We start from the raw sequence: 449,171 nt of genomic DNA, 5'->3' as shown, positions 1-449,171 counted from the left end.
ACGGTCTCCGACATCGCTGACGCGCTCGCCGCGTTCGGCGCCAAGGTCGACAAGCGTCGCATCGAGGTCGGCAACCCGATCAAGTCGCTCGGGGCCCACACGGTCTCGGTGCGCGTGCACCCCGACGTGAGCGCGCAGGTCAAGCTCAACGTGGTCGCCTCCAAGTAGTCCACCCATTGGCGGGTCAGGGTCGGGGGCCCTGGCTCGCCACGGGTGGTCGGCTACTCGACCATGCGTACGATCGCGGCCCCTGCCGCACTCCTCCTCACCGGGAGCCTCCTGCTCTCCGGTTGCTCGGTGGTGTCCGGAGACGACAATCCGTCGACGCCCAAGGCCAGCACCGGCAAGACGCTGAAGAACACCGCGTGGCACACCGCGCCCGCTGCCGAGGTCGCCCAGGGCGGCACGTTGCGCCTCGGCACGACGGCCGTACCCCGCAACTTCAACCCCCAGCACCCTGACGCGGTCAACACCGATGCCGCGCGCATCCTCGCGCCCACGGTCGGGTCCGCGATCCGCATCACCCCGACGGGCAGCTGGCAGGTCGACCACGACTACGCCGAGTCCATCGAGGTCGCCGACACCGATCCGCTCACGATCAAGGTGCGGCTCAATCCCAAGGCGGTCTGGCAGGGCGGCACGTCGATCACCGCCGCCGACATGAAGGCCTACTGGAAGGCCCTCAACGGCTCCGACGACGACTACCAGGTGGCCTCGACCGAAGGCTTCGAGGACATCGGTTCGGTCGAGCAGGGCAAGACGAAGTTCGACTACACCGTCACGTTCAAGAAGCCCAACGCCGAGTGGCCGCTCTACGTCTACCCGCACCTGGCGGCCAACGTCTCGTCGTCGCCCAAGCTGTTCAACACGGCGTTCCGCACGCGGGCCATCTCGTCCAACGGTCCGTTCCTGGTGTCGTCGATCGACACGGTCAAGGGCACGATCACCGAGCAGCCCAACCCTCGCTGGTGGGGCGCCAAGCCCAAGCTGTCCAAGGTCGTCTTCCAGGTCGCGCCCTCGGACGTGCTGGCCAAGGCGTTCGCCGCCGGGGAGCTCGACGCGGTCGACCTCGAGGCCAACACCTACAAGACCGCCGCCAAGGCGGACGACAGCTCGATCGAGCGCGCGGCCGGCATCGAGTGGTCACAGGTGACCCTCAACGGTGGGCGCGGACCGCTCGAGGACCCGGACGTCCGCCGCGCCGTCGCCCACGCGATCGACCGCCAGGGCATCGCCGAGCAGGCCTCGGCCGCGGTGGGTGCGCCGGCGAGCCCGCTCGGCAGCGTCATGCTCGTGCCCGGCCAGCAGGGCTACGTCGACTCGTCGGCCTCGATCGCCTACGACCCGGACAAGGCGGCCGACCTGCTCACCAAGGCCGGTTGGCAGAAGGGGTCGGACGGCATCCGCACCCGCAAGGGCGCGCGGCTGACCCTGACGCTGCCGGTGCCGGCCAAGACACCGGCCAACAGCCGCCGCGCGGCCCAGATCGCCGACGACCTCCGCAAGGTCGGCATCGACGTCAAGGTCACGAGCGTGCCGGCCGATCAGTTCTTCACCAAGACCGTCATCCCGCTCGACTTCGACCTGGTGACGTTCGTACGTCGTGGGTCGCCGTTCCCGATCGGTGCGGCGGAGCCGATGTTCCACCCCGTGGACTCGGCGCAGAACTACACCGGCGTCAGCGAGGAGCGGTTCGGCAAGGGCTGGGACATCACCAAGGGCACCCTCGACGACCAGCTGCGGCTCAAGCGGGTGGCCAAGCTCGATGAGTGGGTGTTCGAGAACCCGACCGTGATCCCGCTCGCCGTGACCCCGATCGTCGTGGCGGTGCGTTCGCGGCTGGTCAACTACGGCGCAGCGCAGTTCGAGCAGCCGGACTGGACGATCGTCGGCTTCACGCAGAAGAAGTAGCCACGATCCCGGCCACCTGCCGTCCGGCGGCAAGTGTGGCCTGATCGTCGGTCGCGACGAACCGGTCGCGGTCGGCGTCGTAGCGCGTCATCGCGATCGACCCGTGGTCCGCCTCCACCTCGGTCCACGTCGTGGGCCAGCCGGCCGCCCTGAGCCGGGTCTCGAGCCCGCGTACGAGATCCGGGGTCGCGATGACGTCACGCGTCGCACTGACGACGTGGACCGGCCCGGCATGCGGCGCCTCGGGGAACGGCGCGGGCAGGGGCTCGCCGGTGAACGGGTCCAGCGCCCGCGGGCCGTCACCCGGTGAGAGCAGCACGGTCGCCTTGATGCGTACGCCCAGGGCCGGCGCCTGCATCACGAGCCCGACCGCGGCGGTGCCGCCGAGCGACCAGCCGGCGACCACGAGCCGATCGGGGTCGAGCGCGTGATTCATTGCGAGTCCGCGGGCGTGCTCGAGCGACGCGAGCAGGTCGGATCGTCCCCCGTCGGGCGCGGACGAGTCCCAGTCGGGCACGACGACGCGCAACCCGTGGCCGGCGATCTCGTCGGCGAGGTCGGCGACCACGGTGCGCGAGTCTGCACCACGACCGTGCCAGAGCAGCACGACGCCGACGGCTCCGTCGCCGTGCACGTCGGCGAGGCGTCCAGGGGCGTACTCCTCGGTGATCATGACCTCAGTCTGCCGAACGGGTCGCGCCGAGGACCATCCACGCGGTGCCGCGCTGTCGTCGCCACAGGGTGACGAGCCGGGCCGCGATGAACCCGCCGTACGCGACCCACAGCCAGGTGAAGCCGGCGTCGGCCCATCCGACGGCGAGCACCAAGGGCGCGTATGCGGCGAGGACGACCAGGCCCGCCCAGGCGAGGTAGGGCCCGTCACCGGCGCCGATCAGCACGCCGTCGAGCACGAACACGACGCCCGACAGGGGTTGGATCACGGCGATGACGAGCAACGCCGGCACGAGCGCGTCCTGCACCGCCCGGTCGGAGGTGAACAGCCGCGGCAGCCACGGGGTGGCGGCGGCCAGCAGCACACCGGCGAGCGCACCCGTCGCAACACCCCAGCCGACCATGCGGTTCGTCAACGCACGGGTGCCGGCGGCCTCACCGGCGCCGAGCGTGCGGCCCGTCAGGGTCTGCCCCGCGATCGCGATGGCGTCGAGCCCGAACGCCAGGAACATGACGACGGCGCCGGCCACCTGGTTGGCGGCGAGGGGGACGTCGCCGAGCCTCGCGGCGACGAGGGTCGCGAGCACGAGCGAGGCGCGCAGCGTCACCGTGCGGATCAGGAGCGGGACACCGACACGGGCCGCGCCCACGATCTCGGACCCACGCGGTCGGGTCGGAGCGTGGACGCGACGGGCCCGGCGTACGACGACCGACACCAGCCAGGCAGCCGCGAACCACTGGGCCAGGACCGTGCCGGCGGCAGCGCCCCGGATGCCCCAGCCGGCGCCGTAGACGAAGGTCAGGTTGAGCACGACGTTGAGCACGTTGGCGACGATCGTCGCGATCAGCGGGGTGCGCAGATCGAGGACGCCGCGCATGGCTCCGGTGGCCGCGAGGATCAACAGCATCGCCGGCAACGCGAGCGACGAGACGACGAGATAGTCCTGCGCGAACCCGGAGACCTGTGCCGAGCTCGACAGCGCGTCCGCCAGCGGCCCGCTCGCGATCGCGACGGCCGACCCGAGCACCAGCCCGAGGGCGGCGGCGAGCCACAGGCTGCTGACGGCGAGACCCAGCGCGGTGCTCTCGTCACCGGCGCCGTGGTGGCGCGCGACGATCGCCGTGCTGCCGTACGCGAGGAAGATGCAGAGGCCGACCGCCGTGCCGAGTGCCACGGACGCCGCGGCGAGCCCACCGAGCTCGGGGGTCCCGAGGTGGCCGATGATCGCGGTGTCGGCCAGCAGCATGAGCGGCTCGGTGACGAGGGCGAAGAACGCGGGCACCGCGACCCGGAAGATCTGCCTGTCCGCGTCGCGCGTGAGGCGCATCGGGAGCCTTCCTGGAGGTGACGAGAGGGTGTCGTGGGGTCAACCGGACGGGTTTTGTCGACAAGTGTATGAACAGGCACCCGTGGATGACGAACCAGCCGGAAGTATTTTGTCTCCACACAGGTGCACAGGCGTTTGCGCAGGTCAGAGCGATACGGACAAGGCGACGCCATAACTTGTCCACACCTTCGTCCACGGACTGTGCACATGGTTCTCGGCGTTTTCCACAGCTTGTCGGAGGTTGCGCACACCCCCTGTGGGGCGCTGTCTGTGATTGCCACCCGTACGGGCCTACTGTGACGGGTCGGCACCATCCTCCAGGGGCGTCTTCCGGAGTTATGGCAGTGCCGACCGTTAACGTGAAGTCACGGACGAAAGGGGACAGTTCTGTGAGCGTCACGGACCTCTACGAGGCTGCGCCAGGGCCCAGCGAGGACCCTGGCTCCGGACGCGTACCGCCACAGGACCTGGCCGCTGAGCAGAGCGTGCTCGGCGCCATGCTGATGAGCAAGCAGGCCATCGACCCGGCCTCTGACATCCTTCAGGGCCGCGACTTCTACCGGCCCGCCCACGAGCTGATCTTCGACACGATCGTCGACCTCGCCAACCGTGGCGAGCCGGCCGACGCGATCACCGTCGCCGCCGAGCTGCAGCGCCGCGGTGACGTCGGCCGCATCGGCGGGGCGCCCTATCTCCACACGTTGGTCGCGGGCGTCCCGATCGCCTCCAACGTCGACTTCTATGCCGACATCGTCCGCGAGAAGGCCGTGCTGCGGCGCCTCGTCGAGGTCGGGCAGCGCATCGCCCAGCTCGGCCAGGCCGGCCAGGGTGATGTCGCCGAGATCGTCGACCGCGCCCAGGCGGAGGTCCTCGACGTCGACGGCACCAGCCAGGCCGAGGACTACCAGTCGGTCGCCGAGCTGATGAGCCTCACGATCGACGAGATCGAGGAGATCCAGGGCCGCGACGGCCAGATGACGGGCGTGCCGTCGGGCTTCCCCGACCTCGACAAGCTCACGACGGGGTTCCGGTCCGGCCAGATGATCGTCGTCGCGGCCCGGCCCGGTGTCGGCAAGTCGACGCTCGGCCTCGACTTCTGCCGGTCCGCCTCGATCCGCCATGGCATCCCCACGGCGATCTTCTCGCTCGAGATGACCGGCGCCGAGATCGCCATGCGCATGCTGTCGGCCGAGGCACGCGTCAGCATCTCCCACATGCGCGGCGGCGGCATGCACCAGCGTGACTGGGACGCCATCAGCAAGGCCATGCCGCGAGTGCAGAGCGCCCCGATCGTGATCGACGACAGCCCCAACATGACGATGCCCGAGATCCGCTCCAAGGCGCGGCGGATCAAGAAGCAGTACGGCCTGGGCATGATCGTGATCGACTACCTCCAGCTGATGACGTCGGGCAAACGGGTCGAGAACCGCCAGGTCGAGGTCTCGGAGTTCTCCCGCCAGATCAAGCTGCTGGCCAAGGAGCTCGAGCTCCCGGTCGTGGCGATCAGCCAGCTCAACCGTGGCTCCGAGCAGCGCACCGACAAGACCCCGCAGCTGTCCGACCTGCGTGAGTCCGGCTCGATCGAGCAGGACGCCGACATCGTGCTGCTGCTCAACCGGCCCGACGCCCATGGTGCCGGCGAGTCGGAGCGACCCGGCGAGGCCGACATCATCATCGCCAAGAACCGCTCCGGCCCGGTCAACAAGGTCGCCGTCAGCTTCCAGGGCCACTACTCACGGTTCACCCCCATGGCCCGCGACGCAGAGCCCCCCGGCGCCGCCGCCGGCGACTTCTTCGGCTGAGCCCCGACCCCATCCCTCAGCGTGCAGGGTGGCGCGAGCCGATGATCAGCTGACGGCGTCGTGAGCCGAAGAGGGCTGCCTGCGCCCATTGCGTGAGCACCGCGAGACGGTTGCCCCAACCGACGAGGAACGCCACGTGGACGCCGGCCCAGGCGGCCTTGGCCGCGAGTCCGCTCACCCGGACGCGTCCCCGCTGGGCGACCGCATCGGTCGGCGAGATCGTGGCCATCGTGCCCAGATCCCTGTAGTGGAACGGAGCCGGTGGCGGGCTCCCGGCAAGGTCGCTCGCGATCACGGTGGCGACGTATCGTCCCTCCTGCATGGCCGGCTCAGCGAGCCCGGGCAGGTCGTGGACGTTGGCCGCATCGCCGATGACGAACACGTCGCGACGTCCCGGTACGCGGCATCGCGGGTCGACCTTGACCCGGCCCTTGTCGTCGACGGGAGCACCGGTCTTCTCGCCGAGTCGTCGCGCCAGTGGGTTCGTCGCCACGCCCGCCGCCCACACGACCGTACGAGCGGGGATGCGGCGTTCCGGGCCTCCGCCGTTCGCCGGTGCCACGGTGATCCCTTCGGCGTCGATGGCGGTGGCGGAGTGGCCGAGCAGCTGCTCGACACCCAGGTCCGCAAGCGCCGCGGCGGTGTGGTGCTGGAGCGACCGGGCGAACGAGCTCAGGACCGTGTCGCCGGCGTCGACGAGGACGATGCGAAGGTCCGCAGCGTCCAGCTCGTGGAACTCGCGGCGAAGCGTACGGTGCGCGAGCGCCGAGATCTGTCCGGCGATCTCGACGCCTGTCGGTCCTGCACCGACCACCGCGAACGTCAGGTACTCACGCCGGGTCCCGGGGTCGCTCTGTGCGGCCAGCTCGAAGGCGCTGAGCAGCCGATCGCGAAGCGTGACGCCGTCGGCCAGGGTCTTCATCGGTGCCGCGGCCTCGGCCCATTCGTCGTGGCCGAAGAAGCTGGACTCGGCTCCCGCGGCCAGCACCACCCGGTCGTACGGGATGGTGCGATCCACCTCGTCAGGCCCGGTCAGGGTCACGGTCGAGGCGTCGGGGTCGATGTCCGTGACCTCGCCGAGGACGACGCGTGTGTTGTCCTGACGCGCGAGCACCGTGCGCAACGCCGGGGCGATGTCTCCTGGGGACAGGAGCGCCGTCGAGACCTGGTAGAGCAGCGGCTGGAACAGGTGGTGGTTGACCCGGTCGACGACCACCACCTCCGCGTCGGCGTCACGCAGCCCCTTGGCCACCTGCATCCCGCCGAACCCGCCACCCACGATCACGACGCGCGGACGTTCGCCCGGGACGGCCCTGGCTGCGGCGGTGGACATCAGCGGGTCCCCGCAAGGTCGACCACGACCTTGACGTCGTCGTCGCGACGATCGAAGTCACCGCTGATCTCGTCGAGCGTGAGCCGCCGGCTGATGAGACGGCTCAACCAGGCGGGGTCGGCGGCTGCGAGCGCGTCCGCAGCCGCACGGTAGTGGCCGAGATTTGCGTTGACCGAGCCGATGACGGCATCGTTCTCCAGCACCATCTCGCGATTGAGGTCCGCGGCCTTGACCGGGATCGCATGCTTGCCCGAGGAGACCCCGGTGAGGCACACGATGCCGTAGCCCGCCGTGCCCGCCATGGCGCCGACGACCAGCTCGGCAACGCCGGTGGCCTCGATGATGATGTCGGGCGAGAGCTTCTCGGCGACCGCGCCGATCTCGTCGGAGTGGTACGTCGCGCCGAGGTCGTCGATGATCGACGGCTTCGGTCCCGAGGTCACCCGGTCGAGCAGATGCACGTCGAGCCCGCGCTGGACGCCGATCATGCCGGCGAGGAGGCCGATCGGCCCGGCCCCGGTGACCAGGACGGTGCGTGGCTCGAACCACGACCGTGAGCCGACCTTGTCGATCTGGTCCCAGGCCTTGGCGACGACCGATGTCGGCTCCAGCAGCATGCCGACGTCCTCCAGCGCCGGATCGAGCTTGACCGCGTAGTCGGCCTCGACCCGCCACCTCTCGCTCCCGTACCCGTCGATCTGCTTGATGCCCCGCTCGGTGTACTGGCCGTTGCGGCACATGTCGAACTGACCGTGCGCACAGGCGCCGCACGGCTCGGGGTCGGGCCGGCGGACCACCCCGACGACCAGGTCACCCTCGGCGAAGCCGCTCGACGCGGGTGCCTCGCGCACGCGGCCCAGCGACTCGTGCCCGATGACGAGCCGGTCGCGGCCAGGCGGCGACCATCCGTAGTCGCCGTGGACGATCTCGTGATCCGTCCCGCAGATGCCGATGGCGATGCCGTCGACCAGGAGATCGTCCGGCCGGGGGTCGGGCTCCGGAACGTCGTCGACCCGCAGCGACTGAGCCTTCCCCGGCGTGACCGTGAGTGCCTTCATGATGTCCCTTCCGTGTCGCGTGGAGACTCCGCGGAGTCGAGCCGCGTGGCGGCGTTGATCAGGCCGACGTGGCTGTAGGCCTGCGGGGTGTTGCCGACCTGCCGCTTGACCGTGACGTCGTACTCCTCACTCAGCAGGCCGACATCGTTCCGGAGCTGCAGCAGGCGGGCGAACAGGGCGCGTGCCTCCGATGTACGACCGATACCGCCGAGGGCGTCGACCAGCCAGAACGTGCACGCGATGAACGTCGCCTCCTCACCGCCGAGCCCGTCGACGTTGCCGTCGGCGGCGGTGTCGTAGCGCAGGAGGAACCCGTCACGGAGCAGCTCCTTCTGGACCGCGTCGACCGTGCCGACCACCCGCGGGTCGTCCCAGGGGAGGAAGCCGACCCGGGGGATCAGCAGCAGCGCTGCGTCGAGCCCCTTCGAGCCGTAGAACTGGGTGAACGTGCCTCGATCCTGGTCGAATCCCTTCGCGCAGACCTCGTCGTGGATCTCCTGGCGCACCGCACGCCACCTGTCGACCGGGCCGTCGAGGCCGAATCGCTCAACGGCCTGGACAGCGCGATCCAGGCCGACCCACGCCATCACCTTGGAGTGCACGAAGTGCTGGCGCGGCCCGCGCACCTCCCACAGGCCGTTGTCGGGATCGGCCCAGTGCTGCTCGAGGAACTCGATCAGCGCCACCTGCAGGTCCCAGGCCGCCTCCTCTGAGGCGATCCCCGCTTCGCGCGACAGGTGCAGCGCGTCGAGCACCTCACCCCAGACGTCGAGCTGGAACTGCTCGGCTGCGGCATTCCCGGTGCGCACCGGCTGAGAGCCCTCGTAGCCCTCGAGCCAGTCCAGCGTGGCCTCGGGCAGCCGGCGACGGCCGTCCAAGGCGTACATGATCTGCAGCTTGTCGGGGTTGCCGGCGATCGCGCGAAGCAGCCACCCTCTCCAGGCCTGCGCCTCGTCGACGTAGCCGGCCGTAAGGAGCGCCTCGAGCACGAACGTGGCGTCGCGCAGCCAGCAGAACCGGTAGTCCCAGTTGCGGGACCCGCCCAGCTGTTCGGGCAGCGAGGTGGTCGCGGCGGCCACGATGCCGCCGGTCGGTGCGTACGTGAGTGCCTTCAGCACGATCAGGGAGCGTCGGACGGCGTCGTCGTCGGGCGCCTTGGTCGCCTGCCCGATCCACCGCTTCCAGTAGCTCTCGGTGTCCCGCAGGGCCGTCTCGGGATCAGCGGTCCGCGGCCTGGTCTCGTGCGACGGGTGATAGGTCAGCACGAACGGCACCCGCTCGCCCTCCGACACGGTGAACTCTGCATACGTCGTGAGATCCTTGCCGACGAGCGTGACCGGGGTCTTGAGCCACGCGGAGTCCGGGCCGGCAACGGCGGCCAACATCCCGTCCAGGTGGCGCATCCACGGCACGATGCTGCCGTAGTCGAAGCGCAGTCGCAGTGCCATCTCCATCGTCACCGATCCGCTGATGCCCTCGACGATGCGGACGATGTCGGCGGCCTGACCGCGGGGCGGCATCGTGTCGATCAACCGCACGCTGCCGCCCTCGGTGTGCCAGACGGACTCCAGGATCAAGGTGTCCTCGCGATAGGCGCGCTCGGTGCAGTCGCCCGCCCCGGCCGGTGCGATCCGCCAGAACCCGGCGTCCGCTCCGCCCAGCAGGGAGGCGAAGCACGCGGGAGAGTCGAACGCCGGGAGGCAGAGCCAGTCGATGGATCCGTCGCGGCCGACCAGCGCCGCGGTCTGGAGGTCGCCGATCATGGCGTAGTCCTCGATCAGGCTCATGCGATCCCACCTCTCTCGGCAGGCCGTCCGGGACGGCGTCGTCCCGGGGGTCTCCCTTCCGACGGTAGGTCGACACCCGGGAGGACACACGCCGAGCAGCGCTGATCTCGAACAATCTCAGGGAGTCTTCATCGAGCCAGTCGCCCCTGCCGCACCTGCGGTCCGGCGCCGACCGGCACCTCACCGTGCAGGCGCGGCGTGTAGACGAGCTTGTGAGTCTGACCGTCGAGCACGGTCGACTCGACGAGCTCCAGGTCGAGCTCGGCCCCGTCGTGCAGGAGCGCAGCGCGTCCGGCCCGGCCTGAAACAGCGGGGAACATGAGGATCTCGATCCGGTCGACGAGCCCGGCGGCGAGCAGGACGCGGTTCAGCGAGATGCTGCCGTGCGACCGCATCGGCACGTCCGTCGTGCGCTTCAGCCGCTCGATCGCGGTGACGGCGTCCTCGTTGATGACCGTCGAGTTCTGCCACTCGAGCGGCTCCTCCAGCGTGCTGGAGAACACGATCTTCGGCAGCTCGTTGAGGCTGTCGTAGTAGGGCTCGTCGAACATGGTGACGAACTTGCTGAACTGGCGGAACGTCGTGGCCCCGAAGACCAGGACCTGGTCCTGCGCGAACGTCCGTACGCGGTCCTCGATGACCTCGGGGCCTTCCTTGCCCCAGTAGCCCGGCCAGCCTTCGGCCATGCCGTAGCCATCGACGCTGCAGAAGTAGTCGACGGTGAGAGTCGTGCTCATGGTGTCTCCTTCGTACGTGTTGGGGTGCTCAGTGCTTGACCGGGTCCTCGCCGGCTGCCTTGGTGACGAGGTCGCCCTCGGTCAACGCGTTCCACAGCTGACGGTCGACGCGGACCTTGGTCGTGCTGCCGTCGACGAGGCGGATCGTGAGGCGCCGGTACATGTTGGAGCCGTCCAGGAGCCCGCGGGACTTCTTCACGACGATGCCTTCCCACTCGTCTGCGTTGCGCACCGCGATCACTTCCTGCCCTGGCCACGCAGCAGGGCGACGCCGATGGCGCCGATCCAGAGCATGTTGACCATGCCGACGCTGGCCGTGCTGCCCCAGCCGTTGGCGGCGTAGAAGTTCTCCGGGTCCATCCCGAAGAACAGCGACGGCACGAACGCCAGGTTGACGACGGCGAGCACGACCGAACCGGTGCGGACCCAGCTCGGCAGCACGCCGCTGCGGTGGACCTCGATCGCCAGGGCGATCAGGAACGTGACGACAAGCGCGCGGGCGATCGGGCCGTGCAGGAGGGCCATGCCGTTGGCGAGCGGCCCGTCGATCGTGGGGTCCTTGGACCCGTCGGGGTACTGGAGCGCGACGCCGGTCTCCAGCGAGGCGGCGACGAGGGTCATCGCGGCGTACACGAGACCGGCCGTCGAGGCGATGTCACTGGCGAGGCTGCCACCGAGCACGCGACGCAGGGCGGTCGTGAAGATCAGGAAGACGGTGAACACCGCGACCGTGATCAGGTTGCGGCTGAGCACGTTGTCGGCCGGCGGTGGCCCGGAGTAGACGAAGTAGAGAGGCACCATCACGAGCGACAAGGCGCCGACGAGGGTTGCGCAGATGCCGCTGATCTTGCGATCGGCGACGCTGACGGAGGACGGATATGTAGTGGTCATGACGTGAGCGTGGCGGCACGAGACCGGCACCCGCTGCGGCCAACCGGTGCCTCCTGGCGGTCCATCGGTATCGGTTTGCCGCGCCCGGTACCGACTTTGGTCGATGATCCGCGAGACTCCTGTGCTCCGGCCGCTGACGCCCTTAAGTTGGTGCGGTGGACACCTCGAGGGGGCGGGACCTGGCGGTCAACACCGCCATGGCGGTCGCCGCGCTGGCGGTGGGCCTGACCAGCGAGCAGAACGTGCTCTACGGCTCGCACGATCGCCCCGTCGCCCTGCAGGTCGTCGACATCGCCCTCGGTGCGGTGTGCATCGCCGGGATCTGGATCTGGCGCCGCAGCCACCCAGTGGTGTTCGCGGTCGTGGCCATCGCGGTCGGGGTGGTCTCGACGGTGGCCGGTGGCGTCGGACTGATCTGCGCCTTCACCGTGGCCGAGCACCGCAGCTGGCGGACGGCGGTCGGGATCAGCATGCTCGCGGCCGTCAGCATCATGCCGGCCCTCGCGCTCTATCCGGTGCCGCACGAGGAGCGCAGCATCTTCGTCGGCGTCCTGGCGACGTTCGCGGTCACCGGGTGGGGGATGTTTGTCCGCGCACGTCGGCAGCTCCTCGACTCGATGCGGCGCCGGCTCCGCGAGGCCGAGCAGGCCGCCACCGAGCGCGCCGCTGCCGCCCGGCGGGCGGAACGCCAGCGCATCGCGCGCGAGATGCACGACGTCCTGGCTCACCGGCTCTCGCTCCTGGCCGTTCACGCCGGAGCCCTGGAGTTCCATCAGGGCGCCACGACCGAGGAGGTCACCGCCACGGCCGGCATCATCCGCAGCAACACCCACGAGGCTCTCAACGAGCTGCGCGAGGTCATCGACCTGCTCCGCGAGTCGACGCCGGACTCGCAGCGCCCGCAGCCGACGCTGGCCGACCTGCCGTCGCTCGTGGCCGAGTCCACGTCCGCCGGCCTCGACGTCTCCTGCGAGATCTCGCCGCGAGCGCTGGAGCATGTCGGGAACGACCCGGCGTCGACCGGCCGGACGATCTACCGCGTCGTCCAGGAGGCGCTGACCAACGTACGCAAGCACGCCCCGCAGGCCCACGTACGAGTCGAGGTGCACGAGGTGGGCGACGGTGTCGACGTGTCGATCCGGAACCAGCCGTCGCCCACGGTGCCGGTGCCCGCAGCCCCGCCCGGGTCCGGCACCGGTCTCGCCGGGCTCCGCGAACGCGTGGCGCTGGCGGGTGGCCGCGTCGACTTCCGACGGACCGACGACCACGGTTTCCAGGTGCACGCATGGATGCCGTACGCCGCCGCCCAAGGTCCGGCATGACCGTCGGAGTCGTCATCGTCGACGACGACGCCCTCGTGCGCAGCGGGCTCGCGTTCATGCTGCGCGCCGCGAACGGCATCGAGGTGCTCGGCGAGGCCAGCGACGGTGACGAGGTCATCGACGCCGTCACGAGGTTGCGCCCGGACGTCGTGCTGATGGACCTCCGGATGGCGCGGGTCGGCGGGATCCAGGCGACGCGCATGCTCCGTGAGCTGGCCGACGCGCCTGAGGTCATCGTGCTCACGACGTTCGACGCCGACGCCGACATCCTGGCTGCGCTGGCCGCCGGCGCCGCGGGCTTCCTGCTCAAGGACACCCCACCCGCAGAGATCGTCCGTGCCATCGAGACGGTCGCGGGTGGTGAGCCGTTGCTCTCCCCGACGGTCACGCGTCGGTTGATGGACCTCGCCGGTGCGCTCCAGGACACGGGAGCGCGCGACATCGCCCGGTCACGGCTGGCGACGCTCACGGACCGCGAACGGACCATCGCCCTGGCCCTGGGCGACGGCCTCTCGAACTCGGAGATCGCCGGGCTGACCTACTTGAGCACCGCCACCATCAAGGCGTACGTGTCACGGCTCTTCGAGAAGCTGCACGTCACCAACCGGGTACAGGTCGCCCTGCTCGTGCAGCAGGCCGAGCTCTCGCGCTGAGTCGGCTTGCGGTGGCCGCGTGCGGCTTCCGCCGATAGCGTCGGCAGGAGGGTTCGCACCGAGCTGGGCCCGCTGACGGAGGGAGCCGCGGGTGCCGATCTGGTTGCAGGCCGGACTCTGGGGGACGTTCGCCGGCGGCGCCCTCGTCGTCGGCGCTGCCCTGGCGTGGAACCTGCGCATCCCGCGCCTCGTGGTGGCCAGCGTCATGGCGTTCGGCTCCGGCGTCCTGATCTCAGCCCTGGCCTTCGACCTCGTCGACGAGGCGGAGTCGACTGGCGGCCTGACCCCGACCGTGCTCGGCTTCCTGGGCGGCGCCGTCGTCTACGTCCTCGCCAATGTCGCGCTGGCTCGTCGAGGTGCGCGCCACCGCAAGCGTTCCGAGGACCAGCAACCCTCCGAGGCGGACCAGCAGGGCAGCGGCGCGGCCATCGCGATCGGCGCGCTGCTCGACGGCATACCCGAGTCGATCGTGCTGGGGCTGTCGCTCCTCGGTGGCAACGGCGTGGGCGTGCCGGTGCTGGTCGCGATCTTCATCTCCAACCTCCCGGAGGGCCTGTCCAGCGCGGCCGGCATGAAGCGCAGCGGCCGGAGCGCCACGTACGTCTTCGGTGTCTGGGGCGGGATCGCGGTGGCCAGTGGGCTCGCGGGTCTGCTGGGGTGCCTGCTGCTGCAGGACGCGAGTCCGGTCACGATCGCCGCGATCACGGCGGTGGCGGCCGGCGCGATCCTCGCGATGATCGCCGACACGATGATCCCGGAGGCCTTCGAACGTACGCACATCTACACGGGGCTCATCGCGACGATCGGATTCATGGTCTCGTTCGCCGTCGAGCGCGCCGGCTGACCTCAGGCCTGGCCGGGCACCTCGATGCCGCGCTCACGCAAGCCGGCGGCGACCAGCTCGCCGAGCTTGAGCCACGCGGGGTGGTTGGCCCACTGGGTCTGCAGCAGCTCGTTGGCCAACGGGTCGTCGAGGCTGCTCTGCAGCAGCCACGTGCTGTCCTGGGTGTCGCGGTTCGCGATGATCCAGTCGACGGTGTCCGACGCGAGCTGCGCGACCTCGGGAGCGTCCGGCGGCAGGTGCGCGACCTCGAACGTACGCACGAGGTTCTGCCGATAGCCCGGGTCCTCGAACATGGCGACCGACTCCTTCAACCAGCGTTCGAGCTTGTCGGCGTACAGCGCATGGATGAGGATCCAGACGTCGCGGTAGTGATCGGCCGCCGCCTTCTCGACGCCCGCCGACCTCAGGTGCTCGATGAGCCGGGCGAGGACGTCGGGCAGCACCAGCCCGTCGCCGGCGCGCAGGTCCGCGAGCCGCGCCCGGTCGTCCTGCAGCCGGCGGATGCGGTCGCGAAGGTCCGCGTCGATCTCGACGAGCTCGGCGGCGAAGGTCTCGTCAGAGGCCTCGAGCAGGTCCTGGATGCGCGACAGCGGCACGCCCGCGGACGCCAACGTCACGATGCGGGTGAGCCGGAGCACCGCGTCGGCGCCGTACGAGCGATAGCCCGACGCGTTGCGCTCAGGTTCGGGCAGCAGCCCGCGCTGGTGGTAGAAGCGCACCGTCCGGGTCGTGACGCCGACGTACTCAGCGAGCTGGCCGATCTGGAGCATGTCGTCCATCGTGCCGGACTCATCCGCTCTGGGCCACGGGCTCGGGCTCGGACTCGGTCAGCGTCCGGGCGCCCGGGCTGAGGATCGCGTACGCCGCGATGAGCGTCCAGCACCCCGCGACCAGGAGGCCGCCGAGCCTCAGGTCACCGCCGCGAAGGATCAGGGCCATGAGCCCCAGCCCGAGCGGACCGGCGACCAGGCCGAGCACCATCATCAGGCTGAGCACGCGCCCACGTACGGCATCGGGCACGCGCGTCGCGACATAGACGTTCCAGATCGGGCCGAACAGACCGGCACCTGCACCCATCGCCAGCATGCCGGCGGCGATCATCCAGAACTCGTCGAGCGGGGCGATCAGCCAACGGCCGATCGTGAGAGCGACGATCGCCGTGACGTACGCGGTCCTCCGCGAGGCCTGCGCGATGCGGGCGTAAAGGAGCGACGCGCCGAGCAGGCCGATCGCGAACGCCGACATGCACAGCCCGAGCTGGTCGGGCTCGTCGATCCGGTTGAAGTGACCCGGCAGCAGGAGGCTGATGATCGGCGGGGTGATGAGGCTCGTCGTGAACGCGATGATCACCATCGTCCGCAGCGCGGGTGAGCGGCGGATCACCGCGAGCGCGCCGCCGGACAGGCTGGGGCCCGGGTTCGCGGCGCGACCCTGGACCGGCACGAGCGCGGTCGCGGCGGCGGCGCCGGCCGAGCACGCGGCGGTCAGCCACACCACCTCGATGGGGTCGAGCACCCCCAGGAGCACACCGGCCAGCGCGGGACCGCCGAGGAGGGCCAGCGAGAACCCGCTCTGGTAGAGCCCGGCGATCTTGTCGACCGAGGTGCCCGAGACGGTGGACACCCCGGCCATCATCGACTGGCGCGCGGTCATCCCGGGCACGTCGAACACCGCGCCGGCGACGCCCAGCACCATGAACCACGGGATCGACAGGCCGACCGTCGCGTCGACGACGATCAGCCCCAGCACGGACGCGGCGCTGCCGAGGTCGGCGAGCACGGCGACGTTGCGGCCGCCGACCCGGTCGATCAGGCGGCCGGCGGTGAACGTCGCGGGCACCGACGCGACCGCCGACACCGCGGCGATCAGGCCGGCGGAGGAGAGGCTGCCGGTCGTGGTCAGCACGAGCCAGGGCAGGACGATCGAGATGGCGGAGTTGCCGAACAGGGACAGTGCGGCGCCGCCGACGTACAGCGGCACGGCACGAGGAGAGGCAGTCATCCGACCATGGTCGGACGTTGACGCTACGTCAAGGTCAAGTCACTGGTACGAGATGAGTGACGGGTGCGGCTTGACCCGGCGCCACGTCTCCTTGGCGGTCAACATGTGGGGGTCCTCGTCGACGAAGTTCTTCCAGCCCCAGAACACCCCGTCCGGCGCGTGGTGACGGAGGGTCCGCCACGTGCCGCGCTTGGCGCCTTGCGGGCCGGAGCCGTCGACGTGGATCACGGTGGCGAGCTCGGCGTGCCCGGTCTCGAGGCGGCTGCGGTGCTTGATCATCGACAGCGAGAACTGGTGCAGCACGAAGATCTTCTGCGGCAGTCCCTTGCGGCGGGTGAGCTGCGCCAGCCAGTCGCTGACCCGGTTGATCTCCGCGACCTTGACCGAGCCGATCTGGCGCAGGTGCTTCTGCTTCTTCTTGAGTCGCCACTCGGGATCGAGCGCCAGGCCGACGTGCGGACGCTCCAGCAGCGACCGGTAGCGGCGGGCCTGGACCAGGAAGTTCGTACGCCCGGGCTGCAGGTCGAGGATCACGTAGACGCCGGCCTTCTCGGCGGCATCGACCAATGGCGTGAGGGTCTTGATCGACGCCTCCTGCGAGTAGTCCTTGTCCTTGCCGGCGCTGCCCGACGCGACGGTGGCGATGATCTCGAACGTGGGAACGAACTCGGCCTTGCTGACCCGCCGGTACTTGCGGGCCAGGTGCTTGACGCGGGCGATCGACGCCTTGACGCCCTGCTCGCCGAGCACTCCGAGGGACGGTGCGCCGGGATAGCCGTACATCGCGGTGTAGTGCTTGCCGGGCAGCGCGAGGTAGCCGCCGGTCGGCTGGACGATGTGCGAGCGTACGACCTTGAGCGTGTAGGCGAGGTTGCGGACGAAGGGCCGGCCGAGCGCGATGACCGGCGTCCTCGGCCGGGCCGCGAGGACCTTGGCCGCGGCGGGTGAACGCCGTGGGTCGCCGCTCGAGACCTGCAGCACCTCGGCACCGGCATTGCGGGCCGTCGCCACGGCGGCGGCGTTCGCCGTGCGGGAGCGGGTCACGACGATCGCGTCCAGCTGACGTGCGTGGGGGGTGCCCGCGCCGCGCAGCGCGGCGATCGCATCGGCTGCCTTGGCGGGTTCGAGCGGCACCGCCTGGGCGCCGTCGACGTCACGGGTCGCGCCGAACGTCAGCACCTTCCGGGCGCCGAGACGCTTGAGCTCGGCCGGTGCGCCGCGGTCGTCGAGCAGGACGGGCACGCCCAGCGTCGTCGCCGACGTGATGGCGACCGTCAGGGCTCGCCGGTCATGCCGTTCAACGAGCACCGCGACAGGCGCCGAGTCGTACAGCCGCCGGGAGACGCCCAGCGCGGAACGGGCCGGCGTCGCCGACGCGATGACGTCGAGCGACTTCGTCGGGGTGTGGATCCGCGTCGCCGAAGGAGCGGCGCGGTCGAGCGGGTCACCGTCGTCGTCCGCGTACGCGAATGCGCCCGCGACCAACGCCACACCGACGAGGCCGCCGACGAGCACGTACGGATTGAGCCTGGCGGATACGCTCATGCCCGTGACCTTACTGACCGCCCTCGCCACCGAAGCGTCGAGCGTCCCCGACTCCGGCCTCGCCGGTCTGGTCGCCGACATCATGGGCTCGATCGGTCTGCTGGGCGTCGGGCTGGTCCTCGCGATCGAGACGATCCTGCCGTTCCTGCCGAGTGAGGTGGCGCTGCCGTTGGCGGGGTTCAGCGCCAAAAGGGGCGACTTCGGCCTGGTCGCGGTCATCGTCGCGGCCACCATCGGCTCGGTCGGCGGGGCCATGATCCTCTACTGGATCTCGCGCGTGTTCGGCCTGGAGCGTACGCGTCACGTGCTCGCCAAGATCCCGCTGGTGACGGCCCGCGACATCGACAAGGGCGTCGCCTGGTTCGCCCGCAACGACGCCGCAGCGGTGTTCTTCGGCCGGATGGTGCCGGCGATCCGCAGCCTGGTGTCGATCCCTGCCGGCGTCGAGAAGATGTCGGTCTCGCGCTTCCTGATCTACACGACCGCCGGCAGCCTCATCTGGAACACCATCTGGATCAGCGCGGGCTATCAGCTCGGCAACAACTGGGAGAGCGTCGAGAAGTACGGCAACTACCTCAAGTACGCCCTGGTGGTCGCGGTCGTCGCCGCCGTTGCGTGGTTCGTCGTCCACAAGGTGCGCGCCCGCCGTACGCCGGCTTGAGCGGCGCCCGCTGGACCACCGTCCTACGCTGGACGGCATGAGCGAGCGCAGCGAGCGAACCAACAATGGCATGACTGAGTCACGCGAGAAGGAAGTCGTCGCCGCGGTCCATCCGCAGCTGTTCATCGGCGGCAAGTGGCGTGCCGCCGAGGGTGACAAGACGTTCGCGGTGGAGGACCCCTCGAACGGCAAGATCCTCGTCGAGGTAGCCGATGCGAGCGTCGCCGACGGCACGGCAGCACTCGACGCCGCCGTCGCGGCACAGGCCGACTGGGCGGCGACCGCTCCGCGCGATCGCGGCGAGATCCTCCGCAAGGCGTTCGAGATCATCACCGAGCGCGCCGACGAGCTGGCCCTCCTGATGACGCTCGAGATGGGCAAGCCGATCAAGGAGGCCAAGGCCGAGATCGCGTACGGCTCGGAGTTCTTCCGCTGGTTCTCCGAGGAGGCCGTGCGCATCTCGGGCCGCTACTCGGTTGCCCCCAACGGCGCGACCCGCCTGCTGACGCTCAAGCAGCCGGTCGGCCCGTGCCTCATGATCACGCCGTGGAACTTCCCGCTGGCGATGGGCACGCGCAAGATCGGCCCGGCGATCGCCGCGGGCTGCACCATGGTGGTCAAGCCGGCCGCGCTGACGCCGTTGTCGATGCTGCGCCTCGCCGACATCCTCAGCGAGGCCGGGCTGCCCGACGGAGTGCTCAACGTCGTCACGACCAAGAGCACCGGCAAGGTCATGGAGCCGCTGATCCGTGACCCGCGGCTGCGCAAGCTGACGTTCACCGGCTCGACCGAGGTCGGCCGCACCCTCGTCGAGCAGAGTGCCGAGGGACTGCTGCGGGTATCGATGGAGCTCGGCGGGAACGCGCCGTTCCTGGTGTTCGACGACGCCGACATCGACAAGGCCGTCGAGGGCGCGATGCTCGCCAAGATGCGCAACATCGGTGAAGCCTGCACGGCCGCCAACCGGTTCATCGTGCACGAGTCGGTCGCCGAGGAGTTCGGCGCCAAGCTCACCGACAAGATGCAGGCGCTGTCGGTCGGGCGCGGCACCGAGGACGGCGTCGATGTCGGGCCCTTGGTCGAGGCCAAGCAGCGCGACAAGGTCGCCGAGCTCGTCGACGACGCGGTCGGCAAGGGCGCCACGGTGCTGACCGGCGGCTCCGCACCGGACGGCGAGGGCTACTACTACTCGCCGACCGTGCTCTCGGACGTACCGCTCGAGGCCCGGCTCGCCAAGGAGGAGATCTTCGGCCCGGTCGCCCCGATCTTCACGTTCACCGAGGAGGCCGACGCGTTACGCATGGCCAACGACACCGAGTTCGGCCTCGTCGCGTACGCGTTCACGTCCGACCTCTCGCGTGCCGTGCGGGTCTACGAGGGCCTCGAGACCGGCATGGTCGGCCTCAACCAGGGCATCGTCTCCAACCCGGCGGCTCCGTTCGGCGGGGTCAAGGCGTCAGGCTTCGGTCGCGAGGGTGGCGCGGAGGGCATCGAGGAGTACCTCGAGACCAAGTACGTCGGCATCGCCCTGTGAGGCTGCGTGCGGCGATGCTCGCGGGGGTCGCCGGCCTGACTCTTGCAGCGTGCAGCGGCGGGAGCGACGGCAAGGCCGCCGATCCCGAGCCCTCCGCGTCCGCGACGGCGCAGCCGACGGTCGACCCGAAGGAGCCGGCGTGCTCGTTCCTGACCGCCGGTGAGCGCCGGAAGCTCGCGGGTACGCCCGTCGACACCGTGGTGGCGACGAACGGCACGGCCGTCAGCAGCCAGTGCCGCTGGCAGGCCAGCACCGCGCTGATCCAGGTCACGACGCTGCCCGCGCAGGAGTGGGCCAAGACGCTGCCCGATGTCGTCAAGCAGCTCGAGTCGTCAGGTGACGTCAAGACGGCGACGGACAAGAAGGAGCTCGCCCGCGCCAAGAAGCTGTTGTCCGGCGCCTCGTCGTTCACCAACGAGCAGGCCTGTGACGCGTTCACGACGCTGGCCGCGATCGGCGGCGCCGCCAAGGGCGCCACGACGACGATCGCGCTCGTCCCGATCAGCTCGGCTGAGTCGGGGATCTCCGCCCAGATGTGCACCTCCGGCGAGATGACGTCGCTGATCTTCTCGGTGCCGAACCTCAAGAAGACCAAGGCGGTCGAGGCGGCCGTGACCTCCGCGCTGGCATCTGCCCAAAAGCGAGCCCTCGCCGCACGGTGACGGTTTACCAAGAGGTCAGGGCAAGCTGCGCCGCTCCTCAGGGCAAACCGCCACTCCTCAAGGTGCACGCCCCTTGAGGAGTGGCACTTTGCCGTGACCTCTTGGTAAACCGCCAGCGAGCTAGAACGACACGTCGGCGCGGCGGTCGTCGGCGCCGGGCTTGTCGCAGTAGGTCTCGCCGCTGGTGAACCGCACGCCGTCGGTGAACCGCGCCTCGATCTGGCCCGAGCCGAACTGCTCGACGTACAGGCGCGAGTAGAGCCCGCCCAGCGCGAGCAGCTCGTCGTGGGTGCCCTGCTCGACGAGCTTGCCCTCCTCGAGCCCGAAGATGACGTCGGCGTTGTGGATCGTGGAGAGCCGGTGCGCGATCGCGATCGTCGTACGGTTGTGGGTCGCCCGCTCCAGCGCGTCCTGCACGAGTCGCTCGGTCTCGGTGTCGAGCGCCGACGTCGCCTCGTCGAGGATCAGGATCCGCGGGTCCATCAGCAGGACGCGGGCGATCGCGAGCCGCTGCTTCTCGCCGCCGCTGAGCCGGTAGCCGCGCTCGCCGGTGATGGTCTCGTAACCGTCGGCGAACGACAGGATCCGGTCGTGGATGTTGGCATCGCGGGCGGCCTGCTCGATCTCGTCGGCGGTGGCGTCGGGCTTGGCGTACGCGATGTTGTCGCGGATCGTGCCGTGGAAGAGGTAGGGCTCCTGGGTGACCATGCCCACCGCCTCGGCGACCGAGCCCATCGTGAGGTCGCGCACGTCGGTGCCGTCGATCAGGACCGCGCCGGTGGTGACGTCGTAGAACCGCGGGATCAGGTACGTCATGGTGGTCTTGCCGGAGCCCGACGGACCGACGATCGCGGCGAGCTGGCCCGGGGCGACCCGCAACGAGACCCCGTCGAGGGCCCAGCCCTGCTCCGGTGCCGGTTCCGTGCGGTCGATGCGCACGCCGCTCTCGCCGAACCGGTCACCCGTCGTCCCGCCCGAGAGCGCGCGGGGCTCCGGATAGCGGAAGTGCACGTCGCGGAACTCGATCTCGCCGCGCACGTCCTCGGGCTTGAGTGCCACGGCACCCGGCCGCTCGGTGATCGCCGGCTCGAGGTCGAGGTACTCGAACAGCCGGCGGAACAGCGCCAGCGACGTCTGCACGTCGAGGGAGACCCGCATGAGCTGGAGCAACGGCATCTGGAGGCGTGCCTGGAGCGTCGTGAACGCGACGAGCGTGCCAGCGGTCAACGCGGTGCCGCCGCTGAGCATGTAGCCCGAGACGAGATAGATCAGGGCCGGCGTGATCGCGAAGAACGTCTGCACGGTCGCGAAGAACGTCCGTCCGGTCATGGCCTGCTCGACCTGGAGCCGGGTCTGGTTGCGGTTGGCCTCGCGATAGCGCTCGACCTCGGAGTCGGCGCGGTTGAACACCTTGGACAGCAGGATGCCCGAGACGCTGAGCGCCTCCTCGGTGATCGCCGTCATCTCCGACAGCGACTCCTGGGTCTTGCGAGCGAGCCGCTGGCGCCGCTTGCCGACCTGCAGCTGGATCCACACGAAGAGGGGCATGACGATCACCGTCAGCACGGTCAGCTGCCAGGACAGGATCACCATCGACACGAACGCGGCGATGACGGTGACGCTGTTCTGCAGGATCGAGGTCGCGGTGTCGGTCAGCACCGTGCGTACGCCGGCGACGTCGTTGGCCAGGCGCGACTGGATCGCGCCGGTCTTGGTCGCCGTGAAGAACGCGAGCTCCATCTTCTGCAGGTGCGCGAACAGGTCGCTGCGCAGGTCGGCCATCGCCGAGTTGCCGATCGTCGAGGTCAGCCAGTTCTGGGCGATGCCGATGACCGCGGTCACGACCGGGATGAGGCACAGGGCGCCGACGAGCCAGCCCAGCAGGCCGAGGTCGACACCGCTGCCGTCGCTCGGGAACAACGCCTTGTCGAACACCGCCTTGGTGAAGAACGGAGCGACGGACGTCAACGCCGCCGCGGTGACCACGGCCACCGCGACGTACATCATCTTGACCCGGTAGGGCCGCAGCATCCGCGCGATGCGACCGAGGATCGGTGGTCCCGAGCCGAGCTCCTCGTCGGGGATGTGGCTGACGGCCGGTCCGCCGGGCCGGCCCCCTCCGTCCGTCATTCGTCGATCTTGGTGAGCATGACCGCCGTGGAGTCACCCTCGACCGGCACGAGGTCGGTCGTGCCCCACACGCCGACCTCCGTGCGCAGCATGGCCCAGATCAGCAGTGCGTCGGGAGCGGCGACCAGGGTCGGATCGGCTGTGAGGACGAACTCCGCCGGTACGCCCGGGGCGTCGATCGCGGTGGCTGCCAGCACCTCGCCCTCGGTGTCGACGAGCTTGACCGTCGCGACGGCGCCGGGCGGCACGGCGATGCGTTCGCGGATGAAGACGGTGCCGGTGACGGTGAGGAGGTGTTCGGAGGCCATGCCTTGAATGCTATGCCTCGTGCGCAGATCCGCCGGTCCGCCGGCGTCTGCTCAGAGCTGTTCTGCCGGCAGTGAACAGGCCTGTCGTGGCGCCGGACGGCATGGTTGATTGACGGGATGAGCACCGTACTCGTCCTCGGCGGCACCTCCTGGGTCGGCGGCCAGATCGCGCGTGACGCGATCGCCCGCGGCCATGACGTCACGTGCCTGGCGCGTGGTGAGTCCGGTGACGTGCCCACGGGCGCGACGCTCGTCCGGGCCGACCGCTCGGACCCTCAGGCGTACGACGAGGTCCGTGGCCGGGGGTGGGACAGCGTGATCGACGTGTCCCGTCAGCCCGGCCAGGTGCGCTCGGCGGTCAGCGCACTCGGCTCGGACGCGACGCACTGGACGCTCGTCTCGACGGGTTCGGTGTACGCCGACCAGAGCGGACCGTTGACCGAGGAGTCGCCGGTGCTCGAGCCGCTCGACGGGGAGGTGGCCGAGCCCGAGCAGTACGGCGAGGGCAAGGTCGCGTGCGAGCAGGCCGTACGACACCTGCGCCGCCACCTGATCGTGCGGGTCGGGCTGATCGGCGGACCAGGCGACCGCTCGGACCGGCTCGGCCACTACGCCGCCCGTTTCGCCCTCGCCGGCGACGAGCCGGTGCTGGTGCCGGCCGTGGCCGACCAGCCGATGCAGGTCATCGACGTACGTGACCTGGCCACTTGGATCGTGACCTGCGCCGAGACCGGGGCGACCGGCACGGTGCACGCGGCGGGTGAGCGTACGACCGTGGGTGAGCTCGTCGCCCTGTCGGCGGAGGTCGCCGGCTTCATGGGCGACCAGGTCCTCGCGAGCGAGGCGTGGTTGCGCGAGCACGACGTCGAGGAGTGGATGGGCCCGCGATCGCTGCCGCTGTGGCTGCCGGCCAGCCATCACGGCATGGGGCTGATGGACGACACCCGCGCGTTGGCGTACGGACTGGAGCGGCGTCCGCTGTCCGAGACCCTTCGCGCGACCCTCGAGGACGAACGCGCGAGAGGTCTCGACCGCGAGCGGCGGGCGGGCCTGAGCCGGCCGGCCGAGCTTGAGCTCATTGCGGAGCTGCGGGCCTGAGTCATCCGTTCGGATGATGCGTCTGGTTCGAGTGGTTCATCAGCCCTAGGACCTTCGGCTCTATTCGTGTCATTCGTCATGCGACATCAGCGTTGACGCGTAGCCTTCAAGGATGAACGCGAAGCCCGGCAGGCCACGGACATTGACCGTCGACCAGATCATCGACTCGGTGCTGGCCGAGGGGCTCGACTCGTTCAGCATGCCGTCGATCGCGGCCCGGCTCGGCGTCGTCCACTCGGGTCTCTATCGCTACGTCACCGACCGCGAGGACCTCGTCGTCCAGGTCATGGACCGCATCGCCAGGACCGCACCCTGGCCGGGCGTGGACCTGCCGTGGCGCGAGCACCTCGAGCAGCTCGGTGAGATGTTCTGGACCATCTGCGGGCAGCACCCGGGATACGACCTCACGGCGCTGCGGTCGCGCAACGTGTCACCGGGATTCCTCGAGATGGTCACGCCGCACATCGAGTCCCTGCAACGCGAAGGGCTCGACGTCGTCGACGCCACGGCCGCCATCGAGTTCGTGCGGACCCTGGTGCTCACCTCGTCGATCGAGGCCGAGCGCCTCAGGTCCATCGAGTCCCGCGCCGATGTCCCGGACCATGCGATCCCCGGCTTCGCCGACCCCGAGAAGTGGACCGGCCGCGGCTGGTACCGCCGCCACCTCGGCACCTGGCTCGACGGCCTGGCCCAGAGGGTCGGCGCGCTCCAGCCGAGCGTTGCCGAGCGCACGTCTGCCTGAACCGCCGCCACCCGAGCTGATGCCCCACCCTGACTGACTCGGGGCGGGGCATCGTTGTCAGCACGCTGTCTGCTCAACGTCGCCGACACGTCAGGACTACCCGCACGTCCACGAGACATGCGTACGTCCGGGGCGCTCTTGCGTCATACCCCCTAGGGGTATATGGTCAGGACACGAAGACATACCCCCCAGGGGTACCGATGAGGAGTCCATGATGGCGCACGACCACGAAGCACGCGGCTACGACGACAAGAAGGCCGACTACCTCAAGCGGCTCCGCCGCATCGAGGGGCAGGCGCGCGGCTTGCAGCGCATGGTCGAGGAGGACCAGTACTGCATCGACATCCTGACCCAGGTCTCGGCGATGACGAAGGCTCTCCAGTCCGTCTCGCTGGGCCTGCTCGACGACCACCTGAGCCACTGTGTCGTCGACGCCGCCCGAGCGGGCGGCGCCGAGTCGGACGCCAAGATCCGCGAGGCCTCCGACGCCATCGCGCGCCTCGTCCGCAGCTGACCGAACACCACGAGAGGAACCACCATGACCACCAGCACCTACACCGTCGTCGGCATGACCTGCGAGCACTGCGTCCGCTCGGTCAGCGAAGAGGTCGGCGCGATCCCCGGCGTCCAGGACCTCAGCGTCGACCTCGCGACCGGAGCCCTGACCGTCACGACCGAGGCCGAGCCCGTGGCCGACGATGCCGTACGCGAGGCCGTCGCCGAGGCCGGCTACTCGTTGTCATGAACACCGGGGTCAAGGTCGGCGTGTTCGTCGCCGGGCTGTGCGTCGTGTTCGGCGCCGCGGCGGCGATCGGCAACGCCGTCGGCCCGGTCGACTCCGAGCCCGCCGCGATGGAGCACGGCGACGACGACGCGATGAACGACATGGCGGGCATGTCCGAGGGTGGCGACGAGCCGCCCGGCGGCCTCCAGGTCGCGCAGAACGGCTATCGCCTCGTGCTCGACGACCCCACGCAGCAACCGGCCCCTGACGCCATCGTGACGTTCCGGGTCCTCGGGCCCGACGGCAAGCCGGTGACCGACTACGCGATCTCGCACGACAAGAAGCTGCACTTCATCGCCGCCAGGCGCGACCTGTCGGGCTTCCAGCACGTCCACCCCACGCTCGACGAGCACGGCACGTGGACCGCGAGGCTGGCGCTCGACGCGGGCCAGTGGCGCACGTTCGCCGACTTCGACCCGGCCGGCAAGGACCCCGCGGTGACGCTCGGGGCCGACCTGACGGTCGCCGGCAACGCCACGCCCAAGCCGCTGCCGGCGCCGTCGTGGACCGACACGGTCGGCGACTACACCGTGACGCTCGAGGGCGATGCCGTGGCCGGCGAGGACTCGAAGCTGACGTTGAACGTCGCGAAGGACGGCGAACCCGTCACGGACCTGCAGCCCTACCTCGCCGCGTACGGCCACCTGGTCGCGCTGCGTGACGGCGACCTGGCGTACCTCCACGTCCACCCCGATGGCGAGCCAGGCGACGGCCGGACCGAGCCCGGCCCGGGCATCACGTTCTACGCGAGCTTCCCGTCCGAGGGCCGCTACCGGCTCTACCTCGACTTCAAGCACGGCGGCGTCGTGCGTACGGCCGAGTTCACCGTCGAGGCCGGCCGGGCCGGCGCGGCCACGGGCACCGACGACCACTCCGACACCGACTCCGAGCACGAGCACTGACATGGCACTCACCGACCAGGGCCCCACGGCCGACCGCATCGACCTGACGATCGGCGGCATGACCTGCGCGTCGTGCGCGATGCGCATCGAGAAGCGGCTCAACAAGCTCGACGGCGTGACGGCGTCGGTCAACTACGCGACCGAGAAGGCACGGGTCGACGCCTCGGGACCGATCGACCCGGCACTGCTGATCGCCGAGGTCGAGAAGGCCGGCTACACGGCCCAGCTCCCGCAACCGCCCCAGGCCGACGAGCCGGAGGTCGACGACGACCCGTCACGGCCCCTGCTCACCCGGCTGCTGGTCTCGATCGTCCTGACCGTGCCGGTCATCGCGATGGCGATGATCCCTGCGCTGCAGTTCACCAGCTGGCAGTGGCTGTCGCTGACCTTGGCGGCACCCGTCGTCGTGTGGGGCGCGCTGCCGTTCCACGTCGCGGCCTGGACCAACCTGCGCCACGGCGCGGCGACGATGGACACGCTGATCTCGGTCGGCACGCTGGCCGCCTTCGGCTGGTCGATCTACGCGTTGTTCTGGGGCACGGCCGGCGAGCCCGGCATGAAGCACCCGTTCGAGCTGACGATCTCGCGCATGGACGGCAGCGGCAACATCTACTTCGAGGCCGCCGCCGGCGTCACGACGTTCATCCTGGCGGGACGCTACTTCGAGGCCCGCTCCAAGCGCCGGGCCGGATCGGCGCTGCGCGCGTTGCTCGCGCTCGGCGCCAAAGAGGTGTCGGTCGTACGAGACGGGGTCGAGGTGCGCATCCCGACCGACGACCTGCACGTCGGCGACCTGTTCGTCGTACGCCCCGGAGAGAAGATCGCCACGGACGGCGTGATCGAGGACGGCACGTCCGCGGTCGACGCGTCGATGGTCACCGGTGAGTCGGTGCCCTCCGAGGTCGTGGCCGGTGACGACGTCGTCGGCGGCACGGTCAACACGAGTGGCCGGCTGACCGTGCGGGCGACCCGCGTCGGCGCCGAGACGCAGCTCGCACAGATGGCGCGCATGGTCGAGGACGCGCAGAGCGGCAAGGCCCAGGCGCAGCGGCTCGCGGACTCGATCTCGGGCATCTTCGTCCCGATCGTGATCGCGCTGGCCGTCGGCACGCTCGGGTTCTGGCTCGGCACCGGCGAGGGTGCTTCGGCGGCGTTCACCGCGGCGGCCGCCGTGCTGATCATCGCCTGCCCGTGCGCCCTGGGCCTGGCGACGCCCACGGCGTTGATGGTCGGCACCGGGCGAGGCGCTCAGCTCGGCATCCTGATCAAGGGTCCCGAGGTGCTCGAGTCGACCCGGACGATCGACACCGTGGTGCTCGACAAGACCGGCACCGTGACGACCGGCCGGATGACGCTGCACGAGGTGATCGTCGCCGAGGGCGAGGACCGTGCCGAGGTGCTCCGCATCGCCGGCGCGCTCGAGGACGCGTCCGAGCACCCCATCGCCCGCGCGATCGCCGAGGCGGCTCGCGCCGAGGTGGGTGACCTGCCGTCGGTCGAGGGCTTCAGCAACACCGAGGGGCTCGGGGTCCAGGGCGTCGTCGACGGTCTCGCGGTCGTGGTCGGCCGTGAGGCGTTCCTCGCCGACTGGTCGCAGCACCTGCCCGCCGATCTCGTCGGCCCCAAGGCTGACGCGGAGGCCCAAGGACGTACGCCCGTCGTCATCGGCTGGGACGGCGCGGTCCGCGGGGTCCTGGTCGTCGCCGACACGGTCAAGGAGTCGAGCGCCGAGGCCGTGCGCCAGATCCGTGAGCTCGGGCTGCGTCCCGTGCTGCTGACCGGCGACAACGAGCGCGCCGCCCGCAGCGTGGCGGCCGCGGTCGGCATCGACGAGGTCCACGCCGAGGTGCGTCCCGGCGACAAGGTCGACGTCGTCCGCAGGCTCCAGGCCGAGGGCCGCACCGTCGCGATGGTCGGCGACGGCGTCAACGACGCGGCCGCGCTCGCACAGTCCGACCTCGGCCTGGCCATGGGCACCGGCACCGACGCGGCGATCGAGGCGGCGGACCTGACGCTCGTACGCGGTGACCTGCTCGCCGTGCCCGATGCGATCCGGCTGTCGCGCCGGACACTCGGCACGATCAAGGGCAACCTGTTCTGGGCATTCGCCTACAACGTCGTCGGCATCCCCTTGGCCGCCGCCGGCCTGCTCAATCCCATGCTGGCCGGCGCCGCGATGGCGTTCTCGTCGGTGTTCGTCGTCTCCAACAGCCTGCGGCTCCGAGGCTTCAAGACCCGCAACTCCTCAGGAGCGTCATGACCGAGCACGAGCACCACCACGAGCACCACGACATGGCAATGACCGGCCGGGCGCTCACGATGAGCGCGATCTCCGCGACGGTCCACTGCCTCACCGGCTGTGCGATCGGCGAGGTCCTCGGCATGGTCATCGGCACGGCGTTCGGCCTGCACAACGTCACCACGATCATCCTGTCGATCGTCCTGGCGTTCCTCTTCGGCTATTCGCTGACGATCCGGCCGGTGCTGGCTGCGGGCATCCCGTTCGCCGGTGCGTTCAAGGTCGCGCTCGCCGCCGACACGCTGTCGATCCTGACGATGGAGCTCATCGACAACACCGTGATCGTCACGGTGCCCGGTGCGATGGACGCCGGGCTCGCGAGTCTCCTGTTCTGGGCCAGCCTCGCGTTCTCCCTCGTCGTGGCGTTCGTCGTCACCGTGCCGGTCAACCGCTGGCTGATCGGCCGCGGCAAGGGCCATGCGGTCATGCACGACTACCACTGACCTACCCTCGAACGCATGACTCAGATCCCCGGCCTGGACGGCGTGCTCGGCGTCGAGCACCTCGAGGCGACCGCCGACAAGGTCGTCGTACGCTTCACGATCGGCGAGCACCACCTGCAGCCGTTCGGCATCCCCCACGGCGGCGTCTACTGCGCGGTGCACGAGTCGACCGCCAGCATCGCCGGTCAGGTGTGGCTCGGCGACAAGGGCATCGTGGTCGGCACCAACAACTCGACGGACTTCCTCCGACAGGCCAAGGTGGGCGACACCATCACGGTCACCGCGACCCCGATCCATCGCGGTCGCAGCCAGCAGCTGTGGCACCTCGACTCGGTCGACCAGGACGGCCGGCTCATCGCCCAGGGCCAGGTGCGCCTCGCCAACCTGGACCAACAGATGCCGCCCGAGGCGCTGGCCCGGTTCACCGGATCGCTCCCGCAGGGCTGACCGTGGCGCGCCGGGTGGTCCTCGACTGCGACACGGGGACCGACGACGCGATCGCCATCATGCTGGCGGCCGCCAGGCCGGAGCTCGACCTCGTGGCGGTCACCGCCGTCTGGGGCAACCATGCGGTCGAGCACACCGCTGACAACTCACGTCGTGTCCTCGACCTGATCGGTCGCACGGACGTCCCCGTGTACGCCGGGCGCGGCGCACCGGTCGACCCACCGCCGGGCGTACCGGCGCCTCGCGGCAGCGCCGAGCCGGACACCCTTCCCTTGCCACCGCCCACCCAGCAGGTCGAGGCCCAGGACGCGGTCGAGTGGCTCGTCGAGACGGCCCGGGCGGCCACCGAGCCGTTCACCCTCGTGCCGACCGGGTCGCTGTCCAACGTCGCAGCCGCGATCGCCGCCGACCCGTCGTTCGTCGAGGCGATCGACGAGCTCGTGGTGATGGGCGGCGTCATCGAGCGCGGCGGCTCGCTGCCCGACGTGGAGACGAATGTCGGCTACGACCCGGAGGCAGCGCAGCTGGTGCTGGATGCCGGGTTCGAGCGGCTCGTCCTGGTGCCGCTCGACGCGACGTATCGCGCGATCGTCACGTCCGAGCAGCGCGCGACGCTGCGCCCGCTCGGGCGTGCTGCGTCCGTCGCAGCCGGGTTCATCGAGCAGCGCATCGCGAGCTATCGCACGCTGCCCGCGATGAACGGCCGCGCCGCAGCACCTGTGCACGACGCGCTCACCATCGCCTACCTCGTGGACCCGACGCTGGTCACGCTCTCAGCCGCGACGGTCCGGGTCCACACCGGCGACTCGCCCACCCGAGGGCGTACCGACATCACCCTCGGGACAGGCGAGGTCCAGGTCGCGGTCGACGCCGACGCGGACCGGTTCTTCGACCTCGTGCGCGAGTCGCTGGCTCAGCTGTGAGGCGGTGCCTTAGGTCGTACGCGCGACGATGCGGTTCGACCCAGCCCACCGCGCTGCGGTGGCGGTGCCTTAGGTCGTACGCGCGACGATGCGGTTCGACCCAGCCCACCGCGCTGCGGTGGCGGTGCCTCAGGTCGTACGCGCGACGATGCGGTTCGACCCAGCCCACCGCGCTGAGGTGGCGGTGACCCAGGTCGTACGCGCGACGATGCGGTTCGACCCCGCCCGGCTGTGAGCCGATCTCAACAGATGTCCATGTTGGCGAAGGGGTGTGGGCCGCACGGTAGACTCGTCGCAGTCGGTCGCGACTGGCGTTGAGGTGGGTACCACCGGGGAGCGACTGCAGAAACCGGACATCGGGACCGTTCGCCTGGGCCCCACGTCAGCCGTGCATTGCTGACTGGAGGCAACCGAGATGATGATGACCATGACGACCACTGACCCCTTCCCCACGTCGCTGCTGGGCGACGAGGACGTACGCGTCCTGCTGCTGGAGAACATCCACGTCGACGGGGCGGACTTCCTGCGTGGCAAGGGCTACCAGGTCGAGACCCGCGACGGCGCGCTCGGCGAGGACGAGTTGATCGAGGCGATCCAGGGCGTGCACCTGCTCGGGATCCGCTCGACGACCTACATCACCGAGAAGGTCCTCGACGCCGCCCCCGACCTGATCGCGATCGGCGCGTTCTGCATCGGCACCAACCAGATCGACCTCAAGGCCGCCACCGAGCGGGGCATCGCCGTGTTCAACGCGCCCTACTCCAACACCCGCAGCGTCGTGGAGCTCGCGATCGCCGAGATCATCTCGCTGGCCCGGCGCCTGCACGAGAAGTCGACCGACATGCACAACGGTGTCTGGAACAAGTCGGCCGCCGGCAGCCACGAGGTCCGCGGCCGTACGCTCGGCATCGTCGGTTACGGCAACATCGGCAGCCAGCTGTCGGTCATCGCCGAGGCGCTGGGCTTCAAGGTCGTCTTCTACGACATCGACGACAAGCTCGCCCTCGGCAACGCCAAGCGCTGCTCGACGATCGAGGAGCTGTTGCAGACCTCGGACGTCGTCACGCTGCACGTGGACGGCCGCCCCGGCAACGCCGGCCTGTTCGGCGCCGAGGAGATGGCGCAGATGAAGCCGCGCTCGCTGTTCCTCAACCTGTCGCGCGGCATCGCCGTCGACACCGCGGCGCTGCGCGAGCACATCGAGTCGGGCCACATCGCCGGCGCCGCGCTCGACGTGTTCCCGGTCGAGCCCAAGCGTCAGGGCGACCCGTTCGAGTCCGACCTGCGTGGCCTGCCCAACGTGATCCTCACGCCGCACGTCGGCGGGTCGACCGAGGAGGCGCAGCAGGACATCGGCCGCTTCGTCGCGTCGAAGCTGCGTTCGTACGCCTCGGTCGGCGGCACCTCGCTCAGCGTCAACCTGCCGGAGATCAACCTGCCGTCGGATGCGACCAAGCACCGGCTCGCCCTGGTGCACCGCAACCACCCCGGCGTGCTGGCCACGATCAACGGCCTGCTCGGCGAGCACGAGGTCAACATCGAGGCGCAGTCGCTGTCGACGCGCGGCGAGCTCGGCTACGTGCTCACGGACGTCGCTGCGGAGGTCGGACCCGACGTGCTCAAGGAGCTCGCGGGCCTGCCCGAGACCGTGCGCCTGCGCCAGCTCAGCTGATCCAAGACGCGGTGTCATGTTTCGGGTGGGAAACCACCCGCCGCGGTCTCGATGTCGGTAGGTTGGGCTCGGCCTGCCCACCAAACGTTAAGGACACCGCATGACCGACCCCAACTTCCCGCCCGGAGCGCAGCCTGTCGGCGCCGGGTTCCACCTCGATCAGGCCAGTGGCCTCGTGCTGCCCGACGGGGTCGAGCTGGCCTCGCACGGCCGTCGCATCGGGGCGTACTTCCTTGCGATTCCCCTCGCGGTCGTCACCCTCGGCATCGGCTACATCATCTGGGGCCTGATCGTGTGGGGCAAGGGCACGTCGCCTGCGCTGCAGGTGCTGGGCATGAAGGTCTACCGTCCCGAGCAGCGCCAGACCGCCACGTTCGGCACGATGGCACTGCGCAACATCGTCGGTGGCATCGCGCAGGGAATCCTGTCGGTCATCACGCTGCTGGTGTCGTTCATCCTGTTCCTGACGCGTCCGGATCGCCGGTCGCTGCCCGACCTCATTGCGAGCACCGTCGTGCTGCACGACCCCAACAAGGTCCTCGGCTGACACACGCAGAACGCCCCGATCCGCGATGCGGATCGGGGCGTTCGTGTTTTACGGCTACTCGAAGCTGAACGGCGGGTACGCGTCGGTCAGCAGGTACATGTAGGCGTTGAGCCGTGTGGTCCACCGCGTGAGGCCTACGACGAAGTTGCGCAGGCCGTTCGGCCACCTGCCGGTGAACAGGACCGCGAACCAGGCGATGAGGTACACGAAGAAGGCCGCGATGCCGAGGACGATCAGCACGAGGAAGTGCGGGATGGCCAACAGGAGCCGGAAGAAGATCGTCAGGCGGTTCCGGCCGTCGGTCTCGGACTGGTAGTCGACCCGGACGCGGGGATCATCGCCGGGGTCGGCGAGCGTCGTGGCGAACGTGAACGGCGGGTACTCCTCCTTGAGGAACGAGGCAAAGACCTGGGCGCGCGTGTTGTAGCGAAGGCACATCGCGATGACGCCGAGGATGCCCTCGGGGACCTTCGCGGTGAAGACGCCGGTGAGCCAGGCGACGAAGGCCAGGATCTCGGCCACGATGCCGAGAACGTACGCGATGATCAGGTGCGGGATGGCGAGGACGACATTGCCGACGATCCGCCAGCGCGCGATCTTGTCGGGCGGGTCGAACGTGAACGTCGCGGGATATCCGGCAGCGGTGGGAGTGGTCATGAGTCCTCCGATACGTGATGGACCGATCGTTGTCAGAGTAGGACACGGACGCGACAGCCGCTCGCATTTGTCGCTAACCCGTGATGACCAGTTCCACCTGCCGTTCCAGCGGCAATGACGCGTCGACCCGGACGTGGGGCACGACCGGTGCGGACGGGTTCTTGATCGGCCGGCCGGCGTCCCGGACCTCGGCCCGTGCGGCGAGGCGCTCCTCGAGCAGCTCCGGGCTGGCGTAGAGCCACACGACTCGCGGCTCGGCGGATGCGATGGCTTCGCAGAGCGCCACCCACTCCGCGCCGCCGGAGAGCTCCGTCGTGAAGGGGGCGACCAGCACGAGGTCGCGCCCGGTGTCCCGCTGGTCTCGAGCGGCCGCGAGCAAGCAGGCGTACCGGGCCGGCCGGACCAGGTCGCGCAGGCCGTCGTCGTTCCAGTGGCCCCCGGGTGCGAGCCGTTCACCGATCGCGTCGAGCAATGGGTTCGTGATCGTGTCGAGGTCCAGCAGCGTGGCACCCACGGCGATCGCGAGCTGACGGCCGAGCGTGCTCTTGCCGCTCCCCGCCGCGCCGGCGACGCACCAGACGGTCATGGCTCAGTACGCCTCGTGCCAGTCGGCAGGCAACGCCTCGACGGCTTCGCTCACGCTGACCGGCTCGCGCCACGGCCGGGCGTGCGTACGCAGGACGTCGGCCAGGGTGTCGAGCCGCTCCGCCGCAGTGCGTACGCCGCGTGCGCGGGTCTCGGCATCGTGGCGACCGACACCGTCACCCCAGATCGCTCGGCCGGCCATGAACCCGCAGGCTCCGGCCTCGGCAGCGATGCGGAGCTGCACCGCGAACTGGTCGAACGTCGCCGACGCCGACAGCAGGACCCAGGGCACGTCGACCGCGGCGTCGAGCCGGGCGCACGCCTCGGCCGCCTCGGCCTCGCCTTCGGGCGTGCCGACGTAGCCCGGGAACTCGACCTTCATGATGTCGGCGCCCAGCTCGGTGAACGTCGCCGCCGACGAGATGATGGCCTCGACGCGGGCGGCCCGCACGGCGGGATCGTCGAGCGACTCCCCCTCGAGCGGATACCAGAGCGGCTCGACGATCAACGGGACCTCGTGCTCGCGGCACTGCGCCACGACGCCGCGGACGAGCTCGTGCTGCGTCGCGACGATGTCGGTGTGCTCCTCGCGGTAGAACACCACCAGCTTGGCCCCGTCGGCACCCAGCCGGGCCAGCACCGGAACGGTCCAGTGCGGACGTACGACGGTCTCGGTGCCGAACCCGGCCGGTGAGTAGGCCAGCTGCTCGAGGCCGGAGATGATGCCGACGCCGCCCGGGATCGACCCGGTCAGCACGCCCTGGCCGAACGACCACACCGGGTCGACGAGGACCGCCGAGCAGTGCGGCGCCATGCCCCGGATGAGCTCGAGCTTGGAGTCGACGACCTCGTCGAAGCCGACCTTGCTGAGGTCGGGGTCGAACAACGCGACGTAGTTCTCCGGGTGGTCGATCGCCGCGACCCGGATGTAGCCGTCGGCGTCACTCATGCGCTGGATTCTGCGCAGCATTCCAAGGGATTGCGGTCCGGGTGCTGACGGGGTGGCTGGGCTGGTCACATGCGCTCCTGACTCGTCGGATTCCAAAGACAACGTTGCCAATTTTTCGGCCAGACACTGGACAACGTTGTCTTTCGGGGTTCAGTATAGGGCCTCACAGGGCCCGAACGTGGTCCACGTCACACGCCAAGGAGACCGACACGTGCTCGTCGTCAACCCGAACCTCTGCTTCGATCGCACCGTCGCGGTCGACTCGTTCGAGGCGGGCACGGTCAGCCGGCCGTACGACGTGAGGGTCACGGCCGGCGGCAAGGGCGTCAACGTCGTGCGTACGGCGAGCGATCTCGGGACGCCCGCCGAGCTGGTCGGTCTCGTGGCCGACGGTGACGGCGCCAGGCTGCTGGAGCTCATCGCCGGCGAGGGGATCACGATGCATGCCGTGCCGGTCGCCGGCGAGGTTCGCTCCGCCACGATCATCCTCGAGCAGTCCGGCCGGGCCACGGTGCTCAACGAGCCGGGACCGCTGATGACCGACGCCGACCTCGACCACCTGCTCGCCGAGATCGACGTACGACTTCCCGCCGCCGGCGGCCCGCTCGTGTGCTCGGGCAGCCTCCCTCCGGGACTGCCCACCTCGACGTACGGACGACTCGTCGAGCTGGCCCGCAGTCACGGTGCGCCGACGATCGTCGACGCCGCCCGCGACGCGCTGCTCGGGTCGCTGCCGTACGGCCCCGACCTCGTGACCCCCAACCTCGCCGAGGCCGAGGGCATCGTGTCGGGCGTCGTCACCGAGCCGGTCGAGGCCGAGACGGTGCCGATCGACGAGGTGCGCCAGCGCGCGTCGGCGGCCGCGACGGGCTTGGTGAGCCGCGGAGCCCAGCGCGCTGTCGTCACGGCTGGCGGGCATGGCGTGTGCGCCGCGGTCGAGGGATCGACGACGTGGATCGCCGCACCTCGGGTCAGCGTGGTCAACCCCATCGGTGCCGGTGACTCGTTCGCTGCCGGGGTCGCCGTCGGCCTCGGTCGCGGGCTCGACTGGCTGCCGGCGATCGAGTACGGCGTGACCGTGGCGAGCGCCGCCGTCGAGGTGCCCGGCGCCGGCCGGGTCGATCCGCGCCGGGTCGCCGAGCTGACCCAGGCGGAGGCGAAGGCATGACGAAGCCGGCCACCCTGCACGAGGTCGCGGCGCTCGCCGGCGTCTCGATCAAGACGGTGTCGCGCGTCGTCAACGGCACGACGACCGTACGACCGGACGTGCGCGACCGGGTGCTCGCCGCCGTCGCCGAGCTGCAGTACGTGCCCAACTCGTTCGCCCGCTCGCTCAAGATGGGCTCGGGCGACACCGTCGGCGTCATCATCGACACGATCGCCGACCCCTTCTTCGCGTCGCTGACCCACGCTGTCGAGGCGCGCGCCCTCGAGGCGGGGCTCAACGTCATCTTCGGCAGCACGGGCTTCACGCCCGAGCGCGAGCGCCGGCAGGTCGAGCGCATGGCGATGCAGCGGGTCGAGGCCCTGATCCTCGCGCCGGTCAGCGGCTCCCATGCGTACCTCGAGCCCTATCGGAAGTCGTTCCCCATCGTGCTGATCGACCGCTCGATCGAGATCGAGGGCTTCGACGTGGTGGCCGTCGACGATCGCGGCATCACCCGGCGGGCGATCGACCACCTGCTGGCGCACGGACACCGCAAGATCGCGTTCGTCGGCAGCGATGCGCGATTCCCGACCACCGTCGCCCGTCTCACCGGCTACGAGGAGAGCCTCGCGGCCGCAGGCATCGCCGTACGCCCGGAGTGGGTGCGACCCGGCCCGACGGTCGACGTCGACGCGGCCGACGTGGTCGCCGAGATGCTCGCGGAGGACGACCAGCCGACGGCGATCTTCGCCGCCAACCCCCGTGCTGCGGTCGGTGTCGCGCACGCGCTGCACACCGCGGAGCGGGCCGACGTCGCGTTCATCAGCTTCGGTGACTTCCCGCTGGCCAAGACCCTGCGGCCCGCCGTGACGTACGTCAACCAGGACCCGGAGGCCATCGGCGTCGCGGCGATCGAGCGGGTGCTGACGCACCTGGAGGCCAAGAAGCTGCGCCGCAAGGACCCCTCGGTGGAGATCCCCGAGGACGAGCCGCGCACGATCATCGTCGACACGGACATCGTCGAACGCGGCTCCGGCGAGGTGGCGCCATGAAGCCGACACTGCTGCGCCCCAACCTCATCGACCACTTCTATGCCGGCGGCGCCAAGATCGCCGCGCTGCGGGGCATCGCCACGACCTCGGCACACCAGCCCGAGGAGTGGATCGCCTCGACGGTGGCCCGCGCCGGCGAGTCCCGCATCGGCCTCGCGTCGACCGTCGAGGGCGACCTGCTGCGCGACCTCGTGGCCGCCGATCCCAAGAGCTGGCTGGGCGCGCCCGAGGCGAGCCCGGACACCGGGCTGCTCGTGAAGCTGCTGGACGCCGGGCAGAGACTGCCGGTCCACGCCCATCCGGACCGCAGCTTCGCGAGGCAGCACCTGGACTGTGCGCACGGCAAGACCGAGGCGTGGCTCGTGCTCGACGCGACCGGCGACGGTGCGGTCTACCTCGGCTGGAAGGACGCCGTCGACCCGGCTGACCTCGCCGCGGCACGCGACGCGCAGGACAGCGAATGGATGCTGTCGCGCCTGCACCGCGTCGCCGTACGCCGCGGTGACGGCATCCTCGTCCCGGCCGGAACGCCCCACGCGATCGGCGAGGGCACGTTCGTCGCCGAGGTGCAGGAGCCGACCGACTTCTCGATCGTCCTCGAGTGGTCACTGACCACCTCGACCCGCGAGGAGTCGCACCTCGGCCTCGGCTTCGAGGTCGCGATGATGGCGGTCGACACCGGACAGATGTCGGCCGAGCGCCTGTCGTCACTGATCGTGCACACCGACCTCGGCGGCTATCACGACACGGTCCTGCCGCTGCTGCCGTCGGAGAGCGACGCGTTCTTCCGCCTCGACCTGGCCTGCGGGGGCGTACGGGAGACCATCGCCGCCGGGTTCGCCGCCGTCGTGGTGCTCTCCGGCCACGCCCGGTTGCTGGGTGACGGCGCGATCGACGTCGCTCCCGGCGACGTGCTGGCCGTACCCGCTGCCTTCGGCGAGTGGCGGCCCGAGGGCGACGCCCGGATTTTGGTTGCCCGTCCCGCAGCCGGATGGGAGGGCTCGCATGCCTGACCAGCTCAGCATCGGCATCGACATCGGCAGCACCTGGGTCAAGGCCGTGGCGTGCACGCCCGAGGGATCCGTCGTGCACGAGTGCCGGCGGGCGACACCGTGGGAGGCGGGCCGTGGTGGGACCGCAGAGCTCTCGCCCGTCGTCCTGACCGGACTCGTGCACGACCTCCTCGACGACCTGATCGCCGCCACCGACGCGACGATCGACGGCATCGGCGTCTCCGGCATGGCCGAGGCCGGCGTGCTGCTGGCTGCCGACGGCTCCGCCGGGGCGCCGATCATCGCATGGTTCGACCCGCGCGGCGGTGCCGAGATCGACGCGACACCGGCCGACTTCCAGGCTGCGTTCCCCGGGGTCACGGGCCTGCCGGTCAGCCCGCTCGCCTCGGTCGCCAAGCTGCTGCACCTGCGGGGTCGTGGCGTCGACCTCGTCGGGCATCGCTGGCTGAGCGTGCCGGAGTTCGTCGTGCACCAGCTCGGCGGTGACGTCGCCGCCGAGGTCTCGCTCATCGCCCGTACCGGACTGCTCGACCAGGAGAGCGCGACGGTGTGGCCCTGGGCGCTCGACGTCTTGGGCGTGCCCGCCGGATTCGTCCCCGAGATCCGCACCGCCGGGTCGTCGTGGGGTCGCCACGCACGCACCGGCGCGACCCTGTCGGTCGCCGGGCACGACCACCTCGTCGCCACGGTCGCCGCTGGCGTGGTCGACGAGGACCAGCTCTACGACTCGATGGGCACCGCCGAGGCACTCGTACGCCCACTGTCCGACCTGCTCGACGCGCCGACCCGCACGCAGCTCGCCGCCTCGGGGCTCAACGTCGTACGCCACATGGTCGCCGGCCACGGCGTCATGCTCGCCGGGGTCAAGACCGGGCTGCTGCTGCGTCGCGTCCTGCAGCTCGTCGGCGTCAACGACGCGGCCGGCCGCGAGGCGCTCGACCGCGCGGTCATGGCGCTGCCGCCGGGTGCCGACCGGATCCTGGAGGTGACGGGCGCCCGCAACAACGACGGCGTCCTGGCCCTCACCGCCGACGTCGACGGGCTCAGCCCCGCACACCTGTTCGCCGCCACGCTGGCGCATGCCGACCGTGAGGTCGAACGGATCCTCGAGCTGATGGACGAGGTGGTCGCGCCGGCGAGCAGCAGCATCGTGTCCGGCGGCTGGTCGCAGATGCTCTCCGTGCAGGCCGCCCGCCGTGCCGTGCTGCCGCACCCCACCTTCTCGCCGCGCTCCGAGGACACCGCCGTTGGCGCGGCGCTCGTCGGTGCCTTCGCGGCCCAGGAGGCGACCGACTTCGTCGCCTTCACCCGCCAGACCCGTCATCAAGAAACCACAGCGAGGTAATCCATGTCCCAGTCGATCACCAGCCAGACGTCGCTCCACGACATCGCGACGCCTGAGGGCACGTTCGCCGTGCTCGCGATGGACCAACGCAACACGCTCAAGCGCATGTACGCCGCGGTCGGCATCGACGACCCGAGCGACGACGACCTGATCGACTACAAGGCTGATCTGCTCGCGAGCCTCAACGGGTCGGCGAGCGGGTTCCTGCTGGACCCGACGTTCGGCACCCCGGCCCTGAGCCGGCTCGACGACCCGGCGTTCGGCGTGCTGGTGGCCGCGGAGCCGTCCTCGCGCGGCAACTACAACGGCGAACCCCGCGCCTCACGGGATCCAGAGCTCAACGCCGCGTGGGTGCACAGCCTCGGCGGGCACGCGGTGAAGTTCCTGATCCAGGTACGCGCCGACCGCCCCGTCGCGCCCGGCGAGCCCGACCTCACGGCTGAGGCGATCGCGGTCATCACCGACGTCATCGCCGACTGCCGGGGGAGCGGCGCGCCGTCGGTCATCGAGAACCTCATCTACCCCCTGCCTGGCGAGGCGCCGCTCAGCCCCGAGCAGCGGTCGGCGGCGATCATCGAGGCCGCGGTGGCGCTCGACGCGCTCGAGCCCGACCTGCTGAAGCTGGAGTATCCCGGCAGCCCCGAGGCCTGCCGCAGGCTCGCCGACTCGATCAAGAGTCCGTGGGCAGTGCTGTCGGCCGGCGTCGGCTTCGACGAGTTCGCCGACGTGCTGAAGGTGTCGTGCGACGAGGGTGGCGCGTCCGGATTCATCGCCGGGCGCTCGGTGTGGAAGGAGACGGTCGGCATGGACTCGACCCAACGACGTACGTTCCTGGAGTCCGAAGGGCGCCGCCGCCTCGACGGCCTCGTGTCCGCGATGGACGGGCGGGCCCGTCCGTGGACGGAGGTGCGGCCCTCATGAGCACCCCGATCCTGGAGGCTCGCGGCCTGACCCGGCAGTTCGGGCAGGTGACCGCGCTGGACGGCGCGGACTTCGACATCCACGCCGGTGAGGTCGTCGCGCTGATCGGCGACAACGGTGCCGGCAAGTCGACCTTGGTCAAGGCGCTCTCGGGCAACCTGGCCGTCGACTCCGGCGAGATCCTCTACGAGGGCCACCCGCAGGTCATCGACACCCCGATGAAGGCCAGCGAGCTCGGCATCGAGACGGTCTACCAGGACCTCGCGCTCGCGCCGCACCTCGATCCGGCACAGAACATGTTCCTCGGTCGCGAGCTCATGCGTCCCGGCCTCGTCGGGAAGCTCGGCTTCATGGACAACAAGGCGATGCGCGCCGAGGCCCGGGCGTCGTTCGACAAGCTCGGCGCGACCGTCAGAAGCCTCACGGCGCCGGTCGGCTCGATGTCGGGCGGACAGCGCCAGGCCATCGCGATCGCCCGTGCCGTGCACTGGGCTAGCAAGGTCGTGTTCCTCGACGAGCCGACCGCGGCCCTCGGCGTGCGCCAGACGGCCAACGTGCTCGACACGATCCGCCGCGTTCGGGACCACGGTGTCGCGGTGATCTTCATCAGCCACTCGATGCCGCACGTCATGGAGGTCGCGGACCGGGTGCAGGTGCTGCGGCTCGGCAAGCGGGTCGCCACGTACAAGGCCAACGAGACGTCGATGGAGCAGCTGGTGGGCGCCATGACCGGCGTCATGGAAGAGGTGAAGAGCGCATGACCGTGGCAGGAGTAGCCGTCGAGTCGTCGGAGAACGACAACCTCGTCAGCCGCATCGTCAAGATGCAGGCGTTCCAGATCCTGTTGGTGCTGATCGCGATCTGGATCGTGTTCGCCGTACGCGCGCCCGACACGTTCGCGACCGTCGGCAACATGCGCCTCATCGCGCAGAACGCCGCGATCCTCGCGATCCTCGGCGTCGGGATGACGTTCGTCATCATCACCTCGGGCATCGACCTGTCGATCGGCTCGGTCATGGTGTTCTCCGGCGTGATCGGTGCCAAGGTCATGCTCTGGGAGGGCGGTGACGGCTGGGGCACCGCGGCGTACGGGGTGGTCGCCTCGGTGCTGTCCGGTCTGGCCTGGGGCCTGTTCAACGGCGTGCTGATCGCCAAGGCCAAGATCCCGCCGCTGATCGTCACGCTGGGCACGCTCGGCATGGCGCTGGGTGCTGCGCAGATCATCACCAAGGGCGTCGACATCCGCGAGGTGCCGACGATCATGCAGGACAAGATCGGCTACGGCAACGTGTTCGGCCAGGTGCCGACGCTGACCGTCATCGCGCTGCTGTTCGTCGTGGTCGGCGGCATCGTCCTGCACGGCACCCGCTTCGGCCGCTTCACGTTCGCCGTCGGCTCCAACGAGGAGGCCGCTCGTCGGGTCGGCCTCGAGGTCGACCGGCACCTCATCAAGGTCTACGCCCTGTCGGGGCTGCTCGCCGGTGTCGCCGGCATCTTGTCGCTCGCGCAGTTCAACACCACCGCGATCGCCGGGCAGACGCAGACCAACCTCAACGTCATCGCCGCGGTCGTCATCGGCGGGACGTCCCTGTTCGGGGGGATCGGCACGATCTTCGGCACCGTCGTGGGGTTGTTCATCCCCGCGGTGCTGCAGAACGGCTTCGTGATCGTCGGCGTGCAGCCGTTCTGGCAGCAGGTCGCGGTCGGTGCCGTACTCATCGCCGCCGTGTACGTCGACCAGGTGCGTCGGGCCGCGGCCCAGCGCGGCGGTCGGAACAGATCCCCACTGCTCCAGCTGTGGAGCCCCAAAAAATCCTCACCCGAGGAGCAAGGAGTAACAAGATGAGTCGATTCACACGAGGATTGGCCGTTGGTGCGTCAGTCCTGGTCCTGGGTTCGTCGCTCGCTGCATGCGGCGGCTCCAGCGATGGCGGCGGAGGAGGTGGAGGCGAGAAGAAGATCGCCTTCATCCAGGGCGTCGCCGGCGATCAGTTCTACATCACGATGCAGTGCGGCATCGAGGCCGCGGCCAAGACGGCCGGAGCCAAGGTCGAGGTGCAGGGTCCGCAGAAGTTCGACCCGACGCTGCAGAAGCCGATCGTCGACTCCGTCGTGGCCAGCAAGCCCGACGCGATCCTCGTGGCGCCGACCGACGTGTCTGCGATGGAGGCCCCGCTGAAGGCCGCCGCCAAGGCCGGCATCAAGGTCGTGCTCGTCGACACCACCGTCAACGACCCGTCGTTCGCGGTCTCCGAGATCTCGTCGGACAACGTCGGTGGCGGCAAGGCGGCGTTCGACGCGATCAAGCAGCTCAACCCCAACGGCGGCAAGGTGCTGGTCATCTCGACCGACCCCGGCGTCTCGACGGTTGACGCTCGCGTCAAGGGCTTCAAGGATGCCGCCGAGGCTGACTCGTCGTTCAACTACCTGGGCGTCCAGTACAGCCACAACGAGCCGGCGACCGCAGCCAAGCTCGTGACGGCGGCGCTGCAGAAGGATCCCGACATCGTCGGCGTCTTCGCGACGAACCTGTTCGCCGCCGAGGGCACCGCGACCGGCGTCCGTCAGGCCGACAAGGGTGACCAGGTCAAGATCGTCGGCTTCGACGCCGGCCCCGACCAGGTCAAGGCTCTCCAGGACGGCACGGTCCAGGCGCTCGTCGCCCAGCAGCCGGGCACGATCGGCCAGGACGGCGTCGAGCAGGCCATGGCCGCGCTCGACGGCAAGTCCACCGAGAAGAAGATCCAGACGGGCTTCACCATCATCACGAAGGACAACCTCGATGGTGAAGGCGGCAAGGCGGTCTACAAGTCGTCCTGCTGACCCGCGTGGTCAAGGTGCGCATCCCGGGACTTCCTCCCTCGGGGTGCGCACCTTCTCGTGGTCAGGCCGGCGCTGCCGTGCCGGTCAGCGCTGCGAGGGTCTCGGCGCAGCCCGCCTCGAGCTTGACCGTGGCGAGGTCGTCGCCGCGCGTCGTGCCGCGGTTGATGATCGCGATCGGGATGCCGCGCTTGTGGGCTGCGCGTACGAAACGCAACCCGGACATCACCTGCAGCGAGGAGCCGAGCACGACGAGCGCCTCGGCCTCGCCGACCAGGGCGTAGCTGCGCTCGACCCGGTCCTTCGGCACGTTCTCCCCGAAGAAGACGACGTCGGGCTTGAGGTCGCCGCCGCACGTACGACACTCCGCGACGCGGAAGTCCGCCGTGTCGTCGAGCACGACGTCACCGTCCGGTGCCACCTCGCCGACGCGCGACTCGTAGCCGGGGTTGAGCAACGAGAGCCGGGCGTGCAGGTCGGCTCGCGGCGTCAGCTCGCGGCACTGCAGGCAGATGACCCGGTCGATGCGGCCGTGCAGGTCGATGAGGTCGCGATGGCCGGCCCGCTCGTGCAGCCCGTCGACGTTCTGGGTGATCAGGCCGGTCAGCCTGCCCTGCCGCTCGAGGTCTGCCAGTGCGTGGTGGGTCGCGTTCGGCTGCGCTCCCCGCATGCGGCTCCAGCCGACGTGGGCGCGTGCCCAGTAGCGCTGCCGACCTACGGGCGTACGCACGAAGTCCTGGTAGGTCATCGGCGTCCGTACCGGCGAGCCCGGGCCGCGGTAGTCGGGAATCCCGGAGTCGGTCGACACCCCCGCGCCCGTGAGGACGAGCCAGCGGCGATCGCCGAGGACCTCGTGGACCGTGCTCATGGGCCAAGTATGACTCGGCGGTCAACGCGGCCTCTCGCGATCGGCAGGCGTGAGGTCGTCGCCGGACCAGTACATGCGTGCCCGGATGACGAGGAAGCCAATCGCACCAACCGTGAACACGATCGCGAAGACGCCCCGGACCGCCACGGACCAGTCGGGCGGTTGGTGCGGATAGGCGTAGTCGACGACGTGCATGCCGATGTAGCCGGTGACCCCGACGGCGACGAATCGAACGGATTTCGCGGCGCGTCTCTGGTAGCGCTCGGGCCTCTCGACTCGTCCGCGGTCACCGACCAGCCGCAGCAGCCGCTGCTGATGGCGGCGGAGGCTGAACACTCCGAGCGCGTACAGAGCAGCGACGCCGTACCAGGCCCACCCGATCGCATGGCCGCGCGCGACGGCGAAGGTGGCTCCGACGGCGCTCAGGAAGGACCAGGTCCCGAGCAGGTAGAACCCCCATCGGGACTCGGCCATGCGTCGCAGGTCCCTGAGCTGTGAGTCGGTCGCCTCCCGCCATTGCCGCTCCAGCCGCTTCGCCGGCAGGAGCGGCGGAAGGGCGAAGAATGCCGCCAGGCAGTACGCGAAGATCAGCTGGCCCATGCGGTCTCCTGTCCCCCTCGGGGCGGCTGTACCCGACGGGACAGCCTGCAATCGCAAGCCCATCTTTCGAAGCCTTGCGCAGGTTCCGGAGCGCGAGAACCTGTCTGACGCTTCAAAAGTCGGACGGCGGGTAGTTCCCGAGATGAAACGGGTCGGCGTCCGCCGGCCGGGGGGAGATAGGAAGCTGCTGTGATCATTCTCGGAGTCATCCTCTTGATCCTGGGAGCAGTGCTCAACGTGTCCATCCTGTACACGATCGGCATCATCTTGATCGTGGTCGGGGCGGTCCTGTGGCTGCTTGGATCGATGGACCGCGGCATCGGCGGTCGAAGACACTTCTACTGACAAGACGGGGTCGTCGCCTTCGGGCGGCGGCCCCGCCCCTTTGTGTCAGCAGGCCAGCTCGATGAGCTTCTTGACGGTGTTGAGGTTGCGGGCGGTGCCGGGCACCTTGAGCGCGCGCATCACCGAGTCGGTCTTCATCTCCGGCCGTCCGGCGCCGTTGGCATAGCGGATGTGCAGCTCAGTGCCGATGACCCGCCACTGATCGTCGCCGGTGTCGTACGTCTCGGCCTTCGCGATCGCCTCGGCGGTCGGCTTGCCGGCGAGGAAGGAGACGTACGAGTACTTCGGCTCGGCGACCTCGAAGGGGTGCGCGTCGAGTGCCTTGCGCACCTGGGCCGGCGTGCGGGAGATGACCTCGCGGAACCAGCCGTAGCGCTTCTCGATCGCCTGCTCCAGCGCCCGGTCGAAGTCGGCGCCCTTGCCGGGCACGTCGGCGATGAGGTTGCCTGACGCGATGTAGGTCTGGACCTCGGTGGCGCCGAGCTCGGTCGCGATCTCGCGCAGGTCCGCCATCGGCAGCTGGGTGCCGCCGACGTTGACGGCGCGCAGCAGGATGATGCGGGTGCTCACCGGGCCAGTATGTCGTTCAGCCGGCCAAGGCGGCGAAGAACACGACGGTCGCCACGGCACTCAGGCCGAAGCCGCCGACGGCCCACGGCCACAACTGCCGCTTGGTCGACGTCGCCACGATCAGGGCGATGAGGGTGGCCACGAGAAGAACGACCAACGCGATCCAATACCCGATCAACAGGTCACCGGCATTGTCGTTGGCACACGATTCGGTGCTGCCTTCGTTGCAGTAGGCGTCGATGAAGACGGCAAAGATCGAGACGATGACCATGACGCCGGCGCCGAGGACCTGCACCGCGAACAGCAACCAGGACAGCGCGCGGTCGACCGTACGCCCAGAGGTGTCGGGCTGCGGCGGGCCGCTGGGTGCCGGGTACGGCGGTACGTAGCCGTACGCCGGTGGTGGCGTGCCGAACGGAGGAAGCGGGGGTTCCGGCGGCATGCTCACGCGGGAACGCTAGCGCGTACGAACCGGTGGTCGTGGACTTTTGGCGTCAGTCGACGGTGGCGACGCGGCGCGGCAGAAGGGCGATCGCGCCGATCATGACGAGTGCGGCGACGCCGGCTCCGAGGTAGACCTCGTGGATCGACGGCTCCAGGATGCGGGCGGGCAGGTGCTCCAGGTCGGGGTGCGACCCGCCGACTCGGCGGGCCACCGCGGCGTTGGCGATGGCGCCGAAGACCGCGATGCCGAGCGCGCTGCCCACCGAACGGGCGAACATCGTGGTGCCGGTGACGACGCCGCGGGTCGTCCAGTCGACGGAGGACTGTGCGGCGACCAGGATCGGCGAGGCGATGAAGCCGAGGCCGACACCGATGACGAAGCAGGCGGCACCGAGGAAGTAGATCGAGCTGTCGCCGGTGACGAGCACCAGCAGAGCGGCTCCGGCGACGACGAATGCCGATCCCATGAACGCCGTGTCGCGGAACCCGACGCGGAGGTAGAAGCGCCCGGCGATCGCGGCCGAGATCGGCCAGCCGATCGTCATCGCTGCAACAACGAACCCGCCGACCAGGGCGTTGGTGCCAAGCACGCCTTGGGCGTACAGCGGGACGTACGAGGTCAGCCCGATCAGCAGCACGCCGACGACCAGGCTCGACGCGTTCGCGCCGACCAGGACCCTGCGCCTGAAGACCCACAGCGGCAGGATCGGCTCCGCGGCCCGGCGTTCGATCAGCACGAACCCGGTAAGCAGCACGGCGGCCGTGGCGAGCACCGAGATGCTGGTCGTCGAGTCCCAGGACCACTCGACGCCGCCCTCGAGCAGGCCGAGGATCAGCAACGACCCGCCGATCGCGAGGGTGATCGCGCCGGCGTAGTCGATGCGGTGGTGCGTGCGCGTGACGTCCTCGCTGAACCGGCGCGCCAGCATCAGCGCGGCGGCGATAGCGATGGGGACGTTGACGAAGAAGATCCAGCGCCACGACAGGTAGTCGGAGAACACCCCGCCGAGGGTCGGGCCGACGACCGACGAGACACCCCACACGCTGGCGACATAGCCCTGCACCTTCGACCGCTCGGCGATCGAGTACAGGTCGCCGATGATCGTCATGCTCATCGGCAGGACGGCTCCGGCGCCGAGGCCCTGGACGGCTCGGAAGACGATCAGGGACGGCATGCTCCACGCAGCACCGCAGAGCACGGAGCCGAGGAGGAACAGGGCGATGCCCAGCAGCATGACGGGCTTGCGCCCGATGATGTCGGAGAACTTGCCGTACAACGGGACCGAGATCGCCTGCGCGAGCAGGTAGATCGAGAACAGCCACGGGAACTGTGAGAACCCGCCGAGGTCCTCGACGACGGACGGCACGGCGGTCGCCAGGATCGTCGCGTCGATCGCCACGAGGGCGACCGACAGCATGACGCCCAGCAGCACCGGGCCACGCTCGGACCGGAGTCCGACCGAGGCGCGCGTGGGTGCAGGAGTCGTCACGTCAATGGTTCAACCCGGTGCGTCCGGCAACCATTCCCTCTGGTGCGTACGCACCAGGGCGCGTGGCTGGCTGGTCCCGACGCACCATGCCAAGTCGGTGACGAGGGACGATGTCCAGCCGGTCGCTGAACGGCACGGTGGAAGACGCGTGACATCCCGCGCAATTTCCCTCGTCGAGCAGTGACTGGAGTGATCGAAGTGGCAACAATTCTCTACCGGATCGGGCGGTGGTCCTTCCGCCGACGCCGCCTTGTCGGTGGTCTGTGGCTGGGGGCGGTGGTCCTCGCCGTGCTGGCCGGAGTCACCGCGCCGGCGGGCGAGGAGGAGGACATCTCCATGCCCGGTACCGAGTCGCAGAAGGCGTTCGACCTGCTGGACCAGCGCTTCCCCCAGAGCAACTCCCAAGGTGCCGATGCCCGCTTGGTCTTCCGGGCCCCCGACGGTCAGCAGGTGACCGCGACGGACAACAAGGCCGCCATCGAGGACGCGATCGGCTCCGTGGCCGACGGCAAGCAGGTGGCCGAGGCCACCGACCCGTTCGAGACGGAGGCCATCAGCGATGACGGGACGACCGCCTACTCGACGATCACGTACACCGAGGCCGCCGTCGACCTGACCGGCTCGACGAAGAAGGCGCTCGAGGACGCATCCGCGCAGGCCCGGGACGCAGGGCTGACGGCGGAGATCGGCGGATCCGTTCTGGACGCGGAGGTGTCGCCGGGCGGTACGACCGAGATGATCGGCGTCGCGATCGCGGCCGTCGTGCTGATCCTCACGCTCGGCTCGTTGGTCGCGGCCGGTCTGTCGCTGATGAGCGCGTTCACCGGGGTGGCCATCTCGTTCGGCCTGATCTCGGCGCTGTCGGTCGCACTGGGACTCACGTCCACGGTCGCCATACTGTCGCTGATGCTGGGGCTCGCTGTCGGCATCGACTATGCCCTCTTCATCACGACCCGCTATCGCGAGGAACGTGGCCGAGGGGTCGAGCCCGAGGAGGCCGCCGGACTGGCCGTCGGCACGGCGGGATCCGCGGTGGTGTTCGCCGGCGCGATGGTCATGATCGCCCTTGTCGGGCTCGGCGTCGTCGGCATCCCGGAGCTCACCAAGATGGGCCTGGGCGGCGCAGGGGCGGTGGCGCTCGCCGTGCTCGTCGCGCTGACCCTGGTCCCGGCGTTGTTCGGGCTCTTCGGTCGGCGGGTCCTGTCCCGCGCGTCCCGCAAGGCTCTTCGCCACCCCGAGTCGGTCAGGGCTGCTCGCCCTGGTCTGGGGGCACGCTGGGCGCGGTTCGTTCTGCGGCGGCCCGCGGCGGTGCTGCTGGTCGCCGGGCTGGGTCTGGGCGCGGTCGCCCTGCCGGCGCTGAGCCTCGAGCTGGGCCTGCCTGGCGACGAGTCCAAGCCTGTGGAGACGACGCAGCGGCAGGCGTACGACCTGCTGTCGGACGGGTTCGGCCCCGGCTTCAACGGCCCGTTGACGGTGGTCGTTGATGTGTCCAGGTCCGTGGCTCCTGAAGGTGCCGTGGACCAGGTCGTCGACAGCCTGCGGGCCGAGGACGGCATCGCGTCGGTCGACGAGCCGGTGCTCAACGAGGCAAAGGACACGGCCGTCATCACGGCAGTCCCCACGACCTCGCCGACCAGCACGGAGACCAAGGACCTGGTCAAGGAGATCCGCAGTGATGCCGCAGGTGTCGAGGCGGACACTGGCGCCGACATCGCGGTGACGGGCAACACGGCCCTCAACATCGACATCTCCGAGGCGATGGCCGATGCCCTCCTGCCCTACCTCAGCGTCGTCATCGGACTGGCCTTCGTCCTGTTGATGGTCGTCTTCCGCTCGATCCTGGTGCCGCTCAAGGCGGCCCTCGGCTTCCTGCTGTCGGTGGGCGCCGCGTTCGGCACGTTGGTCGCGGTCTTCCAGTGGGGATGGGGAGCCGACCTGATAGGCATCGACCAGACCGGGCCCGTCATGTCGTTGATGCCGATCCTCATCATCGGCATCGTCTTCGGCCTGGCCATGGACTACGAGGTCTTCCTCTTCACCCGTGTCCGGGAGGCGTACGCCCACGGTGCCTCACCGGACGACGCCATCATCGAGGGGTTCCGGCACAGTGGCCGGGTGGTGGCCGCGGCGGCGATCATCATGGTCAGTGTGTTCGCCGGGTTCATCGGCCTGCACAACCCCACGATCCAGACGATGGGCGTCGGCCTGGCCTCCGCCGTCGCGTTCGATGCGTTCGTCGTACGCATGGCGATCGCCCCCGCGGTCATGGCACTTCTGGGGCACCGAGCGTGGTGGATGCCGCGTATCCTGAACCGCGTGCTGCCGAACGTCGACATCGAGGGCGAGGCGCTACGCGGGCATACCGCGGAGCCCACGACCGTGCCGGCGGGTGCCGGCCGGCCATGACCGACGCAGGTGGCTCCCCCGCGCGACCGCGGCACACGTGGTGGCGTGAGGGAGCGATCGTCGCGACGGCCTTCGCGCTGTGCGCGGCAGGCGGTGGGCTCCGCGTCAACGACACGGTGACCTGGCCGCCCGCCGCCGCGTACGTCATCGCCGCCGTGTCGAGTGCGGCACTGCTGATGCGGCATCGCGCACCCCTGTGGACGCTGGCTGTCACGACGGGGTGCGGCATGCTGGTCGCACCGCTCGACCTGCTCCTGACGCCTCTCATCGTGGCGCCCGCCGTGATCAGCGCCTATGTGCTCTCCGTACGCCTCGAAAGGCGGGTGACGGCCGCGGCCCTGGCCACCTCCTCAGCGTTGCTGGTCGCCTCGACGGCCCTGTTCGGCAACCTCTCGTGGCAGGACGGGAGCCGGCTGGCGGTCGTCGCCGCGTTCCCCTTGGTGGCGGGCGTGCTGGGTCACTCGACGCAGAACCGGCGGGCCTACCTCGCCGCCGTCGAGGAGCGGGCGCATCGCGCAGAGGAGAGCCGTGACAGCGAGGCTCAGCGGAGGGTCGCCGAGGAGCGATTGCGCATCGCCCGCGAGCTGCACGACGTGGTGGCGCACCAGATCACGCTGGCCAGCGCACAGGCCACGGTCGCCGCGCACCTCTTCGACACCCGGCCGGAGCAGACCCGCAGGAACCTGGACCAGCTCATCGAGACCACCGGCAACGCGCTCGACGACCTGCGGGCGACGGTGGGTCTGCTGCGTCAGGCCGATGACACGGCCGAGCCGGTCGAGCCGGCGCCCGGGTTGTCCCGACTCGCACCCCTGCTCGAGTCGTTTCGCCGTGCCGGTCTCGACGTGGCGCTGCACCAGGAGGGCGGGGCCAGGCCCCTGCCACCCGGGGTCGACCTCACCGCGTACCGCATCATCCAGGAGGCGTTGACCAACGTGACCAAGCATGCCGGGACCGGCACCGCACGGGTGGGCCTTGCCTGGAGCCGGGACCGGGTGACCATCACGATCGACGACGACGGGACAACTGCTGCCGCGGCGTCGGGGCGGGCACCCGGCTACGGCCTGATGGGCATGCGCGAGCGCGCCACCGCGGTGGGGGGCACGCTGTCGGCGGGCCGTCGGGCCGACGGCGGGTTCCGCGTCTTCGCCGAGCTCCCCCTGCCACCGGTCAAGGAGTCCTCGCGGGCCGATGCCGGAGAAGCTGGTGATGATCGATGACGCTCCGGGTGCTGCTCGCCGACGACCAGGCCTTGCTTCGCGAAGCCTTCCGGACCCTGCTCGACACCGGTGACGACATCACGGTCGTCGGTGAGGCCGGCGACGGCAAGGAGGCCGTGAAGCTCACCCGCGAGCTGCGGCCCGACGTGGTCATCATGGACATCCGCATGCCCGAGATGGACGGCCTCGCTGCGACGTCGGAGATCTGCGCCGACCCGGAGCTGCACGCCAGCCGCATCCTGATCCTCACGACGTACGAGACCGATGAACACGTCGCTCAGGCGCTGCGCGCGGGAGCCAGCGGTTTCATCGGCAAGGGCATCGGCGCCGCCGACCTGCTGGCTGCAGTCCGTACGATCGCCGACGGCGAGACCCTGCTCTCGCCCACCGCGACCCGAGCGCTGGTGGCGCGGTTCCTGGCCTCGCCCGACGATGCACCGGCGCAGCCGCCTGAGCAGTTGGCCGAGCTCACTCCCCGCGAACGCGAGATGGTGGCGCTGGTCGCGACGGGTCTGTCCAACTCAGAGATTGCGGAGCGGGAGTTCCTCAGCCCGTTCACGGTGCGCGCCCACGTGCAGAGGGCCATGACGAAGCTGCACGCCCGCGACCGCGCGCAGCTCGTCGTCATCGCGTACCAGACCGGTCTGGTACGCGCCGACAGCTAGAGCCGAACCGCCATCAGCCCCAGGGAGCCCACTCCTCCTTGCGCTGCTCCGCGCGGGCGTCCCGGTGCTGGTAGAGGTCGACGAGGGTGTACGCCACGATTGCGCTCCAGGTGATCGCCTCGATCACGCCTGCCCACCACGGTCGCGCTCCGACCTCGTGACCCTGAAGGCGTTGGACGGAGTCGATGGCGAGCAGCGGCGTGCCGAAGAGGACCCCTGCGACGTGGTGCTGCCAGGACCTGACGCGGAGCTTGGGCGTGGTCTCGTCACGGACCGACGGTTCGGGGTCTGGACGCCATCTGTGCCACATGGCGACGAGGGCCAGGGCGCCGCCGACGACCAGACATGTCTGGCCAGTCAGGCTCGCGATGTCGTCAAGGAGCACGTAGACCAGCCACGCCACGAGAGCGGAGAGCGCAACCCGCGCTGCCGTGATCCAGCCACGCCAGTTCCTTGGTCGATCGCCCATAGGACGAGTCTGCCGGTCAGGCAGCCGTGGCGGCGTCGTTTTGCCGCCTCCAGCTCCATCGGTGCGGTTTACCAAGAGGTCAGGGCAAGGTGCCACTCCTCAGGGCGCGCGCACCTTGAGGAGTGGCGGTTTGCCTTGAGGTGTCTCGTCGGACGTGGCAGTTTGCCCTGACCTCTTGGTAAACCGCCACCGCCACCTAGAGGCGCGCGGCGAGCTCGGTGGCCTGCTTGATGGCGCGCTTGGCGTCGAGCTCGGCGGCGACGTCGGCACCACCGATGACGTGCACCGGCTTCCCGAGCGCCTCCAAGGGCTCGATCAGGTCGCGTACGGACTCCTGCCCCGTGCACAGGACGATCGTGTCGACGTCGAGGACGCGCGACTCCGATGAGTCCTTGCCGGTGGCGACGGTGATGTGCAGGCCGTCGTCGTCGATGCGGTCGTACGTGACGCCCTTGACCATCTCGACGGCGGAGTCCTTGAGGGTCTGCCGGTGCACCCAGCCCGTGGTCTTGCCGAGACCCTTGCCGAGCTCGGTGGTCTTGCGCTGCAGCAGGACGACCTCGCGCCGCGGCGGAGCCTTGACCTTGGTGGCCAGGCCGCCGCGTGCGACCTCGGGATCCGTCACGCCCCAGCGCTCCATCCAGTGCTCGACCGACTCGTCGGGATCGTGCAGCAGGAACTCCGACACGTCGAACCCGATGCCGCCGGCACCCATCACGGCGACGCGCCGACCAACGGGAGTGCGATGCCGGATGACGTCCTGGTAATTGACGACCTTGGGATGGTCGACGCCCGGGATCGACGGGATGCGGGGCTCGACGCCGGTGGCCACGACGACCTCGTCGAAGCTCGCCAGGTCGTCGACCGTCGCCTTGGTGCCGAGGTGGACCTTGACCCCGCCGAGCTCGAGACGCCGCGAGTAGTAGCGGATCGTCTCCTTGAACTCCTCCTTGCCCGGGATCTGCATCGCGAGCCGGAACTGGCCGCCGACCTCCGGCAACGCCTCGAACAGCTCCACGGTGTGACCGCGGCCCGCCAGCTCGGCAGCCGCCGCCAGGCCGGCCGGGCCGGCACCGACGACGGCGATGCGCTTGGTCGTACGTGTGGGGGACAGGACGAGCGACGTCTCGTGACCCGCGCGCGGGTTGATCATGCAGCTCGCGCGCTTGTTCTGGAACGTGTGGTCGAGGCATGCCTGGTTGCACGCGATGCACGTGTTGATCTCGTCGGCGCGGTTCTCGGCGGCCTTGGCGACGAAGTACGGATCCGACAGCAGGGGCCGCGCCATCGACACGAGGTCGGCCTGGCCCGAGGCGATGATCTCCTCGGCGATCTCGGGGGTGTTGATGCGGTTGGACGCCACGACCGGCACCGACACCTCGGGCCGCAGCTTGCCGGTGATCCACGAGAACGCACCCCGCGGCACCGACGTGACGATCGTGGGGATGCGGGCCTCGTGCCAGCCGATGCCGGTGTTGATGATCGAGACGCCGGCCGCCTCGATCTTCTTGGCCAGCGCGACGGTCTCGTCCCAGCTCTGCGCGTCGTCGACGAGGTCGAGCAACGACATCCGGTACATCACGATGAAGTCGTCGCCGACCGCCTCGCGCACGCGCTCGACGATCTCGACGGGGAAGCGCATGCGGTTCTCGGCGCTGCCGCCCCACTTGTCCGTACGGTCGTTGGTCCGCGCCGTCAGCATCTGGTTGATCAGGTAGCCCTCGGAGCCCATGATCTCGACGCCGTCGTAGCCGGCCCGGCGAGCAAGCTTCGCCGAGTTGGCGAAGTCCGTGATCGTCTGGTCGACCTCCTTGGTCGACATCGCCTTGGGCTTGCCCATCGGCGTGATCGGCGACGGCTTGCTCGACGCCGCGCGCTTGAAGGGGTGGTAGCCGTAGCGACCCGCGTGCAGTAGCTGCATCGCGATCTTGCCGTCGTGCTCGTGCACGGCGTCGGTCACGAGGCGGTGCTTGTCGGCCAGCTTCTTGGACGTCATCAGGGAGCCGAACGGCAGCAGCCAGCCGTGCCAGTTGGGCGCGTAGCCGCCGGTCACCGACAAGGCGACGCCACCCTTGGCGCGCTCGGCGAAGTACGCCGCGAGCTCGGGCAGGTGCTTGGCCCGGTCCTCCATGCCGGTGTGCATCGAGCCCATGATCACGCGGTTGCGCAGGGTCGTGTGCCCGAGGTCGAGCGGCTCGAGCAGGTGCGGGTACGGGGTCATCGGGTCTCTCCGGTCATCTCGGCGACGGCTTCGCTCTGGATCTGGTCGAACTGCGCGCCCATGGCCTGGGCGAGGGCGTTGGCGCCCGAGAGCGGCCGCACCATCACGGTGAGCTCGCTGATCAGACCGGCCTCGTTGGTGCGGATCAGGTCGATCCCGTTGACGCTCACGCCGTCGACGACGGTCTCGAAGACCAGCGCGGAGCCCGTTGACTTGCCCCCTGAGCCTGTCGACGGGTCGGCGAGCTCTCGGACGTACCGGAACTCGGTGAACACCCGCCCGACGCCCCGGAGGATCGCCGCCACGATCGGCCGGCCCTCGTACGGCTTGAAGGCGACGGGGCTGCGGAACACCACGTCCTCGGCCAGCAGGTCGCCGAGCGCGGCGAAGTCACCGGCCTCGACGGCAGCGCGAAACTCTTTCACTGGGACTCCTGTGATGGGATGGCGACGTGATCTCCAAGCTGGCAGCCAGGTTCCTGATCGTCGCGGGCGTGTTCAACATCGTGATCTGGCCGCGGTTCGCCAAGGCGATCGTCGACGACGACCGCGCGTGGGACGGCGAGCACTGGCACAGTGCCCCGACGGCGTTCTTCTGGGTGCATGCCGTGCTGATCACGACGGCGATCGTGATCGGCCTGGGCGTGCTGCTGGTCGGCGTACGTGCTCATCGGTCCGTCCCGAACGCCTGAAGGATCTCGTCGCACCACGCGATGCCGGTCTGCTCCTGCATGATGCCGGCGCGCAGGACGAGGTAGGCGCCGAGCTCGTCCTCGGCGACCGCCGGCGGATCGGGATAGTGCTTCGCTGCGCTGGCCTCGTAGTAGGCGAGCTGTGCGACGTGTGCCTGGCGCCGGGTGCGTACGTCCGAGAGCACCGCGTCACGATCGCCGAAGCGCAGCCCTCTGACCTTGACCGCGATCTCGCTGCGCGGTGCCTCGATCGGCGTCGGCATCGACGACCAGCGCCGGAGCTCGTCACGGCCTTCGCCGGTGATGGCGTACACCTTCTTGTCCGGCCGCCCCGACTGCTCGACGAGGTGGGCCTCGACCCACTTGTCGGCCTCCATGCGGCCCAGCACCTTGTAGATCTGCTGGTGGCTGGCCTTCCAGAAGTGACCGATCGAGGCGTCGAAGCGGCGTGCGAGGTCGTAGCCCGACGCGGACTTCTCCGCGAGGGACACCAGGATCGCGTGCTCGAGCGCCATGCCGGCGACCGTACTATGCAACGAGTTGCAATGCAACAGGTTGCCTATGAGACCGGGGCACCCTCGTTCTGTCGCTGGTCGAACGCGAGCCGGGCGCGGATGATGGCTTCCTGGTTGCCCTCGGTCCACCGGACGAGCGTCTGGATCGTCTCGATGAGTCCGCAGCCGAGGTCCGTCAGGGCGTAGTCGACGCGCGGTGGGACGACCGGGTGGACCGTGCGCTCGATCAGCCCGTCACGTTCGAGGTGGCGCAGCGTCACGGTCAGCATGCGCTGGCTGACACCGTCGATCTCGCGCTTGAGCTCGGTGAACCGCAGCGTCCGGTGCCCGAGCAGTGAGATCACCATGAGCGACCACTTGTCGGCGATACGGTCGAGGATCTGCCTGACCTCGCAGCCCTCGCGGGTGTCCCACTGGAGCGCGTCGGTCTCGCCGGTTACGTCGCAGGAACCGGGTGACGTTGAAGTGCCTTCTTCCATAGTTCCCGATGGTCACGCAAGATGGGGTCAGTTACAAGAGGTAACCACGAAGGGGATTTCATGACCACGTCAGTCCGACCGGCCGAGGAGATCAAGCGCCTCGACGCGCGAGGCCTCGGCCTGCTGCTCGTCCTGAGCGGTGCGCTGTTCCTCGAGGGCGCCGACATCGCGATGCTCGCGGTCGCCCTGCCGTCGATCGGCGCCGAGTTCGACCTGAGCGCCGGCGGCCTGCAGTGGGTCATGAGTGCGTACGTCCTGGGCTACGGCGGGTTCCTCCTCCTCGGTGGTCGCGCCGCCGACCTGCTGGGACGGCGACGGATGTTCCTGATCTCGCTCGCGGTCTTCGTCGTGTTCTCCGGAGTCGGCGGTCTGGCCACCGAGTCCTGGATGCTCGTCGTGGCACGCTTCGTCACGGGTGTGGCGGCCGCGTTCATGACGCCCGCCGGCCTGTCGATCATCACGACCACATACGCCGAGGGCGCCGCCCGCGAGAAGGCACTCTTGATCTACGGCGCGGCGGGCGCAGCCGGGTTCAGCCTGGGACTCGTCATGGGTGGCTTCTTGACTCTGGCCGACTGGCGCTGGGTCTTCTTCGCCCCGGTCATCATGTCGGGATTGATCCTGGCGGCCGCACTCCGGCTCGTCCCGGTGGACTCCGTCGCGGTGCGCAGGCGGGTCCGCGAGCTCGACCTGGGCGGTGCAGCGGCCCTGGCCGCCGGTTTGCTGCTGCTCGTCTACACGCTCGAGCGAGCCTCGCACAGCTCCCTGGTCACGACGGCCGCGACGGGGCTCGCAGCGGTGGCCGCGCTGGCCTCGTTCGTGTGGATCGAGCGCCGGACGCCGGAGCCGCTGGTACGACTCGGCATCCTCCGTACGGGGACGGTCGTGCGAGTGAACGCGGTAGGACTGCTGTTCATGGGTGCGTTCTTCAGCTTCCAGTTCGTCGTGGTGCTCTATCTCCAGGAGCTGCGCGGCTGGTCGACGCTCGAGACGAGCCTGACCCTCGTCATCATGGCGATTGACGGCATCCTGGCACCGACGCTGACCCCCTGGCTGGTCACGCGGTTCGGGCACGCTCCGGTTCTCGCGGCAGGTGTCGGCGCACAGTTCCTCGCCTTCGCCCTGTTCCTGCCGATGACCGCCGACTGGTCGTACTTCGCGATGCTCCCCAGCCTCGTCGCGATGGGCTTCGCGTTCACCCTCGCCTACGGAACGCTCGCGATCGCCGCGACGGACGGGGTCGACGACTCCGAGCACGGCCTCGCCGGCGGGCTCCTCTACACGTCGTTCCAGATCGGCGGCGCGGTCGGCCTCGCGGTGGTCTCCGCCGTCCTCGTCGCGGTCGCGGACGGTGCGACGTACACGCTCGACGACTACCGCGCCGCGCTGCTCGTCCCGCTGGTCGCCGCCACGATCGCCGTCGGGGTCAGCCTGGCGAACGCCGTCGTGAGACCAAGATCAAGTGGCGTCGCAGGGTGATTCACGAGAGGCTGTGACCATTCGTCAGCCGGTGGCCAGCAGGGGAGCGCCGGCGCCTCAGGAGATCATCCATGACCACACGTATACGCATCGTCGGCCTCTTGGTCGTCTCGGCCTTCGTCCTCGTCGGATGCGGATCAGGCAGCGACGACGGCGTTGCCGATCTGTCCGCCAACAAGATCCTCGCGAAGGCCAAGAAGCAGCTCGACAAGCAGGACAACCTCACCGTGAAGGGCAAGGGCAAGGAAGAAGGCTCCAGCTCGGACATCGAGGTCGACATGTCGTTCGCGGGCGCGTCGGCGTCGGGCAACGTCGAGTTCAACGGCATGAAGCTCGAGGTGATCAAGGCCGACGGCAAGTCCTACTTCAAGGCCGACAAGTCGTTCTTCGAGTCAGCCGGCGCGCCGAACGCCATGCTGGACGCGATCGCGGGCAAGTGGGTGCTGATCGATGACAACAACCAGAGCTTCGCCGAGATCGGCAGCTTCGTCTCCAAGGACGAGTTCGTCGACGACCTCCTGAAGCCCGAGGGGAAGATCACCAAGGGCAAGGAGAAGAAGGTCAACGGCGTCGACTGCGTCTCGCTCAAGTCCAAGAAGGGCACGCTCTACGTCGACAAGAAGGACGGGAAGCCGATCAGCATCGTCACGACCGAGGACGGCGAGGGCACGATCAACTTCACGTACGACAAGGTCGACTCGGTCGAGGCGCCTTCGTCCGACGAGGTCGTCGACCTGAACAAGCTCGCTGCCGGTTCCTGACCTTCAGCACCGACGCGGCTGGGGCTCCTTCACGTGAGGAGCCCCAGCCGTTTGTCGCAGAGCTCGCCAACGGGCGCCGGTCGTACGCTTGGCGGCATGGCCTACTTTGCGACGATCTACCGCTACACCGACGAGGACGCCCGCCGTGACCAGGTGCGACCGACGCACCGCGACTACCTGCGGCAGCTGACCGAGCAGGGCCGCCTCGCGGTCTCCGGCCCGTACGTCGGTGGCGAGCGTGGTGGCGCGCTGCTGATCTTCATCGCCGACGACGAGGCCGGAGCGCTCGAGCTCTCGGCCAACGACCCGTTCATGCTCGAAGGGCTGGTCGAGGAGCGGACCGTGCGCGAGTGGCAGCCGGTGTCAGGCCAGCTCGCCGACAGCTTCTGACGCCAGCCAGTTCGCGACGCCACGCGCGGCCGTACGCCCGGCCCGGTTGGCGCCGATCGTGCTGGCAGAGGGCCCGTAGCCGACCATCTGCACACGCGGATCGGCGACTGCCGTCGTGCCGTCGAGCTGGATGCCGCCCCGCGGGCTGCGCAGGTGCAACGGTCCCAGGTGCTCGATCGCCGGACGGAACCCGGTCGCCCAGAGGATCACGTCGACCTGCTCGAACGTCCCATCGGCCCACCGCACACCCGACGGCTCGATCCGGCTGAACATCGGCCGCCGCTCGTACGCGCCGAGGCGCTCGGCCTCGCGCTCCTGCGGCCGGAGCATCAGACCGGTCACGCTCACGACGCTGCGCGGGGGAAGCCCCTGGCGTACGCGCTTCTCGACCCGGGCCACCACCTCACGGCCGATCTCCGGGGTGAACTCGTCGTTGCGCCAGACCGGCTCGCGGCGGGTCACCCAGAGCGTGTCGGTGAGGGGCCGCAGCGCGCCGAGGAACTGGACCGCCGATGCGCCGCCGCCCACGACGAGGACTCGCTTGCCGCGGAAGTGCTCGCGACCGGGGTAGTCGACGGTGTGCAGCTGCTCGCCGGCGAACGTCTCGGCGCCCGGGTAGTACGGGATGAAGGGACGTGTCCACGTGCCGGTCGCGTTGACGAGCGTACGGCTGAGCCACGTGCCCTGATCGGCCTCGATGCGAAGCAACGGGGTCCCTGAGCTCGTCGAAGGGTCGTCGCTCACCGACCGCACCTGGACCGGACGGATGACCGGCAGCTCGTGCATACGCTCGTAGTCCGCGAAGTACGCCGGCACGAACGCGTTGGCGCGCTCGGTCTCAGCGGCGTCGGGGATCGGGTCGTCCGGGAGGTCCGAGACGCGGTGGACGTCGCTCATCGTCAGCGCGTCCCACCGGTGCTGCCACGCGCCACCGGGGCCCGGGTTGGCGTCGAGCAGGACGTGCGAGATCCCGCGCTTCTTCAGGTGGTACGACGAGGACAGGCCCGCCTGCCCGCCGCCGATCACCACCGAGTCGTAGATCTCCACACGATGAAGAACGCCCTGGGGCCTTCTGCTATTTCGGGCCTTTCGACAAGCTCAAGGGGCGGTGGGCTAGATCGCGAGTGCCGCTCCTTGAGCCTGTCGAAAGGACGTTGCCGAGGCAGGTTAGGCGGCCTGCTCCTTGGACTCCGACGCCTCGGCGACGGTGTTGTCGATGACCCGCACGATCAGCTCCGGGTCGTCGACCATCGGCACGTGGCCGCAGTGCGGCAACGCGACGTGGCGCGCCTCGGGCAGGCGCTCCTGGGCGAGACCGGACTGGCCGTAGACCAGCACCTGGTCGCGCGTGGCCCAGGCGATCGTCGTCGGCACGTCGACCCGGCTGGTGAACCCGTAGGTGAACCCTGCCCGGAACGTCGGGAAGAACGCCGGGCCGTTGCGCAGCGCGAGCGCGTCGCCGACGAAGTCCTCCGGCGAGATCCGCTCGCCGTGCACGTACAGCGTCCGCCCGATCAGCGTGCGGGCGCGGGCGCTGCGCAGCGCGGGCCGGACGACCGCGAGCGGCAGGTACGACGACAGCTTGAGCAGGATCAGGGCGAAGAGCGCGACGAGGCGGTCGCCGATGTTGCGGAAGAAACCGGCAGGGCTGAGAGCGGTGACCGAGCGGGCCATGCCACGCGCACCCATCTCGAGCGCGATCGCGCCGCCGAGCGAGTTGCCGACGACGTGTGGCTCGGAGACGCCCCACTCCTCGAGGTTCTCGCCGATGATGCGGCACGCGTTGTCCATGTTGTACGCCGTGCCGGCCGGATAGGGCTCGGACTCGCCGAACCCGGCCAGGTCGATGGCGATGACGTCGTACGACTCGGCGAGCCGGTCGAGCACCGGGTCCCAGGCCTGTCGCCGGTGCCCGATGCCGTGGATCAGCAGGAGGGGTTCACCGGTGCCCTTGCGGGTGTACGCGAGGCGAGTCGTCATGCGGCAGTCCTTTCACGAACGTGACATCGATGATGACACATACCCATACCTCCGGTATGTAACGGGGGTCACTTGCAACCGTGACAGTGCCACTGTCACAATCGGCGTCGTGACCACCACTCGATCCGGACCCCTGCAGGGCGTACGTGTCGTCGAGCTCGTCGGCATCGGTCCCGGACCGTTCGCCGGCATGCTGCTCGCCGACCTCGGCGCCGACGTCATCCGCATCGACCGGCCCGGTGGCGCCGGGCTGGTGGTGCCGACCGCGCAGGACGTGCTCAGCCGCGGCCGCCCGTCGGTCGCGCTCAACCTCAAGGATCCGCGCGCCGTCGAGGTCGTGCTGGACCTGGTCGAGCAGGCCGACATCCTGATCGAGGGATTCCGGCCCGGCGTCACCGAGCGCCTCGGCATCGGCCCGGAGGCCTGCCACGCCCGCAATCCCCAGCTCGTCTACGGGCGCATCACCGGCTGGGGCCAGGACGGTCCGCTGTCGCAGACCGCCGGCCACGACGTCAACTACATCTCCGTCGCGGGCGCGCTGGACCCCATCGGCCGCGCGGGGGGACCACCGCAGATCCCGCTCAACCTGCTGGGTGACTTCGCCGGTGGGTCGATGTACCTCGTCACCGGAGTCCTCGCCGCGCTGACGCATGCGCGTACGTCGGGCGAGGGGCAGGTCGTCGACGCGGCGATCACCGACGGCGCTGCCCACCTGCTGGCCATGCAGCTGTCGATGCAGGCGGCAGGCCTCTGGACGACCGAGCGCGGCACCAACCTGCTCGACACGGGCTCGCCCTACTACGACGTCTACGAGACGTCCGACGGCCGATGGATGTCGGTGGGCGCCCTCGAGCCGCGGTTCTACGAGGTCCTCATCGAGATCCTCGGTCTCGAGGACCCGCCCGACCGCAACGACCTGGGCCAGTGGCCCGAGCTGCGCAAGGTCCTCGCCGAGACGTTCGCGGCCAGGACGCAGGCGGAGTGGACCGAGCTGTTCGACGGCACGGACGCGTGCGTCGCCCCCGTCATCCCCATGCACGAGGCGGCGCAGCACCCGCACAACGCCGCCCGCGGGACGTACGTCGACGAAGGTGGCGTCACCCAGCCCGCGCCGGCGCCCCGCTTCTCCGGGACCCCCACGACCCTGACCACCCCGCCGGCCAAGCCGGGGGCCAACACTGCCGAGGCGCTTGCCGCCTGGGGCATCACCGACGTCGACGGCCTCATCGCCGACGGCGTCGCCGTACAAGCCGACTGAGACAGAGGAAGACATGAAGCGAGAGATCTTCGAGGCCGACCACGACGCGTTCCGCGAGACGGTCCGTACATTCTGCGAGAAGGAGATCGCGCCGCACCACGACCAGTGGGAGAAGGACGGCATCGTCCCGCGCGAGCTCTGGACCAAGGCCGGCGAGCTGGGCCTGCTGGGCTTCATGATGCCCGAGGAGTACGGCGGTGGCGGCATGAACGACTTCCGCTTCAACGCCGTGCTCGACGAGGAGATCATCCGCATCGGCGCCAGCGGCGTCGGCTTCGTGCTGCACACCGACCTCGTCTCGGGCTACCTGATGTCGTACGCGACGGAGGAGCAGAAGCAGCGTTGGCTGCCGAAGTTCTGCAGCGGCGAGATGATCACGGCGATCGCGATGACCGAGCCGGGCACGGGCTCGGACCTGCAGAACATCCAGACGACCGCGGTGCGCGACGGCGACCACTACGTCGTCAACGGCGCCAAGACGTTCATCTCGAACGGCATCCTCTCCGACCTCGTCATCGTGGCGGTCAAGACCGACCCCGAGGCCGGCGCGATGGGCGTCTCCCTGATCGTCCTCGAGCGCGGCATGGAGGGCTTCGAGCGCGGCCGCAACCTCGACAAGATGGGGCTCAAGGCGCAGGACACCGCCGAGCTCTTCTTCGACAACGTCCGCGTACCTGTCACCAACCTGCTGGGCGAGGAGGGCAAGGGCTTCATCTACCTGATGGAGAAGCTGCCGCAGGAGCGCCTCGCGATCTCGGTCGGCGCGATGGCGGCGACCCGCGCGATCCTCGACATGACGCTGGACTACGTCAAGGAGCGCAAGGCGTTCGGCAAGCCCATCGGCTCGTTCCAGAACTCCCGCTTCGTGCTCGCCGAGCTCGAGACCGAGATGCAGATCGGTCAGGCGTTCGTCGACAAGAGCATCGTCGCGTTGAGCAGGGGCGAGCTGACGATCGAGGAAGCCGCGATGGGCAAGTGGTGGACCACGGAGCTGCAGAACAAGGCCGCGGCCAAGTGCCTGCAGCTGCACGGCGGCTACGGCTACATGACCGAGTACCCGATCTCCAAGGCGTACACGGACAGCCGGATCCAGACGATCTACGGCGGCACGACCGAGATCATGAAGGAGATCATCGGCCGCACGATGGGGCTGTAGAGCGCTCGGTGGTTTCGAGGCTTCGGCCGCGGACGGCCTCCGCACATCAACCACCTCGGTGGTCAGCTGCCTTCGGTGCGCCTGCGGATCGTCTCGCGCTTGGCCTCGTCGACCGCGGTCTCGTACGCCGTGACGAGCGCCTGGATCGTCAGCGGCTTGAAGCGCTCGACCAAGGCGGTGATGTCCTCGGCCGTACGCCCTGAGTCGCGCAGCTGCGGCCACCACAGGGTGCGGAACACCTCGGTGATCTCCTCGGCCACGGCCTTGCCGGCGGCGTCGAAGATGCGGCGGGAGGCGTGCGCGACCTCGATCGGCATGTCGGTCTCGATGAACTGGATGCCGACGGCGAGGTGCGCGGGCGCGACCCGGAAGACGTCCTCGGTCGGCGTCGGCTCGAGCACGCCGAGGGCGATCAGCATCTCGAGCGCATGGTCGTCGAGCTCGCGACCGGCCCGCAGCTCGAGGGCCTCGCGGTTCAGCTCCTCGGGACGGTCGGCCATCCACGGCGCGAGCAGCGTGCGGTGCAGCGCGACCTGCTCGGGCGTCGCCCCTGCGGGGATGTTCTCGAGGTAGCCCTCGATCGCCGAGAGCGTGAAGCCATGGGCCTGCAGCTCGCGCACGAGCTCGAGGCGGGCGAGGTGGTCGGGGCCGTAGTAGCCGTTGCGCCCCTCGCGGCGCGGCGGCGGGATCAGCCCACGGCCGGCGTAGAAACGCACGGTCCGCACGGTCATGCCGACGCGGGAGGCGAGCTGCTCGACGCTCATCGTCTCGGCGGGTGCGGCGCTCATGGTGCAGAGACTATGCCACGCCGGCTGCACGTGACGCGGCCCACAGAAGCGCGTCTGGAACTTTGACAGTGCTGGTGTCACAATCGAGGTTGTCGCTTCAGCCGACACGTCTTTCACCTGAATTCTGCGAGGACCCAGTTATGACCGAGGCCTACGTCTACGACGCCATCCGCACCCCGCGAGGGCGCGGCAAGAAGACCGGATCACTGCACGAGGTCAAGCCGATCTCGCTGATCACCGGCCTGATCGAGGAGATCCAGAAGCGCAATCCCTCGCTGGACCCCAACGGCGTCGACGACGTGGTGCTCGGCGTCGTGTCGCCCGTCGGCGACCAGGGTGGCGACATCGCCAAGACCGCCGCGCTCAACGCCGGCCTGCCCGACACCGTCGCCGGTGTGCAGCTCAACCGCTTCTGCGCCTCGGGCCTCGAGGCCGTCAACCAGGCCGCCGGCCGCATCCGCTCCGGCTGGGAGGACCTGATCCTCGCCGGTGGCGTCGAGTCGATGAGCCGCGTGCCCATGGGCTCCGACGGTGGCGCCTGGGCCATGGACCCGCGCACCGCGTTCGACACCGACTTCGTGCCCCAGGGCATCGGCGCCGACCTCATCGCGACGATCGAGGGGTACAGCCGTACGGACGTCGACACGTTCGCCGCCGAGTCGCAGGCGCGTGCCGCCAAGGCGATCGCCAACGGCTACTTCGCCAAGTCGGTCATCCCCGTCAAGGACCCCAACGGCCTGACGATCCTCGACCACGACGAGTTCGTCCGTGAGGGCACGACTGTCGAGAGCCTCGCCGGCCTGCCCGCCTCGTTCGCCGGCATCGGCGACATGGGCGGCTTCGACTCGGTCGCGCTCGAGAAGTACCACGACATCGAGCGCATCAACCACGTCCACCACGCCGGCAACTCGTCGGGCATCGTCGACGGCGCCGCGCTCGTCGCGATCGGCAGCGAGGCTGCGGGCAAGCGCCACGGCCTCACCCCGCGAGCCCGCATCGTGTCGGCCGCCGTCTCCGGCGCCGACCCGACGATCATGCTCACCGGCCCCGCGCCGGCGTGCCGCAAGGCGCTCGACAAGGCCGGCCTCACGGTCGACGACATCGACCTGCTCGAGATCAACGAGGCGTTCGCCGCCGTCGCGATGCGCCTCATGAAGGACCTCGACTTCCCGCACGAGCGCACCAACGTCAACGGCGGCTCGATCGCGATGGGCCACCCCCTCGGCGCGACCGGCGCCATGATCCTCGGCACCCTCATCGACGAGCTCGAGCGCCGCGACCTGCGCTACGGCCTCGCCACGCTCTGCGTCGGCGGCGGCATGGGCATCGCGACCGTCGTCGAACGAATCTGAAACGGACTAGGACCTCCATATGACCAGCACCACTGAAGCCGTCCGCTACGAGCTCGTCGACGGGATCGCCCACCTGATCCTCGACGACCCGAGCCAGAGCGCCAACACGATGAACCAGGCGTACGCCGACTCGATGGCCGCGGCCGTCGACAAGCTCGCCGCCGACATCGCCGCCAACCCCGAGCAGATCAAGGGCGCCATCGTCTCCTCGGCGAAGAAGACCTTCTTCGCCGGCGGCGACCTCCGGCTCATGACGCAGGCCAAGCCCGAGGACGCGCAGCAGCTGTTCGACCACGTCGAGAGCATCAAGGCCACGCTCCGCAAGCTCGAGACGATCGGCAAGCCGGTCGTCGCGGCGATCAACGGCGCCGCCCTCGGCGGTGGCCTCGAGATCACCCTGGCGACGCACCACCGCATCGCCGTCGACGGTGGCTACGAGCTCGGCCTCCCCGAGGTCACGCTCGGCCTGCTGCCCGGTGGCGGCGGCGTCACGCGCACGGTCCGCATGTTCGGCATCCAGGACGCGCTGATGGGCGTCCTGCTCCAGGGTCCGCGCATGAAGCCGGCGCAGGCCAAGGACAAGGGTCTGGTCGACGAGGTCGTCGCGACCCAGGACGAGCTGATCCCCGCCGCGACGGCGTGGATCGAGGCCAACGCCGGCAACGAGGAGGCTGCGACGCAGCCGTGGGACCGCAAGGGCTACCGCATGCCTGGCGGCGTGCCGTCGAGCCCCAAGCTCGCCGCGTTCCTGCCGGCGTTCCCCGCGACGCTGCGCAAGCAGATCAAGGGTGCTGCCTACAAGGCGCCACGCAACATCATGAGCGCCGCGATCGAGGGCGCGCAGGTCGACTTCGACACCGCGTCGCGCATCGAGTCGCGCTACCTCGTCGAGCTCCTCGTCGGCCAGCAGTTCAAGAACATGACGCAGGCGTTCTTCTTCGACCTCAACGCGATCAACGCCGGCGGCTCCCGCCCCGCGGGCGTCGAGCCGCGGAAGTTCACCAAGGTCGCCGTGCTCGGCGCCGGCATGATGGGCGCCGGCATCGCGTACGTCTCGGCCAAGGCCGGCATCGAGGTCGTCCTTAAGGACGTCAGCCTCGAGGCCGCGGAGAAGGGCAAGTCCTACAGCGAGAAGCTGCTCGACAAGCAGCTCGAGAAGGGTCGCATCACGCAGGAGAAGAAGGACGCGTTCCTCGCCCGCATCACGCCGACCGCGGACTACGCCGACCTCAAGGGCTGCGACCTCGTTGTCGAGGCCGTCTTCGAGTCGGTCGAGCTCAAGCACTCGGTGTTCGCCGAGCTCGAGCCCGTCGTCGACGCCGATGCCCTGCTCGGCTCCAACACGTCGACGCTGCCGATCACGGGTCTCGCCGAGGGCGTCACGCGTCCCGAGGACTTCATCGGCATCCACTTCTTCTCGCCGGTCGACAAGATGCCGCTGGTCGAGATCATCGCCGGCGCCAAGACCAACGACAAGACGATCGCGAACGCCCTCGACTACGTCCAGGCGATCAAGAAGACGCCGATCGTGGTCAACGACAGCCGCGGGTTCTTCACGAGCCGCGTCATCGGTCACTACATCAACGAGGGCCTCGGCATGCTCGCCGAGGGCGTCAACCCGGTGTCGATCGACCGTGCCGCCACCCAGTCGGGCTTCCCGACGGGCCCGATCCAGATCAGCGACGAGCTCAACCTCGAGCTGATGAAGAAGATCCGCGTCGCCTCTCAGAAGGCCGTCGAGGACGAGGGCGGCACGTGGGTCCGCACGGGCTCCGAGGACGTCATCGACACGATGATCGAGCTCGGCCGCACGAGCAAGCTCGTCGGCAAGGGCTTCTTCGACTACGACGACAACGGCAAGCGCACGGGCCTGTGGCCCGGGCTGGCGGAGCACTTCCCGGTCGCCGCCGAGCAGCCGGACTTCCAGGACCTCAAGGACCGCCTGGTGTTCGTCATGTCGCTCGACACGGTGCGCTGCCTCGAGGAGGGCGTGCTGCGCACGGTCGCGGACGCCAACATCGGCTCGATCTTCGGCATCGGCTTCCCGCCCGTGCTGGGTGGCGCGCTGCAGTACATCAATGGCTACGAGGCGCCCGACGGCCGCATCGGCGTCGAGGCGTTCACGGAGCGTGCGCAGGAGCTCGCCGCGAAGTACGGCGAGCGGTTCGAGCCCCCGGCGCTGCTGCTCGACAAGGCCAAGAACGGTGAGCGTTTTGCGTAGGTGACGCAGCCTTTTCGAGCGCCCCGGTCATCCGACCGGGGCGCTCGTTTTTTCGTTCCGTTTCCGCGTGCAACCGGACGTGACACGCTGACGTTTCTGTCAGTAAGGTCTGGTATTCCTTTTAGGAAGACATTCGTTTGGTGAGAAGAGGAACAGCATGAGCCGCCCCCTGGCCGTGGAAGCCATCGACCTGGTCAAGCACTTCGGTGACAACAAGGCCGTCGACGGAGTCAGCTTCGTCGTGCCCGAAGGGTCCGTCCTCGGCATCCTCGGGCCCAACGGCGCCGGCAAGACCACGACCGTCCGCATGCTCACGACCCTGAGCATCCCGACCAGCGGCACGGGCCGCGTCGCGGGTCACGACATCGTCACCGAGCCCGACGCCGTGCGCCGCAGCATGGGCCTCACCGGCCAGGCCGCGACGGTCGACGAGCACCTCACGGGTCGTGAGAACCTCCGCCTGATCGGCCGGCTCTACGGTCTGCCCAAGGACTACGTCGCGGCGACCAGCCATGATCTGCTCCGCCGGTTCTCGCTCGAGGAGGCCGGCGACCGGCCGGCCAAGACCTACTCCGGGGGCATGCGGCGACGTCTCGACCTCGCCGTGTCGCTGATCGCCGCACCGCCCGTCCTGTTCCTTGACGAACCGACGACGGGTCTCGACCCTCGCAGCCGCACCGAGCTGTGGGAGGTGCTGCGCGAGCTCGTGCGCGACGGCACGACACTGGTCCTGACCACGCAGTACCTCGAGGAGGCCGACCAGCTGGCCGACGAGATCATCGTGATCGACAAGGGCAAGGTCATCGCCTCGGGCACGCCGACCCAGCTCAAGGACCAGGCCGGAGAGGCCGCCGTGGTCCTGACCCTCACCCACGGCGCCGATCTGGACAAGGCCGAGGCCCTGATGCGAGATCACTCCTCGGAGGTCCACGTCGATCGCGGCGCCCGCCGGCTCACGGCCAAGGCCGCGGGCCTGCGCGACATGTCCCGCATCGGGGACGCGTTCGCAGCCAGCGGGTTGGAGGTCGACGACCTCGGGCTCAAGCGGCCGAGCCTCGACGACGTGTTCCTGCACCTCACCGGCCATCGTGCCGAGGACTCAGACCTGGATGACGAGATGGAAGAGGCCACCGTATGACCACCGCACCGCTGCCCCACCCGGTTGAGCGACCGATCGTCACGCCGCCCACCCTGGCCCGGTCCTCTGCCACCGTCGTCTGGCGCAACCTGATCCACATCAAGCGGATGCCCGAGATGCTGCTCGACGTCACGATCCAGCCCGTGATGTTCGTCCTGCTGTTCGCGTTCGTGTTCGGCGGGGCGATCTCGGTCCCTGGTGACGGCAACTACCGCGAGTTCCTCCTGCCAGGCATCATCGTGCAGACGATCGTGTTCTCGTCCGCGATCACGGCCATGGGCATCTCCAACGACCTGTCCAAGGGCATAGTCGATCGGTTCAAGTCCTTGCCGATCTCGCGATCGTCCGTCCTGGTCGGCCGCTCGATCTCCAGCCTGATCCATTCCAGCATCGGCATCACCGTGATGTCGCTGACCGGCCTGCTGATCGGCTGGCGCATCCGCGACGGCATCGTCGACGGTGTTCTCGCCTACCTCCTCCTGCTGCTGTTCGGGTTCGCGATGATCTGGCTCGGCATCTGGATCGGCTCGCTGATGCGCACCGTCGAGGCGGTGCAAGGCTTCATGTTCACCGTGATGTTCCCGCTGACCTTCGTGGCCAACACGTTCGCCCCGACCGGCAAGATGCCCACCGTGCTGCGGGTCGTCGCGGAGTGGAACCCGGTCTCGGCGCTCACGCAGGCGACTCGCGAGCTGTGGGGCAATGCGCCGCAGGCGCCCGACAGCGCCGCCTGGCCGTTGCAGCACGCCGTCGAGGTATCGATCATCTGGCCGATCATCCTCACCGCAGTGTTCGCACCGCTGGCGCTCAAGGCCTTCCGTCAGCGTTCGCAGGACTGACCCCGCGCGTGACCTGACCCACGTAGCGAGGTTAGCCATGCCTAAGTTAGGGTGCACTGAGTTGCCCTGACGAAAGGCTGATCCGTGTCCTACGTACGTCGTGTGGCCGGCGGAGCGCTCGCCGCTCTGCTGGCAGCCACCGTCCTCGCCGGTTGCGGCACCAGCGCGCCGTCCGACGAGGGTGCCAAGAGCAGCGGACCCTGGTCCTTCGTCTCCGGCAACGGCAAGACCGTCAAGCTCGACAAGACCCCCAGGCGGATCATCGCGAGCGGCGCCGAGGCCGCGGCGCTGATCTCGTTCGGCATCAAGCCGGTCGGCATCTACACGAACACCAAGATCAAGGACGACCCCAACCTCAAGGGCCTCGACCTGTCGGGCATCACGATCCTGGGCCAGACCTGGGGCGTCATCGACGTGGAGAAGGCTGCCTCGCTCAAGCCGGACCTGATCGTCGCGGACTGGTGGCCGGCCGAGAAGGCCTACAGTGGCATGGAGTCCGGGGTGAAGGCGTCGAGCAAGAAGCTCCTCGACCTCGCTCCCGTCGTCGGAGTCGCGCAGGGTGACTCGATCGAGACCCTCGCGCAGGGCTACGAGAAGCTCGCCGCGTCACTCGGCGCTGACGTCGACGATCCCAAGATCGCCGCCGACAGGAAGGCGTTCGAGTCGGCCAAGGAGGCGTTCAAGAAGGCCGTCGCGGCCAAGCCCGGCTTGACGGCGCTGGCGGTGTCGCCCGCGGACGACGTGCTCTACGTCGCCAACCCGAAGTACGCGCCCGAGCTGCTCGACTTCCAGCGGTGGGGCCTCGACGTCATCAACCCCGGCAAGCCCGACAAGGGCTTCCCCTACTGGGAGAACCTCAGCTGGGAGAACGCCGACAAGTACCAGCCCGACCTGCTCCTGATCGACGACCGCGCGTACGCGTCGACGCTGAAGCAGGGCGAGAAGCAGCCGACGTGGAACAGCATCAAGGCGGCCAAGGCCAAGGCATACGTGCCGTGGCCGGCCTACTGGATGCACACCTACGGGGAGTACGCCAAGCAGCTGAACCAGCTCACGACGGCGATCCAGAAGGCTGACGCCGGTCTCGCATGACGTTGCTCGAGACGCCGACGCCCCGTCGCGAGACCGCCCCCCGGCATCGTCCCGGGGCCGGTCTCGCGGCCGGCCTGGTCGTCCTGGTCGGCGTCCTGCTCGTGGTCGCCTTCTTCAGCATCACGCTGGGCTCGCGTGGTGTCGGGGTGCCGACGATCTGGAAGGCGTTCACCGACTTCGACCCGGGCTCGGCGTCCGAGACAGTGATCCGTGAGATGCGGGTGCCGCGCACGCTGATCGGCACCCTCGCCGGCGCGGCGCTGGGGCTCAGCGGCACGATCCTGCAGGGCGTGACCCGCAATCCCCTGGCCGATCCGGGGATCATGGGCATCAACGCCGGAGCCGCGGCGTTCATCGTCTTCGGCATCATGATCCTCGGCGTGCAAGGCGTCTTCGGCTACGTCTGGCTCGCCTTCGCCGGAGCCGGTGTCGCCACCGTGACGGTCTACGGCATCGCGTCGTTCGGGCGTGAAGGTGCGACGCCGGTCAAGCTGGCCCTTGCCGGCGCCGCCGTCACCGCGGTGCTGTCGTCACTCACGTCGGCGATCGTCATGACGAACGTCGACGCGCTCAACGAGCTGCGGTTCTGGCAGGTCGGCTCGTTGGCCGGCCGCTACATGCCGGTGTTCTGGCAGACCGCGCCGTTCATCCTTGTCGGGCTGGTGGTTGCCCTGTTCGCGGGCCGCGCGCTCAACGGCCTCGCGCTCGGCGAGGACCTGGCGCTGGCCCTGGGACTCCGCCTTCGGCGTACGCGCTTCGTGATGTTCGTGACCGTCGCGGTGCTGTGCGGCGCGGCGACCGCGGCGTGCGGCCCGATCGTCTTCGTGGGTCTGGTCGTCCCGCACCTCGCCCGCTTCATCTGCGGTCCGGACTACCGCTGGATCCTCCCGTACGCCTTGGTGCTGACCCCGATCGTGCTGCTCGTCGCCGACATCATCGGCCGCCTCGTGGTGTCGCCCGGCGAGCTGCAGGTGGGCGTCGTCCTCGGCGTGCTCGGCGCGCCCGCGTTCATCGCCCTCGTCCGCTACCGGAACCTGGCCGAGCTGTGATCGACGTCGTCGTCTCGGACCGCCGCACCCGCCACACGCGGGCGAGCGTCGTCACGGTCTCGCTCGCCCTGGTGGCGTTCGCACTGTTCATCCTCACGATGATGGTCGGCAGCTACTACGTGCCGGCGTGGGACGTCATCACCTCGGCGTTCCACCTGCGCGACGATCCGTCGGTCGACTTCATCGTGCGCGACCTGCGGCTGCCCACCGCCACGGCAGCGCTCGCGGTCGGCTTCGCGCTCGGAGTCTCGGGCCTGCTGTTCCAGAAGCTGCTCGGCAACCCGCTCGCGTCGCCGGACTTCGTGGGCATCTCCTCGGGCGCCAGCATGTTCGCGGTGTCGGGGATCATCCTGTTCGGTGCCGGCAGCACGATGATCTCCGCCTCGGCCCTTGCCGGCGCGCTGGTCAGCGCGGTCATCATCTACCTGCTCGCGTGGCGCGACGGCGTCTCCGGCTATCGGTTCATCCTGATCGGCATCGGGCTGTCGCAGTTCATGCTGTCGATCATCGGCTACATCGTGGCGCACGCCGAGCTCTACGAGGCCCGGCAGGCGATGACCTGGCTCGTCGGCACCGTGGGGCAGGCGGGGTCGCCCGAGCTGCGTACGCTCCTGGTCGCGCTCGCGGTCCTGGTGCCGGTCGCGCTCGTGCTGCAGCGACCGTTGCGTGTCCTGGAGCTCGGCGACGACACGGCCAAGGCGCTCGGCGCTCGCGTGGAGCTGAGCCGTCTGGCGCTCATCGCCGTCTCGATCGTGCTGATCGGTTTCGCGACCGCCGTCGCCGGGCCGATCATGTTCGTCGCGCTGATCGCCGGTCCGATCGCGCACCGCATCGTGGGCCACAGCGGCGGCGGCATCATCGCCGCCGGTCTCGTCGGCTCCATCATCGTGCTCGGCGCGGACCTCGTCGCCCAGCACCTCGTACCGGTCGCCCTCCCGACCGGTGTCATCACGGGCATCATCGGTGCCCCCTACCTGATCTGGCTCCTCGCCACGGTCAACCGGGAAGGACGCGGCGGATGACTCACGACCTGCGTGCCCAGAACCTCACCCTCGGATATGCGGACACCGACATCGTCCGCGACCTCGACGTCGTGATCCCTGACGGCCGCATCACGGTGATCGTCGGCGCCAACGCGTGCGGCAAGTCGACGCTGTTGCGGGGCCTTGCCCGGCTCCTGAAGCCCCGCAGTGGCCAGGTGCTGCTCGACGGCACGTCGGTCCACGATCTCAAGAGCGTCGACGTCGCCAAGGTGCTCGGGTTGCTGCCGCAGTCACCGGTCGCGCCTGACGGGATCACGGTCGCGGACCTGGTCGGCCGCGGGCGTTATCCGCACCAGGGCTGGTTCCGCCAGTGGAGCGCCGAGGACGACCGCGCCGTCTCCGAGGCGCTCGAGGCGACCGGCACGGCGGACCTCGCCGACCGCAACATCGCCGAGCTCTCCGGCGGCCAGCGCCAGCGGGTGTGGGTCGCCATGGCCCTCGCGCAGGACACCGATCTGTTGCTGCTCGACGAGCCGACAACGTTCCTCGACATCAACCACCAGGTCGAGCTGCTCGACCTGCTGACCGACCTCAACCGCGAGTCGGGCAAGACGATCGTGCTCGTGCTGCACGACCTCAACCTGGCCTGCCGCTACGCCGACCACATCATCGCGATGAAGCAGGGTGTGATCGTCGCCGAGGGCCGGCCGGTCGATGTCATCGACGCCGACGTGGTGACCGATGTGTTCGGACTGGCCTGCGATGTCGTGCCCGACCCGGTCAGTGGCACGCCGATGATCGTCCCCCGCGGGCGCCATCACGCAGCGCGGCAGCGGGTCACCGCCGTCTCCTAGGCGAGAGCCTGCTCGACTGCGTCGGCGTACGAGCCGTGCCAAGCGGCGCCGTGCCCGGGCAGCAGCACGTCGCCGTCCAGCGACCGGAGCTGCGCGAGCGATCGCCGGTTTGCGGCGGCGTCGTGGTGGAATATCCCGGCCAGCACCTGCGGGCCGGTGCGTGCGACAGTGGCGTGCCCCGTGACCAGCGCATCGCCGGTGATGAGCACGCCGGCCTGCGCCAGGTGATAGCAGGTGTGACCGCTCGTGTGTCCCGGCGTCACGATCGGCACGGGGTGGCCCGGCACGTCCAGCGGCCCAGCACCGAACCCCGTGGCCCGCGGGACTCCGGCCTTGGTCATGCCGCCGGCCGCCACGACGTGCAGCGACCAGCTCAGCACGCGTGGACGCCACGACGCGGCGGCGACCTGCAGCGGCGTGGCCTGCTCGAGGAAATCCCGCCGGGCGTGCCTTGCCTCGGTCTCGGACGTCAGCACCGGGACGTCGCGACCGTCCAGCAGCCTCGGCAGCGAACCGATGTGGTCGACGTGCGCGTGCGTCACGAGCACCGCGGCAAGCTGGTCGAGCGTACGACCGACCCGCTCGATCGACGACAGCACGGCATCGAGGTCGCCCGGATAGCCGCCGTCGACGAGCGTGAACGCGTCGCCCTCGGTGAGGATCGTCCAGTTGACGGCCTTGCCCTGCACGAAGTGGACGCCGTCGGCGACCTCGGTGACCGTGGGTGTGCTCATTCCACGGAGGGTACTGCGGCTCCCTCGGCCGACGCCTGCTTGAGGCCGCGACCCAGACGCGAGCTGCGGTAGCCGTACACGAAGTAGAGGACGAACCCGATCACGAGCCAGACCAGGAACCGTATCCAGGTCTCGATCGACAGGTTCACCATGAGCCAGGCGCAGGCAAGGATCGACAACGCCGGGATCCACGGCACGGCCGGCACGCGGAAGGGGCGGTGCAGGTCGCCGCGGGTGCGGCGCAGGATGACGACGCCGGCCGACACGAGGACGAACGCGAACAGTGTGCCGATGCTCACGAGCTTGGACAGCTCCGACAGCGGCACGAGGCCGGCCAGCACCGCGACGAACAGGCCGGTCAGGATCGTGATGCGGTAGGGCGTGCCGAAGCGCGGGTGCACCTTCGCGAGCCCGATCGGCAGCAGGCCGTCGCGCGACATCGCGAACAGCACCCGAGCCTGCCCGAGCATCAGGACCAGGACCACCGTCGTAAGGCCGGCGACCGCGCCGGTGGAGATGATCTTGGAGGCCCACCCGGCGCCGTTGGCGTCGAAAGCGGCGGACAGCGGCGCGGCTGTGCTCATGCGGTCGTCGCTGTACTTCAGCATGCCGGTGATCACGAACGACACCGCGACGTACAACGCGGTGCAGATCGCGAGCGAGCCGAGGATGCCGCGGGGGACGTCGCGCTGCGGGTTCTTGGTCTCCTCCGCCGAGGTCGCGACGATGTCGAAGCCGATGTAGGCGAAGAACACCACCGATGCCGCGGCGACGATGCCGTACGCACCGAAGGCCGTCGGATCGACGCCGAAGACGCCCTGCAGGAGCGTCTGGTCGGCACCCTTGCCACCCTCAGCAGGCTTGGACGCAGGAACGAACGGCTGGTAGTTGGACCACTTGATGAAGAACAGACCGGCGATCACGACGAACGACACGACGGCGACCTTGATGACGACCAGGACGCCGGTGAACCGGCCGGACAGCTTGGTGCCGAGCACGCCGATGACGGTCAGCGCCAGCACGATCGCGATGGCACCGATGTCGGGCTTGGCCTTGTCGCCGGCGAGCCACGTCGGCAGGTCGAACAGGTCCTGCAGGTACGCCGACCAGCCGCGCGCGACCACCGCGGCACCCAGGGCGAGCTCGAGCACGAGGTCCCAGCCGATGATCCAGGCGATGAGCTCGCCGAGGGTCGCGTACGAGAACGTGTACGCACTGCCCGCCACCGGCACGGTCGAGGCGAACTCGGCGTAGCAGAGCCCGGCGAGCCCGCAGGCGATCCCGGCGACGATGAACGAGATGACGACTGCCGGACCGGCATTGACGTGTGCCTGCTCTCCGGTCAGCACGAAGATGCCGGTGCCGATCACGACACCCACGCCGAAGAACGTGAGGTCCCAGGCGGAGAGCTCCTTGCGGAGCGTGTGCTCAGGCTCGTCGGTCTCCTCGATCGAGCGTTCCACGGACTTGGTGCGGAAGAGGTCCATGGCCACAATCCTCTGGGGACTGGTTGGCGCCCGCAACCGCTGGCGGCACCCTCAGCGCGTACGGACGTAGCGTGCCCAGGCGAAGCAGAAGAGCCCGAACGCCGCGAGGCCGAGCGCGACGAGGCTCAGCAGGTAGGGGCCGTAGGGCTGGTCGCGCACCGTCTTGAGGGCGTCGTCGAGCCCGCCGGCCTTGTCCGGGTCGTACGACAGTGCCGCCCATCCGAAGAGCGCCCCGACGATCCCGATCGCCGCACCCTTGCCGACGTACCCGACCCGGCCGAACAGCAGGATCGCCGAGCCGGTGGACCCGCCGGTGGCGCCGGCCTCCAGGTCGTGGGTGAAGTTGTCGGTGACCCCTCGGTGCACGTGCCGGGCCGCGACCACCAGGATCCCGATCCCGATCGCGGCGACGAGGACCCGGCCCGCTGGGGCGGAGAGCAGGTCCGCCGTGAGGCCCTCCCCTTCCTGGTCCTGGCTCTTGCCCCCGGACCCGGAGCCCGATGCGGTGCGGGCGGCCGAGAACCCGATCGCGGCATAGACGATCGCCCGGCCGACTGCCGCGAGACGCTTCATGGTGCGGCTCTTCTCGTCGGACTCCGAGCGGTGCCCCCACAGCGCGGTCATGACCTGCCAGACGGTCAGTGCCAGCAGTCCTGCGGCGACGACCCACAGCAGAACCTCGCCGAAAGGTTCCTTGGCGACGGCTTGCAGGGCGCCCTGGCTGTCGGCCTTGCCGCCGTGGCCCCAGGCGATCTGCAGGGCGAGCCACGCGATCAGCAGGTGCACCAGGCCGAACGCCGCGAGCCCGACCCTGGCGGCCGCGCGCATCGTGTCACTGTGTCGTGCCTGCTCACCCTTGGACTGGACGTCTCCCATGTCGCTCCCTCTCCCCAAGGGATCGTCTCAGGACTGCGGCCGATCCGCCTGTCGAGCGCCGTGCTCGAGCGCCTCGGCAGCCTTGGCGATGTTCTTCTGCATCGAGCCGAAGATGATGCCGTGGAACGGATAGATCGACCACCAGTAGAGGTGGCCGAGCAGACCCTTGGGATGGAACAGCGCCCGGTGGTGGAACGTGGTCGTCCCTCCGTCGGTCGAGCCCACCTGCAGCTCGAGCCAGGCCAGGCCCGGCAGCTTCATCTCGGCGCGGAGGCGCAGGAACGTATGGTCGTCGGTCTCCTCGACGCGCCAGAAGTCGAGGGCGTCGCCGACCACGAGGTCGCGGTCGTTGCGCCGACCGCGTCGCAGCCCAGGGCCGCCGACGGCGCGGTCGAGCAGGCCGCGGACCCACCAGGCGAGTGCCCACGAGTACCAACCGTTGCGGCCGCCGATGCCCTCGATGATCGTCCACAGGTGCTCCGGGCTCGCGCGCACCTCACGCGTACGTTCATCGGTGTAGAGCGAGCCCCCGGCCCAGTCAGGATCGGTCGGCAGGCCCTCCGCGGGCGCGCCGGCCGTCGATGCGGAGGACCAGCGGGTCGGCACGTCGAGGTCCTGGATCTTGGTGAGGGCGAGCTGCACCGACCGGTCGAAGCCGATCAACCCTTCAGGCGGGTCCGGCACGTACGTTTTGATGTCCGTCTCGGCCGCGACCACGGTGTTGCGGAGCGACTCGACGAGCGGCCGCGCGAGGCTCGCCGGCACCGGGGTGATGAGGCCGACCCAGTGGCTCGACAGCCCCGGCGACAGCACGGGCACCGGCAGCACGCGCCGCCTGGGCAGCCCTGCGACGGCGGCGTATCGCTGCATCATGTCGAAGTAGGTCAGCACGTCGGGCCCGCCGATGTCGAAGCGCCGGTTGACCTCCTCCGGCAACGACGCGCACGCGACGAGATAGCGCAGGACGTCGCGAATCGCGATGGGCTGGATGCGGGTGTGGACCCACTTCGGCGTGACCATGACCGGCAGGCGCTCGGTCAAGTAGCGGAGCATCTCGAACGACGCGGAGCCGGAGCCGATGATGACGCCGGCCTGCAGCACCGCCGTCGGCACGCCCGAGGCGAGCAGGATCTCGCCGACCTCCTCGCGGGAGCGCAGGTGCTCCGACAGCTCCTCGCCCTCGGGTGACATGCCGCCGAGGTAGACGATGCGGCGCACCCCGGCGGCCTTGGCAGCTGCGGCGAACGTCTCGGCGATCCCGCGCTCGGTCTCGGCGAAGTCGCTGCCGCTGCCGATCGAGTGCAGCAGGAAGTACGCGACATCGATGCCGTCGAGCGCTGCGGCGACCTGGTCGGCTTCGGTCGCGTCGGCCCGGGTGATCTCGACGTCGTCGGCCCAGTCGTGGGCCCGGGCCTTGCGCTCGTCGCGGACCATGACGCGTACGTCGTGCCCGGCGGCGACAAGCTGGGGCACGAGACGGCCACCGACGTAGCCGGTCGCTCCGGTGACAAGGCTGCGGGTGGCGGGCATCCCACCAGTCTCCGGGGTGCGGCACGCTGCCGCATGCCGAAACTAGGTCAGGTGGTGGACGAGCGCGTCCTCGTACGCGAACCGGTTGGGGAACGCGTGCGGCGTCATGGGCCGTCCGGTCGGCATCGCGTCGCCCGGGCCGTCCGGGGTCGCGGGGCACGGTCGCTCGTACCAGTCGTTGCGGCGCACGAGCCGGTCGTCCACGACGGTGCCGAGGTAGTGGCCCGCGCGGTCCACCGCGTCGTGGTCGTCCCAGGGGAACCAGCCGATCCAGCGACCCGACAGGTCGAAGACGTACGGGTCGGTCCAGGTCCGCCTGAACGCGATGGGCTCGCCGTCCATGTCGAACAGATAGACGCTCATCCGAGAAAGTCCTTCCAGCGCTTCCCTTCGACCGTACGACCGCGAGCCTGCGATTGCGGGCATTTGTTGCGTGCCAAGCAAAAATGGCTCAAAAGGACTAGTCCTTTGCCAGCTGCCCGATCACGTCGCCAAGCGGCACGTTCAGATGGACAACCCTTGGGGCGGGGAGTAGGACTTGGACATGAAGCTGAGCCGTGTCATCGGTGGAGTCGGAGTCGCTCTCGGTGCCGTGGCGGTGCGCGACCTGACGCAGAAGAAGCACGCACTGATGCGCAACTATCCGGTTCTCGCGCACGCTCGCTATTGGCTGGAGACCATCGGCCCGGAGCTGCGGCAGTACATCGTCACCGGCAACGACGAGGAGCGGCCGTTCAGCCGTGACCAACGCTCGTGGATCTATGCGTCGTCGAAGCAGGAGAACAACTACTCGGGGTTCGGCACCGACAACGACATCGAGCACACGCCGGGCTACGCGATCATCAAGCACCGCACGTTCGCCGACTCGCTGCCCCACGACCACGCCGAGAAGATCGGGCTGCCCAGCGCCAAGGTGCTCGGCGGGCCGCGCGGCCGGGCCAAGGCGTTCCGCCCGGACTCGTTGATCAACGTCTCCGGCATGAGCTTCGGGTCGATGTCGGGCAACGCGATCCAGGCGCTCAATCGCGGCGCCAAGCTCGCTGGCTGCATGCACAACACCGGCGAGGGTGGCCTGTCGACGCACCACCGGCAGGGCGGCGACATCACCCTGCAGATCGGAACGGCGTACTTCGGCTGCCGCAACGAGGACGGCACGTTCTCGCTCGACAAGCTCAAGGCGGTCGTCGAGTCAGCACCCGTCCGGGCGGTCGAGATCAAGCTCTCGCAAGGCGCGAAGCCGGGGCTCGGTGGCCTGCTGCCGGCCGCCAAGGTGACGCAGGAGATCAGCGAGATCCGAGGGATCCCGATGGGTCAGGACTGCGCGAGTCCGTCGCGGCACACGGCGTTCACGGACGTTGACAGCCTCCTCGACTTCGTCGAGCTGATCGGCACCGAGACGGGTCTGCCGGTCGGCATCAAGAGCGCGGTCGGCGAGATGGAGTTCTGGTACGAGCTCACCCGCCTCATGTCGAAGCGGGATCGCGGCGTCGACTTCGTGACGATCGACGGCGGCGAGGGCGGCACCGGTGCGTCGCCGCCCATCTTCGCGGACTCGATCGCGCTGCCGTTCCGGATGGGCTTCTCCAGGGTCTACGGGACGTTCGCCGAGGCCGGACTGACCGACGACGTCACGTTCATCGGGTCGGGCAAGCTCGGCCTGGTCGACAACGCCGTCGTGGCGTTCGCGCTCGGCGCCGACATGATGAACGTCGCCCGCGAGGCGATGATGTCGATCGGCTGCATCCAGTCGCAGAAGTGCCACACGGACCGCTGCCCCACCGGCGTCGCGACGCAGGACCCGTGGCTGGCGCACGGGCTCGACCCGACCTCCAAGGCGGAGCGCTGCGCGCAATACATCCGGACGTTCCGCAAGGAGATCGTCAAGGTCTCCGAGTCGGTCGGCGTCGCGCACCCGAGCCTGATCACGGCCGATGACGTCGACATCATGTGCGGCGACTACGAGGCCCGGTCGCTGCGGACGGTCTACGGCTACAAGGTCGGCTGGGGCGAGCTGAACGCCTCGCTGGCTGCCGAGATCACCGAGATGATGGCCCCGGGTGGCTCGCGTCCGGAGTCCCGGTCGATCGAGCAGGGCGAGGGCGAGAAGCCCCAGGGCCAGGACCTCACGACCGGGATCACCTGATCGTCAGGCGCAGACCTTCTTGGCGTTCTTCTCGAACTCCGCGGGCGTGTGGGCCGTCAGCTTCGTCGTGTCGTCGTCGGACGTATAGACCGCGCCGGGCTTGAGCGCGTCGACGCCGTCGCCCTCGACGTTCACCTGGAACGTCTCGCTGTCGTAGCCCTTGCTGCTCTCGCCGGTGACGATGTAGCCCTTGCCGGCCTCGAACGTGGTCGGGGCCTGGGGTGACCAGCCGGCCGCAGGCCTGGCGAGGTCCAGGGTGATGTGGCCGGTCATCGGGCGTTCGAAGGTGTACGTGCGTACGACGGGATTCTCCTCCGTCTCCTTCAGTCCCTCCCGGTCGCGCGCGATCTCGATCTTGTCGACCTTGTCGCGGCAGACGAACACGTCGATCACGAGATGGCCTCCGGCCGTCACCGAGATCCCCGCCAGTCCGGCCGGCGGCTCGGCATCGACGGCGTTGCCGCAGCCCGCGAGTGACGTGAGGGCGGCGACCGAGGTCAGGGCGGCGAGGGTCTTGAGCACCAGCGGAGCCTACCTGTCTCCATCCGCCGAGATAGCGTCGCGGTATGACGACTGACTCCGAGCGATCCGTTGAGCTGACCCGTACCGGCAAGGCCCGCTTCCGCGCGACGAACGTACGAGGGAAGACCTTGGACTTCGGCGAGGGCAATGACGATGACTTCACCCCGATCGAGCTGTTGCTGGCCGGCATCGCCGGATGCAGCGCGATCGACGTCGACTACCTCGTCGGCAAGCGGGTCGACCCGGAGTCGTTCGACGTCTCGATCCGCGCCGACAAGATCCGCGACGAGCTCGGCAACCGGCTCACCAACATCCAGGTGACGTTCGACGTGACGTTCCCCGAGGGTGACGACGGTGACCGCGCCAAGGAGAGCCTGCCGCGGGCGATCGCCCAGTCCCACGACCGGTTGTGCACGGTCACGCGCACGGTGGTCGTCGGTACGCCGGTCGAGGCGCGAGCCGTCTGAGTCAGGCCGACATCCACGGCGGCCGGCGGATCAGGCAGAACGGGTGGCCGGCCGGATCGGCGTAGACGTCGTCCTCGAGATGCCGGGCGCCGAGTGCCACGACCTCCGGGCCTGCCGTCGCCGGGTCGTCCACCGCGACGTCGACGTGCACCTGCTGACCGACGATCGGATCGGGCCAGGTCGGGGCCACGTGGTTGGGCGCTCGTTGGAATGCGATGCCGGAGGTCTCCTGGTCGACCGACACGACGACGAAGTCACCGTCGTCGTACGTGACCGGCTGACCCAGCAGCGCAGACCAGAACGCCGCCGATCCCTGAGGGTCGGCGGCGTCCAGGATGATGTGGTGGAGCCGGCCGATCATGCGGCCAGCCTACGACTCACCTGCCGTCGAAGGCATCCTGAAGAGCCTGGAGGTCGAGCCGCTTCATCTGCATCATGGCGGCTTGGGCGCGGCCGGCCTTCTCACGGTCGGGATCGCTGAACAGCTGCATCATCAGCGTGGGCACGACCTGCCACGAGAGGCCGAACGCGTCGACGAGCCAGCCGCACGGACCCTGCTCACCGCCACCCTCGATGAGGGCGTCCGAGATGCGGTCGACTTCCTCCTGCGTCTCGACGCTGACGGACAGCGAGAACGCATCGGTGAGCTTGTGCATCGGCCCACCGTTCATGAGCGTCAGCGTCGTGCCCTGGAGGCGGATGGTCGCGACGAACAGCGCGCCGTCGGGGAGCCGGTTCTCGTCGACGACCTCGGTGTCGTCGAACACCGTGCGGTAGCGCTCGATGGCCTGCTCGGCGTTGTCGTCGAACCACAGGAACGGGGTGATCGTCGTCATGACGCGTCCGCCTCCGTGGGCGTGTTGCGGTACTGCGCCGGCGTCGCGAGCAGGGCGTCGAGCTTGTAGAACGACTGGTTCCAGCCGAGCTCGCTCATCTCGTGCATCTGCTCGGGGAACGGGCCCTGGCGCAGCTGGAGGCGAGTGCCGTCGCCCTCGGGGATGAACTCGATCGACAGCGACATCTGCGTGCCGTCCTCGATGCCGGGGATCGACTCGGCGGTCTCGTAGCCGACGATGAGCTGGTTCTCGACGACCTCGGTGAACGATGCGTTGATCGGCGCCCGCCACTCGGGGTTGTCCTTGCCGACCATCGTCATCTTCCAGTGGCCACCGCTCCGTACGTCGATGTCGACGGTGTCGATCGGGACGACGAACATCAGCGGCCCGAACCACTGAGCCAGCTGCTCGGGATCCGAGAACGCCCGGTAGACGAGCTCCGGCGGGGCGTCGAAGTAGCGCGAGATGTTGACCTCGTACGTGGTTTCAGTCATCGTTCTGTCCCTTTTCCTTGTCGGTGTCCGTGGGGTCCTGCAGGGCCTTCATGGCGGCGAGATGCGCGTCGAGACGGTCGAAGCGGTCATCCCACAGGTGGCTGAGGTGTTCCATCCACGTCGTCGCCTCCTTGAGTGGCGCAGCCTCGAGGCTGTTCGTCCGCCACTGCGCCCGCTTGTCCCGGCTGATCAGGCCGGCGGTCTCGAGCACCTTGAGGTGTCGCGAGATCGCCGGGAGGCTGATCGGGAACGGGTCGGCGAGCTCGGTGACAGTGGCGTCCCCCTGACCCAGCCGCGTGAGGATGTCACGCCGCGTCGGGTCGGCGAGTGCCGAGAACACCTTGCTGAGCTGATCGGTTGCCATGCATTTAACGTATTCGTTAATTAACCGATGTGTCAAGTACCTTGGTGGAGAAACTTCGAGACGATGCGTCACCGCGCCGACATAGTGAAGTATGCGAACCGTTGCGGCCCAAGCCACCGGAGTGCTCGTCCTGCTCCTCGGCGGCTGCACGCTGGGCTCCGACGGGCCGTCGCCGACGCACGCAACGCCGTCCGACGCTGGCCCGTCGGTGACCGAGCGCCAGCTGCTCGGGACCTGGGGCGCCACTCCCAAGACCGCCCGAGGCCCCAACACGCCGTACATCCGGTTCAACTACGACGGCACGTTCGCCGGCTACGACGGTTGCAACTCGGTGGGCGGCACCTGGGCCTTGGATCCGGCCCCCGCGACAGTCACTGCGAAGGTCGAGAGCTCGACGCTCGTGGGGTGTCCTCGGAACAGAGTCGTGTCGTTCACCGGCATGAGAGTCGACGGCACCGCCCTCAGCTACACCGTCGACGGGAAGACCAAGACGATGCAGCGCCGGACGGAGACGCCGGCCACGATGTTCCTCGTCGACAACGACACCGACCAGTTGGTGGCGGTGCCAGCACCCATCTGGCCGAGCCTCGACGTCAGGACACCACGGGCCCGGACCGCAGCCGCGATCGAGGCATTGATGGCGGGGGAGCCGATGAAGGGCAGGACCTATTCGACCTACTGGGGTACGTTCTGCAGGCGCGGCACCGGCGTCAAGTCCATCGAGCAGACCTCCGCCCGCGTCACGGTCACGCTGACCGGCAGCGGTGGCGCACTCTGCGACCTGTCCGCCGAGGGGCATGCCTTGCAGCGTCAGCAGCTGGCGTGGACGGTCGTCGAGAACCTGGGCATCGATCCGCGGACGCCCGTACGTCTGATGCACGGCCGCGACTTCCGGATGTGGGAAGAGGACGTCGTCGCCGACCGTGCCTACCTGGCCCCCGCCATCGAGTAAACCGTCAGTGCAGCGTGAGCTCGGGGTTGTGCGGGCCCTTGGGCTCGACCCAGAAGTCGAGCGCGAGCTCCTCCTCGGTGCCGCCGTTGAGGTAGATCGAGAAGTCTGTGACGCCGGCGTCCTCGAGCACGTCGTCGTCGATCAGGAACTGGCCGGTGTACTCGCGGCTCGGCTTCGTGATGATCTCGTACGCCGCGTCGGCCATGATCGCCGGCGTGCGGGAGTGGCTGACGAGGCCGGCGCCGACGACGTTGCGGACCGCGGCGGTGTCGATCGCGGTGCGCGGCCACAGCGAGTTGGCGGCGATGCCGAACGGGCGCAGCTCCTCGCTGAGGCCGAGCGTCACGAGGCTCATGCCGTACTTGGCGATCGTGTAGGCCGTGTGCTTCGTGAACCACTTGGGGTCGAGGCTCAGCGGTGGTGACAGCGTCAGGATGTGGGCGTTGTCGGACTTCTTGAGCCACTCGATCGAGGACTTGGCGAGCAGGAAGGAGCCGCGCGTGTTGATGTCGTTCATGAGGTCGTACTTCTTCATCGAGACCTCGGCGGTGTCGGTCAGGTCGATCGCGCTCGCGTTGTTGACCACGATGTCGATGCCGCCGAACGCCTCGGCCGTCTTGGCGACGGCGTCGATGACGAACTCGTCGTCGCGGATGTCACCGACGAGCGGGAGCGCCTTGCCGCCGGCCTCCTCGATCGCCGCCGCAGCGGTGTAGATCGTGCCGGGCAGCTTGGGGTGCGGCTCGGTCGTCTTGGCGAGGAGGGCGACGTTGGCGCCGTCCCGGGCGGCGCGCAGCGCGATGGCCTCGCCGATCCCACGGGACCCGCCGGACATGATGATGGTCTTGCCTGCAAGTGACATGGTCACACCCTAAAGGCCTAGAAGCGCAGGGAGTCGTTCACTGTGACCGACGTCGCTGTTGGAGACATCCTGCCTCACCCCACAGGTCGATGTGCCCCCACAGTGAACCTCGGCTCGGGATCTGCGGTGCCCGCCACGAGGTCGGCGACCATGCGGCCGACGAGCGGCACGAACTTGAAGCCGTGCCCGGAGAACCCGGCCGCAATGGTGAGCCGGCCGGTGCGGTCGATGATGAAGTCGTCCTCGGCCAGGCCGCCGTAGAGGCAGGTGCCGGAGTCGAGGGTCGCGGGGTCGACGCCGGGCAGCCACTCCCCGACGTACGTTCGAAGGTCGTCGACCTCTGCCTCGACGACCGCGAAGTCGCGATCGTCCGGGTCGACCACCTTGCCGCCGCCGTGGAAGCCGACCTTGATGCCATCGGGCGACGGCAGCCCGTACGCCTCGGGGATCGCCTCGCCGTGCTCGTCGGTGCGGCGGTGGATGAACGTCGGCCACGGTGTTGCCTCGTCGTTCGGCGTGAAGTGAGCAGGCTGCACCTGGGTCGCGGTCTCGGCCGGCAGGTCGGCGAGCCGGTGGCTCCAGACGCCGGCGGTGAGCACGACCCGGTCGGCGGTGAACGTACGTTCGCCCGCCGTGACGCTGACGCCGGCATCCGTCTCGTCGATCGCATCGACCCGAGTGTGCGGATGCCATGCGGCGCCGTGCGCGATGGCTTCGCGCTGCAGGATCGTCAGCGTGTGGTCGGGGTGCGCCACCCCGGCGTCGGGCTGGAACAGCACGGTCTGGTCGAAGCGCAGGCCCGGCCAGCGATCTGCGGCCTGCTCGGCGGTGAGCCACTCGTACGCCACCCCGGCTTGGTCGAGCGCAGCAGCGAAGGGTTCCAGGAGCTCGCGGGGACCGTGGTCGACGCCGCCGGTCTGGCGGAACACCTCGAGGTCGCTCTGCTGCTGCAGCTCGTCCCACAACGGGCGGGCGGTCAGGGCGAGCCGTACGTAGAACGGGTCGTCGTAGACGAGTCGCACGATCCGGGACGAGCCGTGAGAGCTGCCCTGGGGATGCAGCATGGCGTGCTGCTCCAGGACCGTGACCTGATGACCTCGCCGCGCCAACTCGCACGCGACGCTCGAACCCATCGCGCCGCCGCCGACCACGATGACGCTCGGCTGCTGCATCATTCGATCCTGCCAGCCACTCGGCTCGGAAGCCTAGAAGTGCATGGAGTCGTTCACCGTGGCTGACGTCGCCGTGGGCGAGAGCACGACACTGGAGGCCGTCCCGAAGCTCGTGCCGCCGTGCCACTTCTGCTCGAACGAGGCGCCGTAGTCGACCCCGTACTGGATCTTGTAGTAGCCCGCGGCCACCGGAGCCTTCCAGGTGCCGTCCAGCTCGGTGTTCACCTGCTCGACCAGGTTGTCGTAGCGATCCCAGACGAACACGATCGCGCGCCGCGGCGACACCCGGCTCGGCAACCGCAGCCTGCCGGTGATGTGCTTGGCGACCGGTGCCGTGATGTCGATGCCGGTGACGGTCTTGCCGATCGGCGTGCTCACGGGGGTCGACTTCTCGTAGTACGCGCTCTGGCCGTACCAGAACTGCGCCGTGTCGTCGGGTCCTCGTGCGGGGTCTCGAGCCTCGACCTTCACGTGCTGGGTTCCGGCCGGAAGCCCGGTGATCGTGTAGTGCCCGTCGTCGTCCGTCACGTCGAAGTGAGGGTCGTCCTCGCCGTCCGGGACGACGTTCCAGGGATGGCTGTCAGCCTCGACCACCAAGCCGGCCTGGCGGGGACTCACCGTGCCGCTGATCGTGGCGCCGACCGGCATGACGACGTTGCGACGTGGGACCGAGTAGCGGGTGACCGTGATCGACGTTGCGCCGCCGGACCAGCCGGCGTTCGGGTACCAGCGTTGGGCGTAGACGGCGGACTGCATGTCGTGGAAGAAGAGGCGGTACGTCCCGGCGCGCGACGTGAGTGAGTACTGGCCGTTCGCGTTCGTGCTGGTGCGGTCCTCGACCTGCCACCTGTGATCAGTCGAGTCGTAACGCTCGCCAAGGACGACGATGTCGCTGAGGCGTTCGCCCTGCTGGTTGGTCACGGTGCCGGAGATGGTGGGCGTCGTGGCGGCCTGGGCGGGTCCCGACAGGACGGTTGCGGTCAGAACTGCTGACGCGACGAGGACGACAGGAGGGACGGCCGACCAACGACCCGAGATCTTCACGTGCTCATGATGTCGGGATCCGGCAAGGTTTCTGCGCGCAACCATCAACACTGGGGAAGTTCTTAGACTCGGCGCGAACCTGAACGCGGTTCGACTGGGCGGCTGGCCTAGAGTCGGCCCGAACAGGCACGTGAGGAGGCCTCGGATGAGCCCAGAGATTCCCACGTGGTTCACCGATGCCTTGGGGCAGTCGTACGACCGGGCCGAGGTCGACGCCGACGGCGTACGCATCGCGTACCGCGCGTGGGGCAAGAGCGGCGACCCGGTCGCGATCCTGGTGCACGGCGGTGCGGCCCACGCCGGCTGGTGGGACCACGTCGCGCCTCACCTCGCTGCAGGGCATCGTGTCATCGCGGTCGACCTGAGCGGGCACGGCGACAGCGGTCGGCGCGAGCGCTACTCGCTCGATGCCTGGGCCGACGAGCTCATGGCCGTAGCCCGCGCCGAGTCCGACGAACCGCCAGTCCTGCTCGGTCACAGCATGGGCGGTTTCGTGGTGCTGACCGCAGCCCAGCGCCATGGCCACGCGATCCGCGGAGCCGCGGCGATCGACTCGCCGGTCCGCGAGATGTCGCCCGAGGCGCGGGAATGGGTTGCCAAGGAGCACGTGCCGGGCAACAAGACCTATGCCGACCGCGAATCCATCCTGGCTCGCTTCCGTACGCTTCCGGCGGACGCCGCGACGCTGCCCTACATCCACCAGCACATCGCCGTAGGCTCGATCCGGGAGGTCGAGGGCGGCTGGACGTGGAAGTTCGACCCGCGGATCTTCCTGCGGGCGCGGATGGAGCCCGAGGACCTCGCCGAGGCGACCTGCGACATCGCGCTGATCCGCGGCGAGCGCGGCATGGCCACGACCGACATCACCGACGTCGTCGCCGAGCGCCTGGGCCGCAACGTGCCGGTCACGGTCATCCGCGACGCCGGCCACCACATCATGCTCGACCAGCCCATCGCGCTCATCGCGGTGCTGCAGACGCTGCTCGGCCAATGGAGGAACCCATGAGCACGTCCGTCTTGCTCGACACCACCGACGGTGTCCTCACGATCACGTGGAACGAGCCCGAGCGGCTCAACGCCCTCACGGCCGACATGCTCGACGATGCCGCCGCTGCGATCGAGGAGGCGTCGGACCTGCGCCTCATCGTCATCACGGGCAGCGGTCGGGCGTTCAGCTCCGGTGCCGCGCTCGGCCCCGGCTTCGACGGCGCCGCAACGCTCGACGGCGCGAACCGGTTGGTCCGGGCGATCACGCGTACGCCCGTGCCCGTCGTCAGCGCGGTGAACGGCCTCGCCGCCGGCGTCGGTGTCTCCATCGCGATCGCCGCCGACCTCACGCTGGCGAAGCGGTCCAGCTACTTCCTGCTCGCCTTCGTCAACATCGGCCTGATGCCCGACGGCGGTGCCACCGAGCTCATCGCGGCATCGATCGGCCGCGCCCGCGCCAACCGGATGGCGCTGCTCGGCGAGCGGCTCCCCGCCGACGTCGCGGCGGAGATCGGCCTGATCCACAAGTCGCTCGACGACGAGGCGTACGACGCGGAGCTGGCGACACTGATCGACAAGCTCGGCAACGGCCCGACCGTCGCGCTCGGGGCCACGAAGGCGGCCATCAACGCCACGACTCTGAGCCACCTCGACGAGGCGCTCGACCGCGAGCGCGCCGGTCAGATCGCCCTGTTCTCGACCGCCGACTTCGCCGAGGGCGGCCAGGCGTTCCTCGACAAGCGCAAGGCCACGTTCACCGGTCGCTGAGCCGGGCTCCTGGCCAACTTTTGAAGCCTTGCGCAGGTAAAACCGGCTGGGAGCCTGCCCAACGCTTCAAAAGTTGGCGGGCGTGGCGGGCGTCAGCCTCGGAGGGCGCCGATGCCGAGCACCGCGGCGAGTCCCAGCGCGCTGCGCGGGTGATAGGCCGTCGTCCACAGCCCGCCGTGTGCGGCGTTGACCGCCTCGTCCTGCCACGGCTCCGGCTGCGCGGGGGCGCCGGACTTCAGGTCGTACGCCATGAGGGCCGCCATCAGCGTGTTGCTCGTCGCCGGCTCGAAGACCTCGACGCCGAACCGGTGCGCCCCCGCGTACGCCGCAGCGAGCGCCTTGTTCTTGACGACCGAGCGCGTACGCGTCGCGGGTGCGACGTTGAGCGACACCGTCGTGCCCTGGTCGCGCGCGGTGGTCGCGCGCCAGCGCTGGAGTCGCTTGGCGAGGGCGTAGTTGGGACCCTGCTGCGGCACCAGGGCATCGCACACGCCGGGGTCGGCGCCGGGCGGGTAGTTGCGCTGCAGGAGCCGGCCTCCGCTGATCATCCGCAAGGGCGCGCGAAGCATCCTGGACGACTCGGCGTAGGCGCGGTTGGCGTACGCGACCTCGGCCGCCGGCACCGCGAACGTGTCGGTCGGTGTCGCGAGGAACGCGAGTGCCGTGTCGTGTCGCTGCTGCACGAGGTGGGCGGCGAGCGCGTCGGCGGCCATCGACACCCGTACGTGGGACGAGCCGTCGGCATAGCAGTAGTTGCCCAGCACCAGGCGGCCCTTGAACCCGTCGAGCCAGTGCGCGACGGCCGACAGCTCGGTGACCAGGTCGGCGCCGGAGTCGTCGTCGCCGTTCGTCACGATGCGGGCCGGGACGTGCACGCGGCTGGCCGACTGCTCGGCGTACGTGCGGACGCGCTCCTGCATGTCGGGACGGGGCAGGTCGATCGCGACGACCTCGGCACCCCAGCGCAGCAACGCGCGATAGGGCGCCATCTCGGCGCCGGCTCCCAGCACCACGATCGTGTCGCCCTCGAGCCGCAGCCACTCGGGGTTGTCCTGGACCGTCTGGACCGCCTCGGAGCACGACTGCGTGATGACGCCCCGGTCGACCCATGCGTCGAGCTGGTCCAGCAGCGCCTGGCCGCGGAGCCGCTCGCCGCGATAGGGGATCGACAGCTCGGTCTCCGGCTCGGCGTCTCCCGTGACGGTGCGGGTGTGGAACACCTGTGACAGAGCGGTGCCGGTGATCGCGTCGTCGAGCGCGACGTCACCGAACCGCATCAGGTCGTGGGCGCTGCGCAGGCCCTCGGCCGCGATCGAGTGCGCGGCGGTGGCCTCGCCGATGCCGGCTTCGAGGGCACGACGGAAGTGGTTGAGGTAGTTGCGGCGCCAGTTGGTCTCGTTCTCGACCGCCCGCGCGCCGACCGGGTCGGCCTTGCGCAACGCGTCGGACAGGATCGTCCGGGCCGCTGCTGACGTGCTGTCCGTAGGAAACGACACTCCCTCAAGTCCCATCCGCTCAGACTAGGAGCGAATTTCGGTTACTGACGAGTCATGTGACCCAAACTTTTGCGTGAGCCCCACCGCTAGGCTCCCGGCATGGGATCCGTCCACCTCATCCGTCACGGCCAGGCGTCGTTCGGGTCCGATGACTACGACCAGCTCTCGCCGACCGGCATGCAGCAGTCGACCGCACTCGGGATGTCCTGGGAGGCATCTGGCTGGGCGCCCACCGCGGCGGTCGCCGGCTCGATGAAGCGGCACGCGCAGACCGCGATCGCGGCGATCGACGCGTGCGGGCAGGGCGACGGCTATGACGTCGACGAGGGCTGGAACGAGTACGACCACCTCGCGATTGCCCGGGCGCACGACCCGGCATCGCTGACGCTCGACGCCAAGGCGTTCCAGCAGCACCTCAACGTCGCCCTCGACGGATGGATCGCCGGCGAGGGCGACCACGACGAGACCTATCAGGCGTTCGTCGACCGGGTCATGACGTCGTTCGGCCAGGTCGCCGCCGCCGCCGGGCCGGGCCGGTCTATCGCGGTGTTCACCTCCGGCGGCCCGATCGCGATGGTCGCTTCGCACCTGCTGACCGGTGACGACTCGGCGTTCCAGCGGATCAACGACGTCATGATCAATGCCGCCGTCAGCACGGTCATCGTCGGCTCGACGGGGCCGCGGCTGCTGGCCCTCAACGAGAGCACCCACCTGCCGAGGGACCTGATCACCTATCGCTGATTTGAGATACCGCTAGTATCTGAACATGTCCATCGCACCCGGGTCCCGCATCCTCGTCACCGGAGCGGCGTCCGGTCTCGGACTCGCGCTCGTACGCCAGCTCGCCGATCGGGACTGTCGCGTCCTCGCGACCGACGTGCACACCGACGTGCCGGAGCCGTTGCGTGGCCTCGACCGGGTCACGTACGCGAGGCTCGACGTGACCCAGGACGTCGACTGGGCGACCGCGCGGGACTGGGTCGTCGAGCAGTGGGACGGGCTCGACTACCTCTTCAACAACGCCGGGGTCGCCGCGGGCGGGCGCATCGAGCTGTCCGAGATGGACCAGTGGCAGTGGATCGTCGACATCAACCTGCTCGGCGTCGCACGCGGCTGCCGTACGTTCGCGCCGATGCTCAAGCAGCAGGGCAGCGGCCACATCGTCAACACCGCGTCGGCGGCCGGTCTCGTCCACCCGCCGCGGATGAGCGAGTACAACGCGGTCAAGGCCGGCGTCGTGGCGCTGAGCGAGACGTTGTTCCACGAGCTCAAGCCCTACGGCGTCAAGGTCTCGGTGATCTGCCCGACGTTCTTCAAGACCAACCTCACCGAGTCGCTGCGTGGCAAGGACGAGTCGGCCAACAAGTCGGCGGCCAAGCTGATCGACAACGCCAAGCTCAGCGCCGACGTCATCGCCGGCCGGGTCATCAAGGGCGTCGAGAAGGGCCGGCACATCATCCTCACCGATCGCGACGGCAAGATCGCGTACGCCGCCAAGCGCTTTGCCCGCCCGCTTTACTACTCGATGATGGCCAAGGCCTCCGTCCAGATGTCGAAGAAGGACTGACATGCGCAAGAACGTTCTCATCACCGGGGCCAGCTCCGGGCTCGGCGCCGGCATGGCCCGCATCCTCGCCGCCAAGGGTCACCACCTCGCCCTCACCGCTCGGCGGCTCGACCGGCTCGAGGCGCTGCGCGACGAGCTGCTCGCCGCACATCCCGGCATCGAGGTCGTGGTGCACGAGCTCGACGTCAACGACCACGACCGGGTCTTCACGGTGTTCAAGCAGGCGATCAAGGAGCTCGGCGGGCTCGACCGCGTCATCGTCAACGCCGGGCTCGGCAAGGGTGGCCGTATCGGCACGGGCAAGTTCCACGCGAACAAGCAGACCGCGGAGACCAACTTCATCGCGGCGATCGCGCAGTGCGAGGCGGCGATGGAGCACTTCTACGAGCGCAAGTCCGGGCACCTCGTCGTGATCTCGTCGATGTCCGCAATGCGCGGCATGCCATCGTCCATGACGACGTACGCCGCGACCAAGGCCGGCATCGCCGCGATCGCCGAGGGCATCCGCTCCGACCTGATCGGCCGCAAGGGGCTCGACATCAAGGTGACGACGCTCTACCCCGGCTACATCGCGTCGGAGATGAACGAGGGGGTGCAGCAGGAGGCCAAGATGATGGTCGACACCGAGACCGGCTGCCGGGCGCTCGTGAAGAACATCGAGAAGGAAGTCGTCGATGCCGCCGTGCCCGCGTGGCCGTGGGCCCCGCTAGGGCAGGTCATGAAGCACGCGCCGCTCAGCATCGTGCGACGGATGGTCTGAGTGGTCTGACTCCTTCGGGCTCCACTGCTTCTGCTTGGGCCGGCCGGAGAACACGATCCTGCTGACCACGAACGCGACTGCTGCGGCGTGCGTCGCCAGGAGCACCGCCGCGACGACGACGAGTCCGATCAGGATCCACTCGGTCATCGCCCCATTTTACGTGGCCCGTGCACGGATGACGCAGGGTTCGGAGATACGTCACACTGTCGGGAACGCGACAGGTTGTGCACGCTTTCGCCTGTTCAGCAGCCGATCGGAGGGGAGCGTCAGGTGACCCTCGAGGACGTCGTCGCGCACATCGAGCAGCTGCGCGACGACCGACCGCGGACGGTCGTGGCGGTCAGCGGCTTCGCCGGCTCCGGGAAGTCGACCCTCGCCAAGGCGCTGGCCTCCACCATCCCGAGCTGCCTCCGGTTGCGGGGTGACGACTTCCTCGACCCCGTGCGGTCGCACCGTCGCTCGTACGACTGGGACGGCGTGGAACGTGCGCGGATGCGCAAGGAGGTGCTCGATCCGTACCGTCTGGGTCAACCGGTCCGGTTCCGGCCCCTCGACTGGACGACCAGGGCGCTGGCTCCGGCGACGGCGTTGCCCGACGTCGCGGTGCTGGTGGTCGACGCCATCGGCGTCCTGCACCCCGATCTCGACGGCTGCTTCGACCTGACGGTCTGGGTCGACGTCGAGCTGGAGACCGCGGGGGCACGCGGTCGTCGGCGTGATCTCGACGGCGGCCACGACCACGAACGGTTGTGGACCGAGGTCTGGCAGCGCAATGACGCCGACTTCGCGGACCGGTTCGATCCGCGGGGTGAGGCCGATGTGCTGTACGTACCGGACGATGTCGCTGCGCGAGGAATGCCGTGACGCGATAGGTTGTTGACAATGGTTGTCAATCAACGAGAGGTGACCATCATGGCGCGATCAACCGATCTCCGGCCCATCATCAAGCTCCGGTCGACCGCCGGCACGGGATACACGTACGTGACCCGCAAGAGCCGCCGCAACGACCCCGACCGCATGGGGCTGCGCAAGTACGACCCCGTCGCGGGGCGCCATGTGGAGTTCCGCGAGGAGCGTTAACCGCGGCGCACGGCCCGCAGCACGGCATCGACCGCGACGGCAGCATCTCCGTCGCGGTCGATCCATTCCCGCTCGTGCGTCAGGGCGTCGATCGGCATCCAGTCGGCCCGGTCCAGGGTCGCGGCCACGTCCTCCGCGGTGAAGCGCGGATCCTCGGACCCGTGGTTCTCAGGCGTGTGGCTGCCGTCGACCGGGTGGTGGCCAACGATCAGCAGCGTTCCACCGGGTGCGACCGAGGCGGCGAGCTCGCGGTGCAGGCGGACGAGGCCCGTTCGCGGCAGGTGCATGAACTGGGCGGACACCAGGTCGTACGTGGGGCCGGCCGTCCACTCGAAGGCGTCGGCCTGCAGCCATGTCGCCTCGACGCCTGACTGCTTCGCACGCGCGGCGGCGCCCTCGAGGGCGACCGAGGAGATGTCGATGCCGGTGACCTGCCACCCCTGCTGGGCGAGCCAGATCGCGTCGGCGCCCTCGCCGCTGCCGTAGTCGAGCGCGGTCCCCGGTCGCAGCTGCGCGGCGTACGTGACGAGGTGCGGGTTGGGGTTGCCGCTCCAGACCTGCTCGGCACCGTAGCGCTCGTCCCAGAACTCGCGGGTGAAGTGGTCCTCGGGACGCTCGGCGTGCTGGTGGGTCATGCCTCCATAGTGGACGATGCTCCACCGGGCGACAAAGCCGTTTGCCGTCCTGGCAACTACTCCTTGGACCGGGGCTTGGCGCGTACGTGCATGCGCTCGCCCTGCGGCCCGAACAGCGACAGGACCTCGGCCGGGCCCTTGCCGGCGCTGCCGAGCCAGTGGGGCAGACGGGTGTCGAACTCCGCCGCCTCGCCGACACCGAGGACGAGGTCGTGCTCACCGATCATGAGCCGCAGTCGCCCCGACAGCACGTAGAGCCACTCATATCCCTCGTGCGTCTTGAGCCCGCCGGTGTCGTCGGGCGTCTGGCCCGGCGGCATGACCACCTTGTACGCCTGGGGACCTCCGGCCTGCCGGGTCAGCGGCACGTACGTGCGACCGTGCCGGGTGATCGGCTCGGCCTGGATCCGTGGGTCCTCGCTGGGGGGTGCCTCGACCAGCTCGTCGAGCGTCACGCCGTGCGCCTTGGCCAGGGGCAGCAGGAGCTCGAGAGTCGGCTTGCGCTGCCCCGACTCGAGCCGCGACAGCGTGCTGACGGAGATGCCCGTGGTGGCGGACAGCTGCGCGAGGGTCGCGTCTCCGCGCTGGCGCAGAGCGCGCAGCCGGGGGCCCACCGAGGTCAGGGCGCTGGCGAGTTCGTCGGTCATGGCGTCATCTTGCCACATCAGCAAAGGCATTTGCGTGTGGCGCGGCCTCGACGAACACTGGGTCCATGAACCCCAACGCATACGACACCATCGTCATCGGAGCCGGCGCGGCCGGTCTGTCCGCCGCCCTCGTGCTCGGGCGTGCTCGTCGGCGTGTCCTCGTCCTGGACGGTGGGCCGCCGCGCAACGCGCGAGCCGCGCACGTCAACGGCTACCTCGGCGTCGACGGGTTGAGTCCGCTCGAGCTGCTCGAGACCGGCCGCAGGCAGGTCGAGAAGCTCGGGGTCGAGATCGTCGCGGAGGTGGCGACCAAGGTCGAGGCCGCTGACGGCGGCTTCCATGTCGTGGCGGGCGACGAGCGGCTGCACGCGAAGCACGTGGTGCTCGCCGCTGGCATCACCGACGCGTTGCCCGACCTCCCCGGCGTCGCGGAGGGGTTCGGCGTCGACATCTTCCACTGCCCGTACTGCCACGGTTACGAGGTCGCCGGCAAGCGCCTCGCGGTGGTGGCGACGCAGCCGATGTCGGGCCACCAGGTGCGGATGGTGCGGCAGTGGAGCGACGACGTGGTGTTCTTCCTCAACGACACAGTCGAGCTCGATGTGGCCGAGCGCCGGGTGTTCGCGGCCCGGGGAGTCGAGGTGGTCGACGGACCGGTCGGCGAGGTCGTCCGCCGCGACGGCGCACTGCACGGCGTACGGGCGGCCGGATCCGTGCACGAGGTGGATGCGGTCTTCATGGCGCCGAGGATGGTGCTCAACCTCGATGCCTTCGCCGGCTTCGACCTCGAGATGACTGACACGCCGATGGGGCCGGTCGTCGCGGCCGACCCGATGGGCGCGACGAACGTGCCCGGTCTCTGGGCGGCCGGCAACGTCGCCGATGCGGGATCGCAGGTCATCGCCGCTGCTGCTCAGGGTGCGCGAGTCGGCGCCATGATCAACGGCACCCTCGTCGAGGCGGAATGGGCTGAGGCCGCTCAAGCCAGCAGCTGACGCGCCAGCTCGCCGACCTGCTCGGACTCGACGAGGAACCCGTCGTGCCCGTGGTCGGACTTCACGACCTCGAGCGATCCCGACCCGGGGATGCCGTCGGCCAGCTCCTGCTGCTGGTGCAACGGGTAGAGCCGGTCGGAGTCGATGCCGGCGACGATCGTACGAGCCGTGATCCGCGAGAGCGCCGCGGTGATGCCGCCCCGATCGCGGCCGACGTCGTGGCTGTTCATCGCCGCGCTCAGCACGACGTACGAGTTGGCGTCGAAGCGGCCGACGAGCTTGGCGCCGTGGTGCTGGAGGTAGGACTCGACGGCGAACCGGCCGTCGTCCTGCATCGTGCGGCCGAAGCGCTCGGCCAGCTCGTACTCGCTGCGATAGCTGATGTGGGCGATGCGCCGGGCGAGGTCGAGGCCTTGCAGGGGTCCTTGGGGTCCGTCGTAGTAGTCGCCGTCGAAGTACGCCGGGTCCGCACGGATCGCGTCGATCTGGGTCGTGGAGAGCGCGATCTGCTCGGCCGACGCGGCGGCGCTGGTGGCGAGCAGGAACAGGCGCTCGACCCGCGCCGGCTGCTCGATCGCCCACTCCAGCGCGCGCATGCCGCCGGCGGACCCGCCGATGACGCCTCGCCAGCGGTCGACACCGAGGCGGTCCGAGAGCGCGATCTCGGCACGCACCTGGTCGCGAACCGTCAGCGCCGGGAACGAGCCGCCCCACGGCAGCCCGTCGGGATCACGCGAGGCCGGCCCGGTCGAGCCCTGGCAACCCCCGAGGATGTTGGCCGCCACGACGTACAGGCGATCCGTGTCGATGGCCTTGCCCGGCCCGACCAGGGCGTTCCACCACCCCGGCGTGGGGTGACCGGGCCGCGCGCGACCGGCGACGTGGCTGTCGCCGGTCAGGGCGTGCAGCACGAGCACGGCGTTCGACCCGTCGAAGCGTCCCCACGTCTCGTACGCCAGGCGCACGTCCGGAAGGGTCACTCCTGAGTCGAGGACGACGTCGCCGATGTCCGCGATCTTCCGGGCGCCCAGCGGATCCCCCTCCCGCCACGCGCCGGTGACGAGAGAGGGATCGATGCTGGGGCTGATCGTCACGCTCGATCGATCACTTGGCGGCGCGGAAGCCGGCGTCGAGGTCGGCGAGGATGTCGTCGATGCCCTCGAGGCCGATGGCGAGGCGTACGAGCCCGGGAGTCACTCCGGTCGCGGCCTGCTCCTCGGCCGACAGCTGCGAGTGCGTCGTGCTCGCCGGGTGGATCGCCAGGCTGCGTACGTCGCCGATGTTGGCGACGTGGCTGAACAGCTCGAGCGAGTCGATGAACGCCTTGCCGGCTTCGAGCCCCCCGGGCAGCTCGAACGTCAGCACGGCGCCGGCGCCCTGCGGGACGTACGTGTCCGCCAGCGCCTTGTACGGGCTGGAGTCCAGGCTCGCCCACGTCACGGTCGACACGTCCTCGCGCGCCTCGAGCCACTCGGCGACCCGGCGGGTGTTGGCGATGTGCCGCTCGACGCGCAGGCTCAGCGTCTCCAGGCCCTGGGCCAGCAGGAACGCGCTGAACGGGCTGATCGCGGCGCCGATGTTGCGGAGGTACTGCACGCGCAGCTTCGCGATGTAGGCAGCCGGGCCGAGCGCTGCGGCGTACTGGAGGCCGTGATAGCTCTCGTCGGGCTGGGTGAACCCGGGGAACTTGTCGCCGTGCGCGCCGTAGTCGAACGTCCCGCCGTCGATCACGACGCCGGCGATCGTGGTGCCGTGGCCGCCGATGTACTTGGTCGCGGAGTGCACGACCGTGTCGACGCCGTGCTTGAGCGGGTTGAGCAGGTACGGAGTCGCGATCGTGTTGTCGACGATGAACGGCACGCCGACCTCCTTGGCGACCGCCGAGATGGCCTCGAGGTCGAGGACGTCGCCCTTGGGGTTGCCGATCGTCTCGCCGAAGTACGCCTTCGTGTTGGCCTTGGTGGCGGCGCGCCACTGCTCGGGGTCGTTGGGGTCCGCGACGAAGCTGACCGCGATGCCGAGCTTGGGGAAGCTGTGGCGCAGCAGGCTGTCGGTCCCGCCGTAGAGGCTCGACGACGCGACGATGTGGTCGCCGGCCTCCGCGACGTTGGTCAGCGCGCCGGTCGTGGCAGCCTGGCCCGAGGCGAAGAGCAGCGCGCCGACACCGCCCTCGAGTGCGGCGAGCCGCTCCTCGACGACGCCCTGGGTCGGGTTGATGATGCGGGTGTAGATGTTGCCCGGCTCGGCGAGCGAGAACAACGCAGCGGCGTGGTCGGTGTCGCGGAACTGGAACGACGTCGTCTGGTAGATCGGCAGCGCGCGGGCTCCGGTCGTCGGGTCAGGGGTCTGACCTGCGTGGATCTGCTTGGTCTCGAAGGACCACTGGTCGCTCATGATGGTGTCTCCCGTCGAAGGTCTGTGACCTCGACAGTGACAGCGGTTTCGTGCGCCGCGACGACATCTCACGATGCGAAAGTCGCGGGGATCGAGTCCGAACAGTGTTAGGCGATGGCCGGCATCCAAGGTTCAGTCGGTCCAGGTCCGGGCGTCATTTAGTGGGGTGAGGGTCGAGCCGAGATGTGTCGCAAAGTGAAACGGTTCGGCAAGAGTTGTCCACTTCGTGCCGTTCAGTGAGGTTTGATCAGATCTACTCACCTTTAGGAGCGATTACACGCGTGGTATTTCACTAAGTCCGGGTTAAAGTGACATTGTGAAGCCGCAAATGTTCGGGAACGACTCTTTGGGTCAACTCCATGCGATCTCTGGCAATGATCCAAGGCGGGGTCCTTGGGAGCATTTTGCATTCGTACCTGATCCGCTCCCCGCGGAGTCGGTTCCCCTGTCAGCAAATACATATCTCAAGGTGGCCGATGCTCGGGCTGCCTTGGGGGCTCTTGACAGCACCGCACGGCAACTCCCCAATCCGCAACTGCTTCGGCAGCCGACGCTCCGCAAAGAGGCGCAGAGCACGTCGGCCTTGGAAGGCACGTATGCACCTCTTGACGAAGTGCTGGCTGCGGATGAGAACGAGCCGACGACTGGGAGCATGCGAGAGGTCTTGAACTACGTCGAGGTCGCTGAGACGGCTTTTGCGTGGCAACGTGAAGGTCGACCTCTTTCGGTCACGTCGCTGTGCCAACTGCAAGGACGCTTGGTGCGTGGAACGGTCTCTGCGACCCCGTCCTCAGGGAACGTGCGAGACATCCAGGTCGTCATCGGGCACCGGGCAGATGCACCCATCGAGGACTCGCGGTTCGTCCCGATGCCTCCGGGATCGGACCTCGAAGCGCGCTATAGAGACCTGGTCGAATGGATCGCTGCGGACCACAGCCAGAGTATCGATCCCGTCATTGGTGCAGCGATGGTCCACTATCAGTTCGAGACTCTTCACCCCTACAACGACGGGAATGGGCGGATCGGCCGCCTCATAATTGTCCTGCAGTTCCTTATGACGGGAGTGCTGACTGAACCAACGTTGACCGTCTCGCCGTGGTTCGAGGCGCGGCGAGAGGAGTACTACAACCACCTTCTCAGTGTTAGCGCCACCGGGGAATGGGATCCATGGGTCAGGTTCTTCGCAGAAGGCATCAAGGAATCGGCTGCCGCTACACAGAAGCAGATGCTTGCCCTCGTTCGAGTTCAGGCAGAACTTCACGAGAGAGTTCGGGCGTCAAGCCTCAGAGCCGACAGTGCTCATGCTGTGGTCGATCACTCGGTCGGACATGTCGCGTTCACGGTCCGCGGTCTCGAGCAAGCGCTCAACGTTTCCTATGGCCGGGCGAATAAGTTGGTCGCTCAGTTGATCGAGATCGGGGTACTAGCTCCGTTCGGCCCCAGCGATGCGTACCGTCGCAGGTTCCACGCGCCAGATGTCATGAGTGTCCTGCTTCGGAGCTAGCGGACTCAGCACATGGAGAACGGCTGGGCGGTGCTCTCGAGCACCGACAGCCAGAGGTCGCCGTCGGGCGAGACGCTGTGCGAGCCGGAGGTGACGAACGGGATCGGCACGTGCACGAAGCGGTGACGCCGGCGGCCGACGACCATGTCCGTACGACCGGCCATCGCGGCGTGCACCGCGGTCTGGGCCAGGCGTGCGCAGTAGACCGAGTCGGACGCGTCGGCGGGCACGGAGCGGATCGCGTAGCCGGGGTTGAAGTAGCGCATCGTCAGCGGCTGGTTGCGGTTGGCGAAGTCCTTGCTGATCTGCTCGCGCAGGAACCCGGCGATGTCGCCGAGCACCGCGTTGCCACTGGCGTCGCGGCGATCGCTGGCCGGGATGAGGTCCTGGCCGGCGCCCTCGGCGAGCACGATCACGGCGCTGCCGCGCTCGGCGACCCGTCGCTCGAGCAGCGCCAGCAGGCCGTTGTCTCCGTCGAGCGAGAACCCGACCTCGGGGATCAGCACGAAGTCGGCGTCATGGTTGGCCAGGGCGGCGTAACAGGCGATGAACCCGGCGTGACGGCCCATGACCTTGACGATGCCGACGCCGCCGACGGCTGCCTCGACCTCGACGCGGGCGGCCTTGATCGACTCGGCAGCCTTGGCGAACGCCGTCGAGAACCCGAAGCTCTGACCGATGTGCGGGATGTCGTTGTCGATCGTCTTGGGCACGCCGACGACACCGATCGTCAGGCCGCGGGCGGCGATCTCGGCACCGATGTTGTGGGCGCCGCGCATCGAGCCGTCGCCGCCGATGACCATGAGGATGTCGATGTCGAGCTCAACCAGCCGGTCGACGATGGCGGAGGGATCCTGCGCGCCACGCGACGAGCCGAGGATCGTGCCGCCACGCTCGCTGATGCGGGAGACGAACTCCGGCGTCAGCTCGACGACGTCGTGGCCGTTGGACTCGATGAGTCCGGCGTAGCCGTGCTGGAAGCCGACGACGTTGCGAACGCCGTAGTGGGTGTTGAGCTCGAGCACGATCGCCCGGATGACGTCGTTGAGGCCGGGGCACAGGCCGCCGCAGGTGACGACGCCGACCTTGGTCGTCGCCGGGTCGAAGAAGATCTTCTGACGTGGCCCGCCGGACTCGAACGTCGGCAGCTCGTCGAGCGGCACGCCGCGCGACGCGATCAGCTCGAGGGTGTCGTCGTAGAGGATGCGATCGGTCTCGCCGACGTAGTACTCGTTGGTCGTACGCCCCTCGACGTAGAGCGCGAGAGGAGAGTCGACGGTGCACGCACCGAGCGAGCGGACCTGGAGATCGGAGAGGGAGACCACAGGACAATGCTATCCGAGGAAACCCTCACGTTTCACCGCGATTCAGGGAGTGAACACGAGACAGGTTGACGTCGCGGTGGCGAGCAGACGCCCCGCCCCGTCCTTGATGTCGGCCTCGACGAACGCGGCACGCGAGCCCGGTTTGGTGACCCGGCCCTCGCCGGTCACGAGCCCGGTCTCGGTCGTCATGCCGCGCAGGTAGTTGATGCTGAGGTCGAGGGTCGTGTACGCCATGCCGGCCGGCAGCGTCGACTGCACGGCGCAGCCGCACACGGAGTCGAGCAGCGTCGCGGCGAACCCCCCGTGGATCGAGCCGATCGGGTTGTAGTGCGACTCGTCGGGCACGGCCGTCATGACCGCGACGCCGGGCGAGACGCTGACGAGATCGAGGTTGATGTGGCTCGCGATCGGCGGCGCGGGGAACCGGCCGTCGATCATGGCCTGCAGGTAGTCGAGTCCCGACATCGTGAGCGCCTGCTCCGCCTGAGGCCTGGGGTCGACCCAGGTGATGGTCTTCTGCTGGGCTTCCTGGTCGATCGTCATGTCGCGCCTCTTCTCGTGCGGGTGGCAAGAGCGTACCATCTGGGTATGGAATCCAAACCCAGCGTGACACAGGGATCCATCCCGATGACCGAGTACGACTCGGCGACGTGCTCGATCGCGAGGACCGCGCAGATCCTCGGTGACCGGTGGTCCGTCCTGGTCGTGCGCGACCTGTTCAACGGCGTACGCCGGTTCGACGCCCTGCAGCAGCACCTCGGCGTCGCGCGGGACGTCCTCACCAAGCGGCTCGCGTTGCTGGTCGACGAGGGACTCGTCGAGAAGCGCCCCTATCGGCCCGAGGGTCAGCGAGCTCGTCACGAGTACGTGCTCACGGCGGCCGGTCGTGACCTGCGCACCGTCATGGTCGCCCTGATGGACTGGGGTGACGCGCACCGGCCGGGTCAGGACGGCCCGCCGATGTCCCTGCGGCACCGCGACTGCGACGCCGAGATCCACGCCCACCTGACCTGTGCAGCGGGCCATGAGATCGAGGCGAGCACCCGCGCCGAGCTCGTCCCGCTCTCCGGGGCCAAGCTGGCGGTGTGATGTCCTTTCGACACGCTCAAGGAGCGGTGCTCGCGACCCGAATGAAGCTCCTTGAGCCTGTCGAAAGGAATCAGGCGTACGCGTAGTCGTCCAGCGGGAAGCTGCCGGCCTCGCGGAACGCGTTGATCGTCGACGTCGGGCGCAGCAGCGTCGCCATGCCGTGCTGGTTGAAGTAGTAGGACCGCGAGGTGGCGCAGCTGCCGTTGACGAACACCGAGCCCTCGAGCCGTTCCGTCATGCGGTCGAGGAACTGCCGGTTGGCCCGCTCGGTGACCTCGAACGTCGCCGCGCCGCGCCGGTCGACCTCGCGGAGCAGGCGCTTGAGGTGCTTCATCTGTGACTCGATCGTCGTGAAGTAGGACAGGCCCGAGTACGAGTAGGGGCTGTTGAGCGACACGAAGTTGGGGAAGCCGGGCACGGCGACCCCCTCGTACGCCTGGAACTGCTGGTCGCGCCAGAACTTGCCGAGGTCCTTGCCGTTGCGGCCGATGACCTCGAACGCCGGGAAGTTGGTGTCCCAGAGGTTGAAGCCGGTCGCCAGCACGAGCGTGTCGATCTCGGTCTTGGTGCCGTCCGCCGTGACGATCCCGTGGGGCTCGATGCGCGCGATCGGGGTGGTCTCCAGGTGCACGTTGTCGCGGTTGAACGTCGGGAAGTACGTGTTGGAGAACGTGGGCCGCTTGCAGCCGAACGTGTAGTCCGGCGTGAGCTTGCGGCGGGTCTCCGGGTCCTTGACCTGCCGCGCGAGGTGGCGCAGCGCGAGCTTCTCGACGCTGCGGTTGAGCAGCTTGGTGCGGCGGTAGTTGAGCACGCCGGCGACCATGATGAGCTCGAGGATGCCGCTGCCGATCGTGCGCACGACGCGTTGCGCGAGCGGGACCCGGGCATACAGCCGCTGCACCCGCTTGGGGATCGCGCGGTCGCCCTTCGGGGTCACCCAGATCGCAGTGCGCTGGTAGACCGTGAGCTCCGCGAGCCTCGGCGCGATCTCGGGGATCAGCTGCACAGCGGTCGCGCCGGTGCCGATCACCGCGGCGCGTCGGCCGTCGAGGTCGATCGAGTCGTCCCAGCGGGTGGTGTGGATGACGGTGCCGGCGAACGACTCGATGCCGTCGATCTGGGGGAACGCCGGCTGGGAGAGGAATCCCGTCGCGGTCAGCAGCAGGCGTGCGTGCAGGCGTTCGCCGCCGGCGAGGTTGACCGTCCAGTGCCCGTCGTCGTCCCAGACCGCTCCCTCGACGACCGCGTCGAACCGCATGTGGCGCCGCACGTCGTACTTCTCGGCGACGTGCGTGGCGTACGCCTTGAGCTCCGCGCCGGGTGCGTAGAGCCGCGACCAGTAGGGATTGGGCTCGAACGAGTAGGAGTAGGTCGACGACGGGATGTCGACCGCGAGGCCGGGATAGCGGTTGACGTGCCAGGTGCCGCCGAGGTCGCTCTCGCGCTCGAGGATCACCAGGTCGTCGCGACCGAGCCGCCGCAGCTGGATCGCCGCGCCGATGCCGCCGAATCCGGCGCCGACGATCACGGCGTCGTGGATGGTGTCAGGCATGCTGCTCCCGGTGATCTCAGATAATCGGAATATCTAAACCCAGTGAACCATCCGGTTCGGCGCGTGACAACCCGCGAGGCGGCCGATGCGGCAAGATGTCCGCATGACGCTCGACATCACCGTGCGCGGCTCCGCCGAGCAGCACTACCCCGCCGAACGCGCGATCGTGTCCATGGCCGCGGCCGTCGAGGGCCCGGACCGGCAGCAGGTCTTCCAGGACGCCGTCGCGATCCACGATCCGTTGGTCTCGCAGCTGCGTGAGCTCGTCGAGCTCCGCGCCGTCGGGCCGTGGTCCAGCGACCAGGTGAGGGTCTTCAGCCACCGCCCGTGGGATGCCGAGGGCAAGCGCGGGGCACCCGTGCACGTCGCCCGCGTGCAGGTCGGCGCCGAGTTCACCGACTTCGAGCGGCTCAGCGGGTTCCTCGACTTCTGGTCGGGCACCGACGGGGTCGAGGTCGTCGGCATCGGCTGGGACGTGGGCGTCAAGAACCGGCGTTCGTACGAGGCCGAGGTCCGCAAGGCGGCTGTCGACGACGCGGTCAACAAGGCGCAGTCCTACGCCAACGCCGTCCGGCGCGGCAAGGTCATGGCGATGCAGCTGGCCGACCCCGGCATGCTGACGCACCACATCGAGAGCCCTGCGGCGTTCCCCCTGCTGGCCAAGTCAGGCTTCGCCGAGACGTCTGACGGCGGCCCGCAGCTCGACCTGACGCCGGCCGAGATCGTCATCCACGTCGACGTGGACGCCCGCTTCGTCGCGGAGTGATCGAGCTCAGTCGAAGAACACGATCTTGACCAGCGCCACGAGGCCGATCACCAGGATCACCGCACGGAGCACGGCCGGCGGGAGACGGCGGCCGATCCTGGCGCCCAGCTGACCGCCCAGCAGGCTGCCGGCGGCGATCAGCCCGACGACTTTCCAGTCGATCTTGTCCCACGCGACGACCATGAACGCCACCGCCGCGACGGCGTTGACGATCGTCGCCAGCACGTTCTTGATGCCGTTGATGTCCTGGAGCCCGATGGTCAGCAGCACGCCCAGGAGACCCACGAGCAGGATGCCCTGGGCGGCGCCGAAGTAGCCGCCGTAGATGCCCGCGGCATACACGCCGAGCGGCAGGATCCACCGGGACGTACGCGGAGCAGCACCGGGCTCGGTCCTCCGGCGGGCCGCGCGGCGCTGGACCGCAGGGCCGATGACGACCATGACGAGCCCGATCGAGATCAGGACCGGCACGATCGCCCGGAACGAGTCGGCCGGCAGCACCAGCAGCAGGATCGCGCCGGTCAGCGCGCCGAGCACCGAGGCCGGCGCGAGGCGCAGCAGGAGCGTGCGGTGGCGGAGCGCCTCGGCCCGATAGCCGTGGATGCCGGACAGCCCGCCGGCGACGAGGCCGATGTTGTTGGACACGTTGGCGGTGATCGCCGGGTAGCCGAAGAGCAGCAGCGTCGGGAACGTGATGAGCGTGCCGGAGCCGACGATGACGTTGATCATGCCGGCCCAGATGCCGGCCGCGAAGATCGCGATCGCCTCGAGCATGTGCCCGCTCCTCCCGTCGCCGTGCCGCTCGTCCGAGTGTCGCGCAGCCGATGCGTGGCGCAGGGGTCGGGCCCGGCAATGGCCTCTGACCTGCGCAAACGCGGCTCACCGATTTGAGACGGGAACATACCGAGCGTACGCTCGAGGTATGTGGTCCTCGTTGTACGACCGGTTCGCGACGCTGCTGAGCGTCGCGAAGCTGCCGCGCCGACGGGTCCGACTGAGCCTGCCCGGCCGCGGTCCGATGCGGGTCGTCTACGACAAGGCCGTGGTCCACGAGAGCTACAGCCTCAGGGCGCGCGTGCTCCAGCGGACGATCCGCATCGTCTTCAAGCCCGTGCTCCGGTTCACGCCGATCAGCGAGCGCACGTTCGCCGCGATCCGTACGATCGACGGCCTCCAGACGCGCCGCAAGCGCTCGCCGCACATCACGTTCGAGGTGTACGAGCTCGGTGGCGTGCGGGTCGAGCAGATGCGGCACCGCTACGGCCCCGAGAGCGACATGACGCTGCTCTACCTGCACGGCGGCGGCTTCTTCTCCGGCAGCATCACGACGCATCGGCGCATCTGCGAGCGCCTGGCGCTCAGGACCGGTGCGACCGTCATCTCCGTCGACTACGTGCAGCTGCCTGAGGGCACGATCGCCGACTCGGTGCAGGACGCCATCTCCGCCTACGCCGCGCTGGTCGAGCAGAGCGACCACCCCGACAAGATCGTGGTCGCCGGCGACTCGGCGGGCGGCTACCTCACGATGAAGGTCGCCGAGCTCGCCAACCGGAGGGGCCTGCAGGCGCCCGCCGCGTTGATCGGCTTCTCGCCGCTGCTCAGCGTCGACCCCGACCGCGAGGACAAGGCGGTCGAGCGCGTCGCCAGGGCCCGCGACGCGTACCTGCCGATCACGCGGATCGCGCACATCCGCGAGCGGTGGCTGCCCGAGGACGGCAAGCCGATCGAGGGCTACGCCTCACCGCTGCACGCGACGGCCTACATCACCTCGCCGACGTTCTTCGTCGCGGTCGAGGACGAGCTGCTGCGGCCCGAGGTCGAGGCCATGGCGCTGTTGCTGTCCGAGCGGGGCGTCGAGGTCGAGACGCACCTCTGGCGCAAGCAGGTGCACGCCTTCCCGGTCCTGGTCGACGTCCTGCCCGAGAGCGAGATGGCGATCCAGCTCGCTGCCGACTTCGCGCGCCGGGCCGTCCGGGAGCTCGACCGCGCCCCGATCGAGGACCCGGACAGCCACGAAGAGGTCATCGCCGGCGAGATCGTGCCGGACGAGGACGACTCCGCCGCCTGACCGCCCGCTCGACCATTCGGCAGTTTTGGCTCCAACGCCGGGTTACGGTGAGGAGTCGCCAGCGCTTCGCCGCGACAGATGGGGGCACCATCATGCGTACGCTTCTCGTCCTGGCATCGACTCTCGCGGTCAGTCTCGTTCCGGGCATCTTCCTGACGCAGGCGCACGCGAGTGGCTCCTACACGGTCACCGCCAAGGTCTCGGCGACGTCGATCAACTTCGGCCAGCAGGTCACGATGTCCGGCAAGGTGTCGCCGAACGCGGCGGGCACCAAGATCCGCATCCAGAGGTCCCACGACGACCAGGACTACGTGGGGTTCGAGACCGTCCACACCGCCACGATCCGGTCGGACGGCACGTTCTCCAAGACGTTCGCGCCCTCGATCGGCACCTACAAGTGGCGCGCCTACAAGATGTACGGCCAGGGCCGGACGGGCGGCGCGAGCACACCGATCGCGATCCACGCCTACACCTGGTACCAGCTCGCGAACTCCAGCTGGGTCCACGTCCTGTCGGACGACACCGGCGGTCCCGGGCGGTTCGGTCCGATCACAGTCGCCGGCACTCCGTTCACGAGCTACTGGGAGTCCAAGGCGGATGCGACGGGCAGGACCCGCTGGTATCTCCAGCGCTCCTGCCGCCGGTTCATCGGAACCGTAGGCCTCGACGACGCCCGGTCGGACCCCGGTGCGTTCGGCCGGGTGCGCGTCGAGGGCAGCCCCGCACTGCTGCTCGACAAGTCGATGAACGGCAGCACCAAGCTGGCGGTCGACGTCTCGTTCGACGCCGGGGAGAACTCGTGGTTCACGATCAGCGCCACCCGCTTGTATCCCGACAAGGCCACGGCGGTCGTCGTCGCCAATCCGAAGGTTCAGTGCGCGTTCCCGCACAACGAGGACGAGCTCGACTGACCCGACCCCGCCGATTACCGGCTTCGACCCGTCCTACTCGTCGAACGTGATCCGCAGCGAGCCGCGCACCAGCTTGCCGTCGTCCTTGGACGTCACGGAGAGGCCGGCGGCCTTGAGCGGCTTCATCTGGTTGAGCGCGTCCTTGATGCCGCCCGGCGGATCCGCCTTGAGCAGTGCGGACACGATCGCGTCGACGTCGACATACACCGCGGTGAAGGCATGCTCGGGGTCGGGGATGACCTCGGTGAACGACTTCTCCTTGCCCAGGCCCCCGTCACTGGCCATCGAGCCGGCCATGTCGGAGTTCGTGGCGATGACGTTGTCCTGACCGCTGAGCCGCACCCCGAGGAGGTCGGCCCACTTGACCAGGCCGGTGACCAGTCGGGCAGCGTCGTCCTTGTCGGTCTGGAGCGCGACGCCGACATCGAGGCTGCCGAAGTCGGCGGGACCGGTGAGCATCGGGAGGGTGTCGAGGTTCTTCGCGCCGATCGCGGCGGTGAACCCGTCCATGAAGATCGCTTCGAGATCGTCAGGCAGCTTGAGGTTGAGCTCGTCCTCCAGGGGCGCGAGAGAGGCACTCGTCCCGTCCTCGCCGAGCTCGCTGTTGAAGCCCTCCCGGAACGCGCTCCTGAGCTCGTCCTGCGCTTCCTTGGGGAAGGCGGACAGACCCGGGAAGGACAGCCCGATCGCGGTGTCGTCCGGCAGCCGGCCGATCGTCGACGGCTTGTAGGTCACGTCGGACTTGGGGGAACGGGTGATGCTGAGCAGCTCGAGCGCGGACCCCTGCGCACGGAGCGTCATGGCTGTGGACGACTGGTCGACCTGGTCCTCGAGCCCCGGGACACCGAGCCCCGCGACTGCGGCCGAGCCGAAGATGCCCTTGACGTCGGCCCATGCGGAGAACACACCCTGGTTGCCCAGGTCCGCCATGTCCTTCGTGAACTTCTTCGACTCGCTCAGCGGGGCCTTCTTGGCATCCTTGACCGCTTCGTCCGCTGTCGCTTGCTTCTCGGCCACGATCGCGTACCCGTCGAGGAACGCGACGCCGGCGGTGTCGTTGGCACACGCGAAGAGCGCCTTGAGGCCCTTCTTGGCCTTGCCCTCGTCGCCGACCTGCACCGCGAAGACGGGTGTCTGGCCGTCCTTCTCGAGGGCGAGACCGATGCGGTTCCCGATCCACGGCTCGATGTCCTTGTCGTACGACAGGTCGCAGTCGCCCTGGTCGAGGATCTCCGTGAAGATGAGCTTGCGGACGTCCTGGTCGGCGCTCTTGATGCCGACCGACTCCGCCGCCTTGGGGAACTTGCGGATCAGCTTGAACAGGGCGATCTTCTGGCTCGCCGAAGGATCGAGGTCCAGCCGGGCGTACGCGATGACCGACGCCGGCAGGACGTCGTGGGGCTGGGCGCCGCCGCCGTCGAGCTTCTTGACGACGGCGAAGGCGCCGCCGGCCAGGGCGAGGACGACGACCGCGGCGATCGCGCCGATCACGAGGCCCTTGCGGCTGCGGCCACCCTCCGGGGGCTCGGACGGCGTCGAGAGCTCGTAGCTGATCGGGGTCTGCTCGGTCATGCGTGATCCTTCGAGATTCGCGGGGGAGTCCGAGGAGACTACCTGAGGAATGGCGCGATTCATGTCAGTTTGGGGTTGTTCGGAACGGACTGTCTTTTGAAGTTCGACTCTGTGCGGTTCATCGGCAAATCGAACTTGCAGGGATCCGCGGTGTGAAAGTGTGGTCCAAATGATGTCTCTGCCCTTCGGAGATGTGAAGGAGGCGTGAGGTGGACCTGCAGTGGGGAACCATTCCTGATTGGGTAGCGGCGATCAGCACGCCCATCGCGATCGGCGCTTTGCTGACAGAAGCTTGGCGCTCTCGGAAGCAGCGCGCTGTCGAATCGCGCGAACGAAATGATCGTGCTGAGGCTGCGGAGGCTGAGCGTAAGCAGGAACAGGTTGCGCGGGTCACGTCGTGGCTGCAGGACGAAGGAAAGGCCGTCAACTACCAAAACTTGACGCCCGTGATCGACAACGCGAGTGCGATGGCTATCTATGACGTGGTGGCACGCATCCGCGGACTCGCCGGCGAGCCGCCGGAAGAGAAGCGCATCAGAATCATCCCGCCGGGAACGAGGAGCGTCGCGGAACCGTGGCTTGCCATCAGGGCCGAGAGTGATGAGTTGTTGGACGTGGAGATCGAGTTCAAGGACGCTCGAGGACTGCGGTGGCTCCGGCGCGGTGCGGAGTATCGCGAAATCACTGGAATTGGTTCAGCCACTGCGTGAGAGTGTCGCGAACTGTAGCCATCTCCATGCGCTCCTCGGGATCGGGAAGGTACATCGCCGACACTATTCGTCTCAGGCTTTCGTCGACACCCATTTGGTCGAAGTCGCTCGCCGGTTGGGTGGTGTCAGCGCACAGGTCGTGCCCCGGTTTGTATGGATAGCCGCTGTTGAGGTCGAGTGTGTGGTGGAGTATCGCGCCCAATGCGAAGACGTCGTCCGTGGAACCAAATCCTTGATGCAGCCGAGCACGTTCAGCCTGTTCAGGCGGCCTCAGCGGGCTCGGCCGGAACGTCGTGAGTTGTTGAGATGAGCCGAAGACGAAGTCTGCGATGAAGACTCCGCTCGCGCCCTCGATGATCCTGCTCGCGTCCAAGTTGCCGTGGCAGCCGACATGCTCTGCAAGAATGGCCGCTGCTCCGCGAACCGATCTGACGACGCGCATGGTGTCACGCCGCTCCCAGTTCGTGGCCGCGTACGCGACGTTGTCGGCGAGTGATCTGCCATGGGCGTGGGTCAGGATCAACCACCTACCGACGACATCGACCAGCTCGCCGACGGGTGAAGAGACCTCATCCTCGAAGGTCAGCGTCAGGTTTGCGGGATCCACACTCGACGTCAGCCGACGTGCTCGGTAGTACCGCTTCTCGCGATGAAGAGGCACGAACTCCCCGAGGGCATCGGAGTCCGGCGCTCCGTTGAGGGTGTAGCCGGCTTCGAGGAGATCCGCAATGTCTCCCTGCTTCTTGGCTGAGGCCACGCGAAGCTCAAGGCGAGTGAGGTTCTCGACGAGCCAGCGATTGATGAGCCCGTTGGCAACCGAGACGGTCCCGTGACTCGATTTGCGAAGCAATCCGAGACGGAGGAAGCGATCCACTCCGTCGGCATACTCGGGTCCGAGACGTTCGACGAGGTCCAGCTCGGTCGGATCGACCACTGCCGACGCCTCCGACTCATCCCGCCCGTAGAACTCGGCCAGTGCCATCAGAACTTGTTGTTGATAGTCGCGCTCTCGCTCACGCCCGAGTAGATGCTCGACGACAACTCGATCCTGCCGGACCAGGGCGTCACCAGCCTGGTACACGGACTCCGCCTGGATGACGCGCTCTCCGCGCTCTTCCATGAGATCCCCCACCATGCGTGCGAGCAGGTGAACGTGATTCGGGTAACCGGCAGTCAACGCCCAAAACGCGTCATGAGCCGACGGGAGGACATGAAATGCCGTTCCGGTTGTACGAAATCCCCGGGCTAGGAGCTCGACGGTTTCGTGATAGTCGAGGAAACCGACGAGCTTCTCGGACAACTCTGCTGCGACGTTGGTGGCCGCCAGCCGGTCGCGGACGCTGGCATACGTACAGGACCCCAACAGCAGGAACTTCATTGGTAGGTCGTGATCCGCGTTCATGGAACGGACCAGGCCCGCCACCCCGCCGAGCGTGTCTTCTCCGCCGGGCTCCGCCAGGCAGTCGAGCATGACTTGGACCTCATCGATCGCGACTACGAGGTCGGCTCCGTCGAGTATCGGTACGACACGGCCACGAAACCATTGCTTGAATTGAGGGATCCCGGGGATCGTGGAGGCACGGTCTGGCGACGGGTCGTGGCCGCGCGCGATGATTTCACTATCGATTGTCTCAGCCAACTGCTCGAGAAATGAGGACGAACCGCGGTACCCATCGCCCTCCATGATCGCGAAGAGAAGCCCTTGGTTTCTCTCCCTTGCACGGGTGCAGCAGCGGCGAACGAGGGATGTCTTTCCAACCTGTCGCGGTCCGCCGAGGAAGATGATCTGTTGCCGCTGTTTGTAGTGTGACTCGATCACCTCGATGTCGACCGCCCGCCCGACAAAGAGCTGGTCGGGAGCGGGCTGTGTCGGATCGAACGGGAGAGCAGCCGGCACGGGACTGGAAGGCTTGGGTACGGGTACCACGAACTGGCGTGTGCGACCCGAGTCCTCGACATACGTGAAGGTCAGTTGCGTCGAGCGCTCTTCGGGCTCGAGGAGGAACGCAACCCGGGAGCCGGCACTGCCGCGGGACAGGTCACCCAACGCGATTTCGCGGGTAGCTGTCTCGCAACGAAGGTCATGGAGGGGTGCACGTGGCTCGAACGAGAGTAGTAGCTCCGTGGCACCGGCTTTGGTCAGGCCGCAATAGATCACGTGGCATTGGGGCAGGGGTGCTTCCCGTAGTGGTGAACGCCCCCCAATAAGGGCGTTGAGGAAGTGCGACGCCTCGTCGTAGGTCGGGCTAAGCCGCAGGGACTCCTCTGCCAACAGTTTGGCAGTTCTCTCGTCCTCCAGAGCCAAGTGAAGTTTCGCTTGGGCGAACAACGTGACGTGGGTCTGCGGGAGGGCGCGGACCATGTCGAGCGCTTCACCTTCATGTCCAACGCTGATCGCGATGTTGACGGCCAGGTTGACCGTCGTGCCAATCCAGGCGCCGTCTTCATACATGGCCTTGAGAACATCGAAGGACTCGGCGCTCCGGTTGGTCTCGTGCAGGAGTACTGCCCAACTGGCTCGAGCCTGACGGGGGTTGATCAACCGCGCATGGAGGGAATGGCCGTGGCGGTACGCCTCGTCGTGACTCATGACTCCGCTTGCGACACGGTCCCGGAGGAGCCTGACGCCGTGGCCGAACTCGACCTCGCTGAGAGGGCCTGTCGCGATCGGAAGGTCGTTGGTGGCTCGGCCCGCGGGTGGAATAAGACCGATGTGTCGAAAAAGTGCATCTCTCGCGCGGCGTTGGTTGACGCTCGGATCGCGGTCAGAGATCTTGGTGCAGATCGTGAACCACGAGGCTGCGAGCTCATATTGACCCAGCTGCGCGAGTGCGGCAGCGACGTTCCACGTGAGGGATGCTGACAAGTAGAGGTGGTCTTCATGTCGCTGGTACGCCTCGATGGCCTCTGGTGAGCGGCCTTCCAAGATCAGCCAAGCCAGCGCTGTCGAAGCAGCGATAGGCGATCCATCGTCGAGCGCGATGATCCAGGCATCGGCAACGCTGGTTCCCGGCCGCCGGTCCTCCGTGGACGCGCTGATGGCGGCCGTCAGCGTGTCCCTGGCATTGCGGGGCGTGGTCAATACCGGTAGCACCGGCTCTATCTGAGGGAGGAGTGAGTTCGGGCTGCCGACCTTCGAAATTGGACGTGGGGGGAGCGCTTCGCGCGCGAGCGCTGCCGATTCCGCTTGCCTCCCCAGCCGATCGAGTACTTTCACCATGTGCCATGCAAACCGGAGCGCGTTGCGCGGTGACGCGAGGCGACGCGCCTCCTCGAGCAATCGCATCACGTCGGTCAGGACGTCGGTGGCGGTGGTGTCGTCCAACGAGGCCATCTTCTGAAGATGGTCGGCCAGGGCTTCGACGACAGGCGCTGGCGCCTGAACACCCATATCGATGAGACGGAGACGTACGTCAGCGTCGTCCAGTCCAACGTCGAGGTCGATGATCGTCTCGATGACACTGGAGATGACCCACGCCTCACGGTCGGCGACGGACTCGGTGACTTCGAGGACGTGCGCTATCTCTCCGTTGGAGATATGTCGCCGGCTGGCACGCTCCCAGTCTTCGCGATCCAAGTTGCCGCCACGCGCGAGGCGGTTGACTACTTGCAGACTCAGTTCGCTGCCACCTAGTGCCGCCATGGATCGCGCTTCCTCGCCAGCTTGACGCTCCGCTCGTGTCTGAAGGTCGAGGTAGTCCGCCTTCGATGTCGCAGTGGGCTCGAGTTCGAGTGCGCGACTCAACGCGGTCAACGCCGCCAAGGGCTGCCCGCAATCGAGGTCGATGCGCGCCAACTCAAGGAAGTGTTTCCACGTCGCGGCCCCGCGAGCATCGAGGCGACGAATCAGCGCTTCGGCATCAGTTCGGCGCAACTTTTCGCGATGAATGCGGAGAAGCAGGAAGGCTCCGGGAGACCGCGGTTCGCGTTCCAGCAGGCGCTCAAGGCGTCGCTCGGCCTGTTCCTCGGATCCAGACGCGTACTCTTCGCGCGCGCGCTTGACTTCGCGCTGACTGTCGGACATCGATTGACCCGAGGCCTGCTGAGGAGGGACGGGTGGGCGTTGATTGAAGTCGAACGTCTGATGGGCCCGTCGCCCGAAAGACTCAATCATCTGTTGTTGGGATTCGTCGCTGGCCTTTGGCCGCACACGGAGGAAGTAGCGAAGCGCCATTGACGCCCGGCCATCGTCTCCAAGTTGTTCGTATGCAGCGGCGATGTTCCATGCAATTGTCGGCGTGATGAATGTCGTCGGGAGATCATCCAAGAATCGCCTGTACGCCCTAAGGGCCGCATCTGGTCGCCCAATCTCCATCCAGCACGCAATTGACTGGGAGTATCCGGGGCGCCATCCGCGTTCAGCGGCGCTCAGGAACTCGCGCGCGGCGCCCTCGATGTCACGCGACTCAAGGCATCGCGCCACACTGCCGAGGATGTTCATGCTCGCTGGCGTGAACTCGCGCTTGGGTAACCAGACAGTAAGCGTCCGCATCCGAGGTTCGAGCAAGGTCGAATGGATTGATCCGGTTGGAGAGGGGGGTGCGAGTAATCCCTCGAGCCCAGGATCAGCTTCAACCGCCCGGAAGAAGGCCGGCCGGACTGCACCCCACACGGCGGACTTCTGATCGCTGCCGATGTCCGAGGCGATGATGTCCCAGAACCATCTGCTCCCCGTCGCAGTCATGGCGTCAGCGAGAGTGATGAGCTCGGTTCCCCGTCCCGACCGCGCAGCGGCGCGAATCTCTTCCTTCGAGCTGTCGGCACCCAACTCGAGCGCGGTGGCGATCGCCGGATTGTCCTCCGCAGCAGGTGAGCGTGGTGCGTCGCCCTGGGATCGCTTGCTCCCGAGAGGCAGGTCAGACGAGTCGCGGCGAGCTGTATGGCCGAGAGTGAGTTCAGCGCCGTCAGCCACAAGCTGCGCTCCCACGAAGTCGCCCCGGCCTATCAAATCGTCCAGGGATCGGAGCAGAGCGGTCAGCTGGGCGGCGGTCGCCGGATCACTGACGTCGACCAGAGCGCGCGCCAGCATCTCGTGCCGGCCGCGAAGTGTGTGGAGGTGACTCGCCGCTCGGATCTCCGCGAGCCAGACCTCGGCGTCGTTCGTCAGACCCCACTTGAGGCACGACTCGACTTCGTCGATCGCCGTGTTACGAGGCTCCGGGAGCGCGGCCGCGAGGTCGTGCAACTCGGAGCGGATCGGATCGCCCTCCGATTGGATAGCGTCCCAATCCGCCGCGATCCACGGGCGAACTATTTCGAGCTGGGTCAAGAAGGCAACGAGACAACGGCGGGCTACAGCGTCGTGCTGGGGAGCTTCCTGTAGCAAGCCGTCGAGGACGCCATGTTCTGCAGGGCTCCGAGCGTCGAGTGTGAGCGCCGCGAAGATTTCTGCGTACGCTGGGTCGCTGCAGCCGGCGGGGATAACGTCCTGTTCGGGCAAGGCGGCGAGGGCTCGAGCACTCGCCGCGTATGCGCGGATGCCTTCCTGTACCTCGCGAGCTCGTGCAACGAACCCGGGCCAGCGCAGCCCATTGCGGGGCACCGATCTGTCTGGATCTGCTTTTGCGGCCAGATCCTCGGCATCCTTGTCGAGGATGTCGGCAAGGTCTGCGTTCGGGTCATCCGTCAGGCGACGAGTTGCGTCTGCGATTGACTCCACCACGAGCGCCTCGAAAACACGACGAGAGGTGGGCGTGACGTGGTCGCCCAAGGACTTGAGATGGGCCAGTCTGGATTCATGCACTCGCGCGATGGCCAGCCGGGTCAATGTCCGAGGTGGGTTGAGGTAGCCCTCCAGGGCATGCCGGACGCTCGACGGCACTGCTTCGTGTGTGAAGAAGGAGCCGTCGATAGGCGTACCGGTGTAGGCAAGACTCCACCAGTCGAGAAGCTGCTGAAGGGACAAGTCGCCGGATGCCTTGGCAAGCTGCGATATCTGTTGGAGAACCTGCGCGAGAGAGTCTTGGCTGGGTGCGCCGTCTGTCAGGTGACCTACTAGGCCGGCACGGACGAGTTGAACGAGGGCGGGCGCTGCGGTACTCAGTGTGGCTGGGTCCACCGGCCGGTTCAATGCCAGTGCCTTGGCGCAGTCAGCCACGGAGTTGCGCAGACTGTCTGTGCCAGCTCGCGCGTCGCTCACGGTCCCGAAGCCTAGTTGACCGTTTGCGCGTATTCAGCCGAATGGAGGGACGAGCGATCTCTTACCAACAAACAATCAGGCTTGACTGTTTGTGAGTTGACCCGCATGCTGGGGGGCGTGACGACGGACTCGGGCACCTCGGTGCGTACGCCTCAGGGCGAGCGCTCCCGGGCCATGCGACTGCGCCTCATGGAGGCGACGGTCGACTGCCTCGTCGAGCTGGGCTGGGCTGGCACGACCACCACGGTCGTGAGCAAGCGGGCCGGCGTGAGCCGTGGTGCGCAGCTGCACCACTTCCCCAGCAAGCAGGACCTCGTCGTCGCCGCGGTCGGTCATCTGACGGAGCGTCGCCGCGAGGACATGCAGCAGGCCGCCGCCGACCTGCCCGAGACCGGCCGAACCAGGGCGGTGCTCGAGATCCTCAGCCAGCAGTTCGTGTCGCCGGTCTTCTTCGCGGCGCTCGAGCTGTGGGTGGCCGCGCGTACGGACGCCGGGCTCCGCGCCGAGGTGGCACCGCTGGAGCGAAGAGTCGGCCGCGAGACGCATGCCTACGCGGTCGAGCTGCTGGCCATCGACGAGTCGCACGGCGACAACCGGCGTCTGGTGCAGGCGACCCTCGACCTGCTGCGCGGCCTCGGCCTTGCGGCATCCCTCAGTGACGACACCAAGCGCCGGGCCGCCGTGCTCGACTCGTGGGCCGTCGTCCTCGACGACGAGCTGGAGTACGCATGACGATCCTTGATGGGCTGCTGTCGGACCTCGTCGACGAGAGCCTGCAGCTCGACACGTGGGTCGCGGGGCTGCCGGCCGACGGCTGGGCCACCGTGACCACCCCCGAAGGCTGGACCGTCGCGCACCAGATCGGTCACCTGCACTGGACCGACGCCGCCTCGCTCGCCGCGATCACCGACCAGGACGAGTTCGGCCGCGGCATGAAGCGCGCCGCCGCCAACCCCGAGGGATACGTCGACGAGGGCGCCGAGGAGATGGCGATGCTGCCGCCCGAGGAGCTGCTCGCGGCCTGGCGCGAAGGTCGAGTCGCCCTGGACGCGGCGCTCCGCAGCGTGCCCGAGGGCGAGAAGATCCCGTGGTTCGGCCCGCCGATGAGCCCGGCGTCGATGGCGACCGCGCGGATCATGGAGACGTGGGCCCACAGCCACGACGTCGGCGAGGCGCTCGGCCTCACGATCCCGCAGACCTCGCGCGCCAAGCACGTGTGCCACATCGGCGTACGCGCCCGCGGCTACGCCTACCTGGTGCGCGGCGAACCGCTGCCCGAGGCGGACGTACGCGTGGAGCTGACCGGGCCCGACGGCGACCTGTGGACGTGGGGACCCGACGACGCGGCAGAGCGGGTGACCGGCTCCGGCTATGACTTCGCGCTGCTCGCGACCCGTCGCCGTCACCTCGATGACGTCGACGTACGGGCTGAGGGTGAGCACGCGGCGCACTGGCTGACGATCGTGCAGGCGTTCGCCGGGCTCCCCGGCAACGACCCGGCCAGGCTGGCCGACCGATGATCCGGGTCGGCAACTGCTCGGGCTACTACGGTGACCGGCTCTCGGCGATGCGCGAGATGCTCGAGGGAGGCGACCTCGACTACCTCACCGGCGACTACCTCGCCGAGCTCACGATGCTGATCCTCGGCCGTGACCGCATGAAGGACGAGTCGCTCGGCTACGCCAAGACGTTCGTCAAGCAGATGACCGAGTCGATGGCGCTGGCCAAGGAGCGCGGCGTCAGGATCGTGGCGAACGCCGGCGGCCTCAACCCGGCCGGGCTCGCGGCCAGGCTCCGTGAGATCGCTGAGTCGCAGGACCTCGACATCTCGATCGCCCACGTCGAGGGCGACGACCTGCTGGGTCGCGCCGACGAGCTCTCGTTCGGCGAGGTCATGACCGCCAACGCCTACCTCGGCGCCTTCGGGATCGCCGCAGCGCTGCAGGGTGGCGCGGACGTCGTGGTCACGGGTCGGGTCACGGATGCCTCGGTCGTCGTCGGACCGGCGATCGCCGAGCACGGCTGGGGCCGCGACGATCTCGACCAGCTCGCGGGCGCGGTCGTCGCCGGACACGTCATCGAGTGCGGGACGCAGGCGACGGGCGGCAACTTCTCCGGGTTCACGAATGTCGACATGTCGATCCCGCTGGGATTTCCCATCGCCGAGATCTCCGAGGACGGCTCGGTCGTCATCACGAAGCACGAGGACACGGGTGGCGCCGTCACGGTCGACACCGTCACCGCCCAGCTCGTCTACGAGATCGGCGGCCCGTCCTACCTCGGCCCCGACGTCTCGACCCGGCTCGACACCCTGACGCTGACCCAGGAGGCGCCGGATCGCGTCGCCATCACCGGTGTGGTCGGCGAGCCACCACCCGCGACGACGAAGGTCTGCCTCAACGCGTTCGGCGGGTTCCGCAACAACGTCGAGTTCCTGCTGACCGGGCTCGACATCCCGGAGAAGGCCGCGCTGATCCAGCGCCAGATGGAGTCGGCGCTGGCGGCCGGCACCGTCCCCGAGACGGTCGAGTGGCACCTTGACCGCACCGACACACCTGACCCGGCGACCGAGGCGCAGGCGACCTCGCTGCTGCGGTGCCACGTCAAGAGCGCGTCGCCGGAGCCGGTCGGCCGGGCGTTCAGCGACGCGGCGATCCAGCTTGCGCTCGCCTCCTATCCGGGTTTCAGCGTCACCCGGCCACCGTCGGCCGGCACGCCCTACGGCGTCTACCGTCCGGCGTACGTCCCACAGTCCGAGGTCCCGCACGTCGTCGTCCATGCAGACGGCCGTCGCGAGGAGATCGAACCCCCGGCGACCGTCAGCAGTCCCGAGGACGACACGGCCTGGCCCGAGGCCGCCGTGCAGGAGTCGTCGGCGCCTCTCGGTGACTGGGTCGGGGAGACCGTACGGACGCCGTTGGGACGACTCGCCTACGCGCGATCGGGTGACAAGGGCGGCGACGCCAACATCGGCGTGTGGATCCCCGCCGACCACCCCGCACGAGACGACGCGTACGCCTGGCTCGCCGGGTTCCTCGACGAGGCGACGGTCCGCGAGCTGATCCGCGAGGCGGCGACGCTCGACCTCGAGATCCACCCGCTGCCCAACCTCGCCGCGGTCAACATCGTGGTCCACGGACTGCTCGGCGAGGGCGTGGCCTCCTCGACGCGACTCGACCCCCAGGCCAAGGGCGTCGGCGAATGGCTGCGGGCTCGCGACTGCGCGATCCCGGCGTCGCTCCTGCCCGACTCGATCGCGGAGGCTGCGCTGTGAACGCATGGGACACCCCGGAGCGCCGGGCACTGCGCGAGATGGTCACCGCCTTCACCGAGAAGGAGGTCGTCCCGCACCTCCCGGCGTGGGAGGACGCCTGCGAGGTGCCGCGCGACCTGCACCAGAAGGCCGCCGAAGCCGGGCTGCTCGGCGTCGCATTCCCCGAGGAGGTCGGCGGCCAGGGCGGCGACCTGATCGACTCGGCGATCGTCACCGAAGCCGTGCTCGAGGCCGGCGGGTCCACGGGCCTGATCGCCGCGCTTTTCACGCACGGCATCGCGTTGCCGCACATCGTGGCGTCCGGCAACGCAGACCTGATCGACCGCTACGTACGTCCGACGCTCGCCGGTGAGCTCATCGGGTCGCTCGGCGTCACCGAGCCCGGTGGCGGCTCGGACGTCGCCAACATCCGCACGAGGGCGGTCCGTGATGGCGATGACTTCGTCGTCAACGGCGCCAAGACGTTCATCACCTCGGGCGTGCGCGCCGACTTCGTGACGACTGCCGTGCGTACCGGCGGCGAGGGCTACGGCGGGATCAGCCTGCTGGTCATCGACAAGGGCACGCCCGGGTTCACCGTCGCGCGGCCGCTCAAGAAGATGGGCTGGCACTGCTCCGACACCGCCGAGCTGAGCTTCGACGACGTACGCGTGCCGGTGGGCAACGTCGTGGGCGAGGTCGACGGGGGGTTCGTCCTGGTGATGCAGCAGTTCGTCAGCGAGCGGCTCGGCCTGGCCGTGCAGGCGTACTCGACGGCGCAGCGCTCGCTCGACCTCGCGGTCGCGTACGCCCGGGAGCGCGAGACCTTCGGCAAGCCGCTGATCGCGCGTCAGGTCATCCGCCACAAGCTCGTCGACATGCACCGGCGCACGGCTGCCGCCCGGGCGCTGACCCGGCAGGCCGTCGAGCGTGCGGTGGCCGGCGATCCGACCGATCCCGCGGTCATCCTCGACGCCGTGCTCGCCAAGAACCAGTCGGTCGAGGCGTGCGAGTGGGTCGTCTCCGAAGCCGTGCAGATCTTCGGCGGCATGGGCTACATGCGCGAGTCCGAGATCGACCGGCACTACCGCGATGCCCGCATCCTCGGCATTGGCGGTGGCGCCACCGAAGTCCTGAACGACCTGGCCGCCAAGCTCCTGGGGTACGCATGAAAACCACCGTCGACCCGACCACCGAGACGTACGAGACCAACCGCGCGCTGATGCTCGAGCGGCTCGCCGACCTCGCCGAGCAGCACGCGCAGGCGCTGGCCGGCGGCGGCGAGCGCTACGTCCAGCGCCACCACGAGCGCGGCAAGCTCACCGCCCGTGAGCGCATCGAGCTGCTGATCGACCCCGACTCGCCGTTCCTCGAGCTGTCGACGCTGGCGGCGTGGGGCACCGACTTCGCCGTGGGTGCCTCGATCGTGACCGGCATCGGCGTCGTCGAGGGCGTCGAGTGCATGATCGTCGCGAACGACCCCACGGTGAAGGGCGGCTCGTCCAACCCCAGCACGCTCAAGAAGGGCCACCGGGCCGCCCAGATCGCGCACGAGTGTGGGCTGCCGACGATCAACCTCGTCGAGTCCGGCGGCGCCGACCTGCCGACGCAGAAGGACATCTTCATCCCCGGCGGCGGCTCGTTCCGCAGCATCACCAAGGCCAGCGCGGACCGCCGGCCGACCGTCGCGCTGGTGTTCGGCAACTCGACCGCCGGCGGGGCGTACATCCCCGGTATGAGCGACTACGTCGTCATGGTCAAGGGCGGCGCCAAGGTGTTCCTCGGCGGCCCGCCGCTGGTCAAGATGGCGACCGGCGAGGAGTCCGACGACGAGTCGCTCGGCGGCGCCGAGATGCACGCGCGCACGTCCGGTCTCGCCGACTACCTCGCCGTCGACGAGCACGACGCGATCCGCATCGGCCGGTCGATCGTGCGACGGCTCAATTGGCGCAAGCACGGGTTCACGCCCGAGCCGACGTACGCCGAACCCGTCCTCGATCCCGAGGAGCTGCTCGGCATCGTGCCCACCGACCTCAAGATCCCGTTCGATCCCCGCGAGGTCATCGCGCGGATCGTCGACGGGTCGGAGTTCGACGAGTTCAAGCCGCTCTACGGCACGTCGCTCGTGACCGGGTTCGCGCAGCTGCACGGCTACCCGATCGGCATCCTCGCCAACGCCCAGGGCGTGCTCTTCAGCGAGGAGGCGCAGAAGGCGACGCAGTTCATCCAGCTCGCCAACCAGACCGACACGCCGCTGCTGTTCCTGCACAACACGACCGGCTACATGGTCGGCGCGGAGTACGAGCAGGGCGGCATCATCAAGCACGGCGCCCAGATGATCAATGCGGTGTCCAACTCGACGGTGCCGCACATCTCGGTCGTGATCGGCGCGTCCTACGGCGCGGGTCACTACGGCATGAGCGGTCGGGCGTACGACCCGCGGTTCATGTTCAGCTGGCCCAACGCGAAGTCCGCCGTCATGGGCCCGGCGCAGCTCGCCGGCGTCATCTCGATCGTCGCGCGCGGCGCCGCCGAGGCGAAGGGTCAGCCGTATGACGAGGAGGGCGACAAGGCCATGCGGGCGTACGTCGAGGAGCAGATCGAGAGGGAGTCCCTGGCCTACTTCACCTCCGGCATGCTCTACGACGACGGCGTGATCGACCCGCGCGACACCCGCACGATCCTCGGCATCTGCCTGAGCGCCATCAACACCCGCCCGGTCAAGGGTGCCGAGGGATACGGAGTGTTCCGCCTGTGAGCGCGTACACGGTCATTGAGCTTGTCGAAATGACACTCATCAGGCATGTCCTTTCGCTCCCCCAACGGCTACGCCCTTCTTGTTGGGGGTACCCCCAAAGCTCAAGGAGCGGTGGTTGCTCATGATTCGTTCCATCCTCGTCGCCAACCGGGGGGAGATCGCCCGGCGCATCTTCCGGACGTGCCGCGAGCTCGGCATCCGCACCGTCGCGGTGCACTCGGACGCCGACGCGGCGGCACCGTTCGTCGCCGAGGCCGATGTCGCGGTACGACTTCCGGGCAGCTCGCCGACCGACACCTACCTGCGCGGCGACCTGGTCGTCGCCGCCGCGCTCAAGGCCGGAGCCGACGCGATCCACCCCGGCTACGGCTTCCTGTCCGAGAACGCCGACTTCGCCCGCGCCGTCGCTGAAGCCGGGCTGACCTGGATCGGCCCCGCGCCGGAGACCATCGACGCGATGGGCTCCAAGATCCGCGCCAAGGAGCTCATGGCGGCCGGCGGCGTGCCGATCCTGTCGGTCGACGCGTCGGCCGCACGGGCCGAGGACTTCCCGCTGCTGGTCAAGGCATCCGCCGGAGGTGGCGGCCGCGGCATGCGGGTCGTCAACGATCCGGCAGACCTCGATGGCGAGCTCGCGGCCGCGGGCGCCGAGGCGCTGTCGGCGTTCGGCGACGCCACCGTGTTCGTCGAGCCCTACCTGCCGACGGCGCGCCACATCGAGGTGCAGGTCATGGCCGACACCCACGGCACGTGCTGGGTGGTCGGCGACCGCGACTGCTCGATCCAGCGCCGGCACCAGAAGGTCGTCGAGGAGGCGCCCGCCCCCGCGGTGAGCGATCCCGTGCGCACGACGCTGCACGACGCGGCGCGCGCCGCGGTCAAGGCCGTCGACTACGTCGGCGCCGGCACCGTCGAGTTCCTCGTCGCCGATGCGCACCTCGACACCGGCAAGGCGTACTTCCTCGAGATGAACACCCGTCTCCAGGTCGAGCACCCGGTGACCGAAGAGGTGTTCGGCGTCGACCTCGTCGCCGAGCAGATCCGGGTTGCCGAGGGCGCGCACCTCGGCGAGGAGCCGACCGGCCCTCACGGGCATGCGGTCGAGGTGCGTCTCTACGCCGAGGACCCTGCCGATGACTGGCAACCCCAGACCGGCACGGTGCGTACGTTCGAGGTGCCCGCAGGCGTTCGGGTCGACTCCGGCGTCGAGTCCGGGTCGGTCGTCGGCATCCACTACGACGCGATGATCGCCAAGGTCGTCGCGCACGGCGCCGACCGCACGACGGCGATCCGCAAGCTCGGCGACGCCCTCAGGCGTACGCGGGTCCACGGCGTCCGGACCAACCTCGACTTCCTCCGATCGATCCTCGCCGACGAGGCGTTCGGTGCCGCGCGGATCCACACGGCGCTGCTCGACGAGCGGCTCGAGGCCTGGACGCAGCCGGCGCTCGACCGGCACGAGATCCACACGGCAGCGCTCGCGGCTGCACTCGCCGAGGCCACCGCCGCCACCGCGCAGGCGAAGGTGCTCGGCCGGATCCCCACGGCGTACCGCAACGTCCCGAGCCGGCCACGCATCCGGGAGTACGCGGTGGACGCCGACACTCACATCGGAATCATGTACGAGAGCCAAGGCGGCCGGTTGGTCACGGGCGCCCACCACACATCGACGGTCATCGAGGCGACCCCCACCCGAGTCGTGCTCGACGTCGACGGCCTCACCGAGACGTACGACGTGGCGGTCGGCGACGGCTGGGTCGACGTCGACGGACCGCACGGCTCGATCACGCTGGCGGCCGTGCCGACCTTCGTCGACCCGTCGGACGTTGTTGCCGAGGGATCGCTCCTCGCGCCGATGCCCGCGGCCGTCATGAGCGTCGCGGTCGAGGACGGCCAGCACGTCAGCAAGGGCGACGTCGTCGTCGTGCTCGAGGCCATGAAGATGCAACACACCATCACCGCGCCGACCGACGGCGTCGTGTCCGAGCTCTCGGTCACCCCGGGCAGCCAGGTGGAGTCGGGCGCCGTGCTCGCCGTCATCCACGTTTCGACAAGCTCAACGAGCGAAGGGTCATCATGAACAACTTCACCGAGTCCGACGAGCGCCTGGCGCTGCGCAAGGCCGTGGCCGATCTCGGCGCGAAGTACGGCCGCGACTACTTCGAGAAGGCTGCCCAGGAGGGCCGCAAGACGACGGAGCTGTGGGACGAGGCCGGCAAGCTCGGCTACCTCGGTGTCGCGGTGCCGGAGGAGTTCGGCGGTGGCGGGGGTGACATCGGCGACCTCGCGGCGGTCTGCGAGGAGCTGGCCGCGGCCGGCAGCCCGTTGCTCCTGATGGTCGTCTCGCCGGCGATCGTCGGCACGATCATCGCGCAGTACGGCACGCAGGAGCAGAAGGAGCGCTGGCTGCCCGGCCTCGCCGACGGCACCTCGACGTTCGCCTTCTCGATCACCGAGCCCGACGCGGGGTCCAACTCGCACCAGATCATCACCACGGCGTACCGCGAGGACGACGGGTGGCGGCTCAAGGGCACCAAGACGTACATCTCGGGCGTCGACGAGGCGAGCCACGTGCTGGTCGTCGCGCGCACCGAGGACGCCCGCACCGGCAAGCTGAAGCCCGCACTGTTCCTCGTGCCGACCGACGCCGAGGGCTTCACCCATCAGCAGATCGACATGGGCATCACGTCGCCGGAGAAGCAGTTCACGCTGTTCTTCGACGACGTACGTGTGCCGGCCGACACCCTGATCGGCAGCGAGGACGCCGGCATCGACCAGCTGTTCGCCGGGCTCAACCCCGAGCGCATCATGGGCGCCGCCTTCGCGACCGGCACCGCACGGCTCGCCCTGGCCAAGGCGTGTGAGTACGCCAAGCAGCGCCAGGTCTGGAAGGCGCCGATCGGCTCGCACCAGGCGATCGCCCACCCGCTCGCGCAGACGTTCATCGAGATCGAGATGGCGCGGCTCATGACGCAGAAGGCGGCGGCGCTCTACGTCGCCGGCGACTTCATGGCGGCCGGCGAGGCGGCCAACATGGCCAAGTACGCCGCCGGCGAGGCCGTCTGCAACGCGGTCGACCGGGCGATCCAGACGCACGGCGGCAATGGCCTGGCCAACGAGTACGGTCTGGTGCAGATGCTGGCTGGCTCACGGCTCTCACGCATCGCACCGGTCAGCAAGGAGATGGTGCTCAACTTCATCGCCCAGTTCTCCCTGGGCCTCCCCAAGTCGTACTGACCACCTCCCGCTGAGCCTGACGTTTCTGTCGCGACTCGCCGCGACACCACAACAAAAACGTCAGGCTCACGGGGAACGAAAGGAACTACTCCATGACCGAGCTGGTGCACCTTGACGTGGCCGACCAGGTTGCGACGATCACGCTCGACAGCGAGCGCAACCGCAACGCGCTGAGCAAGCAGCTCGTCACCGAGCTCGTGGCCCACCTGACCACGGCCGACGCCGACCCGGACGCCAAGGCGATCCTGATCCGCTCGGCCGGCACGGTGTTCTGCTCCGGCGCCGACATGACCGAGGCCGTCGGTGGCGGCATGGCCGAAGGTGCCAAGGCGATCGTCGCGCTGCAGCGCCAGATCGCGACCGCGGCCAAGCCGGTCGTCGTCGAGCTGGGCGGTCCGGTACGCGCCGGTGGTCTCGGCATCGTCGGTGCGGCGGACATCGTCCTCGCGGCCGAGTCGGTGTCGTTCCAGCTGACCGAGGTACGCCTGGGGCTGGCGGCGGCGATCATCTCCCTCAGCCTCATCCCGCGGTTCGGTGACCGAGCCGCAGCCGACCTGTTCCTGACGGCTCGGAAGTTCGACGCGGCCGAGGCGGCCCAGGTCGGTCTCATCACGCGGGCGGTGCCCGACGCGGAGCTCGCCGCTGAGGTGGCGCAGGTCCTCGCCGACCTCGGCGAGGCGTACCCCCAGGGCCTCCGCGAGAGCAAGAAGATCCTCAACCGCGACCTGGTCGCCCGCATCGACGAGCGCGGTGCCGAGGTCGCGGCGCTCTCGGCCGAGCTGTTCGCGAGCGACGAGGCCCGTGAGGCCATGACCGCGTTCCTCAGCAAGAAGGGCTGAGTCCGCAAAGCGAGACATCGGCAGGATCCCGAATAGAGGGCTACTGTCACGTCTATCGGGGAAACCCTCGGTGGTTCACCACAGAGGAGACGCAATGCGCCATGCCGTGAGGCTGCTCGTCCTGGCGTTCGTGGGGTTGGCGGTGCTGACGTCCTCGGGCTCGGCCTTCGCCGCGCCGCGAGCTGCCGACGACCGTCCAGTCGTCCGCGTCGGCACTGAGGGCGTCTACCCGCCGTTCTCGTTCCACGACGCCAAGACCGACAAGTTGACCGGCTACGACATCGAGGTCATCAAGGCGGTCGCCAAGAAGGCCGGCTGGAAGCTCAAGTTCGTCGAGACGACGTTCGACGGGATCTTCGCCGCGCTCGAGGCCAACCGGATCGACGTCATCGCCAACCAGGTCACCTTCAACCCGGAGCGCGATGCGAAGTACGGCCTCGGCACGACGTACACCTACTCTCGTGGCGTCATCGTGGTCAAGAAGGGCACCAAGGGCATCAAGACCCTGAAGGACATCAAGGGCAAGACCGCCGCGGAGTCCACCACGACGAGCTGGGCCGACGTGGCTCGCAAGGCCGGCGCCAAGATCCAGGCCGTCGAGGGGTTCGCCCAGGCAGCCGCGCTGGTCGTCCAGGGCCGGGCGGACCTGTTGATCAACGACAACATCGCGGCGCTCGACTACCTCAACACGACCGGCAAGGACGACATCGAGATCGTCGGCAATGCCGGCGACGAGGTCAGCAAGCAGGTGCTGGCGTTCCGCAAGGGCGACCCGCGGCTCGAGGAGTCCAACAAGGCGCTGGCAGCGCTCAAGGCCGACGGCACGCTCAAGAAGATCTCGGAGAAGTACTTCAAGACCGATGTCTCGGTGGCGAACGCCGGCGACGTCGACGTGTCCGGCGGCCGTGCGGTGCGGAGCGACAGGGAAGTCGTCAAGGACGCCGCGTGGCCCATGCTCAAGAAGCTCCTGATCGCCACGATCCCGATCACGATCATCAGCTTCGCGATCGGACTCGTCCTCGCGATCGCTGCCGCGCTGGCGCGGATCTCCGGCAGCCGGATCCTCGGCGGCATCGCGAAGGCGTACATCTCGATCATCCGTGGCACCCCGCTCCTGGTGCAGCTGTTCATCGTGTTCTACGGCCTGCCGGAGATCGGGATCAAGTTCTCGCCGTGGGGCGCCGCGATCTTCACGCTGAGCCTCAACGTGGGCGGTTATGCCGCCGAAGTGGTCCGCGCGTCGATCCTGTCCGTCCCTCGGGGGCAGTTCGAGGCCGCCTCGACGATCGGCATGGGCTACTGGCAGTCCCTGCGGCGCATCGTGTTCCCGCAGGCCGCGCGGATCGCCGTGCCGCCGCTCTCCAACACCGCGATCTCCCTGCTCAAGGACACGTCCCTGCTGTCGGTCGTCCTCGTGACCGAGGTGTTCCGTCAGGCTCAGCTCGCGGCGGCGAGTGCACAGATCTACCTCCCGCTCTACGTCCTCGCGGGCTTCTACTACTGGGTCGTGTGCGTGGGCATGTCGGCCGTCCAAGGCAGACTCGAGACCCGACTGAACAGGTTCGTGGCCAGATGACCGACATCCAGCAGACCAGCGACATGGGCGACCTCCGCGTACGCGCGAGGGGGCTGCAGAAGTCGTTCGGCGACAACCACGTCCTGCGCGGCATCGACCTCGACGTCGCGGCGGGTTCGACCTCGGTCCTCATCGGGCCGTCGGGCTCGGGCAAGACCACGATCCTGCGATCGCTCAACGTCCTCGAGCGACCCGATGCCGGCACGATCCGCATCGACGACGTCGAGGTCGACTTCGCGACGTTGCCCGCCAAGGGGAGCGCGGCCCGCCAGCAGATCACGGCGCTGCGGGCGCAGAGCGGCATGGTGTTCCAGGCCCACAACCTGTTCCCGCACAAGACCGTCATCGAGAACGTCATCGAGGGTCCGGTCCAGGTGCAGAAGCGCCCGCTCGACGAGGTCGTCGACGAGGCCAAGGCCCTCCTCGACCAGGTCGGTCTGAGCGACAAGGCGGACCAGCACCCGTTCCAGCTGTCCGGTGGTCAGCAGCAGCGCGTCGGCATCGCCCGGGCGCTCGCGCTCAAGCCCCGCGTCATGCTGTTCGACGAGCCGACCTCGGCGCTCGATCCTGAGCTCGTCGGTGAGGTGCTGTCGGTCATCAAGGACCTCGCCGCCGAGGGGTGGACGACGGTCCTGGTCACGCACGAGATCCGCTTCGCGGAGCACGTCGCCGACCAGGTGCTGTTCCTCGACGGCGGCGTCGTCGTCGAGCGTGGCCCGAGCGCACAGGTCATCGGCGACCCGCGCGAGGAACGTACGCAGCAGTTCCTCAAACGGATCCTCGACCCGGCGTGAGTCGAGGGGTTCAGGGCTCCGAGGGGTAGGTGCAGAACAGCTTGACGTTGCCGAGCAGCACCTTCAGGTCGTCCACGCCGGCCGCACCGTTGACCTTGAAGAAGATCGCGTAGGCCGTGCTGATGTCCTTCTTGACGTACGCGTCCTCGCCGTCAGACGTCGCGGTCCCGATGGGCTGACCGTGCTGCAGGATCGTGAAGCCGGCGGACGTCACGGTGGAGGCGTCGGCGACGCCGGCGTGCAGGCTGACCTTCTTGCACGTGTGGCCGCGGGTGTCGAAACCGACCGTGGTGCCGCCGCCGCTGAGGACGTACTTCATCTCGCCGTAGCCAGAGCTGCTGCCGTTGACGGTCCACGCCGGATTGTCGGTGACGTCCTGGATCCGGTCGGTCGGCGCCGTGGGGGTGTCGATCGCGCCGTCGTTGAACTCGGTGCCGCGGGTCCACTGGAACACGCTGAGCGTCGTCGTGCCGTGGCCGGCGCGAGCGCTGCCGTACGCGGGCCTGTCGGCGAGGATCTTCCAGATGCCTCCGCGGGTCGGCGCGAACGTCCTCGCGAAGCGTCCGGTCGACGAGAGCGCGACCGTGCCGAGGTCCTGGCGGGTGGGACTCGCCGCGCTCGTGTTGGTTGCGTAGAGGTGGACGGTGCGGCCCTTGACCGGGCCGTTGGTCACCCGTCCCTTGATCGTCGTCGTGCGCATCGCCGCATCCTTGCTGGAGGCGTCGGTGAGCTTGGGGTCCACCGCCACCGAGACCTTGTAGGTCGTGGTCGCCTGGGCCGCCGACATTGGTGCGGCGACGACGACTGTCAGCGCCAGGACGGACAGGACCTTGCGCATGGGGACTCCCTGGGGATCAGTTGACGGCGACGACCTTCTTGATCACCGCGGGGGCGGTGGAGGCGGTGCCGGAATACGAAATCGTAAAGGTGCGGGTGCCGGCAGGGATGCCAAAGAGCGAAATCGTCGCCTTGCCGCCCGACAGGTGGGCGGTCTTGGTCACCGTGCCACGCGAGACCGTCACGTCCCCGTAGCCCACACCGCCTGCACGCCGCGACACCGAGATGGCGAACTTGACCGACGTCGTGCCGACCGACGTCGTGGTGGTGACCGTGGCATTCGACTTGAGCTTGATCGTGAGCCCGGTGGTGAGCTGCCCGCCCGACAGCGGGAGGGTGGCGGCACCGGACCGGAGGACCGAGTCGTCGTACCACTCGGGGGCATAGACGTTGTTCTCGCCGGCGATCTCGAGCTGCCACTGGCCGTCGGGCAGGTAGCCGACCTTGAAGTTGCCGCTGGCCTGGGTCACCGCGTCCCACTCCTGACCATTCGTGGTGCCGGAGCCCGCGCGCCACGGCAGGACGCTGACGCCCTTGAGCGGGTTGCCCGACGTGTCGGTCACGGTGCCGGTGATGCGGTTGGCGAGGTGGGACATGGTCTCGGTGCTCAGGGTCTTGTTCTGGCCCTCGGTCAGCGTCGTGGTGGTTGCGGCGGGGGTGATCTCCGACCGGCACGCGGTCGACTCGTCGTCGTCCAGACCCGCCTTGACGTTGTGGTAGCACTGGTCGGCGTACGTCTTGGCCGTGTCGTGGAACTTGACGTCGTAGTCGCCCGCGGGCAGCCCCTTGAGCACCCACGTGCCGTCGGCAGCAGGCTTGACGGTGGTCGGGTAGGCGTACTCGAAGTTGTCGGGCACACCGATGGTGATGTCGGGCCCGTCCAGGTCGAGCCGGACCGTGGTCGGCGAGGCGCCGTCGGCACGGGCAACCTTGCCGCGCAGGCTGCCGGCCTTGTCCATCCAGACGTTGCGGGTCACCGTGGTGCCGGGCTTGAGGACGACGCTGCGCTCGGTCGTGACGGCCCGGGCCTGCGGGTCGACGAGCCGCACCCGGAACCCGTAGTCGGACTGATAGGTCACCTTGCTGAACGAGTAGACCCCGTTGCTGTCCGTCGTGTCGGTGCCGATGGGGATGTAGTAGTCACCGTCGTCCGTCCACATCAACGTGACCTTGACGCCGCTCAGCGCCTTGCCGTCGAGCGTGACGGCGCCCTTGACGGCCGAGGTGCTTGCGGCAACGGCGGGCGAGCCGGCGGTGCCCACCAGGACGGTGGCGGCGAGGAGCACTGCGGTGAGCAGCGCGCGTACGGGACGACGGACGTGCATGGGGGGGCTCCCAGGTTGATTAACAGACAGGGTGCCTCGAATGTACGCCCTGTCGGTGACATCGGCAACCGCTCGCATCGCGGAAACCGCCTGCGGAATATTTCCCGTACGGAATAGACTTGTGAGTTCTCTACGACGCAGAAGGAGACGGGTGAGCTCGAACAACGCGGAACAGCGCGAGATCGACGCTGAGCAGGCGTACGTCGACGCCGTCTACGAGCGACTCGACGCGTCCGCCAAGGTCGCGCAGTCCCTCGTCGTCGAAGGCATGGCGCGCGGCCACGTCGGCAACGAGGGTGGCCTCGTCGAGCGCGACGCGATGGTCTACCAGGCGTCCTTGCGGCTGTCGGCGCTCAACGCCGCCCACGACGGCCTGGTCTTCGGCCGGCTCAACATGCTCGACGGCGACTCCCGCTACATCGGCCGCATCGGCGTACGCGACGCCGATCGCGAGATCATGCTCATCGACTGGCGGGCGCCGGCAGCCGCGATCTTCTACCAGGCCACGGCCCAGGAGCCGGCCGGTGTCATCCGTCGACGGGTCCTCCGCTGCGCCAACGACAAGGTCATCGGCATCGAGGACGACCTGCTCGACGCCGACAACGCCCCCGACGACCTCGTCGTCATCGGCGAGGGCGCCTTGCTGGCCAGCCTGACGCGTGCCCGCGACAGCTCGATGCACTCGGTCGTCGCGACGATCCAGAAGGAGCAGGACGAGGCGATCCGCGCGCCGAGTCGTGGGGCCACGACGATCGGCGGCGGCCCGGGCACCGGCAAGACCGTCGTCGCGCTGCATCGCGCGGCCTACCTGCTCTACACCGATCGCCGGCGCTTCGAGTCCGGCGGCGTGCTGGTCGTCGGTCCGTCGACCGTGTTCATGAACTACATCGAGCGGGTGCTCCCGAGCCTCGGCGAGACCAGCGTGACCCTGCGCTCGCTCGGTGAGGTCGTCGACGGGCTGCGCGCGATGCGTCACGACGAGCCGGTCGCGGCGGCAGCCAAGGGCTCGTCGCGGATGGCAGCGTTCCTCAGCCGCGCCGCTGCGGCGCCGATGCCGGGAGCGCCGACCGAGTTCCGCTACTTCTACAAGGACGACGTCCTGCGGCTCGACGCCGACCAGCTCGCGCGCATCCGGCGCAACCTGCTGTCGGGCGGCAAGCGCAACCGGGCCTACCTCAAGGCGCCGGCCGCCCTGGTCGACGCGTTGTGGGCCCAGGTCGCGGGCGATCGCGCTCTCGAGAAGGGTGAGGAGGAGTTCGTCGAGACCGTCACGACGGATGACCGCTTCGTCGACTTCGTCGAGGAGTGGTGGCCGCCTGTCGAGCCGATCGACGTGTGGCGCACGCTGCCCGACGTCATCGACGAGCTGGCTCGTGGAGCCTTCGACGCCGAGGAGCTGGCGGCGCTCAAGGCGTCGTGGCAGATCGGCGAGCCCAGCATCGAGGACGTCCCGCTGATCGACGAGCTCCGCTACGTCATCGGCGAGGTGCCGTCGACCGGCGGGGACGAGGACGACGTGCCCAAGCAGCTCATGAGCTTCGAGCGGCGCGAGCGTGAGGACCGCGACGACCGGTTCCGCTCGACCCAGAGCATCGAGGACGACGGCTTCGCCCACGTGCTCGTCGACGAGGCCCAGGACCTCTCGCCGATGCAGTGGCGCATGCTGGGCCGCCGAGGCCGCTACGCCAGCTGGACGATCGTGGGCGACGAGGCGCAGTCGTCGTGGCCGCACCCCAAGGAGTCCGCGGCCGCGCGCAAGGCCGCCCTCGAGGGCAAGCCCGAGCACGCGTTCCGGCTGTCGACCAACTACCGCAACTCGGCCGAGATCTACGACCTTGCGGCCCAGGTCGCCGCCGTCGCGGTGCCGCACCCCGACCTCGCTGACGCCGTGCGTCGCACCGGCGAGCAGCCCGTGCACCTCACAGTCGGCGCTGCCGACCTCGTGGACGCCGCGCGCCGCAGCGCCGAGGAGATCCTCGACCGGGTCGAGGGCACGGTCGCGATCGTGGCCCCGACCGACCGCCAGGCCGAGCTGACCGCTCAGCTCGCCGACCTGCTCGAGCAGCACCCTGATCGCCTGCGGCTGCTCGACGGTCTCGCGACCAAGGGTCTCGAGTTCGACGGGGTCGTCGTGATCGAGCCGGACGGGATCACGGCCGAGTCGAGCGCCGGCTGGCGCACCCTGTACGTCGTCCTCACTCGTGCGACGCAGCTCCTGACGACCGTCGGCACGACAGACGGCTGGTTGTCGCGGATCCGATGAACCGGGCTCTCAAGGTCCTGCTGCTCGTCCTCCTCGCGGTGGGCGTCGCGCTGCCGACCGCCTACTCGACGTTCATCCACAGCGAGCGCGAGGTCGTCATCGGCGCCCACGACGCGACGGTGCAGCCGACCTTCAGCGGCTACGCCCGCATCGACTTCGGCACGCTGATCCCCAAGATCCGCGTCCCCGCGGAGGCGCCGCTGGGACTCGGCGTCGATGTACGGCTGGGTGACAGCGAGATCACCGACCTCGACCAGCTGGTCGCCCGAGACGCCGTGATCGCCTCGCAGCCGCAGGGCGAGATCGCGTCCGTACGCTCGACGCTCACGTCGATGCTGATCGACGCGGTGATGCGGGCCGTGGGCGCCGCGCTGATCGCCGTGCTCATCGCGATTCTGGCCTGGCGTGCCATCGGCGCCGAGCGGCGACGGATGATCTGGGCGGCTGCGCGCCATCCGCGCCGCCGTCAGGTCCTGGGCGCCGTGGGGGTCGCGGTCGTCACGATCGCCGCCCTGGTGCTCGTGGCCGCGCCCGAACGTCCGCGGTCGACCGACGAGGCGTGGTTGCCGATCGACTCGGTGTTCCCGGAGCTGCCCTCCGACGACGTGCTCAACAAGGTCGAGATCGCCCAGGGGGCGTCGACCAGCGGCAGCAAGGCCATCGTCGAGGGCGCCCTGGCGACCTACCGGACGTCGGTCTCGTTCTACGGCAAGCTCGCGGTCAGCGCCGCGACGACGCAGGTGCGTACGCCCTCGGACGGCGAGACGACGGCTCTCGTCGTGACGGACCGGCACGACAACATCGGCATGGATCCCGTCGCACGGGCGATCGCTGACCGGGCGAGGGCTCGCATGCTGATCGACCTCGGCGACGACACGTCCAACGGCGCGAGCTGGGAGACGTTCAGCATCAACTCGCTGGCGCGTGAGTTCCGCGACTTCGACATCGTGTCGGTCGCCGGCAACCACGACACCGGCCCGACGGTGCCCAAACAGATGAAGGACAAGGGCTTCACGGTGCTCGACGGCAAGCCGGTCACGGTCGGCGGAGTCCGCTTCGTCGGCAGCAACGATCCGCGCAGCTCCGGCCTCACCGCCGGCTACAACGGCAACCCCACCGACAACACGCACGCGTTGCGCCAGCAGGACGACGAGCTGCAGAAGGCGGCGTGCGAGGACGGCAACGTCAGCGTGATCGCGGTGCACTCGCCGTCATCGGCCACACGGGCCGCGGCGTCGGGCTGCGTCGACCTCGTGCTCTCCGGCCACCTGCACCGACAGGTCGGGCCCACGACGACCACCGGTGCCAACGGCCGTTCGACCACGACGTTGACGACCGGGTCGACCGGCGGCGCCGTCTACGCGTTCGCGCTGGGCAGCAAGCTCCGCCGCGAGGCCCAGGTCACGATCGTGACGTTCGCCGACGGCAAGCCGGTGGGACTGCAGCCGGTGAGCTTCGAGCCCGGCGGCATCATCCAGGTCGATCCCTACACGCCCCTCACCCCGAGCCCGCGCTAGCGGCAGCGGGCGAGGATCAGCTCGGCGTACGCCTTGGCGCACGTCACGACCTCGGCGATCGCGACGCGCTCGTCGACGGCGTGGGCGTTGGCGACGTCGCCGGGCCCGTACTGCACGGTCGGGATCCCCAGCGCTGCGTACTGGCGGAGGTCAGAGCCGTACGGCGCACCCGTGAGCCGTGGCCGGGGCTCGTCGGCGGCCATGACGGCGTCGATGACCTGGTCGCCGAACGGGTCGCCGTCAGGCAGTCGTCCGGCGGCGAAGTGCCCGCCCGGCCAGGTGACCGTCGGCGGGTTGTCGGCCAGCCACGGGTCGGTGGCCGCTGCGGACGCCAGGGCGTTCTCGAACGCGGCCTTGGCGTCGGCGAACGACTCCCCGGGCATCACCCCGTAGCGTCCTTCGGCCACCAGCAGGTCAGGGACGGTGCTGGCCCAGTCGCCGGCGTGCACGATGCCGACGCTGATCGGCCAGGGCAGCTCGCCGAACGGGTGCGGGGGAGCCGCATTGCGTACGGTCTCGAGCTCGGCGAGTGCGCGGTGCAGTCGCTCGAACGCGGTGATGGCGCTGTGGCCGGTCGCGCGCATGGAGCCGTGTGTCGCCCGGCCGACGACCTCGATGCGGAACGTGAGCGAGCCGGCGTTGGCCGACACGATCTGACCGTCGGTCGGCTCGGCGATTACACAGGCCTCGCCGACGTGACCGCGAAGCAGCGTGGCGTACGTGCCGAGGCCGCCGTCCTCCTCGCCGATCACGGTGTGCACCGCAAACGGCCGGGTCAGCTCAATGCCGCTGACGGCACGTGCGGCGGCGATGATCGCGACGACGCCGCCCTTCATGTCGCAGACCCCCCGGCCGTACCACTGCTCGTCGTCCTCCCGCAGGAGCCACGGGTCGGCGTTGGTCCAGGTCTCCGGGTCGCCGGGTGGCACGACGTCGACGTGGCCGTTGAGGATCAGCGCGGGAGTGCCGGGCCCGGAGACGCCGACGCAGCCGAGGGCTTCCTCGCGCTCGACCTCCTCGCCGGGATAGTCCCCGGACTTGCGTACGTCATCGAGGTCGATCGTCCACTGGTCGACCTCCATGCCGAGGCCCGTCAGGGTCGCGGCACACCACCGTTGGACGGCGACCTCCGCGTCGGATCCGCCCACGCTGGGGATGTTGATGATCTGCGCCAGGTCACGCCGGATCAGGTCGACATCGATCTCCATGTCGTCAGCATGGCAGTGCCGGGGCCAGCGCGTCGCCGGCCCCGGCCTGGCGTCGAGTCAGCCGACCTTGGTGGGGGTCACCCGCTTGTCCAGGTCGCCCACGCCCAGCTGTCCGTAGGTGTTGTGTCCCCAGCAGTACAACGATCCGCTGCTGTGGCGAGCACACGTGAAGTACGCACCGACGGACACGGCGCTCCAGCTCGTGGAGCTGCCGACCTTGACCGGTTTCCAGGGACCGAGCACGTCACCGATACCGAGCTGCCCGTACGCGTTCTGGCCCCAGCAGTAGAGCGATCCGCTGCTGTGGCGGGCGCAGGTGTGGAACTCGCCGCCCTCGACGGACCGCCACTGGGTCGAGGTGCCGACCTTGACGGGCTTGTGCCTCTCGGCGGTGTCATTGAGCCCCAGCTGCCCCTGGCTGTTCTCTCCCCAGCAGTAGAGCGAACCGGTGCTGTGGCGGGCGCAGGTGTGGTAGCCGCCGGAGTTGACGCCCACCCACTGGGTCGAGGTGCCGACCTGGACCGGCGTGGCGCGGGGAGCGGTGTCACCGAGCCCGAGCTGCCCGTTGCCGTTCTCTCCCCAGCAGTAGAGGGATCCGGAAGCGCGACGGGCGCAGGTGTGGTCGCCGCCTGCCGAGACGTCGATCCAGCTGGTGGACGTGCCGACCTTCTTCGGCGTGTCCCTGCTGTCGTTGTCGCCCAGGCCGAGCTGACCGGAGTAGTTGTCACCCCAGCAGTAGAGGGTGCCCGAGCTGTACCGGGCGCATGTGTGGACGCTGCCCAGGGACACGCTCGTCCACTTCGTCGAGGTGCCGACCTTCGTCGGGGTCAGGCGATCCTCGTAGCCGCCGACGCCGAGCTGCCTGTAGTAGTTGTCGCCCCAGCAGTAGAGCGAACCGCTGCTGTGCCGCGCGCACGTGTGATAGGTGCCAGCGGCCACGGACACCCAGCTCGTGGACGTCCCGACGCGAGTCGGCTCCTCGCGTTGCTTGTTGTCGCCGAGGCCGAGCTCACCGTCGTCGTTCTGCCCCCAGCAGTAGAGCGCGTGGTTCGTCGCGATCGCACACGTGTGGTAGCCGCCCGTGGCCACCGACAGCCACGTCGGCGTCGCGGCCTTGGCCGAGCTCGTACCGAGTGCCAGTGCCGTGGCCGTCAGCAGGAATGCCGCAGCCGCTCGCAGGATTGCCGTCATCTGCCGCCCCCATCCTCTTGCGGTGCGACCTCGTTCGCGCTCCGCCCCTTCTGGATGGGAAACATCATGGCCCTGTGAAGTCGGGGTGTCACCATTTTCCGCGACAAAGATGCCGTGGTTCCGGGGTGGACGTCTCCCGGACCGCCGGAGATCGGGCGATCGCCGAGTGCGCGGTGCCCCGTCGCCACTCTGCGCTAGGCTCGGGCCATGACAGTTCAGCCCTCCAGCTGGTGGCTCCGCCTGTAGGTGGACTGTCGACTCGTGCCCAGACCGCCTCACGGCCGGCTCTGGGCATTTCTTGTCTCGGCCGGTCGAGACTTCTCCAAGGAACCTTCATGACCCAGCTCGACGACCTCCTGGCCCAGCCCGCGTTCGCCCTGATCCGCGTACGTGACTCCGACACCGTCACGCTCGTCGGCGGCCCGCGCACCGACCTCGACCAGCTCGCGGACGTCCCGCTGGTGCCGGGCAGCGACCGCGCGTGGAACCACGTGGTGCTCGTGCCGTACGCCCAGGTGCGCGAGCGCGGCTTCGAGGCGCACCAGGACGGCACACCGCTGACCGCGATCGAGGCTGCGTACAGCGCCGAGCTGCCGATCGCCGAGCTCATGGACCTGCTGCCGGACGCACCGATCGAGTTCGCCGACCGCGGCGGTTTCGAGACGACCGACGACGCGTACGCCGAGATGGTCCGCACGATCATCGACGAGGAGATCGGGCAGGGCGAGGGCGCGAACCTCGTGATCGGCCGGCACTACCGCGCCCAGGTGTCCGACTGGGGACACGACGGCGCGCTCACCGTGTTCCGCCGGTTGCTCGAGCGCGAGCGCGGCGCGTTCTGGACGTTCTGCATCTTCACGGGCGACCGCTACCTGATCGGCGCGAGCCCGGAGCGCCACGTCAGCGTCGAGGACGGCCAGGTGCGGATGAACCCCATCAGCGGCACGTTCCGCATGCGCGGGCTCGAGACCCCCGCCGACCGCAAGCGCGAGCTGCTGCGGTTCCTCAAGGACGAGAAGGAGATCTACGAGCTCTTCATGGTCGTCGACGAGGAGCTCAAGATGATGTGCGACATCTGCCACGAGGGTGGACTCGTGCTCGGGCCCTACCTCAAGCCGATGACGCATCTCGTGCACACCGAGTACCTCCTTGCGGGGCGCACCAACCGTGACGTGCGCGAGGTCCTGCGCGACTCGATGTTCGCCGCGACGGTCACCGGCAGCCCCGTCGAGAACGCGTGCCGTCTGATCAAGAAGTACGAGCCCGAGGGTCGTGGCTACTACGCCGCCGTGGCTGCGCTCATCGGCCGCGACGACGACGGCAACCCGCTCGCGGACGCGCCGATCCTCATTCGTACCGCTGACGTCGACCTCGACGGCAACCTCAAGGTCACCGCGGGCGCGACCCTCGTACGCGACTCCGACGCGATGTACGAGACCAAGGAGACGTGGGCCAAGGCGTCCGGCATCCTCAGCGCGTTCGGGCTCGTGGATGCCGCCCCCGAGCCGGTCGAGGGCTTCGACGCGTTCACCCGTGAGGACGAGGTGCTGATCGCGCTCGGCTCCCGCAACCAGCGGCTCAGCCAGTTCTGGCTCACCGACCAGTCCGGGGCCGCCCCGGTGTCGACGTTGACCGGCAAGCGCGTCGTGATCGTCGACGGCGAGGACGACTTCGTCAACATGCTGTCCCACGTGTTCGGGGTCCTCGGCATGACGACCGACATCGTGCGTCACGACGTCTACGCCGAGGGTGACCTCGACGGCTACGACCTCGTCGTCGTCGGCCCAGGTCCCGGCGATCCGCGTGACCTCGAGGATCCCAAGATGGCGGTGCTGCACGGCCTCGTCACGGGACTGCTCGAGACGCGTCGACCGTTCCTCGCGGTGTGCCTGGGTCATCAGGTGCTGAGCCACAACATCGGTCTCGACCTCGCGTTCAAGGACATCGTCTTCCAAGGGACGCAGAGCCGTCTCGAGGTGCTGGGTCGCCCCGAGACGGTCGGCTTCTACAACACGTTCGTCGCGCGGGTGCCCTCCTCAGGGCTGCCCGACGGCGTCACGGTGGAGACGGATCCGGAGAGCGGCGACATCCATCACGTCGCCGGCCCCCACTACCGCGGCGTGCAGTTCCACGCCGAGTCGATCCTCACGCAGAACGGCTTCGGCATCCTCCGCGACCTCGTCACCGACCTGATCGGCTGAACTGCTCGCTGAGACTGACGTTTCTGCCGTGGCTCCACGGCGATTCGCGACCGAAACGTCAGTCTCAGCGGGGACTCAGAGCTTGGTGGTGGCGAGTGCGCCGCCGAGCCCTGCGAGCACGCCTCCGGTCGCCCTGTCCCACCGCTTCCGGACCTTGGGCCGCGCGAACCACGCGCTGAGGGCCGCCGCGACGGACACCAGCAACGAGTAGAACACCAGCCCGGTCAGGACGTCGACGGTGCCGAGGGCCAGCACCTGCAGCGTCGTCGACGTCCCACCGACGACGAACTGGGGGATCACCGACGCGAAGAACAGGATCGCCTTGGGGTTGAGCAGGTTGGTCAGCATCGCCTGGGTGAACGCCCGCCGAGTCGACACCGGTGGCGGGCCCTCATCACGGTCGTCGTCACGGAAGCTCGCGCGGACCAGGCCGATGCCGAGCCACACGAGGTACGCCGCGCCGGCCCATCGGATCGTGGCCAGCGCCTCCGGCGAGCGGGCCAGCAGCACGGACAGCCCGACCGCGGCGATGAGCATGTGGACGCACAGGCCGCTGAGCGCACCGAGCGCCGCGGCCATGCCGGTTCGCCAGCCGCGCGTCGCCGAGCGGAGGATCACTGCGAAGTCGGGCCCCGGAATCGCGTACGCGAGCACCACGACGCCGAGGAATGCCCACCAGTGGATGCCCATGTCAGCCCCCGTCCCCGATCCTCATGCTTCCAGTCTGGGTCAGAGGGCAGCAGCCCGCGACCGCTAGCGTGGCGCCATGCGTGCGATCCCCGACTCGTTCGACCCCGTCGTCGTGGCGGAGATCGACCGGCGCCTCCGCACGGTGGCGGACCAGGAGCAGGTCACGATCCCGTGGGCGATCGAGAGCGGCAGCCGGGCTTGGGGATTCCCGTCGCCGGACAGCGACTACGACTGCCGGTTCCTCTACGTGAGGTCCGAGAGCGCCTACCTCTCGCCGTGGCTGGGCCGCGACGTGATCGAGACTCCGCTCGACGAGGTCTACGACGTGAACGGCTGGGATCTCCGCAAGGCACTGCAGCTCCTGGTCAAGGGCAATGCGGTCGTCGTGGAGTGGTTGCGGTCGCCGTACGTGTACTCCGGCGAGGACGCGTTCCGGCGTGAGCTCCTGAGCTTGGCCGACGACGTCGCCGACCGGTCGGCGGTGGGCCGTCACTACGTGCACGTCGCTCTCGGCCAGTGGCAGCGCTACGGAGAAGCCCGTGAGATGCCGCTGAAGAAGCTGTTCTACGTGCTCCGTCCGGCGGCGACGGTCCGCCGGCTCGAGGCGCACCCTGACTCAGCCGTGCCACCCATGGAGATCACCCCGCTGCTCTTGGAGAGCGGTGCGAGCGACGAGGTGCGCGATCTGGTTGCGGAGCTGGTCGCCCTGAAGGCGCGGACCCGTGAGATCGGCGTCGGTGTCGCGCCACCTCCGCTGCTGGCGTATGCCGAGGAGACTCTCGCGCTCGGGGAGACCCTGTTTCCCCGCGATCGAGTGCCGGATGCTGCGGCACGTCGGGAGCGTGCGACCGAGTTCTTCCGCCAGGCTGTACGCGCATACGGCCCCAGCTGATCCCCTTGCTGGCAGTGACGCTCCGGTCGGGGTGCGCGGCGATTCGGGACAAGAACGTCACTCCCGGCGCGCTTCAGGTCAGCTGGCGGGGGCCTGCTCGTCGACCGGGGCTGCCTTGGGCGTGGACTTGAGCCGGGTGATCGCGACACCGATGAGGCACAGGGCGCCGCCGACGAACGCGAGCGCTGCCGGGACCTCGTCGAGGATCGCCCACGAGATCAGTGTCGCAACGGCCGGGACGAGGTAGGTGGTCGACGCCGCCTTGCCGGTCGAGATGCGCTTGAGCGCGTAGGACCACGTGCTGAAGCCGATCGCCGTGGGGAACACGCCGAGATAGGCGAGCCAGAGGATGTCGTGGAGCGACGCACCGCTGAGCTCGTCGACGAGTGCGGGTGCGAACGGCAGGCACACCACGACGCCGACGAGGCAGCCGAGCCACACCGACATGATCGGTTGCATGTGCTTGAGCGCCGGCTTCTGGGCCAGCGCGCCGAAGGCGTAGAACGCGGCGGCGGCGACGCACAGGACGACACCGGTCGTGCTCGCGGTGTCGACGGTGGACGAGTTACTGTCGGTGCTGAGGGCGATGAGGGCGACCCCGCCGAACGCGATGCCCATGCCGATCATCAAGGGCTTGGGGAAGCCCTCCTTGTAGAGGACCCCGGCGATGATCGCCGCGAAGATCGGGCCGACGTTGACGATCAACGCCGTGGTGCCGGCGTCGAGATCACGCTCGGCGGCGTTGAGTGCGAGGTTGTAGGCGCCGAACCACACGACGCCGTAGAGCACCACGAGCAGCAGGGGTCGTCCGGTCGGCAGCGCGGTGCTGCGGGGCCGGGCGAAGAAGGTCAGCGCGATGGCGCCGACGACGAGCCGGCCGAGTGACAGCGAGCCGGGCGAGAACGTGTCGCCCACGGCGCGGATGCCGACGAACGCCGAGGCCCAGAGGACGACCGTGACGAGCATCGCCGGCAGGGACAGGTCGCGGTCGGTCTTCACTCCTCCACGGTAGTGAAGGGGACCGACAGTCACGAGCGAAAATCGGCCATCCTCGCGAACGATCCGGCCGAAAGTGGTGGGCGCCATCCCGTACGCGTGTGGTCTACGGGATGGCGCCCGGTCTCGTGGGCTCGGCGAACGATCAGCTGCTGGTGCCGCCGTCGGAGCCGAGGGTCACCTCAACCTCGTTCTTCTTGCCGTCGCGGGTGTAGGTCAGCGTGATCTTCTGGCCGGGCTGGAACCCGCGGACCGAGGCGACGAGCGCCTCGGAGCTGGCCACGAGGTCGCCGTTGACGGCCGTGATGATGTCGCCCTTCTTGAGGCCCGCCTTGTCACCGGCGCCGCCGCCGGTGACGTCGTCGATCTCGGCGCCCGTGCCGGTGATGCCGTCGTCGGAGACGGCCGGGCGTACGGTCACGCCGATCTGCGCGTGCTCGACCTTCTCACCCTTGACCAGGTGCTTGGACACGTTCTTGGCCAGGTCGATCGGGATCGCGAAGCCGAGGCCGATCGAGCCGCCCTCGCCCGAGCTCGATGCCTTGATCGCCGAGTTGATGCCGATGACGTTGCCCTCGATGTCGACCAGGGGGCCGCCGGAGTTGCCGGGGTTGATCGCTGCGTCGGTCTGGATCGCGGGGAACGTGTTGGAGCTGCTCGAGCTCTCGCCGTCCGAGGACGTCACCGGGCGGTTGAGGGCCGAGATGATGCCCTGCGTCACGGTGCTCTCCAGCCCGAACGGCGACCCGATCGCGACGACCTCCTGGCCGACCTCGAGGTTGCTGGAGCTGCCGAGAGTCGCCGGGGTCAGTCCGGACTTGCCGTCGGCCTTGATCACCGCCAGGTCGGTCTTGGGGTCGGCGCCGACGACCTTGGCCCTGGCGTAGGAGCCGTCGCTGAACGCCACCGTGATGATGCCGTCCTTGCCGGCGACCGCCGTGACGTGGTTGTTGGTCAGGATCTGACCGTCGCTGCTGATGATGATGCCGGTGCCGGAGCCCGACTCGTCGGATCCCTTGACGTTGATCTGGACGACCGAGGGCAGGACCTTCTTGGCGACCTGCTCGACCGCTCCGGCAGGCACGCTGGTGTTGGTCGCCTTGTCGCCCGTGTCGAGCGAGCTGACGGCGGGGCTGCCGTTGTCGTCGTCGGAGAGCTTGTCCTGCAGGGCAGCGCCTCCGAAGCCTGCGCCACCGGCCAGCAGCAGGAGCGCCACAGCACCGACCAGGGTGCGACCGCGGCGCTTCTTCTTGACCGGCGGCTGGTCGTTGCCGCCGCCGTCGGCCGGGAAGGCGGCGGGTGCGGCGAACGGCGGGAACGGGTCGGTCTGGGTCACCTCGGGTGACGGTTGCGACGGTGCAGCGTCCGCGTAGCGGTGGGTGTAGGACTCGGCGGGCGGCGCAGGAGCGGCTGCCGGCGGGTCGGACGTCATGGCGGCGGGCTGCTCGACCGTGGGCGGCTCGGGCGCGGCGGGAGGCACAGGAGCGACCGGGATCGTCGGTTCGGCGTCCGCGCCGGCGTCGGGTCCGGACTCGGCGGCCGGGGTCTCGACCGTGGGTGCCTCGGGCGCGGGCGGCGTCTGCTCCGGCGGGTTCGCGTCGGCCGTTGGGGGCTCGGGGGAAGCGGGCGTTGCCTCACCGGCGTCGCTGCGCTCCGTCGGCGGAACGTAGGGGCGCTGGGCGAACGGGTCGTTCGTATCGGTCATGGAAGTAGATTCTCGCGCATCGCTGAGACGGATCTAAGAGCGGCGTGTGAGCGATCGAAGAAACCCGCAGGTCAGGGCTGGTCAGAACTGGGCACCGTGAGCGTGAACGTGGTGCCTCCGCCGGGGGCCGACTCGACGTCGACGGTCCCGCCATGACGCTCGGCGGCCCGCTTGACGATCGACAGGCCGAGCCCCGAGCCGGGGAGCGTACGCGCCTCGCTCGAGCGGTAGAACCGGTCGAAGATGTGCGGCAGGTCGGCCGGGTCGATGCCCGGTCCCTCGTCGGCGACGGTCAACGTGCCCTCGGCCAGGCGTACGTGGACCGTGCCGTCCGGCGGGCTCCACTTGGCCGCGTTGTCGAGCAGGTTGGTGACGGCGCGCTCGAGGAGCTGCGGCTCGCCGAACACCATCCACGACTCGAGGTCGACGTCGAACGTCATGTCGTGGGCCCGCAGGCGTACGCGGTCGACCGCCTGAGTGATGACGTCGGCGAAGTCGAGAGGTTCCGGGTCACGGGTCATCGGCTCGTCGCGGGCGAGCTCGACGAGGTCGCCGACCAGCGTCGTGAGCTCCTCGAGCTGCGACCGCACGTCGCCCATGATCTCGTGGCGCTGGTCCTCACTCAGCGAACGGTCCGCGTTGTCGGCGGCCTGCCCGATGAGCTCGATGTTGGTGCGGAGGCTCGTCAACGGCGTCCGCAGCTCGTGACCGGCGTCGGCGACGAGCTGCCGCTGGCGGGTCTGCGAGGCGTCGAGCGCCTGGAGCATCGCGTTGAACGACGTCGTCAGCCGCGCCAGCTCGTCGTGGCCGGTCACCTCGATGGGGGTGAGCTCGGACGTACGCGCGACGCGCTCGGTCGCGGCGGTCAGGCGTCTGACCGGGCGCAGGCCGTTGGCGGCCACGGCCCAGCCGGCCATGCCGGCGAACGCCACGCCCGCGGCGCTGCACAGCAGCAGGATGACCTTGAGCCGCTTGAGCGCGAAGTCGATCGACTCCATGGACTGGGCCATGACGAGCGCCTGGCCGCCGCCCGCCTGCACCGCGACGACCCGGTAGGGCGTGCCTTGGACGCGTACCGTTCGCATGGACTGCGACTCCTGGCCGAGCGAGACGTCGACCTCGTGGTAGCTCTTGAACGGCAAGGTCCGCGCGTTCACGGGTGCCGTGGGAGAGAACAGCTCGCCACCGCTGACGACGAAGATCTGCACGTCGGCGATGGATTGCAGCCGGGGATCGATCCGCTGGAAGACGTCGAACTCAGCCAGGTCGGCGTCGACCGCCGCATGGGCGCGCCGCAGCATCGACTCGTCGAGCGACCGCTCGAACTCCGCGCGTACGACGACGAACACGATCGCGCTGACCGCACCGAGGGTCAGCGCGACGGCCATCGTCGTGAGCACCGCGACCCGCAGCGCCAGCGACATCCGCCGGGTGAACGGCTGCAGCGAGCGGTGCAGGAGGTCGATCACGGAGGTGTCTCGCGCAGGACGTACCCGACGCCCCGCACGGTGTGGAGCAGCCGGTCCTCGCCCTCGGCCTCGAGCTTGCGCCGGACGTAGCCGACGTAGACCTCGAGGGAGTTGGCGGTCGTCGGGAAGTCGAAGCCCCAGACCTCCTCGAGGATGAACGAGCGCTCGAGCACGCGCTTGGGTCGCTGCAGGAACAGCTCGAGGAGCGCGAACTCGGTGCGCGTGAGGGACAGCGAACGCTCGCCACGCTTGACCTCGCGGGTCACCGGGTCGAGCGACAGGTCGGCGAACACCAACGGCGCCTCGTCGGGCTCGACCGCCGCGGCGCGGCTGGACCGCCGCAGCAGCGAACGTACGCGGGCGAGGAGCTCCTCGAGGGCGAACGGCTTGGTGAGGTAGTCGTCGGCGCCGGCGTCGAGGCCGTCAACGCGGTCCGACACGGCGTCGCGCGCCGTGAGGACGAGGATCGGCACGTCGTTGCCGGCCCCGCGAAGCGCGCGCGTGGCCTCGAGCCCGTCGAGCCGCGGCATCATGACGTCCATGATGATCGCGTCGGGGTTGATCTGTGGGACACGGGCCAACGCCTCGGCGCCGTCGGAGGCGAGGTCGACCGAATAGCCGTTGAACTCGAGGGACCGTCGCAGTGAGTCGCGCACAGCACGGTCATCGTCGACGACAAGGATGCGCATGGCCATCAGTGTGCCTCGGATCCCTGAGACTTGGCTGAACTACGAGTCGAGGAGCGACTGCGCCGCACTCGCCGCTCGCGCGCCGTAGGTGCCACCGAACAGCGTCGCGTGCACCAGCAGCGGGTGCAGCTGGTGCAGCCCGACGCGATCGCGCCAGCCGTCGGCCAACGGCGTCGCCTCGTCGTAGGCGTCGATCACGCGCTGCAGGTGCGGGATGCCGAACAGGGCCAGCATCGCCAGGTCGGTCTCGCGGTGGCCGCCGTGAGCCGCGGGGTCGATGAGCCAGACGTTGCCGTCGGAGCCCCAGACGATGTTGCCCGACCACAGGTCGCCGTGGATGCGGGCCGGTGGCTCGTCGGGCCCGGCGAAGTCGTGGATGCGGCGCATCGCGGCCTCGATCGTGGCGGCCTCGTCGGTCGTCAGCGCCTGCCGGTCGACGGCCGCGCGTACGTAGGGCATGACCCGTCGCGACGCGAAGAACTCCGGCCAGATGGGCAACGGCCGGTTGGGCAGCGGGGCGAGGCCGACGAACCCGTCCTTGTCGCCGCCGAACGCGTCGGCGCCGGCCTGGTGGGTCGCCGCGAGGGCGCGGCCGAACCGCTCGGCGACATCGGTCGTGGGCTTGCCGGGCTCGATCCAGTCGAGGACGAGGCAGTCGTCGGCGACCGCGAGGACGTGGGGCACGCGGGCACCGTCGGCCTCGGCGAGCCAGCGAAGCCCTTCGGCCTCGCGCTCGAAGAACCCCTCGGGTGGGTGTGGGCGGGTCTTGATGATGGCGCCGCGGCCGTCGGTCAGCCGGAGCCGGGTCGACGTGCAGATGTCACCGCCGGCGACGGGGGTGGTGGAGACGACACCGAGGCCGAGGAGTGCCTCCGCCCGGGCGGCGGTTCCTGCCATGCGTGCCATGACGACGACGTTACCCCGTGGAGGACCGTACGTTCAGCGGTCCATCAGGTCAGGCAGGCGCGCGACGAGCTCGTCGGTCGTACGCTCGATCATCGCGAGCACGTCGGCGAATCCGTCGTCGCCGCCGTAGTAGGGGTCCGGCACGTCGAGGTCGTCCTCCGACGCGTCGGGGTCGAACTCGCGGAACATACGGACCTGGTCGACCTGTCCGACGGTCGGCGCGTGGTCGACGACGTCGGCGTAGTTGCTCGCGTCCATCGTGAGGAGCAGGTCGTTCTCGGCGTACCAGTCGGGCGAGAACGTACGGGCGCGGTGCCTCGTCGGGTCGTAGCCGGCTGCCGCGAGCGTGGCCGCTGCCCGCGGATCCATCGGGTGCCCGACGTGCCAGTCGCCCGTGCCCGACGAGGCGACCTCGACGCGGTCGTCGAGTCCTGCCTCAGCCAGCCGCCGTTCGAGGACGACGTGCGCCATCGGCGAGCGGCAGATGTTGCCGAGGCAGACCAGGGCGACGCGGTAGGTCACCGGGCGGTGCCGGTGTGGTTCTTGTTGGTGAAGCCGCCGAGCACCGCGTTGACGATCGAGATGACGATCGACCCGAGCACCGCCCACCAGAAGCCGTCGACGTGGAACTCGACGCCGAACTTGTCGGTGACCCACTCGGTCAGCAGGAGTAGCAGCGCGTTGATGACGAGCAGCGCGAAGCCCAGCGTGACGATGATGAACGGCAGCGACAGCGTCTTGATGACCGGTGCCACGAACGCGTTGATCGCCGTGAAGACCAGGGCCACGAGGGCGATCGCCACGACGCGCTCGCCGGTCGAGTCGCCCGCGACGCCGATGTTCATGTGGTCGCCGAGCAGGCCTGCGGCTGCCGCGAGGGCCAGGCCGCTGAGGATCCAAGCAGTGACAAATCTGGGCATGCCCGATTGTTGCACTGTTGCCCTCAGGAGCTCTCGACGACGCGTCCGTCGTGCAGCGTGAGCACGGCGTCCGCGCGCTCGACGAGGAGCGGGTCGTGGGTCGCGACGACAGCGGCGACGCCCGACTGGTGCACCAGGCCGACGATCAGGTCCATGACACCGCCGGCCGTGCGGCTGTCGAGCTGCCCCGTCGGCTCGTCCGCCAGCAGGACCTGCGGGGTGACGGCCAGCGCCCGTGCGATGCCGACGCGCTGTTGCTGACCGCCCGACAGCTCGTCGGGCCGTTGCGCGCCGTGCTGGGCCAGCCCGACCATGTCCAGCAGCTCCAGGACCCTGGCGTCCCGCTCTGCCGGCGCCATCCGGTGGATGCGCAAGGGCACCTCGACGTTCTCGGCCGCCGTGAGCACGGGGAGCAGGCCGAACGACTGGAACACGAAGCCGATCGAGCGTTGCCGGAGCCCGGCGAGATCGTCCTCGTCGAGCGAGCCGAGGTCGTGCCCGTCGATGCTGACGGAGCCCGAGGTCGGCCGGTCCAGCGCGCCGAGCAGGTTGAGCAGTGTCGTCTTGCCGGAGCCGGACGGCCCGCGTACGACCAGCAGCCTGCCGGGCTCGAGCTGCAGCGAGATGTCCTCGCACGCGGTCACGTCACCCGCGGGCGTGCTGAACCTGCGGGTCAGTCCGTCGGCCTGCAGCACGGGGGTCATGCCGCAGCCTCCCTGAAAAGCCCACGATAGGCAGGCAGCGGCATGACGTGCCTGTCGTTTCGCTCGCTCCGCCCGCTCATGAGGACTCCTCGTCGTCGTGCCGCGCGTCGGGCCACACGCCGACGTGGTCGGTCTCGAGGGCGAGGCGTACGCGGTCGCGCATGTTGAGCCGCGAGGTGAAGTCGTCGGGCAGCTGCAGCCGGCCGACCCGGTCGAGCACCGCGAACTCCTCGGCGATGCTGTGCTCCTGGCCGTGCTGGTCGACCCGCGTACGCCGGAGGGTCTCGGTCGCCGTGCGGCCGTCACGGATCTGGACCGTGCGTTGCACGTGGCTCGACACGGTGGCGTCGTGCGTCACGATGAGGACCGTCGTCCGGTGCTCGCTGTTGACGCGTTGCATCGCCTCGAGCACGTCCGCGCTCGCGGCGTCGTCGAGCTCGCCCGTCGGTTCGTCGGCGAGGAGGACCCGCGGCGAGTTGGCGATCGCGACGGCGATCGCGACGCGTTGCTGCTGGCCGCCCGAGAGCTCGGCGGGGAGCTGGTGCGCGACGTCGGCGACGCCCAACAGGTCGAGCAGCTCGAGCGCCCGTCGCGGTCGATCGCGGCGGGGGTGGCTGCGGCCGATCGTCATCGCCAGCTCGACGTTGTCGACCGCCGTCAGGTAGGGGAGCAGGTTGCGGGCGGTCTGCTGCCAGACGAACCCGACGCTGCGTCGGCGGAACTCGATGCGTTCCTGGCGGTCCATCGTCAGCAGGTCGTGGCCCGCGACGTGCGCCAGCCCGGCGGTCGGGGTGTCGAGACCCGAGAGGATCGTCAGCAGCGTCGACTTGCCGGAGCCGGAGGCGCCGACGAGGGCGACCATCGAGCCGGCCTCGACGGTGAGGTTGAGGCCCTGGAGGGCCTGCACCTCGACGCCGACGGCCGTGAAGATGCGCACCAGGTCGTTGCACCTGATGTCGGCTGCGGTCTCGGTGAGTGTCATCTCGTCAATCCTCCGTCATCCGCAGGAGCCTGGACAGCTCCTGCCGTCGGGTGGCCGTGGCGGCCAGGAACGTGCCGACCGCGACGGCAGCGAGCACGCCGGCCGCGATCAGGAGTGTCGCCACCGGGTCGATGTGGATCGTCGGCTGCACGGTGGCGGTCGTGAACGCCCGCAGGTCGATGGCGCCGAGTACGACCTTGGGGAGCAGCAGTCCGAACAGCACGCCGGAGGTGACTGCGAGGAGCGCGAGCGGCCCGACCTCCCAGGCGACGAGCCAACGCGAGCGCCGCCGGGGCTCGCCCATCGCGTCGAGCAGCGCGGTCTGCCGCGACCGGCTGGCCTCACCGCGTACGAGGGTCAGTGCGATGACCGCCAGGCACATGATGAGCAGCGCGGCGAGGGCGATCTGTGCGGCGTGGCGTACGCCCGGCACCAGCGGCGAGTACTCGATCCGGTTGGCGACGTCGGCCGGCGTCTCGGCCTCGGCGTCACCCGGGAGCGCGCGGACCGCGTCGCGTACCGCTGCGGCCGAACCGGTCGTGCTGACCAAGAGCCTGGTCGGCGGGCCGGGGTCGAGGCCGAAGTGCTCGGCCACCGAGCGATCCATGAGGACCCAGGTCGACAACGTGCTGAGCGGCGACGGCACGGGTGATGTGCCCACCACATCGACCTGGGTGTCGCCGACCCTCAGCTTCGACCGGGCCTTGTTGAAGCCCTGGGAGACCAGGACCGAGGCGCGGTCGCCCGTGGTTCGTTCGAGCGAGGGCGGCAGCTCGAGGCGGCCCGGCACGTGCTTCTGGACCTTGCGCAGCGCGGCGACGTCGACGAACAGCACGCGCGAGAAGACCGGTTTGTCGTCGGCGAACAACGGCACGCCGGGTTGCTCGGTGATCCCGGCCACCGCGCGTACGTCCGCACGTTCGGCCAGCGTCGCCTGGATCCGGGGGTTGAGCGGTTGGCCGCGCACGACCACGTCGCCGCCGACGGCAGTCTTGGAGGCGTCCTCGAGGCCGTGCTGCAACGTCGTTGTGGAGACGGCGGAGAACACCGCGATGCCGACGCTGGTGACCAGGGCGAGGGCGGCGGCGAGCCCGGCGGCCGGGTCGCGCAGGGCACGGGCCGTGCCGATCAGTGCCGTCGGTCCCCGCCATCGCGCGGCGCGGGCCAGGACGCGGTTGAGCACCCAGGGGTAGGCCCGCATGACGAGGAGGCAGGCCGCGAGGCTGAGCAGCAGGGGCGCGGCGGCGAGCAACGGGTCGACGCCGCCGTCAGGGGTGGCCAGGCCCCGCTGGCGCAGCGCGACGATCGCGGCCGCGGCGCCGAGGAGGACCAACACGTCGAGGATCCACTGCTGTGAGCCGGCACCGCCTGACGACAGGTCCGCGCGTTCGGACCGGGCGGAGACGGGCGAGCTGCCTGCCATCAGGAGTGCGGGTGCCACCCCGACGAGGGCGGGCCACCAGCATGCGGCGGCGCTGCCGTCATGCGGGAGGATCACCGCGCCGACGACTGCGCCGACGACGGCCGCAGGCACGCCTGACACGAGACCCTCGACGCCGACCAGTGCCCGCAGCTGTGTGGCCGACATGCCACGAGCCGCGATGAGAGCCAGGGGCCGGCGCTGCTGCCGCAGGACGAGCCCGGCGGCCAGTGTCAGCACGACGGCGGCGACGCCCAGCGGCCCGGATGCGAACAGGGCGATCATCGCGAGGGCGGACGTGTCGGCGGCGTCGGCCTCGTCGATCGCGCTGGGGACGTCGGAGTTGAAGGCCAGCTCGGTGGCGCCCACGATCGTCGGCTCGCCCTCGGCGTCGTCGAGGTAGCCGTCCCCGGGCAGCAGGTAGGCCTGCCGGATGAACTCACGAACCTGGAGCGCGTACGCCTGCGCGTTGCCTGCCGTCAGGGCGGAGGAGTCGAGCGGGAACCACGCGCTCAGGACGGCGTTGGAGCTCAGCGAGACGAGCTCGGGCAGCGAGCCGGGTTCGGCCCAGCCGACGGCCGTCACGATGGGCTTGCCGCCATCGGGCTCGACGACGGAGGGGACCAAGGTGCCGGAGACCTGCGCCCAGATGGCATCGGTGCGGTCCTTGGGTGCGTACGTGCCCGAGAGCCTGATGTCGATCGGCGGTGCACCGCTGCCCCGGCTCACCCGCACCTGGCCGACCGGCCAGTGCATCGCCGCAGCTGCGGCCTCGGACAGCACGACGTCGACCGGATGGCCCGCAGCGGGCTGGTCCGCGGTGACCTCCGCGGGCGCGTGACCCTTGGTGATCCGGACGTCGTCGGCGAGATAGGGGTCGAAGCCGATGCTGAGCACCGTGTTGGCCTTGGTGCGTACGGCCGGGTCGACGGGCGATGCCGGCGCGGTCGGCAAGGTCATGGCGAACCGCCCGGGTCCGAACGTGGACCTCATGAGCGGTGGCATCTTGGAGCGGATCTCGCGCATCGTGTCGTCGAGCCCGCCCCAGACCGGGTCCGACGCGCTTGGGAGGTCGTTGCCGGCCGGGTCGTCGGCGGCGGTCGGCGACGGGGTGCCCTGCTCCTTCGCGGACAGGTCCCGCTGGACGACGGCCAGGCCGTCGACCTGGTGTCGCAGGGCGTCCGTCAGCAGGTGGTTGGTCGCCCGCGGCATCAACGCGGTGAGCGTCGACATCACCAGGACGATCGTGGCGAGGACCGAGAGGGCCCGCGCGTGGTGCGCGAGGTGGGTACGGAACAGGCGAAGGGTCGTCATGCGCCCTCCCGTCCGGTGTGCGCCGCGTCGTGGCGGATGCGCCGTGCCTGACGTGCGGCGACGGCGGCCACGGCCGCGGCGAGGGCGGCCACGAGTGCCGCGAGGCCCGGCAGCGCGAGCGAGAGTGCCGGGTCGACCGAAGAGGCGCGGTCCGGGGTGGCGCTGCGGGCGAGATCGGCGACCGTCAGGAGGACCGCGACCGCGCCGGCCAGCAGGCCGACGACCCCGGCGGTGGCGACGGCGCCGGCGAGCTCCGCCGTCCGGATGCGACCCTGGCCCTGCGGGGTGACGCCGAGGGCGCGGAGCACCCGCAGCTCGTCGCGGCGCCTGCGGCCGAGGCTCGTCGTCATGGCCGCGGTGGCGAGCGCCGCGAAGACCACCACCGAGCCGGCCGCCCACCACCAGGTGTCGAGCGCGGCCGAGACGAGACGGGCGCCGGCGGCCGGCGTCCCCCGCGTCGCGGCCGCGGGTACGACGCTGGTCGCGGTGGCGGCGCGGGCCACGCGATCGGGATGCGCGGTGGTGATCCACACCGAGTCGGGCGCCGGGACGGCGGCACCGGCGCCGAGGGCGTACGACACGAGGGTCGGCAGGTCGGCGGCGATGCCGCGTGCCGCGGTCACTCCGGGGATCGTGTCGACGACGGCCGCGACCTTGGCGACGCCCTTGAAGCCTGAGTCGGGCAGCAGCAGGTCGAACGTGTCGCCTCGCCCGGCCTGCAGCAGCTCGGCGGTCTCCGACGTGATGACGACCGGCAGCCGTTTGGGCCGGCCGCCGACGACCTTGCTGCCGCTGCTCTTGTCGTTGACGAGCTCGATGTCGTGGCGCGCCGCCCCGGGAAGCCCGCGGACGCTGATCGTGGCATCCCCGTCGACGCCGGTCGCGTCGGCGTGGACAGCCAGGAGCCGCCAGTCCCCGTCGGGGACCGTGACGGAACGGTGGACGGGGTCCGGCCCGGGACCGGTGATCCGTCCGATCGGGCGTACGGCGAGCTGTCCCGCGCCGTCGACGAGCCAGGCCGTGGTCTTCACGTCGCCCGTGATCGGGGCACCGGTCACCGTGATCGTGACGTCGGTCGTGCCGGGCTTGATCGGCACCCCGCGGCGTCCGGCGTCCAGCGCAGAGACGACGCGGGCGGTGTCGTCGCCGACCCGTGGTCCGTGCGCGACCCTCGTGATCGTGGGGCCGGCTGCGAGGAACGACACCTCGTCCTGGTCCTGGTCGACCCGTCCCGGCACGGCGACGACGACGGCCGCCCCGTCGCCGAGCCGCACGAGCGGAGCCGTCGACGCCTCGACGCCGACGTCGGCCGCCGGGACGACCGTGAGGTCGAGTCGCATGTCGGCGCCGCTGCGCACGCGGGCCGACGTGGCGTCGAGCGACGTCTGGGTGCCGTCGAGCGTCGCGACCAGGATCGCGAACCCGAGTGCCAGCGACGTCAGCGCGATCGTGACCCCGAACGTCGAGAGGCGTCGGGCGAGCTGGCGCGCGGGGAGCGCCGGGCTGATGCCCGTACGCGCTGCGGCCCGGCGCTCGATTCGTTGGAGGACCGGACGCACGGCCGCCATGCCGAGCAGCGTGGCGGTGGCCAGGGCCGCCGCCGGCGCGAGCGACGTGATCGGGTCGACGTTGGTGGCGCCGCCCGCGTCGACGCTGAGCGGGCCGCCGTACGAGATGAACTGGCCGACGGAGAGTGCCGCGGCGGCCAGCACCAGGATCAGGAGGGCTCGGCGGGCGCCCGGCTGGTCCCGCGACCCCTCGCGCTGCCCCGACTGCCGGACCGAGGACGTGGTCGCGACCGCAGTGAGCACGACAGTGACGACCAAGCAGGCCACCGCGACGAGCACGGCGCGGCTCGTGCCAGGGGCGCGGTCGAGGCTCGTGAACACCGCGACGGCGCCGCCGGCCCCGATCGCCGCACCGGTCACCGCGGCGACGGCCGACTCGGCTGCCGCGGCGCCCACCAAGGCGGGCATGCTGCCGCCGCGCGACCGCAGCAGGCCCGTCTCGGTGCGTCGTGCCTCTATCAGGAGAGCCACGACCTGTCGGCACGCCACGAGGGCGGCCACGGCGAGCAGCGCATAGGCGACCGCGAGCAGGCCGTCGGCCGCCGCCTGGGTGGCCTCGAGGTCCGCGAGGCGTTGGGGGAGGCCGCCCGTCACGGTCGCGGACACGTCGCTGTCGTCGACGGAGCTGACCAGGTCGCGAAGCTCCTGCCGGGTCTGCGACACGTCGCCGGCGGTGCGAGGCGTCAGCACGTACGACTCGGTCGCCAGGGCGGGCAGGCGGCCGAGATCGCGTCGCGAGACGACGAGGGGCCCTGCGCCGTCCGGTCCGCGACCGGACGCCGCGGCCGGGTCACCGAACCACGCAGCGGCGCCCGGATCCTTGGGTCGCCACGTCCCGTCGACGACGATCACGACCCGTCCGTCGCCGATCCCGGCGCGGAGCCGGTCGCCGACGCGGACACCGAGTGCCGCCGCGGCGCGGTCCTGGAGGGCGGCGTGGATCTCCGCACCGGAGGCGGCCGTCGGCCAGCTGCCGTCGACCAGGGTCGAGCGGCCACGCAGTCCGTTGTCTGCCCGGGCGGTGACCGTCACCGCCGAGCCGTCATGGCGGGCCTGGAACCCCTCGGTGGACGCGCTCCGGACGATCTCGAACCGGGTGGAGGTCAGCAGTCGGCCGAGGTCGGCTGCGCGGTCCGCCGACACCTCGAGCCGCAGGGCCGCCGAGGTGGCCGGTCCCGCCCGCAGCGCGTCCTCCTCGGCGTCGCGGTCGGCCGTACGATGCAGCGCGTCGAGGCCGATGATCGAGAATGTGGCCGCGGCGACGATGCCGGCGAGGGCGAGGAGGAGACCCGGTTGCGCCCGTGCGCGGGCGTACGCCAGACCTCCAGGTCGCACCGTGCAGTCCCCCTGTCCCGGACGGACAGGTCGTCACCGTCCCGCGAGTGGCTACACCCTACGGCTGCGGGAGGACCGTTTCCACCCTTCGCGAGGTCTGCGCCAGGACGATGCCCGCGAGCACCGCGACCGCGCCGAGGGCCTGGACCGGCGTCAGCGACTCGCGGAACCACGCCCAGCCGAGGACGTTGGCGAGCACCGGCTCGAGCATGGCGATCACCGTGACGATCGTCGCCGGGAGGTGGCGCAGGGCGAGCATCTCGAGGAAGAACGGGACGACGGTGCCCAGCACGACGATGACCGCGATGACGAGCCACGGGTTGGCGGAGTGGCCGTCGAGCCGGCCCAGCATCGAGGTGGATCCCTCCAGCTCCGGCATGTTCCACAGCGGCTCGACCAGGTTCATCACGACGGTCGCCACGACGAAGGCCCACAGGATGACGCGCAGCGGGTCGTCGAGCCCGACGTTGTGCTCGCCGAGCAGGAAGTAGGTGGCGAAGCTGACCGCCGCGAGCAGCGCCATGACCACGCCGAGCCCGTCGAACGTCAGGCCGTTCCACACCCGGCTGACGATCGCGAGGCCGACGACGGCGAGGCCGACCGCGAGCCACATCCGGCCGCGCACCGGCTCCTTGCGTACGAACCGCACCCAGAGCACGACGAGCACCGGTGCGAGGTACTCGATCAGCAGCGCGATGCCGAGGGGCAGCCGGTCGATCGCGACGTTGTAGGTCAGCTGGAGCGCTGCGACGCCGACGAGGCCGAGCGCGATCACCAGCAGCATCGCGGTGCCCTTGGGCCGGCGCAGCGCGGACCGGCGGAAGCACGCGGCGTACGCGATGAACACCAGCGTCGCTCCGGTGACGCGAACGGTCGTGAACGACTCGGGGCTGAGCCCGGAACCCATCGCCACCCGCGACAGGCCGCCGTTGATGCCGAACAGCACGGCGGCGGTGATGACCAGGACGTAGCCGAGTCGGGCGTTGCGGGTGGTCACACGCTCGATCATGTCAGCGGCGTCGGACGTGTTCACTCCCGGGCGCTGGGTACGGGACCCGCATGACCAGATTCGGCTACACCTTGATGTGCGAACAGTCCGACCCCCGCTCGCTCGTACGCGATGCCGTCGCCGCCGAGGACGTGGGCTTAGAGCTTGCCGTGATGAGCGACCACTTCAATCCCTGGCTCGACGAGCAGGGTCACAGCCCCAACGCCTGGCCCACGCTCGGCGCCGTGGCGCAGGCCACCGAGTCGCTCGAGCTCATGACGTACGTGACGTGTCCCATCGCCCGCTACCACCCTGCGGTCATCGCGCAGCAGGCCGCGACGGTCGGCCTGCTCAGCGACGGCCGTTTCACGCTGGGTCTCGGCGCGGGCGAGAACCTCAACGAGCATGTCGTCGGCGCCGGCTGGCCACCGGCCAACGTGCGGCACGAGCGCTTCACCGAGGCCCTCGACGTCATCAACGCGTTGTTCGACGGCGGCTACGTCAACCACGTGGGCGAGCACTACCGGGTCGACTCGGCGAAGCTGTGGGACCTGCCCGAGTCGCGCGTGCCAATCGGCGTCGCGGTCAGCGGCGACCAGTCGATCGAGGTCGGCGCGCCACGGGCCGACGTCATGATCGCGGTCGAGCCCGACCCCGAGCTGGGTCCAGCGTTCGACGCGAAGACGCGGGCCAGCTCGCCGGCGCGCAAGGTCGGCCAGCTGCCGATCAGCTGGGACAGCGACGCCGACGCTGCGCGGACCCGGGCGCACGAGCAGTTCCGCTGGTTCGCCGGCGGCTGGAAGGTCAACGCCGAGCTGCCCGGGCCGTCGGCCTTTGCCGCGGCCTCCCAGTTCGTACGCCCTGAGGACGTCGCCGAGCAGATCCCGTGCGGTGACGACGTCGGCGCGATCGTCAAGGCGGTGAAGCCGTTCGTCGACGCCGGTTTCACCGACGTCGCACTGGTGCAGATCGGCGGCGACCAGCAGCGGACGTTCCTCGACGCGGCCCGCTCGGACCTCCTGCCGGCGCTCCGGGAGCAGCTCGGCTGACCGAACGGTCAGGTATTACGCTCAAGGGCATGACGACGCCAAAGGCCCGCAGCGCGCTGGACGACATCCCGGTCTACCGGCCGGGCAAGGCCGCCGCCAGCGAGGACCACAAGCTGTCGAGCAACGAGAACCCGTACGACCCGCTGCCCGGCGTCATGGAGCGCGCAGCGGTCGAGCTCGGCCGGATCAACCGCTATCCCGATGCCGGCACGACCGCGCTGTACGACGCGCTCTCGGCGAAGTTCGGTCTCTCGCCGGACCATTTCGCCGCGAGCACCGGGTCGGTCGCCGTCCTCTATGCCCTGCTCAACGCGCACCTCGAGGCCGGCGACGAAGTCATTTACGCCTGGCGGTCGTTCGAGGCCTATCCGATCGCCGCCGACCTCACCGGCGCGACGACCGTCCGCGTGCCCCTTCGGGCGGATGCGACGCACGACCTCGAGGCCATGGCGGCCGCCGTCACGGACCGCACCCGCGTCGTGCTCGTCTGCACCCCCAACAACCCCACCGGTCCGGTCGTCGGGGCCGCGGAGCTCGACCGCTTCCTCGCCGCCGTTCCGGAGCGCGTGCTCGTGGTGGTCGACGAGGCGTACGTCGAGTTCGTCCGCGACGCCGACGCTGCCGACGGCTTGGCCGCGCTGGCCGCCCACGACAACGTCGTCGTGCTTCGCACGTTCTCCAAGGCGTACGGGCTGGCGGGTCTCCGGGTCGGCTACGCGATCGCCAGGCCGCAGGTCGCCGAGGCGATCCGCAAGGCCACGCCGCCGTTCGCGATCACCGACCTCTCGCAGGCCGCCGCCGTGGCGTCGCTCGACGCGGAGGCCGAGCTCGCCGAGCGCGTCGAGGCGATCGTGCAGGAGCGCGACGCGATGGTCGCAGCGCTGCGCGACCGGGGGTGGGAGCTGCCCGACACCCAGGCCAACTTCGTGTGGCTGCCACTCGGTGACGACGCGATGGACTTCGCCGCGTGGTGCGACCCGGTCTCCGTGCGGCCGTTCGCCGGCGACGGCGTACGCGTCAGCGTCGGCAGCTCCGCGGTCAACGCGATCTTCCTCGACCGGGCCGCGGCCTGGCGCAAGGAGCACGCGTGAGCCCGGCTCAGGGCCAGCCGGCTCCGGGTACGTCCACCTCGATCGCGAGCAGCTGACCGCTGCCCGGTGCGACCGGCGGCACCTGGGTCATGCCCCGCCACCGGGCCGCGGCGATGAACAGCGTCCGGCCGTCGAGGCCGCCCAACACGCACGCGAACCCGCCACGGTCCAGCTCGACGACCTGGAGGACGCTGCCGCCCTCGGCGACGCGGACGCATCTCTGGGCCGGGACGTCGGCGTACCACGCAGCGCCCTCTGCATCGACGCAGATCCCGTCCGGGGTGCCGTCGACCAGGTCGGCCCACACCCGACGGTCGGACAAGCCGCCGTCGTCGCCGATCGTGAAGGCCACCAGCTCGTGCCGGTACGAGTCCGCGACGACCAGGGTCGCGTTGTCGGCCGTCACCGCCATCCCGTTGGGGAACGCGATGTCGTCCGCCACCTGTCGCACGGAGCCGTCTGCCTCGACGAGGTGGACGGACCCGGTCCCGAACGTCTGGCCTGTCATCGGGTCGAAGCCCGCGCCGTTGACGTACGCGTTGCCGCGACCGTCCACCACGATGTCGTTCCAGCCCGGCCGGCCCAGGTCGGCGTACGTCGACAGGGTCCCGTCCGCCTCGCGGCGCAGCAACGCTCCGTCTCGCGACGAGACGATCAGCAGCCGGCCGTCCGGGTGCCAGCTGGTGCAGAGTGGCAGTGAGTCGACGCGCGCGAACACCTCGCTGCGGCCCGTCAGGTCCACGCTGACGACCTCGCCGCTCGACCAGTCGGACACGTACAACCGACCGTCGTGCCAACGCGGTGACTCCACGAGTCCGCGACCCGTCAGCAACGCCCGAAGCTCCGCCATCTCGATCCCCACCTTCCCGCCGCGCCGGCCCGGTGCCCGCGTCCTGTCCTCTACACGAACGGCAACGGGCTGGATCGACATGTTGCCCGTCGGGCGCATAAACCTGTACGAACGTACGAACTAGCGCTACCGTCGGTCCATGCGCCGTCTGCTCGTCGTTGCCCTGGTGTCCATCGCGCTGGTCGCGCCGGCGGGCAGTGCCTCGGCCGAGCCGGCGCCCGTCAGCGGCCACGGACTGACCGTCGTCGACACGACGCACCCCGGCGACCGAATCGTCGAGACGACCGTGTCGACCGACGCCTTGCAGCAACCCGTGCACATCCGCGTCGTGCTGCCTGAGGGCTATGACGCATCGACCGAGCGCTATCCGGTGCTGTACCTGTATCACGGCACCTCGGGTCGCCCCTCGGACTGGACCGGTGCCGGCGACGCCGTACGTACGACCGCCGGGCGCGACGTCATCCTGGTGCTGCCGGAGGCCGGCTACGACGGCAACGGCGGGGGCTGGTTCGTCGACTGGTGGAACCCGGCAGGCGCCCGGCAGCAGTGGGAGACGTTCGAGGTCGACCAGGTCATCCCGTGGATCGATGCGAACTACCGGACGGTCGCGGACCGTGACCACCGCGCGATCGCCGGACTCTCGCAGGGCGGGTTCGGCGCGATGCACGCCGCCGCCCGCCATCCGGAGCTGTTCACGTCGGTCGCCACGTTCTCGGGCGCCCCGGAGATCTACCGCGACCCCGTCGTCCGCGCGGGAGCGTCGTTCGTGATCGAGGGGACCAACGTCGCGCTCAACGGCGGGCAGCCGTTCCAGATGTTCGGCGACCCGCTCACGAACGGGGCGCACTGGCAGGGCCACGACCCCGGCACCCTCGTCGAGAACCTGCGCGGGATGGACGTCGAGATGTGGACCGCGACCGGCCTGCCGGGCCAGCTCGACACCCTGCAATCGGGACTCAGCATCTCCGGCAACGTCATCGAGACGCTCACGCACCTGTCGACCTTGGCGTTCCACCGGCACCTCGACCAGGCCGGCATCGCGCACCACCTCGACAACTACGTGTTCGGCACCCACTCGTTCCCCTACTGGGCGCAGGACCTCCGCGAGTACCTGCCGCGGCTCATGGACCGCTTCGCCCACCCGTCGACGCCGACGGTCATCACGTACGCGTCGACGGCCAAGGCGTACGCGCAGTGGGACTGGGGAGTCGCGGTGCACCGCATCACGGCCGAACGGCTGACGACGCTGGCCAAGGCATCCGCCGCGGGGTTCAGCTTCACCGGCGCGGATGCCGCCACAGTCGTCACGCCGCCGCTCTTCCCGCCGGGCACGACCAGGAGCGTACGCATCAAGCGGAATCTCGCGACTTCCACTGTCATCGCAACGGCGGATGCAACAGGTCGTCTGAAAATCGAGGTGCCGGGCACCTCGAACGTGACCATCAGCTGATCGGAGCGTTGTTTTGTCAGGCGGTCTTTGCCGGGATACGGTGGGTCCAGATGTGATGCCAGTCACGTCCATGTGAGTCCACCAACGTCCGCCACCCCTGTGACACTGGTGTCTCGCATCTTCGACATCGGAGCGGCAATCCCGCGAACCGATCGATTGAGGGAGTCGCATTGAGCGCCACCATGCCCGACGCATACGTAGCCGACGATCCTGCTGGAGCCTTTCCCCTGGTCCAGCTCCTGACCCCCGAGGGTGAGCGCGTCTCGCACGCGGACTACTCCTACGAGGGCGACGACGAGGCCATCCGCGGCCTGTTCCGCGATCTCGTCCTGAGTCGGCGCATCGACTTCGAGGCGCACGCGCTGCAGCGTCACGGTGAGCTCGGTCTCTGGGCGCCGGCCCTCGGCCAGGAGGCCGCCCAGATCGGCTCCGGACGGGCGCTGCTCCCGCAGGACTTCGCGTTCCCGACCTATCGCGAGCACGGCGTCGCGTTGTGCCGCGGCGTCGACCCGGCGCTCCTGCTCGGCCTGTTCCGCGGCGTCGAGCTCGGCGGCTGGGACCCGGTCGAGCACGGCTTCGCGCTCTACAGCATCGTCATCGGCGCGCAGACCCTGCACGCGACGGGCTACGCCATGGGGCTGACGCTCGACGGCGAGGTCGGCCGCAACGATCCCGAGCGCGACGCGGCGGTCATCGCCTACTTCGGCGACGGTGCCACCAGCCAGGGCGACGTCAACGAGGCGTTCGACTGGGCCGCGGTCTTCAACGCGCCGGTCGTGTTCTTCTGCCAGAACAACCAGTACGCCATCTCGGCCTCGACCGAGCGCAACACCCGCGGCCCCATCGCGCAGCGCGCCGGCGGCTTCGGTTTCGACGGCATCCGGGTCGACGGCAACGACGTCCTCGCGTGCCACGCCGTCACGACGGCCGCGATGCAGAAGGCGCGCAACGGCGAGGGCCCGACGCTGATCGAGGCCTACACCTATCGCATGGGCGCGCACACGACGTCCGACGACCCGAGCCGCTACCGCGACAGCGCCGAGGTCGAGACGTGGAAGCTCAAGGACCCCATCGAGCGGGTCAAGCGCTACCTCCTGACGCAGGGCACGCCGCAGGAGTTCTTCGACGAGCTCGACGTCGAGGCCGACGAGCTGGGCAAGCACCTGCGCGAGACCTGCAAGTCGCTGCCCGATCCCGATCTCGCCGCGCTCTTCGACCACGTCTACGTCGACGGCTCGACCGAGCTCGAGGAGCAGAAGGCCCAGTACGTCGCATTCAGAGACAGTCTCGAGCCCGAGGGGAGCGAAGCATGAGCACGAAGATGCCGCTCGGCAAGGGCCTCAACGCCGGCCTGCGGGCCGCGATGGAGGCCGACGACAAGGTCCTGATCATGGGTGAGGACGTCGGCAAGCTCGGCGGCGTCTTCCGCATCACCGACGGCCTGCAGAAGGACTTCGGCGAGAGCCGCGTCATCGACGCTCCCCTCGCCGAGAGCGGCATCGTCGGCACCGCGGTCGGCCTCGCGTTCCGGGGCTACCGCCCGGTCCTCGAGATCCAGTTCGACGGCTTCGTCTACCCGGCCTACGACCAGATCGTCAGCCAGGTCGCCAAGCTGCACTTCCGCAGCCAGGGCCGGGTCAAGATGCCGATCGTCATCCGCATCCCGTTCGGCGGCGGCATCGGCGCGGTCGAGCACCACTCCGAGAGCCCCGAGGCGCAGTTCGCGCTGACCGCGGGCCTCAAGGTCGTGTCGTGCTCGAACGCCAACGACGCGTTCTGGATGATCCAGCAGGCGATCGCGAGCGACGACCCGATCGTGTTCATGGAGCCCAAGCGGCGCTACTGGGACCAGGGCGAGGTCGACACCGAGTCCGAGCCGCTCCCGCTGCACGCCTCCAAGATCGTTCGCGACGGCACCGACGCGACCCTCATCGCGTACGGGCCGATGGTCAAGACATGCCTGGAGGCCGCCGAGGCCGCGGCCGAGGAGAGCATGAGCCTGGAGGTCATCGACCTCCGGACGCTGTCGCCGCTCGACCTGGCGCCGGTCTTCGAGTCCGTACGCCGCACGGGCCGGGCGATCGTCGTGCACGAGGCGTCGCAGACCCTGGGTCTCGGCGCCGAGATCTCGTCGCGCATCACCGAGTCGTGCTTCTACTCCCTCGAGGCGCCGGTCATCCGGGTCACGGGCTATGACCTGCCCTACCCGCCGAGCCGCGTCGAGGAAGAGTTCCTGCCCGGCCTCGACCGCGTGCTCGACGCGGTCGACCGTTCGCTGGCGTACTAGGAGTCGTTGATGAGTGAGTTCAAGCTGCCCGACGTGGGCGAGGGCCTGACCGAGGCCGAGATCGTGACGTGGAAGGTCTCCGTCGGCGACCAGATCAAGGTCAACGACATCATCGTCGACATCGAGACCGCCAAGTCGATCGTCGAGCTGCCGAGCCCCTACGAGGGCACTGTCGAGGCGTTGCTCGTCGACGAGGGCCAGACCGTCGACGTCGGCACCCCGATCATCCGCATCACCTCCGCCGACGAGCCGGCGACCGACGGGCCCCAGCTGCCCGACGCGATGACGGCCGGTGAGTTCGCCGCTGCGGGTGACCTGGTGCCCGAGCCCGTGGCGACTCCGGCGATCAAGGCCAAGGAGGAGCGCCAGTCGGTCCTCGTGGGCTACGGCCCGCGGGCCACGTCGACCAAGCGCCGCGCCCGCAAGGGTGCCGTCGCGTCGGTCGACACCGAGAAGGTGCCCCAGCGCTCGATCCGGGCACTCGCCAAGCCCCCGGTCCGCAAGCTCGCCAAGGACCTCGGCATCGACCTCGACTCCGTGCCGGCGCAGGGCGACATCATCACGCGCGCCGACGTCGAGGCGTTCGCCGGCCTGCGCGCCCAGCCGGTCGTTGAGCCTGTCGACACGAAACCGTCCACCTCCACCTCGCTCGAGGACCAGCGCATCCCGATCAAGGGCGTCCGCAAGATGACCGCCGAGGCGATGGTGTCGTCGGCGTTCACCGCTCCGCACGTCACCGAGTGGGTGACGGTCGACGTCTCCAGGACGATGGAGCTCGTCGCCCAGCTCAAGACCGACGAGCGGTTCGCCGGCGTACGCGTCTCGCCGCTGCTGATCGTCGCGCGGGCGGTGTGCCTCGCGATGCGTCGCACGCCGGAGCTCAACGCCTCGTGGGACGACGCAGCGCAGGAGATCGTGCTCAAGGGATCGGTCAACCTCGGCATCGCCGCGGCGACGCCCCGGGGGCTCGTCGTGCCCAACATCGTCGGCGCCGACTCCAAGACGATGCCCGAGCTCGCGCAGGCGTTCGCCGAGCTCATCGCGACGGCGCGCGACGGCAAGACGCAGCCGGCCCAGATGAGTGGCGGGTCGTTCACGATCACCAACATCGGGGTGTTCGGCATCGACGCCGGCACGCCGATCCTCAATCCCGGCGAGTCCGGGATCCTGGCGGTCGGCGCGATCAACAAGCGGCCGTGGGTCGGCGACGACGACGAGATCGTGGCTCGCTGGGTCACGACCCTCGCGCTGAGCTTCGACCACCGGGTCGTCGACGGTGAGCAGGGCTCGCGGTTCCTCGCCGATGTCGCCGCGATCCTCCGCGACCCCGCACTGGCCCTGACGTTCTGACGAATCGGCTGCAACCGCAACAGATTTTTCAGATTTTTCTCAGGGATTCGGGACTTGAACGAGGCCGGTTGTTGTTCTAACTTACGTCTCGTAAGAGTTGAGTCCGATGGACTCAAGTTTCGAAAGGAGATCTTCAGATGATGAACATGTCTTTTGACCCTTTCAGCGAATTCGATCGCCTGACCACTCAGCTCACGTCGCGGACCCGGCTCATGCCGGTCGACCTGTTCCGCGAAGGTGACCGCTACGTCCTGGCCGCCGATCTCCCGGGCATCGACCCCGGATCGGTCGACGTCGATCTCGACGGACACGTGCTGACCATCAGGGCCGAACGCACACCGGCGTCGCACGAGGGCGCCAAGTGGCTGGCCAAGGAGCGTCCGTACGGCAGCTACGTCCGTCAGTTCAGCCTGGGCGACGGCATCGACACCGACGGGATCTCGGCGCACTACGACAACGGTGTCCTCAGCGTCGTGATCCCGGTGAGCGAGCGCGCCAGGCCGCGCAAGATCGACATCCTCGGCGGAGCGACCGAGCAGACGTCGATCTCCGCCTGACGCATCGAGACCGGGTGCCGGACCAGCTCAGGGTCCGGCACCCGGTTCTTCATGGAGACCCTCGACACGGTCCGCACCTCAGAGCCGTTCGCCCGCCTCGACCCGGGTCGTGATCGTGTTGCCGGGCGGGGCCAGAGGGCACTGCCATCGCGGGTTGTAGCGGCACGACGGGTGGTACGCGTAGTTGAGGTCGAGCGTCAGTGACTCGGCGTCGCCTCCGAGCCACGACCCCTTGGCGGTGTCGAGCAGGTAGCGACCGCCCCCGTAGCTGCCGTCACCGGCCGTGCCGTCGCGCAGCGGCACGAAGATCCCGCCGCCGTACTGGTGCAGCCACCACACGTCCAGGCTGCCACCGACGACGTCGGGGAGCTCGACCCGTCCGACGAGCCGCATGGTGATCGTGCCGTCGCCGCCCGCGTCGACGAGCCGCGGCTCCGTCTCATCCATCGCCAGCAACGGCACGTCGAATCGCAGCTCGGGGTCGTACGGCCAGTAGGGCAGTCCGGTCTCGCGCAACGGGTCGTCCTCGAGCAACGGGGTCTGCGGATGCGTGCGGAAGAGCTCGTCGCGGGCCGCGCGCCATCGCGCATGTCCGGCTGCGTGGTCGGGCTCGGCGCGCACGTCGGCGTAGAGCTCGTTGACGCGGCGGCGCCAGTCGACGAGGGTCAGGGAGTCAGCCATGCACCCCACCGTGGCACACGGGCGGTCACGGCATCAGGGGCCGCATGAACGTGCGGTCGTACCGCAGCACGCAGCCGCTCTCGTCGCGGATCCGGTCGGCCTCGACGAAGTCCGGGTCCTGGCCGAACAGCGAGCGGTAGTCCTCGTACGCCGCGAGGCTCGGGAAGCTGAACAACGCGAGCGCCCGGTCGCTCGCTCCCTCGGCGGGCAGGAAGTAGCCGTGGTGGGTGCCGCCGTGCTGGTTGACGAGCTGCATCCAGCGCCGGCCGAACTCCTCGAAATCGGCGATCTTGTCGGGGTCGATGACGTAGTCGACAACGCAGGTGATCATGCGTCCACCGTCTCCCACCGCGGTCGGGACGGCACGTCGAGCGCCCTAAACTGGATCGGTGAGCCACCCTGCCGAGAGCCGCCATCCCGGCGCATACGCGGTCTGGGTCGTCGCCCTCCTGGTCTATCTCCTCGCGGTGTTCCACCGCTCGTCCCTCGCCGTCGCCGGTCTTGCCGCGACGGAGCGGTTCGACATCTCGGCCGCCCAGCTGGCGACGTTCACGATGCTGCAGCTGCTGGTCTACGCCGGCATGCAGATCCCCGTCGGGCTGCTGGTCGACCGGTTCGGCCCGCGGCGGGTGCTGCTGACGGGCGCCATCACCTTGACTCTGGCCCAGGCCGGCTTCGCGTTCGCCGACACGTACGCCTGGGCGCTCGTCGCGCGGGTCTTCGTCGGGGTCGGCGACGCCATGACGTTCATCTGTGTGCTGCGGCTGGTCAACACCTGGTTCGCGCCGCGCCGCGTACCCCTCATCACACAGCTGACCGGCGTCACGGGCCAACTCGGTGCGATCATCGCGGCCGTGCCGATGACGGTGGCGCTGCGCGAGCTGGGCTGGACGAAGTCCTACCTCATCGCGGCGTCGCTGGGGGTGGTCCTGACGCTCGCCTTGCTGGCCGTCGTCCGTGACGCGCCGGCTGCCCGCTCCGTCAGCGGCGCGGCCCTGTCGCTGAGCGGCATCCGGCACAGTCTCAGCGCCTCGTGGGCGCAACCGGGCACGCGGCTGGGCTTCTGGATGCACTTCACGACCCAGTTCAGCGCGACGACGTTCGGCCTGCTGTGGGGCTACCCGTTCTTCGTACGCGGGGAGGGTCGGTCCGACCACGTCGCCGGGTTGCTGCTGACGCTGATGGTCGTGGCGGTGATGAGCGCCGGGCCCGTCCTGGGGTGGGCGATCACGCGTCATCCGTGGCAGCGCTCGACGATCGTGCTCGGCATCCTCGCCACGATCGTCGCGGTCTGGACCGTCGTGCTGGCCTGGCACGGACCCGCCCCGCTGGGGCTGCTGGTGGTGCTCGTCATCGTGATGGGCGTCGGCGGTCCGGCGTCGATGATCGGCTTCGACCTCGCGCGTACGTCCAACCCGGCCGATCGGCTCGGCAGCGCCACGGCGATCGTCAACCAGGCCGGGTTCGTCGCGAGCCTCGTGCTCGTCGTCGCGATCGGCGTGATCCTCGACTGGCGCACCCCGGGCTCCTCGACCGCCTACACACCGTCGGCCTTCAGGTGGGCGATGTCGTTCCAGTACGTCCTGTGGTTCCTCGGCCTGGCCCAGATCTGGCGCTACCGGGTCAAGTCGCGAGCCAAGGTCATGGCCGAGGAGCCCGAGGCCTACGGCCGCACGCGCGGCTAGTTGAGATCATGAGGCATGGGTTCCCGACTTGATGACGCCGTCTGGCCAGTGCACACCGACCGACTCGTGCTCCGTCGCTTCGAGGCCGGCGACGTGCCGCGGATCTTCGACTACCGCTCGCAGGCGGAGGTCGCCGAGTGGATCGGCGGACTCTCGACGGACGTCGACTCGCTCGCCGAGCGCTTCGGCGACGGCTCGACGGCCGTGATCGTCGAGCACGACGGGCAGATGATCGGCGACCTGATGGTCAAGGTCCAGGACGCGTACGCGCAGCGAGAAGTGGCTGATCAGGCCGAGGCCACCGAGGCCGAGCTCGGCTGGGTGTTCGACCCTGCGCACCACGGGCAAGGGCTGGCGACCGAGGCGATCGCCGCCCTCCTGCGGATCTGCTTCGAGGAGCTCGGGCTGCGTCGGGTCGTGGCGATGTGCTTCGCGGCCAACGAGCCGTCGTGGCGCGTGATGGAGCGGCTCGGCATGCGCCGCGAGGCCCACAACGTCAAGGACTCCCTGCACCGCGACCACGGCTGGCAGGACGGATACGCGTATGCGCTCCTCGCCGAGGAGTGGCGCGCTCAGGCGTTGTAGACCACGAGCTCGCGCCGAGCACGCTCGATCGCGCCGGTCATGCCCGAGAACGTGATCGTCGCGAGCACCCACCACTCGATCGAGTTGTGCACCGCCTCGACGCTCGGCGAGGCGTCGGCGGGCAGGGTCAGCTCGAACGGGACCTCGGTCGTGACGCCCTGCACCAGTGCGAGGTCCTTGGCCACCGTCACGTGGGGGCGGCTGAACCACTCGATGTCGGGCGACGGCGGCTTCTCGAGCGGATGCGAGACCTGGGTCCGGTAGAACCGCACGTCGGCGGTGGCACTCCTGGTGACCGGCTCGGTCGGCGTCACCGAGATCGTGCCGCGGACCACGTCGCCGGCGCGGTAGGCCACCGCGTCCGGGACGATGTCGAAGCGGATGCTGTTGGCGATCGCACTCTCGCCCTGGACGAGCCGCGTCTCGGTCGGGACTGGATCGGGCGCAGGCACGACGACCGTGAACGAGGCCTCGGCCTCGGGCGACCTGCCCCTGCGCTGGACCGCGAGCCGGGCCTGCCACGCCACGGCAGGGTCGGACGTACCGGGGGACCACGACGGCAGTCGTACGGTCGCGGTGTGCGTCCCCGCTGCCAGCGTGCCGCCGGCGAACGTGATCGGGGCATGGCCGGCCGCGACCCAGTCCTTGGCGTCGCTGCGGCCGCCGGCACTCGTCGGGCCGATCAGGTCGGTGGTGGTGTTGCGCGCCCACTCGTACGTGTAGGTGTTGACGTACCCGATCTCGATCCGGGCGTCGATGACGTCGTCCAGAGGCTCGTCGAGCGTGACGGTCGCGGTGAGCGACTCCGTCGGCAGGAGGGGGCGGTCAGGAGCGACCGACACCGTGACGCCGGAACGTCGCCGCGGCAGGAGCCTCACTCAGGCGCTCGGTTTCTCGCCGCCGAGCCGCTTCCAGAACCAACCGGTGCAGAACCACCAGACGGCGAACAGGATCTTGCCGAGGAGCTTCAGGATCATCATGACCGGCCAGGCGATGACCACGGCGATCAGCCAGAACGGGTAGAGGATGCCGAGGCACAACCAGAGGAACTGCTTGATGCCGGCCGGATACTCCTTGACCATCCCGAAGTAGAGCTTCGGGCTGGCGGCCGCGAGCAGCTTCTGCGGCATGGACCGGGCGTCGGCGACCTCGTGCTCGAGGTCGGTGAGGGCGGGACCGCGCTCCGCGCCGGTGAGCCCGCGCTGCGGCGGGGGAGGCTCGTTGATGGACATGCCGATCACAGTAGGGCTCGGGTGCCGCGCGTCGCCGGGAATTGGCGGAAGATCAACGAGGAGCGGGCCACCGACCGTCGTACGGTCGATGGCCCGCCACGAGGTGGGGTCGGAGGCTCAGGCCTCGTCGGGCTCGCGGACCAGCATGAGGTTGGTCTTGCCGTCGTGCGTCAGCGCGCCGACTTCCTCGAAGCCGCGGCTCTCGTGGAACGCGAGGGAGACGTCGTTGGTCTCGTAGACCTCGAGCGCGACGGGAGTGTCGCCCTCGATCTCCTCGTAGAGCTTGGAGGCCACCCCCTTGCGGCGGTGGTCACCGGACACGACGATGCGGTCCAGGTAGACGTAGTCGTCGACGAGCTTGTCCTCGAACCACCGGTAGCGGCTCGAGTCGTACTCGGCACCTGGGGGCAGGGTGATGACGAAGCCGGCGATGTCGCCGGAGTCCTCGGCGACGAGCGCCTGGTCGGACATCTTGACGAGGAGCGAGAGGCTCTCGTTGTCGAGGGGTCCGACGCCCTCGAGGGCGTTCTGGTTGAGGTGGACGATGGTGTCGAAGTCGCTGTGCGTCATGTCTCGAATCATCAGGTCTTCGACGTTACGTCAACCTGGCGCGGAAGGCACGCGAGGACAGGGTGCGTGTGGGCGATCCCACATGAGGCGAATCGGCGCGTGATCCGCGATTCTCTCGGGCATCGCAGAGCGGTTCGCGGGTCAGACCTCGAACGTCGCGCCGACCGCCGTCTCGGACGCCGACCACAGGTCCCGCGCGAGCTCCTCGTCCCGCGCGGCCCGGCTCGGCGTCACGATCCTGGGCTTGCCGCGGAGCCCGCGGAAGCCCGACGGCCCGACGTACTCGCCACCGGTGAGGGCCGGATCGGTCGCCGCCATCAGCAGCGGCATCGCACCGAGCGCGGCGGGTTGCGCGATGATCCGGCTGACCTGGTGCATGCCCATTCCCGGCAGTGAGAGCCCGCTGCTGGTGGGTCCGGTCTTCGTGATGTTCGTGGCGGCGTAGCCCGGGTGGGCGCCGACGCTCACGACGTCCAGCCCGGCGGCCTTGGCCCGGCGGTCGAGCTCGAGGGCGAACAGCAGGTTGGCCAGCTTGGACTGGCCGTACGACTGCCAGCGGCGGTAGCGCTGGGGTGTGCCGCCGGGGGCCAGCGTGGTGAGGTCGACGCTGCCGACCGTCGTGTGCGCCAGCGAGGCGACGGAGACGATGCGGGCGGCGCTGTCGCGCAGGACCGGCCACAGGGCCGCGGTCCACGCGAAGTGGCCGAGGTGGTTGGTGCCGATCTGGAGCTCGAACCCGTCGGCGGTCGTCGAGTAGCGCGGGGGCACCATGATGCCGGCGTTGTTGACGAGGATGTCGACGCGCTCGTACGTCTTGGTGACCTCGGCCGCCGCCCGTCGCACGTCGGCGAGGTCGGCGAGGTCGAGCGAGACGACCTCGGCTAGCGCGCCCGGCGCCTTGTCGGCGATGCGGGCGAGGGCGATCTCGGCCTTGCGCTCGTCGCGGGCCGTCACGACGAGGTCGGCGCCGGCCCGGCCGAGCCCGATCGCGGTGTGCAGGCCCAGGCCCCCGGTGACGCCCGTGATGACGGCACGCTTGCCGGTGAGGTCGGGGATGTCGCGGGTGCTCCAGGTCATCGCGCCAGCGTAGAGGAAGATCCGCCGGTCAGGACATGATCGGCATGGCGTCGAGGGTCGCCCGCGCGAGCTCCTCGTCGCCCTCGATCGTGATGTCCAGCTGGTCGGGCGTGCGACGCCCGGCCGTCAGCACCGTGAACGCCTCGGTCGACATCGTCAGCGTGGCGGACGGTTCGTCGAGGGTCTCGATCGCGCTCGCCCGGCCGTCCTCGCCGACCCGCACGACGAGCTCGAGCGGCGTCTCGCCGGTCACGTTCCACCGCACGGTCGACAGCGCCGGCGGCTTGACCTTCTTGCCCAGGACGTACGGCATCGCGAACGAGAACGTCATCACGGCGACGTGCGCACCGGTGCTGTCGAGGCCGCCGGGTCGCCCGGTGGCCCGCCGGATGTCCTGCTCGTGCACCCACACGTCGACCGAGCGGTTGCGCAGCAGCGTGTCCCAGCTCCACGCGACGCCGCCCGGGGTGACCGGTGCCAGGGCCGATGGATCGTCGGGCAGGTCGGCCAGCCGGCTCGCTCGCAGCTCGACGGCCGAGGCGAGCTCCGCGACGAGCTCGGCCGGCGTGCGGTCGCGGCGGGCGGCGACACCGGTCGCGGTGTAGGACGAGGTGACGTCCGTACCTGCGGCGCTGTCGTACGTGTTCTGCGCGGAGTGGCACAGCTCGGTCTCGAGATGGGCGACGTGAGCCACGACGTCCTTGACGGTCCACTCCGTGCAGTCGGTCTGGCGCGCCCAGTCGGCGTCGTCGAGCTCGGCAGCGAGGGCGATGATCGCCTCAGCGGCTTCGTGCCATCCGCGCACGTAGGTCTCAAGCAGATTCACGGACGGTCTCCTGACGCTGTTGGCGACGACACCAGAACACGTACCCCGCAAACGCCGCGGCCACCGTGACGCCCAGGATGCCGATGCCCTTGGCGTCGTTGGCGCGGGACTCGAAACCGGTCACCGTGGCCCAGCCGTACGACGCGTTGTCCACGCGCCTGTCGCGCGGGGTGCAGTGCACCCGCATGCCGGTCCTGCCCGCGCCGAGGAGCCCGATCAGGTGCCACTGGTTGCCCTCGTTGTCGACCTGGATGTCGAGCGCCGCGGCCGGGATGTCGACCGGCTTCTTGTCGCGTCCGGTGGCCCGGCAGGTCACGTCGCGGTCCGGCTGGAGGATGTCGGTGAACACGACGAGGGTCTTGCCCTGGGCGTCAGCGCGAACAGTCGTCGGCGTCACGGTGACCTCGCGCACCGGGTCCCACGCGCCGGCGGCGACGACCGTGGCGAGCACGACGCTGCCGAGTGCGAAGAGGAAGGCCGTCAAGTACCAGAGCGGGCTGACCGGTTTCACGCAGCCACCCTCCCACACCGCACTGCGTCAGCCGGTCCTTGACGCGTCGTGCAGGGAGGGCCAGACTGCCCGATTGACGGCTCAACCATCTGAGAGGCACCTCATGGACGAAATCTTCCTCATCGGACGCATCTTGTTCGCCTACCTGCTTGTCGGATCGGGCATCGGCCACCTGACCCAGACCGCGGCGATGACCGGCTACGCGGAGTCGCGCGGGCTGTCCAACGCGAAGCTCATGGTCCAGATCAGCGGCGTGGCCATGATCCTCGGCGCCGTGTCGATCGTCTTCGGCATCTGGGGTGACATCGGCGCTCTCGGTATCGCGATCCTGCTGGTCATCACGGCCGTCATGATGCACGCGTTCTGGAAGGAGACCGACGCGACCAACAAGATGATGGAGATGGTCCAGTTCAACAAGGACGTCGCCCTCGCCGGTGGTGCGCTCGCCATCTTCTACATCCTGGGCAGCGACTTCGCGCCCTACACGATCACCAACCCGCTGATCAGCTGGTACTAGCCCGTACGCGTGACGCCCGGCGCGCGGGAGAACATCCCGCGTCGTCGGGCACTTGGACCCTGCCGTCACGACGAGCTCGGCCGGACACTCGGGTCATGCCGACCACCGCTCCCGATCGAGACGCCCTGAGATTCGAGCTGCTCACGGACGGCCGTGCGGCCTGCGTCCGCCCCATGACGCGTGCGGACCGGGCCGCCGTCACCGCCATGTACGCGTGCACGAGCGCGGCGAATCTCTACACCCGCTTCTTCACGAGCGGAAGGGGTGCCGTGACGAGTCACCTCGACCATCTCTTCGCTCCGCTCGATGCGCCGGCGGTGTTCCTGGTCGAGGTCGATGATCGGTTGATCGGAGTCGCCGACGTGGAGCCGTGCGACGAGATCACCTCGGAGGTCGCGTTCCTCGTGGCCGACGACGCACACGGCCTCGGCGTCGCGACGCTGCTCCTCGAACGGATCGCGGACGAGGCCCGAGCCGCCGGCGTGCAGTGGCTCGTCGCCGACGTCCTGGCGATCAACCATCCGATGATGGCGGTCTTCACGGACGCGGGATTCGCGATCGACCTGCACACCAGCCACGGTGAGGTGTCGGTCCGGATGAGCACCGCCTCGTCACCTGCCGTGGTCGAGGCCTCGTCCGTCCGCCACCGCTGCGCAGCGCATGCGCGTGCCCTGATGGATGTGTCAGGGACCTAGGTCCCTGACATCCGGGCGCACGTGCCCTACGCCGGATCCACGACACCGACTGAGGTGGGAGCAACCCCCTTTCCACCTCACGAGGAGTCGTCATGAGAGCCGCCGTTGTCACCGCCCTGGGCCAGCCCCTCGAGATCCAGGAACGTCCGGTCCCACAGCCAGGGATCGGTGAGGTCCTCGTACGCATCGAGGCCTGCGGCCTGTGCCACACCGACATCCATGCCGCCCAAGGTGACTGGCCGGTCAAGCCGATTCCGCCGTTCGTCCCCGGACACGAAGGCGTCGGCATCGTCGAGAAGCTCGGCGCACAGGTCACCGCCCACGTGGTCGGCGACCGGGTCTCGATCGCCTGGCTCGGCCACGCCTGTGGGCACTGCCGCTACTGCATCGACGGTCGCGAGACGCTGTGCGAGAGCCAGCTCAACAGTGGTTACTCGATCGACGGCGCGTTCGCCGAGTACGCCCTCGTCGACGCCGACTTCGCCGTACGCGTGCCGGAGGGCGTCGAGCCGTTCGACGCCGCCCCGCTCAGCTGCGCGGGCCTCACGGCGTACAAGTCGATCAAGGTCGCGCACGTGCAGCCCGGCGAGACCGTCGCGGTCTTCGGCATCGGTGGCCTCGGCCACCTGGCCGTCCAGTACGCCCGCCTGGTGGGTGCCGTCGTGATCGCGGTCGACATCGACGACGAGAAGCTCGAGCTGGCCACCGCACTCGGGGCCGACCACGTCGTCAACGCGGCGACCGAGGACCCCGTCGCGGCGATCGCCGCACTCGGCGGCGCAGATGTCGCACTGGCGTACGCGGTCTCGCCGTCGGCGTTCGAGCAGGCCTTCGCGTCGTTGAGCCGGGGTGGCCGACTCGTGTGCGTCGCGCTCCCGGCGGACGGCACCATGAGCATCCCGATCTTCGACACCGTGCTCAAGGGCATCGAGATCATCGGCTCGATCGTCGGCACGCGCCAGGACCTGACCGAGGTCTTCGCGCTGCACGCGCGTGGGCGTACACGGGTCATCGCCGAGGGCCGCAAGCTCGACCAGGTCAACGAGGCGATCGCGGAGCTGCTGACCGGCGGCATCGCGGCTCGCCTGGTGTTCGAGCTCTGAGCGGGCCACGGGGGGTCGCGGGACCTTGGACCCTCGACACTCCACCGGAGCCGGCGAATACTGAGGGTCAGCCACTCGAGGAGAATCGATGACGATCCGCGTCTTCCTGCTGGATGACCACGAGGTCGTCCGGACGGGACTCCGCCAGCTGCTCGAGAGCGGCGGCGACATCGAGGTGGTCGGCGAGGCCGGGACGGCCAGCGCCGCGTTGGCCAGGATCCCGGCACTCACCCCTGACGTCGCCGTGCTCGATGCGCGGTTGCCGGACGGCAGCGGCATCGAGGTCTGTCGCCAGATCCGCTCGGCGCATCCGGAGACCAGGGCCATCATCCTCACGTCGTTCGACGACGACGAGGCACTCTTCGCCGCGATCATGGCCGGCGCCGCGGGATACGTCCTCAAGCAGGTCACCGGCCAGGACCTGATCGCCGCGGTTCGTCATGTCGCAACCGGCGGCTCGCTCCTCGACCCGAGCGTGACGGCGAAGGTCATGGAACGTCTTCGAGAAGGCGCGCCGGAGGAACCCGACGAGCTCAAGAGCCTGACGGCGCAGGAGCGACGCATCCTCGAGCTCGTCGCCGAAGGGCTGACCAACCGGCAGATCGGCGAGCGGCTGTTCCTCGCCGAGAAGACGATCAAGAACTACATGTCCAACGTGCTGTCGAAGCTCGGGTTGGAGCGGCGGACCCAGGCGGCGGTCTTCGCCAGCAGGCTGCTCGACGACCGCTGACCCTCAGGTCGGCACGATCCAGGAGACGCGCGTACCTCCTCCGGGGGCAGCGCGGATCTCGAACTCACCTCCGCGCGCCTCGGCCCGCTGGCGCAGGTTGGACAGCCCGCTGAGCCGAGGCGATGACCCCGGTCCCACGCCGTCGTCCACGACCTCGATGCTGATCTCGCCCGACACCGCGGCGATCGTGACCGAGACCTGGGCGGGACCGGCATGGCGTACGGCGTTGGCGAGCGACTCCGTGACGACGGCCGCCACGTCATCGGTGAGGTCCCCGGAGACCATCAGGTCCACGGGTCCCAGGAACGTCACGCGCGGCCGGGTCGTGAGCTGGTCGGACACCCGGTCGATGATCTCGAGGATGCGGGCGCGAAGGCTCACCGTGGTCGTCTCGGGGTCTCGTTGCATCGCGAAGATGCTCTGCCGGATCTGGGCGATGGCGCTGTCGATCTCGGTGATCTGCGCCGTGATGCGTCCGGCGGTCTCGGGGTCGGCGCCGGCAGCGGCGGCCTGCAGGCTGAGCCCGGTCCCGAACAGCCGCTGGATCACGTGGTCGTGGAGGTCGCGCGCGATGCGGCTGCGGTCCTCGAGCAGGGCCACCCGGCGGCGCCCTCGCCGTGACTCGGCCCGGTCGATCGCGACGCTGATGTGGCTCGCGAACGAGGCGCCCATGTCCAGGTCGCGAACGCTGAACGGAGGTCGCCCGACCGCACGCGAGAGCGTGAGCACGCCTGCTGGAACGTCTCCGTGGGTGAACGGGATGACGACCGAGTTGCCCAGCAGGGCGTGCTGCGCGAAGCCATGGGCCTGGAACTCGCTCGACTCGCTGACCAGGATCGGCTCGCCCGACGCGATGGCGTCGCCGGCGAACGTGCCCTCAAGAGGGAACGACATCGTCATGAGGTCGTCCGCGCCGGTCCCGGACGCGCGATCGACATAGATCTCGTCGCCCGACAGGGTGATCCGGCCGATGCTGACCAGGTCGGCCTCGGCGAGCTTCTGGACCTGCTCGACTATGACGCCGAGGTGTTCCTCCTCCTCCTCGTCACGCATGAGCCGACGGGCGGTGTCCGCCAGAGCGGACGACCAGCGTTCGCGGTAGGCCGAGTCGTCGAACAGGCGCGCGTTCTCGATGGCGATGCCCGCGGTGGCCGCGAGCGCCTGCGCCAGCTCTTCGTCCTCGGCCGAGAACGCGCCGTTCAGGCTGTCGGTCAGGTAGAGGTTGCCGTAGACCTCGTCTCGTACGCGGATCGGCACCCCCAGGAAGTTCTCCATGGGTGGATGGTGATCCGGGAAGCCACTCGATCGACCGTCGTCCGCGATCTTCCGCAACCGCACGGGGTGCGGATCGTCGATCAGGGCTCCCAGCAGGCCCTTGCCCTCGGGAAGGTGGTCGATCTGCGCGATCACGTCCGGGTCCATCCCGATGTGGATGAACTGCTCGAGGCGCCGTTCGTCACCGATGACACCCATGGCGGCGTAGCGGGCGTTCAGGAGCTCCATGCCGATCTCGACGATGCGGTGGAGGACGGTCGGCAGGTCGAGCTTGCTGGTCAGGTCGTTGTTGACCCGGATCAGGTCCCGCAGGCGTGACTGGGAGGCGATCAGCTGCTGCGCGCGCTCGACGAACTGGGCGAGCACCGCCTCGAAGTCGAGGGTGGGGCCGGTCGCGCGCTCGTCGGTCATGAGACTCCTGGTCGCACCTGGGTGTCTCGTCACACTACGCGCGTATGGGCCGGGGACCTAGGTCCTGCAGACCGTGGACGGTGGCCCATGCCGTCGGGAGGCCTCTGCGGCGATCGTGGAAGGACCAGCCGCCCAGGAGGAGACATGAACAGTCCGAGAAGGCCCGTCGTCATCGGCATCGCCGACAAGCAGCCCACGGCACTCCGGTTCGCGCTGCGTGAGGCACTACGCAGCGACGTCGAGATGCTGGTCGTGCACGCGGCTGGCGTGCCGCTCCAGGGCGTGAACGCCTACCTCAGCCCTGCCGACCTCGACGCCCTCCACGCTGCAGGGCAGAAGGTCCTCGACGACGCGCGGGAGCTCCTCGACCAGGAGGTCGCGGTCCCCTCGATCGCGTACGAGCTGTCAACCTCCACCGTCGTAGAGGCGCTCGAGGCCGCGACCGTCGACGCACACCTGCTGGTCATCGGAGCCGACGACATCCCGTGGTACGACCGGATGCTCGGTGGCGGGGTGGCCCGCCACATGGCGCGGCACGCGCCGTGCCCCGTCGTCGTGGTCCCGGAGATCGCCTATCCGGCGCCGCCGCGAGGTGGCGTGGTGGTCACGCTGGATGGCGACACGTCCGCGACCGGGCCCTTGACGTACGCCTTCGAGCAGGCCCTGGTGCGGGGGCACGAGCTGCACGTGCTCCACGCGACCCCGCCGGCGACGCTGGCAGCAGACGCCGAGGCGATCCGCGCCAACATCGCGGAGGTGCTCGCCGGCTGGGGCGAGATGTACCCCGACGTCCGGGTGATTCGCGCCTTCATCGTCGACGGTGCTGAGCAGGCCATCGTCGCCGCCAGCGCACACGCCGAGCTCGTGGTCGTGGGTCGCCCGCACTCCCGGACCCTCTCGTTCGCCCTGACGCGGCCGCTCGCGATGCAGGTGCTGCGGCGAGCCGGTTGCCCGGTCGCGATCGTCCCGTCCGACTACCGGGGAGCCTGACGTGCGAGCCTGCCGCTCGTTGGTCGTCGCCGCAGCCAGCCGGCACGGCGGCACCTGCGAGATCGCTGATCGCCTCGCCGTGACCCTGGCCGAAGCCCTCCCTGATGGGTGGGACGTCGTGCGGTCGGACCTGAGCGATCTTCGCGCCTTCGACGACGCCGATGCGGTCGTGCTCGGCAGCGCGATCTACTTCAGCCACTGGATGCACTCCGCGGCGCGCGCCCTCACGTACGTGAAGGATGCCGCGCTGTTCGACCTCTGGCTCTTCAGCACCGGTCCGATATCCGACGTCGAGAGTGAGAACGCCCAGATCATCTCTGCGGATGCGATGGTCACATCCGGACAGGCAGTCGAGCACAAGATCTTCGGAGGCCGCCTCGACACCACGCACCTCAGCTGGGTCGAGCGGACGGCCATCAAGGCTGTGCATGCCCTTCCCGGCGATCACCGCGACTGGGACCAGGTCGACGCATGGGCGCGGCACATCGCCGACCAGCTCATGGTCGTCCCGGACCGTGCGGCCGGATAGCTGCGGCGGTGGCGAGCATCTGACAGGCGGGTGACCGTCGCTCAGTTGGTGTTGCCGCTGACGCGGCGACCTGCCAGGGACAACGGGGTCACCCTGATGACGAGGGGACGCACGCCGCCGGCCCACGGCCGGAGCCGCCTGTGCCCCAGGACGCGGTTGATGGTGGCCCTATCCTCCACGCCGGCGGCCGGGCCGCGCGCCGTGACGTTCCAGCCGCGGCGGAACTCGTCCTGGTGCTCAATGCCAAAGGCCACGTCCGGGTGCCCGTGCATGAGCTGCGCGAGGATCCCTCCAGGTGCAGTACGGAGGTAGATCGCACCGTCGAGCACGGCGTAGTTCGCCGGGATCAGCTGTTGCCCCTCGTGATCGACGAACGCGAGGTGCCCCACTGTCGTGGTGCCGAGGAGCTCGAGGCACTCCTGGCCCGTGAGGCTCACCAGCGATCGCGAGCTGTCGGATCTCAGCGTCGTCATGGGAGGTCCCTTCGCCTTGCCGGATGCTTCGGAGCTCGGTTGTCTCCGGTGTCGACGCTGCCACCCGGTGCCGCGTCCGGCCACGGGCAAGGTGCCCGGCAACCCGGGACCTTGGTCCCGTCGTGGCCCGGTGGGTCGTTGCGGACCTAGGGCCCGCCCATTGCGGACGCAGGGCCCTGACCTGCGGCGCGTCCGCCGGGAATGCTGAAGGCAACGCATCACCCAACCGAGGAGTCAGCATGACCGCCACATTTGCCGCCCATCACGCCAAGGCCATCCCTGTCACTGCGGAGCGGACGGCGCCGATGTCGCTGGTCCTCGGCGTGATCCGACTCGCGATGGGCTGGACGTTCCTGTGGCCCTTCCTGGACAAGACCTTCGGCCTGGGTCACGAGACGGCTTCCGCCGACGCGTGGGTCAACGGCGGCAGTCCCACAGCCGGCTTCCTCGGCCACGCCACCAAGGGTCCGTTCTCCGACACCTACCAGAGCTTCGCCGGACATGCGTGGGCCGACTGGCTCTTCATGCTCGGCCTGCTCGGCATCGGCACGGCGCTGATCCTCGGTGTTGCGGTCCGCATCGCCGCCGCGGCCGGTGCACTGCTCCTGGTGCTGATGTGGACCGCGGTCCTGCCCCCGGAGAACAACCTCTTTCTCGATGACCACCTGATCTACGCCATGGTCCTTGCCGTGCTGGCGATGGCGAGCGCGGGCCGCACCCTGGGGCTCGGCAAGATCTGGGAGAAGCTTCCGGTCGTCAAGGACAACGCGGTCCTCCGCTGAGAGAGGGAGCTCAGCGGTTGCATGGTCCGGCGGCCCTCGGGACGCCGGGCCATCGCTGCGTCACATGTGGCCCGTGTCGAGGTATCGCTCGTGCCAGCTCAGCGCTTCCGCCAGCAGGTGAGGGGTGTGCCGGGCGTACGGATGGGCGGCCCACGCGCGTTCGGTGTAGTCCGTGAGCTCGTCGCGGAACCGTGGGTCCGCGCACCGGATGATCCGCTGGCAGCGGGCGCGAGGCGAGAGTCCGCGCAGGTCCGCGAGGCCGTGCTCGGTCACGATCACGTTCACGTCGTGCTCGGTGTGGTCGACGTGGCTGACCATCGGGACGATCGCGGAGATCGCTCCGCCCTTCGCCGTCGACCGGCTGAGGAAGAAGTTGAGGAAGGCATTGCGCGCGAAGTCTCCGCTCCCGCCGATGCCGTTCATGATCGCGCTGCCCATGACATGGGTCGAGTTCACGTTTCCGTAGATGTCCGCCTCGAGCATCCCGTTCATCGAGATCACCCCGAGCCGGCGGATCAGCTCCGGATGGTTCGAGATCTCCTCGCTCCGCAGCAGGATCCGGCCTCGGTAGCTGTCGATGTCGGACATGAAGCGCTTCACACCACGATCCGACAACCCGAACGAGGTCGCCGAAGCAGCGCGCAGCGTCCCGTCGTCGAGCAGGTCGAGCATTCCGTCCTGGATCACCTCCGTGAACGCGACCAGGCCGGAGAACTCGCTCTCGCCCAGCCCGGCGAGGACGGCGTTCGCCACGTTCCCGACCCCGGACTGCAGTGGCAGCAGGCCGGGTGGCATGCGTCCCGCTGAGACCTCGTGCCGCAGGAAGTCCAGGACGTGGTCGGCGATGGACGCAGAGGTGTCGTCCGGCGCGCTGAACGGCGCGTTGCGGTCCGGGTGGTCGGTCTCGACGACAGCCACGACCTTGGCCGGGTCGACCCGGAGGTACGGCTCGCCGATGCGTTGCATCGCCTCGGTCAGCTGGATGGGCTGCCTCGCGGGCGGCAGGGCGGTTCCGTAGTAGACGTCGTGGAAGCCCTCGAGCTCTCGCGGCTGCCAGTGGTTGACCTCGAGGATCACCCGGTCGGCCTGGTCGAGCCAGGTCTTGTTGTTGCCGACCGAGCTGCTCGGGACGAGGCGGCCGTCGGGGAGGATCGCTGTCACCTCGACGACAGCGAGGTCGAGGTGACCGTAGAACCCGAACCACATGTGCTGGGCCGAATGACTGAGGTGCTCGTCGACGTAGTCGACCTCACCGGAGTTGATCAGGGCACGGAGCGTCGGATCGCTGCTGTACGGCAGCCGGGTCGAGATGCCGTGCGTCTCCGCGAGGACACCGTCCGCCCCCGGCCCCGTCGACGCGCCGGTCCAGAGCCCGATCTGGAAAGCGTCACCTCGGTCGTGTGCCTCGGTCATGCGGGCGGCCAGTGCCGTCGGGATGGCCTTCGGGCAACCGGCACCGGTGAATCCGCTGAAGCCCACGTTGTCGCCCGGATGGATGAGGAGTGCGGCTTCGTCTGCGGTCGTGATCAGGCTGCGAAGGGTCGGACAGCTCACGCGGGTCATGGGCACCCGACCGTACGCGCCGGGGTTCGCAAGACACAGGGTCGAAGGTCCCGGGGTGACTCAGAACAGCAGGACGAACGCGGCGACGGTCGGCACCAGCGCGACCGCCGACCACCCGGCCGAGAACGGTCGCACGCCGAGGATCGCACGGGTCGCGGCGCAGACGACCAGGGCGACGACGCCGGACATGAAGGTCAGCAGACCCGCATCGGAGCGGCGGCCCTCGTCCAGCAGCACGTACGAGACGCCGATCAGTCCGAGGACGCCGTGGATCGTGACGGCCAGGAAGCCGATCGCCGCGACCCGACGACGTACGCGGTCGAGGGCGACCGCCTCAGTCGTGCGGCCGGTCATGCGGGCACCGCCTCGGCTGCGTCGATGATGCGGTGCAGCACGGCGTTGGTGGCGCGCAGGTCGTCGACGCTCATGCCGAAGCGGGCGAGCATGGTCGCCGGCACCTTCAGGGCCTTGCGACGCAGGGCACGGCCGTCGGCGGTGAGCGCGATCTCGATCAGCCGCTCGTCGGTGCTCGACCGCGTCCGCGTCACCAGCCCCGACTGCTCGAGCCGCTTGACCAGCGGCGAGACCGTCGCGGGCTCGAGGTGCAGCAGCTCGCCGAGTGCCTTGACGCTGAGTGTCCCGTGCTCCCACAGGGCCAGCATCGTGAGGTACTGCGGGTGCGTGAGACCGAGGGGCTCCAGCACCGTGCGGTAGCTCGCGATGACGCTGCGTGATGCGACCGCCAGCGCGAAGCAGACCTGCTCCTCGAGCGCGAGGGGATTGGTGTCGTCCATGTCGCAAGTGTACGAATGATTAGTGCACTAATCAAATGGTGAGACGAAGGCCCTCACCGCGAACGATGAGGGCCTTCGGTCGGGGCTCAGCAGCTCAGAACGAGGATTCGTCGAGCTCCATGAGCGAACCGTCGACGTTCTCGGCGATCGCCCGTTCGCCGGCGAGCTGCGGGAGCACGTTGCGCGCGAAGAACTGCGCAGCGGCGACCTTGCCCTCGTAGAAGCTCTTGTCCGAGGCGGAGACCTCGCCGCCCAGCTTCTCGAGCGCCACCTCGGCGCCGCGGAGCAGCAGCCACGCGACGGTCAGGTCGCCGAGGACGTACACGAGGCGGGTCGTGTTGAGGCCGACCTTGTAAATGTTCTTGAGGTCGCCCTTCTCGTCCGCGGGGTTCGACGACATGAGGTCGGTGAAGACCGCACCGATGATCGCGGTGGCGTCGTCGAGGCCCTGCTTGAGGAGCTCGCGCTCCTCCTTGAGGCGGCCGTTGCCGGCGTCGCTCTCCGCGAACGCCTTGACCTGCTCGGACAGGTAGCCGAGCGCGACGCCCTTGTCCTTGACGATCTTGCGGAAGAACAGGTCCTGGCCCTGGATCGCCGTCGTGCCCTCGTAGAGGGTGTCGATCTTGGCGTCGCGGACGTACTGCTCGATCGGGTAGTCCTGGAGGAAGCCCGATCCACCGAACGTCTGCAGCGACTCGGTGCCGAGCAGCACCCAGGAGCGCTCCGAGCCGTAGCCCTTGACGAGCGGCAGCAGCAGGTCATTGATCGACTCCGACAGCGCGGCGTCCTCGCCGGCGGCCTTCTTGATGATGACGTCGTCCTGCCACGTCGAGGTGTACATCGCGAGCGAGCGGAGTCCCTCGGCGTACGCCTTCTGGGTCATCAGCGAGCGGCGGACGTCGGGGTGGTGCGTGATCGTGACGCGGGGCGCGGTCTTGTCCGACGCCTGCGTCAGGTCGGCGCCCTGGATGCGCTCCTTGGCGTACTCGAGCGCGTTGAGGTAGCCGCTCGACAGCGTCGAGGCGGCCTTGAGCCCGACGAACATGCGGGCGTTCTCGATCACGCGGAACATCTGGTTGATGCCGTCGTGCACCTCGCCGAGCAGCCAGCCCTGCGCCGGTGCGCCGTCGCCGAACGTCACCTCGCACGTCGTGGAGACCTTGAGGCCCATCTTCTTCTCGACGTTGGTGACGTAGGCGCCGTTGCGCTCGCCGGTGAGCTCACCGGTCTCGTGGTCGAAGTGGAACTTCGGCACGAGGAACAGGCTGAGGCCCTTGGTGCCGGGGCCACCGACGCCCTCGATGCCGACGGGGCGGGCGAGGACCAGGTGCATGATGTTCTCGGCCATGTCGTGCTCACCCGAGGTGATGAAGCGCTTGACGCCCTCGATGTTCCACGAGCCGTCCTCGTTGGCGAACGCCTTGGTGCGGCCGGCGCCGACGTCGGAGCCCGCGTCGGGCTCGGTCAGCACCATCGTGGCGCCCCAGCTGCGGTCGACCATGTGCTGGGCGATCTTCTTGTCCCGCTCGATGCCGTTCTCGAACACGATGCGCGCGAACGCGGGACCGCAGGCGTACATCCAGATCGCCGGGTTGGCGCCCAGCACGAACTCGGCGCTGCCCCAGATCAGGGAGGCCGGCGCGACCTGTCCGCCGAGCTCCTCGGGGATCTGGAGGCGCCACCACTCGGCGTCCATCCAGGCCTTGTAGGACTTGGCGAAGGCCGGGTTCATCGTCACGGTCTTGGCGGCCGGGTCGTAGACCGGCGGGTTGCGATCGGCGTCCTCGAACGATGCGGCGAGGTCCTCGCGCGCGATGCGGTCGATCTCGGTCAGGATGCTCTTCGCGGTGTCGGCGTCGACCTCTTCGAAGGGTCCGGTGCCGAGGACGTCCTGCCGGTTGAAGAGCTCGAACATGTTGAACTCGACGTCACGGAGGTTGCTCTTGTAGTGGCTCATGCCAGCAATCCTTTGGGGGTACGCGCTGCACGGCAGCGGCTTGCTACTGGGTAGTAACTTAAGTATCCGTCCGCAAGCGGGTTAAAACAAGTCAAATGCCGGATGCGGGGCTGTCTGACCTGTCACACGTTGCCGCAGGTCAGCGGCGGTCGAGCCAGTCCGGGAAGTCCTCGAGCGTCGTCAGCACGGTGTCGGCGCCGGCGTCCCGCAGGTCGTCGGCCGTGCTCGGCCCGGTCGCGACCGCGACGCCGACGACGCCCGCGAGGCGTGCAGCGTCCATGTCGTGCACGTGGTCGCCGACGTACGTCGTGGCGCCCTGCTCGCGCAGCACGACGCCCTTGGCCTCGCGCCAGGCGCCGCCGAAGACCTCACCGACGGGCAACCCCAGACGGTCGACGTGCAGCTGGGCATTGGGTGCGTGCTTGGCCGTCAGCAGGATCGTGCGGCCCACCTTGTTTGCGGCCTCGACCGCTTCGTACGCACCGGGCATCGCAGTGACCAGGTCGAGGGCGATCAACGGGTAGAGCTCGCGATAGCGGTCCGCCCAGTGCTTGACCTCGGGCTCGGGCAGCCAGTGCTCGAGCTCCCACTCGACCGGCGGGCCGAGCCGCGACACGACGAGGTCGGTGTCGATGCGGGCGCCGGTCTCGACGGCGAGCTGGTCGTACACCGCCTTGATCCCCGGTCGTGAGTCGATGAGCGTCATGTCGAGGTCGAAGCCGGTGATCACACCGCCGAGCCTATCCGCGGCGGATCACGGGCAGCGTGGGCGTTTGCGCCAAGGTGTCTGAAGGATCGACCCAGAGGTGGCATGAAGGCCGGTGTTCTGGTTATCCTCGACAGGCTGACAGCCGCCGATTTCAGGTTGTCTCGATGACTGAGCTTGGGGGAGCCACATGGCGTTGATGCCGTTCGAGAAGCATCCTGCAGACACCGGCACGATGACGGCGTCCGCGTCGACGCTGGAGCAGAAGGCTGCCAAGTGCCTCGACCAGAAGGAAATCACCGACAAGGCCTACAACCCGGCCGTCGACTCCTGGGAGGGGATCTGCGCCCCGGAGCTTCGCGCCGCGCCCAAGCCCATCCGCGACTCGGCGGCGACGGCCAACAAGCAGCTCGCGTGGTCGGCCGTGCCGATCAACTACGCCGTCGGCAAGGTCAAGGCGTTCAACGCCAAGATCGGCGGGTTCGAGGCCGACTCCGAGAAGCCTGAGCCCGAGGGCGGGCACCCGACGCAGACCAACAAGTCGATCGCGATGGCGGCCTACCGCGAGGCCTACGAGACCGACATCGTCGACGGCTTCAGCGAAGCCGCAGGGATGTTCAAGGACGGTCCGACCGACGAGAACATCGCCCTCGCCAAGGCTGCCGGCGCGATCCCCAACGCACCGGTCTTCACGGTCTTCGGGCAGCTGTGGCACGAGGACAACGTCAAGAAGGCGGTCACCGAGGCCGACAAGCTGATCCAGCAGATCAGCGACGGCAAGTACACCGACATGAAGACCCCGTTGGGACCGCTTGTCGACCTGCTCAAGAAGTACGGCACCGACCAGATGTTCGCGGCGATGCTGCTGAACAAGATCGGCCCGGACGGGATGCTGCGGCTCAACCAGATCGTCGCCCAGTCCGAGAGCGACACCAAGCCGGACGACTACGGCAACAAGGACGGCGGCCCGCGCGACAACGCCCTGGGCGACCTCATCGGGCAGTTCCAGAAGAGCCTTGGCATCACGCTGGGAACGGCGACGGGAGGCCAGGACGGCTACGAGCCCGGCACGCGCGACGACTACCGCCTCGACGGCGACTTCACCGAGCGGCTCAACGAGCTCGGTCGTGAGAAGTCAACCATCAAGTGGCCGGGCGACGACGACCTCGAGTACGGCACCGAGCTCTACGGCTACCAGGTCTTGGCGCCGCTGCTCAAGAACGGTGAGTTCAGCAGCGACTTCCTGACTGATGTCGGCAACGGCATGTACTACTTCGACAAGGGCGACGGCGAGCACGGCGGTGGTCCCTGGATGGACACCGTTGCCAACCTGCGCAGCGACCACGGCATCCGCCTGGACTGGACCGAGGGCACCGGGTCGACCCATGCGGCGGGCTTCGATCCCATGAACGGCCTGATGACGGCCCTGGGCAACAACCCGCAGGCGTCGCACGACTTCTTCACCGACTCGCGCAGCTACATGATCGACGGCAAGGAAGGCCACGACCAGGACGTCGGCTACAACGAGAAGCTGCGCTACCTCCTCAACGAGCGCCACTGGGGCCTGCCCAACGACCAGCCCTACATGGGGGATGGGACCGACAAGGACGGCTACTACGACAAGAAGCTCTGGGAGGAGCAGAACAACACCCACGCGATGGACCCGCTGGGCAAGGCGCTCACGGCGGCGACAGGTCTCGGCGACCGCGACTCCGCGACGCTGTTCGGCGATGTCGTCTACGAGGTCTCCCACGGCGACTCCGACAAGTTCGGCGACCTGCGTGACGACTTCTCCAACATGGCGACCCAGCACCTGGGTGGCATCAACTCGGCGTTCATCGGTGACGGCGGTGCCGGTCCAGATGGCGACATCGATCCGATCACCAAGGGCGTCCAGTACGACCCGGGCTTCAGTGCGATGGACGACCTCGACCTCGAGAAGTTCCTGGCCGAGATCGGCAAGGACCACGACGCTGCGACCCACCTCACGGCCGCCGAAGGTCTCTACATGCAGGCCGGTTATCACCACTACGCCGGTCTCGATGGCTCGATCGAGGACCGGATCGCCGCGATCGACGCCAACGTCAACACGCCCCTCGGCCACGTGCTCGGCGCACTCGACTACGGCTCGAGCGAGCAGACGTTCGACGATCACCAGGAGTCGGACAAGGAGCACAACGACGGGGTCGACGACAAGTACAAGATCATCGGCTTCTTCACCGACAAGCTCCCGTTCGACAAGATCCCGGTCGGTGGTGACCTCGTCAAGGAGGGTGTGGGCGCCTACCTCGATGCACTCAAGGAGTCCGAGCACATCGACACGACCGCCGTGGCCAACCAGCTCATCGGCAGCCTGCACTCCGGGTCGGAGAATCACATCCAGACGACCGCCGAGATGACGCTCTACGCCTCGCTCAGCGACCAGGACCTGGCCCAGTTCGGCGACAAGATCCCGCGGTCGTCCGACGGCAGTCCCAAGCCGCTCGGTGACTGGACGGCGCAGGACCAGGCCATCTTCAACCAGGGCGTCCGCGACCCTGCGATGGCGAAGTACTTCACGCAGTTCGGGCAGGACGCCCGTGACGCGTATTCTCAAGCCTTCGACGGCACCAAGACCGATCTGAAGTCCCACTGATGGAGGCACCTCATGGGTGACACACGCGTTTCAGCCGACACCAGCGCCGTTCGCGACGCCGGCACCAAGACGGCTGGCACCGCCGACGGGTGGACGACGATCGGCAGCGAGTCCAAGTCGGCGCTCGAGGGCGCCAAGTCGGCCATCAAGGACGATCCCTCAGGGCTGGGCTCCGCCATCGAGACGTTCGCCTCGACGTGGGTCCCGAAGTTCACGCAGATGGGCACTGACGTCGACAACCTCGGCGCCAACGCCGTGAGCTCGGCGAACCACCTGGACCGCAACGACGCAGAGGGCGCCAACACCCAGACCCCGCCTGCCGTGGTGCGACCGATCAACGGCCGCGTCCCGGTCTGAGTCCTACTTGTCCTGCTGGCACCGCTGGTAGTAGCGGTCGTCGCTCGTGGGGTCCTGCGGGTCGAGGTCGTAGCGGGTCGCCTTCCAGACGCCGTCTTTCGCCGTGACTGAGACGCTCGCCAGGATACCGATGTTGTTCCTGCGCGTCGGTGTGTGGTCGAAGGCCCCGCGCGCGTCGACGCATGCCCAGAACACGGCCGTGTCGCCGTCGACCTGAGGTGGCTGGACCGTGATGACGAGTGGGTCGTTGGCCACCGGCTGCTTGCCGCTCCGCGCTGAGCGGGTGGGCTCCAGCAGCACGTCGTCGCCGGTCGTGAGCGACGCGCTGACCTTGCCGATCGCGGCGTCGCTGCGCCACTCCGGTGAGAACGTCGCGAGGTAGACCGCGGCGAGCGTGCGGCGGCCGACGTCGACGACAGGGTCGCTCCCGTTGACGCCCTTGTCGAGACTCCACTGGATCTTGAGGTGCTTGTCGCCGGCGAGGGGAACCGCCTGGACGCCCGGGTCCTCCGAGGCCTGGGCCGGCGTCGGCGACGCACTGGTCGGCGAACCGGTCGGCGGCTTCGGGTCCGGCTTGTCGTCGCTGGTGCACGACGTCGTAATGAGGGTCAGAGTCAGTGCGGCGGCCACGGCCATCCCCCGATGGATGCTCATGCCAACATCCTGACACACGCGCCGCGCGCGCTCAGGACATCGGAACGCCCTGGGAGTGACAGTGCGACTGAAACCAATTACGGTAGGACCACAGACGTGACACATATCGGGGGAGGAACAACTCCAATGGGCAAGCTTAATCTCAACGACAGCGGAGCGCTGGCCAGGGCCGGCGGCAAGTACGAGGGCAACGCCGAGGAGCAGATGGCCGGCGCCAAGTCCCACGCATCGCAGATGGAAGGCATGACGCGCGGCTTCGCGGGCCGGGCCGGCAACAAGCACCAAGCCGTCTCCGGGCAGCACGCCGTCAACCACGGCGAGATCGCCAAGCGCATCGTCGAGCACGCGGTGTCGTCCGTACGCGCCAACAAGCAGGTCCTCGACCACGACGAGACCAGCTCCAACACGCAGCAGGCGTCCTTCGGCTCGGCTGAGTCCACCGGCTCGGCCGTCCGTTCCATCAACTTCGGCGGGGGTGCGTGAGCATGGCTGACGGATCGCGTACGACATTCGACCTGGGCGTCCTCGAAGAGGGCGCTGGAGCACTCAAGAGCCACGGCGGCAACGTCGACTCCTACCGTGCGGAGCTGGCCAGCCACATCGACCAGGCCATCTCCAACTTCGACGGCGGCGTCGGTGCCGACGAGGTCTCGGCCGTCAAGGCCAAGGCCAACGAGCTCATCGACCAGCACATCGAGGACCTCAAGACGCACGGCACGAGCCTGCAGAACGTCAGCGGTGACACGCAGGCGACCATGAACACGGTTCGCCGCGGTCTCGCTCCTTCCTGAGCCCAGCACCGACAGAAGCGCCACGACCCATCGGGTCGTGGCGCTTCTGCGTTGTGTGCGACGGTGTCAGGCGTCCTCGCGGGGTCGACCCACCTGGATCTGCGACGATCGTCCGTCGCGGCTGACGAACAGCGCGCGACCCTCGGGAAGGCGCCGGGCGGCCACTCCGTTGACGAGTCGCCCCTCCATGGGATCGCCGGCGAACATGAGGCCCGGCGTGGAGATGTCCGCGAGCCGCTGCAGCAAGGGCTCGTGCATGGCCCTGGCGAGGCCTCCGACGCGCCGGCTGATGATCAGGTGGAAGCCGAGATCGGACGCCTGTGCGACGAGGTCCACGAACGGTTGCAGCGGATTGCCGCTCGTCGTCGACACGAGGTCGTAGTCGTCGACCACGACGAACAGCTCCAGGCCCGTCCACCAGCTGCGGTCGCGCAGTTGCTGCGCCGTCACGTCGGGCCCGGGCATCCGCTCGCGGAGGGACTGGGCGATCGTCGCGGCGATCGACGCGCTCTGGTCCGCGGACATGCCATAGGCGACCTGGTAGTCGTCCGGGATGCAGCCCATGAGCGAGCGGCGGTGGTCGATGAACACGATGCCGACCTCGTCGGTCGACTTCCCGGCGACGAGGCCCTGCACCAGGGTGCGGAGCAGGGTGCTCTTGCCGGTCTGATTGTCGCCGTAGACCAGCAGGTGCGGCGCGGTGTCGCTGAAGTCGACAGTCGCGGTGCCCAGATTGAGCTCGGAGAACCCGACCGGGACCTCCCAGCGGTTGAGGTCACTGCGGTCGAGCTCGTCGAGCCACACCGTCTCGGGCAGCGTCTGGACGCGCGAGACCTGGCGGTCGGGCCAGCGCTCGTTGAGCCGGGTGACCCAGGCTCCGAGCATGGTCTGCAGGTCGGTCGGGTCGGCCTCGGGGTCCGCCGTGGGCAGCGCGGTCTGGAAGTGGTGGGCGCCACCGATGTCCGACAGCCCGCGGCCGGGGCTGTCGGCCGGGATCTGCTTCATCAGGTCACGGCCGAACTCGCTGTCGAACACGTCACCGAGCCGCATCTCGATGCGGCCGCCGAATGCCGGCTGCATGCGGATGCGTACCTGCATCGACTGGGTCGCGGTCAGCACGACGTGGACGCCGTATGCCGGGCCGCGCGCGGCGATGTCGGCCACGGCCCAGTCCATCGCGTCGTCCTCGTCGCGGATGATGCCCCAGCCGTCGATCACCAGGAACACGTCGCCCGGCACGTCCTCGGGCAGGCGGCCCTCGGCGCGAGCCCGCCGCCAGCCGCTCATCGAGTCGATGTCGTGCAGCCGGAACATCTGCTCGCGCTCGTCGATCAGCGAACGTACGTCGTTGACGGTGCGTGACCGCAGCTCGGCGTCGAGGCGGCCGGCGACCGAGGCGACGTGTGCGAGACCCTCGAGCCCGCGCAGCACGCCTCCGCCGTAGTCGATGCAGTAGAAGACGACCTCGCCGGGCGCGTACGACCACGACAGGGAGGTGATCATCGACGCCAGGAGGACACTCTTGCCCGAGGCCGGTGAGCCGATCACCAGCATGTTGGCGCGGGCGCCGGTGAAGTCCCACACCAGCGGGAACTGTGCCTGGTGGGTCGGGTCGTCCACGAGCCCGAGCACGGCGTCGAGGGTGCCCGTCTCAGGCTTGCGGTCCGCCAGGAGGTTGCCGAGGGGAAGCCGCTCCGGCAGCGGGTCGAGCCAGACCGGACGCACCTGGGCGTAGCCGGATGACGCCATCTGACGGCACAGCACGTCGAGCACCGTCGTCCCGCTCGCCGACTGCTCTGAGGCGTCGTCGGCGCCGTCTGCTGCGGCGACCTGCTGCGCCAGCCAGGCGCCCAGCCCGTTGACCGCGACGTACGGCACGACGGGCACCGTGGTCTTGGGGCCTTCGCTCGGAGGGGTGTAGGGCGACGAGACGAGCGCCGCCTTGAACCGGTCGAAGACCGTGGTGTCGACCTTGAGATAGCCCGAACCCGGCTCCGGTGGGAGGTGATAGGCGTCGGGCACGCCGATCGCGTCCCGGCTCTCGCCCTCGGAGAACGTACGCAGGCCGATCCGGTAGGACAGGTGCGACTCCAGGCCGCGGATCTTGCCCATCTCCAGCTTCTGGGTCGCCAGCAGCAGGTGGACGCCGATCGATCGTCCGATGCGGCCGATCGCGACGAACAGCTCGGCGAAGTCGGGCTTGGCGGTCAGGAGCTCGGAGAACTCGTCGACGATCACGAGGAGGTGCGGCAGCGGTTCGAGCGGCTCGCCGGCGTCGATCCGGTCCTGGTAGACCGTCACGTTGGGCAGGTTGCCGGCGTCCTTGAGGATCTCCTGGCGGCGCTGCATCTCGCCGTAGAGGGCGTCGCGCATGCGGTCGACCAGCGTCAGGTCGTCCTGGAGGTTGGTGATCATGCCGGCGATGTGCGGGATGTCCTCCATGGCGGCGAACGTCGCACCACCCTTGAAGTCGACCAGCATGAGGGCGAGCCGATCGGGCCCGTGCCCGATGACCAGCGAGCTGACGAGCGTACGCAGCATCTCCGACTTGCCGGAGCCGGTGGCGCCGACGACGAGTCCGTGTGGGCCCATGCCCCCGTGTGCCGACTCCTTGAGGTCGAGCATCACGGTCTTGCCGGTGGCGCCGACGCCGATCGGCACCCGCAGCAGCTCGCGCAGCGCACGCGGGCGCCAGGAACGTTCGAGATCGAGGTGTGCCGGGTCCTTGACGCCCAGGATGTCCGGCAGGCCGACGGTGTCGGAGAGCCCGTCATCGCCCACGTCCTCGACGGTCAGCCGCAGCGACGAGAGGACCCGCGAGATGGCCGACGTGACGCCGTCCGGGGCGATGTCGATCCGGAACGGCGCGGGGCGGGACGTCATGACGGCGGACCCGTCATCGGCGATCTCGATGCGCTCCTCGACGATCTCGGGCTCCTGGCGTGCGGAGTCGAGCAACGAGATGACGTGGACGCCCAGCGCCGCGAGCGAGACCTGGGGGTCGGGAGAGACCAGGTGGTGTCCCGGCTGCAGTCCGTCGCCGTCGACGATGACGACCAGGTGCGAGGTGGGGGTCGTGGCGCTGCCGCGGGACCGCTGGAGGCGGTCGAGGCGTGCCTCGAGCTCAGGGGCGAGGAACTCGGCCATCGCCGGGACGCTGGCCTCCACGCGACGTGCCGACAGGTCACCGTCGAGGACGTGGACGGACTGGGCGTGGGGGAGCCACTTGAGCCAGTCCCACGCCGCCGCGGCAGCGTCAGAGCGTACGAGAGCGATCTCGACGTCGTTGGGGCTGTGCAGGCTCGCCAGCTGGAGCGCCATGTTGGTCGCGATGGCACGGCGGTGAGGGGCGTGACCGATGACGCTGGTCTGGCCGATCCCGGTGAGGCTGAGGGTGATGGGCTGCTCGCGCAGGATCGCGTAGCGCTCGATCAGCTCCTGCGCCGCCTGCAGGCACACGGGGTCGAAGTCGTTGAGCGGCCCGGTGTCGGCGTCGAGGCTGAGGCCCGTGGAGAGCGGAACGTCGCCGGTGCCGACACGCACCGAGAGGAAGTCGAGGTGCGAGGGTCGTCGCTCCCACCGACGGGTGTCGTCGCGGCAGATGTCGAGCAGCTCGTCGGTCCGCGGGTAGCGCCACGCCTGCTCGGCCCGCTGGCCGGCGATCTGGTCGCGCACCGTGTGGCGCAGCGCTTCGACGTAGTCGAGGTAGCGTTCACGGCCCTCGCGTACCTGCCGCTTGGAGCCGCTGCGCTGGCTGATCATCATCATGGCGCCGATCGCGATCGAGCCGACGAGCGCGAGCAGGGCGGCGACCGCCACGATCGGCCGGCCCTGCTGCGTGATGGCGACCGTCAGGGAGCCCGTGCCGCTCATGATCGGCATCATCATCATGCTGGCGCCGGCCATCGCCGGAGCAGCCTGTCCGCGCATGGGTGGCGCCTCGATCGCGAGGGCGGAACCCTCAGTGCTCGGCGGCGCGATACGTGCCGGTCGCTTCACCAACGTGGTGGTCATGAGGTCCCCGAATGTCCGTCGTGTGGTGTGAGGGTGCTGGGTCAACGATATGCTCACAAGCGCCACCGGGGGCCCGCAAGGCATCCGGCACATGCGAGCACGAGGGGGAACGCGCGTTGCTGACTGCTTACAGTCGGGTCACCGTCGTCACGGCGGAGCGCACGATCGACCTCGCCCTTCCGAGCTCGCTCCCTCTGGCCGACGTGCTGCCACAGGTGATGCGCTACGCGGCGCCCGCTGCCCTCGACGGTTCACCGACGAGCTGGACCCTGGCCCGGCTGGGCGGCAGTCCACTGTCGCTGTCCCAGACCTTGGGCGATGCCGGCGTGCTCGACGGGGACGTCCTCGAGCTCCGCGGCCAGTCCGACGACGTACGGCCCGCTGCGGTGGAGGACGTCCGTGACACGGTCGAGGACAGTGTCGATGCTGCAGGTGGTGTCTGGTCCACCGTGACCACGAGGTCCTACACCGTCGTCGTCGGTGCGGTCGCGCTCGCGGTGACGGGCCTGGTCTCGTGGCTTGCCGCGCGGATCGACGAAGGCAACCGCCTCGAGGACTTCACGTCGGCCGGTCCGGCGGCGTTCTGCACAGCGGTGTTGCTGTTCGCGACCTGGTGGGCGTCTCGGTGGGCCCGGCCGCTGGATGCCCAGCTGGCGGCAGTTGCGGCGATGCTCTGGGCGGCGCTTCTCGGCTCGGCGGTCGGCGACTCGGCCGACCTCCAGCGCTGGGAGACCCTGGTGGTGGCCGCAGCGGCCGTGGCGATCGCTGCGGGTGCCGCTCGCGCGCTCACGACGCTCGCCACGGGGCATCTCGCGACCTCCGTCGTGCTGCTGGTGGCGGGGATCCTGCAGGCAGCAGCGGGTTGGACCGACCTGCCGATGGCACAGGTCCCTCGTGTCGTCCCGGTCCTCGTGCTGCTCCTGGTCGGGTCGCTTCCGTTGGTCTCGCTCTCGGTCGGAGGCCTCGCGAGTGCCGACTACCGCGTCCGGCACGTCGGGCGCCTCGAGCTGGCCGCCCTTCGCGCGCGCTACCAGGCGAGCAACGCGGTCCTGATCGGCTCGCTGGTCGGCATCGCGCTCGTGATCGTGTGGGGAGGCGTCACGCTCGACCTCGCTGGGAGCTCGTGGGACCGCACCCTCGCCCTGAGCCTCGCTGCGGCGGCGATCCTGAGATCGCGGCTGTTCTCCCGTACGCCCCACATGTTGCCGCTGCGCACGGCCGGCGTCGTGGTGATGGCGTTCGCGATGGCGCGGTTCGCGGTCGAGGAGGAGTGGGCGGCACCCTGGCTCGCGATCGTCGTCGCGGCCATTCTCGTCGCCGCCATCGCCCTGTCGTCGCTGCAGATGTCCGACATCACCCGGGCCCGCGTCAAGCGCTGGCTCAACGTCGTCGAGTTCCTCGTGGTCGTCGACCTGCTCGTCGTGCTCGTCGGGGCAGTCGGGGTGTACGACAAGATGGGAGGACTCTTCTGATGGTTGACGACACCGACGACCAGGATCAGCCCGATCAGTCACTCCGCGATCGCCGGCAGGCGCAGTCGGCTGCCAGCGACCTGAGCAGGATGGGCATCGACCCGAGAAGTCTCGGGCTCGGCGAACCGGAGGCTCCGGCCCCCGTGCGTCCGGCCGAGCGCGACGAGGTCGACGAGCCGGGCGGGCGCGTGGTCCCGATCCGGCCCGAGTTCAACCGCCCCGCACCCGAGCCGGCTCCCGCGGTCGAGGAGCCCGATGCAGAGCGGCCTCCTTCGCCCGCCGAGCAGATCCTGTCGCGGGCCAGCAGCCCCCAGCCGGCGCCCCGCCAGACCGGACGCATGCTGCGCACCGTCGCCCGCGGACTCGTCACCCCTGACGCCGCCGTGACGGTCCAGAGCGAGCGTGAGGCCGTCGACGCCACGCGCCAACGGCAGACCGACCGCCGGATCGTGGCGTTCGTCGCGGGCAAGGGCGGCGTCGGGTGCACGACGATCGCCGTCGGCGTCGGCACGACGTTCATGGCGATGCGCGAGGACCACACGGTCGTCATCGACGTCCAGCAGGGATCCCCGTCCCTCGGCCGTATGTTCGGGGTCGCCGCGCCACGGACCGTCGCCTCGATGCTCTCGGAGGTGGAGGCGGCGTCTCCTCCCGCCGCGCCCACCGGACTCGGCCTCGTCGACGGCTCGGGCTGGGACCAGGGTCTGAGCCGAGGCGACGTCGCCGGCGTGCTCGACCGCCTGCGTGCCGATCACACGTTCAACCTGCTCGACGTCGGGGACGACGCCGGCGAGGCGGGACACGCGGCACTGGCCCGCGCCGACCAGGCGGTGGTCGTCACCAGCCCCGGGGAGCTGGGCATCGGTGCCCTGCGGGCCGCGCTCGACCGCATCAAGATCGTGAACCCGCAGGCCACGGCTTCGGCGGTGCACGTCGTCGTCTGTCCCCACGAACAGTCCTACCGGGAGGCGCAGCGCGAGTTCGCCGGAGCGCTCGGCGTCTCGGTCGTCGTGGTGCCACCGGACCCCCACCTGCAGGCCGGCCATGCGTACGATCCGGCGCACGTGTCCCCCGGCACGCGCGAGGCGATGCTGCGGGTCGCGGGGCTGATCGCCGGCCGCAGTGATCGCCGATGAGTGACCGACCACCGCCAGTCGGGCCCCAGGCGGCGATGCAGAACACCCCCAACGCCGAGCGCTACGTCCTCGAGGCCGATGCGATGCGTCGCCGCCAGCTGCGGTCCGCATTGCTGCACGGCAGCCGCCGTACGTGGCGGGAGCACCGTCGCATCTGGCCGGCGGTCGTCGTCGGCCTGATCGCGGTCGCCGTCATCATCGCCGCCCTTGCCGTCACCCAGGCATTCCGCAAGACCGAGGAGAACGAGAAGAAGGAACAGCAGAAGCAGAACCGGCCACCCACGTCGGCCCCTGCAACGCCGGGTCCCAAGGCCACGCGCTGAGGGTGCGGGCGCGTCGATTGGTGAATGCCAGTCCGTGTACCGTTTGTCCCGAGATCCACGTCGGGGGACGGATCAGCTCCCCCTCTTGGATGACCCCCAGCAGTTTCCCCGAGAGGTGCACCACATGGCCAGATCGAGCACGAACCAGGCCACCGTCTCGCGGCTCCCGTCGACCCGGGAGTCCCGTCCGGCCCTGATCGGACTCGCCGTCCTGCTGATCTTCGGTGGCGCCCTCGCCTCGGCCTTCCTCGCGATCCAGTCGGGCAACCGTGCCTACTTCGTGCAGGTCGACCACGAGGTCGCCCAGGGTGCGACGATCTCCAAGGACGACCTGACCCGCGTGAGCCTGCCCGAAGGGTTCAAGGGCGGCGTGCCGTCGTCGGACTCCGACAGCATCGTCGGCAAGTCCGCCGCGGCCCGGCTGCTCCCCGGCACGGTGCTGATGCGCTCGATGGTCTCCGAGAAGTCCGGCCTCCGCGACGACCAGACCCGGCTCACGGTCACGGTCGACGCGTCACCGTTCATCAGCAACCTGCAGTCCGGTGACCAGCTCGCCCTCGACATCGGTACGTCCGACGGTGGGAAGCGCCAGACCGTACGCGCCGAGCTGGTCTCGGTCGGCGACGAGCAGGGCGGCGCGATCGCCGGCTCGGGCGGCGACGAGGTCGCGATCGTCGTGGCGATCGACATCTCGTGCCTCTCTCTGGTGTCCGAGGGCATCGAGGAGCGGTCCATCACGCCGGCGCTCATCGGTGGCGAGAGCACGCTCGTCAAGCAGACCTGCGAGGCCTGACCATGGGCATGGTTGCGATCGCGTCGGCCAAGGGATCGCCGGGTGTCACCACCGCGGCGCTGCTGTTCGCCGCGCTGTGGCCACGGCCCAGCGTGATGGTCGAGTGCGACCCGTCGGGCGGTGACGTGGCGCTGCGCATGCCCGGCATCGACGGCGAGCCGCTCGACCCCAACCCCGGTCTGCTCAACCTCGTCGCGGCCGGCCGCAAGTCGCTCTATCCCGAGCTGGTGTCACAGCACTCCGAGCAGATCGTCGGCGGACTCGACGTCATCACGGGCATGACGGCGCCGGAGCAGGCAGCCGGACTGGGTCAATGGGGCCAGCTGGGTCTGCTGTTCGCGCACATCCCGGGCACCGACGCGGTCGTCGACCTCGGCCGCATCGGGGCCGAGACCCCGCAGAACGCCCTGCTCGCCTCCGCGTCCGCCGTCGTGATGCTCGTCGACACCGTGCCGAGCAGCGTCGTCCACCTGCGTGAGCGCCTGCGCAAGGTCAGCGACAGCCTCGGCGGCAGTGCCGGCGCGCCCCTCTACGTCGTGGTGGTGGCGTCGCCCAAGCGCTCGCGCACGGTCGCGGAGATCCGCGACGCGATCGAGCGGTCAGCGACCCCGGTGGCGGGCGTGCACCACCTCGCCGCCGACGAGACCGGCGCCGGGTTCTTCCTGGGCCAGGTCGTCGGCAACCCGGCCCGCACCCAGCTCGTACGGTCGGCGCAACCGATCGTCGACGAGCTGGCGGCTCGCACGACCGGAGCGTTCCGGCCGATCGACCAGACCAGCCCGGAGGTCGCGTCATGATCGACCACGACCTCGTCCGTACGCTCCGCGGCCAGGTCGCCGACCGGCTCAACGAGCAGCGGCGCCGCGACCAGATCAGTGGCGTCTCGCCGATGAATGCCGACGACGAGCGCGAGTACGCCCGGTCGCTCATCGTCCAGGTGCTCGAGGACCATGCGCGCTACGAGGTCGCCGAGGGTCGGTCGCCGATCCCGGCGGACGTCGAGGGGCAGGTCGCGTCGGCGATCCACTCGGCGCTGTTCGGCGTCGGCCGGCTCGAGCCGCTGCTGTCCGACCCCGACGTCGAGAACATCGACATCAACGGCTGCGACCACGTGTTCGTCCAGTACGGCGACGGCCGCGAGGAGCGGCACCCGCCCGTGGCGGAGACCGACGACGAGCTGATCGAGCTGGTCCAGGTGCTCGCCGCCCACACCGGCCTGTCGAGCCGGCCGTTCGACTCGGCCAACCCGCAGCTCGACCTCCGGCTGCCCGACGGCTCGCGCCTGTCGGCCGTGATGAACGTGTGCGCGCGACCGTCGATCTCGGTCCGCAAGGCGCGACTCGGCCGGGTGTTCCTGCACGAGCTCGTCGCCAACGGCACGATGTCGCCCGAGATCGGCTCGTTCCTGACCGCCGCGGTCAAGGCCCGCAAGAACATCATGATCGCCGGCGCGACCAACGCCGGAAAGACCACGATGCTCCGGGCCCTGGCCAACGTCATCCCACCGTCAGAGCGCCTGATCACGGTCGAGCGAGCGCTCGAGGTCGGCCTCGGTGAGTACGAGGACCTGCACCCCAACGTGGTCTCGTTCGAGGAGCGGCTCGGCAACTCCGAGGGCCTCGGCCACGTGTCGATGGCTGAGCTCGTACGCCGCTCGCTCCGCATGAACCCGTCCCGCGTCATCGTCGGTGAGGTGCTCGGTGACGAGATCGTCACGATGCTCAACGCCATGAGCCAGGGCAACGACGGTTCACTTTCGACGATCCACGCCAACTCCTCGCTCGAGGTGTTCAACCGCATCGGCACCTACGCCATCCAGAGCCGCGAGCGCCTGCCGCTCGAGGCCACCACGATGCTGATCGCCGGCGCCCTCGACTTCGTCGTGTTCATCCGCAAGCACAACGACCATGCCACTGGCGGCAGCCAGATCCGTGTCGTCGAGAGCATCCGTGAGGTCGTGGGACACGACGGCCAGGTGCTGTCCAATGAGGTGTTCGCGCCCGACGCCGACGGCCGGGCCGTGCCGCACTCGCCGATCGGCTGCATCGCCGATCTCCAGGACCACGGCTACCAGCCCCAGGTCCACGGCAGGTGGGCATAGACGATGTTGGAGGACTACCGGATCCCTCTCGCGGTCACGACCGGAGCGCTGCTCGGCCTCGGCTGCGTGCTGCTGGTCTACGCGCTCAGGGGCGAGGAGTCCACCACGGTCGAGGGCGCCACGCCGCAGCGTCGCCGGCTGTCGTCGCGGACGACCCGGCGCCGGGGGCAGCAGCTGCTCGCGGGCGCGCTGACGGGCGTCGTCGTCCTCGCCGTGACGCGCTGGGTGGTGCTGGCCCTCGTGCTGGGTGCGCTCGTCGCGTTCTGGGACCGGGTGTTCGGCGGTGCGCGTCACGAGCGCGCAGCGATCGCCCGCATCGAGGGTCTCGCGGGTTGGATCGAGTCGCTGCGCGACACGATCGCCGGCGCCGTGGGCCTGGAGCAGGCGATCCCGGCGACGGCGGTCAACGCCGCGCCGTCGATCCGCCCGTCGCTCAACCTGTTGGTCGACCGCCTGCGCGTACGTGAGCCGTTGCCCGACGCGCTCATGAAGTTCTCCGAGGATCTCGACGACCCGTCTGCCGACCTCGTCGTCGCGGCACTGATCCTCAACGCGCGACTCCGTGGCCCCGGCCTCCGCGACGTCCTCACGGCGCTGGCGACGTCGGCCCGCGACGAGCTCGACGTACGCCGCCGCGTCGAGTCGAGCCGGCGCAGCACGCGCCGCAGCGTGCAGGTCGTGGTGGGCGTCATCGCCGGTGTCGCCACCCTCCTGGTCCTGTTCAACCGCGAGTACGTCAAGCCGTACGGCACGGTCGAAGGCCAGGTCGTGCTGGCCACGGTGCTCGCGGTGTTCGGTCTCAGCGTGTTCTGGCTGCGCAGCCTGTCCGGTGTCAGCGAGCCGGAGCGCTTCCTCATCACTCCCACGACCAAGGCGCCGCAAACATGATCCTCGAGCTGCTCGCAGGCGCGAGCGTCGGCGCCGGGATCCTCATCATCGTCGTCGTGCTCAGCCGACCCGTGCCAGGCGTCGCGGCGACGCTCAACCGTCTCGACCGCACCCGGCACGGCCGCCGCGCGCTCACGGCGAGTGCCGCGGGAGCCGGCGCCGACGGCCGGCTCGAGCGGCTCCGCGAGACGGTCGGCGAGCGCATCGAGGCCGAGGTCGCGGCCCGCGGTTGGCAGCTGATCCGTACGCGCGAGGACCTCGCCGTCATGAACCGGCCGATGACGACGCACCTCGGCACCAAGGCGCTGCTGGGACTGACGGCGTTCATCTGGTTCCCCGCAGTCGTGTTCCTCCTCGGGTTCGGCGGCAACGGCGGCATGCCGATCGTCTTCGCCCTCATCGCCGGCATCTTCGGTTTCTTCCTGCCCGACCTGGCCCTCCACCGCGAGGCCGAGCTGCGGCGTCGCGACTTCCGGCACGTCACCGGTGCGTTCCTCGACCTCGTGGCGATGAACCTCGCCGGCGGCCGCGGCCTGCCCGAGGCGCTCATGGCGGCGTCGTCGTTCGGTGACCACTGGGCGATGGTGCGGATGCGTCAGGCGCTGTCCAACGCGCGCATCATGGGCTGGACGCCGTGGGAGGGCATCGCGAGGCTCGGCCGCGACCTCGGCGTCGACGAGCTGCGGGACCTCGCGTCGGCCCTGGCGCTCGCCGGCGACGAAGGCGCGCGCATCCGTCTCTCGCTCATGGCGCGTGCCGAGAGCATGCGTCGCAAGGAGATGGTCGACATCGAGGGAGCAGCCGGCGAGAGCTCGCAGTCGATGTTGATGGCACAGCTGCTGATGTGTGTCGCGTTCTTGGTATTCTTGGCCTATCCAGCCGTCAGCCAGCTCAGGTAGGCGGCCGCTCCATGTGTCGGGGGAAGATTTCGTGTCAGCAGAACTGTTCTACGCCAGGGCGATCATCGCGTACGTCCACGCCCGCGCAGACCGGGCTCGACGTGAAGGTTTCAACGAGCGCGGTGCGTCCGCGATCGAGTGGGCCATCATCTCGGCCGTCGTCGTCGTCCTCGCCCTCGTCGTCGCGCGAGTCATCCAAGGTGTCGTCGAGGACAACTCGAGCAAGATCGAGCAGGGCTCCAACACCTGACCGCAAGTCGCGCCGTGAGCGCGGCACCAGCGCGCTCGAGTTCTCGATCATCGCGCCGGTCTTCCTGCTGCTGATCTTCACGATCATCCAGGCGGGTCTCTACCTCTATGCGCGCAACACCGCGCAGTCGGCGTCGCGCGAGGGCGTGTCCTACCTCCGGCTCGCCGGCAACAACTCCGACCCCACGGCGTTCGTCCATGCCGCCGAGGACGTCACCGAGGGCTACGCCACCAAGATCGGCCGGCTCAAGAACGTCACCGCGATCGGCACGATCGACACCAAGACCGGGCGGGTGTCGATGCTCGTGATCGGCGACGCCGTGCTGCCGTTGGGCGGCTCTGTCGAGATCCAGCAGACGTCCGAGGCCACCCTCGAGCAGTTCCGCGGCGACACGAGGGACTCGCAGTGAGGCGCGTCGACCGCGGATCGGCCAGCCTCGAGCTCGTCATCGTCGCCCCGTTCCTGTTGGCGCTGATGATGCTGATCATCGCGTTCGGCCGCTACGCCCAGACCGAGAACCTCGTCGACCAGGCCGCTCGCGACGGCGCCCGGGCTGCGACGGCCCAGAACGTCAAGGCGGACGTCCCCAAGACCGTCAACGAGGTCATCGCGGACGCGATGGCCGACGCACCGGCGTCCTGCCGCGACAGCGCGGTGGCTGATCCGCCGGTGCTGTCCAAGACCGCGTTCGACCTGCCCGATCCCAACAACCCCCTGGCGATCGACACGGTCTCGGTGACGGTGCACTGCACTCTCGACCTCAGCGATCTCGCGGCCTTGCCGCTCAAGTCGGTCCACATCACACGTACGTTCACGAGCCCGCTCGACCGCTACCGGGGTTACCGATGAAGCGCCGCGACGAGAAGGGCTCGATCACGCCGTTCGTCGTGATCGTGTCACTGGCGATCATCCTGCTGGCGGCGCTCGTCGTCGACGGCGGCCGCCAGCTCAACGCCAAGGGCCGCGCCGTCGCGTACGCCCAGGAGGCGGCCAGAGCCGGCGCCCAGGCGATCGACGTCGCCGACCCGCGCCTCGACCTGGTGCCCGAGGACGCGCTCAAGGCGGCTCAGCAGTACTGCCAGCAGGCGATGGCTGCCGACGCCCAGCTCGTGAAGTGCCGTGCCGAGATCACGAGGATCGACGATCCAGGTGGTGCGTTCAACGCGGTCACGGTCTCGACGCAGGTGCGGATCAAGGCGATCCTCCTCGGCATGATCCGCAAGTCGGTGCTCAACGCGTCAGGCAAGGCGCTCGCCCGTCCGGTCAGCGGCATCTCCGAGCCCGACAGTGGCAAGATCCCGACCGTCGGTCCACCGTCGGTCGCGCCACCGGCCACCGGCAACCCGACGGCGACCGCGCCGCCCACGCCGCCGGAGATCGAGGTCACGCCGTGCACGCCCAAGCCGACGGACAAGCCCAAGGACGACAAGGACGACGACAAGCCTGACAAGGACAAGCCCGATGAGTGCAAGACGCCACCTCCGCCAGGCTGATCCGGCGGCCCGCGACCGGGTGTGACCCGGGTTCGTTTACCGGCGATGACCATTTCTCGGTATGCTGGCGGGGTTCTGCAACAGGATGTCCGGGGGGATTTTTCGTGAGTCGGCAATCGCTGATGGCCAGCGTCGCAGCGTTGGCGCTGCTGCTGAGCGTTTCCGCATGCGGTGGCGACGACGACAAGGCAGACCCGAAGCCGACCAAGACGACGGCATCGGCATCGCCGACCGCGCAGGCGCAGCCCAAGGGCGCCCACGGCGTGACCTACGAGATCCAGAACTGGGACCAGTATGCGGACGACGCGGCGGTCCTCGCTTGGAAGACGGCGTTCGAGACGCTGACCGGGTCGATCAATGCCCACAAGGTACAGCCCGGCATGGCCAAGCAGGTGAGCACCAAGGTCCTGCGTCAGTTTGTCGCCGGTGTCAATGCGGCCAAGAAGAACCGTTGGAACGTCAAGCCTGTCGGCAAGGTCAAGGTTGACCGTGCCAGGTCCACTGGGTCGCAGGCGACCCTGACGATGTGTCTGTGGGGGACTTCTGTGGGCGTCTACGAGAAGAACGGTGACTATGTCGGCAAGCCCGACAGGTTCTGGCTCAAGCAGACCGCCACGCTGAAGCTCAGCGGAGGCCGCTGGATCCTCACCAGCTTCAAGTACAAGGGCAAGTGCACTGGAGGTGCTCCGGCATGAGGATGTCCCGACGAGTCTCAGCTCTCGCTCTGATGCTGAGCCTGGCGTCAGCGGCGCTGGTGTTCCTTCCCGAGCAGACCGCAGTGGCGTGCCCGGCGCCGTGCACCACGGAGACCCCCGTTGTCACAGACCCCGATCCCAAGGGTGACCTCAGCGACAAGACCGCGGTCGACGACATCAGGACCGACACGACGTCGTGCTCGGTGTACGCCAACGGCACCGGCATGGGGATGTACTGCAACACGTTCGGCGCCGGCGATGCCAAGACGCTGCGCGAGAAGTACGGCGACCAGAAGTTCCAGCAGTGCCGCTACAGCGAGCTGCCCCCGACGGTCGAGGCGCCACACAATCCCAACCCCGACAAGGGCCGGTTCATGCTGATGACCTGCCTGGAGAACATCGACTTCGACACCTACAACGGCGGGCCCAACCGGACGCTGTCCCTGTCGATCGTGTTCGTTCCCTTCGGCACCGACACCAGCGACCACCACAACGGCATCACCAACTTCCTGTGGAACCAGATCGACAGGAACAAGCCGATGCCGGTCCCGCTCCTCGTGACGCGGCCCAACAGGACACCGCTCGTGGGCATTCCGACGTTCTTCACGTTCCAGTGGCTCGACCCGCTCTCGGGGACCCCGATGGAGGAGACCCGGAACGGGGGCGCCTACCGCGAGGTGACGGCCGGCGACGTCATCATGAGGGCCCGGGCGACGAAGGTCGTCATCAACCCGCAGCAGGAGGGCATCAAGTCCACGACCTGCCTGGCGGATTCCCCTTACCGCGAGGGGGCTTTGCCCAAGAACCAGCCGGCTGACGCCTGCTCGATCATCTTCAAGCGATCGTCGGCATCGGCCCGCAAGTACGCCACCAAGCCGATCCCGGCCAACATCAAGGACGCGTTCTACGCCGATGTCACGGTGACCTGGGAGGTCACGTTCGGCGAGGAGGGGCAGCCCATGCGCACGCTCGGCGACGGCTTCGCCATGCGGATGCGCCAGGTCCTGCCGGTCCAAGAGGTCCAGGCGCCCAACCAGCCCCCGACCGTCATCTACTGAGTCGACAACAGGAGAGAACGATGACATCCACCATCGACCGATCTCCGCACAACCGCCTGCCTGCGGTGGCTGAGGAACCCAGTCGCTTCAAGCAGGTCGCCACCGGAATCCTCGCGCTGCTCGGCACGCTGGCCATCGTGTTCGGCGTGCCCGTCGCGCTCTTCGCAGCCTTCGGCACCCCGTGGCCCGACCAGAAGCCCAGCGTCGAGTGGCTCAGCACGCCGACGACAGGCGAGACCGTCCTGAGCGTGCTCGCCGTCGTCGTCTGGCTCGCCTGGGCGCACTTCGTGGTGTGCCTCGTCGTCGAGGCAGTCGCGGAGCGTCGCAAGAGCGGCCTAGCGCCGCGGATCCCGGGTGGCGGCATCGGCACCCAGGGCCTGGCACGCCGGCTGGTCAGCTCGATCGTGCTGCTGGCGGCGGCAACCTCGGTGGGCATGTCGTCGGCCTCCGCCGTCGAGGCGTCGGCGCCCACCAACGTCTCGCAGAGCCATCTTGTCAGCGCGGTGCTGGAGGCACCCGCCGTCGCGCAGACCGATCGCGCCGAGCTTCCCGACGGCACGCTGCCGGCGGTCAACACCCTCGACGATGCCACGTCGGTCGACATCGCCGAGGGCGTCACGACCTACTACGACGTCAAGCCACCGGACGGCCGTCACTACGACACCTTGTGGGACATCGCCGATCGCTACCTCGGTGACGGTTTCCGCTACAAGGAGATCTGGGACCTCAACAAGGGCGTCACCCAGCCCGACGGCCGCGTCCTCCAGAAGGCCGACCTGATCTACCCCGGCTGGGTCATGAAGCTGCCCAACGACGCCAAGGGCCCCGGCCTCAAGGTCATCGACCACGCAGCCGACGCCAAGGTCGACGAGAGCGCTGCTGAGGTCGAGCAGGCTGCGCCGATCGACGAGGTCGAGACCGACACCGCCGTGGCGGACCAGGCGGACGTCGCCGCCGCCGACGACGCCGGCGGCGGCATCCACCTCGGCTCGTGGTCTCCGCTGTTCGGCGTGGCCGGGGGCCTCGTCGTGGCCGGCGCATCGCTCGCCCTGCGTCGTCGCCGCAACGCAGCACCGGCAGCCGCCTGGTGGTCGGCGCGTACGCCCACCGACCCCGATCCGCACAACCCCGATCCGGGCTCGCCGCCTCCCGGCGCCAAGCTCCGCGACGAGGCCGACCTCGAGACCTCGAGCTGGCTCGACCGTGCGCTGCGGTCGCTCGGGGGCGCTCCGGGCATGCCCGCACCCTTGCGGGCCTCGGTCAGCGGTGGCGGCATGGCGATCGCGTTCGACCTCGTGCCCGACGTCCCGCCGCCGGCCGGCTGGTCGGCACGGGCCAAGGTGTGGACGCTCGACCGCGACGTCGATCCCGGCTCCACGGGTCTGTCCGCCCTGCCGGGCATGGCGAGCATCGGTCGCCGCGACGACGGCAGCATCCTCATGATCGACCCCGAGTCGATCAGCGGCGTGCTGTCGCTCGACGGCGACAGCGAGACCGCCCGCGGCGTCGCGCTGAGCATGGCGATCGACACCGCGACGCACGCGTGGGGGGACGATCGCGTGGTCTCCCTGGTCGGCTTCGCCGGTGATGTCTCCGGCATCGGCGAGGGCGTCATCCGCCACACCGACGACCTCGAGCGCGTGCTCGAGAGCCTCGACAACGTCGCCCGGTTCCAGCGCGCAGCCTGCCGCGAGGCAGAGGCGCGGACGGTGCGTGAGGCGCGGGCCACAGCACCCGGCACCGTCGACTGGACCTATCACCTGGTGGTCTGCTCCGGCGTGCCCAACGCCGAGGAGTTCACCCGCCTCGAGGCTTTGGCGTCCGACCCGCAGGTCGCCCTGGGCGTCGTCATCGTCGGTGGGGTCCGCGACGCCGCCGTACGCCTGACGGCCCGGCCCGACGGCCGCATCTCGTCACCGCTGCACAGCGTCGACGTGGCGGCGCAGGTCATCACGCCGGCCGCCGCCGATGCGCTCGCGCAGCTGTATGAGCCCGTGCAGGCAGCCCGCCGCGTCAGCATCGACCAGCTGGTCGAGACCCTCGAGTCCGAGCACGTGGTCCCAGCGGCCCACGAGGCCGTCGCGAGCATCCGGGTCCTCGGACCGGTGCACGTCGAGGCGTCCGGCGAGGTCGAGCCCGAGCGGGTCGAGTTCCTCACCGAGCTTGCGTGCTTCCTCGCTCTGCACCCGGCCGGCGTCCACGCCAACCGGATCAGCGCGGCGCTCTGGCCGCGCGGCGTCGACCCGCAGGTCCGCGACGGCGCTCTCGGACAGGTCGCTCGCTGGCTCGGCACCACGGCAGCCGGCGACCCCGTGCTCGAGCAGGAGTCCGGTGTGTGGCGGCTGGCGCCGGGTGCCGTCGACCTCGACTGGGACTCGTTCCGCGACGCGCTCAACCGCGCAGCCGAGGACGGCACCCGCCGTGAGACCCACATGCGTACGGCTCTCGACCTCGTCGCCGGCCTGCCGTTCAGCGGTGTGCCGGTCGGTCGCTACGCCTGGCTCGAGTCCATGACGGTCGAGGGGGACATCGCGATGGCAGTCAGCCTGACCGTGCAGGCCTGCGCCGAGGCCGCCGCAGGCCGCAACGACGAGCCCGCCGCGCGAGCCGTGCTCGCCCAGGGGCTCCGACTGCTACCCGCGAGCGAGGAGCTGTGGCGCTCGCGGCTCCGGTTGGCGGCCCACTTCGGCGAGCGCGACGACCTGCGGGGCATCGTCGACGAGATGTACGCCGCGATCGCCGAGCACGGGTCGGTCGTCGGCTCCTCGGCCGAGACCGACGTCCTGGTCGACGAGCTGCTGCCGGGCTATCGCACCCACGTCGCCTGACGTTCCGGTACGACGAGAAAGCCCCCGCGAGATCCTCGCGGGGGCTTCTTGTGTGTGCGCTGCGATCAGCGCAGGTTGAACGCGTGCGGGTGGACGCGGGTGGGCACGCGACCCTGGCCGTCGTTGAGGACGGTCCGGATGGTGCGGCCGACCCCGATCACGGTGATGGCGGCAATCGAGATTCCGAGGGCGATCATGGTGGCCTCCTTCAAGGCTTTGGGGGAGTTCGTACTCCAAGTATGCGAGCCTCAATCGTCAAGCACAAGCGAATAGAACTACACGTAACGTGTAGGATTGCTACATGGACGTCTATCGGCTCACTCTGCTGCGGGAACTCGCCGAACGGGGCACCGTCGGCGCCGTCGCGGACGCGATGAAGGTCACACCCTCGGCGGTCTCCCAGCAGCTCAAGGTGCTCGAGCGCGAGGCGGGATACACGCTCGTCGAGCCGGCGGGGCGCGGCGTGGCACTCACGGTGGCCGGCCGAGCGCTCGCCCAGACCGCGACCGAGATCGCCGTGGCGATCGAGCGGGCCGAGGGCCAGTGGCGCGAGTTCATGCAGCAACCGGCCGGCCGCGTCACCCTGGCGACGTTCCCCACCGGCGGGGAGATGCTGCTGTCAGGCGTGCTGACCCGCCTGGCGGACGTGCCCGAGGTGGAGCTGATCTGCTCGGACGAGGACGGCGTCACGACGGACTTCGCCGACCTCACACCTGATCACGACGTCGTGCTCGCGGACTCGCCGACGACCTCGGCGACCTGGCTCGAACGGGGCCTCCAGGTCGTGCCCCTCATGAGCGAACCGCTCGACGTGGCGCTCCCCGAGGGCCATCCCTTGGCGCGCAAGGCGAGCCTCTCGCCCAAGGACGTCGTGGCCGAGACGTGGATCGGCGTGCCGCACGACTACCCGTTCGACCGCGTGCTGAGCCAGGTCGTCGCGGCGACCGGCGAGCCCGTGCGGGTCGCCCAGCGCATCTCCGACAACGGCATCGTCGAGTCGCTCGTCGCCGGCGGGCACGGCATCGCGATCCTGCCGCGATTCACGACACGCGAGCACGGCAACGGTCTCGTGACCCGCCCGTTGGTCGGCATCCGGGCCAAACGAGAGATCTCGGCGCTGCTGCGCCCGGACCGGTTCGAGCGGCCGTCCGTACGCCTGGTGGTGCAGGCCCTGCGCGATGAGGCACGGGCCGTCGCCGACGCGCACGCGGCGGTATGACTAGTCCGCGTCCGTGTCGCGTCACTCGGGAATTACGTAGTACTTACTGATTCGGTCTAGACGACAAGACGGAAGTCTGGGGAAATCTCTCGGTGCTGTTGAAGCACCCCACTCCCAAGGAGAATTCCGTGCGTCAACGCAGTCGGGTCACGACCCGAACCACAGCAACGATGGCCTCAGCGGCCATGCTGGCGGCCGGCTTGATCGCCCTGGCCCCGGAGGCGGCACAAGCCGCACCGGGATCCAAGACGTTCAGCATCGCCGACGGCAACAACCAGGCCTGGATCGTCCCTGCGGACGTCCACTCCCTCAACGTCAAGGTCAACGGCGCCGCAGGCGGTGCCGGTGGCCTCGAAGGTGGCTCCGGTGGCCGTGGTGCCAGCGGCACCGTGACGGTCCCGGTCACCCCCGGCCAGCAGATCACGGTCTACCTCGGTGGCCGCGGCGGCGACGCCCACACCGACAACCCCGGCATCGAAGGAATCGGCGGCGGCTCCGGCGGCCCGGCCAAGGGTGGTGCCGGCGGTGAAGCAGCCCCGTTCGGCGGTGCCGGCGGCGGCGGTGGCGGCGCGACCGAGGTGTTCGTCGGCACGCCCAGCGACGCCAACCGCGCGATCGTCGCCGGTGGCGGCGGCGGTGGCGGCGGCAACAACGGCCCCAACCTTGCCGGCGGCAACGGCGGCGGCGCCGACCACGACGGCCAGAACGGCACACTCCCGGAGTCCGAGGGCGGACACCCCGGTGACGCAGCGACGCAGGCTGGTGGAGTCGGCGACAGCGCCAACGGCTTCCTCAGCGGCGGCGGCGCGGGCGGCGGCGGTGGCGGCTTCCAGGGCGGTAGCCAGGGCGCCACGTTCCTGTCCTCCAGCGGTGCCGGCGGTGGCGGTGGACGCAGCTACGTCAACCCGCTGCTCGGCGAGCTCCAGGGCTCGTGGAACGACACGGTCGAGGGCAACGGCTCGGTAGTCGTCACGTTCAACTCGCAGTACACGACCGGCGTCACGATCACCGATCCCGGCGTCGTCGTCACGGGCCAGATGAAGGGCTACAAGGTCTCGGTCGGTGCCACGGCACCCGGCCAGCTGCCCACCGGAGCGGTCGAGCTGACGGCGGAGAACCTCGCCAACGGCGTCGTGACGGCTCTCGGCACGAAGAACCTCGTCAACGGCACCACGACGATCTACTCCGACAAGCTCAAGGTCGGCAACTACACGTTGCACGCCAACTACACGCCGAACGGGGCAAGTGACTCGCTCCCGTCGAGCGCGGACCTGGACTTCTCGGTCATCAAGGGCGACACGTCGACGATGATCGCCGGACCGCTCGACCCGCCGAACTTCGGTGACGTCGTCGATCTCGGTGTGTCGGTGACTCCGGTCGATCCGGCCGGTGGCATCCCGACGGGCACCGTGAAGTTCACGTCCAACGGCATCGTCCTCGGTGCTCCGGTGGTGCTCGACGGCAACGGCCACGCGGTCCTGTCGACGAACAAGCTGCCGGTCGGCACGCACGACATCATCGCGACGTACTCGGGCGACAAGGAGTTCAACGGCTCCGTCGACGAGACGAGCCTGGCCAACTTCACGGTCAACCAGGGCGATGTCTCGGTCGAGCTCACGTCGGTGCACAACCCCGTGATCGCCGGCGAGAAGTCGAAGTTCGACGTCACAGTGACCTCGAACAAGCCCAATGCGGTCAAGCCCACGGGAACGGTCAAGTTCTACATCGACCAGGACGCGATCAGCGGAGACCTGCCGGTCGACTACGCGGGCAAGGTGCACTACGAGCTGGAGCTGCCCGTCACCAACCCGGACGCCCATCACCACGTGACGGCCGTCTACAGCGGTGACGACAACTACCACACCGCGACGAGCAATTACGTCGACCAGATCGTCAACTTCGGCTCGGCCAAGGTGGCGCTCAGCAGCGACCTCAACCCGTCGCACGCCGGCAACGACGTGACGTTCAGCATCGACGTGTCGGGCAACCTGCCGACGCAGCCGTACGAGCCCACCGGTCAGGTGCAGCTGTACGTCAACGGCTCCGCGTTCAACGGGCCCGTCGACATCGATGCTGACGGCAAGGCGCAGATCACGACCGACGACCTGCCGGTCGGTGACAACCACGTCACAGCGCGTTACCTCGGTGACAAGCGCTACAAGGAGGCCGAGAGCGGCGAGCTGATCCAGGTCGTCAAGAAGCAGCTCGTGGCGGTCACCCTGGTCGCCAACGGTGGCAACCCGACGTCGATCCAGTACGGACAGAACCTGACGCTGTCGGCCCACGCGGCGACGGAGAAGGGTGACCTGGCCACCGGCTTCATCACCTTCTACGACGACGGCGTGCAGGTCGGTGCCCCGATCCCGGTCGACGGCAACGGCAACGCGCACATCAGCTCGGACAAGGCGAGCAAGGGCGTGCACCAGTACAGCGCGGTGTACTCCGGTGATGGCAAGACCGAGGACGGTGTCTCCAACACGGTCCAGGTGACGGTCAAGAAGAACGTCATCACGATCAAGCTCGTCACCAGCCACATCCCGGCGTACGAGGGTCAGACCATCCTGGTCCACGCCCGCGTGTTCAACGCACCGGGAAGCCTGGGCAAGATCGCCGGCACCGTCCAGTACTACTCGGACGACAAGAAGATCGGCGGACCGGTCCTGGTCAGCGGAACGTACTGGGGTTCACGGACGATCAAGAACGTGAAGGCCGGAACGCACCGCATCGTGGCTCGGTTCACCCCGAAGGCTGGCCAGTCGCCGTACGAGGCGACCACCAGCACGGGTCTGATCCAGCGGGTGCTCAAGGGCAAGCCGAACGCCACGGTCAAGATGACCGTCAAGCGCACGGGTGTCGACACCGGCACGGTGAAGATCACGGTTCGCTCGAAGGCGTCCGGTGCCGGCCTCGGTGGCTGGGTCCGGGTCTACGTCGACGGCACCCCGGTCAAGCTCCTGAAGCTGTCCGGTGGCGCCACCTCCACGTACGTGCTGACGGGTCTCCCGGACCGGTCGGTGTTCGTGGGAGCCAACTACCTCGGTAGCGGCAAGTACAAGCAGGCCACCTACACGGCCTCGCTGCTGAAGTTCTAGCAAGCTGCACGGGTACGCGGCCCGGTCACCGGATTCCGGTGGCCGGGCCGTGTGCTGTCCGAGGGGAGTGGCGCGCGCACATGGCGTCGGCGAGGGGTGGCGAGGTCGGCTCAGGCGAGGTGCTGCCGCAGCGCGGCGGAGACCTGGCCCCGCCGGTTGACGCCGAGCTTGGCGTAGACGCGTGACAGGTGGGTTTCGACGGTGCGCCGGGACAGGTGCAGGCGGGCCGCGATCTCGGGACTGCTGAGCCCGGCGGCGACGAGCCCGGCGATCTCGGCCTCGCGCCGCGACAGGCCGGCCTGGGTTGCCGCCCGCCGAGGGAGCCAGTGGCCGAACCGGGCGAGCTGCGCGACGGAGGCGTCCTCGAGCTCGGAGTCCGCGTCGACGATGCCGCCGATGTGGTTGACGAGCGCAGGTGCGAGGGGTGCGTCGACGAGCTCGGCCAGCTCACGGGCACGGACGGCCGCGCCGCAGTCGCGGGCGGTCTCGGCGTCACTGGTGGCAACGAGGTCGATCGCCCGGAGCTCGGCCAAGTAGTAGCCGCGGACCTCGGCCCACAGCGCCGTCGCGGCCGCCTGGCTGGTGGCGTCGTCGTTGCCGAGGCCGGCCAGGGTGGCGATGACCTGGATGCGTACGTCGCTCTCGAAGGCCCGGCTCGCCCGCAGGGGAGTCCGGTCGACCAGACGGCACAGCTCGGCCGCCCGCTCGGTGTCGCCGATCATCATGGCGCAGTGCGCTTCGCTCGCGAACGCCCAGGCGGCGAACCCGCTGGGATCGCGGCGGTCGAACAGCTTGTGGGCAGCGCGGAACTGGTCGTCGGCCTCCTGCCACCGGCCCTCAGCCGCGAGGAGCCGCGCCTCGCCGGCGTGGACCAGGGCCGAGTCGAGCCGGCTGACGGTGCCCGCCGGGCGCGGGTCGACACCCAGCCGGCGGGCCTCCTCGACCCGCCCGGAGACCAGCAAGGACAGGAACGTCGTCAGGTGGATCTCGGTGCCGACCCGGGGCATCGTGGCATCGAACGACGAGGCTGCCGTGGCGTAGCGCTCCGAGAGCGCCAGCGCCTCGGACGTACGCCCACGCCAGGTCAGCGCCAGGATGGCCGGCGCGACCCCTTGGAGCATCCAGCCGGAGACATGGGCGTGCTCGGTGCCGAGCTCGCGGCCCATCGTGGCGGCGGGTCGGAAGTCGCCGGACCAGGCATGTCGCGAGATGCGCGACATGCGGTAGCGCAGCACGTGATCCATCGTGCCGCCATGCTCGATGACGTGGTGATAGGCGTCGTCCATCAGCTCGATCGCCGCGATCGGCTTGTCGAGGCCGTACTGGAGGATGTCGGCCCTCAGCTCCTGCAGATCGAGGAACGCGTCGGCGTCGGTCTCGTCTGTCTCCGGTTGGATGCTGCTGCGCAGCGAGATCGCCTTGTCGACGTCCGCCAGTGCGAGCCTCGCCCGGTCACGGAACCGCAGCTCACGGGCGCGAATCGTCAGGGCGTCGATCCGGTCGCGAGGATCGGTCGCCGACTCGAGCGCGGCGGTCGCGAACGAGATCGCCTGGTCGTAGCGACCGAGCGTGGCGGCCGCGCTCGCCGCTCTCACGATGTCGGGCACGTTGGCGTCCGCGCCGCACTCGAACGTCCACTCGGCCCAGCGCACCAGGCCGCTCAGTGTCTGCGGCGGGGACGAGGTGCCGTAGACCGTGCCGAGCAGCTGATGGCTGCGGCTCGGCGTGGTGGTCTGTCGCAGGCACTGGGCGTAGAGCGGATAGACGAGGCGCAGCGAGGGGACGGTGTGCCGCCCCGCGGTGCGGCTCTCGGAGATGCGGATGATGCCGCGTTCGACCAGGTCGTCGAGCACGACGTCGTCGAGGTGGGGGCGGGCGACGCCGACCGGTATCGGCTCTGCCAGTGCCACCAGCTCGAGGGCGTGGCGCTGCTCGGCCGGCAGGCGCAGGATCTCGGACGTGAGCAGGTCCAACAGGCGGGAGTCCGGCGTGACGCCCCCGTCGATGACCCACGTGCCCCGCCGCTTGACGAGGGTCTCCTGGTCCAGTCCGGCGCGGACGATCTCATACACGAGCATGGGGTTGCCGCCGGTCGACCGGATGACCTCCCGCACCACCCCGTCGTCGACGGGCGCCTCGAGTGCCGCCCACAGCACGGTCTCGACCTCGACGTCGGTGAGGACCGGGACGTCGATGCGTACGACGAGGTCTTCGTGCCAGAGGCTGGACAGTGCGGGCGTCGCCGGAGTCGTCAAGCGCGTCGTGCAGAGCAGGGAGACACCGCCGAGGCGACACAGTCTGGCCACCAGGTTCTGCGTCGCGGCATCCGTGAGGTGGACGTCCTCGACCTGGATGTGCACGCGGCGTCCATCGGCCTGGCGGAGGAGATGGTCGTGGACCGCGGTCGCGAGGAGCCGGGGCGTCAGCTCTGCAACGTCGTCGATCCCGACCAGCAGCGGCTCGGCCGCGGAGAGGTCCAGGCTGCGTTCGGCGTGCGTGCCGACGAGCGTGAACCAGAGGATCTCACCCAGGTCGTCCTGGTCGAGCGTGGCGCGCACCTGCCGGGCGACCTGCGTCTTGCCGACTCCGACACCGCCGACGAGCACGGCGCCGCTGCCGTCGCGAAATCCTTGCAGCGCGATGGAAGCTTGTTCTCGCGGCAGGGAGGGCCACGATGTCGAAAGCCGCGTCGGCAACTCTGCTCCAGCTGTCAGGTGGTTCCGACGACGTCACCACTCCCGGTCGGTCTCCCGATCGCGAGGCTCCCGGATCTCGTCAACGGCACCACGGTCCACCCTCGTACCGATGGCAGGAGTCGAACCCGCCTGTCTCCGATCCACGATCGGACCAGCCCCCCGTCGGGCGCATCGTCGCGGCACGATGTGCTGTGCCGTTCCTTAGACAACCACGCGGAGCCCGAAAGCGGAGGCGTTTTGGGCAAAGAGAAGACGTGCTGTTGCCTAAGGCGGAGTGAATGGAATCAGGCCGCGCGGGTCATGTCCATGATCCAGTTGGTGTCCCAGGTCCGGCCGTCGTCGCGGGAGAAGGCCTGCTCCCACCGCGCGCGGTCGTCGCCGAGGTCGGTCCAGAGGAACTGCACCGTGAGGGCGTGCCCGTCGATCACGTCATCGGCCCGGAAGGTCCCGACCGGCCCGTCGAAGCGGCCTTCCATCGGCGGATCGAGTCGGCCCGGCGACGTGCTGGACGACCACCAGATGCGCCACGTGTCGGACTCCGGCTCGTAGAGGCGAAGCGCCAGGCCGTGGAACTCGCCGACACCGGGCAGCGCGTGGGTCTCGTAGGCCTCGATGTTGCCGGCGCCGCCCGGGAGGGCGCGGTGCTCACCCGTCGAGCCGAACTCATGCCACTCGGTGCACGAGGGGTCGAGCGCGTCCGCGCGCTTGCGGTTGGTCACGTTCCATCGCCCGAGGACGAAGTCGAAGTCGGTGCTCGCCATCCCCTCACGGTAGGCCGCGGCACCGACACAATGTGGCCGGCCGATGAGCGCAACGCCTGTGGGCCGGCAACCGATCGTGCCGCGCCGGCCTTCGGCAACTCTCAGGTCCAAGGGGTTGACGGATGATCGCCGCGAGTGAGACGGTCGTCACATCCCAATGTTTACGCAAACACGGAAGGCTCTTCCCGATGATGTTTACGCAACCATCACTCCAATCGCAGCGTGACCACCGTCTGAGAAGGTTTCGTCACCGCATCGCCTCGGGGGCGATCGCGGCGACCGTCCTCGCAGTCGGCGGACTGGTGGCCGTCGCGCTCTCAGCGCCCGCCGAGGCCTCGACGCAGAGTGCCGGTCACGGCCGCGGGAGCACCAGCGAGTTCCGTGGCGTGAACTGGGCGGACCCGCGGGACAACTACGCGTCGGACGAGGTCGTGCCGTCAGGGCTGAGCACGGCCGACAGCTACGCCACGACCTACCGCAAGTCCACGACCATCGTCTCGGAATTCCGGCACGAGCTGAAGGCCAACACGATCCGGCTTCCCATCAACCCGTCGAGCGTGGGCACGAAGTGGTGGAAGTCGTACCAAGCGGCGATCGACGCCTCCACCGCGAGTGGCTTCAAGGTGATCCTGAGCTACTGGGAGGCCAACGACGCCAAGGACGGCCGCGTCGACAACACGGCGGCATTCAACGCGATGTGGGACACCGTCGTCCAGAAGTACCGGCACAACCCACACGTCTACTTCGAGCCGATGAACGAGCCGTTCGGCTACTCGCTCGACGAGTGGGTGTCGCTGACGTCATCATGGCTGGCGCGGCACCACGATGTCCCGCGGAAGCGCGTCGTCATCTCGGGCACGGGCTACAACGACAACGTCACCGGAGTCGGCGCGGCTCCCGAGCTCAAGGGCACGCTGCTGTCGCTGCACTTCTACGGCTTCTGGGCCTCTGACACCACCGAGGCCGCCTGGCTCGCGAACCTGAAGCCGCGCATCGGGTCGTACGGCTGGCGCACGATCATCGACGAGGCCGGCTCGCCCATGACGACCGGGCTCAACTACGGCAACCACGAGGGCAACGTCTACACGTCGTACCTGGGTGCGCTCACCCAGACCGCGCGGGAGCAGGGCATGGGGCTCGTCTACTGGCCCGGCCTGCGCGACGGTGACGCGTACTCGATGACCACGAGGGTCGGTGACCGGCTGCAGGTCAACAGCGAGAGCGGTCTTGCGCAGGTGCAGTGGGGCTGGGGCCTGCTCAAGACCGAGCCGACCAACACCCTGCCGCCGGCGCCTCCCGGTGAGGTGCTGCGAGGTGTCGAGAGCAACCGCTGCGCCGACGTCCCCGGTTTCTCGACGACGAACGGCACGGCGCTGGATCTCTGGGACTGCAACTCCGGCGGCAACCAGCTGTGGAACTGGACCGCTGAGAAGCAGCTCACGGTGTACGCCAACAAGTGCCTCGCGATCGGCGGCGACGGCGCCAGCACCGGCAGTCCGGTCGTGATCGCGGACTGCACCGGCGCGGCCGACCAGCAGTGGGAGCTGAACGCTGACCTGTCGGTCAGCAGCGTCAGCCACCCCGGCCTCTGCCTCCAGGCCGCCGGCACCGGGAACGGCTCGGCGGTCACCGTCGAGTCCTGCAGCGGCGGGTCCAACCAACAGTGGGCTCGTACGTAGCACCAGATCGTGGCCGCCCCCGAGTTCCTCCACTCGGGGGCGGCTGCACGTCCGGGCGAGCCTCCGGAGGCGTGCGGACGGGTCGAGGGATCATCGGTGGATGCCCGACGACTTCCTCATGCGCATCGACAGTCCCGAGTTCAGAGCCATGTCGGAGCGGGTCCTGGAGGTCACCGCGCTGACGTCGCGGCTCAACGGTCTGCCGTTCGAGGACGAGGCGGGCAAGGCTGCGCTGTTCGAGCAGATCCTGGGGCGCCCGCTGAAGCCGCGGGTGACGATCTATCCGCCGTTCTACACCGATCACGGGCTCAACCTGGACATCGCGGAACGGGTGTTCATCAACCAGGGCTGCACGTTCCTGGACTACGCCGGCATCCGGCTCGCGAAGCGCGTCATGATCGCCCCGAAGGTCACGTTCATCACCGCCGGTCACCCGGTCGACCCCGTGGATCGGCGGGTCTGGCTGACCGGCGAGCCCATCGACGTGGAGGAGAACGTCTGGATCGGTGCGGGTGCGACGATCCTGCCCGGCGTCACGATCGGGCGTGACTCGGTGATCGCCGCTGGTGCCGTGGTCGCCGATGACGTACCGGCGCAGTCGCTGGTCACCGGCGCGAAGGCGACGGTGCAACGAAGCTGGTGACGGTGGGGCACTTCGTGCCGAGAGCCGATGACGGGATCCCGGAGGGCCGATGACGGGATCCCTTTGAGTGCAGTCCCTGGGGGCGGCTTCGCCGCGAAGGAGGAACTGCGACGGAGGGGCCCACTCGATTCCCGTCATCGGGGCTGGGCACTTCGTGCCGAGAGCCGATGACGGGATCCCTTTGAGGGAGGGGCTGGAGGGGCGGCTTCGCCGCGGGAGCAACCCCTCGACGGAGGGGCCCACTCGATTCCCGTCATCGGGGCTGGGCACTTCGTGCCGAGAGCCGATGACGGGAATCGAACCCGCGTGTCTTGCTTGGGAAGCAAGCGCTCTGCCATTGAGCTACATCGGCGAGGCCGCAACGCGACCGAGACCAGACTACCGAAGCCGGATGCGTTAGTTTCGACTCGTGCTCCTCTCCGACCGCGACATCCTCGCCGAGATCGACGCCGGGCGAGTCGCCCTCGATCCGTTCGACCGCGAGATGATCCAGCCGTCCAGCATCGACGTGCGGCTCGACAAGTTCTTCCGGGTCTTCGACAACCACAAGTACCCGCACATCGACCCCGCCGCCGACCAGTCCGACCTGACGCGCGAGGTCGAGGTGGGCAGCGACGAGGCGTTCATCCTGCACCCCGGCGAGTTCGTGCTGGGATCGACGTACGAGCTGGTGACCCTCCCCGACGACATCGCGGCGCGGCTCGAGGGCAAGTCGTCGCTCGGTCGCCTCGGGCTGATGACGCACTCGACGGCGGGCTTCATCGACCCCGGGTTCTCGGGTCACGTGACGCTCGAGCTCGCCAACGTGGCGACGCTGCCGATCAAGCTCTACCCCGGCATGAAGATCGGCCAGGTCTGCTACTTCCGCCTGACCTCGCCGGCCGAGAACCCCTACGGATCGGCGAAGTACGGCTCCCGCTACCAGGGCCAGCGCGGTCCGACGGCGTCGCGCTCGCACGCCAACTTCCACCGCACCGACATCTGACGTACGCGAAAGGGCCCCGCACCGTGGTGGTGCGGGGCGCTTCGTCGTACGGGTCAGGCGTTCTGGCCCTTGCGAGCGCGGAGCGCGAGCGCAGCGCCCGACGCGGTCACGAGCGCGCCGCCGGCCAGCAGCCAGACGAGGTCGAGGCCACCATCGTGCTGCTCGTCGGCCAGGCCCGCGTCGATCCGTGTGGGGAGCTCGACGGTGTCGGTCGAGGGGACCTCGGCGACGTCGACGGCCGGCTTGGTGTCATCGGTGCTGTCGTCCTTGCCTCCGCCTCCACCGCCGTTGTGGGGGCCGTCCTTGTCGTCGTCGTTGCCGCAGGTGCCGTGCGTGGGGCAGGGCTGTGGGTTCGTGAAGTCGCCCGGCCCGTCGGGGTGCGTCGGCTTCGGCTTGGGGGCGGCCTTGTCCTTGGGCTCGACCGGGGGCTTCGGCTTGGGCGCGACCTTGTCCTTGGGCTCGACCGGGGGCTTGGGCTTCGGGACGGCGATCTTGTCGACCGGCGGCTCGGGGTCGGTGTCCGGCTGGACGATGATGACCGGGCCGTCGGACGCCATGGCGCTGGTCGGCACCATCGTGAAGGCGGCGGTGGCCAGCGGTGCGGCGACGATCAGGTTGCGGATGATGCGGTTCATGTCGTTCTCCTGTGGGTGTGATGCTGCTGTTGGAAGTCGGTGGTGTTGCTTGCTCAGAGGTAGGAGCATCGGGGCCGACAGGTCTTGCAACTTTTCGAGGATGTTTTTCGGACTCCCCTTCCTGGGCGGTGCGTGAGTCGCCTTTCGGCAGGGCTGATGGGCGACCCGGACACCGCCTCGTACGGGGAAGGGCGACTGAGTCACCGCCCAGCGAGGGGGCGTGGCTAGGCTGGCGCGGTGAGTCTTCCCCTGAGCGTCTCTCCCGCCGTTGCCGCTGCGCTGGAAGCCGGTACGCCGGTCGTCGCGCTCGAGTCGACGATCATCTCCCACGGCTTGCCGCGACCCGACAACCTCGAGGCGGCACGGGGGTTCGAGGCGATCCTGAACGGCATGGGTGTCGTGCCGGCGACGATCGCGGTGCTGGACGGCCAGCTCAAGGCCGGGCTGACCGATGAGGAGCTCGTACGCATCGCGGGCGAGGACATCCCCAAGCTCAGCGTCCGGGACCTGCCGATCGTGCTGGCTCGTGGCGGCAGTGGTGCGACGACCGTTGCCGCGACCTCCTACATCGCCAACCTGGCCGGCATCCGGGTCTTCGCGACCGGCGGCCTCGGGGGTGTGCACCGCGGCGCGGCCGAGACGTTCGACGAGTCCGCCGACCTCAAGGTGCTGTCCGAGGTGCCGATCACCGTGGTCTCGGCCGGCGTGAAGTCGATCCTCGACATCCCCGCGACGCTCGAGCGCCTGGAGTCGCTCGGCGTGATCGTCCTGGGCTTCGGGACGGACAAGTTCCCCAGCTTCTGGCTCACGGACTCCGGGTTCGAGCTCGACTGGGCGGTGCCCGACGCCGCGGCGGTGGCTGACGTCATGGCGTCCCGCGACGAGCTGGGCCAGCCCGCCGCGATCCTCGTCGCCAACCCGCTCCCGGTCGCCGAGCAGCTCGACCCTGCTGTCCACGATCGGGCCCTCGCGGACGCGCTGCGCATGGCCGACGAGCAGGGCCTCTCCGGCAAGGAGGTCACGCCGTTCCTCCTGCAGACGATCGTCGGGCTGACCGGCGGCGAGAGCCTGGCGGTCAACCTCAAGATCGCCGAGAACAACATCCGCGTCGCCGGCGAGATCGCCCGGTCCTGGGCGTCGCGATGATCCTGGTCGTCGGTGACCTCGTCGACGACATCGGCGTGCGCCCGCTCGGCACGGTCAACCCGGCGAGCGACACCGTCTCTGAGATCCGCATGACGGCCGGCGGCTCCGCGGCCAACGTGGCGGCCTGGCTCGGGCACCTCGGCACGCCCGTACGCTTCGTCGGCCGCTGCGGTGCCGACGGCGTCGCGCGGCACACCGCAGCCCTCGAGGCGTACGGCGTGGACGCCCGCATCAGCGGCGACCCTGACCTGCCGACCGCGACGATCGTGCTGACCCTCGACGACGAGGCCGACCGCACGATGTACGTCGACCGGGCGGCCAACACGACGCTGACGGCGGCCGACCTCCCCGACGACGTGTGGGACGACGTGACCTGGCTGCACCTGACCGGCTACTCGTTCTTCGACGACGGCGTGCGCCCGGTCGTGCAGGGGCTCATCGCCGAGGCGAAGACTCGGGGGGCGGGGGTCAGCATCGATCCCAGCTCGCTCGGGTTCCTCGAGGCGGCCGGCCGTGAGGTGATGCTCGGGTGGCTCAACGGCGCCGACCTGGTGTTCCCGAACGACGACGAGCAGGGCTTCCTCGCCCTTGACGGCGACCGCGTGGTGCTGACCCGCGGAGCCAAGGGCGCATCGTTCCGCGGCCATGACGTGCCGGCCCTGCCGACCGATGTCGTCGACACCACGGGGGCGGGCGACGCGTTCTGCGCCGGGTTCCTCGCCGCTTGGACGGTCGACGCCGATGCCGGACGAGCCTTGACTGGCGGTGCCAGTGCCGCCGCAGCCTGTGTGGCCGTACGCGGAGCGCGTCCGGTCGCCTGAACCGTCAGACCAGGCCGCGGATGCGGGCCTCGAGCGATGCGGTGACGGCACTGGTGACGGCCTTCGCGACCTGCTGCTCGAGCGCGTCCTGGTCGTCGAGGTTCGTGAGCACCGCGCGCAGGTCGAGGTCGTCGATCGCGCGGATGAGGACGTCATCGGTCTTGACCGCGGCGTCGATCACCGACGCCGGCAGTGCACGGATGACGTTCTTGAGCAGCTCGTTGAGGTCCGCGGACTCCAGGGACTCGTCGACGAGCTGCGACGCCCGGGGCAGCGTCCCGTCGGCCTTCATGCGGGTGACCGCCGACTTCAGGCCCGCACGCAACGCATCGATCTGGGCATCGGTCGGCTCGTCGGTCTGCGCGAGCTCGAGCGTGAGCGCCTCGCGGCTGACGTGGAGGCGGCACGCGGCGCCATCGATGCCGAGCAGGACGAGCCGCTCGGTGACCCCGTCGATGCCGGTGGCCTGCGGGTTCACCGTACGTTCGACGCACGGGTCAGCCGGTCGGAGCGGCTCGTAGTCCCCGCCGCCGTTGGCGAGCTGCACGCCCACCACGCCGCACACGAGGACCACCGCGGCCACGGGCAGGCCGATCCAGCGACGCGGCGCACTCATCTCGGCCTCCGTCGACCGACCGGGATCAGCGTGACGAGCGCCAGGAGCGCGAGGCCTGCCCCAATGAGGAACGAGTCGCGGAACGCTCGGGTGGCCGCACGCTCCACCTGGGCGTTGAGCTCGCGCTCGAGCCGCGCTGCGGCGGGTCGCTCCGCGGGATCGAGGTCGAGCCGGGCGAAGGCGCGGTGCAGGTCAGGCACCTGCTGCTCCTGCGCCGACAGCTCCTTGCCGAGTGCCTCGGCGACGGCGATCTTGTCCTGCGGCTTGAGGGGTGCGTCGAGCACCAACGAGGTGATCGCCTGCTGAGCCGGCACCTGCGCGTCCCGGAGGTCGGCGGTGAACACCGGTGTGAGGATCGCCAGCCCGACGACTACGCCGATGTGCCGGGCGCCGATCGTCCAGCCGGCGTGGTGCGCGCGGGGCAGGCGCATCTCCATCGCCCGCGTGGTGAGCTGGTCGACGGTCAGCCCGAGGCCCAGGCCGACCAGGGCCTGGGGCGCGATGGTCCAAGCGAGCGCCGCCGAGGGTGGGATCGCGAGCCCGACCAGTCCGCCGGCGACCAGGAAGCAGCCGACGGCGACCTCGACCTCCGACGGTGGCCGCAGCAGCCGGGCGAGTGGACGGGCGGCAAGGGCCGCGAGCGGGACGACGGACACGGTCACCGCTGCGGTCGCGGGCGATCGGCCCCAGCCCTGCACGAGCAGCAGCACCAGCAGGAACAGGGCTGCCGTGAGCGCCGCCGACATCAGCGCGAGGGTGACGTTCGCGCGTACGGCCGGGCGGTGCCGGTCGGGCGTCACCGTCGGAGCAGCGCGTACGGCGAGCGCGGCGGGCACGGCCAGCACCGCGACCGGGACCTGGACGACGAAGATGGCCTGCCACGAGATCGCTTGGGTGAGCAGACCGCCGGCGACCGGACCGAGGGCGGTGCCGACCACTCCGGCGGTGACCCACGAGGCAACGCCGCGCCGTTCGCCGTACGCCGCGACGAGCAGCTCGAGGCAGCCGATCAGCGCCAGCGCGCCGCCGATCGCCTGGAAGCAGCGCGCCATGATCAGGACGTCGATCGAGCCCGCGACGGCGCACACCGCCGACGAGCCGGCGAACACCGCGATGCCGACGGCACTGAAGAGTCGTGGCTGCGCGCGCGAGAACCCCATCGCTGCCGGCACGGCAGCCAGCCCCAGCACGAGGTTGTACGCGATCAGGACCCACGCGACCTGACCGACCGACGCGTCGAGGTGCACGAGGATGTCCGGCAGTGCGAGCGTCACCACCGCGGAGTCGGCGAGCACGAGCGCCACCGTCACGATGAGCAGGGGAGCCACGGCGCGACGCATCACCCCATGGTTGCAGGCAGCGGCGTCAGGGTGTGAGGTCGGCGGTGCGCGGCGGGTCGGCGCCGGGCCGTGAGCAGGTGATCGCCGCGGCACTCGAGGCGTACATCCCGAGGTCCGTCAGCTCGGTGAGGTCGAGCTCGTCGGCCGCGGGCCACGAGTAGGCGGCGCACCACGCGAGCATCGCCGCCATGAACGAGTCGCCGGCGCCGATCGTGTCGACCACCGAGACCGTCGCCGGCTCGATCGTCGCGACGCCCTGTGCGTTGGCGACGATCGCGCCGTCGCCGCCCAGCGTGATCGCCACGAGCGCGCCGCCGCCGGCGAGCCGCTCGGCCAGGGCCGCGGGCTCCTCGCCGGGGAACAGGGTCTCGGCGTCCTCGTCGCTCATCTTGATGATGCCGGCGTGGGGCGCGATGGCCTCGAACGTACGCCGCCACACCTCCGGATCCGGCTCGACCGTGAGGCGGACGTTGGGGTCGTACGACACGGGCACGCCGAGGGCGTCGGCCATCACGACGAGGTCGGCGACCAGGGCCGCGCCGGGCTCGAGCGACGTGCCGAGCGAGCCGACGTGGACGACCTCGAACTCGCCGGGATCCGGCAGCGCCGCGGGGTCCCACGTGAGGTCGAACTCGTAGGACGCGCTGCCGTCGTCGGCAAGCGTCGCCAGGGCACTGGACGTACGGGCGGGCACCGGCTCGAGGACGTCGAGGACGACGTCCGACTCGTGGAGCCGGTCGCGGAGCAGGTCACCGTACGCGTCGTCGGCGAGCTGAGCCGCAAGCCGGGTCGGTACGTCGAGGCGGGACAGCCCGACGGCGACGTTGAACGGTGAACCGCCGGCATGCGGCTCGGGCTCCGCACCGGGACGCTGGACGACGTCGACGAGTGCCTCACCGACGATCAGCGCGGTCATGCGCCGGCGCCCAGGGTCAGCGCGGCCGACGGCGCGAGCGGCAGATCGGGCAGGGTCAGGGCGTTGAACGCGTGATAGGCGTCGGGCTTGCCGCGCCACGTGCGGGCGGTCGGGTGCATCGCGGGGGAGAGCTCGTGGTGCCACGCGCCCGTGTCGCGGTCGATGTAGTGCTCGTCGATCTCCGACCACCAGCGCTCGGCGAGGCCGGCATAGATCCGCTTGCCGGTCCACGCGTGCAGTGCCTCGGCAGCGAGCACCGCCTCGGCGATGACCCAGTGGAACCGCTCCTCGACGATCGCCTCGCCGTGCCAGTTGGTCGTGTAGGGCAGGCCGGGCTCCTCGTCGCTGACGGCGTCGTCGACGGCCCGCGCGAAGAGCGCCTCGGCCGCCTCCTCGATCCAGGGCCTCGGCTCCTCGAGGCCGGCGGCGAGCTGGAGCAGCAGACGGGACCACTCGAACGCGTGCCCGGGCGTCGCGCCGAAGGGCCGGAACGGGTCGGCGGGCTGCTCCTCGTTGTAGGACGGCAGCGGCGTCCAGTCGTGGTCGTAGTGCTCGGGGATCCGCCACTCGTGCGCCCGGGCATGGATGCCGATGATGCGCTCGCAGATCGCCAGCGCCCGCTGCCGCCACACGTCGTCACCGGTGACGTCGGCGGCGACCAGATAGGCCTCGACCGCGTGCATGTTGCTGTTGGCGCCGCGATAGCCGTCGACCTTCGACCAGTCCTCGCTGAGCTCCTCGACGCAGCGGCCCTCGTCGGCGTCCCAGAACTTCTGCCCGTGGATGCGCGCCGCCTCGGCCAGCAGCTCCTCGGCACCCTCGACGCCGGCCGCCCGGGCGCTCGCCGCCGCGAGGAGGACGAACGCGTGGCCGTAGCAACCCTTCGTACGGTCCGGCACGTCGCCGTCGAACTCGACCTGGTCGTACCAGCCGCCGTTGACCTCGTCGTGGAACAGCGTCGACAGGGCGCGTACGCCGTGGCCGGCCATCCGCAACGCGTCGTCCTCGCCCGCGAGGTGCGCGAGCGAGAAGACGTACGTCATGCGGGCGTTGATCCAGAGCTCGAGGACCTTGTCGCGGTCGGGCGTGCCGGAGTCGTCGAGCCAGAAGAAGCCGCCCTCCTGGCGCCACGACTGCCGGGAGAACGCGAGCAGCTTCGCCCGCGCCTCATGTCGCCACTCGGCGCTGCCGGGATCGCTGTGGGTCATGCCGCCGCCTTCAAGAAGAGCCCACGATACGAAGCCGTCGGCATGAGATCTTTTCGTTTCGCTCGCTGGCGCTCGCTCATGGGCCCAACCTATCGACCTTCAGGGTGCGATCAGGGGTTGCCGGGGGTCGTCCCCTGATGTCCCCGAAGGGTCACCGCCAGCACGCTGGAGTCATGACATCAACAGCAGACTCCGGGCGGCGATCCGCATGATCCGCGCCCAAGGACTCACCAAGACGTACGACGGCAAGAACGCGGTCAACGGCATCGACTTCACGGTCGAGCCCGGCCGGGTCACCGGCTTCCTCGGTCCCAACGGCGCCGGCAAGTCGACCACGATGCGGATGATCCTCGGCCTCGACGCCCCGACCAAGGGCAGCGTCACGGTCAACGGTCACCGCTACGTCTCCTCGCCCGCGCCCCTCCGCGAGGTCGGTGCGCTGCTCGAGGCGCACGCCGTGCACCCGGGCCGCTCGGCCCGCAACCACCTGCGCTGGCTCGCCGCGAGCAACGGCATCCCCACGACGCGTGTCGGCGAGGTGCTCGAGCTCGTCGGTCTGGACTCGGTGGCCGCGCAGCGTGCCGGCCGCTTCTCGCTCGGCATGGGCCAGCGCCTCGGCATCGCCGCCGCGCTGATCGGCGACCCGCCAGTGGTCATGCTCGACGAGCCCGTCAACGGCCTCGATCCCGAGGGCGTCCGCTGGGTCCGCTCCCTGGCCCGCCAGCTCGCCGACGACGGCAAGACCGTCTTCGTGTCGAGCCACCTGATGTCGGAGATGGCCCTGATGGCCGATCACCTGATCGTCATCGGCCGCGGCACGATCCTCGCGGACAGCCCGCTGCAGGACTTCATGGCCGAGCACGCCTCCTCCTACGTACGCGTCAAGGCTCCGGAGTCGACCGACGTCGAGGCGCTCCTCGTCGGTCGTGGGCTCGACGTCACGCGGGTCGACGACGAGCTGCGCGTGCAGGGGCTCGATGCCCCGGCGGTTGGCGAGCTGATCGGCAGCCACGGCCTGTTCCTGCACGAGCTGACCCTCGTACGTTCCTCGCTCGAGGACGCGTTCATGGAGCTCACCGCGAACAGTGTCGAGTACCACGCCCGTACGGAGGTGGCGGCATGACGACGCTCGCCGCACCCCCGACGAGCCCGTCGCTCGGACGTACCGTCAGGTCCGAGTGGATCAAGCTCTCCAGCATCCGCTCGACCTGGTGGACGACGCTCGCGATGATCGTCCTCGGCGCCGGCTTCACGACGATCATCTCCGGCGTTGTCGCCGGTGACATCGCCAGCGGCAAGAGCGGCGACTCGCCCGGTGAGTACATCACCCAGGGCCTGATCTTCAGCCAGATCTCGGCGGTGGTCATCGGCGCTCTGGTGGTGACCTCGGAGTACGGCACCGGCCTGATCCGCGCGACCCTCGCAGCGACGCCGGTACGTTCGAGGGTCCTCGCGGCCAAGGCGATCGTGATGAGCGGCTTCCTGTTCGTGATCGGCACCGTCACGGCGTTCGCCGGCTACTTCGGCGGCAACGCGTTCTTCCGCAACGAGGGTGTGGGCATCTCGTTGGGCGACGAGCACATCCTGCGGTCGATGTTCGGCGCCGGGCTCTACATGGCCGGCCTCGGACTGCTCGCTGCTGCTGTCGGTCTGCTCGTGCGCCACACCGCCGCGGCGATCTCGATCGTCCTCGCCCTGGTCTTCATCATCGGCCAGGTCGTGACGCTGATCCCCGGCACGTTCGGCGAGTGGGTCATGAAGCTCATGCCCGGCAACGCGGGCCCCGGCATCGTGGTGCCGGTCTCGTTCGGTGACAACATGCTGTCGCCGTGGACCGGCTTCGCGGTGTTCGTCGGCGAGATCGCGTTGCTGAGCCTGGCCGGGTTCGCGCTGTTCCAGAAGCGCGACGCCTGATTCGGTCCGGCCCCCTTGAGCCAACCCCGGCCCTTGAGCCTGCCGAAGGGGCTCCTTCGACAGGCTCAAGGGTCCCCGAGACTCAGTTCACGACCGGCAGGGTCAGGACCTGTCCGGTCGTGCCGGTCGCGATCGTGACGATGTTGGGCGTCAGGCCGCCGCGATAGTTGGTCGACCCGCCGGCGATGATCAGCCGCAGCGAGTGACCGGCCTCGAAGCGGTGGGCGATCGCGGGCAACGTGACCCGGAACGTCTGGCGTACGTCGGGCACCCGGACGGGAGCGACGAGGTTGTGCACGATCGTCGCCTTGCCGGCTGCGTCGACGTCCGCGATCTTGACGAACAGCACGAGCTTGGCCGGCGACCCGACGTTCTGCGTCGTCTCGGCGACGACGGCCTTGACCTTGAGGTCGAGGGTCGGTGACCCGACCACGTCGACGGGTGAGGCCAGCGCGGACGTCGTGAATGCCGCGGACGTACCCGGCAGGTCGAGCTCGGGCAACGAGATCACGTCACCGAACGCGTCCGCCGGATCGGTCGAGGTCGGGATGCCCGCGACCGGTGTCAGGAACGTCTGTGAGCCGGCCGTCAGACCCGTTGCCGAAGCGCTGAGCGCCTTGCCCGACAGGTAGAGCTTCGCGGACGCGCCGACCGGGTAGGACGCAGCCGTGGCGTACGCGGGAGTGGCGATGCCGGAGTAGGGGACCCAGTCGCGGAAGTAGGTGAACTCCGGTCCGGTGTCGACCGACGAGTCCTTGAGGTAGTGGTCGAACCAGTCCGCCACCCGCCGGGTGTTGTCCTGCGTCGTCGGGTCCGGGTTGCCGAGATCGATCTCGCCGGGTGCGGCGCTCTCGGAGTGGCCCCACTTGGTCCAGACCATCTTGACCGGGGTGCCCTGGGCCTTGAGGGCGCGGTAGTTGGCGATGCCCTCGTTGAGGTTGAAGAGCGTGTCGCCCTGGCCCTGGAAGATCAGGGTCGGCACCTTGACCTTGGAGATGTAGCTGGTGGCCGAGGCGTGGCGCAGCGAGGCGACCTCGCCCGGCGTCAGGGTGCCGGTCGCGGCGGCGTTGACCAACGCCGGGCAGACGAACGAGGCGAAGTTGGGGCAGCCGATCAGGCGGGTCGGGTTGGTCTGGGCGTTGCTCACGCCGTTCTGGATGCCCGAGACGGTGAAGCCGAGGGCCCACAGCAGCTTCGCGGCACCCGGGGTCGACGTGCTGACCCCGACCGTCTGCGACGTGTTGTTGGGCGCCAGCGAGTACGACAGGTCGCTCCAGGTGATCATCGGCACGATCGTGTCGATGCGCTTGTCGAGCGACGCCGCGGCGAACTGGATCGCGCCACCGTACGAGCCACCGACCATGCCCACGCGGGGGTCGTTGGCGACGGCGTGACCTGCGTGGTCGACGGTGTCCTTGCGGATCACGTCGAGCACGGGCGCGGGTGTCTTGTGGGCGGCGTCGGTGAACGCGATCCCGGACTTGCCGCCGAGGTAGCTGACGAGCTGGGTCGCGGCCTTGCCGTCGTAGTCGGGGTCGTCGAGCGTGATCTTGCAGCTCGAGCCGCCGAAGCCGAGTCCCGAGTAGGACAGCACGGCGTAGCCGCGGGCCGCGAACGCCTTGCCGATGCCGGCCTGGTCGTCCTTGGAGCCGCCGAAGCCGTTGGTGGTCAGGATCGCGGGGACGCGGTTGGTGCTGCTGGCGCCCTCGGGGAGGTAGAGGTCGCCGACGATGTCGCACACCTGCGTGCCGAGCGGGCCGACGTTGACCTTGAAGTGCAGGGTCGTCGCAGGCGGTGTCGCGGCATCGGCCGAGAGCGTGGGCGCCGCGACGAGGGCCGCGCTGGTCAGTGCTGCCGCCGCGAGGGCGAGGAGGGGACGACTCGTACGCATGGGACTCCTTGGGGTACCGGTGAGTAACCCAACGAGCCAGGTGTGGTCCGGGTCACGTGTGGCGGAGCCGGCGGGCGATCTCGGCGGCCGTCGCGCGTACGTCGTCGACCAGGTCGCCGACCGGGGTGCGGCTCTCCCAGGTGACCGCGACCGACGCATGGATCGTACCGGCGTCGATGGGCGCGGCGATCGAGGCGAACCCTTCGGTGACCTCGCCGTCCTCCGTCGCATAGCCCCGCTGTCGGGTCGTGACCAGCAGGCGGCGCAGCTCGGTCGGCGACTGCGGGCCCGCTCCGGTGCGGGAGGTGAACGCGCCCTTGCCGGGATAGAGCGCCGTGACCTGCGCGGCCGGCAGCGAGGCGAGGATCGCGCGCCCCGACGCGGTCAGGTGGGCCGGCAGCCGTACGCCCACGTCGGTGACGAGCGGTGGCCGGCCGGGCGCCCGCTCCTCGATCACGTAGAGCACGTCCGCGCCGTGCAGCACGACGAGGTGGGCCGACTGTCCGACCCGGTCGACGAGCCGGGCGAGAGGCACGCGCGCCAGCCGGGCGAGCGGCTCCTGGCGGGCGAAGCCGTGGCCGACCTCCCACGCCGCGATGCCGATGCCCCAGGTGCGGTCGTCCGGGTAGTGGACGACGAAGTCCTCGCCGGCCATCGCGGTCAGCAGGTGGTACGCCGAGGAGCGCGGCAGCCCCAGCTCGCCGGCGATGCGGGCGGCGGAGACCGGGACCGGCTGGCCGGACAGGTACCTGAGCACCCGGAGGGCGGCGGTCGCGGCGGGCACGGAGCGGGGCATGAGCCCAGTGTCTCGCATACGAGACGGATTCGTGTGGATCGCTGTGGCGGCTGGAGGCGCGGAGGCGTGCAATGGAGACATGGCTTTGGTGACCGTGGGAGTGGGCGCGCTGGCGCCGGACGATGTCGTGCGCGTCGCGCGGGAGGGTGCCACCGTCGAGCTGAGCCCTGAGGCGCGGGACGCGATCAAGCGGGCCCGGGCGTACGTCGACGAGCTGGCTGCGTCGGACGTCCCGGTCTACGGCATCTCGACGGGCTTCGGCGCGCTTGCGACGCGGCACATCGAGCCCGGCCTGCGCACCCAGCTGCAGAAGAGCCTGATCCGGTCGCACGCCGCCGGCACCGGTCCGCGCGTCGAGGACGAGGTCGTGCGCGCGCTGATGCTGCTGCGGCTCTCGACCCTCGCGAGTGGCCACACGGGCGTACGCCTGGAGACCGCCGAGGCGTACGCGTCGATGCTCAATGCCGGGCTGACGCCGGTCGTCCGGGAGTACGGCAGCCTCGGTTGCTCCGGTGACCTCGCGCCGCTGTCACACTGCGCGCTCGCGGTGATGGGCGAGGGTGAGGTGGACGACCACGGGGTCGTACGTCCCGCAGCCGAGGCGCTCGCCGCGCACGGCCTCCAGCCCGTCGAGCTCGCCGAGAAGGAGGGCCTCGCGCTGATCAACGGCACCGACGGCATGCTGGGGATGCTGGTGCTGGCCCTGCACGACCTGCGCCGCCTGCTCGACACCGCCGACCTGGCCGCCGCGATGAGCATCGAGGGGCTCATGGCGACGGATCGCGTGCTCGCTGCCGACCTGCAGGCGCTGCGCCCGCACCCGGGCCAGGCCGAGTCGGCGGCGCACATGGCGGCGCTGCTGGCCGGGTCGCCGATCGTGTCGAGCCACCGGCACGGCGACGGTCGCGTGCAGGACGCGTACTCACTGCGGTGCGCTCCGCAGGTGCATGGTGCGGCGCGGGACACCCTCGAGCACGCAGCGACGGTCGCCGGTCGTGAGCTCGCGTCGGCGATCGACAATCCCTCGGTGCTCGACGACGGTCGCATCGAGTCGCACGGCAACTTCCACGGAGCGCCGCTGGCGTACGTGCTGGACTTCCTCGCGATCCCGGTCGCCGACGTGGCGAGCATGAGCGAGCGGCGTACGGACCGGTTCCTCGACGTGACGCGCAGCCAGGGGCTGCCGCCGTTCCTCGCCGACGATCCGGGCGTCGACTCGGGGCACATGATCGCGCAGTACACGCAGGCCGCGATGGTGTCCGAGCTCAAGCGGCTCGCGGCGCCGGCCAGCGTCGACTCGATCCCGTCGAGCGCGATGCAGGAGGACCACGTCTCGCTGGGCTGGTCGGCGGCACGCAAGCTGCGTACGTCCGTGGACCTGCTGACCCGCGTGCTGGCGATCGAGATCCTGACCGCCGCGCGCGGAATCGACCTGCGGGCTCCGCTCGAGCCGTCGGCCGCGACGGGTGCCGCGATCGCGGTGCTGCGTACGAAGGTCGCCGGGCCCGGACCCGACCGCCACCTCTCACCCGATCTTGAGGCCGCCACGGAGCTCGTCCGCGACGGCTCCCTGCTGGATGCCGCCCATTCATCGCTGGTCGAGCTTGTCGAGACCACCGATGTCCTTTCGACAAGCTCAAGGACCGAACATGACTGACCGACCCACCGTCCGTGCTGCCCATGGCTCGACCTTGACCGCGAAGTCGTGGCAGACCGAGGCGCCGATGCGCATGCTGATGAACAACCTCGACCCCGAGGTTGCCGAGCGCCCGGAGGACCTCGTCGTCTACGGCGGCACGGGTCGCGCGGCGCGGAGCTGGGAGGCGTACGACGCGATCGTCCGCACGCTCGAGACCCTCGGGGATGACGAGACCTTGCTGGTGCAGTCCGGCAAGCCGGTGGGCGTCTTCCGTACGCACGAGTGGGCGCCGCGCGTGCTGATCGCCAACTCCAACCTCGTCGGCGACTGGGCGACGTGGCCGGAGTTCCGCAAGCTCGAGGCCGAGGGCCTGACGATGTACGGCCAGATGACCGCGGGCTCGTGGATCTACATCGGCACGCAGGGCATCCTGCAGGGCACCTACGAGACGTTCGGCGCCGTGGCGCGCAAGAGGTTCGGCGGCACGCTCGCCGGCACGTTGACGCTGACCGGTGGCGCGGGCGGCATGGGTGGCGCGCAGCCACTGGCCGTGACGATGAACGAGGGCGTCGCGCTGGTCGTCGACGTTGACGAGACGCGACTGGAGCGCCGGGTCAAGCACGGCTACCTCGACGAGTACTGGACCGACCTCGACGAGGCGGTCGACCGTGCAGTGGCAGCCAAGAACGAGGGCCGTGCCCTCTCGGTCGGCATCGTCGGCAACGCCGCGACCGTGTTCACGGAGCTGCTCGAACGCGGCACCCCGATCGACATCGTGACGGACCAGACCAGCGCGCACGACCCGCTGAGCTACCTGCCCGAGGGCATCTCGGTCGCCGACTGGCACGCCGAGGCCGAGCGCGACGCCGCCGGGTTCACCGACAAGGCGCGCGCGTCGATGGCCAAGCACGTACGCGCGATGGTCGGCTTCATGGACGCCGGCGCCGAGGTCTTCGACTACGGCAACTCGATCCGCGAGGAGGCCCGCCTGGGCGGGTTCGAGCGCGCCTTCGAGTTCCCCGGATTCGTCCCGGCGTACATCCGGCCGCTGTTCTGCGAGGGCAAGGGCCCGTTCCGCTGGGCCGCGCTGTCCGGCGACCCGGCCGACATCGCCGCGACCGACCGCGCGATCCTCGAGCTGTTCCCCGAGGACGAGCACCTGGCGCGCTGGATCACCAAGGCGCAGGAGAAGGTGCACTTCGAGGGCCTGCCGGCTCGCATCTGCTGGCTCGGCTACCAGGAGCGGCACCTCGCCGGGCTGCGGTTCAACGAGATGGTGGCGTCCGGTGAGCTCAGCGCACCGGTCGTGATCGGCCGCGACCACCTCGACTCCGGCTCGGTGGCCTCGCCCTATCGCGAGACCGAGGCGATGGCCGACGGCTCCGACGCGATCGCGGACTGGCCCCTGCTCAACGCGTTGCTCAACACCGCCTCGGGTGCGACCTGGGTGTCGATCCACCACGGCGGCGGCGTCGGCATCGGCCGTTCGATCCACGCCGGTCAGGTCATCGTCGCCGACGGCACCGAGCTCGCGGCCCAGAAGATCGAGCGCGTCCTGGTCAACGACCCGGGCACGGGAGTCATGCGCCACGTCGACGCCGGCTACGACCGGGCCGCCGAGGTGGCGAAGGAACGCGGCCTCCGAGTGCCCATGCTGGAGGGCTGATCCCGGTGGTTGTCGTTTCCCCAGGCTCAACGACCGATCGCTCGAGTGGCCACATGGTCCTTGAGCTTGTCGAAAGGACGTGACCATGCTTGACGCGATCGCTGACATCGGGCTTGATCCGCGGACCGGCGGCTATCGCCGCTTCGCGTGGAGCGACGCCGACATGGAGCTGCGCGAGTGGTTCGCCGGCGAGGCGGCGGGCCGCGGCATGGAGCTCGTCGAGGACGGCAACGGCAACCAGTTCGCGTGGTGGGGCAGCGGCGACGACGCCCTGCTGATCGGCTCGCACCTCGACTCGGTGCCCGACGGTGGAGCGTACGACGGCCCGCTCGGCGTCGTATCGTCGTTCGCCGCGATCGACAGGCTGCGCGCCGACGGCTTCGCCCCGAACCGGCCGGTCGTCGTGGGCAACTTCGCCGACGAGGAGGGCGCCCGTTTCGGCATCGCCTGCGCCGGGTCGCAGCTCGTCACCGGCGCGCTCGACCCCGCCAAGGCGCTCGGCCTCAAGGACCGCGACGGCCTGACGCTCGCCGAGGTGCTGACCGCACGGGGAAGAGACCCACGGGCTGTCGGGCGTACGAACCTCCTCGAGAGCATCGGGACGTTCGTCGAGCTGCACGTCGAGCAGGGCCGCTCGCTGATCCACTCCGACGCGGCCGTCGGTGTCGCCACCGCGATCTGGCCCCATGGTCGCTGGCGGCTCGACTTCTGCGGCGAGGCCAACCATGCCGGGGCGACGCTGATGGAGGACCGTCACGATCCGATGCAGGCGTATGCCGCGACCGTGCTGGCGTCCCGCCGGCTCGCCACTGCCGCGGGAGCCCGGGCCACGTTCGGGCGGCTCGAGGTCGAGCCCGGCGGGACCAACGCGATCCCCTCACGCGTACGGGCATGGCTCGACGCACGTGCCGCGGATGAGGGACAGCTCGACGCCTTGGTCGACGCCCTGGTCCACCAGGCCCGTGCCGCCGCCGACCCCGACGGCACGACCGTGACCCTGACGACTGAGTCGGTCAGCCCCGCCGTCGAGTTCGATGCACCGCTGCGCGATCGCCTGGCGACACTGCTGGATGCGCCGGTGCTGCCCACCGGCGCCGGCCACGATGCCGGCGTGCTCAGCCCACACGTGCCGACGGCGATGCTGTTCATCCGCAACCCGACGGGCGTCTCGCACTCGCCGGCCGAGTTCGCCGAGGACGCCGACTGCGAGGCCGGTGTCGATGCGCTGGCCGCCGTCGTCGAGGACCTCGCGTGACGACCGTCCCGGCGTTCGCCAACTGCCACAGCCATGTCTTCCACCGCGCGCTGCGCGGGCGCGTCACGGGCGCCGACTCGTTCTGGAGCTGGCGCGACCAGATGTACGCCCTCGCGGCGGTGCTGGACCCTGACCTGCTGTTCGACCTGGCTCGGGCGACGTACGCCGAGATGCATGCCGCAGGCATCCGCAGCGTCGGCGAGTTCCACTACCTCCACCACCAGCCGGACGGTCGGGCGTACGACGATCCCAACGCAATGGGCGAGGCACTGATCGCCGCTGCCCGTGAGGCCGGCCTACGCATCGCGTTGCTCGACACGTGCTACCTCGCGGCAGGCTTCGGCCTTTCGACAGGCTCAAGGAGCAGGGACCCCGAGGGCGTGCAGCGAAGGTTCAGTGACGGCGACGCCGATGCGTGGGCGTCGCGCGTCGGCGACCTGGCCCGGAAGCACGCGGGCGAGGACGACGTCGTCATCGGCGCCGCGATCCACTCCGTACGTGCCGTCCCCCGCGCCCAGCTGGCGACCGTCGCCGACGCGTTCCCTGATGCGCCATTGCACGTGCACGTCTCGGAGCAGCCTGCTGAGAACGAGGAGTGCCTGGCGGCGACCGGGCTGACGCCGGTCGCGCTGCTCGCCGATGCCGGCGCCTGGACACCCCGCACCACCGCCGTCCACGCGACGCACCTGACGCCTGATGACGTCGCGACGCTGGGAGACGCCGGGGCGTACGTGTGCTTCTGCCCGACGACCGAGGCGGAGCTCGCGGACGGCATCGGGCCGAGCGTCGCGCTCCGTGAGGCCGGGGCGAGGCTGACACTGGGCTCGGACAGCAATACCGTCATCGACATGTTCGCCGAGGCCCGCTCCGTCGAGATGCACCAGCGGCTGGCCTCCGGCGTACGTGGTGCCTGGAGCGCCGAGCAGCTCTGGCGGGCCGCGAGCTCGACGGGTCATGAGTCGCTGGGCTTCGCCGGTGGCGAGACGATCGAGATCGGCGAGTCCGTACGCACGGCGGGCGCTGACGAGGTGCTGTGGGCCGCGAGTGCGGAGGACGTCCTCGGCGACCGCAGCGATGTCGCGGAGCAGCTCGAGGCAGCGATCGACGCATGCTGGAGTCGTACATGACCGCGCACCTGGTGACCAACATCGGTGAGCTCGTGACGTGGGACGCCGACCGGCCGATCCTGCACGACGCCGCGTTCGTCGTCGAGGCAGGTCGCATCGTCTGGTTCGGCCACCGGGCCGATGCTCCGGAAGCCGACTCGTCGAGCGATGTCGGCGGTGCCACCGTGATCCCCGGCTTCGTCGACTCGCACACGCACCTCGTGTTCGCCGGCGACCGGTCGGCCGAGTTCGAAGCACGTATGACCGGGGAGCCGTACGCCGCGGGTGGCATCCGCACGACGGTCGCCGCCACGCGGGCAGCACCCGACGAGCAGCTCCGCGCCAACGTGGCCCGCCACCTCGCGGAGATGAGGGCGCAGGGCACGACGACCGCCGAGATCAAGAGCGGCTACGGCCTCACGGTCCTCGACGAGGCCCGGTCGCTCGCGATCGCCGGCGAGCTCACCGACGAGACGACCTTCCTCGGCGCCCATGTCGTGCCGGAGGGGAGTGGCGTCGACGCGTACGTCGACCTCGTCACCGGGCCGATGCTCGAGAAGTGCGCCCCGTACGCCCGATGGATCGACGTGTTCTGCGAGGAGGGGGCGTTCGGCGCGGACGAGGCGCGCACCGTCCTCGAGGCAGGGAAGGCTGCCGGGCTGCTCCCACGCATCCACGCCAACCAGCTCGGCCATGGCCCTGGGGTGCAGCTCGCCGTGGAGCTCGGCGCCGCGGCCGCGGACCACTGCACGTACCTCAGCGATGCCGATGTCGACGCGCTCGCCGGCTCGGACACCGTCGCCGGGCTGCTGCCGGGTGTCGAGTTCTCGACCCGCCAGCCCTACCCCGACGCGCGACGGCTGCTCGACGCCGGCGTCACGGTGTCGCTGGCGACCGACTGCAACCCCGGCAGCTCCTACACCTCGTCGATGCCGTTCTGCATCGCCGTCGCCGTACGCGACATGGGCATGAGCCCCCGCGAGGCGCTCTGGTCCGCGACCAAGGGCGGTGCCCAGTCGCTGCGCCGCGACGACGTCGGTCATCTCGCGGTCGGCGCCAAGGCCGACTACGCGGTGCTCAACGCCCCGTCATTCGTGCACCTGGCCTACCGCCCGGGCGTTCCGCTGGTGGCTACCGTGAGCTGAGCTGCGCATTCTGGCCAATCGCGAGCGCCACCCGGTCTCCGTGGTTCATCCTGTCGGGGTGAAGGGACGATCCGGTCGCGGCGCTGACAAGGGCGACGAGCGCATGCAGCGCCGCCTGCGCGAGATCGCCGAGCGCGCCGAGCGGGAGGGGCGAGACCTTCCGCCGATGCCTCCCCGCGCGCCGGACCCGACCCCGCACCGGCCGACGTACGCCCCGCAACCGTCGCGCGCGTACGTCCCCTCGGCGCCACCTCCACCACCGTCCCCGTTCCTCGTTCCGCCGACGAAACGCCGGCTCCAGCTCAGGTGGCTGTTCGTCGGCCCGGTCCTGCTGATCTTCCTGACCACCCAGATCGTGTCGGGCATCGGCCGAATCGGCGGCGATGGGCCACAGGGGTGGACCTCCAAGGCTGATCCCCGTGCGGAGCTCGCGGCGAACCTCGTGGCGCCCGCTGGCGCGGCCTCGAGTCCGTTGGGCCGACCGCCGACCAACGTGCCCCGTGCCGACACGTACATCTTCATGCGCCAGCAGCCCAGGACCGGGGAGCCCGTCACGTACGACCCGTGCGCCCCCATCCACTACGTCGTCAACGACCGAACGGCCTTCGACGGTGTCCGCGACGAGCTCGACGCCGCCATCGACCAGGTGGAGAAGGCGACCGGTCTCGTCTTCGTCGACGACGGTTCGACCGACGAGGCACCGATCGCCGATCGGGCCCCGCGGAACCAGCGGCACTACGGCAAGTCGTGGAGCCCGGTGCTCGTGGCGTTCAGCGACTCCAAGGAGTACGACGGGCTTGACGGAGGGATCATCGGCCTCGGTGGCAGCGTCAGGATCAGTCAGGGTGACCAGCAGTGGTACGTCTCGGGTCAGGCGGCCTTCGACGGGCCGGAGCTGCGCAGGGTCTATCGGACCTCGAACGGGCCGGCGCAGGTGCGGGCGATCATCATGCACGAGCTCGGACACCTCGTGGGTCTCGGCCACGTCAGCAACCGCCGCGAGATCATGAAGCCCGTCACCTCGCGCAAGATCACGACCTGGGGTCCCGGCGACCGAGCCGGCCTGGCCCGGCTCGGCCTCGGCAACTGCATGACCTACTGAGCCAGCAGCTCCCTCCGGCGTCCGTCGACCGGATCCGGCTCGAGCGTGGCCCGACGGTGGACGCCTGAGGCGACGAGCAGGCAGCCGTACGCCAGCAGGGCCGCACCGGTGCGTACGGCGTGGGCGACCTGCCAGCGGTCCCGGTCGCTCGCCCAGTCGCTCGGTGGCCGGGCGATCGACCAGTCCCGCTGATCGGCGTTGATCGGCAGGTTGACCACGACCGTCGTCATGAACACGACGAGCAGCAGCACCAGCGCGACCGAGTAGAGACCCAGGCCGGGTGCCCCACGCCTGAGTCCCAGGCAGACCAGGATGATCACGGCCGCCGCGGTCGGCAGGAGCATCGCGGTGGCGAGCACGTCCAGGTGGTCGAGCTCGACCTGGCGCACCTGGGTGTACGCCGATGCGCCCAGGTCACGCATCGACAGCTCGAGCACCATGACCGTGACCAGGAAGCCCGTGAAGAGGCCGCCGAGCACCAGGCTGACGACACGGGAGATCGACTCGGTCATGCTGCGGCTTCCTGCAGCTCGCGGGTGTTGGTCGTACGCAAGCCCGTCAGCGCGCCGGCGACGAGGAAGATGCTGCCGAACAGCAGCCCGCGCTGGAACCCTTCGACGAGCGCGGCAGGAGGAGCGCCGTGGCCGGCCAGGACATCGTTGGTCCGTGAGGTGGCGATCGCGGAGAGCACGGCCAGGCCGAGCGCGCCGCCGACCTGCTGCGACGAGTTGAGCAGCGCGGCGGCCAGGCCGGCCTGCTCCTCGGGCACCCCGGCGTTGGCGGCGTTGATGAGGGCCACGAAGACGAGCCCGATGCCCGACGACATCACGATCATGCCCGGCAGCAGGTCCGACACGTACGAACCGTCGACCGGCATCAGCGAGAACAGGTAGATCCCGATCGCGGTCACCAGGCCGCCGGTGACCACCAGGACTCGAGTGCCCACCTTCGCGATCAGCGCCGTCGCGATACCGGCAGAGACGCCGATCACGACGCAGACCGGGAGATACGCCAGTCCCGTCTGGATGGGGGAGAACCCGAGGATGCCCTGCATGTAGAGGCTCAGGAAGAAGAACATCGAGATGAACCCCGCGAACGCGACGAACTGGGTGATGTTGGCGGCTGCGAGCCCGCGGACCTGGAAGATCGTGAACGGGACGAGCGGGTTGCGGGTGCGGCTCTCGACCCAGATGAAGAGGGCGGCCAGCACGACCGTTCCGGCCAGCCCGGCGATCGTCCGCGCGGCGTCCCAGCCGCGGTCGGGAGCCTCGACGAGCGTGTAGACCAGCAGCAGCATGGCTCCCGTCGCCAGGATCGTGCCGACCAGGTCGAAGCCGCGGCGACGCACGGCCGGGCGGTCGTCGGGGATCACCGCGTAGATCGCCGGGAGCAGGATGGCGCAGATGACCGGGTTGATGAACATGACCCACCGCCAGCCGGGTCCCTCCGTGAGCACGCCGCCCAGCAGCACGCCGACGGCTGACGCGAGGCCGCCGACCGCGGCCCAGGCGCCGAACGCCTTGTGGCGGTCCGGGCCGTCGGTGAACGTCGTGGTGATGATCGAGAGCGTCGCGGGAATCGTGAGGGCTGCCCCGACGCCCTGCACGAGCCGGGCGCCCACCAGCACGGTGGAGGTGTCGGCGAATCCGCCGACGAGCGACGAGATGCCGAACAGTGCGATGCCGGCGACGAGCACCCGCCGGCGTCCCAGCAGGTCGGCCGCCCGGCCGCCGAGCAGCATGAAGCCGCCGTACGTCAGCAGGTAGGCGCTGGGCACCCACTGGAGCTCCTGGACGGAGAAGCCGAGGTCGTCCCGGATGGCCGGCAACGCGACGTTGACGATCGTGACGTCGATGAGGTCGAGGAACCCGACCGAGCACAACAGGATGAGGATGAGCTTGCCTCGCGACGTGGCGAGGACAGACGGTTCTGCAGTCGTCGATGACATGATTGCCCCTTTATTGAGTCTCTACTCAGATAAAGATGACATATCCTGAGTTGAAACTCAATAAAGATGGCCGAACGAGTTCCGGACGCTAGGGTGATGGGGATGACCGAGACCCCGAAGCGCCGCGGCCGACCGCCCTCAGGAGGGCGTGAGGAGATCCTGCGCGCCACCAAGGAGCTGCTTCGCGAGAAGGGCATGGCCAAGGTCACGACGCGTGACGTCGCCGCGCGTGCCAAGGTCTCCGAGGGCAGCGTGTTCTATCACTTCGAGGACCGTTTCGGCCTGCTCAAGGCGGTCTTCGAGAACACGCTCGAGCCCATGCACCTCGACCGGATCGACCCCGAGACGGACGACCTCCGCACCACCGTGACGGCGATGTCCGAGGGCATCGAGACGTTCCTCAACGGCAGCCTCGACGTCATGATGGCGGCGCAGTCCGATGCCGGCCTCCGCGACTCCCTGCACGCCTACATGCACGAGAGCGACTACGGGCCGCACCGCGGCATCGCGAACATCGCGCTCTACGTCACGGCCAAGCAGGACGCCGGTGTCGTACGCCCGGACGTCGACCCCAAGGTCGTCGCGGCGATGATCGTCAACGACGCGCTCCAGCGGGCCGCCGTGCCCAAGCTGATCGGCAGCCGCAAGGGGATCCAGCCACGCCCTGCGTTCATCGACACCCTGATGGCGATGTTGGCGCCTCCGGCCTGACCTCAGTCGCGGCGGACGACGATGCCCAGGACGCCTGCGGAGAGCAGCAGCGACACGAACGCACCGGTGGAGGTGGGCGAGATCAGGATCGGCGCCGTCGCGAGGACCAGCACGTCGAAGCCGCGCAGCAGGCTGAAGGCCAGACCCGGCGGGATGCCACCGGCGGGTGACGACACGAGGCTTTGGGCGTAGCTCGGCGGCGGTGCCAGGAGCCAGCGCGCCATCGCGGCCAGCGCCGTCATGCCCATGGCGACCGCGATCGAGATGCTCGCCGCCCAGGTCGCGGACGTCCCCGCGTGCACAGCCGGCAGGGCGGCGAGCGACCACAGCAGGGTGACGGCTGCGGGTACGACCAGGCAGGCGCCGCGCACGGTCGCGGCGGGCATGGGGAAGCACCGCACGAGGCCGGCGTTGCGACTCGTCGTACGCAGCGCCGAGCACAGCGGCACGCCGGTCACGAACAACGTCAGCGCACCGGCGAGGACCACGAGCGTGCGGAGGTCGACCGCGTGTACCAGGTAGGGCACGACGACCGCCCCGGCCAGGATCAGCAGCGAGGGCACGGAGCGTCGAAGCCTGATGACGTCGCGCCACACCAGGGCCCACGGCCCCTTCGGACCGCTGCGTACGGGCTTGACGGTCGAGCGGATCAACCACTTCTGGGCGACCAGGATGTCGTACATCATCGTCAGGTCGAGGCCGGCGAGCGCGCCGGAGAGGTTGGCCAGCAGGGCGCCGCCCGGCACGAGCCGGTTGCGGTGGATCCGCGACAGGTTGCGGGCCCCGGCGATCACCAGGCCCAGGGCACCGATCCAGATCGCGCCGGCGATCGTCGCCCCGGTGACGGCAGTCCACGGCGCTGAGGTCGGAGCCGACGGCATGACGTCGGACGCGATGAACACCAAGGCCACCCAGGTGGCGGTGCCCAGGAGCCACGCGAGGATGCGAACGATCCAGCCGCCGCGAGGCTGCGCCAGGGCAGCGAGCATCGCTGCGGCGATCCCGCTGGCCATGGCGGCGGCCGCGACGAGCCCGATGGCCGGAGGATCGAAACCGGCGAGGGTGGAGGCGATCGATCCGACGACGGCGGCGGCGAGGGCGGATATGGCGGCGACGAGGCCCAGGCGCGGCCGCAGCACGGCGGCGCGGTCGACCGGGGTCGCGAGCAGCCAGGAGCCTTCGGCGGGCGACACCTGGACGGGACCGAGGACGCGCGCCAGTGCCAGCGTGACCGCGAGCATCGCTGTGAGGCACACCCACGTCGACGAGAACCGGGCGTCCGAGCACTCCGATGTCGTGCAGCTGTCCGCGATGCTGAGGCGGGTCTGGTGGATCGCGCTGATCGCCATCGCCGACAGCATGGTGGTCGCGAAGAGCGCGATGTACGCGTCCGACAGCACCTCCATCAGGGTCGTGTCAGCACGCCCGCGCCGCCACTCCCGCGCCTGCCGGCGCAGCTCCCGGACGTCGCGCCGGGAAGCTCGGGTCACCGAGCCTCCAGGGCCAGCACGTCGTCGGCGACGGCCTCGACGAGTGTCGTGTCGTGGCTGACCAGCAGGATGCCGAGGCCCTGCTGCTTCTCGGCGTTGAGCCGGTCCGCGAGCCAGGCCAGGCCGCCGGCGTCGAGCCGTTGCTCCGGCTCGTCGAGGATCAGCAGGCGTCGAGGACGTACGAATGCGGTGGCGAGCGCGAGGCGGCGGCGCTGGCCCGACGACAACGTGCCGGGCAGCTGGCCGGCCTGGGCGAGGAGGCCGACGTCGGTGAGCACGGCGTCGACCACCTCCTCGACCTCCTCGATGCTGTGAGCCCGCGCCAGCAGATCGAGGTGCTCGACGACGCTGAGGTCGGGGAAGAAGCTCATGTCGTCCATCACGACGGCCAGGTCGCGGCGTACGGCGGGTGACCGCTCGTCGAGTGCCGCGCCGTCCAGCTCGATCGTGCCGGCGGTCGGCTCGTCGGCGCCGGCGATGCAGCGCAGGGCCGTCGACTTGCCCGAGCCGTTGGGCCCGGTGATCGCCAGGGCGCGGCCCGCCTCGAGGTCGAGGTCGAGATCGGTGATGACGTCGAGGTTACCGAACCGGCGGTGCAGGCCGCGGACGCGCAGCAGCGGAGGCGTCTGGGACATGCCGACACGCTATCCCTCGCTCCGCAGCGCCTTGGCGTCAGCCGATGCCGTCGACGTACAACCAGCGGCCGTCCTCGCGGACGAACCTGCTGACCTCGTGCTGGCTGCCCTTGCCGGTGGGCGAGCGATGGTACGCCCGGAACTCCACGACACCCTCGGTGTCGAACGGGCCGCCGCGCTCGGTGCGGAGGACGTCGAGCCGGTACCACCGACGGTCTGCGTCGAGCGTCAGGTCGTCCGGCCGGGTGGTGGGGTGCCACGTCCCCGACAGGTGGTCGGCGTCGCCGACCGCGAACGCGCTGTAGCGCGAGCGCATCAGCTGCTCGGCGGTCTGCGCGGTCGACGTGCCGGCGTGCAGCGCGCCGCAGCACGCCTCGTACGTCAGCCCGCTCAGGCAGGGGCAACGGGTCATGGCGCTACGACTTGGGCTGGTCGTCCTCGTCGTCCGTGTCGCCGGCACCGGCCGCCTTGCTGAGATCGGCCCCGCTGGGGTTGGCGTCGGTCAGCGGTGCGGCGTCCTCGGACACCGGATCGGCGGTGGACTCGGCGTCCTCGACCGCGATGATGCCAGCCTCCTCCTCGCGGGCGTCCTCCTCGACGGGTTCGGTCTCGTCAGGGACGTCCGTGACCGTCTCGGCCGGCATCTCGTCGGGGTCCTTGGTCGCCGGCAGCTCCGGCTCGTTGTCGGACTCCTCGGGGACGAGCTCGGTCTCCGGGTCGGTGGTGTCGCCGGGGTCCTTGTCGCTGGACGACGACTCGGACGTTGCGCCTGTCGCCTCGGACGTTGAGCCTGTCGAAGCGTCGTCGGACGGCGTCAGGTCGGTGTTGACCGGGCCGACGTTGGCCCAGGCCGCCTTCTCCTTCTCGCTCGCGTCGCGATCGTCGACCGGCTCGTCGGCCTCGTCGGACGCGGAGTCCTCGGGCGTCGAGCCTGTCTCCTCGGACGTCGAGCTCGTCTCCTCGGCCGTTGAGCCTGTCGAAGCGTCCTCGGCCGGCGTCTCGTCGACCGTCTCGGTCGCCTCGGCGGCGGGGCCGACGTCCTCGGTCTTGCTGAGCGACTCGTCGGCCTTGTCCTCGGCGTCCGGCTCAGCCTCCTCGGCGGGGTCAGCCTTGGCCTCGGGCTCGGGCGCCTCGGCCTTCACCGGCTCCGGAGCGGCCGGGGCGTTGTCGTCGGAGCGCGCCTCGGGGGCGTCGCCCGTACGGGATCCCTCGTCGTCGACGTCGATGTTGTGGGCAGCAGCGGCAGCCTTGTCGGTGTCGGTGACCGCGTCGGGTCCACCCGAGCCCGACGACGGGCCGGCCGGCGAGTCCGTTGCCGCCTCCGCCTCGGCAGACGTGGCTGCCTCAGCCTCGGCGACGACCGCTGCGGTCTCCTCGGCCGACGGAGCGCGCTTGACGCCGGCGAGCAGCATCTGCGCGACGTCGAGCACCTCGACCTCCTCGCGGGCGGCGCCCTCGGACTGCTTGAGGGTCAGGCCGTCCGACAGCATGACGCGGCAGAACGGGCAGCCGACGGCGATCTGGTCGGCACCGGTGGCGATGGCCTCCTCGGTGCGGTTGACGTTGATCCGCGATCCGAGGGTCTCCTCCATCCACATGCGGGCACCGCCGGCGCCGCAGCAGAACGACTTCTCGGAGTTGCGCGGCATCTCGGTGAACTCGGCACCGGGGATGACGCTGAGCAGCTCGCGCGGCGGCTCGTAGACCTGGTTGTGGCGGCCCAGGAAGCACGGGTCGTGGTAGGTGATCTTCTTGGTCTCGGTCTCCGCCGTCGGCGCGACCGGGGTCAGCTTGCCCTCGCGGACGAGCCGGTTGAGCAGCTGCGTGTGGTGCACGACCTCGAGCTCGACACCGAACTCGGCGTACTCGTTCTTGAGCGTGTTGAAGCAGTGGGCGCAGGTCGAGACGACCTTCTTGACCTTGGTCTCCTTGAACACCTCGGCGTTCTGCATCGCGAGCTGCTGGAAGACGATCTCGTTGCCCGCGCGGCGGGCGGGGTCACCCGTGCAGGTCTCGCCGTCGCCCAGGACCGCGAACGTCACGCCGGCCATGTCGAGAAGCTCGGCGACGGCCTGCGTCGTCTTCTTTGCCCGGTCCTCGAACGCGCCGGCGCAGCCGACCCAGAACAGCCACTCGACCTCGTCGAGGTCCTCGACGTCGACGCCGACCTGCTTGACCTCGAAGTCGAGCTTCTTGGCCCAGTCCATGCGGCCCTTGGGGTCCATGCCCCACGGGTTCCCCTTGCGCTCGAGGCCCTTGAAGATGTTGTTGAGCTCGGCCGGGAAGTTGGACTCGACGAGCACCTGGAACCGGCGCATGTCGTCGATGTGGTCGACGTGCTCGATGTCGACGGGGCACTGCTGCACGCAGGCGCCGCAGTTGGTGCAGGACCACAGCACGTCGGGGTCGATGACGCCGTAGGCCTCGGCGTTGCCGATCAGCGGGCGCTCGAGCTCGGCCTTCTGCTCGTCGGTGAGCGTCTCCTCGTCCTGGCCGAGGATCGGCAGCTTCGCGTACGCGTGGTCACGGAGACCCATCATGAGGAGCTTGGGCGACAGGGGCTTCTCGGTGTTCCATGCGGGGCACTGGCTCTGGCAGCGGCCGCACTCGGTGCACGTCGTGAAGTCGAGGATGCCCTTCCACGAGAAGTCCTCGACCTTGCCGACGCCCAGCTTGGCGAAGTCCTCCTCCTCGAGGTCGTCCATGTCCTCGAGGTCGAGCGCCTTGCCCTTGATGTAGATCGGCTCGAGGCCGCCCAGGGCGGTGGAGCCGTCGGATTCGCGCTTGAACCAGATGTTGAACCACGCGGTGAAGCGGTGCCAGGCGACACCCATCGTGATGTTGCGGGCGATCGTGATGAGCCACGTCATCGACACGACGATCTTGATCATCGCGATGATGTAGACGAGGTTCTCCATGGTGTCGACCGAGAGGCCGTCCCACAGGTCGCCGAGGAAGAACGTCATCGGGTAGTGGAACGTCAGGTCGTCGGCGCCGTGCGCCTTCTCCATGGCGTACTCGAGGGTGCGCAGTGTGAAGCCGCAGAGCACGACGACGAAGATGATGGTCTCGACGAAGTAGGCCTGCCAGAACGTCGAGCCGAAGAATCGCGACTTGCGGCCGAGGCTGCGCGGGTGGTTCTTCTGGCGTACGGCGATGAGGAAGACGATGCCGATCAGCGTCAACCACGACAGGACCTCGGCGGGCCACTCGTAGATGACCCAGTGGCCGATGATCGGGAGCGCCTGGTGGGCGTCGAAGACCTGGAAGTAGGCGCCCAGCACCATCGAGCTCAGGTAGATGAACCCGGCGAACACGAACCAGTGCATGATGCCGATCCACGTCCACTGGAGCATGCGGGTGTGGCCCAGCGTCTCCTTGAACATGTTGGCCCAGCGGGCACCCTTGTTGTCGGTGCGGCCGATCGCGGGCTGACCCTTGCGGATCACGGCGACCATGTCCTTGACGGCCTTCACTGCCAGAGCCACCGCGACCGCGGTGATGGCAAGTGACACGACTATGGCGACGACACGCATGGGAGCCCCTTCGAACCGTGACAGTACGGCTGACATTAACCCGTCAGTAACCATGATGCTCAGTTAGGCCAGCCAAAGCGAGGTTGGTGCGGCGTACGTCACAGGGGCTGCTGGCTGCGCTCCCCACGGACGGGGACCAGCGGGATCGCCAGCAGCGGGAACACCGCGACGAGCGCGAACGCGAACCCGTAGCCCCGTCCCGAGACGAGCGCACCGACCACCGGCGGGACGAGGGCCGAGGCGACGTACTGGCCGGTGTTCTGCAGGCCCATGGCGCGACCCGACCAGTACGGCCCGCCGATCTCCGCGACCGCGGTGAACGCCAGGCCGTTGTCCGCGACGGTCACCGCAGTGGCGATGACGATCAGGGCGATGGCCAGCGGTGTGCCGGACAGCAACCCCAGCGAGAGCATCGTCGCGGTGGCCGCGATCGCGACCGAACGCATCGGACCGAGGCGGCTGCCGACCCGGTCGGACCACCAACCCGCGCCGATCCGGCCGGCCGCGCCGAGCAGCTGCGTCGATGCGACCAGGGCGCTGGCGGCGAACGTCGACCAGCCCTTGTCGTCGATGAGCCACACGAGCATGTAGGTCCACACCGTGAACTGCGGGACGACGAGCAGCGCCGACGCGAGGTGGATGCGCCAGAGCCGCGAGTCGCGGGTGTACGGGTTGTCGAGGTGCCCGAGGTCGGCTGCCTCGCTGCGGGTGGGCCGCGGCGGGTCGACGATCAGGACGGCGCACAGGACCGTGGCGGCGGCGCAGATCCCCGCGATGAGGAGCAACGTCGTGGACAGGCCGTGCGCCTTGACGACGTTGGGCACCAGCAGCGCGGCGAGCCCGACGCCGAGCGGCAGGCCGGTCTGGCGGATGCCCATCGCCGTGCCACGGCGATTCGCGGGGAACCACCCGACGACGACGCGGCCACTCGCCGAGTTGGTGCTGCCGGCGCCGATGCCGCCGACGAGGAACCACAGTCCGAGCCCGAGTAACGAGTCGCTCTGGCTCGCGCCGAGCACACCGACCGTGACGATCGCGAGGCCCGCGGTCATGGCCGCCCGCTCACCGATACGGTCGACGACGAGCCCCCAGACGATGAGCGTGCACATCGTCCCGGCCATGGGTGCGGCGGCGATCGTGCCCGCCTCGACGAGGCTCAGTCCGCGCTCGAGGTGCAGGTAGGGGATCAGGAACGGCGCGCCGTTGACGTAGATCGTCCCGGCGATCTGCCCGACCATGGAGACGGCGAGCATGAGCCAGCGATTGGGCGTGCGCTGCTCGGCCATGTCCACATCCTGATACGAATCGTCTCAGTATGCAGACTACCGCATTCGGTCCTTGAGCTTGTCGAAAGGCCTTTCGACAAGCTCAAGGTGCGTGATCGCTCAGAGGTACTTCTTCATCCCGATGTGGCTGCCGACGAAGCCGAGGCGCTCGTAGAAGGCGTGGGCCCGTACGCGTTCGCGGTTGGTCGTGAGCTGCATCCGCGCGGCTCCACGGCGACGCGCCTCGTCCTCGATGAATGCCATAAGCGTCGCGCCGAGGCCTTGCCCGCGCCGGGCCGCGGACGTCCGTACGGCCTCGACCTGGCAGTAGAGCCCACCGTCGGCGGCGAGCATGCGCATCCAGGTGACCTGCGCGGTGCACACCACGACGCCGTCGAGCTCCCCGACGAGCAGGTCCTGCTGCGGGTCCGCGGTGATCTCCTCGATCGCCGCCCGCTGGTTGTCGGTGACCTCGGCCGGCTCGTCGTAGTAGTGCATCGAGTCCTCGGCCGTCAGTCCGAGGATCGCCTCGAGGTCGTCCGGCGTGGCCGGCCGGATGCGTAGCTCGGTCACTGGGGCAGGGCGCCGACCGACGCCAGCGCTTCCTTGAGCAGCGCGCCGCGGCCGCCCTCCATGTCGTTGAGCACCTCCGGCATGGCCGCCTCTTCCGGCGTCAGCCAGGTGAGCTCGAGGGCGTCCTGGCGCGGGTTGCACTCACCGCTGACCGGCACGACGTACGCGAGCGACACCGCGTGCTGCCTCGGGTCGTAGAGCGTCGAGACACCGGGCAGCGGGAAGTACTCGGCGACCGAGAACGGCACGGTCGACGCCGGCAGCTGGGGGAACGCCGTCGGACCGAGGTCCTTGGCGAGGTTGCGCAGCAGCGCCTCGCGTACGGACTCGCCGTGCATGACCCGGCCCGACACGAGGGTGCGGGTCATGACGCCGGTGGTCGACGAGCCACGCAGCAGGATGCCGATCGACTCGACCTGTCCGAGCGCGTTGATGCGGACCGGGACGGCCTCGACGTAGAGGATCGGGACACGGGCCCTGGTCTCGTCCAGGGCGAAGTCCGGGAGCCAGCCCGGATTGGGATCAGGTGTGCGCACGGACATGCGCACATTGTGTCGTACGCGTCGAAGCCGTGGGTCAGCTCGACCCGGCCGCGCTCGCCGCAGTGGCCGCCACGATGCCCGCGGTGACGGCCGATTGCGCCGCCTGGATCGCCTTGCGTACGTCTTCGCTGGCCCAGTCGCCCTCGGCGATGGTCTTGGCGCGCTCCTTGGCGAGCTTGCGCTCGGGCTTGTCGACCAGCAGCTTCGTCAGGTCGGCGGCGGACAGCAGGCCGATCAGCGGTCCGGTCTCGGCGTCGGCGGGCTGGCCGTGGAGGAGACTCGCGCGGACGCGGTTGACCAGGTCGTTGCGTCGGCCGGTGTCGACCACGTCATAACGGCTGAGGGGAAAGATGCCGAGAGCCTTGGCCGGCCTTTGACGCAGCCGCCCCTTGGCCACGAGCGCGGCCGAGACCTGCTTGCGGCCGTGCTTGCCGAGCCTCGTGACGGTGTTCTGCGAGGTCTGGCGGCCGCGGTTGCGGACCCGGGCGAACGCCTGCTCGAGGAGCGGGTCGTCGACCGGCGCGTGGCTGTCGACCACGACGCGCGCCTTGCGGCCCTGACCGTCGAACGAGATCCGGCCCGCCGCCACGAGGTCGAGCAGGTGTGCGCCACCGATCACCGGGTCGGCCTTGATGGAGTCGAGCTGGGGCTTGCCGCTCTCAGGATCGGTGACGATCAACAGCAGGTCTTCTGCGGTGGTCATGCAGCCACGCTAGTCACGGCGGGTGTCAGCATGGAAGCGTGATCAACGGCGGCGTCTCGTTCTGGTGGCAACAGGTCGGCGTCCCGGAGCCACGCCCTGGTCTCGACGGCGACCTCGACTGCGACGTCTGCATCGTCGGCGCGGGACTCACCGGGCTCTGGACGGCGTACTACCTGTCGGCGCTCGACCCGGATCTCGACATCGTGGTGCTCGAGGCCGAGTTCGCCGGCTACGGCGCCTCGGGACGCAACGGCGGGTGGCTGTCGGCCGAGCTGTCCGGCAGCAAGGAGCGGTACGCCGCGACGCACGGCCGCGAGGGCGTCACGGCATTGGTCTCGTCGATGGAGTCGGCGGTCGACGAGGTCATCGAGGTGTGCCGTACGGAGGGCATCGACGCCGACATCGTGAAGCACGGCGTGCTCTACGTCGCCCGGTCGGCGGCGCAGCTCAAGCGGATGCATGAGGGTCTCCTCAGCGATCGCGCGTGGGGCATCGGCGAGAGCCACCAGCGGGAGCTGACCGGCGCCGAGCTGCGCGACCGCCTGCGCGTCGAGGGTGCGCTCGGTGCCACCTTCAGCCCGCACTGCGCGCGGGTGCAGCCGGCCAGGCTCGTGGCCGGTGTCGCGGCGGCGGTCGAGCGACGCGGCGTACGCATCCTCGAGCAGACCCGGGCGACCAGCATCGAGGCCGGCGTCGTGACGACCGAGCGGGGTCGGGTGCGGGCGGGCCGCATCCTGCGCTGCCTCGAGGGCTACACGGCCGGCATCCGCGGGCAGCGGCGCACGTGGCTGCCGATGAACTCCGCGATGATCGTGACGGAGCCACTGTCCGACGACGTGTGGGACGCGATCGGCTGGCGCGGCGCCGAGCTGCTCGGCGACAACGCGAACGCCTACTGCTACGCCCAGCGGACCGTCGACGGGCGCATCGCGCTGGGTGGCCGCGGCATCCCGTATCGCTTCGGCTCGGCCACCGACGTCGACGGTCGTACGCAGGACTGGACCGTCGAGTCGCTCACCTCGATCCTGCACGGGATGTTCCCGGCGACCCGCGACGCCCGGATCGACCATGCGTGGTGCGGCGTGCTCGGGGTGCCGCGCGACTGGTGCGCCAGCGTGACGTTCGACCCGGCGACCGGCCTCGGCTGGGCGGGCGGCTACGTGGGGAGTGGCCTCACGACGACCAACCTCGCCGGCCAGACCCTCGCGGACCTCGTGCTGGGCCGCGACTCCGATCTCGTGCGCCTGCCATGGGTCAACCGCGACGTACGCCGCTGGGAGCCCGAGCCGCTGCGCTGGCTGGGCGTACGCGCGATGTACGGCCTCTACCGCGAGGCGGACCGGCGCGAGAGCAACGGCCTCGCCCGCCCGAGCCGCCTGGCCAGGATCGGCGACAGGCTCACGGGGAGATAGCGGTACAGTCGAGTCACCAAGACAGGGGAGCGCCACGCAGAGGGCGCTGAGAGTGCGGATCAGCCGCAGACCCTTGAACCTGCACCGGTTAGTACCGGCGAAGGGAGTCACGATGAGTTCTGCAACCACGTCCAAGACCAGGTTCAACGTGCATCACCGCACGATCGACCTGGTCACCATCACCGTCCTCGCAGTAGCGTTCGGCGTCATCTACTGGGGCTGGGACAAGATCTACGAGCCGGTCAGCGGCTTGGCGGTGTTCTCCTATCCGCCGAGCTCTGGCCTCCTCGGCGGCATCTGGCTCACCGCCGGTGTCGTCGGCGGTCTGGTCGTCCGCAAGCCGGGCGCCGCCTTCGCGACCGAGTTCCTCGCCGCGGTGGTCTCCACGATCATCGTCGGCGGCAACCAGTGGGGATTCAGCACGTTCGCCGCTGGCTTCTGGCAGGGCCTGGGTGCCGAGGTGATCTTCCTCCTGCTGTTCTACCGCCGCTTCGGCGTCGCGGTCGCGGCGGCTGCCGGTGCTCTCGCCGCGACGTTCGAGTCCGTCTACGAGTGGAGCGCGTACTGGGCCGACTGGGACATGGGCTACAAGCTCGCCTACCTGGGCTTCTTCGCCGTGTCGGGCGCGGTCGTTGCAGGCGTGGGCGGTTTCTACCTCGTGAAGGCGCTGGCCAAGGCCGGCGTGCTCGACGCGTTCCCGGCGGGTCGCGAACAGGTCGCCGAGGTCTAGGTGAGCCTGGGTGGAGCCCGCTTCGAGGGCTTCACGTGGCGGCCCCTCGGCCGGCGCAACCCCGTCGTCGCCGGGCTCGATCTCACGGTCGAGCCCGGTGAGCGGGTGCTGCTGGTCGGCCCGAGCGGCGCCGGCAAGTCGACGCTCCTGTACGGCCTCGCGGGCGCGCTCGGCACGACGATCGCCGGTGAGCTGAGCGGCACCGCAGAGGTCGACGGCCGCCTCGGCCTGCTCCTGCAGAACCCCGCCGACGCGATCGTCGCCGAGCGCATGGGCCGCGACGTGGCCTTCGGCCCCGAGAACGCCGGGATGTCCCGTGGGGAGATCTGGCCGCGGGTCGACGAGGCGCTCGAGTCGGTGGGGCTGGCGTACGGGCGCGATCACTTCAGCGCTGCCCTGTCCGGCGGCGAGCAGCAGCGCCTGGCTCTCGCCGGGGTGCTGGCGATGCGGCCGGACGTGTTGCTGCTCGACGAGCCCACCTCGATGCTGGACGCCGGCACCTCGGCCGGCGTGCGCGACGCGATCCTGTCGGCCGTCGACGGCCGTACGTTGCTGGTCGTCGAGCACCGCATCGAGCCGTGGCTGGAGCACGTCGACCGGGTCGTCGTGCTGTCGGCCGAGGGCACGATCGTGAGCGACGGCACCGTGCGAGCCTTCCTCGACGGGCCACCGCCGGAGGGTGTCTGGATGCCGGGCATGACGAAGCCGGCGCCCTTGGACGTGCCAGCCGACCTCGTGCGCCTCGACGACGAGGCACTCGCGATCGCTGCCACCGACGTGTCGGTCGAGCTCGTCACGCGTACGCTCCGCGGCACGCAGCGGACCCAGGCCTTGACCGCGCTGACGACGTCGATCACCCCTGGACGTACGACGGCGTTCACGGGGCCGAGCGGCGCCGGCAAGTCGACGGCGCTGGCCGTGCTCGGCGGACTGCTCAAGCCCGGCAGTGGCACGGTGACCCCGGACCTGCGGAGGTGGCGGTCGCCGAAGCTCGCCGGTGCCGTCGGCTGGGTCCCGCAGAACCCCGAGCACGGCTTCCTCACCTCGACCGTGGGCGACGAGGTGCGCCACACCGCGCACAAGCTCGGCCGCGAGGTCGACATGGAGCAGGTGCTCGAGGTCTTCGGGCTCGGGCGCTTCGCGGGCTCCAACCCGTACCGGCTGTCGGGTGGTGAGCAGCGGCGCCTCGCGCTCGCCGCCGCGCTGGCGCACCGGCCGGGTGTCGTGCTGCTGGACGAGCCGACGGTGGGCCAGGACCCGAGCACGTGGGCGGCGGTCGTCGGCTGGATCTCCGCCGCGCGCGATGCCGGGGCGACCGTTGCCCTGTCGACCCACGACTCCGACGTCCCGGTCGACGTCGAGCACCAGATGCGCGACGGGGTGCTCGCATGAGGACGCTGGTCCTGAGGGTCAATCCGCTCGTGCAGCTCTCGGTCGGCCTGTTCTCGCTGCTCGGCTCGTTCTGGATCCGCAGCCTGCCGGTCGCGCTGATCGCCGTCGGCGCGTACGTCCTGGTGGGGCTGTTGCTCCTGCCGGGCTGGCGCTACCCACTGGCGTGCCTCGGCTTCACGGCGATCGCTGCGGTGACGATCGTCTATTCGACGTGGCGCCTCGGCGGCCGTGACGTCGAGGAGGCGTTCACGGCCGGCCTGCGCATCGTGGTGCTTGCTGGTCCGGGCTCCGTGATGGCGGGCTACGTCGATCCGTCGCGGTTCGCCGACTACCTCGCCCAGACCCTGCACCTGCCGGCGCGGCTGATCGCGGCGTTCGCGGCGGCGCTGCAGAAGTTCACCGGCTTCGGGCTCGCGTGGCAACAGCTCGAGCGCGTACGCCGCGTGCGCGGCTTCGGTCCGTCCCGCAACCCCTTGGCGAACGGTCGCTACGCCGCCAACATGTCGTTCGCGCTGCTCGTGCAGGCGCTGCGAGGTGCCTCGGCGACGTCGATCGCGATGGATGCGCGGGGGTTCGCGACGGCGCAGGACCGCACCTGGGCCGAGCCGGCGCCATGGACGCGGCTCGACCGGTGGGCCGTGGTCGTCGCTGCCGTGTTGGGCTGTGCGCCGATCATCGCCCGACTTGCCGGAGCTTGACCTCGGAGGTCATCGACACGGTTCGGCGTACGCGGGAGGCTGAGGCATGAGCGTTGTCGCCGCCGTCGCCCTGGTGCTCTCAGGGGTGATCCACCTGCTCCCGCTGATCGGCGTCGCCGGCCCATCGCGTGTGGCTCGCACGTACGACGTCCGCGTCGACGGCCCCGATCTCGCCGTCCTGCTGGTGCACCGGGCGGTGCTGTTCGGACTGCTCGGGGCCGTGCTGATCGTCGGGGCGTGCGTCGACGACCTGCAGCCGTACGCCATCGGCGCCGGGCTGGCGAGTGACCTCGCGTTCCTGGTCGTGGCCCGCGCGAATCCCGGCATCAACGCGGCGATGCGTCGAGTCGTACGGGCGGACGTCGTGTCGGTCGTGCTGCTGGTCGTCGCCGGGGTCAGCTGGTCTGTTGCTCGCTGAGCAGCCGGATCTGGGTGATGACGTCCTGCCCTGCGTGGAACAGCGGCGAGAGCGGGTGCCGCCCGAACCCGAGGTCGTCCTCGGCGGCTTCGGCCGTACGCCCGCCGCCGACGGTGAGCAGCTGGAATCGCACGCGGCCCACGGCGGGCAGGTCGAAGGACGTGGTCGGCTCGGTCTGGCCGACGAACACCTGGGCCATGGCGACGAACGCGCGGGTCGCCTCGGCGACGGGCTCGTGCTCACCGGCGCCGATCGTGCCGCCGCCAGTGCTGAAGTACATGCTCGTGGTGCCGTCGATCAGCGACACGATCGTGACGACCGCTGCGTCGTAGCCGGTCTCCATGAGCACGCCGTAGACGCGCTCGGGGTCGGCGTCGACCGTGAGGCCGAGATCTGCTGGGGACGTCGACAGGACGAGCCGGCGCAGGCCCGCGCTGCCCTCGGACTCGCTCACGCCGGTCAGTCCACCACGTGCTGGAAGCCGGCACGCTCGCGGTGCTGGCGCCAGAGCAGCTCGGCCACGTCGGCGGGATCGTGCTTGAGTCCAGGCCCCAGACCGCCGACGATCGCGGTGTGGGCGACGTGGACGCCTTCGCCCGCAAGGGACTCGTGGAGCAGCCGGGCGTACGCGACCTCCGCGGCGTTGGAGACGGCCGAGCTGGCCCGGTCGGCCCTCGGTGCGACGGCCGCCCCTCCGGTGGTGAACAGCAGGGTGCCGGCGCCGCGTTCGCGCATCGGCGGGAGCGCCGCCTCGACGGCGTCGACCGCCCCGAGGACGGCCAGCTCCAGCGCGGCGCCCAAGTCTGCGGACGAGGTCTCGGTGACGGGCCGGATCCAGTCGACCGACGCCAACGGGCTGTAGAGCAGCACGTCGACAGGGCCGATGGTGTCGGCGAGGTGCGCGAGCGCGGCGGTCGCTGCTCCCGGACTGCGGAGGTCGGCCGGCTCTGCGGCGGCGGTGATGCCCTGGTCCATCAGCCTGTCGGTGAGCTCGCGCAGGCGGCCGGCGCTGCGGGAGACCAGTCCGACGTCGAATCCTTCGGCGCCGAATCGTGTGGCTGCGGCCATTCCCAGGTTGGGGCCGGCCCCGACGATCGCGAGAGTTGGCATGGCTTCGACGATAGCTCCGGCGCACGAGGCCCTCTGGCGCGCGGGCCGTCGGACGTACTAAGGTGCCGAACTAAGCAAGCGCTTAGTGACCCCGGAGGTACTTCATGCCACGCGTGTTCGACAGTCTCGACGACTTCAAGGCCGCCGCCGGGGAGGTGCTCGGCACCAGCGACTGGATGACCATCACCCAGGAGCAGGTCAACACGTTCGCGGACGCGACGCACGACCACCAGTGGATCCACGTCGACCCGGAGAAGGCCGCCAAGGGCCCGTTCGGCGGGACGATCGCGCACGGCTACCTCACGTTGTCGCTGCTGCCGGCGTTCGCCGAGGAGATCTACACGATCAGCGGACTGGCGTTCGGGATGAACTACGGCACCAACAAGGTGCGGTTCCCCAGCCCCGTCCCGGTCGGCGCCAGGCTGCGGGCCACGGCGACCCTCAAGGAGACGTCCGACATCGCGATCGGCACGCAGACCGTCGTCAGCTTCGTGATCGAGATCGACGGTGCGGACAAGCCCGCCTGCGTGGCCGAGGTCGTCTACGTCATGGCAGGTGCGTGAGATGGACTTCGCCCACGACGCCAGGACGCAGGACCTGATCGGCCAGATGGAAGCGTTCATGGACGAGGTCATCTATCCGGCCGAGCCCACGGCCCACGAGCAGATGCAGGCCGCGATCAAGGACGACTCGTGGTCGCCCCCGGCGATCCTCGAGGACCTCAAGGCCGAGGCCAAGAAGCGCGGGCTCTGGAACTTCTTCCTCCCGGGGGGCGAGGGCGCCGGGCTGACCAACCTCCAGTACGCCCCGCTGGCCGAGATCACCGGCCGCAGCATCCAGCTCGCGCCGGCCGCGATCAACTGCGCAGCTCCGGACACCGGCAACATGGAGGTGCTGCACATGTTCGGCACGCCGGAGCAGAAGAAGCAGTGGCTCGAGCCGTTGCTCGCCGGCGAGATCCGGTCGTCGTTCGCGATGACCGAGCCCAAGGTCGCCTCGTCCGACGCCACCAACATCGAGACGGCGATCGTCAAGGACGGCGACGACTACGTCATCAACGGACGCAAGTGGTGGATCACCGGCGCGATGAACCCCAACGCCAAGATCTTCATCGTGATGGGCAAGACCGACCCGTCCGCCGAGCGGCACCGCCAGCAGTCGATGATCCTCGTCGAGCGCGACACCCCGGGCTTCGAGATCGAGCGCGGCATGCACGTGTTCGGCTACAACGACCGCGACCACGGCGGCCACGCCGAGATCTCGTTCACCGACGTACGCGTGCCGGCCGGCAACCTGATCGGACCGGAGGGCGAGGGGTTCGCGATCGCCCAGGCGCGCCTCGGACCCGGGCGCATCCATCACTGCATGCGGTCCTTGGGCATCGCCGAGCGTGCCGTCGAGATGATGAGCAAGCGTGCGCTCGACCGGGTCGCGTTCGGGAAGCCGATCGCCGACCAGGGTGTCGTCCGCGACTGGATCGCGGAGGCACGCGTACGCATCGAGCAGCTGCGCCTGCTGGTGCTCAAGACTGCGTGGCTCATGGACACCGCCGGCAACCGCGGCGCGCACACCGAGATCCAGGCCATCAAGATCGCCACGCCGCAGACCGTGGAGTGGATCCTCGACAAGGCGATCCAGGTGCACGGCGCCGGCGGCCTCAGCCAGGACTTCCCGCTCGCCGAGTGGTTCGCCGGCATCCGTACGCTGCGGTTCGCCGACGGTCCCGACGAGGTCCACAAGAACTCGCTGGCTCGCGCCGAGCTCAAGAAGCACGCCTGATCGTGGAGATCTCTGGCGCCAGCACGATCGTCACGGGTGCGGCGAGCGGCATCGGCGCGGCCATCGCGCAGCGGTTGCTCGAGCACGGTGCCTCGGTGGTCATCGGCGACCTGGACGGCGAACGGCTTGCCGAGACGGCTGAGCGGCTCTCCGCGTCGCACCCGGACCGGGTGTCGTACGTCGCGGGTGATGCGTCTGATGCCGGCCATGTGACCGCTCTGATCGAGGCGGCCGGCGTGGTCGATGCGTACTTTGCCAACGCCGGCGTCTTCAAGGGCTTCGGGCTCGAGGCGACGGATGACGAGTGGGCCCTGTCGTGGGACGTCAACGTCAAGGCGCACGTCGTCGCGGCTCGCGCGCTGGTGCCGGGGTGGCTCGATCGGGGCGCTGGGTGCTTCGTCAGCACGGCGTCGGCGGCCGGGCTGCTGACCCAGTTGGGCTCTCCGACGTACTCGACGACCAAGCACGCGGCCGTCGGTTTCGCCGAGTGGCTCGCCGCGACGTACGGCGACCGGGGCGTGCAGGTCTGCTGCCTGTGCCCCATGGGCGTACGCACCGACATGCTGGTCGAGGGCGAGACGAGCGCCGTCGGCGATGCCCGCCTCGGCATGAAGTCCGTCGTCACCGCGGGCGAGACGCTGTCGCCGCTGGCGGTGGCGGACGTACTGCTGGAGGCCGTGGCGGCAGGGACGTTCTTCGCCCTGCCGCATGCCGACGTCGGGGCGATGTATGCCCGCAAGGCCGCCGACGCGGATCACTGGATCGCCGGCATGCAGCGGTTCCGCGCCAGCCTGGAGTGAGTGGGGAGTGGGCGGAGCGGTGATGTGCATGTCGGTCGGCACCGGATATGTCGGCCCCGCTCCTTGAGCTCGTCGAAAGGAGTTGTCCACAGCCGGGATTGCAGCCGAAAAGGCGTGTCAGTGGTGGCGTCTAGGTTGGAAGTATGTTCACCGAAACCGCACCCGAGGCCGTGCTGGCCGAGGTGCGCGAACATGATTTCGGTGCCGACCCGGGTCCGAGGTTCGGGGCCAACCGGATCGACGCGATCATCGCGTTGGACCGGGCGATCAGCGCCGCCCAGGCTGAGCAGATGGCCCAGATCGCTGCCCTGCACGCGGAACGGGTCGCGTTGACCGGTGTCGGACGGCCCGATCCGACGGTCTCGGTGATCGGTGAGATCTCCATGGCCAGGAAGGTTGGCCTGGCCGCTGCGGGCACCCAGGTCGGCACCGCGCTGGGTGTGGAACGGTTGCCGCAGGTGCAGGCGTTGTTCCTGGCCGGGCAACTGTCCGAACCAGTGATCCGGGCCGTCGTCAACGAATCCGTGTCCCTGTCGGCGGATGACTTGTTGGTGCTCGATGGTGAGATCGCCGACCAGCTGGTCGGGCTCACCCGCCACGAGGCGGCACGGCTCACCGCACGGGCCGTGATCCGCCTCGACGCCGAAGCCGCCGCCACCCGGGCCGAACGCAACCGCGCCGACCAACGCGTCTCACTCTTTCCTGACGCCGACGGTGTCGCCCACCTGCACGCACGCGGGCCGGCCGAGCAGATCCTCGCCGCACACACGGCCCTGGACCAGCACGCTCGTGCCCTCCGTGCGGCCGGTGACCCACGCACCCTGGGGCAGATCATGACCCAAACCCTCGTCGAACGACTCACCGGACAGTCCCGTGCTGAGGACACCAACGTCGAGGTCCACCTCGTCATGGACGCAGAAACGTTCACCGGTCAAGACACCGGAGAACCGGTCGACCTGACCGGCTACGGCCCCCTCAGCCCCTCAGTGGCCGACGACATCATCGCCGGCGCACCCAACGCCTGGATCCGCAGATTCCTCGTCGACCCCGTCGACGGCACCCTGGTCGTCCGCGAACCCCGCCGCCGCCACTTCGACACCACCACCGCCAGCCACATACGCGCCCGCGACCAGAGGTGCCGCCAACCCGGATGTGATTTGAAGATCCGCCACCACGACCACATCCACGCCTACGCCGACGGCGGCCAAACCACCGCCACCAACGGTCAAGGCCTCTGCACCAGATCCCACACCCTCAAACACCTACCCGGCTGGACCGTCACCCCCGACGGCAACACCACGACCTGGCAGACCCCTACCGGCCACACCTACATCTCTCGACCACCGCCCCTGCTCCCCAAAGACCAACCCCACCACCCCCGCGAATAGGGCGGGACAAGCAGCGTGTGACGATCCCCGTTGCAAAGCTGTCAGGTTCACCACGACTCGCCTGTGTACCAGTCCGGCCGCTCATCAGTTCCGAACCAACCCCAGTCATTCAGGGTGTCGACGAACAGGGACCGATCGAACACGGCGTAGCTTTCCGGATCGACCTGGCTGACGAAGAACCCGCTTCTTTTCGCCGCTTCCCTGGTGGCCGAATCGAGCACTCTGTGCGAGGACGCGACCAAGGTCCCTGCACCAGAGCCGAAGTCCGCCACAAAGGCGTCAAATTCACCTACCGCGCTACCAAGCTGGACACGTGCCGGAGCCGTGACGTGGATACCTAGTTCGACCCCGGCGGTGCGCCAAGCGTCTGCGATGGTCATGCCGACAGTGTGACCGAGCGGTCAACACCTCACCCGCCGAGCAGGCCTCGGTCGTACGCGGTGGCCACGGCCGACGCGCGATCGTTGACGCCGAGCTTGCCGTAGACGTGGCCGAGGTGGGTCTTGACCGTCGCCTCGCTGACGAACAGGGCCCGGGCGATCTCGCGGTTGGACCGGCCCTTCGCGACCAGCGCGAGCACGTCGGTCTCGCGTCCACTCAATGCCTCCGAGCCGGCTGTGCGTACGCGTGAGACCACCCGTGTCGCCACAGCCGGCGAGAGCACGGACTCCCCGGCGGCGGCCGCGCGGATCGCGGCGAACAGCTCCTCGCGGGGAGCGTCCTTGAGCAGATAGCCGGTGGCTCCGGCGTCCAGCGCGGCCATGATGTCGCGATCGGTGTCGTACGTCGTGAGCACCAACACGTGGGAGCGACTGCCGGTCGCGGCCAGCGCGGCGATCGCGTCGAGCCCGCTGCCACCGGGCATCCGCAGATCCATCAGGACGACATCCGGATCGAGGTCCGCCGCCAGCGAGACCGCCTCGACCCCGTCGCCCGCCTCACCGACGACCAGGAAGTCAGGCGACGACTCGCACATGCCGCGCAGGCCGTCGCGTACGACCGGGTGGTCGTCGACCAGCAACAACCGGATCGGCTCAGCCATGCGCCACCACCGACGGCACGCGCAGCGAGATCGCGGTGCCGGCCCCGGGCTCGGACTCCACCACGAGCTCACCGGCGACCCGGGCCGCACGCTGCTGCATGCCGTGCAGCCCGACCCCGTGACCCGCGGGCGGCGGCGCCGCATGGGGATCGAAGCCGATGCCGTCATCACGTACGTCGAGGACGAGCTCGTCACCGGTGTACGACAACGTCACGCCGACCCGCTGCGCCCGGGCATGCTTGCCGACGTTCGTCAGCGCCTCCTGCGCGACCCGCAGCACCGTCGCCTCGATGTCCGGGTGCTGGGGCTCGACGTCGCCGGTCACCACGACCTCGCCGGCGATGCTCGTCGCCGCCGACCAGTCCCGGGTCAGGTGAGTGAGCGCCTCGACGACGTCCGTGCTGTCGAGCCGGAGCGGCAGCAGCCCTTGCACCGAGCGCCGGGCCTCGCCGAGAGCTTCGCGGGCCAGCGCGGCGGCACGCTCGACGTGGACCCGACCGACCGCGTCGTCGGTCGTGTTCGTCACGGCCTGCAGCTGCGTCACGATGCCGGTCAGGTTCTGCGCGATCGTGTCGTGGATCTCGAGCGCGAGGCGCTCGCGCTCGTCGTGCACCCCCGACTCCCGAGCCTGCTGGACGAGCTGTGCCTGCAGCCCCGCGTTCTCCGCGAGCGCCTGCTCGAGGCGTACGTTGGCCTGCTCCAGCATCGCGATCGTCGTGTTGCGCTCGGCCGCGAGCTCGGCCTCGTGCACGTCGGCGTTGGTCATCACGACGGTCAGCACGCCGTTGAGCACCAGCAGTCCGAGGAACAGCGCGAGCTGCAGCGCACCGTCGGGTGGCAGGCCGCCGGACTGGGCGCCGGCCATCGTGACGGCCGTTGTCAGCAGGACGACGACAGCCCACCGACGCGGCACGTAGAGCTGGTTGTCGAAGTAGCCGATCAGCGCGAAGATCGAGAAGAACGGGTTGAGCCAGGTGATGACGAACGCCACGATCGTCCGCGTCGTGACGTAGAACGCGCCGATCCTGTCCTGCAGGTCACTGTCCCAGCGCCGGTCCGCGCAGACCCAGTGCAGCGCGGCCAGCGTCGGCACCAGCAGCGTCATCGCGATGATCCCGGCCTCACCGGTGCCGATGCTCTCCACGCTCAGTGCCGCAGCGATCGAGCCCAGCCCCAGAAGGGCGTACGGCCCGCGCCGCAGGAACAGCGCGAGCTGCACGTTGGTCGGCCGGCCGTTGGGGAGCGACGGGACGGCAGGATCGTTCGACACCCGCATCACACCCCGTCCCTCACTCCCACCTGAAGTATCGCGCGGCCGCCCCAGCCGCGACGAGAGCCCACACCACGAGCACGAGGATGAAGTGCGCCGACGGCCAGTGACCGAGCGCGGCCTGGTCCAGGCCGCGGGCCGCCGCCCCACCCGGGGTCAGCTCGACGACGGTACGCAGCCCGTGCGGCATGGTCTGCACCGGTGCCCAGAGCCCTGCCGTGAACATCATCGGGAAGAACACGAGGGTGCCGATCGCGGTCGAGATGCGCGCGGTCGGCGCGACGCCGCCGATGACCCCGCCGATCGCGAGGCATGCGGCGAGTGCCAGCGCCAGCACCAGGACGTACGCCCCGGCGGATCCCGGCGACTTCACGTCGAACGCGATGCGACCGACCAGCAGCACGAGGATCGCGGAGACCACGACGGCCGCGCCGTGCAGGGCGTACTGGGCGGCGAGCAGGTCGATGGGCCGCGCCGGGGTCGTGGCGACCCGGCGGAGGACGCGCTGCTCGCGATACCCGGCCATCACTCCGGGCATCGACTGGATCGACGCCATGATCGCCGAGAGCAGGATCGAGATCGGGACGTAGAGGTCGATGACGCGGGCGCCGTCGAGGTCCTTCGAGGTGTCGCGGAACGACGGGATGCTGCCGAGGATCACCACGAGCAGCGTCGGGAACGCCATGATCCAGAACATCGCGCCGGGCTCGCGCAGGAACAGCTTCGACTCGGTACGCAGGATCGTGCGTGCGGGACTGGACATGTCAGTTCTCCTCCGTCAGGACGGGATCTCCGGTGAGGTCGAGGTAGGCGTCGTCGAGGGTCGACTCCGTGACGCGCAGGCGGCCGGCTCGTACGTCGTGGCGCGCCAGCCAGCCGAGCGCAGCCGTCACCGAGTCGTCGTCGCCCGCGAGCTCGATGCGTTCGCCGTGCCGTCGTACGTCGGTCACCCCGGTCAGGTTCCACAGCGCACTGGTGTCGACCGGCTGCGACGGTGTGAACGCCATGATCGTGGGTGCCGCCGAGCGGGCGACCAGGCCTTCTGGGGTGTCGATGGCCGTGATCCGGCCGTGATCGACGAGGGCGAGCCGGTCGCACAGGCGATGCGCCTCCTCCATCAGGTGCGTCACCAGGATCACGGTCGCGCCGCCCTCGCGCGCCTCCTCGACCAGACCCCACACGTCGCGCCGCGACCGGGGATCGAGGCCGGTGCTCAGCTCGTCGAGCAGAGCGATCCGCGGTCGGCCGATCAGTGCCAGGGCGATCGCGAGGCGCTGCTGCTGGCCGCCCGACAGCTTGGCGTACCGAGTGTCGATCGACTCGCTCAGCCCCAGCCGGTCGGCGAGCTCGAGCCCGTCGCGAGGGGTGTCGTAGAACGAGGCATACAGCTCGAGCGCCTCGCGCACCGTCAGCTTGCCCTGCAGCCCGGCCTGCTGCAGCTGCACCCCCATCAGGGGTGTGATCGCGGCGCGGTCGACGTACGGATCGAGGCCGGCGACCTGCACGCTGCCCTCGTCGGGCCGCCGCAGGCCGGCGATGCACTCCACCGTCGTCGTCTTGCCGGCGCCGTTCGGGCCGAGGATGCCGAGGATCTCGCCCTCCCCGACGTCGAGGTCGAGACCGTCGACGGCGACTTTGGTGCCGTACGTCATGCGGAGTCCGCGAATCTGGATGATGCTCATGGCTCCAGCCTCGTCGAGCCCGCCTTCCCGGCGCATCGCCCGATCGGCTCCGATCGGCTCCACCGAATGGTCGGCCGGGGCCTCCGGCGTACGCTTGGCGCCGATGAGACGACACCTGAGGCGGCACGTATGACCAGCAGTCGCGCCCTTGGCGCAGCCACGATCGCGGCAGCGGTCGTGCTCGTGGCGTACGTCGTCGACCTCGTCGCCGGGGACGACCTGAGCAAGGGCGCCGCGAGTGCCGGCCGGGTCGCCGTGATCGTCGCCGCCGTCGTCTGCGCCGGCATCGTCTACCAGTCGTGGAGCGTCCGCCGCGAGCACCCAGCGCGGGAGCACGCCGCCGTCGCGGCCGCGCTGCTGGGCGGCGCCCTTGCGGCGTCCTCGGCGTTCAGCGCGCCGTCGGGCCAGATCTTCGGCAACTCCGTCACCGCTGCCGCGGGCGTCGTGGGCCTCGCCCTCGCCCTCGTCGGCTCCCGTCCCACCCCGATCCACTCAGAAGGCCCCCGATGATCGAGCTCCTCACGCCCACCCAGATCGACGAGATGCGCCCGGCCGGGAGTTTCGTCGCCTCCGTCCTGACCGCGGTCTCGGAGGCCGCCGACGTCGGTGTCGACCTGCTGGACCTCGATGCCCTGGCGCACCAGATGATCCGCGACCGCGGTGCCGAGTCGTGCTACATCGACTACCACCCGTCGTTCGGCGCGATGCCGTTCGGCAAGGTGCTCTGTACGTCGGTCAACGACGCCGTGCTGCACGGCCTGCCGCACCCCTACAAGCTCCGCGACGGCGACCTCGTGAGCCTCGACTTCGCCGCCTCGGTCGACGGCTGGGTCTGCGACTCGGCAGTCAGCGTCGTCGTCGGCACGCCGCGCGAGGAGGACGTACGCCTCATCGCCCACGCGCAGGAGGCCCTCGACGCCGCGATCACGGTCGCACGTGCCGGCAACAAGGTCGGCGACATCTCGGCGGCCATCGGCGAGGTCGGGCGTTCGCACGGACTCAAGATCAACACGCAGTTCGGCGGCCACGGGGTCGGCCGGACGATGCACGGTGACCCGCACGTGGCCAACGACGGCCGCGCGGGTCGCGGATTCCCGCTCAAGCCGGGGCTCGTGATCGCGATCGAGCCGTGGTTCCTGCACACCACCGACGAGATCGTCATGGACGAGGACGGCTGGACGATCCGCAGTGCCGACGGCTCCCGCGGAGCGCACGTCGAGCACACGATCGCCATCACCGACGGCGACCCGATCGTCATGACCGCGCGCAGCTGACCCGTCTCGAATCTGCTCCGGTACAGCCTGTTTCGACCGTACGCTGACCGTCATGCGTACGCGTCTGGCGCTCGTCGTCGTGGTGTCCTTCGCCGCGGCGACCCTGGTCGCGCCCGGCTCAGCCACCGCGGCACCGACAGCTCCGCGCGGCCGGCACTACGTCGACCCGCGCTATGCCGACCACGCGACGGTGGCGGTCGAGGGCAGGCTCGTCGCGACAGAGATCGACCGGTTCGGTGCCGGCCCGACGTCGTCGACCGCGTACGCCGTGCAGGTCGACGCCGGCACGTTCGTCGCGGTCACGCTGACCTCTGACCTCCCGGCCAACGGTCGATTCCGCGGCGAGCTGGCGATCACGGGCCGTGCGGCCAAGGCGCTCAAGGCCAAGGGACTCATGCCGGCAGCCGGGCGCACGGTCGACGAGGACACGGCGGCGGGAAGCGTCGCCCTGGGGACGGCTGACGAGGCAGCCCTGCCCGTCGCCGAGGCCACGGTCACTGTGCCGGCGGCGGCCGCGGCCCCGACGCCGCAGGCGCATCACGCGTACGTCGCGAAGCTGACCGACCAGGGATCGGTCAATGGCACGGACGAAGCCATCGGCGCCCGGGTCGACGACATGCTGGCCTACTGGACGACCGAGTCCAGCGGCGCGATCACCTCGTTCACGCGCGAAGGCGACATCGAGCCGTTCGACTCGGATGCTGACATCCCGACAGGCCAGGGGTGCGGGATCAAGACTCCGGAGGCGCTCTGGAACCAGGCTGCGCTCCTGTTCGACGGGGTGAGCTTCTCCCAGCCCGGCAACCACCTGATCGTGCTGATCGGTGACGAGTGCGGCGACGCCGGGCCCGTCGGCATGGCCGAAGTCGGTGACTCCCTCGCGAGCGGTGGACAGAGCGTGATGACCTTCGACGCGACGTTCAAGCAGGTCGGGGCCCACGAGCTCGGGCACAACTTCGGCCTGCAGCACGCCAATCTCGACACCTGCTCGTTGACGTCCTGCGAGTACTACGACCTGTACAGCCCGATGGGGATAGTCGTGTCCAGCAACACCGTCATCTTCCAGCCACCAGCCCTGGGCACCCTCTATCGCACCCAGCTGGGGCTCACGGACCCGACCGAGGTGACCGAGGTCCTCCCGCCGGCCGGCACGCAGCTGCAGACCACGTCGTACTCGCTGCTGCCGAGATCATCGGCGAGCGGGATGCGTGGCCTTCTGGTCACCGACCCGGTCACTGGCACGACGTACTCGGTCGACCTGCGCTCGCACACGCTTCGCGATGCCGGCGCGTTCTACAGCTCGGGGTCTGTGGCCGGCCTCCCGACGTATCCCGCTGGTGTCGTGATCGAACGGCAGGAGACGGTTGGCGGCAAGCCAGACGCCACCTACCTCATGACGCACCCTGCCGCGGGCCGGGCCAGCGGTGGCTTCAAGGCTGGCGACACGTTCGAACCGAGCTCGCTCCTCAAGATCACGGTCGGCACGGTGACGTCCAGCGCCGCGTCGGTCGCCGTCACCTTCTCGCGGCCGAGCTTCGTCGGCACGGCGACCGTGGGTCGCACGGTCACGGCTCAGGGCGGTACCTGGCCCGCAGGTGTCACGCCCACCTTCCAGTGGAACCTCGGCGGCGTGCCCATCGCCGGCGCCACGGGCAGCACCTACGTTCCGACGACCAGCGGGCAGACCCTCACGCTGACCGTGACCGGCAACATCCCCGGCGTCGGGAACGTGTCACAGACCTCCACCGGTGCGCTCATCGCGCCGGGCACGTTCAGCACCGCGCGCCCCACGATCGGCGGTACGGCGAAGGTCGGCCGCACCCTGCGGGCGTACCACGGCACGTGGACACCGACGCCGACATCGTGGACCTATCGCTGGTACGCCAACGGGTCGCCGATCGCCGCCGCGACCACGTCGACCTACCTGGTCAGCAAGCTCCGCGTCGGCCAGCGCATCACGGTCAAGGTCACGGCCTCCCGACCGGAGTACGTACCGGAGTCGCGTACGTCCGCCACGACCGCGGTCGTCACCCGCTAGGCGAAGCCCGGCGGGCGCCGGTCGTGCCACGGCGCGGCGGCCTCGACCTGCGCGCAGAGGCTGAACAACGGTCCGTCCTGACCCGCCAGCCCCGCGAGCATGACGCCCATCGGCAGCCCGTCGGCGGTCCAGTGCAGCGGCAGGCTCGCCGCGGGCTGGCCGCTCATGTTGTAGAGGGCGGTGTAGGGCGTGAACAGCAGCTCGCGATGGTGGTCCTCGGCCGGATCGCCCGACTCGTTGAACCACTCGACCGGCTGCGGCGGCAGCGCCAGGGTCGGCGTCAGGAAGGCGTCGTACGCCTGAAGGTCCGTGACGACCTGGCGCGTCGTCAGCTCGAGGAACTGCAGGGCCCGGGTCAGCTCGATCGCCGTCGAGGCACGCCCGCGGTCGCGCCAGTAGCGGGTGTTGGGCCGCAGCACCGCCTCGGCCTCGGGCGGGATCGCCGCCGACGCGATGCCGCTCGACCAGATGACGTTGAACTGCGGCTCGAGCTCGGCCGGGAACGGGTTGTCGATGTCGACGACCTCGTGGCCCAGCGACTCCAGCAGCCGGCTCGCCGACTCCCACGCATCGACGGCATCCGCGCTCGGCCTGATGCCCTCCAGGTGCGTCCGCGACCACCGGGCGATGCGCATGCGCCGGGGCGGTCGGCGGGCCCACTCGGCGTACGGGACGGCGGGCTCAGGCAGTGGGCGTACGTCGCCGGGCTCCGGGTGCGCCATCGCGTCGAGCAGTGCGGCGGCGTCGCGCACCGTCCGCGTCAACGGGCCGTCGCCGGCGAGCCCGCTCCAGTCCGAGCCGACCGGTCCCGCACTGACCCGGCCGCGACTGGGCTTGAAGCCGAAGATCCCGCACGCGCTGGCCGGTATGCGGATCGACCCGCCACCGTCGCTGCCCTGGGCCACCGGCACGAGTCCCGCTGCCACCGCGGCCGCCGCCCCGCCGCTCGACCCGCCCGCGTTGCGCGTGGGGTCCCACGGCGTACGGGCCGGACCGATGACGTCGTTGTCGGTGTAGGACGAGAGGCCGAACTCCGGCGTGTTGGTCTTGCCGAGACTGATGAACCCGGCCGCCTCGACGAGGTCCACGACGTACGCGTTGACGCCCGGCACGAAGTCGCGCATCGCCGCGGAGCCCATCGACGTCGGGATGCCCTTCGTGAACGTCAGGTCCTTGAACGCCGTCGGCACGCCGGCGAACGGGCGGGCATCGCCGGCAGCGATCTGCGAGTCGGCCTCGGCAGCACGTACGAGCGCCTGCTCCGCCGTGACCGTGACGAACGCACCCAGGTCCGACGCATGTGCGTCGATGCGGTCGAGGTGGTGCTGCACGAGCTCGACCGAGGACACCTCGCGAGACCGCAGCGCGGCAGCCTGCGCCGTGGCGTCGAGCTCGTGGAGCTCGGTCACGCGGTGAGACCGGACCGGCGCTTCACCGAGGTGAGCAGCACCGTCGCGTCGCTCGTGGCCAGCAGGTGATGCCTGGCATCGGGCACCTCGAGCAGATCGCCCTCGGACCCCGACCACACCGAGTCGCCCGAGCCGAGCTCGACCTGCCCGGACAGCACTAGGACCGTCGCCTCACCGGGGTTCTCGTGCTCGTCGAGCTGGAAGCCGCTCGCCAACGCGATGATCGTCTGCGTCATCTCGGTGCCGGGGCCTCCCACTGGCATGTACGCCGCTCGTCCGGCACTGCTGCTCCGCGCGGTCTCGAGGAGCTCGGCTGCCTGGGTGTGCACGTTGAAGGGATCCATGGCCACATCTAACTCCCCCTGGGCCCGAACGGCCATGGACTGGTGCGTTCAGTCGTCGAGGGCCTTGATGACGGTGTCGAGCAGGCCGGGGTAGCGCTCGCCGACCTCGTCCAGCCGCAGCCGTTGGTGGGCTTGCCCGTCGACGATCAGGCGCTCGGTCAGGCCGCTCTCGCGCAGCACCTTGAAGTGGTGGCTGGCGGTCGACTTGCCGATGTCGTCGTACAAGGCGTTGCACGGCTGCATCAGGCTGGCCGAGGCGGCGAGCCGGCGCACCATCTCGAGCCGCACCGGGTCTGCGATGGCCTGGAGGACGTCCTGCACCGAGCCGACCTCGGCGACGGCGACGAGCTCGTCCTGCGTCGTGTCCGGCATCACATCTCCTCAGAGGTTCGACAAGCATCGAACTCGTGCTACGGTGACTGAGTTCGATCAGCATCCAACTTAGCACCACCGCCAGGAGTCGACATGAGCCTCGCCACGAGCCCCGCCACAGCAGCGACCGAGACGCGTGAGACGCAGCGCTGGGCCTATCCCGCGCTGTTGGCGCTCATGGCCCTGGCGATCGGCATCTCGGCGTCGCCGGCGCCGCTCTACGGTCTGTACGCCGACGAGTGGCACTTCGCGCCGATCACGACGACCGTCGTGTTCTCGGCGTACGCCGTCGCCGCCCTCGTCAGCGTCCTCGTCGTCGGCTCGATCTCCGACCGGTTCGGGCGTCGCCGGGTGCTCCTGACGGCCGTGGCCACGCTGATCGCGGGCCTCGTCGTGTTCATGACCGCGGGCGGTGTGGCGGCTCTCCTGGTGGCGCGTGTGCTCCACGGCTTCGCCGTCGGTGCGATCGTCGTCGCCGGGTCGGCCGCCCTGCTCGACCTGCGGCCCGCGGAGGGCGCGGCGACCGGCAAGCGTACGGGCGTCGCCTTCAACATCGGCATCACGATCGCGGTGGTCGGCACGGCGGTCGACGCGCAGTACGGCCCGTCGCCCCTGGTCGCCCCGTACGCCGCGCTGGCCGTCCTCACCGCGCTCGGACTCGTCGCCGTGATCCTCATGCGCGAGACCCACCGCGACGGCCGGGCCGTGGCGCTGCACATCGCCCGCCCCCGGGTGCCGGCGTCGATCGCCGCCGACTTCAGCTTCTCGGCTCTCGGCGTCATGGCGTCCTGGTCGGTGCTGGGCGTGTTCCTGTCGCTCGTCCCGGGCATCGCGTCGCGCGCTGCCGGCACCGACAACCTCGTGTTCGGCGGCGGCGTGGTGGCGGTCATGGCGGCCTTCGCCGGCGTCAGCCAGCTCCTCGCGGTCCGCGTCCCGGCGAAGCGCGCAGCCATCACGGGCGACTTCGGCACCGCAGCGGCGCTCCTCATCACCGTCGCCGCCGTCGACGCGGGTGGGCGTTGGGAGATCGTCGCCGCGGCCGCGATCCTCGGGTTCTTCTTCGGCCTGGCGTTCGGCAGCTCACTGCGCCACCTCGGACAGGTCGTGCCGGCGGCGCACCGCGGCGAGGTCATGTCGGCGTTCTACGTCCTGGCCTACCTCGCGATGGCGGTGCCGACGGTGCTTGCCGGCTGGGCGGCGACGACGTGGTCAGCCGACTCGGTGTTCACGCCATTCATGGTTGCCGTCGCGCTCGCGTGCCTGCTCGCCGGTGGCCTGGGCCTGCGGGTCCCTCGTCTGACGCCGGACGCCGTTCCGGCCCACTAGAATCGAGCCCGTGGCCACCCCGAAAGTCCTGCTGTTCTACGCCTTCAGCCCCCTGGCCGACCCCGAGGCGATCCGGCTGTGGCAGCACACGCTGTGCGACTCGCTCGGCATCCGTGGCCGCATCATCATCACCAAGGACGGCATCAACGCGACCCTTGGCGGTGACGTCGTCCAGCTGAAGAAGTACGTCCGCGGCACCCGTGCCTACGCGCCGTTCAAGGACATCGACTTCAAGTGGAGCGAGGGCCGCGCCCGCGAGGACGGGACCACCGCGGACTTCCCGAGGCTCAGTGTCCGGGTGCGCGACGAGCTCGTGACGTTCGGCGCGCCGGACGAGCTCGAGGTCGACGAGCACGGTGTCGTCGACGGCGGCACGCACCTCACGCCGGCCGAGCTGCACGCCCTCGTCGAGTCCAAGGACGTCGTCTTCTTCGACGGCCGCAACCAGATCGAGTCGGCGATCGGTCACTTCGCCGGCGCGGTGCGGCCACCGGTCGAGACGACCCGTGAGTTCATCGCCGCGCTCGACAGCGGGGCGTACGACCACCTCAAGGACCAGCCGGTCGTCACCTACTGCACCGGTGGGATCCGTTGCGAGGTGCTCACCCCGCTGATGAAGCACCGCGGGTTCCAGGAGGTCTATCAGCTCGACGGCGGCATCGCGACGTACGGCGAGGCCTACGGCGACGACGGCCTCTGGGAAGGCTCGCTCTACGTCTTCGACGACCGCATCACGATGGACTTCTCCGACCACACCGCCCTCGTCGGCAGCTGCGACACCTGCGAGACGCCCACCAACCACGTGGCCGACTGCGGCGACGTGTCGTGCGTACGCCAGATGGTTCGCTGCGACGGGTGCCTGCAGGACGACCAGATGTGCGCCGCGCACGCGACCGTGACCGCATGACCGGCCGCTTCCCCAAGCACGTCTTCGCCGAGGGCGAGGAGCCCGATGCCCGCCTGACGCTGGCCAACGAACGTACGTTCCTCGCGTGGATCCGCACGTCGCTCGCCCTGCTGGCCGGTGCGGTCGCCGTGCACACGCCCGCACTCGACCTCGACACCTGGGTCAAGACGGCGGCGTCGCTCTGCCTGCTGGCCGCGGCCGGGCTCGCGATCACCCAGTCCTGGACCCGTTGGCGGGCCACCGAGCGGGCGATCCGCACGGGCGAGCCGCTGCCGGGATTCGGCGGCCCCGTGATGCTGGCGTCGGTCGTCGGTGTCCTGATCGTCGGTGTTGCCGTCGGCGTGATCGTCGTCGCCGTGCGCTGACCGGGCCCTACTGTGAGGGCATGCCCGTGCCGCGCACCTCGCGGGAGCTCGTGAGAGCCACCCTCGACCTCGCCGTCGTGGGCACCTGCCTGTCCGCCGGCGCCGCCATCGTGGTGCGCTTCCTCGGCTCCGCCGGTGCGGCGCACGAGACGTTCGTCATCGGGTTCTCAGTCACGATGCTGTGCTGCGTGATCGCCCTGGTCCTAGCTGTCGTCGCCAAGCTGGTCGAGACGGCCGATCCGCCGGGCTAGTCCCGCCTCAAGGCCTGATCATGTGGATCAGGCCCACGATGTCCTCGACCACACCGCGTACGCCCGGGAGGCGCGTCAGCCGCAGCATCCGGTCGATGATCGGCACCGACTGCTCGATGAGGTCGCGCGTACGCCGTTGGTCCTCGCTGGTGTCGTGCACCCAGAACAGCACGATGCCCATCTGCAGCAGCCACAGCAGCTCGGGCAGCTCGTCGCGCAGCCCCTTGGCGAGCTTGAGGTCCGAGTCGGCGATGACCCGGCGGTGCAGCTCGATCGCCGCCTCTCGCGCCGCAGCGGAGTCCTCGCTGAACGGGGACAGCGGGCTGCTGGGCTCGGCGGCGTTCTTGAAGAACTTGCCGGCGAACTCGTGATAGGGCTCCGAGACGTCGACCCACGCGAGGAGCACGCCGCGCAGCCGGCCGCTGAAGTCGGTCTCGGTGGTGAGCGGCTGCTCCGACGCCTCGGCGTGCGCTGACTGGATCTGGTCGTAGTACGCCTGGATCAGGTGTTCCTTGGACGAGAAGTAGTAGTACGCGTTGCCGACCGAGACGCCGGCCTCCTCGGCGATCGCCCGCATCGTGGCCTGGTCGTAGCCGCCCGACCGGAACAGTCGCATCGCCGCGTCGATGATCGACTGCCTGGTCTGCTCGGCCTTGCTGGAGCGGGGAGCGCTGTCGGTCACGATCGCCAATCTAGTCGTCCGGCGCCGCTCAGCGCTGGGGCACCGGGGGACTGTACGGCTGCGCCTGCTGCATCCACTGCGCGCGGACGGCGTCGTGGCGGCTGCGCCGGCGCATCGACGAGAACACCATGACGTTGACGAAGTGCACCACCCCGAGCACCAGCATGACGATGCCGACCTTGACGCTCAGCGTCTCGAACAGCTCCGTCAGGTCGTCGACCTCGCCACCGCCGCGTACGTAGAGGATCACGAAGCCGAGGTTGAGCAGGTAGAAGCCGACGACCAGCAGCCGGTTGACCGCGTCGGCGAGCGCCGGGCTCTCGAAGACGTCGGCGAGGAAGACCCGCCCGTTGCGCGACAGGGTCGAGGCGACCCACACCGTGATCGGGACGGCGATGAGCAGATAGGCGACGTAGGCGCCGAGGGTCCAGGTCATGACAGCTCCATCTTTTGAACGTGTTCAACTAGGTCGTCTCAGACACTAGTCCTGTTTCTGAACACGTTCAACTGCGTGCCATGTCTCGTGCGTCACCCTCAGGAGGCGCAGTGCACCTGCGGGCTGCCATAGCCCATCCACGCCTGGGAAGGGCTCGAGGAGACGACTCCCGGCAGGAAGCGGATCGTGCTGCTCGAGAGGTTCACGAGCACGTACCGGGCGCTCTGCTGCTTGGCCAACGTCGTCTCGCTGTTGATGACGTCGAGACCTCCGTCGGTGATGTAGGCCGTGCCGGTCGTGCCCGAGACCGAGTCGTCGTCGATCCCGATGTACGTCTTGAGCCGGTTGCACGCCTTGCCGGTCAGGTTCCAGTCGACGTACTCGTCCTGCTTGATCGAGAACGAGCTGGGGAAGTAGGTGCCCTTGACGTAGAGGTCGCCCCGGAAGACGGCTGCCTGCGTCGAGCTCGTGTTGGGCAGGCCGATCAGGTAGCGCCAGCGGTAGATCGTGACGGTGCGGGTCGAGCTGACGCCTGTGGCGCGTGTGCTGCTGGGGGCCTTGACGACGCGGTACCTGGTGGCGCCGGCCTTGCTGGGCTTGATCGTGGCGGAGTACTTGCTCGTCGAGGACAGCGTCTTGGTCAGGATCGTGGTCCACGCCCCGCCGGCGTACTGCCGCTGGACCTTGACGGTCTTGCCCTTGGCGTTCGGTGAGACCGTCCCGGAGAGCACGAAGGTCTTGCCGAGGTCGATGGAGGACGTGGAGACCGCGGAGCTGACCGTGTACTTGGCGGTCGCGGCCGTGGCGGAATGGGTGGGTACGAGGATCGCGGCAGCCGCGACCAGGATGACGAAGAGCTTGCGCATGATGGGGCCCCTGAGGTGATCACGACGGTGGACGTACGCCGTCAACGTATGGCTGCAGCAACGCCCGGGAGTGCTGTTCCGGGCGATGTGAGACCAGGTTGAGACCCGCGTCGGATCGGCGTCACCGCACGTTCTCCAAACTTTTTCCGGTGGCGTGTCGAATTCGGGGCCCGCCGGGCGACGTACGAGTGAAAGGCTGGTCCGGACGGGCCGCCACCGACGCAAGGAGACATCATGCGATTCCTCAGCTACATCGAGTCCGATCCCGCCCAGCCCTGGGGCCCGCCGCCGCCTGAGCTGTTCGAGGCGATCGGCGCGTTCGGCGCTGAAGCCGTCGCGGCCGGGGTCGTCGTCGACCAGGGCGGTCTCGGCGAGATCCAGTCCAGCCCGCACATCCGCATCGCGGGGGGCAAGCTCACGATCACCGACGGCCCCTTCACGGAGGCCAAGGAGGTCATCGGCGGCTACGGCATGTACGAGGTGCGCTCCGTCGAGGAGGCCATCGAGTGGTCGCGCCGGTTCATGCAGATCCACCTCGACACCTGGCCCGGCTTCGAGGGCACCAGCGTCGTGCGTCAGGTCTTCGGCCCGGACATGGAGGGCTGATCCATGCGTTACCTGGTGCTGATCCATGTCGACGAGAACGCCGGCGGTGAGCCGCCGGAGGGTCTGATCGATGCCATGTTCGCCCACGTGGCGGACCAGTCGCACGCCAAGGTCATCACCGACGCCGGTCTCGCACCGACCTCGGCCGCGACCCGTGTCGCGTCGCGGGACGGAGAGGTCGTGCTGACCGACGGGCCGTTCGCGGAGGCCAAGGAGGTCGTCGGCGGGTTCATGCTGATCGACGCCCCGACCCAGGAGGATGCCGTGGCGTGGACGCGTGGCTTCGTCGACCTCCACGTCGAGCACTGGCCCGAGCTCGAGGTCGTCACCGAGCTCCGCCAGGTGGCCGGGAGCCTGACCGACGGCTGACCCGTCACCGCAGCAGTACCCGCCGCCCGGGCGGTGATGGTTGGATCGGTGTCATGGCCGCTGAAGACCTCCACCGCTCGGTCGAGGCGGTGTGGCGCGTCGAGTCGACGAAGCTCATCGCCGCGCTCGTGCGCATCACCCGGGACGTGGGACTCGCAGAGGACCTCGCGCAGGACGCCCTCGAAGCGGCGCTCGCCACGTGGCCGGAGTCCGGTGTGCCGGACAAGCCCGGGGCCTGGCTGATGGCCGTGGCGAAGCGTCGCGCGATCGACACGTTCCGGCGCCGCGAGCGGCAGGACAAGGCGTACGGGGAGATCGGGGAACGGAAGGAGGACGTCGTGGCCGGTATCGAGTCGTCGATCGACCATGTCGAGGACGACGTCCTGCGGCTGATGTTCATCTGCTGCCACCCGGTGCTCTCGTCGGAGGCCCAGATCACGCTGACCCTGCGGCTGCTCGCAGGACTCACGACCAAGGAGATCGCGCGGTCGTTCCTGACGTCGGACACCACGATCGGCGCGCGGATCACCCGGGCCAAGAAGGCCCTCGCGGAGGTCGACGCCCCCATGGAGGAGCCGGCGGAGGACGAGCGGGCGGCCAGGCTCTCAGCAGTGCTCGGCGTGCTCTACCTGCTGTTCAACGAGGGCTACTCGGCAACCGCCGGCGACGACTGGCTGCGGCCGGCGCTGTGCGACGAGGCCGTACGGCTGGGCCGCATCCTCGCGACGCTGGCGCCCAGGGAGCCGGAGGTCCACGGGCTGCTCGCGCTGATGGAGATCCAGTCGTCGCGGGCGGCCGCTCGTACGGATGCTGACGGAGCACCGGTCCTGCTGCTCGAGCAGGACCGGTCCCGCTGGGACCAGCTCCTGATCCGCCGCGGCCTCGCCGCCCTGGAGCGGGCCGAGTCGTTCGGGCGACCGCCCGGGCCGTACGTCCTCCAGGCCGGCATCGCCGCGTGCCACGCCCGTGCCCGCACCGCCGAGGAGACCGACTGGGCGCGGATCGCACAGCTCTACGAGTCGCTCGCGGTCCTCTCCGGCTCCGCTGTCGTCGAGCTCAACCGCGCTGTCGCCCTCGGGATGTCGGAAGGTCCCGCGGCCGGCCTCGCGCTCGCCGACCAGCTGATGGCCGTACCCGCGCTCGAGGGCTATCACCTGCTGCCGAGCGTGCGCGGCGACCTGCTGGCCAAGCTGGGCCGGGCTGACGAGGCCCGGGCGGAGTTCGAGCGGGCGGCCGGCCTGACGCAGAACGAGCGGGAGAAGGCCCTGTTGCTCGCGCGCGCCGCCACCGTGACTGATTGACGCTGCCATCGCGGGGGTAACGACGACCCATGTCCACCACGGAGAAGTCGTCGAAGAGCCCTGAGATCGGTCGCATCACCACGGACATCCCCGCCAGGATGGACCGGTTGCCGTGGGCCAGGTGGCACTGGCTGATCGTGATCGGGCTGGGCACCGTCTGGATCCTCGACGGGCTCGAGGTGACGATCGTCGGCAACCTCTCCGACGTGCTCAAGGACCAGGACAACGGGCTCGGGCTGAGCAGCTCCGACGTCGGCATGGCCGGAGCGGTCTACGTCGCGGGTGCCTGCCTCGGCGCGTTGTTCTTCGGGCAGCTGACCGACCGGTTCGGCCGCAAGAAGCTGTTCATGCTGACGCTGCTGGTCTATCTCGCGGGCACGGTCCTGACGGCGTTCTCGATGAGCCCGCTCTGGTACTTCGTCTGCCGCTTCATCACCGGCACGGGCATCGGTGGCGAGTACGCGGCGATCAACTCCGCGATCGACGAGCTCATCCCGGCGAAGTATCGCGGCCGCATCGACATCGCGATCAACGGCTCGTTCTGGGTCGGCGCGATGGCCGGCGCCCTGCTCACGATCCCGCTGACCGATCCCAACGTCGTCGACCAGGGCATCGGCTGGCGGTTCGCGTTCGGGCTCGGGGCGATCCTCGGGTTCGCCGTGCTGTGGGTGCGCCGCAACGTGCCGGAGAGCCCCCGCTGGCTGTTCATCCACGGTCGCGAGGAGGAGGGCGAGCGCATCGTCAAGGAGATCGAGCGGACCGTCGAGGAGGAGGACCACCTCGAGCTCGAGCCGGTCGACGAGACCATCACGATCCGGCAGCGCCGGACGATCCCGTTCACCACGATCGCGCACACGGTGTTCGCGCTCTATCCGCGCCGCACGGTCCTCTGCCTGGCGCTGTTCGCCGGCCAGGCGTTCCTCTACAACGCGTTCTTCTTCACGTACGGCGACACGCTCTCGACGTTCCTCGACGTCAAGCAGACCGGTTGGTACGTCGCCGTGTTCGCCTTCAGCAACTTCGTCGGCGCACTCGTCCTCGGGCCGTTCTTCGACAAGGTCGGCCGGGTGCCGATGATCGCCGGCACCTACATCCTGTCGGGCACGTTGCTGGCGATCGCGGGGCTGTCGCTCGGCCACCTCACCGCGACCACGCTGACGATCTTCGGCGCTGCGGTGTTCTTCATCGCGTCGGCCGGGGCCAGCGCCGCCTACCTGACGGCCAGCGAGGTGTTCCCCATGGAGACCCGCGCGCTGTGCATCGCGTTCTTCTATGCCGTCGGCACCGCGATCGGTGGCATCGCCGGGCCGCTGCTGTTCGGCCGGCTGATCGACGACGCGACGGAGTCCAAGGACATCACGCAGATCGCGATCGGCTACTTCATCGGGGCCGGGCTCATGATCGGTGCCGGCATCGTCGCGATCTTCCTGGGCGTCAAGGCCGAGGGTGAGTCGCTGGAGAACATCGCCAGGCCTCTCACTGCCGAGGACAGGAGCTGACGCCGCTCTCGTTCAGCTCTCGCCGTACTCCGGCTCGCCGACCTCGGACTCATGGCCGTACGTGCGTTGCATCGCGGCGTTGAGCGCCGAGACCATGTGGGCGATCACGACGGCGACGTAGTCGTTGACCTGGCTGCGCGCCTGGGCGGTGGGCTCCGGCTCCAGGTCCGACGCGGACAGCTCGAGCACCCGGTCGCTGCCGACTCGGGTCAGCAGCACGGCGGGCTCGTTGGGCTCCTTGGCCACCCACACCGCGACGCGGGTCTCGACGGTTGCCTCCGGGACGTCGCGGGAGCGTGCGAGCACGTGCGTCGTGATGACCCCGGACGGCGGTGCCACGTAGCCCGGAGGGGGAGACACGGCGTGGATCCCGTGGCTGTCGACCTCGATCTCGGCGAGGTGCGCGATGTCGCGGGAGATCTGCCGCGACGCCGTCTCGGTGACGAGCTCGTGGGCCGTACGTGCCCAGGCGTCGCTGCGGTCATCGGCCTCGCTCATGCGGTCACAGTAGACCCAGTCAGGTGCAGCTGCAGGGCGCGGGATCAGGAGTCCCATGTCCAGGTGGCCAGGACCGAGGCTGCGGTCTTGTCGCGGTCGCCCTCGGCCACGCTCGGGCTGAACGAGAACGTGATGACGTAGGACACTCCGTCGTGGATCGCGTTGTACTGCTCCGCGCGGTACGACTTGCCCTGCTGGGTGAAGGTCGACACGACGTGGGCCGCGGTCTCATCGGCCACCTCGGCCCGGTCGCGCAACGAGATGTCCTGGGCGCCGACGCTCTCCAGCTCCTTCGTGAGGGCCGGCTCCAACGTGTCGAGATCCTTGATGGGTGCGGGGTCCAGCCGGACCACGTTCATGTTGTCCGCGAACCCGTCGTCGTCGCCGAGATCGGCGACGAACGTGTCCGCCTGCTCAGTGCCCGGGACGTCGGAGGACGGCTTCTTCCACCCCTCCGGAGCGGTGAACGAGTAGCCCTTGCCGCTGATCTTCTGCCCGGTCGCGGGAGACACGGTGCTCTTGGACGCGGCGCCGGCATCCGATCCCTTCTTGCCGTCGCCGCCATCGCTCCCGCTTCCGCCGCAGCCGGCGAGCACGAGGACGAGACCGACAGTGGCAACACGCAGGAGTGGCTTCATGCCCAAAACGTATCGGAACTTCTTTGCGGCACCCGGAATGAATTGGCTCAGGTCAAAGTTGATAACATCAGACTCAAGTCAGTTGACACACATTCTTGAAGTCACCATAGGCACCCAACAGCAGGAGGAAACACCATGGCCAGAGCGGTCGGAATTGACCTCGGCACGACCAACTCGGTCGTCGCCGTACTCGAAGGCGGCGAGCCCACCGTCATCGCCAACGCCGAGGGCGCGCGTACGACCCCGTCGGTCGTCGCGTTCGCCAAGGACGGCGAGGTGCTGGCCGGCGAGGTCGCCAAGCGCCAGGGCGTGACCAACGTGGATCGCACGATTCGTTCGGTCAAGCGCCATATCGGCACGGACTGGAAGACCGAGATCGACGGCAAGACGTTCACGCCGCAGCAGATCTCCGCGTTCATCCTGCAGAAGCTCAAGCGGGACGCCGAGGCCTACCTCGGTGAGCCCGTCACTGACGCGGTCATCACCGTGCCGGCCTACTTCAACGACCACCAGCGTCAGGCGACCAAGGAGGCCGGCGAGATCGCGGGCCTCAACGTCAGCCGCATCATCAACGAGCCCACCGCGGCCGCGCTGGCCTACGGTCTCGACAAGGCCGACGACCAGACGATCCTCGTGTTCGACCTCGGCGGCGGCACGTTCGACGTGTCCCTGCTCGAGATCGGTGACGGCGTCATCGAGGTCAAGGCGACCAGCGGTGACAACCACCTCGGTGGTGACGACTGGGACGAGAAGATCGTCGACTGGATCGTCACCCGGTTCAAGAGCAGCACGGGCCTCGACCTGACCAAGGACAAGATGGCCATGCCCCGCGTCCGTGAGGCCGCCGAGCGCGCCAAGATCGAGCTGTCGAGCTCGTCCTCGACGTCGATCAACCTGCCCTACATCACGGTCGACGCCGAGAAGAACCCCGTGTTCCTCGACGAGACGCTGACCCGCGCCGAGTTCGAGAAGATCACGCACGACCTGCTCGAGCGCACCAAGGCGCCGTTCAACAGCGTGATCAAGGACGCCGGCATCCAGCTGAGCGCGATCGACCACGTCGTGCTGGTCGGCGGCTCGACCCGCATGCCCGCCGTCACCGCGCTCGTCAAGGAGCTCACGGGTGGCAAGGAGCCCAACAAGGGCGTCAACCCCGACGAGGTCGTCGCGATCGGTGCGAGCCTGCAGGCCGGTGTCCTCAAGGGCGAGGTCAAGGACGTGCTCCTGCTCGACGTCACCCCGCTGAGCCTCGGCATCGAGACCAAGGGCGGCGTCATGACCAAGCTCATCGAGCGCAACACGACGATCCCGACCAAGCGGTCCGAGGTCTTCACGACGGCCGACGACAACCAGCCGTCCGTGGCGATCCAGGTCTACCAGGGCGAGCGCGAGATGGCCTCCGGCAACCAGCTGCTGGCCACGTTCGAGCTCACCGGGCTGCCCCCGGCGCCGCGCGGCGTGCCGCAGATCGAGGTCACGTTCGACATCGACGCCAACGGCATCGTCAACGTGTCCGCCAAGGACCGTGGCACCGGCAAGGAGCAGTCGATGACGATCACGGGCGGCTCCGCGCTGTCCAAGGACGACATCGACAAGATGGTCAAGGACGCCGAGCAGTACGCCGAGGAGGACCGCAAGCGCCGTGAGGCCGTCGAGGTCCGCAACCAGGCCGAGTCGCTGTCGCACTCCACCGAGAAGTTCCTCGCGGAGAACGGCGACAAGGTCGGCGACGACGTCAAGACCGAGGTGCAGGCCGACCTCGACGCGCTCAACGAAGCCCTCAAGGGTGAGGACGCGGACGCCATCCAGGCGGCCGTGACCAAGCTCGGCGAGTCGAGCTCCAAGATGGGCGAGGCGATGTACGCCGCTGCCGCTGCGGAGGCCCAGGCCGCCGGAGCCGACGCCCCCACCGCCGACGCGGCCGACGACGACGGTGACGTCGTCGAGGCCGAGATCGTCGACGACGAGGACGACGCCGCCAAGAACGAGGGCGAGACGAAGTGACCCAGCCCGACGAGGGCTCGGTCCCCGAGCAGGAGGCGCCGCCGGCTGAGGAGACTCAGCCGGCGGAGGCCCCGGCCGAGCCGAAGGAGCCCACCCTGGAGGAGCAGCTGGCCGAGCGCACGGCTGACCTCCAGCGGCTCCAGGCGGAGTACGTCAACTACAAGCGGCGCGTCGACCGCGACCGTGAGCTCGTACGCGCTCAGGGCGAGGCCGCCGTGCTGCAGTCGTTGCTGACCGTGCTCGACGACATCGCCCGGGCCGATGAGCACGGCGAGCTCGAGGGTGGCTTCAAGGCCGTCGCCGATGCGCTGCAGCAGGCGGTCGCCAAGCACAAGCTGCAGGCGTTCGGCGCCGAGGGCGAGCCGTTCGACCCCGCGCACCACGAAGCGGTGTTCCACGCCGGCGAGTCCAGCGAGGTCGAGACGACGACGGTCCACAGCGTCATGCGTACGGGCTACAAGCACGGCGACCGGGTGCTGCGACCGGCCACCGTCGGCGTGGTGGACCCGGCCGCCGCGGTGGCACCTGAAGAATCAGTGATCGAAGAGGCAGAGCGGGACGTCCTCACGGACGAATCGCCTGACGAGTAACCAGGAAGGAGGACGGGATGGCAGCCAGTGACTGGGCGACGAAGGACTTCTACAAGGTCCTCGGCGTCAAGAAGGATGCGTCGCAGGACGACATCAAGAAGGCCTATCGCAAGCTCGCGCGCGACAACCACCCCGACTCCAACCCGGGCAACAAGGCGGCCGAGGAGCGCTTCAAGGAGGTCTCCGAGGCCTACGCCGTGCTGTCGTCCAAGGACAAGCGCAAGGAGTACGACGAGCAGCGCACGTTGTTCGGGCAGTTCCGCGGCGGCAACGCCGGGTTCCGTCCGCCGGGCGGACCCGGCCAGCCCGACTTCGACGTCAGCGATCTCTTCGGTGGCCTGTTCGGCGGCCGCTCGCGCGGACGCCAGCGCCAGCCACAGGCGCGCAAGGGCGACGACCTCGAGACCGAGGCGACGATCACCTTCGAGCAAGCCGTCGAAGGGGCGACCCTGCCGTTGCGGATGACGAGCGACGAGCCGTGCACCAACTGCCACGGCACCGGCGCCAAGCCCGGCACCGTGCCCAAGGTGTGCTCCAAGTGCCAGGGCAGCGGCATGGTGACCGGCACGGCCGGTGGCCTGTTCGCCATGACCGAGCCGTGCGACCAGTGCCGTGGCCGGGGGCTCATCGTGGAGCACCCGTGCGAGGTGTGCCGTGGTTCGGGGCGGGCCCCGTCGAGCCGCACCCTCAACGTCAAGGTGCCGGCCGGGGTCAAGGACGGCCAGCGCATCCGGCTCAAGGGCAAGGGCGGCAAGGGCGATGCCGGCGGGCCGGCCGGCGACCTGTTCCTGGTCGTGCACGTCGAGCCGCACAAGCTGTTCGGGCGCAAGGGCGATCACCTGACCGTCACGGTGCCGGTGGCGTTCGACGAGGCGGCGCTCGGCGCGCAGATCCAGGTGCCCACCCTCGACGGGCCGCCCGTACGCATCAAGATCCCCGCGGGAACGCCCAACGGGCGTACGTTCAGGGCCAGCGGCAAGGGCGCGATGAAGAAGGCCGGCGGACGCGGCGACCTGCTCGTCACGGTCGAGGTGCAGGTGCCGACCGAGCTGCCCGACGACGCCAAGGCCGCGATCGAGACGTTGCGAGACCTGCGCGGTGCATCCACGCCCCGCGATGGATTGTTCGAGGCGGTGACCTGATGAGCTCCACTCCGTTCAGCCCTCCGGGGCCCGAGGCCAAGGTCTTCGTGATCAGCGTGGCGGCCGAGCTGTCGGGGCTGCACCCGCAGACCCTGCGCACCTACGACCGCCTCGGCCTGGTCGAGGCCGGCCGCACCGGCGGCGGCGGCCGGCGCTACTCCCTCCGCGACATCGAGCTGCTGCGCACCGTCGCGCGGCTCACCGCCGAGGGCCTCGGCCTCGAGGGCGTCAAGCGCGTCATCGAGCTGGAGAACCAGGTGCTGGCCCTGCAGGAGAAGGTCGCCGAGCTCCAGGCCGAGCTCGCGCAGACCAAGCTCCCGCAGAACTTGCCGGCCCTGATCGCCGACCAGCACGTCGTGATCTGGCACAAGAAGCGCCGCTAGCACCCAGACGCCTTCGCGATGTGTGACGTTGCAGGCGTCACGGGCCGCCTTTAGGGCCCGCAACTTCACATTTTGCGAAGCCAGGAGCGGTCACATCCCCAGCTCGGTGAGCTTGCGGTCGAAGCCGATCATGCGCACGGTGTCGACGTAGAAGTCCTCCTGGCGGACGATCTTGCCCCACCGTGTACGGCACAGCAGCACGGTGTGGTTCTCGTAGAGGCGCTCACCGCCGGGCCCGTCGGCGTGATCGTCGAACCCCACGAGGATCGTCATCGACCACGGCCAGCCACCGGTCCACAGCTCGGTGATCTCGCCCTTGATGCCGACCCGCATGAACCCCTCGAGGAACTCGCCGATCGCATCGCGGCCCACGTACGTACCGGACCATCGGTGGTCCCCCTCGGTGAACACCAGGACGGCGTCCTGGGCATAACCGGCGAGGAGGGGTCGGTGGTCGCCCGCGTTGAGGGCGGCGACGTCGCGCCGGAGCTTGACGAGCAGGAGGCGATGCAGGGCGATGCGCAACGCGACGAAGGTGAGTAGTCCGATCAGGATGCCGAGCAGCAAGGTCATCTGGTTAATCTGGCACGACATGTTCGGGTGGGACAACGATCGGGGATGCATGTGAGCCAGATGCGCGTACGACTGGGAGTGGCGGCTGCGGCAGCGTTGGTGCTGGCGGGCTGTGGAGGGGGATCGGACGATCCGTCGGAAGGTGACACGGCGAAGCCGCCTGCGACCTCCGCGCCGGCCGAGGCCGGCTCGGGAGGCGAGGCGTCCGGCACGTTCTCCGCCACGGGAGCCATCGTCCTGGTCGGCACGTTGACCGACGTCGTGTGCGCGCCGTCCGACGGCGGCATCCAGGTGAGCGGCAACTTCTCGTCCGGAGGGGAGACCGGCAACCTCACGGTCGTCTCCGGCAAGCCGGAGCCCGGTGTCGACCGGCGTGACAACCTCACGGTCAAGTCCGGTGGAGGCAAGATCTACAGCCGCATCAACTCCGACGATCTCCCGTTCGACATCACCGACGACGGGTCCAAGGTGACGGGCTCGGTCGTGCTCACCGACATCCAGGACTCGGTCAAGCCCGACGTCAACGACCGCAAGCAGGTCACGCTGAAGGTCGACGTCGACTGCGGGACCTAGCGGTCAGCGCTCGTCGAACGGGGTCATCGGTGGGTGGATGTGCGTCAGGTCCGCCGCGCGGTGCGCCCAGCTCTCGGCGTTGCGGAGGCGCTCGCCCATCGCGGTGCGCTGTCCGTCGGACCACAGCCGTGACCCGTGGCGAGCGACGCTGAGCGTGCCTGCGGCGACGAGCATCGCTGTGGCGATGTTCCGGCGTCGCCAGGTCGGCGCGACATAGATCTGGTCGATCTCACCGGTGTTGGGATACCACCGCAGGGCACCGAGCTGTTCCTCTGTTGTGGCCCCCAGCTCGCGGAGCCGTGGGCGATCGACCAGCGTGCCGGCCGGCACGTCGTACCCGGTGAAGGCGATGATCGTGGCCGTCGGCGGCGCAGCGGCCGGGTCCGGCAGGTCGGCGAACCACAGCGGTGGTGCCTTGGGCGCGACGTCTCCCGTCACGACGACCTCGGCGACCTGGCCGTCCGTGAAGCGAGCCACGCACATGACGTGCGGGTCGAGCGCCTCGGTCGCCTCTTCCTCCGGCAGCTCGAGGCGTACGCCGTCACCGTGCTCAGCCGTGGCCGGCATGATCGCCAGCCAGGTGGGAGTGCCGTCACTGTTGAGGGCGAGGCACTGCCACCAGCCGTCGATCCCCTCAGTCGGAAGGGGCATGAGCGCCCGGGCGGCGTCCTCGGACCGTCAACCAGCCGCCGGCGGCGAGCAGCAGGGCGCCGATGCCGAACAGGCGCGCGTCGGCGCCTCCGGTGTCGGGTAGCACCTGGTCGTCGACCGGTGAGGTCTCCTTCGGTCGTACGCGGACCGTGACCGTCGCCGAGGCCGTGCCGTTGGGGGTGCTGTAGCGGTAGTCGAACGTGTCCGTGCCGGTGAAGCCGTCATCGGGGGTGTAGGTGATCTCGCCGTTGTCGACGTCCGCCGTCCCGTCGCCGGGGTCGGAGATCACGGTCAGTCCGCTGACGGGCGCGCCGTTGACCGGGTCGTCGTTGTCGAGCACGTCGATGTCGACGGCGACCCCTTCGTCGGTGGTGGCCTTGTCGTCAACCGCGATCGGCGGGAGACCGGGATCGTTGAACAGTGCCGTGAACCCGGAGTTGGGGCAGGGATCGCCCTCGCCGGAGACCACGCAGGGATTGATCGTCGCGGTGGTCGTGTCACGCAGGAGGTTGGGCATGACGGTGGTCTGCTGGATCGTGACGGTGCTCCCCGGGGCCGAGAAGAAGGCCTGGTCCGGAGGCACGTTCCCTGGCGTGACGGTGACGCCGCCCAGATTCGCCTTGGCCCGGCTCGTTTCGGGAACATCCTTTGCGAGGCAGTACGTCGCGGTGCTCCCCATGGTCTGCGTGCTCGCGTCGGTCTCGCAGGTGACGGTCCGGCTGCCGTCGGGGACGAGCGGGCCGGTCTCCGTGATCGTGATCGTCGTGCCGGCCGTGGTCGTGCCCGCCGGGACGTAGGAGCCGTCGGCGACCTGGACGCCGACGCGATACTTCTGCGAGCCGAAGACCGGCTCGACCTCGGCGGCCTCGGCCGTCTTGCTCGAGTCGATCTTGTGCGCGCCGAGCTGAGCCTGCCCCGGGACGCCCGTGGTCGGGTCAGGCGCCGGGTCCGTGCCTTCAGTCGGCTCAGGCGTCGGCTCGGTCGGCTCGGTGGTCTCGCCCGGCGTCGTGGGCTCGTCGGTGGGGTCGGGCGTGGGGGTGGACGCCCCCGGGTCGGTGGTCTCGGTCGGTTCCGGGGTCGGTGCGTCCTCGGCGAGAGCGGCCGGCGCGACGACCAGCAGTGCGGCGAGGCCGGCGACGCCACCCACGGCGAGCTTGGCGCTGGTGGCCCGAAGGCGGGACGGACGAGCGGTGGAACGAGACACGACAACTCCCGGGCTTCTGCGACGATTCGCCTGTCCGCGAATCTCCCTGATCATCGCCGGGCCCGGGCATTTCAGCAACCAGAATGGGAAAATCGCCAGCACGTAGGCGAGAAGGTGTCCGGGAACCGCGGTGTCTCACAGGCTGAACATGAGGGAACCCTCGCAATGTGCCGGTGACATCTGGACGATAGGTTGACCCCGACGCTTCCGCCGAGCAAGGACGATCCCCGTTGTTCCAGAAGATTCTCGTCGCCAACCGTGGTGAGATCGCGATTCGCGCGATTCGTGCTGCCCACGAGCTGGGTGCCCAGACCGTGGCGGTGTTCCCCCACGAGGACCGCGGCTCCGAGCACCGCGTACGTGCCGACGAGGCGTACGAGATCGGCGACCGGGGCCACCCCGTTCGCGCCTACCTCGACCCGGAGGCGATCGTCGAGGTCGCGGTCAACGCCGGCGCCGACGCGATCTATCCCGGCTACGGCTTCCTGTCGGAGAACCCTGACCTCGCCGAGGCGTGCGAGCGGGCGGGGATCACGTTCATCGGCCCGCCCAAGCAGGTCCTCGAGCTGACCGGCAACAAGGCGTCGGCGATCGCCGCCGCCAAGGCTGCCGGTGTCCCGACCCTCAAGTCGGTCGAGCCGTCGGCGGACGTCGACGAGCTGATGTCGGCGTCGGACATCCTGACCTACCCCTTGTTCGTCAAGGCCGTCGCCGGTGGTGGTGGCCGCGGCATGCGTCGCGTCGACGACCCGGCCAAGCTGCGGGAGTCGATCGAGGCGGCGATGCGCGAGGCCGACGGCGCGTTCGGCGACCCGACCTGCTTCATCGAGGAGGCCGTGGTGGACGCGCGGCACATCGAGGTCCAGATCCTCGCCGACCAGCAGGGCAACGTCGTGCACCTGCGCGAGCGGGACTGCTCGGTGCAGCGCCGGCACCAGAAGGTCGTCGAGATCGCGCCGGCGCCCAACCTCGACCGCGCCACCCGCAAGGCGATGTGCGCCGACGCGGTGAAGTTCGCCCAGTCCATCAGCTACTCGTGCGCCGGCACGGTCGAGTTCCTCCTCGGCGCCGACGGCCGCTACGTGTTCATCGAGATGAACCCGCGGATCCAGGTCGAGCACACCGTGACCGAGGAGGTCACCAACGTCGATCTCGTGCAGGCGCAGATGCGCATCGCTGCAGGTGACTCCCTGGCCGACCTCGACCTGGCCGACCAGTCCGCGATCAAGGCCCGTGGCTTCGCGCTGCAGTGCCGCATCACGACCGAGGACCCGGCCAACGGGTTCCGGCCCGACACCGGCACGATCACGTCCTACCGCTCGCCCGGTGGGCCCGGCGTACGCCTCGACGGTGGCACCACGTTCACCGGCGCCGTCGTCAGCGCGCACTTCGACTCGATGCTGTCCAAGCTGACGTGCCGCGGGCGCGACTTCGAGGCAGCGGTGACGCGGGCCGAGCGCGCCCTCGGTGAGTTCCACGTCGGCGGCGTCTCGACCAACATCCCGTTCCTCAAGGGCCTGCTCGCCACCCCGGACTTCCGCGCCGGGCACGTCACGACGACGTTCATCGAGGGACACCCGGAGCTGCTCGAGGCCCACGGCGCCTCCGATCCGGCGGGCAAGATCCTGTCGTGGCTCGCCGACGTGACGGTCAACAAGCCCAACGGTGCCGCCCCGACCGTGATCGACCCGCGCTCCAAGCTGCCCGACGTCGACCTCTCGGTCGCCCCGCCCGACGGCTCGCGCCAGCTGCTCGTCGAGCTCGGGCCGGAGGGGTTCGCCGCGGCGCTGCGCCAGCGCGACACCGTCGGCGTCACCGACACGACGTTCCGTGACGCGCACCAGTCGCTGCTGGCGACCCGGGTACGTACGCGCGACCTGGTGACTGTCGCCCCCTACGTCGCACGGACGACTCCGCAGCTGTTGAGCATCGAGGCGTGGGGCGGTGCGACGTACGACGTGGCGCTGCGGTTCCTCAAGGAGGACCCGTGGGACCGGCTCGCGGCGATGCGTGAGGCGGCGCCCAACATCTGCCTCCAGATGTTGCTGCGCGGCCGCAACACCGTCGGCTACACGCCCTACCCGACCGAGGTCACCGACGCGTTCGTGCAGGAGGCGGCTGCGACCGGCATCGACATCTTCCGCATCTTCGACGCGCTCAACGACGTCGACCAGATGCGCCCGGCGATCGAGGCCGTACGCGCCACCGGCACCGCTGTCGCCGAGGTCGCGCTCTGCTACACCGCCGATTTGTCGAACCCCGACGAGAAGCTCTACACGCTCGACTACTACCTGCAGCTCGCCGACCGCATCGTCGACGCCGGCGCGCACGTGCTGGCGATCAAGGACATGGCCGGCCTCCTGCGGGCACCCGCCGCTCGTACGCTCGTCCGTGCGTTGCGCGAGCGGTTCGACCTGCCGGTGCACCTGCACACCCATGACACCCCCGGCGGCCAGCTCGCCACCCTGGTCGCGGCGATCGAGGCGGGCGTCGACGCGGTCGACGCCGCGTCCGCAGCGCTCGCCGGCACGACCTCGCAGCCGCCGATGTCGGCCCTGGTCGCGGCCACGAACCACTCCGAACGTACGACCGGGCTCGACATCGACGCGGTCAACGCGCTCGAGCCGTACTGGGAAGCCACGCGCCGCCTCTATGCGCCGTTCGAGTCCGGGCTGCCCGCCCCCACCGGCCGGGTCTACCGCCACGAGATCCCCGGCGGTCAGCTGTCCAACCTGCGCCAGCAGGCGATCGCCCTCGGGCTCGGCGAGAAGTTCGAGCAGATCGAGGACATGTACGCCGCCGCCAACGACATCCTCGGCAACGTCGTCAAGGTGACGCCGTCGTCCAAGGTCGTCGGCGACCTCGCCCTGCACCTCGTCGCGGTCGGAGCCGACCCCAAGGCGTTCGCCGAGGACCCGGCATCGTTCGACATCCCCGAGTCCGTCATCGGGTTCCTGTCCGGCGAGCTCGGCGATCCGCCCGGTGGCTGGCCCGAGCCGTTCCGCACCAAGGCCCTCGAGGGCCGCAACGCCAAGCCCAAGGTCACCGAGCTGACCGAGGAGGACCGCGCCGGCCTGGTCGACGATCGCCGCCACACGCTCAACCGGCTGCTGTTCCCGGGCCCGACGCAGGACTTCGACAAGGCCCACGCCGAGTTCGGCGACCTGTCAGCCGTGCCCACCGGCGCGTTCCTCTACGGGCTCCGCAACGACGACGAGACCGAGGTCGAGGTCTCCGAGGGCAACCTGCTGCTGTTCGGCGTCGAGGCGATCGGCGACGCCGACGAGCGCGGCATGCGCAACGTGCTCGGCACGATCAACGGGCAGCTCCGGCCGACCGAGGTGCGCGACCGTTCGGTCGACTCCAAGGTCGCGGCGTCCGAGAAGGCCGACACCGGCAACCCGCAGCACGTTGCGGTCCCCTTCGCCGGCGTCGTCCACGCGACCGTCGCCGAGGGTGACACCGTCGAGGCCGGTCAGACCGTCGCCACGATCGAGGCGATGAAGATGGAGGCCTCGATCACCAGCCCCAACGCCGGCACGGTGGCCCGTCTCGTCATCGCCGACACCCGCCAGGCCGAAGGCGGAGACCTGCTCCTCGTCCTCAACCCTGCTTGAGCACCGGCAGACGCGGCTCCTGCCGCGAAGGCGTGGAGCACTCGGGTCGGAGGCTTGTCCTGGCCAGAGCGGTCACGGCGTCACGGTCTAGACTCAAGCCCAACCGGGGGGTCAGATGCGTCGTTGTGCCGTTCTGTTGCTGCTGATTGCGATGTTGGGGGCGTGCGGAGGCGAGGACGAGAAGCCGCTCCGACCGGCGTCCGAGATCGTCTACCAGAGCACGGCCAAACCGCTCGATCCCATGCCTCGGACCGTCCTGCAGCCCGGTGACCTTCCGGTCGACGTCGTGGCGACACACTGGCCGTTGCTGCCGCCAGATCCGTTCCAGACCTGGGAGTGCCCGTGGGTCGGCCCGGCGACGCTGTCTGATGGCAAACCCGTCCGCGTGCTGTACGACATCGGGGGCGACACCGTGACGTCGGCCTTCTACCCGAACGACAGCATCTGGGACTCGCTGTACTCCGAGATCGAACCGGCATGGCAGCGCTGCCGCGCCGAGGTGGCCAAGCGGGGGCATCCGGATGCGACGGAGCAGCTCGATCTCGGTCCGACCGCGCTCGGCTTCGTGAGCCGGCGCGTCGACGGGACGATCGAGGGAGAGGTCGCGTTCGCGCTGGTTGGTTCAGACCTGATCGGCGTGACGGTCATGTCCTATGGCGGTGGAGATCCGGACGTCAGGGTCGAGGACCTGCTGCCGAAGGCCATCGAGCGCGCACGGAGCGGACGATGAGGGTCATCGGTGCGGCCCTGGTTCTCGCCATGGCCGTGGCACTCGCTGCGTGCGGGTCTGACGACCAGCCCGAGCCGGACCGCGTGCGCGCAACGCTGCTCCAGCCCTCGGACCTCCCGTCGGACGACCCTGTCTACAACTACCCGACGCAGCCCGGAGGCGGCGGGCACCAGGTCGACTCGCTCTGGACCTGCCTCGGTCCCGCGCGGGCGATCCTGGAGGACACCGGGTACGTGCGCGACTACGTCGCGTACGACCTCCACGACCAGGGGAGGGTCTACTCGTTCCGCTTCACCAACAAGGATCGCGACGTCGCGAGTGACTTCGATGACCTGACGACGGCCTGGCGTACGTGTGACGAGCTTGGCTACCAGCGGTTGAAGCGCGTGGTCGACCCCGGAAAGAAGACCGTCACCGAGGTCGATCACGGGCCTGACGCCTTCGGGTTCCGCACGTCGGATCCGAGCGGCGACGTCTATGGCGAGACGGCGTTCCGCGTGGTCGGTCAGTCGATCATCCAGGTGACGGCGGTGGGTGTGGAGCCGGACATCCCGACCGAGGTCTCGGTCACCCGTCTGCTCGAGAAGGCCACGACCCGCGCCGAATGACGTCCCGGGCTGCGCCGGCGTCGGCGCGCCCGGCGAATTCGTGCGCCCCCGACCTGCGGCGATGCCGTTCTCGTAAAGTTCACAGGTTCTCGAGGCGCCGATGACACGTAGGCGTGCGACGATGGTTGAGCGTAGACAGTTTGCGGCGGTAGGCCCGATGATGCGTGCACGGTCCTCAATGGAAGGGGCCGCACATGACGCAAGAAGCCCAGACAGAGACAGCTCCCAGTGAGCAATACGTCAGTCATTTCACCGACTTGATGCAGGACGTCAAGGCGTCCGGGCTCCTGGAGCGGGCCCACATCTACTACTGGCTGCAGATCGGCGCCCATGTCGGCGCGTTCTTCGCCATCTGGGCCGGGTTCTTCTGGCTCGGCAACTCCTGGTTCCAGCTGATCCTGGCCGCGGCCCTCGGCGTCATCGTGACGCAGTTCGGCTTCCTCGGCCACGATGCGGCGCATCGCCAGATGTTCACGTCCTCGGCGTGGAACGCGTGGACCGCGCGCATCCTCGCCGGAGCGTTCGCCGGGCTGAGCTTCGCCTGGTGGCGCGCCAAGCACAACATGCACCACAAGGGCCCCAACCTCGAGGGCTATGACCCCGACATCGGGCCCGGCGCCATCGCGTTCACCCCCGGCATCGTGGCGCAGCGCACCGAAGGATTCTCCGGGTGGTTCGTCAAGCGGCAGGGCTGGCTGTTCTTCCCGCTGCTGACGCTCGAGGGCCTCAACCTGCACGCCGAGTCGATCCGCGCCGCGCGCGACAAGGAGTCCAACCAGCCGTGGCGCCGGGTCGAGCTGTTCCTGGTCGTCTCGCGCCTCACCGCGTACGTCGCGATCCTGCTGACGTTCCTGCCGCTCGGCAAGGCGCTGTCGTTCTTCGCGATCCAGATGGCGGTGTTCGGCTTCTGCCTCGGCGCCTCGTTCGCGCCGGCGCACAAGGGCATGCCGATCATCCCGCCGGAGATGAAGCTCGACTTCCTCCGCCGCCAGGTCATGGTGTCCCGCAACGTGCGCGGCAACCCCGTCGTCGACTGGGCGATGGGTGGGCTCAACTACCAGATCGAGCACCATCTCTTCCCCAACATGCCGCGCTGCAACCTCAAGAAGGCGCAGCCGCTCGTCCGCGCGCACTGCGAGCGCGAGGGCATCGACTACATGGAGGTCGGGCTCTTCCACTCGTACGCGATCGTCGTCGACTACCTCAACAACGTCGGCCTGCGTGCCCGCGACCCGTTCGACTGCCCGCTGTCGGCGCAGCTCCGCGCCCCCGGCTGACCCTCCCGGCTGACCCGCCCCCGGCTCACGCGCCAACTTTTGAAGCGTTGCGCAGGTTCTCGTCGCCGGGAACCTGCGCAAGGCTTCAAAAGTCGGCAGCTGGGTCAGTTGACCTGGCGGTCGTGGCCCTCCCAGAAGGGCTGGCGGAGCTTGAACTTCTGCAGCTTGCCCGTCGCCGTACGGGCCAGCTCGTCGCGGAACTCGATCCTCTTGGGGCACTTGTAGCCCGCGAGGTGCTCGCGGCAGTGCGCGATGAGCCCGGCCTCATCGACCGGATCGGCCTCGGGATCGAGCACGACCAGGGCGGTGACGAGCTCACCCCACTTCTCGTCGGGGATGCCGATGACCGCGACCTCCTTGACCGAGGGGTGCGACATGAGCGCGTCCTCGACCTCGATCGACGAGACGTTCTCGCCGCCGGTGATGATGACGTCCTTCTTGCGGTCGGCGATCGCGATGTAGCCGTCCTCGAACGTGCCGCCGTCGCCGGTGTGGAACCAGTTGCCGGCCTGCGCCTCGGCGGTCGCCTCCGGGTTGTCCCAGTACGCCTCGAGGTTGTGGTTGGACTGCGCCAGCACCTCGCCCTCGTCGTCGATCTTCATGCGTACGCCGATGACGGGCGCGCCGGCGCGGCCGAGGTTGACCGCCTGCTGGTGCGGGTCGAGGTCGTCCCACTCCGCCCGCATCCGCGACATGGTCAGCAACGGCGACGTCTCGGTGAGCCCGTAGATCTGGATGAACTCCCAGCCCAGCTCGTCGCGTACGCGCTCGATCGTGCGGGTCGGCGGCGGGGCGCCCGCGACGATGATGCGTACGCGGTCACGGCCGGGGATCTCGCCGTCCCACGTCTTCGCACCGTCGAGCGCCGCTGCGACGACGGCGGGCGCGGCGCACAGGTAGGTGACGCCGTGCCGTTCGATGCGCCGCAGGATCTCGGTGCCGTCGACCTGGCGCAGCACGACATGCGTGGCGCCCATGCCGGTCGCCGCGAACGGGTGGCCCCACCCGTTGGCGTGGAACATCGGCAGCGTGTGGAGGTAGACGTCGCGGTCCGACACCGACGCCTGCCAGCCGAAGACGGTCGCGTTGAGCCAGTTGTTGCGATGCGTGAGCTGGACGCCCTTGGGTCGCGCGGTGGTGCCTGACGTGTAGTTGATCGTCGCGGTCGCGCCCTCGTCGCCCTCCCACGGCTGCGGCTCCGCGTTCGAGCCCCAGATCTTGTCGTCGTCCTCACCGAGCACGAACGTCCGCTTGCACTCGACCTCGTCGACGAGGTGGCGCAACGCAGGATCGACCATCAGCACCTCGGCACCGGAGTGCTCGACGATGTAGCGGATCTCGGCGACCGCGAGCCGGAAGTTGATCGGCACCAGCACCCGACCCCAGCCCGAGACGCCGAAGAACGACGTCAGCAACCGGGCGGAGTTCTGCGACACCACGGCGACCCGGCCCCCGACCGGGACGCCCATCTCGTCGAGCGACGCGGCCTGGGCGCGGGCCCGCCGACCCAGCTCGGCGTACGTGATCTCGCCCCACGACTCAGCCGGCTGGTCGGGCTCGTCGATGACGGCGATGCGGTCCGGGTAGACCGTGACAGCACGGTCGAGGAAGTCCATGACGGTCAGCGGGTAGAACACGAGTGCCTCCTGGCGTGGCGTGGGGACATGTCTATCGTGCACCTCGCTGCGAGGACGTTGCACCCCCGCAAGGAGATGTCAGACGTATGGGCGAGAGTAGGTCAGTGCCCACGACTCCTTCTCGCGCGTACGCATGAGCACCGCCGACGCCAAGCCCTATCGCCCACCGCTGAGCAGCTTCTGGAAGGACCTGCCGCGTGAGGGCCGGCTGCTGCTGTCCGTCGTCGCGTTCCAGTTCATCGGCACAGGGCTCGTGCTGCCGTTCTGGGTCGTCTACCTCCACGAGATCCGCCACTTCAGTCTCGACACCGTCGGCCTGCTGATGGCCCTGATGCCGTTGGCTGGCTTCGTGGTGCTGGGTCCCGGCGGGGTCGTGATCGACCGCATCGGCGCCCGCAAGACGATGATCGCGTCGCTCCTTGCGGCATTCACCGGCCAGCTGATCATGGCGTTCGCGACGACCATCCCGGTCGCCGCTGTCGGGCTCGCCCTCGTCGGCTCCTCGTTCGGCCTCGCCTGGCCCGCCTCGCAGTCGATGGTCGCCTCGATCGTGCCGTCGCGCATCCGGCCGCGCTACTTCGGCATGAACTTCGCGCTGCTCAACCTCGGCGTCGGTGTCGGCGGCATCATCGGCGGTCTCGTCGCCGACGTCTCCCATCCGGTGACGTTCCAGATCATGTACCTGGCCGAGGCCGTGAGCTATCTGCCCGCGGTGGTGCTCCTCCTCGGCCCGCTGCGCCATGCCGGCGGCCCGCACCGCTCGGAGCCGGGGGAGCACGAGCACGCCGACGCGGCCGGGATCAGCTACCTCGCGCTGTTGCGGCGTCCCGCCGTGCTGTCCCTGACGCTGCTGTCGTTCACCTCGGCGTTCGTCGGCTATGCCCAGCTCAACGCCGGCATGCCGGCCTACGCCAGGGCCGTGAGCGAGGTGTCCACCCGGGCGTTGGGCTGGGCATTCGCCGCCAACACCCTGGTGATCGTCCTGCTGCAGCTGCTCGTGCTGCGCCACATGGAGGGCCGCCGCCGCACGCGAGTCGTCGTGGCGATGGCGCTGATGTGGGCCGTCGCGTGGCTGCTCCTCGGTGCGACCTCGTGGATCCCCGGCACGCTCAGGGCGTCGTTGCTGGTCGCCGGCTGTGCGTCGGCCTTCGCGCTCGGCGAGACGCTGCTGCAACCGACGGTTCCGGCGATGGTCAACGACCTCGCGCCCGACCACCTGCGCGGGCGCTACAACGCCATCAGCTCTGCCGGGTTCCAGGCCGCGTCCGTCGCCGGGCCTCCCGTCGCCGGCCTGCTGATCGGTCGAGGCCTCGGCGCGGTCTGGATCGGTCTGCTGCTCGTCGGGCTGCTCGTGGTCGTCGCGGTCTCGGTGCTGTGGGTCGAGCCGCAGCTGCCGCCGGCTGCCAACGGGGTCCTGCAGACCGTGGATGCCGACGATAGCGTCTGAGCATGTTGATCGAGCACCGCGGCGCCAGCCCACGCATCGACCCTTCGGCCTACGTCGCACCGACGGCGGTGATCAGCGGCGAAGTCACGGTCGGCGCCGACGCGCGCATCCTGCACGGTGCGGTCGTGACCGCCGAGGACGGCACCGTCGCTATCGGTGCCCGGGTCGTCGTGATGGAGCACGCCCTCGTACGCGGCAGGGCCGACCATCCGGTGTCGATCGGTGACGACGTCCTGATCGGGCCGCACGCACACGTCAACGGGGCGACCATCGCCGACGAGGTGTTCATCGCCACCGGCGCGTCGTTGTTCCCCGGATCGACGGTCGGGACCGGCTCCGAGCTGCGCATCAACAGCGTGCTGCAGGTCAACTCACGCATCGGGTCGGGGGAGTCCCTGCCGATCGGCTGGGTCGCGGTCGGTGACCCGGCGCAGATGTTCCCGCCGGAGCGGCACGACGAGATCTGGGCGATCCAGCGGGAGCTCGACTTCGGCGGCACGGTCTACGGCGTGGCCAAGGGCTCGGGCATGCGGGACATCATGGCCCAGCAGGCCGAGTTCTTCGCCGCGCACCGTGACGACCGGGTCATCGACGCGTAGCCCTCCTTGTCTCAGGGTCGCGGTGTAATGATGTAATCATGATTACCGATGAGACCCGCGAACGTGTGGCCGGCTGGTTCGCCGGTCGACTCCCGGCGGAGTGGCAGGCAGCTCCGGCGCACGTCGTCACCGATCGCGAGGAGATCACGGTTCGGCTCAGCCTGCCTGACGTCGAGCTCGGTGAGGATGCGACCGATGCGACCCGCGAGGAGGCTCGCGCAGGTCGCGCCAAAGCCTTCCGCGAGGAGACCCGGGACAAGCGGATCGAGATCGCGCGCGAGGCGGAGCACCGCTACAAGGCGAAGGTCTCCTGGGGAGTGAGCATCGGCGAGGGAGACGACTCCTACGCGGAGCTGTGGACCCATGTCGCGGCACCGGTCATGACGCGGTTGCGCCAGCCGCAGCGGCTCGTCCTGGACACCTTGGTCGACGCCGGAGTCGCACGATCACGCGCTGATGCCCTGGCCTGGTGTGTGAGGCTCGTCGGGCAGCACGAGGACGAGTGGCTCGGAGAGCTTCGAGAGGCGATGCAATCGGTCGCCGACGTGCGCAGCAAGGGCCCCGCGGCCTGACGTCCGTCGCCGACGGATCGACCGGCTCGTCGCCGACTACTTGTCGTAGCCGTAGAACCCCTGTCCGGTCTTCTTGCCGAGCAGCCCGGCGTCGACCATGCGGTCGAGCAGCGGGGGCGGCGAGTAGAGCGGCTCCTTGAACTCGTCGTACATCGACTTGCCGATGGCCTTGAGGGTGTCGAGGCCGATGAGGTCGGACAGGGCGAGCGGTCCCATCGGGTGGCCGCAGCCCAGGACCATGCCGCGGTCGATGTCCTCGGCGGACGCGTAGCCGGCTTCGTACATGCGGATCGCCGAGAGCAGGTAGGGCACCAGCAGGCTGTTGACCACGAACCCGGCGCGGTCGGTGGCGTCGATCGGCTTCTTGCCCAGGGTGTCGGTGACCCACGAGCGCATGCGCTCCAGCGTCTCGGCGGACGTCGTCAGCGAGGGGATGAGCTCGACGAGCTGCATGACCGGTGCGGGGTTGAAGAAGTGCACGCCCATGACGTGGTGCGCGCGACCAGACACCGCGCCGAGCTTGACGATGGGGATCGAGGACGTGTTGGACGCCAGGATCGCGTCGTCCTTGTCCAGGATCTGCCCGACCCGGCGGAACAGGTCGAGCTTGGTCTGCTCGTCCTCGGACGCAGCCTCGACGACGAGGTCGCGGTCGGCGAGCTGCTCGAGGTCGTCGGTGAACGTGATCCGGTCGAGCACCGCAGTGACCTCGGCGGCGTCGATCTTGCCGCGGGACTCCGCGCGTCGCAGCGAGCCCTCGACCCGTCCGGAGGCGGCCTTGACCGCGTCAGCGTTGATCTCGATCACGATGACGTCCAGGCCCGCGCGTGCGGCCACCTCGGTGATGCCCGATCCCATCAGCCCTCCGCCGATGACGCCGACCCGTTCGATCCCGCTCATGGTGCTCCCTCAAGTTAGTAGGACGTCATAGTATCTCGGCGGCCCAGCGCGGTGCGACGGCCCACGTCCCGGGGGCGCGCCTCCGACCGGGCGTGCTCGGCGCGTGATGGGATGACCTCATGCGTACGCTCGCCGTGGCCCTGCTCCTGGTGCTCGCGGGCTGCGGCGGTGGCTCGGACGATGCCCCGCCCGCGAAGGCCACGACCTCTGCGCCGACCAAGGCCGCCACGACGCCGACGGTCGCGCCGCCCAAGGGGACGCCGGCTCCCGAGGCCCTGTCGAGGTTCCGCTGCGCCAAGACCCCCAACGGCGTGTGGAACTCCTCGGGATACATCGCCAACGACAGCAAGAGCAAGGTGACGTATCAGGTCACGGTGTACGTCGGCGAGGCCGCCGGCGGTGCGGAGCAGGCCAAGACCCGCCAGTTGGCCAACGTCGCCGCAGGTGGCTCCACCCGCTTCGTCATCGACAAGCTGCCGGCGCCGGACAACGGCGGCAGCTGCCACGTCCAGGTGCTGGCTCAGCGCTGAACCTCGTCGGCGCAGCCCACGACCCGCCCGGCTCGTGCCGTGACGGGTCGCGGGCAGTGCGTGGCGCGGTCAGTGCGCCAGGACGGGTGCCGCGTCGGGATCGAGAGCGATCGGCCCGGGGCGGAGCAGGAGCCCGCAGATGACCGCGCCGACCGCGAAGATCCCGGCGCCCCACCAGAACACCGTGGTGTAGCTCTCCATCGCGGCGAGGGCCTGGTTGTGCGGGTTGGGCGCCTTGCCGTCCAGGTAGTTCGAGGCGGCAGTCGCGGCGAACGCGCTGAGCACGGCCGTGCCGATCGATCCGCCGATCTGCTGGAACGTGTTGACGGCGGCCGAGGCGACACCGGCGTGCTCGGCGTCGACTCCTGAGGTCGCCGCGCTGAAGGCCGGCGCCATCGCCAGGCCGACGCCCAGCCCCGTGATGATCAGGCCCGGCAGGATGTTGGCGGCGTACGTGCTGTCGAGGTCGAGCTGGGCGAACAGCACCAGCCCGAAGGACGCGAGCAGCATGCCGGCGAAGACCGGGATCTTCGGACCGATGCGGGCGACGACGCCGGAGAAGCCGGTCGCGGTGGCCATGATGCCCAGGATCATCGGGATGAACGCGAAGCCGGTCTTGAGCGGCGAGTAGCCGAGGGTCAGCGACACGTAGTAGGTCAGGAACAGGAAGACTGCGAACAGGCCGATGCCGATGATCGCCACGGTCAGGAACGAGCCGCCACGGGTGCGGTCCCAGACGATGTGCAGCGGGAGCAGCGGGTTGTGCACGCGGTTCTCGATCACGGCGAACAGCGCGAGCAGTGCGATACCGACACCGATGCAGACCAGGGTGGTCGCGCTGGACCAGCCGTCGGACTCGGCGTTCGCCAGGCCGTAGACGAAGGACACCAGTCCGGCGACGACGACGGCGGTGCCGGGGATGTCGAGCTTGGGCGGGTTCTCCTCGCGGGCCTGCTTCTTGAGCAGCAGGGCGCCACCGATCACGGCGAGCGCCGCGAGCGGGACGTTGACGTAGAGGCACCAGCGCCAGGAGAGGTACTCGGTGAGCGCTCCCCCGAGCATGAGGCCGATCGCGCCACCGCCGCCGGAGATCGCACCGAAGATCGCGAACGCCTTGGCGCGCTCGGCGGCGTCGGTGAACGTGACGGTCAGCAGGGACAGGGCCGCGGGCGCGAGCAGCGCGCCGAAGATGCCCTGTGCGACACGGGCGGAGACCAGCATCTCGAAGTTCTGCGCGGCACCGCCGACCGCGGACGCGCCGGCGAAGCCGATCAGGCCGACGATGAACATCGGCTTGCGGCCGACCAGGTCGCTCAGCCGGCCACCGAGCAGCAGGAGTGAGCCGAACGCCAGGGCGTACCCGGTCACGATCCACTGCCGGTTGTCGTTGGAGAAGCCGAGGGACTCCTGCGCGGTCGGGAGCGCGATGTTCACGATCGTCGCGTCGAGGACGACGATGAGCTGGGCCAGGGCGATGACGCCGAGGATCAGCCAGCGGGTCGCGTGGTGCGGGTTGTCCGAGTGGTCGGGCGGCGTGGCCCGCGGTCGATCGACGACCAAGGTGTCAGTCATGGGAAGCTCCGGGAATCAGTAAGTGGAAAATCTCTTCCGTTTCACTGTAGACCATAACCGGAAAGAACTCTCCATTTGATCGTGTGACATGTCGCACGAAACGGAAAGTTGTCTCCGGTCCGGTAGTATGGCCCCATGACCATCGCCAGCACCCCCACGCAGGACGCCGAACGTCCGCTGCGCAAGGACGCTGCGCGCAACCGTGAGCTGATCCTCGAGACCGCCGCCGAGGTCTTCGCCGAGCAAGGTCTGGAGGCGGGTTACGACGAGATCGCCCGCCGTGCGGGCATCGGCGTCGGCACGGTCTATCGCCGGTTCCCCGAGCGTTCGGAGCTGGTCCAGGCACTGTTCGAGACCCGCATCGACGAGATGGTCGCGATCGGTGAGCAGGCGGCGGCGATCCCCGACGCCTGGGAGGGCCTGACCTGGTTCTTCGAGAAGTCGGTCGAGAAGCAGGTCGCCGACCGGGGGCTCAAGGAGGTCATGGTGCAGACCCTCAGCGAGAGTGGCCAGATGACCGTGGGCCGTGAGCGGATCGGGCCGATCGTCGAGAGCCTCATGGAGCGCGCGCAGGCCGACGGTGCTCTGAGACAGGACGTGGAGGTCACGGATCTCGGCATGCAGCTCATGCTGATCGGATCGCTGTCGACTCCCGAGCAGCCCGAGCTCTGGCGGCGCTACCTGACGCTGCTGTTCGACGGGCTGCGCGCACGCCCGGACTCGACGCCGCTGCCGCTCGAGGCGCCGCCGGACGAGGCGATGCACATGCTGATGTGCAACCTGCAGGGCCGCCGCGCCTGATCAGCCGACCAGGCTCAGCTGCGAGGCGGGCCGGGCCACCAGGACGTTCAGGCGGGACAACGTGATCTCGTCGCGCGGCGAGTAGACCATCATGCGCGTCAAGGCGTCGTGCCCGATCGTCAGTCGGGTCGCCTCGAGGTTGAGCTCCCCGGCCTCGCTGCGGAACACCTTGGCGGCGATCGCCTGGGCCGTGACGTCGTGGTGGCTCCAGAGCTCGTCGAACTCGGCCGACGCCTCGCGCAGGCCGGTGACGAAACCGGTCCACACCGGGTCGTCGAGATGCGGGGTCATGGCGCCGCGCAGGGAGTTGACGAGGTGGTGGGCCGCCGACTCGCGATCGACGCACAGCCGTCGCCAGTGGTCGTCGGTGAAGAACAGACGAACCATGTTGCGCTCGTGCGGTTCGAGCCGATCGAGGCCGCCGCCCAGCGCGTTGTAGCCCCGGTTGTAGGCCAGGATGTCGAAGCGCTGCGAGAGCACGACCGCCGGGAACGGGTCGAGCTGCTCGAGGACCATGGTGACCCGCTCGGGCGGCGTGGAGACGTCGATCGGCGGAGGTGCCAGTGCGACGCCTGCGAGCTCGAACAGGTGCCAGCGCTCCTGCGAGTCCATGCGGAGGGTCCGCGCGATGGCCTCGAGCACCTGGACGGAGACGTTGATCTTGCGGCCCTGCTCGAGCCACGTGTACCAGGTGACGCCGACGCCGGCGAGCTGCGCAACCTCCTCGCGGCGGAGCCCGGGTGTACGCCGGCGGCCGCCGGACGGCAGTCCCACGTCGTCGGGCGTGATGCGCTCGCGACGCGTCCGGAGGAACTCGGCCAGCGCCGATCGACGAGCGGAACTGTCGGTCATGACAGCCATCATGACAAGTGGGAGCCGGCGGAGCCAGTTGCTGTCAATACCAGGATAAGCAGGCTCTCACTACCATGATCCGTTCGATGTGAGGCTGACGTCATGACCACGACCAACACCCTCACCGCCCCCAGCGGCGGCCACGACGAGCTGCGCCGCATGAAGGCTCCTGCACTCATCGCCGCCCTCGTCGCCGTGACCATCCCGGTCATGTCGTTCTTCAGCGTCAACGTGGCGCTCGGCGTGATCGGCCACGACCTCGACGCCTCGCCGGCCAAGCTGCAGCTGGTCGTCGCCGCGTACGCCGTCGTCTACGCCAGCCTCGTCGTCATCGGCGGTCGCCTCGGCGACAGCCACGGACGTCGGAGGCTCATCATCATCGGGCTCACGGGGTTCGCCGCCGCGAGCCTGTTGTGCGCCGTCGCCCAGACGTCGGAGCAGCTCATCGGTGCCCGGCTGCTGCAGGGCGCCGCGGCCGCGCTCACGACGCCGCAGATCCTGGCGACGATCCATGCCTCGACCGACGGGCACCACCGCAACCGCGCGCTCGGCTGGTTCGGCGCCACCGCCGGCATCGCGACCTCGTTGGCATTCCTGGTCGGCGGCACGCTCACCGACAGCGACGCCGGCTGGCTCGGGTGGCGGTCGATCTTCTGGATCAACGTCCCCATCGCGGTGGCGGTCATCCTGGCGGTGCTGCGTTGGCTGCCCGAGACCAAGGCCCCGTCGAAGTCGTCGCTCGACCCCGTCGGCGCCGGGCTGCTCGCCGTGTCGATGGTGCTGCTGATCGGGCCGCTGACCGAGGGTCGCGCGGTGGGCTGGCCGACCTGGACCTGGCTGATGCTGGGAGCGTTGGTGCCCGCCGCCGCACTCCTGGTCTGGTCCCAGCACCGGCTCGAGCGCGACGGCGGCCTGCCACTGATCCCGCCCTCGCTGTTCGCCTTCCGCAGCATGACGGTCGGCCTGGCGATCGCGAGCCTGTTCTTCATGGCGTTCGGCGGCTTCATGTTCATCTACGCCCTGGCCGCCCAAGGTGCCGGCATGGACCCGTTGCACATCGGGCTCAGCCTGCTGCCGATGTCGCTGACGTTCCTCGTCGCGTCGTTGGCCGCCGGCCGGTTGGTGCCGCGGTTCGGCGCCAGCGTCCTCACCGTGGGTGCCGTGATCGCGGCCGCGGGCTATGCCGGGGTCGCCTGGACCGTCTCCCAGCAGGGCGACGACTTCACCGTCCTGGGCGTGACACCGACCATGGCGGTCGCGGGCATCGGCCTCGGGCTCGTGATGCCGCCGCTGTTCGGCATCGTGCTGAGCCAGGTGCCGCCGCACGCGGCGGGCCTCGGCAGTGGCGTGATCATCACGACGCAGCAGATGTTCCTCGGCCTCGGCTCGGCGCTCGTCGGATCGCTCTTCCTGAGCCTGGCGTCGTCCCACTCGGGCTCGGCGGCGTTCGCGCGCACGGTCGTCCCGCTGGCGATCGTGATGCTCGTGATCGCCGGCCTGACCCGCATGCTCGAGCCGCGGGCCTAGCTGCGGGAGATCCGCACCATCTCGTCGCGGGGGACGACCTTGATGCGCGTACGACCGGCGGCCTCACCGAGGGCGAGCTCGTGCTCGTCGAGCTGCTCCCAGCCCTCCCACGTCGTGAACTCGATGCCGCGGCCCGCGAGGTAGCGGTCGACGGCCTCGCGCTCGGGCTCGGGCGGAGCGACGAGCGCGTCGACGTCGGAGAGCAGCAGCTCGATGGTCTGGGCGGCGTCGGACTTGGTGTGGCCGATCAGGCCGACGGGTCCGCGCTTGATCCAGCCCGTGACGTACGCGCCGGGCAGCGGGTCGCCCTCGATGTCGATGACGCGTCCGCCGTCGTTGGGCACGATCGCCTGGGCGTCGTCGAACGGGATGCCGGCCAGGTTCTCGGAGCGGTAGCCGACGGCGCGGTAGACGGCCTGAACCGGCCAGTCGACGAGCTCGCCGGTGCCGCGTACGTTGCCGGTGCCGTCGAGCTCGGTGACCTCGGTGCGCAGTCCGACCACGCGGCCGTCCTCGCCGAGGATCTCGACGGGGTTCTGGCAGAAGTGGATGTGGATCCGGTGCGCCGCGCCGGTCGGCTCCTTGGCGAGGTAGTTCTGCAGCACGTCGACGACGAGCTTGACCGACTTGGACGCGCGGATGGCGTCCATCGATCCCTCGTCGAGCTCGAAGCCCTCCGGGTGGATGATGACGTCGATGTTGGGCGAGTGCGACAGCTCGCGCAGCTCCATGGGCGTGAACTTCACCTGGGCGGGGCCGCGACGGGCGAACACGTGGACGTCCTTGGTCGCGTTGGCCTTGAGCCCGGCGTAGACGTTGTCGGGGATCTCGGTGACGAGCTGCTCGTCGGCGGTCTTGGCGAGCATGCGGGCGACGTCGAGGCCGACGTTGCCCACGCCGAGCACCGCGACGGTCTCAGCGTGCGGGTCGAACGGCCAGTCGCGCGGGGCGTCGGGGTGGCCGTCGTACCAGGAGACGAAGTCGGCCGCGCCGAACGAGCCCTTGAGGTCGATGCCGGGGATCTCGAGGTCGCGGTCGGCGCGGGCGCCCGTCGCGAAGATGACGGCGTCGTAGAACTGCTGGAGGTGGTCGAGCTTGAGGTCGGCGCCGTAGTTGACGTTGCCGAAGAACCGGATGTCGTCGTTGGAGAGGACGCGCTTGAGCGCCTTGACGATCTCCTTGATGCGCGGGTGGTCCGGCGCGACCCCGTAGCGGATCAGGCCGAACGGCGTCGGGTCACGGTCGAGGATGTCGATCGTGACGTCCACCTCGGACTTCGTGAGGATGTCGGCCGCGTAGATGCCCGCCGGTCCGGCGCCGATCACGGCGACACGCAATTGCCTGCTCATACACAACTCCTGGGGAAGATCGCCACGATGTCTTAGGCAAGGCTAAGGAGGCTGACCAAGCGCTCTTCCGGCGTCTTGCCATGCGAACGGCGAACCTGTGGTGCGGGTCACACGGACCGTCAGGTGTGCTTCGCCAGGAACCCGGCGACCAGGGCGTTGACCCGATCGGGCACCTCCAGGGCGGCGAGGTGGGCGGCCCCGTCGATGACGACGAAGTCAGCGCCGGGGATCGACTCGGCCATGACCCACGTCTCCGCGACCCGGAACGTCGCGTCCTCCTCGCCGGCGACGACGAGGACCGGGGTGCTGATGCGGGCGAACAGGTCGCGTTGGTCGGGGCGCTGCGGCACGACGCTGCGGACCGCCCACGTCGCCGACGCCATGTCGACGTTCGAGAGCGAGGCACGGACGGTGCGTACCACCTCGGGCCGCGTCCGCAGGCTGGTCGGTCCGAGGAACGCCTTGAGCACCGATCGGGTCAGCGGCGGCCTGATGCCGCCGAGGAGGTGGGCGGCGCGCAGCATCGCCGCGTACTCGATCCGCTGGTGGCGGCCGGCGGTCGATGCGGTGGCGTTCATCAGCACGGCGACGCCGACGCGGTCGGGGTGCAGGGCGGCGAACGTGCCACCGATCATCCCGCCCCACGAGTTGCCGAGGACGTGCGCGCGGCCCACGCCGACGTGGTCGAGCACCTGCTCGATCACGGTGGCGCACTCCTCGAACGTGAATCCTCGCGTGAGCGCCTCGCTGGCGCCGTGGCCCGGGGGATCGATGACGAGCACGGTGAACCGGTCGGCGAAGTGAGCCGCCTGCGCAGCCCAGAGGTCGCCGTCCATCAACAGGCTGGGCCACATCGCCATCGCCGGGCCGTCACCATCCGTGCGTACGCGGATCCGGCCCAGGACCGTGGGCACGTCGTGGTCGACCAGCATCTGCCCACCCTAGGGCCGAGGTGACGACGGGCGGACTAGGTTGAACGCATGACCACCGCCGTCGTCGTGGGCTCCGGGCCCAACGGGCTGGCTGCCGCCGTGGTCCTCGCCCGGGCCGGGATCGACGTGACGGTGCTCGAGGCCGAGGACGAGATCGGTGGCGGCACCCGCTCGGCGGAGCTCAACGTGCCCGGAGTGCTGCACGACATCTGCAGCGCGACCCATCCGACGGGCGTCGCGTCCCCGTTCTTCCGGTCGCTCGACCTCGAGCGGCACGGCCTGGAGTGGCTCTGGCCCGAGGTCGACGCGGTGCACCCGCTCGACGGCGGCCGCGCGGGCGTCCTGTTCCGCGACCTCGACCGTACGGTCGAAGGGCTCGGCGTCGACGGCAAGGCCTGGCGCAAGCTGTACGCCCCCCTGGCCGCCTCGAGCGACGAGCTGATCGGCGAGCTGTTCCGCCCGATCGTGCACGTCCCCAAGCACCCCGTCATGATGGCGAAGTTCGGCGTGCGGGCCCTGCAGCCGGCGTCGTGGATCGCCCGTCGCTGGCAGACCGACGAGGCCCGGGGGCTGTTCGCGGGGCTGGCGGCGCACGCGATCCATCCCCTCAACAAGCCGACGACCGGCGGCCTCGGCCTGATGTTCGGACTGACCAGCCATGCGTACGGCTGGCCGGTCGCCAAGGGCGGGTCCGCCGCGATCGCCCGCGCCCTGGCGGCCGACGTCGTCGAGCACGGTGGCCGCATCGAGACCGGCCACGAGGTCACCGAGCTGCCGCAGGCCGACATCGTCATCTTCGACACCTCGCCGGCTGCCGCGCTGCGGATCGCCGGCGACGCGCTGCCCGGCCGCGTACGTCGACCGCTCAAGCGGTGGCGCTCGGGTCCCGGCGTCTTCAAGGTCGACTTCGCGGTCGAGGGCGGCGTCCCGTGGACCAACGAGTGGGCTCGCAAGGCCGGCACCCTGCACCTCGCCGGAACGTTCGAGGAGCTCAACGCCGCCGAGCGCGAGGTCCACGCCGGCCGGATGCCCGACCGCCCGTTCGTCCTGGTCTGCCAGCAGTACCTCGCCGACCCGGGGCGGTCGGCCGGCGACGTGCACCCGGTGTGGTCGTACGCGCACGTGCCCAACGGCTACACGGGCGATGCGACCGAGGCGATCACGGACCAGATCGAGCGGTTCGCGCCGGGGTTCCGCGACCATGTCGTCGCGAAGACCACGACGGGCCCGGCCCAGCTCGAGGCCCACAACGCCAACTACGCCGGGGGCGACATCGGTGGAGGTGCCAACGACGCCTGGCAGGTGGTCATGCGGCCCCGCTTCTCACCCAATCCCTACTCGCTCGGCGCCAAGGGGCTCTACCTGTGCTCCGCCTCCACACCACCCGGCGGCGGCGTCCACGGCATGGGCGGGTTCCACGCGGCCACCGCGGCTGTGCGCAACCTGTGAGTCTGTAACAACGCTCACAGCGCGGAACTCCCTCCGCGAGGGCCCCGTTCATACGGTTGAACGTTCAGCCACTCTGTTCCGTTCTCCACATTGCACGCTGATTCCATACCCTCGAGCCCAGGAGCCCGACCGATGAAACTCCCAGCGCACAAGAAGATGCTCTCCGCGGCGGCAGCCGCCTCCGTCATGCTGCTCACCGCAGCCTGCGGCAGCGGCGGCAGCGACGACGCGTCCAGCACCCCCAGCTCGTCGGCACCGTCCGCCTCCAGCGACGACTCGTCCGACGCCGCAGCATCCACCTACAAGGACGGCGACTACGAGGCCGAGGCCAGCTACGTCAACCCGGGTGGTGACTCGAAGGTCAAGGTCGAGCTCACGCTCGCCGACAACAAGGTCAGCAAGGTCGAGGTGACACCTGAGGCCACGGACGGCACCTCCAAGAGCTTCCAGGAGAAGTTCGCCAGCGGCATCTCCTCCGAGGTCGTCGGCAAGAGCCTCGATGACCTCAAGGTTGACAAGGTGGCCGGTTCGTCCCTCACGCATCTCGGCTTCAACGAGGCGATCGACAAGATCAAGGCTGATGCCAAGGCCTGAGTCGGCCGCCTGGCGATTCGAGGCGATCGGCACCGCCTGGCAGATCGACACCCCCGAGCCGCTTGCCCCGGACGTCGCCGCAGCCGTGACCGCGCGCATCGATGACTTCGACGCGGTGTGGTCGCGGTTCCGGCCCGACTCGGTGGTCTCGAGGATCGCCGCCGACGGCGGGACCTGGGTGCTCGATCCCGACTCGCGCGCCCTGCTCGACCTCTATGTCGCCCTGCACGACGTCACGGACGGCGCGGTGACACCGCTCGTCGGGCGTACGCTCGCCGATCTCGGCTACGACGCGTCCTACTCGCTGCGGTCCGTCGCCGAGCCGGCTGCGGTGCCCGCCTGGGACGCGATCGACTGGGACTATCCCACCCTCGTCACCCGTGAGCCGGTGCTGCTCGACGTCGGTGCAGCCGGCAAGGGTCACCTCGTCGACCTGGTCGCGGGCGTCCTGACGGACCACGGCATCGCCGACGTCACGATCGACGCGAGCGGCGACCTGCTGCACCGCGCCGACACGCCGTTGAGGGTCGCTTTGGAGCATCCAGGCGATGCGACCCGCGCGATCGGGGTCGCCGAGCTGTCCCGCGGACGGGCGCTCTGCGCCTCGGCGACCAACCGGCGTGCGTGGGGCGACGGGCTGCACCACGTGCTCGACGGGCGTACCGGCCGCCCGACCCGTGACATCGTCGCGACCTGGGTCGTCGCCGACTCCGCCCTGCTCGCCGACGGCCTCGCCACGGCCCACTTCCTCACCGACTCCGCCCCGCTCGTGTCACGCTTCGACCACGAGTTCGTACGCATGCACGCTGACGGCCGAGTCGAACGATCCCCGGACTTTCCTGGAGAGGTGTTCTCATGAACGAGCGTCAGCGAGTGAAACAAGGGCACTTCATGCCGGTGCCCTCTTACCATTGCTTCTTCGAGGGGGTGCCGGCATGAACGCGAAGCTCGACCCGCGCGACCTGCTCGACCGACAGCTCGGCCGGGTGACGATGTACCGCCTCGTCACGATCGTCCTGCTCGCTCTCGCCGTGGTGATGGTCGCCTACACGGCCGGCGGCACGTTCACCGACCCGTTCACGGTGAAGGCCGAGCTCGTCACGCTGGTGGTGCTCGTCGTCGCCTCCTACCTCAGCAATCGCGTGTGCGGGTTCATCTGGCGCATCAAGCCCCACGGTGAGTCGTCGATCATCACGGCGCTGCTGCTGTGGTTCCTGTTCTGGCCGACGACCGATGGGACGACGCTCCTGTGGCTCGGCGGCGCCGCGGTGCTGGCGAACCTGTCGAAGTACCTCCTCGCGTGGCGTGGGCGGCACGTCTTCAACCCGGCCGCAGCCGGCGCGTTCCTCGTCGTGGTGCTCCAGCACGTCGTGAACCGCGAGACCACGGTTGACCCGACGTGGTGGGCGGCCTCCAAGACCTTGCTGCCCTACGTGGCGGTCGGCGCTTTCCTGGTCCTGTGGCGAACCCGCCGCCTGGACCTCGGTGCGGTGTTCATCGTCATCGCCGGCGCCTTGACCGTGTGGGGCTTCACGTCCGGGTACGACCAGCCGTTCGACGCGGCCCTCAAGACCACCGCCTACTCGGTGGCCCTCGTCTTCATCGCCGGGTTCATGCTGAGCGAGCCGCTGACACTCCCGCCGCGCCGCCATCAACAGCTGATCGTGGCCGCGGTCGTCGCCGTCGTGATCTCCTACCCCCAGTGGATCGCGCTGCTCGACAAGACGCCGTTCACGGTGGACGGGATCGGCGTGAGCCAGCAGCTTTCGCTGCTGATCGGCAACCTGCTGGCGTTCGCGTTCGCCCGCCGGCACGGCGTCACGTTCGTGCTCGAGCAGAGCCGCGTGCTCACGCCGGAGACGCGGGAGCTGACGTTCCGCGCCAAGCGCCCGGTGTCGTTCGAGCCTGGTCAGTTCGCCGAGCTCACGGTGCCGCACGCCGGCGTCGACGGTCGCGGCAGCCGGCGCTCGTTCAGCATCAGCTCGCCGCCGAACGCCGAAGGGCGGGTCTCGTTCGCGCTGCGCGTGCCGGAGGACTCGTCGACCTTCAAGAAGGCACTGCTGGCGCTCGAGCCCGGCGACACGGTGCACGCGACCGGCATCGGCGGCGACTTCCTGCTGCCGTCCGACCCGTCGCAGCCGTTGCTGCTCGTCGCCGGTGGCATCGGCATCACCCCGTTCCTGAGCCAGCTGCGGCACGAGTCGTCACGCGACGCGGTGCTGGTCTACGGCGTCTCGTCGCCGGACGAGGTGCCGTTCGTCGAGGAGCTCGCGGGCGTCCGGGTCGTGCTGGTCGGCCCCGCCGCGCCGAGCGGCCTGCCCGACAGCTGGACGTACGTGCAGGCGCCGTTCCTGTCGACCGAGCTCATCGCCAACGCCGTCCCGGACCTGGCGAGCCGCAAGGCGTACGTCTCCGGGCCGCCGGCCATGGTCAACGCCGTGCGCCCGGGCCTCGCGAAGCGGTGCAGGAGCGTCAAGACGGACTACTTCACCGGCTACTGACCGGCCCGTCCTTGCTGGCGGCGGCCCTCCGACCTAGTGTGATGCAGGACACATCCGTACGTCCCAAGGAGGGACATGTCCGAGATGCCAGCCGAGTTCCTCGAGCCTGAACGGCGTGAGGAGCAGGACGTGCCGAGCGTGCGCGACCGCGGGGCCGACGAGCCCGTCCGTGATCCGCGAAGCTCGAGCCAGCCCGAGACCGATCGGCCGTACGGCGACGGCTAGCGCAGGCTGCCGGTCGGATTCGCGCGAATCCGGCAAAGTTGATAGGAATGGACTCAACTTTGAATGCGTTGAGATGAGTGACACTCGTTCCATTCCAGGAGAACCACCATGGACCTTGCCACGTTCACGACGCGCAGCCAGCAGGCGCTCGGCAGCGCGATCTCTGCTGCCGCCGCCGCGGGCAACCCCGCGGTCGAGCCGGCCCACCTCCTGTCCGCCCTCCTCACGCAGGACGGCGGCACCGCTGCTCCACTGATCCAGGCGGCCGGCGTCGACGCCCAGGCCGTGCGCGCGGGCCTCAAGTCCGCGCTCGACGCCCTGCCATCCGCCAGTGGCGCCAGCGTGCAGAACCCCGGTCTGTCGCGCGCGAGCCATGAGGTGCTGCAGCGCGCCAAGGACCTCGCCGACCAGCTCGGCGACGACTTCGTCTCGACCGAGCACCTGACCGTCGGCATCGCGACCGTCGAGTCGGCGGCCAGGACCGTCCTGACCGACGCTGGCGCGACCGCCGAGTCGCTGCAGGCCGCGTTCGACGCCGTACGCGGTGGCGCGCGCGTCACGAGCGCCGATGCGGAGGACACCTATCAGTCGCTGGAGAAGTACGGCGTCGACCTCACTGCCGTCGCGCGCGAGGGCAAGCTCGATCCCGTGATCGGCCGCGACAGCGAGATCCGTCGCGTCGTCCAGGTGCTGTCCCGGCGTACCAAGAACAACCCCGTCCTGATCGGCGAGCCCGGCGTCGGCAAGACCGCCGTCGTCGAAGGCCTCGCCCAGCGCATCGTCGCCGGCGACGTGCCGGAGTCGCTGCGTGGCCGCCGGCTCATCTCTCTCGACCTGGCGGCGATGGTCGCCGGCGCGAAGTATCGCGGCGAGTTCGAGGAGCGCCTCAAGGCCGTGCTGACCGAGATCAAGGAGTCCGACGGCCAGGTCATCACGTTCATCGACGAGCTGCACACCGTCGTGGGCGCAGGTGCCGGCGGCGACAGCGCGATGGATGCCGGCAACATGCTCAAGCCGATGCTGGCCCGCGGCGAGCTGCGCATGATCGGCGCGACGACGCTCGACGAGTACCGCGAGCGCATCGAGAAGGACCCCGCCCTGGAGCGTCGCTTCCAGCAGGTGTTCGTCGGTGAGCCCAGCCCCGAGGACACGATCGCGATCCTGCGCGGCCTCAAGGAGCGCTACGAGGCGCACCACAAGGTGTCGATCTCCGATGCCGCGCTCGTCGCTGCCGCCACGCTGTCGGACCGCTACATCCCCGGCCGTCAGCTGCCCGACAAGGCGATCGACCTGATCGATGAGGCCAGCAGCCGGCTCCGCATGGAGATCGACTCCAGCCCGATCGAGATCGACGAGCTGCGCCGTGCCGTCGACCGGCTCCGCATGGAGGAGCTGCACCTCGACAAGGAGCAGGACGACGCGAGCCGCGACCGGCTCGACAAGCTCCGCGTCGAGCTGGCCGACAAGCAGGAGGCCTTGCGCGCGCTCGAGACCAGGTGGGAGCGCGAGAAGCAGGCGCTCAACGCCGTCGGTGAGATCAAGGAGCGGATCGACGAGGTCCGCAGCCAGGCCGAGCGGGCCCAGCGCGAGGGTGACATGGACACCGCGAGCCGGCTGATCTACAGCGAGATCCCGGCCATGGAACGACAGCTCGAGGATGCCCAGGCTGCTGAGGCTGCCCAGGAGGGCGACTCGATGGTGCACGAGGAGGTCGGCGCCGACGACGTCGCCGAGGTCGTCGCGTCGTGGACCGGCATCCCCACCGGACGCCTGCTCGAGGGCGAGACCGGCAAGCTCCTGCGCATGGAGGACGAGCTCGGCAAGCGGCTCGTCGGCCAGCGGACCGCGGTCGCGGCCGTGTCCGATGCCGTACGCCGGTCCCGTGCCGGCATCTCCGACCCCGACCGGCCGACCGGATCGTTCCTGTTCCTCGGCCCGACAGGCGTCGGCAAGACCGAGCTGGCCAAGACGCTGGCGGAGTTCCTGTTCGACGACGAGCGCGCGATCATCCGCATCGACATGAGCGAGTACTCCGAGAAGCACTCGGTCAGCCGGCTCGTCGGTGCCCCTCCGGGCTACGTCGGCTACGACGAGGGCGGTCAGCTGACCGAGGCCGTACGTCGTCGGCCCTACTCGGTCGTCCTGCTCGACGAGGTCGAGAAGGCGCACCCCGAGGTGTTCGACATCCTGCTCCAGGTGCTCGACGACGGGCGCCTGACGGACGGCCAGGGACGTACGGTCGACTTCCGCAACGTCATCTTGGTCCTGACGTCCAACCTCGGGTCCGCGTTCCTCAGTGATCCCGCGCTCGACGACGCCGCCAAGCGCGCGGCGGTGATGGATGTCGTCAAGGCGTCGTTCAAACCGGAGTTCCTCAACCGCCTCGACGAGATCGTCACGTTCGACGCGCTCGGCACCGACGAGCTGGCGCACATCGTCGACCTGCAGGTGTCGGCGCTCGCCAAGCGCCTGGCGGTCCGGCGCATCACGCTCGACGTCACGCCTGCGGCTCGTGAATGGCTCGCCCTCACCGGGTGGGACCCCGCGTACGGTGCCCGGCCGCTGCGCCGGCTCGTGCAGCAGGCGATCGGCGACCGGCTCGCGCGATCGCTGCTGAGCGGCGAGGTGCGCGACGGTGACACCGTCGTGGTCGACCGCGCACCCGACGCGGACGAGCTGACGGTCAAGGCCGCCTGACCCTCGTCACCGGCGTGATGGTGGGATGGACGCCATGACCGAGCACCGCTCCACGCGACCGCCGCCCGTGCTGACGGCCTGTGTCGTCCTCGGCGTGGTCGGCGCGTTCTGGGCGGGCAAGGTCGTGTTCATCCTGGCGACCTGGTTCTCCACGAGCGAGGACATGGTCAAGGCGTTCACCGACCCGATGGTCGCGGACGGAGTCGAGCGCGGCGATGCCGAGATGATCTACCGGGTCTACCTCGGCATCCTCGCCCTGCTCGCCGCCTCGGTGGTCGTGTTCGCGGTCTATGCCGCCCTCGGCCACGCCGTCAGCCGGATCATGGTGACGATCGCCGCGCCGATGATGGCGATCGCCGGCATGGCCGACGGCACGCTCGCCGAGCTCCCGTTGGGCGTGCTCGCCGTGTGGAGCATCGCCCTGCTGTGGAGCGTCGACGCGCGGCGGTGGTTCGCCCAGGTCAGCGGCAAGGAGCAACCGGTCCCGGCCGCGCCGCCCGGATGGCCGCCGCCGCTGCCGGCGGCACCTCACGGGACCCAGCAACCCGTCCCGCAGCACCAGCCGCCGACGGGCCCGCCCCACCACCTGCCTCCGCCGGGAGCGCCCTACCCGCAGGCGTACGCCAGGCCGCCGCGCCCCCCGGCCGACGCGGTCAAGATCCTCTCGCTCATCACGCTGATCGTCTCGTCGGTGGTCGCTGCGGGCTGCGGGTTCTTCCTGGTCCTCTACGAGTTCGCGCGTGAGGAGCTGGTCAAGGAGCAGCTCGACTCCGACATGAACTGGATGAACCTCTCGGAGACCGAGGTCCGTGACAGCTACCGCGATCTCGCCACGCTCTCGTGGGTCGTGCTGCCGCTCTGCCTGGTGGCGATCGTGGTCTCCCTCGTGCTTCTCGTACGCCGGCGGCGCCGACCCTGACGACGCTGGTTTGTCCAGACATGAGAGTGGTCACAGAGCCCGCCCGCGATGTGCGTTGCCCACCCCTCGGTCGATAGACTGAAGACATGCCAGACAGCAGCGCTCCCGGTCAGAAACGCCCTCACGTCGTCGTGGTCGGAGGCGGGTTCGGCGGCATCGCTGCCGTCCGCAAGCTCAAGCGCGCCGACGTCGATGTCACGCTGATCGACCGGCACACCTACAACACGTTCCAGCCGTTGCTCTACCAAGTGGCGACCGCCAGCCTCAACCCCGGCGACATCACCTGGTTCCTCCGCGCCATCCGCGCCAAGCAGAGCAACGTGCGCTTCCTCAAGGGTCTCGTCGAGTCGATGGACCACGAGAACAAGACGCTGCAGCTCGACGGCGGCCTGGAGGTCAAGTACGACTACCTCGTCATCGCCGTCGGTGTGACCGCCAACTTCTTCGGCATCCCCGGTGCCGCCGAGCTCGCGATGCCGCTCTACCGCCGCTCGCAGGCGCTCGCGGTGCGCGACAAGATGTTCGCCGCGCTCGAGGACGCCGCGGTCAACGGCCAGGACCGCGACCTGCGCATCATCGTCGTCGGAGGTGGCGCCACCGGCGTCGAGACCGCCGGGGCGTTCGCCGAGCTGCGCAACAACGACATGCCGGTCACCTATCCCGAGCTCGACCGCAAGCGCGTGCACATCACGCTGATCGAGATGCTGCCGCACGTCCTCGGGCCGTTCCACCCCAAGCTGCGCGACTACGCCAAGAAGTCGCTCGAGAAGCGTGACGTCGACCTGCGCCTCGAGACCGCCGTCAAGGAGGTCCGCGAGGACGGTGTGCTCGTCGAGCACAACGGCGAGCAGGAGTTCCTGCCGGCCGGCATCGTCGTGTGGGCCAGTGGCATCACCGCGCACCCCACAGTCGAGGACTGGGCCGTGCCGCAGGGCCGGGGCGGACGCATCGAGACCGACGAGCACCTCCGGGTCAAGGGCATGACCGACGTCTTCGCGATCGGTGACGTCTCGATCAGCCCCGACGAGCCGCTGCCGCAGCTGGCGCAGCCGGCGATCCAGGGTGGCAAGCACGCCGCCAAGGTGATCAAGGCCGAGCTCGCGGGCAAGACGGTCAAGCCGTTCAAGTACAAGGACAAGGGCACCATGGCGACGATCGGTCGCTCGTCCGCCGTCGCCGAGATCAAGTTCCTGCCGCGGCTCAAGGGCTTTCCGGCGTGGATCATCTGGGTCGGCCTCCATGTCGCGACGCTGCTGGGCAACCGCAACCGGTTCGCCACGATGATCAACCTGACGGCCAAGTACCTCGTCTGGGGCAGCCACAACGCGATCGTCGGCGAGACACCTCCGGTCGTCGCGCTCAAGCCCGTCACGGTCGAGGCGCGCGAGCCGCGCAAGGCCGTGTCGCGCGCCCAGGCCCGCAAGGCCACCGCGGCCAAGAAGTCCTAGTCGAGCGTCGACTCGAGCTCGGCGCGGGCCGTCAGCATCGACGGCCCGTACCAGGTGAGTGACCGCCCCGACACGAGTCGCGTCGGGGTGTGGGCGAATGCCTCGGGTCCGTCGTCGGCCGTGAACACGTACGGCTCGTCGGGCAGCAGCACGAGGTCGACGTCGGGGGAGTCGATGTCGGCGAGCTCGACCTTGGGATAGCGGTCGTTGCCGTCGCCGAACGCGTTGACCAGCCCGAGCCGGGCGACCAGGTCGCCGGTGAACGTACGACCGCCGACGACCATCCACGGGTCGCGCCAGATCGGGATCGCGACCCTGCGGCCGGAGTCGGGCGCGGGTTCGGCCCACACCGCCCGGGCCTCGTCGAGCCAGTCGGGGGCGTCCCAGCCCAGGCCATCGGTGAACATCCGCTCCATCGACGCGAACGCCTCGTCGACCGTCTCGATGACGGTGACCCACACGGCGATGCCCGCGTCCCGGAGCCGTTGCACGTCCAGCTCGCGGTTCTCCTCGCGGTTGGCCAGCACGAGGTCGGGCCGGAGCTCGGCGATCGCGGCGCGGTCGGGGTTCTTGGTGCCGCGCACGCGGGTGACGTCGAGGTCGGCCGGGTGGGTGCACCAGTCGGTGGCGCCGACGAGCGCCTCGCGCCGGGTGGCCGCGACGGCCTCGGTGAGCGACGGGACGAGGGAGACCACGCGATGGGCCGGGCGTACGACCTCGACCGGGTGGCCGAGGTCGTCCGTCGCGGCAGTCATGGCCTCACTCTAGGAGCCCTAGGAGAGGTCCCCGCGGGTGTCGCGGACGTGCTCGCCGGCGGGTCGGTCATCCGCCAGCCGGTCGTCGGCGAACCGGTTGTCGCCGGGCCGGTCTCCGGTCACGCCATCGGCCGTGCCGCGGTCCGTCAGGGCGTCGTCGTCGATGTCGGGATCGATCTTGTCCGCTTCCGCGAGCCGTTCCCCGGCGTCCGCGCGCACCTGTCCGGCATCGCGCTCGTGCTGCTGCGCCTGGCGTTCGAGCTGCTCGGCCGCGACGCGAGCCTCCTCGGCATCGGCGCGAGCGGCGGCGGCATCGGCTTCGCGACGGCTGGCCTCGACGGCGTTGACCTCGGCCTCCTCGCGGAGCTGGCCTGCGCGGAACCGGTCACGTTGGACCGCCTTCACGTTGGCGCGGTTGCGCAGCGTGACCGCGATGATCGCGATCAGTGCGATGACGGCGGCGGCGATGAGCGCCCACACCCACCAGTTGATGTCGTCCATGACGACCTCCCTCTCTCGTGCGGCCCGCATCCTGAGGCGTACGTGCCGCGATCCCAGAGGGGATACCCGGTTCCGGGATCGTCACACCTTCGCGGGTGGCGTACGCCTGTCGCCGGCGGGCGGCCGACCCGCCCGCGTACGTACTATGTGGAAGCCGCCGCCGAACGAGGAGACCCATGCCTGCCACTCGCCTGATGCCGTCCGAGGAGTCGTCCGACCTGATCGGCCTGACGCGCGACATCGTGGCCAAGGAGCTGGCGCCGAAGGTGGCCGAGATCGAGGCGTCGGGCGAGTTCCCGCGCGAGGTGTTCCGCACCCTGGGCCGCGCCGGCCTGCTGTCGCTGCCCTATCCCGAGGAGTTCGGCGGGGGCGGCCAGTCGTACGAGGTCTACCTGCAGGCGCTGGAGGAGATCGCGACGGTGTCGGCGTCCGTTGGCGTCGGGGTCAGCGTGCACGCGTTGTCGTGCTTCGGCCTGTTCACGGCGGGCACCGACGAGCAGCGCGAGAAGTGGCTGCCCGACATGTTGTCGGGCGAGCGGCTCGGCGCCTACTGCCTGTCGGAGGCCCATGCGGGCTCGGACCCGGCGGCGATGAGGACCCGAGCGGTGCGTGACGGTGACTCGTACGTGCTCAATGGCGCCAAGGCGTGGACCACGCACGGTGGCAAGGCCGACTTCTACAAGGTCATGGCCCGCACCTCTGATGACGGCGGCCGCGGGATCTCGTGCTTCCTCGTTCCGGCGGACACGCCGGGTCTGACCGCGGACCACCCGGAGCAGAAGATGGGGTTGATGGGCTCGACCACCGCGACGATGGTCTTCGACGACGTACGCATCCCGGTCGAGCGCCGTCTCGGCGCCGAGGGGCAGGGCCTGCCGATCGCCCTGGCCGGCCTCGACTCGGGACGCCTGGGCATCGCCGCGGTCGCGACCGGGCTGGCGCAGGGCGCGCTGGATGCCGCGGTGGCGTACGCCAAGGAGCGCCAGACGTTCGGGCACGCGATCATCGACCACCAGGGCCTGGGCTTCCTGCTGGCCGACATGGCCGCAGCGGTCGAGTCGGCGCGGGCGACCTATCTGGCTGCGGCGCGGATGAAGGACGCCGGGCAGCCGTTCTCGCGACAGGCGTCGATCGCCAAGCTGGTCTGCACGGACAACGCCATGAAGGTCACCACCGACGCGGTGCAGGTGTTCGGCGGAGCCGGCTACACCCGCGACTTCCCCGTCGAGCGCTACATGCGCGAGGCCAAGGTCATGCAGATCTTCGAGGGCACCAACCAGATCCAGCGCCTCGTCATCGCCCGCAACCTCGCCCGCTGACCTTCCTGCACAATTTCACGTCGCTCGGTGTCCGATCCGGGCTTTCTCGTACGTCCTCTCAGTGGGTGACCACCGTGGTGCCCGCTGAGATGAAGTGAGGACCTCGTGAAAGCAGTAGACATCAATCACCGGGCATCCACGAGATGGATCGTGATCCTGGCCGGCATCGGTTCCCTGATGTCGGCGCTGGACACCGTCGTCGTGGCGACCGGGCTCAGCACGATCCAAGCCGACCTGGGCGCCTCCGTGGAGGAGCTCGAGTGGACGGTGAACGCGTACAACCTCAGCTTCGCGGTGCTCATGATCACCGGCGCCGTGCTGGGTGACCGCTATGGACGGCGGCTGTTCTACGCCATCGGCCTCGGGATCTTCGTGATCGCCTCGGCCGCCTGCGCCCTTGCGCCCGACGTCGGCTGGCTCATCGCGGCCCGTACGTTGCAGGGCGCGGGTGCCGCCCTGTTGGCACCGCTGAGCCTGACGCTGGTGGCGAGTGCGTTCCCCGTCGAGAAGCGCGGCGCGGCGATCGGCGCGTTCAGCGCGATCGCCGGCATCGCCGTGGCGGCCGGGCCGACACTGGGCGGAGCCGTGATCAACGGCTTCGCGTGGGAATGGATCTTCTGGCTCAACGTCCCGATCGGTCTCGTCGCGATCCCGTTCGTGCTGACGCGTATGCAGGAGGGCTTCGGGTCGGACAACACGATCGACCTGGGTGGTCTGCTGCTGGTGTCCGCGGGAGCGTTCGGCATCGTCTGGGGACTCGTTCGCGGCAACCCGGCGGGCTGGGGCAGCGCCGAGGTCCTCGTCGCGCTGGCGGCCGGGGTCGCGCTGATCGCGGCCTTCGTGGGGTTCGAGCGGCGTACGGGGAACCCCATGCTGCCGATGGAGTTCTTCCGGTCCCGGTCGTTCACGGCCAGCAACGGCGTCATCTTCTTCACGTTCGCGTCGTTGTTCTCGTGCGTGTTCTTCTACGGGCAGATGTTCCAGATCGCCCTCGGTGACGACCCGTTGGAGGCGGGCCTGCACCTGCTGCCCTGGACCGGGATGTTCATCCTGGTGGCGCCGGCTGCCGGCAGTGTCGCGGATCGCATCGGCGAGCGGCCGCTGATGGTCGCCGGCCTGCTCCTTCAGGGCGCGGGCGCCGGATGGCTCGCGCTGATCACGGATCCTGGCGTGTCGTACGGATCCATGATCGCTCCGATGGTCGTCTCGGGCATCGGCGTGTCCCTGGCGATCCCGTCGGCGCAGAACGGCGTGTTCGGCTCGTTGCCGCCTGAGCACATGGGCAAGGCGTCCGGCGCCAACAGCATGCTGCGCGAGCTGGGCGGCGTGTTCGGGATCGCGGTGGTCGTGGCGGTGTTCGCCGGTGCCGGCAGCTATGCGTCGCCGGACGCGTTCACCGACGGTTTCGGACCGGCGATCTGCGTGTCGGCGGCGCTGGCGTTCGTCGGTGCGGTGGTCGCACTTGGCATGCCGAGCCGCGACCGGCACGCCGTGCTCGTGCCTGCGGCCTGACGGTGCGACGAAGGGATCGAGGTTGGTCCGCGCGGACCAGCCTCGATCCCTCGTCTACCGACCGCGTCCCAGCGCCGGCGCGGCATGCTCGATGCCGGCGGCGAAGCGGTCCATCAGGGTCAGCGCGAACGTCTTGGTGAAGTGCAGCTTGTCGCGGTAGACCACGACATCACCGACCACCGGCAGGCAGGAGCTCCCGGGGCACGCCGTGGCGTTGGCCTTGACGAACGTGAGCTCGCCGGGCATCGCCTGTGCCGCGGCAGCCATGACGGAGGGCTGCCGGTCGAGCGCGAACGTGCACCGCGCCGCGTCCCGCGTCCTCGCCAGGCAGCTCGTCGGGAAGAACGGCGCCCGGTTGGGGGAGTCCGACAGCACGACGCCGATGCCAGCGGCGCGGAGCCGCTCGACCGTACGCTCGAGACCGTGCGTCGCGAGCTCCACCGCCTCGCGCCCCTTGGCCACGTCGTTGCCGACGGCCAGCTCGCCGGTGGAGAGCCGGCTCATCGCCAGCACGACGACGTCCGGATGCCGCTCCTCGACGGCGCGCAGCGCAGCATCCCGGAACGAGTCGCAGGCCGTGTAGGCGCCGCTGAGCTGCGGGTCGTGCTTGGTCACGTCGGCCATCGGGCACCGGCTCTTGGCCCACACGGTCACCGCCCAGCCGTGCTCCTTGCCGGCTGCGACGACGGCCGGTGCGATGGCGCCGCCGATCGAGTCGCCGAGGACGACCACCTTCTTGTCGGACTGGCGGTCACCGAACGTGCAGGCGTCCCAGTCCGGCAGCGCGACCTGCTTGAAGCCGACGTGGCAGCCCAGCTCCTTGTAGGGGCCGGCGTCGGTGGCGGCCGCCTCGAGCGACGGCGTGATGTGGCGTGAGACCGGCACCCGCTGGTCGCCCGACTGGTGTTCGGGAGCCACGAGGACGTGATCGATCGTCTCGGACTGCGAGGCGTACGCCACGACCGGGATGACCGCGGCCACGAGCGCGGCGCCGATGGCGATGCTGAGCGCGGGGCGTCGTACGAGCAGGCGCGCGCGACGAGCGGGCTCCTCGACGAGCCGATGACTCGCGCCACTGAGCGCCAGGGCGAAGGCGACCAGGCCGAGGCGTACGGGCAGGCTCCGCGAGTCGAGCGCCGCCATCCCGATCACCAGCACGGGCCAGTGCCACAGGTAGATCGAGAACGACAGGTCGCCCACGTACGTCAGCGGGCGGATCGACAGCAGGCGGTTGAGGCGCGAGTACGGACCCGTGCCCGACACGACCAGCAGCACACCGGCGAGGGTCGGGGCGATCGCGAGCCAGGACGGATAGCCGATCCCGCCGGTGCCGGACTCGTCGAGCAACCAGACGCTGAGGGCGAACAGCGTGACGCCGGCCGCTCCGAGGCTCGCGCGCGCCCGGCCCGACAGCCGCAGGATCGCCGGCACCGCGACGGCGACCAGCGCTCCCGTCGCGAGCTGCCACGCCCGGGCCGGCGTGCCGAAGAACGCGTACGGCTGGTTGGTCCCCGTCGTGTGGATCCCGTAGGCGAGCGACGCGGCGATCACCGCGACGAACGCACCACCGAACGTCATCGCGTACGCCTGGCGGCCCCGGCCACCCCGCCGCCACAGGATCGCGAGGACGACCAGCAGGAGCGGCCAGACGAGGTAGAACTGCTCCTCGACGCCGAGGCTCCAGTAGTGCAGCACCGGCGACGGGTCGCGGTCGCTGGCGAGGTAGTCGGTCTGCTGCTGCGCGAACCGCCAGTTGCCCGAGAACAGCGCCGCCCACAGGACGTCCGTGCCGATCGGCTTGCGGTCGAGCGGGCTCATGAACACCCGCACGGCGAGCATCGTCGTGACGAGCACGAGGGCAGACACCGGGATGATGCGGCGGGCCCGACGGGCCCAGAACTGGCGCAGGCTGACCGTCCCGGTCGCGGCGATCTCGTGCAGCAGCAGCTGCGTGATGAGGAAGCCCGACAGGACGAAGAACAGGTCGACCCCGACGAAGCCGCCGGGCACGAACGGCATACCGGCGTGGTACGCCACCACCGTCGTCACGGCGATCGCGCGCAACCCCTGGACGTCGTCGCGTCGCCACGGCCGTGTCGCCGGCGTCTGTGCGGGGATCGCCCGCTGTTCCGCCACCATCGTCATGCTGAGTCCCTCCGAGATCGACGTCGTCATCCCGAGAGATGCGCGCCGACCCCGAAAGGTTGTGGCGGTGGTGCGCTAGACGTTGCGGCGGTACTGGCCGCCGACCTCGAAGAACGCCTCGGTGACCTGCTGCAGGGAGCAGACCCGGGCAGCGTCCATCAGCACCGCGAACACGTTGTCGTGGTTGATCGCGGCCTGCTTGAGCCGCTCGATCGCCTCGGCGGCCTCGTCGCGGTGGGTCGCGTGGAACGTCTGGACCCGCTCGAGCTGCGAGGACTTCTCGGCCTCGGTCGCCCGCGCGAGCTCGACGGTCGGCGGCTCGAGCTCGTCGGCGTGCGGGTTGCGGAACGTGTTGACGCCGACGATCGGCAGCGAGCCGTCGTGCTTGCGCTGCTCGTAGAGCATCGACTCGTCCTGGATGCGTCCGCGCTGGTAGCCGGTCTCCATGGCGCCGAGCACGCCGCCGCGCTCGTTGATGCGGTCGAACTCGGCGAGCACGGCCTCCTCGAGCAGGTCGGTCAGCTCGTCGATCACGTAGGCGCCTTGCGTCGGGTTCTCGTTCATCGCCAGGCCCCACTCGCGGTTGATGACGAGCTGGATCGCCAGCGCGCGACGTACGGACTCCTCAGAGGGGGTCGTGACGGCCTCGTCGTACGCGTTGGTGTGCAGGCTGTTGGCGTTGTCGTAGATCGCGATGAGCGCCTGCAGGGTCGTGCGGATGTCGTTGAAGCTCATCTCCTGCGCGTGCAGGGAGCGGCCGGATGTCTGCACGTGGTACTTGAGCTTCTGCGAGCGCTCGTTGGCGCCGTACTTGTCGCGCATCGTGATGGCCCAGATGCGGCGGGCGACGCGGCCCAGCACGGAGTACTCGACGTCCATGCCGTTGGAGAAGAAGAACGACAGGTTGGGCGCGAAGTCGTCGATGTCCATGCCGCGCGCGAGGTAGGCCTCGACGTACGTGAAGCCGTTGGCGAGCGTGAACGCCAGCTGGCTGATGGGGTTCGCCCCGGCCTCGGCGATGTGATAGCCCGAGATGCTGACGGAGTAGAAGTTGCGCACCTGGTGCTCGATGAACCACTCCTGGATGTCGGCCATCATCCGCAGGCTGAACTCGGTGGAGAACAGGCAGGTGTTCTGCCCCTGGTCTTCCTTGAGGATGTCGGCCTGCACCGTGCCGCGGACGTTCTGCAGCGCGTACGACCGCAGCACGGCGTACTCGTCGGCGTCGGGCTCGCGGTCGTGCTCGGCGCGGAACACGTCGACCTGCTGGTCGATCGCGGTGTTGAGGAAGAACGCGAGCACGGTCGGCGCCGGCCCGTTGATCGTCATCGACACCGACGTCGACGGCGAGATCAGGTCGAACCCGTCGTAGAGCGCCTTCATGTCGTCGAGCGTCGCGACCGAGACGCCGGACGTGCCGACCTTGCCGTAGATGTCAGGACGCAGGTCGGGGTCGCGGCCGTAGAGCGTGACCGAGTCGAACGCGGTGGAGAGGCGCGTCGCGTCGCCGTCCTCGGACAGCAGCTTGAAGCGGCGGTTGGTGCGGAACGGGTCGCCCTCGCCGGCGAACATGCGGGCCGGGTCCTCGCCGTCGCGCTTGAACGGGAACACGCCCGCGGTGAACGGGAAGTGCCCCGGCAGGTTCTCGGTGCGCCAGTAGCGGACGAGGTCGCCGTGATCGGTGTGCTTGGGCAGGCTGACCCGGCGCACCTTGGTGCCGGACAGCGACTCACGTGTGAGGGCCGTGCGGTTGTCGGTCTCGCGGATGCGCACGATGAGCTCGTCGCCCGCGTACGTCTCGACGACCGCTGGCCAGCCCTCGATCTGCTCGGCGACCTCCTGGGGCAGCTGCTTGCGAGCGTCGTCGACCAGGGTCGCCAGCTCGTCCCTCGAGCCTGTCGAAAGGTCTTCGGCTGCCACCGCCTCGAGGCGCTGCAGGCGGCGCGCCTTGGCGACGAGGTCGTCGGTCGTGGCGTGATAGGCCCGCACGGTCTCGGTGATCTCGGCGAGGTAGCGGGTGCGCTCGGGCGGCACGACCTGGTCGATGCCGCTCGAGAACTTCACGTCGGCGCGGGGCAGGATGCCCTCGGAGACGGCCAGGCCCTGCGGCTCGAGGACCGAGACGAGGTGCTGGAAGAGCGCCGTGACCCCGTCGTCGTTGAACGTCGCGGCCGACGTGCCGAACACCGGCATGTCCTCGGGCTTCTTGCCGAACGCCTCGCGGTTGCGGACGAGCTGGCGGCCGACGTCGCGCAACGCGTCCTTGGCGCCGCGGCGCTCGAACTTGTTGATCGCGACGACGTCGGCGAAGTCGAGCATGTCGATCTTCTCGAGCTGCGACGCGGCACCGAACTCGGGCGTCATGACGTACATCGACGTGTCGACGAACGGCACGATCGCGGCGTCGCCCTGGCCGATGCCGGGTGTCTCGACGATCACGAGGTCGTGGCCTGCGGCCTTGAGCAGGTCGATGACGATCGGCAGGCAGTCGGGCAGCTCATGGCTGCCGCGGGTCGCCAGTGACCGGAAGTAGACGCGGTCGCCGTCGAGGGAGTTCATGCGGATGCGGTCGCCCAGCAGGGCTCCGCCGCCGCGACGTCTCGTCGGGTCGACGGCGATGACACCGATGCGCAGCTTGTCCTGCTGGTCGAGGCGGAACCGGCGCACCAGCTCGTCGGTCAGCGAGGACTTGCCGGAGCCGCCGGTGCCGGTGATCCCGAGGACCGGAGTGCCCGACGAGGAGGCGGTGGCACGGATCGCGTCGATGAAGTGGGCGTCGAGCTTGCCGAGCTCAGCGCCCGTGACGGCGCGAGCGAGGGCCCCGCGATCGCCGGACAGCACCGCGTCAGGGGCGGTCTCGCCACCGTCCCAGAGGTCGAGGTCGCACGCCTCGATCATCGTGTTGATCATGCCGGCGAGGCCGAGTCGCTGGCCGTCCTCGGGCGAGAAGATCGTGACCCCGGCCTCGCGCAGCCGGGTGATCTCCTCGGGGACGATGACCCCGCCACCGCCGCCGTACACCTTGACGTGGCCGGCACCGCGCTCACGCAGCGAGTCGACGAGGTACTCGAAGTACTCGACGTGGCCGCCCTGGTAGGAGCTGACCGCGACGCCCTGGACGTCCTCGTCGATCGCCGCGTCGACGACTTCCTGCACCGAGCGGTTGTGGCCGAGGTGGATGACCTCGGCGCCCTGCGACTGCAGGATGCGGCGCATGATGTTGATCGACGCGTCATGGCCGTCGAACAGCGCGGACGCCGTGACGAAACGTACGGGATGCTTCGGCGTGTGGAGGTCGTGCGTGGTCATGGTCCTCGATCTCAACGGTGCGGCGAATATTCCTAGGTCTTAAAATAGTCGGGCATCCAACTAATTGCCACTCGGTGTGACGCATTCCGCCTACGATGGTGCCCATGCCAGGGGAACCCAAGCTGCCATTCGACCCGATCGAGCGCGCGTCCGAGCTGTGGACCAAGCACATCGGCGACCCGACCTCGATGCGTCTGGCCACCTCGATCATGCGCGTGCAGCAGCTGATCATCGCCGAGCTCGACGCGGCCCTGAAGCCCTACGGCATCACGTTCGCCCGCTTCGAGGTGCTGGTGCTGCTGTCGTTCAGCTCGACCGGCCGGCTGCCGCTGAGCAAGATCGGTGAGCGGCTCATGGTGCACCCCACGTCGGTGACGAACGCGATGGACCGGCTCGAGGCACAAGGCCTGGTCAAGCGCGTCGCCGACGTCGAGGACCGTCGTCGTACGTTCGCCGAGCTCACGCCCGAGGGTGAGGCGGTGCTGGCCAAGGCGACGAAGCAGATCATGTCGATCGACTTCGCGATCAACGGCCTCGACGCCGCGCAGCAGGACGAGACCTACGAGCTGCTCCGCAACCTCCGCTCCTCCGCCGGAGATTTCTCCGAAGGTTGAGACCCTGCGTCCTTTAGGCTCCTCGCATGCCAGGACCCCGATCCGCCCGCACGTCTCAGCGACTCGGCCGAAGGGCACTCGGGAGGATCGCCCGCGCAGTGCGGGGTGAACGGAAGACCGCGAGCCCTGCAGCTCCGGCTCACAAGCGCTCCCGTGCCTACGCCCCCGGCGGCATACCGGGCCGCTGGATCAGGGTGGTCCCAGAGGCGCCGCAGGACGAGCCACCGCTCGATCGTGAGGTCACGGACCCGTCGGAACGGCTTGCCGTACGCGCGGGCTGGCAGCTCGTCGACGCCTACGAGCGGTTGTCCGTCGCAGGGGCTCGTCGCGTCTTCGGGCGCGAGGTGGACGCGTGGCGCAGGTACACCGACGACACGCTCGCCAGGCTCACGACCGCCGAGGGGCGCGCGTCGGTGCACGAGACCGAGAACACCCAGCTGCGCTTCCGCCGGGTCATGGACTTCGCGCGCCCCGGCGACCGGGTCTTCGACGTCGGGTTCGGTCAGGGCTTCCTCGCCGCCCAGCTCGTCAAGCGGTGCGAGATCGCGAGCTATCACGGCATCGACATCGACGACAGGTACCTCGCCGGCTCCAAGGAGCTGTTCGCCGACAACGGGCTGACCGATGCGAGCATCACGCTCGAGATCGGCGACCTGTACGACCTCACGCGCGAGAGCGTGGCGTCCAGGGGCGCTGACCTGGTCATCTGCTGCGAGGTCCTCGAGCACGTGCCCGACGCGGAGCTCGCACTGCGCACCCTCGCGGACGCGCTGCCCGACGGGTCCGACCTGATCTTCTCGGTCCCCCTCATCGGCCGGCTCGAGGGGGTCTGGGGACATGTCTCCGTCTTCGGCGTGGCCCGGCTCAAGCAGATGCTCGAGGGCGCCGGCCTCTATGCGCACCACGTCGAGCCGTTGTCGAATGTCTGGGCCCTGCTGGTCGCCAGCCGTGATCCCGGACCGTCGCAGCGAGTCCGTGCAGCGACACACCGCCCGCCCGCGCGGGTGGAGGTGCCGTTGACCAGGAGCTTCGACTTCCTCGACGTGAAGGCCGGCGACTACGCGGTGCGGCCCGACGATGCAGGGGTGGTCAGCATGACGCCCTCGGACGACGTGACCGTCACGGTGCGCGCGACCGCAAGTGGCGGTGTCATGTTCCCCGTCCCGGGTCTGGAGGCGCTGCGGCTCGCGCTGGTCCTCACCGAGGTCGACGGGCTCGAGCAGATCGCCATCATCGCCCGCGCGGGCCGGAAGCAGACCTGCCGATGGGACTGGTCGGCCGACGAGTTCCCGACTGGGCACCTCGCGGTGAAGGTGCGACCCGGTGAGGCCGACGGCCGATTCGCCTCCAGCGAGCACAAGAACGTGGACAGGACCGACCAGGTCGAGCTGGTCATGACGGTCCGCGACGGCGGCTCGGCGGTCATCAGCGTGGCCGCCTCTGCCCTGCCCTGACGGGTCAGCGCGGGGGCGTGACTGTCGCGCGAGCCACCGAGGGCACGGACTTCTGCTGAGCCTCGAGCGGCGGATTGGGGACGGGAGCCGGCTCGAGGTCTGCGGGGGGCACGTCGTCAGGCGCAAGGTCCTGTGTCGCGATCCAGATGTTGGCGTATGGCCCCAAGGTCGGGTTGTTGGCGCAGATGGGCCGGCCGGTCGAGGTGTAGAGGTAGATGTTGGCGTAGCCGACGCCACCCGAGCCGCCGGCGCGGACGCCGAGCCTCGACAGCGTCTCGTCCTCGTCGACCACGAGGCTGATGGCCTTCTCGCCGAGCGAGGTGTCGAAGAAGACGCGCAGGTAGCAGTTGTTGACCAGCTGGATCTTGGTCAGCCCGACAGCGGCGTGGGTGCCGTTGGTGTGCAGGTAGACCGACTTGCCGAGCCGGACCGTGCCACCGCGATGGATGATGCGGTCCTGGCCGTCGGCGGCGGACACCACGACGGGCTCGGACTGCGCCGCGACTGCGCCGATGGCGATGCCCGACCCGACCGCGACGGCGAGCGCCAGCAGCGTCCTCTTCATGGTGTACCTCGTCCTGGGCGGGAGTGAACGCTGGTGGATGGCCCCCGAGGCATCCCATGGCGTGGCGAGAGATTCGACGCCTGAGTCTAGTTGTGGGGAGCAGCGGTCGTGATGCTTTTGCGGACGTACGAAGGCCCCCACGGTGTGCGTGGGGGCCTTCGTCAGGTGGTGCGTCGTGCGTTCAGCGACTCAGAAGTAGTAGCCGCTGTCAGACTTGCCCTGGATCGACAGGGTGGTCGGGATCAGGACCCGGTAGGTGTGCTTGCCGGAGTACCAGGTGTAGGACGCCTTGCCGTACTTGCTGAGACTGATCGACTTGTACGTCTTCCACGTGCTGCCCGACTTGTACTGCAGCCGGACGGACGAGATGCCGCCGGCGTACACGTTGGCGCTGGGGCGGTAGACCTGCGCGTGGATGGTGACCTTGTGCTTCCGGCTGCCGATGTACTTGGTGTAGAGGATGTCGCCCATCGTGTCGTTGCGGACACGGACCGTGTTGCTCAGCGTCGGGTCGACGTAGGGGCTGCCGCCGCCGGGGTCGGCGATGCTCGTCGGGCCGAACGAGTAGAGGCCCGGTCCGTACGTGTCCGGGATGGGCGTGCCGCCGAACGGCTCCTTGGTGGCGAAGCCGGCGTAGAGCGGGACCGCTGTCTTGACCGTGCCGTAGTACTTGAGGTTCGTCGTCATGCTGTAGCCGAGCCCACCGGGAGTCCCGGGGTTGCCGGGCGCGACAGTGATCGTGCCAAGGATGGGGTTGCCTGTGGGACCGACGAGGACCTGGTTCTTCGACGCGAACGCGAACGTCGTCAGGTCCGGGTTGGCCACGAAGTTGGCGGAGACGTCGCTCCTGCCCGAACGGGCCAGACCGGCGGTGTTCCAGTCGACCTTGGCCGCGGCTGCTTCGGCGTGGCCCGGGATCGTGGTCTTGGTCGTGGAGGTGTCCTCGGAGGCCGACGCGGAGCCGGCGCCGAGGGTGAGCGCGAGCGCGGAAGCCGTCAGAACGGCACCGGCGCGCGCGAGAGTGGATGTACGCAAGGGATCTCCCCGATAGGTGGTGTCAGATGTGACCGTCAGTCTTCCATGCGCCCGGAGATCGCGGACACGATTTCTTCAATCGGCGAGCATCGCGGCGTTGAGCGTCTTCTCCGGCACGCCGAAGCCCTCGATCAACGTCAGCGTGTGGGGGCGCAGCTTCTCGAGCAGCTCGTTGACGAGCGAGGTGACGGTCTTGGCGCGGGTGTCGGCGAGCCGGTTGTGGCCCATGAACCACGCCAGGTCCTCCTCGATCGAGGTCAGGGCGTAGAGCGAGCACACGTCGCGCAACAGCTCCTGGGCCTCGGGGCTCTCCGTGCGGGCGATCCCCGCGGTGAACGCCTCGAGCACGACGCGCTCGATGTGGACGCGGCCGGCTCGGATCACGTGGTCCTGGGCTGCGTTGAACACCGCGAACGCCTCGGCCTTGTCGCCGCTGCTGGCCCGCCGCAGCCGTCGCGCTGCGGTCTCCAGCACGTGCTGCTCGCGGTCCTCGAACAGGTTGAGCTGCGTGCCGCGGTCGAGCAGGTCGTGGTTGTCGTCGCTGCCGCCGGGGCGGGCGTCGATCAGGCGCTGGATCAGCTGGGACGCCGCGGTGCGCTCCTTGACGACGTCGGCGACCGTGCCGGCGGCGAAGCGCACCAGACCGACGGGGTCGAGGCCGCCGACCTCCTGGGCGTACGAGGTGAGCAGCTCCTTGGCGACGAGCTGGAACAGCACGTGGTTGTCGCCCTCGAACGTCGTGAAGACGTCGGTGTCGCCCTTCAGGGTCGTGAGCCGGTTCTCGGCGAGGTAGCCGGCACCGCCACAGGCCTCGCGGGCCTCCTGGATCGCACGGGTCGCGTGCCAGGTCTGGGCGGCCTTGAGCCCGGCGGCGCGGCTCTCGAGCTCGCGCTGCTGGTGCGGGGGCGGCGGTTCCTCGGCGCTCTGGACCGTGTCCATGCGGGCGACGAGCTGGTTCTGCGCGAACCGGTAGGCGTACGACCGGGCGATCAGCGGCAGCAGACGGCGCTGGTGCATGCGGTAGTCCATGAGCAGGATCTCGTTGCCCGGCTCGGGGCCGAACTGGCGGCGCTTGAGGGCGTAGCGGCCGGCGATGCTGAGGGCGACCTCGGTCGCCGCGCTGGCCGAGCCGCCGACGCTGATGCGCCCGCGGATGAGGGTGCCGAGCATCGTGAAGAACCGGGCGTTGCTGCTCTCGATCGGCGAGGAGTAGGTGCCACCCTGGTCGACCTGGCCGTACTTGTTGAGCAGGTTCTCGCGCGGGATGCGGACGTGGTCGAAGACGATGCGGCCGTTGTCGACCGCGCCGAGCCCGCCCTTGTGGAAGTCGTCGGACGTCGTGATGCCGGGCAGGTCGTTGCCCTGGTCGTCGCGCAGCGGCACGACGAAGCAGTGCACGCCGTGGTTCTCGCCCTTGGTGATGAGCTGCGCGAAGACGGCGGCGACCTGGGCGTGCGCCGCGGCACCGCCGATGTAGTCCTTGCGCGACGACGGCGTCGGCGAGTTGATCACGAACTCCTCGGTCGCCAGGTCGTACGTCGCGGTGGTCTCCAGGCTCTGCACGTCGCTGCCGTGGCCGGTCTCGGTCATCGCGAAGCAGCCGAGGATGTCGAGTTTGATGAGGCCGGGGATGTACTTCTTGTGGTGCTTCTCGGTGCCGAGGTTCTCGATGGCGCCACCGAACAGGCCCCACTGCACGCCGGCCTTGACCATCAGCGAGAGGTCGAACTGGGCGAGCATCTCGATGCCGGTGACCGCCATGCCGGGATCGCCCGTGCCGCCGCTCTCGACCCTGAAACCTGCCGCGGGGACTCCGGTCGGGACCAGCTTGTGCATCTGCTCCAGGACTCGCGCGCGGGCCTCGTCGAGGGTCAGGTCGTGGTCGTACGCGAGGTCGAGCTCGGCGAGCTCCTTGCGTGACTGTTCCCTGACGTGACGCCACTTGCCGTCGAGTGCGATCCGGAGGTCGTCGCTGAGAGCCATGGTCCACAAGGTACTCGCGTCGGGGGTGGTCGGCACGTGTCGCGCCGTCGTCCCGGCAGGCGTCTGAGCGCATACATTGGCGGCGGGATGTCACGATTCGCGGTTGCGGGACATTACAGGGCATGCCCGGTGACAGGAGCGTGCGATGACGGCGGTCATACGCGACGAACGCGCCTTCGAGGAGTTCTACGATCTGCACGCTCCGGCGGTCGCGCGGTTCGCCTGGACGCTCTCGCCGACGGCTGAAGGCGCGCAGGACATCCTGCAGGAGACGTTCCTGACTGCCTGGAACCGCCGAGCATCGATCCGGCTCGTGGCAGGTTCGGCGCTGCCCTGGCTCCTGACGACGTGCCGCAACCACGCGCGCAACCACGCCCGGCGCGAGCGGCGGTGGAACCAGCTGCTCGAGCTCCGCGAGGAGTCGATCGCTGCTGATGCGAGCAACGGCGCCGCGGCGGCCGATCTCCGGTGGGCCCTCGAGGCGATCGCCGGTCTTCCGGAAGGTGAGCGACGCGTGTGCGAGCTCTGCCTGCTGCAAGGGCTGACGTACGCGGAGGCCGCCGAGGTGCTCGGCCTCACCGGGGCCGCGGTGGGCAAACGCCTGCAGCGGGCGCGCACACGACTGCGAGAGGAGGCCGGGGAATGACCGAGCAACGTCAACGACCCGATGACGCCGAGATCGCCGTGATGGTGGCCGGTGTGCGTCCGTTGGTGCTGCGCCACGCTGCATCGCGGCGCTGGTGGCGGCGGCTCAGCCGGCCGGCTGTGCTGGCCTCGGTCGCCGGCGCAGTTGCGGTCGGTGGGATGGCCTACGCGACCGTCGAGCGTACGAACGGCTCGCCGCCGGAGACTCACACCGGAGACTCAGTGCTGTCGATCGGCGAGCCGGGGCCGAAGGACAGGTGGCTCAACGTGTCGGTGACGTACCGGTGCGCTCCGGGTGAGTCGTTCGAGCTGCGCGACGCCAAGAAGGAGATCTTCTCGTACGACTGCGGCACCGAGGGGAGGGTCGACGACGGCGACGGGCGCCGGGGCATGCTCAAGAGCATCCCGGTCGACGAGGTCAACGGGACGAAGCTGGTGATGACGTCCGACCTCTCCCGCGACTACCGGCTCACTGCCACCTTCGGACCACGAGCGGCGGTGGCGCAGGCGGACGTCCTGCCGCCGACCGGTCCTGATGGCAAGCCGGCGTGGGACATCCCGGACTACACGGTCAACGAGTACGGCCTGACCGTTGGTGCCCCGCGGGCCAGCACTCCGGAGTCGGCCTATCCGGACCTGTATCCGGTGGAGTTCGAGGGCCGCGAGGCCTACATCCTGAAGAAGGACATGCTGGGGGACGTCGCCGGAAATCCGGCTGAGGCGGTTCGCCAGATGAAGGAGCGGAGGCGGCTCGGCCTGATCGATGCCAAGGGCAACGTCTACCAGTTCGTATATGCCGCCGACGGCAAGACCAGGTTGGGCAAGGTGCTCATCGGCACGGTGCACGAGGGGTAGTCGCCGTCGTCGCAACAGGCGTGGTCGGCACGGGTCGCGCGCAGTCCTAGGCTGGTGGCATGTCCGGGCCCGTCACCGTCTCCATCACGCGACAGGTGGATCCGTCGCAGGAGGACCAGATGCTCGCCTGGCTGCGCGCCGGCACCGAGCTCGCCGAGCGCTTCGACGGGTTCCTGGGATCGGGCTGGGTACGCCCTGAGGAGTCGTCGGCCGAGTGGCACATGCTCTACCGGTTCTCGTCGCAGGAGTCCCTCGAGGCGTGGGAGCTGTCGGCGCAGCGCCGCTGGTGGCTCGACTCGGCGCAGGGATTCGTCGACGAGTCCGCTCGCGAGCACCGCACCGGCATCGAGGGCTGGTTCGACGAGCCGTCGAGCGTCGACGTGCAGGACCTGCGCAGCGCCGCCCCCGCGCCGCCGCGGTGGAAGCAGATGTGCGCGATCTTCATCGTGTTCCTCCCGCTGAGCCTCGCGGCCAACTACCTCGCCAAGGACTTCGCCGCCGACTGGTGGCTGCCGCTGCGCGTGCTCGTGATCACCGGGGTCATGACGCCGCTCATGACGTACCTCGCCCTGCCGTGGATCACCCGGCTGTTGCACGGCTGGCTCAACGCGGCGCGTACGCGATGAGCGGGTCGCTGCTGGTCGCGGGTACGACCTCGGACGCCGGCAAGAGCATCGTCACCACGGGCCTGTGCCGTGCGTTCGCGCGCCGGGGGCTCAAGGTCGCGCCCTACAAGGCGCAGAACATGTCCAACAACTCGATGGTGTGTGCCGACGGGGCCGAGATCGGCCGGGCGCAGTGGATCCAGGCGCTGGCCGCCGGAGCCGTGCCCGAGGCCGCGATGAACCCCGTGCTGCTCAAGCCCGGCGGTGACCGCAAGAGCCACGTCGTCGTGATGGGCCGGCCGGCGGGTGAGATCTCGTCAGCAGAGTTCATCGGCGGCCGTACGCACCTGGCCGCGGCGGCCCACGAGGCGTACGACGATCTGGCGTCGCGGTTCGACCTGGTGGTGAGCGAGGGCGCCGGCAGCCCGGCGGAGATCAACCTGCGGGCGGGCGACTACGTCAACATGGGCCTCGCCCGGCACGCTGACATCCCGACGGTCGTGGTCGGTGACATCGATCGCGGCGGGGTGTTCGCGGCGATGTACGGCACTGTCGCGCTGCTCGAGCCGGACGACCAGCGGCTCGTGGCAGGGTTCGTGGTCAACAAGTTCCGTGGCGACGAGACGCTGCTGCGGCCGGGGCTCGACCAGCTGGAGGCGCTGACCGGTCGCCGTGTCTTCGGCGTGCTGCCCTGGAGCCCCGACGTGTGGCTCGACTCCGAGGATGCCCTCGACCTCGAGGGCCGCCGTTCGGCGAACCGCGACGCAGCTCTGCGGGTCGCGGTGATCCGGATGCCGCGCATCAGCAACTTCACGGACGTCGACGCGCTGGGCCTGGAGCCGGGGGTCGACGTCGTGTTCGCCGGCAAGCCGCAGGACCTCAGCGGGGCCGACGTCATCGTGCTGCCGGGCACCCGTGCCACGATCTCCGACCTCGCCTGGCTGCGGTCGCGCGGCCTCGACCGGGCCGTGCTCGAGCACGCGGCGGCGGGTCTGCCGGTGCTGGGCATCTGCGGTGGCTTCCAGATGCTCGGCCGCACGGTCAGCGATCCCGACGGCGTCGAGGGCGACGCCGGTGCGACCGCCGACGGGCTGGGCCTGCTCGACGTCACCACGACGTTCCGGGCCGACAAGGTGCTGCGGCTGCCGACCGGCACGGCGCTCAGCACGGACGTGACGGGTTACGAGATCCACCACGGCCGCATCACCCAGGGCGGCGACGAGGAGTTCCTCGGCGGGGCCCGCTCAGCCAACGTGTTCGGCACGATGTGGCACGGCAGCCTGGAGTCCGACGAGTTCCGTCGCGCGTTCCTCGCCGAGGCGGCCGGGCTCGGCGGTCGGGCGTACGAGCCGTCGGACGTCAGCTTCGCCGCCCGCCGCGAGCAGCGGCTCGACCTGCTCGGCGACCTCGTCGAGCGTCACCTCGACGTCGACGCGCTGCTCACGATCGCCACCGACGGTGCACCGCCGGTGCCGGTCCTGCCGCCCGGAGCGTCCTCATGACGGTGCTGGTGCTCGGCGGCACCTCCGAGGCGCGTGAGCTCGCGGTGCTGCTGCAGGAGGCGCACGTACGTTTCGTGTCGTCGCTCGCCGGCCGGGTCGCCCGCCCGCGGCTGCCGGTCGGCGCGGTGCAGATCGGCGGGTTCGGCGGGGTGTCCGGGCTGCGGTCGTACCTGATGGAGATGCGCATCTCGGCGGTCGTCGACGCGACGCATCCGTTTGCAGAGGGCATGAGCGCCAACGCCGCCGCCGCGTGCCACGCCGACGGGGTGCCGCTGCTGAGGCTGGAACGGCCGGGCTGGTCCGAAGCGCCGGGCTCGGACCGCTGGCACTGGGTCGACGACCACGACGAGGCGGCCGGACTCACCGCGACCCTCGGCGATCGTCCGTTCCTCACCATCGGCCGCCAGTCGCTCCACCGCTTCGTCGACGCGCTCTCGGGCAAGGCTGCGCTCGTGCGGGTCGTCGACGAGCCGGACTTCGAGCTGCCGGAGATGTGGACGCTGCTGAGGAGCCGTGGCCCGTACGGGCTGGAGGACGAGCGCCGGGTCATGGCCGACGTCGACGTTCTCGTCACGAAGGACTCCGGCGGTTCCTACACGTGGTCCAAGATGCAGGTCGCCAACGAACGTGGCCTCGAGGTCGTGATCGTCCGTCGCTCGGCGGTGCCGGCCGACGTCGAGCTCGTCAAAGATCCGGCGGCAGCCGCCGCCTGGGTCACATCCCGCCAGTGATCCGGATCGTCGTCGCAGTGACATAGGCGGCCTCGGGCCGGAACAGCCACGCCACGGCGCCGGCGATGTCGTCGGGCTCGCCGGCCCGGCCCAGTGGCACGCGCTCCGCCACGCGGTCTGGTCGGCCGGGGTCGCCGGCGTCCGCGTGGATGCCGGTGCGGATCGTGCCGGGTGCCACGCCGACGACGCGGATGCCCAGCGACGCCACCTCCTTGCCGAGCCCCACGGTGAGGGCGTCCACCCCGGCCTTGGCGGCGGCGTAGTGGACGTACTCGCCGGGTGAGCCCAGCGTCGCCGCGCCCGAGGAGATGTTGACGATCGTGCCGCCCGCGGTCATGGCCTGCACGGCTCGCCGGGCGCACAGCACCGCGGCCGTCAGGTTGAGGTCGATGACCGACCGGATGACCTCGGGGTCGGTCTCGGCCAAGGGTCCGACGTGCATCGTGGCGCCGGCGTTGTTGACGAGCCCGGTGACCGGGCCTCGTTCCTGCGCGGCGTTGAACAGCGTGTCGATGCCGTCGGTCGTCGTCACGTCGGCGCGTACGACGTGGACCGCCTCGAGCTCGGCCGCGAGGGCCTCGGCGCTCGCATCGTCACGTACGTACGAGGCGACGACGTCGTGGCCGTCCGAGGCCAGGGCACGGGTGATGGCCGCCCCGATGCCGCGGGTGCCGCCCGTGACGATCGTGGTCATCGGCGGCGCTTGAGCGCGACGACGACGCTGACCGCGAGGGCGGCGAGGCCGACAGCGTCGGCGAGGCGTACGGACCGGTCGATGTCACCCGGCAGCGCGACGGGTCCGTCGCCCAGCGTCGGGCGGTGCTCGACCCGCTCGCCGTAGACGTTCGTGCCGCCGAGCTGCACGCCGAGCGCGCCGGCGAACGCCGCCTCGACGGGTCCGGCGTTGGGGCTCGGGTGACGACCCGCGTCGCGGGTCCAGGTGCGCAACGCGATCTCGCCGCTGCCGCCGACCACCGGGGCGAGCGCCGCGGCGAGGAGAGCCGACACCCGTGCGGGCACGAGGTTGAGCAGGTCGTCGAGGCGCGCCGAGGCCCAGCCGAAGTTGCGATGGCGCGGGCTGCGGTGGCCCACCATGGCGTCGAGCGTGTTGGCGGCCCGATAGGCCGCGATGCCCGCCACGCCACCGACTGCCCCGGCGAGCAAGGGGGCGACCACGGCGTCGGAGGTGTTCTCGGCGACGGACTCGACGACGGCGCGAGAGATCTCCTGCTCGTCGAGCGACGACGGGTCGCGGCCGACGAGGTGGGTGAGCTGCTCCCGAGCGGCTGGGAGGTTGTCGGCGTCGAGCCACGCTCGTACGTACGAGGCCTCCTGCGACAGGGAACGGCCGCCGAGGGCAGTCCACGTCGTTGCGGCGGTGAGGAGCGTACGCATGACGGGACGGCCACCGACCGCACGCTCGGCGAGGAAGCCGGCCGCGGCGACGCCGCCGACGAGGACCGACGTGTAGGCCAGGCCCATCGTGCGGTCGTCACGATAGACCTGGCGCTCGACGTCGCGGGCCATCAGGCCGAAGCCGGCGACCGGGTGGAAGCGGGCGGGATCGCCGAACATGCGGTCCGCGGCGAATCCCAGTGCGAGGCCGGCGGCACGTGCACGCATTCGGGCTCCTCAGGGGACGATCGTGGTCGGTAAGGTGATCTCGACAGTAGCGAGGTGCGATGAAGGTCCTGATCACGGGCGGCGTACGCTCCGGCAAGTCGTTCCACGCCGAGTCGTTGCTGCTGGCCGAGCCGACGGTCACCTACGTGGCTCCGGGGCCGCCCGCCGATCCGGTGTCGGACCCCGAGTGGGCGGCGCGGATCGCGCGGCACCAGAGCCGGCGGCCGGCGTACTGGAAGACTGTCGAGACGAGCGATCTCGGCGAGGCCGTGCGGTCCGCCGAGGGTGCTGTGCTGATCGACTGCCTCGGCACGTGGCTCACGTCGGTCATCGACGAGCTCGACGGCTGGGACGCGGTGCTCGAGGACTGGGAGCCGGTGCTGTTCGAACGGCTCGACGAGGCGCTGACCGCGATCGCCGAGCACCAGGGCACCGTCGTCGCGGTGACCAACGAGGTCGGCATGAGCGTCGTGCCCGAGCATCGATCGGGCCGGGTGTTCCGCGACCTGCTCGGCACCGTCAACCAGCGTGTCGCCGAGGAGTGCGACGACGTCATGCTCGTCGTCGCCGGCCGGGTCCTCCGCCTCTGACCTGTTGGCGGTTTACCAAGAGGTCAGGGCAAACCGCCACTCCTCACGGTGCGCGCGCCCTGAGGGGTGGCACAACACCCTGACCTCTTGGTAAACCGGTGACTCTAGAGGTCCTTGGCGAAGCAGAGGGAGAGGTCGCTGCCGGTGTAGTGGCCGAAGCTGGGGATGCGGCGGTAGCCCGCCGACTCGTACAGGCCGACGGCCTCGGGCTGGCGATCACCGGTCTCGAGCAGCAGCCGGGACCAGCCCAGCGATCGGGCGTGCTTCTCGAGGCCGTTGAGGACGATCCGTGAGAACCCGCGACCGCGGTGCTCGGCTGGTACGAACATGCGCTTGATCTCGCCGCTCGTGGGGTCGATCGCGCGCAGGCCGCCGCACGCCACGGCCTCGTCGCCGTCCCGCAGCAGGAAGAACGCCGTGATGTCGTCGGCCGTCGGGGCCGGTCCGGGCTCGCTGTCGGGAGTGCCGTAGCGCGCCTCGATGTCGACCCGTTGGGCCGCGCGCAGTGCCACGGCGTCGGGGTCGGACCAGTCGCAGGGGGTGAGCTTCACACGAAGATTGTTCAGGACGCCGCGACGAGCATCGCAGCCAGGGTGAGCTCGATCGCCGCCCCGAAGACATCGCCCGTGACGCCGCCGAAACGGGACACACAGCGGTACGTCAGCAGCGCGCCGACGAACAGCCCCGCTCCGGCGACGACCAGCCCGCGCCACCACGGCCAACCGGCCCAGTCGAGCACGCCGGCGCACAGCAGCGCGACCACGAGCCAGGTCGCCACGGCCCACGTACGTCTGATCGTGCCGGCGTACGTCACGGCGAGGCCGTCGGCCCGGGCGGCGGGGACCCCGCGGGCGCAGCACACCGAGAGGATCGCCCGCGAGCAGCAGACGAGCAGGCCAGCGATGACGGGCCCGCGAGGCATGCACAGGATCGCCGACAGCGAAGCGGCCTGGATGCCGAGCACGATCACGAGCGCTGCCGCCCCAGCCGGTCCCGCCGTGCCGCCCTTCATGACCTCGAGCGAGCGCTCCCGGTCGTACGACGCGGTGAGCCCGTCGGCGACGTCCGACAACCCGTCGAGGTGCAGCGCCCGGCTGCCGAGGGCCAGCGCGCCGACCGCGACGAGGGCGACGGCGAGGGGTGCCAGCTTCAGCTCGCGACCGGCCCATGAGACGAGCCCGACGAGCAGGCCGAGGGGCACGACCGCGAGTGGCGCGAGCAGCATCGCGCCACCGGCGACATCCCGGTCGACGACCGTCGGATGCCGCCACCGCAGGGCGGTCAGCGTGCCGACGGCCAGCCGCCAGGAGTTGGTCACATCAGGTCGGCGAGCAACGCCACGTCGGAGAGCAGCAGGGCCGCCGAGCGTACGAGCGGCACCGCGGCGACCGCACCACTGCCCTCGCCGAGCCGCATGCCGATGTCGAGGATCGGCTCGAGGCCGAGCTTGGCGAGCGCGAGCGACTGTGCCGGCTCGGTCGACCGGTGGCCGGCCGCGAACCACGCGGCAGCACCCGGCGCCAACCGGTCGGCCATGACCGCAGCCGCCACGGAGATCACGCCGTCGAGCAGCACGGGTACGCCCGCCCGTGCGGCGGCAGCCATGAACCCGGCCGCTGCCGCGAGGTCGGCGCTGCCCAGCGCGGTGAGGGTGTCGACCGGATCGCCCGTACGTTCGCGGGTGCGGTCCAGCGCCTGCTGGACGACCGCCATCTTGTGCGCGAGTCCGGACTCGTCGATGCCCGTGCCGCGCCCGGTGACCTCCATGGCGGGCAGGCCGAGCGACGCGGCGATCAGCGCGGCGGCGGGCGTCGTGTTGCCGATGCCCATGTCGCCGCTGATCAGCAGCTGTGCTCCGGCGGCGATCTCCTCGGCCGCGACGGTCTCGCCGGCCGCGATGGCCTGGAGCGTCTCGTCGGTGGTGAGCGCGTCCTCGAGGTGGATCGCGCCGCTGCCACGGCGGACCTTGAACCGGGTGACCTCCGGAGCGACACCCTCGAGGTCGTCGTCCACGCCGAGATCGAGCACGCGTACGGACACGTCGTGCTGGGCGGCGAGCACCGAGACGCCGGCCTTGCCCATCAGGAACGTGCGGACCATGGCCGGGGTGATGGCCTTGGGGAACGCCGAGACGCCGTGGTCGGAGACGCCGTGGTCGCCGGCGAAGATGACGGCCCGCACGCGGGTGACCGGTGCCGGCGGGACCATGCTCTGAGTCGCGGCGACCCACACCGCGAGGTCGCCGAGCCGCCCGAGCGCGCCGGGCGGCGTCGCGAGACCGGCGAGCCGTTCAGCCGCAGCGGCGCCGACCACTTCTGAAGGAGCCGCGACGGGCTCGTACTCGTTCACAGGCTCGCCGCCAGGTCGCGGCGCGCCTGCGTCGCCGACTCCTGGGCGTACAGCTTGCCGATCAGGCCGGTCAGCGCGATGCCGATGACGCCCCACAGGGTGGCGAGGGTCAGGAGGGAGCCGCGGCGGAAGTACCAGAGCGTGTCGCCCGGGAAGTCGCCGATCTCGTTGACCGTCGGCATCAGTGCACCGGCGAGGATCACGACGGCGAGGTAGGCGCCGGCGCTCGTGAGGACGGCGGTGTAGGTGCCGAACCGGTCGAGGAGGGCGCGGAACAGGATCACGGCGGCGATCATCGCGACCACCGAGATCGCGAGCATCACGAAGTACTGCGTCGTGCGGGCCCCGATCGTGTCGGCGTTGCCGACCGCCGGTGGCGTGGCCGGGTACTTCATGAACGGCACCAGGGCGACGGACACGAAGCCGAGAGCCGCGACGAGCGCGGTGGACTGGCTCGGTCGCAGCCGGCCGATCCGGCCGAGGGCGAATGCCGCGGCGAGTGCCACGATGCCGCCGAACGCGATGCCGGTCGAGATGGTCGCGGTGGCGAGTCCCCAGGTCGACTGGTTCTGGCGCGACACCTCGGTGCCGCCCTCTTCGTGGTGGTCACCGCCGTGCGTCGCGGGAGCCGACTGGCCGTGCGCGTGCGGGGCATCGCCGGCCGACTCGACCTTGATGGCGGCGTCGACCGACGGCTCGCCGGCGATGTAGGCCACCGCGAAGGTCAGGATGCCGGCGATCAGGCCGGCGAGGAGTCCTCGTACGAGGAAGTTGCGGGGGGTCATGTCAATCCGTTCGGGTATGCCGAGAAAGCCGGACGCCCGAGGGCAGTCCGGCTGGGTCGGGGCAGGTCAGTGGCAGGGGAATCCGAGCAGGTGGCGTCCATCGTGGACCCACTCGTGGATGGCCGTGCCGGCCGGGATCGACACCGCGCCCTGGTCAGCGCTGATGAAGAAGAGGATGAAGGCCCCGATGAGGCCGAAGAACAGCGCCCAAGGGGCGAGCTCGCGGAGCGGGATCGACGGGATCTCGATCTCGGGTGTGGCGGTGGTGACCTGTGACATGAATTCTCCTGACGGGATGATTGCGTCCCATGAATGGATGAAATTCCGAGGCTTCGGGTCTGGCTCCACTCGCTGATGCGGGTGTCACAGTAGCGCTACTGCGCCGGAGTTGCACCGGCTTCCTCGACCTCGGTGAAAGTCATCCTAGGGCATCGAGATGGCGACCTGTCGAGTGTCGGGATCGACGTGCGTGATGGAGCCGTTCGCCGGCAGCTCGGGTCGCCGGCCGCTGAGCAGTCCGACGGCGAGACCGATGGTGTCGCCGTGGCTGACGGCGACGGTGTGGCGCGGCAGGTCCTGCTCCAGGAGCTGCTGCACGCGGACCAGCACGGAGGCGTAGTCCTCCTCGAGCCCCTTCTCCAGGAGCAGCGGTTCCTCGACGACCTCGAGGCCGAGCCGGTCGGCGATGATGTCGGCGGTCTGCCGGGCACGCACGGCGGGGGAGGTGAGGATGCGTACGACCTCACGGTCCACGAGGAGCTCCGCGGTCCGGGTGGCCTGCTGGCGGCCGAGGTCGGTCAACGGCGGGCTGAGCTCGTGGCCCTGCATGCGGTCGATGACGTTCCAGGTCGACTGGCCGTGGCGCACCCAGAGGATCACGCCAGGCCCTCGATGTCCGCGACGTCGCCGATGACCGCGACAGCCGGGGCGCCGAGGTCGGCGGCGGCCTCGTCGATCGTCGCGAGCGTCGCGCGTACGACCCGCTGGCTCGGCATCGTGCCGTCGGCGATCACCGCGGCGGGGGTCTCCGGGTCGAGGCCGCCGTCGACGAGGGCGGCGCAGATCGCACTGAGGGTGCGTACGCCCATCAGCACGACGATCGTCGTGCCGGAGGTGGCGAGGGCGGCGTAGTCGAGCGTCGACTCGGGGTGTCCCGGGGGCACGTGGCCGGAGATCACGGTGAAGCCCTGGGTCAGGCCGCGATGCGTGACCGGGATGCCTGCGAGTGCCGGGGCGGCGATCGCGGAGCTGACCCCGGGGACGACGCGGGTCTCGATGCCGGCGTGCAGGCAGGCGAGGAGCTCCTCGCTGCCACGGCCGAACACGAAGTTGTCGCCGCCCTTGAACCGGACCACGTTCTTGCCGGACTTGGCGTGCTCGACGAGGAGCTGGTCGATGTCCTCCTGGCTCGTCGACCGGCCGCCGGGGATCTTGGCCACGTCGATGACCTCGGCGTCGGGGCGCGCCCAGGCCAACGCCGCCAGCGGGGCGAGCCGGTCGGTGACGATCACGTCGGCGCGCTCGATCGCCTCGCGGCCGGCGACGGTGAGGAGGCCGGGATCACCGGGCCCGCCACCCACGAGCGTGACGATGCCGGTGTCGAGGATCTGGTCGCGCGGCGTGCGGTCGGCGTGGCCGGTGAGGACGACGCCCGCGCCCTGCACGTCGGCCATGTCGGCCTCGCGGGCGTGCCAGGTGATGAGCCCGCGGTCGGCGAGGTCCTCGATCGACGCGGTTGCGGTGGGGGCGATGACCGTGACGACGGCGCCGGCCTCGAGCAGGGCAGCGACCTGGGCGGCGGCGCGGGCGTCGCCGCCGATGACGAGGGCGACGGTGCCGGGTGTCAGGTCCATGGCCCCTCGATCTGCAACGTGGCGAGGAGCTTGCGGGTCGTGTCCGGCTTGCGCACGGCGATGCGTACCCACGTGTCGTCGAGGCCCGGGAACGTGTCGGCGCGGCGTACGGCGTAGCCCGCAGCCCGGAGCCGGTCATGGGCGCCCGCGCCGGCCTTGGCGAGGACGTACGGTGCGGCGGCGGGCACGTGGTGGATGCCGAGCTCCGTCAGCCCGTCGGTGAGGACACGGCGGTGCTGGGCGATCCTCGTCGTACGCTTCGCGGCCTCGGCAACAGCCTCGGGCGACGCCGTCGCGATCATCGCGGCGATCGCGGCGGTCGACACCGACCACGGAGCCTGGTGGGCCTTCAGCTCGGTGAGCAGCTGCGGGGACCCCAGGACGTACCCGGCGCGGATGCCCGGGATCGACCACAGCTTGGTGAGGCTGCGGACGACGACGAGGCCGGGATCGGTGATCGCGGCGAGCGAGTGGCGCTCGTCGGGCACGGAGTCCATGAACGCCTCGTCGACCACCACGACCCGGCCGGGGCGCACGATGCGGCGCAACGACTGCTCGGGATGCAGGACGCTCGTGGGGTTGGTCGGGTTGCCGATCATGACCAGGTCGGCGTCGTCGGGGATCTGCGCCGGGTCGAGCACGAACCCGTTCGCGGGATCCGTGAGGACGTGCTCGGGCTGGTGGCCGGCGGCGGCGAGGGCGACGTCGGGCTCGGTGAACTGCGGGTGCACGACGACCGGACGGCGCCAGGGACGGGCCCGCGCGATGAGCCCGAACGCCTCGGCGGCGCCGGCGGTCGGCAGCACCTCGTCGGTGCGCCGGCCGTGACGTTGGGCGATGGCGTGCTGCGCCGCGGCGGCGTTCGGGTAGGCGCCGATGTCGTCGAGGCTCGCGTGGAGTGCTGCGTCGAGCCACTCCGGGCGTACGTCGTCGTGGATGTTGACCGCGAAGTCGATGAGTCCGTCGGACAGCTCCCGGTCCCCGTGCCACCCGAGGTCAGGGACTCGCTGAGCCTGACGTTTCTGCACGCTCTGGCGGCGTGTCGCAACGGAAACGTCAGTCTCAGCGGGAAGGCGAGCGGGCACGTACGCGTGGACGGCGTCGGCGAAGCGTTGGGCCATCTGCGGGTGGCCGGCCCAGTGGGTGTGCAGGTACGACGCGTGCAGCGTCGCCGAGCCGAACCCGTGCGGCTGGCCCTCGATGAGCCAGGCCGCCTCGGCCGACGCCGGTGTGACCGTCGTCCGGTGGAACTCGTGGCCCGTGACCCGGGAGCCGGCGACACCGGTCAGCTGGTCGGCCGGGACGATCGCGGTCCGGTACGACAACGTGAGCCTGGGTGTCATGACCGCCTCGGCGTCGAGCGCGCCGACCATCGGCAGCCCGTCGACGGACTGGCAGAGGTAGAGCAGACCGGCACACTCGGCGTACGTGGGCATGCCCGAGTCGACCGCTGCTCGTAGGGCCGCACGGAGGGGTTCGTTGGCGGAGAGGCCGGCGGCGTGCACCTCGGGGAAGCCGCCACCGAGGTAGAGCCCGGCTGTCCCCTCGGGCAGCCTCTCGTCGGTCAGCGGGTCGAACGTCACGACGTCGCAACCGGCGGCTCGGAGCAGCTCCTCGGTCTCGGCGTAGCGGAACGTGAACGCCCGTCCCCCGGCCATGGCGACGACGGGAGCGGGGTCCTTGAGCTCGTCGAAAGGACGTACTTCCGCGGTTGCGTCCCACGGCTCGGCGTCGAGGTCCGGAGCGGAGTGGGCGAGCGCCAGGAGATGCTCGAGGTCGATCTTCTCGGCGATCTGCGCAGCCAACCGGTCGAGCGCGTGCGCGGCGTCGTCGCGCTCTGCGGCGGGTACGAGACCGAGGTGGCGGGACGGCGCGACGATGCCGTCGTCGCGCTGCAGCACGCCGAGCACCGGCAGCCCGGTCGACTCCAGCGCGCTGACCACCTCGCCGGCATGCCGCGGAGACCCCGCCTTGTTGAGGATCACGCCGACGATGCGTACGGACGGGTCGAACGCGACCATGCCCTGCACCAGCGCGGCGATCGAGCGTGATGCGTGCGAGATGTCGACGACGAGCACCACGGGCGTACGTGTGACGGTGGCGACGTGCGCGGTCGAGGCGAATCCTTCGCCACCGATCTGTCCGTCGTAGAGGCCCATGACGCCCTCGACGATCGCGAGGTCGGCACCGCGTGCACCGTGCAGCAGCAACGGGACCAGGCGCTCCTCGCCGACGAGGTGAGGGTCGAGGTTGCGGCCGGGCTTGCCGGTCGCGAGCGCGTGGTAGCCCGGGTCGATGTAGTCGGGACCGACCTTGTGGCCCGAGACGTTGTGACCCGCACGCGACAGCGCCGCCATCAGTCCGGTGGCGACGGTCGTCTTGCCATGCCCCGAGGCCGGAGCGGCGATGACGAGTCGCGGAAGCCTCACCATTCGATGCCCCGCTGGCCCTTCTGGCCGTTGTCGAACGGGTGCTTGACGTGCTTCATCTCGGTGACGAGGTCGGCGATCTCGACGAGCTTGGGATCGGCGCCGCGCCCGGTGATGACGACGTACTGCCGGCCCGGCCGGTTGGCGAGGGTCTCGACGACGTCGTCGACGTCGACCCAGCCCCACTTCATGGGATAGGTGAACTCGTCGAGCACGTAGAGGTCGTGCGTCTCGTCGGCGATGCGGCGCTTGACCTCGGCCCAGCCCTCGGCGGCGTCAGCGGCGTGGTCCTCGTCGGAGCCCTCCTTGCGCGACCACGACCAGCCGGAGCCCATCTTGTGCCACTCGACGGGCCCGCCCTCGCCGGTCTCGGCGTGCAGCTCGCCGAGCCGCTCGAGCACGGTCTGCTCGCCGATGCGCCATTTCGCGGACTTCACGAACTGGAAGACGCCGATGTTCCAGCCCTGGTTCCACGAGCGGATCGCGAGGCCGAACGCGGCGGTGGACTTGCCCTTGCCGTCGCCCGTGTGGACCATCAGCAGCGGGCGGTTGCGGCGCTGCCTCGTGGTGAGACCGTCATCGGGGACGGCGACCGGCTGACCCTTGGGCATCAGGCGGCTCCCGTCTCGTGGAGTCCGGACCGTACGACCTCGGTGAGCGCCGAGGCGTTGACCTCGCCGAGCGGGACGTACTCGGCCAGCAGGTGATCGGCGAGCTGTGAGGCGAGGCCCATGCGGAACTTCCCGGTCTCGCAGTCGATCACGAGACTCGCGAGACCCGTCGCGCCGAGGTGCCTGGCGACCTGGTGCGCCCGCGCGAGGGCGTTGTCGCCGTACGTCGCGCGACCGTCGGTGATCACGACGAGCAGGGGGCGGCGACGCGGGTCGCGTACGCGCTCCAGGCGCAGCACGTCGGCGGTCTTGAGCAGCGCCTCGGCCAGCGGCGTACGCCCACCGGCGGGCAGCTCGGCGAGGCGGGTCGCAGCGATGTCGATCGAGCCGGTCGGCGGCAGCGCGAGCTCGGCGCCGTCGGCGCGGAACGTGATGAGGCCGACCTTGTCGCGGCGCTGGTAGGCGTCCATCAGCAGCGACAGGATCGCGGTCTTGACCTGCTCCATGCGCTTGCGGGCCGCCATCGACCCGGACGCGTCGACGCAGAACAGGATCAGGTTGGACTCGTGCCCCTCCTTGACCGCCAGGCGCAGGTCGTCGGCGCGGAACTCGATGCTGCTCGTACGGCCGCGGGCGTGCTGGTGCGGCGCGGCGGCACGGATCGTCTCCATGAGGTGGATCGAGCCGCCCTGGCCCGTACGCCGTTGGGCACCGATGCGCCGGCCGGTCTCGGTGATCGCCCTGGACCGCTTGCCGGACTCGCCGGCACCCGTGCCGCCGACGGTGAACAGCTTGGGCCGGTAAGGCTGCTGCGGCGCAGCAACCGTGACCTCGGACGTACCGCCAGGCTGTTGGTCGCCTTCCCGCTGAGCCTGACGTTCCTGCTGCGACTCGCCGTGATCCGGCGCAGAAACGTCAGTCTCAGCGGGTTCGGAACCAGCATCAGGGGGGGAGTCGGTCTCGGAAGCCGGGGACTCCTGGGTTTCGGCGTCGTCGGTGCCGTCGCCCTCGGGCTCCGGCGGCGGCTCGTCGTCGCCGAGGATCTGGTCGAGCAGGTCCTCGTCGATGCCGGGCGCGTCGAACGGGTTGCGCCGGCGACGGTGCGGCAGGGCGAGCCGGGCGGCGGCCCGGATGTCCTCGCGCAGCACGCTCGTGCGCCCGTTCCACGCGGCATGCGCAGCGGCAGCGCGAGCCGTGACGATGTCGGCACGCATGCCGTCGACCTCGAACGCGGCGCACACCTCGGCGATCTTGAGCAGCGCCCAGTCGCTGAGGTCGACCTGGTCGACGAGCTTCTGCGCCGCCTGGATGCGGTCGGTCAGCGCCGCCTCGTCCTCCGCGTACGCCGCGGCGAACGCGTCGGGATCCGCCTCGTACGCCAGTCGGCGGCGTACGACCTCGACGCGGGTCGCCGGGTCACGCGGTGCCGCGACCTCGACCGTCAGGCCGAACCGGTCGAGCAGCTGGGGCCGGAGCTCGCCCTCCTCGGGGTTCATGGTGCCGACGAGCACGAAGCGCGCGGCGTGCTCGACCGAGACGCCGTCGCGCTCGACCGTCGAGCGGCCCATCGCGGCGGCATCGAGCAGCAGGTCGACGAGGTGGTCGTGCAGCAGGTTGACCTCGTCGACGTAGAGGATGCCGCGGTGCGCGCGGGCCAGCAGGCCGGGCTCGTACTCGGTGACGCCGTCGGACAGCGCCTTCTCGAGGTGCAGGGAGCCCAGCACCCGGTCCTCCGTGGCGCCGACCGGCAGCTCCACGAGGCGTACGGGGCGGGTCTCGACGTCGGCGTCCGCGGCGAACGGGCCGTCGGGCGACAACGGGTTGGACTCGCGCGGGTCGGTCGAGAACCGGTCGCCGGCGACGACGTCGATCGGCGGCAGGACCGAAGCCAGGGCGCGGACCATCGTCGACTTGGCGGTGCCCTTCTCGCCCCGCACGAGTACGCCGCCGATCGCAGGCGAGATCGTCGAGAGGGTGAGGGCGAGCGCCATGTCGTCGGATCCGACGACGGCGCTGAACGGATAGTGCTGTGGCATATGGGGCTCCCGCTCGATCTGCCATCGATGACGGGCACGGTTGCGTCCGCCAGTCAGCCTCGAGGCCGGTCTTCGGACTTCCCAGGTCGAGCCTGGGTCACCGCAGCGGGCCCTGTGCCGGATTTTCACCGGCTTCCCGATTCTCCCCGTGAGGGGCACCTCGAGACTGTGATCGCAAGACTAACGGTTGTCGTCGTATGCCAGTAGGTCGCCGGGTTGGCAGTCGAGCACCTCGCAGATGCGGGTCAGGGTGCTGAAGCGGATGGCCTTGGCCTTGCCGGTCTTGAGGATCGACAGGTTGACCAGCGAGATGTCGACCGCGGCGGACAGCTCGGTGAGGGTCATCCCGCGGCGCTCGAGCATGTCGTCGAGCGTGATGCGGATGTGGTGGTCGCTCATATCGTCGCGTCGGCGTCCGCCTGCAGCGCAGCCGCACGGTTCATGACGCGGCCGATGCTGACCAGCCCGTACGCCCCGATGATGCCGGGCACCGAGATGCCGAACGAGCCGCTTGCCCAATCCGCGTCGCGCAGCATGTCCGACAGGAGCTGTCCCTCGGCAAGCCACTCGACCAGCGCCGCACCGAGAAGCCCGAACAAGAGCAACCAGCCGAGCCGTTCGATCCGGTCGGCGAGCGAAGCAGAGAAGAGGCCGTGCTTCTGGGCGTATCGGATCGTGCGGCGGGTGAGCAGGATGAACCCGAGGAAGACGACGAAGCTCGGCAGCTCCGTCAGGACTCCCCAGGTGTGCGCCTCGACGTCCGCCTTCTCGTCACACACAGAGGTCTTGGCGGACTCGACGTCGACGTGCTTGGCGATTCCGTAGTCCTGACGGTCCGCCCCGTCGAGCTCTCTCGACTCGATGGTCGAGATGAGATGCGTCGAGACACAGACCTCGTCGTCACCGACTCCCATGAAGCTGACGTCGTCGCTGAGGACGGAGAAGACAACCGTGAAGGCCAGCAAGGTGAGCAGGAGGCCGGAGATCATGCCGGTGATCGTGTCCAGCGGACCCAGTGGGTCGCGCGTCTTGGGCTTCGTCACGGGTATTCCTTATCGATAGTCGTTATTAACGACAAACGATAAGCCCATCGGCCGACTCGTGTCACGCGTTCGGCAGATATCGTCTCGGGCATGAGCACACAGGTCACGGTCGTCGGGATCGGCGCGGACGGCTGGACCGGTCTGACCGCGCGAGCGCGCGAGCTGGTCGAGGCCGCAGACGTCGTGCTCGGCGGCGATCGTCACCTCGCGATGCTCCCTTCGAAGAGCGACGGGGCCGAGCAGACCAGACAGTCGTGGCCGTCGCCGTTGCGGGAGGGCCTGCCCGCGCTGCTGGAGCAGCACGACGGCAAGAACGTCGTGGCGCTGGCGTCCGGGGACCCCCTCGTCTCCGGCATCGCGACGACACTCGTCGACCTGCTCGGCAAGGACTCCGTCGAGGTCGTGCCCGCGCTGTCCTCCGTCGCCCTGGCCCGTGCCCGGATGCGCTGGTCAGCCGAGTCGACCGAGGTCGTGACGCTCGTCGGCCGCGATCCGCACCTCGTGGCCCGCTCGCTCGCGCCGGGTCTCCGGCTGATCGTGCTCTCCTCCGACGGCTCGACCCCCGCCGAGGTGGCCGGGCTGCTGACGACCGCGGGATACGGGGCGAGCCCGATGACCGTGCTGGCGGACCTCGGGTCGGAGACCGAGTCGCGTACGGACGGCGTCGCCGCGTCATGGGGCGACCAGGCAGCGCCGGACCTCAACGTCGTGGCGGTCGAGCTGGTGAGCTCCGGCGCGACGGTGCTGGGCTTCACGGCCGGCCTGCCCGAGGGTGCCTTCGACCACGACGGCCAGATCACCAAGCGGGACGTACGCGCGTCAGCCCTTGCGCGACTCGCACCGCTGCCGGGCCAGCTGCTCTGGGACGTCGGCGCCGGCGCGGGATCCGTCGCGATCGAGTGGATGCGGGCGCACCCCACGTGCCGGGCGATCGCGATCGAGGCCCGCGAGGACCGTTCGGCACGCATCTCCCGCAACGCCGATGCCCTGGGCGTGCCGGCCCTGCAGGTGCTGACCGGCCACGCCCCCGAGGCCCTGGCCGACCTCGAGGCGCCTCACGCGATCTTCATCGGCGGCGGCGCGACCGAGGAGGGGGTGCTCGACGCCTGCTGGTCGGCACTCCGACCCGGCGGCCGACTCGTGGTGCACGGCGTGACGCTCGAGACCGAGGCCGTGCTCGCGGTCCGCTACGCGCAGCTCGGCGGCGAGCTGACCCGCCTCCATGTGGAGCACGCCGCTCCCATCGGTACGTTCACCGGCTGGACCCCGGCCCGCGCCATCACCCAGCTGGCCATCACGAAGGCCGACGCATGACGGTGCACTTCGTGGGCGCCGGCCCGGGCGCCGCCGACCTCCTGACCCTGCGAGCGGTCGCGCTCCTCAACGCCGCCGACGTGTGCGTCTACGCCGGCACCTACATCGACCACGCCGTGCTCGCCCACTGCCCCGACGGCGCCGAGCTCGTCGACACGCAGGACCTCGACCTCGACCAGATCACCGCCCGCATCGTCGACGCCCACGCCGCCGGCCGCGAGGTCGTACGCCTCTGCTCCGGCGACCCCTCGGTCTACTCCGCCCTGCACGAGCAGACCAAGCGGCTCGACGCCCACGGCGTGCCATGGGACGTGACGCCCGGCGTGCCGGCGTACGCTGCCGCGGCCGCGCTGCTCGGCGCCGAGCTGACGGTGCCCGAGGTCGTGCAGTCCGTCGTGCTCACCCGGACGCAGGCGCGGTCGACCGCGATGCCGTCGGGGGAGGCGTTGGCCGGGTTCGCGGCCACGGGTTCGACGCTCGTGCTGCACCTCGCGATCACCCGCACCCGTACGCTCGCTGCCGAGCTCGCCGAGTCGTACGGTGTCGACTGCCCGGTCGCCGTCGTGGCCAACGTGAGCCAGCCGACCGAGGTGATCCTGCGGGGCACGCTCGGCGACATCGCCGACCAGGTCGAGGCGGCAGGGCTCCGGCAGGCCGCGGTCATCCTCGTCGGCAAGGCGCTGGCCGAGGACGTACGCGGCGGCGAGTCCTACCTCTACGACCCCGCACGCGACCGCTCGGCGAAGCGGCGCTGAGTCAGACGACGGCGTAGAGCCGAGCGTCGGGATCGACCACGGCGCCCAGCGTGGTGCCCACCTGCAGGGCTGCATCACCGTCGCGGGTGTGGCTCGCCTCGAACGGCTCGACCCCCGGCGCGTCGATCCAGAGCCGGAGCTCGACGCGTGAGCTGCCGTCGTACGTCGTGGGTCGCACCGCGATGACCTCGGCGGTGGCCGGGACGCCGGCTGCGCTGAGCCGACGCATGCGCCGTGCGGTGCTGCGGACGTCGTTCCACATCGCGATGCCCAACGGCACGAGGATCACGGCCAGCAGCGCGCCGATGAGCAGGCCCGCCCAGAGATCGGCGTGCAGCAACAGGCTCAGGGCAAGGAATCCCGGGCCGCTCGACACCATCACGACGCACAAGGCGTACATCGCAAGGCGTGCCACGCGCCCAGCCGGTGTGACCTCAGTCATGGCGACATCCTGTCAGACAGCCCTCCGGACTCGTTCAGTCGGTGAAGCGCGGGGTCCAGACCTGCCCTGCGCTCGTGGCCATTGTGCCCGAGGCGCCGACGATGAGCAGGCACTTCATGTCGATCGATGCCGGGTCGAGGTCGGCCAGGGTTGTCACGGTCAGCGACTCCTCGTCGCGGCCGACGTCACGGCCCACGACGACGACGGTCTCGGGCGCGCGGTGCTCGAGCAGGATTCGCTGCGTGTCCGCGACCTGGGTCGTGCGCGAGCGTGACGCGGGGTTGTAGATCGCCAGCACGAGATCGGCCTGGGCGACGGCGCGGAGCCGCTTCTCGATCAGCGCCCACGGCTTGAGCCGGTCCGACAGGCTCATGACGGCGAAGTCGCCGCCGACCGGTGCGCCGGCCCGAGCCGCGACGACCTGCACCGCGGAGAGTCCGGGCAGCACGCGGATCGGGACGTCGGCGTACGCCTCGTCGTCCGCGGCCTCGAACACGGCGGCGGCCATGCCGAAGATCCCGGCGTCACCGCCGGACACCACGGCGACGCGCTCACCCTTGAGCGCCAGGTCGAGGGCCAGGCGGGCACGATCGACCTCGACGGTGTTGCCGGAGGCGTGCCGCGTGAGGCCTTCGCGCTGAGGGACCCGGTTGACGTACGGCGCGTAGCCGATCACGTGGTCGACCTCGGCGAGCGCCTCGCTGACCTCGGGGGTGATCCAGCGGTCGGGTCCGGGTCCCAGCCCGATGACGAGGAGCTCTGCTGCCGCGCGCGAGCCTGTCGATACCTCGTCTCCTTTCGACAGGCTCAAGGAGCGGTGCTCGCTCAAGGACCGTTGGGTGTCACCGGGGACCACGATGAGGGAGAAGTACGGCACCGTCGCCGGGTCGACGTCGGCGACCGGCAGCCAGCGCTCCTCCGGCATCGAGGCGCGCTCGACGTATAGCGCACCGTCGAGGCGTCCAGCCTGGCGCAACGCCGAGACGACTTTGGGGAACGTCCGGCCGAGCTTCATGATGATCGCCCCGTCGGTGTCGGCGAGGCGGCGCGCCAGCTCGGGCTCGTCGAGGGTTCCGGGCAGGATCGTGAGCACGTCGGTCTGGCGTACGAGCGGGGACGCGGTGGTCGCGGTCGCGGCGGCGAACGACGTCACGCCCGGCACGACCTCGGTCTCGAAGCGGTCCGAGAGCCGGTCGTGCATGTACATGTAGGACCCGTAGAACAGCGGATCGCCCTCGGCGAGGACCACGACCGTACGCCCGGCCTCGAGGTGCACCGCCAGGCGTGCCGCGGACTCCTCGTAGAACTCCGCCATCGCCCCTGCATACCCACCGGCGTGAGGGGTCTCGCCGGTCGTCACCGGGTAGCGCAGCTCCTCCTCGACGACGCCCTCGGGGATGAGCGAGGCGGCGATCCGTCGCGCGTTCGACTGCTTGCCGACGCCGGCGTGATAGGCGATGACGTCCGCGTCGGCGATCAGCCGGGCCGCCTTGAGGGTGATGAGCTCGGGGTCGCCGGGGCCGAGGCCGACGCCGTAGAGGCGGCCCGTCACTCGCGCTCCTGGGCGAGCGCGTTGAGCGCCGAGGCGGCCATCGCCGAACCGCCACGGCGGCCGTGCACCGTGAGGTAGGGGATGTCCAACGAGAACGCAGCGAGTGCCTCCTTGGACTCGGCGGCGCCGATGAAGCCCACCGGCGTACCGATGATCGCGGCGGGTCGGGGTGCGCCGTCGAGCAGCATCTCGAGCAGGTGGAACAGCGCCGTGGGGGCGTTGCCGAACGCGACGACGGCGCCCTCGAGCCGGTCCTCCCACAGCGACACCGCGGCGGCGGAACGGGTCGTCGCCCACTCCTTGGCCAGCGCCGGCACCCGCTCGTCACGCAGCAGGCACAGCACCTCGTTGTCCTTGGGCAGTCGCGCGCGCGTGACCCCGGAGGCCACCATGTTCGCGTCGGTCAGGATTGGTGCCCCGGCCTCCAAGGCGGTGCGCGCCGCCGAGACGAGGCCGGGATGGATGTCGAGGTCGCGCGTCAGGTCGACCTGTCCGCAGGCGTGCACCATGCGTACGGCGACCTTCTCGGCATCGGCCGGGAGGTGCGACAGCTCGGCCTCGGCGCGGATCGTCGCGAACGAGTCGACGTAGATCGCCGGTCCGTCGGCGACGTAGTCGTAGTGGCGCGTCGGTCGTTTCATACGTTCTCCAGGTCGGGGATGACGATGCTGCGCCACGGCGTCACGATCACCTCGGTGCCGGCGCGATCCAGGATCATCGCCGCCAGCTCGGGGGTGAGCAGGCCGTCGGGCACCGCGAGGTGTTCGGCGCTGTGGCCGTCGTCCTGCGCGATGATGCCGTACGGCGGAGGCAGCGCGCTGACCTGGGTCCGGAGATCGCGGGCGTAGTGCGTGCCGAGGAGCTCGGTGCCGCCGTCGGGCAGCTCGTCGATGTGCCACAGCGCGGTCTCGCCCTCGCCGCGCTGCCGCAGGAACGCCTGGGCGTACGACAACAGCGCCTCGGGCGCCTCGTCGAGCGACGCCAGCGGACCCCAGTGCTTGGAGCCCACGCGCAGCTGCACAGTCTCGGCGTCGACGGCCATCAGGCCGAGGTCGAGCGACCGCGAGGCGATGTCGCCGCGGCCGTCGTCAAGGACGAACAGGAAGCGCCCGGCGAGACCCGCGAAGTCCGGCTCTGCGCATAGCTGGCGGTCGAGCTCGTGCGCCAGCTGACGGAGGTCGGCGCGGCCACCGATGCGTCCGGTCAGCGGCGACACCATGATGTTGCGCACCAGCTCATGGCTCGGCGACGGCAGCAGCCCGGACTCGGCGATCGCGTCGACCAGCACCGCCGGCACGCAGCCGTCGGCGTGCTCGATGCCGCGGAGCTGCAGGTTGGTCCGCTTGGTCAGCAGCAGCGTGCCGTCGGCGTAATCGGCTGCGATGCCCACCAGGTCACGCAGCGCCGAGGTCGGCAGCACGCCGCCGATGAGGCGCAGCCGCACGATCGCGCCGTCGTCCGCGATCCAGGGTCGAAGGACACCGGGACAACGGTCGGGATGGGAGCGGTTCGTCACCCCGTCATGGTGTCACGCGGGTTTGGGAGGCTCGTCGAGCACGCAGTCGCCGCAGATGCCGGCGCCCGGAACGCGGTAGAACAGGCAGCACGAGCGGCGTACGAACGAAGGTCCCGCCGGGTCGAGGTCGCCCGTCCCGGCGAGCGTGCCGCGGTCGAGGAGCTCGGCGAACAGGGCGGTGGCGGCGTCGGCGCGGTCCGGGCGGGCCGTGCGCAGCATCGTCAGTGCACCGCCGAGACTCGAGGCGACGTTGCCCCACAGCACCTGCGGCGAGACCGCGAACGTACGCGCGAACGTGTCGAGCGCGGGCGCGACGATCGCCTGCAGGACGTACGCGTCGAGGTCCGCCGCGAGGTCTTCGCTCACCGCCCCGGCGACGTTGCTGCGGGCCAGCGGCCACGGGCCACCGACGACGGGCTGCCACCAGAGCGCGTCGAGCTGCAGGTGCGGGACGCGATCGGCGAGCACGGCCGAGGCGAACGCGGGCGACACGAGCCGGGCGGCCAGGCCGAGGAACACGATCGACGCGGTGGCGCGTTCCTCGATCTCGTCGATCCGTACGCGGGACCGCTCCGCCAGCATCTCGCGGGCTGCGGCGACGCGATCGGCGATGACGTCGGGCTCGGTGAGCTCGCGAAACGGCCGCCAGCCGGCATCCGGTGCCCAGCGGTCCAGGACGAAGAACGGCCCGACCTCGGAGGCGAGGTCGAGCGCCGCGTCATCCGGGCTGGTGGTCATCCATCCGTGCCGCTGAGCAGCCCCGTCGTACGCACTTCCGACACGTCACCACGCGCAGCGCGAGCCGAGGCCTGGCCGGCGAGGGCGTCGGCGGCGACGTTGAGCGGCCAGACCGTGAGATCCGTGAGGTGCGCCTTGACCTTCTGGAAGAACACCGGTGCGCCGGAGTCGCGCCGGGCCTGCATCAGCGCGTAGATCGCCTGCACGATCTCGACGTTGGCGACGATCTCCTTCTTGGAGTTGCGCCAGCCGTTGCGCGCCCAGCCGCTGGCCCACGTCGTCGAGCAGCCGATCGTGTAGGACGAGTCGGCCTGGATCACGAGCGGCCGGTTGGCGAAGTCGCGCAGCGCGTTCTCGACGGCCAGCAGCTCGCCGATGTTGTTGGTGCCCTGCAGGAGACCGCCGCAGGCGGAGGTGCCGTCGTCCGCCACGTACGCCCATCCGGTCGGCCCGGGATTGGTGACGCACGAGCCGTCGGTGCCGACGACGATCGCGCCGCCGAGCTGCATCACGTCGGTGTGGGTCCTGGCGAGTGTCACTGGGTGCTCCTGGGTGGTCGGGGTGGGAGTCTCACATCATCCTCGTGCGTAGCCACGGCGCACGGTCCGGTCGAGGATGCCGAGCGTGCCGCTCAGGTTGGTCACCGAGACGACCGGGAAGATGCCGGAGTCCTTCCAGTCCTGGCTGACGTTCGACCAGTCGTAGAACGAGGTGACGAGGGTGCCGCCGTCGGCCGGCTCGAGGCGATAGCCGTAGGTGTGGCCCATGCCGGGACGGACCTTGCCGAGGATCGACCATGCGATCAGGCGATCACGTTCGAACTCCTCGATCGTGACCGTGACGTCGTACTTGCCATAGTCGGGGATGTCGTTGAGCGACTCCCGGTCCATGTGGACGACGAACGTGTCGCCGACTGCCTCGACGACGTCGCCATCGGCGTCCTGCAGCATGCCGGAGGCGTCGATCGCGACATGGCCCTGGGGGTCGCACAGGACCGCGAAGACATCGGCCGCCGAGGCCGGGATGAGGCGTTCGGCTTCGATGCGCTCAGTCATGCACCGACCCTATCGAGCGACCGGACTGCTGATGACGAGCTCGAAGTGCTCGACGACGGGGAACGGGTCGTAGAACCGGTGCAGGAGGGCACGCCACCGCTCGTACTCCGGCGAACCGCGGAAGCCCTCGGTGTGGTCCTCGAGGGTGTCCCACTCGACGAGCAGGAGGTACGTGCTGGGCGACTCGATGCTGCGCGAGACGGTGAGGCCGCGAAAGCCCGGCATCGAGGCGATGATCGGCGTCGCCTCAGCCAGCGCGCTCTCGAACTCGTCCTCCCGACCGCTGATGACGGGCAGCAGCGCATGCTCGGTGATCACGCGTCGATTGCACCACGACGGCAGCCGGTAGGCTGAGCCGCATCCGCTTGCCGCGGAGATCCAGGAACTCCGGTGTGAATCCGGGGCGGTTCCGCCACTGTTAAAGCCAGACACTGGCCGCGGCGATTTCCCACCACAGGGGCGAGAACCCCGAGGAGGAACATGACGCGCATCGCGTTGCTGTCCACGTCCGACACCGACCTGCTGTCGGCCCGCGCGAGTGGTGCGGACTACGTCCTCGCCAACCCCGTGCGCGGCGTGCCTGACCTGACCGACGTCGACCTGGTGGTCGCGCGCGTGCTGGGCTCCGCCGACGACGTGCAGAAGCTGGTGCTGCCGTACGTCGGCCAGCGTCCCGTGGTCGTGCTCGGCGGTGAGCAGACTCCCAGCGCCGAGCTGATGGAGCTGTCGACTGTCCCTGTGGGTACGGCTGCCGAGGCGCACCGCTATCTCGCCGAGGGCGGGCCGGCCAACCTCGGCCAGCTGCACGCCTTCCTGTCCGACACGGTCCTGCTGACCGGTGAGGGCTTCGAGCCGCCGGCCGTCCTGCCCGAGTGGGGCCTCGCGACCCGCCCCTCGAAAGTCTTGGACAAGGCTGGAAAGTCCCCCGACCCCCACTCGCGCAAGGCGAAAGTCGGCGTCCTTTACTACCGGGCGCACGAGGCCTCCGGCAACAGCGCGTTCGCGCACCAGCTCGCCGACGCGATCGACGCGACGGGTGAGGCGTACGGCGTCCCGATCTTCTCCTCGTCGCTGCGCGCCGCGCCCGACGAGCTGTTCACCGAGCTGGCCAAGCTCGACGCGCTGATCGTCACGGTGCTCGCGGCCGGCGGCACCAAGCCGGGCACCGTCAGCGCCGGCGGCGACGACGAGTCGTGGGACGTCGAGCGCATGAAGGCCCTCGACATCCCGATCCTCCAAGGGCTCTGCCTGACCTCGAGCCGCGAGGACTGGGCGGCGTCCGACGACGGCGTCACGCCGCTCGACTCGGCCAACCAGATCGCGATCCCGGAGTTCGACGGCCGCATCATCACGGCGCCGTTCTCGTTCAAGGAGATCGACGAGGACGGCCTGCCGCGCTACGTCGCGGACCCCGAGCGATGCGCCCGGGTCGCCGGCATCGCGGTCGCGCACGCGCGCCTCCGCCACACGCCACCGTCGGAGCGCAAGGTCGTGCTGATGCTGTCGGCCTACCCGACCAAGCACAGCCGGGTCGGCAACGCCGTCGGGCTCGACACCCCCGTCTCGACCATCCGACTGCTGCGCGAGATGCGCGACGCGGGCTACGACCTCGGCGCTCCGGGTGAGATCCCGGGCCTGGAGCTCGACGACCTGACCGAGGCCGGCAACGCGCTGATCCACGCGCTCATCGCCGCCGGTGGGCAGGACGAGGAGTGGCTCACCCAGGTGCAGCTCACCGAGAGTCACGTGCGCATCCCCGCTGCGCAGTACGCCGCGTGGTTCGACGGCTTCCACCCCGACCTGCGTGAGGCGATGCTCGAGGCATGGGGCCCGGCCCCGGGTCAGCTGTTCGTCAACGACGACCAGGAGATCGTGCTCGCCACGATCCGCGCCGGCAACATCGTGCTGATGATCCAGCCGCCACGCGGCTACGGCGAGAACCCCGTCGCGATCTACCACGACCCGGACATGGCGCCCTCGCACCACTACCTGGCCGCCTATCGCTGGGTCGAGGACGAGTTCGGCGCCCACGCCGTCGTGCACCTCGGCAAGCACGGCTCGATGGAGTGGCTGCCGGGCAAGAACGCCGCGCTCTCGGCGTCCTGCGGCACCGACGCAGCCATCGGCAACCTGCCCCTGATCTATCCGTTCCTCGTCAACGATCCCGGCGAGGGTGCACAGGCCAAGCGCCGCGCGCATGCCACGATCGTCGACCACCTGATCCCGCCCATGGCCCGCGCCGAGTCGTACGGTGACATCGCCAAGCTCGAGCAGCTGCTCGACGAGTACGCCAACATCGCCGCGATGGACCCGGCCAAGCTGCCGGCGATCCGTTCGCAGATCTGGACCCACATGCGGGCCGCGGAGATGCACCGCGACCTCGGTCTCGACGACATCCCGGACGAGGACGACTTCGACGACTTCATCTTCAACGTCGACGGCTGGCTGTGCGAGATCAAGGACGCCCAGATCCGCGACGGCCTGCACGTGCTCGGCCAGGCTCCCCAGGGCGAGGCGCGGGTCAACCTCGTGCTCTCGATCCTGCGCGCGAGCCAGATCTGGGGCGGCGAGACCGGCGCTGTCCCCGGTCTGCGCGCCGCGCTCGGCCTCAAGGAGGACTCCCAGCTCGGCGCGATCGACGAGATCGAGAGCCAGGCGCGCGCACTGATCCAGGGCATGGAGGATGCTGACTGGGACGTCGCCACGGCCCGCAGCCTCACCGACGTGCCCGACGTCGTGCGGGTCCTGGAGTTCGCCGCCACCGAGGTCGTGCCGCGCCTGGCCAAGACGACCGACGAGCTGGACCACGTGCTGCACGCCCTCGAGGGCGGCTTCATCCCCGCCGGACCCTCGGGCTCGCCGCTGCGGGGACTCGTCAACGTGCTGCCGACCGGCCGCAACTTCTACACCGTCGACCCCAAGGCCGTGCCCTCTCGCCTCGCCTGGGAGACCGGCCGCGCCATGGCCGACTCGCTGATCGAGCGCCACCTCGCCGACACCGGCGACTACCCCCGCTCCGTCGGCCTCTCGGTCTGGGGCACCTCCGCGATGCGTACGTCCGGCGACGACATCGCCGAGGTCCTCGCACTGATCGGGGTCGAGCCCGAGTGGGATCCGGCCTCCCGCCGGGTCAACGGCTTGCGGGTCGTGCCCCTCGAGGAGCTCGGGCGGCCGCGCATCGACGTGACGGTCCGCATCTCCGGCTTCTTCCGCGACGCGTTCCCGCACGTCATCGGCATCCTCGACGACGCGATCCGCCAGGTCGCCGAGCTCGACGAGCCCGACGACCAGAACTACGTACGCGCGCACGCCCAGCGCGATCTCGCCGATCACGGCGACCAGCGTCGGGCCACGACCCGCATCTTCGGCTCGAAGCCCGGGTCGTACGGCGCGGGCATCCTGCAGGTCATCGAAGCCGGCAACTGGCGTGACGACAAGGACCTCGCCGAGGTCTACACCGCGTGGGGCGGCTTCGCGTACGGGCGCGACCTCGACGGCGCTCCGGCGGCCGACGACATGCGGGCCAACTACAAGCGCATCGCGGTCGCGGCCAAGAACATCGACACCCGCGAGCACGACATCGCCGACTCCGACGACTACTTCCAGTACCACGGCGGCATGGTCGCGACGGTCCGCGCGCTGACCGGCGCGGACCCCAAGGCGTACGTGGGCGACTCGACGACACCCGATGCCGTACGCACGCGGACCCTGCAGGAGGAGACGACGAGGGTGTTCCGTGCCCGCGTCGTCAACCCGCGGTGGATCGGCGCGATGCAGCGGCACGGCTACAAGGGCGCGTTCGAGCTCGCCGCGACAGTCGACTACCTCTACGGCTTCGACGCGACGACCGGCGTCGTGCACGACTGGATGTACGAGACGCTCGCCAAGGAGTACGTGCTCGACGAGGACAACCAGGCGTTCATGAAGGACGCCAACCCCTGGGCGCTGCGCGGCATCATCGAGCGGCTCAACGAGGCCGCCGACCGCGACCTGTGGGCCGATCCCGATCCCGAGGTGCTCGCTGCGATGCAGCAGGTCTACCTCGACATCGAGGGTGACCTCGAGGACCGGGGATGAGGCACATCCGGGTCATCGGGATCGGACCTCGACATCGAGGGCGACCTCGAGACTCTGTCATGAAGGGCAGGGGATGAGGCGCATCCGGGTCATCGGGATCGGACCCGGCGACCCGGACCAGGTGACGCTCGAGGCGGTCGCCGCGATGCACGCGGTGGCCTACTTCGTCGTCGCCGACAAGGGCCCCGACGACCCGTTGCTGGCCGCGCGGCGTGAGCTGCTGAGCCGGCACGTCGGGTTCGGCGCGACCGTCATCGCCGTACGCGACCCGGAGCGTGACCGGGCCGACCCCACCGACTACCGCGGCGCCGTGAGCGACTGGCACGAGGCGCGTGCCGAGGCGTACGAGCAGGTCCTCCTCCAGCAACCGGGCGACGTCGGCTTCCTCGTCTGGGGCGACCCGGCGTTCTACGACTCGACGATCCGCATCGTCGAGCGCGTCCTCGCGCGGGGCAACGTCGAGGCCGAGTGGGACGTGGTCCCCGGCATCTCGAGCCTGCAGCTGCTCGCCGCGCGGCACCGCATCGTGCTGCACGAGATCGGCCAGCCCATCACCGTCACGACGGCGCGCAAGCTGGGCGAGGCGGTCGAGGCCGGCGCCGACAACATCCTGGTGATGCTGAGCGCCCGCATCGACCTCGCCGGGCTCGACGACTGGCACATCTGGTGGGGCGCCAACCTCGGCACCGCGCACGAGCGACTCGTCTCCGGCCGTGTCGTCGAGGTCGCCGCCGAGGTCGACGCAGCCCGCGCCGCCACGAAGGCTGACGCGGGCTGGGTCATGGACGCCTACTTGCTGCGTCGCTGATCAGTGCTCGTCGACGACCCGCGAGTTGCTCAGCGTGAGCGCACCGAGCGCCCCGATCAGGCCGACGACGACGGCCAGCACCGCGTACGTGATGCGTTCGCCGTGGAAGAACGACGCGACGAGGTCGTTGCTCCAGGTGCCGGCCGGCAGCTGTGATGTGACGAGCACCGCGATCAGCGTGCCGACCACGGCGGTGCCGACGCTCGTGCCGACCTCCTGAGCGGTGTCGTTCAGTGCCGTGCCGATCGACGTGCGGTTCTCCGGCATCGCGCTGACCAGCGCGACGGCGCAGATCGTCATGACGGTGCGCAGGCCGACGGTCATGACGACCATCGAGACGGCGATGGCGAGGTAGCCGTGGCTGACGCCCCAGGCGAGCCCACCCAACGCACCTGCCAGCAGTCCGGCGCCGACGAGGCAGGCGATGCGGTGACCGAACCGACGGGCGAGCCACTCGGACACCGGCGTCGCGACGATCATCGTGACGATCAGCGGCAGGTTGGCCAGGCCGGCTCGCACCGGGCTCCACCCGTACGCGTACTGGAAGTGCAGGATCAGGCCGAACATCACGCTGGCCATCGCGATCGACGTGCCGACCTGCGCGATCGCGGCGCCGCGGACGGTGCCGTTGGCGAACAGGCCGAGGTCGAGCATGGGTGATGCGGTGCGGCGCTCGTGCCGGACGAACGCGATGCCCGCGGCGACGGCGCCGGCGATCGAGCCGAGGGTGATCCCCGACAGCCAGCCGTGCTCGACGCCGCTGGTCAGCGAGAAGCAGGCGAGGCCGATCGCGGCGATGCTGAGGACGGCGCCGGGCAGGTCGAGCGCATCGTCGGTCAGGTCCTCCGGACGATCCGCCGGGACTCCGCGGTGGACGCCGATGAACGCGATCAGCGCGATCGGAGCGTTGACGACGAGCAGCCACTCCCAGCGCACGTGCGCCAGGGCGGTGCCGCCGAGCAACGGCCCGAGGATGAACCCGGACAGGCCGACGATGATCATCACGGTCATCGCACGCATGCGCAGTGCCTCCTCGTCGAAGAGCCGGAAGACCAGCGAGTTCGTGATGGGCGCCATGGCGGCAGCAGTGACACCGAGCGCGGCGCGCAGGCCGATGAGCTCGCCGGCGGTGCTGACGGCGACGACGCACAGGCTGATCAGCCCGAACGCGGCCAGTCCGACCAGCAGGACGCGCCGGCGACCGAGTCGGTCGGCCGCGGCGCCGGCGGTCAGCAGCAACCCACCGAAGGTCAGCGAGTACGCGCCGGTGACCCATTGCAGGGCCGTGGTGCCGCTGCCGAGGTCGCGGCCGATGGTCGGCAGGGCGATCGTCAGCAGCGTGTTGTCGACCATCTCGACGAAGAACGCGAGGCAGAGGGCCGAGAGCGGGATCCAGGCCGCGCGCAGCGACGTGTACGTGCGCGGCGGGGCCGAAGTCGTGGTGGGGGTCATGGTGACACCTCCTATCGAACGCTGTTCGACTATCGAACAACGTTCCATAGAATAGAACAACGTTCGATAATCCACAACATCTGGTTGGATGGGAGTCATGGCACCTTCGCGACAGCCCCCGAGACCCCGCCGGCCCGGCGGCCGGCAGCGGGCCTCGCACTCGATGGAGGCCGTCCTGACCGAGGCCGTCGCCCTGCTCGACGAGGCAGGCGACGGCGCGCTGACGTTCCGCGCGCTCGCCGCCCGGCTGGGCGGTGGCGTCGGCAGCATCTACTGGTACGTCGCCAGCCGGGACGAGCTCCTCGACCGCGCGACGGACCACGTCGTCGGCCAGCTCCTCGCCGACGTCCAGGCACAGCCCAAGGGCGACGACCCCATCGAGGACCTGCGGACCATCGCCGTCATGATGTTCGACGCGATTGCCGCCCGGCCGTGGCTCGGCGCCTACTTCATGCGCAACTCCCTGCTCCAGCCCAACACGCTGCGCCTGTACGACCTGCTGGGCCAGCAGGCGCTGCGGCTCGAGCTCACGCCACGCCAGAGCTTCCACGCCGTCTCGGCGGTCGTCGGGTTCACTGTAGGAGCTGCGGCCGACCTGGGGCAGGAGCCGCCGCAGGAGATCCTCGACGGCAGCGTCGGCCGCGAGGAGTACCTCGCCCTGTTCGCCGACATGTGGCGGGCACTCGACCCGGACGAGTTCCCGTACGTCCACCGGATCGCGGACGAGTTCGCGCACCACGACGACGCCGAACAGTTCCGCGCGGGGCTCGACCTGCTGCTGGCCGGGCTCCGGCTGCAGGCCGGCGGCTGACCGCGCCTTGACCTCGAGCGCGCTCGAAGTCCTTGACTGGGGTCATGCGACCGATCCAGCTCGGCACCGACCCGACCCGTAGCCGTCACGTCAGTCCCATCGCCCTCGGCGCCATGCGGATGGGCACCTCGACCGACGAGTCCACCTCGTACGCGATCCTCGATCGCTACGTCGAGCTCGGCGGGACGTTCATCGACACGGCGAACAACTACGCGTACTGGGTCAACGGCACGCAGGGCGGCGAGAGCGAACGCCTGCTGGGCGCGTGGCTCCGGAGCCGTGGCATCGGCGATCAGGTCACGATCGCCACGAAGGTCGGCGGACGCCCCACCCGTCCGTCGCCGACGATGGCGCGCGAGGTCGAAGGGCTGGCGCCGGGGGTGATTCGCGAGTCGGCCGAGCGCAGCCTCGAGAACCTCGGGCGCATCGACCTCTACTACGCCCACATCTTCGACGACGCGGTGCCGCTCGACCACCAGGTCGAGGCGTTCGCCGCGCTGGTGACCGACGGCCTGGTCGGCCTGCTGGGCCTCAGCAACCACTGGGCGTGGCAGATCGAGCGGGCCCGGGCGATCGCCGCTGCGGCCGGGCTACCGGGGTGTGACGTGCTGCAGCACCACCACACGTACTTCCGGGCGCGGACCGACCAGGCCGGCATGCGGTCACCCGATGGCACGCTCGGGGTGACCGACGGGCACCTGCTGAGCTATCTGCGCGCCGAGCCCGGGCTGGCGCTCGTCGCGTACTCCCCGCTGCTCGCGGGCGCGTACGTACGTCCGGACCAGCCGATGGGGGAGCTGTACGACCACGCCGGCACCCGTGCCCGGCGGGCCGCGCTCGACGACGTCGTGCGGGAGACCGGTGCCACCGCCAACCAGGTCGTGCTGGCCTGGCTGATGGGCGGTGAGCTGCCGATCATCCCGCTCGTCGGCGCCTCGTCGGTCGCCCAGCTCGAGGAGAGCATGGCGGCGATCGACCTCGAGCTCACCGCGGACCAACGGCAGCGCCTGGACGCCGCGGGCTGAGCCGCACCGTCATCCGCAGGTGGCGCGCTCGCCGCTGTAGAACGCGATCTTGGTGTCGACGGAGTCGAGGTGGTCGGCCAGCTCGACCAGCTGCCGGTGCACCCGCTCACGGTGGCGCCGCAGGATCTCGAGCCGCTCGGCCTCCGTGCCACCGCCGCTGCGGACCAGCTCGGCGTACCGGCGTACGTCGCGGATCGGCATGCCCGTGGCACGGAGCCGACTGATCGTCTCGATCCACTCGAGGTCGCGCTCCGAGTAGCGCCGATGGCCGTTCGCCGAGCGTTCGACCGCGAGCATCAGACCGTCACGCTCGTAGTAGCGCAGCGTGTGGGCCGTGAGGCCCGTACGGACGACGGTCTCGGCGATCGTGAGGCTCATGGCCGCAGTGTCCCCCTTCGAGTGCACTCGAAGTCAAGCGCCGCGGATCAGGCGACCTGGGGGTAGACCGCCTCGATCGGCATGCCGAGCGCGGCCTTGGCCTGGTGGCTGACGTCGTCGGCGAGCACCTCGAAGGCGCCGGCCTCGATGCCGTCGAGAGCGGACTTCACGACGTCTGCAGGATCGGACTTCGGCGCATCGACGCCGGCGACCATGTCGGTGTCGACGTAGCCGACGTGGAGCCCGACGACCTGGACGCCACGAGGGGCGAGCGCGAGGCGCAGGCCGTTCGTCGCGCTCCAGAGGGCTGCCTTGGTCGGCTCGTACGTGCCACCGAACGACACCCACGAGAGCGCCGAGTGCACGTTGAGGATGACGCCGTTGCCGTTGTCGGCGATGCGGTCAGCCAGGAGGGACGCGAGGCGGAGCGGGCCGAAGTAGTTGGTCTCGAACTCCTGGCGGAGCACGGTCTGGTCGCCGGTCAGCAGCGGTCCGCCGCCGACCGTGCCGGCGTTGTTGATCAGGACGGTCACGTCGGGGGTCGCGGCGACCGCGGCGTCGACGGAAGTCGCGTCGGTCACGTCGAGCTGGAGCGCGACGACCCGCGGGTCAGTCGTGTCGATCGTCGAGGCGTCGCGGGCGCTGGCGTAGACCTTCTTGGCACCGCGCTCGAGCAGCTGGCGGACGTACTCCTTGCCCATGCCGCGGTTGGCTCCGGTGACAAGGACGGTCTGGTCGGCGAGTGAGGTCATGATGATTCCTAGGGAGAGAAGTAAACAGATTGGTGTACTTCTGCAATGTACACAGATCTGTTTACTTCTGGCAACCAGGCGCCTATTCTGTAGGGGTGACGACGACCACCAAGGCCAAGCCCCGCGAGCGGCTGCTGGCTGCTGCAGAGGAGCTGTTCTACGCCGAGGGCGTCCACATCGGCGTCGACAGGCTGTGCGAGGTCGCCCAGGTATCGAAGCGGTCGATGTACCAGCACTTCGGCAGCAAGGACGAGGTGCTCGTCGCGATGCTCGAGCACCGCGCGCCCGAGGTCATGGCGGGGCTCGACACGGCGCCTGGTGCCCCACCGCGCGAGCGGATCCTGGCGGTCTTCGACTCGCTCGCCGCGCAGGCAAAGTCGCCGGAGTTCCTGGGCTGCCCGTTCGTCAGCGTGGCCACCGAGCTCAAGGACCGGGAGCACCCGGCGAGTGTCGCCGCGATGGGCTACAAGCTCCAGCTCACGGCATTCTTCGAGGAGCAGGCCCGCCTGGGGGGTGCGACCGACCCGGAGTCGCTCGGCGTCCAGCTGACGATGGTGTTCGACGGTGCAGGCGCCTACAGCGTCGTACGTGGTGGCGCTTCTCCGGCTGCTCGCGCCGCCGCCGAGGCGCTGCTGGCCGCACAGGGCGTGTGAGCATGGCGCGGCTGAGCTACATCACGAACGTCTCCGTCGACGGCTACATCGAGGATGCGGACGGCGCGTTCGACTGGTCGGATCCCTCCGACGAGCTGTTCAGCTTCATCACGGATCTCGTGCGCCCGGTCGACACCTGGCTGTACGGCCGGCGGCTGTACGAGTCGATGGCCGTGTGGGAGACCGATCCCGCCCTGGCCGCCCAGTCCGACCTCCTGGCCGAGTTCGCGAACGTGTGGCAGCGCGGCAGCAAGGTCGTCTACTCCACGACGCTGGACGAGGTCGCGACGGCCGACACCCGGATGGAGCGGCGCTTCGAACCCGCAATCGTGCGCGACCTGAAGGCGTCGGCGACCGGCGACCTGACGATCGGCGGGGCCGCCCTGGCTGCTCACGCATTCAGCGCAGGCCTCGTGGACGAGTGCCACCTGTTCGTCCACCCGGTGGTCGTCGGTGACGGCAAGCCCGCGTTCTCGCGCGAGACCCGCGCGCGGCTGGAGCTGCTGGAGGAGCGCAGGTTCGACACCGGTGTCGTCTACCTGCGGCACCGCGTGCAGGGCTGAGTCAGCAGCCGATGACCGCGCGGCCGGCGGCGGTCAACGTGGCGGCGACCGCCTCGGGTGTACGGCCGACGTAGCCGGCGACGAGAGCGCCGTCGCGGAGCATCATGAGCTGCTCGGCCTTGGTCTCGACCTCGTCGACCCCGAGCTCGCCGAGCAGCTCGGCGAACTGCGTGACGAGCCAGGTGCGGTTGTCCGCCACGATCCGGTGACCCGGGTGGTCCGGCGACGACAGCTCGGCAGCGGCGTTGATGAACGGGCAGCCGCGGAAGCCGGGCGAGCTGGCGAACGCGCCGACGCCCTCGGCGTACCAGCGCAGCACGCCACACGCGTCGCCCGCGAGCTCGGCACGCTTCTCGGTGAAGAGCTGTTGGGTGTGGGCGACCTGCTGCGTCAGATAGGCCGCGATCAGGTCGTCCTTGGTGGGGAAGTGGCGGTAGAACGTGACCTTGGAGACGCCGGCCTCGGCGATGAGCCGGTCGGCGCTGACCGCCCGGATGCCCTCGGCGTAGTAGCGACGCGTCGCGGCGTCCAGGATGCGCTCACGTACGGGCGCGGTGGTGGTCGGCATCGTCTCGCTCCTTCGGGTTGCCATCGTCCCACGGTCGTGCTTTGATTCATGTAGACGTACTAGTTAGTCTACCTCAATCCAAGGAGATCCACATGCCCGAGCAGATCCTCTACACCGCCGTCGCCACGTCGAGCGGAGACGGCCGCAACGGCCACGTACGCTCGACCGACGGCCTCGTCGACACCGACGTCCGCATCCCGGTCGAGATGGGTGGCGCCGGCGGCGCGACCAACCCCGAGCAGCTGTTCGCTGCCGGCTACGCGGCGTGCTTCCACTCGGCGCTCAAGGCGAGCAAGTCGCAGCACGGCGTCGACGTGACGGACTCGGCCGTCACCGCCGAGGTCGGCATCGGCCCCAACGGCCTGGGCGGGTTCGGCCTCGCCGTGACGCTGCGTGTCGAGATGTCCGGTGTCTCGCAGGAGGACGCCGAGAAGGCGGTCGCCGTCGCCCACGAGTGGTGCCCCTACTCCAACGCGACCCGCGGCAACGTGGACGTCGTCCTGGACGTCGAGGTCGCCTGACCTCAGTCCTCCGGGTCGGCCGGCGGCTCAGCGCCTTCGCGCTCGTCCCGGTCGGCCCACTCCAGCAGCGGCGCGATGTCGAAGACCGCCTGGTCGATGCCGGCATGGAGGTCGCCGAGCTCGGCGAAGCGGGCCGGCACCGTCGCGATCGTGAAGTCGTGCGGGTCGACGTCGTCGACCTCGTCCCAGCGGATCGGCGTCGACACCCGGCCGTCAGGGAAGCCGCGCACCGAGTAGGCCGCCGCGATCGTGTGGTCGCGGGCGTTCTGGTTGTAGTCGACGAACAGCTGCGCCGGGTCGCGGTCCTTGCGCCACCACGTCGTCGTCACGTCGTCGGGTGCCCGGCGCTCGACCTCGCGCGCGAACGCGAGTGCCGCACGGCGTACCTGCTTGAACTCGTGCTCGGCCTTGATGCGTACGTAGATGTGCAGGCCGTTGCCGCCTGAGGTCTTGGGGAACCCCGTCGCCCCGAGCTCGTCGAGGACCTCCTCGGCGACGCGGGCGACCCGCTTGACGGTCGCGAAGTCGCACTCCGGCCCCGGGTCGAGGTCGATGCGCCACTCGTCGGGCTTCTCTACGTCCGCCTTGCGGCTGTTCCACGGATGGAACTCGACGGTCGACATCTGCACCGCCCAGATGACGTGCGCGAGCTCGGTCACGCAGAGCTCGTGGACGTCCCGGTTGTAGCGGGGGAAGTGCACGCTGACGGTCGTGATCCAGGGCGGGGCGCCCGACGGCAGCTTCTTCTGGTGCACCTTGTCGCCGGCCAGGCCCTTGGGGAAGCGGTGCAGCATGCACGGCCGCTCGTAGAGCGCGTTGACGATGCCGTCGCCGATCGCCAGGTAGTAGTCGACGAGGTCGAGCTTGGTCCACCCGCGCTCGGGGAAGTAGACGCGATCGGGGTTGCTGACGCGCACGACCTTGTCGTCCACCTCGATCTCCACCGCGGGCGACGATGCCTTGGCCATGGCCCCACCGTATGACCTACGGCCGACGTACGCCCGTGGGATTGGGGTACGTGACGACGCCCGACGCCTCGACGGCGCGCGCGAGGGCGAGCAGCGGCTCCTCGATCGTGATCGTGCGTCCGGTGGCCTCGCGGTCGATGCCGGCAGCACACACGCGATCCGTCGTGTCCTCGATCTGCTGCCGGGCCGAGCGGCCGGTGTCGGTGATCGTGCCGCCGCCGTCGACCCAGCCGCGTGTCGCCAGCCGGCTGATCGCCGCCGCCCACTCGTCCTCGGTCCATCCCCGCATGCTGCGCTGCTGGTCGCCGGCGAGACCTGCGGCGACGGCGAGGGCGTTGGCGGCCGCGCCGTCGAGGCCGGCCGAGGTCAGCACCGCGATGTGGCAGTCGCCGCGATACTCGCGCAGCACGGTCGCGGCGTGCCAGATGCGGCCGATGTCGTCATCGGGCTCCGGCAGGGAGTGGTGAGCGGCGGCGAGCGGCTTGCCGGCGAAGTCGATGCCGTGCGTGATCGCCGTCAGCTCCTTGGCGAGCCTCGCGACGTCGGCACCCTCGGTCGCCGGAGCGAGTGCGTCACGCGCCAGGTCGTACCTCGTCGCCAGGACCTCGTCGCGCGACGCCATCGACCAGGCATCGGGCAGGGCGCGGTGGACCATGCGCGGCGCGAACCCCTGGAACAGCGCGACCACGAGCTCGGGCGCCGGGGTGCCGACGGCCGCCGAGCGCGAGGCCATGTAGCCCATCCAGTAGCCCTTGAGGCCGAGCGCCTCGTAGCGCTGCTTGGTGTCCGGGGTGAAGTAGACGACGTCGTGGACCGCCTCGATCGAGCGCCAGAAGGTCGTGCCGTTGGTCATGCCCCCATCCTGTCAGGCCCGCTGGGAGCCGCCGGTACGGTCGACCGTGATGACTGACACTGCGCAGAACACCCGCGTCCTGCTGGCCTCCCGCCCCCACGGCGAGCCGACCTCCGACAACTTCACGATCGAGTCCGTCGAGATCCCCACGCCCGATGAGGGCGAGGTCCTGCTCCGCACGATCTACCTGTCGCTCGACCCCTACATGCGCGGGCGCATGAGCGACGCCAAGTCGTACGCCGCGCCGTTCGAGGTCGGCGAGCCGATGCAGGGCGGCATCGTCGCCGAGGTCGTCGAGTCGAACGACGACTCGCTGCGGCCCGGCGACGTCGTGCTGGCCTACGGAGGCTGGCAGTCGTACGGCGTCGCCTCGGCCAGGCACGTCCGCAAGCTTGATCCGGAGCAGGCGCCGGTCTCGACCGCGCTGGGCGTCCTCGGGATGCCGGGCTTCACGGCGTACGCGGGGCTGCTCGAGATCGGTCGGCCTCAGCCGGGCGAGACCGTCGTGGTGGCCGCCGCTGCCGGTCCGGTCGGTTCGGCGGTCGGTCAGATCGCGCGCATCAAGGGTGCTCGCGCCGTCGGCATCGCCGGTGGTGCCGCCAAGGTGGCCTGGCTCGAGGAGCTCGGCTTCGACGTGGCGCTCGACCACCGGTCGCCGACCTTCGCGGCTGACCTCAAGGCGGCTGTGCCCGACGGCATCGACGTGTACTTCGAGAACGTCGGCGGGCACGTGTGGGACGCGGTCCTGCCACGCCTCAACACGTACGCCCGGGTGCCGGTCTGCGGGCTCGTCGCGCACTACAACGAGACCGAGCCGCCGGCCGGACCGGACCGGTCGGTGCGACTCATGACCGCGATCCTGACGAAGGGCCTCACGGTGCGTGGCTTCATCCAGACCGGGTTCGTCAAGACCCACCAGGCGGCGTTCCAGGCTGACGCCGCGGGCTGGCTGCGCGACGGCTCGCTGCGCCATCGCGAGGACGTCGTCGAGGGGCTCGAGAACGCACCGGAGGCGCTCATCGGCCTGCTCAAGGGCAAGAACTTCGGCAAGCTGCTCGTCAAGGTCGGCGCCGACCCGACGCGCTAGGGTCTGCCGACCACGGGTCGTCGGGCCACGCGTGCTTGGGGTAGCGGCCGCGCAGCTCGGCGCGCACCTGTTGGTACGGCCCGGACCAGAACGACTCGAGGTCGGCCGTGACGGCAGCCGGTCGGCGCGCCGGGGTGAGCAGGTGCAGCAGCACCGGGACCCGCCCGTCGGCGATGCGTGGTGTGGCCGACCAACCGAACGCCTCCTGGATGCGGACCGAGAGCACCGGCTGCTCGGACCCGGTCTCGCCGTACTCGACCCGCACCGCGGAGCCACTCGGTACGGTCAGCCGCTCGGGCGCCAGCTCGTCGAGGCGGCCGGCTGCGGGCCACGGCAGCAGCCGGCGCAGGGCCGCCAGCAGGTCGATGCGCCTCAGGTCACGCGTGCTCCGCACTCGGGCAAGCTCGGCGCCGAGCCACACCTCGATCGAGTCGAGCAGCGCCGCGTCGCTGACATCGGGCCACGGCTCGCCCAGTGCGCGGTGCAGGAAACCGAGCCGGGCGCGCAGGGCCGTCGCGGCCTCGCTCCAGGGCAGCATCGCGAGTCCGTCCTTGGCCAGAGCGTCGTGCACCGCGGCGGCCACCCGGTCAGGAGCAGGATCCGTGATCGGCACGGAGGAGAGCTCGATCGCTCCCAGTCTGGTCACGCGACGAGCGACGAGCCGTCCGTCGGTCCACGTGACCTCGTCCACCTCGCCCCAGAGGCTTGCGGCTGCCTCCAGGGCGAGGTCCTCGTGCAAGGGCGCGGCGGACCGGATCTGCGCGTCGGTGGCTCCGGGTCGGCGCTCTGCGTCGGCGATCGCGATCCACGGCAGCCCCGCGAGCGCGGGATCGCCGCGCCGGAACGCCGCGCCCGTGCCGCCGACCATGAGGTATGCCGAGCCGCCCGGCCGCAGGCGTGCGACACGGGCGGGATGGGCCAGGGCGACGATGGCACCCACGGCGAGGTCGTCGGTCAGGTCGGTGCGGTCCGACGGATGCACCGAGCGTTCGAGGCGCTGCGCGGTGTCCTTCCAGGACGCCGTGCCCGGACCACCTCGGCGCGCGGCGCGCAGCGCCGCGACGAGGTCGCCTCCCGGGGCGCGCACGTCGTCGGCCAGCAGGGCGACGACCTCGGCCGCTCGACGGGAGCCGACGAGTGCGGCGCCGTCGATCAGGGCCCGGGCCAGCCGGGGGTCGACCGGGACCCGCGCCATCTGCCGGCCACGATCGGTGATCTCACCGGAGGCCTCGACGGCCCCGAGCCCCAACAGGGTCTGGCGCGCCGCGGCCATGGATACGGCCGGCGGCGGATCGAGCAGCGCGAGTCCGGCACCATCCGGTGCGCCCCAGGCAGCGAGCTCGAGCGCGAACCCGGTCAGGTCCGCGACCGCGATCTCCGGGGCCGGGTGATCGGACAGGTGGGCGTGATCCGCGCGAGACCAGCACCGGTGCACCGTGCCGGGTGCCTCGCGGCCGGCACGTCCGGCTCGCTGCTCGGCCGCCGCCTTGCTGACCCGCACTGTCACGAGTGCCGGCAGGCCGCGCCGCTGATCGGTGCGCGGTTCGCGCGACAGGCCGGCATCGACCACGATGCGTACGCCCGGGACGGTCAGCGAGGACTCCGCCACCGCGGTGGACACGACGATCCGGCGGCGCGGTCCCGGCGACAGCGCCAGATCCTGCTCGCGGGCGGGGAGCCGGCCGTGCAGGGGGATCACGTCGACGTCACCGACGCCTGACAACCGGCGGACCAGCCCCGAGACCTCACCGACACCCGGCGCGAACACGAGCAGGTCACCGGCGTCGGCGGTCAGCGCGTGTCGCACCGTCGCGGCGACGTGGTCGAGGAAGCGCGGCGGGACACCACGCTCGTCGGTCGGCAGCACCCCCGGCGGCGGGGGCGACCAGTGAGTCGTGATGTCGTGCAAGGTCCCCGGGACGGCGACGACCCGCACCGGTCGGTCGCCCCCGAGCGCGGCGGCCGTGCGCTCGGCCTCGATCGTGGCGGACATCGCGACCAGGCGCAGGTCGTCCCGCAACGTCGCCCGCACGTCGAGCAGGAAGGCCAGGGTGAGGTCGGCATCGAGCTGGCGCTCGTGCACCTCGTCGAGGATCACCGCACCGACACCCACCAGCTCCGGGTCGCGCTGCAGTCGCCGCAGCAGCACGCCGGTGGTCACGAACTCGATCCGCGTACGCTCACCGACCTGGCGATCGCCGCGCACGCTGTAGCCGACCGTGCCACCGACCGGCTCGCCCAGCAGGCCGGCCAGCCGGCGCGCTGCCGCGCGCACCGCGATGCGCCGCGGTTGGGTGACGACGACCCGGCCGGGCGTCTGGGCCGCCACGGCCGGGGGCACCATCGTGGTCTTGCCGGTGCCCGGCGGAGCCTGCACCACGACGACGCCCTCGCGGGTCAGCGCTGCCCGGACCGCGGCGAGACCGGCGACGACCGGGAGGTCAGGCGGCCGCTCCAGCAGGCGCTCGATCGGATCCATGGCCACCGGCCCAGTCTGACCCCACCCACGCCGGGAGTGACGTTCCGGTCGCGAATCACCGTCCGGAACGCACTCCCAGCGGGGGTTTTACTGCAGGGTCATCCGGGGCTCGCCGGCCGAGGTGAGGCCGGTTCCCGTACGCACGCAGGCGCCGCTCCTGGGTGCGCCGCCGTTGTACGCCTGACGGACGCACGAGCGCGTGGCCAGCTGGCCCCAGTAGTTGGGGTGCAGCGACTCCTGGATGTAGTACGGGCTGCTGCCGGCTGTCGTCACGGTACGGATCTGGTTGACCCACTCCGTACGATCGACAGCCGTCGGCGCCGTCCAGCCGGCCAGGCCGACCTCCTCGTACAGGCCGACACCGCTCTCGCACAGCCGCCGGCCGTTGAACGTCGACGCCAGGTCGAGCGTCTTGGCGTTCGTGATGCCGGCCTGGCTGATCGCGCCGGTCACGGTGCTGTTGATCGTCGGCAGCGCCGTGGCGTTGGCCCAGTCGGCATCGGCGTTCCAGAACCCGCAGCCTCCGGTGTCCTGCCTGGTGTAGCCGCTCTGGCTGTAGCGGAGGCCGGAGCCGTTGGGGATCGGCGACGGGTAGTTCTGCACCAGCAGGGTCCACGAGCTGTCGGCGTAGCCGGCGTTGCGCATCGCGGTCCGGATGTTGGTGTACGCATTCGCGATCCGCGTCTTGACCGCCGCGACGTTGCTGCTCGTGAAGTTGGCGACGACGCTGCTGTCGTCCTTGCAGTAGTCCTTCCACCAGCTCGGCGACGTCAGGAAGTCGACGACGCACGACTGCACGACGCTCGCGAAGTTGAAGTCGTTGCCGCCGATCGACACCGCGACCATCGTGACGTTGTGGGTCGCGGCGAACTGCTGCAGCATCTTGGCCTGGCCCTGCTTGCCGGCGCCGTTGTCGTAGAAGTCGAGCCCGGGCTTGAAGTCGCTGCCGTCCGACGTCGCGGTCTTGGCGCCCGAGCACGCGAGGTTGAGCCCCTGCACCCCGCCGCCGATATAGATCTCGGCGCTCTTGCTGCGGTGGCAGCGGTTGATCTGCTCGGCGGTGTTCGACGCGTTGTCGAAGTACGCCGTGCTGCCACCCGCGTCGGCCCGCGATGAGCTGTCGTTGGACGACCCGGCCCACCGCCCGGCCTCACCGGAGATGTAGGAGTCGCCGACCGACACGACGTACGGCGTGCCGCTGCCGGGACCGTCGGCATGGGCCGGTGCCGGTACGAGCGTGAGTGCGGCGAACGCCAGACTCAGCGCTCCGACAAGTGGACGTGCTCGGGTGACCAGCGACATGCGGTGCCTCCTAGGCGGTCGTGCTCCCTCCGACCCTGCGGGCCCCGACCGAACCTAGTGGCGTACGTCACACTTTGGGAAGACCTAAATTACCTTCGGGTAGCCGTCAGCGGCGCAGCGGCCGCGTGAGCACCTTGGCGATGCACGCCGGTACGCCCTCGTCGTCGCCGTGGTCGCGGGCCCGGTAGGCGCTGGGGCTCTCGCCGACGAGCTCGGAGAAGCGGGTGCTGAACGTGCCGAGCGACGCGCAGCCGACCTCGAAGCAGACTTCGGTGACCGACAGGTCGCCGCGCCGCAGCAGCGCCATGGCGCGCTCGATGCGGCGGGTCATCAGGTAGCCGTACGGGGTCTCGCCGAACGCTGCGCGGAAGCTCCGCGAGAAGTGGCCCGGCGACATCAGCGCGACGCGGGCCAGGGCCTCGACGTCGAGCGGCTTGGCATACTCACGATCCATCGTGTCGCGTGCCCTGCGGAGCAGGACCAGGTCTTCGTTGGCCACGCCTCATGATGGCATCCCCGCCCGCGGGATTTGACCTGGAGCGCGCTCCAGGGTTCATGCTGAAGACATGACTGTGACAGAGGTTCCCGCAGGTGGCGTGACGATCAGCGCAGCCGCCGAGCTGAGCGGCCTGAGCGTCGACACCCTGCGCTACTACGAGAAGGAGGGGCTGTCCCTCCACCGCCCCGAGCGGTCGGCCTCCGGGCAACGCCGCTACACCGAGGAGGACGTGCGCTGGCTCGGCACCCTCGTGATGCTCCGCCGCACCGGTATGCCGATCCGGGACATCCGCCGGTTCGTCGACCTCTACCGGGTCGAGGGCAGCGAGCCGCAGCGGCTGGCGATCCTCGAGGCGCACCGCGAGCACGTGCTCGAGGAGCTCAGCGAGGTGCAGACCCACCTCGATGCCATCAATCGCAAGATCAGCTACTACCAGGAGAAGGTGAGCGAGTGAAGACCACCGCATGGGGAAGCCAGGGCCTCGAGGCCAGCGTCGAGGGACTCGGCGCGATGGGGATGTCGGCGTTCTACGGCGACCGTGACGACGTGGAGTCGGCCGCGACGCTCAACCGGGCACTCGACCTGGGCGTCACGATGATCGACACCGCCGAGATCTACGGCCCGTTCCTCAACGAGCGACTCATCGGCCAGACGATCGGCCACCGCCGGGACGAGTTCGCGCTCGCGACGAAGTTCGCCACGCACATCGACGACGACGGCACCATGGGCCCGCCCGACGGCAGCCCGGCGTACGCCCGCAAGGCCGTGGAGCGCTCGCTGAAGCACCTCGGCATGGAGACGATCGACCTCTACTACCTGCACCGGGTCGACCCGAACGTCCCGATCGAGGAGACCGTCGGCGCCATGGCGGAGTTCGTCGCCGAGGGCAAGGTCCGCTACCTGGGGCTGTCGGAGGCGGCGCCGGAGACCATCCGTCGGGCGCACGCGACGCATCCGATCACGGCTGTCCAGACGGAGTACTCGCTGTTCGAGCGCAGTCCCGAGGTCAACGGCGTGCTCGACACGACCCGTGAGCTCGGCATCGAGTTCGTGGCGTACTCACCGCTGGGTCGTGGGGTGCTGACGGGTGCCATCTCGTCGCCGGGCGACCTGCCGGCGGACGACTGGCGTCGCAACATGCCGCGGTTCGGCGAGGAGAACCTGACGCACAACCTGACGGTCGTCGACAAGGTCCGGGCGCTCGCCGGGACCAAGGGCGTCACGCCGGGGCAGCTTGCCCTGGCCTGGGTCCTGCACCAGGACGGTGTCGTTGCCATCCCCGGGACGAAGCGCCGGACGTACCTCGAGGAGAACGTGGCGGCGGTCGACGTCGAGCTGACCGACGAGGACCTGACGGCGCTCGCCGATGCAGCGCCGGTCGGCGTGACCCAGGGCGATCGCTACGACGAGGCCGGCATGCGCGCGGTCCACGTCTGACCCCTCCCGACGGCCAACTTTTGAAGCATTGCGCAGGTTCAGTCGCGGTTTTTCCTGCGCAAGGCTTCACAAGTCGGCGGGTGGTCTACGCCTTGGCGTGGCGCAGGACCCACTCGACGAACGGGGTCGCCTCGCGCCAGTCGGCGCGTACGTGCTCGAGCAGCTCGGGCGTGTGGATGAACGGCTCGAAGCCGTAGCTCTTGCCGAGCGTCATCGACTTGTGGCGCAGCAGCTCGATGCGCGGGTGGTCGACGTCGAAGCCGCGCGGCGCCGTCTTGAGCCGGTCACCACCGAGCTCCCACCCCGAGGCCTGCATCGTCGCGAGGATCTCCTCGAGCTCGCCGCCGCGCCGCTTGTCGACGATCGCGTCGCGGATGCTCGCGAGCCGGGGTGACGACGCCTCGTAGAAGCCGACACCGACGCGTACGCCCGGCGCGCCGACCTGCACGTAGTAGCCGGTCGACGGGCCCTTGGGCACGAAGGCGCCCTGATGCGTCTTGTAGGGCGTCTTGTCCTTGGCGAACCGCACGTCGCGATAGGGCCGGAACACCTTGGCGTCGCCGAACTCGTCGGCGAGCGACGCGACGAGCGCCTTCATCGGAGCGGCGACCGCCGTGTCGTACGTCGGCCTGTGGGCTTCCCAGTAGGTCTTGGTGTTGTCCATCTCGAGGTCGTCGTAGAAGTCGAGGGCCTCGACGGGGAATCCGGTGAACTCAGGCACCTTGCGAGGTTACTTCGTGACCGCGACGTCCTGCTCGCCCAGCACGCGGAGCAGCTCGAGCTTGCCGTACGTCTCGGTGCCGGGCGCGGCGCTCAGGATCACCAGGCTCTGGCCCTCCTCGGCCGTGGCCATGGTCTCGCAGTCGACCTCGAGGAGGCCTACGCGCGGGTGGATCAGTCGTTTGGTCATGGGGTGCCGGAGTCCGACCTCGTGGCGCTCCCACAGCTCGGTGAACTCCTCGCCGGTCGCCAGCAGCGCGTCGAGCAGCTCGATCACGTCCGGGTCCTTGGGTCGCCGCGACCACGTGGCACGGACCTCGGCGACCCGGATGCGGCTGTGCTCGGCCTGCTCCTCCGGCGGCACGGCTCTGGTCTCGGGCTCGGCGAACCAGCGCCAGGTCCAGCTCGCCTCGACCCCGGTGAGCCCGCTGCGATCGCCCTGCAGCAGTCGCGACATGCGGTTCTGCGCCAGCACCACGCCGATGTCGGAGATCACGAACGCGGCACAGTCCTCGAGTTGGTCGATGACCCGCAGCAGCACGGGCCGTACGTACGCCGACGAGGCGCTGCGATCCGGCGCCGCGTGGCCCGCCAGCCGGTAGAGGTGGTCGGTCTCGTCGTCGGACAGCCGGAGCGTACGAGCGAGGGCGCGCAGCATCTGGACCGACGGCTGGGGGCTGCGAGCCTGCTCGAGCCGGGCGTAGTAGTCGACGGACATGCCGGTCAGGTGCGCGACCTCCTCGCGGCGCAGGCCGGGTGCGCGCCTGCGAGGCCCGACGGAGAGCCCGACGTCGGCGGGCTGCAACGCCTCGCGCCGGCGGCGGAGGAAGTCGGCGAGCGAGGTGCGATCCATGCCTCCATCATCGCGCGGCCGGGCAACCGTAAACAGGGATCGCCAGTCCGTGGTTGAACGCTCCTCTCCCGCCCCCGGACGAACCGACGCAGGCTGGACGCATGACGACTTCGACATTGACCACCAAGACCCTCGGAACCCTCGGCTCGACCCCCGCGATCGGCCTCGGCCTCATGGGCATGTCCGCCTTGTACGGGCCCGCCGATCGCGACGAGAGCATCGCCACGATCCATGCCGCGCTCGACGCGGGTGTCCGGCTGCTCGACACCGGCGACTTCTACGGCATGGGCCACAACGAGCTGCTGCTGCACGAGGCCCTCAACGGCATCGACCGCGACTCGGTCGACCTCAGCGTCAAGTTCGGTGCCCTCCGTGGCCCCGACGGCGACTGGTACGGCTTCGACGCGCGGCCCGGCGCCGTGAAGACCTGGCTCGCGTACTCGCTCCAGCGGCTCGGCACGGACCACATCGACATCTACCGGCCGGCCCGCCTCGACCCCGACGTGCCGATCGAGGAGACCATCGGCGCGATCGCCGAGATGATCGAGGCCGGGTACGTCCGGCACATCGGCCTGTCCGAGGTCGGCGCCGAGACCATCCGCCGCGCGCACGCGGTGCACCCCATCGCCGACCTGCAGATCGAGTACTCGTTGATCTCCCGCGGCCTCGAGGGCGAGATCCTCGACACCTGCCGCGAGCTCGGGATCGGCATCACGGCGTATGGTGTGCTGTCCCGCGGCCTGATCAGCGGCCACTATGCGCCGGACCAGGTGACGGTCTCGGACTTCCGTTCGCACACTCCCCGGTTCCAGGGCGAGAACCTCACCCGCAACCTCGACCTCGTCGAGGCCCTGCGCGGTGTCGCCTCGGATGCCGGGATCACGGTCGCGCAGGCCGCGATCGCCTGGGTCGCCTCCCGCGGTGACGACATCGTCCCGGTCGTCGGCGCTCGTACGCGTGCACGGCTCGCCGAGACGCTCGGCGCCGCCGCGGTGACGCTCACCGACGAGCAGCTCGCGGCGATCGAGGCCGCGATCCCGCTCGACCAGGTCGCCGGCACCCGCTATGCCGCCGAGCAGATGGCCATGCTCGACAGCGAGAAGTAGTCCGCTCGCTCGCGGTGGCACACCGTTACTCCAGGACGAAGAACGGTGTGTCGCCGCGGATGAGCATCTGCGCCGCCGTGCCTGCGGACTCCCTGGGGGCGATCTTCACCGTGACGACGTTTCCCTCGGTGGAGACATCCTCGACGTTTAGCAGCTCCTGGAACCACACCATGTCGTCGGAGAAGCCGTCCTCCCAGACCGTCCGGATCCTCTCCTCGGCACCGGCGACGTCCTTGAGGCGATAGGCGATGTACTCGATCGCCTCGCCGTCCTCGAATCCCTGCGCCACGCCGACGGCGTCGAAGGCCGGCATCGTCGCGGGCATCTCGTCGCGCATCTGCTCGACAAGGAACCGCGGGTCGGCGGGACGATCGCTGAGGACGACGTCGTAGATGCGGTGTGCGTCGAGGGACTGGGCCACCTCGAGGAAGGCGTCGTCGTCCGCGAGCGACCTCTGGCCGCGGGTCTTCCAGGCGTCCAAGGCCCTCTGGGTCTTGCCGATGGCCACCTCATCGCCGCGCTGGGCCACCCCGAAGATCTGGGGGAAGGGGGCGTCGCTCGCGCCGGCAGGGTCGAGGTCGCCGATCTTTCCGGCCCCGGTCGTGGCCACGTGCTTCGGGCTCACGCCGTCGGCGAGATGAACCACGGTGAGGGTGTCCGGCAGCGACTCGACGGATGCCGTCGTCGTGATGTCGCGAGCGTCGAAGCCCAGGACCTTCCGCATCGCACCCGTCTCGACCCTGCCGAGTCCGAGCCCTTCACCGCCGGTGATGGCGATCTTCGGACCGCCCAGTCCCTGTCTCCACCTGGACGTCGCCTGCTGGTCCTTCGGCTCCGGCAGCTTGCCGAGCTCGGCCGCGAGCGCGAAGTCGCTGGCGAACACCTGGAGGGGCTGGTCGGCCGAGGGCCTGATCGGTGGCAGCTCGCGCAGCGCCGCCTCGACGCTCAAGGTCCTGGCGCTCGGCTTCGGCGCACGGTTGGGATCGGAACCACCGCTGCAGCCGCCAAGCACGGCGGCACCCATGATCGTCGTGACCAGCGCAGCGCCGATTCGTCGCATGGTTCGTCCTCCGTACGTGTCAGGGTGGCAGGGAGCGCGGACTAGTCGACCACGATGAACGGGACGTCGCCCTGCATGAACATCTGCACCGCAAGCCCCGCCGAGCCCTTGGGCGAGATCTTCACGGTCACCACACCGTCCTTCGCCGTGACGTCGCCGACGTCGAGCAGCTTCGCCAAGGGCTCGCGGGTGCGAGCCGACATGCCGTCGGTCCAGGTCTTCTCGATCCGGTCCTTCGCCTTGTCCGCGTCGTCGACGTGATAGGCGACGTACTCGACGGCCTTGCCGTCCTCGACTCCTTGCGCAATGCCCACGGCGTCGAAGGCCGGCATCGAGGAGTTCATGGCCTTCAGGGCAGCAGGGGGCAGGTTGGGCAGCTTGCCCGGCCCGTCGCTCAGGAACGCGCTGTAGCTGCCGTGTGCGTCCAGTGCCTTCGCCACGGCGACGAGGGCGTCATTGTCGGCGAGCGAGTCGCCGTTGTCCTTGGTCCACGTCTCAAGCACGGCTGAGGACCGCGACAGCGCCACCTCGTCGCCTCGCTGGGCGACACCGTGGACGAACGGGAACGGGGCATCGTCGGGCCACGCCGGGTCGATGTCGCCGACCGTGCCCTTGCCCGTGGCTTCGACGCCCTTGGTCAGGCCGGCACCCTTCGTCAGGTTCACGACCGTGATGTCCTCCGGCAGTGCCTCGACGGCCGCGAACGTCGTGACGTCCCTGGCGTCGAAGCCCACGGTCTTCCGCATCGCGCCGCTCTGCAGGTACTGCAGGCCGAGACCTTCGCTGGCCGCGACGAAGAGCGGCGGTGTGGCCAGGCCCTTGGACCAGTCGGCCAGCGACTGCGGGTCGACCGGCTTGGGCAGGTCGCCGAGCTCGGCCGCCTCGCTCAGGTCGCCAGCGAACACCTGGAGAGGTCGGTCGTCCTGCCGCTTCACGGCAGGAAGCGCACGGAGCGCGCCCTCGACGCTGAAGTGGCCGCCGAAAGCGGCTGCGCCGCGGTCCCTGGTGTCGGCGGTCTCGCTCCCGCATCCCGCCAGGGCAGTCGCCCCGACGATGGCCGTGATCAACAGTGCTGCATGTCGTCGCATCAAAACATTCCCCCGAACGTCGTCGTGGCGCGTCTCTGGCGCACAGGACGAGACTAAGGCAGCAGCAGAACCTTGCCGGTGGCGCGGCGCTCGTCGAGGGTCAGCAGGGCCTGCGTGGCCTCGGCGAGCGGGAAGGTCGGGCCGACGACCGGACGCAGCGCACCGCTCTCGAGGTGTGGGGCGAGGGCCGCCCACTCCGTGGCGACGTGGCCCGGCCGCGAGAGCGCGTACGCGCCCCAGCCGACGCCGACGACCGAGACGTTGTTGAGCAGCAGACGGTTGACCTTGACGGTCGGGATCTCGCCGGCCGTGAACCCGATGACGAGCAGCCGACCGTCCTCCTTGAGGCACCGCAACGAGTCGGTGAACCGCTCGCCGCCCACCGGATCGACCACGATGTCGACCCCGCCCTGCTCCTTGACCGCGTCCCTGAACCCGTCGGGCAGGACGAACGCGTCGGCGCCGGCCTCAAGCGCGATCGCGCCCTTCTCGGCGGTCGAGGTGACGGCGATGACCCGTCCCGCGCCGAACGCCTTGGCGACCTGGATCGCCGCGGTGCCGACGCCGCCGGCCGCTCCGTGGACCAGCACCGACTCACCGGCAGCGAGCCGGCCGCGCTCGACCAGGGCGAAGTAGGCGGTGCCGTAGTTGAAGACGATCGCGGCACCCTGCTCGTACGAGATGCTGTCGGGGATCGGGAACGTGAGGTCGAGGTTGGCGACGGCCTCCTCGGCGAAGCCGCCGAGCAGGCACAGCGCCGCGACCCGGTCGCCGGGGGAGAAGCCCGAGCCGTCGGGGGCGCTGATGACCTCGCCGGCGATCTCGGCGCCCGGGGTGAACGGCAGGTCGGGCTTGAGCTGGTAGAGCCCGCGGCTCTGCAACACCTCGGGGAACGCGACGCCGGCCGCGTGCACGCGGATCAGGACCTGGTCGGGGCCGGGCACGGGGCTGGGGAGCTCGACCAGCTCGACCGCTTCGGGGCCGTCGAGGGTCGTGATCTGTACGGCTTTCATGCCGCGACCCTAGCGCACCGACTAAGCGAGCGCTTAGTGCTCGTACGCTGGACCCCATGCGCGGATCCGTGGACATCGAGGTTGCGCGCTGGTGCGCCGAGCATCGCAGCGACACCGCCACGGAGGTCTTCCAGCGGCTCGAGGACGTCGGGGAGTCACTGTGGTTCTTCGTCGCCTGCGGGATCGTCGCCGTGGCGCTCGTGCTGCTGCTCCGCATCCGCTCGGGACTCATGCGCGCGGTCATCGCCGTGAGCGTGACACTGTCGGTGACCGGCCCGCTCAAGACGTGGATCGATCGGCCGCGGCCGCCGTACGACCTGGCGATCACCCACCTCTCGGGGCCCGCGATGCCGTCGTCCCACGCGATCTTCACCTCGACCCTGGTGGTCGCGGTCGTGATGGGGCCGTGGTGGACGTCGCGTCGCCTGCAGGTCGTCGCCGCGGTGCTCGGCGCGGTCGGCTGCGTCGTCGCCGGCGTCGCGATGATCTACCTCGGCGGCCACTGGCTGTCCGACGTGCTGGTCGGCTGGGCGCTCGGTGTCGGCATCACCGCCGGCATGATGCTGCTGCTCAAGCGCGTACGCCTGAGCTGACCCTTCGGTGCCGCCCGCCCCGGCCGGGCGTACGCGGGAGACAATGCTCGTGTGCGACTCATCGACCTGCTGCCCAAGGGCGTGACGGACGATGAGGACGTCGTCTACGACGCGATCACGCAATGGGTCGAGCACCGCGGCCTGACGCTCTACCCGGCGCAGGACGAGGCGATCCTCGAGTGCGTCGCCGGGTCCAACGTGATCCTCGCGACGCCGACCGGCTCCGGCAAGAGCCTCGTCGCCACCGGCGCGATGGCGGCGGCGCTGGCGCGTGGTGAGTGCAGCGTCTACACCGCGCCGATCAAGGCCCTCGTCAGTGAGAAGTTCTTCGACCTCTGCGAGATCTTCGGCGCCGACAACGTCGGCATGGTGACCGGCGACGCTGCGGTCAACGCCGATGCCCCGATCATCGCCGCGACGGCCGAGATCCTCGCCAACATGGCGCTCCGCGAGGGCGCCGGTGCCGACATCGGACTGGTCGTGATGGACGAGTTCCACTTCTACGCCGATCCCGATCGCGGCTGGGCGTGGCAGGTGCCGCTGATCGAGCTGCCCAAGGCACAGTTCCTGCTGATGTCGGCGACGCTCGGCGACACGACGCGGTTCGAGGCCGACCTCTCCCGGCGCACCGGCCGGGAGACCACGCTCGTCACGACGTCCGAGCGCCCCGTCCCGCTGATCTCCGAGTACGTCTCGACGCCGATCCAGGAGACGCTCGAGCAGCTGATCGAGACGCACCAGACCCCGGTGTACGTCGTGCACTTCACCCAGGTCTCGGCGCTCGAGCGGGCGCAGGCGTTGACCAGCATCAAGGTCGCCACCCGCGAGGAGCGCGACGTCATAGCCGAGCACCTCGGCGACTTCAGGTTCTCCTCGGCGTTCGGCAAGACGCTCTCGCGACTCATCCGCATGGGCGTCGGCGTGCACCACGCCGGGATGCTGCCGCGCTACCGCCGGCTCGTCGAGACCCTCACGCAGGCCGGACTCCTCAAGGTCGTCTGCGGCACCGACACGCTCGGCGTCGGCATCAACGTGCCGATCCGCACCGTGCTGTTCAGCGGGCTGTCGAAGTACGACGGGGTGCGCCAGCGGCAGCTGCAGGTGCGCGAGTTCCAGCAGATCGCGGGGCGCGCGGGCCGCGCCGGCTTCGACACCGTCGGCCACGTGATCGTCGAGGCGCCCGAGCACGACATCGAGAACGCACGACTGGTCCGCAAGGCCGGTGACGACGTCAAGAAGCAGCGCAAGATCCAGCGCAAGAAGGCGCCCGAGGGCTTCGTGTCGTGGGGCGAGGGCACGTTCACCAAGCTCTCGACCGGCACCCCGGAGCCGCTCGTCTCGCGCATGCGGGTCAGCCACGCGATGGTGCTCGACGTCATCTCCCGGCCCGGCGATGCGCGCGCGTCCCTCGAGCGGCTGCTGCGGGAGAGCGACGAGACCGAGGAGTCGCAGGACAAGCTCCTCGCCGAGGTCGACGAGATCATCGACGCCCTGCTCACGGGTGGCGTCGTCGAGCAGGTCGACCCGCCGGACGCCGACGGTCGTACGCTCCGGCTGACCGTCGACCTGCAGGCCAACTTCGCCCTCAACCAGCCGCTGTCCCCGTTCGCCGTCGCCGCGTTCGAGCTGCTCGACCGCGACGACCCGGCGTACGCGCTCGACATGGTCTCGGTCGTCGAGGCGACGCTCGACGACCCCCGGCCGATCATCAACGCGCAGCGTCATCGCGCTCGCGGCGAGGCCATCAACGAGATGAAGATGGACGGCATCGAGTACGACGAGCGGATGGAGCTGCTCGAGGAGATCACGCACCCCAAGCCGTTGGAGGAGCTGCTCACCGCGGCGTACGAGTCCTATCGCAAGGGTCACCCGTGGGTCGCCGACCACGAGCTGCGCCCCAAGTCGGTCGTCCGCGAGATGTGGGAGCGGGCGATGACGTTCTCGGAGCTGATCGGCGACTACCAGCTCGCCCGGTCCGAGGGCCTCGTCCTGCGCTACCTCTCCGACGTCTACAAGACGCTGCTGCGCACCGTGCCGGAGCAGCTGCGCAACGAGGAGCTCATCGACCTCACGGAGTGGCTCGGCGAGCTCGTGCGGCAGACCGACTCGAGCCTGCTCGACGAGTGGGAGCAGCTGATCAATCCCGACACGGACCCGGTCGAGGTGCGGGCGAAGGCCGAGGGTAGCGCGCCGCCACGACCCGTCACGGGCAACGCGCGGGCGTTCCGGGTGCTCGTACGCAATGCGCTGTTCCGCCGCGTCGAGCTCGCGGCACTCGGCCGCTGGAGTGCTTTGGGCGACCTCGACGGCGAGGACGGCTGGGACGCCGCGGCGTGGATGGAGGCGATGGCGGCCTACCGCGAGGAGTACGACTCGCTCGGCACGGGACCGGCCGCTCGTGGCCCCGACCTGTTCATGGTCGAGGAGGGCTCGACGACGTGGCAGGTGCGCCAGACGTTCGACGACCCGGAGGGCGACCGCGACTGGGGCATCACCGCCCAGGTCGACCTCGCCGAGAGCGACGAGATCGGCGAAGCCGCCGTCACGATCCTCGACGTCGGCCCTCGCTGAAAGTCCTTTCGACAAGCTCAAGGATCGTGTGCTCGCCCGGCCACAGGTCCTTGAGCTTGTCGAAAGGACGCTGGATCAACGGCTGGTCAACCGCAGCGGGGCCTTGTCGCTGGGGACGTTCGTGATGTTGCGCAGCTTGTTGGGTGACGCCTCGTCGGCGGTCACCTCGTAGCGCTGCAGCACTTCGCGCAGCACGACGGTGCCCTCCATCAGCGAGAACGCCGCGCCGATGCAGCGGCGTACGCCACCGCCGAACGGGATCCACGTGTTGGGCGCGACCTTGTCGACCGTGAAGCGCTCGGGCTTGAACAGGTGCGAGTCGGCGAAGCTCGCCTCGCGGCTGTGCGACAGCATGATCGACGGCGTGACCGTCGTGCCGCGTGGCAGGCGCCGGCCGGCGACGACCTGGTCGCTCTGCAACGTCCGGGCGACGAAGTCGATGATCGGGTGCAGGCGCATCGACTCCTTGAGGCAGGCCTCGAGGTAGGCGTCGTCGCCCGTGTCGGCTGCGGCGAGCGCGCGCGCGTGGATCTCGGGGTTGCGGCCCAGCTCGTGCAGGGTCCACGACAGCGCCGACGCCGTCGTCTCGTGCCCCGCGAGCAGCAGCGTGACGAGCTGGTCGCGCATCTCCACGTCGCTCAATGGGATCTCCTCGTCGCCGCTCCCTGAGCCTGTCGAAGGGTCGCCGACCCGCAGCAGCCGGGACAGCACGTCGTCGCGGCCCTCGAGGTCGTGCGCCTCACGCCGCTCTGCGATCTCGGCGTAGAGGAGCTCGTCGACCGCCTGCTGGTTCTTGAAGTAGCCGCGCCAGGGCGGCAGCTTGAACAGTCGCGGGTAGGACCAGGCGAGCAGCATCTTGGCGTCGATGTTGACCATGCGGTTGACCTTGGGCCGCAGCACCGCGAGGCGTGACTCGTCGGTGACGCCGAAGACGACCTGCAGGATCACGTCGAGCGTGATCGCGTTCATCCGGTCGAGGGTCACGAGGGTGTCGCCGTCGTGCCACGAGTCGACCTCGACCTTGGCGATCGCCTCGACCAGCGGCTGGTAGGCCCGCATCGAGGGTCCGGTGAACGCCGGCATCAGCAGCTTGCGGGCGCGCTGGTGCTCCATGTCGTCGGTCAGGAGCACCGAGTGCTTGCCCATCACGGGCTTGAGGATCTCGTTGCCCTTGCCGGCGTGGAACTGCGACGGGTCGGCGGCGAAGATCTCCTTGATGTCCGCCGGGTCGCTGAACACGACGAGCGTACGAGGGCCTGGCAGGATCCTCAGGGTGAACGTGTCGCCGAACTCCTGGTGGTACGCCGGGATGGTCCCGGCACGGTCACGAAGGAACTTCCAGGTCATCCGCCCGGGCGAGATCTTGGGCCCCGCCGGGATGTCGTACTCCGTCATGCCGCCTTCTCCCAGACGAAGTCGGCGTCGTTGACCTTGCGCGTCTCCCACCAGTACTGGAACGTGAACTTGGGCCAGATCGTGCGGTTCTTGCCCTTGCTGTCGAGATACCACGACGTGCAGCCGCCCTGGGTCCAGATGCCCTTCTCGACGAGCCGCTGGATCTCCTCGTTGAAGTCGTCCTGCGCGGCCTGCGTCGGCTCGGCGGCGACCGCACCGCGGCGATCCATCTCGTCGAGCATCCGGATGATGAACTTGGTCTGCTGCTCGATCATGAACACCACGGAGTTGTGGCCGAGCGCGGTGTTGGGGCCGAGCATGAAGTAGAGGTTGGGGAAGCCGTGGATCGTCATCCCCATGTAGGTCTCGACCCCGTGCTCACGGAACTGCTCGGCGAGGTTGACCCCGTTGCGGCCCTTGACGTCGAGGTAGTCGAACGCGTCGATGACGTGGAAGCCGGTGCCGTAGATGATGATGTCGGCCTCGTGCTTGACGCCGTTGCCGTCGATCACGCCGTCCGCGACGATCTCCGCAACGCCGTCGGTGCTGAGCTCGACGTCATCGCGCAGGTACGTCTTGTAGTAGGTGTTGGACTGCAGCACGCGCTTGCAGCCGAGCCGGTAGTCCGGCGTCAGCTTCGCCCGCAGCTCGGCGTCCGGGATCGTCTTGTCGATGTAGCGCTTGACGATCTTCTCGGCGATCGGCAGGAAGTTGACGTGGCCGTTGAACGCGATCGCCCGCACCTCGAGCGACCAGTAGAGGGCGTTGCGATAGGCCCGCGTGGCGCCGGGCACCGTCGCGAACAGCTTCTTGCGCCACTCCGGCGTCGGCTTGTCCTTCTTGGGCAGCACCCATGCCGGCGTGCGCTGGAACACCGTGAGGTGCTCGGTCTCCTGCGCGATGATCGGGATGAACTGGATCGCGCTGGCGCCGGTGCCGATGACCACGACCTTCTTGCCCTTGAGGTCGACCGTGTGGTCCCACTGCGCGGAGTGGAAGCGTGGCCCCTCGAAGGAGTCGGCGCCGGCGATCTCGGGGATGTTGGGGATGTGCAGCCCGCCGACGCCGGCGACCACGACGCGCGCCTCGTAGTCCTCGCCGGAGCGCGTGCGCACGGTCCAGACGGCGCGGTCCTCGTCCCACTCGGCCCCGGTGACCTCGACGCCGAAGTGGATGTAGGGGCGGATGCCCTGCTCGTCGGCGACCTTGCGCATGTAGGCCCAGATCTCCTCCTGGCCCGAGAAGCTCTTGCTCCACTCGGCGTTGAGCTCGTAGGAGAACGAGTACATGTGGCTCGGGATGTCGCACTCGCAGCCGGGGTAGGTGTTGTCGCGCCAGGTGCCGCCGACGTCGTGCGCCTTCTCGAGGACCACGAAGTCCTCGCGGCCGGACTCGCGCAGCTTCATGGCCGCACCCATGCCGGAGAAGCCCGTACCGATGATGACGACGTCCTTTTTGATCATTTTTCAGATACTATCGGTATCTGAGTACGATGAAAAGAGACGAGGGAGAGCTTGTGGCAGTCACCAGCACGCGGGTCACGAGGGCCGAGCGTCAGGCGCAGACCCGTGAGCGGCTGATCGAGGTCGCCCGCGAGATGTTCCTGTCCGACGGCTATGCCGCGACGTCCCTCGACAAGGTCGCCGTACGCGCCGGGTTCTCCAAGGGGGCTGTCTACTCCAACTTCGCCGGCAAGGAACAGCTCTGCATGGCGGTGCTCGACAGCATCCACGAGGAGCAGATCGAGGGCGTCGTCACGGCCTTCTCGCAGGACACCGACCTCGACGGCCGCATCGAGGCGTTCGCCACGTGGGCCCGCGAGGGACTCGGCCAGCCCCGCTGGACCGCCCTCGAGGTCGAGTTCGGCGCGATCGCGCGCCAGAGCCCCTACGTCGCGACCGAGCTGGTCAAGCGGCACCGCGAGATCCGCGCCGCGATCGCCGAGCTGGTCCGTCAGGTGACGGCCGAGGCCGGCCTCGGCGACGCCGTCGACGCCGACCAGGCCGCGACGACGCTGCTGAGCCTCGGCATCGGCCTCGGCACCCTGCGGTCGCTCGACAGCACGATCGACGTCGGGGTGTTCGCCGACACGATGCGCGCCCTGCTCAGGACCGCCAAGGCTTGACGCTCGCGGCTACGTCGGGATGATGGCGGGATGAGTCCCGCTGACGAGCACCGCCGGATCGCCGCCGGGTTCACCGCCAAGGTCGTCGGCACACCTCTGGATCGGTGGGACAGCCCCGCTCCGGTCGAGGGTTGGACAGCACGTGACGTCGTCCGGCACCTCGTCGAGTGGTTCCCGGCGTTCCTCGAGAGCGGCGCCGGGGTGACGCTGGACCGTGGTCCTTCGGTGGACGACGATCCGGTCGCGGCTTGGCAGGTGCACAGCGACGCCGTGCAGGCGTTGCTCGACGATGCGAGCACGGCTGACCGGATCCTCACCAACCGGCACGTGGGCGACATACCTCTCGACCAGGCGGTCGACCGGTTCTACACCGGCGACGTCTTCATGCACACGTGGGACCTGGCACGGGCCACCGGTCAGGACGAAGCACTCGATCCCGCCAAGTGTGCCCAACTGCTCGCGGGCATGGAGCCCATGGAGGACGCCATCCGTTCCAGTGGCCAGTACGGGCCCCGTGTCGAGGTGCCCGCCGACGCCGACGTGCAGACGCGCATGCTGGCGTTCATCGGCCGCGATCCGCTGCGGCGCTAGCCCTCACCGAGCCGCGCGAGCAGCAGCGCCTCCGCGAGGCACGCGCGCTCCCACTCTGCCAGGTGCAGGCCCTCGTTCGTGCCGTGGGCGCGGGTGTCGGGGTCCTCCACGCCGACCACCAGCACGGACGCCTGCGGGAACGCCTCGGCGAACGTCGCGATGAACGGGATCGACCCGCCGACACCCATGTCGATCGGGGCGACCCCGTCCCACGCCTCGCGCATCGCCTCGCGAGCGGCATCGTACGCAGGGCCGGTCGCATCGAGCGCCGTCGGCTCGCCGCCGTCGGCGTACGTCAGGGTGACCTCGGCGCCCCACGGCACGTTCGCCAGGACGTGCTCGCGCAGTCGCTCGTACGCCGCCGCGCAGCTGTCGCCGGGAGCGATCCGCATCGAGATCATCGCCCGGGCCGCCGGGACGAGCGTGTTGCTCGCGGCCTCGACCGTCGGGGCGTCGATGCCGGTCACCGTGAGGGACGGCTTGGTCCACATCCGCTCGACGGACGAGCCCGTGCCGATCAGCTGCACGCCGTCGGCGAGGCCGGACTCGGCCACGAGGCGGTCGTGCGGGTAGTCGACGTCGGCCGCATCGCCGGTGACCAGCCCGGGCACCGCGACCGTGCCGTCGTCGTCGTGGAGCGACGCCAGGATCCGGGTCAGCGCCATCAACGCGTCGGGCACGACGCCGCCGAACATCCCGGAGTGCACCCCGTGGCGCAGCGTGCGGACCTCGACCGTCGCCCGTACGAGGCCCCGCAGGCTCGTGGTGAGCGCCGGCTCGCCGATGTCCCAGTTGCCCGAGTCGGCGATCACGATGACGTCGGCCTCGAGCAGCGCGCCGTGCTCGCCGATGAACGCCTCGAGCGTCGGCGAGCCGATCTCCTCCTCGCCCTCGACGAAGACCTTGACGCCGACCGGCAACGGGTCGCCGAGGGCGCGTACGGCGGCGAGGTGCACCGCGATGCCGGCCTTGTCGTCGGCTGCGCCGCGGCCGTACAGGCGACCGTCGCGCTCGGTGGGCTCGAACGGCGCCGAGTCCCAGGCCGCGTGGTCGCCCTCGGGCTGGACGTCGTGGTGGGCGTACAGCAGGACCGTGGGGCTGCCGGGAGGACCGGGCTTGGTGGCGAGCAGCGCGGGTGCACCGTCGCCGCTGCGGAGGATCTGGGTCTCGAAGCCCTCGGCGGCGAACAGGTCGCGCGTCGCCTCGGCGGACCGCTCGACGTCGGCGACGTGCTCCGGAGCGGCGCTGACGGACGGGATCCGGACCAGGTGCTCGAGGTCGGTGCGGACGGAGGGAAGGACTGAGGAGAGCGCGGCGCGCACGTCGGCAGGGGTTCGTGGAGTCACCCGTCAACCGTAGTCGGACGAGGAGAGGATCAGGGGCCGGCGGTGACCCTGAGGATCTGGTCGTTGGTCCCGTTCGAGGTCGTCACGTAGAGCGCGCCGTCGGGCCCCTGCACCGCACCGCGCAGCCGGCCGTACGTGCCGTCGAGCTCGGCCGGGATCCAGGTCTCGAGCAGTGTTGCGGACGAGCTGAACCGCATCAGCCGCAGCGACGAGTCCTTGAGCGCCGTCACCGCGAGGGCGCCGCGCCAGCCGCCCCAGCCACTGCTGGTGACGAACGTGGCGCCGCTGGTCGCCTTGGTCGTGGCGCCGGAGCGCCAGCGGGCGTAGACCTGGGCGCCGGGCAGGCTGTGGTCGGTCATGGGCGAGTTGGCGCCCTCGTTGTACGACGGGTCGCCGGCGGTGCGCGGCACGGGATTCCAGCCGTAGTTGCCGCGGTTGCTGAGCAGGTTGACCTCGTCGTCCCGGTAGCTGCCCTGCTCGACCGACCAGATGCGGCCGTCGGCCCGGCGCGCCAGGCCCTGCACGTTGCGGTGCCCGTACGTGTAGATCTTGCGCGTCATCATGTCGGCGCTGTGCCGGAACGGGTTGCCCGCGAGGGTGCCACCCGTCGTGGCATCGACCCGCAGGACTTTGCCGCCGCCGGAGTAGAGGTTCTGGGGGTTGCGACCCGTCGCGGCGTCGCCGGTGCCGATGTAGAGCATGTTGCCCGAGCCCTTGACCAAGGCGCAGCCGCCGTGACGGCCGCTCGTCGAGGGCAGGCCGCGGACGAGCGTACGTTTGAGCGTCGCGGTCGAGAACGTGGCGTCGAGGTGCCACCGGACGACGCGGACGTCCTGCGTCGTGCCGGACTTGTAGCCGTGGCACGTGATGATGTCGTGCGTCGTGGCGAAGTCGGCCGCGACCTCGACCGACATCAGCCCGGTCTCTCCGGAGGCCCACATGCCCGGGGGCGAGCTGAGCAGGACGCGCTCGGATCCGTCGGGCTCACGCAGGGTCAGCCGCTTGAGGGAGCGTTCGGTGTAGAGCATCGACCCGTCCGGCAGGAACGCCAGGTCCCATGGGATGGAGAGTCCCGACCTCACCACGGTGACGTGGAGCGCCGGCCGGGGCGTGGCTGCGGAGGCAGACGTGAATGGGCCGGACAGCAGGGCGACGACGAGGGCCGCGAGACACCAGCGCTTCATCGCTCCAGTGTGTGCCCGGGAAGGGCCAGGCGCGACCGCTCAGTAGCCGCCGTTGGCCTTGAAGCGGTCGTAGCTCGCCTGGATCTCGGCCTCGGCCTCGACCCGGCCGGTCCACGTGGAGCCCTCGACCGACTTGCCCGGCTCGAGGTCCTTGTAGACCGTGAAGAAGTGCTCGATCTCGAGCCGGTCGAACTCGGGCACGTGGTGGATGTCGCGCAGGTGCTCCTGGCGCGGATCCTTGGCCGGCACGCACAGGACCTTGTCGTCACCGCCGGCCTCGTCGGTCATGCGGAACATGCCGATCGTGCGGCACGAGATGACGCAGCCGGGGAACGTCGGCTCCGACAGCAGCACGAGGGCGTCGAGCGGATCGCTGTCGAGGCCGAGCGTGTCGTCGATGAAGCCGTAGTCAGCCGGGTACTGCGTAGCGGTGAACAGCGTGCGGTCGAGGCGGATGCGATGCGTCGCGTGGTCGACCTCGTACTTGTTGCGGCTGCCCTTGGGGATCTCCACGGTGACGTCGAAAATCACTGGTGCCTCCGGCTGTTGAATGTGGGGGGCGCGGGCCGTGAATGCCGCGCAACGGGTTTCTATAGTCTGGCGCATGTGCCGTCTCACGGGGAAACCAGGGTCTCGAAGCCTCGCGGTGCGATCGTCATCCCAGCGCTGGTCCTCGCGATCGTCGTCGCCCTCGGCATCGCGCTGTGGTCCCGCGGCGACCTCAACGGCCTGATCTGTGACGGCGACTGCGGGCCGGCCAACGTCATCCCGCCCCGCTCGCTGACGTCCGACACGCAGCCCGCCGAGCGCGCGCCGCGGCTGCCGAAGCCCGGTGACGTCGATCCGGCCAAGCTCAAGGCCGCGGTCCGTCCCGCTCTCGACGCAACGGTCCTGGGACCCCGGGTCGGCTTCTCGGCGGTCGCCCCGGCCAACGGCACCGAGCTGGTGTCGTCGGGCGCCGGGGCGTACGTGCCGGCGTCGACGACCAAGGTGCTGACGAGCTTCGCCGCCTTGTCGCTGATCGACTCGCAGCACCGGTTCACGACGCGCGTCGTCGGCTCGGGCGACCGGATCGTGCTCGTCGGAGGCGGCGACCCCTACCTCGCGGTCAAGCGCTCGAAGTCCGGTGACCCGGTGATCCGCGCCGACCTGACGACCCTTGCCGCCCGCACGGCTGCCGCGCTCGACAAGACCGGGACGACCAGTGTCCGGGTCGGCTTCGACGCATCGCTGTTCAGCGGCCCGGACGCCAGCCCTGCGTGGGAGTCCACGTACGTCAGCCAGAACATCGTCACGCCGGTCAGCGCATTGTGGGCCGACCAGGGCGAGCGCAACGGCGTACGCGCGAAGGACCCCGCCGCGGATGCCGCGCGTACGTTCGTGGGTCTCCTCGAGGCGCGCGGGATCACGGTCAGCGGAGAGCCCGAGCCGACCAAGGCCGCAACCGGCGCCACGACCCTGGCCGCCGTCCAGAGCGCCACGGTCGCCCGCATCGTCGCCACGCTGATCCGGGTCAGCGACAACCAGGCGGCCGAGGTCATGCTCCGGCAGCTGGCGATCGCCGCTGACAAGCCGGCGTCGTTCGAGGGTGGCACGGAGGCGGTGGCCGACGTCCTCGCCAAGGCCGACATCGACACGCAAGGGCTCGTCCTCACCGATGGCAGCGGGCTCTCTCGCCGCAACCGGATCGCGCCGCTGACCCTGGCGCAGACCGTCAACGTCGCGGCCTCGACGCCTCGTACGGCCCAGCTCGTCGCGGACCTCCCGATCAGTGGGTTCACCGGCACCCTGGTCGACCGCTTCGCCAAGCTGACGTCGTCGCTCGGGACGGTGCGTGCCAAGACCGGGACGCTCACGGGGGTGCACTCGCTCGCGGGGTACGCCCTGGACGCCGACGGCCGACCGGTCGTGTTCGCCGTCATGGCCGATCGCACGAGCAAGGTCGCGCCGGCCGAGGCGCAGGCCGCCCTCGACAAGGTCGCTGCCGCGATCGCCGCCTGTCGGTGTGGTTCGTGAGGATCGGTCGTTGAGCCCGTCGAAACGACGTCCAGCTGAAGCAAGTCCTTTCGACAGGCTCAACGACCGGGACCCTCCGCGTAACGTAGCCACATGATCGATTGGAAGCTCGCGCTCTCGACGGCGACGAAGCTGTCGAAGCCCGGCCCCGACCTCTCGGCCGCCGAGGTGGCCGAGGCCGTGGCGGAGCTGCGCGAGGGCGCGGCTCGCTCCGAGGGCCCGGTCCGCGAGTTCAGCGACCTGCACGCCCGGTCGGCCACCGCGCCGGTGCTCGTGGTCGACCGGCCCCGCTGGATCGAGGCCAACCTCGACACGTTCAAGGTCATGATGGATCCCGTCATGGCCAAGCTCGCGGCCTCCAACAAGATGCCGTCGGGTGTCGGCCGCGTCGTGGGCGAGAAGATCAGCGGCGCCGAGCTCGGCGCCCTCATGTCGTTCATGTCGACCAAGGTGCTGGGCCAGTTCGACCCCTTCTGGGACGGGCCCAACGGCGAGGGCGGTCGGCTCCTGCTGGTCGCGCCCAACATCGTCCAGGCCGAGCGCCAGCTCGACGTCGACCCGCACGACTTCCGCCTGTGGGTGTGCCTGCACGAGGAGACGCACCGCGTGCAGTTCACCGCGGTCGACTGGATGCGCGCCCACATGCGCTCGCTGCTCGACGAGTTCGTCGACGCGACGGACCTCGACTCGTCAGCGCTCTCCTCCCTCGTGACCGACGGGCTCGGCGAGGCGATCCGCATCGCGCGCGGTGACTCCGAGGCGTCGCTCGCCGACCTGTTCCAGAACGAGCGGCAGCGGGAGATCGTCGACCGGCTCACCGGCATCATGTCGCTGCTCGAAGGTCACGCCGACGTCGTGATGGACGGTGTGGGTCCGGAGGTCATCCCGACCGTCGCCGAGATCCGCCGCAAGTTCACCCAGCGGCGCAAGGGCGCGGGTACGTTCGACCGGTTGCTGCGACGGTTGCTCGGCCTCGACGCCAAGATGCGCCAGTACCGCGACGGTGCCGAGTTCGTCCGCGAGGTCAACGCCAAGGTCGGGCTCTCCGGCTTCAACGCGGTGTGGGCGGAGCCGGCCAACCTGCCCACCAAGTCCGAGATCCTCGACCCGGCGTCGTGGGTCACCCGCGTGCACGGCTGAGCGCAGCGACATGGGCGGCGCACTCGACCCGGCGGTCGCGACGGGTCGCAACCTCGTCCGCGCCGCGCTGTCCGACCTCGGTCCCGGCAGCCGGGTCGTCGTCGGCGTCTCCGGCGGAGCCGACTCGCTGGCCCTCGCGGCGGTGACGGCATTCGTGGCCGACCGTGCGACGTACGAGCTGTCCGCCCTGGTCGTCGACCACCAGCTGCAGGACGACTCCGCGAAGGTCGCCGCACGAGCCGCCGTGCAGCTCGACGGCCTCGGGATCACCGCCGAGGTCGTCGCGGTCGACGTCGGGACGGCGGGCGGCCCGGAGGCGGCGGCGAGACGGGCCCGCTACGAGGCCCTTGGTCGCACCGGCGCCGACGCGATCCTGCTCGCCCACACGCTCGACGACCAGGCCGAGACGGTCCTGCTGGGGCTCGGCCGGGGATCCGGTCCCCGCTCGATCGCCGGCATGTCATTGGTGGACGGTGTGCTCCGCCGGCCGTTCCTCGCGCTCCGCCGGGCCGACACCGAACGGATCTGCCGGGCGTACGGGCTGGAGTGGTGGACCGACCCGCACAACAGCGACTCGGCCTATCGCCGCTCGCGGCTGCGTGCCGACGTGATGCCGTTGCTGGAGGACGTGCTCGGTGGGGGGGTCGCCGAGGCCCTCGCTCGTACGGCCGACCAGGTGCGAAGCGACTCCGCCTACCTCGACGATGTCGCAGCCACAGTCGAGTACCCACTCAGTGTCGACACCTTGCGTGGTCTCGCGCCGGCGGTGCGCTCGCGCGTGCTGCGTCGCGGGGCCCTCGACGCCGGCGCCGACGGGTCGGCGTTGACGGCCGCGCACCTCCTCGAGCTCGACCGCCTCGTCACCGACTGGCACGGCCAGGTGCGGATCGAGCTCCCGGGAGGGATCGCGTGCGTACGGGAGGGGGATTCCCTGTCGTACGTCAGGACGCCTGTGGGAGGCTGATCCCGTGGACCTGACGCATGTCGAAGACGACCTCGAGCTCGACCAGACCCTGTTCACCGAAGAGCAGATCGTGACCCGGCTCAAGGAGATGGCCGCGGACATCGAGCGCGACTACGAGGGCAAGGACATCCTGCTCGTCGGCGTGCTCAAGGGCGCGGTCATGGTCATGGCCGACCTGGCGCGCAGCCTCGACCGGCACGTCGAGATGGACTGGATGGCGGTGTCGTCCTACGGCTCGGGCACCAAGTCGTCCGGCGTCGTCCGGATCCTCAAGGACCTCGACACCGACCTGCAGGGCCGGCACGTGCTGATCGTCGAGGACATCATCGACACGGGCCTGACGCTGTCGTGGCTCATCACCAACCTCCGCTCACGCGGACCGGAGTCGGTCGAGATCGCGACGCTCCTGCGCAAGCCCGAGGCCCAGCAGATGGACGTCGAGGTCAAGTACGTCGGCTTCGACATCCCCAACGCCTTCGTGGTCGGCTACGGGCTCGACTACAACGAGAAGTACCGCAACCTGCGGTGCATCGGCACGCTGTCGCCGCACGTCTACTCGTAGCGCGGCAGGCTCTCGGGTCGAGCCGGCAGCACGGCGTCGGGAGCAGCGGCCATGAAGTCGCGCCACACCCGCACCTCGGCCTGCTCCCAGGCCTCGCCGAGCATCAGGTCGACCTCCTCGCCGAACCACTGACCACCGCCCGGTGACGGCGACACCTCGCCGACCACGACGCGATCGCCCGACATGTAGATGTCGGAGCGCATGAACGCGGTGCGGGCGATGCGCGAGACCAGGGCGCCGATCTCGACGGCCTCCTGCAGCCGCTCCGGGGGCTCGAGCGTGGGGTCGATCGTCTTCTTGCTGTACGTCTGGGAGAGGTCGCGGCCCGACACAGGGTCGATGACGCGGAACGCCATGCCCGTCGCCGACCAGTGCCGGTCGACGCGGCGCAGCAGCACCAGCGGCACCTCGCCGTAGAACGCGTAGATCTTGACCTCGACCGGCAGCAGGTCGCCGTCAGAGCCGTCGGGACCGATGAACTCCTCGGCGAAGTACGGCGGCGCCGTGACGCCGCGCTCCGCGGGCGTCCGCATGCGTTCCATGAGCTGGTCGACGGACTCGACGTCGGGTCGGGTCACCAGGCGCCAGCCGTCTGGGTCCCGCCGGAGCGGGAGGACACCGTTGCTGTTGTGGCCGTGCGCCGACTTCAGGACGACCCGGTCCGGCAGGTCATCCCAGGGGATCTCCTCGATCGTGTCCCAGACGCCGAGGACCTCCGGCACGTCGATGCCGTGGGACTGCAGCAGGCGGCCGACCTCCAGCTTGCCCATCGAGTTGAGCGAGGCGGGGACGCCCTTGTCGTGCGCGATCGTGTAGAAGCGCCGACGGGCGTACGAATGTGCCCGGAACGACGGGCGGACGAGCAGATCGTCAGGTGGCAGCTCGGGCTTGCCGACGAGTGGCACGACCGGCGCGGGGCTCGGCGGTGGTGGTGCGGACCGGCGGTCGCGGCGGAACAACCGCGCTACCGGTAGAATTTTCACGGCCCAACCGTAGCGGCATCGCAGGGTGCTGGGGCCTGATTGGGAACCTTCGCCGGGAGCGAACGCGTTCCAATGATGGATGGTGCTGCGTGTACCGTCTCATTACCGACCAGCACACCAGGAGGAGTGGACCCGCTCCACGCCGTACATGAATTTCAAACGCCTCTTCAAGGGCCCTTGGCTCTGGATCATCCTGATCACGATCGCTGTCATCGCGATCATCAGCCTGTCCTCCAACGCTGACGGCTACAAGTCCGTCAAGACCGCCACGATGGTCAGCTATCTCGACGACGGCAAGGTCAAGGACGTCACGTTCGTCGACGGCGACCAGGAGATCCAGGCGACCCTCGACGACGGCAAGAAGGTCAAGGCCAAGTACCTCGGCGACCAGGGCGTACGCCTCGTGGAGCAGGCCGAGAAGGCCCACGCCGACAAGAAGCTCAAGACGTTCGACGTCAAGGTGCCCAAGTCCAACCCCGTGCTGTCGGTGCTGTTCAGCCTCCTGCCGATCATCCTGATCTTCCTGCTGATCATCTACATGATGAACAACGCCGCCGGCGGTGGCGGCCGGGTCATGCAGTTCGCCAAGTCCAAGGCCAAGCTCATGACCAAGGACACCCCCAAGACCACGTTCGCCGACGTCGCGGGTGTCACCGAGGCGATCGAGGAGCTCGGCGAGATCAAGGAGTTCCTCCAGGAGCCGGCCAAGTTCCAGGCGGTCGGCGCCAAGATCCCCAAGGGTGTGCTGCTCTACGGCCCGCCCGGCACCGGCAAGACGCTGCTCGCCCGCGCGGTCGCGGGTGAGGCGGGCGTCCCGTTCTACTCGATCTCCGGCTCCGACTTCGTCGAGATGTTCGTGGGTGTCGGCGCCAGCCGCGTCCGCGACCTGTTCGAGCAGGCCAAGGAGAACGCCCCGGCGATCGTCTTCATCGACGAGATCGACGCGGTCGGACGCCACCGCGGCACCGGCATGGGCGGCGGCCACGACGAGCGCGAGCAGACCCTCAACCAGCTGCTGGTCGAGATGGACGGCTTCGACGTACGCGGCGGCGTCATCCTGATCGCCGCGACCAACCGGCCCGACGTGCTCGACCCGGCGCTGCTGCGCCCGGGCCGCTTCGACCGGCAGATCGGCGTCGAGGCGCCCGACCTCGCCGGGCGTACGCAGATCCTCAAGGTGCACTCGCGTGGCAAGCCCATCGCGCCCGGCGTCGACCTCGAGGCGATCGGCCGACGCACCCCCGGCTTCAGCGGTGCCGACCTGGCCAACGTGCTCAACGAGGCCGCGCTGCTCACCGCCCGCAACAACGAGAAGACGATCACCAACACGTCCCTCGACGAGGCGATCGACCGCGTCATCTCCGGCCCGCAGAAGCGCAGCCGCCTGATGAACGAGGACGAGCGGCGCATCACGGCCTACCACGAGGGCGGCCACGCGCTCGTCGCCGCGGCCCTGCCGCAGAGCGACCCCGTCCACAAGATCACGATCCTGCCGCGCGGCCGGGCGCTGGGCTACACGATGGTGCTGCCCGACGAGGACAAGTACTCGCAGACGCGTGCCGAGCTGCTCGACAAGCTCGCCTACATGATGGGCGGCCGGGCGGCCGAGGAGCTCGTGTTCCACGACCCGACCACCGGTGCCGGCAACGACATCGAGAAGGCCACGGGCCTGGCTCGCGCCATGGTCACCCAGTACGGCATGACCGAGCGCCTCGGCGCCGTACGCCTCGGCGAGAACGAGTCGCAGCCGTTCCTGGGCCGCGACATCGGCCACGCGCGCAACTACTCCGAGGCCGTCGCCGCGGTCGTGGACGAGGAGATCAACAAGCTGATCTCCTACGCCCACCAGGAGGCGTTCGACATCCTCAACGAGAACCGCGACGTCCTCGACGCGCTGGTCACCGAGCTGCTCGAGAAGGAGACGCTCGACAAGTCGCAGGTCGCCGAGATCTTCAAGCCGCTCCGCCGGCGCGAGGTGCGCCCGGCCTGGACCGGTTCCGAGACCCGCGTGCCCTCGACGCGTCCGCCGGTCGCCACGATCCCGGGCAAGTCCTACAGCGGCACCAACGGCACCAACGGGACCCCGGTCGTGATCGGACCCGACAGCGGCACCGACGCCCCGACCCCCGCCGCCGGCGACGTGCACGGCGACACCGAGCTGCCATGACGGTTGACCGTCCGCGCGCCGAGGCGGCCATTCGCGAGCTGTTGATCGCGGTCGGCGAGGACCCGGACCGCGACGGTCTGCGGGACACGCCGGCGCGGGTCGCCAAGTCGTACGAGGAGCTGCTGGCCGGGCTCGACCAGGACCCCGAAGAGGTCCTGACGGCGGTCTTCGACGTCGGCCACGACGAGCTGGTCCTGGTCAAGGACATCGAGATGTGGTCGATGTGCGAGCACCACCTGGTGCCGTTCTTCGGCGTCGCCCACGTCGGCTACATCCCGACCGACGGCGGCCGGGTCACCGGGTTGTCCAAGCTCGCCCGCGTCGTCGACGTGTTCGCCCGCCGCCCGCAGGTGCAGGAGCGGCTCACGACCCAGATCGCCGACGCGCTCATCGAGCACCTCAACCCTCGCGGCGTCATCGTCGTGATCGAGGCCGAGCACCTGTGCATGACGATGCGCGGCGTCCGCAAGGGCGGGGCCAAGACGATCACGAGCGCCGTACGCGGCCAGCTGCGCGACCCGGCGACCAGGGCCGAGGCCATGGGCCTCATCACGGCGCGCTAGCCCCGTCATGCTGCCCGGACTCCCCGAGGACCGCTGCCTCGTGATGGGCGTCATCAACGTCACGCCCGACTCGTTCTCCGACGGTGGCAAGTGGCTCGACGCGCCGACCGCGGTCCAGCACGGCATCGACCTCGTACGCGGTGGCGCGGACCTGGTCGACGTCGGCGGCGAGTCCACCCGGCCCGGTGCCAACCGCATCGACGGTGACGAGGAGCTCCGTCGGGTCATCCCCGTCATCGAGGGGCTCGTCGCCGAGGGCATCACGGTCTCGGTCGACACGATGCGGGCCTCGACGGCCGAGCAGGCGCTCGACGCCGGCGCGGTGCTGATCAACGACGTCTCGGGCGGCCGAGCCGATCCCGAGATGATGCGCCTCGCGGCGCGGGCACACGCGCCGATCGTCCTGATGCACTGGCGCGCGCACTCGGCGCTCATGCAGCACCACACGCACTACGACGACCTCGTCGACGACATCGTCCGTGAGCTGATGGTGCAGCTCAACGCCGCCGTGCACGCCGGGGTCGATCCGGAGCGGATCGTCCTCGACCCAGGCTTGGGCTTCTCCAAGACGGGCGAGCAGAACTGGACCGTGCTGGCGCACCTCGACGCGTTCGTGGAGCTGCGCCACCCCGTGCTGGTCGCCGCGTCGCGCAAGCGGTTCCTCGGTGAGCTGCTGGCCACCGATGCGGACCTGCGCCCGACCGACGGCCGCGACGACGCGACGGCGGCGATCACCACGATCGCCGCGCAGGCCGGCGCCTGGTGCGTACGCGTGCACGAGCCGGCGGCCTCCGCCGATGCCGTACGCGTGGTGGCCCGGCTGCAACGAGAGCTGTCTCCGCAGGTCTCGGAGGAAGCTCGATGACGGACTACCTGGGAGCTCACCGGCTGTTCTACGACGCGGTCGAGACCGGCGACGTCGACCTCATGGCCTCGCTGTGGGTCGACGATGCGGACACCTCGTGCGTGCACCCGGGCGCCCTCCCGCTCCGGGGCACCGCCCAGGTGCTGAGGTCTTGGACCGTGCTGATGGCCAACGTCGGCTACATCCAGTTCTTCCTCACCGACGTCGAGGTGACGACGTTCCCGCGCGGCGACGCCGAGCCGACCACGGCCGTGATCACGTGCACCGAGAACATCCTGTCGGGCGAGGGGCTGTCGTCGGCCGAGGCCTTCGCCGGGGGCAAGGCGGTGTGCACCAGTATCTTGGTCAAGGAACCGGGGGGCTGGAAGTTCTGGTCGCGCCACGCCTCCCCGATCGCCGAGCTGCACATCGATGACGAGGACTCCTGATGATCCCCAACGGCCTTGACCGCATCGACCTGCGCGGCATCGCGGCACACGGCCACCACGGTGTCTTCGCCGAGGAGCGCCAGAACGGCCAGACCTTCATCGCCGACGTCAGCCTCGGTCTCGACCTCGGCCCGGCGGCTCGCGAGGGCGACCTGACCAAGACGGTCCACTACGGCATCCTCGCCCAACAGATACACGATGCCATCGTGGGGGAGCCGGTCGACCTGATTGAGACGCTCGCGCTCCGTATGGTGGACTTGTGCCTGGCCGAAGAGTCGGTCCAATGGGTTAGCGTGACGGTGCACAAGCCGGAAGCGCCCATCGAGGTGACGTTCGAAGATGTCGCCGTCACGATAGAGCGGAGCAAACTGTGACCGAAGCGCCCACCCCGTACGTCCTGGACGCCGACACGATGACCGGCGGGATGCGTCCCATCCGCCAGGCCGTCCTGTCCCTCGGCTCCAACCTGGGCGATCGGCACGGCAAGCTTCAGGGCGCCGTCTCGGCTCTCGAGGACACCCCTGAGGTCACGGTCGTCGCGATCTCATCGGTCTACGAGACCGATCCGGTCGACGCTCCCGAGGAGTCCGGCAAGTTCCTCAACGCCGTGGTGCTGATCGACACGACGCTGACCGTCCACACGCTGCTCGACCGGGCCCTGGCGATCGAGGATGCCTTCGGCCGCGAGCGCTCGGAGCCCGGCGCGCCCCGCACGCTCGACGTCGACCTGATCGTCGTCGGCCCGCGCGTCGCCGACGACGAGTCCCTCAAGCTGCCGCACCCGCGGGCCCATGAACGCGGCTTCGTGCTCGTGCCGTGGCTTGAGATCGACCCCGAGGGCGAGATCCCCGGCCGCGGCTTCGTCGCCGACCTGCTCGAGGGTGTCGACACCAGCGGCGTCCACAAGCGCGAGGACCTCGAGATCATCCTGTGATCTCGGCTCACGCATGAACCGGGTCCGGCTCACCTCGGCGCTTCTGGTCGTCGCGTTGGTCGGCTCCGGCCTGGTCGTCGGTCGGCTCATCCCGCCGCTGATCACCCGGCTCGACGGCAGCGTGCCGCGGCTCGGCTGGGCGGCGCCGGTGACGCTGGTGCTTGCGGCGATCCTCGTCGGCACGTTCGCGTGGAACACCTGGCAGTCGCTGCACAAGAAGCACGAGCGCATGACCGCCGACTACGGCATCAGGATGCTCGCGATCGCCAAGTCGTGCATCGTCGTCGGTGCCCTGGTCGCCGGCCTCTACGGCGGCTTCGCACTGGCCTACATCGACGCGACGGACTCGCCGCTCGGCAAGGAGCGTTTCGTCCGCGGTGGCGCCGCGGCGATCGCGAGCCTGCTGCTGCTGACCGCGGCACTCCTGCTGGAGCGCGCCTGCCGCCTGCCGGGCGACGACGACGAGGGCGAGAGCGGCGGCAAGGCCAAGAACGGCCGCCCCGACCCCACCCCCGCCTGACTCAGCTCAGCAGGGTGTCGCGGAGCGTGCCGAGCCCGACGCTGCCGACGGCCAGTGCCTGGCGGTGGAACTCCTTGAGGTCGGTGCCGTTGGCGGCGACCCACTCGTCGCGGAGCTGCTCCCACTTGCGCTGGCCCACCTTGTAGGACGGTGCCTGCCCGGGCCAGCCGAGGTAGCGGTTGGACTCGAAGCGGATGAACGGCTCATTCATGTTGACGTGCTGGGACAGGAACGGGAACGCGTCGTCGCCGGTCCACGTGCCGCTGCCGTCGGGCTTGGGCTTGCCGAGGTGCACGCCGAGGTCGATGACGACGCGGGCGGCACGCATGCGCTGGCCGTCGAGCATGCCGAGCCGGTCGGCCGGGTCGTCGAGGTAGCCGAGGTCCGACATGAGCCGCTCGGCGTAGAGCGCCCAGCCCTCGCCGTGCCCGGAGTTCCAGTTGAAGCGCCGCCAGCCGTTGAGCTCGGCGCTGTTGTGGACCGCGAGGCCGCACTGGAGGTGATGGCCCGGCACACCCTCGTGATAGACCGTCGTCAGCTCGCGCCACGTGTCGAACTCGGTGATGCCCTCGGGCACGCTCCACCACATCCGGCCCGCGCGCTCGAAGTCCTCGCTCGGCGGCGTGTAGTAGATGCCGCCTTCCTGGGTCGGCGCGATCATGCACTCGAGGCGGCGCATCGGCTCGGGGATGTCGAAGTGCGTACGCCCGAGGTCGGCGACGGCCCGGTCGCTGGTCTCCTGCATCCACGCCTGCAGCGCGTCGGTGCCGTGCAGCTTGCGCGCCGGGTCGGCGTCGAGGTGCTGGATCGCCTCGGCGACCGTGGCCCCGGGCAGGATCTGGTCGGCGATGCGCTCCTGCTCCTCGACCATGCGGGCGAGCTCCTCGATGCCCCACTCGTAGGTCTCGTCGAGGTCGATCTCGACGCCGACGAAGTAGCGCGACGCGAGGGCGTAGTGCTCGCGGCCGACACCGTCCGCCTCGGGCGCGTGCGGCGCGAGCTCGCGGTCGAGGAACTCCGCCATGCCGGCGTACGCCTCGGTCGCTGCCCGGGCTCCGGCCTCGAGCTCGCCCTTGAGCGAGGCGGGCACGTCGGCGCGGGCGGCCAGCGAGAGGAAGAAGCTGTCGGCGCCGGCCTGCTTGCGGGCCTGGTCGGCGACCTCGCGCACCTGGCGGATCGCCGGGACGTTGCCGGCTGCGATGCCGGCCCGCAGCGAGTCGAGGTAGCCGGCCATGGCGCCGGGGACGTTGTGCATGCGGCGGGCCACGTGCGCCCAGCCGTCGTCGGTGTCGGTGCTCATGAGGTCGAAGATGTCGCGGAGGTCCTGGCCCGGCGAGGCGATGACGTTGAGGTCGCGCTGCCAGAACCCGGCGTCGTGCTTCTCGACATCGAGGCTCAAGGTGCGGATGAGCTCGGCCTGGGTGACGCGGTCGACCTGGTCCACGGGGGTTGCCGAGCGTACGCGCGCCAGCATCGCCTTGGCCGCCTCGGCGGCCGCCGCCGCGCCGTCGGGCGACCGGTCGGCGTAGTCGGCCTCGCGGCCCGGGCGGCCGAGGTGGATGTGGAGCTCGGGCTCGAGGTCGAGCATGGTGTCGAGCCATTCCTCGGCGAGGGTGTCGATCAGGGTCGGGGTGCGGGGCGTGGAGTCGGGCATGATCCGACCCTACGATGACCCCATGTCACTCACGCTCTGTGTGCAGCTCTGGGCGGTGCCGGGCAACGAAGGACTCCTGGCGACGTACGAGGACGATGTCCTGAGCCTGCTCGGCGATCACGGTGCGCGCCTGCTCCAACGCGTACGCAGCGTCGAGCGCGGCGACGGCCCCTACGAGGTGCAGATCATCGAGCTGCCCGACGACGCGGCCCTCGAGGCGTACATGGCCGACCCCCGCCGGCTGGCCGCCGCCCCGCTCCGCGACCGCTCCGTGGCCCGCACCGAGATCACGAGGGTGACGCAGGTCTGACGTCAGGTGGTTGACGCAGGAGGCTTGGGCGGTCCCGCAACGAGCCCAGCGCAACGTCCCGTGTGCGAGAGCCTGAGCACTCGATATCGAAGCGACCTCAGGGCGCCAGCACGATCGCTTACTTGTCGACGTCGCCGACCACGAAGAACGTCGAGCCGAGGATCGCGACGAGGTCGGCCACGACGGCGCCACCCACGATCTCGGGCAGCACCGCGACGTTGTTGAACGACGCCGTGCGCAGCTTGAGCCGCCACGGGGTCTTCTCGCCGCGCGACACGAGGTAGTAGCCGTTGAGCCCCAACGGGTTCTCGGTCCACACGTACGTCGAGCCCTCGGGGGCCTTGAGGATCTTGGGCAGCCGCACGTTGACCGGTCCGGGTGCGATGTCGGCGAGCCGGGCCAGACAGGCGTCGGCGAGGTCGAGCGACACCTTGGTCTGCTCCAGCAGCACGGCGAACCGGGCGTAGCAGTCACCGTCGGTGCGCACCGGCACGCGCAGCACGTCCTGCAGCTCGCCGTACGCGAGGTAGGGCTCGTCGCGCCGCAGGTCCATGTCGAGTCCTGACGCACGGGCGATCGGACCGGACACCCCGTACGCCTCGACGAGCTCGGTCGAGAGCACGCCGACCCCACGGGTGCGGGCCCGGAAGATCTCATTGCCGAAGATCAGGTCCTCGAGCTCCTGCAGCCTGGTGCGCACGGTCGCGATCGCCGCCGACGCCCGCCCGGTCCAGCCGGCCGGGATGTCCTCCTTGAGGCCGCCGACGCGGTTGAACATGTAGTGCATCCGCCCGCCGGAGACCTCCTCCATGACCTCCTGGATCGTCTCGCGCTCGCGGAACGCGTAGAAGATCGGCGTGATGGCGCCGAGCTCGAGCGGGTAGGAGCCGAGGAACATCAGGTGGTTGAGCACCCGGTTGAGCTCGGCGAGCAGCGTACGGATCCAGGTCGCTCGCTCGGGCACCTCCATGCCCAGCATGTCCTCGACCGCGAGCACGACGCCCAGCTCGTTGGAGAACGCGCTGAGCCAGTCGTGCCGGTTGGCCAGCATGATGATCTGCCGGTAGTCGCGCACCTCGAACAGCTTCTCGGCGCCGCGGTGCATGTAGCCGATGATCGGCTCGCACGCCACGACGCGCTCGCCGTCGAGTGTCAGGCGCAGGCGCAGGACGCCATGGGTCGCCGGGTGCTGCGGGCCGATGTTGAGCACCATGTCGGTCGTGGCGAAGCCCGTGCCGACGCTCGCGGTGACCTCGGTCATGGGTGCCGCCCGAAGAGCCTCTGCACCCATCGGATGAATCGCTTGGTGAGGCCACGCGGCGAGTTGCGCTCGACCCGTTCGAGCCGGGCGTACAGCTCGTCGATCTGCCGCTTCTGCGTCGCGAGCTTCTCGGCCGTCGTCGCCTGGATGCGGGCGTGCCGGCTGCCCGCGCCGCTCCACGGCGGGTGCGGGAACGGGTGCTCGTACGCCTGGGGGTGGCGCGTGATGTCGAGGACCATGCCGTCGCGCAGCCACTTGAGCCGCGAGGCGACCTCGTGACCGTCGGAGGCGATCAAGGGGTGCACGGGCGGCGGGAACTTCGCGGCGGCGAGGCGCTCGTCGAAGTCGCCCGTGCCGTTGCCCTCGGTCCAGATGTGCTCGAGTCCGTTGCGCTCGAGGAACGCGGTGTAGCGGTCGAACCCCTCCGGGAGGGCGGCGTTGAACTCGGCCATGTCGGTCGACTCGTAGAGGTCCTCGGCCTTGAGCTCGGCGGTGAACTCCGGCATGAGCGTGTAGGGCATGCGGTGGTACTCGGCGAGCTCCAGCGTGCGCGAGTCGTGGGCCAGCAGCAGCGCCGGCGTACGCCCCAGGAGCGCCGCGACGTTGCCGTGGAACCGGGTGCCGTACGCGAAGTCCTGCGTCGCCAGGAAGTCGTACCAGGTCCAGGTGTCGAGGAAGAGCCTGATGCGGTCGGACTGGTAGAGCGGGTGGTCGAGGTGGACCGGCACGAGCGGGTCGTGGACGTGCGGGAACGGCGTGCCCCACAGCAGCATGCGCAGGTCGTGCGCGTCCTGGCCGATGTAGGTGAGGTTGGGGTGCCGTGCGGCCTGCGCCGTGGCGAACGCCCCGATGCCGGCGACCTCGGGAGTCAGGTTGAGCGCGAGCGGGCTGTCGACCGAGATCGAGTCGACCTTCTTGTCGACCCGGAAGTCGCGGCCATGGAGGAACAGTGACGGGCAGCCGATGACCTCGACGGATGCCTCGGGGAAGCCGAGCCCGAGCAGGTACGACTTGGTGAACTCGCCGCGTACGCCGATCGAGGCCGACCGGTCCAGGACGAGGCCGACGAACTTCTTGACCGTCCTGGCGACGGGCTCGAGCGACTCGACCCCTTGGCCGTGAGCGGCCTGCGCTCCGATGCCGACGACCGTGACCGGGATCGTGAGGTCTTCCAGCAGCTCGCTGAGCCGGTCGAGGCGCGGTGCGAACTCGGGGCGGAACGCGTTGGCCATCGGGATGACGAAGTGGTCGAACTCGTCGTTGATGCGCCGGGCGTCACCGTGAGCCGGAGGCACGCGCTCCGACAGCGTGCTGTTGGAGACGAGCTCGGCCGCGTCGGTCGCGAGCGCCTTCCAGACCGAGTGCTGGAACAGGTAGTTGCCGCTGTTGCTGTTGAACACGTCCTGCGTCAACGTCGACTCGGCGACCACGGGGGTGAACGGGTCCTTGCCGGATCGGATCAGCAGCCGCCGTGTCATGGGTTCAGTCTTCCATGGCCGAGGGTGTCCGTGACGAGCCACCAGAAGTCACCGAGCCCGCCAACGGCCGTGAGCTCGCCGGTCTCGCCCGCCGCGGACAACGCCCGGACGTACGCACCCGGATCGGCGTGCGCGAGGTCGAGCGGAGGGCGCGACGCGTCGAGGCCGAGGTGAGCGAGTGCGTCGCGCTGCCTGAACAGGGTCGCTCCCGCGGTCGAGGCGGCCGAGTCGACGGCGACGTGGGCGGTGACGTCGCGGCTGCCGTCCGGCACGACGTCGACCTCACGCCCGTCGGCGTACGACCGCAGGCTGCCGAACGGCGGCCGGTCGTCGCGGGTGTGGCCGTAGTCGATCGCGATGGCCATGCCGCTGACCCGTGAGACGGCGTCGGCCCAGGCAGCGTCGCGGGTCTCGCCCACCTCGGCCCGGTCGCCGGGCTCCGCCAGCGGCCACCACTCGCGCAGCCACGCCGAGTCGTACGCATCGCCGAGCGTCTCCTCGCCGGTCGCCGTGTCGACGAGCACCTCACGTACGACGCCGTCGTCGCCGAGCTCCACGACGTCGCACGGGACGTTGTCGAGCCACTCGTTCGCGATCAGCAGGCCGTCGACCTCGTCCGGCAACACGGGCAGCCAGTCGATCGACGCGTGCAGGTCATCAGGCCTGGTGGCCAGCTCGACGCCGACCAGCTCGACGTCGTCGACCAGCGGGCGGAGTGCGGTCAGCAGCTCACCGCTTCCGGCGGCGAGGTCGACGACCGTTCGCGCCCCTGTCCGCCGGACGAGCTCGGCGATCGCGCCGGCGAACGCGGGGACGTGCACGTTGGTGCGGAAGTGCTCGGCGGGCTTCGAGGTCCGGAAGAACCCGCCCTCGGCGTACAGCGCCCGCTCCCACGCCTCACGCCACGGGAGCGGCCCTCTCGTCATGCGATCACGGTACGCACTCGTCGCTATGCTCGGCGCGTGGCTCGACTTCGGAGGCGTCTGCGGCGAGCCGTGACGATGCCGCTGGACCGGTGGCGCGAGCGCTCGCGCCCGCTGCTGAGCGTCGTCGTGCCGGTCTTCAACGGCGAGGCCTTCCTCGACGAGTGCCTGGCCTCCGCGCGCAAGCAGGACTACCGGCGCGTCGAGATCGTCGTGATCGACGACGGCTCGACCGACGGCAGCCTCGCGATCGCCCAGCGGCACGCCAAGGCAGACGCCCGCGTGACGGTGCTGAGCCAGGCCAACGCCGGTGTCGGCGAGGCCCGGCGGGCGGCCGTCGCGGTGGCGACGGGGGAGTTCCTGACGTTCCTCGACGCCGACGACTGGCTGACCCGCGGTGGCCTGCGGGCGGCGATGGACGCGCTCGAGGAGACCGGTTCGGACGTCGCCGTGATGCCCTATCAGCGCCAAGAGGGCACGGCGATCCGTCCGCCGGCGGCCTGGATCCGCAGCCTCCACGCCCGGCCCGCCCGGCACACGACTCTCGCCGAGCGTCCCGACGTCCTCGTCAACGCCGTCGCGTGCGCCAAGATCTTCCGCCGTACGTTCTGGGACGCGACGCAGCTGTCGTTTCCCACGGTGCTGCTCGCCGGCGACCAGATCGTCACGGCGACCGCGTACCGCGACGCCGACGGCATCGACATCTCCGGGGTCATGGGCTACACGTGGCGTCGCCAGGAGTCGTCGATCTCGCAGGGTCAGGTGACCGCCGAGGCCGTGCACGCCCGGCAGGACGCGATCGACGCCGTGCTCGACGTGCTCGCGCCGCTGCCGGACGTACGAGCCGAGCGGGCCCTGCAGTACCTCCGCTACAACATCCCCAACTCGGTGCTCAAGCTCGAACGGGCCGACGATGCGTACCTCGATGCCCTCGTCGACCGGGTGCCTCGCATCGTGGAGGCCGCACCGGCCGATCGGTACGCGCGTGAGGTGCCGGCGCAGTACCGCGTGCTCTACGCGCTGTTCGCCAACGGTGACCGCGAGGCGATCTGGCGCTACGTACGCGCTGAGGGCATGCAGTCCGAGATGCATCCCTCGGGCGTCGAGCCGGCTGGCCTCACGTCGTACCTGCCGGGCTGGCAGAGCGACCCGGTGCCGCCCGAGGCGTACGTGCTGACGGCGGAGCAGACCGCGGCGAAGGTCCAGGTCCGCGGCTCGCACGCCGACGGGGCGGACCTGGTGCTCGACGTGGCTGCGTGGTTCCCGAACGTCGATCCGGTCGATCCGGTGATCGAGGTCAAGACCGACGGCGACGTCGCCGACGTGGAGCATGCGGGGGAGCCGGCGGTGTTCCGGTCCCGCATGGGCAGCGAACGGGTCTACCCGGGGTCCGGCTGGGCCGTCACGCTGCGCGGCGCCGCTCGACGGGCGCCCCGGACCATCACGGTGACGCTGCAGGACGGCCCTCTCGAAGGCACCGCCACCGCCAAGGTGCCCGGGTAGCTCCTTGAGCCTGTCGAAAGGACCTCCGACAAGCGCTCCCCGTGTGACTCATGGCATAGGTCGTAGCCCTGTCGCCACGGCGCCCCGAAGGTAGACTGAGGTCGTCAGTTTGTCTGGTACCCGCTCGCGGGACTGGAACGAAAGGCACCACGCATGCAGCGTCTCTCCATGGGCGTCATCGGAGCCGGCAGGGTCGGCGCCGTTCTCGCTTCACGATTCCGTTCCGCCGGCTACCCCCTCGTGGGCGTGTCCGGCCGGTCCGAGGCTTCGCAGCTCCGCATCACGACGCTGCTGCCCGGCGTCGCCGTGCGCACGCCCGCCGAGCTCGCCGCAGCCAGCGACATCCTCGTGCTCGCCGTCCCTGACGACGACCTCATCGCCATCGCCGAGGAGCTTGCCTCCTCAGGCGCCGTCCGCCCCGGCCAGTACGTCCTGCACACGAGCGGCCGCCACGGGCTCGACGCGCTCGCCTCGTTGACCCGCCTGGGCGCACGCCCGATCGCGTTCCACCCAGCCATGACGTTCACCGGCACACCGGTCGACCTCGACCGCGCGCCGGTCTTCGGCCTGACCGCGGCAGCTGCCGAGCGCCCGCTCGCCGAGGAGCTCGTCGCCGCGCTCGGCGGCACCCCGATGTGGGTCGACGAGGCCGACCGCGTGCTCTATCACGCAGCCCTCGCGCACGGCGCCAACCACCTCGTGACCCTCGTCGCCCAGTCGATGGACCTGCTCCGCACGGCCGGCGCCGCCGACCCGGCCGCGGTGCTCCGCCCCCTGCTGACCGCCGCCCTCGACAACGCCCTCGCCTACGGCGACGCAGCCCTCACGGGTCCGGTCGTACGCGGCGACGTCACGACGATCCGGGCCCACGTGGACGCGCTCGCCGCGGCCGACGTCGACGACGCGACGGTCGACGCCTACCTCGAGATGGCTCGCGCGACCGCCGGTCGCGCGGAGGCCGACGGTCGCCTCGCTCCGGTCCAGGCCAGCACGATCCGCCAGGTGCTCGACGAGGCCGACTGGGACACGCTCGCCGAGATCGCCGCCGGGATCTGACTCGTGGCAACGCCGACCGTCGCGCGTACGCGTGCGGAGCTCGACGCCGGGCGGGGTGACTCGACCGTCTCGTTCGTGCCCACCATGGGCGCGCTGCACGACGGTCACCTCCAGCTGCTCAAGCACGCCCGGCCGCTCGGCGACGCGCTCGTCGCGTCGATCTTCGTCAACCCGACCCAGTTCGCGCCCGGCGAGGACTTCGACGCCTATCCCCGTACGTTCGACGACGACCTCGAGCGCTGCGCCGAGGCCGGCGTCGACGTCGTGTTCGCGCCGACCGTCGAGACGATGTACCCGACCGGTCTGGTCGACACGGTCACCGTCGACCCCGGCCCGCTCGGCACGGTTCTCGAGGGTGCTGTCCGACCGACGCACTTCCGCGGGGTGCTGACCGTCGTGGCCAAGCTGTTCGGGCTCGTACGTCCCGACGTCGCGGTGTTCGGCGAGAAGGACTACCAGCAGCTCACGCTCATCCGGCACATGGCGCGCGAGCTCGCGCTCGGCGTCGAGATCGTCGGCTGCCCGACCGTACGCGAGCACGACGGCCTCGCGATGAGCTCGCGCAACCGCTACCTCTCGGCCGACGAGCGCCAGCAGGCTGCCTCCATCTCCGCCGCCCTGCGGGCCGGCGTGGCCGCGGGTCCGGACGGGGCGGACGCCGTGCTCGCCGGAGCCCACGCGGTGCTCGAGTCCGCCGGCATCACGCCCGACTACCTCGTGCTGACCGATCCCGACATGGGCGAGCCGCGGCCCGGCGCAGACGCCCGCCTGCTCGTGGCCGCCAAGGTCGGCACGCCACGACTCCTCGACAACACCGCCCTCACGCTAGGAGCCTGACGTTGATCCGCACCATGATGAAGTCCAAGATCCACCGCGCGACCGTGACGCAGGCCGACCTGCACTACGTCGGCTCGGTGACGGTCGACCAGGACCTGCTCGACGCCGCCGACCTGCTGCCCGGTGAGCTGGTGCACATCGTCGACATCGACAACGGTGCCCGCCTCGAGACCTACACGATCGCCGGCGAGCGCGGCAGCGGTGTCATCGGCATCAACGGCGCCGCAGCCCACCTCGTCCACCCCGGCGACCTCGTCATCCTCATCGCGTACGCGCAGATGGACGACGCCGAGGCGCGTACGTTCGAGCCGAGCGTCGTGTTCGTCGACGCCGACAACCGGGTCGTCGGCACGGGCAGCGACCCGGCCGAGGTGCTGGCCGGCTCGGGCCTCGTACGCGGAGACGTGATCGACAACCCGCTCGTGGCCTCCAGGTGACGACATGACCCTGCTGTGTCTTGACGTCAGCAACAGCCACACGACGATCGGCGCGTTCGATACTGACGAGCTGATCGCCCACTGGCAGGTGTCGTCGGACGAGCGGCGTACGTCCGACGAGTGGTACATGCTGCTGATGAACCTGGTCGAGCAGGAGGGCATCTCGCACATCAGCGCCGTGGCGCTGTGCTGCACCGTACCGGCGATCCTCGTCGAGCTGCGATCGATGCAGGACCGCTACTGGACCGACCTCCCCGTCGCGATCGTCGGGCCCGGCGTCAAGACCGGCGTGCCGATCCACACCGACAACCCACGCGAGGTCGGCGCCGACCGCATCGTCAACGCCCTCGCAGCTGCGGAGCTCTACGGCGGACCCGCGATCGTCGTCGACCTCAACGGCACCGCCACCATCTTCGACGTCGTCGACGACGCCAACCGCTACATCGGTGGCGCCATCGCCCCCGGCGTCGAGCTGTCCCTCGACGCCCTGGCCCGCCGCGGCGCCCAGCTGCGCAGCGTCGAGCTCGCCCTCCCGCGCGACGTCATCGGCAAGAACACCGTCGAGGCCCTGCAGTCGGGCCTCGTCTACGGCTTCGCCGGCCTCGTCGACGGTTTGGTCACCCGCATCATCGAGTCCCTCGACGCCGATCCCGACCACGTCACGGTCATCGCCACCGGGTCGTACCCCGAGGCCGTCGTCGACCACTGCGCCACCATCACGACCCGCGACCCCTGGCTGACCCTCACGGGCCTGCGCCTCATCCACGAGAAGAACCACGACTGAGGCTCCGATCCGGTGAACTGGCATCGCGGACCAGTCGGCTCACCTAGGCTGCCGCTGTGATCTCACGGCGAGCGACTGTTGTGGTGCTCTCATGTCTCCTCCCTCTCACTGCATGTGCGACCGGTTCGAGCAACGACGCCGACGGTCAGGCGACGACAAGGAGCAACCTCGGATACGACCCCACCACGAAGTCGAAGGCAGCGTTGATGCTCGACAAGGCGGCCGAGAGCTTGTCGCTCAAGTCGCTCACGTACAGGTCGGTGGCGAAGCTCGGGGGTAGCAGGATCGCGGTCAGCGGCGGCGTCGATCCGGTGCGGGAGGTCGCAACATACGTGACGAAGCTCGATGGGCCCGCCGCCACGACGATGGCGGGCGACGAGCCCCTGGAGGAGCGCATTCGCGGTCGACGGCTGTACGCGAGCCCGGTGTCTGGACAACTCGATCCGTGCTGGGTGGACTACGGCCCGAACAGCGCTCCGTCGGGCGACAGCGGTCTTCCATGGATGCCACCGGCTCTCGCCGCGGTCCTTGATCCGGTTCCGCTGGGCATCTCCAACGACGAGCCCAGCACCATCGTTGTCGAGATTTCCGCCCGCAAGCTCCTCGGCATCGCGATGTGGCGGTTCATGGACGACATGTCCGATCAACTGACGGATCACGCCGTGCCTGTCACAGCGTGGATCGCGCTGGATGGCGGGCGCATCGCCTCCATGCGATTCCGGGTGCAGGATGCCGTGCACGCTCTCGAGAAGGACGGCGTGGATGTCCTCGCCACGGTGAGGGCCACGGCCGACTACGTGGGCGCATCGGATGCGCGGATCTGGAAGTCGTTCAAGAAGTACATCACCGGGGACCAGATCACGACATACGCGTACGGCGAGGTCAAGGTCCCGCGGCCGCGCTCAGACCAGCTGATGAGCGCCCCTCGATCGTCGGACAGCGACCCCAAGTTCTGCGCCGCCGCCCGTCTCTGACAGAGACTGGCACAGCCGGCCACCGGCGGACCCCACCCCAAGGCCCCAAGTGATGTGGCGGCGCGTCAACGCATCTGGGCTGGACGCGCCCTCAAAACGGTTGATCTGACGCGAGATCGTGGGGCGGGACGTGGTGCCGACCGGCGGCGAAGCCGACGAGCCCTGACCGATAGGATCGACCCTCGTGAGCGACGCGACCAGCACCCCTGCCCCCGAGGACGATCTCCCCGAGCAGATGCGCGTGCGCCTCGACAAGCGCCAGCAGCTCATCGACCGCGGCGTGGAGCCCTATCCCGTCGTCGTCGGCCGCACCCACACGCTCAAGCAGATCGTCGACACGTACGACGCCGAGGCGCTCGGTGCGGGCGCGCAGACCGGCGACATCGTCACGGTCGCCGGCCGGGTCATCTTCGTGCGCGGCACCGGCAAGCTCGTGTTCGCCGCGCTCCGCGAGGGCGACGGCACCCCGCTGCAGGCCATGATCTCCCTCGACGGTGTCGGCGAGGACCAGCTCGCGGCGTTCAAGTCGACGATCGACATCGGCGACCACCTCGCGGTCACCGGCGAGGTCATCACGAGCAAGCGCGGTGAGCTCTCCGTCATGGCGAGCTCGTGGCAGATCGCCGCCAAGACCGTCCGCCCGCTGCCCAACGAGCACAACCCGCTGTCCGACGAGGCTCGCAGCCGGATGCGCTACGTCGACCTGATCGTGCGGCCCGAGGCTCGCGACAACGTACGGGTGAAGGCCAAGGTCCTGCAGTCGCTGCGCGCGACGCTCGACGGCAAGGAGTTCGTCGAGGTCGACACCCCGGTGCTGCAGCACACCAACGGTGGCGCGGCGGCCCGCCCGTTCACGACGCACACCAACGCGTTCGACGAGGACATGTACCTGCGCATCGCGATCGAGCTCGACCTCAAGCGTGCGCTGGTCGGCGGCGTCGACCGGGTCTACGAGATCGGCAAGACGTTCCGCAACGAGGGCGTCGACAACACGCACAACCCCGAGTTCATGATGCTCGAGGCGTACGAGGCCTATGGCTCGTACGACACGATGGCCGACACGATGCGCGACCTCGTGGTCAACGCCGCGCGCGCCGTCGGCAGGACCGTCGTCACCGCACGCGACGGCAGCGAGATCGACCTCGAGAAGCCGTGGCGCAGTGCGTCGATCCACGAGCTCGTCGCCGAGGCCACCGGCACCGACGTCGACGACGCGACGACCGTGGAGACGTTGGTCGCGCTGGCCGCCAAGCACGAGGTTGCGCTCCAGCCGCACTGGGATGCCGGCGAGATCGTCCTCGAGCTGTTCGAGAAGCTCGTCGAGCACACCCTGATCCAGCCGACGTTCGTGCGCGACTATCCCGAGTCCGTACGTCCGCTGGCCAAGCGGCACCGGACCAAGCCCGGGCTCGTCGAGGCCTGGGACATCGTGATCAACGGTGTCGAGCTCGGCGTCGCCTACTCCGAGCTCAACGACCCCGTCATCCAGCGTGAGCGGCTCGAGGAGCAGTCGCGGCTCGCCGCAGCCGGTGACCCGGAAGCCATGGACGTCGACGAGGACTTCCTGCGCGCGCTCGAGTTCGGCATGCCGCCGGCCGGTGGCATGGGTCTCGGCGTCGACCGGCTCGTCATGCTGCTGCAGGGCATCGGCATCCGCGAGGCCATCCTGTTCCCGCTGTCGCGCGCCGAGTAGCCGCGGTTTACCAAGAGGTCAGGGCAAGGTGCCACTCCACAAGGTGCGCGCGCCCTGAGGAGTGGCTGTTCACCATGACCTCTTGGTAAACCGTCACCGGAGCCGGTTCTGCCGACAGCGAACTCCGGAACACCGGGTCGCCGGTGAAGGTTGGGTTACACATATGGACATCACTGCGTGCGGATTTCCATACCCGACTAAACTGAACTGATAGTCCAGCAGAGGGGGACGCCATGTTCGAAAGATTCACCGACCGTGCTCGTCGCGTGGTCGTGCTTGCCCAAGAAGAGGCACGCATGCTCAGCCACAACTACATCGGCACGGAGCACATCCTCCTCGGCCTCATCCACGAAGGTGAGGGCGTTGCGGCCAAGGCTCTCGAGAGCCTCGACATCTCACTTGAAGCCGTACGCGGCCAGGTCGAGGACATCATCGGCCAGGGCCAGCAGGCTCCGAGCGGGCACATCCCGTTCACGCCCCGCGCCAAGAAGGTCCTCGAGCTCAGCCTCCGCGAGGCGCTGCAGCTCGGCCACAACTACATCGGCACCGAGCACATCCTGCTCGGCCTGATCCGCGAGGGCGAGGGCGTCGCCGCCCAGGTCCTCGTCAAGCTGGGCGCCGACCTCAACCGCGTACGCCAGCAGGTCATCACGCTCGTCAGCGGCTTCCAGGGCAAGGAGGCCGAGCAGGCCGGCGCGCCCAGCGAGTCCGCCCCGAGCACGTCCGCCGTGCTGGACCAGTTCGGCCGCAACCTGACGCAGGCCGCCCGCGAGGGCAAGCTCGACCCGGTCATCGGCCGGGACGACGAGGCCGAGCGCGTCATGCAGACGCTGTCGCGACGCACCAAGAACAACCCGGTGCTCGTCGGCGAGCCCGGCGTCGGCAAGACCGCCGTCGTCGAGAGCCTCGCCCAGGACATCGTCCGCGGTGACGTGCCCGAGACGCTCAAGGACAAGCAGATCTACACGCTCGACCTCGGCGCTCTCGTCGCCGGGTCGCGCTACCGCGGTGACTTCGAGGAACGCCTCAAGAAGGTCCTCAAGGAGATCCGCACCCGCGGCGACATCATCTTGTTCATCGACGAGATCCACACCCTCGTGGGTGCGGGTGCCGCCGAGGGCGCGATCGACGCTGCCAGCATCCTCAAGCCGATGCTGGCCCGTGGTGAGCTGCAGACCATCGGCGCGACGACGCTCGACGAGTACCGCAAGCACTTCGAGAAGGACGCGGCGCTCAACCGCCGCTTCCAGCCGATCCTCGTCGACGAGCCGTCCGTGCTCGACACCGTCGAGATCCTCAAGGGTCTGCGGGACCGCTACGAGGCGCACCACCGCGTCTCCATCACCGACGACGCCCTCGTGGCGGCGGCGACGATGGGTGACCGCTACGTCTCCGACCGGTTCCTGCCCGACAAGGCGATCGACCTGATCGACGAGGCCGGCGCCCGTCTTCGCATCCGCCGCATGGCGACCCCGCCGGAGCTCAAGGAGTTCGACGACAAGATCGTCGACGTCCGCCGCCGCAAGGAAGGCGCCATCGACGCACAGGACTTTGAGGCGGCCGCCTCCCTGCGCGACGAGGAGAAGAAGCTCATCAACGCCAAGGGCGAGCGCGAGAAGGCCTGGAAGTCCGGCGACCTCGACACCGTCGCGGTCGTCGACGAGAACCTCATCGCCGAGGTCCTCGCCAAGGCCACCGGCATCCCCGTCGGCCAGCTCAGCGAGGCCGAGTCCAGCCGCCTGCTCAACATGGAGGAAGAGCTCCACAAGCGGGTCATCGGTCAGGACGAGGCCATCAAGGCGCTGTCGCGGGCCATCCGTCGTACGCGTGCGGGCCTCAAGGACCCCAAGCGTCCCGGTGGATCGTTCATCTTCGCCGGGCCCTCGGGCGTCGGCAAGACGTGGCTGTCCAAGGCGCTGGCCAACTTCCTGTTCGGCGACGAGGACTCCCTCATCCAGCTCGACATGTCGGAGTACAGCGAGAAGCACACGGTCTCGCGACTGTTCGGCTCGCCTCCCGGCTACGTCGGCTACGAAGAGGGTGGCCAGCTCACCGAGAAGGTGCGCCGCAAGCCGTTCTCCGTCGTGCTGTTCGACGAGATCGAGAAGGCCCACCCGGACATCTTCAACTCGCTGTTGCAGATCCTCGAGGAGGGACACCTCACCGACGGTCAGGGACGCGTCGTCAACTTCAAGAACGCCGTCGTCATCATGACCACCAACCTCGGTGCGCGTGAGATCTCCAAGGGCGTCAACCTGGGCTTCAGCCAGGCCGGCGACACCGCGGGGTCCTACAACAAGATGAAGGAGCGCGTGTCGATCGAGCTCAAGCAGCACTTCCGGCCCGAGTTCCTCAACCGTGTCGACGAGATCATCGTCTTCCCGCCGCTGACCCAGGACGAGATCCTGCAGATGGTGGACATGATGATCGACTCGCTCGAGAAGCGTCTCGCCGAGAAGGACATGAACATCGAGCTGACGATGGAGGCCAAGGACCTGCTGTCCAAGCGTGGCTTCGATCCGGTGCTCGGTGCTCGTCCGCTGCGTCGCACGGTGCAGCGCGAGATCGAGGACGTCATGGCCGAGAAGCTGCTCTACGGCGAGCTCCGCCCCGGTCAGCTCGTGCTGGTCGGTGTCGAGGGTGAAGGTGCGGAAGCGGTCTTCACGTTCGAGGGCCGCAACAAGGCCGACCTGGCGCTCGAGATGCCGGCCGACGTGCCGCCGGCCGTCGAGGCGTCAGCCGAGTAGCAGCGCATACGTACGAAGCCCCCGCAGCCTGGCTGCGGGGGCTTCGTCGTGTCTCAGGCGAAGCGCCTCACGAAGCGCCGCTGCCACGGCGTCTCGACCGCCTTGGGGTCGTAGTGCTCGCGCACGTACGCCACGGCGTCTCCGGCAGGTACGCCGTCGAGCACGGCCAGGCAGGCGAGTGCCGTGCCGGTACGCCCTCGGCCGCCCGCGCACGCGATCTCGACCCGTTCCTCCGCGGCGCGTTCCCGGACGTCGAGGAGTGCCCGACGCAACGCCTCCGGTTCACTCGGCAGCCGGAAGTCCGGCCAGCGCACCCAGTGCGACTCCCAGTCGACCGAGGGCGGATCGCCACCGAGGAGGTAGACCCCGAGCTCGGGCTCCGGTCCCGGCGGCAACCCGTGGCGCAGACCACGGCCTCGTACGCCCAGCCCTGACGGCAGCCTCATCACCCCGGTCGCGGACGCGTCCCAGCTGCTCATGCCAGAAGGCTAGGGGTTTCGAGGCTCCCTCGCAGAGCTCGTTCGCACCTCAACCAGCTCGACCGGTCGCGCGCGGAGCGCGCTCGGGCCCCGCTCAGTGTGAGGTCTGGGTGTTGAGCAGGACGACCCCGGCGATGATCAGCGCGATCGCAGTGACCTTGGCGAGGCTGACCGGCTCGTCGAGGAACACGACGCCGACGACCGCGATCGCGGCGGTGCCGAGTCCGGCCCAGATCGCGTACGTGACCGACACCGGGATCTCCTTGACCACGACGGTCAGCAGCCAGATCGACAGGGCGTAGCCGGCGACGACGATCGCGGCCCAGCCGGGGTTGGTGAATCCCTGCGCGCGGGGGAGCGCGGCGGTGGCGAACACCTCGGTCGCGATCGCGACCATCAGCAGGGCGGCTGCGACGAACATGGGTCTTCCTGGCTTCCTGTAGCACTTGCTACATTGCCGACTGTAGCAGATGCTACGTTTGGCGTCGATGAACAAGCGCGACGACCTCACCGAGGCAGCCACCGACTACGCCCTGGCCCATGGGCTGATCGGGCTCAGCCTGCGTCCGCTCGCCGCGGAGCTGGGCACGAGCGACCGCATGCTGATCTATCACTTCGGCTCCAAGGACGAGCTGGTCGCCGCGGTGCTCGAGGCGTCCAACACCCGCTCGATGGCCCACATCGACGCCATGGCGCCCGCCGGGTCGCTGCGCGAGGCGGTGCTCGCCCTCTGGACGACGTACACCGAGGACGAGCAGGTGCAGCGCTGCCAGCGCATGTACGTCGAGGCGGCGGCACTCGGTCTGCTCGGCCGTGAACCGTACGCCTCGTCGATCAAGGCCTCCAACGCGTTGTGGATCCGGGCAGTCGCCGCGTACCTCCAACGCTCCGGGGTCACCGCCAAGCGGGCGCCGGGCATGGCCAACCTGATCGATGCGACGTTCAACGGGGTGTTCCTCGACCGGCCGCTCGACGACGAGGCCGAGTCGCGGCAGATCATCGAGGACCTGGCGCAGGCCCTCGACTGAGCCCTCAGCTCGGCAGGGCGTAGGTGCCGTCCGGCAGGGGCTCGACCAGGCCGTCGGCGACCAGGCCGTCGAGGGCTCGCTCGCGCTGCAGGGCGTCGGGCCACACGATGTCGAGCGCGGGCTTCGGCACCGGTCCGACCGCCTCGCGGAGCACCGCCATGAGTCGCCCGCGGCACTGCCGGTCCGTGCCGTGCCACGCCTGGCCGCGGCGGACCGGGCCGTCGTACGCCGGATAGCCCGCCGCCCGCCAGCGACACAGGTCGGCGACCGGGCACTCGTGGCAGCGGGGTGACCGCGCGGTGCAGACCAGGGCGCCGAGCTCCATCGTGGCGGCCGCCCAACGGTGCGCATCGCGTACGGGCAGCAGGGCCGTGGCCAGGTCGCGCTCGGCGGCCGTGACCGCGGCTGGCGGGAACTGCTCACCGCCGACGACACGGGCGAACACGCGCCGGACGTTGGTGTCGAGGACCGCCTCGCGGCCGGCGAACGCGAACGACGAGACCGCAGCCGCGGTGTAGGCGCCGACGCCGGGCAGCGCCAACAGGTCGTCGAGCGACGACGGCACCTCCCCGTCGTGCCGCTCGACGATCGCCGTGGCGGCGGCGTGCAGGCGAAGGGCGCGGCGGGGATAGCCGAGGCGGCCCCACGCGCGCACCGCCTCGCCCGGTGACTCCGCGGCCAGTGCCGCCGGTGTGGGCCACCGCTGGACCCACGCTTCGTACACCGGGAGCACGCGGGAGACCGGTGTCTGCTGCAGCATGAACTCCGAGACCATGACGGCCCACGGTGATGCGTCGCGGCGCCACGGCAGGTCGCGGGCCGTGCGGGCGAACCAGTCGAGGAGCTCGTCGTGCAACCGTGCCAGGTCGGCGACAGGCAGCGGGGCGGATCGGGTCGTCATGACGCGTCGATCCTCGCACGCAGCCCACACGAGGGCGCGTCGGGACGCCTCAGCGGGTGGCGCGCGGATAGCGTGGGTTCGTGAGCCAGCGACGGTTGCCTGCGGAGGTCTACTGGCGTCGTCGGCTGCTCGCCCTCGCAGCCGTGATCGCGCTGGTCTGGCTGGCACTCAGGTTCGTCGGCGGCGACGACAAGCCCGACGGCAAGCCGGCAGCCAAGACCCCGGCCGTGACGGCCACGACCACGGCTCCGACGGTGGCCGCTCCGGTCAACGGCGTCGTCGACGTGACGCTGGTGAGTGCGAGCCGCGCGTGCGACCCCGAGAAGGTGCGCATCACTCCGACGGTCGAGGCGGGGCAGTTCACCAAGGGCCCGGTCAAGATCGGCCTCGTCGTCAGCTCGACGGAGCAGACGGCCTGCACGCTGACGCCCTCCGACGCCGAGATGGTGGCCGTCATCAGCGCCAACAAGACGGCGATCTGGGACTCCACGGTCTGCAAGACCTCGCTCCTCGACGACCCGGTCGCGATCTCGCCGCAGTGGGCCTCGCTCGTGACCGCCACCTGGTCGGGCCGCGGCTCGGGCGCCAAGTGCTCGGCCAAGGAGGGCTTCGCGACGCCTGGCACCTATGCGGTGCAGGTCGGCACGCTCGGCGGCGAACCGGGCAAGGCGACGTTCACCCTCGAGCGCAGGCCCGTGCCCAAGACCACGCCGACCACGAAGCCGACGCCGACGAAGCCGACGCCGTCGGCCAAGAACACGACGAAGCCCGCCGACGACTGAATCACAGACTGGAGAGCGAGCCTCAGGTCGCCTGATGTCGGCGGCTAACGCCGTTGGCGCGTGAGTGACGGATGGCCCACCTCGCGACGCGAGCCTTGCTAGTCCGATGGTCCGGGCCGGCGCGGCTAGTTCGATGGTCCGGCTAGACGTAGCGCTCGAGGATGCTGGACTCGGCGAGCCGGGAGAGGCCCTCGCGCACGCCACGGGCCCGCAGGTCGCCGACGCCCTCGACGGTCTGGAGGTCCTCGATGCTCGCGGCGAGCAGCTTCTGGAGCGAGCCGAAGTGCTCGATGAGACGCTCGACCACCGTGATGGGCAGCCGGGGGATGCGCGCCAGCAGTCGGTAGCCACGGGGCGCCAACGGGCTGTCGAGCGTCTCCTCGGTGCCGATGCGCAAGGCGCGGGCGACCGAGCCCAGGTCGACGAGATCGGTCGACTCGATCGCGGCGAGCTCGGCGAGCACGGCCTCGGGCGTACGGCCACGGCGACCGCTCGGCATGTAGTCGCGGATGATCAGCTCGCGCTCGGCGTCGACGCCGCTGATGAGCTCCTCGAGCTGCAGGGCGAGCAGGCGGCCGTCGGTGCCGAGCTCGAGGACGTAGGTGTCGATCTCGCCGGCGATGCGGCTGACCATCTCGAGCCGCTGGGCCACGGCTGACACGTCGCGGACCGTGACGAGGTCCTCGATCTCGAGGGCCGACAGCGCGTCGGAGACCTCGTCGAGGCGGTTGCGGTAGCGCTCGAGGGTCTGGAGCGCCTGGTTGGCGCGGCCCAGCACGGCGCCGGTCTCCTCGAGCACGTGACGCAGGTCCTCGAGGTAGAGCGCGATGATGTGCATCGACGCCGAGACCGAGATGACGGGGACGCCGGTCTGGCGGGCGACGCGGTCGGCGGTGCGGTGACGCGTGCCGGTCTCCTGCGTGACGATCGACGGATCTGGCATCAGGTGGACGCCGGCCATCAGGATGCGCGTCGCGTCACGGTCGAGGATGATCGCGCCGTCCATTTTGGCGAGCTCGCGCAGGCCCGTGGCCGTGAACGGCACGTCGAGGGCGAAGCCGCCGGTCGAGATTGCCTCGATCTGGCGGTCGTGGCCGACGACGACCAACGCGCCGGTGCGGCCCCTCAGGATGCGCTCGAGGCCCTCACGCAGCGATGTGCCGGGCGCGACGGTGGCCAAGGTTGCGCGCAGGCGCGCGGAAGCCTCTGCTGCCGCCGCGGCACGCTCTGCTGCTGACGCCATGGTCACTCACCTCACTCAGGTCGCACACAGTGTATGCGGCATCAATAGGGCGCTGTGACATCGAGACAGGCCATCGCGGCCTGGATGTTGCTGACCGCCGTGATCGTCATCGACGTGCGGAGGCCCTCGAGGCCCTCCGAGCCGGCAGGGACGACCGCCCGGCGGAAGCCGATCCGCTCCGCCTCGCGGAGCCGGGCGACCAGGTTGCTGACCTTGCGGACCTCGCCGGCGAGCCCGACCTCGCCGATCGCGACGAGGTTGGCCGGCACGGCGGACTCGCGCTGGGCCGAGACCGTGGCGATCGCGAGGGCGAGGTCGACCGACGGCTCGACGAGGCGCGCGCCGCCGACGGTCGCGGTGTAGACGTCGAGCTCGGAGAGGTTGACCTTGCAGTGCTTGGTGAGCACGGCGAGGATCATCGCCACCCGTGAGGAGTCGAGCCCGCTGGACGTACGCCTGGGGGACGGCGTCGACGACTTGACCGTCAGTGCCTGCACCTCGGCCAGCAGCGGCCGCCGGCCCTCCATCGTGACCGTGACGCACGTGCCCGGGACCGGTTGCTCGTGGCGGGACACGAACAGCCCGGTCGGGTCGGGGACCTCGACGATGCCGTCGTCGACGAGGTCGAAGCAGCCGATCTCGTCGACCGGGCCGAAGCGGTTCTTGACCGCGCGGAGCAGGCGCAGCCGCGAGCTGCGGTCGCCCTCGAACTGCAGGACGACGTCGACGAGGTGCTCGAGGACGCGCGGTCCGGCGACCGAGCCGTCCTTGGTGACGTGGCCGACGAGCAGGGTGGCGATGTTGTCGCGCTTGGCCCGCTGGATGACCGCCGACGCGACCTCGCGCACCTGGGTGACGCCACCCGGCACGCCGTCGACGTCGGCCGAGCCGATGGTCTGCACCGAGTCGACGATCAGCAGCCCGGGCTTGACCGTCTCGACGTGCGTCAGCACAGCGCCGAGGTCGGTCTCGGCCGCGAGGTAGAGGTTGTCGTCGACCGCGCCGGTGCGCTCGGCCCGTAGGCGTACCTGGGCGGCGGACTCCTCGCCGGAGACGTAGAGCGTGCGGCGGCCGGCTCGTGCCCACCGCGCGGCGACCTCGAGCAACAGCGTCGACTTGCCGACGCCGGGCTCGCCGGCGAGCAGCAGCACCGCGCCGGGGACGACGCCGCCGCCCAGCACCCGGTCGAGCTCGCCGATGCCGGACGTCGTCGACCGTGCCGACTCGATCGTGACCTGGCTGATTGGGACGGCAGGCGCGGCGACAGGGGCTGCCTGCGTGCGGCCGGTGCGGACGGGGGCGGCGACGTCGACCGTGCCCCAGGCCTGGCACTCGCCGCAGCGGCCGACCCACTTGCTGGTCGTCCAGCCGCAGTCCGCGCAGACGTATGCGGGCCGGGCGGTCTTGGTGGCTGCCATGGCCGTCAGCCTAGGCGCGCCGTGTGACAGTCGGGGGCGCCGCGCCCACAGGTCAGATCCGGACGACGCCGTCCGGGGTGCTGAACTCGGCGGCGAGGATGCCGGGGGTGCCGTGCGGTGCGACCCAACGGACCTCGATCTCCTCGAGCGCCTCGACCGCGGGCTCGCCGAGGTAGTCGGCCAGCCGCTTGGGGTCGCCGGCGATCTCGAGAGCGGTCAGCGCGATCTGGGAGTCGGCCATCTGCGACGGGTGCTGGGCCGGGTCCTTCTCCCACTTGATGACGAACGGCAGCTGCGGGTCGGCCTTCATGCCGCTCGTGCCGATCTGCTTCCACTCGAGGTTGTAGCCGTCGGGGCGGCGGCGGTTGCCGGGCACGGCGTGCCGACCCATGCGGTGCTCGACCTCGGTGATGTCGTCGACCGAGACGACCCAGCCGAGCCATCCTCCGCCGGCGTCGCGGCGGGCGCGGACGGCCTGCCCGAAGGCGGCCTTGTCGGCGGCCGGGTGGTCGAGGACTTCGACGACCTCGAGGTACTGGCGGTTCTTGAGAGGCAGGATCATGTTGCGGGTGCCGAACCGGGGGTGGGCACCGCCGTCGATGAACGTGGCATTCAGCAGCCGGCCGAGCTCTGCGGTCGTACCGGCGAGGCCGTCAGGGCCAACGGCGAACGAGACGTGGTCGAGGTGCATACGGCATTGTTGCCTGACCCCGGATCACGGTGGTGCAGGGGGTCAGCGGTGGGGGTCGGCCGGGTGTGGTGTATTGGTGCCTCCGGCCTCGTGCTCCCTGCAATAGCGGGCCAGCTCGGCATATCCGGCCTCACCCATCAGCTCGGTCAGCTCGTCCCGGTTGGTGACGTAGACCGGCTCCAGCCCGACATGGGCCTCGGTGTTGGAGGAGCAGTACCAGTCGAGGTCGGCACCGCCCGGTCCCCAGCCCGCGCGGGTGTACTCGCCGATCTGCGTCTCGGTGTACGTCGTGCCGTCGCCACGGTCGACGTCGCGGAACTGTCGCCGCAGCGGCAGCTGCCAGCACACGTCGGGCTTGGTCGTGTGCGGCTTGAGGTCGTTCTCCAGCGCGTAGCCGTGCAGGGCGCACCCGTAGCCGCCCTCGAAGCCGCGTGAGTTGTGGAAGACGCAGGCGCCCTCGAAGGCACGCGTCTTGAGCTCGCCCTCGTCGTCCTTCTCGGTCCAGCCGCCGCGACGGCCTTCGTCGTGCCGCTCCCAGTGGGCCGGGGTCAGCTGGTCGACGATCGCGCCGACCCGCTTCGCGTCGTCGTCATCGGCGAAGTGGGCGCCCAACGTGCAGCAGCCCGCCTCGGGGCTCGTCTCGTAGATCCCGGGGCAGCCGGCGCCGAAGATGCAGGTCCACCGCGACGTGAGCCACGTCAGGTCGCAGCGAAAGACCTCGGTCGGGTCCGCGGGATTGGCGAACTCCACAAACGTACGGGGGAATCCGAGCTCGACTTCTGGCATCCCCCTCATGCTAGGGCGTCGCCCCTGACGTGCCACCGCCAGTGAGAGGATGGACACATGCGCATGGGCGTCCTCGACATCGGGTCCAACACCGGCCACCTGCTCGTCGTCGACGCCTTCCGCGGCGGCCCGCCCGTCCCGGCCCACAGCTACAAGGAGCCGCTTCGGCTCGCCGAGCACCTCGACGCCGACAACGCCGTCACAGAGGAGGGCATCTCCCGGCTGACCAAGTACGTCGTCGACGCCCGCGCCGAGGCCGAGGACAAGGGCTGCACCACGATCCTGGCGTTCGCGACGTCCGCCGTACGTGACGCGGTCAACGCCGACGACGTCATCGCCCGGGTCAACGCCGCCAGCGGGCTCGACCTCCAGGTCCTGGGCGGTGAGGACGAGGCTCGTCTGACGTTCCTCGCCGTACGCCGTTGGTTCGGCTGGTCCGCCGGCCGCCTCGGCGTCTTCGACATCGGCGGCGGGTCGCTCGAGATCGCCGCCGGGTCCGACGAGACCCCCGACGTCGCCCAGTCGATGGCCCTCGGCGCCGGACGCCTGACGCGCGAGTGGCTCGATGCCGGTCGTACGCACTCCGAGCTGCGCCTGCACATCCGTTCGACGATCGCCGACGAGGCCGGGGCGATCCTGCGCGGTGGCTCGTTCGACCGGGCCGTCGCGACCAGCAAGACGTTCCGTTCACTGGCGCGCATCTGCGGCGCCGCGTCGTCGAGCGAGGGCCAGTACGTACGCCGGGTGCTCAGCAAGCCGGACCTGTCGCACCTCGTCGAGCAGCTGGCGACGAAGCCGACCGAGGACATCGCCGGCATGCCGGGGGTGTCGCCGGACCGCGCGCACCAGATGCGCGCGGGCGCACTCGTCGCCGAGGCCACGATGGATCTGTTCGACCTCACCCAGCTAGAGATCTGCCCGTGGGCCCTGCGCGAGGGCATCCTGCTGGAGCACCTCGACGGCCTCTAGGTCTCAGCCCGCTTCTGAGATTCCCGGCCATCCCCGTCCGATCGACTGGACCCCCGGTCTAGCCTTGAACTCGTGCCCGATCCCATCCGCGTCTCGTTGTCGACCTCCTCGGTCTACCCGGGGTCGACGGCCAGCGGGTTCGAGTCGGCCGCGCGGCTCGGCTACGACGGGGTCGAGGTCATGGTCGGCATCGACGACGTCAGCGCCGACATCACCGCGATCAAGGCGCTCAGCGCGTTCCACGAGATCCCCGTGGTCTCGATCCACGCGCCGTGCCTGCTCGTGACGCAGCGGGTGTGGGGCAACGACCCGTGGGGCAAGCTGCACCGCAGCGCCGAGATGGCACACGAGGTCGGTGCCTCGGTGATCGTCGTGCACCCGCCGTTCCGGTGGCAACGTGACTACGCCCGGGGCTTCGTCGAGGGCATCGCCGACCTCGAGGCCGAGCACGGCATCACGTACGCCGTCGAGAACATGTATCCGTGGCGCACCGGCAAACGGGAGTTCCAGGCGTACGCGCCGGGGTGGGACCCGCTGCAGCACGACTACGCCCACGTCACGGTCGACCTGTCCCACAGCTCGACCGCCGGCGAGGACCCCGTCGAGATGGCCAAGGCGCTCGGCAGCCGGCTCGCCCACGTGCACATCGCCGACGGTTCCGGCTCGGCCAAGGACGAGCACCTGATCCCCGGCCGCGGGACGCAGCCGTGCCAGGAGTTCCTCGAGCTCGTCGCGGCCTCGGGCTATGACGGCGAGGTCGTCGTGGAGATCAACACCCGCAAGGCCAAGGACCAGAGCGACCGCGAGGCCGATCTCCTCGAGGCACTGGCGTTCACCCGCCTCCACGCCACTGTCTGAGGACGCGCGATTCTGCGAGGATGGCAGCCATGATCACGGTCGACCAGTTCCTCGCCTTCGGGCTCGCGGCGTTCATCCTCATCGCGATCCCCGGCCCGAGCGTCGTGTTCGTCATCGGTCGCGCCCTGGCGTACGGGCGAGGGGTCGCGCTCGCGACGGTCCTGGGCAACACCCTCGGCCTGCTGACGATCGTGGTGCTCGTGGCGTTCGGGCTCGGTGTCATCGTCGAGGAGTCGATCGTCGTCTTCATGGTGCTCAAGTTCGCCGGCGCCGCCTATCTGGTGTGGCTCGGCGTCCAGGCCATCCGGCACCGCAAGGCGTTCAGCGTGAAGAATGCCGGCGCCGGCGGCCACCCGGTGCTCAGCTGGCCCAAGGTCATTCGTCAGGGCTACATCGTCGGCGTCTCCAACCCCAAGGCGTTCATGATCGTCGGCGCCGTGCTGCCGCAGTTCATCGACCGCGGCAACGGCCATGTGCAGGCGCAGATGCTGCTGCTGGGTCTCATCGCCGTCGTGATCGGCCTGCTCTCCGACAGTCTGTGGGCCGTCATCGCCAGCCAGCTCCGCACGTGGTTCAACGCGTCACCCCGGCGTGGTGAGGCGATGGGCGCCGTCGGCGGCACCTCGATGATCGGCCTCGGCGTCGGCCTGGCCGTCTCCGGCAACCACCACTAGGGCGTACGCGCCAGCCGTCCGGCGACGACGGCGCCTGTGATGATCTGCAGCTGGTGGTAGAACATCAGCGGCAGCACGATCAGTGCGACGTCCGGGCCGGCGAACAGGACCGACGCGATCGGCAGGCCGCTGGCCAGGCTCTTGTTGCAGCCGCAGAACAGCAACGGGATCCGATCGGCGCGCGCGAAGCCGAGGAGGCGTCCCAGCAGCACGGTCCAGACCATCGCGATCGCTAGCAGGACGGCGCACACGCCCACGACGGCGATGACGTCCCAGACCTCCAGGGTCGACCAGATGTGGGCCTCGGCGCCCTCGCTGAACGCGACGAAGACCACGAGCAGGATGCTGCTGCGGTCGTAGAGGGTGAGCCGGGAGTCGTAGCGGGCGATGAACCCGCCGATCACTGGTCGCAGCAGCTGACCGAGCACGAACGGGACGAACAGCTGGAGGACGATCCTGACGACGGCACCGGCGTCGACGTGCGCATCCGACGTCATCAGGAGCGCGACGAGTGCGGGCGTGAGGAAGACGCCGATGAGGTTGGACAGCGAGGCGCTGACGACCGCGCCGGCCACGTTGCCCCGCGCGATGCGGGTGTAGACGACGCACGACTGCACGGTCGACGGCACGAGGCACAGCAGCAGCACCCCGTTCGCGAGGGTCGGCGTCAGCAGGCCGGGCTCGAGGAGGTGCGCGCTCAGCCCCACCAGCGGGAAAGCGACGAACGTCGTCGAGAGGATCGCGGCGTGCAGCCGCCAGTGCTTGAGCCCGGCGACCGTCTCAGCGGTCGAGAGCCGGGCGCCGTACAGGAAGAACAGCAGGCCGATCGCCACCAGCGAGACGTTCTTGAGCACCTCGAGGCTCGAACCCGTCGCGGGCACGAACGACGCCACGATCGCCGAGAGCAGCAGGGCGACGATGAACGGGTCGGGGCGGAGGCGCACCCAGCGACAGTAGCCTTGGCCGTATGACTCAACGGATCGCGATCCTCGGTGCCGGCGTGATGGGCGAGACGTTGCTCTCGGCGATCCTGCGAGCCGGCCACGCCGCCACCGACGTGGTGATCTCGGAGAAGCGTGAGGAACGGGCCACCGAGCTCCGCGAGGCGTACGGCGTGACGGTGACCGGCAACGCCGAGGCCGTCGCGGACGCCGACGTGGTCCTGGTCGTGGTCAAGCCGCAGGACGTGACGGCGCTGCTCGACGAGATCGCCGGGTCCGTACGCCCCCAGGCCACGATCGTCTCCCTCGCCGCGGGCATCACGATCGGCACGATCGAGTCCGCGCTCCCCAGCGGTGTCGCGGTGGTCCGTGCCATGCCCAACACGCCCGCGCTCGTCGGCGAAGGCATGTTCGGCATCTCGCCCGGCGCCTCGTGCTCCGACGACCAGCTCGGCGTCGTGGTGAGCCTGCTCGAGTCCGGCGGCAAGGTCGTCGTGGTCGACGAGGCGCAGCAGGATGCGGTGACCGCGGTCTCCGGCTCGGGCCCGGCGTACGTCTTTTACCTCGCCGAGGCGATGATCGCCGGCGGCATCGACGCCGGACTCGACGAGGACACCGCCCGCACCCTCACCGCCCAGACGCTGGTGGGAGCCGCCAAGCTGCTCGCCGAGTCCGACGCGACCGCTGACGAGCTCAGGCGCCGGGTCACGTCGCCCAACGGCACGACCCATGCGGCGATCACGACGTTCGACGAGCACGGCGTCAAGGACGCGCTGATCGCCGGTGTCGCCGCCGCTGGTGCCAGGTCTGCGGAGCTCTCGGGCCCGTCCTAGGCGCCGGACGGTGGGATGTTCTGGTTGAGCCGGAAGACGTTGTCGGGGTCGTACGTGTCCTTGAGCGCGATCAACCGGGCCAGCTTCTCCGCGGGGTAGGCCCGTCGTACGCCGACGAGGCCCTCGTCGTTGAGTGCGTTGACGTACGCCCCGCTCGCATACGCGTCGAGCGTGCCCGCGAAGGCGCGAGCGGCGGCGATCCGCTCGACGTCCTCCGCCGGATCGGTCCATCGGGCCGCCGTCACGAACTCGAACGCGGTGCCGCGCTGGCTGAAGGCGGTCGCGTCGTCGGGCACGTCGGCGATCGCGCCGCCGTACGCCTGCAGGCTCGCAGCCGGCACGAGGCCAGGTCCCCTCGAGCCCTCCAGCATGACGTCGATCAGCTCGTCCGAGAGCTCGGTGAAGTAGTGCCCCTTCCAGTAGCGCCGGAACTCGTGGCCGTCGACGGTGTCGTCCCGCTGCTGCAGCTCGACGTACGACATGTCGAGGACCCGCGTCTCGGTGGGCGTGCCGATCGAGTCGAAGGAGGAGAGGAGTGCGCGGCCCTCCGCCGGATCGCCGACCCACACATAGCCGAGGGTGACGAGGCCGTTGAGCACGAAGGCGGTGAACGTCGCAGGCCTGGGTGCGGTCGCGCTCAGGTCGCGCCAGGCCCGCAGGGCCGATCCGCTCTCGTCGGCAGGGAAGTCGTGCTCGACGACCAGCGCCTGCGTGCCGACCGGATGCAGCCTGAACTCGAACTCCGTGACGATCCCGAAGTTGCCGCCGCCGCCGCGAAGACCCCAGAACAGCTCAGGGTTCTCGGTCTCGCTCGCGCGCAGCACCTCGCCGGCGGCCGTCACGAGCTCGAACGAGACGACGTTGTCGCAGCTCAGGCCGTGCTGGCGGGCCAGCCAGCCCATGCCACCGCCGAGGGTGAGCCCGCCGACCCCGGTGTGCGAGACGTTGCCGGCCGTCGTGGCGAGGCCGTGCTGCTGCGCCGCGATGTCGAGTGCGCCGAGGAGCGCACCACCCTGCACGCGGGCCCGCCGCCGCTCCGCGTCGACGACGACCTCGCCCATCGGAGTCAGGTCGATCATCATGCCGTCGTCCGGCACGGCATGACCGACGACGCTGTGGCCGCCGCACCGCACGCCGATCTCGAGGCCGTCGGCCCGCGCGGCGGCGATCGCCGCGACGACGTCGCTGACGCTGCGGCAGCGGACGATCATCCTGGGACGCCGGTCGACCATCGCGTTCCAGACCGTCCGGGCCTCGTCGTAGCCCGGGTCGCCGCTGGTCAGGACCTCGCCGTCGAGGGCCGCACTCAGCTCGGTCATCGCCACGTTCCCCGTCCCGGAGCGCATTCCAAATCTTGGGGTGACTCCAACAATTCGTCGACCCTACCCAATGGCACGGCGCTTGGGAAGGACAACGCGGGACTCATGTCCGTACGTTGGGGGAGACGTCCGGCAGGCAGGTGCCGCCGCCGTTGCGGGCGCCCGGCCTAAGGTGAAGGCATGACCGAGCGCGCGTGCGTCGTCTTCGACCAGCACCTGACCGAGTACAACTTCGGTCTGTCGCACCCCATGGCGCCGGTCCGGATCGACCTCACGATGGCGCTCGCCCGCGAGATCGGCATCGTCGACGAGCTCGACGTCGTCGGCGCCGTCCCGGCGACGGACGACGAGCTCAGCCTCGTCCACTCCGCGACCTACATCGAGAAGGTCCACAAGCTCAGTGACCATCCGACGTACACCGACCCCAGCATCGGGCTCGGCACTGAGGACAACCCGGTGTTCGCCCACATGCACGAAGCCAGCGCCCTGATCGCCGGCGCCAGCGTCGAGGCGGCCCGCCGGGTGTGGACCGGTGCCGCCCCGCGCGCGGTCAACGTCAGCGGTGGCCTGCACCACGCGATGCCCGGCACGGCGAGTGGCTTCTGCATCTACAACGACGTCGCCCTCGCGATCCGTTGGCTGCTCGACAACGGTGCGCAGCGCGTGGCGTACGTCGACGTCGACGCCCACCACGGCGACGGCGTGCAGCAGATGTTCTGGAACGACCCGCGTGTCCTGACGATCTCGATCCACGAGGGCCCGCAGACGCTGTTCCCCGGCACCGGCTTCTCCACGGAGACCGGTGGTGAGGGGGCCGAAGGGTCCGCCGTCAACATGCCGCTGCCACCCGGTACGTCCGACGCCGGCTGGCTCCGGGCGTTCCATGCCGTCGTGCCCGCGCTGGTTCGCGAGTTCAAGCCCGACATCCTGGTGACTCAGCACGGCTGCGACTCGCACATGGACGACCCGCTGACCAACCTGATGCTCAGCGTCGACGGTCAGCGCGCTTCGTATCTCGCCCTCCGCGACCTCGCCGAGGAGGTGTGCGGCGGCAAGTGGGTCGCGACGGGCGGCGGCGGCTACGCCGTCATGGACGTCGTGCCGCGGGCCTGGGCGCACCTGCTGGCGATCGTCGCCGGATCGCCCCTGGACCCCTCGACGCTGACTCCCGACCGCTGGCGCGCGCGCATCGAGGAGATGCGCGGCTCGCCCGCGGCGCTCCGCATGACCGACGGCCGGGCCGTCGGCTATCGCGCCTGGGAGCAGGGCTACGACCCCGCGAGCTGGCTCGATCGCTCCATCCAGGCCACGCGCACGGCGGCGTTCCCGTTGAACGGCCTCGATCCACAGCCCTGACGCCCGGATTCGCGGCCATCGCACTCCACACAGGAGTTTTCGGCAACTACTGTCCCGGAGGCCTCACGAGGCACTAGTCTCAACCAAGGCACGCGCGCTGTTTCTCCGGTGGGGAAGCCGGAGAGCGCGCGTGCCCCTCAGGAAGCAGGTGGTGACATGGCATCCGGACCGACGTTCTTGACCGTCGCGGAAGTGGCGGCGCAGATGCGCGTCTCCAAGATGACGGTCTACCGTCTCGTGCACTCCGGTGAGCTCGAAGCCGTACGGGTGGGGCGCTCCTTCCGGGTGCCTGAGCACGCCGTCGAGGAGTTCCTCGGCAAGTCCTACTTCCAGGCCGGCTGACCCGGCGCGAGACCGTACGTTCGCGGTTCCCATCGCAGGCATGGTCGGGGAAATTCCCGGCCGATGCTGACGTGTAGGCTGTTCGCAGCCAGTACGGGCGACCGCAGCCGCGCCACGCGAGGGTCTGCGATCACCGCAATGGCCACCAATCTCAGGCACCAGCCACACTTCGTGGCCAACAAGAATTGAGTCGTGACCCGTGGGTTCAGTCATCAAGAAGCGTCGCAAGCGGATGTCGAAGAAGAAGCACCGCAAGATGCTCAAGCGCACCCGAGTACAGCGTCGTCGTCTGGGCAAGTAGTCCTCCATGGCCCGGTCTGTCCTCGTCACCGGTGTTGCGGGTTCGTTTGCGTCGCTGTTCGCGCGCCGACTCGCAGACCTTGGCGAGGACGCGGGCATCGGCAAGGTCGTCGGCATCGACACGATGCTGCCGCCAGGTGACCTCGGTGGCGTGAAGTTCGTCCGCGCCGACATCCGCACCCCTGTGGTCGGCAAGGTCATCGCCGTCGAGGACGTCGACACGGTCGTCCACCTCGACGTCAACCCGCCCAAGCGGGGACGCTCCGGCGGCGCCAAGGAGCTCAACGTCATCGGCACGATGCAGCTCCTGGCGGCCTGCCAGCGATCGGCGACCGTCAGCAAGTTCATCCTCGGCTCGTCGACCGCGGTCTACGGCTCGTCCCCGCGCGACCCGGCGATGTTCACCGAGTCGCTGCTGGCCCGTGACGGCGTACGCAGCGGGTTCCCCAAGGACATCGTCGAGGTCGAGTCGTACGTCCGAGGGTTCGCGCGGCGCCGGCCCGAGGTGCTCATCACGACGTTGCGTGCGGCTCAGATCCTGCACCCGTCGATCGAGACTCCTCTGGCGACCTACTTCTCCAGCCCCGTCCTGCCGGCCGTGATGGGCTTCGACCCTCGGCTGCAGTTCACGGACCTCCAGGACGCGGTCGCCGTCCTCGAGCAGGCAATCCTCAAGGACCGGCCGGGCACGTTCAACGTCGCCGGTGACGGCGTGGTGCTGCTGAGCCAGGCTGCTCGCCGGGTCGGCCGGCCGATCATCCCGCTGCCGCCGGTCGGCTTCGCCACCGCCGCCCGGCGTGTCCTGCGAGCCGCCGGGTCCGACATCCCGCCCGACCTGCACCGGCTGCTGACCTATGGCCGGGTCGTCGACACCTCGGCGCTGCGGGACATCTTCGGCTACGAGCTGACCCGCACCTCGATGGACACGTTCGACGAGTTCCGCACATCACTGAGGCCCGGCATCATGTCGGCCGTGGGGGGACGAGCATGACCGACGAGCGCAAGACGATCGGGTCGGCCGGCAAGGCCGGCCGCGGCAACCGGCAGACCTCGCCCTCGGCTGCGGCCCGGGCACTGGCCGGCGCGCCGGCGGCCAAGAAGCCGGTCGCCAAGAAGTCCATTGCCACAGCGAAGCCGCCGGCAGGTCCTCCCGCTGCTGCCAAGAGCAAGCAGCCGGTCGGCGAGCCCGCGGCCAAGAAGACGGCCAAGCCTGCTGCCAAGAAGAGCACGGCCAAGAAGGCGACGCCCCCGCCGTCCCAGCCGAAGCCTCGCCTTCGCGCGGTCACCGACGAGGACGCAGCTGCTGCCGCGGCCGCGGCCGCGGAGGAAGCCGCGAAGCGTACGCGCACGGCCGGCGCCGCCCCGTTGTCCGCCGGCATCCCGCTGGACGAGATCGTCGTCGCACTGATCCAGGCCGCGCAGCGGGTCCTCGGCACCGACTGGGAGGCCCGCGTCGCGACGTTGCTCGCGACGATCCGCAAGCGCATGAGCGGCGACTACGAGGTCGACGAGTTCGGCTTCGACCCGCAGATCACCGAGGTCCTGACCGCGGCGATCGAGCCGCTCGCCGAGAAGTGGTTCCGCCTCGAGGTCCGAGGGGTCGAGAACATCCCCGCCGAGGGTGGCGCCCTGCTGGTCGCCAACCACTCGGGCACCGTCCCGATCGACGGCCTCATCACGGGCTACGCCGTCAAGAAGTACTCCGGCCGCAACCTGAGACCGCTCGGTGCCGACCTGGTGTTCTCGCTGCCGTTCGTGGGCCAGATCGCCCGCAAGGTCGGCGCGACCCTCGCCTGCACCGAGGACGCCGAGCGGCTGCTCACGACCGGCGAGCTCGCCGGCGTGTGGCCCGAGGGGTTCAAGGGGATCGGCAAGCCGTTCGCCGAGCGCTACAAGCTCCAGCGGTTCGGTCGCGGTGGCTTCGTGTCGTCGGCGATGCGGGCCCAGGTGCCGATCGTGCCGGTCTCGATCGTGGGCGCCGAGGAGATCTATCCGCTCGTCGGCAACGTCCCGTCACTGGCGCGCCTGCTCGGCCTGCCCTACCTGCCGATCACGCCGTTCTTCCCGCTGCTCGGCCCGCTGGGCATGATCCCGCTGCCGAGCAAGTGGATCATCGAGTTCGGCGAGCCGATTCGCACCGATGCGTACGACCCGGAGTCCGCAGACGACCCGATGCTGCTGTTCAACGTCACGGACCAGGTCCGCGAGACGATCCAGCAGACCCTCTACGGCCTGCTGGTGGACCGAGGCAACGCGTTCTTCTGAGGTCTCGAGTCGATGCGAGCTCTGCGAGCGAGCGCTCGAGGCAGGTTGAGCGCGCCATGCCGAAGGCATCAGATGACGAAACGCGGTGAGGCGACTCCGCAGGTCTGGGAGTCACGTCCCGACTGAGCCGTGCGCCCTACTTCTTGCCCAGCAACCCGTTCAGCAGGCTGGGGATCAGGCCCTCTTGGTTCTCGTCACCGAGGACGGCGCCGAGGACCGGGTCGGTGATGTCGCTCAGGCTCGGGGCCTTGGTGGTGGGCGAGCTGGTCGGCAGCGGCAGCGTCACGAGCGGCTTGTCACTCGGTGCGGGGCTGTCCGGCGTGGCCGGGGCCTTCGAGTCGCTCTTGTCGGTCGCGTGCTTGCTCGGCTTGTCGTCCGACGTGCTGTCGGTCGAGCTGCTGGGCGTCACCGACAGGTCCTTGACCGACGAGACGAGCTGCTGGAGGTCACCGGTCGTGCAGGAGACGCACAGCGACGAGGCCTGGGTGGCCAGGTCGGTGATCGTCGCGGTCGCGGCCTCGAACGAGTCGTCTGCGCCCGGCGGCAGCTGCGACGACAGCGCGGACAGGTCGGCGGTCGCCTCGACCGCGAAGTCGTTGACCGTGCGGATCGACTTCTTCTCGCCGTTGCCGGTGAAGTCGCTGAACAGGGCGGCGGAGCCGGACTCGGCCTGGGAGGAGAAGTCCTCGAGCGTCTGGGCGATGAGGTCCTCCGAGCCGCCCTTGTCGCTCAGCTCACGCGCCTCGGCCAGTCGCTCCGCGGCCTGGCGCAGCTGGAACGAGCCGCGCGACGCGTCGTCGCGGTGCAGGGCGAGCTCAACCGACTCGACGCTGCGCTTGACCGGGTAGAGCATCTCGCCGGGCACGGCCGACGCGCTCGACGCGACCAGGCCGACGACACCGGCTGACGCGACCATCGCGGCGGTGAGACCTGCGACGCGACGGCGTACGGGACGGCTCGTGCGAACGGGGGGCGTGGGCGCCGTGGCCGGCAGCGGGACGAGGACCGTCTCGGCCTCGGTCATGAGCTGGGTGCGCAGCGACTCACGGAACATCGGCGAGGGCTCGGCGACAGCGGCTTCGCACAGGTGCTCGGCGAAGCGCACGAGCTCGGCGATGTGTTCGTCGCCGGGTGCGCGGCCGCTCCAGGCCTCCTCGAAGGACTGGGCGTCGTCGTGGAAGCGACGGCCGATCATGATGCGTTCCTCACTGCTGTGGATGTTCCAGCAAGCACAACGACTTCGTGGCCCCTGAAGTTACGGGGAAATGACAGGACAAACGTCCCACTTTTGCCGATCATCGCGCGTCCTCCGGCATCGTCTTGGCGAGGCTTCGGACGGCGCGCAGCTGGAGCTGCTTGATCGCGCCTTCGCTCCGGCCGAGGGCGGCGGCGGTCTGGGCGATCGACAGGCCCTGGATGAATCGCATGAGGATGCAGTCGCGCTGCTCGTTGGGCAACGAGTTGACCGCCTCGAACAGCATCTCGTTGGAGATGAGCGCGAGGACCTCCTGCTCGGGACTGGCGACCGTGACCTTGCCCTCGGGGATCGTCTCGGCGACGATCTCGAGCCGGGCCCGGCTGGACTTGAAGTGGTCGGCCACGAGGTTGCGGGCGATCGTGGTCAGCCAGGCGCCGAAGTCCTTGCCCTGCCAGTTGAAGCGCTGGATGGCGCGCAGTCCGCGCACGAACGTCTCGCTCGTGAGGTCCTCGGCGAGCTGCTGGGAGCCGACGCGGTAGTAGACGAAGCGGAAGACTCCGGACACGTAGTGGTCGTAGAGCTGGCCGAACGCCTCGGCGTCGCCTTCCTTGGCGAGGTCGACGAGGGCGCGCAGTCGGGTGGCCTCGGGATCGTGGTCGTCCTGCGGGCTGGACGAGCCGTTCGACGGCGCGTACGCGGGCGAATCGGCCACGGCGAGCGCCACGAGGAGGGATCTGTCATCCGGGGTCGCAAGGGCGAGTGACAGCGCGACGCGCAATCTACTCGTGGTGTTCCTCACAGGCCCTCCCTGATCCCCGAAATACTAACCCGGGCGGGAGACGCTGTCAGTTTGTTCGACTTTTTCTATGACGAAGCACACGCCACGCTCCGCCGGCTGCAATGGCGGCCATGACGCCCTTGCCACCGACCAGCGCGACCTTGCGTCCCGTGCGGTAGTCGCGGATGCGCCAGCCGTTGGCCCGGGCGTGCGCTCGCAGCGTCGAGTCGGGGTTGACCGCGCACGGGTGCCCGACCAGCGACAGCATCGGCAGGTCGTTGCTGGAGTCGGAGTACGCGTAGCAGTCGTCCAGCACGAGCCCCTCGCGCTCGGCGAGGTCGCGGATCGCGGTGGCCTTGCCCTCGCCGTGCAGCATCTCGCCGACGAGCTCGCCGGTGTAGACGCCGTCGACGTGGGCCGGCACCGTGCCCAGCGCCCCGGTCAGGCCGAGGCGCCGCGCGATGACGTTGGCGATCTCGATCGGTGCCGCGGTCACGAGCCAGACGCGCTGACCGCGGTCGAGGTGCCACTGGGCGATGGCGCGGGTGCCGGGCCAGATCTTGTGCGCCATGTGCTCGTCGAAGATCTCCTCGCCGATCTCCTCCAGCTCCGAGACCTTGTGGCCGGCGATGAACGCGAGGGCCGACGAGCGGGCCTTGGCGATGTGCTCAGGATCCTCGACGCCGGCGACGCGGAAGTAGAGCTGTTGCCAGGTCGCCTTGGCGATGTCCTTGGTCGTGAAGAACTTGCGCCGGTGGAGGCCGCGGGCGAGGTGGAAGATCGACGCGCCCTGCATGATCGTGTTGTCGACGTCGAAGAACGCCGCCGCCGTCGTGTCGGGCTCGGTCGACAGCGCGCTCTCGATCTCGGCGGCCGAGGCCGCGGCCTGGCCGGACAGCACGGATCTCGCCCGCAGATTGCGGGGCTGATCGGGTCGTGCGTCCCGTGACATGTAACCGAGACTAACGTCCTCCGGCTCGTGCCACGTGTGGTTGACTCGGAGGCGTGACAGTCAATGTCAGCGACTACCTCCGCGACGCTGCGTCCACCGATCCAGATGGCGTTGCGTTGGTCGAGCATCGCGCCGAACGGCGCGAGGTCACCTGGCGTCAGCTCGACGACGCGGCCGACGCCGTGGCTCGGGGCCTGTCCGCGCGCGGACTGGTGGCCGGCCATCGCGTCGCAGTCGTCATGGCCAACCGCATCGACCTGCCGATCGCCTACTTCGGCATCCTGCGCGGCGGCATGGTCGCGGTGCCGATCAACCCGCGATCGACCACCCGTGAGATCGGGCGCATGCTCGCCGACTCGATGGCCCGGGTCGTGCTGTGCGACGAGGCCGGCGTGACCCAGGTCCGGGAGGCCGTGACCGAGGACCACCAGATCAGTGTGATCGTCGACGGTGCCAAGCCCGAGAAGGGCGAGACGGCGTTCGAGGCGTTCCTCGCCGGCGCCGCCGGCACGGATCCGGCAGCCCCGGCCGACGCCGAGGCGCTCGCCGTCGTCCTCTACACCTCGGGCACCAGCGGCAAGCCGCGCGGAGCGATGCTCACCCACCGCGCGCTGATCGCCAACATCGAGCAGATCGCCCGGCTCGACCCCCCGGCGATGACCTCCGATGACGTGTGTCTCGGCCTGCTGCCGATGTTCCACATCTACGGCCTCAACTGCGTCCTGGGCCAGGCGGTACGCCAAGGTGCCCGGGTGCTCCTGGTCGACGGCTTCGACCCCGACGGGCTGCTCGACCGGATCGTCGAGGAGCGCGTCACCAACATCCCGCTGGCGCCGCCCGTCGTGGCGGCCTGGGCCGGCCGGGACGACCTGCGCGACAAGCTCGCCCGCGTCACCACGATCCTGTCGGGGGCATCAGCCCTCGACCCCGAGCTCGCCGAGACGTTCTTCGCGTCCTCGGGCAAGCACATCGAGCAGGGCTACGGCCTCACGGAGACCGCGCCGGTCATCGCGACGACGTTCGGCTCGACCCGCGAGCCGGACACGGCGCCCAAGGCGGGCTCGGTCGGCCGGCCGCTGCCCGGAATCGACGTCCGCATCGTCGAGGCCAACGGTGCCGACGCGCATGCCGGTGACCCCGCCGAGATCTGGGTCAAGGGCGACAACCTCTTCTCCGGCTACTGGCCGGACGGCGTCGACGGGCCGCGCGACGACGGCTGGTACCCCACCGGTGACATCGGCTTCCTCGACGAGGACGGCGACCTGACACTCGTCGACCGGCTCCGCGAGCTCGTGATCGTCTCCGGCTTCAACGTCTACCCGTTCGAGGTCGAGGACGTCATCGCTGAGGTGCCCGGCGTCGTGCAGGTCGCCGTGGTCGGCCTGCCTGATGAGGAGACGGGCGAGGCCGTGGTCGCGTTCGTCGTGCCGGAGAGCCCGGAGACGCCCGAGGCGACGATCATCGAGTCGGTCGAGGCGCACTGCCGTACGCGCCTCGCCAGGTTCAAGCAGCCCAAGCGCGTCGTCGTGGTCCAGGGACTGCCGCACTCGGCGACGGGTAAGGTCGCCAAGGGCCGGCTGCGCGCCCTGGCCCGCAGCGAGACGCTCGGCCTCGACGCGTCGTGACGGTCGCGCACGCCGACGCCGCGCGCGTGGTCGTCTACTCCCGTCCGGGATGTCACCTGTGCGAGGTGGCCGAAGCGCTGGTCGCCGAGATCTGCGCCGACACGGGTGACACGTGGGCGCGGGTCGACATCACCGGCGACGCCGACCTGACGTCGCGGTTCACCGAGCAGGTGCCGGTGACGTTCGTCGACGGGGCTCAGCACGACTTCTGGCGGGTCGACGCCGGACGGCTGCGGGCGGCCCTCGAACGTACGTCCTGAAGCGCAAGCGCATGTGAGATATGCCATCGGTTTGTGGTGACGTGGGTCACACGCCTCGCGTGGTTTCGACAGACTGGCGCCTGCGGCGCGGATCGCTCAACCTCCTCGGACGTTCGCTCGCAGGGCTCGCTCAGTCCTCGGATTTTGTTAACGCGTTCACAAACTCTTAAACTGGGGGCGCACCGCACGCCAGTCCCGACAGGGATAATCCCCGGCCGTGCAGTGCAGGAGCACCGTGACCATACTTCGCACGCCCCTCGCGGACGGCAGCGCTCGTGGCATCCCTGATGCCACCGTCGCACGTCTGCCGGTCTACCTGCGCGCGCTCAACGCGCTGACCGAGCAGGGCGTCTCGACGTGCTCGTCCAACGACCTCGCCGAGAATGCCGGAGTCAACCCGGCCAAGCTCCGCAAGGACCTGTCCTACCTCGGCTCCTACGGCACCCGCGGTGTCGGCTACGACGTCGAGTACCTCCGCTACCAGATCGCCCGCGAGATCGGCCAGACCCAGGACTGGGACGTTGTCATCGTCGGCGTCGGCAACCTCGGGTCCGCGCTGTCGGCCTACCAGGGCTTCAGCACCCGTGGCATCCGCGTGGCGGCCCTGGTCGACGCCGACCCCAAGCGTGTCGGCACCACGATCTCGGGCATCACGGTCTCCTCGCTCGACGACCTGCCGGCGATCGTCGAGGAGCGCGCGATCTCCATCGGCATCATCGCCACGCCCGGCACGGCGGCCCAGGAGGTCGCCGACCGCCTCGTCGCGGCCGGTGTCACGAGCATCCTCAACTTCGCACCGGCTCTCGTGCAGGTGCCCGACGGCGTCGACGTACGCAAGGTCGACCTGTCGATCGAGCTGCAGATCCTCGCCTATCACGAGCAGCGCAAGGCCGGGAACGACAAGGTGGTGGGCGCATGAGCGTTCTGGTGGTTGGCATGTCGCACAAGTCGGCGCCGATCGACGTGCTCGAGCGCGCGTCGCTCGACACCGATGCCGCGGTCAAGCTCTCGCACCTCGTCCTCGAGGCCCCGTTCGTCTCCGAGTCGGTCGTCATCTCGACCTGCAACCGGGTCGAGATCTACGTCGAGGCCGAGCGGTTCCACGGTGCGGTCGAAGAGGTGTCGCGCCTCCTCGCCGAGCACTCGGGCCTCGACCGCGACGACTTCGTCCGCCACGTCTACGTCCACTTCGACGAGGCCGCGGTCGCGCACCTGTTCGGCGTCGCCGCCGGCATGGACTCGATGATCCTCGGTGAGAGCCAGATTCTCGGTCAGGTCCGCGACGCGCTGCACAGCGCCCAGGCCGAGCAGACCGTCGGCTCGGCGCTCAACGCGCTGTTCCAGCAGGCGCTGCGCATCGGCAAGCGCGGTCACGCCGAGACCGGCATCGACCGGCTCGCCCCGTCGATCGTCACGGCCGGCCTCGACGCCGCCGGTGAGGTCGTCGACGCCGAGGACACCCGCTTCCTGGTCGCCGGCGCCGGCACGATGGCAAGTCTGGCCGTCCGCACGCTGATCAATCGCGGCGTCGCGCCGAGCCACATCATGGTTGCCAACCGGACGTTCCAGCGTGCGTACGCCCTGGTCGCCACGTTCGGCGTCAGCGCCGTCCGCTGGGAGGCCATGGACGTCGAGCTCGCCGCCACCGACGTGCTGATCAGCTGCACCGGCGCGACCGGCGTCGTGTTCGACCGTGAGCGCATCGCCCGCGCGAGTGCCGGCCGTTCGATGGCGCTGATCGACCTGGCGCTGCCGCGCGACATCGATCCCGGCGTCCGCGACGTCGACGGGATCGACCTGATCGACCTCGTCGTGCTCGCGCGACTCGGTGAGAACACCGAGCTCGCCGGCGACGTGGAGCAGGTGCGCGCGATCGTCGAGGACGAGGTCCGTACGTTCCTCGCCGCCAAGGCCGCATCGCACATCACGCCGACCGTCGTCGCGCTGCGCACGATGGCGACCGACGTCGTCGCCGCCGAGCTCGCACGCATCGAGACGCGGCTCCCCGACCTGACCGCCGACGAGCTCGCCGCGGTCCGCAAGGCCCTGCACCGGGTCGCCGAGAAGCTCATCCACGCCCCGACCGTCCGGGTCCAGCAGCTCATCGACGGCCGCGCCGACCTCACGTACGCCGAGGCGCTCGCCGACCTGTTCGCGCTCGACCAGTCCACGGTCGACGCCGTGACGCAGGTCAAGGGGGAGTCCGCATGACCGCCCTCCGCCTCGGCACCCGCGCGTCGGCGCTCGCCGTGACCCAGTCCGGCCTGATCGCCGACCGCCTCCGCGCGTCCGGCGTCGAGGTCGAGCTCGTCACGATCTCCACCGAGGGCGACCGCAGCACGCAGCGCGTCTCCGAGTTCGGTGGTCAGGGCGTGTTCGTCGCGGCGCTGCGCGAGGCGCTCGTACGCGGCGACGTCGACTTCGCCGTCCACTCGCTCAAGGACCTGCCGACGGCGCCTGACCCGCGCCTCGTCCTCGCCGCGATCCCGCTGCGTGAGGACCCGCGCGACGTGCTGGTGGCCCGCGACAACCTCACCCTCGGCGAGCTGCCGCAGGGTGCTCGCGTCGGCACCGGGTCGCTTCGCCGCGAGGCGCAGCTCAACGCACTGGGCCTCGGCGTCGAGGTCGTGCCGATCCGCGGCAACGTCGACACCCGGCTCGGCAAGGTCGCCTCGGGCGAGTGCGACGCGGTCGTCGTCGCCCGTGCCGGCCTGCTCCGCCTCGGTCGAGCCGACGAGGCCACCGAGGTCATTGATCCACTGCAGATGCTTCCCGCCCCCGGGCAGGGAGCACTTGCCTGCGAGTGTCGCGCCGATGATGACGCGACGATCCACCTGCTCAGCGGGCTCGACGACAGCGACACACGTGCTGCCGTCACCGCCGAGCGCAGCCTCCTCGCCACCCTCGAGGCAGGTTGCAGTGCACCCGTGGGAGCGCTGGCCGAGATCGCCCAAGGCGACGACGGCGATGAGCTCTGGCTCCGTGCCATGGTCGGAAGCATTTCCGGCTCGCCCACCATCCGACTGTCCGCGACCGGCTTGCCATCCGAAGCCGCCGCGGTCGGGGAGCGTCTCGCTGCCGAGATGCTCGCCGAAGGCGCAGACACCCTTGTGGCTGTCGCCTCATAACCCCCAGGCAGATCGAGAAAAGGACCACCGTGACCATCACCACTGCGATGCGAGAAGCACCGTCCACGGCTCGACCGAACGCACACAAGGCCGTCCGCGGCCACGTGAGCTTCGTCGGCGCCGGACCGGGCGATGCCAGCCTGCTGACGGTTCGAGCGGCTGAGCTGCTCGCCCAGGCGGACATCGTCATCACGGAGCTGCCCGAGCAGGAGGCTCTCGTCACCAACGGTGCCGAGATCATCGACGGCGGAGTCGGCGAGGACGGCGAGACCCTGACCCACGCCGCCCGCGCCCGGCTCGTCGTCAAGTACGCCAAGACCGGCTCCCACGTCGTACGCCTGATCGCGGGTGACCCGTTCACCTACGCGACGGCGCCCGAGGAGGCCGCGGCCTGCAGCAAGGCCGGCATCGGCTTCGAGATCGTGCCCGGCATCTCGTCGGTCTCGGCCGTGCCCGCGTACGCCGGTGTGCCGCTGACCAACCGCACGCACCGCGAGTACTCGGTCGTCAGCGTCGGCGACGCGTCGATCAACTGGTCCGAGCACGCCGGCCAGGACACCTTGGTCCTGCTGTCGGCGGTCGCCCGCATCGGCGAGGTCGCTGCCGGCCTGGTCGCTGCCGGTCGCTCCGCCGAGACGCCGGTCGCCATGACCCGGGTCGGCACGACGACCGAGCAGACCACGGTCGTCTCGACACTCGCCGACATCGCCGCTGACGCCAAGGCGGCCGGCATGACCGCGCCGGCCATCACGGTCGTCGGCCAGGTCGTCACGATGCGTGAGGCGCTCTCGTGGTTCGAGACCAAGCCGCTCTACGGCTGGCGCGTCCTGGTGCCCCGCACCAAGGAGCAGTCCGCCAGCCTGGCCGCTCGCCTGCGTGGCTTCGGTGCGCTGTCCGAGGAGGTCCCGACGATCTCGGTCGAGCCGCCGCGCAACCCGCAGCAGATGGACAAGGCCGTACGCGGTCTGGTCGAGGGTCGCTACGAGTGGATTGCGTTCACCAGCGTCAACGCCGTCAAGGCCGTGCGCGAGAAGTTCGAGGAGTACGGCCTCGACGCCCGCGCGTTCTCGGGCCTCAAGATCGCCGCCGTCGGTGACAAGACCGCCGAGGCCATCGCGACCTGGGGCATCCGCGCCGACCTCGTCCCCAGCGGCGAGCAGTCGGCTCGTGGGCTGCTCGACGACTGGCCGCCGTACGACGACCTGCTCGACCCGATCAACCGGGTCTTCCTGCCGCGCGCCGACATCGCGACCGAGACCCTCGTGGCCGGCCTCGTCGATCTCGGCTGGGAGGTCGACGACGTCACGGCCTACCGCACCGTCCGGGCCGCCCCGCCGCCAGCGCCGACGCGCGAGGCGATCAAGACCGGCAAGTTCGACGCGGTCATGTTCACCTCGTCGTCCACGGTGCGCAACCTCGTGGGCATCGCCGGCAAGCCGCACACGTCGACGATCATCGCGTGCATCGGCCCGGCGACCGCCAAGACCGCCGAGGAGCACGGCCTGCGGGTCGACGTCCTCGCCGAGTCACCGTCGGTCGAGGTGCTGGCCGACGCGCTCGCGGAGTTCGGTGCGGCTCGCCGCCTCGCGTTCCTCGATGCGGGCGAGCCGGTGACCAAGCCCTCGCAGAAGCGTCCCTCGACGCGTCGCAAGGCCTGACATGCCCTTCCCCTCTGACCGTCCTCGTCGCCTGCGCCAGTCGCCGGCGATGAGGCGGTTGGTGGCGGAGACGCACGTCCAGCCGTCGCAGCTGATCCTGCCGATGTTCATCGCGGAGGGGATCACCGAGCAGCGACCGATCGCGAGCATGCCCGGCGTCGTGCAGCACACCCGCGACACGGCCCGCAAGGCGTACGCCGAGGCGGCCGCGCTCGGGCTCGGCGGCGTCATGCTGTTCGGCGTGCCCGAGCACAAGGACGCCGTGGGCTCCGGCGCCCTCGATCCTGACGGCATCCTCAACGTCGCCCTGGCCGACGCCCGCGCCGAGGTCGGTGACGACCTGCTCGTGATGTCGGACCTGTGCCTCGACGAGTTCACCGACCACGGCCACTGCGGCGTGCTCGACGCGCAGGGCCGGGTCGACAACGACGCGACGCTCGAGATCTACGCCCGGATGGGTGTCGTGCAGGCCGAGTCCGGCGCCCACGTGGTCGGCCCGAGCGGGATGATGGACGGCCAGGTCGGCGTCATTCGTTCCGCCCTCGACGCCGCGGGCCACGACGACACGGTGATCCTCGCGTACGCCGTGAAGTACTCCTCGGCGTTCTACGGCCCGTTCCGCGAGGCCGTCGGCTCGTCGCTGCAGGGCGACCGCAAGACCTACCAACAGGATCCGGCCAACAGCCGCGAGGCGATCCGCGAGGTGCTGCTCGACATCGATGAGGGTGCCGACATCGTCATGGTCAAGCCGGCGCTGTCCTACCTCGACGTGATCGCCGACGTGCGCGCCGCGGTCGACGTGCCGGTCGCGGCCTACAACATCTCCGGCGAGATGGCGATGGTCGAGGCCGCCGCGGCCAACGGCTGGATCGATCGCGAGCGCACGATCGACGAGATCATCTTGTCGATCCGCCGCGCAGGCGCGGAGATCGTGCTGACCTACTGGGCTGCCGAGCTCGCCACCCGACTCTCCCGCTGACCTGTTTGCCATCCGTGCATACCCGGTATACCGTCATGTCCAGCACATGCATACCGAGTATAGGGATGGCCGATGACGATCAGGAACAGCTTGATGGCCCTGCTGACCGAGGGCCCACGCCACGGCTACCAGCTGCGGGCGGAGTTCGAGGCCCGGACCGGCGGGACGTGGCCGCTCAACGTCGGACAGGTCTACACGACGTTGCAACGGCTCGAGCGCGACGGACTCGTCGAGGGTGCCGGAGAGTCTGACGGCGAGGGCCGCATCGCGTACGTGCTCACGGACGCCGGGCGTGCGGAGGCCGCGCAGTGGTTCGCGACTCCCGTCGACAAGACCTCCGACCCGCGCGACGAGCTGTCGATCAAGCTCGCCCTCGGTGTCGGCATGGAGGGCGTCGACATCGCGGCGATCGTGCAGGCGCAGCGGTCTGCGACGCTGCGCCAGCTGCAGGACTACACCAGGCTCAAGCGTCAGGCCGACGAAGCCGATGACCTGGCGTGGGAGCTCGTGCTCGAGCGGTTGATCTTCTCGGCGGAGTCTCAGGTGCGCTGGCTGGACCACGTCGAGTCACGGGTACGCCGGGCCCGGCGTGCGGAGTCGGCATCGGCGGCCGCGGACGACAGCGACCGGGTGCGCTCGTGAACACGGCCGAGCGCGCCGTCGTGCTGGAGCTGCGAGGTGTCAGCCGGGTGCACGGCGAAGGAGCGGCCGAGGTGCACGCCCTTCGCGAGATCGACCTGACCCTCGTCGAGGGTGAGCTCGTAGCCGTGATGGGCCCGTCCGGCTCCGGCAAGTCCACGCTCCTGACGCTGCTTGGCGGACTGGACCGGCCGACCAGCGGCGAGGTGCTCATCGAGGGACAGAGCCTCGCCGACCTCTCCACCAAGCAGCTCGCCGCGATGCGCCGGCGGAGCGTCGGCTACGTGTTCCAGGACCTCAACCTGATCCCGACGCTGACCGCGGTCGAGAACGTCGGCCTGCCGCTCGAGCTCGACGGCGCCTCACGGCGCACGGCCAGGCGTACCGCGCTCAAGTCGCTGGAGGACGTCGAGCTGGCGGAGCTCGCCGACCGGTTCCCCGACGAGATGTCCGGCGGACAGCAGCAGCGGGTGGCGATCGCGCGAGCGCTCGTCGGACCGCGCCGCGTGCTGCTCGCCGACGAGCCCACCGGGGCGCTGGACTCCCAGACCGGTGAGGCGGTGCTGCGCGTGCTCCGCAAGCGCATCGACCGCGGGGGAGCGGGGCTGCTCGTGACTCACGACGCCCGGCACGCCGCGTGGGCCGACCGCATCGTGTTCCTGCGCGACGGGCAGATCACCGACACCACGGCATCCGAGCTCTCGGCCGAGGCGCTGCTGGCCGCCGGGCGGCACGTGTGAGCCAGTTCTCCGCGTCGTGGCGCGTGGCGCTGCGGGCCGGTCGGCGCGATGCCCTCCGCTCCAAGGGGCGCAGCCTGCTGATCGCCGTGATGGTCGGCACTCCGGTGCTGCTCACCGTCATGCTGACGACCCTCGTCGCGACCAACGACGTGGACCAGCGAGAAGGGCTCGCGGACGCCATGGGCACGGCGCAGGCCTCCGCGACCTTCCTGGGGGCGAAAGGGGTGAGCCAGTCGGCCGACGGCGGGGAGTTCGGCACGTTCGGCAAGCCGCGCGAGTTCACACAGGCCGCCCAGGCCGCCGCCCTCGAACGAGCGACACACGCCAGGATCGTCGCTGTCGATCGTGCGACGGGCACCTCGATCGTGATCGGTGCTCGTGGCTACCGAGCCAACCTCACAGCGCTGGACCCCGGCGCACCCGTCACGCACGGCATGTACTCCATCCAGCACGGCCGCGTGCCGCGCGCCATCGGCGAGGTCATGGTGACCAAAGCCCTGGCCGATCATGGCGCGACGATCGGCACGACCGTGGACATCGGCGACGGCAAGGCTTCGCGGGTCGTCGGTATCGGCCGCCTGAGCACGGTGATCCGAGGCGGCAACTCTGCGGGAGCCCTCGTCATGCCTGGCTCGGTTCCGGGCGACGGCGAGAGGTCGTACCTCATCGATCGTCGAGCACCGGTCACGTGGCACGACGTCCGGACGCTCAACGCCGCCGGATTCCTGGTCGTGTCGCGGCACGTCCTCGACCACCCTCCGCCTGCCTCCGAGCTGGGGCGCGCGAATCAGTTCGGTGACGGTGCCGATGACGGCACCCGTGGCGTCATGGCGGTGATCGTGACGGCGATCGTGCTCGAGGTCATCCTGCTCGCCGGTCCGGCCTTCGCCGTGGGCGTACGCCGGCAGCGCAGGGACCTCGCACTCCTCGCCGCGACCGGCGCATCTCCCGAGCAGGTCCGCCGGGTCGTGCTGGGCCAGGCCCTCGTGCTCGGCTTCCTCTCGTGCGTCGCCGGCGCGGTCATCGGCCTCGCCCTGTCGGTCATGGCCGTCTGGCTCCTGCCGTCGGTGATCCCGAGCGTCGCGTTCGGCCCGTTCGAGGTGCAGTGGCTGTACGTCGCTGCGGCCGTGGTGCTGGGTTCGATCGCGGCCCTCGCCGCGGCCTTCGTCCCGGCTCACCAAGCGGCCAGGCAGCAGGTCGCCGCCGTCCTGGCTGGCCGCCGGGGGACCGTCAGGTCAAGCCGAGGATGGCCGCTGTTCGGCCTGCTCCTGATCGCCGGGGGTCTCGCCGCGTGCTTCACGCTCGGGATCAAGCCGGGAGGCGAGACGGCGGTGGCCGGGTCCATCATCGCGATCGTCCTGGGCACCGTCCTGCTGACCCCGCTCTTGATCGGCGCGGTGGCCCGCATCGGCACCGTTCTTCCGCTGCCACTTCGTCTCGCCATCCGCGACACCGCACGGCAGCGCGCACGAAGCGCTCCGGCGATCGCCGCGATCATGGCTTCCGTCGCCGGCATCACGACGATCGCGATCGGGTCGGCCAGCGACTTCGAGCAGAGCCGGCAGCAGTACGTCTATGCGGCCGAGCCCGGCCGGATGGTCGTGAACGTCGACGCCGCGAGGGCCGACCAGATGCTCGACGTCGCCTCGCGCGCGAGCGGAGGATTGCGGTTCACCACGATCGGTGCGGCCGGCATCCAGGCCATGGACGACAGCGGTGTGAGTGTCACGGTGCGTACGCCCAACGGGTACTCCGGATCCAGCGAGCTGATGGTCGCCGACGCGCCGACCTTGCGCGAGTGGGGAGTCACCCTGGACGAGCAGGCGATCAAGGCGCTCGAGAGCGGTCAGATGCTCGCGGGGGATCGTCGCGTCGTCAAGGCCGGCATGGTGACGATCGAGGCGTTCGAAAAAGAGAAGGAGCGACGGGTTCCGGTCAAGGCTGTCGTCGCCGATCTCGGCACCGGCAGGGTACCCCGGGGCCCCGAGCCGACGATCGGCCTCGCGGTGATCTCACCGGCGGCGATGCGGGCACATCACTTGCCGTGGCAAGCGGTGCGCGCCATCTCGGCGAAGGGCGAGCCGGTCCCGACCAAGGCAGTGGAGGACAAGGTCAGTGCCGCGCTCTCGGGTCTCTCGCCCGACTACGGAAGCGCGCAGGTCGAGCGCGGGTTCCAGGAGAAGTACACGCTCCCGTTCCTCGCCCTCCTCGGCTTCGGCGCCCTGGCTGTCCTGATCGGCACGATGACGGCTACAGGCCTGGCCTTGAGTGATGCGCGGCCGGACTTCTCGACACTGGCCGCCGTGGGTGCCGCACCTCGTACGCGTCGTCTCGTCGCGGGTGCCCAGGCCGTCATCCTGGCGAGCCTCGGCACGGTGCTGGGCATCGCCGTCGGCTTCGCGCCGGGCATCGCCGTCACGTGGCCGTTGACCTCACAGTCCTACGTGCTCGGAGTGGAGTCGGTCGGCAGCCCCATCATCCGGGTGCCGTGGCTCCTGCTCGGCGCCATGATCGTGGTGGTCCCGCTCCTGGCCGCTCTCGCAGCGATGCTGTTCACGCGAAGCCGGCTGCCGATCGTCAGGCGGCTGGCTCAGTGACGGGTGTCGTGAGGTCCGCGGCCCGCCGCCGGCGGCTGCTGGCGAGGCGCCGGTTGGCGGTGCTCATCGCGATGCGGAGGGCCGACGAATCGATGCGGGTCCAGCGCCGCGGCTGAGCCAGTGAATCCGAGGTAGTCGCTCCGAGTAGACACTCTGTGTATAGTCCTCGGCATGTCCGTATCGAAGACTCTTTTGGGGCTGCTCGCCAACGAGCCCGCCCACGGCTACACGTTGAAGCAGCGCTATGACCAGCGCTTCAGCCCGGTCAAGCCTCTGGCTGCCGGGCAGGTCTATGCGTCATTGGCACGCTTCGAGCGCGACGGACTCGCCACTGTCACGGGCACCGAGGATGGCGGCGGCCCGTCGCGCATCCTGTACGCCATCACGCCGGATGGAGTCACTGCATGGGAGACCTGGATGTACACACCGGAACCGCCGTCGGCCTACGCCTCGAACACGCTGCTGACCAAGGTCACACTCGCGCTGATGTCCGGCCGTGACGCGGACTCGGTGCTCGACGCGCAACGTGCCGTGCACCTCGCCCGCATGCGAGAGCTCACGGCCGCCAAGGGCACCGCAGCCGCTCCGGACCTGCTCTCCCTCACGTATGAGCTCGCACATCTCGACGCTGACCTGCGATGGATCGAGGAAGCGGGTGGCCGGCTCGACGGGTTGCGCGACCAGCTGCGGGCGGAGCCGGTATGACTGTCGACACCGCTCTGAGCCAGGCACTTGCGGCCGTCGACCTCAGACTCACGTTCGGGCAGACGCCGGCCCTTCGCGGCGCGAGCCTCGAGCTCGGCCGCGGTGAGGTGCTCGCGCTGATGGGCCCGTCGGGCTCTGGCAAGTCGACCTTGCTGCACTGCCTCGCCGGGATCCTCAGGCCCGACTCGGGATCGGTCCGCGTGCTCGGCGATCCCATCGAGGCACTGACCGAGAGCCGCAGGTCCGAACTTCGGCTGTCGCGCATGGGATTCATCCTGCAGAACGGCGACCTGATCCCCGAGCTGACTCTGGCGGAGAACGTCGCCCTTCCGCTGCAGCTGTTGGGCACGGCTCATCGCGAGGCGTTCGCGAGGGCCGAGGAGATGCTCGCGTCCGTCGGGCTGGGTCATGCCGGCAACCGGCGTACGGGAGAGGTCTCCGGCGGCGAGGCCCAACGCGCTGCGGTCGCCCGCGCTCTGGTGCATGCGCCCTCGATCGTGTTCGCCGACGAGCCGACCGGCGCACTCGACACCCTCGCGGGGGAGCAGGTCCTCGAGCTCTTGTTGAGCGCGTCGCGGCAACACGGGGCGAGTGTCCTGCTGGTGACCCATGACCACCGGATCGCAGCCCACGCCGACAGGGTCGTCGTGCTGCGTGACGGTGCCCTCGAGAGCACTTCGTGATCGCCGACATCCGGCTCGGCCTGCGGCTCGCCCGCGGTGGCGGTGCAGGCGGTCGCGTGCGGGGCGCGGCCAACGTCATGG

The 449,171-nt window shown here is 69.7% G+C and carries 441 protein-coding genes, 1 tRNA gene, 1 pseudogene and 4 riboswitches (2 of these 447 cut by a window edge); of the genes and pseudogenes, 243 read left to right on the top strand and 200 right to left on the bottom strand.

The genetic code is table 11. The annotated features are described in order from the left end of the window. Together rplI and ASE12_RS11480 are read left to right on the top strand one after the other, a co-directional pair. Positions 1–168, top strand: partial view of a 50S ribosomal protein L9 gene (gene rplI, locus ASE12_RS11485; RefSeq protein ID WP_056400518.1) — the 3' portion only. Its footprint begins 279 nt before the window's first position; 168 of the gene's 447 nt are visible here — the last part of the coding sequence; the start codon falls outside the window, past its left edge; the stop codon is at positions 166–168. A 63-nt stretch (positions 169–231) separates the two neighbouring features. Next, positions 232–1,911 carry an ABC transporter family substrate-binding protein gene (locus ASE12_RS11480; protein WP_157412907.1) on the top strand — a complete coding sequence of 560 codons (1,680 nt, stop codon included), beginning with the start codon at positions 232–234 and terminating at the stop codon, positions 1,909–1,911. On the opposite strand, the gene ASE12_RS11475 is transcribed toward ASE12_RS11480, so the two are convergent. Both ASE12_RS11475 and ASE12_RS11470 read right to left on the bottom strand, forming a co-directional pair. Next, positions 1,895–2,584 (bottom strand): alpha/beta hydrolase, encoded by a 690-nt coding sequence (locus ASE12_RS11475; protein ID WP_056400516.1) that lies wholly within the window; start codon positions 2,582–2,584, stop codon positions 1,895–1,897. The two genes, ASE12_RS11480 and ASE12_RS11475, sit on opposite strands and share 17 nt — an antisense overlap. 4 nt (positions 2,585–2,588) lie before the next feature. Then, positions 2,589–3,911 carry an MATE family efflux transporter gene (locus tag ASE12_RS11470; protein WP_056400515.1) on the bottom strand — a complete coding sequence of 441 codons (1,323 nt, stop codon included), beginning with the start codon at positions 3,909–3,911 and terminating at the stop codon, positions 2,589–2,591. 389 nt (positions 3,912–4,300) lie between these two features. Between ASE12_RS11470 and dnaB the strand changes: the two genes are divergently transcribed. Next, the gene (dnaB, locus tag ASE12_RS11465; RefSeq protein WP_056400512.1) at positions 4,301–5,713 is read left to right on the top strand and encodes a replicative DNA helicase; all 1,413 of its coding nucleotides are present in this window, start codon (positions 4,301–4,303) and stop codon (positions 5,711–5,713) included. A gap of 16 nt (positions 5,714–5,729) precedes the next feature. Here the strand turns inward: dnaB and ASE12_RS11460 are convergent, their stop codons facing one another. The 6 genes from ASE12_RS11460 to ASE12_RS11435 all read right to left on the bottom strand — a co-directional run bounded on the left by ASE12_RS11460 (position 5,730) and on the right by ASE12_RS11435 (position 11,519). Beyond that, a complete protein-coding gene (locus ASE12_RS11460) occupies positions 5,730–7,046 on the bottom strand; it encodes an NAD(P)/FAD-dependent oxidoreductase (protein ID WP_056400508.1) in 1,317 nt (438 codons plus the stop codon). After that, entirely contained in the window at positions 7,046–8,104 is a 1,059-nt protein-coding gene (locus ASE12_RS11455) for a glucose 1-dehydrogenase (protein WP_056400505.1), read from the bottom strand. The genes ASE12_RS11460 and ASE12_RS11455 overlap by 1 nt, the downstream gene beginning before the upstream one ends. Beyond that, positions 8,101–9,891 carry a glycoside hydrolase family 15 protein gene (locus tag ASE12_RS11450; protein ID WP_056400502.1) on the bottom strand — a complete coding sequence of 597 codons (1,791 nt, stop codon included), beginning with the start codon at positions 9,889–9,891 and terminating at the stop codon, positions 8,101–8,103. The genes ASE12_RS11455 and ASE12_RS11450 overlap by 4 nt, the downstream gene beginning before the upstream one ends. Before the next feature lie 128 nt (positions 9,892–10,019). Beyond that, complete coding sequence (locus ASE12_RS11445; protein WP_056400499.1) at positions 10,020–10,628, bottom strand: dihydrofolate reductase family protein; 609 nt, start codon at positions 10,626–10,628, stop codon at positions 10,020–10,022. A gap of 28 nt (positions 10,629–10,656) precedes the next feature. Continuing rightward, positions 10,657–10,860 carry a hypothetical protein gene (locus ASE12_RS11440; RefSeq protein WP_157412906.1) on the bottom strand — a complete coding sequence of 68 codons (204 nt, stop codon included), beginning with the start codon at positions 10,858–10,860 and terminating at the stop codon, positions 10,657–10,659. Between the two features lie 5 nt (positions 10,861–10,865). Beyond that, positions 10,866–11,519, bottom strand: coding sequence for a hypothetical protein (locus ASE12_RS11435; protein WP_056404773.1), 654 nt, complete (start codon positions 11,517–11,519; stop codon positions 10,866–10,868). A 155-nt stretch (positions 11,520–11,674) separates the two neighbouring features. Between ASE12_RS11435 and ASE12_RS11430 the strand changes: the two genes are divergently transcribed. The 3 genes from ASE12_RS11430 (at position 11,675) to ASE12_RS11420 (ending at position 14,338) form a co-directional block, all read left to right on the top strand. Then, positions 11,675–12,841 carry a sensor histidine kinase gene (locus tag ASE12_RS11430; protein WP_157412905.1) on the top strand — a complete coding sequence of 389 codons (1,167 nt, stop codon included), beginning with the start codon at positions 11,675–11,677 and terminating at the stop codon, positions 12,839–12,841. Next, entirely contained in the window at positions 12,838–13,494 is a 657-nt protein-coding gene (locus ASE12_RS11425) for a response regulator transcription factor (RefSeq protein WP_056400495.1), read from the top strand. Before ASE12_RS11430 ends, ASE12_RS11425 begins: the two co-directional genes overlap by 4 nt. 91 nt (positions 13,495–13,585) lie before the next feature. Continuing rightward, entirely contained in the window at positions 13,586–14,338 is a 753-nt protein-coding gene (locus ASE12_RS11420) for a ZIP family metal transporter (protein ID WP_056400492.1), read from the top strand. 2 nt (positions 14,339–14,340) lie between these two features. Here ASE12_RS11420 and ASE12_RS11415 read toward each other — a convergent pair whose 3' ends face one another. Genes ASE12_RS11415 through ASE12_RS11405 form a run of 3 tightly spaced genes read right to left on the bottom strand, consistent with a single transcriptional unit; the run spans position 14,341 to position 17,884 of the window. After that, positions 14,341–15,117: a MerR family transcriptional regulator gene (locus tag ASE12_RS11415; RefSeq protein WP_056400491.1), complete on the bottom strand. Its 777-nt coding sequence runs from the start codon at positions 15,115–15,117 to the stop codon at positions 14,341–14,343. A 10-nt stretch (positions 15,118–15,127) separates the two neighbouring features. Continuing rightward, entirely contained in the window at positions 15,128–16,339 is a 1,212-nt protein-coding gene (locus ASE12_RS11410) for an MFS transporter (protein WP_082582213.1), read from the bottom strand. A 39-nt stretch (positions 16,340–16,378) separates the two neighbouring features. Beyond that, positions 16,379–17,884: a hypothetical protein gene (locus ASE12_RS11405; RefSeq protein WP_056400485.1), complete on the bottom strand. Its 1,506-nt coding sequence runs from the start codon at positions 17,882–17,884 to the stop codon at positions 16,379–16,381. 4 nt (positions 17,885–17,888) lie between these two features. Here ASE12_RS11405 and ASE12_RS11400 point away from each other — a divergent pair, with 4 nt between their 5' ends. The 3 genes from ASE12_RS11400 (at position 17,889) to ASE12_RS11390 (ending at position 20,741) form a co-directional block, all read left to right on the top strand. After that, complete coding sequence (locus ASE12_RS11400; protein ID WP_235508894.1) at positions 17,889–18,545, top strand: DedA family protein; 657 nt, start codon at positions 17,889–17,891, stop codon at positions 18,543–18,545. Positions 18,546–18,615: 70 nt separating this feature from the next. Beyond that, the gene (locus ASE12_RS11395; RefSeq protein WP_056404771.1) at positions 18,616–20,079 is read left to right on the top strand and encodes an NAD-dependent succinate-semialdehyde dehydrogenase; all 1,464 of its coding nucleotides are present in this window, start codon (positions 18,616–18,618) and stop codon (positions 20,077–20,079) included. Beyond that, a complete protein-coding gene (locus tag ASE12_RS11390; protein WP_056400476.1) occupies positions 20,076–20,741 on the top strand; it encodes a DUF3558 domain-containing protein in 666 nt (221 codons plus the stop codon). Before ASE12_RS11395 ends, ASE12_RS11390 begins: the two co-directional genes overlap by 4 nt. A gap of 120 nt (positions 20,742–20,861) precedes the next feature. Here the strand turns inward: ASE12_RS11390 and ASE12_RS11385 are convergent, their stop codons facing one another. Further along, positions 20,862–22,871, bottom strand: coding sequence for an ABC transporter ATP-binding protein (locus ASE12_RS11385; protein ID WP_082582212.1), 2,010 nt, complete (start codon positions 22,869–22,871; stop codon positions 20,862–20,864). Next, complete coding sequence (locus ASE12_RS11380) at positions 22,868–23,179, bottom strand: YbaY family lipoprotein (protein ID WP_056400473.1); 312 nt, start codon at positions 23,177–23,179, stop codon at positions 22,868–22,870. Before ASE12_RS11380 ends, ASE12_RS11385 begins: the two co-directional genes overlap by 4 nt. Before the next feature lie 117 nt (positions 23,180–23,296). Here ASE12_RS11380 and ASE12_RS11375 point away from each other — a divergent pair, with 117 nt between their 5' ends. The 12 genes from ASE12_RS11375 (at position 23,297) to ASE12_RS11325 (ending at position 33,036) form a co-directional block, all read left to right on the top strand. Next, a complete protein-coding gene (locus ASE12_RS11375) occupies positions 23,297–24,277 on the top strand; it encodes an NAD-dependent epimerase/dehydratase family protein (protein ID WP_056400470.1) in 981 nt (326 codons plus the stop codon). Positions 24,278–24,389: 112 nt separating this feature from the next. Beyond that, a complete protein-coding gene (locus ASE12_RS11370) occupies positions 24,390–25,019 on the top strand; it encodes a TetR/AcrR family transcriptional regulator (RefSeq protein ID WP_157412904.1) in 630 nt (209 codons plus the stop codon). A 211-nt stretch (positions 25,020–25,230) separates the two neighbouring features. Beyond that, on the top strand, positions 25,231–25,533 hold the full coding sequence (locus tag ASE12_RS11365; protein ID WP_056400464.1) for a metal-sensitive transcriptional regulator: 303 nt from the start codon (positions 25,231–25,233) through the stop codon (positions 25,531–25,533). 24 nt (positions 25,534–25,557) lie between these two features. Then, a complete protein-coding gene (locus ASE12_RS11360) occupies positions 25,558–25,764 on the top strand; it encodes a heavy-metal-associated domain-containing protein (RefSeq protein WP_056400460.1) in 207 nt (68 codons plus the stop codon). After that, on the top strand, positions 25,761–26,705 hold the full coding sequence (locus tag ASE12_RS11355) for a hypothetical protein (protein ID WP_056400457.1): 945 nt from the start codon (positions 25,761–25,763) through the stop codon (positions 26,703–26,705). Before ASE12_RS11360 ends, ASE12_RS11355 begins: the two co-directional genes overlap by 4 nt. 1 nt (position 26,706) lies before the next feature. Continuing rightward, positions 26,707–28,965: a cation-translocating P-type ATPase gene (locus tag ASE12_RS11350; protein WP_056400454.1), complete on the top strand. Its 2,259-nt coding sequence runs from the start codon at positions 26,707–26,709 to the stop codon at positions 28,963–28,965. Continuing rightward, entirely contained in the window at positions 28,962–29,447 is a 486-nt protein-coding gene (locus tag ASE12_RS11345; RefSeq protein WP_056400451.1) for a DUF4396 domain-containing protein, read from the top strand. Before ASE12_RS11350 ends, ASE12_RS11345 begins: the two co-directional genes overlap by 4 nt. Positions 29,448–29,462: 15 nt before the next feature. Further along, complete coding sequence (locus ASE12_RS11340; protein ID WP_056400448.1) at positions 29,463–29,894, top strand: PaaI family thioesterase; 432 nt, start codon at positions 29,463–29,465, stop codon at positions 29,892–29,894. Positions 29,895–29,896: 2 nt separating this feature from the next. Then, a complete protein-coding gene (locus ASE12_RS11335; protein ID WP_056400447.1) occupies positions 29,897–30,817 on the top strand; it encodes a nucleoside hydrolase in 921 nt (306 codons plus the stop codon). A gap of 88 nt (positions 30,818–30,905) precedes the next feature. Then, positions 30,906–31,052, top strand: a complete 147-nt coding sequence (locus tag ASE12_RS20065; RefSeq protein ID WP_157412903.1) for a hypothetical protein — start codon at positions 30,906–30,908, stop codon at positions 31,050–31,052. A 59-nt stretch (positions 31,053–31,111) separates the two neighbouring features. After that, a riboswitch (ZMP/ZTP riboswitch) is annotated at positions 31,112–31,200 on the top strand. Between the two features lie 44 nt (positions 31,201–31,244). Then, positions 31,245–32,489 carry a phosphoglycerate dehydrogenase gene (serA, locus tag ASE12_RS11330; protein WP_056404767.1) on the top strand — a complete coding sequence of 415 codons (1,245 nt, stop codon included), beginning with the start codon at positions 31,245–31,247 and terminating at the stop codon, positions 32,487–32,489. Between the two features lie 100 nt (positions 32,490–32,589). Next, on the top strand, positions 32,590–33,036 hold the full coding sequence (locus ASE12_RS11325) for an RDD family protein (protein ID WP_056400446.1): 447 nt from the start codon (positions 32,590–32,592) through the stop codon (positions 33,034–33,036). Positions 33,037–33,090: 54 nt separating this feature from the next. Here the strand turns inward: ASE12_RS11325 and ASE12_RS11320 are convergent, their stop codons facing one another. From ASE12_RS11320 to ASE12_RS11310, 3 genes are all read right to left on the bottom strand, one after another. Continuing rightward, complete coding sequence (locus tag ASE12_RS11320; RefSeq protein WP_056400445.1) at positions 33,091–33,693, bottom strand: DUF4389 domain-containing protein; 603 nt, start codon at positions 33,691–33,693, stop codon at positions 33,091–33,093. A 73-nt stretch (positions 33,694–33,766) separates the two neighbouring features. Next, a complete protein-coding gene (locus ASE12_RS11315; RefSeq protein WP_056400442.1) occupies positions 33,767–34,279 on the bottom strand; it encodes an AAA family ATPase in 513 nt (170 codons plus the stop codon). Between the two features lie 3 nt (positions 34,280–34,282). Continuing rightward, positions 34,283–35,248 carry a tagatose 1,6-diphosphate aldolase gene (locus tag ASE12_RS11310; RefSeq protein WP_082582209.1) on the bottom strand — a complete coding sequence of 322 codons (966 nt, stop codon included), beginning with the start codon at positions 35,246–35,248 and terminating at the stop codon, positions 34,283–34,285. Between the two features lie 190 nt (positions 35,249–35,438). Here ASE12_RS11310 and ASE12_RS11305 point away from each other — a divergent pair, with 190 nt between their 5' ends. The 8 genes from ASE12_RS11305 to ASE12_RS11270 are packed head-to-tail and all read left to right on the top strand — an operon-like array spanning position 35,439 to position 43,528. After that, complete coding sequence (locus ASE12_RS11305; protein ID WP_056400437.1) at positions 35,439–36,395, top strand: 1-phosphofructokinase family hexose kinase; 957 nt, start codon at positions 35,439–35,441, stop codon at positions 36,393–36,395. Beyond that, positions 36,392–37,426, top strand: a complete 1,035-nt coding sequence (locus ASE12_RS11300; protein WP_056400436.1) for a LacI family DNA-binding transcriptional regulator — start codon at positions 36,392–36,394, stop codon at positions 37,424–37,426. Before ASE12_RS11305 ends, ASE12_RS11300 begins: the two co-directional genes overlap by 4 nt. Then, positions 37,423–38,439 (top strand): class I mannose-6-phosphate isomerase, encoded by a 1,017-nt coding sequence (locus tag ASE12_RS11295; protein ID WP_056400433.1) that lies wholly within the window; start codon positions 37,423–37,425, stop codon positions 38,437–38,439. Before ASE12_RS11300 ends, ASE12_RS11295 begins: the two co-directional genes overlap by 4 nt. Beyond that, the gene (locus tag ASE12_RS11290) at positions 38,432–39,784 is read left to right on the top strand and encodes an FGGY family carbohydrate kinase (RefSeq protein ID WP_056400430.1); all 1,353 of its coding nucleotides are present in this window, start codon (positions 38,432–38,434) and stop codon (positions 39,782–39,784) included. The genes ASE12_RS11295 and ASE12_RS11290 overlap by 8 nt, the downstream gene beginning before the upstream one ends. Before the next feature lie 3 nt (positions 39,785–39,787). Next, positions 39,788–40,705, top strand: a complete 918-nt coding sequence (locus tag ASE12_RS11285) for a hypothetical protein (protein ID WP_056400428.1) — start codon at positions 39,788–39,790, stop codon at positions 40,703–40,705. Next, positions 40,702–41,466 carry an ATP-binding cassette domain-containing protein gene (locus ASE12_RS11280; protein WP_056404765.1) on the top strand — a complete coding sequence of 255 codons (765 nt, stop codon included), beginning with the start codon at positions 40,702–40,704 and terminating at the stop codon, positions 41,464–41,466. The genes ASE12_RS11285 and ASE12_RS11280 overlap by 4 nt, the downstream gene beginning before the upstream one ends. After that, positions 41,463–42,551 (top strand): ABC transporter permease, encoded by a 1,089-nt coding sequence (locus ASE12_RS11275; protein WP_082582208.1) that lies wholly within the window; start codon positions 41,463–41,465, stop codon positions 42,549–42,551. The genes ASE12_RS11280 and ASE12_RS11275 overlap by 4 nt, the downstream gene beginning before the upstream one ends. Continuing rightward, on the top strand, positions 42,548–43,528 hold the full coding sequence (locus ASE12_RS11270) for an ABC transporter substrate-binding protein (RefSeq protein WP_056400424.1): 981 nt from the start codon (positions 42,548–42,550) through the stop codon (positions 43,526–43,528). Before ASE12_RS11275 ends, ASE12_RS11270 begins: the two co-directional genes overlap by 4 nt. Positions 43,529–43,589: 61 nt before the next feature. Here the strand turns inward: ASE12_RS11270 and ASE12_RS11265 are convergent, their stop codons facing one another. Both ASE12_RS11265 and ASE12_RS11260 read right to left on the bottom strand, forming a co-directional pair. After that, positions 43,590–44,393 (bottom strand): NAD-dependent protein deacetylase, encoded by an 804-nt coding sequence (locus tag ASE12_RS11265; protein ID WP_056400421.1) that lies wholly within the window; start codon positions 44,391–44,393, stop codon positions 43,590–43,592. A gap of 21 nt (positions 44,394–44,414) precedes the next feature. Further along, positions 44,415–44,993 carry a hypothetical protein gene (locus ASE12_RS11260; RefSeq protein ID WP_056400420.1) on the bottom strand — a complete coding sequence of 193 codons (579 nt, stop codon included), beginning with the start codon at positions 44,991–44,993 and terminating at the stop codon, positions 44,415–44,417. 189 nt (positions 44,994–45,182) lie between these two features. Here ASE12_RS11260 and ASE12_RS20375 point away from each other — a divergent pair, with 189 nt between their 5' ends. Next, a complete protein-coding gene (locus tag ASE12_RS20375) occupies positions 45,183–45,338 on the top strand; it encodes a DUF6131 family protein (RefSeq protein ID WP_188110668.1) in 156 nt (51 codons plus the stop codon). Positions 45,339–45,383: 45 nt separating this feature from the next. Here ASE12_RS20375 and ASE12_RS11255 read toward each other — a convergent pair whose 3' ends face one another. From ASE12_RS11255 to ASE12_RS11245, 3 genes are read right to left on the bottom strand one after another with little or no spacing between them, the layout of a single operon-like run. Next, positions 45,384–45,908 carry a DUF1697 domain-containing protein gene (locus tag ASE12_RS11255; RefSeq protein WP_056400419.1) on the bottom strand — a complete coding sequence of 175 codons (525 nt, stop codon included), beginning with the start codon at positions 45,906–45,908 and terminating at the stop codon, positions 45,384–45,386. A gap of 16 nt (positions 45,909–45,924) precedes the next feature. After that, complete coding sequence (locus ASE12_RS11250) at positions 45,925–46,356, bottom strand: hypothetical protein (protein WP_056400418.1); 432 nt, start codon at positions 46,354–46,356, stop codon at positions 45,925–45,927. A 46-nt stretch (positions 46,357–46,402) separates the two neighbouring features. Next, positions 46,403–47,842: an MDR family MFS transporter gene (locus ASE12_RS11245; protein WP_056400417.1), complete on the bottom strand. Its 1,440-nt coding sequence runs from the start codon at positions 47,840–47,842 to the stop codon at positions 46,403–46,405. Positions 47,843–48,040: 198 nt separating this feature from the next. Between ASE12_RS11245 and ASE12_RS11240 the strand changes: the two genes are divergently transcribed. Genes ASE12_RS11240 through ASE12_RS11230 form a run of 3 tightly spaced genes read left to right on the top strand, consistent with a single transcriptional unit; the run spans position 48,041 to position 52,133 of the window. After that, positions 48,041–50,248, top strand: a complete 2,208-nt coding sequence (locus ASE12_RS11240) for an MMPL family transporter (protein WP_056404764.1) — start codon at positions 48,041–48,043, stop codon at positions 50,246–50,248. Next, the gene (locus tag ASE12_RS11235; protein WP_056400415.1) at positions 50,245–51,468 is read left to right on the top strand and encodes a sensor histidine kinase; all 1,224 of its coding nucleotides are present in this window, start codon (positions 50,245–50,247) and stop codon (positions 51,466–51,468) included. The genes ASE12_RS11240 and ASE12_RS11235 overlap by 4 nt, the downstream gene beginning before the upstream one ends. Continuing rightward, entirely contained in the window at positions 51,465–52,133 is a 669-nt protein-coding gene (locus tag ASE12_RS11230) for a response regulator transcription factor (RefSeq protein ID WP_056400413.1), read from the top strand. Before ASE12_RS11235 ends, ASE12_RS11230 begins: the two co-directional genes overlap by 4 nt. A 13-nt stretch (positions 52,134–52,146) precedes the next feature. Here the strand turns inward: ASE12_RS11230 and ASE12_RS11225 are convergent, their stop codons facing one another. The 3 genes from ASE12_RS11225 to ASE12_RS11215 form a co-directional block, all read right to left on the bottom strand. Further along, complete coding sequence (locus ASE12_RS11225) at positions 52,147–52,602, bottom strand: hypothetical protein (RefSeq protein WP_157412902.1); 456 nt, start codon at positions 52,600–52,602, stop codon at positions 52,147–52,149. 196 nt (positions 52,603–52,798) lie between these two features. Then, positions 52,799–54,823, bottom strand: a complete 2,025-nt coding sequence (locus ASE12_RS11220) for an NADPH-dependent 2,4-dienoyl-CoA reductase (protein WP_056400405.1) — start codon at positions 54,821–54,823, stop codon at positions 52,799–52,801. After that, the gene (locus tag ASE12_RS11215) at positions 54,820–55,248 is read right to left on the bottom strand and encodes a nuclear transport factor 2 family protein (protein WP_056400402.1); all 429 of its coding nucleotides are present in this window, start codon (positions 55,246–55,248) and stop codon (positions 54,820–54,822) included. The genes ASE12_RS11220 and ASE12_RS11215 overlap by 4 nt, the downstream gene beginning before the upstream one ends. Positions 55,249–55,274: 26 nt before the next feature. Between ASE12_RS11215 and ASE12_RS11210 the strand changes: the two genes are divergently transcribed. Next, positions 55,275–55,514, top strand: a complete 240-nt coding sequence (locus tag ASE12_RS11210) for an SCO4848 family membrane protein (protein ID WP_056400399.1) — start codon at positions 55,275–55,277, stop codon at positions 55,512–55,514. Here the strand turns inward: ASE12_RS11210 and ASE12_RS11205 are convergent. Further along, positions 55,490–56,029: a PadR family transcriptional regulator gene (locus ASE12_RS11205; protein WP_056400395.1), complete on the bottom strand. Its 540-nt coding sequence runs from the start codon at positions 56,027–56,029 to the stop codon at positions 55,490–55,492. The genes ASE12_RS11210 and ASE12_RS11205 overlap by 25 nt on opposite strands. Before the next feature lie 44 nt (positions 56,030–56,073). Continuing rightward, positions 56,074–56,508 carry a helix-turn-helix domain-containing protein gene (locus tag ASE12_RS11200; protein ID WP_056400393.1) on the bottom strand — a complete coding sequence of 145 codons (435 nt, stop codon included), beginning with the start codon at positions 56,506–56,508 and terminating at the stop codon, positions 56,074–56,076. Between the two features lie 60 nt (positions 56,509–56,568). Here ASE12_RS11200 and ASE12_RS11195 point away from each other — a divergent pair, with 60 nt between their 5' ends. From ASE12_RS11195 to ASE12_RS11185, 3 genes are all read left to right on the top strand, one after another. After that, complete coding sequence (locus tag ASE12_RS11195; protein WP_056400388.1) at positions 56,569–57,987, top strand: MFS transporter; 1,419 nt, start codon at positions 56,569–56,571, stop codon at positions 57,985–57,987. 71 nt (positions 57,988–58,058) lie between these two features. After that, the gene (locus ASE12_RS11190) at positions 58,059–58,748 is read left to right on the top strand and encodes a hypothetical protein (RefSeq protein ID WP_056400387.1); all 690 of its coding nucleotides are present in this window, start codon (positions 58,059–58,061) and stop codon (positions 58,746–58,748) included. Between the two features lie 96 nt (positions 58,749–58,844). Continuing rightward, complete coding sequence (locus ASE12_RS11185; protein WP_056400384.1) at positions 58,845–59,138, top strand: YciI family protein; 294 nt, start codon at positions 58,845–58,847, stop codon at positions 59,136–59,138. On the opposite strand, the gene ASE12_RS11180 is transcribed toward ASE12_RS11185, so the two are convergent. Then, a complete protein-coding gene (locus ASE12_RS11180; RefSeq protein ID WP_056400380.1) occupies positions 59,112–60,185 on the bottom strand; it encodes an FAD-dependent oxidoreductase in 1,074 nt (357 codons plus the stop codon). The genes ASE12_RS11185 and ASE12_RS11180 overlap by 27 nt on opposite strands. Positions 60,186–60,305: 120 nt before the next feature. Further along, positions 60,306–61,118, bottom strand: coding sequence for an alpha/beta fold hydrolase (locus tag ASE12_RS11175; protein ID WP_056400377.1), 813 nt, complete (start codon positions 61,116–61,118; stop codon positions 60,306–60,308). A 109-nt stretch (positions 61,119–61,227) separates the two neighbouring features. Between ASE12_RS11175 and ASE12_RS11170 the strand changes: the two genes are divergently transcribed. Both ASE12_RS11170 and ASE12_RS11165 read left to right on the top strand, forming a co-directional pair. Then, positions 61,228–62,376 (top strand): CaiB/BaiF CoA-transferase family protein, encoded by a 1,149-nt coding sequence (locus ASE12_RS11170; RefSeq protein ID WP_056400375.1) that lies wholly within the window; start codon positions 61,228–61,230, stop codon positions 62,374–62,376. A 13-nt stretch (positions 62,377–62,389) separates the two neighbouring features. Further along, positions 62,390–63,532 (top strand): acyl-CoA dehydrogenase family protein, encoded by a 1,143-nt coding sequence (locus tag ASE12_RS11165; RefSeq protein WP_056400372.1) that lies wholly within the window; start codon positions 62,390–62,392, stop codon positions 63,530–63,532. Positions 63,533–63,594: 62 nt separating this feature from the next. On the opposite strand, the gene ASE12_RS11160 is transcribed toward ASE12_RS11165, so the two are convergent. Next, on the bottom strand, positions 63,595–64,320 hold the full coding sequence (locus ASE12_RS11160; RefSeq protein WP_056400370.1) for a MerR family transcriptional regulator: 726 nt from the start codon (positions 64,318–64,320) through the stop codon (positions 63,595–63,597). 140 nt (positions 64,321–64,460) lie between these two features. Between ASE12_RS11160 and ASE12_RS11155 the strand changes: the two genes are divergently transcribed. The 8 genes from ASE12_RS11155 (at position 64,461) to ASE12_RS11120 (ending at position 73,848) form a co-directional block, all read left to right on the top strand. After that, entirely contained in the window at positions 64,461–65,672 is a 1,212-nt protein-coding gene (locus tag ASE12_RS11155; protein WP_056400366.1) for an acetyl-CoA C-acetyltransferase, read from the top strand. A 19-nt stretch (positions 65,673–65,691) separates the two neighbouring features. Beyond that, the gene (locus ASE12_RS11150) at positions 65,692–67,893 is read left to right on the top strand and encodes a 3-hydroxyacyl-CoA dehydrogenase NAD-binding domain-containing protein (protein ID WP_056400363.1); all 2,202 of its coding nucleotides are present in this window, start codon (positions 65,692–65,694) and stop codon (positions 67,891–67,893) included. Positions 67,894–68,050: 157 nt separating this feature from the next. Continuing rightward, positions 68,051–69,031, top strand: a complete 981-nt coding sequence (locus ASE12_RS11145) for an ATP-binding cassette domain-containing protein (RefSeq protein WP_056400360.1) — start codon at positions 68,051–68,053, stop codon at positions 69,029–69,031. Then, positions 69,028–69,870, top strand: coding sequence for an ABC transporter permease (locus tag ASE12_RS11140; RefSeq protein ID WP_056400358.1), 843 nt, complete (start codon positions 69,028–69,030; stop codon positions 69,868–69,870). The genes ASE12_RS11145 and ASE12_RS11140 overlap by 4 nt, the downstream gene beginning before the upstream one ends. Before the next feature lie 84 nt (positions 69,871–69,954). Then, positions 69,955–70,962 (top strand): ABC transporter substrate-binding protein, encoded by a 1,008-nt coding sequence (locus tag ASE12_RS11135; RefSeq protein WP_082582206.1) that lies wholly within the window; start codon positions 69,955–69,957, stop codon positions 70,960–70,962. Beyond that, on the top strand, positions 70,959–72,011 hold the full coding sequence (locus tag ASE12_RS11130) for an iron ABC transporter permease (RefSeq protein WP_056400353.1): 1,053 nt from the start codon (positions 70,959–70,961) through the stop codon (positions 72,009–72,011). The genes ASE12_RS11135 and ASE12_RS11130 overlap by 4 nt, the downstream gene beginning before the upstream one ends. Then, the gene (locus ASE12_RS11125; RefSeq protein ID WP_056400350.1) at positions 72,008–73,033 is read left to right on the top strand and encodes an iron chelate uptake ABC transporter family permease subunit; all 1,026 of its coding nucleotides are present in this window, start codon (positions 72,008–72,010) and stop codon (positions 73,031–73,033) included. The genes ASE12_RS11130 and ASE12_RS11125 overlap by 4 nt, the downstream gene beginning before the upstream one ends. Beyond that, positions 73,030–73,848: an ABC transporter ATP-binding protein gene (locus ASE12_RS11120; protein ID WP_056400346.1), complete on the top strand. Its 819-nt coding sequence runs from the start codon at positions 73,030–73,032 to the stop codon at positions 73,846–73,848. The genes ASE12_RS11125 and ASE12_RS11120 overlap by 4 nt, the downstream gene beginning before the upstream one ends. Here ASE12_RS11120 and ASE12_RS11115 read toward each other — a convergent pair. Genes ASE12_RS11115 through ASE12_RS11095 form a run of 5 tightly spaced genes read right to left on the bottom strand, consistent with a single transcriptional unit; the run spans position 73,845 to position 78,838 of the window. Further along, positions 73,845–74,582, bottom strand: a complete 738-nt coding sequence (locus ASE12_RS11115) for an MBL fold metallo-hydrolase (RefSeq protein ID WP_056400342.1) — start codon at positions 74,580–74,582, stop codon at positions 73,845–73,847. The genes ASE12_RS11120 and ASE12_RS11115 overlap by 4 nt on opposite strands. Further along, positions 74,579–76,069, bottom strand: a complete 1,491-nt coding sequence (locus tag ASE12_RS11110) for an amino acid permease (protein ID WP_056400339.1) — start codon at positions 76,067–76,069, stop codon at positions 74,579–74,581. The genes ASE12_RS11115 and ASE12_RS11110 overlap by 4 nt, the downstream gene beginning before the upstream one ends. Before the next feature lie 51 nt (positions 76,070–76,120). Continuing rightward, positions 76,121–76,945: a DUF1206 domain-containing protein gene (locus ASE12_RS11105; RefSeq protein WP_056400336.1), complete on the bottom strand. Its 825-nt coding sequence runs from the start codon at positions 76,943–76,945 to the stop codon at positions 76,121–76,123. A 27-nt stretch (positions 76,946–76,972) separates the two neighbouring features. Next, complete coding sequence (locus tag ASE12_RS11100) at positions 76,973–78,475, bottom strand: SDR family oxidoreductase (protein ID WP_056400333.1); 1,503 nt, start codon at positions 78,473–78,475, stop codon at positions 76,973–76,975. 42 nt (positions 78,476–78,517) lie between these two features. After that, positions 78,518–78,838, bottom strand: coding sequence for a 4-fold beta flower protein (locus tag ASE12_RS11095; protein WP_056400332.1), 321 nt, complete (start codon positions 78,836–78,838; stop codon positions 78,518–78,520). Positions 78,839–79,019: 181 nt separating this feature from the next. Between ASE12_RS11095 and ASE12_RS11090 the strand changes: the two genes are divergently transcribed. After that, positions 79,020–80,618, top strand: coding sequence for an FMN-binding glutamate synthase family protein (locus tag ASE12_RS11090; RefSeq protein ID WP_082582205.1), 1,599 nt, complete (start codon positions 79,020–79,022; stop codon positions 80,616–80,618). 3 nt (positions 80,619–80,621) lie between these two features. On the opposite strand, the gene ASE12_RS11085 is transcribed toward ASE12_RS11090, so the two are convergent. Continuing rightward, the gene (locus tag ASE12_RS11085; RefSeq protein WP_056400329.1) at positions 80,622–81,140 is read right to left on the bottom strand and encodes a hypothetical protein; all 519 of its coding nucleotides are present in this window, start codon (positions 81,138–81,140) and stop codon (positions 80,622–80,624) included. 44 nt (positions 81,141–81,184) lie between these two features. Here ASE12_RS11085 and ASE12_RS11080 point away from each other — a divergent pair, with 44 nt between their 5' ends. After that, positions 81,185–81,607 (top strand): OsmC family protein, encoded by a 423-nt coding sequence (locus ASE12_RS11080; protein ID WP_056400327.1) that lies wholly within the window; start codon positions 81,185–81,187, stop codon positions 81,605–81,607. Position 81,608: 1 nt separating this feature from the next. Here the strand turns inward: ASE12_RS11080 and ASE12_RS11075 are convergent, their stop codons facing one another. The 4 genes from ASE12_RS11075 to ASE12_RS11060 are packed head-to-tail and all read right to left on the bottom strand — an operon-like array spanning position 81,609 to position 83,301. Beyond that, positions 81,609–81,968 (bottom strand): VOC family protein, encoded by a 360-nt coding sequence (locus ASE12_RS11075; protein ID WP_056400324.1) that lies wholly within the window; start codon positions 81,966–81,968, stop codon positions 81,609–81,611. Between the two features lie 16 nt (positions 81,969–81,984). Next, positions 81,985–82,443, bottom strand: coding sequence for a VOC family protein (locus ASE12_RS11070; protein ID WP_056400321.1), 459 nt, complete (start codon positions 82,441–82,443; stop codon positions 81,985–81,987). After that, entirely contained in the window at positions 82,440–82,937 is a 498-nt protein-coding gene (locus ASE12_RS11065; RefSeq protein ID WP_056400318.1) for an SRPBCC domain-containing protein, read from the bottom strand. Before ASE12_RS11065 ends, ASE12_RS11070 begins: the two co-directional genes overlap by 4 nt. Then, positions 82,930–83,301: a helix-turn-helix transcriptional regulator gene (locus ASE12_RS11060; RefSeq protein ID WP_056400315.1), complete on the bottom strand. Its 372-nt coding sequence runs from the start codon at positions 83,299–83,301 to the stop codon at positions 82,930–82,932. The genes ASE12_RS11065 and ASE12_RS11060 overlap by 8 nt, the downstream gene beginning before the upstream one ends. A gap of 91 nt (positions 83,302–83,392) precedes the next feature. Here ASE12_RS11060 and ASE12_RS11055 point away from each other — a divergent pair, with 91 nt between their 5' ends. Beyond that, complete coding sequence (locus tag ASE12_RS11055; protein ID WP_082582204.1) at positions 83,393–84,253, top strand: META domain-containing protein; 861 nt, start codon at positions 83,393–83,395, stop codon at positions 84,251–84,253. A gap of 4 nt (positions 84,254–84,257) precedes the next feature. Here the strand turns inward: ASE12_RS11055 and ASE12_RS11050 are convergent, their stop codons facing one another. The 3 genes from ASE12_RS11050 to ASE12_RS11040 all read right to left on the bottom strand — a co-directional run bounded on the left by ASE12_RS11050 (position 84,258) and on the right by ASE12_RS11040 (position 87,331). After that, the gene (locus ASE12_RS11050; RefSeq protein ID WP_056404762.1) at positions 84,258–85,115 is read right to left on the bottom strand and encodes an NAD(P)-dependent oxidoreductase; all 858 of its coding nucleotides are present in this window, start codon (positions 85,113–85,115) and stop codon (positions 84,258–84,260) included. Between the two features lie 74 nt (positions 85,116–85,189). Next, positions 85,190–86,287, bottom strand: coding sequence for an FAD-dependent oxidoreductase (locus ASE12_RS11045; protein ID WP_200955003.1), 1,098 nt, complete (start codon positions 86,285–86,287; stop codon positions 85,190–85,192). Positions 86,288–86,320: 33 nt separating this feature from the next. Beyond that, complete coding sequence (locus tag ASE12_RS11040; RefSeq protein WP_056400309.1) at positions 86,321–87,331, bottom strand: carboxypeptidase-like regulatory domain-containing protein; 1,011 nt, start codon at positions 87,329–87,331, stop codon at positions 86,321–86,323. Positions 87,332–87,476: 145 nt separating this feature from the next. On the opposite strand from ASE12_RS11040, the gene ASE12_RS11035 reads away from it, so the two are divergent. After that, positions 87,477–88,337: an alpha/beta fold hydrolase gene (locus ASE12_RS11035; RefSeq protein WP_056400308.1), complete on the top strand. Its 861-nt coding sequence runs from the start codon at positions 87,477–87,479 to the stop codon at positions 88,335–88,337. Beyond that, entirely contained in the window at positions 88,334–89,086 is a 753-nt protein-coding gene (locus tag ASE12_RS11030; protein ID WP_157412901.1) for an enoyl-CoA hydratase-related protein, read from the top strand. Before ASE12_RS11035 ends, ASE12_RS11030 begins: the two co-directional genes overlap by 4 nt. 92 nt (positions 89,087–89,178) lie before the next feature. On the opposite strand, the gene ASE12_RS11025 is transcribed toward ASE12_RS11030, so the two are convergent. Continuing rightward, positions 89,179–90,597, bottom strand: coding sequence for a hypothetical protein (locus ASE12_RS11025; protein ID WP_056400302.1), 1,419 nt, complete (start codon positions 90,595–90,597; stop codon positions 89,179–89,181). Positions 90,598–90,681: 84 nt separating this feature from the next. On the opposite strand from ASE12_RS11025, the gene ASE12_RS11020 reads away from it, so the two are divergent. The 3 genes from ASE12_RS11020 to ASE12_RS11010 are packed head-to-tail and all read left to right on the top strand — an operon-like array spanning position 90,682 to position 92,909. Then, positions 90,682–91,323, top strand: coding sequence for a histidine phosphatase family protein (locus ASE12_RS11020; RefSeq protein ID WP_056400301.1), 642 nt, complete (start codon positions 90,682–90,684; stop codon positions 91,321–91,323). 25 nt (positions 91,324–91,348) lie between these two features. Next, positions 91,349–92,149 carry an SDR family NAD(P)-dependent oxidoreductase gene (locus ASE12_RS11015; RefSeq protein WP_056400298.1) on the top strand — a complete coding sequence of 267 codons (801 nt, stop codon included), beginning with the start codon at positions 91,349–91,351 and terminating at the stop codon, positions 92,147–92,149. Between the two features lies 1 nt (position 92,150). Continuing rightward, a complete protein-coding gene (locus ASE12_RS11010) occupies positions 92,151–92,909 on the top strand; it encodes an SDR family oxidoreductase (RefSeq protein WP_056400295.1) in 759 nt (252 codons plus the stop codon). On the opposite strand, the gene ASE12_RS11005 is transcribed toward ASE12_RS11010, so the two are convergent. Continuing rightward, positions 92,856–93,056 carry a hypothetical protein gene (locus ASE12_RS11005; protein WP_056400290.1) on the bottom strand — a complete coding sequence of 67 codons (201 nt, stop codon included), beginning with the start codon at positions 93,054–93,056 and terminating at the stop codon, positions 92,856–92,858. The two genes, ASE12_RS11010 and ASE12_RS11005, sit on opposite strands and share 54 nt — an antisense overlap. Before the next feature lie 123 nt (positions 93,057–93,179). Here ASE12_RS11005 and ASE12_RS11000 point away from each other — a divergent pair, with 123 nt between their 5' ends. Further along, a complete protein-coding gene (locus tag ASE12_RS11000) occupies positions 93,180–93,773 on the top strand; it encodes a uridine kinase (protein WP_056400287.1) in 594 nt (197 codons plus the stop codon). 48 nt (positions 93,774–93,821) lie between these two features. Beyond that, the gene (gene rpmG / locus ASE12_RS10995; RefSeq protein WP_056404761.1) at positions 93,822–93,989 is read left to right on the top strand and encodes a 50S ribosomal protein L33; all 168 of its coding nucleotides are present in this window, start codon (positions 93,822–93,824) and stop codon (positions 93,987–93,989) included. Here rpmG and ASE12_RS10990 read toward each other — a convergent pair. Together ASE12_RS10990 and ASE12_RS10985 are read right to left on the bottom strand one after the other, a co-directional pair. Continuing rightward, on the bottom strand, positions 93,986–94,624 hold the full coding sequence (locus tag ASE12_RS10990; protein ID WP_056400285.1) for a bifunctional 2-polyprenyl-6-hydroxyphenol methylase/3-demethylubiquinol 3-O-methyltransferase UbiG: 639 nt from the start codon (positions 94,622–94,624) through the stop codon (positions 93,986–93,988). The two genes, rpmG and ASE12_RS10990, sit on opposite strands and share 4 nt — an antisense overlap. Before the next feature lie 56 nt (positions 94,625–94,680). Then, on the bottom strand, positions 94,681–95,271 hold the full coding sequence (locus ASE12_RS10985; protein ID WP_056400282.1) for a helix-turn-helix domain-containing protein: 591 nt from the start codon (positions 95,269–95,271) through the stop codon (positions 94,681–94,683). Between the two features lie 65 nt (positions 95,272–95,336). On the opposite strand from ASE12_RS10985, the gene ASE12_RS10980 reads away from it, so the two are divergent. Beyond that, a complete protein-coding gene (locus tag ASE12_RS10980) occupies positions 95,337–96,266 on the top strand; it encodes an NAD(P)/FAD-dependent oxidoreductase (RefSeq protein ID WP_056400280.1) in 930 nt (309 codons plus the stop codon). Here ASE12_RS10980 and ASE12_RS10975 read toward each other — a convergent pair. Further along, on the bottom strand, positions 96,251–97,360 hold the full coding sequence (locus ASE12_RS10975) for a homoserine O-acetyltransferase (RefSeq protein ID WP_235508893.1): 1,110 nt from the start codon (positions 97,358–97,360) through the stop codon (positions 96,251–96,253). The two genes, ASE12_RS10980 and ASE12_RS10975, sit on opposite strands and share 16 nt — an antisense overlap. A gap of 10 nt (positions 97,361–97,370) precedes the next feature. After that, positions 97,371–98,660, bottom strand: a complete 1,290-nt coding sequence (locus ASE12_RS10970; RefSeq protein ID WP_082582203.1) for a bifunctional o-acetylhomoserine/o-acetylserine sulfhydrylase — start codon at positions 98,658–98,660, stop codon at positions 97,371–97,373. A gap of 469 nt (positions 98,661–99,129) precedes the next feature. On the opposite strand from ASE12_RS10970, the gene ASE12_RS10965 reads away from it, so the two are divergent. Then, positions 99,130–100,164, top strand: a complete 1,035-nt coding sequence (locus tag ASE12_RS10965) for a Fic family protein (RefSeq protein ID WP_200955002.1) — start codon at positions 99,130–99,132, stop codon at positions 100,162–100,164. Positions 100,165–100,169: 5 nt separating this feature from the next. On the opposite strand, the gene ASE12_RS10960 is transcribed toward ASE12_RS10965, so the two are convergent. Together ASE12_RS10960 and ASE12_RS10955 are read right to left on the bottom strand one after the other, a co-directional pair. After that, positions 100,170–101,489 (bottom strand): ATP-dependent 6-phosphofructokinase, encoded by a 1,320-nt coding sequence (locus ASE12_RS10960; RefSeq protein ID WP_056400277.1) that lies wholly within the window; start codon positions 101,487–101,489, stop codon positions 100,170–100,172. 42 nt (positions 101,490–101,531) lie between these two features. Then, positions 101,532–102,032: a PaaI family thioesterase gene (locus ASE12_RS10955; protein ID WP_056400274.1), complete on the bottom strand. Its 501-nt coding sequence runs from the start codon at positions 102,030–102,032 to the stop codon at positions 101,532–101,534. A gap of 45 nt (positions 102,033–102,077) precedes the next feature. On the opposite strand from ASE12_RS10955, the gene ASE12_RS10950 reads away from it, so the two are divergent. Continuing rightward, entirely contained in the window at positions 102,078–102,578 is a 501-nt protein-coding gene (locus ASE12_RS10950) for a helix-turn-helix domain-containing protein (RefSeq protein WP_235508892.1), read from the top strand. 70 nt (positions 102,579–102,648) lie between these two features. Here the strand turns inward: ASE12_RS10950 and ASE12_RS10945 are convergent, their stop codons facing one another. Further along, positions 102,649–104,130 carry an NAD(P)/FAD-dependent oxidoreductase gene (locus ASE12_RS10945; protein WP_056400267.1) on the bottom strand — a complete coding sequence of 494 codons (1,482 nt, stop codon included), beginning with the start codon at positions 104,128–104,130 and terminating at the stop codon, positions 102,649–102,651. Between the two features lie 103 nt (positions 104,131–104,233). On the opposite strand from ASE12_RS10945, the gene ASE12_RS10940 reads away from it, so the two are divergent. After that, positions 104,234–104,896, top strand: coding sequence for an SIMPL domain-containing protein (locus ASE12_RS10940; RefSeq protein WP_200955001.1), 663 nt, complete (start codon positions 104,234–104,236; stop codon positions 104,894–104,896). A gap of 6 nt (positions 104,897–104,902) precedes the next feature. Here the strand turns inward: ASE12_RS10940 and ASE12_RS10935 are convergent, their stop codons facing one another. Next, complete coding sequence (locus ASE12_RS10935) at positions 104,903–105,670, bottom strand: sulfite exporter TauE/SafE family protein (protein ID WP_056400261.1); 768 nt, start codon at positions 105,668–105,670, stop codon at positions 104,903–104,905. A gap of 148 nt (positions 105,671–105,818) precedes the next feature. Between ASE12_RS10935 and ASE12_RS10930 the strand changes: the two genes are divergently transcribed. Beyond that, positions 105,819–106,964 (top strand): alpha/beta hydrolase, encoded by a 1,146-nt coding sequence (locus tag ASE12_RS10930; RefSeq protein ID WP_056400260.1) that lies wholly within the window; start codon positions 105,819–105,821, stop codon positions 106,962–106,964. A gap of 92 nt (positions 106,965–107,056) precedes the next feature. Continuing rightward, positions 107,057–107,875: a hypothetical protein gene (locus tag ASE12_RS10925; RefSeq protein ID WP_056400259.1), complete on the top strand. Its 819-nt coding sequence runs from the start codon at positions 107,057–107,059 to the stop codon at positions 107,873–107,875. A gap of 33 nt (positions 107,876–107,908) precedes the next feature. On the opposite strand, the gene ASE12_RS10920 is transcribed toward ASE12_RS10925, so the two are convergent. Further along, positions 107,909–109,447, bottom strand: a complete 1,539-nt coding sequence (locus tag ASE12_RS10920) for a hypothetical protein (RefSeq protein WP_056400258.1) — start codon at positions 109,445–109,447, stop codon at positions 107,909–107,911. Between the two features lie 209 nt (positions 109,448–109,656). Here ASE12_RS10920 and ASE12_RS10915 point away from each other — a divergent pair, with 209 nt between their 5' ends. Continuing rightward, entirely contained in the window at positions 109,657–110,157 is a 501-nt protein-coding gene (locus ASE12_RS10915; RefSeq protein WP_056400257.1) for a hypothetical protein, read from the top strand. On the opposite strand, the gene ASE12_RS10910 is transcribed toward ASE12_RS10915, so the two are convergent. Beyond that, entirely contained in the window at positions 110,129–116,296 is a 6,168-nt protein-coding gene (locus ASE12_RS10910; protein ID WP_157412899.1) for an ATP-binding protein, read from the bottom strand. The genes ASE12_RS10915 and ASE12_RS10910 overlap by 29 nt on opposite strands. A gap of 117 nt (positions 116,297–116,413) precedes the next feature. Here ASE12_RS10910 and ASE12_RS10905 point away from each other — a divergent pair, with 117 nt between their 5' ends. The 10 genes from ASE12_RS10905 (at position 116,414) to ASE12_RS10860 (ending at position 128,753) form a co-directional block, all read left to right on the top strand. Continuing rightward, positions 116,414–117,028 carry a TetR/AcrR family transcriptional regulator gene (locus ASE12_RS10905; protein WP_235508891.1) on the top strand — a complete coding sequence of 205 codons (615 nt, stop codon included), beginning with the start codon at positions 116,414–116,416 and terminating at the stop codon, positions 117,026–117,028. Beyond that, a complete protein-coding gene (locus ASE12_RS10900) occupies positions 117,025–117,816 on the top strand; it encodes a TIGR03084 family metal-binding protein (RefSeq protein ID WP_056400251.1) in 792 nt (263 codons plus the stop codon). The genes ASE12_RS10905 and ASE12_RS10900 overlap by 4 nt, the downstream gene beginning before the upstream one ends. Beyond that, on the top strand, positions 117,813–119,570 hold the full coding sequence (locus ASE12_RS10895; protein ID WP_056400249.1) for an acyclic terpene utilization AtuA family protein: 1,758 nt from the start codon (positions 117,813–117,815) through the stop codon (positions 119,568–119,570). Before ASE12_RS10900 ends, ASE12_RS10895 begins: the two co-directional genes overlap by 4 nt. Then, positions 119,567–120,721: an acyl-CoA dehydrogenase family protein gene (locus tag ASE12_RS10890; RefSeq protein WP_255355464.1), complete on the top strand. Its 1,155-nt coding sequence runs from the start codon at positions 119,567–119,569 to the stop codon at positions 120,719–120,721. The genes ASE12_RS10895 and ASE12_RS10890 overlap by 4 nt, the downstream gene beginning before the upstream one ends. After that, positions 120,718–122,307 carry an acyl-CoA carboxylase subunit beta gene (locus ASE12_RS10885; RefSeq protein WP_056400247.1) on the top strand — a complete coding sequence of 530 codons (1,590 nt, stop codon included), beginning with the start codon at positions 120,718–120,720 and terminating at the stop codon, positions 122,305–122,307. Before ASE12_RS10890 ends, ASE12_RS10885 begins: the two co-directional genes overlap by 4 nt. 121 nt (positions 122,308–122,428) lie before the next feature. Next, the gene (locus tag ASE12_RS10880) at positions 122,429–124,387 is read left to right on the top strand and encodes a biotin carboxylase N-terminal domain-containing protein (protein ID WP_056400246.1); all 1,959 of its coding nucleotides are present in this window, start codon (positions 122,429–122,431) and stop codon (positions 124,385–124,387) included. Continuing rightward, a complete protein-coding gene (locus ASE12_RS10875) occupies positions 124,384–125,544 on the top strand; it encodes an acyl-CoA dehydrogenase family protein (protein WP_056400244.1) in 1,161 nt (386 codons plus the stop codon). The genes ASE12_RS10880 and ASE12_RS10875 overlap by 4 nt, the downstream gene beginning before the upstream one ends. 92 nt (positions 125,545–125,636) lie before the next feature. Beyond that, on the top strand, positions 125,637–126,383 hold the full coding sequence (locus ASE12_RS10870; protein ID WP_056400240.1) for an enoyl-CoA hydratase-related protein: 747 nt from the start codon (positions 125,637–125,639) through the stop codon (positions 126,381–126,383). A 94-nt stretch (positions 126,384–126,477) separates the two neighbouring features. Next, positions 126,478–127,959 carry an ABC transporter substrate-binding protein/permease gene (locus ASE12_RS19760; protein ID WP_082582200.1) on the top strand — a complete coding sequence of 494 codons (1,482 nt, stop codon included), beginning with the start codon at positions 126,478–126,480 and terminating at the stop codon, positions 127,957–127,959. After that, positions 127,956–128,753, top strand: coding sequence for an amino acid ABC transporter ATP-binding protein (locus tag ASE12_RS10860; RefSeq protein WP_369797191.1), 798 nt, complete (start codon positions 127,956–127,958; stop codon positions 128,751–128,753). Before ASE12_RS19760 ends, ASE12_RS10860 begins: the two co-directional genes overlap by 4 nt. 10 nt (positions 128,754–128,763) lie before the next feature. Here ASE12_RS10860 and ASE12_RS10855 read toward each other — a convergent pair whose 3' ends face one another. Both ASE12_RS10855 and ASE12_RS20060 read right to left on the bottom strand, forming a co-directional pair. Next, complete coding sequence (locus ASE12_RS10855) at positions 128,764–129,591, bottom strand: hypothetical protein (RefSeq protein ID WP_056400239.1); 828 nt, start codon at positions 129,589–129,591, stop codon at positions 128,764–128,766. A gap of 16 nt (positions 129,592–129,607) precedes the next feature. Then, positions 129,608–130,915 (bottom strand): carboxypeptidase-like regulatory domain-containing protein, encoded by a 1,308-nt coding sequence (locus ASE12_RS20060; RefSeq protein WP_056400235.1) that lies wholly within the window; start codon positions 130,913–130,915, stop codon positions 129,608–129,610. Positions 130,916–131,066: 151 nt separating this feature from the next. Between ASE12_RS20060 and ASE12_RS10845 the strand changes: the two genes are divergently transcribed. Then, on the top strand, positions 131,067–133,178 hold the full coding sequence (locus tag ASE12_RS10845; RefSeq protein ID WP_056400233.1) for an AAA family ATPase: 2,112 nt from the start codon (positions 131,067–131,069) through the stop codon (positions 133,176–133,178). Further along, positions 133,175–134,695, top strand: a complete 1,521-nt coding sequence (locus tag ASE12_RS10840) for a metallophosphoesterase (RefSeq protein WP_056400231.1) — start codon at positions 133,175–133,177, stop codon at positions 134,693–134,695. The genes ASE12_RS10845 and ASE12_RS10840 overlap by 4 nt, the downstream gene beginning before the upstream one ends. Here ASE12_RS10840 and ASE12_RS10835 read toward each other — a convergent pair. Both ASE12_RS10835 and ASE12_RS10830 read right to left on the bottom strand, forming a co-directional pair. After that, the gene (locus ASE12_RS10835) at positions 134,692–135,903 is read right to left on the bottom strand and encodes an ArgE/DapE family deacylase (protein ID WP_056400229.1); all 1,212 of its coding nucleotides are present in this window, start codon (positions 135,901–135,903) and stop codon (positions 134,692–134,694) included. The genes ASE12_RS10840 and ASE12_RS10835 overlap by 4 nt on opposite strands. A 57-nt stretch (positions 135,904–135,960) precedes the next feature. Further along, positions 135,961–137,094: an RCC1 domain-containing protein gene (locus ASE12_RS10830; protein ID WP_056400228.1), complete on the bottom strand. Its 1,134-nt coding sequence runs from the start codon at positions 137,092–137,094 to the stop codon at positions 135,961–135,963. A 335-nt stretch (positions 137,095–137,429) separates the two neighbouring features. Here ASE12_RS10830 and ASE12_RS10825 point away from each other — a divergent pair, with 335 nt between their 5' ends. After that, entirely contained in the window at positions 137,430–139,295 is a 1,866-nt protein-coding gene (locus tag ASE12_RS10825; protein ID WP_056400227.1) for an anthranilate synthase family protein, read from the top strand. A gap of 75 nt (positions 139,296–139,370) precedes the next feature. Here the strand turns inward: ASE12_RS10825 and ASE12_RS10820 are convergent, their stop codons facing one another. Further along, positions 139,371–139,985, bottom strand: coding sequence for a LysE family translocator (locus ASE12_RS10820; RefSeq protein ID WP_056400225.1), 615 nt, complete (start codon positions 139,983–139,985; stop codon positions 139,371–139,373). A gap of 76 nt (positions 139,986–140,061) precedes the next feature. Between ASE12_RS10820 and ASE12_RS10815 the strand changes: the two genes are divergently transcribed. Then, on the top strand, positions 140,062–140,877 hold the full coding sequence (locus tag ASE12_RS10815) for a nucleotidyltransferase domain-containing protein (protein WP_056400224.1): 816 nt from the start codon (positions 140,062–140,064) through the stop codon (positions 140,875–140,877). A gap of 78 nt (positions 140,878–140,955) precedes the next feature. Here the strand turns inward: ASE12_RS10815 and ASE12_RS10810 are convergent, their stop codons facing one another. From ASE12_RS10810 to ASE12_RS10755, 12 genes are all read right to left on the bottom strand, one after another. After that, the gene (locus ASE12_RS10810; protein WP_235508890.1) at positions 140,956–141,876 is read right to left on the bottom strand and encodes a DMT family transporter; all 921 of its coding nucleotides are present in this window, start codon (positions 141,874–141,876) and stop codon (positions 140,956–140,958) included. 142 nt (positions 141,877–142,018) lie between these two features. Continuing rightward, positions 142,019–143,578 carry a trypsin-like peptidase domain-containing protein gene (locus tag ASE12_RS10805; RefSeq protein WP_157412897.1) on the bottom strand — a complete coding sequence of 520 codons (1,560 nt, stop codon included), beginning with the start codon at positions 143,576–143,578 and terminating at the stop codon, positions 142,019–142,021. 71 nt (positions 143,579–143,649) lie between these two features. Next, positions 143,650–145,047, bottom strand: coding sequence for a HAMP domain-containing sensor histidine kinase (locus tag ASE12_RS10800; protein WP_235508889.1), 1,398 nt, complete (start codon positions 145,045–145,047; stop codon positions 143,650–143,652). Beyond that, entirely contained in the window at positions 145,044–145,736 is a 693-nt protein-coding gene (locus tag ASE12_RS10795; RefSeq protein ID WP_056210745.1) for a response regulator transcription factor, read from the bottom strand. Before ASE12_RS10795 ends, ASE12_RS10800 begins: the two co-directional genes overlap by 4 nt. A 39-nt stretch (positions 145,737–145,775) precedes the next feature. Continuing rightward, positions 145,776–146,642, bottom strand: coding sequence for a fructosamine kinase family protein (locus tag ASE12_RS10790; protein WP_056400223.1), 867 nt, complete (start codon positions 146,640–146,642; stop codon positions 145,776–145,778). A 33-nt stretch (positions 146,643–146,675) separates the two neighbouring features. Further along, positions 146,676–147,164, bottom strand: coding sequence for a low molecular weight protein-tyrosine-phosphatase (locus ASE12_RS10785; protein WP_056400222.1), 489 nt, complete (start codon positions 147,162–147,164; stop codon positions 146,676–146,678). Continuing rightward, positions 147,161–147,562 (bottom strand): phage holin family protein, encoded by a 402-nt coding sequence (locus ASE12_RS10780; protein WP_056400218.1) that lies wholly within the window; start codon positions 147,560–147,562, stop codon positions 147,161–147,163. Before ASE12_RS10780 ends, ASE12_RS10785 begins: the two co-directional genes overlap by 4 nt. A gap of 23 nt (positions 147,563–147,585) precedes the next feature. Continuing rightward, a complete protein-coding gene (locus ASE12_RS10775; protein ID WP_056400215.1) occupies positions 147,586–148,266 on the bottom strand; it encodes an ABC transporter ATP-binding protein in 681 nt (226 codons plus the stop codon). 76 nt (positions 148,267–148,342) lie between these two features. Next, positions 148,343–149,248, bottom strand: a complete 906-nt coding sequence (locus ASE12_RS10770; protein WP_056400212.1) for an ABC transporter ATP-binding protein — start codon at positions 149,246–149,248, stop codon at positions 148,343–148,345. Positions 149,249–149,252: 4 nt separating this feature from the next. Further along, complete coding sequence (locus ASE12_RS10765) at positions 149,253–151,982, bottom strand: FtsX-like permease family protein (RefSeq protein WP_056400209.1); 2,730 nt, start codon at positions 151,980–151,982, stop codon at positions 149,253–149,255. Next, positions 151,979–154,885, bottom strand: coding sequence for an FtsX-like permease family protein (locus ASE12_RS10760; protein WP_056400207.1), 2,907 nt, complete (start codon positions 154,883–154,885; stop codon positions 151,979–151,981). The genes ASE12_RS10765 and ASE12_RS10760 overlap by 4 nt, the downstream gene beginning before the upstream one ends. A gap of 58 nt (positions 154,886–154,943) precedes the next feature. After that, positions 154,944–155,882, bottom strand: coding sequence for a DMT family transporter (locus tag ASE12_RS10755; protein ID WP_162255479.1), 939 nt, complete (start codon positions 155,880–155,882; stop codon positions 154,944–154,946). Positions 155,883–155,944: 62 nt separating this feature from the next. Between ASE12_RS10755 and ASE12_RS10750 the strand changes: the two genes are divergently transcribed. Both ASE12_RS10750 and ASE12_RS10745 read left to right on the top strand, forming a co-directional pair. Beyond that, positions 155,945–156,922: a TIGR03557 family F420-dependent LLM class oxidoreductase gene (locus ASE12_RS10750; protein ID WP_056400205.1), complete on the top strand. Its 978-nt coding sequence runs from the start codon at positions 155,945–155,947 to the stop codon at positions 156,920–156,922. Positions 156,923–156,951: 29 nt separating this feature from the next. Next, complete coding sequence (locus tag ASE12_RS10745; RefSeq protein WP_056400204.1) at positions 156,952–158,013, top strand: histidinol-phosphate transaminase; 1,062 nt, start codon at positions 156,952–156,954, stop codon at positions 158,011–158,013. A gap of 7 nt (positions 158,014–158,020) precedes the next feature. Here ASE12_RS10745 and ASE12_RS10740 read toward each other — a convergent pair whose 3' ends face one another. Next, complete coding sequence (locus ASE12_RS10740; RefSeq protein ID WP_056404743.1) at positions 158,021–158,863, bottom strand: SMP-30/gluconolactonase/LRE family protein; 843 nt, start codon at positions 158,861–158,863, stop codon at positions 158,021–158,023. A gap of 139 nt (positions 158,864–159,002) precedes the next feature. Between ASE12_RS10740 and ASE12_RS10735 the strand changes: the two genes are divergently transcribed. The 5 genes from ASE12_RS10735 to ASE12_RS10715 all read left to right on the top strand — a co-directional run bounded on the left by ASE12_RS10735 (position 159,003) and on the right by ASE12_RS10715 (position 164,507). Beyond that, positions 159,003–160,313 (top strand): alpha/beta hydrolase family protein, encoded by a 1,311-nt coding sequence (locus ASE12_RS10735; protein ID WP_056400203.1) that lies wholly within the window; start codon positions 159,003–159,005, stop codon positions 160,311–160,313. 182 nt (positions 160,314–160,495) lie between these two features. Continuing rightward, positions 160,496–161,626 (top strand): pyruvate dehydrogenase (acetyl-transferring) E1 component subunit alpha, encoded by a 1,131-nt coding sequence (gene pdhA, locus ASE12_RS10730; RefSeq protein ID WP_056400202.1) that lies wholly within the window; start codon positions 160,496–160,498, stop codon positions 161,624–161,626. Beyond that, the gene (locus tag ASE12_RS10725; protein ID WP_056400201.1) at positions 161,623–162,600 is read left to right on the top strand and encodes an alpha-ketoacid dehydrogenase subunit beta; all 978 of its coding nucleotides are present in this window, start codon (positions 161,623–161,625) and stop codon (positions 162,598–162,600) included. The genes pdhA and ASE12_RS10725 overlap by 4 nt, the downstream gene beginning before the upstream one ends. Before the next feature lie 9 nt (positions 162,601–162,609). Beyond that, positions 162,610–163,950, top strand: a complete 1,341-nt coding sequence (locus ASE12_RS10720) for a dihydrolipoamide acetyltransferase family protein (RefSeq protein ID WP_056400200.1) — start codon at positions 162,610–162,612, stop codon at positions 163,948–163,950. Positions 163,951–164,096: 146 nt separating this feature from the next. Then, positions 164,097–164,507, top strand: a complete 411-nt coding sequence (locus tag ASE12_RS10715) for an Hsp20/alpha crystallin family protein (protein WP_235508888.1) — start codon at positions 164,097–164,099, stop codon at positions 164,505–164,507. A gap of 78 nt (positions 164,508–164,585) precedes the next feature. Here the strand turns inward: ASE12_RS10715 and ASE12_RS10710 are convergent, their stop codons facing one another. Both ASE12_RS10710 and ASE12_RS10705 read right to left on the bottom strand, forming a co-directional pair. Then, positions 164,586–165,188 (bottom strand): DUF1684 domain-containing protein, encoded by a 603-nt coding sequence (locus ASE12_RS10710; protein ID WP_056400199.1) that lies wholly within the window; start codon positions 165,186–165,188, stop codon positions 164,586–164,588. Positions 165,189–165,213: 25 nt separating this feature from the next. Continuing rightward, positions 165,214–165,519, bottom strand: a complete 306-nt coding sequence (locus ASE12_RS10705; protein ID WP_056400197.1) for an NIPSNAP family protein — start codon at positions 165,517–165,519, stop codon at positions 165,214–165,216. Positions 165,520–165,577: 58 nt separating this feature from the next. Here ASE12_RS10705 and ASE12_RS10700 point away from each other — a divergent pair, with 58 nt between their 5' ends. Next, positions 165,578–166,873 carry a nitrate/nitrite transporter gene (locus ASE12_RS10700; protein WP_056400194.1) on the top strand — a complete coding sequence of 432 codons (1,296 nt, stop codon included), beginning with the start codon at positions 165,578–165,580 and terminating at the stop codon, positions 166,871–166,873. A 15-nt stretch (positions 166,874–166,888) separates the two neighbouring features. Beyond that, entirely contained in the window at positions 166,889–167,458 is a 570-nt protein-coding gene (locus tag ASE12_RS10695) for a GNAT family N-acetyltransferase (protein WP_056400191.1), read from the top strand. Here the strand turns inward: ASE12_RS10695 and ASE12_RS10690 are convergent. The 6 genes from ASE12_RS10690 to ASE12_RS20055 all read right to left on the bottom strand — a co-directional run bounded on the left by ASE12_RS10690 (position 167,446) and on the right by ASE12_RS20055 (position 171,674). Then, positions 167,446–168,336 (bottom strand): hypothetical protein, encoded by an 891-nt coding sequence (locus tag ASE12_RS10690; protein WP_056400188.1) that lies wholly within the window; start codon positions 168,334–168,336, stop codon positions 167,446–167,448. The two genes, ASE12_RS10695 and ASE12_RS10690, sit on opposite strands and share 13 nt — an antisense overlap. Further along, on the bottom strand, positions 168,337–168,690 hold the full coding sequence (locus ASE12_RS10685) for a hypothetical protein (protein ID WP_157412895.1): 354 nt from the start codon (positions 168,688–168,690) through the stop codon (positions 168,337–168,339). Positions 168,691–168,807: 117 nt separating this feature from the next. Beyond that, complete coding sequence (locus tag ASE12_RS10680) at positions 168,808–169,260, bottom strand: GNAT family N-acetyltransferase (protein ID WP_056400182.1); 453 nt, start codon at positions 169,258–169,260, stop codon at positions 168,808–168,810. A 141-nt stretch (positions 169,261–169,401) separates the two neighbouring features. Then, entirely contained in the window at positions 169,402–170,337 is a 936-nt protein-coding gene (locus ASE12_RS10675; protein ID WP_056400179.1) for an oxidoreductase, read from the bottom strand. Between the two features lie 28 nt (positions 170,338–170,365). Then, positions 170,366–171,163, bottom strand: a complete 798-nt coding sequence (locus ASE12_RS10670) for a maleylpyruvate isomerase family mycothiol-dependent enzyme (RefSeq protein WP_056400177.1) — start codon at positions 171,161–171,163, stop codon at positions 170,366–170,368. Continuing rightward, complete coding sequence (locus tag ASE12_RS20055) at positions 171,150–171,674, bottom strand: hypothetical protein (RefSeq protein ID WP_056400174.1); 525 nt, start codon at positions 171,672–171,674, stop codon at positions 171,150–171,152. The genes ASE12_RS10670 and ASE12_RS20055 overlap by 14 nt, the downstream gene beginning before the upstream one ends. A gap of 103 nt (positions 171,675–171,777) precedes the next feature. Here ASE12_RS20055 and ASE12_RS10660 point away from each other — a divergent pair, with 103 nt between their 5' ends. From ASE12_RS10660 to ASE12_RS10645, 4 genes are all read left to right on the top strand, one after another. Beyond that, the gene (locus ASE12_RS10660) at positions 171,778–172,191 is read left to right on the top strand and encodes a DoxX family protein (protein WP_056400170.1); all 414 of its coding nucleotides are present in this window, start codon (positions 171,778–171,780) and stop codon (positions 172,189–172,191) included. Between the two features lie 95 nt (positions 172,192–172,286). Continuing rightward, positions 172,287–172,886: a GNAT family N-acetyltransferase gene (locus ASE12_RS10655; RefSeq protein ID WP_056400168.1), complete on the top strand. Its 600-nt coding sequence runs from the start codon at positions 172,287–172,289 to the stop codon at positions 172,884–172,886. Between the two features lie 92 nt (positions 172,887–172,978). After that, a complete protein-coding gene (adhP, locus tag ASE12_RS10650) occupies positions 172,979–173,989 on the top strand; it encodes an alcohol dehydrogenase AdhP (protein ID WP_056400165.1) in 1,011 nt (336 codons plus the stop codon). Positions 173,990–174,077: 88 nt separating this feature from the next. Further along, positions 174,078–174,719 (top strand): response regulator transcription factor, encoded by a 642-nt coding sequence (locus ASE12_RS10645; RefSeq protein WP_056400162.1) that lies wholly within the window; start codon positions 174,078–174,080, stop codon positions 174,717–174,719. Between the two features lie 3 nt (positions 174,720–174,722). Here the strand turns inward: ASE12_RS10645 and ASE12_RS10640 are convergent, their stop codons facing one another. After that, the gene (locus tag ASE12_RS10640) at positions 174,723–176,405 is read right to left on the bottom strand and encodes a GAF domain-containing protein (protein ID WP_056400158.1); all 1,683 of its coding nucleotides are present in this window, start codon (positions 176,403–176,405) and stop codon (positions 174,723–174,725) included. 144 nt (positions 176,406–176,549) lie between these two features. On the opposite strand from ASE12_RS10640, the gene ASE12_RS10635 reads away from it, so the two are divergent. Continuing rightward, on the top strand, positions 176,550–177,395 hold the full coding sequence (locus tag ASE12_RS10635) for a universal stress protein (protein ID WP_056400157.1): 846 nt from the start codon (positions 176,550–176,552) through the stop codon (positions 177,393–177,395). 1 nt (position 177,396) lies between these two features. Beyond that, a complete protein-coding gene (locus tag ASE12_RS10630; protein ID WP_056400156.1) occupies positions 177,397–177,924 on the top strand; it encodes a flavodoxin domain-containing protein in 528 nt (175 codons plus the stop codon). 41 nt (positions 177,925–177,965) lie between these two features. On the opposite strand, the gene ASE12_RS10625 is transcribed toward ASE12_RS10630, so the two are convergent. Further along, positions 177,966–178,397 carry a pyridoxamine 5'-phosphate oxidase family protein gene (locus tag ASE12_RS10625; protein WP_056400155.1) on the bottom strand — a complete coding sequence of 144 codons (432 nt, stop codon included), beginning with the start codon at positions 178,395–178,397 and terminating at the stop codon, positions 177,966–177,968. A gap of 239 nt (positions 178,398–178,636) precedes the next feature. Between ASE12_RS10625 and ASE12_RS10620 the strand changes: the two genes are divergently transcribed. Beyond that, positions 178,637–179,179: a DoxX family membrane protein gene (locus tag ASE12_RS10620; protein ID WP_056400154.1), complete on the top strand. Its 543-nt coding sequence runs from the start codon at positions 178,637–178,639 to the stop codon at positions 179,177–179,179. Positions 179,180–179,239: 60 nt separating this feature from the next. On the opposite strand, the gene ASE12_RS10615 is transcribed toward ASE12_RS10620, so the two are convergent. From ASE12_RS10615 to ASE12_RS10595, 5 genes are all read right to left on the bottom strand, one after another. Next, a complete protein-coding gene (locus ASE12_RS10615) occupies positions 179,240–180,742 on the bottom strand; it encodes an acetyl-CoA hydrolase/transferase family protein (RefSeq protein ID WP_056400145.1) in 1,503 nt (500 codons plus the stop codon). 60 nt (positions 180,743–180,802) lie between these two features. Next, positions 180,803–181,096 carry a hypothetical protein gene (locus ASE12_RS10610; RefSeq protein WP_056400142.1) on the bottom strand — a complete coding sequence of 98 codons (294 nt, stop codon included), beginning with the start codon at positions 181,094–181,096 and terminating at the stop codon, positions 180,803–180,805. Continuing rightward, the gene (locus tag ASE12_RS10605; protein WP_056400139.1) at positions 181,093–181,536 is read right to left on the bottom strand and encodes a MarR family winged helix-turn-helix transcriptional regulator; all 444 of its coding nucleotides are present in this window, start codon (positions 181,534–181,536) and stop codon (positions 181,093–181,095) included. The genes ASE12_RS10610 and ASE12_RS10605 overlap by 4 nt, the downstream gene beginning before the upstream one ends. 94 nt (positions 181,537–181,630) lie before the next feature. Beyond that, on the bottom strand, positions 181,631–183,493 hold the full coding sequence (locus ASE12_RS10600) for an acyl-CoA dehydrogenase (protein ID WP_056400135.1): 1,863 nt from the start codon (positions 183,491–183,493) through the stop codon (positions 181,631–181,633). A 139-nt stretch (positions 183,494–183,632) separates the two neighbouring features. Continuing rightward, a complete protein-coding gene (locus ASE12_RS10595) occupies positions 183,633–184,223 on the bottom strand; it encodes an HAD family hydrolase (RefSeq protein ID WP_235508887.1) in 591 nt (196 codons plus the stop codon). 166 nt (positions 184,224–184,389) lie between these two features. Between ASE12_RS10595 and ASE12_RS10590 the strand changes: the two genes are divergently transcribed. Next, positions 184,390–186,834 carry a DUF6571 family protein gene (locus tag ASE12_RS10590; protein ID WP_056400132.1) on the top strand — a complete coding sequence of 815 codons (2,445 nt, stop codon included), beginning with the start codon at positions 184,390–184,392 and terminating at the stop codon, positions 186,832–186,834. A gap of 12 nt (positions 186,835–186,846) precedes the next feature. Continuing rightward, positions 186,847–187,191 (top strand): hypothetical protein, encoded by a 345-nt coding sequence (locus ASE12_RS10585; protein WP_056400128.1) that lies wholly within the window; start codon positions 186,847–186,849, stop codon positions 187,189–187,191. A 3-nt stretch (positions 187,192–187,194) separates the two neighbouring features. On the opposite strand, the gene ASE12_RS10580 is transcribed toward ASE12_RS10585, so the two are convergent. Next, on the bottom strand, positions 187,195–187,845 hold the full coding sequence (locus tag ASE12_RS10580) for a hypothetical protein (RefSeq protein WP_157412894.1): 651 nt from the start codon (positions 187,843–187,845) through the stop codon (positions 187,195–187,197). A gap of 126 nt (positions 187,846–187,971) precedes the next feature. Between ASE12_RS10580 and ASE12_RS10575 the strand changes: the two genes are divergently transcribed. Together ASE12_RS10575 and ASE12_RS10570 are read left to right on the top strand one after the other, a co-directional pair. Further along, positions 187,972–188,328 (top strand): hypothetical protein, encoded by a 357-nt coding sequence (locus ASE12_RS10575; RefSeq protein ID WP_056400120.1) that lies wholly within the window; start codon positions 187,972–187,974, stop codon positions 188,326–188,328. Positions 188,329–188,330: 2 nt separating this feature from the next. Next, positions 188,331–188,636: a hypothetical protein gene (locus tag ASE12_RS10570; protein WP_056400119.1), complete on the top strand. Its 306-nt coding sequence runs from the start codon at positions 188,331–188,333 to the stop codon at positions 188,634–188,636. A 66-nt stretch (positions 188,637–188,702) separates the two neighbouring features. Here the strand turns inward: ASE12_RS10570 and eccCa are convergent, their stop codons facing one another. Next, complete coding sequence (gene eccCa / locus ASE12_RS10565) at positions 188,703–192,650, bottom strand: type VII secretion protein EccCa (protein ID WP_162255478.1); 3,948 nt, start codon at positions 192,648–192,650, stop codon at positions 188,703–188,705. A gap of 116 nt (positions 192,651–192,766) precedes the next feature. On the opposite strand from eccCa, the gene eccD reads away from it, so the two are divergent. From eccD to ASE12_RS10490, 15 genes are all read left to right on the top strand, one after another. Next, positions 192,767–194,122 carry a type VII secretion integral membrane protein EccD gene (gene eccD, locus ASE12_RS10560; RefSeq protein ID WP_056400117.1) on the top strand — a complete coding sequence of 452 codons (1,356 nt, stop codon included), beginning with the start codon at positions 192,767–192,769 and terminating at the stop codon, positions 194,120–194,122. Continuing rightward, positions 194,122–195,258 carry a hypothetical protein gene (locus ASE12_RS10555; protein ID WP_056400114.1) on the top strand — a complete coding sequence of 379 codons (1,137 nt, stop codon included), beginning with the start codon at positions 194,122–194,124 and terminating at the stop codon, positions 195,256–195,258. Before eccD ends, ASE12_RS10555 begins: the two co-directional genes overlap by 1 nt. Further along, entirely contained in the window at positions 195,255–195,581 is a 327-nt protein-coding gene (locus ASE12_RS10550) for a hypothetical protein (protein WP_056400112.1), read from the top strand. Before ASE12_RS10555 ends, ASE12_RS10550 begins: the two co-directional genes overlap by 4 nt. Positions 195,582–195,705: 124 nt before the next feature. Then, positions 195,706–196,374 (top strand): SAF domain-containing protein, encoded by a 669-nt coding sequence (locus ASE12_RS10545; protein WP_056400109.1) that lies wholly within the window; start codon positions 195,706–195,708, stop codon positions 196,372–196,374. Positions 196,375–196,376: 2 nt separating this feature from the next. Beyond that, positions 196,377–197,171 (top strand): hypothetical protein, encoded by a 795-nt coding sequence (locus tag ASE12_RS10540; RefSeq protein WP_056400107.1) that lies wholly within the window; start codon positions 196,377–196,379, stop codon positions 197,169–197,171. Further along, positions 197,168–198,475: a CpaF family protein gene (locus ASE12_RS10535; protein WP_056400104.1), complete on the top strand. Its 1,308-nt coding sequence runs from the start codon at positions 197,168–197,170 to the stop codon at positions 198,473–198,475. The genes ASE12_RS10540 and ASE12_RS10535 overlap by 4 nt, the downstream gene beginning before the upstream one ends. A 3-nt stretch (positions 198,476–198,478) precedes the next feature. Further along, positions 198,479–199,363 (top strand): type II secretion system F family protein, encoded by an 885-nt coding sequence (locus tag ASE12_RS10530; protein ID WP_056400098.1) that lies wholly within the window; start codon positions 198,479–198,481, stop codon positions 199,361–199,363. Then, complete coding sequence (locus ASE12_RS10525; protein ID WP_056400097.1) at positions 199,360–200,262, top strand: type II secretion system F family protein; 903 nt, start codon at positions 199,360–199,362, stop codon at positions 200,260–200,262. Before ASE12_RS10530 ends, ASE12_RS10525 begins: the two co-directional genes overlap by 4 nt. A 31-nt stretch (positions 200,263–200,293) precedes the next feature. After that, positions 200,294–200,512, top strand: a complete 219-nt coding sequence (locus ASE12_RS20230; protein ID WP_056400095.1) for a hypothetical protein — start codon at positions 200,294–200,296, stop codon at positions 200,510–200,512. Continuing rightward, positions 200,463–200,921, top strand: coding sequence for a TadE/TadG family type IV pilus assembly protein (locus tag ASE12_RS10515; RefSeq protein WP_056400092.1), 459 nt, complete (start codon positions 200,463–200,465; stop codon positions 200,919–200,921). The genes ASE12_RS20230 and ASE12_RS10515 overlap by 50 nt, the downstream gene beginning before the upstream one ends. Further along, positions 200,918–201,361: a TadE/TadG family type IV pilus assembly protein gene (locus ASE12_RS10510; RefSeq protein WP_056400091.1), complete on the top strand. Its 444-nt coding sequence runs from the start codon at positions 200,918–200,920 to the stop codon at positions 201,359–201,361. Before ASE12_RS10515 ends, ASE12_RS10510 begins: the two co-directional genes overlap by 4 nt. Further along, positions 201,358–202,005: a Tad domain-containing protein gene (locus tag ASE12_RS10505; RefSeq protein ID WP_056400090.1), complete on the top strand. Its 648-nt coding sequence runs from the start codon at positions 201,358–201,360 to the stop codon at positions 202,003–202,005. Before ASE12_RS10510 ends, ASE12_RS10505 begins: the two co-directional genes overlap by 4 nt. Positions 202,006–202,145: 140 nt before the next feature. Then, a complete protein-coding gene (locus tag ASE12_RS10500) occupies positions 202,146–202,700 on the top strand; it encodes a hypothetical protein (RefSeq protein WP_157412892.1) in 555 nt (184 codons plus the stop codon). Continuing rightward, the gene (locus ASE12_RS10495; protein ID WP_157412891.1) at positions 202,697–203,758 is read left to right on the top strand and encodes a hypothetical protein; all 1,062 of its coding nucleotides are present in this window, start codon (positions 202,697–202,699) and stop codon (positions 203,756–203,758) included. The genes ASE12_RS10500 and ASE12_RS10495 overlap by 4 nt, the downstream gene beginning before the upstream one ends. A gap of 20 nt (positions 203,759–203,778) precedes the next feature. After that, complete coding sequence (locus ASE12_RS10490; protein ID WP_056400083.1) at positions 203,779–206,586, top strand: LysM peptidoglycan-binding domain-containing protein; 2,808 nt, start codon at positions 203,779–203,781, stop codon at positions 206,584–206,586. A gap of 65 nt (positions 206,587–206,651) precedes the next feature. Here the strand turns inward: ASE12_RS10490 and ASE12_RS20670 are convergent, their stop codons facing one another. Beyond that, positions 206,652–206,783, bottom strand: coding sequence for a hypothetical protein (locus tag ASE12_RS20670; protein WP_255355463.1), 132 nt, complete (start codon positions 206,781–206,783; stop codon positions 206,652–206,654). A gap of 104 nt (positions 206,784–206,887) precedes the next feature. On the opposite strand from ASE12_RS20670, the gene ASE12_RS10485 reads away from it, so the two are divergent. Together ASE12_RS10485 and ASE12_RS10480 are read left to right on the top strand one after the other, a co-directional pair. Beyond that, positions 206,888–207,805 (top strand): LysR family transcriptional regulator, encoded by a 918-nt coding sequence (locus ASE12_RS10485; protein ID WP_056400081.1) that lies wholly within the window; start codon positions 206,888–206,890, stop codon positions 207,803–207,805. 128 nt (positions 207,806–207,933) lie between these two features. Continuing rightward, a complete protein-coding gene (locus tag ASE12_RS10480) occupies positions 207,934–210,897 on the top strand; it encodes an Ig-like domain-containing protein (protein ID WP_157412890.1) in 2,964 nt (987 codons plus the stop codon). 110 nt (positions 210,898–211,007) lie between these two features. On the opposite strand, the gene ASE12_RS20540 is transcribed toward ASE12_RS10480, so the two are convergent. Then, positions 211,008–213,503, bottom strand: coding sequence for a LuxR C-terminal-related transcriptional regulator (locus tag ASE12_RS20540; protein WP_056400075.1), 2,496 nt, complete (start codon positions 213,501–213,503; stop codon positions 211,008–211,010). A gap of 374 nt (positions 213,504–213,877) precedes the next feature. Next, positions 213,878–214,354, bottom strand: coding sequence for a hypothetical protein (locus ASE12_RS10470; protein ID WP_056400073.1), 477 nt, complete (start codon positions 214,352–214,354; stop codon positions 213,878–213,880). Between the two features lie 302 nt (positions 214,355–214,656). On the opposite strand from ASE12_RS10470, the gene ASE12_RS10465 reads away from it, so the two are divergent. Both ASE12_RS10465 and ASE12_RS10460 read left to right on the top strand, forming a co-directional pair. After that, positions 214,657–216,033 (top strand): ricin-type beta-trefoil lectin domain protein, encoded by a 1,377-nt coding sequence (locus tag ASE12_RS10465; RefSeq protein ID WP_235508886.1) that lies wholly within the window; start codon positions 214,657–214,659, stop codon positions 216,031–216,033. A 100-nt stretch (positions 216,034–216,133) separates the two neighbouring features. Beyond that, positions 216,134–216,676, top strand: a complete 543-nt coding sequence (locus tag ASE12_RS10460; RefSeq protein WP_056400071.1) for a sugar O-acetyltransferase — start codon at positions 216,134–216,136, stop codon at positions 216,674–216,676. 281 nt (positions 216,677–216,957) lie between these two features. Here the strand turns inward: ASE12_RS10460 and ASE12_RS10455 are convergent. Next, positions 216,958–217,028 (bottom strand) — tRNA-Gly (locus tag ASE12_RS10455). 57 nt (positions 217,029–217,085) lie between these two features. Here ASE12_RS10455 and dcd point away from each other — a divergent pair. Next, positions 217,086–217,661, top strand: coding sequence for a dCTP deaminase (dcd, locus tag ASE12_RS10450; RefSeq protein WP_056400070.1), 576 nt, complete (start codon positions 217,086–217,088; stop codon positions 217,659–217,661). Between the two features lie 53 nt (positions 217,662–217,714). On the opposite strand, the gene ASE12_RS10445 is transcribed toward dcd, so the two are convergent. Further along, on the bottom strand, positions 217,715–218,296 hold the full coding sequence (locus ASE12_RS10445) for a hypothetical protein (RefSeq protein ID WP_056400067.1): 582 nt from the start codon (positions 218,294–218,296) through the stop codon (positions 217,715–217,717). Positions 218,297–218,533: 237 nt separating this feature from the next. Between ASE12_RS10445 and ASE12_RS10440 the strand changes: the two genes are divergently transcribed. Both ASE12_RS10440 and ASE12_RS10435 read left to right on the top strand, forming a co-directional pair. Further along, entirely contained in the window at positions 218,534–219,442 is a 909-nt protein-coding gene (locus ASE12_RS10440) for a pseudouridine-5'-phosphate glycosidase (protein WP_056400065.1), read from the top strand. Further along, positions 219,439–220,263: a carbohydrate kinase family protein gene (locus tag ASE12_RS10435; RefSeq protein WP_056400064.1), complete on the top strand. Its 825-nt coding sequence runs from the start codon at positions 219,439–219,441 to the stop codon at positions 220,261–220,263. Before ASE12_RS10440 ends, ASE12_RS10435 begins: the two co-directional genes overlap by 4 nt. Before the next feature lie 4 nt (positions 220,264–220,267). On the opposite strand, the gene ASE12_RS10430 is transcribed toward ASE12_RS10435, so the two are convergent. From ASE12_RS10430 to ASE12_RS10415, 4 genes are read right to left on the bottom strand one after another with little or no spacing between them, the layout of a single operon-like run. After that, a complete protein-coding gene (locus ASE12_RS10430) occupies positions 220,268–220,879 on the bottom strand; it encodes a hypothetical protein (protein WP_056400063.1) in 612 nt (203 codons plus the stop codon). Continuing rightward, positions 220,876–222,219, bottom strand: a complete 1,344-nt coding sequence (locus tag ASE12_RS10425; RefSeq protein WP_056400062.1) for an MFS transporter — start codon at positions 222,217–222,219, stop codon at positions 220,876–220,878. Before ASE12_RS10425 ends, ASE12_RS10430 begins: the two co-directional genes overlap by 4 nt. 25 nt (positions 222,220–222,244) lie before the next feature. Further along, entirely contained in the window at positions 222,245–223,135 is an 891-nt protein-coding gene (locus ASE12_RS10420) for a carbohydrate kinase (RefSeq protein ID WP_056400060.1), read from the bottom strand. Beyond that, positions 223,132–224,343 (bottom strand): AGE family epimerase/isomerase, encoded by a 1,212-nt coding sequence (locus ASE12_RS10415; protein WP_056400057.1) that lies wholly within the window; start codon positions 224,341–224,343, stop codon positions 223,132–223,134. Before ASE12_RS10415 ends, ASE12_RS10420 begins: the two co-directional genes overlap by 4 nt. Before the next feature lie 208 nt (positions 224,344–224,551). Here ASE12_RS10415 and ASE12_RS10410 point away from each other — a divergent pair, with 208 nt between their 5' ends. Both ASE12_RS10410 and ASE12_RS10405 read left to right on the top strand, forming a co-directional pair. After that, positions 224,552–225,466, top strand: a complete 915-nt coding sequence (locus ASE12_RS10410) for an ABC transporter ATP-binding protein (protein ID WP_056400054.1) — start codon at positions 224,552–224,554, stop codon at positions 225,464–225,466. Next, positions 225,463–226,257 (top strand): ABC transporter permease subunit, encoded by a 795-nt coding sequence (locus tag ASE12_RS10405; RefSeq protein WP_056400053.1) that lies wholly within the window; start codon positions 225,463–225,465, stop codon positions 226,255–226,257. The genes ASE12_RS10410 and ASE12_RS10405 overlap by 4 nt, the downstream gene beginning before the upstream one ends. Positions 226,258–226,339: 82 nt before the next feature. Here the strand turns inward: ASE12_RS10405 and ASE12_RS10400 are convergent, their stop codons facing one another. Both ASE12_RS10400 and ASE12_RS10395 read right to left on the bottom strand, forming a co-directional pair. Continuing rightward, positions 226,340–228,148: an alpha/beta fold hydrolase gene (locus ASE12_RS10400; protein WP_056400052.1), complete on the bottom strand. Its 1,809-nt coding sequence runs from the start codon at positions 228,146–228,148 to the stop codon at positions 226,340–226,342. 52 nt (positions 228,149–228,200) lie between these two features. Further along, positions 228,201–228,944 (bottom strand): IclR family transcriptional regulator, encoded by a 744-nt coding sequence (locus ASE12_RS10395; protein ID WP_056400050.1) that lies wholly within the window; start codon positions 228,942–228,944, stop codon positions 228,201–228,203. 79 nt (positions 228,945–229,023) lie between these two features. Between ASE12_RS10395 and hutH the strand changes: the two genes are divergently transcribed. The 6 genes from hutH to ASE12_RS10365 all read left to right on the top strand — a co-directional run bounded on the left by hutH (position 229,024) and on the right by ASE12_RS10365 (position 236,857). Then, entirely contained in the window at positions 229,024–230,601 is a 1,578-nt protein-coding gene (gene hutH, locus ASE12_RS10390) for a histidine ammonia-lyase (RefSeq protein WP_056400049.1), read from the top strand. Further along, entirely contained in the window at positions 230,594–232,249 is a 1,656-nt protein-coding gene (hutU, locus tag ASE12_RS10385; protein ID WP_056400048.1) for a urocanate hydratase, read from the top strand. The genes hutH and hutU overlap by 8 nt, the downstream gene beginning before the upstream one ends. Before the next feature lie 85 nt (positions 232,250–232,334). Beyond that, positions 232,335–233,504: an allantoate amidohydrolase gene (locus ASE12_RS10380; protein WP_056400047.1), complete on the top strand. Its 1,170-nt coding sequence runs from the start codon at positions 232,335–232,337 to the stop codon at positions 233,502–233,504. After that, positions 233,501–234,631 (top strand): formimidoylglutamate deiminase, encoded by a 1,131-nt coding sequence (locus tag ASE12_RS10375; RefSeq protein WP_056400044.1) that lies wholly within the window; start codon positions 233,501–233,503, stop codon positions 234,629–234,631. Before ASE12_RS10380 ends, ASE12_RS10375 begins: the two co-directional genes overlap by 4 nt. After that, the gene (gene hutI / locus ASE12_RS10370) at positions 234,628–235,755 is read left to right on the top strand and encodes an imidazolonepropionase (RefSeq protein ID WP_056404734.1); all 1,128 of its coding nucleotides are present in this window, start codon (positions 234,628–234,630) and stop codon (positions 235,753–235,755) included. Before ASE12_RS10375 ends, hutI begins: the two co-directional genes overlap by 4 nt. Positions 235,756–235,813: 58 nt before the next feature. Then, on the top strand, positions 235,814–236,857 hold the full coding sequence (locus ASE12_RS10365) for a matrixin family metalloprotease (protein ID WP_056400043.1): 1,044 nt from the start codon (positions 235,814–235,816) through the stop codon (positions 236,855–236,857). On the opposite strand, the gene ASE12_RS10360 is transcribed toward ASE12_RS10365, so the two are convergent. Together ASE12_RS10360 and ASE12_RS10355 are read right to left on the bottom strand one after the other, a co-directional pair. Next, complete coding sequence (locus ASE12_RS10360; RefSeq protein WP_056400040.1) at positions 236,851–237,369, bottom strand: DUF1772 domain-containing protein; 519 nt, start codon at positions 237,367–237,369, stop codon at positions 236,851–236,853. The two genes, ASE12_RS10365 and ASE12_RS10360, sit on opposite strands and share 7 nt — an antisense overlap. Next, positions 237,366–238,805 (bottom strand): MFS transporter, encoded by a 1,440-nt coding sequence (locus ASE12_RS10355; RefSeq protein WP_056400039.1) that lies wholly within the window; start codon positions 238,803–238,805, stop codon positions 237,366–237,368. Before ASE12_RS10355 ends, ASE12_RS10360 begins: the two co-directional genes overlap by 4 nt. A gap of 102 nt (positions 238,806–238,907) precedes the next feature. On the opposite strand from ASE12_RS10355, the gene ASE12_RS10350 reads away from it, so the two are divergent. Continuing rightward, on the top strand, positions 238,908–239,516 hold the full coding sequence (locus ASE12_RS10350) for a TetR/AcrR family transcriptional regulator (protein WP_056400038.1): 609 nt from the start codon (positions 238,908–238,910) through the stop codon (positions 239,514–239,516). A gap of 2 nt (positions 239,517–239,518) precedes the next feature. Here ASE12_RS10350 and ASE12_RS10345 read toward each other — a convergent pair whose 3' ends face one another. The 8 genes from ASE12_RS10345 to ASE12_RS10310 form a co-directional block, all read right to left on the bottom strand. Next, complete coding sequence (locus tag ASE12_RS10345) at positions 239,519–241,006, bottom strand: DUF6297 family protein (protein ID WP_157412889.1); 1,488 nt, start codon at positions 241,004–241,006, stop codon at positions 239,519–239,521. Further along, positions 241,003–241,641, bottom strand: coding sequence for an ABC transporter ATP-binding protein (locus tag ASE12_RS10340; RefSeq protein ID WP_056400036.1), 639 nt, complete (start codon positions 241,639–241,641; stop codon positions 241,003–241,005). Before ASE12_RS10340 ends, ASE12_RS10345 begins: the two co-directional genes overlap by 4 nt. A 37-nt stretch (positions 241,642–241,678) precedes the next feature. Continuing rightward, complete coding sequence (locus ASE12_RS10335) at positions 241,679–242,053, bottom strand: YchJ family protein (RefSeq protein WP_056400033.1); 375 nt, start codon at positions 242,051–242,053, stop codon at positions 241,679–241,681. A 4-nt stretch (positions 242,054–242,057) separates the two neighbouring features. Further along, on the bottom strand, positions 242,058–245,177 hold the full coding sequence (locus tag ASE12_RS10330) for a heterodisulfide reductase-related iron-sulfur binding cluster (RefSeq protein WP_056400031.1): 3,120 nt from the start codon (positions 245,175–245,177) through the stop codon (positions 242,058–242,060). Positions 245,178–245,275: 98 nt separating this feature from the next. After that, the gene (locus ASE12_RS10325; protein ID WP_056400028.1) at positions 245,276–246,463 is read right to left on the bottom strand and encodes an MFS transporter; all 1,188 of its coding nucleotides are present in this window, start codon (positions 246,461–246,463) and stop codon (positions 245,276–245,278) included. 99 nt (positions 246,464–246,562) lie between these two features. Further along, on the bottom strand, positions 246,563–247,015 hold the full coding sequence (locus ASE12_RS10320) for a GNAT family N-acetyltransferase (protein ID WP_056400026.1): 453 nt from the start codon (positions 247,013–247,015) through the stop codon (positions 246,563–246,565). Then, positions 247,012–247,557 (bottom strand): NUDIX hydrolase family protein, encoded by a 546-nt coding sequence (locus ASE12_RS10315; protein ID WP_056400024.1) that lies wholly within the window; start codon positions 247,555–247,557, stop codon positions 247,012–247,014. The genes ASE12_RS10320 and ASE12_RS10315 overlap by 4 nt, the downstream gene beginning before the upstream one ends. Before the next feature lie 34 nt (positions 247,558–247,591). Further along, on the bottom strand, positions 247,592–248,260 hold the full coding sequence (locus ASE12_RS10310; protein WP_056400023.1) for a GPP34 family phosphoprotein: 669 nt from the start codon (positions 248,258–248,260) through the stop codon (positions 247,592–247,594). A 38-nt stretch (positions 248,261–248,298) separates the two neighbouring features. Here ASE12_RS10310 and ASE12_RS10305 point away from each other — a divergent pair, with 38 nt between their 5' ends. From ASE12_RS10305 to ASE12_RS10285, 5 genes are all read left to right on the top strand, one after another. Then, positions 248,299–249,672, top strand: a complete 1,374-nt coding sequence (locus ASE12_RS10305; protein WP_056400022.1) for an FAD-binding oxidoreductase — start codon at positions 248,299–248,301, stop codon at positions 249,670–249,672. Between the two features lie 13 nt (positions 249,673–249,685). Next, a riboswitch (TPP riboswitch) is annotated at positions 249,686–249,795 on the top strand. Continuing rightward, complete coding sequence (locus ASE12_RS10300; RefSeq protein WP_056400021.1) at positions 249,785–250,402, top strand: ECF transporter S component; 618 nt, start codon at positions 249,785–249,787, stop codon at positions 250,400–250,402. (Overlaps the previous riboswitch by 11 nt.) After that, positions 250,403–251,794 (top strand): ABC transporter ATP-binding protein, encoded by a 1,392-nt coding sequence (locus ASE12_RS10295; protein ID WP_056400020.1) that lies wholly within the window; start codon positions 250,403–250,405, stop codon positions 251,792–251,794. Next, positions 251,791–252,492 (top strand): energy-coupling factor transporter transmembrane protein EcfT, encoded by a 702-nt coding sequence (locus ASE12_RS10290; RefSeq protein ID WP_056400017.1) that lies wholly within the window; start codon positions 251,791–251,793, stop codon positions 252,490–252,492. Before ASE12_RS10295 ends, ASE12_RS10290 begins: the two co-directional genes overlap by 4 nt. Before the next feature lie 46 nt (positions 252,493–252,538). Next, positions 252,539–252,910, top strand: coding sequence for a hypothetical protein (locus ASE12_RS10285; protein WP_056400016.1), 372 nt, complete (start codon positions 252,539–252,541; stop codon positions 252,908–252,910). Here the strand turns inward: ASE12_RS10285 and ASE12_RS10280 are convergent. Both ASE12_RS10280 and ASE12_RS10275 read right to left on the bottom strand, forming a co-directional pair. Continuing rightward, a complete protein-coding gene (locus tag ASE12_RS10280) occupies positions 252,888–253,364 on the bottom strand; it encodes a hypothetical protein (protein WP_056400014.1) in 477 nt (158 codons plus the stop codon). The genes ASE12_RS10285 and ASE12_RS10280 overlap by 23 nt on opposite strands. A gap of 5 nt (positions 253,365–253,369) precedes the next feature. Next, complete coding sequence (locus ASE12_RS10275; protein ID WP_056400012.1) at positions 253,370–254,020, bottom strand: SDR family NAD(P)-dependent oxidoreductase; 651 nt, start codon at positions 254,018–254,020, stop codon at positions 253,370–253,372. A gap of 104 nt (positions 254,021–254,124) precedes the next feature. On the opposite strand from ASE12_RS10275, the gene ASE12_RS10270 reads away from it, so the two are divergent. From ASE12_RS10270 to ASE12_RS10255, 4 genes are all read left to right on the top strand, one after another. Beyond that, complete coding sequence (locus ASE12_RS10270) at positions 254,125–254,583, top strand: MaoC family dehydratase (protein ID WP_056400010.1); 459 nt, start codon at positions 254,125–254,127, stop codon at positions 254,581–254,583. A gap of 1 nt (position 254,584) precedes the next feature. After that, positions 254,585–255,799 carry an acyl-CoA dehydrogenase family protein gene (locus ASE12_RS10265; protein ID WP_056400006.1) on the top strand — a complete coding sequence of 405 codons (1,215 nt, stop codon included), beginning with the start codon at positions 254,585–254,587 and terminating at the stop codon, positions 255,797–255,799. Positions 255,800–255,801: 2 nt separating this feature from the next. Further along, positions 255,802–256,599, top strand: a complete 798-nt coding sequence (locus tag ASE12_RS10260) for an SDR family oxidoreductase (RefSeq protein ID WP_056400001.1) — start codon at positions 255,802–255,804, stop codon at positions 256,597–256,599. A gap of 143 nt (positions 256,600–256,742) precedes the next feature. Continuing rightward, on the top strand, positions 256,743–257,987 hold the full coding sequence (locus tag ASE12_RS10255) for an HNH endonuclease signature motif containing protein (protein ID WP_056400000.1): 1,245 nt from the start codon (positions 256,743–256,745) through the stop codon (positions 257,985–257,987). 47 nt (positions 257,988–258,034) lie between these two features. Here ASE12_RS10255 and ASE12_RS10250 read toward each other — a convergent pair whose 3' ends face one another. From ASE12_RS10250 to ASE12_RS10230, 5 genes are read right to left on the bottom strand one after another with little or no spacing between them, the layout of a single operon-like run. After that, positions 258,035–258,367, bottom strand: a complete 333-nt coding sequence (locus ASE12_RS10250; RefSeq protein WP_056399999.1) for a hypothetical protein — start codon at positions 258,365–258,367, stop codon at positions 258,035–258,037. 29 nt (positions 258,368–258,396) lie between these two features. Beyond that, entirely contained in the window at positions 258,397–259,029 is a 633-nt protein-coding gene (locus ASE12_RS10245; RefSeq protein WP_056399996.1) for a response regulator transcription factor, read from the bottom strand. Next, entirely contained in the window at positions 259,022–260,305 is a 1,284-nt protein-coding gene (locus tag ASE12_RS10240) for a sensor histidine kinase (protein ID WP_082582188.1), read from the bottom strand. The genes ASE12_RS10245 and ASE12_RS10240 overlap by 8 nt, the downstream gene beginning before the upstream one ends. Before the next feature lie 13 nt (positions 260,306–260,318). After that, positions 260,319–261,062: an ABC transporter permease gene (locus ASE12_RS10235; protein WP_056399994.1), complete on the bottom strand. Its 744-nt coding sequence runs from the start codon at positions 261,060–261,062 to the stop codon at positions 260,319–260,321. A 1-nt stretch (position 261,063) separates the two neighbouring features. Beyond that, positions 261,064–261,981 (bottom strand): ABC transporter ATP-binding protein, encoded by a 918-nt coding sequence (locus tag ASE12_RS10230; protein WP_056404729.1) that lies wholly within the window; start codon positions 261,979–261,981, stop codon positions 261,064–261,066. 129 nt (positions 261,982–262,110) lie between these two features. On the opposite strand from ASE12_RS10230, the gene ASE12_RS10225 reads away from it, so the two are divergent. From ASE12_RS10225 to ASE12_RS10215, 3 genes are read left to right on the top strand one after another with little or no spacing between them, the layout of a single operon-like run. After that, a complete protein-coding gene (locus ASE12_RS10225) occupies positions 262,111–262,491 on the top strand; it encodes a hypothetical protein (RefSeq protein WP_056399992.1) in 381 nt (126 codons plus the stop codon). Next, positions 262,488–263,255, top strand: a complete 768-nt coding sequence (gene map, locus ASE12_RS10220) for a type I methionyl aminopeptidase (RefSeq protein ID WP_056399990.1) — start codon at positions 262,488–262,490, stop codon at positions 263,253–263,255. Before ASE12_RS10225 ends, map begins: the two co-directional genes overlap by 4 nt. A gap of 52 nt (positions 263,256–263,307) precedes the next feature. Further along, a complete protein-coding gene (locus ASE12_RS10215) occupies positions 263,308–265,293 on the top strand; it encodes a M12 family metallo-peptidase (protein WP_056399987.1) in 1,986 nt (661 codons plus the stop codon). On the opposite strand, the gene ASE12_RS10210 is transcribed toward ASE12_RS10215, so the two are convergent. From ASE12_RS10210 to ASE12_RS10200, 3 genes are read right to left on the bottom strand one after another with little or no spacing between them, the layout of a single operon-like run. Further along, positions 265,290–266,702 (bottom strand): amidase, encoded by a 1,413-nt coding sequence (locus ASE12_RS10210; RefSeq protein WP_056399984.1) that lies wholly within the window; start codon positions 266,700–266,702, stop codon positions 265,290–265,292. The two genes, ASE12_RS10215 and ASE12_RS10210, sit on opposite strands and share 4 nt — an antisense overlap. Continuing rightward, positions 266,699–267,046: a hypothetical protein gene (locus ASE12_RS10205; protein ID WP_056399981.1), complete on the bottom strand. Its 348-nt coding sequence runs from the start codon at positions 267,044–267,046 to the stop codon at positions 266,699–266,701. Before ASE12_RS10205 ends, ASE12_RS10210 begins: the two co-directional genes overlap by 4 nt. A gap of 48 nt (positions 267,047–267,094) precedes the next feature. Beyond that, a complete protein-coding gene (locus tag ASE12_RS10200; RefSeq protein WP_056399978.1) occupies positions 267,095–267,418 on the bottom strand; it encodes a helix-turn-helix transcriptional regulator in 324 nt (107 codons plus the stop codon). Between the two features lie 93 nt (positions 267,419–267,511). Here ASE12_RS10200 and ASE12_RS10195 point away from each other — a divergent pair, with 93 nt between their 5' ends. Genes ASE12_RS10195 through ASE12_RS10180 form a run of 4 tightly spaced genes read left to right on the top strand, consistent with a single transcriptional unit; the run spans position 267,512 to position 270,267 of the window. Beyond that, positions 267,512–268,744 carry an MFS transporter gene (locus ASE12_RS10195; protein WP_056399973.1) on the top strand — a complete coding sequence of 411 codons (1,233 nt, stop codon included), beginning with the start codon at positions 267,512–267,514 and terminating at the stop codon, positions 268,742–268,744. A 10-nt stretch (positions 268,745–268,754) separates the two neighbouring features. Further along, the gene (locus tag ASE12_RS10190) at positions 268,755–269,651 is read left to right on the top strand and encodes a rhodanese-related sulfurtransferase (RefSeq protein ID WP_056399970.1); all 897 of its coding nucleotides are present in this window, start codon (positions 268,755–268,757) and stop codon (positions 269,649–269,651) included. Next, complete coding sequence (locus ASE12_RS10185; RefSeq protein ID WP_056404728.1) at positions 269,648–270,016, top strand: YidH family protein; 369 nt, start codon at positions 269,648–269,650, stop codon at positions 270,014–270,016. Before ASE12_RS10190 ends, ASE12_RS10185 begins: the two co-directional genes overlap by 4 nt. A 20-nt stretch (positions 270,017–270,036) precedes the next feature. Continuing rightward, positions 270,037–270,267, top strand: coding sequence for a hypothetical protein (locus ASE12_RS10180; protein ID WP_056399959.1), 231 nt, complete (start codon positions 270,037–270,039; stop codon positions 270,265–270,267). Between the two features lie 7 nt (positions 270,268–270,274). On the opposite strand, the gene ASE12_RS10175 is transcribed toward ASE12_RS10180, so the two are convergent. The 3 genes from ASE12_RS10175 to ASE12_RS10165 all read right to left on the bottom strand — a co-directional run bounded on the left by ASE12_RS10175 (position 270,275) and on the right by ASE12_RS10165 (position 272,251). After that, entirely contained in the window at positions 270,275–270,949 is a 675-nt protein-coding gene (locus ASE12_RS10175; RefSeq protein WP_200954998.1) for a TetR family transcriptional regulator, read from the bottom strand. Between the two features lie 28 nt (positions 270,950–270,977). After that, a complete protein-coding gene (locus ASE12_RS10170) occupies positions 270,978–271,385 on the bottom strand; it encodes a hypothetical protein (RefSeq protein ID WP_056399956.1) in 408 nt (135 codons plus the stop codon). Positions 271,386–271,483: 98 nt separating this feature from the next. Then, positions 271,484–272,251 carry a hypothetical protein gene (locus tag ASE12_RS10165; protein ID WP_056399954.1) on the bottom strand — a complete coding sequence of 256 codons (768 nt, stop codon included), beginning with the start codon at positions 272,249–272,251 and terminating at the stop codon, positions 271,484–271,486. Between the two features lie 234 nt (positions 272,252–272,485). Here ASE12_RS10165 and ASE12_RS10160 point away from each other — a divergent pair, with 234 nt between their 5' ends. From ASE12_RS10160 to ASE12_RS10145, 4 genes are read left to right on the top strand one after another with little or no spacing between them, the layout of a single operon-like run. Continuing rightward, positions 272,486–272,857, top strand: a complete 372-nt coding sequence (locus ASE12_RS10160; protein ID WP_056399951.1) for a YciI family protein — start codon at positions 272,486–272,488, stop codon at positions 272,855–272,857. A gap of 3 nt (positions 272,858–272,860) precedes the next feature. Further along, positions 272,861–273,226, top strand: a complete 366-nt coding sequence (locus ASE12_RS10155; protein ID WP_056399948.1) for a YciI family protein — start codon at positions 272,861–272,863, stop codon at positions 273,224–273,226. A gap of 53 nt (positions 273,227–273,279) precedes the next feature. Then, positions 273,280–274,527 carry an RNA polymerase sigma factor gene (locus ASE12_RS10150; protein WP_056399947.1) on the top strand — a complete coding sequence of 416 codons (1,248 nt, stop codon included), beginning with the start codon at positions 273,280–273,282 and terminating at the stop codon, positions 274,525–274,527. Between the two features lie 29 nt (positions 274,528–274,556). Continuing rightward, positions 274,557–276,026: an MFS transporter gene (locus ASE12_RS10145; RefSeq protein ID WP_056399946.1), complete on the top strand. Its 1,470-nt coding sequence runs from the start codon at positions 274,557–274,559 to the stop codon at positions 276,024–276,026. Between the two features lie 12 nt (positions 276,027–276,038). On the opposite strand, the gene ASE12_RS10140 is transcribed toward ASE12_RS10145, so the two are convergent. Further along, positions 276,039–276,524 (bottom strand): hypothetical protein, encoded by a 486-nt coding sequence (locus ASE12_RS10140; RefSeq protein ID WP_056399943.1) that lies wholly within the window; start codon positions 276,522–276,524, stop codon positions 276,039–276,041. Between the two features lie 44 nt (positions 276,525–276,568). Then, a complete protein-coding gene (locus ASE12_RS10135) occupies positions 276,569–277,162 on the bottom strand; it encodes a hypothetical protein (RefSeq protein WP_056399941.1) in 594 nt (197 codons plus the stop codon). Positions 277,163–277,297: 135 nt separating this feature from the next. Here ASE12_RS10135 and dnaK point away from each other — a divergent pair, with 135 nt between their 5' ends. Genes dnaK through ASE12_RS10115 form a run of 4 tightly spaced genes read left to right on the top strand, consistent with a single transcriptional unit; the run spans position 277,298 to position 281,281 of the window. Then, a complete protein-coding gene (dnaK, locus tag ASE12_RS10130; protein ID WP_056399939.1) occupies positions 277,298–279,166 on the top strand; it encodes a molecular chaperone DnaK in 1,869 nt (622 codons plus the stop codon). After that, positions 279,163–279,756, top strand: a complete 594-nt coding sequence (gene grpE / locus ASE12_RS10125) for a nucleotide exchange factor GrpE (RefSeq protein ID WP_056399937.1) — start codon at positions 279,163–279,165, stop codon at positions 279,754–279,756. Before dnaK ends, grpE begins: the two co-directional genes overlap by 4 nt. Before the next feature lie 17 nt (positions 279,757–279,773). Continuing rightward, the gene (dnaJ, locus tag ASE12_RS10120) at positions 279,774–280,898 is read left to right on the top strand and encodes a molecular chaperone DnaJ (RefSeq protein WP_056399934.1); all 1,125 of its coding nucleotides are present in this window, start codon (positions 279,774–279,776) and stop codon (positions 280,896–280,898) included. Then, the gene (locus tag ASE12_RS10115; protein ID WP_056399931.1) at positions 280,898–281,281 is read left to right on the top strand and encodes a heat shock protein transcriptional repressor HspR; all 384 of its coding nucleotides are present in this window, start codon (positions 280,898–280,900) and stop codon (positions 281,279–281,281) included. Before dnaJ ends, ASE12_RS10115 begins: the two co-directional genes overlap by 1 nt. Before the next feature lie 90 nt (positions 281,282–281,371). On the opposite strand, the gene ASE12_RS20365 is transcribed toward ASE12_RS10115, so the two are convergent. Then, complete coding sequence (locus ASE12_RS20365) at positions 281,372–281,854, bottom strand: nuclear transport factor 2 family protein (RefSeq protein WP_157412887.1); 483 nt, start codon at positions 281,852–281,854, stop codon at positions 281,372–281,374. A 45-nt stretch (positions 281,855–281,899) separates the two neighbouring features. Here ASE12_RS20365 and ASE12_RS10105 point away from each other — a divergent pair, with 45 nt between their 5' ends. After that, positions 281,900–282,427: a hypothetical protein gene (locus ASE12_RS10105; protein WP_157412886.1), complete on the top strand. Its 528-nt coding sequence runs from the start codon at positions 281,900–281,902 to the stop codon at positions 282,425–282,427. A 3-nt stretch (positions 282,428–282,430) separates the two neighbouring features. Here ASE12_RS10105 and ASE12_RS10100 read toward each other — a convergent pair whose 3' ends face one another. Beyond that, positions 282,431–283,078 (bottom strand): GNAT family N-acetyltransferase, encoded by a 648-nt coding sequence (locus ASE12_RS10100; RefSeq protein ID WP_056399927.1) that lies wholly within the window; start codon positions 283,076–283,078, stop codon positions 282,431–282,433. Then, complete coding sequence (locus ASE12_RS10095) at positions 283,062–284,282, bottom strand: Ig-like domain-containing protein (protein WP_157412885.1); 1,221 nt, start codon at positions 284,280–284,282, stop codon at positions 283,062–283,064. The genes ASE12_RS10100 and ASE12_RS10095 overlap by 17 nt, the downstream gene beginning before the upstream one ends. A 230-nt stretch (positions 284,283–284,512) precedes the next feature. Between ASE12_RS10095 and ASE12_RS10090 the strand changes: the two genes are divergently transcribed. From ASE12_RS10090 to ASE12_RS10075, 4 genes are all read left to right on the top strand, one after another. Next, the gene (locus ASE12_RS10090; RefSeq protein WP_056399923.1) at positions 284,513–287,899 is read left to right on the top strand and encodes a pyruvate carboxylase; all 3,387 of its coding nucleotides are present in this window, start codon (positions 284,513–284,515) and stop codon (positions 287,897–287,899) included. A gap of 241 nt (positions 287,900–288,140) precedes the next feature. Then, complete coding sequence (locus tag ASE12_RS10085) at positions 288,141–288,629, top strand: hypothetical protein (protein WP_157412884.1); 489 nt, start codon at positions 288,141–288,143, stop codon at positions 288,627–288,629. Continuing rightward, a complete protein-coding gene (locus tag ASE12_RS10080; RefSeq protein WP_056399921.1) occupies positions 288,626–289,237 on the top strand; it encodes a hypothetical protein in 612 nt (203 codons plus the stop codon). Before ASE12_RS10085 ends, ASE12_RS10080 begins: the two co-directional genes overlap by 4 nt. 194 nt (positions 289,238–289,431) lie before the next feature. Further along, entirely contained in the window at positions 289,432–290,514 is a 1,083-nt protein-coding gene (locus ASE12_RS10075; protein WP_056399917.1) for an acyl-CoA desaturase, read from the top strand. Positions 290,515–290,618: 104 nt separating this feature from the next. Here the strand turns inward: ASE12_RS10075 and ASE12_RS10070 are convergent, their stop codons facing one another. Beyond that, complete coding sequence (locus tag ASE12_RS10070) at positions 290,619–292,151, bottom strand: AMP-binding protein (RefSeq protein ID WP_056399915.1); 1,533 nt, start codon at positions 292,149–292,151, stop codon at positions 290,619–290,621. 133 nt (positions 292,152–292,284) lie between these two features. Here ASE12_RS10070 and ASE12_RS10065 point away from each other — a divergent pair, with 133 nt between their 5' ends. From ASE12_RS10065 to ASE12_RS10055, 3 genes are read left to right on the top strand one after another with little or no spacing between them, the layout of a single operon-like run. Continuing rightward, positions 292,285–293,598 carry an MFS transporter gene (locus tag ASE12_RS10065; protein WP_056399912.1) on the top strand — a complete coding sequence of 438 codons (1,314 nt, stop codon included), beginning with the start codon at positions 292,285–292,287 and terminating at the stop codon, positions 293,596–293,598. A 2-nt stretch (positions 293,599–293,600) separates the two neighbouring features. Next, positions 293,601–294,197 carry a gamma carbonic anhydrase family protein gene (locus ASE12_RS10060; protein ID WP_056399910.1) on the top strand — a complete coding sequence of 199 codons (597 nt, stop codon included), beginning with the start codon at positions 293,601–293,603 and terminating at the stop codon, positions 294,195–294,197. A 38-nt stretch (positions 294,198–294,235) separates the two neighbouring features. Beyond that, positions 294,236–294,769: a hypothetical protein gene (locus ASE12_RS10055; RefSeq protein ID WP_200954997.1), complete on the top strand. Its 534-nt coding sequence runs from the start codon at positions 294,236–294,238 to the stop codon at positions 294,767–294,769. A 36-nt stretch (positions 294,770–294,805) separates the two neighbouring features. Here the strand turns inward: ASE12_RS10055 and ASE12_RS10050 are convergent, their stop codons facing one another. Beyond that, complete coding sequence (locus tag ASE12_RS10050; protein ID WP_056399904.1) at positions 294,806–295,669, bottom strand: 3-hydroxybutyryl-CoA dehydrogenase; 864 nt, start codon at positions 295,667–295,669, stop codon at positions 294,806–294,808. Between the two features lie 119 nt (positions 295,670–295,788). On the opposite strand from ASE12_RS10050, the gene ASE12_RS10045 reads away from it, so the two are divergent. Next, on the top strand, positions 295,789–296,199 hold the full coding sequence (locus ASE12_RS10045; protein WP_056399901.1) for a hypothetical protein: 411 nt from the start codon (positions 295,789–295,791) through the stop codon (positions 296,197–296,199). A 69-nt stretch (positions 296,200–296,268) separates the two neighbouring features. Here ASE12_RS10045 and ASE12_RS10040 read toward each other — a convergent pair whose 3' ends face one another. Beyond that, positions 296,269–297,771, bottom strand: coding sequence for an MFS transporter (locus ASE12_RS10040; protein WP_082582187.1), 1,503 nt, complete (start codon positions 297,769–297,771; stop codon positions 296,269–296,271). Between the two features lie 135 nt (positions 297,772–297,906). Here ASE12_RS10040 and ASE12_RS10035 point away from each other — a divergent pair, with 135 nt between their 5' ends. After that, positions 297,907–298,572 carry a TetR/AcrR family transcriptional regulator gene (locus ASE12_RS10035; RefSeq protein WP_056399898.1) on the top strand — a complete coding sequence of 222 codons (666 nt, stop codon included), beginning with the start codon at positions 297,907–297,909 and terminating at the stop codon, positions 298,570–298,572. Here ASE12_RS10035 and ASE12_RS10030 read toward each other — a convergent pair whose 3' ends face one another. Further along, entirely contained in the window at positions 298,573–299,424 is an 852-nt protein-coding gene (locus tag ASE12_RS10030; protein ID WP_056404721.1) for a helix-turn-helix transcriptional regulator, read from the bottom strand. A gap of 102 nt (positions 299,425–299,526) precedes the next feature. On the opposite strand from ASE12_RS10030, the gene ASE12_RS10025 reads away from it, so the two are divergent. Next, on the top strand, positions 299,527–300,951 hold the full coding sequence (locus ASE12_RS10025) for an MFS transporter (RefSeq protein WP_056399897.1): 1,425 nt from the start codon (positions 299,527–299,529) through the stop codon (positions 300,949–300,951). Here ASE12_RS10025 and ASE12_RS10020 read toward each other — a convergent pair. Further along, complete coding sequence (locus ASE12_RS10020; RefSeq protein ID WP_056399896.1) at positions 300,948–302,300, bottom strand: FAD-dependent oxidoreductase; 1,353 nt, start codon at positions 302,298–302,300, stop codon at positions 300,948–300,950. The genes ASE12_RS10025 and ASE12_RS10020 overlap by 4 nt on opposite strands. A 119-nt stretch (positions 302,301–302,419) precedes the next feature. After that, on the bottom strand, positions 302,420–303,232 hold the full coding sequence (locus ASE12_RS10015; protein WP_056399892.1) for an alpha/beta fold hydrolase: 813 nt from the start codon (positions 303,230–303,232) through the stop codon (positions 302,420–302,422). Between the two features lie 48 nt (positions 303,233–303,280). Here ASE12_RS10015 and ASE12_RS10010 point away from each other — a divergent pair, with 48 nt between their 5' ends. The 8 genes from ASE12_RS10010 to ASE12_RS09980 all read left to right on the top strand — a co-directional run bounded on the left by ASE12_RS10010 (position 303,281) and on the right by ASE12_RS09980 (position 313,065). Then, positions 303,281–304,681 (top strand): NAD(P)/FAD-dependent oxidoreductase, encoded by a 1,401-nt coding sequence (locus ASE12_RS10010; protein ID WP_056399888.1) that lies wholly within the window; start codon positions 303,281–303,283, stop codon positions 304,679–304,681. A gap of 132 nt (positions 304,682–304,813) precedes the next feature. Beyond that, the gene (locus tag ASE12_RS10005; protein ID WP_157412883.1) at positions 304,814–305,275 is read left to right on the top strand and encodes an FMN-binding protein; all 462 of its coding nucleotides are present in this window, start codon (positions 304,814–304,816) and stop codon (positions 305,273–305,275) included. Next, complete coding sequence (locus ASE12_RS10000) at positions 305,262–306,134, top strand: FAD:protein FMN transferase (protein WP_056399883.1); 873 nt, start codon at positions 305,262–305,264, stop codon at positions 306,132–306,134. Before ASE12_RS10005 ends, ASE12_RS10000 begins: the two co-directional genes overlap by 14 nt. 76 nt (positions 306,135–306,210) lie before the next feature. Beyond that, the gene (locus tag ASE12_RS09995; RefSeq protein ID WP_056399880.1) at positions 306,211–307,776 is read left to right on the top strand and encodes an FAD-dependent oxidoreductase; all 1,566 of its coding nucleotides are present in this window, start codon (positions 306,211–306,213) and stop codon (positions 307,774–307,776) included. A 75-nt stretch (positions 307,777–307,851) separates the two neighbouring features. Further along, the gene (locus ASE12_RS20040) at positions 307,852–308,001 is read left to right on the top strand and encodes a hypothetical protein (protein WP_157412882.1); all 150 of its coding nucleotides are present in this window, start codon (positions 307,852–307,854) and stop codon (positions 307,999–308,001) included. Between the two features lie 108 nt (positions 308,002–308,109). Next, positions 308,110–310,698 (top strand): ATP-dependent chaperone ClpB, encoded by a 2,589-nt coding sequence (clpB, locus tag ASE12_RS09990; protein WP_056399877.1) that lies wholly within the window; start codon positions 308,110–308,112, stop codon positions 310,696–310,698. Between the two features lie 34 nt (positions 310,699–310,732). Continuing rightward, positions 310,733–311,617: a hypothetical protein gene (locus ASE12_RS09985; RefSeq protein ID WP_157412881.1), complete on the top strand. Its 885-nt coding sequence runs from the start codon at positions 310,733–310,735 to the stop codon at positions 311,615–311,617. 86 nt (positions 311,618–311,703) lie between these two features. Then, the gene (locus tag ASE12_RS09980; protein ID WP_056399870.1) at positions 311,704–313,065 is read left to right on the top strand and encodes an NAD(P)/FAD-dependent oxidoreductase; all 1,362 of its coding nucleotides are present in this window, start codon (positions 311,704–311,706) and stop codon (positions 313,063–313,065) included. Here ASE12_RS09980 and ASE12_RS09975 read toward each other — a convergent pair. After that, entirely contained in the window at positions 313,062–313,820 is a 759-nt protein-coding gene (locus ASE12_RS09975) for a helical backbone metal receptor (RefSeq protein ID WP_056399867.1), read from the bottom strand. The genes ASE12_RS09980 and ASE12_RS09975 overlap by 4 nt on opposite strands. 18 nt (positions 313,821–313,838) lie before the next feature. Continuing rightward, positions 313,839–314,321, bottom strand: coding sequence for a hypothetical protein (locus ASE12_RS09970; RefSeq protein ID WP_056399866.1), 483 nt, complete (start codon positions 314,319–314,321; stop codon positions 313,839–313,841). Between the two features lie 176 nt (positions 314,322–314,497). On the opposite strand from ASE12_RS09970, the gene ASE12_RS09965 reads away from it, so the two are divergent. Further along, positions 314,498–315,640: an acyl-CoA dehydrogenase family protein gene (locus tag ASE12_RS09965; protein WP_056399865.1), complete on the top strand. Its 1,143-nt coding sequence runs from the start codon at positions 314,498–314,500 to the stop codon at positions 315,638–315,640. A 150-nt stretch (positions 315,641–315,790) separates the two neighbouring features. Continuing rightward, a complete protein-coding gene (locus ASE12_RS09960; protein WP_235508885.1) occupies positions 315,791–317,152 on the top strand; it encodes an MFS transporter in 1,362 nt (453 codons plus the stop codon). Positions 317,153–317,206: 54 nt separating this feature from the next. Here ASE12_RS09960 and ASE12_RS09955 read toward each other — a convergent pair whose 3' ends face one another. Then, positions 317,207–319,297 carry an acyltransferase family protein gene (locus tag ASE12_RS09955; protein WP_162255477.1) on the bottom strand — a complete coding sequence of 697 codons (2,091 nt, stop codon included), beginning with the start codon at positions 319,295–319,297 and terminating at the stop codon, positions 317,207–317,209. Between the two features lie 75 nt (positions 319,298–319,372). After that, positions 319,373–322,606: a fused isobutyryl-CoA mutase/GTPase IcmF gene (icmF, locus tag ASE12_RS09950; RefSeq protein WP_056399859.1), complete on the bottom strand. Its 3,234-nt coding sequence runs from the start codon at positions 322,604–322,606 to the stop codon at positions 319,373–319,375. A 104-nt stretch (positions 322,607–322,710) separates the two neighbouring features. On the opposite strand from icmF, the gene ASE12_RS09945 reads away from it, so the two are divergent. Both ASE12_RS09945 and ASE12_RS09940 read left to right on the top strand, forming a co-directional pair. Then, on the top strand, positions 322,711–323,220 hold the full coding sequence (locus ASE12_RS09945) for a MarR family winged helix-turn-helix transcriptional regulator (RefSeq protein ID WP_056399854.1): 510 nt from the start codon (positions 322,711–322,713) through the stop codon (positions 323,218–323,220). A 98-nt stretch (positions 323,221–323,318) separates the two neighbouring features. Further along, positions 323,319–324,674: a bifunctional 2-polyprenyl-6-hydroxyphenol methylase/3-demethylubiquinol 3-O-methyltransferase UbiG gene (locus ASE12_RS09940; protein ID WP_162255476.1), complete on the top strand. Its 1,356-nt coding sequence runs from the start codon at positions 323,319–323,321 to the stop codon at positions 324,672–324,674. Between the two features lie 4 nt (positions 324,675–324,678). Here the strand turns inward: ASE12_RS09940 and ASE12_RS09935 are convergent, their stop codons facing one another. From ASE12_RS09935 to ASE12_RS09925, 3 genes are all read right to left on the bottom strand, one after another. Beyond that, complete coding sequence (locus ASE12_RS09935) at positions 324,679–325,239, bottom strand: hypothetical protein (RefSeq protein WP_056399848.1); 561 nt, start codon at positions 325,237–325,239, stop codon at positions 324,679–324,681. A 189-nt stretch (positions 325,240–325,428) separates the two neighbouring features. Beyond that, a complete protein-coding gene (locus ASE12_RS09930) occupies positions 325,429–326,274 on the bottom strand; it encodes a hypothetical protein (RefSeq protein WP_056399845.1) in 846 nt (281 codons plus the stop codon). Between the two features lie 75 nt (positions 326,275–326,349). Next, positions 326,350–328,257, bottom strand: a complete 1,908-nt coding sequence (locus ASE12_RS09925; protein ID WP_056399842.1) for an acyl-CoA dehydrogenase — start codon at positions 328,255–328,257, stop codon at positions 326,350–326,352. A gap of 145 nt (positions 328,258–328,402) precedes the next feature. Between ASE12_RS09925 and ASE12_RS09920 the strand changes: the two genes are divergently transcribed. The 5 genes from ASE12_RS09920 to ASE12_RS09900 are packed head-to-tail and all read left to right on the top strand — an operon-like array spanning position 328,403 to position 332,595. Then, positions 328,403–328,903: an RNA polymerase sigma factor gene (locus ASE12_RS09920; RefSeq protein ID WP_056399839.1), complete on the top strand. Its 501-nt coding sequence runs from the start codon at positions 328,403–328,405 to the stop codon at positions 328,901–328,903. Further along, positions 328,900–329,757: a hypothetical protein gene (locus ASE12_RS09915; RefSeq protein ID WP_056399836.1), complete on the top strand. Its 858-nt coding sequence runs from the start codon at positions 328,900–328,902 to the stop codon at positions 329,755–329,757. The genes ASE12_RS09920 and ASE12_RS09915 overlap by 4 nt, the downstream gene beginning before the upstream one ends. 59 nt (positions 329,758–329,816) lie before the next feature. Beyond that, positions 329,817–330,383: an antibiotic biosynthesis monooxygenase gene (locus ASE12_RS09910; protein ID WP_056399833.1), complete on the top strand. Its 567-nt coding sequence runs from the start codon at positions 329,817–329,819 to the stop codon at positions 330,381–330,383. Beyond that, a complete protein-coding gene (locus ASE12_RS09905) occupies positions 330,380–331,864 on the top strand; it encodes a cobyric acid synthase (RefSeq protein ID WP_056399830.1) in 1,485 nt (494 codons plus the stop codon). Before ASE12_RS09910 ends, ASE12_RS09905 begins: the two co-directional genes overlap by 4 nt. After that, the gene (locus ASE12_RS09900) at positions 331,861–332,595 is read left to right on the top strand and encodes a cobalt-precorrin-6A reductase (RefSeq protein WP_056399827.1); all 735 of its coding nucleotides are present in this window, start codon (positions 331,861–331,863) and stop codon (positions 332,593–332,595) included. Before ASE12_RS09905 ends, ASE12_RS09900 begins: the two co-directional genes overlap by 4 nt. Here ASE12_RS09900 and ASE12_RS09895 read toward each other — a convergent pair. Then, on the bottom strand, positions 332,579–333,289 hold the full coding sequence (locus ASE12_RS09895) for an SDR family NAD(P)-dependent oxidoreductase (protein ID WP_056399825.1): 711 nt from the start codon (positions 333,287–333,289) through the stop codon (positions 332,579–332,581). The genes ASE12_RS09900 and ASE12_RS09895 overlap by 17 nt on opposite strands. Further along, positions 333,286–334,218, bottom strand: coding sequence for a cobalamin biosynthesis protein (locus tag ASE12_RS09890; RefSeq protein ID WP_056399823.1), 933 nt, complete (start codon positions 334,216–334,218; stop codon positions 333,286–333,288). Before ASE12_RS09890 ends, ASE12_RS09895 begins: the two co-directional genes overlap by 4 nt. Before the next feature lie 59 nt (positions 334,219–334,277). On the opposite strand from ASE12_RS09890, the gene cobU reads away from it, so the two are divergent. Then, the gene (gene cobU, locus ASE12_RS09885; RefSeq protein ID WP_056399820.1) at positions 334,278–334,808 is read left to right on the top strand and encodes a bifunctional adenosylcobinamide kinase/adenosylcobinamide-phosphate guanylyltransferase; all 531 of its coding nucleotides are present in this window, start codon (positions 334,278–334,280) and stop codon (positions 334,806–334,808) included. Positions 334,809–334,912: 104 nt separating this feature from the next. Here cobU and ASE12_RS09880 read toward each other — a convergent pair whose 3' ends face one another. The 13 genes and pseudogenes from ASE12_RS09880 to ASE12_RS09825 all read right to left on the bottom strand — a co-directional run bounded on the left by ASE12_RS09880 (position 334,913) and on the right by ASE12_RS09825 (position 345,914). Beyond that, the gene (locus ASE12_RS09880; RefSeq protein ID WP_056399818.1) at positions 334,913–335,359 is read right to left on the bottom strand and encodes a GNAT family N-acetyltransferase; all 447 of its coding nucleotides are present in this window, start codon (positions 335,357–335,359) and stop codon (positions 334,913–334,915) included. Between the two features lie 11 nt (positions 335,360–335,370). Beyond that, positions 335,371–336,126: an adenosylcobinamide-GDP ribazoletransferase gene (locus ASE12_RS09875; protein WP_056399816.1), complete on the bottom strand. Its 756-nt coding sequence runs from the start codon at positions 336,124–336,126 to the stop codon at positions 335,371–335,373. Next, positions 336,123–337,157: a nicotinate-nucleotide--dimethylbenzimidazole phosphoribosyltransferase gene (gene cobT, locus ASE12_RS09870; RefSeq protein ID WP_056399814.1), complete on the bottom strand. Its 1,035-nt coding sequence runs from the start codon at positions 337,155–337,157 to the stop codon at positions 336,123–336,125. Before cobT ends, ASE12_RS09875 begins: the two co-directional genes overlap by 4 nt. After that, complete coding sequence (locus ASE12_RS09865; protein WP_056399812.1) at positions 337,154–337,942, bottom strand: CbtA family protein; 789 nt, start codon at positions 337,940–337,942, stop codon at positions 337,154–337,156. The genes cobT and ASE12_RS09865 overlap by 4 nt, the downstream gene beginning before the upstream one ends. Positions 337,943–338,008: 66 nt before the next feature. After that, entirely contained in the window at positions 338,009–338,221 is a 213-nt protein-coding gene (locus tag ASE12_RS09860; RefSeq protein ID WP_056210964.1) for a CbtB domain-containing protein, read from the bottom strand. A 144-nt stretch (positions 338,222–338,365) separates the two neighbouring features. Next, positions 338,366–338,821, bottom strand: coding sequence for a histidine phosphatase family protein (locus ASE12_RS09855; protein WP_056399810.1), 456 nt, complete (start codon positions 338,819–338,821; stop codon positions 338,366–338,368). Further along, on the bottom strand, positions 338,818–339,549 hold the full coding sequence (cobA, locus tag ASE12_RS09850; RefSeq protein WP_369797248.1) for a uroporphyrinogen-III C-methyltransferase: 732 nt from the start codon (positions 339,547–339,549) through the stop codon (positions 338,818–338,820). The genes ASE12_RS09855 and cobA overlap by 4 nt, the downstream gene beginning before the upstream one ends. Before the next feature lie 9 nt (positions 339,550–339,558). Continuing rightward, positions 339,559–339,795 (bottom strand): annotated as a pseudogene (locus tag ASE12_RS20760) (NAD(P)-dependent oxidoreductase); the annotation flags it as partial. Beyond that, positions 339,786–342,227, bottom strand: coding sequence for a cobyrinate a,c-diamide synthase (locus ASE12_RS09845; RefSeq protein WP_200954996.1), 2,442 nt, complete (start codon positions 342,225–342,227; stop codon positions 339,786–339,788). The gene ASE12_RS09845 and the pseudogene ASE12_RS20760, both read right to left, overlap by 10 nt. After that, complete coding sequence (gene cobO, locus ASE12_RS09840) at positions 342,221–342,835, bottom strand: cob(I)yrinic acid a,c-diamide adenosyltransferase (RefSeq protein ID WP_056399806.1); 615 nt, start codon at positions 342,833–342,835, stop codon at positions 342,221–342,223. Before cobO ends, ASE12_RS09845 begins: the two co-directional genes overlap by 7 nt. Further along, the gene (locus ASE12_RS09835; RefSeq protein WP_056399802.1) at positions 342,835–344,871 is read right to left on the bottom strand and encodes a putative cobaltochelatase; all 2,037 of its coding nucleotides are present in this window, start codon (positions 344,869–344,871) and stop codon (positions 342,835–342,837) included. Before ASE12_RS09835 ends, cobO begins: the two co-directional genes overlap by 1 nt. Before the next feature lie 45 nt (positions 344,872–344,916). After that, positions 344,917–345,049, bottom strand: a riboswitch (cobalamin riboswitch). A 2-nt stretch (positions 345,050–345,051) separates the two neighbouring features. Beyond that, the gene (locus tag ASE12_RS09830; RefSeq protein WP_056399799.1) at positions 345,052–345,270 is read right to left on the bottom strand and encodes a helix-turn-helix transcriptional regulator; all 219 of its coding nucleotides are present in this window, start codon (positions 345,268–345,270) and stop codon (positions 345,052–345,054) included. Then, positions 345,267–345,914, bottom strand: a complete 648-nt coding sequence (locus ASE12_RS09825; RefSeq protein ID WP_056399794.1) for a hypothetical protein — start codon at positions 345,912–345,914, stop codon at positions 345,267–345,269. Before ASE12_RS09825 ends, ASE12_RS09830 begins: the two co-directional genes overlap by 4 nt. Positions 345,915–346,004: 90 nt before the next feature. On the opposite strand from ASE12_RS09825, the gene cbiE reads away from it, so the two are divergent. Together cbiE and cobM are read left to right on the top strand one after the other, a co-directional pair. Further along, entirely contained in the window at positions 346,005–347,228 is a 1,224-nt protein-coding gene (gene cbiE, locus ASE12_RS09820; RefSeq protein WP_056399792.1) for a precorrin-6y C5,15-methyltransferase (decarboxylating) subunit CbiE, read from the top strand. Further along, the gene (gene cobM, locus ASE12_RS09815; RefSeq protein WP_056399789.1) at positions 347,225–347,983 is read left to right on the top strand and encodes a precorrin-4 C(11)-methyltransferase; all 759 of its coding nucleotides are present in this window, start codon (positions 347,225–347,227) and stop codon (positions 347,981–347,983) included. Before cbiE ends, cobM begins: the two co-directional genes overlap by 4 nt. Before the next feature lies 1 nt (position 347,984). On the opposite strand, the gene ASE12_RS09810 is transcribed toward cobM, so the two are convergent. From ASE12_RS09810 to ASE12_RS09775, 8 genes are read right to left on the bottom strand one after another with little or no spacing between them, the layout of a single operon-like run. Next, positions 347,985–348,425: a hypothetical protein gene (locus tag ASE12_RS09810; RefSeq protein ID WP_157412880.1), complete on the bottom strand. Its 441-nt coding sequence runs from the start codon at positions 348,423–348,425 to the stop codon at positions 347,985–347,987. A gap of 34 nt (positions 348,426–348,459) precedes the next feature. Continuing rightward, entirely contained in the window at positions 348,460–349,977 is a 1,518-nt protein-coding gene (locus ASE12_RS09805; RefSeq protein ID WP_056399782.1) for a precorrin-2 C(20)-methyltransferase, read from the bottom strand. Further along, complete coding sequence (locus ASE12_RS09800; protein WP_056399779.1) at positions 349,974–350,618, bottom strand: precorrin-8X methylmutase; 645 nt, start codon at positions 350,616–350,618, stop codon at positions 349,974–349,976. Before ASE12_RS09800 ends, ASE12_RS09805 begins: the two co-directional genes overlap by 4 nt. Continuing rightward, on the bottom strand, positions 350,615–351,493 hold the full coding sequence (locus tag ASE12_RS09795; protein ID WP_056399778.1) for a sulfite reductase subunit beta: 879 nt from the start codon (positions 351,491–351,493) through the stop codon (positions 350,615–350,617). The genes ASE12_RS09800 and ASE12_RS09795 overlap by 4 nt, the downstream gene beginning before the upstream one ends. A gap of 12 nt (positions 351,494–351,505) precedes the next feature. Then, positions 351,506–352,231, bottom strand: a complete 726-nt coding sequence (locus tag ASE12_RS09790) for a (2Fe-2S)-binding protein (RefSeq protein WP_056399777.1) — start codon at positions 352,229–352,231, stop codon at positions 351,506–351,508. Next, positions 352,228–352,770, bottom strand: coding sequence for a ribonuclease H (locus ASE12_RS09785; RefSeq protein WP_082582185.1), 543 nt, complete (start codon positions 352,768–352,770; stop codon positions 352,228–352,230). The genes ASE12_RS09790 and ASE12_RS09785 overlap by 4 nt, the downstream gene beginning before the upstream one ends. A gap of 36 nt (positions 352,771–352,806) precedes the next feature. Next, positions 352,807–353,286, bottom strand: a complete 480-nt coding sequence (locus ASE12_RS09780; protein ID WP_056399776.1) for an SRPBCC family protein — start codon at positions 353,284–353,286, stop codon at positions 352,807–352,809. A 9-nt stretch (positions 353,287–353,295) separates the two neighbouring features. Beyond that, positions 353,296–353,604: an antibiotic biosynthesis monooxygenase gene (locus ASE12_RS09775; protein ID WP_056399774.1), complete on the bottom strand. Its 309-nt coding sequence runs from the start codon at positions 353,602–353,604 to the stop codon at positions 353,296–353,298. Positions 353,605–353,624: 20 nt separating this feature from the next. Further along, a riboswitch (cobalamin riboswitch) is annotated at positions 353,625–353,741 on the top strand. Between the two features lie 25 nt (positions 353,742–353,766). Here ASE12_RS09775 and cobN point away from each other — a divergent pair. Both cobN and cobF read left to right on the top strand, forming a co-directional pair. After that, positions 353,767–357,363, top strand: coding sequence for a cobaltochelatase subunit CobN (gene cobN / locus ASE12_RS09770; RefSeq protein ID WP_056399771.1), 3,597 nt, complete (start codon positions 353,767–353,769; stop codon positions 357,361–357,363). Between the two features lie 73 nt (positions 357,364–357,436). Next, positions 357,437–358,171 carry a precorrin-6A synthase (deacetylating) gene (cobF, locus tag ASE12_RS09765; RefSeq protein ID WP_056399769.1) on the top strand — a complete coding sequence of 245 codons (735 nt, stop codon included), beginning with the start codon at positions 357,437–357,439 and terminating at the stop codon, positions 358,169–358,171. On the opposite strand, the gene ASE12_RS09760 is transcribed toward cobF, so the two are convergent. Next, positions 358,172–359,623: an MFS transporter gene (locus ASE12_RS09760; protein WP_056399767.1), complete on the bottom strand. Its 1,452-nt coding sequence runs from the start codon at positions 359,621–359,623 to the stop codon at positions 358,172–358,174. A gap of 97 nt (positions 359,624–359,720) precedes the next feature. On the opposite strand from ASE12_RS09760, the gene ASE12_RS09755 reads away from it, so the two are divergent. Together ASE12_RS09755 and ASE12_RS09750 are read left to right on the top strand one after the other, a co-directional pair. Then, complete coding sequence (locus ASE12_RS09755) at positions 359,721–360,434, top strand: TetR/AcrR family transcriptional regulator (protein ID WP_235508884.1); 714 nt, start codon at positions 359,721–359,723, stop codon at positions 360,432–360,434. Between the two features lie 44 nt (positions 360,435–360,478). After that, positions 360,479–361,459: an aldo/keto reductase gene (locus ASE12_RS09750; protein WP_056399764.1), complete on the top strand. Its 981-nt coding sequence runs from the start codon at positions 360,479–360,481 to the stop codon at positions 361,457–361,459. A 9-nt stretch (positions 361,460–361,468) separates the two neighbouring features. Here ASE12_RS09750 and ASE12_RS09745 read toward each other — a convergent pair whose 3' ends face one another. Both ASE12_RS09745 and ASE12_RS09740 read right to left on the bottom strand, forming a co-directional pair. After that, positions 361,469–361,837 carry a MerR family transcriptional regulator gene (locus ASE12_RS09745; RefSeq protein ID WP_056399761.1) on the bottom strand — a complete coding sequence of 123 codons (369 nt, stop codon included), beginning with the start codon at positions 361,835–361,837 and terminating at the stop codon, positions 361,469–361,471. A gap of 47 nt (positions 361,838–361,884) precedes the next feature. Further along, the gene (locus ASE12_RS09740; RefSeq protein ID WP_056399759.1) at positions 361,885–362,589 is read right to left on the bottom strand and encodes an SDR family oxidoreductase; all 705 of its coding nucleotides are present in this window, start codon (positions 362,587–362,589) and stop codon (positions 361,885–361,887) included. A gap of 95 nt (positions 362,590–362,684) precedes the next feature. Here ASE12_RS09740 and ASE12_RS09735 point away from each other — a divergent pair, with 95 nt between their 5' ends. Continuing rightward, complete coding sequence (locus ASE12_RS09735; protein WP_056399758.1) at positions 362,685–363,242, top strand: TetR/AcrR family transcriptional regulator; 558 nt, start codon at positions 362,685–362,687, stop codon at positions 363,240–363,242. Positions 363,243–363,244: 2 nt separating this feature from the next. After that, positions 363,245–363,805 (top strand): dihydrofolate reductase family protein, encoded by a 561-nt coding sequence (locus ASE12_RS09730; protein ID WP_056399757.1) that lies wholly within the window; start codon positions 363,245–363,247, stop codon positions 363,803–363,805. Between the two features lies 1 nt (position 363,806). On the opposite strand, the gene ASE12_RS09725 is transcribed toward ASE12_RS09730, so the two are convergent. Continuing rightward, entirely contained in the window at positions 363,807–364,373 is a 567-nt protein-coding gene (locus ASE12_RS09725; RefSeq protein ID WP_056399754.1) for a TetR/AcrR family transcriptional regulator, read from the bottom strand. A 92-nt stretch (positions 364,374–364,465) separates the two neighbouring features. On the opposite strand from ASE12_RS09725, the gene ASE12_RS09720 reads away from it, so the two are divergent. Continuing rightward, positions 364,466–364,894: an organic hydroperoxide resistance protein gene (locus tag ASE12_RS09720; RefSeq protein ID WP_056399751.1), complete on the top strand. Its 429-nt coding sequence runs from the start codon at positions 364,466–364,468 to the stop codon at positions 364,892–364,894. 2 nt (positions 364,895–364,896) lie between these two features. Here ASE12_RS09720 and ligD read toward each other — a convergent pair whose 3' ends face one another. After that, on the bottom strand, positions 364,897–365,862 hold the full coding sequence (ligD, locus tag ASE12_RS09715; protein ID WP_056399749.1) for a non-homologous end-joining DNA ligase: 966 nt from the start codon (positions 365,860–365,862) through the stop codon (positions 364,897–364,899). Between the two features lie 16 nt (positions 365,863–365,878). Beyond that, entirely contained in the window at positions 365,879–366,715 is an 837-nt protein-coding gene (locus ASE12_RS09710; protein WP_056399747.1) for a hypothetical protein, read from the bottom strand. Positions 366,716–366,764: 49 nt separating this feature from the next. On the opposite strand from ASE12_RS09710, the gene ASE12_RS09705 reads away from it, so the two are divergent. After that, positions 366,765–367,802: an NADP-dependent oxidoreductase gene (locus ASE12_RS09705; RefSeq protein ID WP_056399744.1), complete on the top strand. Its 1,038-nt coding sequence runs from the start codon at positions 366,765–366,767 to the stop codon at positions 367,800–367,802. On the opposite strand, the gene hrpB is transcribed toward ASE12_RS09705, so the two are convergent. From hrpB to ASE12_RS09690, 3 genes are all read right to left on the bottom strand, one after another. Then, positions 367,774–370,281 (bottom strand): ATP-dependent helicase HrpB, encoded by a 2,508-nt coding sequence (hrpB, locus tag ASE12_RS09700; RefSeq protein ID WP_056404714.1) that lies wholly within the window; start codon positions 370,279–370,281, stop codon positions 367,774–367,776. The genes ASE12_RS09705 and hrpB overlap by 29 nt on opposite strands. An 87-nt stretch (positions 370,282–370,368) precedes the next feature. Next, positions 370,369–371,583 carry a hypothetical protein gene (locus tag ASE12_RS09695; RefSeq protein WP_056399741.1) on the bottom strand — a complete coding sequence of 405 codons (1,215 nt, stop codon included), beginning with the start codon at positions 371,581–371,583 and terminating at the stop codon, positions 370,369–370,371. Between the two features lie 106 nt (positions 371,584–371,689). Then, positions 371,690–372,037, bottom strand: a complete 348-nt coding sequence (locus ASE12_RS09690; protein ID WP_056215475.1) for a helix-turn-helix transcriptional regulator — start codon at positions 372,035–372,037, stop codon at positions 371,690–371,692. A 112-nt stretch (positions 372,038–372,149) separates the two neighbouring features. Here ASE12_RS09690 and ASE12_RS09685 point away from each other — a divergent pair, with 112 nt between their 5' ends. Together ASE12_RS09685 and ASE12_RS09680 are read left to right on the top strand one after the other, a co-directional pair. Beyond that, complete coding sequence (locus ASE12_RS09685; protein ID WP_056399737.1) at positions 372,150–372,536, top strand: MerR family transcriptional regulator; 387 nt, start codon at positions 372,150–372,152, stop codon at positions 372,534–372,536. Further along, positions 372,533–373,519: an aldo/keto reductase gene (locus tag ASE12_RS09680; RefSeq protein WP_056399736.1), complete on the top strand. Its 987-nt coding sequence runs from the start codon at positions 372,533–372,535 to the stop codon at positions 373,517–373,519. The genes ASE12_RS09685 and ASE12_RS09680 overlap by 4 nt, the downstream gene beginning before the upstream one ends. Positions 373,520–373,604: 85 nt before the next feature. Here the strand turns inward: ASE12_RS09680 and ASE12_RS09675 are convergent, their stop codons facing one another. Together ASE12_RS09675 and ASE12_RS09670 are read right to left on the bottom strand one after the other, a co-directional pair. Continuing rightward, entirely contained in the window at positions 373,605–374,240 is a 636-nt protein-coding gene (locus tag ASE12_RS09675; protein ID WP_255355462.1) for a DUF2461 domain-containing protein, read from the bottom strand. Positions 374,241–374,249: 9 nt separating this feature from the next. Beyond that, positions 374,250–375,092, bottom strand: a complete 843-nt coding sequence (locus tag ASE12_RS09670; RefSeq protein ID WP_056399735.1) for a helix-turn-helix transcriptional regulator — start codon at positions 375,090–375,092, stop codon at positions 374,250–374,252. A 101-nt stretch (positions 375,093–375,193) separates the two neighbouring features. On the opposite strand from ASE12_RS09670, the gene ASE12_RS09665 reads away from it, so the two are divergent. Continuing rightward, positions 375,194–376,198 (top strand): aldo/keto reductase, encoded by a 1,005-nt coding sequence (locus ASE12_RS09665; protein WP_056399733.1) that lies wholly within the window; start codon positions 375,194–375,196, stop codon positions 376,196–376,198. Between the two features lie 25 nt (positions 376,199–376,223). On the opposite strand, the gene ASE12_RS09660 is transcribed toward ASE12_RS09665, so the two are convergent. The 3 genes from ASE12_RS09660 to ASE12_RS09650 are packed head-to-tail and all read right to left on the bottom strand — an operon-like array spanning position 376,224 to position 379,359. Further along, the gene (locus ASE12_RS09660; RefSeq protein ID WP_056399730.1) at positions 376,224–377,258 is read right to left on the bottom strand and encodes a hypothetical protein; all 1,035 of its coding nucleotides are present in this window, start codon (positions 377,256–377,258) and stop codon (positions 376,224–376,226) included. 41 nt (positions 377,259–377,299) lie between these two features. Beyond that, positions 377,300–378,346 carry a hypothetical protein gene (locus ASE12_RS09655; RefSeq protein ID WP_157412879.1) on the bottom strand — a complete coding sequence of 349 codons (1,047 nt, stop codon included), beginning with the start codon at positions 378,344–378,346 and terminating at the stop codon, positions 377,300–377,302. 53 nt (positions 378,347–378,399) lie between these two features. Next, entirely contained in the window at positions 378,400–379,359 is a 960-nt protein-coding gene (locus tag ASE12_RS09650) for an NADPH:quinone oxidoreductase family protein (protein ID WP_056399726.1), read from the bottom strand. A gap of 56 nt (positions 379,360–379,415) precedes the next feature. Here ASE12_RS09650 and ASE12_RS20035 point away from each other — a divergent pair, with 56 nt between their 5' ends. After that, positions 379,416–379,952, top strand: coding sequence for a phosphatase PAP2 family protein (locus ASE12_RS20035; RefSeq protein ID WP_056399724.1), 537 nt, complete (start codon positions 379,416–379,418; stop codon positions 379,950–379,952). A 51-nt stretch (positions 379,953–380,003) separates the two neighbouring features. After that, positions 380,004–382,523 (top strand): RNA helicase, encoded by a 2,520-nt coding sequence (locus ASE12_RS09640; RefSeq protein ID WP_056399722.1) that lies wholly within the window; start codon positions 380,004–380,006, stop codon positions 382,521–382,523. A gap of 75 nt (positions 382,524–382,598) precedes the next feature. Here ASE12_RS09640 and ASE12_RS09635 read toward each other — a convergent pair whose 3' ends face one another. Beyond that, positions 382,599–383,918 (bottom strand): cytochrome P450, encoded by a 1,320-nt coding sequence (locus ASE12_RS09635; protein ID WP_056399719.1) that lies wholly within the window; start codon positions 383,916–383,918, stop codon positions 382,599–382,601. Beyond that, positions 383,915–385,381 carry an NAD(P)/FAD-dependent oxidoreductase gene (locus tag ASE12_RS09630; RefSeq protein ID WP_056399716.1) on the bottom strand — a complete coding sequence of 489 codons (1,467 nt, stop codon included), beginning with the start codon at positions 385,379–385,381 and terminating at the stop codon, positions 383,915–383,917. The genes ASE12_RS09635 and ASE12_RS09630 overlap by 4 nt, the downstream gene beginning before the upstream one ends. Before the next feature lie 53 nt (positions 385,382–385,434). Between ASE12_RS09630 and ASE12_RS09625 the strand changes: the two genes are divergently transcribed. Both ASE12_RS09625 and ASE12_RS09620 read left to right on the top strand, forming a co-directional pair. Then, positions 385,435–386,043, top strand: coding sequence for a TetR/AcrR family transcriptional regulator (locus ASE12_RS09625; protein WP_235508883.1), 609 nt, complete (start codon positions 385,435–385,437; stop codon positions 386,041–386,043). A gap of 30 nt (positions 386,044–386,073) precedes the next feature. Next, positions 386,074–386,634, top strand: a complete 561-nt coding sequence (locus tag ASE12_RS09620) for a TIGR03086 family metal-binding protein (RefSeq protein ID WP_056399710.1) — start codon at positions 386,074–386,076, stop codon at positions 386,632–386,634. Here ASE12_RS09620 and ASE12_RS09615 read toward each other — a convergent pair. From ASE12_RS09615 to ASE12_RS09605, 3 genes are read right to left on the bottom strand one after another with little or no spacing between them, the layout of a single operon-like run. Beyond that, positions 386,631–387,980 (bottom strand): dipeptidase, encoded by a 1,350-nt coding sequence (locus tag ASE12_RS09615; RefSeq protein WP_056399705.1) that lies wholly within the window; start codon positions 387,978–387,980, stop codon positions 386,631–386,633. The genes ASE12_RS09620 and ASE12_RS09615 overlap by 4 nt on opposite strands. Positions 387,981–388,009: 29 nt before the next feature. Continuing rightward, entirely contained in the window at positions 388,010–389,164 is a 1,155-nt protein-coding gene (locus ASE12_RS09610) for a sorbosone dehydrogenase family protein (RefSeq protein WP_056399702.1), read from the bottom strand. A 39-nt stretch (positions 389,165–389,203) separates the two neighbouring features. Further along, positions 389,204–389,695, bottom strand: a complete 492-nt coding sequence (locus ASE12_RS09605) for an inorganic diphosphatase (protein WP_056209957.1) — start codon at positions 389,693–389,695, stop codon at positions 389,204–389,206. Positions 389,696–389,770: 75 nt separating this feature from the next. Here ASE12_RS09605 and dacB point away from each other — a divergent pair, with 75 nt between their 5' ends. The 4 genes from dacB to hpt all read left to right on the top strand — a co-directional run bounded on the left by dacB (position 389,771) and on the right by hpt (position 393,846). Further along, positions 389,771–391,180: a D-alanyl-D-alanine carboxypeptidase/D-alanyl-D-alanine-endopeptidase gene (gene dacB, locus ASE12_RS09600; RefSeq protein ID WP_056399699.1), complete on the top strand. Its 1,410-nt coding sequence runs from the start codon at positions 389,771–389,773 to the stop codon at positions 391,178–391,180. 93 nt (positions 391,181–391,273) lie between these two features. After that, positions 391,274–392,320: a zinc-dependent metalloprotease gene (locus ASE12_RS09595; protein WP_056399695.1), complete on the top strand. Its 1,047-nt coding sequence runs from the start codon at positions 391,274–391,276 to the stop codon at positions 392,318–392,320. A 10-nt stretch (positions 392,321–392,330) separates the two neighbouring features. Continuing rightward, positions 392,331–393,284, top strand: coding sequence for a tRNA lysidine(34) synthetase TilS (gene tilS / locus ASE12_RS09590; protein WP_056399692.1), 954 nt, complete (start codon positions 392,331–392,333; stop codon positions 393,282–393,284). Positions 393,285–393,288: 4 nt separating this feature from the next. Then, complete coding sequence (gene hpt / locus ASE12_RS09585; protein ID WP_056399689.1) at positions 393,289–393,846, top strand: hypoxanthine phosphoribosyltransferase; 558 nt, start codon at positions 393,289–393,291, stop codon at positions 393,844–393,846. Here the strand turns inward: hpt and ASE12_RS09580 are convergent. Further along, the gene (locus ASE12_RS09580) at positions 393,837–394,829 is read right to left on the bottom strand and encodes an ATP-grasp fold amidoligase family protein (protein WP_157412877.1); all 993 of its coding nucleotides are present in this window, start codon (positions 394,827–394,829) and stop codon (positions 393,837–393,839) included. The two genes, hpt and ASE12_RS09580, sit on opposite strands and share 10 nt — an antisense overlap. 148 nt (positions 394,830–394,977) lie before the next feature. Here ASE12_RS09580 and ftsH point away from each other — a divergent pair, with 148 nt between their 5' ends. From ftsH to ASE12_RS09545, 7 genes are read left to right on the top strand one after another with little or no spacing between them, the layout of a single operon-like run. Further along, positions 394,978–396,996 (top strand): ATP-dependent zinc metalloprotease FtsH, encoded by a 2,019-nt coding sequence (gene ftsH / locus ASE12_RS09575; protein ID WP_082582183.1) that lies wholly within the window; start codon positions 394,978–394,980, stop codon positions 396,994–396,996. Continuing rightward, positions 396,993–397,559: a GTP cyclohydrolase I FolE gene (gene folE, locus ASE12_RS09570; protein ID WP_056209944.1), complete on the top strand. Its 567-nt coding sequence runs from the start codon at positions 396,993–396,995 to the stop codon at positions 397,557–397,559. The genes ftsH and folE overlap by 4 nt, the downstream gene beginning before the upstream one ends. A gap of 7 nt (positions 397,560–397,566) precedes the next feature. After that, a complete protein-coding gene (folP, locus tag ASE12_RS09565) occupies positions 397,567–398,424 on the top strand; it encodes a dihydropteroate synthase (protein WP_056399683.1) in 858 nt (285 codons plus the stop codon). After that, positions 398,421–398,852, top strand: a complete 432-nt coding sequence (locus ASE12_RS09560; RefSeq protein WP_056399679.1) for a nuclear transport factor 2 family protein — start codon at positions 398,421–398,423, stop codon at positions 398,850–398,852. The genes folP and ASE12_RS09560 overlap by 4 nt, the downstream gene beginning before the upstream one ends. Next, entirely contained in the window at positions 398,852–399,226 is a 375-nt protein-coding gene (gene folB, locus ASE12_RS09555) for a dihydroneopterin aldolase (RefSeq protein WP_056399676.1), read from the top strand. The genes ASE12_RS09560 and folB overlap by 1 nt, the downstream gene beginning before the upstream one ends. Continuing rightward, entirely contained in the window at positions 399,223–399,786 is a 564-nt protein-coding gene (gene folK / locus ASE12_RS09550) for a 2-amino-4-hydroxy-6-hydroxymethyldihydropteridine diphosphokinase (protein WP_056399673.1), read from the top strand. The genes folB and folK overlap by 4 nt, the downstream gene beginning before the upstream one ends. Positions 399,787–399,799: 13 nt before the next feature. Continuing rightward, on the top strand, positions 399,800–400,306 hold the full coding sequence (locus ASE12_RS09545; RefSeq protein ID WP_056399670.1) for a DUF3180 domain-containing protein: 507 nt from the start codon (positions 399,800–399,802) through the stop codon (positions 400,304–400,306). 1 nt (position 400,307) lies between these two features. Here the strand turns inward: ASE12_RS09545 and ASE12_RS09540 are convergent, their stop codons facing one another. Beyond that, the gene (locus ASE12_RS09540; protein WP_056399667.1) at positions 400,308–401,960 is read right to left on the bottom strand and encodes a DUF885 domain-containing protein; all 1,653 of its coding nucleotides are present in this window, start codon (positions 401,958–401,960) and stop codon (positions 400,308–400,310) included. A gap of 22 nt (positions 401,961–401,982) precedes the next feature. On the opposite strand from ASE12_RS09540, the gene ASE12_RS09535 reads away from it, so the two are divergent. Continuing rightward, a complete protein-coding gene (locus ASE12_RS09535) occupies positions 401,983–402,270 on the top strand; it encodes a hypothetical protein (protein ID WP_056404710.1) in 288 nt (95 codons plus the stop codon). Between the two features lie 118 nt (positions 402,271–402,388). Here the strand turns inward: ASE12_RS09535 and ASE12_RS09530 are convergent, their stop codons facing one another. Genes ASE12_RS09530 through ASE12_RS09520 form a run of 3 tightly spaced genes read right to left on the bottom strand, consistent with a single transcriptional unit; the run spans position 402,389 to position 405,935 of the window. Next, positions 402,389–403,531: an NADH-quinone oxidoreductase subunit D gene (locus tag ASE12_RS09530; RefSeq protein ID WP_056399664.1), complete on the bottom strand. Its 1,143-nt coding sequence runs from the start codon at positions 403,529–403,531 to the stop codon at positions 402,389–402,391. After that, positions 403,528–405,009, bottom strand: coding sequence for a polysaccharide pyruvyl transferase family protein (locus ASE12_RS09525; RefSeq protein ID WP_056399663.1), 1,482 nt, complete (start codon positions 405,007–405,009; stop codon positions 403,528–403,530). The genes ASE12_RS09530 and ASE12_RS09525 overlap by 4 nt, the downstream gene beginning before the upstream one ends. Further along, positions 405,006–405,935, bottom strand: a complete 930-nt coding sequence (locus ASE12_RS09520; RefSeq protein WP_056399660.1) for an SAM-dependent methyltransferase — start codon at positions 405,933–405,935, stop codon at positions 405,006–405,008. Before ASE12_RS09520 ends, ASE12_RS09525 begins: the two co-directional genes overlap by 4 nt. A 36-nt stretch (positions 405,936–405,971) precedes the next feature. Here ASE12_RS09520 and ASE12_RS09515 point away from each other — a divergent pair, with 36 nt between their 5' ends. The 8 genes from ASE12_RS09515 (at position 405,972) to ASE12_RS09480 (ending at position 415,963) form a co-directional block, all read left to right on the top strand. Continuing rightward, positions 405,972–407,435 carry a glycosyltransferase family 2 protein gene (locus ASE12_RS09515; RefSeq protein WP_157412876.1) on the top strand — a complete coding sequence of 488 codons (1,464 nt, stop codon included), beginning with the start codon at positions 405,972–405,974 and terminating at the stop codon, positions 407,433–407,435. 153 nt (positions 407,436–407,588) lie between these two features. Next, positions 407,589–408,491, top strand: a complete 903-nt coding sequence (locus tag ASE12_RS09510; protein WP_056399653.1) for a Rossmann-like and DUF2520 domain-containing protein — start codon at positions 407,589–407,591, stop codon at positions 408,489–408,491. A 3-nt stretch (positions 408,492–408,494) separates the two neighbouring features. After that, complete coding sequence (gene panC, locus ASE12_RS09505; RefSeq protein WP_056399651.1) at positions 408,495–409,328, top strand: pantoate--beta-alanine ligase; 834 nt, start codon at positions 408,495–408,497, stop codon at positions 409,326–409,328. 14 nt (positions 409,329–409,342) lie between these two features. After that, positions 409,343–409,765: an aspartate 1-decarboxylase gene (gene panD, locus ASE12_RS09500; protein ID WP_369797246.1), complete on the top strand. Its 423-nt coding sequence runs from the start codon at positions 409,343–409,345 to the stop codon at positions 409,763–409,765. Between the two features lie 4 nt (positions 409,766–409,769). After that, positions 409,770–410,549, top strand: coding sequence for a type III pantothenate kinase (locus ASE12_RS09495; RefSeq protein WP_056399648.1), 780 nt, complete (start codon positions 409,770–409,772; stop codon positions 410,547–410,549). Positions 410,550–410,755: 206 nt separating this feature from the next. Then, a complete protein-coding gene (locus tag ASE12_RS09490; RefSeq protein WP_056399646.1) occupies positions 410,756–411,523 on the top strand; it encodes a hypothetical protein in 768 nt (255 codons plus the stop codon). Between the two features lie 235 nt (positions 411,524–411,758). Continuing rightward, positions 411,759–413,216, top strand: a complete 1,458-nt coding sequence (gene lysS / locus ASE12_RS09485; RefSeq protein ID WP_056404702.1) for a lysine--tRNA ligase — start codon at positions 411,759–411,761, stop codon at positions 413,214–413,216. A gap of 233 nt (positions 413,217–413,449) precedes the next feature. After that, complete coding sequence (locus ASE12_RS09480; protein ID WP_056399643.1) at positions 413,450–415,963, top strand: ATP-dependent Clp protease ATP-binding subunit; 2,514 nt, start codon at positions 413,450–413,452, stop codon at positions 415,961–415,963. A gap of 53 nt (positions 415,964–416,016) precedes the next feature. On the opposite strand, the gene ASE12_RS09475 is transcribed toward ASE12_RS09480, so the two are convergent. Next, entirely contained in the window at positions 416,017–416,442 is a 426-nt protein-coding gene (locus ASE12_RS09475; protein ID WP_056399640.1) for a protein-tyrosine phosphatase family protein, read from the bottom strand. A 94-nt stretch (positions 416,443–416,536) separates the two neighbouring features. Next, positions 416,537–416,863: a multidrug efflux SMR transporter gene (locus tag ASE12_RS09470; RefSeq protein ID WP_056399638.1), complete on the bottom strand. Its 327-nt coding sequence runs from the start codon at positions 416,861–416,863 to the stop codon at positions 416,537–416,539. Between the two features lie 67 nt (positions 416,864–416,930). Here ASE12_RS09470 and ASE12_RS09465 point away from each other — a divergent pair, with 67 nt between their 5' ends. Then, positions 416,931–417,470: a TetR/AcrR family transcriptional regulator gene (locus tag ASE12_RS09465; RefSeq protein ID WP_056399637.1), complete on the top strand. Its 540-nt coding sequence runs from the start codon at positions 416,931–416,933 to the stop codon at positions 417,468–417,470. 4 nt (positions 417,471–417,474) lie between these two features. Here ASE12_RS09465 and ASE12_RS09460 read toward each other — a convergent pair whose 3' ends face one another. Continuing rightward, complete coding sequence (locus tag ASE12_RS09460) at positions 417,475–418,371, bottom strand: A/G-specific adenine glycosylase (RefSeq protein WP_056399634.1); 897 nt, start codon at positions 418,369–418,371, stop codon at positions 417,475–417,477. Between the two features lie 80 nt (positions 418,372–418,451). Here ASE12_RS09460 and ASE12_RS09455 point away from each other — a divergent pair, with 80 nt between their 5' ends. Beyond that, positions 418,452–419,153, top strand: a complete 702-nt coding sequence (locus ASE12_RS09455; RefSeq protein ID WP_157412875.1) for a hypothetical protein — start codon at positions 418,452–418,454, stop codon at positions 419,151–419,153. Positions 419,154–419,295: 142 nt separating this feature from the next. Here the strand turns inward: ASE12_RS09455 and disA are convergent, their stop codons facing one another. From disA to ASE12_RS09435, 4 genes are read right to left on the bottom strand one after another with little or no spacing between them, the layout of a single operon-like run. After that, complete coding sequence (gene disA, locus ASE12_RS09450) at positions 419,296–420,396, bottom strand: DNA integrity scanning diadenylate cyclase DisA (RefSeq protein ID WP_056404700.1); 1,101 nt, start codon at positions 420,394–420,396, stop codon at positions 419,296–419,298. Between the two features lie 41 nt (positions 420,397–420,437). Beyond that, positions 420,438–421,814, bottom strand: a complete 1,377-nt coding sequence (radA, locus tag ASE12_RS09445) for a DNA repair protein RadA (RefSeq protein WP_056399629.1) — start codon at positions 421,812–421,814, stop codon at positions 420,438–420,440. Positions 421,815–421,866: 52 nt separating this feature from the next. After that, entirely contained in the window at positions 421,867–422,505 is a 639-nt protein-coding gene (locus ASE12_RS09440) for a VOC family protein (protein WP_056399627.1), read from the bottom strand. A 42-nt stretch (positions 422,506–422,547) separates the two neighbouring features. Continuing rightward, entirely contained in the window at positions 422,548–423,291 is a 744-nt protein-coding gene (locus tag ASE12_RS09435; protein ID WP_056399625.1) for a hypothetical protein, read from the bottom strand. A gap of 57 nt (positions 423,292–423,348) precedes the next feature. Between ASE12_RS09435 and ASE12_RS09430 the strand changes: the two genes are divergently transcribed. The 3 genes from ASE12_RS09430 (at position 423,349) to ASE12_RS09420 (ending at position 425,792) form a co-directional block, all read left to right on the top strand. Next, the gene (locus tag ASE12_RS09430; protein ID WP_056399623.1) at positions 423,349–424,260 is read left to right on the top strand and encodes a Ppx/GppA phosphatase family protein; all 912 of its coding nucleotides are present in this window, start codon (positions 423,349–423,351) and stop codon (positions 424,258–424,260) included. A gap of 72 nt (positions 424,261–424,332) precedes the next feature. After that, positions 424,333–425,118: a sugar phosphate isomerase/epimerase gene (locus ASE12_RS09425; protein WP_056399621.1), complete on the top strand. Its 786-nt coding sequence runs from the start codon at positions 424,333–424,335 to the stop codon at positions 425,116–425,118. Between the two features lie 29 nt (positions 425,119–425,147). Continuing rightward, positions 425,148–425,792, top strand: a complete 645-nt coding sequence (locus ASE12_RS09420; protein ID WP_056404699.1) for a LysE family translocator — start codon at positions 425,148–425,150, stop codon at positions 425,790–425,792. Here ASE12_RS09420 and ASE12_RS09415 read toward each other — a convergent pair. Beyond that, the gene (locus tag ASE12_RS09415) at positions 425,789–426,736 is read right to left on the bottom strand and encodes a bile acid:sodium symporter family protein (protein WP_056399619.1); all 948 of its coding nucleotides are present in this window, start codon (positions 426,734–426,736) and stop codon (positions 425,789–425,791) included. The genes ASE12_RS09420 and ASE12_RS09415 overlap by 4 nt on opposite strands. A gap of 23 nt (positions 426,737–426,759) precedes the next feature. Here ASE12_RS09415 and proC point away from each other — a divergent pair, with 23 nt between their 5' ends. Continuing rightward, positions 426,760–427,566 carry a pyrroline-5-carboxylate reductase gene (gene proC, locus ASE12_RS09410; protein ID WP_056399618.1) on the top strand — a complete coding sequence of 269 codons (807 nt, stop codon included), beginning with the start codon at positions 426,760–426,762 and terminating at the stop codon, positions 427,564–427,566. Here proC and ASE12_RS09405 read toward each other — a convergent pair. Next, positions 427,563–428,885, bottom strand: coding sequence for an FAD-binding oxidoreductase (locus tag ASE12_RS09405; protein ID WP_082582180.1), 1,323 nt, complete (start codon positions 428,883–428,885; stop codon positions 427,563–427,565). The genes proC and ASE12_RS09405 overlap by 4 nt on opposite strands. Positions 428,886–429,065: 180 nt before the next feature. On the opposite strand from ASE12_RS09405, the gene ASE12_RS09400 reads away from it, so the two are divergent. The 5 genes from ASE12_RS09400 to ASE12_RS09385 all read left to right on the top strand — a co-directional run bounded on the left by ASE12_RS09400 (position 429,066) and on the right by ASE12_RS09385 (position 433,148). Next, positions 429,066–430,241 (top strand): acetoin utilization protein AcuC, encoded by a 1,176-nt coding sequence (locus tag ASE12_RS09400; protein ID WP_056399615.1) that lies wholly within the window; start codon positions 429,066–429,068, stop codon positions 430,239–430,241. 156 nt (positions 430,242–430,397) lie between these two features. Next, the gene (locus ASE12_RS09395) at positions 430,398–430,583 is read left to right on the top strand and encodes a helix-turn-helix domain-containing protein (RefSeq protein ID WP_056399614.1); all 186 of its coding nucleotides are present in this window, start codon (positions 430,398–430,400) and stop codon (positions 430,581–430,583) included. 199 nt (positions 430,584–430,782) lie between these two features. Beyond that, on the top strand, positions 430,783–430,884 hold the full coding sequence (locus ASE12_RS19745) for a 30S ribosomal protein bS22 (RefSeq protein WP_019143756.1): 102 nt from the start codon (positions 430,783–430,785) through the stop codon (positions 430,882–430,884). Between the two features lie 6 nt (positions 430,885–430,890). Continuing rightward, positions 430,891–431,874 carry an NAD-dependent epimerase/dehydratase family protein gene (locus ASE12_RS09390; RefSeq protein ID WP_056399613.1) on the top strand — a complete coding sequence of 328 codons (984 nt, stop codon included), beginning with the start codon at positions 430,891–430,893 and terminating at the stop codon, positions 431,872–431,874. Beyond that, complete coding sequence (locus ASE12_RS09385) at positions 431,871–433,148, top strand: lysophospholipid acyltransferase family protein (protein ID WP_056399612.1); 1,278 nt, start codon at positions 431,871–431,873, stop codon at positions 433,146–433,148. Before ASE12_RS09390 ends, ASE12_RS09385 begins: the two co-directional genes overlap by 4 nt. 136 nt (positions 433,149–433,284) lie before the next feature. Here ASE12_RS09385 and ASE12_RS09380 read toward each other — a convergent pair whose 3' ends face one another. From ASE12_RS09380 to ASE12_RS09370, 3 genes are all read right to left on the bottom strand, one after another. Beyond that, positions 433,285–434,343 (bottom strand): DUF5667 domain-containing protein, encoded by a 1,059-nt coding sequence (locus ASE12_RS09380; RefSeq protein WP_056399611.1) that lies wholly within the window; start codon positions 434,341–434,343, stop codon positions 433,285–433,287. A gap of 100 nt (positions 434,344–434,443) precedes the next feature. Beyond that, the gene (locus ASE12_RS09375; protein WP_235508882.1) at positions 434,444–435,058 is read right to left on the bottom strand and encodes a sigma-70 family RNA polymerase sigma factor; all 615 of its coding nucleotides are present in this window, start codon (positions 435,056–435,058) and stop codon (positions 434,444–434,446) included. A 133-nt stretch (positions 435,059–435,191) separates the two neighbouring features. Continuing rightward, positions 435,192–436,076 (bottom strand): HAD family phosphatase, encoded by an 885-nt coding sequence (locus ASE12_RS09370; protein ID WP_056399609.1) that lies wholly within the window; start codon positions 436,074–436,076, stop codon positions 435,192–435,194. A 53-nt stretch (positions 436,077–436,129) separates the two neighbouring features. On the opposite strand from ASE12_RS09370, the gene ASE12_RS09365 reads away from it, so the two are divergent. From ASE12_RS09365 to ASE12_RS09305, 13 genes are all read left to right on the top strand, one after another. Beyond that, positions 436,130–437,701, top strand: a complete 1,572-nt coding sequence (locus tag ASE12_RS09365) for a class I adenylate-forming enzyme family protein (protein WP_056399608.1) — start codon at positions 436,130–436,132, stop codon at positions 437,699–437,701. Further along, positions 437,698–437,961 (top strand): glutaredoxin family protein, encoded by a 264-nt coding sequence (locus ASE12_RS09360; RefSeq protein ID WP_056399607.1) that lies wholly within the window; start codon positions 437,698–437,700, stop codon positions 437,959–437,961. Before ASE12_RS09365 ends, ASE12_RS09360 begins: the two co-directional genes overlap by 4 nt. A 235-nt stretch (positions 437,962–438,196) precedes the next feature. Beyond that, on the top strand, positions 438,197–438,880 hold the full coding sequence (locus tag ASE12_RS09355) for a redox-sensing transcriptional repressor Rex (protein ID WP_056399605.1): 684 nt from the start codon (positions 438,197–438,199) through the stop codon (positions 438,878–438,880). Further along, positions 438,877–440,172, top strand: coding sequence for a glutamyl-tRNA reductase (locus ASE12_RS09350; protein WP_056399601.1), 1,296 nt, complete (start codon positions 438,877–438,879; stop codon positions 440,170–440,172). Before ASE12_RS09355 ends, ASE12_RS09350 begins: the two co-directional genes overlap by 4 nt. Continuing rightward, positions 440,169–441,089: a hydroxymethylbilane synthase gene (gene hemC, locus ASE12_RS09345; RefSeq protein ID WP_056399598.1), complete on the top strand. Its 921-nt coding sequence runs from the start codon at positions 440,169–440,171 to the stop codon at positions 441,087–441,089. The genes ASE12_RS09350 and hemC overlap by 4 nt, the downstream gene beginning before the upstream one ends. Positions 441,090–441,136: 47 nt before the next feature. Then, positions 441,137–442,747 (top strand): uroporphyrinogen-III synthase, encoded by a 1,611-nt coding sequence (locus ASE12_RS09340; protein ID WP_056404697.1) that lies wholly within the window; start codon positions 441,137–441,139, stop codon positions 442,745–442,747. A gap of 1 nt (position 442,748) precedes the next feature. Continuing rightward, complete coding sequence (gene hemB / locus ASE12_RS09335; protein WP_056399594.1) at positions 442,749–443,726, top strand: porphobilinogen synthase; 978 nt, start codon at positions 442,749–442,751, stop codon at positions 443,724–443,726. 72 nt (positions 443,727–443,798) lie between these two features. Next, the gene (locus ASE12_RS09330; protein WP_056399591.1) at positions 443,799–444,368 is read left to right on the top strand and encodes a PadR family transcriptional regulator; all 570 of its coding nucleotides are present in this window, start codon (positions 443,799–443,801) and stop codon (positions 444,366–444,368) included. Continuing rightward, positions 444,365–445,105, top strand: coding sequence for an ABC transporter ATP-binding protein (locus ASE12_RS09325; protein WP_056399589.1), 741 nt, complete (start codon positions 444,365–444,367; stop codon positions 445,103–445,105). The genes ASE12_RS09330 and ASE12_RS09325 overlap by 4 nt, the downstream gene beginning before the upstream one ends. Then, positions 445,102–447,702: an FtsX-like permease family protein gene (locus ASE12_RS09320; RefSeq protein ID WP_056399588.1), complete on the top strand. Its 2,601-nt coding sequence runs from the start codon at positions 445,102–445,104 to the stop codon at positions 447,700–447,702. Before ASE12_RS09325 ends, ASE12_RS09320 begins: the two co-directional genes overlap by 4 nt. Before the next feature lie 171 nt (positions 447,703–447,873). After that, a complete protein-coding gene (locus tag ASE12_RS09315) occupies positions 447,874–448,407 on the top strand; it encodes a PadR family transcriptional regulator (protein WP_056399585.1) in 534 nt (177 codons plus the stop codon). Next, complete coding sequence (locus ASE12_RS09310; protein ID WP_056399580.1) at positions 448,404–449,090, top strand: ABC transporter ATP-binding protein; 687 nt, start codon at positions 448,404–448,406, stop codon at positions 449,088–449,090. The genes ASE12_RS09315 and ASE12_RS09310 overlap by 4 nt, the downstream gene beginning before the upstream one ends. Beyond that, positions 449,087–449,171, top strand: partial view of an FtsX-like permease family protein gene (locus ASE12_RS09305; protein WP_056399578.1) — the beginning only. Its footprint extends 1,865 nt past the window's final position; 85 of the gene's 1,950 nt are visible here — the first part of the coding sequence; it begins with the start codon at positions 449,087–449,089; its stop codon lies beyond the right edge, outside the window. The genes ASE12_RS09310 and ASE12_RS09305 overlap by 4 nt, the downstream gene beginning before the upstream one ends.

The organism is Aeromicrobium sp. Root236, assembly GCF_001428805.1.
Lineage (GTDB): Bacteria > Actinomycetota > Actinomycetes > Propionibacteriales > Nocardioidaceae > Aeromicrobium.
This window is presented reverse-complemented; position numbering and strand designations above follow the sequence as displayed.

Bases quoted from the DNA above. Each gene is read 5' to 3' on its own strand.
- adhP (WP_056400165.1), top strand. From the start codon at position 172,979: ATGAGAGCCGCCGTTGTCACCGCCCTGGGCCAGCCCCTCGAGATCCAG.
- ASE12_RS11285 (WP_056400428.1), top strand. From the start codon at position 39,788: ATGTCCCAGTCGATCACCAGCCAGACGTCGCTCCACGACATCGCGACG.
- ASE12_RS10035 (WP_056399898.1), top strand. From the start codon at position 297,907: ATGACCATCGCCAGCACCCCCACGCAGGACGCCGAACGTCCGCTGCGC.
- ASE12_RS09810 (WP_157412880.1), bottom strand. From the start codon at position 348,425: ATGACTGAGGTCACACCGGCTGGGCGCGTGGCACGCCTTGCGATGTAC.
- ASE12_RS10745 (WP_056400204.1), top strand. From the start codon at position 156,952: ATGACGACGCCAAAGGCCCGCAGCGCGCTGGACGACATCCCGGTCTAC.
- ASE12_RS10860 (WP_369797191.1), top strand. From the start codon at position 127,956: ATGACCGACATCCAGCAGACCAGCGACATGGGCGACCTCCGCGTACGC.
- ASE12_RS10105 (WP_157412886.1), top strand. From the start codon at position 281,900: ATGCATGTGAGCCAGATGCGCGTACGACTGGGAGTGGCGGCTGCGGCA.
- ASE12_RS10545 (WP_056400109.1), top strand. From the start codon at position 195,706: ATGGCCAGATCGAGCACGAACCAGGCCACCGTCTCGCGGCTCCCGTCG.
- ASE12_RS10350 (WP_056400038.1), top strand. From the start codon at position 238,908: ATGACCGAGACCCCGAAGCGCCGCGGCCGACCGCCCTCAGGAGGGCGT.
- ASE12_RS11150 (WP_056400363.1), top strand. From the start codon at position 65,692: ATGACCAGCACCACTGAAGCCGTCCGCTACGAGCTCGTCGACGGGATC.
- ASE12_RS10940 (WP_200955001.1), top strand. From the start codon at position 104,234: ATGACGCTCGACATCACCGTGCGCGGCTCCGCCGAGCAGCACTACCCC.
- ASE12_RS10645 (WP_056400162.1), top strand. From the start codon at position 174,078: ATGACGATCCGCGTCTTCCTGCTGGATGACCACGAGGTCGTCCGGACG.
- ASE12_RS11360 (WP_056400460.1), top strand. From the start codon at position 25,558: ATGACCACCAGCACCTACACCGTCGTCGGCATGACCTGCGAGCACTGC.
- ASE12_RS10900 (WP_056400251.1), top strand. From the start codon at position 117,025: ATGACGATCCTTGATGGGCTGCTGTCGGACCTCGTCGACGAGAGCCTG.
- ASE12_RS10180 (WP_056399959.1), top strand. From the start codon at position 270,037: ATGCCCGTGCCGCGCACCTCGCGGGAGCTCGTGAGAGCCACCCTCGAC.
- ASE12_RS11060 (WP_056400315.1), bottom strand. From the start codon at position 83,301: ATGGCAACCGATCAGCTCAGCAAGGTGTTCTCGGCACTCGCCGACCCG.
- ASE12_RS10920 (WP_056400258.1), bottom strand. From the start codon at position 109,447: ATGACCGAGCAGACCCCGATCAGCTACGAGCTCTCGACGCCGTCCGAG.
- ASE12_RS09430 (WP_056399623.1), top strand. From the start codon at position 423,349: ATGCGCATGGGCGTCCTCGACATCGGGTCCAACACCGGCCACCTGCTC.
- ASE12_RS10635 (WP_056400157.1), top strand. From the start codon at position 176,550: ATGAACAGTCCGAGAAGGCCCGTCGTCATCGGCATCGCCGACAAGCAG.
- ASE12_RS09845 (WP_200954996.1), bottom strand. From the start codon at position 342,227: ATGGTGAGGCTTCCGCGACTCGTCATCGCCGCTCCGGCCTCGGGGCAT.
- ASE12_RS09525 (WP_056399663.1), bottom strand. From the start codon at position 405,009: ATGACACGGCGGCTGCTGATCCGATCCGGCAAGGACCCGTTCACCCCC.
- ASE12_RS10740 (WP_056404743.1), bottom strand. From the start codon at position 158,863: ATGGCGGAGCTTCGGGCGTTGCTGACGGGTCGCGGACTCGTGGAGTCA.
- ASE12_RS10950 (WP_235508892.1), top strand. From the start codon at position 102,078: ATGGAATCCAAACCCAGCGTGACACAGGGATCCATCCCGATGACCGAG.
- ASE12_RS11005 (WP_056400290.1), bottom strand. From the start codon at position 93,056: ATGACCGAGTGGATCCTGATCGGACTCGTCGTCGTCGCGGCGGTGCTC.
- ASE12_RS11145 (WP_056400360.1), top strand. From the start codon at position 68,051: ATGAGCCGCCCCCTGGCCGTGGAAGCCATCGACCTGGTCAAGCACTTC.
- ASE12_RS11385 (WP_082582212.1), bottom strand. From the start codon at position 22,871: ATGACGGACGGAGGGGGCCGGCCCGGCGGACCGGCCGTCAGCCACATC.
- ASE12_RS09690 (WP_056215475.1), bottom strand. From the start codon at position 372,037: ATGGATCGTGAGTATGCCAAGCCGCTCGACGTCGAGGCCCTGGCCCGC.
- ASE12_RS11010 (WP_056400295.1), top strand. From the start codon at position 92,151: ATGCGCAAGAACGTTCTCATCACCGGGGCCAGCTCCGGGCTCGGCGCC.
- ASE12_RS10405 (WP_056400053.1), top strand. From the start codon at position 225,463: ATGACGACGCTCGCCGCACCCCCGACGAGCCCGTCGCTCGGACGTACC.
- ASE12_RS11470 (WP_056400515.1), bottom strand. From the start codon at position 3,911: ATGCGCCTCACGCGCGACGCGGACAGGCAGATCTTCCGGGTCGCGGTG.
- ASE12_RS10750 (WP_056400205.1), top strand. From the start codon at position 155,945: ATGACCAGATTCGGCTACACCTTGATGTGCGAACAGTCCGACCCCCGC.
- ASE12_RS10145 (WP_056399946.1), top strand. From the start codon at position 274,557: ATGTCCACCACGGAGAAGTCGTCGAAGAGCCCTGAGATCGGTCGCATC.
- ASE12_RS11200 (WP_056400393.1), bottom strand. From the start codon at position 56,508: ATGGAAGAAGGCACTTCAACGTCACCCGGTTCCTGCGACGTAACCGGC.
- ASE12_RS10430 (WP_056400063.1), bottom strand. From the start codon at position 220,879: ATGAGTGCGCCGCGTCGCTGGATCGGCCTGCCCGTGGCCGCGGTGGTC.
- ASE12_RS09710 (WP_056399747.1), bottom strand. From the start codon at position 366,715: ATGACCAACGGCACGACCTTCTGGCGCTCGATCGAGGCGGTCCACGAC.
- ASE12_RS10770 (WP_056400212.1), bottom strand. From the start codon at position 149,248: ATGACACTCACCGAGACCGCAGCCGACATCAGGTGCAACGACCTGGTG.
- ASE12_RS11065 (WP_056400318.1), bottom strand. From the start codon at position 82,937: ATGACTGAAACCACGTACGAGGTCAACATCTCGCGCTACTTCGACGCC.
- ASE12_RS11460 (WP_056400508.1), bottom strand. From the start codon at position 7,046: ATGTCCACCGCCGCAGCCAGGGCCGTCCCGGGCGAACGTCCGCGCGTC.
- proC (WP_056399618.1), top strand. From the start codon at position 426,760: ATGACTCAACGGATCGCGATCCTCGGTGCCGGCGTGATGGGCGAGACG.
- ASE12_RS10805 (WP_157412897.1), bottom strand. From the start codon at position 143,578: ATGACCGATACGAACGACCCGTTCGCCCAGCGCCCCTACGTTCCGCCG.
- ASE12_RS09460 (WP_056399634.1), bottom strand. From the start codon at position 418,371: ATGACGACCCGATCCGCCCCGCTGCCTGTCGCCGACCTGGCACGGTTG.
- ASE12_RS09380 (WP_056399611.1), bottom strand. From the start codon at position 434,343: ATGATCGGCCGTCGCTTCCACGACGACGCCCAGTCCTTCGAGGAGGCC.
- ASE12_RS10990 (WP_056400285.1), bottom strand. From the start codon at position 94,624: ATGACCCACCAGCACGCCGAGCGTCCCGAGGACCACTTCACCCGCGAG.
- ASE12_RS10885 (WP_056400247.1), top strand. From the start codon at position 120,718: ATGAAAACCACCGTCGACCCGACCACCGAGACGTACGAGACCAACCGC.
- ASE12_RS10550 (WP_056400112.1), top strand. From the start codon at position 195,255: ATGAGTGACCGACCACCGCCAGTCGGGCCCCAGGCGGCGATGCAGAAC.
- hutU (WP_056400048.1), top strand. From the start codon at position 230,594: ATGACTGACCGACCCACCGTCCGTGCTGCCCATGGCTCGACCTTGACC.
- ASE12_RS10315 (WP_056400024.1), bottom strand. From the start codon at position 247,557: ATGTCCGTGCGCACACCTGATCCCAATCCGGGCTGGCTCCCGGACTTC.
- hrpB (WP_056404714.1), bottom strand. From the start codon at position 370,281: ATGGATCCGATCGAGCGCCTGCTGGAGCGGCCGCCTGACCTCCCGGTC.
- ASE12_RS09750 (WP_056399764.1), top strand. From the start codon at position 360,479: ATGCGACCGATCCAGCTCGGCACCGACCCGACCCGTAGCCGTCACGTC.
- ASE12_RS09780 (WP_056399776.1), bottom strand. From the start codon at position 353,286: ATGACTGAGCGCATCGAAGCCGAACGCCTCATCCCGGCCTCGGCGGCC.
- ASE12_RS11160 (WP_056400370.1), bottom strand. From the start codon at position 64,320: ATGAGCGCCGCACCCGCCGAGACGATGAGCGTCGAGCAGCTCGCCTCC.
- ASE12_RS10245 (WP_056399996.1), bottom strand. From the start codon at position 259,029: ATGGCTGAGCCGATCCGGTTGTTGCTGGTCGACGACCACCCGGTCGTA.
- ASE12_RS11025 (WP_056400302.1), bottom strand. From the start codon at position 90,597: ATGGGACTTGAGGGAGTGTCGTTTCCTACGGACAGCACGTCAGCAGCG.
- ASE12_RS10335 (WP_056400033.1), bottom strand. From the start codon at position 242,053: ATGACCCGTTGCCCCTGCCTGAGCGGGCTGACGTACGAGGCGTGCTGC.
- hutI (WP_056404734.1), top strand. From the start codon at position 234,628: ATGACCGCGCACCTGGTGACCAACATCGGTGAGCTCGTGACGTGGGAC.
- ASE12_RS09535 (WP_056404710.1), top strand. From the start codon at position 401,983: ATGTCACTCACGCTCTGTGTGCAGCTCTGGGCGGTGCCGGGCAACGAA.
- ASE12_RS11105 (WP_056400336.1), bottom strand. From the start codon at position 76,945: ATGGGAGACGTCCAGTCCAAGGGTGAGCAGGCACGACACAGTGACACG.
- ASE12_RS09900 (WP_056399827.1), top strand. From the start codon at position 331,861: ATGACGGTGCTGGTGCTCGGCGGCACCTCCGAGGCGCGTGAGCTCGCG.
- cobU (WP_056399820.1), top strand. From the start codon at position 334,278: ATGAAGGTCCTGATCACGGGCGGCGTACGCTCCGGCAAGTCGTTCCAC.
- ASE12_RS09400 (WP_056399615.1), top strand. From the start codon at position 429,066: ATGACCGAGCGCGCGTGCGTCGTCTTCGACCAGCACCTGACCGAGTAC.
- ASE12_RS10925 (WP_056400259.1), top strand. From the start codon at position 107,057: ATGCGTACGCTTCTCGTCCTGGCATCGACTCTCGCGGTCAGTCTCGTT.
- ASE12_RS09520 (WP_056399660.1), bottom strand. From the start codon at position 405,935: ATGACGAGAGGGCCGCTCCCGTGGCGTGAGGCGTGGGAGCGGGCGCTG.
- ASE12_RS11175 (WP_056400377.1), bottom strand. From the start codon at position 61,118: ATGACGACTCGCCTCGCGTACACCCGCAAGGGCACCGGTGAACCCCTC.
- ASE12_RS10415 (WP_056400057.1), bottom strand. From the start codon at position 224,343: ATGACCCACAGCGATCCCGGCAGCGCCGAGTGGCGACATGAGGCGCGG.
- ASE12_RS11155 (WP_056400366.1), top strand. From the start codon at position 64,461: ATGACCGAGGCCTACGTCTACGACGCCATCCGCACCCCGCGAGGGCGC.
- ASE12_RS11480 (WP_157412907.1), top strand. From the start codon at position 232: ATGCGTACGATCGCGGCCCCTGCCGCACTCCTCCTCACCGGGAGCCTC.
- ASE12_RS09965 (WP_056399865.1), top strand. From the start codon at position 314,498: ATGCCTGCCACTCGCCTGATGCCGTCCGAGGAGTCGTCCGACCTGATC.
- ASE12_RS09475 (WP_056399640.1), bottom strand. From the start codon at position 416,442: ATGAGCAGCTGGGACGCGTCCGCGACCGGGGTGATGAGGCTGCCGTCA.
- ASE12_RS11165 (WP_056400372.1), top strand. From the start codon at position 62,390: ATGAAGCGAGAGATCTTCGAGGCCGACCACGACGCGTTCCGCGAGACG.
- ASE12_RS10780 (WP_056400218.1), bottom strand. From the start codon at position 147,562: ATGCCCAGATTTGTCACTGCTTGGATCCTCAGCGGCCTGGCCCTCGCG.
- ASE12_RS11320 (WP_056400445.1), bottom strand. From the start codon at position 33,693: ATGACCACTCCCACCGCTGCCGGATATCCCGCGACGTTCACGTTCGAC.
- ligD (WP_056399749.1), bottom strand. From the start codon at position 365,862: ATGGCCAAGGCATCGTCGCCCGCGGTGGAGATCGAGGTGGACGACAAG.
- ASE12_RS11090 (WP_082582205.1), top strand. From the start codon at position 79,020: ATGAAGCTGAGCCGTGTCATCGGTGGAGTCGGAGTCGCTCTCGGTGCC.
- ASE12_RS11265 (WP_056400421.1), bottom strand. From the start codon at position 44,393: ATGAGCACGGTCCACGAGGTCCTCGGCGATCGCCGCTGGCTCGTCCTC.
- ASE12_RS11310 (WP_082582209.1), bottom strand. From the start codon at position 35,248: ATGCTGCGCAGAATCCAGCGCATGAGTGACGCCGACGGCTACATCCGG.
- ASE12_RS09975 (WP_056399867.1), bottom strand. From the start codon at position 313,820: ATGACTGCCGCGACGGACGACCTCGGCCACCCGGTCGAGGTCGTACGC.
- ASE12_RS11280 (WP_056404765.1), top strand. From the start codon at position 40,702: ATGAGCACCCCGATCCTGGAGGCTCGCGGCCTGACCCGGCAGTTCGGG.
- ASE12_RS10825 (WP_056400227.1), top strand. From the start codon at position 137,430: ATGACCCAGCTCGACGACCTCCTGGCCCAGCCCGCGTTCGCCCTGATC.
- ASE12_RS10340 (WP_056400036.1), bottom strand. From the start codon at position 241,641: ATGTCCCAGACGCCTCCGCTGCTGCGCGTCCGCGGCCTGCACCGCCGG.
- ASE12_RS10945 (WP_056400267.1), bottom strand. From the start codon at position 104,130: ATGCCTGACACCATCCACGACGCCGTGATCGTCGGCGCCGGATTCGGC.
- ASE12_RS09315 (WP_056399585.1), top strand. From the start codon at position 447,874: ATGTCCGTATCGAAGACTCTTTTGGGGCTGCTCGCCAACGAGCCCGCC.
- ASE12_RS10140 (WP_056399943.1), bottom strand. From the start codon at position 276,524: ATGAGCGAGGCCGATGACCGCAGCGACGCCTGGGCACGTACGGCCCAC.
- ASE12_RS10715 (WP_235508888.1), top strand. From the start codon at position 164,097: ATGTCTTTTGACCCTTTCAGCGAATTCGATCGCCTGACCACTCAGCTC.
- ASE12_RS09330 (WP_056399591.1), top strand. From the start codon at position 443,799: ATGACGATCAGGAACAGCTTGATGGCCCTGCTGACCGAGGGCCCACGC.
- ASE12_RS11035 (WP_056400308.1), top strand. From the start codon at position 87,477: ATGAGCCCAGAGATTCCCACGTGGTTCACCGATGCCTTGGGGCAGTCG.
- ASE12_RS10410 (WP_056400054.1), top strand. From the start codon at position 224,552: ATGATCCGCGCCCAAGGACTCACCAAGACGTACGACGGCAAGAACGCG.
- ASE12_RS10485 (WP_056400081.1), top strand. From the start codon at position 206,888: ATGGACGTCTATCGGCTCACTCTGCTGCGGGAACTCGCCGAACGGGGC.
- ASE12_RS10170 (WP_056399956.1), bottom strand. From the start codon at position 271,385: ATGACCTGGACCCTCGGCGCCTACGTCGCCTATCTGCTCATCGCCGTC.
- ASE12_RS10240 (WP_082582188.1), bottom strand. From the start codon at position 260,305: ATGCGGGTGTCGAACGATCCTGCCGTCCCGTCGCTCCCCAACGGCCGG.
- serA (WP_056404767.1), top strand. From the start codon at position 31,245: ATGACGACCACTGACCCCTTCCCCACGTCGCTGCTGGGCGACGAGGAC.
- ASE12_RS10460 (WP_056400071.1), top strand. From the start codon at position 216,134: ATGCCCGACGACTTCCTCATGCGCATCGACAGTCCCGAGTTCAGAGCC.
- ASE12_RS11290 (WP_056400430.1), top strand. From the start codon at position 38,432: ATGCCTGACCAGCTCAGCATCGGCATCGACATCGGCAGCACCTGGGTC.
- ASE12_RS11075 (WP_056400324.1), bottom strand. From the start codon at position 81,968: ATGATCGGCCGGCTCCACCACATCATCCTGGACGCCGCCGACCCTCAG.
- ASE12_RS10955 (WP_056400274.1), bottom strand. From the start codon at position 102,032: ATGACGATCGACCAGGAAGCCCAGCAGAAGACCATCACCTGGGTCGAC.
- ASE12_RS09720 (WP_056399751.1), top strand. From the start codon at position 364,466: ATGCCCGAGCAGATCCTCTACACCGCCGTCGCCACGTCGAGCGGAGAC.
- ASE12_RS20060 (WP_056400235.1), bottom strand. From the start codon at position 130,915: ATGCACGTCCGTCGTCCCGTACGCGCGCTGCTCACCGCAGTGCTCCTC.
- ASE12_RS10045 (WP_056399901.1), top strand. From the start codon at position 295,789: ATGCGTACGCTCGCCGTGGCCCTGCTCCTGGTGCTCGCGGGCTGCGGC.
- hemC (WP_056399598.1), top strand. From the start codon at position 440,169: ATGACCGCCCTCCGCCTCGGCACCCGCGCGTCGGCGCTCGCCGTGACC.
- ASE12_RS10840 (WP_056400231.1), top strand. From the start codon at position 133,175: ATGAACCGGGCTCTCAAGGTCCTGCTGCTCGTCCTCCTCGCGGTGGGC.
- ASE12_RS09725 (WP_056399754.1), bottom strand. From the start codon at position 364,373: ATGCCGACCACCACCGCGCCCGTACGTGAGCGCATCCTGGACGCCGCG.
- cbiE (WP_056399792.1), top strand. From the start codon at position 346,005: ATGAGCACACAGGTCACGGTCGTCGGGATCGGCGCGGACGGCTGGACC.
- ASE12_RS10880 (WP_056400246.1), top strand. From the start codon at position 122,429: ATGATTCGTTCCATCCTCGTCGCCAACCGGGGGGAGATCGCCCGGCGC.
- ASE12_RS11450 (WP_056400502.1), bottom strand. From the start codon at position 9,891: ATGAGCCTGATCGAGGACTACGCCATGATCGGCGACCTCCAGACCGCG.
- ASE12_RS10165 (WP_056399954.1), bottom strand. From the start codon at position 272,251: ATGCGCAAGCTCTTCGTCATCCTGGTCGCGGCTGCCGCGATCCTCGTA.
- ASE12_RS09670 (WP_056399735.1), bottom strand. From the start codon at position 375,092: ATGGATCGCACCTCGCTCGCCGACTTCCTCCGCCGCCGGCGCGAGGCG.
- ASE12_RS09545 (WP_056399670.1), top strand. From the start codon at position 399,800: ATGAACCGGGTCCGGCTCACCTCGGCGCTTCTGGTCGTCGCGTTGGTC.
- ASE12_RS10685 (WP_157412895.1), bottom strand. From the start codon at position 168,690: ATGTCCATCAACGAGCCTCCCCCGCCGCAGCGCGGGCTCACCGGCGCG.
- ASE12_RS10225 (WP_056399992.1), top strand. From the start codon at position 262,111: ATGACCAGCAGTCGCGCCCTTGGCGCAGCCACGATCGCGGCAGCGGTC.
- cobM (WP_056399789.1), top strand. From the start codon at position 347,225: ATGACGGTGCACTTCGTGGGCGCCGGCCCGGGCGCCGCCGACCTCCTG.
- ASE12_RS11275 (WP_082582208.1), top strand. From the start codon at position 41,463: ATGACCGTGGCAGGAGTAGCCGTCGAGTCGTCGGAGAACGACAACCTC.
- ASE12_RS11230 (WP_056400413.1), top strand. From the start codon at position 51,465: ATGACGCTCCGGGTGCTGCTCGCCGACGACCAGGCCTTGCTTCGCGAA.
- ASE12_RS09530 (WP_056399664.1), bottom strand. From the start codon at position 403,531: ATGACCGAGGTCACCGCGAGCGTCGGCACGGGCTTCGCCACGACCGAC.
- ASE12_RS10820 (WP_056400225.1), bottom strand. From the start codon at position 139,985: ATGGGCATCCACTGGTGGGCATTCCTCGGCGTCGTGGTGCTCGCGTAC.
- ASE12_RS11375 (WP_056400470.1), top strand. From the start codon at position 23,297: ATGAGCACCGTACTCGTCCTCGGCGGCACCTCCTGGGTCGGCGGCCAG.
- ASE12_RS20035 (WP_056399724.1), top strand. From the start codon at position 379,416: ATGCGCGGATCCGTGGACATCGAGGTTGCGCGCTGGTGCGCCGAGCAT.
- ASE12_RS10875 (WP_056400244.1), top strand. From the start codon at position 124,384: ATGAACAACTTCACCGAGTCCGACGAGCGCCTGGCGCTGCGCAAGGCC.
- cobF (WP_056399769.1), top strand. From the start codon at position 357,437: ATGAGGCGCATCCGGGTCATCGGGATCGGACCCGGCGACCCGGACCAG.
- ASE12_RS10270 (WP_056400010.1), top strand. From the start codon at position 254,125: ATGCCACGCGTGTTCGACAGTCTCGACGACTTCAAGGCCGCCGCCGGG.
- ASE12_RS11205 (WP_056400395.1), bottom strand. From the start codon at position 56,029: ATGGCGCTCGAGCACGCGATCCTGGTGTCCCTCGCGGAGAAGTCCGCG.
- ASE12_RS11415 (WP_056400491.1), bottom strand. From the start codon at position 15,117: ATGGACGACATGCTCCAGATCGGCCAGCTCGCTGAGTACGTCGGCGTC.
- ASE12_RS10490 (WP_056400083.1), top strand. From the start codon at position 203,779: ATGACATCCACCATCGACCGATCTCCGCACAACCGCCTGCCTGCGGTG.
- ASE12_RS10325 (WP_056400028.1), bottom strand. From the start codon at position 246,463: ATGGCCGAGCAGCGCACGCCCAATCGCTGGCTCATGCTCGCCGTCTCC.
- ASE12_RS09995 (WP_056399880.1), top strand. From the start codon at position 306,211: ATGAACGCGAAGCTCGACCCGCGCGACCTGCTCGACCGACAGCTCGGC.
- ASE12_RS10815 (WP_056400224.1), top strand. From the start codon at position 140,062: ATGCGTGCGATCCCCGACTCGTTCGACCCCGTCGTCGTGGCGGAGATC.
- ASE12_RS10835 (WP_056400229.1), bottom strand. From the start codon at position 135,903: ATGGAGATCGATGTCGACCTGATCCGGCGTGACCTGGCGCAGATCATC.
- ASE12_RS10135 (WP_056399941.1), bottom strand. From the start codon at position 277,162: ATGAAGCCACTCCTGCGTGTTGCCACTGTCGGTCTCGTCCTCGTGCTC.
- ASE12_RS10620 (WP_056400154.1), top strand. From the start codon at position 178,637: ATGACCGCCACATTTGCCGCCCATCACGCCAAGGCCATCCCTGTCACT.
- ASE12_RS09730 (WP_056399757.1), top strand. From the start codon at position 363,245: ATGGCGCGGCTGAGCTACATCACGAACGTCTCCGTCGACGGCTACATC.
- ASE12_RS11015 (WP_056400298.1), top strand. From the start codon at position 91,349: ATGTCCATCGCACCCGGGTCCCGCATCCTCGTCACCGGAGCGGCGTCC.
- clpB (WP_056399877.1), top strand. From the start codon at position 308,110: ATGGACCTTGCCACGTTCACGACGCGCAGCCAGCAGGCGCTCGGCAGC.
- ASE12_RS10970 (WP_082582203.1), bottom strand. From the start codon at position 98,660: ATGAGCGACCAGTGGTCCTTCGAGACCAAGCAGATCCACGCAGGTCAG.
- ASE12_RS10735 (WP_056400203.1), top strand. From the start codon at position 159,003: ATGCGCCGTCTGCTCGTCGTTGCCCTGGTGTCCATCGCGCTGGTCGCG.
- ASE12_RS10040 (WP_082582187.1), bottom strand. From the start codon at position 297,771: ATGACTGACACCTTGGTCGTCGATCGACCGCGGGCCACGCCGCCCGAC.
- rpmG (WP_056404761.1), top strand. From the start codon at position 93,822: ATGGCGCGATCAACCGATCTCCGGCCCATCATCAAGCTCCGGTCGACC.
- ASE12_RS11030 (WP_157412901.1), top strand. From the start codon at position 88,334: ATGAGCACGTCCGTCTTGCTCGACACCACCGACGGTGTCCTCACGATC.
- ASE12_RS10790 (WP_056400223.1), bottom strand. From the start codon at position 146,642: ATGGCACGCATGGCAGGAACCGCCGCCCGGGCGGAGGCACTCCTCGGC.
- ASE12_RS10535 (WP_056400104.1), top strand. From the start codon at position 197,168: ATGATCGACCACGACCTCGTCCGTACGCTCCGCGGCCAGGTCGCCGAC.
- ASE12_RS11295 (WP_056400433.1), top strand. From the start codon at position 37,423: ATGAAGCCGACACTGCTGCGCCCCAACCTCATCGACCACTTCTATGCC.
- ASE12_RS11140 (WP_056400358.1), top strand. From the start codon at position 69,028: ATGACCACCGCACCGCTGCCCCACCCGGTTGAGCGACCGATCGTCACG.
- ASE12_RS09860 (WP_056210964.1), bottom strand. From the start codon at position 338,221: ATGTCACAGGTCACCACCGCCACACCCGAGATCGAGATCCCGTCGATC.
- ASE12_RS11300 (WP_056400436.1), top strand. From the start codon at position 36,392: ATGACGAAGCCGGCCACCCTGCACGAGGTCGCGGCGCTCGCCGGCGTC.
- ASE12_RS20365 (WP_157412887.1), bottom strand. From the start codon at position 281,854: ATGACCTTGCTGCTCGGCATCCTGATCGGACTACTCACCTTCGTCGCG.
- ASE12_RS11260 (WP_056400420.1), bottom strand. From the start codon at position 44,993: ATGGGCCAGCTGATCTTCGCGTACTGCCTGGCGGCATTCTTCGCCCTT.
- ASE12_RS09435 (WP_056399625.1), bottom strand. From the start codon at position 423,291: ATGCCAGAAGTCGAGCTCGGATTCCCCCGTACGTTTGTGGAGTTCGCC.
- ASE12_RS10310 (WP_056400023.1), bottom strand. From the start codon at position 248,260: ATGACCACCGCAGAAGACCTGCTGTTGATCGTCACCGATCCTGAGAGC.
- ASE12_RS11425 (WP_056400495.1), top strand. From the start codon at position 12,838: ATGACCGTCGGAGTCGTCATCGTCGACGACGACGCCCTCGTGCGCAGC.
- ASE12_RS09385 (WP_056399612.1), top strand. From the start codon at position 431,871: ATGACCGACGAGCGCAAGACGATCGGGTCGGCCGGCAAGGCCGGCCGC.
- ASE12_RS10185 (WP_056404728.1), top strand. From the start codon at position 269,648: ATGACCGGCCGCTTCCCCAAGCACGTCTTCGCCGAGGGCGAGGAGCCC.
- ASE12_RS10255 (WP_056400000.1), top strand. From the start codon at position 256,743: ATGTTCACCGAAACCGCACCCGAGGCCGTGCTGGCCGAGGTGCGCGAA.
- folB (WP_056399676.1), top strand. From the start codon at position 398,852: ATGATCCCCAACGGCCTTGACCGCATCGACCTGCGCGGCATCGCGGCA.
- ASE12_RS10530 (WP_056400098.1), top strand. From the start codon at position 198,479: ATGTTGGAGGACTACCGGATCCCTCTCGCGGTCACGACCGGAGCGCTG.
- ASE12_RS11190 (WP_056400387.1), top strand. From the start codon at position 58,059: ATGACCACACGTATACGCATCGTCGGCCTCTTGGTCGTCTCGGCCTTC.
- ASE12_RS09745 (WP_056399761.1), bottom strand. From the start codon at position 361,837: ATGAGCCTCACGATCGCCGAGACCGTCGTCCGTACGGGCCTCACGGCC.
- ASE12_RS10065 (WP_056399912.1), top strand. From the start codon at position 292,285: ATGAGCACCGCCGACGCCAAGCCCTATCGCCCACCGCTGAGCAGCTTC.
- ASE12_RS10695 (WP_056400191.1), top strand. From the start codon at position 166,889: ATGGGTTCCCGACTTGATGACGCCGTCTGGCCAGTGCACACCGACCGA.
- ASE12_RS09420 (WP_056404699.1), top strand. From the start codon at position 425,148: ATGATCACGGTCGACCAGTTCCTCGCCTTCGGGCTCGCGGCGTTCATC.
- ASE12_RS09705 (WP_056399744.1), top strand. From the start codon at position 366,765: ATGACTGACACTGCGCAGAACACCCGCGTCCTGCTGGCCTCCCGCCCC.
- ASE12_RS10985 (WP_056400282.1), bottom strand. From the start codon at position 95,271: ATGACCGACGAACTCGCCAGCGCCCTGACCTCGGTGGGCCCCCGGCTG.
- ASE12_RS09405 (WP_082582180.1), bottom strand. From the start codon at position 428,885: ATGACCGAGCTGAGTGCGGCCCTCGACGGCGAGGTCCTGACCAGCGGC.
- ASE12_RS11095 (WP_056400332.1), bottom strand. From the start codon at position 78,838: ATGAGCGTCTATCTGTTCGACATGGACGGCGAGCCCATCGCGTTCAGG.
- ASE12_RS10795 (WP_056210745.1), bottom strand. From the start codon at position 145,736: ATGCGCATCCTTGTCGTCGACGATGACCGTGCTGTGCGCGACTCACTG.
- ASE12_RS10505 (WP_056400090.1), top strand. From the start codon at position 201,358: ATGAAGCGCCGCGACGAGAAGGGCTCGATCACGCCGTTCGTCGTGATC.
- ASE12_RS09660 (WP_056399730.1), bottom strand. From the start codon at position 377,258: ATGCGACGAATCGGCGCTGCGCTGGTCACGACGATCATGGGTGCCGCC.
- ASE12_RS10435 (WP_056400064.1), top strand. From the start codon at position 219,439: ATGATCCTGGTCGTCGGTGACCTCGTCGACGACATCGGCGTGCGCCCG.
- ASE12_RS10020 (WP_056399896.1), bottom strand. From the start codon at position 302,300: ATGAGCAGGCAATTGCGTGTCGCCGTGATCGGCGCCGGACCGGCGGGC.
- ASE12_RS10265 (WP_056400006.1), top strand. From the start codon at position 254,585: ATGGACTTCGCCCACGACGCCAGGACGCAGGACCTGATCGGCCAGATG.
- ASE12_RS11220 (WP_056400405.1), bottom strand. From the start codon at position 54,823: ATGACCCCGTACCCGCACCTGCTCGAGCCGCTCGACCTCGGGCACACG.
- ASE12_RS11475 (WP_056400516.1), bottom strand. From the start codon at position 2,584: ATGATCACCGAGGAGTACGCCCCTGGACGCCTCGCCGACGTGCACGGC.
- ASE12_RS11455 (WP_056400505.1), bottom strand. From the start codon at position 8,104: ATGAAGGCACTCACGGTCACGCCGGGGAAGGCTCAGTCGCTGCGGGTC.
- ASE12_RS10525 (WP_056400097.1), top strand. From the start codon at position 199,360: ATGATCCTCGAGCTGCTCGCAGGCGCGAGCGTCGGCGCCGGGATCCTC.
- ASE12_RS09905 (WP_056399830.1), top strand. From the start codon at position 330,380: ATGAGCGGGTCGCTGCTGGTCGCGGGTACGACCTCGGACGCCGGCAAG.
- ASE12_RS10100 (WP_056399927.1), bottom strand. From the start codon at position 283,078: ATGCCCCTTCCGACTGAGGGGATCGACGGCTGGTGGCAGTGCCTCGCC.
- ASE12_RS11410 (WP_082582213.1), bottom strand. From the start codon at position 16,339: ATGACTGCCTCTCCTCGTGCCGTGCCGCTGTACGTCGGCGGCGCCGCA.
- ASE12_RS11405 (WP_056400485.1), bottom strand. From the start codon at position 17,884: ATGAGCGTATCCGCCAGGCTCAATCCGTACGTGCTCGTCGGCGGCCTC.
- ASE12_RS10030 (WP_056404721.1), bottom strand. From the start codon at position 299,424: ATGACCGACAGTTCCGCTCGTCGATCGGCGCTGGCCGAGTTCCTCCGG.
- ASE12_RS11345 (WP_056400451.1), top strand. From the start codon at position 28,962: ATGACCGAGCACGAGCACCACCACGAGCACCACGACATGGCAATGACC.
- ASE12_RS10470 (WP_056400073.1), bottom strand. From the start codon at position 214,354: ATGGCGAGCACCGACTTCGACTTCGTCCTCGGGCGATGGAACGTGACC.
- ASE12_RS11120 (WP_056400346.1), top strand. From the start codon at position 73,030: ATGACTCACGACCTGCGTGCCCAGAACCTCACCCTCGGATATGCGGAC.
- ASE12_RS09865 (WP_056399812.1), bottom strand. From the start codon at position 337,942: ATGACCCCCCGCAACTTCCTCGTACGAGGACTCCTCGCCGGCCTGATC.
- ASE12_RS09620 (WP_056399710.1), top strand. From the start codon at position 386,074: ATGAGTCCCGCTGACGAGCACCGCCGGATCGCCGCCGGGTTCACCGCC.
- ASE12_RS09495 (WP_056399648.1), top strand. From the start codon at position 409,770: ATGACCCTGCTGTGTCTTGACGTCAGCAACAGCCACACGACGATCGGC.
- ASE12_RS09655 (WP_157412879.1), bottom strand. From the start codon at position 378,346: ATGCGACGACATGCAGCACTGTTGATCACGGCCATCGTCGGGGCGACT.
- ASE12_RS10610 (WP_056400142.1), bottom strand. From the start codon at position 181,096: ATGACCGGCCGCACGACTGAGGCGGTCGCCCTCGACCGCGTACGTCGT.
- ASE12_RS09390 (WP_056399613.1), top strand. From the start codon at position 430,891: ATGGCCCGGTCTGTCCTCGTCACCGGTGTTGCGGGTTCGTTTGCGTCG.
- ASE12_RS10930 (WP_056400260.1), top strand. From the start codon at position 105,819: ATGTGGTCCTCGTTGTACGACCGGTTCGCGACGCTGCTGAGCGTCGCG.
- ASE12_RS10005 (WP_157412883.1), top strand. From the start codon at position 304,814: ATGAAACTCCCAGCGCACAAGAAGATGCTCTCCGCGGCGGCAGCCGCC.
- ASE12_RS09470 (WP_056399638.1), bottom strand. From the start codon at position 416,863: ATGTTCGTCGCAGCCGCCCTGCTGATGGTCGCGATCGCGACCGAGGTG.
- ASE12_RS10360 (WP_056400040.1), bottom strand. From the start codon at position 237,369: ATGACCGAGTCGATCTCCCGTGTCGTCAGCCTGGTGCTCGGCGGCCTC.
- ASE12_RS11445 (WP_056400499.1), bottom strand. From the start codon at position 10,628: ATGAGCACGACTCTCACCGTCGACTACTTCTGCAGCGTCGATGGCTAC.
- ASE12_RS09890 (WP_056399823.1), bottom strand. From the start codon at position 334,218: ATGCGTGCACGTGCCGCCGGCCTCGCACTGGGATTCGCCGCGGACCGC.
- ASE12_RS09440 (WP_056399627.1), bottom strand. From the start codon at position 422,505: ATGCACCTCGACCACGTCTCGTTCGCCGTTGGCCCTGACGGCCTCGCC.
- ASE12_RS10855 (WP_056400239.1), bottom strand. From the start codon at position 129,591: ATGCGCAAGGTCCTGTCCGTCCTGGCGCTGACAGTCGTCGTCGCCGCA.
- ASE12_RS10980 (WP_056400280.1), top strand. From the start codon at position 95,337: ATGAACCCCAACGCATACGACACCATCGTCATCGGAGCCGGCGCGGCC.
- ASE12_RS11270 (WP_056400424.1), top strand. From the start codon at position 42,548: ATGAGTCGATTCACACGAGGATTGGCCGTTGGTGCGTCAGTCCTGGTC.
- ASE12_RS10195 (WP_056399973.1), top strand. From the start codon at position 267,512: ATGAGCCTCGCCACGAGCCCCGCCACAGCAGCGACCGAGACGCGTGAG.
- icmF (WP_056399859.1), bottom strand. From the start codon at position 322,606: ATGACCACGCACGACCTCCACACGCCGAAGCATCCCGTACGTTTCGTC.
- ASE12_RS10290 (WP_056400017.1), top strand. From the start codon at position 251,791: ATGAGGACGCTGGTCCTGAGGGTCAATCCGCTCGTGCAGCTCTCGGTC.
- ASE12_RS09465 (WP_056399637.1), top strand. From the start codon at position 416,931: ATGAACAAGCGCGACGACCTCACCGAGGCAGCCACCGACTACGCCCTG.
- ASE12_RS11020 (WP_056400301.1), top strand. From the start codon at position 90,682: ATGGGATCCGTCCACCTCATCCGTCACGGCCAGGCGTCGTTCGGGTCC.
- dnaK (WP_056399939.1), top strand. From the start codon at position 277,298: ATGGCCAGAGCGGTCGGAATTGACCTCGGCACGACCAACTCGGTCGTC.
- ASE12_RS10725 (WP_056400201.1), top strand. From the start codon at position 161,623: ATGAGCACGAAGATGCCGCTCGGCAAGGGCCTCAACGCCGGCCTGCGG.
- ASE12_RS10215 (WP_056399987.1), top strand. From the start codon at position 263,308: ATGCGTACGCGTCTGGCGCTCGTCGTCGTGGTGTCCTTCGCCGCGGCG.
- ASE12_RS09350 (WP_056399601.1), top strand. From the start codon at position 438,877: ATGAGCGTTCTGGTGGTTGGCATGTCGCACAAGTCGGCGCCGATCGAC.
- ASE12_RS09695 (WP_056399741.1), bottom strand. From the start codon at position 371,583: ATGTCGCTGGTCACCCGAGCACGTCCACTTGTCGGAGCGCTGAGTCTG.
- ASE12_RS10580 (WP_157412894.1), bottom strand. From the start codon at position 187,845: ATGAGCATCCATCGGGGGATGGCCGTGGCCGCCGCACTGACTCTGACC.
- ASE12_RS11225 (WP_157412902.1), bottom strand. From the start codon at position 52,602: ATGGGCGATCGACCAAGGAACTGGCGTGGCTGGATCACGGCAGCGCGG.
- ASE12_RS10300 (WP_056400021.1), top strand. From the start codon at position 249,785: ATGAGTTCTGCAACCACGTCCAAGACCAGGTTCAACGTGCATCACCGC.
- ASE12_RS10590 (WP_056400132.1), top strand. From the start codon at position 184,390: ATGGCGTTGATGCCGTTCGAGAAGCATCCTGCAGACACCGGCACGATG.
- ASE12_RS10870 (WP_056400240.1), top strand. From the start codon at position 125,637: ATGACCGAGCTGGTGCACCTTGACGTGGCCGACCAGGTTGCGACGATC.
- ASE12_RS09610 (WP_056399702.1), bottom strand. From the start codon at position 389,164: ATGAAGCGCTGGTGTCTCGCGGCCCTCGTCGTCGCCCTGCTGTCCGGC.
- ASE12_RS10445 (WP_056400067.1), bottom strand. From the start codon at position 218,296: ATGAACCGCATCATCCGCAACCTGATCGTCGCCGCACCGCTGGCCACC.
- ASE12_RS10050 (WP_056399904.1), bottom strand. From the start codon at position 295,669: ATGAGCGGGATCGAACGGGTCGGCGTCATCGGCGGAGGGCTGATGGGA.
- ASE12_RS10540 (WP_056400107.1), top strand. From the start codon at position 196,377: ATGGGCATGGTTGCGATCGCGTCGGCCAAGGGATCGCCGGGTGTCACC.
- ASE12_RS10055 (WP_200954997.1), top strand. From the start codon at position 294,236: ATGATTACCGATGAGACCCGCGAACGTGTGGCCGGCTGGTTCGCCGGT.
- disA (WP_056404700.1), bottom strand. From the start codon at position 420,396: ATGGCGTCAGCAGCAGAGCGTGCCGCGGCGGCAGCAGAGGCTTCCGCG.
- ASE12_RS11380 (WP_056400473.1), bottom strand. From the start codon at position 23,179: ATGGCCTCCGAACACCTCCTCACCGTCACCGGCACCGTCTTCATCCGC.
- ASE12_RS10675 (WP_056400179.1), bottom strand. From the start codon at position 170,337: ATGACCTGGAGCACCCGCGACATCCCCGACCTCACCGGCAAGCGTGCC.
- ASE12_RS10765 (WP_056400209.1), bottom strand. From the start codon at position 151,982: ATGACGACCCTTCGCCTGTTCCGTACCCACCTCGCGCACCACGCGCGG.
- cobO (WP_056399806.1), bottom strand. From the start codon at position 342,835: ATGCCCAAGGGTCAGCCGGTCGCCGTCCCCGATGACGGTCTCACCACG.
- ASE12_RS10640 (WP_056400158.1), bottom strand. From the start codon at position 176,405: ATGACCGACGAGCGCGCGACCGGCCCCACCCTCGACTTCGAGGCGGTG.
- ASE12_RS11070 (WP_056400321.1), bottom strand. From the start codon at position 82,443: ATGACGACGATCACCCCGTTCCTGTGGTTCGACGACAACGCCGAGCAG.
- ASE12_RS10660 (WP_056400170.1), top strand. From the start codon at position 171,778: ATGGACGAAATCTTCCTCATCGGACGCATCTTGTTCGCCTACCTGCTT.
- panD (WP_369797246.1), top strand. From the start codon at position 409,343: ATGATGAAGTCCAAGATCCACCGCGCGACCGTGACGCAGGCCGACCTG.
- ASE12_RS11325 (WP_056400446.1), top strand. From the start codon at position 32,590: ATGACCGACCCCAACTTCCCGCCCGGAGCGCAGCCTGTCGGCGCCGGG.
- ASE12_RS09925 (WP_056399842.1), bottom strand. From the start codon at position 328,257: ATGGCTCTCAGCGACGACCTCCGGATCGCACTCGACGGCAAGTGGCGT.
- radA (WP_056399629.1), bottom strand. From the start codon at position 421,814: ATGGCAGCCACCAAGACCGCCCGGCCCGCATACGTCTGCGCGGACTGC.
- ASE12_RS11350 (WP_056400454.1), top strand. From the start codon at position 26,707: ATGGCACTCACCGACCAGGGCCCCACGGCCGACCGCATCGACCTGACG.
- hutH (WP_056400049.1), top strand. From the start codon at position 229,024: ATGGCTTTGGTGACCGTGGGAGTGGGCGCGCTGGCGCCGGACGATGTC.
- lysS (WP_056404702.1), top strand. From the start codon at position 411,759: ATGCGCGTGCGCCTCGACAAGCGCCAGCAGCTCATCGACCGCGGCGTG.
- ASE12_RS09985 (WP_157412881.1), top strand. From the start codon at position 310,733: ATGACCGAGCACCGCTCCACGCGACCGCCGCCCGTGCTGACGGCCTGT.
- ASE12_RS11315 (WP_056400442.1), bottom strand. From the start codon at position 34,279: ATGACCGTCTGGTGCGTCGCCGGCGCGGCGGGGAGCGGCAAGAGCACG.
- ASE12_RS10000 (WP_056399883.1), top strand. From the start codon at position 305,262: ATGCCAAGGCCTGAGTCGGCCGCCTGGCGATTCGAGGCGATCGGCACC.
- ASE12_RS10575 (WP_056400120.1), top strand. From the start codon at position 187,972: ATGGGCAAGCTTAATCTCAACGACAGCGGAGCGCTGGCCAGGGCCGGC.
- ASE12_RS09310 (WP_056399580.1), top strand. From the start codon at position 448,404: ATGACTGTCGACACCGCTCTGAGCCAGGCACTTGCGGCCGTCGACCTC.
- ASE12_RS10160 (WP_056399951.1), top strand. From the start codon at position 272,486: ATGCGATTCCTCAGCTACATCGAGTCCGATCCCGCCCAGCCCTGGGGC.
- ASE12_RS11355 (WP_056400457.1), top strand. From the start codon at position 25,761: ATGAACACCGGGGTCAAGGTCGGCGTGTTCGTCGCCGGGCTGTGCGTC.
- ASE12_RS11365 (WP_056400464.1), top strand. From the start codon at position 25,231: ATGATGGCGCACGACCACGAAGCACGCGGCTACGACGACAAGAAGGCC.
- ASE12_RS10235 (WP_056399994.1), bottom strand. From the start codon at position 261,062: ATGTCCAGTCCCGCACGCACGATCCTGCGTACCGAGTCGAAGCTGTTC.
- ASE12_RS11080 (WP_056400327.1), top strand. From the start codon at position 81,185: ATGACGACTGACTCCGAGCGATCCGTTGAGCTGACCCGTACCGGCAAG.
- ASE12_RS09980 (WP_056399870.1), top strand. From the start codon at position 311,704: ATGCCAGACAGCAGCGCTCCCGGTCAGAAACGCCCTCACGTCGTCGTG.
- ASE12_RS09915 (WP_056399836.1), top strand. From the start codon at position 328,900: ATGACCGAGCAACGTCAACGACCCGATGACGCCGAGATCGCCGTGATG.
- ASE12_RS09835 (WP_056399802.1), bottom strand. From the start codon at position 344,871: ATGCCACAGCACTATCCGTTCAGCGCCGTCGTCGGATCCGACGACATG.
- ASE12_RS11050 (WP_056404762.1), bottom strand. From the start codon at position 85,115: ATGTCACTTGCAGGCAAGACCATCATCATGTCCGGCGGGTCCCGTGGG.
- ASE12_RS11110 (WP_056400339.1), bottom strand. From the start codon at position 76,069: ATGGACCTCTTCCGCACCAAGTCCGTGGAACGCTCGATCGAGGAGACC.
- ASE12_RS09910 (WP_056399833.1), top strand. From the start codon at position 329,817: ATGTCCGGGCCCGTCACCGTCTCCATCACGCGACAGGTGGATCCGTCG.
- ASE12_RS09800 (WP_056399779.1), bottom strand. From the start codon at position 350,618: ATGAAACGACCGACGCGCCACTACGACTACGTCGCCGACGGACCGGCG.
- ASE12_RS11370 (WP_157412904.1), top strand. From the start codon at position 24,390: ATGAACGCGAAGCCCGGCAGGCCACGGACATTGACCGTCGACCAGATC.
- ASE12_RS19760 (WP_082582200.1), top strand. From the start codon at position 126,478: ATGCGCCATGCCGTGAGGCTGCTCGTCCTGGCGTTCGTGGGGTTGGCG.
- ASE12_RS11395 (WP_056404771.1), top strand. From the start codon at position 18,616: ATGACTGAGTCACGCGAGAAGGAAGTCGTCGCCGCGGTCCATCCGCAG.
- ASE12_RS09490 (WP_056399646.1), top strand. From the start codon at position 410,756: ATGCTCGACAAGGCGGCCGAGAGCTTGTCGCTCAAGTCGCTCACGTAC.
- ASE12_RS11235 (WP_056400415.1), top strand. From the start codon at position 50,245: ATGACCGACGCAGGTGGCTCCCCCGCGCGACCGCGGCACACGTGGTGG.
- ASE12_RS10205 (WP_056399981.1), bottom strand. From the start codon at position 267,046: ATGGATCCCTTCAACGTGCACACCCAGGCAGCCGAGCTCCTCGAGACC.
- ASE12_RS09935 (WP_056399848.1), bottom strand. From the start codon at position 325,239: ATGAAGAGGACGCTGCTGGCGCTCGCCGTCGCGGTCGGGTCGGGCATC.
- ASE12_RS10085 (WP_157412884.1), top strand. From the start codon at position 288,141: ATGCCTCGGACCGTCCTGCAGCCCGGTGACCTTCCGGTCGACGTCGTG.
- ASE12_RS10400 (WP_056400052.1), bottom strand. From the start codon at position 228,148: ATGCGTACGAGTCGTCCCCTCCTCGCCCTCGCGGCGGCAGCACTGACC.
- ASE12_RS09740 (WP_056399759.1), bottom strand. From the start codon at position 362,589: ATGACCTCACTCGCCGACCAGACCGTCCTTGTCACCGGAGCCAACCGC.
- ASE12_RS10555 (WP_056400114.1), top strand. From the start codon at position 194,122: ATGGTTGACGACACCGACGACCAGGATCAGCCCGATCAGTCACTCCGC.
- ASE12_RS09685 (WP_056399737.1), top strand. From the start codon at position 372,150: ATGACTGTGACAGAGGTTCCCGCAGGTGGCGTGACGATCAGCGCAGCC.
- ASE12_RS10680 (WP_056400182.1), bottom strand. From the start codon at position 169,260: ATGACGCACAGCGACTTCGACACCATCGTCCACCTCAACCAGAACGCC.
- ASE12_RS09650 (WP_056399726.1), bottom strand. From the start codon at position 379,359: ATGAAAGCCGTACAGATCACGACCCTCGACGGCCCCGAAGCGGTCGAG.
- ASE12_RS10585 (WP_056400128.1), top strand. From the start codon at position 186,847: ATGGGTGACACACGCGTTTCAGCCGACACCAGCGCCGTTCGCGACGCC.
- ASE12_RS09630 (WP_056399716.1), bottom strand. From the start codon at position 385,381: ATGATCAAAAAGGACGTCGTCATCATCGGTACGGGCTTCTCCGGCATG.
- tilS (WP_056399692.1), top strand. From the start codon at position 392,331: ATGGGCGGCGCACTCGACCCGGCGGTCGCGACGGGTCGCAACCTCGTC.
- ASE12_RS09340 (WP_056404697.1), top strand. From the start codon at position 441,137: ATGCGAGAAGCACCGTCCACGGCTCGACCGAACGCACACAAGGCCGTC.
- ASE12_RS10705 (WP_056400197.1), bottom strand. From the start codon at position 165,519: ATGATCACCTGCGTTGTCGACTACGTCATCGACCCCGACAAGATCGCC.
- ASE12_RS09395 (WP_056399614.1), top strand. From the start codon at position 430,398: ATGGCATCCGGACCGACGTTCTTGACCGTCGCGGAAGTGGCGGCGCAG.
- ASE12_RS10230 (WP_056404729.1), bottom strand. From the start codon at position 261,981: ATGAGCATCATCCAGATTCGCGGACTCCGCATGACGTACGGCACCAAA.
- ASE12_RS11045 (WP_200955003.1), bottom strand. From the start codon at position 86,287: ATGCAGCAGCCGAGCGTCATCGTGGTCGGCGGCGGCGCGATGGGTTCG.
- map (WP_056399990.1), top strand. From the start codon at position 262,488: ATGATCGAGCTCCTCACGCCCACCCAGATCGACGAGATGCGCCCGGCC.
- ASE12_RS09945 (WP_056399854.1), top strand. From the start codon at position 322,711: ATGCCAGGGGAACCCAAGCTGCCATTCGACCCGATCGAGCGCGCGTCC.
- ASE12_RS10895 (WP_056400249.1), top strand. From the start codon at position 117,813: ATGATCCGGGTCGGCAACTGCTCGGGCTACTACGGTGACCGGCTCTCG.
- ASE12_RS09510 (WP_056399653.1), top strand. From the start codon at position 407,589: ATGCAGCGTCTCTCCATGGGCGTCATCGGAGCCGGCAGGGTCGGCGCC.
- ASE12_RS09790 (WP_056399777.1), bottom strand. From the start codon at position 352,231: ATGACCACCAGCCCGGATGACGCGGCGCTCGACCTCGCCTCCGAGGTC.
- ASE12_RS20670 (WP_255355463.1), bottom strand. From the start codon at position 206,783: ATGATCGCCCTCGGAATCTCGATTGCCGCCATCACCGTGATCGGGGTC.
- ASE12_RS10720 (WP_056400200.1), top strand. From the start codon at position 162,610: ATGAGTGAGTTCAAGCTGCCCGACGTGGGCGAGGGCCTGACCGAGGCC.
- dnaJ (WP_056399934.1), top strand. From the start codon at position 279,774: ATGGCAGCCAGTGACTGGGCGACGAAGGACTTCTACAAGGTCCTCGGC.
- ASE12_RS10275 (WP_056400012.1), bottom strand. From the start codon at position 254,020: ATGCCAACTCTCGCGATCGTCGGGGCCGGCCCCAACCTGGGAATGGCC.
- ASE12_RS10250 (WP_056399999.1), bottom strand. From the start codon at position 258,367: ATGACCATCGCAGACGCTTGGCGCACCGCCGGGGTCGAACTAGGTATC.
- ASE12_RS10075 (WP_056399917.1), top strand. From the start codon at position 289,432: ATGACGCAAGAAGCCCAGACAGAGACAGCTCCCAGTGAGCAATACGTC.
- ASE12_RS10010 (WP_056399888.1), top strand. From the start codon at position 303,281: ATGACCACCGCCGTCGTCGTGGGCTCCGGGCCCAACGGGCTGGCTGCC.
- ASE12_RS11115 (WP_056400342.1), bottom strand. From the start codon at position 74,582: ATGAGCACACCCACGGTCACCGAGGTCGCCGACGGCGTCCACTTCGTG.
- ASE12_RS11100 (WP_056400333.1), bottom strand. From the start codon at position 78,475: ATGCCCGCCACCCGCAGCCTTGTCACCGGAGCGACCGGCTACGTCGGT.
- ASE12_RS10625 (WP_056400155.1), bottom strand. From the start codon at position 178,397: ATGACGACGCTGAGATCCGACAGCTCGCGATCGCTGGTGAGCCTCACG.
- ASE12_RS10655 (WP_056400168.1), top strand. From the start codon at position 172,287: ATGCCGACCACCGCTCCCGATCGAGACGCCCTGAGATTCGAGCTGCTC.
- ASE12_RS09760 (WP_056399767.1), bottom strand. From the start codon at position 359,623: ATGACCCCCACCACGACTTCGGCCCCGCCGCGCACGTACACGTCGCTG.
- ASE12_RS10775 (WP_056400215.1), bottom strand. From the start codon at position 148,266: ATGACCCCCGTGCTGCAGGCCGACGGACTGACCCGCAGGTTCAGCACG.
- ASE12_RS10710 (WP_056400199.1), bottom strand. From the start codon at position 165,188: ATGGCTGACTCCCTGACCCTCGTCGACTGGCGCCGCCGCGTCAACGAG.
- ASE12_RS20040 (WP_157412882.1), top strand. From the start codon at position 307,852: ATGTCCGAGATGCCAGCCGAGTTCCTCGAGCCTGAACGGCGTGAGGAG.
- ASE12_RS09595 (WP_056399695.1), top strand. From the start codon at position 391,274: ATGATCGATTGGAAGCTCGCGCTCTCGACGGCGACGAAGCTGTCGAAG.
- ASE12_RS11195 (WP_056400388.1), top strand. From the start codon at position 56,569: ATGACCACGTCAGTCCGACCGGCCGAGGAGATCAAGCGCCTCGACGCG.
- ASE12_RS10425 (WP_056400062.1), bottom strand. From the start codon at position 222,219: ATGCGTCGCGCCGTGGCTCCCCTGCTCATCGTGACGGTGGCGCTCGTG.
- ASE12_RS10615 (WP_056400145.1), bottom strand. From the start codon at position 180,742: ATGACCCGCGTGAGCTGTCCGACCCTTCGCAGCCTGATCACGACCGCA.
- ASE12_RS11340 (WP_056400448.1), top strand. From the start codon at position 29,463: ATGACTCAGATCCCCGGCCTGGACGGCGTGCTCGGCGTCGAGCACCTC.
- ASE12_RS09830 (WP_056399799.1), bottom strand. From the start codon at position 345,270: ATGAGCGACCACCACATCCGCATCACGCTCGACGACATGCTCGAGCGC.
- ASE12_RS09560 (WP_056399679.1), top strand. From the start codon at position 398,421: ATGACGGACTACCTGGGAGCTCACCGGCTGTTCTACGACGCGGTCGAG.
- pdhA (WP_056400202.1), top strand. From the start codon at position 160,496: ATGCCCGACGCATACGTAGCCGACGATCCTGCTGGAGCCTTTCCCCTG.
- ASE12_RS10420 (WP_056400060.1), bottom strand. From the start codon at position 223,135: ATGACCGCGCTGATCGTCGGTGAGGCACTCGTCGACGTCGTCCAGCGT.
- cobN (WP_056399771.1), top strand. From the start codon at position 353,767: ATGACGCGCATCGCGTTGCTGTCCACGTCCGACACCGACCTGCTGTCG.
- ASE12_RS11055 (WP_082582204.1), top strand. From the start codon at position 83,393: ATGCGAACCGTTGCGGCCCAAGCCACCGGAGTGCTCGTCCTGCTCCTC.
- ASE12_RS09970 (WP_056399866.1), bottom strand. From the start codon at position 314,321: ATGGACGACATCAACTGGTGGGTGTGGGCGCTCATCGCCGCCGCCGTC.
- ASE12_RS09480 (WP_056399643.1), top strand. From the start codon at position 413,450: ATGTTCGAAAGATTCACCGACCGTGCTCGTCGCGTGGTCGTGCTTGCC.
- ASE12_RS10605 (WP_056400139.1), bottom strand. From the start codon at position 181,536: ATGGACGACACCAATCCCCTCGCGCTCGAGGAGCAGGTCTGCTTCGCG.
- hemB (WP_056399594.1), top strand. From the start codon at position 442,749: ATGCCCTTCCCCTCTGACCGTCCTCGTCGCCTGCGCCAGTCGCCGGCG.
- ASE12_RS09920 (WP_056399839.1), top strand. From the start codon at position 328,403: ATGACGGCGGTCATACGCGACGAACGCGCCTTCGAGGAGTTCTACGAT.
- ASE12_RS10200 (WP_056399978.1), bottom strand. From the start codon at position 267,418: ATGCCGGACACGACGCAGGACGAGCTCGTCGCCGTCGCCGAGGTCGGC.
- ASE12_RS09540 (WP_056399667.1), bottom strand. From the start codon at position 401,960: ATGCCCGACTCCACGCCCCGCACCCCGACCCTGATCGACACCCTCGCC.
- ASE12_RS11185 (WP_056400384.1), top strand. From the start codon at position 58,845: ATGGCCTACTTTGCGACGATCTACCGCTACACCGACGAGGACGCCCGC.
- ASE12_RS10285 (WP_056400016.1), top strand. From the start codon at position 252,539: ATGAGCGTTGTCGCCGCCGTCGCCCTGGTGCTCTCAGGGGTGATCCAC.
- ASE12_RS09755 (WP_235508884.1), top strand. From the start codon at position 359,721: ATGGCACCTTCGCGACAGCCCCCGAGACCCCGCCGGCCCGGCGGCCGG.
- eccCa (WP_162255478.1), bottom strand. From the start codon at position 192,650: ATGACCACCACGTTGGTGAAGCGACCGGCACGTATCGCGCCGCCGAGC.
- ASE12_RS09895 (WP_056399825.1), bottom strand. From the start codon at position 333,289: ATGACCACGATCGTCACGGGCGGCACCCGCGGCATCGGGGCGGCCATC.
- ftsH (WP_082582183.1), top strand. From the start codon at position 394,978: ATGAATTTCAAACGCCTCTTCAAGGGCCCTTGGCTCTGGATCATCCTG.
- ASE12_RS11435 (WP_056404773.1), bottom strand. From the start codon at position 11,519: ATGACCACTACATATCCGTCCTCCGTCAGCGTCGCCGATCGCAAGATC.
- ASE12_RS10830 (WP_056400228.1), bottom strand. From the start codon at position 137,094: ATGACGGCAATCCTGCGAGCGGCTGCGGCATTCCTGCTGACGGCCACG.
- ASE12_RS10025 (WP_056399897.1), top strand. From the start codon at position 299,527: ATGACCACGACCAACACCCTCACCGCCCCCAGCGGCGGCCACGACGAG.
- ASE12_RS11130 (WP_056400353.1), top strand. From the start codon at position 70,959: ATGACGTTGCTCGAGACGCCGACGCCCCGTCGCGAGACCGCCCCCCGG.
- folE (WP_056209944.1), top strand. From the start codon at position 396,993: ATGACGGTTGACCGTCCGCGCGCCGAGGCGGCCATTCGCGAGCTGTTG.
- ASE12_RS09665 (WP_056399733.1), top strand. From the start codon at position 375,194: ATGACGACTTCGACATTGACCACCAAGACCCTCGGAACCCTCGGCTCG.
- ASE12_RS10495 (WP_157412891.1), top strand. From the start codon at position 202,697: ATGAGGATGTCCCGACGAGTCTCAGCTCTCGCTCTGATGCTGAGCCTG.
- ASE12_RS09955 (WP_162255477.1), bottom strand. From the start codon at position 319,297: ATGACGATGGTGGCGGAACAGCGGGCGATCCCCGCACAGACGCCGGCG.
- ASE12_RS10015 (WP_056399892.1), bottom strand. From the start codon at position 303,232: ATGCTGGTCGACCACGACGTGCCCACGGTCCTGGGCCGGATCCGCGTA.
- ASE12_RS10935 (WP_056400261.1), bottom strand. From the start codon at position 105,670: ATGCTCGAGGCGATCGCGATCTTCGCGGCCGGCATCTGGGCCGGCATG.
- ASE12_RS10080 (WP_056399921.1), top strand. From the start codon at position 288,626: ATGAGGGTCATCGGTGCGGCCCTGGTTCTCGCCATGGCCGTGGCACTC.
- ASE12_RS10155 (WP_056399948.1), top strand. From the start codon at position 272,861: ATGCGTTACCTGGTGCTGATCCATGTCGACGAGAACGCCGGCGGTGAG.
- ASE12_RS10060 (WP_056399910.1), top strand. From the start codon at position 293,601: ATGTTGATCGAGCACCGCGGCGCCAGCCCACGCATCGACCCTTCGGCC.
- ASE12_RS10115 (WP_056399931.1), top strand. From the start codon at position 280,898: ATGAGCTCCACTCCGTTCAGCCCTCCGGGGCCCGAGGCCAAGGTCTTC.
- ASE12_RS10355 (WP_056400039.1), bottom strand. From the start codon at position 238,805: ATGTCATCGACGACTGCAGAACCGTCTGTCCTCGCCACGTCGCGAGGC.
- ASE12_RS09370 (WP_056399609.1), bottom strand. From the start codon at position 436,076: ATGTCACGGGACGCACGACCCGATCAGCCCCGCAATCTGCGGGCGAGA.
- ASE12_RS10570 (WP_056400119.1), top strand. From the start codon at position 188,331: ATGGCTGACGGATCGCGTACGACATTCGACCTGGGCGTCCTCGAAGAG.
- ASE12_RS10600 (WP_056400135.1), bottom strand. From the start codon at position 183,493: ATGAGCCACTACAAGAGCAACCTCCGTGACGTCGAGTTCAACATGTTC.
- ASE12_RS10380 (WP_056400047.1), top strand. From the start codon at position 232,335: ATGCTTGACGCGATCGCTGACATCGGGCTTGATCCGCGGACCGGCGGC.
- ASE12_RS10395 (WP_056400050.1), bottom strand. From the start codon at position 228,944: ATGCCCCGCTCCGTGCCCGCCGCGACCGCCGCCCTCCGGGTGCTCAGG.
- ASE12_RS10150 (WP_056399947.1), top strand. From the start codon at position 273,280: ATGGCCGCTGAAGACCTCCACCGCTCGGTCGAGGCGGTGTGGCGCGTC.
- ASE12_RS20065 (WP_157412903.1), top strand. From the start codon at position 30,906: ATGCGGTTCGACCCAGCCCACCGCGCTGCGGTGGCGGTGCCTCAGGTC.
- ASE12_RS10330 (WP_056400031.1), bottom strand. From the start codon at position 245,177: ATGCGTGTCGTCGCCATAGTCGTGTCACTTGCCATCACCGCGGTCGCG.
- folP (WP_056399683.1), top strand. From the start codon at position 397,567: ATGCTGCCCGGACTCCCCGAGGACCGCTGCCTCGTGATGGGCGTCATC.
- ASE12_RS09635 (WP_056399719.1), bottom strand. From the start codon at position 383,918: ATGACGGAGTACGACATCCCGGCGGGGCCCAAGATCTCGCCCGGGCGG.